Genomic DNA, 446,890 nt, shown 5'->3' on the forward strand with positions numbered 1-446,890 from the left:
CCGGCGAACGCCGCGCCGAACACTTCGGCACCGATCAGGATGGCGGCGCTGATGACGGTGATGACGCTGGGCCAGACGATCTGACGGGAAGACGAGGAAGGCGCGTTCATGAGCTCAAGGGGTCCCTAGGCTTCGAGGGCCGCAATCTCCCCGAAAAGGCGGCCGGGAGCAAGGCCAAATGGCCCAAAAAAGCCCCATCGCATGCTATAGCTGGCCGCCACAATCGAGCCATGAAAACCGGGACTTGCGATGTCAGAACCCCGCCAAAATACGGACTCCGAGATCAATCCGCTGCTGAAGGCCTGGGTGACGCCGTTTGCGACCCCGCCCTTCGACGAGATCAAGCCGGAGCACTTCCTGCCGGCCTTCGAGCAGGCCTTTGCCGACCACTCCGCCGAGATCGCGGCGATCACCAATGATCCGGCCGCGCCCGACTTCGCCAACACCATCACGGCGCTGGAGCGCTCCGGCAAGCTGCTGAGCAAGGTCGCGGCCGTGTTCTACGACCTCGTCTCGGCGCATTCCAATCCGGCCATCCTGGAGATCGACAAGGAAGTCTCCTTGCGGATGGCGCGGCACTGGAATCCGATCGTGATGAATGCCGTGCTGTTTGGTCGCATCGCCCAGCTGCACGAGAACCGCGCCAATCTCGGTCTGTCACCCGAGCAGCTCCGCCTCTTGGAACGCACCTATACCCGCTTCCACCGCGCCGGTGCCGGCCTCACCGAGGAGGCCAAGACGCGGATGGCCGAGATCAACGAGAGGCTCGCCCAACTCGGCACCAGCTTCAGCCATCATCTGCTCGGCGACGAGCAGGATTGGGTCATGGAGCTCGGGGAGGCCGACCGCCAGGGCCTGCCGGAGAGCTTCGTCGCCGCCGCCAAGGCTGCGGCCGAAGAGCGCGGCATGGCAGGCAAGGCCATCGTCACGCTGTCGCGGTCCTCGGTCGAGACCTTCCTGAAGAGCTCGGCCCGCCGCGACCTGCGCGAGAAGGTCTACAAGGCCTTCATCGCCCGCGGCGACAACGGCAATGCCAACGACAACAACGGAGCCATCGTCGAGATCCTGAAGCTGCGCGAGGAGAGCGCGAACCTCTTGGGCTATCCGACCTACGCCGCCTACCGGCTCGAGGATTCCATGGCCAAGACGCCGGACGCGGTGCGGGGCCTGCTGGAGCGGGTCTGGAAGCCGGCGCGCGCCCGGGCGCTCGCCGACCGTGACGAGATGCAGGCGCTGATCACGACGGAGGGCGGCAATTTCAAGCTCGCTCCCTGGGATTGGCGCTTCTACGCCGAGAAGCTGCGCCTGCAGCGCGCCAATTTCGACGATTCCGCGATCAAGCCCTATCTGTCGCTCGACCACATGATCGAAGCCGCCTTCGACTGCGCCACGCGGCTGTTCGGCGTCACCTTCGAGGAGCGCAAGGACGTTCCGGTCTGGCATCCCGACGTCCGGGTCTGGGAGATGAAGGGAAGGGACGGCCAGCACAAGGCGCTGTTCTACGGCGACTATTTCGCCCGGCCGTCGAAGCGCTCCGGCGCCTGGATGACCTCGCTGCGCGACCAGCAGAAGCTCGACGGCGAGGTCGCTCCGCTAGTCCTCAACATCTGCAACTTCGCCAAGGGCGCCGATGGCGAGCCCTGCCTGCTGTCGCCCGACGATGCCCGCACCCTGTTCCACGAGTTCGGCCACGGCCTGCACGGTATGCTCTCCAACGTGACCTACCCGTCGCTGTCTGGCACCTCCGTCTTCACCGACTTCGTCGAGCTGCCATCGCAGCTCTACGAGCACTGGCAGGAGCGGCCCGAGGTGCTGCAGAAGTTCGCCCGTCACTACCAGACCGGCGAGCCGCTGCCCGACGACCTGCTGCAGCGTTTCCTTGCCGCGCGAAAGTTCAACCAGGGCTTTGCCACGGTCGAGTTCGTCTCCTCGGCCCTGATCGACCTCGAGTTCCACACCCAGCCGGCCGCTGCCGCGCAGGACGTCCGCGCCTTCGAGAAGAAGGAGTTGGAGAAGATCGGCATGCCCGAGGAGATCGCGCTGCGTCACCGTCCCACGCAGTTCGGTCACATCTTCACCGGCGACCATTATGCCGCGGGCTATTACAGCTACATGTGGTCGGAGGTGATGGACGCCGACGCCTTCGGCGCGTTCGAGGAGGCCGGGGACATCTTCGATGCCGCCGTCGCCAAGCGCCTGCACGACGACATCTATTCGAGCGGTGGATCGCTCGATCCGGAAGCGGCCTATGAGGCCTTCCGCGGCCGCCCGCCGGAGCCGGACGCGCTGCTGCGCCGCCGCGGCCTGCTCGACGACGCCAAGGCGGCCTGATGGGCATGCGGGCACTGATCGGATGGCTGCTCGCCGCCGGCCTGTCACTCGTGGCGGGCACGGCGAGCGCGCATCCGCATGTCTGGATCACAGCGACCAGCGAGCTGCTCTATGCTGCTGACGGCAGCATCACCGGCGTCCGCCATGCCTGGACATTCGACGACATGTTTTCGAGTTATGCGGTGCAGGGGCTCGAGAGCAAGACCAAGGGCGCCTATACGCGCGAGGAGCTCGGCCCGCTGGCACAGACCAATGTCGAGTCGCTGAAGGAATATGCCTACTTCACCTTTGCGCGAGCCGACGGCAAGAAGGAACGATTCCAGGAGCCGGTCGACTATTTCCTCGACTACAAGGACAGCGTGCTGACCCTGCACTTCACGCTGCCGCTGAAGAACCCGGTCAAGCCGAAGCAATTGGTGCTCGAAGTGTTCGACCGTTCCTTCTTCATCGATTTCCAGATGGCCAAGGACAATCCGGTCAAGCTGGTCGGCGCGCCCGCGGGCTGCCAGATGAAGCTTGATCGTCCCAGCGACGGCACCGCGACCGCGCAGAAGCTCAACGAGCAGACCTTCATGAGCGGCGAGAACACCAATTTCGGCATGATGTTCGCCAACAAGATCACGGTGGATTGCCCTTGAAGCCGCAACTCCCTCCGCTCGCGCGCGGGCTGCTCGCCTGCGCCGCCGTCCTGCTGACGGTCGGCCTGGCCGACGCCGCGCTGCACGATCTCCTCGCGCAAAACCCGTTTGGTGCGCCCCGCCCGGCGCAGGCCGCCGCGCCCGAATCCAGCGGCATCATCGGCTGGCTCGTGGCAAAGCAGTCGGAATTCTATCGGCAGATGTCGTCCACGATCCGCGCCGCGAAGTCCGACGGCTCTGCGGTGTGGACGCTGCTGTTCATCTCGTTTGCCTACGGCATCTTCCATGCCGCCGGCCCCGGCCATGGCAAGGCGGTGATCGCCTCCTATCTCGTCGCCAACCGCGAGACCGCCCGGCGCGGCATCGCGCTGTCGTTTGCCTCGGCGCTGATGCAGTCGCTGGTCGCGATCCTCATCGTTGGCATCTCGGCCTGGGTCCTGAATGCGACCGCCAAGACCATGTGCAAGGCGGAAGGGGTGATCGAGATCGCGAGCTACGCCCTGATCGCGCTGTTCGGGCTGCGCCTCGTCTGGGTCAAGGGCCGCACCTTCATCCGGGCGCTGCAGACGGCCCAGCCGGTGCCGGCGATCGCCGGCGTGCCGCACCACCATGATCATCATCATGATGCCCACGATCATCATGGTCATGATCACCATCACCACGATCACGGTCATGCGCACGCCCATGCCCATCACGGCCATGACCACGTCCATGACGAGCATTGCGGCCATTCCCACGGTCCGACGCCGAGCGAGCTCGCCGGCCCCGGCGGGTGGCGGCGTGGCTTTGCCGCGATCCTCACCGTCGGCATCCGTCCCTGCTCCGGCGCCATCCTGGTGCTGGTGTTCGCGCTCGCCCAGGGCCTGTTCTGGGCCGGCATTGCCGCGACCCTCCTGATGGGGCTCGGCACCGCGATCACGGTCGCGGCCATCGCCGTTATCGCCGTTTCCGCCAAGGACATCGCCGCCCGCCTCAGCGCCGGGCGCGACGGCGGCGGCGCGCTGTTCATGCGCGGCATCGAATTCGCGGCCGCAGGCGTCGTGCTGCTGTTCGGCGCGGGCCTCTTGCTCGGCTACATCGCGGCTGAACGGACGACGTGTTTCTGAGCTCTTCTCCTCTCCCCTTGTGGGAGAGGGTGGCTCGCCGCATAGCGGCGAGACCGGTGAGGGGTCTCCCTCCACGGATGAGCGTCTCGCAGGCGAGCTTGCCGATAGAACCCCTCATCCGGCGCTTCGCGCCACCTTCTCCCGTTCTCCCGCAAGGGAACGTCACACCGGCAGGAACCGCTTCAAGGCCGGCATGAAAAAGATCCCGAGATTGATCGCAAAGCCGACGCTCCAGAGGATCGAGCGCAGCGTCGGGCGGTTGCCGAGATAGGTCAGCACATAGGCGAGGCGGACGATGAGGAAGAGGGCCGCGAGCTCGTCGATCAGCCGCTGCGGCGAATCTCTGTATTCGGCGAGCAGGACCGCGAAGGCGAAGAACGGGAAGGTCTCGATGCCGTTCTGGTGCGCGCCGAGCGCGCGCTGCGACAGTGCGTCCTCATAGAAGGCAGGATCGCGCGGCCGGGAATTGTCGAAGCGGCGAAACCTGATCCATTTGACCGCGGCGATCGTAGACAGATAGAGCAGCAGCGCCCCAAAGACGCACCATTCCGCGAGTGTCATCTTCTTTCCCCCGCCTGGGTGCGACCCTATCGAAATCGGCCTCATCTTGACAAGTTCGGACCAACGCGCGACCCACACAGCCATGACCAGCGTCGTCCCCATCGAGACCGCAAGACCAGCAGCCCTATCCGCCTTGCCGCGCGTTGGCGTGCTCCTGATCAATCTCGGAACGCCCGACACCGCCGATGCGCCGGGCGTGCGGGTCTATCTCAAGGAGTTCCTCAGTGACGCCCGCGTCATAGAGGACCAGGGCCTGATCTGGAAAGCCGTGCTGAACGGCATCATCCTGCGCAGCCGCCCCCGCACCAAGGCGCTGGACTATCAGAAGATATGGAACACCGAGAAGAACGAGTCGCCGCTGAAGACCATCACGCGGTCGCAAGCCGACAAGCTCGCCGCCGCACTGTCGGACCGCGCCCACGTCGTGGTGGACTGGGCGATGCGCTACGGCAATCCTTCGATCAAGTCGGGTATCGATGCGCTGATCGCCAAAGGCTGCGAGCGCATCCTGGCGGTCCCGCTCTATCCGCAATATTCCGCCTCGACCTCGGCGACGGTCTGCGACGAAGTGTTCCGCGTGCTCGCCCGCCTGCGCAACCAGCCGACGCTGCGGGTGACGCCGCCTTATTACGAGGACGCCGCCTATATCGAGGCGCTCGCGAGCTCGATCGAGACCCATCTGGCGAGCCTGCCGTTCACGCCGGAGCTGATCGTGGCGTCCTTCCACGGCATGCCGAAATCCTATGTCGACAACGGCGATCCCTATCAGCAGCACTGCATTGCCACCACGCAAGCGCTGCGCCGCCGGCTCGGCATGGACGAGACGAAGCTGCTGCTGACCTTCCAGTCGCGCTTCGGCAATGCCGAGTGGCTTCAGCCCTACACCGACAAGACGATGGAGCGGCTCGCGAAGGAAGGCGTGCGCCGCATCGCGGTGGTGACGCCCGGCTTTTCCGCCGACTGCCTGGAGACGCTGGAAGAGATCGCGCAGGAGAACGCCGAGATATTCAAGCACAATGGCGGCGAAGCATTTTCCGCGATCCCCTGCCTCAACGACAGCGAGCCCGGGATGGATGTAATCCGCACCCTGGTGCTGCGCGAGCTCCAGGGCTGGATCTAGTTCCGTGAATCGCCGCGAGCTCCTGACGCTTGGGATGATCGCGGCGCTGCCGGCGCCGGTGCTGGCGCAGCAGCCGAACGCGCTGCGCCGGCTCGGCGTGCTCTCGGTCACGGCTGCCGATGATGCGATCGGCCGCACGCGCAGCATGGTCCTGGTCGAGGCGCTCGCCGGCCTTGGCTGGAAGGAGCGCGACAACCTCAAGGTCCACTGGCGCAGCGGCGGCGGTGACCGCGCCCGCATCGCGCAGCTGGCCGATGAGCTGATTGCGCTCAAGCCCGACATCCTGCTCGCGGTCGGTACGCCCTCGGTCGAGGAGCTGCGCCGGCGCACCACGACGATCCCGATCGTGTTCGCCGTCGTCACCGATCCCGTCAGCCAGGGCTTTGTCGAAAACCTCGCGCATCCCGGCGGCAACGTCACCGGCTTCACCGATTACGACGGCCCCCTGGCCGGCAAATGGCTGGAGATGCTGACGCAGGTCACGCCGAAAGTGTCCCGCGTTGCCGTCGTCTACAATCCCGCCACCGCGCCGTTCGCACCGCTGATGCTGCGCACCATCGAGGATGCGGCCCGGACCCTTCACGTGACGGTCGAGCCCGCGCCGGTGCATGACACAGCCTCGATCGTGGCGCTGGCCTCGCGGAAGGCCGACGGGCTGCTCGTCCTGCCTGACTTCTTCACCATGGCCAACCGCGCGCACCTTCTGGCGGCCATTGCGCAGGCGCGCGTGCCCGCGGTGTTCTGGAGCCGTGCTTTCGTCGAGGAAGGCGGGCTGATGTCCTACAGCACCGACAGCACCGAGCAGCTCCGCCGCGCCGCCTCCTACGTCGACCGTATCCTGAAGGGAGCGCTGGCGGCCGACTTGCCGGTCCAGAATCCCACCAAGTTCGAGCTCGCGATCAACCTCAAGACGGCGAAGTCTCTGGGTGTCACGCTGTCGCCGGATCTGCTCGCACTCGCCGACGACGTCATCGAGTAACGTCGTCTGCGGCGGGGCTGGCCGGAATTCGTTAATTTTCCCGCTAGGTCTGCGCCTGCCCGCTTTCAAGAGCCAGCCCGCAAATACATATCGAGACCATTCCCTGCCTTGGACGCCTTGTGCGGAATTGCGCCGATACCGACGTGAATTGCGACCGCTGAACCGGTAGGGTTACGCTCCCGACCAATGACAGCGCGGGAAAGGCCTTTTCCCGGCTTCTTTCCCGCCTTGGAGGAAATATGAGCGGTTTCGACATTTTCGCGATTGTTCTGGTCTTGCTCGTCATCGTCACGCTGCTGGCCGGCGTGAAGACGGTGCCGCAGGGCTATGACTGGACCATCGAGCGCTTCGGCAAATACACCCAGACGCTCAGCCCCGGCCTCAATCTGATCGTGCCCTATTTCGATCGCGTCGGGCGCAAGATCAACATGATGGAGCAGGTGATCGACATTCCCGAGCAGGAGGTCATCACCAAGGACAACGCGACCGTGACGGTGGACGGCGTCGCCTTCTACCAGGTGTTCGACGCGGCCAAGGCGAGCTACGAGGTCTCCAACCTGACGCAGGCCATCACCGTGCTGACCATGACCAATATCCGCTCGGTGATGGGCGCGATGGATCTCGACCAGGTGCTGTCGCATCGCGACGAGATCAACGAGCGCCTGCTCCGCGTCGTGGATGCCGCGGTCTCGCCCTGGGGGTTGAAGGTCAACCGCATCGAGATCAAGGATATCGTGCCGCCAGCCGATCTCGTCGAAGCCATGGGCCGTCAGATGAAGGCCGAGCGCGTCAAGCGCGCCGACATCCTCGCCGCCGAAGGCCAGCGCCAGTCGGAGATCCTGCGCGCCGAGGGCGCCAAGCAGGGCCAGATCCTGCAGGCGGAGGGCCGCAAGGAAGCCGCGTTCCGCGACGCCGAGGCCCGCGAGCGTTCTGCGGAGGCGGAAGCGAAGGCCACCCAGATGGTGAGCGAAGCCATTTCCAAGGGCGACGTCGCCGCGTTGAACTATTTCATCGCCGACAAGTATATCAAGGCGTTCGGCCAGTTCGCGGAAGCGCCGAACCAGAAGATCATCATGCTGCCGATCGAAGCCACGAGCATGCTCGGTTCGCTCGCCGGCATCGGCGAGATCGCCAAGGCGACGTTCGGCGAGAGCGCGGCTTCTGCGGCTGCCGCCGCTCGCCGCCCCGGCTCCGTGCCGCCGACCGGCAGCACGCCGCCGGCGGTGCCGCCGCGGCAGGGATAGTCACCGGCGTGCCTCTCCGACAGGGGCGCGCACCATGATAGAAGGTCGTGTCATGACCGACATGTTCGTATCGCTCGGCACCTGGAACTGGTTGATCTTCGGCTTCATCCTGATGGCGCTGGAAGTGCTGGCGCCGGGCATCTTCCTGTTCTGGCTCGGGCTCGCCGCGCTGCTGGTGGGATTGATCTCGTTTACGGTCGTCATATCGTGGCAGATCCAGCTCGTGATGTTCGCGGTGTTCGCGGCCGCCGCCGTGCCGGTGTGGAGGCGCCTCGCCCGGCCGAAGCCGGACGCGAGCGCCAGCCCCTTCCTCAACAAGCGCACCGAGGCCTTGCTCGGGCGCGAGTTCACTTTGGAGAAGCCGATCATCGACGGCTCAGGCACCGTGCGCATCGGCGATACCGTGTGGCGTGTCGCCGGTCCCGACACGCCGGCGGGCACGCGGGTGAAGGTGGTACAGGTGGATGGTGCGAACCTGACCGTCGCCGCGGCGTGATCGCTCTCACCCTCCAGGGGAGGGTAAGAGAAGCGCTATCTCTTCCACTTCTCCGCGAACCGGTGCAGCGGCATGACCATCTCGCACAATTCCCGCCCGAGCGGCGTCAGCCCGTAACCTCCGGCATCGCCAAGCTCGACGAAGCCCGCCTCACGCAGCTCCATTAGCCGCGTCTGCAGCACCGTCGGTGAGGCTTCGTCGCAGGCGGTGCGCAGCGCGCGGGAGGTGAGAGGGCCTTCGCGTAACTCCCACAGGATCCGCAAGCTCCAGCGCCGGCCGAGCAGGTCGAGCAGCGCCATGATCGGCCGGCCCGTGCGCGATCCCCGCACCGGACGCGTCGTCGTGCCTGCTTGCCTGGCCATCGTCACCCTCTTGCGAATTGCTACAAATAATGTAGCGTGTTGCTACGGTAATTGTAGCAACGAAAGACAGCGCATGTCCCAATCCTCGCCGCGCATTGCGCCGCTCACCCCGCCTTATCCCCCGGAGATAAAGGCGCAGTTCGACCGCATCATGCGCGGTGCGCCGCCTTTGACGCTGTTCCAGGTGATGGCGCGCCACGGCCGCGCCTGGGACAAGTTTCGTGCCGCCGGCCTGCTTGATCCCGGTCCGCTGTCGCTGCGCCAGCGCGAGATCGTCATCGACCGCACCTGCGCGCTGAACAGGTGCGAATATGAATGGGGCGTGCATGTCGCGATCTTCGCCGGGCCGGCGAAGATGACCGAGGACGAGGTACGTGCGACCGTACAAGGCGATGCGAGCTCGGCCTGCTGGTCCCCGGCCGAGCAGGCACTGATCGCAGCCGTCGACGCGCTGCACACCCGCGCGACGCTCGATGACGCCGAGTTCGCCGCGCTGTCGGCGCATTATGACGAGGCGCAGATCCTGGAGATCATGCTGCTGTGCGGATTCTATCGCACGGTGTCGTACCTGGCGAATGGGCTGCGGCTGCCGCTGGAGGAGAACGCGGCAAGATTTCCAGGATAAGTCTCTCCCCGTCATTGCGAGGAGCGCCTTTCCCCCCTCGTCATTCCCGGGCACGCGAAGCGTGAACCCGGAAATCCATCGTGCAGCGTCCACCGAGATAAATGGATTCCGGGCTCGCGCCCAAGCAGGCGCGCCCCGGAATGACGGCGGAGAGAAACGGGCCTGCCTTAAGCCACTCCCGCCCGCAGCAGATCGTGCAGGTGCACGATGCCCACCACCTTGCCGGCCTCGGTCACGACCAGCGTCGTGATCTTGCGGGTGTTCAGCACCTCGATCATCTCGGTCGCGAGCATCGAGGGCGGCACCGTTTTCGGCTGCCGGGTCATGATGTCGTCGACCGATGCCGTCAGCAGGTCGGGACGCATGTGGCGGCGCAGATCGCCGTCGGTGATGATGCCGACGGCCTCGTTCGCCTCGTTGACAATGCAGACGCACCCCAAACCCTTGGCCGACATCTCGACCACGGCCTCCGACATCGCGGTGCCCTCGGGCTTGACCGGGATTTCCGCGCCCGTGCGCATGTAGTCGCGGACGAATTTCAGCATCGCGCCCAGCTTGCCGCCGGGATGGAAATGCGCGAATTCGAGCGCGGTGAAGCCGCGGCCTTCGAGCAACGCGATCGCGAGCGCATCGCCGATCGCAGCCTGCATCAGCGTCGACGTCGTCGGCGCCAGATTGTGCGGGCAGGCCTCGCGCGCCCTCGGCAGCTCGATCACGATGTCGGCCGCTTGTCCCAGCGAGGATCCAGCGTTCGACGTCACCGCGATCATGGGAATCGCAAAGCGCGCCGAATAGTTCACGAGGTTCTTCATCTCCGGCTGCTCGCCGGACCAGGACAGCGCCATGATGACGTCGTCGGTGGTGATCATGCCGAGGTCGCCATGGCCGGCTTCGGCCGCATGCACGAAGAAGGCGGGCGTGCCGGTCGAGGCCAATGTCGCCGCGATCTTGCGCCCCATATGGCCTGACTTGCCGAGCCCGGTGACGATGACGCGGCCCTTGGCGTTGCGGATCAGGTCGACCGCCCTGGCGAAGGTCTCGCCCAGCGGGCCGCGCAGGGCGGCTGCGAGCGCGTTGATGCCGCCGCTCTCCGTCTCCAGGGTGCGGAGCGCGGATTCGACGCTGTCGGGGATGGGGCCGGATGATGCGGTCATCAGCGGTTTCGAGCTCGGCATGTTTTCGTCCAGGGAAGGGTAGGGCGTTCGCCCGTTGGCGCCTGCTTAGCACGGCCCGGGCAGGGAGGCGACGCGCCGGCCGCGGCCCTCAACGGGTCATTAACCATAATTGTTTTAACTCCATTAACGATGGTTCCCGCCAGCCGGTGGGGACGATCGTGAAAGTGTTTGATTTCGTTGGAGTTATTCCATCGTGGGGTCGTCTCCAGGCACCGGCCGGAGCAAGCGCGCGCTCATTCTGCGCGCGGCTTTGCCGTGTCTTGTCCCCTGTCTTGCGCTGACGACCCTCGGAAGTGCCCCCGCGGCCGCCCAGAGCCTCACGCCCGACCTGTTCAATCCCAACCGTGGCGGCTTCGCTTCGCCCGAGACGCTGCCGACGCGCCGCACGGCGGGCGTGCCGCAGGCGCCGTCGGATGCGCTGCCGGCGCTGCCAGACCCCAACGCCGATCCGCGCAAGCGGCAGCAAACGCCGGCGACCTCGCGCATCGGCCAGGTCCCGACATATGGATTGCCCGCCGCGAGCGGCGCGAGCAGCTCCGGCTACGACGCCCTCAACCGCAAGCGGCAGCAACCCAAGCTCTATCCCGGCCAGCCGAAGCCGAAGCGCGCGGCCGGTCCCGGCTCGCCGGCGCCGACCACAGCGCCGCCGCCGTCCACGCTCGGCCTGCCGAAGATTGCACCGCCGCCATCGGCGTCCGCAAACAAGTCACCCGTGCCTGCGGCGATGGCGGGCACCGTGCCCGGCCAACCGCTGCGCCGCCGCCTCAAGGCCGATGACGATCCGTTCGGAGCCGTCGGCGATTATGCCGGCAGCTTCCTGATCAAGGGCGGGCTCGAGCTCTCCGCCGGCTACGACACCAACCCGACGCGTCTGAACAAGCCGGTCGGCTCCCCGGTCTACGTCGTCGCACCGGATCTCCTTGTGGTGTCCGATTGGGAGCGCCACGCGCTGGTCGCTGACCTGCGCGGCTCGTTCTCAGGCTACACCACCAACATGCCGGCGACGATCAACGGCTTTGCCTCGCCTTCGCCGGTCGAGGCCGATCGCCCCGACTTCACCGGCCATGTCGACGGCCGGCTCGACGTCGACCGCGATCTCAAGCTGACCTCGCAGCTGCGCCTGCGCCTCGCCACCGACAATCCCGGCAGCCCCAACGTGCAAGCCGGCCTGCAGAAATATCCTGTCTACGCCGCCTACGGCACGACGGTCGGCTTCGACCAGACCTTCAATCGTTTCCAGGTCGCCGCCGGAGCCACAATCGATCGCACCGCCTACACGGATTCGAGGCTCACCGACGGCTCGACCTTCAGCAACGACGACCGCAACTTCAATCAGTATGGCGGCGTGGGGCGCTTCTCCTACGATCTCAAGCCGGGCCTGAAGCCGTTCGTCGAGATCCAGGGCGACACCCGCGTCCACGACCAGGCCGCCGATCGCAACGGCTACTTCCGCGATTCCAACGGCGGCTATGCCAAGGTCGGCTCGTCCTTCGAATTCTCGCGCATCCTCACCGGCGAAATCTCCGTCGGCTATTCCGCGCGCAACTACACTGATCCGCGCCTGAGCCAGCTCGCAGGCTTCCTGACCACGGGCTCGCTGATCTGGAATGCGAGCGGCCTCACCACGGTGAAATTCTTCACCGACACGCAGATCGCCGAGACCACCGTGCCCGGCTCCTCCGGCGTTCTCGTGCGCACCTACTCCGCCGAAGTCGACCACGACTTCCGCCGCTGGCTCACCGCCGTCGGCAAGTTCACCTACGGCACGCTCGACTACCAGGGCCAGAACCGCAACGACAAGACCTACTCGTTCGAGAACAACCTGATCTACAAGCTCAACCGCAACATCTGGGTCAAGGGCACGCTGCGGCATGACATCCTGGATTCGAATGTCGCGGGGTCTAGCTCGCAGGGGACGGTGGTGATGCTCGGGGTGCGGTTGCAGAATTAGAGTCGCCTGCTGCGCAGCGCATTCAGCGCGATCACGATGCAAGGCACCGCTCTTTCCGCTGTCATTCCGGGGCGCGCGAAGCGCGAGCCCGGAATCCATTTAAACACCGACCCTGAGGCTCGATGGATTCCGGGCTCGCGCCAAGTGGCGCGCGCCGGAATGCCTACTCTACCGCGGCAGATCCGTCTTCCCCATCAGGAACGTATCGATCGACCGTGCACACAGCCGGCCCTCGCGGATCGCCCACACCACGAGCGACTGCCCCCGCCGCATGTCGCCGGCGGTGAACACGTTCGGGCGCGAGGTCTGGTAGTCTAGCGTGTTGGCCTTGACGTTGCCGCGCGGGTCGAGCTCGACCGAGAGCAGCTTGAGCAGGCCCTCGTGCACGGGGTGCACAAAACCCATCGCGAGCAGGACGAGTTCGGCGTCGAGTTCGAACTCGGTGCCGGCAATCGGCTTGAACTTGTCGTCGACGTGCACGCAGTGCAGCTTCTTGACCTTGCCGTTCTCGCCGGAGAACTTCTGGGTCAGCACCGCGTATTCGCGCACCGCGCCTTCGGCCTGGCTGGACGAGGTCCGCATCTTCAGCGGCCAGTTCGGCCAGGTCAGGCCCTTGTTCTCGCGCTCAGGGGGAGCGGGCATGATCTCGAGTTGGGTTACCGACAGCGCGCCCTGGCGCAGCGAGGTGCCGATACAGTCGCTTCCGGTGTCGCCGCCGCCGATGACGACGACGTGCTTGCCGCCGGCCAAAATCTCCTGGACGCCGCCGAGCGGCTCCTCGGAGACGCGGCGGTTCTGCTGCGGCAGGAAGTCCATGGCGTAGTGAATGCCGGACAGCTCGCGGCCGGGGATCGGCAGGTCGCGCGGGGCTTCCGCGCCGCCGGTCAGCGCCACGGCGTCGTACTCGTTGAGCATCTCGCGCGGATCGACATTGCCGTCGGCGCCGACATGGCTGTTGTAGTGGAAGGTGACGCCTTCGCCTTCCATCTGCTTGACGCGGCGGTCGATGACGCCCTTCTCCATCTTGAAGTCGGGGATGCCATAACGCAGCAGGCCGCCGGCCTTGGCGTACTTCTCGAACAAGTGCACGTCGTGGCCGGCGCGCGCGAGCTGCTGCGCGCAGGCCATGCCGGCCGGGCCCGAGCCGATCACGGCGACCTTCTTGCCGGTCTTGACGGCTGCGACCTCAGGCTTCAGCCAGCCATTGTCCCAGGCGCGGTCGACGATCGCGCATTCGATGGTCTTGATGGTGACCGGGTTGTCGTCGATGTTGAGCGTGCAGGACGCTTCGCACGGCGCAGGACAGATGCGCCCCGTGAACTCCGGGAAATTGTTGGTCGAGTGCAGGTTGCGCGAGGCCTCTTCCCAATTGCCCTGATAGACGAGGTCGTTCCAGTCGGGGATCTGGTTGTTGACCGGGCAGCCGGGCGTGCCGGGCGCCACCGAGCCGGTGCCGTGGCAATAGGGAATGCCGCAATTCATGCAACGCGCGGCCTGGTCGCGCACCTCTTTCTCGGAGAGGGGAACGACGAATTCCTTGTAATGCTTCACGCGCTCGGCGACCGGGGTGTACTTGCGGTCGCGCCGTTCGATTTCGAGAAAACCCGTGATCTTGCCCATTAAACCCGAAGTCCCTGCCGCTTAGGTTTCTTTTCCGTCGTTCCGGGATGCGCGCGCCGCGCGCTGACCCGGAACCTGGAGGTTATCTTTGCGAGATTCCGGGTTCGCGCTTCGCGCGCCCCGGAATGACGCGAGGTGAGAATTACGCCCCGATCGCGATTTTCGGCTCGGCGTCCGCGTTGGCGGCCATTTCGCGCAGCGCGCGCCGGTACTCGACCGGCATCACCTTGCGGAATTTGGGCAGCCAGTCCTTCCAATTGGCGAGGATGTCGGCGGCGCGCTTGGAGCCGGTGGCTTTCGCGTGGCGCGAGATCAGGACGTGCAGCCGCTCGACGTCGGAGGCGAGCAGGTTCTTGAACACGTCGACCCGGCCATGCGCTTCGAGGTCACCGGAGTGGTGATAGGTGCCGGCGTTGATCAGCTCTTCCGACAGCACCGGCTCGAGCTCGACCATCGCCATGTTGCACAGCCTGTCGAAGTCGCCGGTCTCGTCGAGCACATAGGCGATGCCGCCGGACATGCCGGCCGCGAAGTTGCGCCCGGTCTTGCCGAGCACGACCACGATGCCGCCGGTCATGTATTCGCAGCAATGATCGCCCGCGCCCTCGACCACGGCGACCGCGCCCGAGTTGCGCACGGCGAAGCGTTCGCCGGCGATGCCGCGGAAGTAGCACTCGCCCTCGATCGCGCCGTACATCACGGTGTTGCCGACGATGATGCTCTCTTCAGGCACGATGGCCGAATTTCTCGGCGGCTTGACGATGATCTTGCCGCCCGAGAGGCCCTTGCCGACATAGTCGTTGCCTTCGCCTTCGAGCTCGAAGGTGACGCCGTGGGCGAGCCAGGCGCCGAAGGCTTGTCCCGCGGTGCCCTTGAGGCTGACATGGATGGTGTCATGCGGCAGGCCGGCATGGCCGTAGATCTTGGCGACCGTGCCGGACAGCATCGCGCCGGCCGAGCGGTTGGTGCTGTTGATCGTGGCCTCGATCTTCACTGGCGCGCCGCGGTCGAGCGCAGGCTGCGCCTTCTCGATCAGCGAGCGGTCGAGCACCGCCTCCAGATGATGGTTCTGGCGCTCGGAGTGATAGATCTTCTGACCCTTCTCTTCCTTCTGCTTGACGAACAGCTTCGAGAAGTCGAGCCCCTTGGCCTTCCAATGCGCGACCAGCTTGGTCTGGTCGAGCAGTTGCACCTGGCCGACCATCTCGTTGAAGGTGCGGAAGCCGAGCGAGGCCATGATCTCGCGGACTTCCTCCGCGACGAAGAAGAAGTAGTTGATCACGTGCTCGGGCTGGCCGGTGAAGCGCTTGCGCAGGACGGGGTCCTGGGTCGCGACGCCGACCGGGCAGGTGTTGAGATGGCACTTGCGCATCATGATGCAGCCGGCCGCAATCAGGGGCGCGGTGGCGAAGCCGAACTCGTCCGCGCCGAGCAGCGCGCCGATCACGACGTCACGGCCCGTGCGGAAGCCGCCGTCGACCTGGACCACGATGCGGCTGCGCAGCCGCTCGCGCACCAGCGTCTGGTGGGTTTCGGCAAGGCCGATCTCCCACGGCGAGCCGGCATGCTTGATCGAGGTCAGGGGCGAAGCACCGGTGCCGCCCTCGAAGCCCGCGATGGTGACATGGTCGGCGCGCGCTTTCGCAACGCCCGCGGCGACCGTGCCGACGCCGATCTCCGAGACCAGCTTGACCGAGACGTCGCCCGCCGGGTTGACGTTCTTGAGGTCGTAGATGAGCTGCGCCAGATCCTCGATCGAGTAGATGTCGTGGTGCGGCGGCGGCGAGATCAGGCCGACGCCCGGCGTCGAGTGCCGGACCTTGGCGATGGTCGCGTCGACCTTGTGGCCGGGCAGCTGGCCGCCTTCGCCGGGCTTGGCACCCTGCGCCATCTTGATCTGCATCATGTCGGAGTTGACGAGATACTCCGTGGTGACGCCGAAGCGGCCAGAGGCGACCTGCTTGATCGCCGAGCGCATGGAATCGCCGTTCGGCATCGGCTTGAAGCGGTCGGCTTCCTCGCCGCCTTCGCCGGTATTCGACTTGCCGCCAATCCGGTTCATGGCGATCGCGAGCGTGGTGTGTGCCTCGCGCGAGATCGAGCCGAAGCTCATCGCACCCGTGGCGAAGCGCTTGACGATGTCCTTGGCCGGCTCGACCTGGTCGAGCGGGATCGGCTTGCGCTTCTCTTCCTCGGCGTTCTTGATCCGGAACAGGCCGCGCAGCGTCAGCAAACGCTCCGACTGCTCGTTGAGGATCTTTGCGAAGGCGCGATAGCGCTCCTGCGAATTGCCGCGCGCGGCGTGCTGGAGCAGCGACACCGATTCCGCGGTCCAGGCATGGTCCTCGCCGCGGCTGCGATAGGCATATTCGCCACCGACATCGAGCGCGGTCTTGTAGACCTGCGCGTCCCCGAACGCATCGGCATGACGGCGCACGGCTTCTTCGGCGATCTCGCCGAGACCGACGCCCTCGACGCGGGTATGCGTGCCGGCGAAGAACTTTGCGACGAAGTCGGCCTTGAGGCCGACCGCGTCGAAGATCTGCGCGCCGCAATAGGACTGGTAGGTCGAGATGCCCATCTTGGACATCACCTTCAGGAGGCCCTTGCCGATCGACTTGATGTAGCGCTTGACGATCTCGTAGTCGTCGAGCGAGCCGGGCAGGCGGTCCTTCATCGCGATGATGGTCTCGAACGCGAGGTATGGATTGATCGCTTCCGCGCCGTAGCCGGCAAGGCAGGCGAAGTGATGCACTTCGCGCGGCTCACCGGATTCGACGACGAGGCCGACGGAGGTGCGCAGGCCCGTGCGGATCAGGTGATGATGCACCGAAGCACAAGCCAGCAGCGAGGGGATCGGCACCCGGTCGGTGCCGACCATGCGGTCGGACAGGATGATGATGTTGACGCCCTCGCGCACCGCGCTCTCGGCGCGCGCGCAGAGCTCGTCCAGCACCTGGTCCATGCCGGCCGCGCCGAGCCCGGCGTGGAAGGTGGTGTCCAGCGTGCGCGACTTGAAGTGAGTGTCGGCCACGTCCGAGATCGAGCGGATCTTTTCGAGGTCCGCGTCGGTCAGGATCGGCTGGCGCACTTCGAGGCGCTTGGTGGTGGCCATGCCCTGCAGGTCGAACAGGTTCGGCCGCGGCCCGATGATCGAGACGAGGCTCATCACCAGCTCCTCGCGGATCGGGTCGATCGGCGGATTGGTGACCTGCGCGAAGTTCTGCTTGAAGTAGGTGAATAGCGGCTTGGCCTTGTCCGACAGCGCCGAGATCGGCGTGTCGTTGCCCATCGAGCCCGCGGCTTCCTCGCCGGTGGCGGCCATCGGCGTCATCAGGATGGCGATGTCTTCCTGGCTGTAGCCGAACGCCTGCTGGCGATCGAGCAGCGAAAGGTTCGAGCGCACGCCCGTCGTCGGGACCTTCGGCAGCTCTTCGAGGACGATCTGGGTCCGCTCCAGCCACTCCTTGTAGGGATGGCTCTTGGCGAGCTCGGCCTTGATCTCGTCGTCGGGAATGAGACGACCTTGCTCGAGGTCGACCAGCAGCATCTTGCCGGGCTGCAAGCGCCACTTGGTGATGATCTGGTCCTCGGGGATCGTCAGCACGCCCATCTCGGACGCCATCACGATGCGGTCGTCCTTGGTGACGAGATAGCGCGCGGGCCGCAGGCCGTTGCGGTCGAGCGTGGCGCCGATCTGGCGGCCGTCGGTGAAGGCGATCGCGGCGGGGCCGTCCCATGGCTCCATCAGCGCGGCATGATATTCGTAGAAGGCGCGGCGCTTCTCATCCATCAAGGGATTGCCGGCCCACGCCTCCGGGATCATCATCATGACGGCGTGCGGCAGCGAGTAGCCGCCCTGCACCAGGAATTCGAGCGCGTTGTCGAAGCAGGCGGTGTCCGACTGGCCTTCGTAGGAGATCGGCCAGAGCCGGTTGATGTCCTTGCCGTACAGCTCGGAGCTTACAGAGGCCTGCCGCGCCGCCATCCAATTGGTGTTGCCGCGCAGCGTGTTGATCTCGCCGTTATGCGCGATCATGCGATAGGGATGCGCCAGCGACCAGGCCGGGAAGGTGTTGGTCGAGAAGCGCTGGTGAACCAGCGCGAGCGCGCTCTCGAAATCCTTCTCGTGCAGGTCGGGATAGTACTTGCCGAGCTGGTCGGCGAGGAACATGCCCTTGTAGATCACCGTGCGGCAGGACATCGAGCAGGGGTAATAGCCCGCAAGCCCGCGGTCGCGGCGCTGGTAGATCGCCTGCGAGATCGACTTACGCAGGATGTAGAGCCGGCGCTCGAAATCGTCCTCGGTCTTGGCGGTGCCGTTGCGGCCGATGAACACCTGCATGCAGGCAGGCTCGGTCGGCTTCACGGTGACGCCGAGCGAGGAATTGTCGGTCGGCACGTCGCGCCAGCCGAGCAGGGTCAGGCCCTCTTCCTTGATCTGGTCGGCAATGATGCTCTTGATGACGTTGCGCCAGGCGGTGTCGCGCGGCATGAACAGCGCGCCGATGGCGTATTCGCCGGGCTCCGGCAGCGCGAAGCCGATCTCCTTCGCCTTGCGGCTGAAGAAGGCGTGCGGGATCTGCACCAGGATGCCGGCGCCGTCACCGGCGCGCGGGTCGGCGCCGACGGCGCCGCGGTGCTCGAGGTTGCAGAGGATGCTCAGCGCGTCCGCGACGATCGCGTGCGACTTCTGGCCCTTGATGTTGGCGATGAAGCCGACGCCGCAGCTATCCTTCTCCAGGCTCGGATCGTACAGGCCTTCGGCCGGAGGGCGCGAATTATGCTCCTGGATCGGATCGGTCGTTTTCGAGGCGACCGTCGCCGACAGCTCTTCTGCCACGATGCTTGCGCGCTCGAATTGCGACCCGTTCATTGTTCCAATCCTCTCCATGCGGCAAGCTGCCTCACCGCCATCTTCGGCGCACCTTGGGCGTTCCGCGGCACCCGCCTCTGGGTCACCGCTCGTCCGCTAGCGAGCCGCATTTTCTTAAATTCAGGCCTAGGCGTTCTTCGTCCCCGAGAACGGCTTTGCCTGTTGCCTTCTTGGTGCTCGAGAGCACCGACTTTCGCTGCAATCCCTATGCCGGAACCGCAAGCAAAATTGAGACAGTCTTCCTGTCCTAACCATCACCTTGCCAAATTTTTGTCTAGCACACAAGCGTGCGGAAGTCCCGATTCCCGATATGTCAATCAATCGCTTTCCGAAAGTTGCGCAGCCTCGATTTCGGAGCAAACGCGCCCCGATCCGGCCCTGTGGGCGCCGAAATCCCAAATGAAGCTTCGCCTCAGCCCTTCGAACCGAGCGCCACGCTGCAAGAAGCGAAAGAGCGCGAGGCATTCGAGGGCCGACAGGAGCGTATCGACCATGAAGTTTTTCACAGGATGTGTGGCCGCTGCCACGCTGGCGCTGGCCGCAAGCGCGGCTCAAGCCCAAGTTCCCGCGAACGGTATCGCAGGAGGGGGCATGATCGCGGTGTCGGATTTCGACGGCCCCTCCGCGCCGCCTGAAGCCGCCGCGCCACCGCCGCCGCGCTACGGCTACGGTTATGGCTATGAGGAGCGCGGCCCGGCGCCCGCGCCGTTGCCGGCCACCGAGGTCTATGCGGTTCTGCGCGACAACGGCTTCTCGCCACTCGGCATTCCGCGCTTGCGCGGTGGCGTCTACACCATCGCGGTGATTGACCGCCGCGGCGACGACGGGCGGCTCGTGATCGATGCCCGCGACGGGCGGATCATCCGCTTCCTGCCGGCCGCCGATGCCTACGGCATGGCGCCCGCCTATGAGGACCGCGCGGTCGCCCCTTTCGGCCCGCAAACCGCGCTGCCGCCGCCGACCATGGTCCGCAGCGGCCCGCCGCGCCCGCCGGCTGCGATCCCGCATGTCGCATCTCGCGCCGTGCCGCTGCCCAAGGCAGCCCCACGGCGCAGCGAGACGCCGGTCGCCGCGGCGAAGCCGGCCGAGCCAGTGACGCAGCAGCAGGCACCGGTCCCGCAAGCTCCCGCACAGCAGACCGCTGCCGTGCAGGCAAAGCCTGTCGAGGCCGCACCGCCGGCCGCCGCGCCGACTGTCGGTCAAGCCAAGCCGGCGCCTGCGATCCTGCCGACACAGGACATGCCTGCCGCGCAGGGGCTGGATTAGCGCTGTCCGTTTGGCGCGACGGCGTCAGCCGCACCCAACGCTGTCATCCCTGCGAACGCAGGGATCCGTACCGCGTGATCTATCGGTGGGGATGAGGTGCGAGTACCGGTCTGCTGGTCTTCGCCAAACTGCTCCCTGTGGTTATGGGTCCCTGCGTTCGCAGGGACGACAGCGGTAATTGCGGAGAAGTCGGGCCAAGCAAAAAGCGCCTGAGCAATTCAGGCGCCTCCCGCATTTCAGCAATCACCTCAGCTCCGCGGATACCCCGCCGCCTCCAGGATCAGGTTCGCCACTTCCTTCGGGTGCGAGACCAGCGAGAGATGGCCGGCATCGAGCTCGACCGTGGTGGCGTTCATGCGCTTGGCGAGGAAGCGCTCGAGATCGGGGTTGATGGTGTAGTCGTTCTTCGAGACCGAGTACCAGCTCGGCTTCGCATGCCACGCCGCTTCCGTTGTGCGGCCGGCGAAGATCGAAGACGCGGTCGGCCATTGCACGGCGTAGAGCTCCTTCGCCTGCTCCGGCTTCACGCCGTTGGCAAAATACTTCAGGAAGGCATCTTCCGAGAGTTTTGTGGTGCCATCGCGCTCGACGATGCCGGCACGAGCAGGGCCCGCGGGAAACTGCTTCGACAGCGCGACGAAATCCTCGTTCGCATCGGGGGCGCGGGCTGCGACATAGACGAGGCCGGTCACTTTCGGGTCGGTGCCGACCTGGCTGATCACGGTGCCGCCCCAGGAATGCGCGACCAGCACGGTCGGACCATCCTGCTCGGCCAGCGCGCGCTTGGTCGCTTCGACGGAGTCGGCGAGCGATGACAGCGGATTCTGCACGGCCGTCACATGCAGGCCCGCGGCCTGCAGGATCGGGATCACCTCGGACCAACTGGAGCCGTCGGCCCAGGCGCCGTGCACCAGCACGACGTTGGTCGCCTTCACGGTCTGCGGTGTCTGTGCGTGAGCGAGGCTGATAGGAGCCGCCAGCAGGCTCGCGGCGACGAAAAGGCTGCGCCAAAAAGTCATGATCGTTCTCCGTCTTGTTCTTGGGTCGATGCCCAAAGGACGGAGAGCGCGGCCACCCTGTTACGCGGCCTCACCGCTCTGTGATGCAGCGCAAATAAAAACGCCCCGGGGCACCGGGGCGTTTTCGTAACCTGGAGATGACGCGCGCTGATTACGCGGCGACTTGCGCGGCCGAGTTCTCGATCACCTGCGCCTTCGCGCTGGTGTTGATCGCGATCTGGCGCGGTTTCTTCGCCTCGGGAATCTCGCGGACGAGGTCGACATGGAGCAGCCCGTTCTCGAGCGAGGCGTCCTTCACCTGCACGAAGTCGGCGAGCTGGAAGGCGCGCTCGAAGGCACGCGCGGCGATGCCGCGGTAGAGCACTTCGTTCTTGCTGTTCTCGTTGGCGACCTTTTCGCCCTTGATCGTCAGCGTATTTTCCTTCGCGACGATGGAGAGCTCATCCTTGGCGAAACCCGAAACCGCGACGGTGATGCGGTAGGCGTTCTCGCCGGTGCGCTCGATATTATAGGGGGGATAACCGGGGCTGCCGTCCGAACTGGCCTGGTCGAGCAGGCTAAAAAGGCGGTCGAAGCCGACGGTGGAACGATAGAACGGGGTGAGATCGTAGCTACGCATGGTCAAGTCCTCCATTGAGCGACTGTTGGTAACCCGCCCGCCAATCGGGCCGGGCTTTAGTCTGTGTGCAGCCTGATGTTCCGGTTCCGAAACACTGGTAGCGGCCTGCACGAAGGTGATATGGGTGGAACGAGACGGCGTTCAAGAGGGCGGCATTGGCGCCTTTTCGGCGCTTTAGCCCCTTGATTTGCAGTACTTGCCGCCTATGACGCTGGTCTCGATCCCGTCCAATCCCGTTCCCGAAAACGTCGTCAGCGGTACCATCAAGACTCCCGATGGCGTCGAGTTGCGCTTTGCGCGCTGGGCGCCGCCGGCTGGCCGCAAGGGCACCGTCTGCGTCTTCACCGGGCGCAGCGAGCAGATCGAGAAATATTTCGAGACGGTGCGCGACCTGCGCGACCGCGGCTTTGCGGTGGCGATGATCGACTGGCGCGGGCAGGGCCATTCCTCGCGCCGCCTGCGCGATCCCCGCAAAGGTTATGTCCGCGATTTCTCCGATTTCGAGATCGACGTCGAGGCCTTCGTGCAGCAGGTGGTGCTGCCGGATTGCCCGCCGCCGTTCTTCGCGCTGGCTCATTCCATGGGCGGCACGGTGCTGCTGCGGGTGGCGCATGCGGGCAAGCGCTGGTTCGACCGCATGGTGCTGTCGGCACCGATGATCGACCTGCCCGGCCGCACCACGTCGTTTCCGGTACGGGCGCTATTGAAGACGATGCGCCTGCTCGGGCAGGGTGGCCGCTACGTTCCCGGCGGCAGCGACCGCCTCACCGGGCTCGATCCCTTCATCAACAATCCCGTGACCAGCGATCCGGTCCGCTATGCGCGCAATGCCGCGATCCTGGAGGAAGATCCCACGCTCGGACTGGCGTCGCCGACCGTCGCCTGGGCCGATACCGCCTTCCGCGCGATGCACACGTTCAAGGGCAAGAACTACCCTTCCCAGATCCGCCAGCCGATCCTGATGCTGGCGGCTTCCAACGACACCGTGGTCTCGACCGCGGCGATCGAGGAGTTCGCCTATCATTTGCGCGCCGGGTCCCATCTCGTGATCGCCGGCGCCAAGCACGAGATCCTGCAGGAGCAGGATCGCTACCGCTCCCAGTTCTGGGCCGCCTTCGACGCCTTCGTGCCGGGCACGCCGCTGTTCAAGTGAGGAGAGAGCGCGTTATCGCGCCACAGACTCTGTCATGCCCGGGCTCGTCCCGGGCATCCACGATCTTTGCGCCGCCGAAGCAAGGCGTGGATGGCCGGGACAAGCCCGGCCATGACGACGACGAGACCTGGCCCGCTACAGCGTCTTCAGATACTCGATCAGATCGTAGCGCTCGGCGTCGTCCTTGAAGATGCGGCCGATCACACCGGGGCGTTTCGGCTCGCCGTCCTTGCGCTCGAAGGAATGGCCGAGCACGCTGTTGCCCTGGACCGGCTTGCCGTCCGATCCCGTCGCAGAGAACTCCGTCTCACCCGTCTTGCACTTTTCGTCTGCGCTGACCGCGAAACCGACGGTCTCGGGATCATAGTCGCGGCGGCCCATGCAGAATTTTTGCGGTCGCTCGCCCGCCGGCTTCAGCAGCCAATACAGCGAGGGCACCGAACCGTTGTGCAGGTAAGGCGCCGTGGCCCAGATGCCGTTCAGCGGCCGCGCGCGATAGCGCGGATCGGGCGCGGGATTGAGGCAGTTCTTGCGCGCGAGATTCCAGATTTTCGCCCGCTCGGCCTCCGGGACCTTCTCGTCGTCCATCCATTTGCGGGCGACGAGGTCGACCACGGTCATGAGGCCGAGCGCATACACCGTCTCGTTCGGCGATTTGCTCGCGGTCGGGATCTCGCATTGCCACCATTTCTGCAGGTCGGCCGTATTCACCTTCAGGAAGCCGGGCACGTCGACGACCCTGTTGCTGAGAACGAGCGATTGTTCGGGGTCCGTCTTGATCTCGTCGAGGGGGATCGTCACCGCGTTCAGGACCTGGCTGTCACCGCTCGGCTCCCAATGCTTCGATGACCAGAAGGCCGGGGTGTCGGTGGCCGGCAGGTGGCATCCGGAGCACATCTCGGCATAGATGGCGCGGCCGCGCTCGACGCGATCGGGCCTCAGCCGCCATGCATCGCCGAGGATCTGCGACGGCCATTTCGGCGCGAGCAGGCCGCCGAACTTCGGACCGGAGGAAGGATCGGGCGACTTGAACGGATCGGGGCCTCTCAGCATGTCCTCGATCCAGCCGAGCGTCCTGATGTTCACCGAGGAGCGCCAAGTCCTGTCCTCCGGGTAGGCGTCGGACAGGTTGAGCAGCGCGGTCACGCCGAGCGCTTCGCCGGCATTGCGGATCAACGGCTGCTCGATCGAAGCGTCGTATTGGGCGAACTTGAACCACGGCACGGTCCAGATCGCGGGATAGCTGACCGGGGCGTCCTGGGCGTGCAGATTCTTCTCGAATCCCTTGACCCCGCTCAGCGCGAGATCCTGCGAGAAGACCTGGTTGCCGATGCGGTTGAGCGCGTCGAGGCGGCCGAACCCTTCTTCTGTGTCCTTCTGCTGCTGGCCGTCCCAGGTCTTCTTGCCTTCAACCGTTTTTTCCTGGGTTTGCGCCCAGTCGATCAGGAACGTAGCGGTTGCGCTGAGATTCTGCTTGAGCGCGGCGCGGTCCGTCTTGCTGGCATCGGGGCCGAGCACACGATCGGCAAAGCGCTGAAAGCGGAACGGGACGTACAGCGTGTAGGCGATCGACAGACCGGTGGAGAGCTCCAGCTTCTTCAGGTCGGTCATGGCCGGGCCGCCGTCGAAGCGGACGTCCACGCCCTGGTAGTGGATCTGGCCGGTGTGGCAGGCCGCGCAGGTCAGTCCGATCTTGTCCTCCTCGCGACGGCCAGTCGCGGGATCGACGACGCCCGTCATCCGGGCGAAGCCGACCGGCAGGCCGTCGACGTTCTCCGCCGGCGTCCACCTGGTCGACCAGTCAGGCACCTGCGTCGTCTCGTAGACATTGGCGTAGCCGAAGCGGCGCAATGTCGTCGTGTCGGTCTGGATCGACTGCGGGCTCGGGATGAAACCGAAGCTTTCGAGATAGGCGCTGTCCTTCATCATGCCCGGCTTCGAGAACAGATGGAGGCGCGGCTGCTCCAGCGCCATGAACCACTCATAGGGCACCGGGAAGGTCGCGGTGCCCTGGCTGGCATGATGGAACCAGTGCCGGTCCTTCAGCGACCAGTTTTGCTCGAGCCAAAAGGCGGCCTTCGTCTCCGGCACCGCAGGCAAAGGCGGCGGAAGCAGATTCACGAGGATGCCCTTTTGGGGCAGCATGGCGCGAACCTGGTTGGGGAATTCGGCGATGGCCACCAAGGCGACGAGGCCTAGGCCGAGGACGAACGCCGTCAGTGCCACCGCCCAGCGGAAACGGAGCTGGCAGGTGGACAGCAGCGGCTGCGACACGATCCGCTGATTGATGCGGTCGGGGAATCTGCGCTCGTTGAAAAGGGTGCGCACGTCGGCGACGCTGAGATAACGCTCCGCGTCCGTCTTGCCCTTGCCGATGATCTTCAAAAGGATGGGCCATTCGAACTTCATCAGCAGCGGGTAGTACCAGCGGGCGTCGCTGCCGGCGCGCTTGAGGTTGTCGCGCATGAAGGTGTTGATTTCCGCGGCGTTGAGGCCGGGCTCGCTGCCGCCGGTGTTCGGGTCGGTGTAGGTCCGGCCGTAGCTCGCGAGCCGCGCGATCTCGTCCTCGTTGACCTTGCCGTCGACGCCGAGGATGCGCGAGCCGGCTCCGCGCTTGTCGAGCGGACCGCCGCGCAGTGCGTCGAGCTGCGCGCCCGACCAGATGCTCTTCAGGATGTGCTTGAAGCCGTTGGCGATGAGCGCAACGCCGCGGACCTGGATGCGGGCCGAGACCTTCTTCAGCCCCGTCTCGCCGGTCGCATTCGCGATGGTCTGCGACAGCGTGTTGAGCGGCACGGTACCGCCCTCGACGAAGCCTTCGCCGACGAGGCCGCGCAGGAACGGGCATGGATTGTTCGGCGAGACCGGGATCGAGGGATCGAAGGGGGGCTTCGAGGCGGGGTGATGCATGGCCCAAATCCTGAAAACAGCGAATCGCGAAATGGCGCGCCGATCAAGCGCGGAAAGTCCTAACAAACCGGCAGCAAGCTATACTACTTGAGCGTGTGGCGAAGTGTGGCCGAATTCACTGTTCTGTCAATAAAGGCAGGCGCGTCCTGGCCAAGACGTAGCAGAACGCCCCGAGGGGAGCGCGCGCCCGCCGGTCAGGACTCGGCGACGCGTTTGACGTCGCTCTGGACCAGGGTCAGCTTGCCGAGCGGCACGCCGGCCTTCAGCAGGCCCTCGCGATAATGGGCGAGATTCTCGGGCTTCTTCCAGTGGAAGTTGCGCAAGTGACGATCGACATTGAGGGTCGGGTAGTTGCTCATCAGCACGTGGACGGCTTCGCTCGCCTCGTCGCTTCGTCCCAATTGTGCCAGAGCGGCGGCACGGATCGCCAGCGCCTGCATGTGGTTGGGGTTGATGTAGAGCTGCTCCCGCGCCCACGACAAGGTCGCGTCATATTGGCGCAACAGATAGTGGCTGAAGGCGTTCAGTGCCGCCCATTGGTAGCGCGGGTCGCTGTTGTCGCGCTGCGAGGCCATCGAGAACAGCTCGATCGCCTCGCGGTGCTCGCCGATCACGAAATGGCAGATGCCGAGCACGCCGCGCGCGCCGTTGTCGTAGGGGTTGAGCGCGACCGCGCGCTTGGCGGCGTCCATCGCCGCCTCGTAATGCCCTTCCATGGCATGAGCCCAGGACAGGATGGAGAACGCAAAGGACGAGCGCGGATCGAGCCGGACGCTGGTTTCGGCGAGGTTCATCGCCTCGGCCCACATCTCGCGCGTGCCCTTGACCCAGCCGAACTGGATGCTCTGGATCTGGATCGTGGCGAGATAGGCGTGCGCGATCGACAGTTTGGGATCGACCTCGATGGCCTGGCGGAACAGATCGACGGCGGCGGCGAGGTCTTCCTTGGTCTGCCGATAGTAGTGCGACAGTCCCTTGAGAAAGCGGTCCCAGGCCGTCACGTCGGTTGACAGCCGCGCCGGCGCCGAGGCCTCGGCCCGGACGATCTCGGTGGCGATGGCGGCGGATAGGTTGGTCGTGATCTCGTCCTGCATCGCGAAGAAATCGCCGATGTCGCGGTCGTAACGGCCGGTCCAGAGCTGCTCGCCGGTCTCCGGCGCGATCAGCTCGGCGGTGACGCGGATCTTGGCGCCGGCGCGCCGCACCGAGCCCTGGATCAGATAGGTGGCGTCGATCTCGCGCGCGATCAGGCGGGTGCTGGTGTTCTTGCCCTTGAAAGCGAAGGTCGAGTTGCGGCTCAGCACGCGATAGAAGGATTGCAGCGACAGCGCGTGGATCAGATCTTCGGTGAGGCCGTCCGAGAAATATTCGTCCTGGGCGTCGCTGAGATTGGCGAAGGGCAGCACGCCGACGATCGCCGTGCGGTACTGTTGCGACAGCGCCGATGCTTCCCGCAATTCGGGGGCCAGCGCCGGTGCCCCGTCGGGCATCCAGGTAAAGACCCCGATCGGATCCTTGATGTTCTTGAAGCGGTGGTTGCCGGCATCGGTCAGCGGCACGGACAGATGCTTGCTGGCCTCGCGATAGGCCTTGGCCGAAATCGCGAAGCCGCCCGGGCTCGCCACCGATTCGAGGCGGACGGCGATGTTGACATCGTCACCGAAGACCTCGTCCTCGTCGGCGATGACGTCGCCCATGTGGATGCCGAGGCGGAACTGCATGGCGCGGTCGGCGGGCAGATGGTGGTTGCGCTCCGCCATCAGCGTCTGCATCGCGATCGCGGCCTCGGTGGCGCCGACGATCGAGGGGAACTCGAGCAGGAAGCCGTCGCCGGTGTTCTTCACGACGCGGCCGCCGTGATTGAGGATGATGGGGTGGATCGCGCTGCGATGGGCCTTGAAGGCGGCATGGGTGCCGGCCTCGTCGCTGCCCATCATGCGCGAATAGCCGGCGACATCGGCGCAGACAATGGCGGCCAGACGTCTTTCCATATTCTCGCAGCTCCAAGGGAGGACAGACCGGCCACGAAATGGCAGTCGCCTCGAATCCCGCATTTCAAGAACCCTGCCTTTATAGAGCAGAAGCGGCCGGGCGATAGTAGTATCCGCATTGCAAATTCGAGGTAAATCCTACGCAATTCCGGCGGTGGACGGGACGGGACGAACGGACTATGCCCGTGCTCCCGAGGCGGGGGCACGTCGCATATGCTGGGCATTCACGAAATCTGGCTGTTCATCCTGTCGGGGGTGCTGCTCAACATCACGCCGGGGCCTGATTCCGTCTACGTCATCGGCCGCAGCATGCAGATGGGCTGGCGGGGCGGAGCCGCGGCCGCATTCGGCATCAGTTGCGGCTGTTTCGTCCATGTCGCGGCCGCGGCGATCGGCCTTTCGGCCCTGCTGATGGCCTCGTCCACTGCCTTTTCGATCCTGAAGCTGGTCGGCGCGGCCTATCTGGTCGTTACCGGACTTCAGATGCTGTGGTCACGGCCGGTGCTGGCGGCGGTCAGGGACGACGCCGAGCGCAGCTCGCTGCGGCGGGTCTTCCTCCAGGGCGTCTTCACCAACGCGCTCAATCCCAAGGTCGCGCTGTTCTTCCTGGCTTTCCTGCCGCAATTCGTCGCAGCCGACTCGGCCCACAAGCCGCTGGCCTTCCTGACGCTCGGCCTGATCTTCATCTTCACGGGAACGCTGTGGTGCCTGGTGCTGGCAGCGTTCGCGGCGAAAGCCGCGCACCGGCTGCGCGCATCCGAGGGCGCCATCGCCTGGGTCAACCGCGCGCTCGGCGGCCTCTTCATCTATCTCGGCATCCGCGTCGCCATGCTGGAGAGCCGGTAGCTCGTTCGAACGAATGAGGGAAGCTGCCCCGATCGGGGCGGCGTTCGGGAGGTTTCGATGATTCGTGGAAGCTGTCTGTGCGGCGCCGTGCGTTTCGAGATCGGCAAGGTGCGCGCGCTGACGCATTGCCATTGCGCCAATTGCCGCAAGCTGACCGGAGCCGCATTCGCCACCTACGCCCATGTCGATGCCGACAAGTTTCGCTTCGTGGCCGGCGAGGACGCGACCGTGGCTTATGAATCTGCGCCGGGGAGCTTCCGCTATCGCTGCAAGACCTGCGGCTGCTTGACGCCGGGCAATGCAAGCTATCTTCCGACCGTCAGCGTTCCCGCCGGCCTGCTCGACGACGATCCGCAAACCCGGCCCCGCCTGCACGTCTTCACATCCTCGCGCGCGCCATGGTGGACGATTGCGGACGATCTGCCTCAGCACGAAAAATGGGTGCCTGGTTACGAGCCGAAATCGTAGGATCAGGCGAATTCCTTCACCAGCGCGCTGCCGGCGAGATAGAGGCCCAGCAAAATCATCGCGATCAGGAACCAGCGGCGGAAGGCTTCCGCCGGCATCCGCGCCCGTACCGACTGGCCGATGAACATGCCGGCAAAGGCCATGGCCATGCCGACGGCGCCCGGCACGGCATTGGCTGGAGTCAACAGGCCGACGGCGGTGAGGTTGAAGGCGAGCGCCAGCGTCGCTGTCGTGAAGAACACGCCGAGCGCCTGCACCAGCTCGTCCTTCTCCATGCCGATCGCCTGCATGAACGGCATCGAGGGGATCACCTGCACCCCGGTCGAGGCCGAGATCATGCCGGTGATGATTCCGACCACGCCGCCGACCCATTTCTCGTTCCTGGGCGAGACGTGGAACTGGAACTTGTTCAGCCCGATCACGGCATAGATGACGAGCAGGACGCCGAGCACGATCGTGCCGTAGCGCGCATGCGGGCCGGTCAGCGCGCCGGCATTGAGCCAGCAGCCGATCACGGTGCCGATCATCAGCGGCCACAGCCGCCGCAGGATGTCGCGCAAATACGGGCCGACGAAGGTCTGCCAGATGTTGGTGACGATGGCGGGCACGATCACGATCGCGATGGCGCGGCTCGGCGCCATGCTCACCGCGAGCAGGCCCATGGAGACCGTCGGCAGGCCGAGCCCGACCACGCCCTTGACGAATCCGGCGAGCAGGAAGACGGCGGCGATGAGGATCAGGAGCGGGTCGATCATGCCTGCACATTGACCGAAGCTGCGCGGGCGCACAATCTGGAGGTTACGGAGTAAGCCTTCGCTTGGAACGAAGGCTGGGAGACCTGTCCATGCGCTTCGACCTTGTCGACCTCCAGCTCTTCATCGCGGTCGCCGACCAGCGCAGCATCACCCGCGGCGCGGAGCGGTCGCATCTGGCCCTGGCCTCGGCCAGCGCGCGCATCAAGGGGCTCGAAGACGCGCTCGGCGTCGCGCTGCTCAAGCGCGGCCGCCGCGGCGTCGAATTGACCGCGGCCGGCGAGAGCCTGCTCGACCATGCGCGGCTCGTCATCCACCAGGTCGACGCCATGCGCGGCGATCTCGCGGGCTTTGCCTCTGGCGTGCGCGCCAGCGTGCATTTCCTCGCCAACACTTCGGGCCTGTCGGAGCATCTGCCCAAGGCGCTGGCGAGCTTCCTGCGCGAGCATCGCGACGTCGCCGTCGACATCGAGGAGCGCGAGAGCACCGACATCGCCGCCGCGATCACCGCGGGCGCCGCCGATCTCGGCTTCGCCGCCGAGCACGCGCTGGCCGAGCATATCGAGCGCTTCGTGTTCAGCGAGGACCGCCTCACGCTGGTGACCGCGCGCCGTGGTCCGTTCGCCGGCCGGCGCCAGATCGACTTCCAGGAGGCGGGGGCCTGCGACTTCGTCGGCCTGACCAGCGCCACCGCGCTGCAGATGCACATCTCGAAACATGCGGCCCGGCTCGGCATGCGCCCGCATTTCCGCGCGCGCCTGCGCGATTTCGACGCGATCTGCCAGATGGTCGCCGCCGACGTCGGCGTTGCCCTGGTGCCGGAATCCGCCGCCCGCCGCTGCGCAAAGCTGATGCCGCTGGCCATGGTCCGCCTGCGCGATGCCTGGGCGAACCGCCGCCTCGTGATCTGCGCGCGCAGCTTCAAGGCACTGCCGCGGCCGGCCAAGATGCTGGTGGAGCATTTGCGGGCGGCGGCGGTGTGAGCGGGGCTTCCGAGAGTTACTTCGTCGTCTCCACCCCGGCGTCCTTGATCACCTTGGCCCACTTCGTCGTCTCATCCGCGATGAAGCTGCGAAAATGCTCCGGCGCGTCGCCGACCAGCGTCGCGCCCTGGGCTGCGAGCTTCTCCTTCACCGCGGGATCCGCCATGGCTTTGGTCGCGAGTGCATGGAGTGCGGTGACGATGTCTTTCGGCGTGCCCTTCGGCGCGACCATGCCGTACCAATTCTCGACGCGCAGATTGGGAAAGCCGGCTTCCGAAAGGGTCGGCACGTCGGGCGCGGTCGGCGCGCGCTCGGCCGAACCGATCGCGATCGGCTTCAACGCCCCCGCCTTGACCTGCGGCAGCAGCACGGGGAGATCGAGGAACGTCATCTGCACCTGCTGGCCCAACAGGTCGTTCACCGCCGGCGCGGCCCCGCGATAAGGCACGTGCACGATGTCGATCCCGGCCGTCAGCTTGAACAATTCGCCGGCGAGGTGCGGCAGGCTGCCGGGGCCGGAGGAGGCGAAATTGAGCTTGCCGGGCTGCGCCTTGGCCAGCGCAATCAGCTCGCCGATATTTTTCGCCTCCACATTGGTGGCGACCACGAGCATTTCCGGCACGGTCGCAACCAGCGTCACCGGCGTGAGATCGGTCTGCGTGTCGTAGGCGACTTTCTCCATGCTCGGGCTGATCGCGAGCGCGCCGGCCGAGGAGATCGCGATGGTGTAGCCGTCGGGCGGAGCCTTGGAGACGGCGTCGGTGCCGAGCACGCCGCCCTGGCCGCCGCGATTGTCGATCAGCACCGGTTGGCCCGACAGCTCCGACATGCGCTGGCCGATCACACGCGCGATGATGTCGTTCGGCCCGCCGGCCGGGAACGGCACGATCAGCTTGATCGGTTTGGCGGGGAAATTCTGCGCCGCCACCGCTGACGGCAGCAGCAGGAACAAGCCAAGAAGAAGCCGGCGTGAGATGGTCATGCAAGCCTCCCGCTCGCGTTTGTTATTGGTTCAAGAGCTTCAGTGCTTCTTCGTGAACCCTGGCGTCCCCGGCCGCGACGATGCGGCCGCCGCCCTGGGCCGGCTTGCCCTCCCAGGTGGTGACGACGCCGCCGGCGCCGGTCACGATCGGGATCAGCGCGGCGATATCGTACGGCTTCAACTCGGTCTCGACCACGAGGTCGACGTGGCCCGCGGCGAGCATGCAATAGGAGTAGCAGTCGCCGCCATAGCGCGACAGCCGGGCGCCTTGCTCGATGCGGCCGAAGATGGCGCGGTCGCGCTCGTTCATCAGCAAGGGGCTGGTGGTGTAGGTCGTGGCTTCCGAAAGCGAGGCGCAGCGGCGAACCTGCAGCCGACGCTCGCCGGAGGGGCCCTTGTAATTGGCCGAGCCGTTGTCGCCGGAGAAGCGCTCGCCGATGAAGGGCTGGTGCATCATGCCGAACACCGGCGCGCCCTTGTGCAGCAGCGCGATCAGCGTCCCCCAGATCGGAAAGCCCCCGATGAAGGATTTGGTACCGTCGATGGGATCGAGCACCCAGACATAGTCGGCGTCCTCGCCCTCGTTGCCGAATTCCTCGCCGACGATGCCGTGCTGGGGGAAGTTGGCCTTGATCAGCCGGCGCATCACCGCCTCGGCGGCGCGGTCGGCTTCGGTGACCGGATCGAAATCCTTGGTCTTGCTCTTGTCGTCGATCGACAGAGAGGTGCGGAAGAACGGCAGGATGGTTTCGCCGGAGGCGGTGGCGAGCCGTCCGATGAAGGCGGAGAAATCGATCACCGTCACAGGCCAATCCTCAAAGCGAAAGTTGGGTGAAGCTCGGCTCCTGCCTAGCTCAATTCGCCTCCCGCGTGCAGCGCTGTCTTGATTTGCACCCTGGTATTTTGGATGCCGAAGCGGATTGCCCCATTCAAGTCATCCGCTGGACAAATATCGATCACGGCATTGAAAACTTAGTTCCGACCGTGCCTCGTTCGTATGCAAACGTCTATCAAGCCATTGAATTTCCTTATCAAAGAAACTGAATCTGGGTTTCCATGGAAGCAACTGAGCCATGTGCATATTGCATGGGAAATGGCTCAAAAGCCCTTGCGCTTTGTGCGGCGCGGTCGCATATTGTTGCGGTGCGGTAGCGCTTGGCGTTACCGCTGCCCTCCTTGGGCGTTTCCTCCCTAGACTTGGGCCGCTTGCGTCATTCGCGAGCGGCCCTTTTTTCTTGCCGCAGTCGTTTTCATTTCGGGGCGCGCAAGCTTGCGAAGCGAAAGCGCGCTCGCGCCTGGGGCATCGTCGTTCGGGAGAGAAGCCGGCGCCTATTCCGCCGCGGCCTGGAACGGGCCGAGGTCGGCGAACGGAATCGTGGTCGCCAGCACGTCGGCGAGAACGCCGAAGTCGGCCGCCACTTGTGCAAAGCGCGGGCTGCGCTCGCGTCGCCGCTCGTCCATGTAGATGGCGCGGTTGAGCTCGAGCTGCACCGCGTGCAGGCCGCTCGCGGGATTGCCGTAATGCTCGGTGATGAAGCCGCCGGCATAGGGCTTGTTGCGGCCGATCGAATAGCCGAGCCCGGTCATGGTCTCCTCGACCCGGTCGGGCAGCAGCGGCGTGCAGCTGGTACCGTAGCGGTCGCCGATCACGACGTCGGGCCGGCGCGGCTCGTCCCTGCTGACACCGACCGACGGCATCGAGTGGCAGTCGACCAGCACCACGGTGCCGAACATCTGGTGCACCTTGTTGATCAGCCGGCGCAGCGCGCGATGGTAGGGTTTGTACAGCGTCTCGATCCGCCCCAGCGCATCGTCGACCAGGATGCGGTCGCGATAGATCTCCTGGCCGTCGCCGACCACGCGCGGAATGGTGCCGAGACCGCCGGCGACCCGCATCGAACGGGTGTTGGCGAAGCTCGGCAGGCGGCCGGTGAACATGCGCGGGTCGAGCTCATAGGGCTCGCGATTGACGTCGACATAGGAGCGGGGAAAGTTGACCCTGACGGTTGGAAAGCCGCGCTCGCTCAAATGGCCGATCAGCTCGTCCATGAAGGAGTCTTCGGACCGGCGCAGCGTCGTGAGGTCGATCCTGGACGCGGCAAGGAATTCGTCCGGATAGGTCGAGCCGGAATGGGGCGAGTTGAAGATGACCGGCGCGCGCCATTGCGCGGGCTCTACGATCTCGAAGGCTGGCGACGTCTCGCCGTCAAACCGGGTCATCTTCTCAGGCTTCGTCCCTTCGCGCCGGCATCTGGCAGGGGCCAGACCGCAGTGATTCGGCCGATGGATGCGGCTCTTATGTGTCGTCATTGTCCGGAATCGCAACCATTCTGCCAAGCGAAAAGATGTAGCGGTCCCTTGGAACACGTCTTAACCGTGCGGGCAGGGAGGCGGGGATGCGCCGGCGCGGTTCGATTGCTTCGAGCCGTTTTCCGGTTCACAAGGGTGCGGCAGCGCGAGCCGGCCCAGGGTAAAGATTTTCACCCCAAATTTACCCTCTGTCGGGCTTAGTGATCTCTGCTGATATCCTCTGGGGATGCGACGATTCCTGCCATGCCAAAGATCCTGCTCGCCGAAGATGACAACGACATGCGCCGTTTCCTGGTCAAGGCGCTGGAAAACGCCGGTTTTCAGGTCTCGTCCCATGACAACGGCATGGCCGCCTATCAGCGGCTGCGCGAAGAGCCGTTCGAGATGCTGCTCACCGACATCGTGATGCCGGAGATGGACGGCATCGAGCTCGCCCGCCGGGCCTCGGAACTCGACCCCGACATCAAGATCATGTTCATCACCGGCTTCGCCGCGGTCGCCCTGAACTCGGATTCGGACGCCCCCAAGAATGCCAAGGTGCTGTCCAAGCCCGTGCACCTGCGCGAATTGGTCAGCGAAGTGAACAAGATGCTGGCGGCCTGAATAGGCCTCCTTCCGTCCTTGCGCCGGGTCCCCTGAGCCGTTATAGGGACCCCACCCGACCCAAGTGGACTTTTAGGGCACGTAGCTCAGCGGGAGAGCACTACCTTGACATGGTAGGGGTCACAGGTTCGATCCCTGTCGTGCCCACCACGCTTCGCCAAAAGGCGTCGCGTGGCGCAACCACGCCCAATAAAGGCGAAGCGTGTCCGGCGTAGCTCGCAGAGCGAAGACGGACCTAGGTGCCTTGCTCGGTATCTCCGAACGAATCGCGCCGTCCCGGATGACGCTTGCGTCCCATCCGGGCTACGATGCCGTCTCTGACGTGAGACCGCCCATGAGCATATCCGTCATCGAGCAAGCCAAGATCCAGGCGCAGGTGCTGGTGCCGCTGGTCAAGGCGCTGCAGGCCGAGCTCGGCGCGGCGCGGGCCAACGCGCTGGTGCGCAAGGCGCTCGGCGATCTCTATCGCGGCTTCGGCGAGGAATTCTGGAAGGCCAAGAAAGAGAGCGACCTTGGCAAGGCCGTGTCCTCGGCCTTCAGAACCTACGCCCGCGACGACGCGCTCGCCTATGACGTGATCGAGCAGTCACACGACGCCTTCGCGTTCGATGTGACGCGCTGCGCCTATGCCGAGTTCTACAAGGCGCTGGGCGAGCCGGAGCTCGGCTTCCTGCTGGTCTGCACCGCCGACTTCGCGACCGCGGAAGGGTTTGGCGCTGACGTCCGGCTCACGCGCACGCAGACGATCATGCAAGGCGCCGATCGTTGCGACTTCCGCTACCGGCGCGATAAGGGTGGAGCGCCATGAAGGCAATGATCAGGGCGATCTGCCCTGCCATGGTGTTGCTGGCGTCGATCGCCCTGCGCGCTGAGGCTGGGATCGTCGATTGGCAAGCCGAGCTCCAGCGCTGCCGCGAACTGCGCCAGAACGTGGCGCCGTTGCTTCAGGCCGGCGAGGGGATCTCCGCCGTCGGCCGCTCCAGCAGATCCGTTCGCCGTTGCCTCTGGATCCAGCGCATGGCGGTGCGCAGGAAAATCCCCGGCGCGGAGATGTGGTAGCCAGAGCGTCCATCAGGACCGGTTCTTCCGCCCGAGCAGCACGTCCTTCAGCCCGGTTGGATAGAGGTGCGGTCCGCCCGCGACATCGAGATCGGCAAGGTCGAACCAGCGCGCGACGATCTCTTCGCCGTTGTCCTCGCGGAAGTCGATGCGGTCCTGGCCGGCGAATGCGCCGTCCGGAAACGCGATCTCCGCGATGAACATCACCTCGTGGCCGGTCGATCCCTCGTGCACAAAGATGTTCTCCATCATCCGCGGCTCGCTCGTGATGGCGACGTCGATGCCGAGTTCTTCGCTGAACTCGCGCACCAGCGCGGTCTGCCAGCTCTCGCCAAACTCGATCTCACCGCCGAGCGGGCGCACGCCCTTGATCCGCCCCGCATCATCGCGCACCTCGGCCGCCAGCAGCCGCCCGCCGCGCCAGTGCAGGCCGAGCGCGACGACGCGGATATGGGAGTGAGGGCGCCAAATGGTCATGGAGAATCGTTATCGCGCTCGCCCAAGCTGCGCAATGCGCGGAAGGTGAAGTCTTGTCAGGCCGGATCCGCCACACCCCCGGCATGCAAGAGCGTCGCGACCTTGATCCGCGACGGGCCGCCTGCCATTGTCCACGCGTCCACCACGGCGACGATGCCCATGCGTCGTTTGCCGATGCGAAAAGAGGCGAGCAACCGAGATGAGCGGCGTGAATAAGCCCGGCGGCAACTATTTGCCGGTCATCATCCACAATGGAATTGCCTATGTCAGCGGCCAGCTACCCCGTCGCGGCGAGGACCTGCTGTGTGCAGGCAAGGTCGGTGCCGGCGTCGATATCGCGGCCGCGCAGGAGGCTGCGGCCCTCTGCGCCGATCTCTGCATCGCCGCCATCAACCACGCCACAGGCGGAGAGGACAGGATCGTCCAGGTTCTGCAGGTCGTGGGATACGTCGCGTCAGCGCCTGGATTTACCCAGCAGTCGCAAGTCATGAACGGGGCTTCCGACCGGCTGATCGAACGCCTCGGCGATCGCGGCCGCCACACGCGGACATCCGTCGGCGTCGCCGAGTTGCCGCGAGGGGCTCCGGTCGAATTGAACATGATTGCCGCCGTTCGATCGTAGCAGGCGTCGCTATGTGACGAGATATCTGGCGATCGCTGCCTCGTCCCACGCAATCCCGTTCCCAGGCTCCTCGCCCGGCAGCGCAAAGCCGTCCTTGATCTCGAGGCGCGTCGACAGCACGGCATCGGCCCAGTCGACATATTCCAGCCAATGCGCCGTCGGCGTGACGCAGAGCAAATGCGCGCTGACTTCAGAGAACAGATGCGAGGACATCTCGATGCCCGCGGCCTGCGCGAGCGCGGCGGCGCGCAGCCAGCCGGTGACGCCGCCGATCCGCTGCACATCGGGCATCACGTAGTCGCAGGCTTCCGCCGCGAGCGCCGATTGCATCGAGAACGCACTGTCGAAATTCTCGCCGATCTGGACGGGCGTATGCAGCGCATCGGCGATGCGGGCGCAGCCGGCATAATCGTCGTGGCGGATCGGCTCCTCGATCCAGCTGAGGCCCTCGTCGTCGAGCATCTCGCCGCGACGGATGGCGTCCGTCACCGTGAGCGCCTGGTTGTAGTCGCACATCAGGGTGACCTCGTCGCCGACTGCTTTCCGTACCGCGCGGACGACGGCTAGATCCTCCCGCGCGTCGGTACGGCCGACGCGGATCTTGGCGGCCCGAAACCCTTCAGCCAGCAGCTTGTGCGCCTCGTCCACGGCGGCGCCCGCCGGCATGATGCCGAGCCCCTTCGAATTGTAGGCCTTGACCGGTTTCGGGGCGCCGCCGAGCAGGCGCGCCAGCGGCAGCCCCTTGGCTCGGGCGAGCGCATCCCAGGCCGCCATGTCGATGCCGGATTGCGCCAGTCGCTGCAGGCCGGCGAGGCCCAGCAGCGTGAAGCGCTGGGTCAGCTTGCGCTCGATCTCGAACGGCAGCAGCTCGTCGCCGGCGAGCAGCTCTGACATTTCCGCGACCATCGAGGTCAGCGGCTTCAAGGCCGACGGCCTGATCGAGAACAAATAAGCGTGCCCGCGCGCGCCATGGTCGGTCTCGCAGTCGATCAACACGAGCGGCGCCTTCGCCACGTCCCCGGTCGAGGTTTTGAGCGGCAGGTTCATCGGCACGATCACGGGTCGCGCGTGAAAGCGCTTGATGCGGATGGTCTCGGTCATGGGCGCTGGCTCCGATCAATGCAGATTGATGCCGATCTTAAACATTCGTCATGAAACTAAAAGGCGCCCGGTCCGACCACCATGAAAGGGGGTTGCGCGTGTCAGCGTTTTCTGGGCTCTGTGCCGCCGCATTCCTTGCCGCAAATTCCAGGAGTTTGCGACAAAAAGGTACACAACGGAGCCATGGCGTGAAACAAGAGATCTCCGAAGAACAGCGCAAGAACGGGATCCTCATTGGGGCCGTGATCGCCTTCCTGCTGCTCGCCTTGCCGCTCGCGGTGTGGCTGGACCTGACCGAGCTCTCCAAGACCGCGCTGCGTCGGCAGGCGGTCGATCTCAACTCGGTGATCACGAGCGTGCGCAGCTATTACGCCTCCAACGTGGTCGGGCGCGTGCTGGCGAACCCTGACGGCACCACCAAGGTGGTGCACAATTACGAGTCCGTGCCGGGCGCGATCCCGATTCCGGCGACGCTGTCGCTGGAGCTCGGACGGGTCATCGGCGCACAGCAGGAGAACATCACTTATCGCTTCGTCTCGGACTTCCCGTTCCAGAACCGCGCGTCGCACCAGCTCGACAAGTTCGAGAAGGACGCGCTCGACGCGCTCCGCAAGGATCCCGAGCAGAAGATCCTGGACACCGAGACATCGCTGTTCTCGGACAAGGTTCGCCTGGTCGCGCCCGTCACGATGGGCCCGGCCTGCGTGAGCTGTCACAACAGCCATCCCGAGAGTCCGAAGAAGGACTGGAAGGTCGGCGACGTCAGAGGCATCCAGGAGGTGATCATCGCGCAGCCGATCGCCGCCAACATCTTCTCGTTCAAGTTCCTGCTGGCCTATTTCCTGATCGCCGCCGGCAGCGGCCTTTCGTTTCTCTCGCTGCAGCGAAGGCAGGCCGGCCGCATCAAGACCATGAACCGGGAGCTCGAATCCGCCAACGACTTCCTGGCCTCGCTGTCGATGAAGATCTCGCGCTACATCCCGCCGCAGGTCTACAAGAGCATCTTCTCCGGCCAGAAGGACGTCACCATCCACACCGAGCGCAAGAAGCTCACCATCTTCTTCTCCGACATCCAGAATTTCACGGCTACCGCCGAACGGCTGCAGCCGGAGCAGCTGACCCAGCTCCTCAACGAATATTTCACGGAGATGTCGGCGATCGCCCATGATCATGGCGGCACCATCGACAAGTTCATCGGCGACGCCATGCTGATCTTCTTCGGCGATCCCGAGACCAGGGGCGACCGCGCCGATGCGCAGGCCTGTCTGCAGATGGCCTGGCACATGCAGCAGCGCCTTGCCGAGCTCAATGCGAAATGGCGGGCGTCCGGCATCGAGCAGCCGTTCCGCTCGCGCATGGGCATCAACTCGGGCTATTGCAATGTCGGCAATTTCGGCAGCTCCGACCGCATGGACTATACCATCATCGGCGCCGAGGCGAACCTCGCCGCGCGGCTGCAGTCGATCGCCGAGCCCGGCGGCATCGTGCTGAGCTACGAGACTTTTGCCCTGGTCAGCGACATCGTTCGCGCCCACGCTTTGCCGGCGATCACGATGAAGGGCATCAGCCGCGAGGTCATTCCCTATTCGGTCGACGCACTGAACGATGCGGGGGAGAACAGCGGCATCATCACCGAGCGCGCGCCGGGGCTCGAGCTGTACCTCGACCCGGCGGTGGTGAAGTCAGGCGATGCCGCGCGGGTGCGCGCGCTGCTGGAGAGCGCGCTGGCCTCGCTGAAGCCGGCGTGAATCTTCCGACCCTCCCCGTCACCGCGCGCACCCATCATCTCACCTTGCCGCCCCCTCCGTGAATGCCGTCTCGATCACCTCCCCAAATGGCTGCCACGACCGTCCGTCGAACTGCACCAGCCGCATCTGCCTGATCGGCAGATAGTTGCTCGGCGAGGTATTCATCCTGATGTTGGGCAGCGCGACGGAGGGGTTGTAACCCTTCAGCGAAGCCGCCTGGCGCATGATGTTCTCGCGTGACAGGTCGTCGCCGCATTGCTTCAGCACCTGCGTCAACGCCTCGGCCGCGGCATAGCCGTAGACCGCGGCGTTGTTGTTGGTGCTTTCGACCTGATGGTACTTTTCCATGAAGGCGAACCATTGCTTCATGGCGGGATCGTCTTTCCAGGCGGGATCGCTCGGGTCCTTCAGGAAGGCCGCCGAGATCACGCCGGCCGAATTCTCCAGGCCCGCGGGCGCCATCGCATTTGCGATCGAGGCGGAGGTGTCGTTGACGATGAAGACCGGGCGCCAGTTGAGTGAAGCCGCGAGCTTGATCACCTTGGAGGCCGTCGACGGCACGCCGAGGAAGACGAAGATGTCGGCGCCGGCGCGCTTGAGGATCGAGACGTGCCCGTCGAGATGCTCGTCGCCGATGTCGAAGGCGATGTCGACGAGGACATGGCGGTTGAGGTCGCCGAGGCCGTCCTGGATCCCCTTGTAGAGCATGCGTCCGAACTGGTCGTTCTGCCAGAGCACGACGATTTTCTTCCTGGGATAATAGGCCTGGATGTAGTTGGCGTAGATGCGCCCTTCCGACCGGATCGACGGCTGCCAGCCCATGGTCCAGGGGAACGCCCTGGCCTGGCTCAGCTCCTCGTCGCCGGAGGCGACGAACAGTTGCGGAATCTTCTTCTCGTTCAGATACCAGCGCGCGGCGAGATTGCCGGGCGTGCCGAACGAGCCGAACATCAGGTGCACGTCGTCCTTCTCGACCAGGTTGCGCGTCAGCTCCAGCGCGGCCGACGGATCGGAATTGTCGTCGCGCGTGATGAAGCGGATCTTGCGGCCGTTGATGCCGCCGCGCGCGTTGATCATGTCGAAGTAAGCGGCTTCCGCCTGGCCGATCGCGCCGAATTCAGACAGCGGTCCGGAATACGGCATGACATTGCCGATGCGGATTTCCTTGTCGTCCGCCGCCTGCTCGGCGCGTTGCTGCGACATCGCCCCCAGTGAGGCGAGAGCGGCGATCAGAACGAACAGCACTTTTCCGGTGACGCGCATGCTCGACACCTTAGTCGTTGGCCCCCAACGAGGTCGGCTCAATCCGCACCCAGGGCGGTTGATCTAGGTCAAGCGTTTGGCAATCGTGTGGCTTGGCAGGGGTTCAGGCGAGTGCACGGGGCGAATAAACGGCAGGCATGTTGACCGGCTGTCGCAGCGGGTTATGCGCCTGTGTGTGAGACGCCTCGCTGCCGGCGCAACCGCTACGGCAGCCCCCGCGCCTCCAGCTGATGCACCAGCAGCAAGGTCGGCTCGGCCAGGCTGTCGCCGGAGCCGTCGAGGCCGAAGGCGCTCGCGATGCCGTCGCGGCTGCGCAGCAGCGCGCTGCGCGGGCAATGGCCAGCGCCGCAGAGCGTCTTCTTCAAGGTCTCGCCCTGCGCGACGGTGCCCGTGGAATCGTCCGCGGCCCAGGCCAGCACGATCGGCACATCGACGTTGAGGATGCCCGGGAAAACCGAGCGCTTGTTGTACTGGCTGACGTCGCTGCCGAGATAGGCCTTCTCGCTGTCGCTCGCCTCCTTGCCGGCGCGGTAGATGCCGGACACCAGCACGACGGCGGCGACATCGGCGCGGTCGGTCTGCAACTCGGGATGCGCCAGCAGGGTGGCGACATGGAAAGCGCCCGCGCCGTAGCCGACCGCAACGATCTCGCGGGCGTCGCCGTTGAACAGGTCGATATTGCCGTGAACCCAGGACAGCGCCGCCGCCACGTCGGTCGCCCCGGCGGGCCACGTCGCCGCGGGCGCCAGGCGATAGTTGACGCGCACGCCGATCATGTCGTTGCGCGCGGCGAAGCACATCGCTTGGTCCTGGATCTGGCGCGACAATTCCGGCGCGGCGCGGTCGCCGGTGAAGGTGTCGCCGGTCACGAACAGCAGCACCGGCCGCGGCGTGTCCGCCTTGGTGGCGCTGGTGGCGACATCGAGCACATTGGCTTCGCTCTCGCCGTAGCGCAGGCCGCGCGAGAAGGTGACTTGCTCGCAGAGCCGCGCGGTGCCGCCGGCGGTGGTGTCGGAATCGGTGAGGCCCGCTTGCACGAGATCGGAGGGCAGAGGCAGCCGGGCCGGCGAGGGACCGTGGGCGGAAGCTGCCGTCGCGGCGAGAACCAGGAGAAATGCGAGATGATTCTTCATTTTGATGCTAGCGTTGCGCTCTCATATCGGCTCTCGCGTTTGGCCTGTCTTTTCAATTCGCCTTTATAGTTTTGTGTCGGCTTGAGGCAATTTCGCGGCGTGCCGCGCTCGTCGGGGTATGCCAGGGTCCGAAGCTCACCCAAATGCAAGTTGCAAAGTCATCCCGCCCAAGGCTGTCGGAGCGTGCGCCTTGGTCCCCGGCGGACCTGCGTGGCGCTCAAGCGCTGCCGATTATCGATAGCTATTTTAGTTCAGGCTTAGAAAGGCCGCCCCCGTTACCGTCAAACGCCACTGCTGGGCGGTCTACTGTGCATGGGGTTGTTTTCGAAGTTTTGTTTTGGGCGGCCTGTCAGGTCCGCTTCATGGTCCGGAACGTGACGGAGTAACGGCGCGCCTCGACCGGCGGGATGCTATGCTCCCATTGCGAGCGCGCCTCACCGTCCATCATGTAGAGCGAGCGCGGCTGCGCCTCGAGCGTGTGGCGCTGCCATTTGTCGCCGCTGCGGCGGCGGAAGCGGAACTTGCAGGCCGAGCCGAGCGACAGTCCGAGGACCTTGTCGAAATGCGGCTTGTCGCGGTGCCAGCCGATGCCGACGCCGACCTCGTATTCGGTGCAGAGCACCTGCCGGACACAGGCCTCCGCCAGCCCGCCCACGCCTCGGCCCGCCGCGCGATCGGCAGGAGCCAGTCCGGGATCGGCTCCGCCTCGGCCAGCCGTTGCAGGGAATAGTCATAGCGGTAGCCGAACGACGCCACCCGACGGTTGCCCTCGAACGCCCCGAACTGGAAACGCTCGAGCGGCAATGCTGCGATGCGGCCGATCAGATCCTGCTCGACGGCGGCTTCGATAAAATTGTCGACATAGCGAAGTCCGGAAGGCCCAGCTTCCGGCTCAGCGAATAATCCGAGCTGCGTCATTCCTCGCATTTCCGTGACGGAACCTTTTGCCGGCCCAAGCGACTTACATAGGACGCGGGAAGGAACGTGCGAGAGGCTGTTATGGCACAGAAGCATACCGCCGATCCGGCAGAGATCATGCGGGCGACCGGTCACCCCGAATTGGAATATGCCGCCGGCTGGACCATCGCCGGTCTGGTCACCATCGGCACCATCGTCGCGGCCTGGGTGTTCGCGATCTAGGCCGTTGGAAACCGAAGCTCGAAGGCGGCCCCCTTGTCGGTCGGCCTGAGGCTGATCGAGCCGCCATGGCTCGCCATCACCGCGCGTGCGATCGCCAGCCCCATCCCGGTGCCGCCCTGGTCGCGGCGGGTGGTGAAGAACGCGTCAAAAATCCTGTCGCGGTTCGGCGTCGAGATCGGTTCGCCGTCATTGCTCACCGTCAGACGCAGGGTCGTCCGCTCGAAGCTCGCCTCCAGCCGGATTGACCGCGCCTTGTGCCGCACAGCGTTGTCGGCAAGATGCGACAGCACGATCAGCGCCTTTTCGCCGGACATGCCGATGGCGCGGTCGAGGACGCCGCTCGCCTCGATTGAGCTCGCGGGAAACCGGCTCTTGAGGTCGGCGATCACCGGCGCGAGCTCGGTGCGCTCGTTCTGCGGCAGGCTCTCGGCGCGGGCGAGCTCGCGCAAGCGCTGCGCCATCGCCTCCAGCCGCTGCGTGTCGGACAGGATGTTGGCGATGAACGTGTTCTGCTCCGCCGGCGTCAGGCTGCCCGCTTTGCCCTGAACCGAATCCTGCAACAGCTCGGCCGCGCCCTTGATCGAGGTCAGCGGCGATTTCAGCTCATGGGTGAGGTGGGCCGAGAATGTCGCGATATAGTCCGAGCGCCGCGCCAGCTGCTCGGCCATGCCGAGGAAGCTGTGCGAGAGCTGGGCGAACTCGCGCGTGCCGTAATGCCGCAGTGGCCGAAACGCCTCGCGGTCGCCACGGCCGATCCGGGCGGCGCGGTCGATCAGCTCGCGCATCGGCAGGGTGATGGTGCGCGAAAACACCAGGCCGATCGCGATCGTGCCGAGGATCACGGCAAGTCCCGCCAGCACGAACTTGGCCCGCTCCTGGTAGAGATGATCGAAAATGTTGCTCGGCGTCCGCGTGGTGTAGATGACGCCCGCGACGCGGTTGTTGACGATCACGGGCATCGCCGAGAACACGTGCACGCCAAGGCCGCGGCTGAAGGAGTAGATCGGCGGCGGCGGCTTGTCCGGCACGCGGTTGCGCAAGGTCGCGCGGTATTGCCCGTGCAGCGCGTCCGCGACCTCCTCGATATGGGCGAGCGACTGCCCGACCTCCTGCCGCCCGGCAACGACGACGCCCTGGGGATCGAGGATCCGGAAGCCCGCCAGCGTCACCTTCTGGGTCTCGCGGATGATCGGCGTCAGTCTTGCGCCGATCTCGACATAGCCGGGCTGCGCGGGCTGGGACGCGGGCAGCGCATCCGGTCGCCGCCGCAGCAGGTCGTTGGCGGTGAGATCGAGCGCGGGCCGGATCGGCGTGACCTGGTCGCCGGGGTCGGGCAGCACGTTCGGCGGCACCTCGGGCCCGAGCGTCAGGCCGTTGTCGAGCCTTGCCGTGACCTCCTGCGCATAGATCGTCGCGAGCACGCGGCTCTGCGCGATCAGCTCGGCCTGGGTCTGGCGGATCAGCTGGTTGTCGTAGAGGCGGAAGAAGAACAGGCCGACCAGCGGCAGCACGGCGACGGTGGCCAGCACCGTGAAGATCACGAGGGCGAGCGACGGCCGCCATTTGTCGGGCGCCGCGCTCATGCCTCTTTCTCGCAGCGGCCGAGCTTGAAGCCGACGCCGTGGATGGTCTCGATCACGCTCTCGCAATCCTGCGCCGCGAGCTTGGCGCGGATGTTGCGGATGTGGCTGTCGATGGTGCGGTCGGAGACCTGGATGTTGAGCTGATAGGCTGCCCGCATCAGCTGCTCGCGGTTGAACACCGAGGTCGGCCGCGTCAGGAACGCACGCAGGATGCCGAACTCGATCGCGGTCAGCTTCAGCGGCGTGCCGGCAAAGGACGCGACGTGCTGCTCGGGATCGATCAGCAGACCGCCCTGGGAGAGCGTGCTGGGGTCAGCCTTGACCTCGCCGTTGCGCGGGCTGAGGCGGCGCAGGATGACATTGACCCGCGCGACCAGCTCGCGCGGGCTGAACGGCTTTGTCACATAGTCGTCGCCGCCGATTTCGAGACCGAGGATGCGGTCGATCTCCTCGTCGCGCGCCGACAGGAACAGGATCGGCACGTCGGAGGTCTTGCGCACCTCGCGGCAGACGTCGAGGCCGTCGAACTCGGGCATGCCGATGTCGAGCACGATCAGGTCGGGCTTGTCGGCGGCGACGCGGAGAAGCGCCTCCTTGCCGTCGCGGGCCTCGATCACGTCCATGCCGGCCTTCTTCAAGGCGACGCGGATGACCTCGCGGATGTGGCCTTCGTCGTCGACGATGAGGATGCGATGCGCCAAGAAACTCTCCGCTCACCCGACCGGCCGGCTGCCGGACGGGTCTTTCGCCAGCGCGTCCAGCCGGCGCTGCAGCCGCCAGCTCCGAAAGCCCCAGCTCCGCCAGGCCAGATCCTGGCGCTGCTGTTCTACAAGGCGGTCGCGTCGCGACACAAGGCAGCTCTCGGGAGTGCCGGGTCGAAGCATGATCGCCTTGTCAATGGCGGGCAGCGCTTGCGGTCCGAGCGTCAGGAGATAGTTCATGTCGATCTGCAGGCCGTTGCCCGAAGCTTCCCGGCTGTGGGCCACATTGTAGTCGGCAATGAAGGCGTCGAAGTTCACCAGCGAGCAGCCATAAAGCGAGATCGCGAGCGCGATCAAATTGGCGCCCACGAGCCATTGGTTGGATCGGTCGAGGACGATGCGGGCGACGATCAGGATCAGTCCGAGCGCGACCAGTCCCATCCAGATGAACGCCGCGATTCGCCAGTATGTCAGCATGTAGACATCGACGTAGAGGTCGAGACGCAGGATTGAGGAGGCGACGAGAAGGACGTTCTGTCCCACCCAGAGATACACCAGCGGCCGGATGACCTTCGATTTCTCGGCCGGCCCGCCCGGCCGCATCGTCACCAGCACGAAGGCCGCGGCGAGCAGGGCGGTTACGATCAGCGGGTAGGCACCGCGATGCGCGTAGCTCGCATAGGTCAGATTGTCGGGCAGCGCCAGATGGCCCCAGAGATAGATGCCGTCGAGAACGGACTGCGCCGCGAACAACAGATTGAACAGGATCAGAGAGCGCAGGATGGTGGAGGGACCAAGAAATTCCACCGAGACGAGCGATGGAAGCGGAGGCGGCTCTACGGCTTCGGCGGCGGTGGTGATTTTCTTGCGCCGCCAGCGCACATGGATGAACGGCCAGACCAGCGCCAGCATCAAGGCCCAGAACAGCACGCGCGGGATGCTGATATATCCGAGGATGAGTTTCGGATTGAGCAGGGACAGCCACTGCTCGATCACCGGATTGGCCGCGGCGAAGAGCGCCACGAAGACGGCGCTGAGCGCCGCCGGCATCAGCCAGAGCGCGATGCCGCGGGTGAATGCCGACGCGTTCAACGCTTGGGGCGCATCGAGAAAGAACCTGAAGGGACCGAGCAGGACGAAATTGCGCAATGCGCGAACGCGGTCGGCGAGGCCGGTCGCTTCCGCGTTGGTCACGAGCTGCAACGCAATGGCCATCGAGGCGACAAGGATCAGGAACGACAAACAGTTGAGCTCCTCGACAACAGGCACCAGCCCGACGGCGAGAACGGCCGAGCCGATCATGGCGCGGCGCAGATCCAGCGCCGCACGATTGAAGAGCACCGATACGCCGGCGAGCGCGATCGCAAAGAGCGTCAGCGACAGCCCGATCCGCTGCCCGTAGAACAGCCAGTCGGCGAGTGCGGCCAGCAGAAGCGCGAGGCCGACCTTGGCCGGGATCGAGGAATGACCGATCGGCTTGATCTCTTCCACGATCGTCGAAGCCAGACTTGTCATATCGGTAAGACCTTTCGTGATGGTTGGCATCACGAAGTCTGAACGTCGTTTGTGCAGAAGGCGGGATCACCGTCTGCATGGTTTCAGGAGTCTTTTGCAGTTTTCGTGCAGGCATGCGTTTGCCCCTCGCGCGGGGCAAATCGCTTTGATAGGTGCGAAGCATTCGCCGCTCCTCACATGTGATGCATCATGCAATTCCTCGGTCGTATCGGTCTCATCCTGCTCTGGCTGGCTGCGCCTCCCCTTGCATTCGCTGCCGCGAACAAGAACGATCCTTATCTGCTCGTGATGCGTGGCGCTGGAAACGTCGTGCTTGTCGTCGCAAGCATCGCGATCGTCATCCTTCTGCTGCGCAAAGGACGTTGGCGCACCATTGCGGGCAAGCTGCTCGTCATGCTCTGGTGCCTGCCGCCGGTCCTGATGACCGCGGCGCATCTGAAGTTCGAGTGGCGCAAGCACGAGGTTCTCGGTGCCAGTGCCGCCGAGGCGCGCCAGCTCGGGCCTCATTTCATGGTCGGCTATTCCTCCTTCCCGGAGGTTGCGCGCCTTGCCAAGCAGGGATTGATCAGCGGCGTCTACGTGACCCGCCACAACATCCGCGGCAGGACCGTCGAGGCGCTGCAGGCCGAGATCGCGGCGCTCCAGGACATCAGGCGCTCAGCGGGCCGGCCGCCGTTGATCGTCGCTGCGGACCAGGAGGGCGGTATCGTCGGCCATCTCGCGCCGCCGCTGACGAAAGTGCCGGCCCTGGCGACGCTCGCCGGGCTTGCTCCCGACGACCAGCAGGCCAAGGCGCAAGAGTTCGGCCGGATCCACGGCCGCGAGCTCGCCGGCCTCGGCGTCAACCTCAACCTCGCCCCGGTGCTCGATCTCAAGCCGCCGGCGCGGCGCAACCGGCTCGATTTCCACACGCTGATCGGCCAGCGCGCGATCGCGACCGACCCGGCCGTCGTCTCGACGATTGCGGGCGCCTATGTGCGCGGGCTGGAAGAATCCGGCGTCGGTGCCACGCTCAAGCATTTTCCCGGCATCGGCCGCGTGCGCACCGACACGCATCATTTCAGCGCCAATCTCGACACGCCGGTGAAGGAGCTCGAGGCATCCGACTGGCTTCCGTTCCGCGAGGTGCTGTCGCATTCGCGCAGCGCGCTCATGGTTGGCCATGTCACGCTCACCGCGGTCGATCCCGATCGCGCCGCATCACATTCGAAACGCGTCGTCGAAGGCGTCCTCCGGCAGGCATGGGGCTATCAGGGGGTGGTGATGACCGACGACCTCGTGATGGGCGCGATCTACCAGAACGACGTCTGCAAGGCCGTGGTCGAAGCGGTCAATGCCGGCGTCGATTTGCTGCTGGTCGCCTATGACGGCGCGCAGTTCTACCGCGTCTTCGCCTGCGCCCTGGACGGGGCGCGGCAGGGCAAGCTCGATGCCATGATGCTGCATGCGAGCGCGGCGCGGCTGGCACGGGGCTTTTCGACCGAGCAGGCGCGCGCGGCCTCAGGCGTGATCCGCATCGTCGGTACGCATTAGCTTCTCCTGCATGTCGAGCGAGGTCTAGGCCTTTGCCGCCTATCTCAACTCCTCCGCCAGGTAGTCGACCAGGGCCCGTATCTTGCTGGAAGGACGTGGGCCACCCGGGAAGACGGCATGCACGGCGAGCGGCGAGGCCTTGTAGCCTTTCAACAACGGGACCAGCGCGCCCGACTTGATCTCGGGGGCGGCCATCACCGACGTTGCCATCGAAATGCCGAGCCCCGCCAGGGCGCAGGCGAACACGCCCGGACCCGAGTCGGTGTGGATGCGGCCGCGCACGTCCACCGACGTTTCCGCGCCGTTGCGCGTGAACACCCAACTCGCCCGGCCGGAATGACCGGGTCCGAAGATGCAATCATGTGAAGCGAGATCGGCCGGCGTTTTCGGCGTGCCGCGCGCGGCGAGATAGGACGGGGACGCCACCAGGAGACGCTGCAAGGTTTCGAGCTTGCGTGCGCCGAACGCGGAATCGTCGAGTTCGCCGAGGCGGATGGCGAGGTCGGCGCCTTCGGCAACGAGATTCTGGCGTTCGTCGACCACCGACAGCTCGACGTGGAGTAACGGATGCATCGCCAGGAATTTCCGCAGATGCGGAATGATCTGCCGCATGCCGTACATGATGGGCATTGCGATGCGGATGGTCCCGCGCAGCGAGTCGATTCCGCGCGCCGCGTCCTCGGCGTCCTCGATGTCGGCGAGGACCTCACGCGCGCGCGTGAGGAAGAGCGCCCCGGCGTCGGTCACGGTGATGCGGCGCGTGGTCCGGAGCAGCAGCTTGACGTCGAGCCGCGCCTCCAATTCGCTGATGATGCGGGACACCGAAGGCTGAGACAGGCCAAGTTCGCGGGCAGCCTTGGAAAAACTGCCGCATTCGGCGGCCCGGACGAACACCGCCATTTCCTGAAGCCGATCACTCATTTGTATTCCAAATAAATCTTCTGCGTCCGAGCGGTATACCCTCGCGCTGCCGAATAATCCAGATAGGGCCGGCCAACAGCAATCGATGGAGTTTCGCCATGGCCCTGCAAGACAAGCTCGATGCCTTCAAAGCCGATTTCGAAGGCGGCCGCCTGCCGCTCAAGCCCAGCCGCGAGGTGCTCGACATCATGCACCGCGCGACCGCCGAGCTGATCGCGAGCGGTCAGGTGCAGCGCGCAAAAAAGGCCGGTGATGCCGCGCCGGATTTCACCCTGAAAGACCACGAGGGCAAGCAGGTCGCCTTGCGCGAGCTGCTCGCCAAGGGACCGCTGGTCGTGTCGTTCTATCGCGGCGCCTGGTGTCCTTATTGCAATCTCGAGCTCCAGGCGCTGCAGGAGGCGCTGCCGGAGATCGTCGCCCGCGGTGCCAGCCTGGTTGCGATCTCGCCGCAGACTGCGCCGAACAGCCGGAAATCGGAGCGCGACAACAAGCTGTCGTTCCCGATTCTGAGCGACGTCAGGAGTGCGGTCGCGGAGGCCTTCGGCGTTCGCTTCGCGCTGCCGGCTGAGCTCGTCGCGCTCTACAAAGCGTTCAAGAATGACCTGCCGACGTTCAACGACGATCCGGCCTGGGTGCTGCCGATGCCGGCGCGTTACGTCATCGGCCGCGACGGAATCATCGCCTATGCGGAGGTGAATCCCGACTACACGCGCCGTCCTGATCCGTCGGAACTGTTGCCGGTGCTGGATCGCCTGCGGGCCGGCAAGGCGGCTTGAGACTTGCGACGTGACCGCCCCGCGCGCCGAGGCGCGCGGGGTGGTCGGATTCCTGCGTGAAGCGCTACCGCTGGCGTGCGATCAATCCGTCGACCATCGCGCGCACGAGGCCCGCGATCTCCTCGCGCAGCGCCGGCAGCGGCACGGCGACCAGCTTCTGCTCCAGTCCCAGCGCGACCATGCCATGCACTGCCGAGAACAGGCTGCGAGCCGTGATGCCGAGCTCTTCGCGGTTGCGCTTTGGAAACAGCATGGCCAGCGGCTGGTAGATGTGGCGGAACAGTTGCAACTGGTCCTGGACCGACCAGTCGGGGACGGTCTTGTCGGCGTCCATGCGGTGCTCGAACAGCGCGCGCCAGAGCTGGAGATTCTCGGCCGCGAAATCGCAATAGGCGATGGCGATGCGGACCAGCGTCTCCTGCGGGGATGGCTCGCCGGCGCTGACCGCGGCACTGAGTGCCCCATCGAGCCGGAGCAGCGTGCGCGAGCCCACACGCAGGATCAGCTCGTCCATGTCAGCCACGAGATTGTAGACCGCGCCATTGGCGCAGCCGATCTCGCGGGCGAGATCGCGGGTTTTCAGGCCGGGCAAGCCACGGTCGGCGATCATCCGCTCCGCCGCCAGGATCAGAGATGATCGAAATTTCTCTCGTCGTTCCAGTACCTTAGACATCAATGCAAAATTCTTTGAGCGTCGCTCAAAATATTCTTGAACGATGTTCAAGTTTGCTGCTACAAACGGTTTGTGAGCAACGCTCATAACAGGGAGCAGCAGATGTTCAAGACCGTCGTGACACTTTTCCGCGGTAGCGTCGCCGCCGCCGGCGAGGAGCTGGAGGACCGGACGGCCCTCCTCATTCTCGACCAGCAGATGCGCGATGCGGCCGCCGCCGTCGAGCGCAGCAAGCGAACGCTGGCGCTGGCGATTGCGCAGGACCAGCAGGAGGGCCGCAAGCTGGACGCGACAATTGCCCGCATTACCGATCTCGAAACCCGCGCGGTTGCGGCGCTCGACGGCGGTCGTGAGGATCTCGCCAAGGAGGCCGCCGAAGCCATCGCCGGCCTGGAGGCCGACCGCGATGCCGCGATGACGGCCCGTGCGCTGTTCGCGACCGAGATCGCCCGCCTGAAGCGGCATGTTGCCAACGCGCAGGCCCGCATCACCGAGCTCGATCGCGGCCGCCGTCTGGCCCGCGCTTCGGAAGCCGTGCGCTCGCTTCGCCGCAGCGGCATCGAGGCGGCGCGTCCCTACGAATCCACGCTGCCGGAGGCCGAGAGCACGTTGCGGCGTCTGCGCGATCGGCAGATGGAAGCCCAGGCCGCCGACGATGCGCTGGTCGAGCTCGATGCGGCCACAGGTCCCATCGCGACCGCCGAGAGGCTCGCCGAGCAGGGCTTTGGCCCGCGGCTGAAAACCACGGCGGACGATGTGCTCGCGCGGCTGAAATCCAGGCGCGCGCCGGCAGCCTGATCCAACCCCCATCATCATCGCAGCAACACAGGAGACCATCATGAACCAGAACGGCCAGCCCCACAGCAGCGCCTGGGTGACCTTCACCTATGCGTCCTTCGCAGCCTCCGCCTTCCTCGTCGCCATCGGCGTCTTCTTCCTGCCGATCGATTTCTGGATGAAAGGCTATCTCACCATGGGTATCGTCATGCTGATCCAGACCTGCATCACCCTGACCAAGACCGTGCGAGACAATCACGAGAGCAGCCGGCTGGTGAACCGCATCGAGGACGCGAAGGCCGAGCGGCTGTTGATGGAGGTTTCCAAGGCCGCGTAAGCGGAGCGCCTGATCCTGACGACGCGCAAGAGAGCCGCGGAGCAGCGCCCCGCGGCTTTCGGCGTCATCGATCCGCATCCCGCATTGTGCTCCGGCTGCAGGTGCGATATGGCTCGCGCGCTTTCCAGAGGCGGAGACGAGCTTTGTCGAAACAATCGCTGCGTGAGGAGGCCGAGCGCCTGATCCGCGAATCCATGGAAAAGAAGTCCATCGTCGTCAAGCAGGGCACGACCCGCATCGAGGCCGTCTGCGGCAAGTGCGGCGCGCCGAACCGGGTGCAGGCGGAGAAGGGCCAGAGCCGGGTCAAGTTCGCCTGCAAGAATTGCGGGCACCAGCAGGAGACGCTGTAGGCTTGTTCCCTCTCCCACAAGGGAGAGGGAGGGCGGTCACTCCCCCTCCACAAACCTCTTGAACGCATCCGCGTAATCCGGATGCCAGCGTGACAGCGGCGGGCGGTTCTCGACGATGTCGCCGGCGGCCCACAGCATGCGCTTCTCGTCGAGCGCGCGTGGCACGTCGTTGTCCGGGCACAGGATGTAGAAATCGCCGGCCTCCAGCCGCGCCAGCATGAAATCGACCGTCTGTTCCGGCGTCCAGGCGCCGGCCGGCTTTTCGGTGCGGCCCTTCGCGGTGAGGCCGGTGAACACGAAGCCGGGGATCAGCAGGTGCGCCGTGATGCGACAGTCCTTCGTGTTGCGCAGCTCATGCTGGAGCGCCTCGGTGAACGCTTTCACGCCGGCCTTGGAGACATTGTAGGCGGGATCGCCGGGCGGCGTGGTGATGCCCTGCTTCGAGCCGGTGTTGATGATGAGGCCGCGCCTGCCGCGCGCGATCATGCCCGGCGCGAAGATGCGCGAGCCGTTGATGATGCCCCACATGTTGACGCCGATGATGCGCTGCCAATGGTCGGGCTCGCCGAACAATGTGCTGCCTGGCTGGATGCCGGCATTGTTCATCAGGATATCGGTGCCGCCGAACCGCTCGCGCACCGCGCCCTCCAGTTCCGTCACGCTCTCGGCGCTGCTGACATCGACGGCGAAGGTCATCACATCTGCGGCAGTGGTGACGGATGACAGTCTTGCTGCAGCTTCTGCCAACCGGGGCTCGTCGACATCGACGATACACAGCTTCATTCCCGCGCGCGCAAAAGCGACGGCAGCGGCAAATCCGATGCCGGACGCGCCGCCGGTGATCACAGCAACATTGTCTTTGACGATGGCGGGATGGGGCATGGTGCGTCTCCGCAAGAGGGATTTGCGCGAGCTATAACATGGCGGCTGCGCGACCCTGCACAAGCCGGCATGGGAGGTCTTCGTTCCGCGCTGCCTTTACGCCTATCCGGCACCGCGGTATCCTTCGACGCAACGATCCCGCCCAGATCGAACCAATCAATCATTTGACAGGGAGTGCAGCCATGGCTGTGTCGCAGGCTATTCCGATCACGCGCCATCCGTTCGCCAACGGGTCCTACAAGCAGATGCTGATCGACGGGAAATGGGTCGATGCGGCCTCGGGCAAGCGCTTCGAGACGCGCAATCCCGCAACGGGCGAGCTGCTCGCAACCGTCGCCGAGGGTGACAAGGAAGACATCGATCGTGCGGTCGCTGCCGCCCGCCGTGCCTTCGAAGGCCCCTGGAGCAAGGTCAAGCCGTTCGAGCGGCAGAACCTGCTCCTCAAGCTTGCCGACCTCGTCGAGAAGAATTTTGACGAATTGTCGCAGCTCGACACGCTCGACATGGGCGCGCCGCTCAGCCGCACCCGTGCCTATCGTCTGCGCGCCGTCGGCATGCTGCGTTATTATGCCGGCCAAACCACCGCGATCCACGGCGAGACCATCGAGAATTCGCTGCCGGGCGAAATCTTCTCCTATACGCTGAAGGAGCCGATCGGCGTCGTCGGCGCCATCATTCCCTGGAACGGCCCGCTGACCGCGACGATCTGGAAGATCGGTCCCGCGATCGCGACCGGCTGCACCGTGGTGCTCAAGCCTGCGGAAGAAGCGCCACTGACCTCGCTGCGCATCGCCGAGCTGGCGATGGAAGCCGGCATTCCGCCGGGCGTCGTCAACGTTGTCCCCGGCTATGGCGAGACCGCGGGTGCCGCGCTCGCCTCGCATCATGACGTCGACAAGGTCGCCTTCACGGGCTCGCACGTCACGGGCCAGTCGATCATCCGCGCCTCCGCCGGCAATCTCAAGCGCGTCTCGCTGGAGTTGGGTGGCAAATCACCGGACATCGTGTTTGCCGACGCCGATCTCGATGCCGCCGTGCCCGGCGCGGCGATGGCGGTGTTCGCCAATTCCGGGCAGATCTGCAGCGCTGGCACGCGTCTGTTCGTCGAGCAGGCGATCTACGAGGAGTTCGTCGGTCGCGTCGCCGAGTTTGGCAAGAAGCTGCAGGTCGGCAACGGTCTCGATCCCAACGTGCAGATCGGCCCGCTGGTCTCCGAGCAGCAGCTCGAGCGCGTCACCGGTTATCTCGACATCGGCCAGAAGGAAGGCGCACGCGCTCTCGCCGGCGGCGGCCGGGTGACTGAAGGCGCGCTTTCGAAAGGCTTCTTCGTCTCGCCGACGGTGTTCGCGGGCGTCCAGGACAACATGCGCATCGCGCAGGAGGAGATCTTTGGTCCCGTCATCTCCGCGATCGCGTTCAAGGACATGGACGAGCTGGTCAAGCGCGCCAACAACACCACCTTTGGGCTCGGTTCCGGCCTGTGGACGCGCGACGTCAGCAAGGCGCATGCGGTTGCAAAGTCGCTGCGCGCAGGTTCAGTGTGGGTGAACTGCTACCAGGCGATGGACCCGGCCGTGCCGTTCGGCGGCTACAAGATGAGCGGCTACGGCCGCGAGTCCGGCAAGCAGCATGTCGAGGAATATCTCAACGTGAAGGCGGTCTGGATCAAGACGGCGTAAGGGCGCGCTCTCGCGTTCCGCGAGGGAGAATATCTGCTTGGGGGCGGTACCTTTTCCGGTGCCGCCCCTCGCACTATGATCTGCATTCTTTCATACACATCCGGGGCCAGCATGAAATTCGAAGCGTTGTTTAAGCCGTTGCAGGTCGGTCCTTACAAGCTTGCGCATCGCGTCGCGATGGCGCCGTTGACCCGCATGCGGGCTGAGCGCGAGAGCTTTTCGCCGCGGCCGCTCAACGCCGAATATTATGCCCAGCGCGCAACGCCCGGCGGCCTGCTCATTGCCGAAGCCTCGCCGGTGCTGTCGCACGGCCGCGGCAACCCGGCGACTCCAGGCATCTATTCGCAGGGGCAGATCGACGGCTGGCGCAAGGTGGTCGAGGCGGTGCACGCTAAGGGCGGCATCATCTTCCTCCAGCTCTGGCATGTCGGCCGCGTCTCGCATTCCTCGTTCCATGGCGGCGAGCTGCCGGTTTCGGCTTCGGCGATCCCGATCAAGGCGGCCGGGATGAAGGCGATGACCGCCGACGGCAAGATCTCGGACTACGAGACGCCGCGCGCGCTGGAAACCGAGGAGGTCAAGGGGATTGTCGAGGCCTTCAGGCAAGGCGCGAAGAACGCGCTCGCCGCCGGTTTCGACGGTGTCGAGATCCACGGCGCCAACGGCTATTTGCTCGAGCAGTTCCTGCAGTCGCGCAGCAACCAGCGCACCGATCAATATGGCGGTTCGATCGAGAATCGCGCGCGGCTCTTGCTCGAAGTCACGCAGGCCGCGATCGACGTCTGCGGCGCGAACCGCGTCGCGGTGCGGCTGTCGCCCCACGGCATCGCCAATGATTCCGGCGAGCCCGATCCGATGCCGCTCTATACCCATGTGGTGAAGGCGCTCGACAAGCTTGGCCTCGCTTATCTGCATTTCATCGAGCCGCGCTCGAGCGGCGCCGGCCGAGCCGACGTCCATTGGGAGAACGTGCCGTCGGCCATGGTGCTATTCCGACCGCTCTACAGCGGCGTGCTGATGACCGCCGGCGGCTTTACCGGCGAGACCGCGAATGCCGCGATTGCCGAAGGCCATGCGGACATCATCGCGTTCGGCCGCATCTTCATCTCCAATCCCGATCTGCCGCGGCGCCTCGCGCACGGCTACCCGATCACGCCGTACAACCGCGCGACGTTCTATGGCGGCGAGGAGAAGGGGTATACGGACTACCCTGTTTATGACGAGCTGACGCCGGCCTGACCAATCATTCCTGGGTAATGCGAAGCGTCGAGCCCGGAATCCATCTCACGTCCTGGCTTGCTGTTCGATGGATTCCGGGCTCGCGACGTCGTCGTGCCCCGGAATGACAAGCGTATATCGCGTACATGACGACGGAGAGACGTCCATGGCCAAAGCCGCCGCCGCAGGGATCGCCACCGGCCGATGTCTCTGCGGCAAGGTCAGCTTCGAGATCGACATCCCCGCGCGCTGGGCTTGGCACGATCATTCCGCCGCGAGCCGCCGTGCCCATGGCGCGGCGTATGCGACCTATGTCGGTAGCTGGAAGAAGCGCTTTCGCATCACGTCAGGGAAAACGGCGCTGACGCGCTACGAGGACAAGGCGACCAAGACTACCCGCAGCTTCTGCTCGCATTGCGGCACGCCGATCGCCTATGAGCGTCCGCGCGGGCCGCATATGGTCAACATCCCCCGTGCTCTGTTCAGAGAACGTACCGGCCGGCAGCCGCTCTATCACATAGGGATCGAAGAGCTGCAGGAATGGGCCTATACCGGCGAGCCGCTGGTGCCGCTGAAGGGCTTTCCGGGCGTGGTCTGGCAGCGCTCGAAAAAGAAGAAGCGCGCGGGCGGCGAGGATCCGTTCGAGCTGGGGCGCGAGGAGATGTAGCGCGAGCCGCGTTCAGTTCTCGTGCCCCGGACGCAGCGCAGCGCCTCCCGGCGATGCACAGCATCGTCCGGCGCGGTGATGCGCTGCTGAGCCGGGGCCCATGCGTCGGCGAATTCGGTGCGAATCTGGGTCCCGGCTCTGCGCCGCACCGCTGCGCGCTGCGTCGCGTCCGGGACACGAGAGCGCAGTTTGCCGCTCCCACGCAACGCAGCCATGACCGCTCTTCCTTGCGCGCCCCGCGAAAATTCGGCCATCATGCCTTCCGTCCTTGCGGCAACGTCCGCTCCTGGAGGAAACATGAAGAACAAGATCACCGGCCGCTCCGCCTTTCTCGCGCTGCTCAAGGACGAAGGCATCACGCATCTGTTCGGCAATCCCGGCACCACCGAGCTGCCGATCATGCATGCGCTGAAGGACCATCCCGACCTCACCTATGTGATGGCGATGCAGGAGAGCCTGGTGGTCGCAATTGCCGATGGCTACAGCCGGGCCTCCGGCAAACTCGTCGCCTGCAACGTCCATGTCGCGCCCGGGCTCGGCAATGCCATGGGCTCACTCTACAACGCCCAATTCACGGGCACGCCGATGATCCTCACCGCGGGACAACAGGAGCAGGGCCGCGGCCTGATGGAGCCGGTGCTGTATGGCCCGCTGGTGCGCATGGCCGAGCCGCTGGTGAAATGGGCGGTCGAGGTGACGCGGCTGGAGGATCTGCCGCGCATCGTGCGCCGCGCCGCCAAGGTGGCGATGACGCCGCCGACCGGCCCGGTGTTCATCTCGCTGCCCGGCGACATTCTCAACAGCGAGGCCGGCATCGACCTCGGCCGCTCCACCCGCATCGATGCGCGCGTCAAGCCGTCGGACGAAGCGCTGAAAGCCTTTGCCGCGCGGCTGCTGAAGGCCGAGCGCCCCGTCATCGTCACCATGGACGAGGTGGTGAAGAGCGACGCGCTCAAGGAGGCGGCCGAACTCGCCGAGCTGCTCGGCGCTGCCGCCTACCAGTCCTCGACGCCCTACGGCTCGCACTTCCTCTCGGAGAGCCCGAGCTTCGTTGGCACGCTCGCGCGCGTGCAGAAGGTCGCGCGCGATACGCTGGCGCCTTACGACCTGCTGATCGCGCTCGGCGGCGATCCGCTGCGGATGTCGGTCTACAGCGAGGTCGATGCGCTGCCGGACGGGCTCGGCATCGTGCAGGTCGGCCTCGTCGATTGGGAGATCGCCAAGAATTACGGCGCCGAGATCGCGCTGAAGGCGGACCTGAAGGAGACGCTGCGCGCGCTGATCCCGGTGCTGAAGGAGATGGGCGGCGCGACGCTCACGGGCCGCGCCAAGCAGCGTCTCGCCGAGCTCGCGCCGAAGAACTGGAGCGCCCGCCGCGCAGGGCTGGTCGAGCAGATCGGCAAGAGCGCGGGCCGCGCGCCGATTGATCCCGACTATCTCGTGCTGCAGATGGTCGAGGCCATGCCGGAGAATGCCATCCTGGTCGACGAAGGCCTCACCTCGAGCCGCCAGGTCACGGCGCTGCGGCCGCATCGCGACCGCTTCGGCTATCACGGCCTTGCCTCCGGCGGCATCGGCTGGGGCCTGCCGGCCTCCGTCGGCGCCAGCATCGCCAACCCGGATCGCCCCGTGGTGTGCTTCTCCGGCGACGGCAGCGCGATGTATTCGATCCAGTCGCTGTGGACGGCGGCGCATCACAAGCTGCCGCTCAACGTCGTCATCGCCAACAATGGCGGCTACCGCATCATCAAGCAGCGCCTGCTGGCCTTTCACGGCGACGACAATTATGTCGGCATGGATTTCGTCGATCCGCCCGTGGATTTCGCCGGTGTGGCGAAGGCGCTCGGCTGCGAGGCGATCAGGATCAGCGACCCCCGTGAGCTGAAGGCGACTTTGGCCTCGGCGTTTGGCCGGCCGGGGACGAAGCTGATCGAGGTGATGGTGGACGGGAAGGTGTAGCCACTCTGCTCCGCTGTCGTCCCGGCGCCCGTGCGCAATTGCGTACGAGGCCGGGACGATGTCGAGGGTGTGCGACGCCGGGGACCTACCCCTTCTTCCCCACCCGATATCCCGCCGCCGGATGCGGTGCATCGAGCCTCGCGCGGCCGCCGAACAGTTTTTCCCGCAACGTGCCCTTTGCATACTCGGACTTGTACCTTCCGCGCCGCGTCAGCTCCGGCACCAGCATGTCGGCGATGTCCTCGAAATCGCCGGGCGAGATCGCAAACGCAACGTTGAGGCCGTCGACGTCGGTCTTCTCGAACCAGTCCTCGATCTTGTCGGCGACGCTTTCGGGCGTGCCGACCACGACCGGACCGGCGCCGCCGATGCCGACATGCTCGATGACGTCGCGCACGGTCCAGACGCGGTCCGGATCGCCCCGCGTGACGTTGTCGAGGGCGCTGCGGCCGGCATCGTTCTGCACGTGACGCACCTGCTGGTCGAGCTCGTAGCCGGAGAAATCGATGCCGGTCCATCCCGACATCAGGGCGAGCGCGCCTTCCGGATTGATGTGCGAGCGGTAGTCGGCATATTTCGCCTCAGCTTCAGCCTCGGTATTGCCGAGGATGATCGTCATCATGTTGAACATCAAAATCTCCGCCGGGTTGCGGCCGAGTGCGGCGGCTTCCTGGCGGATCGCGGCGACGCGCGGCGCGATGATCTTGGTCGACGGTCCCGACATGAAGACGCATTCGGCGTGCTTGGCCGCGAACTGCCGGCCGCGCGGCGAGGTGCCGGCCTGGTACAGCACCGGCGTGCGCTGCGGCGAGGGCTCGCTGAGATGGATGGTGTTGTTGATGCGGTAGTTCGCACTCTCATGATTGATGCGGTGAACCTTGCTCGGATCGGTGAAGATGCCGCGCTTGCGGTCGCGCAGCACGGCGTCGTCCTCCCAGCTGCCTTCCCAGAGCTTGTAGACGACCTCCATATATTCGTCGGCGATGTCGTAGCGGTCGTCGTGTCCGGTCTGCTTGTCCTTGCCGGCGCCGCGCGCGGCACTGTCGAGATAGCCGGTGACGACGTTCCAGCCGATCCGCCCTTCAGTGAGGTGATCGAGCGTCGACATTCGCCGCGCGAACGGATAGGGCGGCTCGAACGACAGATTGCTGGTGACGCCGAAGCCGAGATTTTGCGTGACGGCCGCCATTGCCGAGAGCAGCAGCAGCGGCTCGTTTGACGGCGTCTGTGCCGCGTTGCGCAAGGCCGCGTCAGGGCTGTTGCCATAGACGTCGTAGACCCCGAGCACGTCGGCGAGGAACAGGCCGTCGAAACGGCCGCGCTCCAGCGTCTTGGCGAGATCGATCCAGTAGGGCAGGCGATTATATTCGGCGGTGCGGTCGCGCGGATGGGTCCAGAGGCCGGGTGACTGGTGCGCGACACAATTCATCGCAAATGCGTTGAGTCTGATCTCTTTGGCCATGCTGGCTCCCCGGCGCCCTGTACTGAGCGCTCTTCGAATGGTAGATGTGCGCCTCGAACTTGACGCCCAACTTGATGTCCTACTTGGCGAAGTTCTTGCATATCGCTTGCGCTTGGCAAGGCCAAAATCAGCGGCGCTGCTGCGCTTGGCAAGCCAATCCCGGGGGTGCAAGGACGAAATCCCAAGAGAAGTGCAAGGGAAGTGCAAGAGAACGACAAGAGAAGTACAAGCCAACCGCAAGAACTGTCCAAGCCCCCGCCACTTTCGAAGGCCAACCCGTGTCGGGTAAGGTCCTTTCTCTCAACGTCTCGAAAAGCAAGTCATGACCAGAGCCGACGCCATCGCCCGCGCCCGTGAGGATTTTACATCCGGCGCCTTCCTCGCCGAGCTCGACCGCCGCGTCGCCTTCAAGACCGAGAGCCAGAATCCGTCACGCGGCCCCGAGTTGCGTGCCTATCTGGAACAGGAGATGCAGCCGGCTTTCGCCGCGCTCGACTTCATCAGCCGCATCGTCGAATCCCCGAGCGGCAAGGCGCCGTTCCTGTTCGCCGAGCATCACGAGAGCGCCTCAGTGCCCACCGTGCTGGTCTATGGCCATGGCGACGTCGTCGATGGGATGGAAGGCGAGTGGCGCGACGGCCGCGATCCCTGGCGCACCACGGTTTCGGGTACGCGCCTTTATGGCCGCGGGACCGCCGACAACAAGGGTCAGCACAGCATCAACATGGCGGCACTCCGCGCGGTGCGCGATGCCCGCGGCGGCAAGCTCGGCTTCAATGCCAAATTCATCGTGGAGATGGGCGAGGAGATCGGCTCGCCCGATCTCGGCAAGGTCTGCGATCTCAACCGCGACGCGCTCAAGGCCGATCTGTTCATGGCCTCCGACGGGCCGCGCCTGTCCGCGGAACGTCCGACATTGTTCTTGGGCTGCCGCGGCGGCATCCGTATCCATCTGGATGTGAATTTGCGCGACGGCGGTCACCATTCCGGCAATTGGGGCGGCGTGCTGGCCAATCCCGCGACCATTCTGGTCAATGCGATCTCCACGCTGGTCGACGGTCACGGCCGCCTCCAGCTCGACGCCCTGAAGCCGCCGCGCCTCACCAACCAGATCCGCTCCTATCTCGCCGACGTGCAGGTGTTGCCGAGTGCGGACGAGCCCGCGCTGGCCGAGAATTGGGGCGAGGAAGGTCTTTCGGCCGCAGAACGGCTCTATGCCTGGAATACGCTGGAAGTGCTGGCGATGTCGTCGGGCAATATCGAGAAGCCGGCCAACGCCATTCCAGGCCACGCCAACGCCGTGCTGCAACTGCGTTTCGTGGTCGGCACCAAGATCGATGGCCTGATCGACGCGATCCGCGCCTATCTGGTCGAACGCGGCTTTCCGATGGTCGAGGTGCGGGCGGCGCAGAGCTTTGCTGCATCGCGCACCGATTTCGACAGTCCCTGGATCAAATGGGCGGCGGATTCGGTGAAAGAGACCACCGGCAAGACGCCCGCGGTGCTGCCGAATTTCGGCGGCTCGCTGCCCAACGACGTATTTTCCGAGATCCTGGGCCTGCCGACGATCTGGGTCCCGCACTCCTATCCCGGCTGTTCCCAGCATGCGCCCAATGAGCACATCCTGCTGCCTCTGACCGAGGAGGCCTTGACGGTGATGGCCGGGCTGTTCTGGGATCTCGGCCAGTTGCCAGGACCCCTGGCAAAACCCCGCTAAACTGAGCCGTTAACTTGAGCCTCGATCTCGCCGAAAGTCACATTCTAATCCAAGCCGATTTGTGCTTGCATCCCGCACGCATCATTCTGAAAGGGGACAAAAAAGTGAAACATTTCCGTAGCATTGGGCTCGCGCTCGCCGCGACTTTCGCTGTCAGCCAGGCTGGGGCCCAGGAGCTGACCGGCACGCTGAAGAACATCAAGGACACGGGCGCCATCACGCTCGGCTTCCGCGACTCCTCGATCCCGTTCTCCTATCTGGATGACAACCAGAAGCCCGTCGGGTTCGCGATGGACATCTGCTACAAGATCGTCGACGCCGTGAAGAAGGAGCTCAAGCTCGACAAGCTCGAGGTCAAGCTCAACCCGGTGACCTCCGCGACCCGCATCCCGCTGATGGCCAACGGCACCATCGATCTCGAATGCGGTTCGACCACCAACAACGCCGAGCGCCAGAAGCAGGTCGCCTTCACCAACACCCACTATCTGACCGCCAGCCGCTACGTCTTCAAGAAGTCGAGCGGCCTGAAGTCGATCGACGACCTCAAGGGCAAGACGGTGGTCTCGACCGCGGGCACCACCAACATCAAGCAGCTCACCGAGGCCAACGTCGAGAAGAAGCTCAGCGCCAACATCATCCCGGCCAAGGATCACGCCGAGGCCTTCCTGATGGTCGAGACCGACCGCGCGGTCGCCTTCGTCATGGACGACATTTTGCTCGCGAGCCTCGTCGCCGGCTCGAAGTCGCCGGGCGACTACGAGATCTCCAAGGATGCGTTCTCCAAGCCGGAGCCCTACGGCATCATGCTGCGCAAGGACGACGCGGCCTTCAAGAAGGTCGTCGATGCCGCGACCGCGGCGCTCTACACCTCCGGCGAGGCGCAGAAGATCTACGACAAGTGGTTCACGCAGAAGATCCCGCCGAAGGGGCTGAATCTCAACACCCCGATCTCGGCCGAGCTGAAGAACGAGTTCGCCAAGCCGACGGATTCGCCCAATCCGGACGACTACAAGTAAGATAAAACCTCGATCTTTCGATCGGGATCATGTCCGGCCACTCTTGACACAGGGGTGGCCGGACATTTGCATAGGCGCCGGGACATCCATAACTGGCGCGTTCGCGCGGGGCACTCATCACGGGCTTGATCGTCGGGGTGATGCGCACGCTGCTGTCGAAAGGCGCCAACTGGTTCGGCTTCTGTTACGTCGAATTCTTCCGCAACATGCCGCTGCTGGTGCTTGCAAGGGGAGCCTACTTCCATCCCAAGCACAACATGTCCCTCTGCGCCGTTGATACCGAAACCGACATCGCCGCTGCGCTCGAGGCCGCGGAGCACGGCCTTGCAACGGTGGCGGCGCTTTGAGAGGTCGGCCGTCAGCTGATGCTGTTCAATGCACGGCCGATGGCAGCAAAGATATCGGCGATCTGTTCCTTGGTGATGATCAGGGGGCGGCGCGCAGCGACCGGTACCTCTGTTGGGCGCGCTCCTTTGATACAACGTTCATAATCAGGTCGTCATTTGAAAGGCCCTCGGGCGATCTCTACGGACAAGTCCCCGGCGCCGGCGTGCGCTTGAGCGCGCGGCCGCTGGCCGCCGTCGTCAGTTGGCCGTCCTGGATCGTCGGCGCGCCGTTGACCAATAGCGTGTGCACGCCGACGGTCAGCTCGCGCGGGCGCACATAGTCCGCCTTCGGCGCGTAGCGGGCCGGGTCGAACACCACGACATCGGCGAAATAGTCCGGCCGCAGATAGCCGCGGCGGTCGAGCTTGAAGATGTCGGCCGACAGCCCGGTGGACTGACGGATGAACGTCTTCAAATCGATGACCTGGCGCTCCCTGACGTAGACGGCGTATTTGCGCGGAAAGGTGGCGAATTGCCGGGGATGGCCGTCGGTGCCGTCGGAGCCGGTGACGACCCATGGCTGCTTCATCACGAGGTCGACATCGCTGTCGATCATGTTGAAGGAAGCGATCGAGTCGCGCGGGTTGGCGCGCAGGATGCGCACCGCGGCGTCGACGGGCTCGACCTTCCACGCCTCGGCCATTTCCGACAGCCGCTTTCCCGTCCATTCCCGATCGACGCTGGTCAGCAGGATCGAGTCCGCGCCGCCGCGGCGTCGCAAATTCTCCATCATCTCGTCGCGGATTTTCGCCATCTGTGCCGCATCGTCGAAACGTTTGATCATCGCCGCATAGCCGCCATCGACCGCCCAGCGCGGCACCAGCGCCGCATCGAGGCTCGTGCTCGACGCCAGCCACGGATATTGATCCGCCGTCACCTTCTGGCCCGCCGCGCGCGCCGCCTCGATCAGGCGGATCACTTCCGGCACTTGGCCCTGCAGGTCGACGCCGAGCGCCTTCAGATGCGCAAAATGCACCGGCATCTCCGCCTCACGGCCAATCTGGAGCACCTCCTTCGCGGAATTCATCAGACCAATGGAATATGAGCTCTCGTCGCGCTGGTGGGTGTCGTAGATGCCGCCGCGGCGCGCGGCTTCCTTCGCCACCGCCACCACTTCCTCGGTCCTGGCAAAACTCTGCGGAGCGTAGAACAGCCCGGCGGAAAGGCCGATGGCGCCTTCGCACATCGCTTGGGCAACCAGCGCCTTCATGCGTTCCAGTTCATCAGGCGAAGGCGCGCGGGCATCATGGCCCAGCACCGCCTCGCGGACCGCACCGAAACCGACATAGCTGACGATGTTGGTGCCGACCTTTTGCGCCTCGAGCTCGGCCTGATCGGCCGCGACGTTGGGCGTACCCCTGCCGTCGACGCCGATGAAGATGGTCGAAACGCCCTGCATGAGCCATGGCGCATTCAGCCGCTTGGCCGCATCGCCCGATCGGATATAGCTTTCGGGATGGGTGTGGACGTCGATGAACCCGGGCGCGACGATCATGCCCTGTGCGTCGATGCTGGCCTTTGCCGCCGGCGCGCCGGCATGCGGGCCGACATAGACGATCCTGTCGCCGCTCACCGCGACGTCGCCGACGAACGGAGCCTCGTCGGCGCCGGTGTAGATCGTCCCTCCGCTGATGATGAGATCGGCCGTGCCGGCGGCGATGGCAGGGGCAGTTGGGACGAGACCAAAGCAAATGGCGGCAAGAAGGGCAGGCAGGCATTTCATCTGAAAAGTCTCCGTCATGCGAGCAGCAGGCTAGTTCGCGTTCTCCCGGCCATCCAATGCAAGCTTTGCATTGGAGGCGCATCTCCCGGGCACCCAAAAAGCTCTTCCTCGCCAACAAAGCCGACCCTTGCGCTCATGGCGGACCTGTTCTGGGATCTCGGCGAGAAAGGGAAACGTACCTGATAGAACCGTCACGCCGCGCGCCGCACCGCAAACGCGCCGGCTTCAATCGCCGCCGGCCTGCCGTCGATCAGGTCAGCGGTGAGGCGGGCGCTGCCGCAGGCCAGCGTCCAGCCGAGCATGCCGTGGCCCGAATTGATGAACAGCCCGGAGAGCGGCGACCACCCGATGATCGGCCGGCTATCGGGCGTCATTGGGCGTAGCCCGCACCATGGCTCGACGTCGCCGTCAGTCGCCATCCCCAGCATTTTCGCCGCCGCGCGGCGCAGGATGTCGAGACGGCCCGGATCAAGGCTTGCATCGTTGCCGTCGAGATCGGCAATCCCGGCAATCCGGATCGCCGTGCCTTCGTCGCGCGCGAGCGGCGCGAACACCAGCTTGCGTTCGAAGTCGGTGACGCTGTGGCGAAGCGCGCTGACTTCGCCCGCGGGCTGCAGCGTGATGCTGTAGCCCTTGACCGGGTAGATCGGCAGGTAAAATCCGCAAGCTCTTGCAAAGGCGCTCGAGGATGCTCCCATGCAGAGAACGAAGCGGTCGGCTTGCACGCGTCCCTTAGCGGTGTCCACACCAACAAGACGGCCGCCGGACCGGACCGGTCCGGTCACAGGCGTGTCGAGCAGCCACTCGACATTGTTTCGCTGTGTCAGGCGGTCGGCAAGCGCGGCGCAGAACGCGGCGCAATCGCCGACCTGTTCGGAGGCGGTGAAAATGCCGCCGGCGAGTTCGCGTGCTCCGAGCTTGAGCGCGGGCTCCAGTGCGAGGCACTCGGCCGGTGTGAGCACCTGCTGCGCATTGTCAGCGCCGGCCTTGCCGGTGACGGCGCTTCGTGCGGCGTCGAATTCGCTGGGCGAACGGAACAGCACCAGCTTGCCGGCGGTTCGCAATCCAAACGCGAGATCGAGCGTCTGCGACAGGCGTGTCAATTCGTCCCGGCTGATGGCGGCAAGCGCGAGCTGCGCGGCAACGGTGTCGCGCACGGCGGCCGAGCGGCAGGCGAGCAGGAAGCGAACGCCCCAGGATATCAGATGCGGATCGAGGCCGGGGCGAATACGCATCGGCGAGTCTCTGGCGACCAGCAGCGAGGGCAGCTTCAACAGTGTCGCAGGCGATGCCAGCGGGGTCACGAAGGCATAGGACAGCTGGCCGCCGTTGGCGGCGCTGGCGTCGGCGCCGGTCTCGGCATGGCGGTCGACGATGATCACGTCATGTCCGGCCTCGCTGAGGCACCATGCCGTCGTCAGTCCGATGACGCCGGCGCCGAGGACACAGATTTTCATGTAAGGACTCATTCTGGACTGTCGCCCGATGCGGCAACAGAGCCGATCGGGACGAGGAGTGGCGTTGCGGCCGCCAACCTAGGGCGGCCTGATCGCCCCCGGCGATGCCATGTCTGCATCATGCAAAACTTGCATGATGGGCCCCGCCGTAGCACGCTGGAGCAGTCGGGCGGCATCGGGCGAATGCTGATCGGCGCATGAAAGGCTGGGATTTGAAGGGGATTGGGCGGGAATCGGCGTCGGAAGGGCCTGATGCAAAGCTTGCATTGGTCGGGCCATATGCCGCTTCGCTAGGTTGCGCGCCATGGGGCAACCAATACCGTGGCAGCAAGCATGGCCGGTCGACGCGCGCCGTTCTGCGCCGTCGGGAGCTGGGTATCGCGGGGAACCTGCCGCAGCGTCCGGCATCAAGACAGGTCGCGTGATGGAACTGCGCTGGCTGCAGGATTTTCTGATGGTGGCCGAGACCGGCAACTTCACCCGTGCGGCCGAGCGGCGCAACACGTCGCAGGCGGCGTTCAGCCGCCGCATCAAGTCGCTGGAGGCCTGGCTCGGCTTCGATCTGATCGATCGCAGCGTCTATCCGACGCAATTGACGCCGCAAGGCGAGCGCTTTCGCGAGCATGCCGGGGAATTGCTGCGGCAGATGCTAGACAGCCGCGACGAGCTTGGCGGCAAGCCGCTGCGCTCGCATGAGCACATCAGGATCGCACTGCCGTTCGCCATGGCGACGGCGCAGCTGCCGCAGTGGTGGCAAGCCTGGTCCGCCGAGCGGCGCATGAGCTGTTCGGTCGTGGTCGGCAACATCCATGATCTCGTCACCTCGCTGGTGTCGGGCAACGCGGACCTGATGATCTGCTATCACCACGCTCAGCAGCCAATCCATCTCGATCCGGATCGCTACGAGCGCGTGAGCCTCGGCACCGAGTATTTGCGGCCCTATGTCAGCGAGGCGCTGGCCGCCAAGGGAGGCATATCGCTGCCGGGCAAGGCGTCGCATCCGGTGCCGCTGCTGATGTATTCGCCCGGTGTCTATTTCGCGCGCCTGGTCGATCTCATCCTGGAGAATGCCCCGATCACCGGCCAGCGGGTGATCGAAAGCGACATGTCCGATGTGCTATGCGAGATGGCGCTGGCCGGACGCGGCGTCGCCTGGCTTACGGAAGGTACCGCCGCGGCGCATGGCCACAAGGGATTGGCGGCCATCGGGGGCAACAAGTGGGCGTTGCCGCTATCTTTAGTCGCATTCAAGGACCGGACGAATAGCCAGCGATCGCTAAATCTCTTTTGGTCCGAACTGCGCAGGAATAATGCGGCCCATGCCGCAGACGGGCGTACGGGGAAGGTTGCGAAAGGACCGGTCAAATCGCCTGCCAGGCCTTCGAGATCGAGTCGCTGAAGTATCGTCAGTCAATAACCAAAAGAGGGAGAATTTCGTGAAATACCGTCGGATCAGCTTCTGTCTGCTTGCTGGCGCGTTGTCCGCCGGGCCGGCGATGGCCCAGGAACTCACGGGAACGCTGAAGAACATCAAGGACACGGGCGCCATCACGCTGGGCTTCCGCGACTCCTCGATCCCGTTCTCCTATCTGGATGACAACCAGAAGCCCGTCGGGTTCGCGATGGACATCTGCTACAAGATCGTCGACGCCGTGACGAAGGAGCTCAAGCTCGACAAGCTCGAGGTCAAGCTCAACCCGGTGACCTCCGCGACCCGCATCCCGCTGATGGCCAACGGCACCATCGATCTCGAATGCGGCTCGACCACCAACAATGCCGAGCGCCAGAAGCAGGTTGCCTTCACCAACACCCACTTCCTGACCGCCAGCCGCTACGTCTTCAAGAAGTCGAGCGGCCTGAAGTCGATCGACGACCTCAAGGGCAAGACGGTGGTCTCGACCGCCGGCACCACCAATATCAAGCAGCTCACCGAAGCCAACGTTGCCAAGGGCCTCGGCGCCAATATCATCCCGGCCAAGGATCACGCCGAAGCCTTCCTGATGGTCGAGACCGACCGCGCGGTCGCCTTCGTCATGGACGACATTTTGCTCGCGAGCCTCGTCGCCGGCTCGAAGTCGCCGGGCGACTACGAGATCTCCAAGGATGCGTTCTCCAAGCCGGAGCCCTACGGCATCATGCTGCGCAAGGACGACGCAGCCTTCAAGAAGGTGGTCGATGCCGCGACTGCGGCGCTCTACACCTCCGGCGAGGCGCAGAAGATCTACGACAAGTGGTTCACGCAGAAGATCCCGCCGAAGGGGCTGAATCTCAACACCCCGATCTCGGCCGAGCTGAAGAACGAGTTCGCCAAGCCCTTGGACTCGCCGAACCCGGACGACTATAAGTAAGATAACTTCGATCTTTCGATAGGAATCATGTCCGGCCACTCTTGACACAGGGGTGGCCGGACATTTGCATAGGCGCCGGGACATCCATAACTGGCGCGTTCGCGCGGGGGACACGTGAACTATAACTGGAACTGGGGAATCTTTTTCCAGCCGAACCCGATGGGCACCGGCACCTATCTCGACATGCTCTTGTCGGGCCTGGTGCTGACCCTCAAGACCGCGGCGCTGGCCTGGATCATCGCGCTGATCACCGGCTCGCTCGTCGGCGTGATGCGCACGCTGCCGTCGAAGGGGGCGAACTGGTTCGGCTTCGCCTACGTCGAATTCTTCCGCAACATGCCGCTGCTGGTGCAGCTTTTCCTGTGGTTCTTCGTGCTGCCGGAATTGTTGCCAAAAGGCGCCGGCACCTGGCTGAAGCAGCTGCCGAACGCGCCGTTCTGGACGGCGGCGATCGGCATCGGCTTCTTCATGTCGGCGCGCGTCGCCGTGCAGCTGCAGGCCGGCATCGGTTCACTGCCGCGCGGGCAGAAGATGGCGGCAACGGCGCTGGGCCTGACCACCGCGCAGGGCTATCGCTACGTGCTGCTGCCGATGGCGTTCCGCATCATCCTGCCGCCGCTGACCTCCGAGTTTCTCAACACCATCAAGAACACGGCGGTCGCCATCACCATCGGTCTGCTCGAGCTGACCGGACAGGCGCGCTCGATGCAGGAATTCTCGTTCCAGGTGTTCGAGGCCTTCACCGCCGCGACGATCCTCTATCTCCTCGTCAATGCCGTTGTCGTGACCGCGATGCGCTTCCTCGAGCGCTGGGTCGCGATCCCCGGCTACATCACGGGGAAATAAGCGATGTTCGCCAATCTCGATTTCGACGTCATCCGCCGCGCGCTGCCTTACCTGTTCTACGAGGGCATGACGTTCACGCTGACGCTGACGGGCCTCGCGGCCCTCGGCGGCCTTATCTTCGGCACGGCGCTCGCCCTGATGCGGCTCTCCGGCTTCAAGATCCTTGGCCGCATCGCCGGGGTCTATGTCGACTTCATGCGCTCGCTGCCGCTGGTGCTGGTGATCTTCTGGTTCTACTTCCTGGTGCCCTATATCGGGCAGTGGGTGACCGGCGCCTCGCGTCCGATCAGCGTCGGCGCGTTCGCGTCCTCGCTCATCACCTTCATCATGTTCGAGGCGGCGTACTTCTCCGAAATCATGCGCGCCGGCATCCAGTCGATCTCGCGCGGCCAGCCGTCCGCGGCCAGTGCGCTCGGACTGACCTACGCCCAGACCATGCGCTACGTCGTGCTGCCGCAGGCGTTTCGCAACATGCTGCCGGTGCTGATCACGCAGACCATCGTGCTGTTCCAGGACACTTCGCTGGTTTACGTCCTGTCGATCACGGACTTCCTGGGTGCGGCGAGCAAGGTGGCCCAGCGCGACGGGCGCCTCGTCGAAATGTACCTGTTCGCAGCCGTGGTCTACTTCACCATTTCCTGTATCGCGTCCTTCGGCGTCCGCCGCCTGCAGGCGCGCATCGCCATCATTCGCTAGGGCTCCCCGCTCATGATCGAAATCAGCCACGTCAACAAATGGTACACGCCGAGCTTCCAGGTGCTGACCGACTGCACGACCAGCGTCACCAAGGGCGAGGTCGTCGTGGTCTGCGGCCCCTCGGGCTCGGGCAAGTCGACCTTGATCAAATGCGTCAATGCGCTCGAGCCGTTCCAGAGCGGCGACATCAGCGTCGACGGCACCAAGGTCAATGATCCCAAGACCAATCTGCCGAAGCTGCGCTCGCGCGTCGGCATGGTGTTCCAGCATTTCGAGTTGTTCCCGCACCTCAAGATCATCGACAATCTCTGCCTCGCGCAGGAGAAGGTGTTGAACCGGTCGCGCGACAAGGCGATGGCGAAAGGCATGCAGCTGCTGGAGCGCGTTGGCCTCAAGGAGCAGGCGCAAAAGTTTCCCGCGAACCTGTCAGGCGGCCAGCAGCAGCGTGTTGCGATCGCCCGTGCGCTCGCCATGGATCCGATCGTCATGCTGTTCGACGAGCCGACCTCGGCGCTCGACCCGGAAATGGTCAGCGAGGTGCTTGACGTCATGGTGGACCTCGCTCATGAGGGCATGACCATGATGGTCGTCACCCACGAGATGGGCTTTGCCCGCAAGGTGGCCAATCGCGTGATCTTCATGGACCGCGGCGAGATTGTCGAGGACGCGGCAAAGGAAGACTTTTTCGGCAAGCCGCGCAGCGACCGCGCGCAGAAGTTCTTGTCGAAGATCCTGTCGCACTGACCGGTCGTCGTCCCGGGGCGCGCGAAGCGCGAACCCGGGATCCATCAGGCCGCGTACGCCGAGCGAAATGGATTCTCAGTTGCGCAATTGCGCACCATAGCTCGTTGCTTCGCAACGCCCGGAAAGACGAATAGAGGGTGATCCGTCCTTCTAACTGGCGTATAAGCGCGCCAATTCCCCATTTCAGTCCCCAGGAGACCTGCCTTGGACCCGCTCGCCTACGTCAACGGCTCATTCGTCCCGCTCTCGGATGCCAAGATCTCGGTCCTCGATCGCGGCTTCCTGTTCGCCGACGGCATCTATGAGGTCTCGGCCGTGCTCGACGGCAAGCTGGTCGACAACGCCTCGCATCTGGCCCGCCTGGAGCGCTCGGTCGGCGAGATCAAGCTTAAGCTGCCGGAGACGGTCGAGCGCATCACCGAGCTGCAGAAGGAGCTGATCGCGCGCAACAAGCTCGTGAACGGTCTCGTCTATCTCCAGGTGACGCGCGGCGCCGACAAGGGCCGCGACTTTCCGTTTCCCAAGGCCGACGTCAAGTCGAGCCTCGTGATGTTCACCTCGGAGAAGGACATCATCAACGCCGCCGCGGCGACGACGGGTATCAACGTCATCACGGTGCCGGACATCCGCTGGGAGCGCCGCGACATCAAGAGCGTGGCGCTGCTCGCGCAAGTGCTGGCAAAGCAGGCCGCCGCCGAGGCCGGCGCCGGCGAGGCCTGGATGCTGGAGGATGGATACGTCACCGAGGGCGGTTCGTCCTCGGCGTTCATCCTCACCAAGGACGACGTCATCGTGACCCGCAAAAACTCCAACGCGATCCTGCCGGGCTGCACCCGCAAGGCCGTGGTGGCGCTCGCCGAAGAGCGCCAGCTCCGCGTCGAGGAACGTTCCTTCACCGTCGCCGAGGCACTCGCCGCCAAGGAGGCCTTTGCCACCTCGGCGTCACTGTTCGTCCAGCCGGTGGTTGCGATCGACGGCAAGACAATCGGCGACGGCAAGCCGGGCCCGATGGCCACGCGCCTGCGCGAGATCTACGTGGAGTTCGCCAAGGCGACGGCGGTTTAGGCCGCATAGGCAGCTATCGTAGGGTGAGCAAAGCGAAGCGTGCCCACGCATTCTTGCGACCATGAAAAGATGGTGGGCATGGCGCAAGTGCGCCTTTGCCCACCTTACGGCACCTTCGCTGGGGCCTACGCTACCGACGCCTTCACCTTCACCGGATGAACCGCGCGGAACGCGATCGCGATCCTGTTCCAGGCGTTGATGGCGCCGATCAGCATGGTCAGGTTCACCGTCTCCTCCTCGGAGAACTGCGCGCGGACCTGCTCGTAGACATCATCGGGCGCGTGGGTCTGCGAGATCAACGTCACCGCGTCAGTCCAGGCCAGCGCCGCGCGCTCGCGGTCGGAATAGAGCGGAGATTCGCGCCAGGCATCGAGCAGGTAGATGCGCTGCTCGGTCTCGCCGCGCTTGCGGGCATCCTCGGTGTGCATGTTGATGCAGAAGGCGCAGCCGTTGATCTGCGACGCCCGGATCTTGACCAGCTCGATCAGTGATTTCTCGAGACCGGTCGACTGGATCTGCTCTTCCAGTGCCATCAGCGCCTTCATCGTGTCAGGGGCGGCCTGATAGAAACTCATGCGGGGCTTCATGGTCGTTCTCCTTGCTGGTTGGGTTGACGTCAGTGGGCGCCGCCGGCCGAGGTCTGGCCGGGCTTCTTCAGGAAAAGGACGGCAACCAAGGCCACGATCAGCGCCATGCCGAGTAGATAGAAAGTGTCGCTGAAGGCGAGGATGTAAGCCTGCTTCTGCACGGTATGTCCGATCGCGACATAGGCGCGATGCGCGGCGTCCGCACGGTCGAGGATGCCGTGATTGACGAAATATTGCGTCAATTGTTCCAGTCGCGTCCGCGTCGCCTGCTCGAACACCGACACCGATTGCGTCAACACGTTGGAGTGATATTGCTCGCGCTTGGTCAGCACCGTTTGCAGCAGCGCGATGCCGACGGCGCCGCCGAGATTGCGCATCATGTTGAACAGTCCGGAGGCCGAGCCTGCGTTCTCCGGCTCGATGCCCGCGGTTGCGACCGCCGACAGCGGTGCCATCACCAGCGCCTGGCCGATCGCGCGGACGACATTGGGCCACAGCAGCTGGTCGGCGGCATAGTCGCTGGTCATAGTGATGTTCATGAAGTTCGAGCCTGCGAACAGCACGAAGCCGATTCCGATCACGAGCCGCGCATCGAATTTCTGCATCAGGCGCGGCACCAGCGGGATCAGCACCAGTTGCGGCAGTCCGGTCCATGCCAGCACCATACCGATCTGCTCGGCGTTGTAGCCCTGGATGCGCGCCAGATATTGCGGCAGGATGAACACCGAGCCGTACAGCGCAATGCCCAGCAGGAAGTTCGCGAGCATGCCGAAGCCGAAATTGCGGCGGACCAGCAGGCGCAGGTTGAGCAGCGGCTTCTTCACCGTCAGCTCGATGACCAGGAAGGCGGTCAGTGCGGCGGCCGCGATCACTGAGAGCTTGACGATGAAAGGTGAGCCGAACCAGTCGTCCTTGTTGCCTTCCTCCAGCACGGTCTGCAATGCCGACAGCCCGATCGCCATGGTGATGATGCCGGCCCAGTCGCCCTCCGCGAGCAGCGACAGCTTCATCGGTTTGGCCTCGAGCGCGTACCAGAGCATGCCGACCATGACCGCACCGGGGACGAGGTTGACGTAGAAGATGTACTCCCAGCCGAAATTCTCGGTGAGATAGCCGCCGATGGTCGGGCCGATCGCGGGGGCGAACGTCGCGGACAGCGCGAACAGCGCCAAGCCCACCGGCTGTTTGGCGCGCGGCAGCAGCGTGATGATCAGCGTGAATGCCATCGGGATCAGAACGCCGCCGGTGAATCCCTGCACGGCACGCAGCACGATCATCTGCGACAGATCCTGTGCCAGCGCGCAGGCCGCCGACAGGAGGAGGAACAGGATCGCGTTGGTGAGAAGATAGATCCGGATCGAGAACACCTGCGCCAGCCAGCCGGACAGCGGGATCACCACGATCTCGGCGATCAGATAGGAGGTCGAGATCCAGCCGCCGTCGTCGATGCCGGCGCCGATCGCGCCCTGGATGTCCGCGAGCGAGGCATTGACGATCTGGATGTTCAGCACCGCCATGAAGGCGCCGAGCGTGGCGCCGATCACCGCGATCCAGGTTCTTGCGGACACCGCCGGCGCGGCGGGCGCAGCGGGCGCAGCGGGGGCGGAGAGGCCCGCAGCGGCGTCGACGGTCGGTTGCAGCGTGCTCATGGCTTCAGCCCCCGTGCGCGCGGGAGGTGTTGTCGGCGAGGCGTTTGGCCGTCTCGCGTGCGGCCAGCACGGCCTGCTTGGTGTCCACGGTCGGCACCGCCGACATGCCCGGGCGCAGCAGGCCGGCGAGACTGTGGTCGTCGAGCACGATCTTCACGGGGACGCGCTGCACGATCTTGGTGAAATTGCCGGTGGCGTTGTCAGGCGGCAGCAGCGCGAATTCGAGCCCGCTTGCCGGCGACAGGCTGTCGACATGACCACGCAGGGTCTTGTCGCGGAAGCTGTCGATGTGCAGTTCGACCGGCTGTCCCGGCCGCACATGCGTGAGCTGGGTCTCCTTGAAGTTCGCGATGACATAGACCGCGTCGAGCGGCACCACCGCCATCAATTGCGTGCCGGCCTGGACGTATTGCCCAACTCGCAAGCTCCGGGCGCCGACCGTGCCGTCAACCGGCGCGTTGATCTCGGTGTAGGACAGGTTCAGCGCCGCCTGCTGCGCGACCGCGCGGGCCCGCGCGAGCTGAGCGGTGGCCTGCGCGCGCTGGGTGGTGAGCACGTCGATCTTGCGCTGTGCGGCCAGAAGGCCGAATTTCGCGTGCTGCGCTTGCGCGCTGCTGGCGCGCAGCGCCGCGTCGGTCTGCTGCGCACGCTGGATCGTGCCGGAGCCGGACTTCATCAGGTCGTCGTAGCGGGCGCGCTCCTCCTGCGCGAATTTCAGATTGGCGTCGGCAGCAGTGACATCGGCCGTGCTCTGCTCGATGACCGGTTGCTGCAGTTCGAGCTGGGCATCGATGTTGCGCACCGTGGCTTCGGCGGCAGCGACGTCGGCCTTGGCCTGGTCAAGCGCGGTCCTGAAGTCGCGGTCGTCGATCCTGGCCAGCGTCTGGCCCGCCCTGACCCTCTCGTTGTCGGCGACGAGCACCTTGGTGATGTAGCCGGAGACCTTCGGCGCGATGATCGTCGAATCCGCCTTCACATAGGCGTCGTCGGTGGATTCCAGGTAGCGGCCGGTATTCAGGTAGTCGTAGCCATAGTCGCCGGCGACCGCGATGCCGATCGCCAGCGCCAGGCCGATCGCCGCTCGCCTGAGTGCCTGACGGGACGGGCGCAGGCTGATTTTTTCATTGGTTTCAGGGGCATAAGAAGCGTTCGACATGGCATCCTCGGATTTCCCGGACGCCCGTCTGAACGGTGCGCCGCTGGTATCTGCAAGATGCGCTGTCCCGTTCGTTGTGATAATCTCTGAATTTATGGAAGCATTATCCAGCAGGAACGGATAATCGGAGCCATGGATCGCTTCACCGGCCTTACTGCGTTCGTCCAAGTGGTTGAAAACGGCGGCTTTTCCGCCGCCGCCCGCCGGCTCAACATGTCGACGACCATGGTGAGCAACCACGTGCAGGCGCTGGAGGACCGGCTCGGCGTGCGCCTGCTCAACCGCACCACGCGGAAGGTGAGCCTCACCGAGATCGGCAAGGCCTATTACGACCGCTCGACCCAGATCCTGGCCGATCTCGAGCAAGCCGACGATATCGCGAGCGAATTGCAGTCGGTGCCCCGCGGCACGTTGCGCGTCCACGTCGCCACACACATGGTGCCGTTCGTCGCGCCTGTCGTGGCGAAGCTCCTGTCGGCCTATCCGGAGCTCAAGATCGATCTGCGCATGGGCGAAGCCGAAATCGACCTCATCGAGGAAGGCTATGACGTTGCCCTGCGCATGACCTCGCCGCCGGATTCGAGCCTGATCGTCCGCAGCCTCGCCACCTGGCGCCACGTGCTGTGCTGCTCGCACGATTATCTCGAACGGCATGGTCGCGTGCAGAAGCTCGATGAGCTCAGCGCGCACAATTGCGGCCGTCATCTGAACTACCCGTTTGGCGACGACTGGCGCTTCCTTGATCGCAAGGGCACGCCGGCATCGGTGCGCGTTTCCGGCAGTTTCATCACCAACAGCGGCGAAGCGTTGCGGAAGGTGGCGCTGGAAGGCGCTGCGGTCTGCCTGATGGCCGGCTTTCTCGTTCGGGACGATCTCGAAGCCGGTCACCTCGTTCGGCTCTTGCCCGAATATCGGCCGGTCGAGATGTCGATGAATGCGGTCTATCCGCATCGCCATCATTTGTCGGCGAAGGTCAGGACCTTCATCGACATGCTCGTGCAGCACAGTGCCGAGCAACAGAAGCTGATCAATCCGTATTCCTGAGGCTGCTCACCGGCGACGCCTTGTCGCTGGGAAGTGAGTTGACATCGCCAAGGCATCTGGAAAAATACAACTTAAGATATGAGTGATCTATTTTGGACCGAGTTGGCTCGGCCCGATCCTGTTTCTTCGATGTGATGTTTTGCAAACGCCGGCTTTCCGGCTCTGCTTCTCAAGCTCTGCTTTGTTCGGCGCATCGACAGGCGGCAAGCCGATCGGCGTTCGATTGCGTGAGCTTCGCAGGGGTTGGCGGCATCAGATTGCGGTGAAGCGGGACCTGGCCACATCTGAACCGGCAAACGCTGATCGGAGGCTTCAATGACCCTCGCCAGGACGGGATGGATTGCGACTTTGCTGCTCGGACTCGTGGCGGCGGGCGGCATGCAGCCCGCTCTTGCTGCGGCCGACGATGCGTGGCCGGTCACGAAGAGACTGCTCGGCGAGGACGGCGGCAAGTCCAAGGATGTCAGCGGCATCGCCTGCACGACCACGGAAGGGTTTCCCCGGTCATGCCTCGTCATCGACGACAATCTCCAGGACGCCCAGTTCATCGAATTGACCGACGGCGAGCTTGTGGCCCGCAGCCCGGTCAAATTGATCGACAACACGTTCGATGGCAAAGCACTCGAACTCGACGGCGAGGGCGTCGCCTTCTCCAAAGGGGAATATGAGTACTTTTACGTCATCGGCTCGCATGGGCATCCGCGGGACAAGAAGCACAAGCTCGATCCCAAGGCAGATGCCGCCAAGATTCAGGCGAAGATCGCCGCAAACAGCCAGATCGTCCGGTTTCGCACGACGGGAGCAGACGGCAATGTGTCGAGCCTCGAGCGTACGCCGCGGCTACGAGACGTGATCGCAAGCGATCCGGCTCTCCGCCCGTTCATGGACATGCGGCTGGAGACGAACGGGCTGACGATCGAAGGCGTGGCGATCAAGGACGACCGGACGCTGCTGGCCGGGTTTCGGGGCCCCGTGCTGAATGGCAAATGCGCCGTCGTTCTGTCGGTCGAGCTGACTTCGTTGTTTGGCAAAGGAAATAGCACGGACCATCGCCTGTACCGGCTGCCGCTCGGCGACGGTCGTGGCGTGCGCGATCTCGCATCATTCGGGGACCGCATTCTTGTCTTGGCGGGTCCCGTTGCCGACGGACCCGGAGCCTATTCCGTTTATGCGTGGGACGGCACGTCGGAGTCCGTCGAGTTGCTCAAGGACTTGCCGTTCGATCCGGAGCGAAAGCCGGAGGGGCTTCTGCCGCTGGACAAGACGTCATCCGGATTGCGTGTCCTGATCATGTTCGACGGCGACGAGGAAGGCGCGCCCACCCCGATCGAAATATCGGGATCGGGCCCGCGATCTTCGCCCTGTCCTGCCAGCTGAAGCCGCGCCCCTTCGGACTTAGAGGCTGAGGCCTCGCCGGTCGCGTCAAGCAGTGGCGCGCATCCTCGCCGGTGATGGCGTGTGGAGTTTGCCAAACAGCCGCTCGACCTCCGTCGTCGTCGTCCCGATCGCGCTGTCCTTGACCGGGCCATAACCGCGGATCTCCATCGGCGCCTTTGCAATGGTGACGAGATCCGGAAGACATGCCGCATCGAGCTCGGCGAGCATCCGTTTGGTCAGATTTTCATACCACGCGATCAGCTCGCGCTCGGTACGCCGCTCCGCCGTATATCCGAACGGATCGAACGGCGTTCCGCGCAGCCTCTTCAAGCGCGCGAGCATGGCGAGCGGCATCTGGATCCACTGGCCGAACGCACGTTTGCGCGGACGTCCACGTGCGTCGCGCTTCGAGGGGAGGAATGGCGGGGCGAGGTGATATTGCACGCTGAAGCCGTCCTCGAATTCACGCTTGAGCTCATCGAGGAAGCCGCTTTGCATGTGCAGCCGTGCCACCTCGTATTCGTCCTTGTAGGCCATCAGCTTGAACAGCGCGCGGGCGACGGCCTCGGTCAGGGCTTCGCTGTTCAGGGCAGCCTCGGCGCTGCGAACGCCGGCGATGGTCGTTCGGTAGCGTTCTGCGTAGGCGCTGTCCTGATAGGCGGTGAGAAAGTCGGCGCGGCGTTCGATGATCTGGTCGAGCGTCTCGACCTCAGGCTGTTCGCTCGCCTTCGGCAGGAAGTCGGGATCGGAAGCGGCAATCCGGCCCCAGGCAAAGGCCTGCTTGTTGCGCTCGACCGCGACGCCGTTGAGCTCGATCGCGCGCAGCAGCGCCTGCAATGAAATCGGGACCAGGCCGCGCTGCCAGGCAAAGCCGAGCATGATGATATTGGCATAGACGGCATCGCCGAGCAGCCGTTCGGCCAGCGCGTTGGCATTGATCGTGCCGAGATTGTGCTCGCCGATGACCCGACCAATCGCGCGCAGGCGGGCGGCGGAGGCGAGATCTGCGTCGCGGAAGCGGACCACGTCGCCGGTCGGCATCTCCGCGGTGTTGATCGCGGCGCGTGTGCCGCGGCGGTAGGTGCCCGATGCCTTTGGCGAAGAGCTGACGACGAGATCGCAGCCGATCAGCGCATCGGCCGCGCCCTGGTCGATGCGCACCTGGTGCAGGGCCTCGGGACTTGGTGCGAGGCGGATATAGCTCAGCACGGGCCCGAACTTCTGCGCAAAGCCGGTGAAGTCCAGCACCGAGACGCCACGGCGCTCGAGATGTGCGGCCATGCCGATCAGTGCGCCGACGGTGATCACGCCGGTGCCGCCGACCCCGGTCACGAGCAGGTCGTAGGGGCGGTCGAGCGTTGCGGTCGCGGGCAGGGGAAGCGTGGCGGCATGGCCGACCGCGTCGATCTGGCTCGCGGCCTTTTTCCGGCGCGTCGCGCCTTCGACAGTCACAAAACTCGGGCAGAAGCCGTTGAGGCAGGAAAAATCCTTGTTGCAGGACGACAGGTTGATCTGCCGCTTTCGGCCGAACAGCGTCTCCTTCGGCTCGACGCTCAGGCAGTTGGATTCCACCGAGCAGTCGCCGCAGCCCTCGCAGACGAGATCATTGATAAAGGCGAAGCGCTTGGGGTCGGCTATCTCGCCACGCTTGCGCCGGCGCCGCTTCTCGGTGGCGCAGGTCTGTTGATAGATCAGCACCGAGACGCCGGGAATACCGCGCAGCTCGCGCTGCACGGCGTCCATCTCCTCGCGCGGATGGATGGTGACGCCGGATGGCAGGTCGGCGGGCGAAAACTGTGCGGGATCGTCCGACACCAGCGCGATGCGCGTCACGCCTTCGGCGCGAACGCTGTGCGCGATCGCATGCACGCTGACGGGACCGTCGACCGGCTGGCCGCCGGTCATCGCGACGGCATCGTTGAACAGGATCTTGTAGGTGATGTTGGCCTTGGCCGCGATTGCCTGCCGGATCGCCATCGAGCCGGAATGGTAGTAGGTGCCTTCGCCGAGGTTCTGGAAGATGTGCTTGCGGCCGGCGAACCGCGACGACGCCGCCCAGTTCACGCCTTCACCGCCCATCTGGATTAGCGATGAGGTCTCGCGGTCCATCCAGCTCGCCATGAAATGGCAGCCGATGCCGGCCAGCGCCTTCGATCCCTCGGGCACCTTCGTCGACGTGTTGTGCGGGCAACCCGAGCAGAAATACGGCGTGCGCGTCGTGCCCGCGACGTTGATGCTGCGCGCCGCCTCCGGCATCAGGGCCGCTGCGCGTGCGGCCAGATTGAGGCCCGGAAACATCGGGTCGAGCCGGCGCGCCAGGACGCCCGCCAGTGCGCGCGGCGACAATTCCCCGATCCAGGAGATCAGCCTGGCCCCGGTTTCGTCGTGCTTGCCGACCATGCGCTCGGGCTTGCTGCCGGGATAATCGTAGAAATATTCCTTGAACTGGCTCTCGATGATGCCGCGCTTCTCCTCGACCACCAAAATCTCGCGCTTGCCCTTCACGAAGGCCATGGCGTCATGCAGCGCCAGCGGCCACACCATGCCGACCTTGTAGATGTCGATGCCGATGCTGCGGCAGGCGGCTTCATCGAGGCCCATCAGCCGCAGCGCTTCCATCAGGTCGAGATGCGCCTTGCCCGTGGTGACGATGCCGTAGGTCGCATCCGGAATGTCGTAGATGTGGCGGTCGATCGGATTGGCCTTTGCGAAGGCGTAGACCGCGTGCTTCTTCGCTTCCAGCCGCTCCTCGATCTGCGGGCCCGGCAAATCGGGCCAGCGGTAGTGCAGTCCATCAGGCGGTGGCGTGAAGTCAGGCGTGCGGAAGGCGCGCGGCGGGCGCAGCGCGACGGATGCGCCTGATTCCACGATCTCCGAGATCGCCTTGAAGCCGACCCACATGCCGGAGAAACGGCTCAGCGCGTAACCATACTCGCCGAACGCGAGATACTCGCTGACGCTGGCCGGATGCAGCGTCGGCATGAACCAGCTCATGAAGGCGACGTCGGATTGGTGCGGCATCGAGGAGGAGACGCAGCCGTGGTCGTCGCCGGCGACCACCAGCACGCCGCCATGCGGCGAGGAGCCGTAGGCATTGCCGTGTTTCAGTGCATCGCCGGAACGATCGACGCCGGGGCCCTTGCCGTACCAGAGTCCGAACACGCCATCGACCTCGCGGTCGCCCTGCGTCTCGACCTGCTGCGAGCCGAGCACCGCGGTCGCGGCCAGGTCCTCGTTCACGGCGGGGAGGAATTCGATGCCGTCCCTCTTGAGACGCTCCTGGATCCGCCACAGCTCGAGATCGACGCCGCCGAGCGGCGAGCCGCGATAGCCGGAGATGAAGCCGGCGGTGTTGAGCCCCGCGGCACGGTCGCGCCTGATCTGGTCGAGCGCGATGCGGACGATGCCCTGCGTGCCCGTGAGGAAGACGCGGCCCTCTTCGCGGTCGTAGCGGTCGGAAAGCTCATAGGTGTCGAGTGACGGAATGGCGTCCATGGCAGACCTCGCGCGGCACCCTGCCGAATGGTGGAAGGGTATGCCCGGGGCACTGGTAGTTCTTACCTATTTTCTCGCACGAAAGCCGATTTCTGGTAGAATTTCGCGCAACGTGGTGAAATCTGGTAGATTTGACTGAATTGGGATAACTCCATGATTGAAGACCAGGACACCCGGATTCTCGGCCATCTCCAGAAGGACGGTCGTGCCACCAACCAGCAACTGGCGGATGAGGTCGGCATGTCGACCTCGGCCTGCTGGCGCCGGGTCCGCGCGCTGGAGGAGGCCGGCGTCATCCAGGGCTATGCGGCGCTGGTCGCGCGCGAGCAGGCCGGCTTTGCGATGTCGGCCATCCTCCACGTCTCGCTGGAGCGGCATGACGCGAAGTTCGTCGACGAGTTCGTCGCGCGGGTGACGAGGCGGCGCGAGGTGCTGGAGTGCTTCGCGACCACGGGCGACGCCGACTATCATCTGCGCGTCGTCGTGCAGGACATGGCGGCCTATAACCGCTTCCTCGACGAGTTCATGTTTCGAATCCCCGGCATCCGCTATGTCCGCAGCAATGTGGTGCTGAAGGAGATCAAGTCGAGCGTGGCGCTGCCGTTTTGAAGGAGGTCTCGCAGGGTGGGCAAAGCCGCCCTTGCGCCGCGACCACGATCTCTTGACGCGTCGAAGAAAGACGTGGGCACGCTTCGCTTTGCCTACCCTACGGCACCGTTGCTTACGGTTCCTCCCGCACAAATCGATTCCGCAACGTCCCGACGCCCGTGATGTCGATCTCCACGACATCGCCGTGCTTGATGTCCGGCGAGGCGCCGTCGGTGCCCATCCAGATCACATCGCCGGGCCACAAGGTAAAATACTTGGTCAGCTCGACCAGGAACGGCACCACGCCGAAGATCATGTCGCCGGTCACGAAGCGGTTGGTCTCCTTGCCGTTGACCCGAACCACCGTTTCCATCTTCGCGAGATCCACCTCGGTCTCGATCCACGGGCCCATCGGCTTGAACGTGTCGGCGTTCTTCGAACGCCACAGGCTGCGGTCGGCCTTTTGCCAGCTCCGCTCGCTGACGTCGTTGCCGATGGTGTAGCCGAACACGCAATCCATCGCGCTTTCTTCGGTGAGATGCTTCACCTTCTTGCCGATGACGACGACGAGCTCGCCTTCATAGTGGATCTTCTCGGTCGCAAAGGACGGAATCACCACGTCCTCGTCGTGCGCGACCAGCGCATTCTGGGCGCGATAGCCGATCTCGGGGCGGTCTGGAACAGCCGGTACGGTGGCGGCCTTGTCGGCGGCCTCCTTCAGGTGCTTGAGGTAGTTCAAGCCGACGCAATAGAAGGTGCGGGGGATCAGCGGCAGCTCGATCTTCACATCCGACAGCGCATGCGTGCGCGACGAGCGCTGCCATTCACCAAAGGGCTCGCCCTCGACCGCGACGACCTTGTCGCCCTCGATGATCCCCCACGAGGTCTTGCCCGCAGCCGTGAATTTCAACCAGCGCATGCTGTGTCCTCGTCGTTATTCCGCGGCATCGCGCGGCTGCACCTTCCAGGCGCCGGCCGCCGGCCGCTTCAGTCCGAGATTCTCTCGCAGCGTCTTGCCGCGATAATCCTTCTGGAACAGGCCTCGGCGCTGCAGCTCTGGCACGATATGCTGGACGAAATCGGCGTAGGAGCCGGGGACGTAGGTTGCCGCGATGACAAAGCCGTCGCAGCCGCGCTCGACGAACATTTCCTCGAGCTTGTCGGCGATCTCCTTGGGGCCGCCGACCATCGCGTCCTGGACCTGGCCGCGGCCGGAGAAGGTGACGAAGTCGCGCGCGCTCGGATTGCTCTTGCCCGAAGCCTTCAGCACGCCGTCGCGGATGCCCAGAATGCCCTGCATGCTCTTCAGCTCGTCCGTGGTCAGCGGCTCGTCGAGATCCTTGGAGGCGAAGTCATAGTTGAGGGCTTCGGCGAGCAACGACAGCGCATCGATCTGCAGAGGCAGCTTGTTGATCAGCGCCATCTTGTCCTCGGCCTCCGCCTTGGTCGCGGCGCAGACCGGCGTCGTCAGATTGCAAAGGAACATCTGGTCGGGGTCGCGGCCCGCCTTGGCGGCCTCGTTGCGCACGGCTACATAGCCGTCCTTGGCGGCCTGAAGATTGCGCGCAGCAGTGAAGATCACCTCGCCCCATCGCCCCGCAAAGCGCTGGCCACGGCCGGAGGCGCCGGCCTGGATGATGACGGGGTGGCCTTGGCTCGAGCGCGGCACGGTGAAAGGCCCGCGCGACTTGAAGGCCGGTCCCTTGTGATCGAGCCGCTTCACCTTGGTCGGATCGGCAAAGCGGCCGGTCTTCTTGTCCATGATGAGCGCGCCGTCCTCCCAGGTGTCCCAGTGACCGAGCACGACCTCCATGAACTCGTCGGCCTTGTCGTAGCGGGAATCATGTTCGGGATGGGAGTCGCGCCCCATGTTGAGGGCTTCGCCGTCGTTGAGCGAGGTCACGACGTTCCAGCCCGCGCGCCCGCCGGACATCAGGTCGAGCGTCGCGAACCGGCGCGCGACGTCGAATGGTTCGTAATAGGTGGTCGAGCATGTCGCGCCCAAGCCGAGCTTCTCGGTGACCATGCCCATCGTGGTCAGCACGATCAGCGGATCCATCTTGACGCAGCGGATGCCGTATTCGACGGTGTGGGCGTGGTCGTTGCCATAGCGGTCCGGCATCGCCAGGCGATCGTCGAAGAAGGCCATGTGGAACTTGCCGGCTTCGAGAATTCCGGCGATCGCCTGATAGTAGTCCGCCGACATGGAATCGTCGCGCGAGTCCGGATGCCGCCAGGAGCTCGGCAAATTGGTGCAGTTCTGCGCCTGGAGGAAGCCGACCAGGACCATCTGTCGATTCATGCTGCTGTTCTCCATTCCGTCAGGCCAGATCGAGCACGGTGTCGAGCCGGTAGTCCCGCGCCAGCGCGCGCAGCTTCTCCCAGGTGGCATCCTCGATCTCGATGCCGTCGCGCAGGCGCTGCTGCTCGCGCAGGCCCTCGATCTCGCCGGGATAGTAGACGCCCGTGCTGCCCTCGGACGGCGGCGTCGATTTCAGATAGTGCGCGAACTCGGCGACCTCGCGCTTGAACGCCGCTAGCTGCCGGAACGCGGCGACGTTGAACACCGCCATGAAGCATCCGTCATTGTGCCGCCCCGTCGGCTCGACGCCGAAGCCGAGACCGGTCAGCAAGCCGCACAGCACCTCGACCATGGCGGCGAGGCCGCTGCCTTTGTAGCCTTCGGTGCCGCCGAGCGGCAGCAGTGCGCCGCCCTTGCGGTATTGCGTGGGATCGGTGGTGTGCCGTCCAGCGGCGTCGATGATCCATCCCGTTGGAATGTCCTCGCCGCGCGCGACCGCAAGCTGGATCTTCCCGGCCGCGACCGCCGAGGTCGCCATGTCCAGATAGAACGGCGCATCGAGATCGGACGGCACCGCGATCGAGATCGGGTTGGTGCCGAGCCGCGCCTCCTTGCCCCCGAACGGCGCCACGTGCTTCGGCGAGCGGCCGGAATCCGCCGTCGCGATCCCGATCATGCCTGCGCGCATCGCCATCAGGGGATAGGCGGCGAGGCGGCCGACATGGCTCTGCCGGAATACGGTGCACGCCGCGACGTTCGCCGTCTTGGCCTTCTCGATCGTCAGCGCCATCGCCTTGGCGTTGACGTGGAAGCCAAAGCCCCAATGGCCGTCGATCACGGTCGTCGTCGGCGATTCCTGGACGATGCTCCATTCGGCGCCGGGAACGATGTGGCCGGCCTTGATGCGGTCGATATAGGTGGGAATAGCGATGACGCCGTGGGAATCGTGGCCGGCGAGATTGGCGTTGACGCAACCGCTTGCGACGGCGTCGGCCTCTTCCTCGGAGGCTCCGGCGGCGCGGAGCAGGGCGGCGCTGACGCGCGTGAGGCGATCGGCCTTGACGATCGGCATGGCGTTCCCCGAGGTTCGTGCCCTTGGCGGGCGCTGGTTGTTAAGGCCATCGTCTCAAAGCGCGGCGGCGATATCAATCTCCCGTAAACCAATACAGGGCTGCAGATTCGTAAAGAGAACGCGCCTTTGGTCGAAGACCCGTCCCGCGCGGCGGTATTTTCGGCAGTTTGGCGCATCCCGTTCGCAGCTCGTTCACTTTGATTGACGGTTTGCGGCGCGCAATAACGACCACTTAGGCGATGGCCATTCATAAAGTCACCCGGGAGAAACTGGCAGAATGCCTCGGGAGCTGAGATCGTGCCGACGACACTCGCGCGCACCTTTGCGGCGTTGAGCGCCATCAACGAAGCGATTCTCTATGCGAAATCGCCGGACGAGCTGTACCAGAAGGTCTGCGACGCCGGGTTTTCGAGCGGGGACTTTTTGGCCGTGGCCGTGTTCCTGGCCGAACCGGACGGCCGTCTGTTGCAATTCGCCGCCGGCTGCGGCGACGACATTCCGCGACTGCGCTCGATCGTGATCACGACGGAAGCCGGCACCCCGGAAGGGTCGGGCGTCGGCGGCGAGGCGTTTCGCGACCAGAAGCTGTGCGTCAGCAATGATTATCTGAACGATCCGCGCTCGCTGGCGTGGCGCGAGGGCGCGGCCTCGGCCGGCATCGGCGCGGCTGCCGCGCTGCCGCTGCTCTGCAACGGCAAGAGCGTCGGCGTGCTCTACGTGACCCGCCGCGAAGCCGGCTCGCTGAACGAGCAGATGGTGTCGCTGTTCGAGCGCATGTCGGCGAACATTTCCTATGCGCTGGACAATTTCGCGCGCGCGACCGCGCAGCAGACCACCGAGCGGGCTGCGCGGCGGCTCAATCGCATGTTCGGCGCGCTCAGCGCCACCAACGAGGCCATTCTGCGCGCCAAGACCGAGCAGGAGCTGTACCAGCTCGTATGCGACGCTTCCGTCCACGGCGGCAAGTCGCTGGCGACCATCGTGCTGCTCCGCGAGCCGGATTCCCACTGGATGAAACCGGTCGCCGCCACTGGACAGAACCTGGAGCTCGTCACCCAGGCACGCTATTCGGTCGACCCGGATAATCCTTTTGGCAGAGGCATCTCAGGCGAGGTGTTCCGGACGCAGAAGGCCATCGTCGAGGACGACCTCGCCAGCCGCACCAGGGGCTCGCCCTGGGAGCAGGCTAACGTCAATACCGGCGTCGCCGCCTGCGTGGTCGCGCCACTGGTCAAGCGCGGCGAAAGTGTCGGCGTGCTGTTGTTCTTCATCAGCCGCTCCTGGGCCAAGGACGAGGAGATCGTCGCGCTGCTGCTGCGCATGGCGGAGAACGTCTCGTTCGCCATCGAGAATTTCGGCCGGGAGTCCGAAAAGGCCCGCATCTCGGCGGAGGAGGAACGCCTGGCGCGCATGTACGCCGCGCTCAGCGCCACCAATGAAGCGATCATCCGTGCGACGTCGCGCGCCGAGCTGTTCGATCTCGTCTGCGAAGCCTCGGTGCAAGGCGGCAAATTCGGCTCGGCCACGATCGCGCTCGCTGAGCCCGCCTCCGAGCTGCTGCGCGTCGTCGCCTCCGCAGGGCCGAACTCCGACGAAGTGCGCAGCCTCAAATTTGCAACGACGGACGAGGTGCCGGAAGGACGAGGCCTCACCGGAACGTGTTTCCGCACGCGAAAGCCGTGCCTGACCAACGACCTGCTGGCCGACGACCGTCTCAAGCCGTGGTACGACAGCGCGCGCCGCACCGGCGTCAAATCCTCCGCGGCGTTGCCGCTGCTCAACGGCGATCGCACCGAGGGCGTGTTCCTGTTCAATTCCCTGGAGATCGGCACGTTCACGCCCGAGCTGGTCGAGCTGCTGGAACGTCTTGCGCGCAACGTGTCATTCGCAATCGCAAATCTCGACCGCGCCGAGGAGAAGGCCAAGGCTGACAAGCAGCGAAACCGGCTGAGCGGCATGTTCGCGGCGTTGAGCGCCACCAACGAAGCCATCATGCGTGCCGAGACCCGCGAGGAGCTGTTCGACGTTGCATGTCAGGCAGCCGTGCTGGGCGACATGTTCGCCTCGGCGACGATTGGAATCATCGACGAGGCATCCGAGCTGGTCCGGGTCGTCGCCGTGAAGGGGCGGCTCCAGGAGCGGATGGTCGGGCGCACCTGCGCGATTTCCGCAGATCACCCCGAGGGCCAGGGAATCATCGGAATCTCGCTGCGGACGTGCCGGCCGAGCGTCATCAACGACTATATGCACGACCCGCGCTCGGCGCACTGGCGCTCCAAGGCCGTCGAGGACGGCACTCGTGCCGCTGCAAGCTTCCCGCTGCTGCGCGACGGCCGCAAGCCGATCGGCATCCTGCTGTTCCTCGCTCCGGAGGAGGACACATTCACGCCCGACCTGGTCGAGCTGCTGGCCCGCCTTGCGGAAAACGTCTCGTTCGCACTCGACAATTTCGAGCGTGCCGAGGAGAAGGCCCGCACCGAGGCGCAGAAGGAGCGCCTGAGGCGCATGTTCGCGGCGCTGAGCGCGACCAACGAGGCGATCATGCGGGCGAAGTCGCGCGCCGAGCTGTTCGATCTCGTGTGTCTTGCGGCGTCGAACGGTGCCAAGTTCACCTCGACCACCATCGCGCTGGCACGGGCCGACAGCGATCAGCTGGAAATCGTGGCGAGCGCCGGCCCCTCCGCCGACACTACGCGCAACGTCCGCCTCTCCATCGACCCCGAGCGGCCCGAAGGACGCGGGATGAGCGGCACGGCGTTCCGCACGCGCCAGCCCTGCATCAGCAACGACTATCTCAACGACCAGCGCGTGAGCGCCTTCCACGCCGTGGTGCGCGGCGACGGCGCGCGCTCCGGCGCGGCATTTCCGCTCATCGTGCACGACCAGGCCGTCGGCGTCATGATCTACATGTCGACCGAGCCGGCGACTTTCACGACCGAGTTCGTCGAGCTGTTGCAGCGACTCGCCGACAACGTCGCCTTCGCGGTGGAGAATTTCGATCGCGCCGACGCCAAGAACCAGGCGGACGAGCGGATCGAGTATCTCGCCTCGCATGACAGCCTGACCGACCTTCCGAATCGCGAGACTTTCAACGCGCTGCTGCGCGAGGCGATCGCCACGGCGGAGCGGCACGATCACCGCTTTGCCGTGCTGTTCATCGATCTCGACCGCTTCAAGGTCATCAACGATTCGCTGGGGCACGAGGCTGGCGACCTGCTCCTGCTCGAAGTGGCCAACCGCCTGCGCGGCGCGCTGCGGGCAAGCGACGTGGTGGCGCGGCTCGGCGGCGACGAATTCGTGGTGATCCTCGACCAGTGCGGCGAGATCGACGACGTTCAGCACATCGCGACCGAGATCCTGGCCGCGCTCGCCCAGCCCATGGAACTGGCCGGGCACGAGTGCCACACCACGGCTTCGATCGGCATCGCGATGTATCCGGCCAACGGCTCCGACGCGCAGACGCTGACCAAGAACGCCGACATGGCGATGTATCTCGCCAAGGAAGACGGCAAGAACGGCTATCGCTTCTTCTCCAAGGAAGTGAGGACGCAGTCGATCGAGCGGCTGTCGCTGGAGAGCGCGCTGCGCCGGGCGCTGGAGCGCGGGCAGTTCTCGCTGAACTACCAGCCCAAGGTGGAGATGGCGACCGGCCAGATCACCGGCGTGGAGGCGCTGCTGCGCTGGAACCATCCCGAGCTCGGCAATGTCTCGCCGGCGCAGTTCATTCCGCTTGCGGAGGAAACCGGGCTGATCGTGCCGATCGGCCGCTGGGTGCTCAACGAGGCCTGCGCGCAGGCTATGGCCTGGCAGCGCCGCGGCCTGCTGCCGTTGTCGATGGCGGTCAATTTGTCGCCGCGGCAGTTCGCTGACGAGCATCTGCTGCAGGACGTCGACGAGGCGCTGGCGGCCAGCGGCATGTCGCCGGTGCTGCTGCAGCTCGAAGTCACCGAGAGCATGATGATGCGCAATGTCGGCCGCGCGCTCAAGGTGCTCGACGCCATCCAGAGCCGCGGCATTCGCCTCGCCATCGACGATTTCGGCACCGGCTATTCGTCGATGTCGCTGATGAAGCACTTCCCGATCGACACCATCAAGATCGACCGTTCCTTCGTGCGGGATTTGCCGCAGGATTCGGAAGACCAGGCGATCGCACAGGCGATCATCAGCATGGGCAAGGCGCTCGGCATGACCGTCGTCGCCGAAGGCGTCGAGAATGCCGAGCAGGAGGCCTTCCTGCGCACCCATGGCTGCGACGAGATGCAGGGCTTCCTGATCTCGAAACCGGTACCGGCGCGCGAGATGGCCGAGCTGCTGCGGCCGATGGTGCTGCCGATCGCCCCGCCGCTGCAGCCGGAGCCGGACGCCGTCGCCACGGACGCCGCGGCGTCACGGCTGAAACGCGCCGTCGTCTGACGGCTGCGGCTGCGTTGATTGCCTAACGCGGCCTGAACGGATGTGCCGTCTGGTGCCAGGCCCAGGCGGTTCGGATCACCGTAGCCAGGTCGGAATGGCGCGGCACGAAGTTCAGCACCTTTCGCGCGGCAGACGGATCTGCGACCAGATAGGTGGGATCGCCGGCGCGGCGCGGCTTGACGGTGTGCGGCACCTCGCGTCCGGTCTCCTGCCTGATGGCGTTGAGGATCTCGCGCACGGAGAAGCCGGCTCCGGTGCCGAGATTGAAGCTGCCGCCGGCATGTCCGCCTTCCAGAAGCTTCAGGGCCGCGACATGCGCCGCCGCAAGGTCGGTGACGTGAATGTAGTCGCGGATCGCGGTTCCGTCAGGCGTCTCGTAGTCGTCGCCGAACACTGCGAAGTCGACATGGCCCTGCAGCGCCATCATGGCGCGGGGGATGAGATGGGTTTCATTGTCGCGCAGCTCGCCGATGCCGCCGGCGGGATCGGCACCGCTGGCGTTGAAATAACGCAGGCAGAACGCGCCGAAGCCATAGGCTGAGCGGTAGTCGGCGAGCATCCGCTCGATCATCCATTTCGATGCGCCGTAGGGGTTGATCGGTGCGCAGGGAAAGTCTTCCGGCAGTTCCTTCGAATCGGCATTGCCGTAGACGGCGCCGGTCGAGGAGAACACGATGCGCTGGCAGCCTGCGTTGCGCATCGCCTGCAACAGCGACAGCGTTCCCTGCACATTGTTGACATAGTATTTCTGCGGATCGGTCATGGATTCGCCGACCAGGCTCGCCGCCGCGAAATGCATCACCGCCGTGATCTCATGGTCGGCGAAGGCGCGTGCCAGCGCCGCGCCGTCGAGCAGATCGCCCGTGACCAGGGGGCCGGCAACGAAGCTGCGATGGCCTGTCGAGAGATTGTCATAAACGATGGGCTGATAGCCGGCGGCGGTCAATGCGCGGCAGGCATGCGAGCCAATGTAGCCCGCGCCCCCGGTGACGAGGACGGTCGGTCGGTCTGTCATGTCGTGTCTTCTGCTCTTCTCTTAGCGGAGGGGTCGTTTGCGGCTGAAGAGAAGATAGAGCGCGCGGGGGTTGGTGGTCAAATAGCGCCAGAACAGGCGCCGCGGCTCGAGCAAGGTGCGCCAGACCCATTCGAGTCCGATCTTCTGCATCCATTGCGGCGCGCGGGAACGGCTTCCTGACAGGAAGTTGAACAGCCCGCCCGATGTCTTGATAACGCCAACATTGGTGAGGTGCGGCGTGAATTCCTTCACGAATGCCTGCTCGTTGGGCACCCCCAACGCGACCCACAGATAATCAGGCGCAAGTGCGTTGATCTCATCGACCTTTGCGCGCAGCGCCTCGCCTCGCAGATAGCCGTGGCTGTACCCGACGATCCTGAGATTGGGATACATCTTCTGGACGTTCTCGACGGCCGCGGCGTTCTCCGCCTCGCTGGCGCCCAACATGTAGAAGGTGCGGCCGGCCGCTTCCGCCTTGCGCGCGACGACGTGGAACAGGTCCGTGGTGGCCACGCGCTCGGGCAGCGGAAACCAGGATTGCAGCTTCGAGGCGGCGACCAGCGGCTGACCGTCCGCATTGATCAGATCGGCGGCGCGGAACAGATGCTCGGTCTGCGGCTCGGTCGAGCAGCGCGCCAGCACCTCGCCATTGGCCGAGGTCAGGAACAGCGGACGGCCGATACGGTGATTGGGATCGGTCGCCTCGATCATGAAATCGGCGGTGGCTTCCAGGTCGAGCGCGGCCATGCGAAGCCCGCCGACGGTGATCCGCGGCACGTCGGCAGTCGCTGCCCGTCCATCGAGGTTGACGCGGCGCTCAAGCATATTGTCTGCCTCGCTGGCGCGCTTCGACTGAAGGGGTGAGCTCGTCGAGCACGACGCCGACGAGCTTGCGCTCGGCGCGGCCCAGCGCGGTCAGGACCTCTTCGAGGCTGTCGTTGATGTCGTGGCTGGTCGGCAGCACCGCCACCAGCGCGTCGGTGTCGTCGAGCAGCTTGCGGTCGCCGGCAACAAGCGGCATCGCGGGGCCGTCGAGGATCACGAGGTCGTAGCCGCCTGCGGCGCGCGCCTGCGCGATCGCCTTGCGGATCGCCTCGGCGGCCTTGCCGGAATCGCCCTCGCCGGCCGGCAGCACCGAAATGCCGTTGACTGTCTTGATCTCGCGTGCGGCCTTGCTGCCGATCGAGAGCCAGCCGAGCCTGCTCGGTTCGTTCTTGCCGGGGCGGCTGACCTTGTTCGAGAGCGCGTGGGCCTGATGGTCGGCGTCGATCATCAGCACGCGGGCGCCATCGCGCGCAGCCGCGAGCGCGAAGTTCAGCGCGCTCACGCTGCGCCCGGTGGTCTCGCCGGTGCCGACGAGCGCAATGACGGGCATCGCCTTGCCGCCGGCGCGGCGGGCCACGGCCGCGCGCATGTCGCGCCAGGCGTTGAGCAGCTTCGTCAGGGGAAAGCCGGGCCGCAAGGTCGGCCAGCCGAGCCGGGTGAGATCGACGCCGCCGCCGGTGGTGAGAATGGCGCCGAGCGTGTGAATGACGTCGGCCTCCTGCAGGCGCGCGATCAGCGGCTTTTCGATCAAGGGGCTTTCGACCATCGCGGGTTGCAGCGGTGGTGCGGCAAGTTCGGGCGGGAGCTGCGCGACTTCGGGAGCTCGCAACGCCGGCTCGGGCCGCGATGCTTCCAGCTCTCGTGCAACCTCGGGAACGCGGGTCTTCTCCGGCACCGGCTTGCGGTCGCGGCGGGCCGGCGCGGGCGCTGGCGCGGTTGCGCCGGCGAACAGCAACTCGGCCGCGACGAACCAGCTCGACGCCGCAAGCGCGCCGAAGATGAAGCCGATCATGGCGAACAGGCTCATCGCGGGCGGGAACGAGCGCCGCTGCGGCACTGTCGCTTCGCCGATGATTCGGGCCGCCGAGGTGTTCAGGCTCTCCTGCTCCTCGGTCTCGCGGGAGCGCTTGAGGAAGGACTGGTAGACGTCGCGGCTGGCATCGGCTTCGCGCTCGAGCTCGCGCAGGCGCACGGCGGCCTGACTGAGCTGGACGCTCTGCCGCTTCTGCGCCTCCAGCGCCCGGTTGAGCGAGGCTTCGAAGTCGCGGGCGCGCGTCAGATCGTTCTTGGCGGATTGGGCGAAGCGGTCGATCTCTTCGCTGATGGTACGCTTGAGGTCCTCGACCTGCTTCTCGGTCTGGCGCAGCGCCGGATGGCGTGGCCCGAGCTCGCCGGCCTGCTCCGCGTACTTCTTGCGCGCATCGGCATATTGCGCGCGCAAATTCGCGATCGTCGGCGATTGCAGCGCTTCCGGAATCGCCCCGGCGTCGGCAGCGGTGCGGCGGCTCGCCTCGATCTGGTCGAGCCGTGCCTGGGCATCCATCGTCGCCGCGCGGGCCGCGGAAAGCCGCTGGTTGCTGGCGGAGAGCTGCTGGTCGCTGATCAGCGCATCCTGGGTGCCGACGAAATTGTTCTGGGCCTTGTAGGTGGCGAGCGCGGTCTCGGCGTTGCGCAGCCGCTCGCGCAGCTCCTTGAGGCGGCCGGAGAGATCGTTGGTGGCGCGCCGGGCGGCTGACGCCTGCGAGTTGCGGGATTCCGTGAGGTAGGCGTTGGTCAGCGTGTTGGCGAGCATCGCCGCCTTCGCCGGATCCGTCGACCACACCTCGATGTCGACGATGAAGCTCTTCTCGGTCTTGCGGATGGTGATGTGCCGGTTCAGCGCCTCGAGCGCCGCGAGCTGCACTTCGCTGTTGGCCGCGGCGGAGGGCGGGGGAGACTGAAGGCCGATCAGGCCGAGCAGCGACGACATCAGGCTCTTGCCGTCGCCGCCGCCGAATTCCGGATCCTTGTCGAGACCAGCCTGCTGGATCACCTTGAGCAGGACGCTATTGGCGGTGATCAGGCGCGCCTGGCTCTCCACCACCATGGACATGCCGGAGACGTCCTGCGCGCGCGGCGTGAGCTCACGGTCGACGAGCTGAAGCTCGCGCGGATCGACATAGAGCTGGGCGGTGGCGGTGTAGCGGGGCGTCAGGCTCTTGCCGATGGTGACGGCAAGCGTTGCGCCGAGCAGGGCAGCCGCGGCAATCGCGACCTTGCGCCGCCAGAGCAGATTGGCGAGCTCCAGCACGTTGAAGCCGGCCTGGGACTTCTGTTGCGGGGACTCGGGTCTCGCCCGATCTATCGGCTGGTTATAGTCAAGCATGATCCCCAGCTTCCATTCCAACTGCCGCAGGCTGAGGGGTTACTCTTCGCTCTACGCCATGCACCCGGGATATAGGTGCCCAATCAACGCAACAGGGAAAATTAACCATACTCATTGAGGGACTATTCACTGAAATGGCAAACAAAGCGTTTAAGCGCCTGCCGCTCCGCGATGCGTCCTCGTGACGCCGGGGTCGCGAGGGCTCCCTGGACATTAACGGTTCGTTACCGCGCTCGGCTCGGCTGCGGGTCTCCGCATGTCCTATGATGAGCCGCTTGCGCACCATGATCGTCAGCTCTTGCGCAGGATGACGTGATAGTCGCCGCGGCGGACGTCGGTGCCGCGCGACAGCATGGTGTTCAGCAAGGCGGCGCCGGCGTCCACGAGGGCCGCGAACAGCGGCTTGCGCCGGCGCATCTCGGGATAGCGCGGACTCTCGACCTCGCGGCGGTAGATCATCTCGAGGCCGTTGGCGGCCGCGAACGCCTCGAGCCGGGGCAGCGTCACCAGCGGATGGAAGAAGGTCGGGAACGGCGGCTCGCCCGGCAGACCGGCATCCTTGATGCCGCGAATGCGCCGGTAGAACCAGACGTGAAACCAGTGCGGCGAATATTTGGTGACGACGCCGGATAGCGAACGCGGATTGGGCGCGCCGATCAGGATCATGCCGCCGCGCTTGAGCGCATCGCGGAAGTTCAAGAGCGCGGCGTCGACATGGGGCAGATGCTCGATCACGTTGTAGCAGATCACGAGATCGAAGGTCTGTTGCGCGAAACGGTAGGTCTGGACGTCGCCGAGGATCGCCTCGTCCGCATAGCCGTTGTTGCGGACCTGGTCCTCGTCGATATCGACGACGGTTACCTTGCTGCGGCCGAGCAATTCCGGCGGCAGGACGCTGCACGAGCCGCCACCGGCTTCGTAGATGGCGAGTTGGCCTTTCGGCAACTCGCGGCGCAGCAGGTCGTGAACGGTGAGCAGGCTGTCGCGGGCTTCGCCGGGGACGAGATCGTGCAACGCCTGGACGGGTGCGGTGGCCGCGGGGATCTGGATCGCCGTGGCTGTCGCGAAATCGATCGTGGCTGGCTTGTTCATGTTTCTTGACCGCGCTTGTTCTATTCAAATTTACAGGAAAAATCTCGCATGCCCGAAGAGCAAATCTGATGCCGGGCGCTGTCACCGATCGCAGTGCTTAGGGTCCGGTTAATGCGCATGCGCATTAACTACGGTATTGTTCATGTTGGATGGCTGCAGTCGCATGGACCGCGAATTGCAGTATCACGTGCGCATGATTTCGCGGGAGAAACAGGCGAAAGCGGTCAAGCGCATGATGATGTCTGGGGACGGCCGGCAGATCGGCGCGAGGCCTCGGCACGCGCCTTCGGTCGGCTGCTCATTTTGGGGCGCATCTGTCCCGCGGCGATGTGCCGTCGCGGGATACGTGATCGAAGCAGGGCTTTTTCAACATATCTCGGACATCTAGGACGTCATGACATTGATCCCGACAGACCTGTCCGCCACGCGCATCTCGGATGCCGTGCGCGATCCCAACCGGGAGATCGCGGCGAGCTCCCGCGTGATCGACCTGTCGGTCGGCATCGTCGTCTGCATTCCCTGTTTCCGCCGTCCGCAACATTTGCGGCTGACGCTGGACTCGCTCGCGAACCAGCGGACCCCGCGGTCCTTTGCCGTCGTCATGGTCGAGAACGATGCTGCGCGGCGCGAAAGCGCGCCGGTCGCTGCGGAGTTTCTGGCCGCCGGCAGGCTGCAGGGCGTCTGCCTCGTCGAGAAGCGGCAGGGCAATTGCCAGGCGATCAACGCTGCATTCGAGACGGCGCAGGCGCTGTTTCCCGCCGCGACGCGTTTCCTGATGATCGACGACGACGAGATTGCATCACCCGACTGGCTCGAGCTGATGGTGCGCACCGCGGAAGCAACGGGTGCCGACGTGGTCGGCGGGCCGGTGCTGCCTGACTTCGAGGACGACAGCAAGCCCTGGCTGTCGAATCATCCCGCCTTTGCGCCCGCCTACGATTATTCCGGCGCGGTGCCGCTGATCTATGGCTGCGGCAATTGCCTGATCACACGATCCGCCTTCGAGCGGTTCGATCGTCCTGCCTTCGACCTGCGCTTCAACTTCCTCGGCGGCGGCGATTGCGACTTCTTCGTGCGGTGCCGCGACGCCGGCATGATCTTCCATTGGACGGCGGAGGCCGTCATCACCGAGACCGTGCCGCAAAGCCGCACCAGCCTCGGCTGGATCGCAAAGCGCGGCCTGCGCATCGGCGCGATCAATTACCGCGTGCAGTCCAAGGCGGCTCAAGGGTTGAGCGGGCGCGCGTTGGTGTTCGCGCAGATGCTCGGACGGCTGCCGCTCGCGCTGGTCCGCTCCGCACGCCTGCTGGCGACGTCGAAGGCCGTCGTCGCCATGCATCCGGCGCTGGTCGCGCTCGGCTCCATGCTCGCGGCGTTCGGCTTCGCGCCGAAGCCGTACGAGGCCTCCAAGATCGTGTCGTGACGGTCAGATGCCGAAGCGGGCGAGGGCGGTTCTCGCCGTGGCACGCGGCAGCGCCTTGAGCGAACGCCGGCCGATCATTCCGAGATAGCCCAGGGCCTGGCGATAGCGGCCGAAGCGAACCGCCTGCATCGCCGCATAGGTGATGAGATGAAGCTCGGCGGCGAGGCGCAGCCTGGGAGCCATGCCCTCGGGCAATCTGGCCAGGATCAACCCGTCGTCGAACACCCGCTCGACCGCCGGAAAGAAGTCTGCTGGCGTCCGGACCGCGGCGTTCATGGTGTTGGCGGTGTGCAGCCGATAATCGAGCAGCAGCTTTGGTGCGAATTCGAATTCGCCGATCGCGGCGAGGCGGCACCAGCAATGCCAGTCCTCGCAATATCGCAGCGACGTGTCGAAGCCGCCGATGGCGCGGAAAGCTTCCGCGCGGGCGAGCGCGATGCCGCCGTTGACGATGAAATTGCCGGCCGCGAGCCGCGTCAGCACGTCACCGGACGGCTTGCGGCGTCCCCTCAAGAGGTCGCGCCGGCCGATCTGGCGTCCCTCATGGTCGATCGTATTGTAGTCGCCATAGACGAGAACCGCGCGCGGCGCGCCGCGTGCCGCGGCCAGCAGCGAGGCCACCGCGCCGGAGCGCAGGCGGTCGTCGGCATCGAGGAACAGCAGCCACTCGCCGCTTGCATGGTGCGCGCCGAGATTTCGCGCAGCCGACACGCCGGCGGAATCATTCGTCATCAGGCGCAGCCGCGGGTCCCGAATGGCGCGGACGATCGCAGTGGTGTCGTCGGTGGAACCGTCGTCCACCACGAACACTTCGCTCACCTCACCCTGAGCCAAAGCACTGGCAAGGGTTTCACCGATATAGGCCGCAACGTTCTTGGCGGGAATGACGACGGAGACCGAATGGGTCGAACGCGACGGCAGCGGCTGGCGCACCGCCGGAACGATGCGTGTGGAGGCCGGCAAATCGAGAACGTCGTCGGCGGTGATCTGGGCCACGGCTCGCCTTTAAGAGTCTGTTAACCAGGGCGCATCTGCTGAGGGGATGATGCGGTCGATCGCAGCATTGGCTGCGTGCGAATGATACTCCGCATTGCGGCCGGATCGTCGCCGCGAAGGCGCGCGTCGGAGCAGTTTCGTCAATTAGCGTTAAGCCGCTGGCATTAAGCCTGTGGCAAATTCGGAAGAGTGCGACGGCCGGTCCCATGCGAGAATGCGCATCTGGCTGCCGCGGATGGATCCAGTGCCCGCAAAGACGTTCGAACACGACCCCGATGCGATGATCCTCAACCTCTTCTATGAGGACAAGGACGATCGCTGGTTTCCCGGCGACCGGCATCTGCGGCGCATGGCGCGCCGCTTGCTGCTCGGCGAGCCGCGCATGAGCGGCCAGCTGCGCGTGTTCCTCAATCTCTGTGCGGGGCTCGACCGGCTCGGCATCCGCTACCGTGTCAATGATTACGGCTACATCGCACAGCATCCGGAGGAGCTGGCCTGCATCATCGGCCGCACCTTCCTGCTCGACAAGTTCGCGTGGAAGAATCCGATCCTGCTCGGCGTCGCCGCCCACAATCATCCGCTCGACGATCCTGACCTGTTCAAGCGTCTGCCCGTGAAGAAGGTCGTGGTACCCGGCCCCTGGTACGTCGACATGTACCGGCCGCATTGGCCCGAGACCGAGGCCTGGCCGATCGGCATCGACACGAATATGTGGGCGCCGGCGCACGCCTCCCAGAAGACCTTCGATGTGCTGATCTACGACAAGGTGCACTGGGACCGCGAGCGCTACGCACCGGAGCTGATCGAGCCCGTCCGCGCTCGCCTACGAAAAGAGGGACGCACCTTCACGGAGCTGCGTTACGGCAGCTACAAGGAAGAGGATTTTCAGGCCGCGCTGGCGGCCTCGCGCGCGATGATCTTCCTGTGCCAGAACGAAAGCCAGGGCATCGCCTATCAGCAGGCCCTGTCCTGCGGCGTGCCTGTGTTCGCCTGGGATCCGGGCGGACCGTGGCGAGACCCCGATTACTATCCGCATCGCGTGCAGTTCGCGCCCGTGTCGTCGGTGCCCTATTGGGACGACCGCTGCGGGGCCAAATTTGCGGACATTGCGGGGTTCGAGGCGGGCTGGGACAATTTCTGGGCCGGGTGCGCCGCCGGTTCGTTCGATCCGCGCGGCTTTATCCTGGACAACCTCACGCTCGAGCAACGCGCGCTGCAATATTACGAAATCGCGCGGAGCATCGTGCGACAGCCGGCGGCGCAGAGTTCCGGCGCGCCCGTTGACGGTCTCTCAGCGGAGCCGCGCCCTGAGCCAGAGCTTCACCGGCGTCACCAGATGTCTTGAACCATGGACCGCAGCGCCGCCGACATGAGCGACCTCGAGGCCCGATCGTTGGGCCGGATGCTGCGCGAGGGTCTTGCGCAGCTGAATGCCGTGCAGGCCGCGCGCTGTCTCGTCGCCGTCGCGTCGCTGCTGCTGGTGCTGGTGACGCTCGATCCCTTCCCTGACCTGCGCAATGCCGATGTCACCACCGTCGGCGGTGGACGAATGGCGTTGGCCTATCTGTCCTGGGGCCTGCTGGCTGCGGTTGCGGTGCTGTTCGTCGCGACCACGGATGGGCCGGCGTTGAAGAGCCTGGTGACGCCGCTTCATCTCTGTCTCGTCGGTTGGCTGCTGATCAACATCGTCCTGTCCGAGAGCCGCGGTGTGTCGATCCAGCGCTTCGCGCTTCTCGCAAGCGTGACGTCGCTCGCCATCCTGCTGCCGCTGCTGCCGCCGACGCAGCGCAGCTTCAATCTGTGCCTGGGTGCGGCCGCGCTGGTGCTGCTCGCGCTTTGCTATCTCGGCGTCCTCCTCGCACCGCAATATTCGATCCACTCCGCGCTCGACATCGCCGAGCCGCAGCTCGCCGGCGACTGGCGCGGCAGCTTCGGCCACAAGAACGTCGCTTCGCCCGTGATGACCATCCTGGTCTATGTCGGCATCTATCTGTGTGCCGTGGGCTCGTTCGTGATGGGCCCGGCGATTGCGGCGCTCGCCGGCATCTTCCTGATCTTCACCGGCGGCAAGACCTCCTCGGTGCTCTGCCTTGCGATCTACGCGCTCGCGTCGCTGGCCTATGTCACGCCCGGCCTGTCGCTGAAGCGGATCATCTGCTTCGTGCCGCTGCTCGTGATGAACCTGCTGACGGTCGGCAGCGTGATGAGTCCCGCGCTCGGAGCGTTGACGCGGCTGCTGCCGCTTGATCCCACCTTCACCGGCCGCTCCGCGATCTGGGAGTTCGCGCTCGCGGCCGTCGCCGAGAAGCCGATCATCGGGCACGGCTATGCGGCTTTCTGGGACGACGTCACGGCCCGGCAGACCGCGCAAGGCGCCGAATGGGCGACGTCCGCAGCGCACAGCCACAACAGCTATCTCGACCTCGCGGTCACCATCGGTCTGCCGGGCCTGCTGCTGGTGATCCTCGCCTTCGTGCTCGCACCGCTCGGCAATTTCCAGTCAGCCCAGGCTCACAGCCGCAGTGGCGCGCTGGCCAAGCTGTTCCTGACCGTGTGGCTGTTCGGCCTGTATTACGGGGCGACCGAGACCTTCCTGCTCGAACGGCAGAATCCGATCTGGTTCATGTTCGCTCTGGCCGTGGCCGGCCTGCACTTTCTGGCGCGGTTCCAATGCGTCGCGCAGACGGAACCGGCGCCATGAGAGCTTTCGCGTCTGTCGGCAGTGGCGATAGCTTAACGATAAGCCGGTCTGCGACAAAACATGATCTATCCGGAAACACTCAGGAATCGTATGCCCCGCCGATGTCGGTTGTCGGCGTCGAGCAATTGGATGGTCTTGTGTCCGGCACCTCGGACATCGCGATCGATTTCGTGCGCGACTGGCGCCAGGCTGCGTCGCGCCTGACTGTCGGACATCGTACTGCCTTCCAGCATGGCGACTGGCTCGGTCCCTGGTACCAGGCGTTCGATGACGTCGCACCGTTGATCGCCCTGATCTCCGATGCTGCCACCGGCAAGGCGATCGCGATGGTGCCGATGATCAGCCATGTGAGGCGCGGCATCCGCATCGTCGAATTCGCCGATCTCGGCGTCTCCGACAACAACGCGCCGATCCTGGCGTCCGATGTCGCGTTGGACGCTGCGGCGGCGCATGCGATCAGCACGGCATTGGTCGAGGCGTTGCGCGCCTTGCCGGACCGCTTCGATCTGCTTCGGCTCAGGAAGATGCCGGCTCAAATCGGCGGCAAGCCGAATCCGCTGGTGTCGCTCGGGCGGATCGGGTCCTCCTCGCTCAACGGCAATCTCGTGCTGATGGGAAACGACTACAGGGACTATCAAGCTTCGATCAAGCGCATGCAGATGCCGCGCTGCTGGCGCGTCTTCAGCCGGCACCCGGGCGCTCGGTTCGAGATCGCCGCGGATGTCGCGCGGGCACATGAACTGATGGACGTGATGGATGTCCAGCAGCAGGCGCGCATGCGCCGGCTCGGCTCGCGGTTCGTCCTCAACGACGAGACTCATGCGCGATTTTATCGCGATGTCGTGCGCCAGGGCGTTACGGAAGGCCATGCGGTCGTGTCGGCATTGGTCTGCGACGAGGGTATCGTCGGCACGTCGTTCGGCATCAGGCAAGGCGCAACCTATTACCTGCTGCGCATCAGTCACGCCGGCGATTCATGGTCGAGCTGCTCGCCGGGACTGCTCGTCAGCGAGCGCACCATGGCGGCGCTGCATGCAGAGGGCGTGCGCCGCTTCGACCTCAGCATCGGCAATCAGGACTACAAGCGGCGCTTCGGCGCCGAGAGGGTGCCGCTGACCGACGTCAGCGTCGCGCTGTCCTGGCGGGGCTTGCCCTACGCCTGGCGCGACCACGCCGCGCAGGGCCTGCGCCGCTATCCCGCGGCCGCAGCCCTTGCCGCACGGGCCATGGGCAAAGGCACACGCTGAAGCGGCATTCCCGAAGGGGAATGCCGCGATCGCATCAGCCTACAGCTCAGTCATGAAGTTCAGCCACGGAGCAGCCATGGAGTTCAGCCGTGCAGCTTCTTGGCGGTCTCCGCGATCTGGCGGCCCTGGTAGCGCGCGCCGGCGAGCTCGTTGGCGCTGGGCTGGCGGCTGCCGTCGCCGCCGGTGATCGTGGTGGCGCCATAGGGCGCGCCGCCGGTCACCTCGTCGAGCTTCATCTGGCCGGCGAAGCCGTAATTCATGCCGACCACGACCATGCCGAAATGCAGCAAATTGGTGATGATCGAGAACAGCGTGGTCTCCTGGCCGCCATGCTGGGTCGCAGTGGACGTGAAGGCACCGCCGACCTTACCGTGCAGCGCGCCCTTGGCCCAGAGGCCGCCGGCCTGATCGAGGAAGTTTGCCATCTGCGAGGCCATGCGGCCGAAGCGGGTGCCCGTGCCGACGATGATCGCGTCGTAATTGGCAAGGTCCGCGATCTCGGCAACCGGCGCGGCCTGGTCGAGCTTGTAATAGGAGGCTTTCGCGACCTCGGCCGGCACCAGCTCGGGCACGCGCTTGATGTCGACGCTCGCGCCGGCTTCGCGCGCGCCTTCGGCGACGGCGTTGGCCATCGCTTCGATGTGGCCATAGGCGGAATAATACAGGACGAGAACTTTGGTCATGGTGGTCTCCGTTAGGGGGGATTGCAGTGGTTGGGGCCGTCATGCCCGGGCTCGTCCCGGGCATCCACGTTCTTGCTTTCGGTGTGGAGAGGCGTGGATGGCCGGGACAAGCCCGGCCATGACGGTGAGTGTGGTTACGCCGCGTCGACGAGCACGAGCTCGCTGTCTTCCAGCGCGGTGATCTTCAGGTTCTCCTCGTCGCGGATCGCGGCGCCGTCGCGGGCGTTGACGCGCACGCCGTTGACCTCGACCGCGCCCGCCGCGGGCACCAGATAGAGGTGCCGTGACCTCTCGGGCGCATACTCCGCGCTCTCGCCGGCCTTCAGCGTGGTGGCGAGCACCCGTGCATCGGCGCGGATCGGCAGCGCGTCGGCATCACCCGCAACGCCGCTTGCGATGGTCACGAGCTTGCCGGAGCGGTCCGACTTCGGAAACGGCTTCGAGCCCCAGGTCGGCTGGCCGCCGCGCTGCGTCGGCTCGATCCAGATCTGGAAGATGCGCGTCCTGGTCGGCTCCAGATTGTACTCGGAGTGGCGGATGCCGCTGCCGGCGCTCATCACCTGCACGTCGCCCGCTTCAGTGCGGCCCTCGTTGCCAAGGCTGTCCTGATGGGTGATCGCGCCCTCGCGCACATAGGTGATGATTTCCATGTTGGCGTGGGGATGGGCGGGAAAGCCGGTGTTCGGCGCGATCTCGTCGTCGTTCCACACCCGCAAGGCGCCGTGGCCCATATTGTTGGGGTCATAATGGCTGGCGAAGGAGAAATGATGTTTTGCTTTCAGCCAGCCATGGTCGGCGCCGCCGAGCTTGTCGAAAGGTCTGAGTTCGATCATCTGCGTGATTCCTTGAGTTGAACGGTCGGCGCCTTGATCAGGCGCCGAACCCGCCGTCGACGTTGAGCACGGTGCCAGTGACGAAGGAGGCCTCGGGGCTTGCGAGGAAGACGATGCCGGCTGCAACTTCCTCAGGACGGCCGAAGCGTTGCAGTGCATGCTGCTTGCGCTGGGTCTCGGCGAACTCGCCGCCGTCCTTCGGGTTCATGTCGGTATCGATCGAGCCGGGCTGCACCACGTTGACCGTGATGCCGCGCGGGCCCAGGTCGCGGGCCGCGCCCTTGGTGTAGCCGACCACAGCGGCCTTGGTGGCGACGTAGTCGGCAAGGCCGGGAAACGAGGCGCGGTCGGCCAGCATCGATCCGACGGTGACGATGCGGCCGCCTTCACCCATCAACTGCGAGGCGGCGCGGATCGCCGCGATCACGCCATGCACGTTGATCTGATCCTGGCGCGCCAGCGCATCCGTGTCGGCCTTGGCGTCGTCGATGGCCGCGCCGGCGGCGACGCCGGCATTGTTGACGAGGATGTCGAGATGGCCGAATTCCCTGGCGACCTCGTTCACGAGCTGCGTGACGTCCTTGGCCGAGGCCTGGTCGGCCCTGAAGGCGCGCGCCTTGACGCCCTTGGCCTTCAATTCAGCGACGACCGCTTCCGCCTTGTCCGGCGAGGCGACATAGCTGATGGCGACATCCGCGCCTTGGTCGGCGAGGGCGCGGGCGCTTGCCGCGCCGATGCCGCGCGAACCGCCGGTGACGAGGGCGACCTTGCCTGAGAGCTTCTTGGTCATTTGGATTTCTCCATTGCTTGGGTCTGCGATTGACCTCTTGGATAAGCCTCCGCCTGTGGTATAGAAATAGAAACTGTTGAAACGCATTGTTTCCATAAATAACCCAGACGGATCGGTCCCATGGCAAAACTCCCGGATTTCGAGGCCCTTGCGATTTTCGCAAAAGTCGTAGAGTTGCGGTCGTTTGCGGGGGCCGCGAGCGAGCTTTCGATGTCCAAGGCGACCGTGTCCAAGGCGGTCACGCGCCTGGAGGAGCGGCTCGGCGCGCGGCTGTTCAACCGCACCTCGCGCCGGCTCGCGCTGACCGATGCCGGCCACAAGCTCGCCGAGCGCGCGACGCGTCTTCTGGCCGACGGCGAGGCGGCGGAGAACGAGGCGCTGGCGCAATCGGTGGCGCCGCGCGGCCTGGTGCGGCTCGCCGTGCCCATGACGTTCGGCATCAAGGCGGTGGCGCCGCTGCTGCCGGAATTCTTCGCGGCCTATCCGGAAGTCTCGGTCGATCTGCACCTGAGCGATGCGACGATCGACCTGATTGGCGAGGGCTTCGACATGGCGGTGCGGATTGCGCGCCTGCCGGACTCCTCGCTGATCGCACGCCGGCTCTTCACCATGCCGCGCTTCACGGTGGCCGCACCGTCCTATCTGAAGAAGCATGGTCGCCCGACGCATCCGATGCATCTGGCCGAGCATAAATGCTTCAGCTACGCCTACATGTCGACGCCCAATATCTGGCACTACACCAATTCAGCCGGCGAGCAGGCCAGCGTGCGGCCGGGTGGCCAGCTCCGCGTCAACAACGGCGAAGCCGTGATGCCGTCATTGATCGCCGGCCTCGGTATTGCCGAGCTGCCCGAGTTCATCGTCGGCGAAGCGATCTCCTCAGGCGCCGTCGAAGTCATCCTGAAAGACTGGAAGCAGCCCGAAGGCGCCGTGCACCTGGTGACCCCGCCCGGCGGCCCGCGTCCCGCCCGCGTCGAAGCACTCGGCGATTTCCTCGCGGCCCAGCTGCCGGGCACGTGCAAGCGGCGGCCGCGCGGTGTTCGACCTACGACACCTTCACGCCGTTGATCGCCACGATGCGCAGGCTCGGCTTCAGCGTCTCGTCGAGCTGCGTCTTCAATTCGTGAACGCGCGGGTCGCGCGATCGTGCGGCGCACACGCCGTATTGATGGATGGATTGTGTCAAGGCGCGCCGCGCTTCCGGTGTCCGCGTCAATTCGGGCTTTGAAAGCCGCAAAACGATCGCCGCGAGATTCACCAGCATCTCGTCGAGCGCGACGTCGATGGTCGCCAGATTCCGCATCGCTCACTCTCCTTGAGAGGCCAACAGCGGGTCCAGACATGCGTTCCAGGCGGAGGCGGACATGGTGAACGCTTCGTAAACGCCTTGTTCTTGCCGCCTGGCGCGTTAGGCTGGCAGCGACATAAGAAAATCAGGGGGCCCATCATGGATCGACGCGATCTCTTGCGCGCCGCTGCGGCATTGCCGCTGTTGCGGGCGGCCTTGCCGGATCCGGCCTTCGCCCAAACCTATCCGGTACGCAACATCACCCTGATCGTGCCGTTTCCGGCCGGAGGCCAGGCCGATCTTGCGGCGCGCCCGGTGGCGATGGCGCTGGAGCGGATCCTGGGCAAGCCCGTCATCGTCGACAACCGTGCCGGCGGCGGCGGCGGTTCGGTCGGCAATGCCGCGGCGGCGCGCGCCGAGCCCGACGGCTACACGCTCTTGATGACGCTGTCCTCGCTCGCGGTGCTGCCCGAGGCCGATCGGCTGTTCGACCGTCCCGCCGCCTACGAGGTGTCGCAGTTCATGCCGATCGCGCGCGTGCTCGCCGATCCCACGCTGCTGGCGGTGCCGGCGTCCGCGCCGTGGAAGACGGCACAGGATTTCGTGGATGATGCCAGGAAGCGTCCGGGCCAGATCACCTATGGCTCGTCAGGGCCTTACGGCACGCTGCATGTGGCGATGGAGATGTTCGCAAATAGCGCCGGCATCAAGCTGCTGCACGTGCCGTTCCGCGGCGCAGGTCCCGCGCTCACCGCGCTGCTCAGCGGCACCGTGCAGGCCATCGCCGCTGCACCCGGCACGCTGAAGCCGCAGGTCGACGACGGCAAGCTGCGCGTGCTCGGCAATTGCGGCGCGCAGCGCATCGCAAGCTTCCCCGACGTGCCGACCTTCCAGGAGCTCGGCTACAAGGACGTCGAGATGTACATCTGGGCCGGACTGTTCGCGCAGAGCGCTCTTCCCGCGCCGATCGCGAGCCGACTGCGCGAGGCGATGGCGCAGGTGATGACTAGCCCCGACGTGCTCAAGGCCTTCGAGACCTCGGGCAGTCTGGTCGCCTACCAGGACGCGCCGGCCTTCTCCGAATTCGTCGCGACCGACAGCACGCGGCTGATCGCGGCGGTGAAGAAGATCGGCAAGGTGGAGTAGGGCGCCCGTTCAGAACTCGCTGCGGACCACGCCCCGCAGCGTATGCCGGTCATATGTGACGTTTGGCGCACAAGCCGGTCTTGCAGTCGGCATCGACGATGTCCTCATTCCAGCCCCATTGCTAGCGGGAAGCTCGCCGCGCTTCTTGGCGTGATGCGAAATGGCTTATGGCGAAAGGCGCTGGTTTGCGCCAGCCTTGTTGCGGCGGCGCCACGGACTGCGGCGCCAGGCGATCCCGCGGTTCCGGCCGGCATTTTCACATTTTGTTGTTGGGTCAGAACCGGCTGCCGCCTCATTGATTGATGAGAATTCGAGAGGATTGGGAAGGATCGGACATGCGAACAGAGCGGATTGCGCTGGGTGTCGTGCTCGCGATCGGCGGCACCGTTGCGCCGGGCGCAGCATTCGCCGAAGAATATCGCGGGACCATGGAACAACAGATGGCCTGCACACCGGATGTGTGGCGCTTGTGCAGCGATCAGATTCCGGACGTGAGCCGCATCACGGCCTGTCTGCAGCAGAACACACCGCAGCTATCGAGCGGCTGTCGTGCCGTCTTCCAGTCCAACAACCAGATGCCGCCGCAGCAGCAGGTCCCGCGCAACCGCGTCGCACCGCCGCCGCGCTATAACAACGCGCCGCCGCCACCTTCACAGATGCAACCGCGTCCTTATGACGACAACGACGATTAGGCGCTATTGAGCGTAGGCTCTGTTGAGCGCGTGGTCCGGAGGGCTGCCCGGCCGCAACTGCGGCCGTGCCGCTTCGTTCAGCGTTCTGTTCTGCTGTCCGATTCCGGTCGGTTTCCGAGCACCATCCGCATCACCACTCCGAACAGAATGGCGGCGACCGGCCAATGGAACCAGATCTTATGGCTGGTGAAAAGATTGATCACAATCAGGAAGGCCGACACCGTGAGGGCCGCTGCAACCGGGCGGGGCACCCTTGTAAGCCATTCCGAGACGACATTCGTCGCCGAGAATGACACGCGCCGCTCGTCCATCCGCGGAGCATGCGCGCGCTCCGAGGACGGCGCGCTTGCCGCGATCGGGACGCTTCCCGGCTCGGCTGTCTGGCCACCCAGGGTCAACCGATAGCTGGTCAAGGGGGCGATGTTCTTCATCGGGCGCTGGCCGAGGCAGTCGAAGCCGACGGACAGTTTGTTGTAGACCTGATCGTAGACGGAGCTCGAGATCACGACGCCTCCGGGCTCGGCGAGCTCCTGCAAGCGCGATGCGATATTGACCCCGTCGCCATAGATGTCGGAGCCGTCCACCATGACGTCGCCAAGGTTGATGCCGATGCGAAACTGCATCGGGCTCGCCTGAGGCGTCTGCGAAGCCTGACTCGAGATTTCCTGCTGGATCTCGACCGCGCATTGCACGGCCTCGACGACGCTGGCGAACTCGGCGATCACGGCATCGCCCCAGGTATTGACGATGCGGCCGTCATGGCGCTCGACCAGGCGCGCAATGGCCGTGCGGTAGCGGCGGAGCGTCTCCAGCGTTCCGGCCTCGTCCGCTTCCATGAGACGCGAATAGCCGTACACGTCAGCGCACAGCACGGTGGTCAGTCGTCGCTTCACTTTGTCGTCGGTCATGGCCGCCATGCTAGCCTCCCTGACCGGCAAATGCATCAGACATCGTGCAGGCCGCCTTACGGCCTGACCTCGCAGACATCGACCCATTCGGCGGCGGTCAGCTCGGCCATCCGCTCCGGCGTGATGCGCACCGCGCTATGGGTCGAGCCCGCGGCCGGCACCACCACGTCGAACGCCTTCAGGGAGACGTCGCAATAGACCGGCAGCGGCGCCTTCAGCCCGAACGGGCAGACGCCGCCGACCTCGTGGCCGGTGATGTCGGCGACCTCTTCCAGCCCCAGCATCTTCGGCTTGCCGCCGAACTGCGCCTTGACCTTCTTGTTGTCCATCCGCGAGGTGCCGGCGGCCACGATCAGGATCACGCGCTCGCCGACGCGCAAGGACAGCGTCTTGGCGATCATTCCGGGCTCGACGCCATAGGCTTCGGCAGCCAGCGGCACGGTGGCCGAGCTGATCGGCGATTCCATCACGGTGATATCAGGGGCTTTTTCGGCGAAGAAGGCGCGAACGGATTCCAGGCTCATTCACTTCTCACGGGCGGGCGACGATCTCTAGGCAATCCCCGGCAGCTCGGACAGCGCGCGGACACGGTGGTCCGGTGCAAAGCCGAGCTCGTCCATCTGGGTGCGGATCGCCTTGAACATGGTGAGCGGTGCCACGACTTCGTTCTCGACGCAAGCCAGCGCCATCGCCTCGGGCGTCACCCGTTCGATCCAGGCGACCTTGAGCCCAAACGATTTTGCCCCCGCGACATCCCAGGGATTGGAGGACACGAACAGGACCTCATTCGGCGCGGTCCCGAGCTCCTCGCCGATCAGCTCATAAGCCTGCGGGCTCGGCTTGAAGATCTTCTTTGCATCGACGCCGATGGTGGCATCGAGCAGGCGGTCGAGCCCGGAATTGCGCACCAGCGCATTCAGCATGTCAGGACTGCCATTGGAGAGGATCGCAAGCTTGCGCGGCTTCAGCGCAGTGAGCGCTGCGGTCGCATCCGGATAAAGATCGAGGTGCAGATATTTCTCGATCACGCGCTCGAAGGCTTCGCGCTCATAGGCGAGCCCGAGCACGCGCAGCGTATATGCGAGGGAGTCGCGCGTCACGGCCGCGAAATCCTGGTAGCGTCCCATCAGCGAACGCAACCAGGTATATTCGAGCTGCTTGATGCGCCAGACCTGCGTGATGATCTCGCCATAGCCCGGAAACGTGTCCTCGGTGATCTCAGCCACCGACTGGATGTCATAGAGCGTTCCATAGGCGTCGAAGACGACGGCGTTGACGCTCATGGGGTGTCCTTCCGGATCGTTGCGGGCACAGGGACTATATCCGGCAACGCGAGATCGATCCACCAAGCTAAAGCCTCACGACGACCTTGCCGAAATGGGCGCCGCTGCGCAGATGCGCATAGGCTTCGGGGACCTCGTCGAACCCAAAGACTCGATCGATGACGGGATGAATCGCGTGTTCGGTCAAGAACCGGTTCATCGCCGTGAAATGGTCCAACGATCCGACCGTCACTCCGATGATGTCCGCATTCTCCCATTGCAGGCGCGACAGGTCGGGCTTGGGACCGAAGCCGGTCAAGACGCCGACCTGGACGATCTTGCCGCCCGAAGCGACCGATCGCAGCGACCTGTCGTAGGTGCCGGGACCGCCGAGTTCGAGAATATGACTGGCGCCTTCGCCGTGTGTCGCCTTCATCAGGTCGACGTCCCAGTCGGGCGTATCTCGGTAGTTGATGAGGATCGAGCCGCCGAGCGCCCTGGCACGTGCGAGCTTCTCGTCCGAGGACGAGATCACAATGGCGCGGGCGCCGAGCGCCGCTGCGAATTGAAGCCCGAACAAGGCGACGCCGCCTGTTCCCTGCACCAGCAACATGTCGCCTTTGCCCATGCCGCCGCGTACGACGAGGCCGTGGAATGCCGTGACGCCCGCACAAGGCAAGGTCGCGGCTTCGACCGATGACAGATGCGGCGGCACGGCGACGAGCGCGTTTGCCGGCAGCACGACATACTCCGCCAGCATTCCGTCCGTCGCGTTGCCGCCGAGGGATGACGGGACATAGCTCGACTTGAACGGCCCGGAGATCCAGTCGCGAAAGAACGATGCGGCGACGCGGTCCCCGGGCCGCCATTGCACGACGTCGGAGCCGATGGCGTCGACAACGCCCGCGCCGTCGGAGAGCGGCACGCGGCCGTTGAGCTCGTTCTGGCCCGCGCGGTCGAGGGTGATGAGATCGCGATAATTCAGACTCGCGGCTTCGACCCGGATGCGAACCTCGCCACTCGCGGGTTCGGGCTTGTTGACGTCGGCGCGCGCGAGGCGGCCGGCACCAGCATGGCTATTCAAACGATAGGCTTTCATCGTTGCGCCCTCTCAAGCGGCATTCACTTGGATGAGCGGACCCTGTAAGGTCTGACAGCGCTGTAAGGGTCAAGAGGTTTTCAGATGAAGATTGGCGAGCTGTCCCGAAGGACGGGAGTCAGCGTCCGAATGCTGCGCTACTACGAAGGGGAAGGGCTGCTGGCGCCGCAGCGAACCACCTCCGGCTATCGTGACTATGGCCCGGCGGAAGAGCAAACCGTTCGGCGCATCAAGATGCTTGGCGCGGCCGGCATGACGCTCGAAACCATCCAGCGCCTGCTGCCATGCGTGCGGAATAACGATCCGGCGTTCACGCCGTGCAACGAGCTACGCAAAATACTTGCCGAGCAAGTCGATCTGATCAATGAGCGCATCGAGACACTCAGCCAGAGCCGGACGATTCTGGCCGGTTATCTCGCAAGCGTGAACTGATCGGAACGCGTCAGCCTGCTGCTCGCTTTGCCGTCCAGCCCTCGCGCTCGGCGAACACCCGGCTGACCTCCGCCATGTGCTCCGTGCCCCACGTGCAGAGCGGCACGAGCGCCTGGGCAAGGCTATGGCCCAAAGGGGTGAGGCTGTAGTCCACCCGTGGCGGCACCTCCTTGTAGTCGGTGCGCTTCACGAGACCATCGGCCTCCAGCTCCTTCAATTGCTGGATCAGCACCTTGTCGCTGACGTCGCGTATGGCGCGGCGGAGCTCGCCATAGCGGGTCGGGCCGTCCTGGGCGACGAAGTACAGGATCAGCGGCTTCCACTTGCCGGAGACAACCCGCAGGGTCGCGTCCAGGCCGCAGGTGAAGCCGGGCAGGGTTGGCGTGCAGCTCTGGACCGGTGGTGACGTCGACGCAGGAGAAATCGAGTCTGACATTTTTTTTGGGTACTTACCAAAAGGTGCATACTTGTCGATAGGTGGGTACGCCGCCAGCTCAGTGCAACCTCAGTGAAGGAGCACATCATGAGCAGACTACAAGGCAAGACGGCAGTGGTGACCGGCGGCGGCACCGGCATCGGATTTGGCGCGGCGAAACGGTTCGTCGATGAAGGTGCGTTCGTCTACATTTTCGGGCGGCGGCAGGAGCAGCTCGATGCCGCCGCGGCGAAGCTCGGATCCTCGGCGCGCGCCGTCAGGGGTTCCGTGACGGATCTGTCCGATCTCGATCGGCTTTACGAGACGGTCCGGAAGGAACGAGGCACGCTCGACGTTCTCTTCGCCAATGCAGGAACCGGGCTGTTCGCGCCGCTCGGCGAGATCACGGTCGAGCATTACGATCATATCTTCGACGTCAACGTGAAAGGGCTGGTCTTCACCGTGCAGAAGGCCCTGCCGCTGATGAAGCAGGGCGCGTCGATCATCCTGACGGGTTCGAGCACGGGCGTCATGGGCACGCCGCAGTTCAGCATCTACAGCGCGACCAAGGCCGCGATCCGCAATCTCGCGCGCAGCTGGGCGCAGGACCTGCGCGGCACCGGCATCCGTGTCAATGTGCTGTCGCCGGGGCCGACCAAGACCGAGCTGGCACTCGAGATCGTCGGCGAGGAAGCGTTCGATGCACTCGGCAGCGCCACGCCGATCGGACGCGTCGGCGCCCCGAGCGAGACCGGCGCCGTGGCCGCGTTCCTGGCGTCCTCGGACAGCAGCTACATGACCGGCGGCGAGGTCTTCGTCGACGGAGGCCTCGCGCAAGTCTGAGATTCGGTCGAATGCCGCCCCAATGAAGGTGTGCTCCCTCCCCCGCTTGCGGGGGAGGGCTGGGAGAGGGTGTCTCCACAGCGGGATAATCCCCTAGAGGAAAGAACCCTCACCCGCGCCTTCGGCGCGACCTCTCCCGCAGGCGGGAGAGGTGCACCGAGCCCGCCTGCTCGATTCAACTCAAGCCTGCTTCGCCCTTCAGATCCCCAAGATCTTCCTTGCGTTCGCCTTCAGCACCTTTGGCCGGATCTCGTCGCGGATCTCGATCTTGGCAAAGTCCGACAGCCAGCGGTCCGGCGTGATGACAGGCCAGTCCGAGCCGAACAGCATCTTGTCCTGCAGGATCGAGTTGATGTAGCGCACCAGGATCGGCGGGAAATACTTTGGCGACCAGCCCGAGAGATCGATGTAGACGTTCGGCTTGTGGGTCGCGACCGACAGCGCCTCTTCCTGCCAGGGGAAGGAGGGGTGGGCGAGGATGATCTTGAGGTCGGGGAAATCGGCCGCGACGTCATCCATGTACATCGGGTTGGAATATTTCAGCCGCATCCCCATGCCGCCGGGCATGCCCGATCCGACCCCCGTCTGGCCGGTGTGAAACAGCGCGATCGCGCCGCCATTGTTGATCTCTTCGTAGAGCGGATAGGCCATGCGGTCGTTGGCGTAGAAGCCCTGCATGGTCGGATGGAATTTGAAGCCGCGCACACCGTATTCCTCGATCAGCTTGCGCGCCTCGCGGGCGCCGAGCTTGCCCTTGTGCGGGTCGATCGAGACGAAGGGGATCAGGACGTCGAGATGGTCGGAGGCGGCCTCGATCATCTCGTAATTGTTGTAGCGGCGGAAGCCGGTCTCGCGCTCGGCATCGACCGGGAAGATCACCGCGGCGATGTTCTTGGAGCGGTAATAGGCCGCGGTCTCCGGCACGGTCGGCGGATGCTTGTTCGGCGACTTGAAGTATTCCGCCATCTGCGCCTGGAAATCGTCATAGCCGTCGTCGGGGTGGCAGCCGCAGGGCTCCTCGGCATGGGTGTGGATGTCGATGGCGACGACTTTGTCGATATCAGGCAGCTTCAGCTTCGGCATGGGTGTCCTCCCGACGGGTTGCCAAATTGATTATATGATATAACGAAATTGGCAAGCATCGGTGGCGGCGAAATCGCTGTCCGCAAAAACCCTTGGCTCGGTCGACCCCGGACGGGCCAGATCGGGCCGATCCGGCCGCATCTACTGTGCATGGGGTTGTTTTCCAGAATTTGCCGGCTGGGACGCGGCAGTTAACATTGACATGACCTCCCGCCATGCCTTAAGAACCGCCCCGTCCCGGGCGGTCGTCCGCCAGCGGGAAAAATCTCATTTTGCCACATTCGCGCGTGCCGCAACGGTAGTGCCGAACACGGCCTTTCGAACGTTCAGGATTCCGCCATGAAGGTCCGTAACTCGCTGAAATCGCTGCGCGGTCGCCATCGCGCCAACCGCCTGGTCCGCCGCAAGGGCCGGGTCTATGTGATCAACAAGGTGCAGCGCCGCTTCAAGGCTCGCCAGGGCTGATCAGCAAAGGCTGATATTGCCCTGCCGGACGCCTGACGCGCTCCGCAAGACCACGGCTCACACGAGTTTGACGCCGCCTTTGCTTTGCAAGGGCGGCTTTGCGCGTTTAGACTTTCACCATGGCAGTGAGATTCCTTTTTGCGCGCACCCTGTGTCTGGCCCTCGTGCTGGGAACCGCTGGGCTCGCGCCGGCCTTAGCACAGCCGGCTGACGCCCCCGGCAAGCAGAAGAAGCTTCCCGAAGCGCCGGCCAAGCTGCCGAAGGTCGATCGCACCAAGAATCTCGATTTCCTGTTCGGCGCGCTGAAGGCGGCGCCCGACGAGGCCAGCGCCAAGCATGTCGAGGCGCGGATCTGGGCGATCTGGCTGCAGACGCCGAGCGACACCGCGTCCTTGCTGATGGCGCGCGCCAAGACCGCCGTCGACGCCAAGAAGATCGAGGTCGCGATCAAGCTCCTGGACTCGGTCATCAAGCTCAGGCCCGACTACATCGAGGCCTGGAACCGGCGCGCCACGCTCTACTACATGCAGAACGATTATGGCCGCTCGCTCGCGGATATCCAGCAGGTGCTGGTCCGGGAGCCGCGCCATTTCGGCGCGCTCGCAGGTCTCGGCATGATCATGCAGGAGGTCGGTGACGAGAAGCGCGCGCTCGACGCCTACCGCAAGGCGCTCGCCGTCAATCCGCATCTCGAGAAGATCCCCGACCAGGTCAAGGCGCTGACCGAGAAGGTCGAGGGACGCGATATCTAGCCGACAACTCGATCAGCTTTCGAGCGATTGCAGCCCGCATGGATTAACCACGATCGGAAGCGCGGCATCGTGAGCACTATTGCCGGCGCCGCCGCAGGCCTACCTGCATGGCAGGAGCGAAAGCCATGAAGCGTTTGATCTTTGCGGGGTGCTTGCTGCTGGCGTCGGGGACGGTGAGCTTCGCCGACGGACTGTTCTGGGTGGTCGGCAACCGCGCCACCGGAAAGTGCAACATCGTGACCAGCAATCCGGTCATCATCGGCGATATCTGGTTCGGCGACGGTCCCTACAAATCCAGAGCCGATGCCAAGCTTGCCCGTTCGACAATTCGCGTCTGTCCCGCGCTCACGCCGGACGAGGAAAAGGACGAGGACGGTACGAACTAGCCTGCAGCTAATGCAAGACGAGCTGATGCAGGACGAGCTAATGCAAGACGCTGCCGCCGCGCTCGACGAGGCCGCGATCGGCGGCTGCGGCGTAAGCCTTTGCCAGCTCCGTCTCGAGATGCTCGTTGATCAGCAGCAGCGCCCGCACGGCACCGCGCAGGTCGCCGTTGCAGCTCGCGACGATTTCGTCGATCGCAGTGTCGTTTGATCTGAAGCTCATCGAAATTCCTCCGGTTCAAACCAGGACAATTTCTGCCGATCTTTCCCACATCCCCTAAGGCCTGCGAGGAGGATCGGCGCCCACCCGCGCCTAGATGGCGGAACCGACCATGGCGATTATAAGGAAGCCGCGATGACGGCCGCATGAAGCTGTTCCGAGGCTTGCGTGTCCTCTTGGAATATTGTTGATTCCATTGAGTTTTTACGTTCCGCAATTATGCACATATCCACAGCCCCGGCCTTTTCGGTGGACGCAACGAAAGCCGAGGCTGCGAAACTGCCACCCATCGGACCCGTAGCTGCCCTGTGCCCTGGATCTCCCGGATTCTCTCCATGATCGTGATGTCAGTCGTGACGGCGCTGGTTGTCCTGGCGCTGGTCACGCAGGCCGGAATCGTCGCCGTGCAGCGCGCCTTTCCGCCGCAGGGCGAGATGGTCGAGGTCGAGGGCGCTGTGCTTCACGTCGTTGACATCGGCCCGCGCGATAGGGGGGTGCCGATCGTGATGCTGCATGGCGCGAGTGCCAATCTCGAAGCGATGCGGCGCCCGCTGGGCGACCTCCTTGCCAGGACCCATCGCGTCATCCTGGTGGATCGTCCCGGCCATGGCTGGAGCACGCGCGCGCGGCGCGAGGATTCCACGCCGCAGGTCCAGGCGCGGATGATCGACGAGGCGCTTGGCAAGCTCGGGATCGCGCGCGCGGTCTTCGTCGTGCATTCCTGGAGCGGCGCGCTCGGCGCGCGGCTGGCGCTCGATCATCCGACCCGCGTCGCGGGCCTCGTCATGCTCGCGCCCGTCACCCATCCCTGGCGCGGCGGTGTCGGCCGTTACAACGAGATCATCGCGACGCCGGTGATCGGGCCGCTGCTCGCCTACACCATCACTCTGCCGCTCGGGTATTTCCTCACTGACGCCGGTGCGCGCAGCGTGTTCCTGCCGCAGGTGATGCCTGATGGTTTCGTGCGGGAGTCCGCAACGCCCCTGCTGCTGCGCCCGCGCGAATTCATCGCCAACGCCTATGATCTGGTGACGCTGAAGCAAGCCGTCGCCGCGCAGGCTCCGCGCTATGGCGAGATCAAAGCCCCGGTCACCATCATCGCCGGCGAGCCCGACAAGACGGTGAGGACCGCCATCCACGCCCGCCCGTTCGCGGCCATGGTGCCGAATGCGAAGCTGATCGTGCTGCCCGATCTAGGCCACATGGTGCAGAACGCGGTGCCGGATCTGGTGAAGACGGAGATCGAGGCGTTGATCGGAAGAATCGTCCCGGCGCAAGCGGCGGCCGATTAGAGCGCTTTCGAGTGAACGCTGCTCCGGGCTGCGATCGTGGGCACGGCGCTTTGCGCCTTTGCTCACGCTACGGCACTGCAGCCGGGACGTGCACCGGATTATCGCGATGACGCCATGGAGAGCGGGCGCCAAAACAAAAAGCTGCAGCTTCGGTCCTGATTGGGTCAGAGCCCGAAGCTGCAGCGACTGTCTTTTGCGGGCTTACTGCTTGGTCTTCCCGTCCTTGTCGAACTGGGAGACGTAGGCCCAGAGATTGTTGATCTCGGTCTCGTTCTTGATGCCGGCGAACGCCATCTTGGTGCCGGGGATCTTGGCCTTGGGGTCCTTGATGTATTCCTTGAACACGGCCTCGTTCCAGGTGATGCCGGAATTCTTGTTCGCGTCCGAATAGCTGTAGCCTTCGACGGTGCCCGACTTGCGGCCGTTGAGGCCGTTGAGCTCGGGGCCGACCTTGTTCTTGGCGCCTTCGCCGATCGCGTGGCAGGCCAGGCATTTGTTGAACGATGTCTTGCCGGCCGCGACATCCTGCGCCATCGCGGCGGGTGCGGTGGCAATCATGGTGAGGATCGTCAGTGCGCCAAAGGTCAATTTTGTCATCGGATGCTCTTCGTCTCTTCCCTGGTGGGTCTGGCCTGGTCGGTCTCTTGCCGGATCGGCAATCGCCCGACCTGCCGGTTTTGGCAGGCCTGCTCAGCTTGGACAAGCCACCAAACCATGACAGGTTTCATCATTTCCGACTTGTCCCAGAGCGAACTGGTGAAGGATCGTCGATCCGACTTTCGGATAGCCTACCCAAACGGGCGCGGACGTGATTGATTTGCCGAGACAAAATCGATCATGCGGCGTGAGCCGGAAGGATAAGTCATGGCCATTATGATGCCCGCGAGCGACCAGGCCGTGCTCGCGCGGCGCGCTGAGATCGTTGCCGCGCTGCGCGCAATCGTCCCCGGCGAGGGCGTGATCGATACGCCGGCCGAAATGCGGGCCTATGAATCCGACGGGCTCACGGCCTATCGGCAGCCGCCGATGGTCGTGGTGCTGCCCGAGACGACCGAGCAGGTCGCGCTCATCCTGAAATATTGTGCAGAGCAGAATATCAAGGTGGTGCCGCGCGGCTCCGGCACATCGCTGTCAGGCGGGGCCCTGCCGCTGGAAGACGGCGTGCTGCTCGGACTCGGCAAGTTCAAGCGCATCCGCGAGATCGATTTCGACAACCGCGTCGTCGTCACCGAGCCCGGCGTCACCAACCTCGCCATCAGCCAGGCGGTCGCTCATGCCGGCTTCTACTACGCGCCCGATCCGTCCTCGCAGATCGCCTGCTCGATCGGCGGCAATGTCGCGGAAAATTCCGGCGGCGTGCACTGCCTCAAATACGGCATGACCACCAACAACGTGCTCGGCTGCGAGATCGTGCTGATGAGCGGCGAGATCCTGCGCATCGGCGGCAAGGGGTGCGAGAACGCCGGCTACGACCTGATGGGTGTCATCACCGGCTCCGAAGGCCTGCTCGGTGTCATCACCGAGATCACGGTGCGCATCCTGCAGAAGCCGGAGACGGCGCGCGCGCTGATGGTCGGCTTTGCCGAGGTCGAGGCGGCCGGCGAATGCGTGGCGCGCATCATCGGCGCCGGCATCATCCCCGGCGGCATGGAGATGATGGACAAGCCCGCGATCCACGCGGCCGAAGCCTTCGTGCATGCCGGCTACCCGCTCGACGTCGAGGCGCTGCTCATCATCGAGCTCGACGGCCCCAAGATCGAGGTCGACGAGTTGATCACGCGGGTCGAGACCATCGCGCGAGGCTGCGGCTCGGTGACGCTGCAGATCTCCAATTCCGAGGCCGAGCGCAATCTGTTCTGGGCCGGCCGCAAGGCCGCGTTTCCGGCGGTCGGCCGCATCTCGCCCGATTATCTCTGCATGGACGGCACCATTCCCCGCGGCGCGCTGCCGAAGGCGCTGGCGCGCATTCGCGAGCTCGGCGAAAAATACCAGCTCGGCTGTGCCAACGTGTTCCACGCCGGCGACGGCAATCTGCACCCGTTGATCCTCTACGATGCCAACAAGCCCGGCGAGATCGAGCGCGCCGAGGCGTTCGGCGCCGACATCCTGCGCGCCTGCGTCGAGTTCGGCGGCGTGCTCACCGGCGAGCACGGCGTCGGCATCGAGAAGCGCGACCTGATGCCCGATATGTTCAGCGAGATCGACCTCAACCAGCAGCAGCGGCTGAAATGCGCTTTCGATTCGCAGGGTCTGCTCAATCCCGGAAAGGTATTTCCGACCCTGCATCGCTGCGCCGAACTCGGCCGCATGCATGTCCATGCCGGCAAGCTCGCGTTTCCGGATCTGCCGCGGTTCTAACGCGATCGCTGCAAGCGTCGAATTGCTTTTCATTCTGAACTTGGGTACCGCCTCTACCGTGGATACGCTTAAAGTCAGAGACGCCAAAGACGTCGAAGAGGTGGTGCGCGCGGCGATTGCCAACGAGCAGCCGCTCGAGATCATCGGTCATGGCAGCAAGCGCAGCATCGGCCATGCGATGGCAACCAACGCGGTGCTCGACCTCTCCGCGCTGAATGCCATCACCTCCTATGAGCCGAACGAGCTCATCATCACCCTCCAGGCCGGCGCGCCGCTGGCCGACGTGCTGTCGCTGATCGATGCCAAGAACCAGCAATTCGCCTTCGAGCCGATGGACACGGCGCCGCTGCTCGGCATGCCGCCATCAGGCACAATCGGCGGCATGATCGCAGCCGGGCTCGCCGGTCCGCGCCGGATCAGGGCAGGCGGGGCGCGCGACCACCTCTTGGGGGCGCACGCCGTCTCCGGCTTCGGCGACAGCTTCAAGACCGGCGGCAAGGTGGTGAAGAACGTCACCGGCTACGACCTCTGCAAGCTCTTGGCGGGATCCTGGGGCACTTTGTCGGTCATGACCGAGGTCACGCTGAAGGTGATGCCGAAGCCCGAGGCGGAGCGGACGCTGCTGCTGCGCGGCCTCGACGATGCCATCGCCAACAAGGCCATGACCGCGGCGCTCGGCTCGCCCTTCGACGTCTCGGCCGCCGCGCATCTGCCGAAATCGGCGCTCCGGGCCGAGACCGAGGGGCTCGGCGACATCGCAGGCCAGGGCGAGGCGCTGACCATGCTGCGGCTCGAAGGCATCACGGCCTCCGCCGCCCATCGCGCCGGCTCGCTGCGCGAATTGCTGGCGCCGTTTGGCACCGCGACGCTGATCGAGGACGCGGCTTCCGCGGCGCTGTGGGCCACGATCCGCGACGTGCTGCCGTTCGCGGTCAGCGGCGCGCTCGGCGCCTGGCCGGTCTGGCGGATCGTGTGTCCGCCGGCCTCCGGTGCGGTGCTCGGCACGCAATTGGCGCGCGAGACCGGGGGCGAGGTGATCTACGATTGGGGCGGCGGCCTGATCTGGGCCGCGTTGCCGCCGAGGGATGACGCGCACGGCCCGGTGGTGCGCGCGCGTGCCAATGCGCTCGGCGGGCACGCTACGCTGATCCGGGCGGCCGATGACGTCAGGCACAATGTCGATGCGTTCCATCCGCAGGCGTCGGGTGTTGCCGCCCTGAGCGAGCGGGTCCGCGCCAGTTTCGATCCGAAGACCATCCTCAACCGGGGGCGGCTGACGCGGGGCGCCACGGCATGAAGACCGAATTCTCCCTGACGCAGCTCGCCGATCCCGACATTGCCGAGGCCGACAAGATCCTGCGCGCCTGCGTCCATTGCGGCTTCTGCACCGCGACCTGTCCGACCTATGTGCTGCTCGGCGACGAGCTCGATAGCCCGCGCGGCCGCATCTATCTGATCAAGGAGATGCTCGAGAAGGACCAGGCGCCGACGGCGGAAGTGGTCAAGCATGTCGACCGCTGCCTGTCGTGCCTGGCCTGCATGACGACCTGCCCCTCGGGGGTGAACTACATGCACCTCGTCGACCAGGCCCGGGTCAGGATCGAGCAGCGCTATCAGCGGCCGCTGACCGAGCGGCTGCTGCGTCAGGTGCTGGCCTTCGTGCTGCCGGACCCGCAGCGTTTTCGCATCAGCATGGTGCTGGCGCGGCTGGCCCGTCCGCTTGCCGTGTTCCTGCCGACGCCGCGACCCTCGGCTACGCCCGGCCTGATCCAGCGCATCAAGGCAATGCTGGCGCTGGCCCCTCAGCGCCTGCCCGCGCGGGGCGCCCTGCCGGGCAGCGTGTTCGCGGCGCGCGGCAAGAAGCGCGGCCGGGTCGCGCTGCTCCAGGGCTGCGCCCAGCAGGTGCTGGCGCCGCGCATCAACCAGGCCGCCATCAGCCTCCTCACCCGCCACGGCATCGAGGTCGTCCTGGTCAGGGACGAGCAGTGCTGCGGCGCGCTGACCCATCATCTCGGCAACGACCACGACGCCCTGGCCCGCGCCCGCGCCAATGTCACCGCCTGGCAAAAGGAAGCGGCAGGCGAGGGGCTCGACGCCATCCTCGTCACCACGTCCGGCTGCGGCACCGTGATCAAGGACTACGGCTACCTGCTGCGCGAGGACAAGGCGTTTGCGGCCGACGCGGCGAAGGTGTCCGCGCTCGCCAAGGACATCACCGAATACGTCGCCGGCCTCGGATTGGAATCGCCTGCGCGACAGGACAACATCGTCGTCGCCTATCACTCCGCATGTTCGTTGCAGCACGGGCAGAAAATCACGAGCCTTCCGAAAGAATTGCTTTCCAAGAATGGATTCGTGGTGAAAGATGTGCCGGAGAGCCATTTGTGTTGCGGTTCGGCGGGGACTTACAACATTCTCCAACCCGAGCTTGCGGGCCGGTTGCGCGATCGCAAGGTCGCCAACATCGCGAGCGTCGAGCCGGACATGATTGCCGCGGGCAATATCGGCTGCATGGTGCAGATAGCCAGTGGCACGTCAGTTCCGGTCGTACACACGATTGAGCTTCTCGATTGGGCTACGGGCGGGTCGCGGCCGGCACTGAACGCGCAAGGTTGAGCTTTCAGGGCCTGAACTTTCCTCCCGGGGTGACGACTGAAGACGCCCGATCGACCATTGTTCGGCGGCAACAGGAGGACCACGATGGCGAAAGCGAAGAAGAAGAAAAGCAAGAAGGCCAAAAAGGCCAAGAAGATTGTAGCGGCGAAGAAGACCGCAAAGAAGGCAGCCAAGAAGTCCGCGAAGAAGTCTGCCAAAAAATCTACCAAGAAATCTGCCAAGAAATCGAAGAAGGCTGCCTCCAAGAAGGCTGGGAAGAAGGCCGCCAAGAAGGCTCCGAAGAAGTCGGCCAAGAAGGCCGCCAAGAAGGCCGTGAAGAAAGCCGCCAGGCCGGCTGCACCGACGAAGGCGGCACCGAAGAAGGCGAAGGCAGCTCCCGCGCCGAAGCCGTCAGCACCGCCGCCTGCTCCGGCTCCCGCTCCCGAGCCGGCAGCCGAGACAAGTTGGGCGATGCCTTCGTCTTCTGCGGAAGCGGCGCCGGCAGAGGGGCAGAGCTAGGTCCCAGTCAGCGACGCCGATCGCCAACGGGAGGGCCGCTGCGGTGACGCTGCGGCCTTTTTGCATCGCCACGGGTTACCCCCGGAAGTCGCCCTTTCCGTTGCGTGGCTGATTCGTAGCCCGGCTGCCACGGCTGGCTGCCTTCCCCGTACTTGCACGGTCCCTCCGTGCATTTTGGAAGGCATATAATGTGATCGAGAAGACACACAGCCCGACAACCTTTCGTGGAATCGCCAAAACGCCCAAAAAGTCGGCAGATGCCCGTGATTTTTGCTTCACGGCCCACATCCCTCAATCCAAATTGTCGCGGTAACGCGATTTTGCGCGGGTCGTTCGCCCCGGGGGGCTTCCGGGATCCGACTGGGTAAGAACTGGTGATGGGGATCGAAATGAAGAAAGTAGCTTTGTTGGCAACGGCGCTGGCAATGGTGACGACGGGTTCGGCTTTCGCGGCAGACATGGCGGTGAAGGCCAAGAAGGCCCCGCCGGTGGTTGCTTTCGATCCGTGGGATGTCGCCTTCGGCGCCGCGATCATGAACGACTACGTCTTCCGCGGTATCACCCAGTCGAACCACAAGCCGTCGGTCGCTGCCTATTTCGAGCCGCGCTACAACGTCACCAAGGACTTCCAGCTCTATATCGGCGTGGCCGGTGAGAGCATCTCCTTCCCGAACCGCGCCGCGGCCGAGATCGACATCTACGGCGGTATCCGCCCGACCTTCGGCGCCTTCGCCTTCGATATCGGCGTCTGGGGTTACCTGTATCCGGGTGGGACCTGCTATTACGGCGCGCCCGTCGACACCGCTGGCAACGCGCTCAGCGCAGAGTGCGCCACCAACGCCCTGGTGAACGGCAACGTCATGAAGAAGGACGTCAGCTTCTTCGAAGTCTACGGCAAGGTGAATTACACCATCAACGACAACTGGAGTGTCGGCCTCAACGAGTACTATTCGCCGAACTTCCTCAACACCGGCGCTTGGGGCAACTACACCTCGGTCACCGCCAAGTGGACCGCGCCGAGCACGACCTTCGGCGCGAGCGGCGTCGGCATGTACGTGTCGGGTGAATTCGGCCGTCAGTGGTTCGGTACCTCCGATTCCTTCTACGGCACCGGCATCGCCAGCCCGCTGGGTGGCGGTCCGTTCCCGAACGGCATCAAATACGCCGACTACAACACCTGGAACATCGGCGTCGGCTTCACCTACAAGGTCGCGACGCTGGATCTTCGCTACTCCGACACCGATCTTTCGAAGGCGAACTGCAACGCCTTCACCAGCGACAACACCGCCACCTTCAGCGGCAGCTTCAGCAGCATCAATCCGTCGGGCGTCGGCTCCAAGTGGTGCGGTGCGACCGGCATTGCCAAGCTGTCTTTCGACCTGACGGCGATGACGAACCTGAAGTAAGTTTCGTCCCGAGACCATCTACCAGGGCGGCAGAGCAATCTGCCGCCCTTCTGTTTTTGAGAGCGGGTGCTTACCGCGCCGCGCTCGGCTCCCGGGCCGGCTCGCCGGCCTTGCCGAGGACGTGGATCTCGTCGTCCTGCACCAACGCCACCTTGCGGGTATGGAAGGCGTCCAGCGTCGAGCGGTGGCCGATCGAGACGATGGTGGCCTGTGGCAGTTTCTCCGTCAGCAGCCGATAGAGCCGGTCCTCGGACGGCTCGTCCAGCGAGGCGGTCGCCTCGTCGAGGAAGAGATAGTCCGGCCCATGCAGCAGCGCGCGGGCGAGCCCAAGGCGTTGCTGCTCGCCGAGCGACAATGTCCTGTTCCAGTGACCGTCCTCGTCGAGCCGCTCCGCCAGTCGGGGCATGCCGACCGCAACCAGGGCGTCGCGGATATTCTCGGGCGGGATGGAGCCGTGCCCGGCCGGGTAGATGACGGCGTCGCCGAGCGGGCCAATCGGGAAATACGGCCGCTGCGGCAGCATCATCAGCTTTGCCTTCTCAGGAATGGCGATCGCTCCGGTGCCGAACGGCCAGATGCCGGCCATGGCCCGGAACAGTGTCGACTTGCCGGAACCGGAGGGGCCGGTCACCAGCACCCGCTCCGAAGGCTGGATCGTGAAGCCGTCGGCTGCGACCAGAGGCGTGCCGTTCGGCAGCTTGACCAGCAATTGCTCAAGCGCGATCGCCTTGCCCTGCGATGGCGCGACGTCGATGGTCGGCTCAAGCGCCGCGCCGTGGGCTGCCGAACTGACCGACATCTCGAAGCCGTCGAGGCGGGCAATCACGGAACGCCACTCGGCGAGCGAGCGATAGGCGGTGACGAAGAAGGACAGCGCGTCCAGCACGCTGCCGAACGCCGAGCCGGTCTGTATCATGTCGCCGAGCTGGATGCGCTTGGCGAAATAGGCGGGCGCCACCATGACATAGGGAAATAACGTGGCAGCCTGGCTGTAGCTGGCCGTGAAGGCGGTCAGGCGCTTGGTCCGGCTCATGATGTCGTACCAATTGCCGATGACGAAGCCGAAGCGCTGCAGCAGACGCCCGCGCTCGGCGTTCTCGCCTTTCAGAAGGGCGATCTGTTCGGAGTTCTCACGGACGCGGATCAGGTTGAAGCGGAAATCGGCCTCGAAGCGCTGCTGCTCGAAGTTCAGATTGATGAGCGGGGCGCCGATCCAGTGCGTCAGCGCGGTACCGGCGATCGCATAAGCCACTGCGGCCCAGACCAGAAAACCGGGGACGACGATATCGGTGCCGTAAATGTACAAGGGGGCTTTGTAGGACAGGCCCCAGAGGATGACGACGAAGGAGGCCAGCGTCACGACCGAGGACAGAAGGCCAAGGCCGATGGTCAGCGTCTGCTCGACGAAGGTCTTGACGTCCTCGGTGATGCGCTGGTCCGGATTGTCGGCGGCGTCGCCCTTGAGCTGCATGCGGTAATGGGTGGCGCCGTCCAGCCATTCGCCGAGATAATGTTGCGTCAGCCATTGCCGCCAGCGGATCTGCAGCCACTGGTTCAAATAGAGCTTGTAGACGGCGAGCGCGACGAAGGTGAAGGCAAGGCCGAGGAAGATCCAGACCTCCTTGATGAACTCGGGCAGGTCGTAGGCTTGCAGCGCGCTGTAGAACCGGTTCTGCCATTGATTGAGCAGCACGTTGATCGCGACCAGGACCAGCTCCATGGCGACGACGACGGCGAGCAGGCCGCGGCCGGCCCATTTGTCCTCCGACCGGAAGTAAGGGACGGCGATTCGCCAGACGATCGCGAGCGTGGCGCTGATGTTCTTCACAGAGCGGGTCTCCTCGGGGGAATGTGGACAAGTGCCCGGAGCCAAGGACTTGAAGCCATGGCGAAAAGCGGCGCGCTTAGACTAAAGTCGCAAGGTCTGCAATTTGCGTTGTCTTGTCGCACCCGGCAACCCTAGCATGGTGCTCGACGGCGCGGAGTAGGGGTGCTCCGGGATTTCGCGACCTTGTGAGCGGATGGGAACCGCCACAGTCGCGAGGAATTCGCGTCCAGCTCGGGGGTTATCGCTTCAGCGTCAAGCAGGTTCGGCTCTCCACGCGGGCCGCCTGCCGCAAACATGCGTGGGGGAGGAAGACCATGTGGAATCAAATCTATGATCCCTTGCACAGCCCGGTGCTGTCGACGATTGCGGCAGCGGTGCCGGTCGTCACGCTGCTGGTCCTGATCGCGAGCGGCCGCGTCCAGGCGCATATCGCGGCGATCATCGCCGTGATCGTGGCCAATCTGATCACGATCTTCGTCTTCACCATGCCGGCCAACATGTCGATCCGGGCCTCGGTGCTGGGCATCGTCACCGGCTTCTTCCCCATCGGCTGGATCGTGCTCAACGTCATCTTCCTTTACCAGGTGACGGTGAGCACGGGACGCTTCGAATTGCTCAAGCGCGCCATCGGCGGCGTCACCGAGGACCGGCGGCTGCAATTGCTGCTGATCGCATTCTCCTTCGGCGCGTTCTTCGAGGGCGCCTCGGGCTTCGGCACGCCGGTCGCGATCACCGGCGCCGTTCTGATCGGCCTCGGCTTCTCGCCGCTGGCGGCCTCGGGTCTGTCCCTGATCGCGAACACCGCGCCGGTCGCCTATGGCGCGCTGGGCACGCCGATCCAGGGTCTCGCCTCGGTCACCGGGCTCGATCCCTACATTCTCGGCGCGATGGTCGGCCGGCAATTGCCTTTCTTCTCGCTGATCGTGCCGTTCTGGGTGGTGTGGGCCTTCGCGGGCTGGAAGGGCATGAAGGACGTGTGGCCGGCGATCCTGGTCACGGGCATCTCGTTCGCGGTCCCGCAATTCGTGATCTCCAACTACATCAATCCCTGGATCGTCGACATCGGCGCGTCGCTGATCTCGATGGGCGCGTTGATCCTGTTCCTGAAGGTCTGGCAGCCCAGGCAGCTCTGGCTGTCGCCGGCGCTCCGCGGCCGCGATGAATCGGCGGCCACCATGGCGGCGGCGAAGCCGCTCGACAAGACGCCCCTGACGCAGAGCGAGCTGTTCAGCGCGCTGCTGCCGTGGATCATCGTCTGCATCGTGATGCTGATCTGGGGCAACGGCGCCTTCAAGACCTGGGCGAACTCGATCTTCGTCTGGAACTACCCCGTGCCCGAGCTGCATCAGATGATCAACAAGATGCCGCCGGTGGCGCCGGGGCCGACCAAAGAGAGCGCGGTGTTCGGCTTCACCTATCTGTCGTTCACCGGCACCGGCATGCTGATCGCGGCGATCATCTCCGGTGTCCTGATGGGCGTCGGTCCCGGCCGGCTCTTGACGGAATACGGCCGCACCATCCGCCTGTGCGCGATCTCGCTGATCACGATCTCCGCGATGCTCGCGATCGGCACCTTGACGCGGCTCTCCGGCGTCGATGCGACGCTGGGTCTGGCGTTCGCCGCAACCGGCGTGCTCTATCCCTTCTTCGGCACGCTGCTCGGCTGGCTCGGCGTCGCGCTGACGGGATCGGACACGGCGTCCAACGTGCTGTTCGGAAACCTGCAGAAGATCACCTCCGAGCAGCTCGGCCTGTCGCCGGTGCTGATGGCGGCGGCGAACTCGTCCGGCGGCGTCATGGGCAAGATGATCGACGCGCAGTCGATCGTGGTCGCCTCCACCGCCACCAACTGGTACGGCCACGAGGGCACGATCCTGCGTTTCGTGTTCTGGCACTCGATCGTGCTGGCCTGCCTCGTCGGTGTGCTCGTGACGTTGCAGGCCTATGTCTATCCGTTCACGGCGCTGGTCCTGAAGTAACGGGCCACGTCCGGCTTCGACAAATCCCCGCGAGGTTCGCCCCCGCGGGGATTTTTGCGTGCGGGCGAACCTTCTCAATGGGGCCGCCGTCTTATAGAAGGTGCCGCAAATCGGGTCGGACGAGAGGTCTCATGGTTTCGCTCAAGCAGATGGTGTGTGCGGCGGTTGCAATGCTCGCGATGTCCACGCTCGCGCGTGCCGAGGACGGTTTTCCGTTCGGCACCGAGATGACGCTGGAAGCGTTGCCGCAAGCAGGCTCCAAGCGGATTCCGAACATCGAGATCGGCGACCATGGCGAGGTCTTGCTGGAGCTCTGGTGCAAGGGCGGCAAGGGCCAGTTCTCGGTCGCCGGCAACACCGTGATCTTCGTGCCCGGGCAGATCCAGGATCGCTCCTGCCCGCCGGCGAGAGCCCAGGCAGACGACGAGCTCGTCGCGGCGCTCTCCAGCGTCGAGACCTGGAAGCGCCAGGGCGACGTGCTGACGCTGATCGGCCCGAAGTCGCTGCGCTTCAGGACGACGGGGAATTAGGGATCTGTCATTCCCCGCGCAGGCGGGGAATCCAGTACGCCGCAGCCCCATCGATCCAATCACAACCATCTCGGAGTACTGGATCGCCCGCCTTCGCGGGCGATGACCAAGGGTGGTGTGCGTGTTGTATCACTTCCACACCGACTTGTCGGCGTCCCAGCGCTGGCCCCTGAGCTCCTTGGCGAGCGCCTCGATCGAACCGTTGTCGTCGGGCTGCTCGCCTTCCTCGTCCACCGAGGCGTCGTCGGAGAGATTGAGCTTAGACCCGCTGCTCTCGTCGGCGGTCGTCGTCGCGGGGCTGCCGATCCAGAGCATGAGCTTGTCGGTGGTGCCCGGCTTGTCCGGCGAGACAAGGCCTGCGACCTCGATCGTGTCGGTCAGCTCGAGCGCGGGAAAATCCTGGTTCGGCCGCTTGAACACCAGCTTGAGCTTGCCGGTGGCGGGGTTGAAGCTTTGCGAGACCGGCTTTGCCGCGAGCGTCCGGCTCAGGACGTTCGCAACAGTGCTCGCGAGCTTGTTGCGGTTGATCTTGTCCCCCTCGCGCCACTCGGCCGCGGGAAAGCGGATCGTGCGGTCCATCTCGGTCATCCCGGCGGTCCAGCCAGCGGCGGTGACGCCTGGCGTCGCCTTGAACTTCGCCAGCAGCGCGCCGGCGCGCTCGGGATCGACCGACATGTTGATGGTCTGCTCGCCTGCGCGCAGCGCATCGCAGCCGACATTGAGGCTCGCCAGCGTCACCTCGACGTCCTGGCCCTTCAGGCTCTTCAGGAAGTCGGTTGCAGCGTCGAGCTTGACCTTGACCGCAATCGCCTCCGGCGAGACGTCGGTGAAATCCTTCGGCTGCGGCGTGATGCCGTCGTCGGAGGTCTGATTGTCCTGAAATTCCTTCTCGCTGAGATCGGAATTATCGGGCGAGGTGACCTCGGTCACCACTTGGCCGATGCTGATCTGGCCGCGAAACTCGAAGGTGTCGCCGCTCTGCTTGCGCAGCAGCTTGACGCTGACGGGGGCCTTCTCACCGACACTCTGCGTGGTGCCGGTCAGGTTCTGGCCCGCGACCTGAAGATTGACGACGAAGCGGTCCTTGCGGTCGGAATTCTTCGCGATGGGGTAACAGACGTCGAGTACCGCCGCCGTGACCGTCTTGCCCTGGCGCGTCTCCTTCAGGATCACGTCGGCATTGCCGTCCATCAACCCGTCGATCGAGGTGAAATAGCGCGTCTCCACGCCACCGGGCGCCGTGGCCTTGGGCGACAGCTTCATCTGGGCGGAGGCGACCTCCGGTGAAACTGCCAGCAGAACTGCCAACAGGGCTGTCGAACAAACCAGAAGCGCGCGCATCGACGACATCCTCGAGCAACGAGCATGATCCGGAAAAGTGAGAAGCGTTTTTCCGAAAAGATCATGCTCAAACAATAGAATCGGCGCCACCGTAGTGGTTTTTGGCCGTGGATTGAATTGGAAAGCGGTACCCATCGTTCCCAAAAAGAAGGCCGCCCGGAGGCGGCCTTCGCAATCGTGTCAGGTGAAGTCGGCCTCAGAAGCCGCCCATACCGCCGCCAGCGGGCATGGCGGGCGCGGCTTCCTTCTTCGGCGACTCGGCGACCATGGCCTCGGTGGTCACCAGCAGGCCGGCGATCGAGGCGGCGTCCTGCAGCGCGGTGCGCACCACCTTGGCGGGGTCGATGATGCCCTTCTCGACCATGTCGACATAGTCCTCGTTCTGGGCGTCGAAGCCGAAGGTCTCCGACTTGTTCTCCAGGATCTTGCCGACCACGATCGAGCCTTCCACGCCGGCGTTCTCGGAGATCTGGCGGATCGGAGCTTCCAGCGCTTTCAGCACGATGTTGATGCCGGCCTGGACGTCGGCATTGGCGTTGCTAAGACGGCCGACCGCCTTCTTGGCGCGGAGCAGCGCGACGCCGCCGCCGGGGACGATGCCTTCCTGCACCGCGGCCCGGGTGGCGTTGAGCGCGTCCTCGACGCGGTCCTTCTTCTCCTTGACCTCGATCTCGGTCGCGCCGCCGACGCGGATCACCGCGACGCCGCCCGCGAGCTTGGCGAGGCGCTCCTGGAGCTTCTCGCGGTCGTAGTCCGAGGTGGTCTCCTCGATCTGGGCCTTGATCTGGCCGACGCGGGCCTCGATCTCCGGCTTCTTGCCGGCACCCTTGACGATCGTGGTGTTCTCCTTGTCGATCACGACCTTGCCGGCGCGGCCCAGCATCTTGACCGTGACGTTCTCGAGCTTCATGCCGAGGTCTTCGGAGATGAGCTGGCCGCCGGTGAGGATCGCGAGATCCTCGAGCATGGCCTTGCGGCGATCGCCGAAGCCCGGCGCCTTCACCGCGGCCACCTTCAGGCCGCCACGGAGCCGGTTGACGACCAGGGTGGCCAGCGCCTCGCCCTCGACGTCCTCGGCGATGATGACGAGCGGCTTGCCCGACTGCACCACGGCTTCCAGCACCGGCAGCATGGCCTGCAGGCCCGAGAGCTTCTTCTCGTGCAGGAGGATGTAGGCGTCCTCGAGCTCGGCGGTCATCTTCTCGGGGTTGGTGACGAAGTAGGGGCTGAGATAGCCGCGGTCGAACTTCATGCCCTCGACGATGTCGACTTCGGTGTCGAGCGACTTGTTCTCTTCGACGGTGATGACGCCCTCGTTGCCGACCTTCTGCATCGCCTGGGCGATCATCTTGCCGATGGCGGCATCGCCATTGGCCGAGATGGTGCCGACCTGGGCGACCTCGGAGGAGGCGGCGACCGGCTTGGCGCGCTTCTCGATGTCCTTGATGACGGCTGCCACGGCGCTGTCGATGCCGCGCTTGAGGTCCATCGGATTCATGCCGGCAGCAACCGCCTTGGCGCCCTCGCGCACGATGGCCTGGGCCAGCACGGTCGCGGTGGTGGTGCCGTCGCCGGCGAGGTCGTTGGTCTTGGAGGCGACCTCACGCACCATCTGGGCGCCCATGTTCTCGAACTTGTCCTCGAGCTCGATCTCCTTGGCGACGGTGACGCCGTCCTTGGTGATGCGGGGAGCGCCGAACGATTTCTCGATGACGACGTTGCGGCCCTTCGGGCCGAGCGTCACCTTGACGGCGTTGGCGAGAATGTCGACGCCGCGCAGCATGCGATCGCGTGCGTCTCCGGAAAACTTGACGTCTTTGGCAGCCATGTCTGCAGTCCCTCGTGTTTCGTGATGTGTCTTGTTTTGTGCTGTCGGGCGGAATGATGGATGCCCGGACCGCCTGGATCCGGGCATCACATTCAGCGGCTGTTCAGGCGGATGGCCTTAGGCCAGAACGCCCATGATGTCCGACTCCTTCATGATCAGGAGGTCTTCGTTGTCGATCTTGACCTCGGTGCCCGACCACTTGCCGAACAGCACGCGGTCGCCGACCTTGAGGTCGATGGGGACCAGCTTGCCGGCCTCGTCACGGCCGCCGGGGCCGACGGCGACGATTTCGCCCTGGGACGGCTTTTCCTTGGCGGTGTCGGGAATGATGATGCCGCCCTTGGTCTTTTCCTCGGCGTCGATACGTTTGACCACGACACGGTCATGCAGCGGACGAAATTTGGATTTAGCCATGACGTTTCCCTTTGGAGGCTCGCTTCGGAAGGTGTGGAAGTGGGTGGGGCGGCGCTTCCGTCCGGCCCCTATCCCGAGGATCGAACGGCGCGCTTAGCAATCGGGCTTTCCGAGTGCTAATAGTGGGCCCGGAAATATGGCTTGGCCGCGATCCTGTCAAGCAAAGGTGGTTAAGCGGTTGTTGAGGCGGATATAGGATGTTGGCATTGGAAACTTGTTCGGGGCACAGACGTATCAAAGGACGTCATTGCTCCGGCAGCTTTTTTGCGCTTGGCTGCGGGAGGGGTGCGGCCATGGTTTTGTCCGGGGGAATGCCATGATCAGTTCAGCTCACGCGCGCACGGTTGCCAATCTGGCGGCCGCCTCTTGTCTGGCGCTGCTGCTGGGCGCCTGCGGCGGCGGCATGAGCCTGCCGTCCTTCTCGTCGTCCTCGCCGCCGCCCGACGCCGAGCCGGGCGTTGCTCCCGAAATGCCTGCGACCATTCGCGCCGACGAGATCGTGGGCCGCTGGGGCCTGGCCTCGTTCCAGAACCCGGCCGACCGCGCCCGCACCGAGGCGGCCGCCCGGGCCCAGTGCAAGAACCCTTACGTGATCACCGCCGGTTCCTCCGGCGGCGTGATTATGCATCTGGCCGACCAGGCGACGCCGCAGGAGCTGCGGCTGAAGGGCTCGCCGAGCGGCAAGAACTACATCGGACCGGCGGGCCCGACCCCCGGCGAGCAGGACCGCGAAATCGTCTCCTTCGACGGCCGCGTCCTGATCACCCGCTTCATCGACAAGGACGCCGCCACCCGCTACGGCAACATGGTCTACGTCCGCTGCGCGCCGAGGGCGTAGCACTCGCTCCGCCGTCATGCCCCGCGCAGGCGGGGCATCCAGTGCGCCGCGGCCTCTCGGCTCAATCATTGCTGTCTCTGGAATACTGGATCGTCCGCCTTCGCGGACGATGACAGCGGAGATGGTGGATCCAAAAGCAAAAACGCCAGCCCCCAGGGCCGGCGTTTCGCTTTTCCGTATCCCGTCCGCTCAGTCGAACAGCGCGTCGATGTCGTCCTGCGAGGCGTGGCCGACGTCGCCGGAGAGCTTCGGACCGTTGAGGAGCTTTTCGTCCTCGGTGCGATTGTCGACTGGGGCCGGCACATGCGACTTGATGGCGTCGACGCCGCCCCAGATGTCCATCATCGCATTGATATGCTGCTCGATGAACTTCATCGTGGTCATGACCTTGCTGATGCGCTGGCCGGTCAGGTCCTGGAAGTTGCAGGCTTCGAAGATCGAGATGACGCGTTCCTGGATGTCGTCGGCGAGCCGCTTCTGCTGGTCGATCGAATCCACTTTGGACATCGCGCTGGCGGCCTGGTCGATCGATTCCGCGGCTTCGAGGATCTGCTGGGTCGCCTGCTCGGTACCGCCGACCACCGCGCCGAGCTCGCCATTGACCTTGGCCATCTCGCCGCCGTCGAAGCTCTTGCCGTGCAGCGTCGCGATCTCGCGTTTGGTGCGATCGATGGCGTCGTGAATGAGGTCGAGCTCGACCTTCAGCTTCTCGCACTGTTCGATCTGCGCCCGATAGGTTTCGAGCATGGTGCGGGCTTCGGAAAGCTCGTGGGCGGTGGAGGCATCGATCGCCGCCATGGCCGCGCTGCCGGACAGCGGTGCCGCTACGACGCCCTTCGCCATCTGGGCGCGGATCGCACGTAGCTCGGCCATGATCTCGCTATGCATCGGGATTGCCTCTTCAGTTACGTCCAAAATCGGCATCTCGCCACCAGCGATATCCTCAACGCGAAAACGTTTGCGGTGAACAGCCATCAGGATACTCCCCCCACCTCACTCACGCGTCTTTGTAGGCAGAAGCGATTTAACACGAAGTTCACAGCAGGAACTGTTGTGCGGGCTCGCGCGACGCCGTGCAAAGAAGCGATTAACCATGGCCGCGCCGCGTTCATCGAAAATAAACGCTGATCGCCAAATTGCCGTGCGCCTGACGACGTGGTGAATCCAAACCCGCGTTCCGTTTACCAAACAAAACGGCTTTTGCTTTTTATTGACCACGTCGCGGCGGCGGATCAGCCAGGCGCCTTCCACGACGCATGTGATCTAGACGAAACAGTACAGAGTACGTCGATGTTCAAGAAAATGCCTGTCGCGCTGCTCGCCAGCGCTTGCACCTTCATTGCCGGCGCGAACGACGCCAGCGCCTTCGACAACACCGTGCCGAACGATCCGCCCGCGGTGCTCTATGCGCCGCAGGTGCCGCCGGCACCGGTGCGCGTCGCCTCCAATGCCAACATGGGCGGCGGCTTCATCGAGTTCCTGTTCGGTGATGGTCCCGGCCGCGGTCCGGCCTACGCGCCCGAGCGGCCGGTGTATCAGCAGCAGCCGGGTTATTACGATCAGCGCCGTCTGCCGCCGATGGGCGAGCTGCAGATGCAGGGCGGATATCAGCAAGGCGGATATCAGCAAGGCGGACTGCAGCAGGATGCGGTCGATCCGCGGCAGCGTCAGTTCGATCCGAAATTCGAGAAACAACTCGTTGACTATAGCGGCAAGGAAACTCCCGGCACGATCGTGGTCGATACCCCGAACAAGTTCCTCTATCTCGTCGAGGGTAACGGCCGGGCGATGCGCTACGGCATCGGTGTCGGGCGCCCCGGTTTCACCTGGTCAGGCGTGAAGTCGATCACGGCCAAGCGCGAATGGCCGGACTGGACGCCGCCGGCGGAGATGATCGCCCGTCGCCCCGATTTGCCCCGGCACATGGAAGGCGGCCCCGAGAACCCGCTCGGCGCCCGCGCGATGTATCTGGGCTCGACGCTCTATCGCATCCACGGCTCCAACGAGCCCTGGACCATCGGCACCAACGTTTCCTCCGGCTGCATCCGCATGCGCAACGAGGACGTCATCGACCTCTATGGCCGTGTCAATGTCGGCACCAAGGTCGTGGTGATGTGAACCCTGAGTAAGACGCTCGAAATGAAAACGGCCGCCTCATCAGCGGCCGTTGTTTTTTAAAAGAACCGCGACTTACGCGTAATCGCTGCCGCCATCGTCGTCGCCGCCGAAATCGCTGTCGTCGGCCATGTCCATATTGCCGTCGCCGTTGTCGTAGTTCTGATCGTTGTTGTCATTGCTCCGATCGTTCGACGCCTGGTCGAAGAAGCCCTGGCGGGACTCGCGGTTCGAGCCGATGTCGTCGAGACCGGCATCGCGCGCGAGCGAGCCGCCGGACTGGTCGCTGCCGCCCCAGGGGCTTCCACCAGCGCCGCGGTCACCGAGCGCAGCGCTATCGCCGAAACCTTGCTGGTGCGATCCGCCCATCATGCCGCGGATGCTGGAGAGCAACAGCGAGCCGCCGACGACGCCGGCCGCGGCCGCCGCCGCCGTGCCGAGGAACGAGCCGCCGCCACCGCCGACGGGCGGAGCGCCATAACCCTGGCCCGGACCTTGGCCGTAGGCCTGTCCATAAGGCGGCGGTGCGCCGTAACCCGGCTGGCCCTGCTGCATTGCTCCGCCGGTGTTCCAGACAGGCCGCTGCTCACGCGGCGGCACGTTCGGAACCGAGCCGCGCGAGGGGCCTCCGCCGAACAGCGTGTCACGCATGGTGTCGAGGAAGCCGCCGGACTGTGCCTGCTCGGGTGCATGGGCCGCCTCCAGCTCCTGGATGCGGTTATGGGCGCGCTTCAACGCCTCGTCCTGCAACAACGTGGTCTGGACCAGCGCATAGACCGCGCCGGGCGCCTTGCGCAGCCCGTCGGAGATCGCGGCGATCGCGTCGGGATCGCGCGGTGCATTTTCCAGTTTCGAAAGCCGGTCGAACAGGTCGTCGACGAGCTGGCGTTCCTGCGGCGTCATGATCAATCTCCCTCGCGCAAAACAAGCGCGAGGCAGATGTAGGGTTCCATTGTGGCCCCAACAGTGCCGGCCGGATTAAATTTCGGTATGCGACAAGCTGCCTCTGCGGCTTGCTGTCCGCCTTTGTCACCTCAGCGTGGCGCCACTGTCCGCCAGCAGACGCGGGAAGGCGTCGCTCGCGAGATAGGCCTGCTCGCGTTCGCGGACATCCGTCATCGGATCGAGTCCGGCGAGGACGTCGTCGACGAAGCCGGGATGGCACATCACGAGGCCGCCATCCGGCAGACCTTCCAGGAACTGCCGCATCAGCTCGCCGAAATCGGTCGCCCGCGCGAAGTCATAGGCGCCGGCGAAGCCGGGATTGAAGCTCAGACCGGCGCTGCCGGCGCGGCGGCGGAATTGCGTGCTGAGCACATCGAGCACCAGGGCCTTGGGAGAGGCCAGCCGCTGCTTGAGCGGCAGGTCGCGGCCGCCCTGGCGCACCCAGGCGTTCGGCGCGCCATCTACGACAGCATCGACGAAGCCGTCGCGCACCTGCGGATAAAGCTGCACATGCTGGTGGCCGTCGACGAAATCGGGCGCGCGGCCGAACGCCTCCGTGAAGGCGGCGAGCTGCGCCTTCACCTCGTTGCGGAAGAATTCGCGATCGAGCCGCCGCAAGACGCCCGCGCGCAGCAGCTTCGGAAACGGCATGAACATGTCGCCGTCGAGCGGACGGAAATGTATGGTGAGGGGGCGGAACGGCGCCGACAGCGTCACGTGCAATCCGATCGCGCAGCGCGGGCTCGCTGCCGCGGACGCCTGGAGCGCTTCGATCTCGCTGCGTTCGATCGCCGGGCCCACCATCATCACCGAGGTGGCGTTGAGGCGGCCGCGTTCGATCAGGTCGCGGATGGCGCGGTTGACGCCCGGGCTGATGCCGTAATCGTCGGCGCAGAGCCAGATCCGCCGCAGGTCCGCGGCCTCGCTCATTCGGCCGCCGTCCTCTTCGCGGCGTCGTCAGCCTTGTCGGTTTCGAAGCGCTTCTCGCTGTGCTCGGCGACGAAGTAGATCGGGCGCGCCTTCAGCTCGGAGAGGATCTTGCCGATATATTCGCCGACGATGCCGATCATGATGAGCTGCACGCCGCCGATCGTCATCAGGCCGATCACGAGCGAGGGATAGCCGGGCACCTGCTTGCCGGTCGTGAGCACCTCCCAGAGGATCGACAGGCCGAACAGGAAGGCGCCTCCGGCGAGGATGACGCCGAGCAGGCTGGCGAAGCGCAGGGGCGCCACCGAAAACGAGGTCAGGCCCTCGATCGACAGGCCGAGCAGGCTTGCGGCGTTGAAGGTGGTGACGCCATGGGAGCGCGCCGCGGGCTCGTAATCGACGCGGATCTGGCGGAATCCGATCCAGCTGGCGAGGCCTTTGAAGAAGCGGTTGCGCTCGGGCAATTGCCTGAGGGCTGCGACCGCGCGCGGGGAGAGCAGGCGGAAATCGCCGGCGTCCTCGGGAATCTTCTGGCGTGCGCCCCAATTGATCAGCGCATAGAAGCCGTGCACGGCGACGCGGCGCAGGAAGGTCTCGTTGTCGCGATGCGCCTTGGCGGTGTAGACGACGTCATAGCCGTCTTCGATCCAGTGCCGCACCAGCTGTTCGATCAGGGCCGGCGGATGCTGGCCGTCACCGTCCATGAACATGACGGCGCCGAGCCGGGCGTGGTCGAGGCCGGCCATCAACGCCGCCTCCTTGCCGAAATTGCGCGAGAGCGACACCACCTGGACGTCGATCGCATCTGCCGGCAGGCTGCGTGCGATGGCCAGCGTCGCATCCTTGCTGCCGTCGTCGACATAGACGATCTCGCAAGACAGCCGGTAGCGCTCCCGCAAAACTCTTGCGAGATCGCAGACGCGCTGATGCAGGGCGCCGAGGCCGGCCGCCTCGTTGAAGACGGGGACGACGATCGACAGTCCCTTCGCGGCGGCGCTGGCCGCATTGGTCGTCATGCCTGATACGTCAGAGCCCAGCGTCATCGGTCGAGGTTCCAGAGGCGGTCTAAGTCATCTCAACAGCATATGGTAGCTGCCGTTTGCTGTCGCAAAGCTGAACGAAAAAGCCGAGCGGACCTGGGCTCACCGCCGCAGGAACGCTTCGAGCTTTGCGAACAGCGGGTTCTCGCGGTCGAACACGTAATCGAGCGAGACCACCGAGACGGTCTCGGCGCCATGCTCGCGCAGGAAGCTCGCCAGTGCATAGAGCTGCCCCGGTGGGCAGTGCAACGTCAGCATGCCTGACGAGGTCGGTCCGCCGAACGGGGCCTCGACGCCGAACCGGCTGTGGGCCTCGCCGAGCAGGGCGGCGTCGCATTGCCGGAAGCGGGTGCGGACCTCGCGGTATTTGTTGGCCCGCGCCCGTGCCGCGATGTGATCGAGGATCACGCGCGCCGTCTCGCGGGCCTGCGGCGACCAGTCCGCGTCCTTCGACGCCACGAGATTGGCCTGGCTGCGCAGGATCATACCGTCGTCGAGCACCCGCAGGCCGTTGGCGGCAAGCGTCGCGCCGGTCGTCGTGATGTCGACGATCAGCTCGGCGCTGCCGGCCGCAGGTGCGCCTTCGGTCGCGCCTGCGCTTTCGACGATGCGGTAATCGGTGATGCCGTGGGTCTGGAAGAACGCCCGGGTGAGATTGACGAACTTGGTCGCGACCCGCATCCGCATGTGATGCTGCTCGCGGAAGCCGGTGGTGACGTCGTCGAGATCGGCCATGGTGCGGACGTCGATCCAGGCCTGCGGCACCGCGACGACGACGTCGGCATAGCCGAAGCCGAGCCCGTCGATCAGCGACACGCGGTTGTCGGCATCGGCGATGTTCTCGCGCACCAGGTCTTCGCCGGTGACGCCGAGATGCGCGACGCCCCGCGACACTTGCGATGCGATCTCGCTCGCCGAGAGATAGGCGACCTCGACATTGTCGAGGCCGGCGATGGTGCCGCGGTAGTCGCGCGCGCCGCCGGCCTTCGACAGCTTCAGGCCCGCGCGGGCAAAGAAGGCTTCGGTGTTCTCCTGCAGGCGGCCCTTGGAGGGAACGGCCAGAACGAATGGCGCGCTCATGACTTAAGCTCCCACCTTGCGGCCGATCCTGGTCAGCGCATCCACCCAGACCGAGAAGCCGACCGCGGGAATGGGTTCAGACGATCCGAGCTGGGTCATCAGCCCGTCATAGCGGCCGCCGGCGACCAGCGGCTCGGCGCCGTTGCCGCGGTGATGCAGCTCGAATTCGAAGCCGGTGTAATAGTCGAGGCCGCGTCCGAACGCGGTCGAGAAGCGCGCCTGCTTCACGTCGATGCCGCGCGCGGCCATGAAGCCGACCCGGCTTTCGAACTGGTCGATGGCCGCGGCAAGGTCGAGCTTGGCATCATTGGTGAGCGCGCGCAGCGCGGCGATGGAATCGTCGGGGCTGCCCGATATCGACAGGAAGCGCTTGAGCACGGTGATCGCTTCGCGCGACAGCGCGCCGCCCTTCAGCGTCGATTGCTCGAGGAAGCGATCGGCGATCTCGGCGGTGGTGCGGCCGCCGACATTGGTGGTGCCCGCGATCGACATCAGGTCGGTCACGAAGGCGAGCGCGGCCTTGCGGTCGGAGCCGGCGAGGGCTGCGAGCACGCCCTCATATTCGCTGCGGGTCGCGGTGGTCGCGGCCGCCAGCCGCTCCAGATCCTGCTCCAGGCTGATCTTGCGGTTGAAATCCTTGACCAGGCGGCGGCGCCAGACCGGGTAGAGGTCGAGCGCGTCGAGCAGTGCGTTGAACAGCGCCACGTCGCCGGTGCGGATCTCGACGTCGCGGACGCCGAAGGCCGCGGTCGCCTCCAGCGCCAGGGCCAGCGTCTCGGCATCGGCCGCGGCGCGGTCCTGGCGGCCGAACGATTCGATGCCGGCCTGCAGGAATTCGCTGGCCTGGCCGCTGCGGTAACGAAACACCGGGCCGAGATAGCTGAAACCGGCCGGCTGGCCGGCGCGGCTGGAGGCGAGGTAGTCGCGGGCGACCGGAATGGTCAGGTCCGGGCGCAGGCACAGCTCCTCGCCCGTGAGGTCCGTGGTCAGGTACAGGCTCTTGCGGATGTCCTCGCCGGAGAGGTCGAGGAACGGCTCGGCCGGCTGCAGGATCGCCGGCTCGGCCCTGACATAGCCGGCCTGCGCGAACGACAAGAGCAGCGTATCCGCCCAGGCGGCGGAGCCGGCAGCATTTGAGGTGGCAGTCGCGGTCATAACAGGGGTCCATCATCCCGGTGGAACCGGGCAGGGCAAGGGGAAGGACAAGAATTGCGCAGCCCTTAGCATGGCCGATGCGCGGTTTCGACCTCCAAAGGATCAATCGCTTAACGGGGAATCAGCTGGACTTGGCTTCGGTGGTCCGGCCGCCCCAATCGCCCAGCACCGCCTGGACCAGCGCCAGCGCCGCCACGGCGGCCGTGTCGGCCCGCATGATCCGGGGACCCAGGGCCAGCCGGAGGATCTTGGGCTGCCGCAGCAGGAGGGCCCGCTCTTCCTCGGCGAAGCCCCCTTCGGGGCCGATCAGGACGTCGATACCCTGGGCGGCCTCGCGGGCGGCCTGCAGGCTCTGGACCGGGTTTTCGACTTCCGCGGCCTCATCGCAGAAGATCAGCAGCCGGTCGGCCGGGCGCTGGCTCAAAAAGCGCTCCAGGGCGACCGGTTCGGCGACGGTGGCGATGCTCAGGATACCGCACTGCTCGGCCGCCTCGACGACATTGGCCCGCATCCTCTCGGTATTGACCCGCGAGGCCTGGGTGAACCGGGTCAGCACCGGCTGCAGGGCGGCGGCGCCCATCTCGATGGCCTTCTGGACCATGTAGTCGAGCCGGGCATGCTTCAGCGGGGCGAAGACGTAGGCGAGGTCGGCAAGCCGGTCCTGCGGCCGGGTCTGCTGGAGGATGACGAGGCCGTCCGGCCGCTTGCGGCCTTCAATGGCGGCCTGCCACTCGCCGTCGCGGCCGTTGAAGGCCAAAACCTCGGCCCCGGCGGCGAGCCGCAGCACGTTGCCGAGATAATTGCTCTGGTCGCGGTCGAGCGCGACCCTGGCGTCCTGGGCAAGGGAGGCATCGACGAACAGGCGGGGAGCGCGAAAATCGTGGGCGGGCATCGTTCAAAAGTCCGATTTGGCGCCGTTATTAACCGAAAGCAGCCCTTCCGGGGGTAAATATTGCCGAACCGCTGCGTCGGCGCGCCGCGCTCTTGCCCTATTCGGCGGGTTGTTAAGCGCCGGCGGGAATCGTAAAATCGCGAGCACGCTGGTTGCGCTTCTATTGGGAAGACGCCGGACCCCGTCAGCTCCTGCCGGAGAGAATTTCTTGATGATCCGTCGTTTGATGGTTCCGATCGCTGCGGCCATGGTCACCATGGTTGCCTCAGGTGCTTACGCGCAAAGCGCGTTCCCGGCGCCGCTGCCCAATCAGGCTCCCGCCAGTTCGGCGTTTCCGCCGGTGAACGGTGCGGCGCCGACCGCGTCGGTCGGTGCGGCTCCGCAATCGTCATTTCCCGTGAACGGCGCCGCCCCGATCGGTGGCGCTGGTGCTTTCAGCGCGGCGCCGCCGACGCAGGCCGGTCCCGGCGAGGACTGCATGAAGGCGTTCATGCCCCTGCGCGAAGAGGCCGAGAAGCGCGGCAAGCTGATCAAGGCCGCGAGCGACCGTCACGCGCCGCCTGACGAGGCCTGCAAGCTGATCCGCAATTTCAGCCAGGCCGAGTCGAAGATGATCAAGTACATCGACACGCACGCCGCCAAATGCGGAATCCCGCCGCAGGTCGGCGCGCAGATGAAGGACGGCCACAAGAACACCGAGGCCATGGCGACCAAGGTCTGCAACGTCGCGACGCAGATGCAGCAGCAGCAGGCGCGCCCCGCAGGCCCGTCGCTGAGCGAGGTGCTGGGCTCGGGCTCGGCGCCTGAGGCCAATGCCGGCAAGAAGGGCGGTAGCACCTTCGACACACTCAACGGCAACGTCCTCACCCGATGAGCGACACATCCGCCCGCGTTGCCGATTCCACCGGCAACTGGGTCGATACACGCGCGCCGCAATGGGCGCGGCCTTACCTCCGCTTGTCCCGCTTCGATCGTCCGATCGGCTCTTGGCTGCTGCTGATGCCGTGCTGGTGGTCGGCAGCGCTCGCGAGCGGCATGGCGCATGACGTCCGCGGCCTGCCGCTGACCATCGTCCTGTTCTTCATCGGTGCCTTCGCGATGCGCGGGGCGGGCTGCGCCTGGAACGACATCACCGATCGCGATCTCGACGACAAGGTCGAGCGCACCCGCTCGCGGCCGCTGCCTGCGGGGCAGATCACCGTGACGCAGGCGCTGGCCTTCCTGGTCGCTCTGGCGCTGGTCGGGTTGGTCGTGCTGCTGCAGTTCAACCACTTTGCCGTCATGACCGGCATCGCCTCGCTCCTGGTCGTCGCCATCTATCCCTTCATGAAGCGCGTCACGTGGTGGCCGCAGGTCTTTCTCGGGCTCGCCTTCTCCTGGGGCGCGCTGATGGGCTTCGCCGTCACCTTCGGACGCATCGACGTCACTGCGCTGGTGCTCTATGCCGGTTCGATCGCCTGGGTGATCGGCTACGACACGATCTATGCGCATCAGGACGCCGAGGACGACGCGCTGATCGGTGTCAAATCCACCGCGCGCCTGTTCGGCGCCCATACGCATCAGGCGCTGATCCTGTTCTATGGCGTCGCGGTGATGCTGATCGGCATCGCGCTGGCCTCGGGCGATGCGCGCTGGCCGGCCTGGCTCGGGCTCACCGCCTTCGCTGCGCATCTGGCGTGGCAGATCATGCGCTTGCGGATCGACGATCCCGAATTGTGCCTGCGGCTGTTCAAGTCGAACAAATATGCGGGCCTGCTGCTGTTCGCGGGATTGCTCGCGGACGCGGCGATGCGGGCACAGCTCTCGTAGGATGCGCAGGGCGGATCAGCGAAGCGCAATCCGCCAAATTCTGTCCGAGTAGAACGCAAAGAGGCGGGTTACGCTACGGCTAACCCGCCCTGCGGCAATTGTGGCTGCCGCTCAATTCCGCGCGATGATCTCGCGTTCTTCGCGATGAACGGTGAGCTCGCGCGCCATCGCAACGCGGCGGCGCATCAGGAATTTCGGACGGCGGGCGCGGATCGCATTGGCGCGGCGGCGGCGGGCGGCGGGCTTGCGCGCGCCTTCGTCGAGCTGCGGCAGCGCGAAGATCTCGCTCCAGATCGCCCAGGCTTCATTGAGCTCGTCGCCATCGGCCCCGACCAGCAGCGGCACGGACAACGAGGGATCGCGATGCACGAGGACGAGGGCCTGCGCCTCGTCATTGCCGCGCAGCGCGACGCCGGTGAAGTCGCTGACGCGGACGTTGATCGCCATCTGCATGCCGCGGACGGCACGGCGCAGCACGACACGTTCGCGATGAAGCTCGATCTGCCTCGTGTATCCGTCGGCGCGCGGATCGTGCGCATCGAAGCGGACCGGGAGGGAAAGAGGGTCGAGCCGCAGAGAGCGGCTCGACCCGGCGGGAGCGACCCCGCATGTTGCTGTTTGACGCCTCACGGCTTTCGTTCTCCCCGCCGGGATTATGTTCCCGGTCGATGCGAGGACCTTAGCGCGCGCCCCTCCGAAACCGCTTAAAAAGGCTGGTTAACCCACCGTCACTGCTCCTCATGATTGACAAGACCTTGGCACGCATGATTGACGAGACGTTGCGCCGATGGTGCGAATCTGAGCTTTTGGCGGGCTGAAAATGCTTGAAGTCCGCGCGATCAGGGCACATCTGTGGGTTCCGGTCCCGAACCCCCGCCCCAACAGGATTTCGTTCGTGAACTCTTCACCATCCGCAAGCTCGACCACAGCCAATCGCGACCTGTTCGACCAGTCCGCGCTCTCCGATCTCGCGCAGCGGCTGGTCGAGGCGGCCAGGCGCGCGGGCGCAGACGCGGCCGATGCGGTCGCCGTGCGCGGCGTCTCGCAGGGCGTCGAGGTGCGCGACGGACGCGTCGAGGAATCCGAGCGCTCCGAGGGCGACGATGTCGGCCTGCGTGTGCTGGTCGGCCAGCGCCAGGCGGTGGTCTCGACCAACGACGTCAGCGGCGATGCCGTCACCAAGCTTGCCGAACGCGCGGTCGCGATGGCGCGCGTGGCGCCCGACGACAAATATGTCGGCCTCGCCGATCCCGCGCTGCTCGCGCGCGACTTCCCCGATCTCGACCTGCTCGATCCCGACATTCCCGCGACCAGCGAGCTCGAGCGCCGCGCGCTTACGGCCGAAGCCGCCGCGCTCGCCGTGAAGGGCGTCACGAAATCCGGCGGCGCTTCGGCCTCCGCCGGCATGGGCGGCATGGTGCTGGTCACCTCGACCGGTTTCCACGGCTCCTACTTGCGCTCCAGCCAGGGCATCTCCGCCACCGCCATCTCGGGCGAGGGCACCGGCATGGAGCGCGACTACGACTTCACCTCGGCGCCGCATGCCGCCGACCTCTTGTCACCGGAGGTCGTCGGCCGTTCCGCCGGCGAGCGTACGGTGGCGCGCTCCAACCCGCGCAAGGTCGAGACCTGCAAGGTGCCCGTGGTGTTCGATCCGCGCGTCGCCGGCTCGCTGGTCGGCCATGTCGTCGGTGCCATCAACGGCGCCTCGATCGCGCGCAAGACCAGCTTCCTGAAGGACAAGCTCGGCCAGCAGCTGTTTGCCAAGAACATCCGCATCATCGACGATCCCCTGCGCAAGCGCGGCCTGCGCTCGCAGACCTTCGACGCCGAAGGCGTCGCCGTGAAGAAGATCGCGCTGATCGACGAGGGCGTGCTGACGACCTGGCTGCTCGACTGCGCCACCGCGCGCGAGCTCGGCCTTTCCACCACCGGTCACGCCCATCGCGGCGTCTCCTCCTCGCCCTCGCCGGGCCCCTACAATCTGCATCTCGAACCCGGCACGCCGACGCCGGCCGAATTGATCTCAGACATCAAGCAGGGCTTCTACGTCACCGATCTGATCGGCTCGGGCGTCAACGGCGTCACCGGCGATTACAGCCGCGGCGCCTCCGGCTTCTGGATCGAGAATGGCGAGATCACCTATCCCGTCAGCGAGGTGACGATCGCCGGCCATCTGTTCGAGATCTTCAAGTCGATGCAGCCGGCGAACAATCTCGAATTCCGCTACGGCATCAATGCGCCGACGGTGCGCATCGAGGGCTTGACGCTTGGCGGACGCTGACGCGAACGACACGATCCTGACCCGCGATGCCGCGCTGCTGCAGGACACGGTGCGGGAAGCGGGCGCACTGGCGCAGTCGATGTTCCGCACCGAGCTGAAGAAGTGGATCAAGGGCGCATCCTCGCCGGTGTCGGAAGCCGACATCGCCGTCAACGATCTCCTCGAAACGCGCTTGCGCAGTGCGACGCCGGATTATGGCTGGCTCTCGGAGGAGAGCGCCGACGACGCAGCCCGGCTGTCGCGGCGGCTGACCTGGATCGTCGATCCCATCGACGGCACGCGCAACTACCTCAACGGCCATGACGATTGGTGCGTCAGCGTCGCGCTGGTCGAGGATGCAACGCCCGTGCTCGGTGCAGTGTTCGCGCCTGTGAGCGGCGAGTTCTTCTTCGCCGCGCGCGGACGCGGCACGACGCTCAACGACGTCCCGGTGCGGGCGACGGGCGGAGCCGAGCTGGACTTCGCCCGCGTCGCCGGGCCGAAACCCCTGGTCGAGCGCCTGAAGCCCTCGCTCGGCGACATCCAGCTGCATCCGCGAATCGGCTCGCTGGCGCTGCGCCTGTGCCGGGTCGCCCATGGCGCGCTGGATGCGGCTTTTGCGGGCGGCAACAGCCATGATTGGGACCTTGCGGCGGCCGATTTGATCGTGCAGGAAGCCGATGGTAGGATGAGCGACCTCTCCGGAGAACCCATCCTCTATAACCGCCGGGAAGTGGCGCACGGGGTGCTGGTGGCAGCGGGGCGCGATCGTCATGCGGGCATTGTCGCGCATTTTCGAGATCGCCCCTTGGCCTGAAGCGCCCGTCGTCGTGCTCGTCGAACACTGCTTTGCCGGGCCGCCCGCTAGGAACAGAACTCATGCCAGATAGTGCCCAGCAACAACTGCTCCACCTCGTCATCGGCGGCGAGCTCGTCGATCTCGAGCAGAACGTCTTCAAGAATCTCGACGACGTCGAGATCGTCGGCCTCTACCCGAATTATGCGACCGCCCACGCCGCCTGGCGGGCCAAGGCGCAGAGCACGGTCGACAATGCGCAGATGCGCTATTTCATCGTCCATCTCCATCGGCTGCTCGACCCCAATCAAGAACCGGCACGTTGAAAAAACTGCTTCGCAATACGCTGCGAAGCAGCTGGTTTCAGCGTGCCGTCGGATTTCTGGCGGCCGAATATCTGCGTCTGGTCTGGCGCACCAACAAGTTCACGTTCGATCCGCCCGATGTCTATGACATCGTCGAGCCGCAGATCCCGGCGATCTTCGCGTTCTGGCACGGCCAGCATTTCCTCACGCCCTTCATCAAGAACAAGGACTCCTACCGGGCCAAGGTCCTGATCTCCCGGCATCGCGACGGCGAGTTCAACGCCATCGCGGTGGAGCGGCTCGGCATCGGCCTGATCCGCGGTTCCGGCGATCATGGCAGCGCCTTCCACCGCAAAGGCGGCGTCGGCGCCTTCAAGGAAATGGTGCGGACGCTGCAGGACGGTTGTAATGTCGCGCTGACCGCCGATGTCCCCAAGCGCGCGCGCGTGGCGGGACTCGGCATCATCATGCTGGCACGGGAATCCGGGCGGCCGATCATGCCTTTCGCGATGGCGACCAGCCGCTTCATCCGGCTGAAGAACTGGGACCGCACCACCATCAATCTGCCGTTCGGGCGGGGCGTCCTGGTCGGCATCAAGGAAATCCACGTGCCACCGGATGCGGATGCCGCCACGATGGAAGCGCTGCGGCTGGAGCTGGAAGAGACCTTGAACGAGGCGACCCGGCGCGCCTATGCGCAACTCGGCCGTCCGGGGCCTCAAGATGCCTAAATCGCTGCCCATTGCGTTGCCGATCACGCTGCGGATGTACCGGCGCCTGGCCTCCGGCCTGGTGCCGCTTGCGCCCGCGCTGATCAAGCGGCGGCTGAAGCAGGGCAAGGAAGATCCCGCGCGCGTCGGCGAGCGGCGCGGTCTGTCGCGGGACGTGCGGCCGCACGGCCCGCTGGTCTGGATCCACGGTGCCAGCGTCGGCGAGGTGCTGGCCGCGGCGGCGCTGATCGAGCGTTTGCGCGATCTCAATCTGCGCATCCTGCTCACCTCGGGCACCGTCACCTCGGCCGCGGTGGTCGCCAAGCGCTTTCCGCCCGACGTCATCCATCAATACGTGCCGTATGATTCTCCGCGTTATGTCGCGCGCTTCCTCGATCACTGGAAGCCGTCGCTGGCGCTGTTCATCGAATCCGATCTGTGGCCGAACCTGATCCTGGCGGGCGCCGCGCGCCGCGTGCCGATGGTGCTGATCAACGGACGGATGTCGCCGCGCTCCTTCCCGCGCTGGCGGCGCATGCACGGCACCATCTCGGCGCTGCTGTCGCGGTTCGACATCTGCCTGGCGCAGTCGAAGATCGATGCCGAGCGCTTCGCCGCGCTCGGCGGCCGCGACGTCGCCACGACAGGGAATCTCAAGCTCGACGTGCCGGCGCCGCCGGCCGATCCCGCCAAGCTCGAGCGGCTGATGGCGATGACGCGCGGGCGGCCGATTATCGTCGCGGCCTCGACCCATCCGGGCGAGGACGAGATGCTGGTCGCCGCGCATCGCAGCCTCGTCGGCTTCTTCCCGCAGCTCCTCACGGTGATCGTGCCGCGGCATCCCGATCGCGGCTCCTCGATCGCTGGCCTGATCACGGCCTCCGGCCTGACGCCGGCGCTGCGCTCGCGCGAAGAACTGCCGGGCGCGACCACCGACATCTATGTCGCCGACACCATGGGCGAGCTCGGCCTGTTCTACCGCCTCTCGCCGATCGTGTTCATGGGCGGGTCGCTGATCCGCCACGGCGGACAGAATCCGATCGAGGCGATCAAGCTCGGCGCCGCCATCGTCCATGGTCCGCACGTCTTCAACTTCACCGATGTGTTCGAGGCGCTCGATGCGAGCGGCGCGGCGCGGCAGGCCGATAATCAGGAAGCGCTGGTCAAGCAGCTCGGCCAGCTGCTGGCCGATCCCGCTTTGCGCGAGACAATGCAGCGCGCCGGCACCGGCGTGGTCGAGCGGCTCGGCGGCGCACTGGATCGCACCATGACGGCGCTCGAGCCCTATCTGCTGCAATTGCGCATCGAGATGGGGGCCGCCAATGCGTGAGCCGGCCTTCTGGTACCGGCCACGTTCTCTTCCGTCCTATGCGTTATGGCCGCTCGGCGCGCTCTACGGCGCGATCACCGAACGGCGCATGCTGCGCGAGGGCAAGGATGCCGGCATCCCCGTGATCTGCGTCGGCAATTACCATGTCGGCGGCGCCGGCAAGACGCCGACCGTGCTGGCGCTGACGAAGCTGTTGCGCGGGCTCGGCGAAACGCCTGTGGTGCTCAGCCGCGGCTATGGCGGGCGCCTGAAAGGCCCCGTCATGGTCGGCCGCGACCGTCACACCGCCGCCGATGTCGGCGACGAGCCCTTGATGATGGCGCGCGACGTCCCGGTCGTGGTCGCGCGCGACCGCGTCGACGGTGTTGCGCTGGCGAAGTCGCAAGGCGCCACCGTCATCCTGATGGACGACGGTTTCCAGAACCCGCGCCTGCTCAAGGATGCTTCGCTGATCGTGATCGACAGCGAGCGCGGCCTCGGCAACGGCCAGGTGTTCCCGGCAGGCCCGTTGCGCGCGCCGCTGCAGGCCCAGCTTGCGCGCACCGACGCGCTGGTGCTGATCGGCGACGGCCGCGCCGCCAACGATGTCGCCGCCGAGCTCGCCAAGCGCAACAAGCCCGAGCTGCGCGCACGGTTGAAGCCGGATGCGGGCTCGCTCGCGCAACTGCTCGGCCGGAAGGTGTTCGCCTTCGCCGGCATCGGTGATCCCGAACGCTTCTTCCGCACCCTTCGCGCTGGCGGCATCGACGTCGCGCGCACGCGCGCCTTCGCCGATCACCACATGTTCTCGCGCGAGGAGATCGCAGCCCTCGCGGCGGAGGCCCTGCGCGAGCAGCTCACGCTGGTGACGACGGAAAAAGATCTCGCACGCCTGCGCGGCAGAGAGGGCGTGCCTGACGACATCGTGCCGTTTGCCGTCCATCTCGAGTTCGACGATCCCGCCGCGCTGCGCCAGTTGATCGGCGACCAGCTCTACAAGGCGCGCGAGCGAAGATTCGGCAGGCGATGATCTCCTAGGAAGGCAAGGCTATTCCGCGAAGATTGCGCCTCGCGCTTTCCTGCGCGAACGCAACGTGTGATGGCGAATGAACTGGCGCGATGCGATGTGTGAACCGAGCTGTCATGTCGCGGGCGACAAAGTCTCTTCCGCACGTCCGGGAGTTGATGTAGCCTTTCATGAGAGCCGTCACCGGGACGTGCCGAACTCCCGGAAATTATCGACGGCGTTTATGCCCACGGCGGGCATGTATCTTCATCATTTCAGGTGCGACGGCCGTAACGACCAGCTCGGAACGGCATGAAGAGGTATTGCTAAGAGTTCAGAGGAGAACATGCCATGCATTTTTGCCTCACCGGACAATACACACCACGCGCGCTCAACGCTATCTTGGAAAATCCCACGACCAATCGCCAGGAGGCCGCCAGGAAGCTCATTGAAGCCGCCGGCGGAAAGCTGATTTCGATGTACAGCGTTGCGGCCGACGGCCCAGGCGTTCTGGTGATTTTCGATGTGCCTGATCCGGGCGTGGCTCCGGCCATTTCCGGACTGACCGTTACGGCAGGCACCCTGCAGAACGTGAAGCTGACCCGGTTGTTCACGCAGGACGAGATCAAGCAGGTCCGCCAGAACGCGGCGAAGCTGCGTGCTTCATATACTCCGCCCGGAGGCTGACTCCGGATCTCGAGCGAAGCCGCCGCAGGCGTTGCAGGCGGCGGCAACGCTCACATCAAGGGATCAATCACGTCTGCAAGCCGAAGGTCTGGCGTCCATCGACGAACGATGTAATACGATGCGTGCTGCGTCCGGTGCCATGGGTCGGATTGAAACGTGCTTGCCAGCGGCCGCGGTTCTCCGCGGCGATCGTGCTTCAGCAGTCAGTTATGCTCACCACGCCCCAGCGGCCATCATTCCGATAATGGTCAGGCACGAGAGGCAGGCCACCATGACAGTATAGTATTCGGGTGTATTCATTGCAGGCTCCCAAACTGTTGCCAATTGCTTGGTCATTGCTACGCGGGAGAGGTTGCCCGTGGTCGGGCCGCTTCAGTGCGGCGCGCGGTAATCGGGTTTGCGATGCATGTGCATCTTGTCATCGTCCTTCCGATCTGCAGGATGATGATCCGCGTCCGGAGCCTGAGCGCGTTCAGTCGCGATCAGAAGCTGTTTCCGCATTTCAGCAAGACGGGCGCGACAATATTCACGATAGAGCAACTCTAATATGGCGGGCATGATCATCCCCATCGTTTGGCTTGATATTCCGCCGCGAATTTTCTTGGTGAACGTAGCCGTCCAGATGGCGCTTCGATATGAGCCCGTTCACAGACTGCGCCAATTCCAAAGCTCAATGGTCGGTTGGTTGGCTTGATTGTCTGCGCGATAAAAGGAGCAGGGCCAGTTACCTAACACGCAACTATAGCAGCCCTCTGTTTCACCAAGACTTCGTCGAACAACTTAAGGGCGCCGAATCGCAACGAAGAATCCAACCACAGCGCGAAATGACTAACCACTGAGTGCGCGCATTGCTCGATGCAACGCGGAGCGGCGTGGCGGAGATCATCGGCGGTGAGGCTGGCAAATCACGCGCGCGCATATCGTCGCAATTGACACACCCTTATCGATGCTCGTGTCGACCTGGTTGCCGCACGCCGCCATTCAGCCGGCATTCATGGCCAGGCTCTTATCGATAGAGCTGCGTCCAAGGAGAGGTCAGATGAAATTGCGGTCCGCGCTTCTTACCGCCAGCCTCATGTGTCTGCCGGTGGTGCCCGCCCTTGCTCAGACATCCGCACCACCTGCCGCCGCTCCGACCGCCACCGTGCCGGTTCCCGCGACCAAGCGCGTAACGTGCCTTGCCACGACGGCGAGCCTGAAAGGGCAGGACAAGCGCGACCAGCTGCAGCTCTGCCTGGCGCAGGCGCGCGTCGACTGCCTGAAGCAGGCGATCGATCAGAAGATCGTCGGTGAATCCAGGAAGAGCGCGATCAAGACTTGCATGGGCGGCGATGCACCCGAGTCGCAATAGGCGAACGAGATTGACGACGGGATCACGAGTCCTGCGGTCTCGGCGCGCCGGGAAAATGCCGCTGCAGCACGGCGGCAGGCGTGGCGTAGGCCTCCTGCAGGTCGACGCTCCAGTATTTCAGCTCGTCGAGCGGAATCCGCGCGTCGGTGATGGCGCAGCGCACGAAGGTCCCCGGCGAGATCACGCGGAAATCGCCGTCGAGATATTGCACCTGCGCTTCGCCATGGCCCGAAGGGCCGAACTTGTTCAGCACGGTCGAAAGTCTCCGTGGAAGGCCGCCCTCGAGGAAACCCCTGGAGGGCACGATGTGTTGGCCGGGATGTAGCATAGATAGGGCGGCTTGTCCGCCCGGTAAACCCACCGGTTTGTGATGTTTTGCCGCCGTTTCCGCATGATAGTTCTGGCGCGAAGGATCGCCGGTTCCGGCAGCTCCCTACGGCAGAGTCCGATGCGCCTTCGACTGACCGCCTTGTTCGTGATGCTCGTGATGTCGGCCGCGCATGCCGCGCCGGCGCCGCTAGCAGTCGAGATTCCGCTGGCGTCGGGCGTCCTCCATGCGCAGCTCTACAAGCCCGAGGGAGCAGGCCCGTTTCCGACCGTGATCGCGCTTCACGGCTGCGGCGGGCTCGGCGGCCATTCCGATTCCATCCTGCCGCGCTATCGCGACTGGGCCGAGCGCCTGCTCAGGGCCGGCAACGCCGTGCTGTGGCCCGACAGCTACGGCTCGCGCGAGCTCGGGCCGCAATGCCGCGTCAAGGAGATGCACGTCAAGGCGCGGCGTGAGCGCGTCGCCGACATCGCGGCGAGCCGGGCCTGGCTGATGCAGCAGAGCTGGGTGGCGCGCGACCGCGTCAGCCTGATGGGCTGGGCCAATGGCGCGAGCGCGCTGCTCTGGGCCGTGCGTCCGCAGAGTGCCGCGCGGGATCTCGGTCCGGATTTCCGTGCTGCCGTCGCGTTCTATCCCGATTGCCGGATCTCGGCCGGCCTCGGCTGGAGCACGCGCGTGCCCACCCTGGTGCTGATCGGCGCCGATGACGACGTCTCGTCGCCGCCCGCCTGCCGCCAGATGGTGGAGGGCGCGCATGGCCGTAGCGCGCTCGCGCGCATCGTGGTCTATCCCGGCGCCTATCACGATTTCGACCGCGCCAACACGCCGCTGCACGCAGCTGGCAGCAATGATGCCGGCGCGCCCGAGCGCGGCCATCTCGGCACCAACGCGCAGGCGCGCGCGGAATCGCAGAAAGAGGTGGCGGAGTGGCTGGCGCGGTAATTTCGTAGCCCGGATGGAGCGCAGCGAAATCCGGGACAGTGCAACGTAGGGCACGATCCCCGGATTGCGCTGCGCTCCATCTGGGCTACGGCCCACGTGAAGCGGGGCCGCCCGAGGAACAACGTCGAGCGGACAGCCCCGCATCGACCACCGCCCTGCACTAGGAATGGCCGACCGGGAATCTACGGATCGCGCGTGCCAGCGGTTTCAGCGCGTGACGGCGCCTTAGTTCGACCACGATGTCGATTAAACGAAAGCTCCATGCGCAACCGCATCACGCTCTTCTCCGCACTCGTCGCCTTCACCGTCGCGATCTTCCTGTACGAGGCCCACGCCGGCGCCCCCCAGCGCGCATCGGAGCATTGCGGCTTCTGGACCACGATCGACGCGGGATTGTCCTGCCGCTAGGGCTCGCCGTGTCCACGCGCGCCGCTATTGGCGGCGAATGACACTGAGCGTGAAACGGTCATCGCCTCAGAACAGGCTGCCCTGATCCACCGGCTTGGCCACGCGCTTCGGCGCAGGCTTTGCGTCCGTTGCAGCCGGCTTCGCCTGCGCCGGCGCGCGCTTTGTCGCCGGCGCCGGCCGATCCGCATCCGCGGTCGCCGCAACACGTCCATCGGCGAACTCGATCTCGAGCCGCGCGTTCGGTCCGACGCTATCAGCCGCATGCAGCGGATGGCCCGCCTCGTCGCGCACCAGCGCAAAGCCGCGTGCGAGCACGCTGCGATAGGACAAGGCCGACAGCAGCTTGCCGCTGTTCTCGACGCGGGCCTCCAGCCGCTGCAGCAGCGTGAGCAGCGCGCGGCCGGCGCGCTCTGAGAGGCGATGCGTGCGCTCGCGCTGGCGCGCAATCGCGTTGCGCAGCGCCTGCGCATTGGAGAGCTTTGAGGCGCGCAGGCGCACCTCGAGCCCCGCAAAGCGGTCGCGCCGCCGGCGTAGCAGCGAGCGCGCGGAGAGGCCGAGCCGTTCGCCGCACACGGTCAGGCGATGATCGGCCTGCGAAATCTGGCCGTGCAGCACGCGCAGCGTCAGCTTCGCGCTGGCCGCGGTGAACCTGCGGAAATGCGCATGCGTGTTGGCCTTGAGGCAGCGGGGCAGGGAGGCGCCCGCCGAATCCAGCCGTTGCCGGGGAATGGCGAGCAGATCGCCGGCCGCCGGCAGCGCGCGCGCGGCGGCGCGCAACTCGCTGCGGCGGCTTTCCTGCGCGCGCATCCAATAGGCGCGGGTGCGGCGCCCGAGATCGGCGACCTCGACGAAGAGATCGCTGCGCACCGGCACCGCCATCTCGGCCGCCGCCGTCGGCGTCGGCGCGCGCTTGTCGGCGACGAAGTCGATCAGCGTGATGTCGGTCTCGTGTCCCACCGCCGAGATCAGCGGGATCATGCTCTCGGCCGCCGCGCGGACCACGATCTCCTCGTTGAACGACCAGAGATCTTCCAGCGAGCCGCCGCCGCGCGCGACGATCAACACATCGGGCCGCGGAATCCTGCCGCCTTCCGGCAGCGCGTTGAAGCCGCGGATCGCGGCCGCGATCTGCTCGGCCGAGCCTTCGCCCTGCACCTTCACCGGCCACACCAGCACGCGGCGGGGGAAGCGGTCCTCCAGCCGATGCAGGATGTCGCGGATGACGGCGCCGGTCGGCGAGGTCACCACGCCGATCACCTCTGGCAGCCACGGCAGCAGCTGCTTGCGCGCCTCGTCGAACAGGCCTTCGGCGGCGAGCTTCTTCTTGCGCTCCTCCATCAGCGCCATCAGCGCGCCGATGCCGGCCGGCTCCAGCGCCTCGATCACGATCTGGTATTTCGAGGAGCCCGGATAGGTCGTGAGCTTGCCGGTGGCGATCACCTCCAGCCCCTCCTGGGGCTTGAAGCGCATGCGGCCGTGCACGCCCTTCCAGATCACCGCCTCGATCTTGGCGCTCTCGTCCTTGAGCGCGAAATAGCAATGGCCGGAGGAGTGCGCCCCGCGAAACCCCGAGATCTCGCCGCGGACCCGGACATGGCCATAGGTGTCCTCCACCGTCCGCTTCAGGGACTGCGAGAGCTCGGACACCGTGAATTCGAAGGCGTTGTTCAGTTGTTCCGCGGGCAGCATCGGGCAAACGATTCGGCATTTTGGGGTCAGACCCACGTTTAAGGATTTTCACCGCGCGGCGCCAATCCCGGGCTTGATCGGAAGAGTACTCTGTAATATAGAGTTCTCTATTGATTTTGATCCATTGGGAGTTTGCGTCATGGCAATGCGATTGCTGCGCGGCGTTTTGAGCGGCGTGAAATGGGCCCTGTGTGCGGTCGGCGGCGTGGCGCTGATCCTGACCGCGATGATCGCAACCCCGCTGCAGCGGCCGCCCGAGATGCGCTCGGTCTCGGAATCGACCAAGGGCATCGACTGGTCCACGCTGCCGCAACTCGAGCGCTTCCAGGCACGCGACGGCACCTGGATCGGTTATCGCCATTACGCACCGATCGGCGCTGCGGCAGGCCGCGGCGCGATCTTCATCCATGGCTCCTCCGGCTCCAGCGGCACCGTCAACCACGCGCTGACCCACGCGATGTCAGCGCATGGGGTGGAGACCTGGGCGCTCGACATCCGCGGCCATGGCGGCTCCGGCACTCGCGGCGATATCGGCTATGTCGGCCAGCTCGAGGACGATCTCGTCGATTTCGTCGCGGAAGTTCGCAAGACCGCGCCGGATCTGCCGCTCACTTTGGTCGGCCATTCCGCCGGCGCCGGCTTCTCGCTGCGCGTCGCCGCGACCCCGATCATGCAGGACATGTTCGTGCGCACCGTGCTGCTCGCGCCCTATCTCGGCTATGACGCACCGACCAACCGGCCCAATGCGGGCGGCTGGGCCAATTTCAACGTCCCGCGCTTCTTCGGCCTGAGCGCGCTGCGCAAGCTCGGCATCGACTGCTGCGCGCAGCTTCCGGTGCTGGCGCTGGCGGTGCCGGCGACCTCGGCGAAATATCTCACCTCGATCTATTCCGATCGCCTGACCCGCAATTTCTCAACGCGCGGCTATCGCATAGATCTTCCCTTGACGACGCGCCCGATCACGATCTTTGGCGGCGCCGAGGACGAGATGATGATCTCGGACAAATACGCGGAAGCCGTGCACGCGGTGAAGCCGTCGGTCGACGTCAAGATCATCGACGGCATCAACCACATGGGCATCGTCACCAATCCCAAGGCGATCTCCGTCATCGCCGAGGACGTCGCAACGCGCGGAGCAGGCCAGTCATGATCGACAGCAAGGAGGCGTCCGCGGCGCTGGCCGATATCGACGACATCGTCCAGCGCCTGAAGCAATCGCAGCTCTACGAGCTTGCGAGCCTGGCTGCGGTGTGGTGGGGCGTGCTGGTGTTCGCGGCCAATCTCGTCACCTGGCTGTGGCCGGCCTATGCGGGCTACGCCTGGGTCGCCACCGATGTCGTGGGCGTCGGCGGTCTCGTCGTGCTGCGTGTGCTCAATCCGCCGCAACATCCCAACGGCAGCGCGGCCGGCATCAGGATGCTCCTGGTGCTCGCGCTGTTCTTCGCCTTCGGCTACCTCTGCACTGACGTGATCGGCCATTTCGGCCCGCGCCAGCTCGGCACGTTCTGGCCGCTCTATTTCATGCTGTTCTATACGATGGCGGGCCTGTGGTTCGGCCATGCCTTCCTGGCGATCGGCCTCGGCATTTCCGCGCTGACCCTGATCGGCTTCTTCTACATCGGTGAAGCCTTCCCGCTCTGGATGGCCTTCGTCAACGGCGGCGGCCTGATCCTCGGCGGCGTCTGGATGCGGCGGATCTAGCGCGATGGCCGAGCTCGACGACATCATCCACCAGCCGCTGCGCCTGAAGATCATGGCGGCGCTGAATGCGCTGCCGGTGGGCACGGGCCTGGAATTCGCGCGGCTGAAGAAGCTGACCGGCGCGACCGACGGCAATTTAGGGGCGCATATCGAGACGCTGGCGAAGGCGGGGTACGTTTCGGTGGAGAAAGCGTTCGTGGGCAAGAAGCCGCAGACGACGGTGACGGCGACGGCGGCAGGGCGCGGGGCGTTCGCGCGGCATGTGGCGACGTTGCAGGAGATTATTGCGGGGAGGCAGGCTACATAGAACCCCATTCTCCCGCAAGGGGAGAGGGCATAGCGAGTGGCACGCGATCCCCGGCAAGCCCCTCTTGCCCCCGGGCGTGACGTAGAGAGGGGTTACACCGCCCAACGAGAAAACCTGGTTACCCCTGGCGCCGACCAAAGTCGGTGCCCGCGTTGGTAGTATTGTTAGGGTCGCTCTGCTTTACTGGAGTCCTACAGGTCCTCCGGCCGAAATCCTGAGTTCTCCCGATGGCGATGCCCCGCAAGCGCAAAAGTCGAATCGATGGCACCGAGCATTATCGGTTCAAAATCGACGCCTACACCCCAGCGACGATTCCGATGGCGCGCCTCGCTCAATACATGGAGCAGTTGGCGGCGCTTCTCGGTGAGCGCGATGGCGTACACTTTCGCGGCCTCACCAAGGGCAGCACCGTCCTAAATGCGCGCGTTGATCGAGAGGCCGCACCCAAGGTTCACGACCGGGTCGTCGCGGTGCGAGCTGGAGACGCGAGCGTTGAAGCCCAGCGGGCTTTCAACGCATTGAACACGCTCCTCCGGGCGGACAACGCTGTCGGAGTCCTGCGCGATGCAGCGCCGCGTGGCGCGGTCGTCATCCGCTTTCCCGGCCGCGATCAGACGGAAGAAAAGTTCATCGTTCGTCAGCAAGGCTCGATTGACGGTTTTGTCACCGGGATTCGCGGCAGGGATGCGACCATCCACGTCACGTTGCAGTCCGAAGGCAGGCAGATCAGCGGCTGCGAGACCACGCGCGCCGTCGCAAAGCAGCTCGGGGCAAAGCTCTTCGAACCTGTGAGGCTCTTCGGAAAGGGCCGCTGGGTGCGCGATGGCGATGGCGAGTGGACGCTCGAACATTTCCGCATCGAGAGCTTCGAGGCGCTTCAGGACAGCTCATTGACCGATGCCCTCGCGACACTTCGCGACATCCCAACGGAATGGGGTGACGACGCTTACAACGAGCTGGTCGCAGGACGGAAGGGACCGGGGAGCAACAAGAATGGTGGTCATTGACTCCACCAATCTGCTGCTGCTTCTCCGGCCAGGGACCCCCGTACCGGGTGGTCGCGACGGCAAGGCTGTAGAACGCGCAAAGGAGCGCATCGAATACTTGGTGCATCGGTTGAGCAAGGCGAAGGCGCGAATCATCATCCCGGCGCCAGCGCTCAGCGAGGCTCTCGTGAAGGCGGGAGCCGCCGCGTCGCTGCAGATCGTCGAGGAGCTGCAGAAACACGCCGTGTTCAGCATCGAGCCTTTCGACACGCGCGCCGCGCTGGAGGCGTCGGCGATGTCACGCGCGGCCCTCGCTGGTGGCAACAAGAAAGGGAAATCAACGGCACCATGGCAAAAGGTGAAGTTTGATCGTCAGATCGTCGCCATAGCCAAGGTCCACGGCGCGACTGAAATCTATTCGGACGATGACGACGTCGTGGCTCTCGGCGAGCAAGCTAAGATCAAGGTCATTCGATTGGCGGCCCTGCCACTGCCGCCTGAAAAAGATCAGCTCGACTTCTTGCTGGAGCCCGACGCCGACGTAGAAGCCACGTCTAGCGATGAAGGCTGACGCGGTCGCTTCAACAAAGTGTTTAAGCAAAGCCAGCACGACAATCGAGACCGAGACGCATGACCGATAGCGGCGAAGCACAGCTCGACACCGATATTATCTTTATCGACACGGAAACCTTTGTTCGGGAAAAGTTTGACTGGAATTCCGTTGCGTTCTCTCGGCTCAAGGAGCTTGTCAAGGCAGGGCATCTGCGCGTTTTGACAACGAGCATTACAAAAAAGGAGGTGGCAAGAAAGCAACAGGAGGCGCTGGATAACGCGGCAAAATCTGTAAAAAAGCACGAAGTCATACTCGGCCAATTAGGGGGCTCGGTAGCGACAGAAGCAATCAACTCGCCAAGCGCCGCAGCCGCATTGGAGGCGTTGTTCGAGAAGTTCCTCGAAGATGTCAAAGCGCGCGAGATTCCACTGCAAGCTGACCTCGAAAAACTGTTCGACGATTACTTTGCACAGACGCCACCATTTAGCGGTGGGAAAAAATCAGAATTCCCCGACGCGGTCGTTCTAATATCTCTGCGCAAATGGAGAGCGGACCGTCATCAGAAGATCTACGTAATTTCCGGCGATCCAGACATGAAGGCCGCTTGTGGCGAAGGCAGTGACTTGCTCCACGTCGAGCGGCTTGCTGACGTAATCTCAATGGCGACAGTTACAAAGCAGGTCCATGACGATCTGCTGAAGTTTCTTGCTGAAAGTGAACATCTTGCGTTGAGCCTGTCAGACGAACTCATGGGTAGTAAGGTCAAAATTACAAAGTTGTACTGGATGGACGATATTGATGACGCATCCGGAATAGTCAGGGACGTGACGGATTTTAGCATCATCCATTTAAACGTAATCTCGAAAGAGCAGAACGCCTTTGAATGCGAGATTGAAGTCGAAATCTGCCTTAATATCGAATTCACCGTCGAAGTCAGCAGACGATCCGGGTTCGAGGACTACGACCCCAGTTACACGCTTTATGAGACCGAGCCCGTAATCTTATACTTGTACCCAGTCGTCGTTGTTCGTTTCGACACAGCAAAACCGAACGACACCGAAATCGAGTCGGTTTATGTCAGTTCCGATATTGAGGTTGAGGCGGGCGACGTTGATGTGATTAAAAACGCCCATCGCCATCGGTATTAAAGCGACGAGGAACGCTAAATAGCTGTTCGGCCGCGTTCTGCTACCATCGGCGGCATGAGCCCGCACCATCAATGACACTTCCAAGCTGGTAATTACGGCGACAATGCACTAACTGGCATCAACTGCGCCGGCTTGGAAATTAGTGCACTGTCACCGTAATAGCTGTAATGGCTGATCGTGGCGCCGCAAACTGACGGCTCGAGCCGGCCAGGCGAGATCAACTCTCTTCTGCCTCTTCTTCCTCATCTGTTGATCGCAGAAACGGTGCAAGGTTCTGTGACGCGCGTTGCCTTATTCGGAACCGAGACAAAGGAGGCGAATTCTCAGCCGCTAACATTAATTCCGCCGCCACGGCATTCAGCCAGTCGCACTCCGGCTCCAATTTATTTCTAAGCAAGCCTGTTTCATAACGAAATTTAAGTGCCGAGAAGACCGTGCCCTGAGCATCGGGCGACAGGCTCAGCAATGCATCAACAAACTTCTTAGCCGGGATGGCTGCTAAGATTGGAGTATCCCAATAGATCGCAGCTTGTACATTATTTGCGGTAATGAGCTGGAGGAATGAAGAGGGGTCAACTTTCATCTTCTCCAATAATGCCTCGCCATGTACAGGTAGGCGCTTGGCTTTCACCTGTTCAACGAGCTGTTCGTAGCGCGCAAAAATCGTTCGAAATTCCGGAGTGTCGGCCAAGGTTACTTGATGATCGAAGCAATAGACGCTGCCTGATTTGAGTAGGTCGCGTAGGTTCCTTTCTTCGATTAATTCGGCCTTCATGAGGTCATCCAGACAGTTCTTGCACTCTTCTACGATGATGCTTTTTGGAAGACTGATTGCATGTATCTCGCTGAAGAAAAGTCGAAGACCAAAGATGTGGAGCATCTCATCGTTGTTGCCAAATTTTTTTTCCCGGAATTGGTTTTCGATCTTTGAGATCGCCTCCAAGTACTGCTCGTCTGTGACCTCCCATCCCTTCCATGCCGTGAGCCATGGTGGTTCGCTTTTGGACGTGAAGTATCGACTGTTGTCGATCGATCTGCGTGCGTCGGCTTGATCGAGCCAGCCCTCAAACAGCATAGTTTCCAGTTGTTTCAAGTTCAGGGGGGACTTGCTTACTCCAGTCATGGGGTACTGCGTAGCAATTCTCCCAGCGACGCTAGTGTCCTTCGAGTCGCGCTCCCTCATCAGGCGGACGACCTCGCTGACAGCCAACGAGGGAAACTCATCTCTGCTGATGCGACCTGCTCGGACTTCGATGGCGAGCATGAGGACTACCTTGAATAGCGCTTCCATTGCATGATTGTTCGACCAGTGTTCTTCGCTCAAGCATCCTGCCAATCTCTCGTAGTCCCATAATGCATGCTTCAGCAGGCGTAAGTTGTTGGTGTTCGATCTGATGTGAATATCTAACGCGGCGTCCAATTGAGTTTGCAGAAGCGATTTGGCGCGCTCGTGCCGAATGTCTACGAGGAAAGATTTCAGCGCTTCTTCAGCCGAGGATCTGACTTCGAGTGTCTGACCGATCAATTTCTCTTTGATTAGCGTGTAGCTCTTTGCGCCAATGTTCGTTTCAATTTGGCTCTCGGTCTCTTGATCGCTCTTGTTTTGCGAGTGGAGCTTTTCGCGCGCATATAGCTCAGCCTCATTTGCAATTATAATCGTCTTGAAAGAGTTGTGTTCAACAAAGCTGTTTATGTAGCCGAGAACATCCGAAATGGGCATCGAACATCGTTCTAGATCGTCGAAAACTAGAAGAGCGTCAGAGGGGGTTTTTAGGTATTTTGAAAGATCAATGTCGGGAATTGATGAATCCACTTTCAGTTCGTCTTTGCCGTCTAGATCTATCTTTAGTCCTGCCTTGAGGCTTCCTTTCACAATGTTCCAGCCGATCTTCATCGTTTTGGAAGAGAGTACTGGGTGAAGCTGTCGAAAAAGTTCATCATCTACTTCTTGGGTTGAGGTCATCCCATATAGGGAAACACGCAAAGGTCGAAACGGCCGGTCTTCTTTTTGGGCTTGATCTTTCGCTTCATCAATGAATCGCTTTACGAGTGTCGTTTTTCCGGCGCCCCACGGCCCGGTAATAAGAACCGCGAAATCAAATTTGTTGGCAGGCTCGCAGTAGTAGCGAAGATAATTCACTACGTGCTCGTTCGGTCCTTGCGTACTCACTTCTAGCTTCCTCTCTCTTCTGACTCAGGCGATGCCTGTTCGCGGCGTTGGGCGAGGGTGGCTATGACCGCATCAAGGTGCGGCCGGTGTGGTTCGACAAATCGTCAATCGGTAGTAGTTTCGAGATGAGACGTTCGTGGCGAATGGCTATGATCCTGACGCCATGCAGGAGGGAACGATGCCGGAAATAAGCAAGCCAGGTAAGTCGGTTTATATGGAGGTCGGTGTTTGGTGGGATCCGGATCAGGGCCATATTCACGTAACTGCGAAGAATGTCCCAGGCTTCCATACGACGGTCAGTCCGGATGCCTCTAGTAAGCGCGGGCATCCCAACCTATTCATGAAGCTGGCGAAAGTTCTTCGCGATAACGGTGCGCCACACCCCGAGATTAAGGAGCAGACCGATATCTAGGCTCCCAAGGGGGCTCGGTGAACGGCTGCCTCTCGCGGGATGGCTTGCGGCTTCGCCGCGCCCCGGAATGACGGGGGAATCGGATGTCGCACCCCTTCACACCCACCCCGATTCGTGCGACGTCCGGCCCCAGCAAAACCCCTCATCCCGAGCCCTCGATGCACATTCTCCTCCTCGGTTCCGGCGGCCGCGAACATGCTCTGGCGTGGAAGATCGCAGCCTCCCCCCTGGTGACCAAATTCTGGTGCGCGCCCGGCAATGCCGGCATCGCGCAGGAGGCCGAATGCGTGGCGCTCGATGTGGCCGACCATGCGGCGGTGATCGATTTCTGCAGGCAGAACAAGGTCGAGCTGGTGGTGGTCGGGCCGGAGACGCCGCTGGCGGCCGGCATCGTCGACGACCTCACGGCGGCCGGTATCAAGGCGTTCGGGCCGAACAAAATTCCGGCCCAGCTCGAAAGCTCCAAGGGGTTCACCAAGGCGCTGTGCACCGAGTTCGGCATTCCCACAGGCGCCTACAAGCGGTTCACCAACGCCAAGGACGCGCGAGACTACGTCACCAGCCAGGGCGCGCCGATCGTGGTGAAGGCCGACGGGCTTGCCGCCGGCAAGGGCGTGGTCGTCGCCAAGACCGTGCGCGAGGCGGAGGACGCCATCGCCATGATGTTCGAGGGCGCCTTTGGCGAGGCCGGCGCGGAGGTCGTGATCGAGGAGTTTCTGCCCGGCCGCGAGATCAGCTTCTTCGCGCTGTGCGACGGCGAGACCGCGATTCCGCTGGCCTCCGCGCAGGACCACAAGCGCGTGTTCGACCACGACGTCGGCCCGAACACCGGCGGCATGGGCGCCTATTCGCCGACGCCGCTGGTGACGCCTGCCGTCCACGACGCCATCATGGCCAAGATCATCCTGCCGACGGTCGCGGGCATGAAGCAGCGCGGCACGCCGTTCCGCGGCATCCTCTATGCCGGCATCATGCTGACGACGCAGGGGCCAAAGCTGTTCGAGTTCAACGTCCGCTTCGGCGACCCCGAGTGCCAGGTGCTGATGCTGCGCATGATGAGCGACATCGTGCCGGCGCTGCTGGCCTCCTGTGATGGCCAGCTGAAGAATTTCGATCTGCGCTGGCACAAGGAAGCCGCGATCACCGTGGTGATGGCGGCACAAGGCTATCCCGGCGACTACCAGAAGGGCACGCGCATCGAGGGGCTCGATGACGCAGCCAAGGTCGACAATGTCGAGATCTTCCACGCGGGGACGGTGGCCAAGGACGGGGCGATCCTGGCCAATGGCGGCCGCGTGCTCAATGTCTGCGCGTTGGGTGCGACCGTGACCGAAGCGCAGGCCCGCGCCTACCAGGCCGTCGACCGCATCAAATGGCCGGAAGGCTTCTGCCGCCGCGACATCGGCTGGCAGGCGGTGGAGGCGGAGAAGGCCAAGGGCTGAGACGCCGCCGACAGGCCCGAGCTCGCGATCCCGGACGGCGCGCCAAGGCCGGAATCGCGCGTTGTTGTCACCGCGCCGCCACATCGGCATTCCAGAATGTGCAATCAGCTGTTGGGGTTAGGCACCCCGCAGATAATACCGCTACTGTGCATGGGGTTGTTTTCGACTTTTTGTTTGTCGGGACGACCTCCAGGACTGACCAACCAAGGATGCAACAAGATGTCCGATCTCGCCGACCTCTATCCGGGTTTTGCCTCCGAATGGATCGATACCTCGTTCGGCCGCATCTTCGCCCGCGTCGGCGGCAACGGCCCGCCGCTGTTGCTCCTGCACGGCTTCTCCGAGACTAACGTGATGTGGCACCAGGTGGCGCCCGAGCTTGCCGAGGCCTTCACGCTGATCATCGCCGACCTGCCGGGCTACGGCTGGTCCGACATGCCCGAGAGCGATGCGCTGCACATCCCCTACAGCAAGCGCGCGATGGCGAAGGCGATGGTGGAAGTGATGGAGCGGCTCGGCCACGTCCACTTCGCGCTCGCCGGCCACGACCGCGGCGGCCGTGTCTCGTATCGGCTGGCGCTCGACCACCCCGGCCGGCTGTCGAAGCTTGCCGTGCTCGATATCCTGCCGACCTATAATTACTGGGAGCGGATGAACCGCGCCTATGCGCTGAAGATCTATCACTGGACCTTCCTGGCGCAGCCCTATCCGCTGCCGGAGACGCTGATCTCAGGGCAGGGCGAGTTCTTCCTGCGCTTCAAGATGGCGAGCCAGACCAGGTCGAAGACGCTGGACGCGATCGACCCGCGCGCGCTCGAGCATTACCTGGCCCCGTTCCGCGATCCCGCCCGCATCCATGCGATGTGCGAGGATTACCGCGCCGGCGCCTATTTCGACTACGACCTCGACAAGGCCGATTTCGAGGCCGGCAAGAAGATCACCATTCCGATGCTGGCGCTGTGGGGCAATGCCGGCGTGGCCCAGGCCGCCGCGACGCCGCTGGATACATGGCGGCAATGGGCGACGAATGTGGAGGGCATGCCGGTGGAGTCCGGGCACTTCCTCACCGAGGAGAATCCGGACGTGACGGCGAGGGCGCTGCGGGAGTTCTTTGTGGGGGATTAGCGCCGCTCCCGAAAAAACTCCTTGAGCAGCCGCGCCGCCTCGCTCTCGCCGACGCCGGAATAGACGTCCGGCGCGTGGTGGCAGGTCGGGGATGCAAAGAACCGCACGCCGGATTCGACCGCGCCGCCCTTGGGGTCGGCGGCGCCGTAATAGAGCCGCCTGACCCTTGCAAACGAGATCGCGCCCGCACACATGGTGCAGGGCTCCAGCGTCACGTAGAGGTCGCAGTCGACGAGGCGCTCGCTGCCGATCTTTTTCGCGGCCTCGCGCAGCGCCACGATCTCGGCATGAGCCGTCGGGTCGTAATCGGTCAGCGTCCGGTTCGCCGCGGTGGCGATGACCTCGTCATTGCGGACCACGACGCATCCAACAGGAACTTCGCCCGCCTTTCCGGCACTTTCGGCCGTTTTGAGCGCCAAATCCATGAAAGAGGGGGCTTTCAAGCCTCGTATCATCGCCAGAAACCTGCTAGTAGCTGCGCCTTCAGCAGAAGTGCTTAACCGAAATTGCCTGAGCATGCGGCTCGGAACGAGCGCGCACAATGCTCAACGGCCACCCCCTCGAGTGAGATTATCCATGCCTCGCGACAGCGACAAAGACAACGATTCCCGCGGCCGGCGAGGCCCGCCCAAAGGCGGCCGCAGCGGCAAGGCGCGCGGCCCCGAGAAGAAGTTCGCCAAGCGCGGTTTCGAGGGCAAGAGCGCGGGAAAGAGCGAGGGCAGGGGCGACCGCGACAGCCGCCCGCCCCGTGGCGATCGCGACAGCCGTCCACCGCGCGGGGATCGCGAGAACCGTCCGTTCCGCCGCCGCGAGGAGGGCGATGCCCCGCGCCGCGATTTTTCCGACCGTCCGCGCTTCAAGCGCGACGATCGCGGCAGTGAAGCCCGCGGCGAGCGCAGCTTCAAGCCGCGCGGCGACCGTCCGTTTTCCGATCGCTCCTCGCGCGATGGCGAGAAGCGTCCCTTCAAGCCGCGTGGCGATCGTCCGTCCTATGGCCGTGACGACCGTCCGCCGCGCCGGGACCGCGACGATGCCCGTCCGGCCGGCCGCTCGAGCGACAGGAAGTTCGGCGACAAGAAGCCCTATGCGCCGCGTGGCGACCGTCCGGAGCGCCCGTTCGACGGCGAGCGCAAGTTTTCGCGCGGGGGTGATCGCGGTGGCGGTCCGCGGGATCGCGGCGAGCGCAGCGATTCCAAGCCCTGGCAGAAGCGTGACGCGGCTCCGCGCGGCGACCGGCCGCCGCGCAAGGATTTTGGCAAGGGTCCGCGCAAGGATTTCGGCGACCGTGATCGCGGCCAGGACAAGCCCTGGCAGAAGCGCGACGATCGGCAAGGCGGCGGCGATGATCGTCCGCGGTTCTCGCGTTCGCGCGACGATCGCGCGTCGGGCGATCGCCCGTTCCGCGAGCGGCCCAAATTCGACCGGCCGCGCGAGGATCGTCCAAAATTCGATCGGCCCCGACGTGATGGCGACGGCGACCGCGGCGGGCGCGGTGGTGACCGGCCGAAATTCAATCGTCCGCGCGAGCGGTCGGAAGGCCGTTCCGATTGGCACGAGCATCCGCGCAGCGAAGGCCGTTTCGGCGATCGCCCGCGCCGCGAAAACGAGGACGAGAGCAGGATCTTCGAGAAACGTCCGGCCTTCGGCGGCCGCGGTGCCTATCGCGAGCGCGATCGTGATTTCGACCGGCGGCCGCGCCGGGACGAAGAGCCGAAGCCGAAGAAGGCCGGCGAGCGTATCGCCAAGGCGCTGGCACGCGCAGGCCTCGCGTCGCGCCGCGACGCCGAGGAAATGGTCACGCAGGGCCGCGTCACGGTCAATGGCCGCGTCATCAACTCGCCTGCGCTCGACATCACCAAGAACGACGTCGTCCTGGTCGACGGCAAGCCGTTGCCGGAGCGCGAGCGCACGCGGCTGTTTCTGTATCACAAGCCTCGCGGACTGATGACCACGCATGACGATCCCGAGGGGCGTCCGACCGTGTTCGACAATCTGCCGGAAGGTCTGCCGCGGCTGATCAGCGTCGGCCGGCTCGACTTCAACACCGAAGGCCTCCTGCTGCTCACCAATGACGGCGGGCTCGCGCGCACGCTCGAATTGCCGGATACCGGCTGGCTGCGCCGCTACCGCGTTCGCGCCCATGGCGACGTCACCCAGGCCCAGCTCGACGAGCTCAAGAACGGCATCGAGGTCGAGGGCGTCAAGTACGGTCCGATCGAAGCGACACTGGAGCGCGATCAGGGCGCCAATGTCTGGCTGGTGTTCGCGATCCGCGAAGGCAAGAACCGCGAGGTGCGCAACGTCTGCGCCCATCTCGGCCTCGAGGTGAACCGGCTGATCCGCGTCTCCTACGGACCGTTCCAGCTCGGCGAGGTGCCCGAAGGCCAGGTCGAGGAGATCCGTTCGCGCGTGCTGCGCGAGCAACTCGGCGACAAGGTGATCGAGAAGTCGGGTGCGCAGTTCGACGTGCCCTCGAAATCCGCACGCGTCGATGACGCACCGAGCGAGAAGAAGCCCGTCAGCAAGCGCGCCGTGATCAACGACCGCAAGGGCCGCCGCGTGCTGGTGCAGCGCACTGGGAGCGAAGAGGCGCGCGAGCGCAACGAGGAAGAGGCGAGCGGCTACGGCCCGCCGCGCCGTCCCAAGCGCGGCTATCACGGCAAGCGCGACCTGACGCCGCGGGAGGACTAGCTTGCGCGTCGTCGGCGGTCGTTTGAAGGGGCGTAATCTGGCCTCACCGTCCTCGCGCGACATCCGCCCCACGGCGGACCGGCTGCGCGAGTCCGTGTTCAACATCCTCGTGCATGCCTATGACGATCCGATCGAGGACGCGCGCGTGCTCGATCTGTTCGCCGGCACCGGCGCGCTCGGCATCGAGGCTTCGTCGCGCGGGGCGAAGTTCACGCTGTTCGTCGACAATGGCGCGGAGGCGCGTGCGCTGCTGCGCAACAACGTCGAGTCACTCGGCTTAGGTGGCGTCACAAAAGTCTATCGCCGCGACGCGACCGATCTCGGGCCTGCGCATCCCGTCGAGCCGTTCTCGCTGGTGTTTCTCGATCCGCCCTACGGCAAGGGCTTTGCGGAGAAGGCGCTGGCATCCTTGCGCGATGGCGGCTGGCTGACGCCGGGGGCGCTGCTGGTGGTCGAGGAGGCCAAGGCCGCGCAGTTCGTGACGCCGGACGGCTTTGAGGAATTGGAGCGGCGGGCGTATGACGACACCGAGTTCGTGTTTTTGCGTAGGGCGGATTAGCGAAGCGTAATCCGCCATCGTCTCGGCAAATGCAGAAGAGGCGGGTTACGCTAAGCTAACCCGCCCTACGAATTCACCGTCGCCCGAACAGCTTCTCCACATCGCTCAGCTTCAGCTCAACGTAAGTCGGGCGGCCGTGATTGCACTGGCCGGAGTTTGGCGTGTCCTCCATCTCGCGGAGCAGGGCGTTCATCTCCTCCGGACGCAGCCTTCGGCCGGCGCGCACCGAGCCGTGGCAGGCCATGGTCGCAGCGACGTGCATCAGGCGGCGTTCGAGAGGAAGCGCCTCGTCCCATTCGGCCATGTGCTCGGAGAGATCGCGCAGCAATCCGCCCGCGTTGGTCTTGCCAAGCAGCGAGGGCGTCTCGCGCACCGCGACAGCGCCGGGGCCAAAGGATTCGATGGCGAGGCCGAACGAGGCGAGCTCCTCGCTGCGCTCCAGGAGGCGCTCGACCGTAGCCTCGTCCATCTCGACGATCTCGGGGATCAAGAGAATCTGCCGCTGCACGCCGTTCGCGGCCAGCGAGGCCTTGAGCCGCTCATAGACAATGCGCTCATGCGCGGCATGCTGGTCGACGATGATCAGGCCGTCGCGGGTCTGCGAGACGATATAGGTCTCGTGGATCTGCGTGCGCGCCGCGCCGAGCGGGCGGTCGACGAGGTCGCTCGCCGGCTGCGTCTCGATCCTCACGTCCGCGCTGGGCGCCCCGACGTCGAAGGCGGCCTGCGCCCGCTCGGCGAAGGCGGGCGCGGCGGCGCCTTCGAATGACGGCATCGGTGCCACCGGAGCGGAGGGCGAGGCGCGCCAGTCCCAGCTCGCCGGACGCTGTGGCGTGAAGGCGGGCCGGAACGAAGACAGCGCGCTCTCGCCGCTGTTGGCGGCGGTGCGACGTCCCTCGCGCGCGAGACCTTCCTTCAGCCCGTGCACGATCAGTGCGCGGACGAGTCCGGCATTGCGGAAGCGCACCTCGGTCTTGGCCGGATGCACGTTGGCATCGACCTCGCGCGGGTCGAGCGTGACGAACAGCGCCAGCACCGGATGACGGTCGCGCGGCAGATAGTCGGCATAGGCCCCGCGCACTGCCCCTAAGATCAGCTTGTCGCGCACGGGGCGGCCGTTGACAAAGAGATATTGCCCGAGCGCATTGGCCTTGGTCAGCGCCGGTGCCGCGGCATAGCCGGCGACGACGACGCCGTCGCGCTCGGCATGGACCTCGAAGGCATGGCTGCGGAACTCCGCGCCCAGGATATCGCCGAGCCGAGTCAGCCGTCCGGCGGCGCCGGGCAGCGCCGCGGCCCAGGTCACCGGCGCGCGCTCCTCGCCCGCCAGCGTGAAGGCGATATCGGGCCGCGCCATTGCGAGGCGCCGCACCACTTCGCGGATCGCCTCGGCCTCGGTGCGGTCGGTCTTCAGAAACTTCAGCCGCGCCGGTGTCGCATAGAAGAGGTCGCCCACCTCGACGCGGGTGCCATGGGCTAGCGCCGCCGGCATGATCTCGGATTTCTCGCCGCCCTCGACTGTCAGCGCCCAGGCGTGGGGTTCGCTCGCATGCCGCGTGGTGATGGAGAGCCGCGCGACCGAGCCGATCGAGGGCAGCGCCTCGCCGCGGAAGCCGAGCGTGCGGATCTGCAAGAGATCCTCGTCGTCGAGCTTGGAGGTCGCATGGCGCTCGACCGCGAGCGCGAGGTCTTTCGCGGTCATGCCGCCGCCGTCATCGGTGATGCCGATTCGCCGCCGTCCGCCGCCGTCGGTGAAGACGTCGATCCGGCTCGCGCCGGCATCGATCGCGTTCTCGACCAGTTCCTTGACCACGCTCGCAGGCCGCTCGACCACCTCGCCGGCGGCGATGCGGTTGACGACCTGTTCTGGCAATTGGCGGACGGGCATGGGTTCACTCGGCGAATGTCCCAGTGTAACGCCGACCCGCAACAAATGCATGGGGAAGCTCGCGCTTCCCACATACCAGATGTGGGAAATCCAAGCCTCGGGCAGCTCCGGCGCAATCCGACGTGCGTACTCGGGCGCCGCATATAAGGAGCGCAATTCCGCGAAACCGCCGCGAAATCCCTAAACGATCAACACACCAGACGGTTTGCATCGCGGGTACGCCGTTCGCATACTTTGCGCGATGTGATGGTCCGGTCCGGAGGAGCGGCGTGGAGAATCGCCGAGCCATTCATCGCGCGAAAATCCAGGAGAAATGGATGAAGTTGGTGAAGACCTCGATGATCGCATGCGCTGTGTCGGCTCTCATTGCGACGCCCGTTCTCGCGCAGAGCGCGCCTCCGACCGCCAAGCCGGGCGGCACCGTGCAAAGCAAACCCATGCAAGGCAGCACGATGGGCAGCGGCGACGACGAGATGAATGCTCAGCCGGGCGCCGCGGGCGAGAAGACCGGCATGAAGTCGACCAAGGGCACCAAAGGTACGGTCGGCACCACGGGCAGCGCTGCGCACAAGGGAACCGCCGACGATGCGGCGACGGGCGGCGCAGCTCCATCCAAGCGCTACTGATCCCGCCGGTGAAGCGGCTAAACTCCGGTCGCTTCGCGGCCGGAGTTTTTTCGGCTGCGCCTGCTAATCGTCGAAGCTCCGGCCGCGTCCGGCCTTGACGTCGCTGCGGCGCTTTTTGCCGTCGAGCCGGCGTTGCTTGGACCCGAAAGTCGGCTTTGTCGCGCGCCGCGGCTTCGGCCGCACCATCGCCTCGCTCAGGATGTCGACCAGCCGATCGATGGCGTCCTGTCGATTGCGCTCCTGGGTGCGGAAGCGCTGGGCGTGGATCACGATCACGCCGTCCTTGGTCATGCGCTGGCCGGCGATGCGGGCGAGCCGGATCGCCGCGTCCTCCGGGATCGTCAGCTTGCGCGTGTCGAAGCGCAGCTGGGCCGAGGTCGAGACCTTGTTGACGTTCTGCCCGCCCGGGCCGGAGGCGCGGACAAAGCCGATCTCGATGTCGTCCTCGTCGATGACGAGATCGCGGGATATCCGCAGCATGATGGCACCATCTGTGATGTCCGGACATATCGCGGACGTCAGATTTCGGCAATGGTGCATGCTGAAAACGCAAATGGCCGGGGCGAGCCCGGCCATTGCAGTCGACGTTGGAGGTCTCAGTTCGACTTCGTCGCCGGAGCGGCCGGCTGTGCCGCGGCCTGCGGGGCGCGGCCGACGACGACGGTCAGGAGGCCCTGGCCCCAGAGGCGCTTGGCGGCGGCCTTGGCGTCGTCCAGCGTCACGGCGTCGACGATGGCGTTGCGCTTCTCGATATAGTCGATCGGCAGCTTGTCCTGCTGGTACTGCAGCAGCGCCTGCGCCAACTTGGAGGAGGTGTCGAGCGCCAGCATCTGCGAGCCCTTGAGGTAGGACTTGGCCTCGTCGAGCTCCTTCTGCGTGGGGCCTTCCTCGGCAATGCGGCGGACTTCCTTGTCGATGGCCTCGATCGTGTCGCTGGCACGGTCGGCGCGCGTGCCGGTATTGCCGATGAACACCGCCGAATGCTGCATCCAGAGCAGCGATTCGAACACGGAATAGGCGAGGCCGCGCTTCTCGCGGACCTCGCGATAGAGGCGCGAGGACAATCCACCGCCGCCGAGGATGTGGTTGACGACATAGGCGGCCATGAAGTTGGGATCGCTGCGCTTCACCCCGGGACCGCCGAAGGTGATCACGGTCTGCGGCACGTCGAGGGTCACGAAGGCGCGTTGCGGCGGCTTTGCGGCCTCGACGTCGGGGACCGGCGTGAGGTTGGCCTTGGCGGGGAGGCTGCCGAAGGTGTGGTCGAGCAGCTTGCCGAGCGTCGCCGGATCGACGTCGCCGACGACTGCGATCTTGAGCCCATCCTTGGCAAGCACGCGGCCGACATAGTCCTTCATGTCGGCGACCGTGATGGTCGGCACGCTGTCGAGGTTGCCGTTGCTCTGCCGGCCGTAGGGATGATCGCCGAAGGCGACCTCGAGGAATTTGCGGCTCGCCAGCGAGGTCGGATTGGTGGTCTCGCGGCGCAGGCCGGAGATGACCTGCGAGCGGATGCGCTCGACATCGGCGGTGTCGAAATGCGGCGAGGTCAGTGCGCTGCGCAAGAGGTCGAAGGCCTCGTCCTTGTTGTCACGCAGCATGCGCAGGCTGCCGCGGAAGGTGTCGCGGGTGGCGCTGAAGGAGAGCTCGATGGCGCGGCGGTCGAGCCGCTCGTGGAAGGTCTTGGAATCGAGGTCGCCGGAGCCTTCGTCGAGCAGATCGCCGACCAGATTGGCGACGCCCGGCTTGTCCTTGGGATCCTGCGCCGAGCCGCCGGCAAAGGAATATTCCATGGCGATCAGCGGCACGGTCGCGTCCTGCACGAACCAGGCTTCGATGCCGCCCGGCGAGGTCAGGTGCTGGATCTTGGCAGCCGCCAGCGACGGCGTCACCGCGGCCAGCGCGAGTGCCGCGCCGGTGGCGAGAGAGAATGCAATGCGTCGAAGGAAGGGATAGGTCACGAACGCTTCTCCTCGCGCTTGGTCGTCGCGGTGTCCTTGATCAGATAGCCCGTGACCGAGCGCTTCTTCTCGAGCCATTTCTGCGCGACGGCACGGACTTGCTCGGCGGTGACCGCGCGGATGCGGTCGGGCCAGCTCCTGATGTCCTCGATCGACAGGCCCGTGGTCAGCGCGCCGCCATACCAGCGTGCCAGCACCGCCTGGTTGTCCTGGGCGTAGATCGCTTCCGCGATGAGCTGGGTCTTCACACGCTCCAGGTCCTCGGCGCGGATCGGGTTTTGCGCGACGTTGGCGATGACGCCGTCGACCGCCTGCTCGACGTCGGCAAAGCTGACGCCGGGCTTCGGCGCCGCGGAGATCGCGAACTGGGTCGGGTCGAGCGAGATGCTCGAATAGCTGGCATTGGCGGAGATCGCGAGCGGCTTGTCGACGACGAGCGCGCGGTAGAGATAGGAATTGCTGCCGCTGCCCATCAGCTGCGCCAGCACGTCGAGGGCCGCGCTCTCACCGGCCGCGGCCGTGGTCGCCGAGGGCACGAGATAATAGCGGCGCATGCTCGGCTGCTCGACGCGCGGGTCGGCCAGCGTGACGGTGCGCGGGGCAGCGGGCTCCGGCTCCTGCGGGCGGACACGGCGTGCCGGGATCGCAGGCTGCGCCGGGATCGCGCCGAAATTGCGCTCGACCAGCGGGCGGATGTCGGCGGCCTCGACGTCGCCGGCGATCACCAGGATCGCGTTGTTCGGCGCATAGAAGCGGCGGTAGAAGGCAAGCGCGTCCTCGCGATCGAGCTTCTCGATCTCCTGATGCCAGCCGATCACCGGACGGCCGTAGGGATGATTGAGATAGAGCGCGGCCATGATCTGCTCGTTCAGCCGCGCGTCCGGATTGTTGGCGACGCGCATGTTGTATTCTTCGAGCACCACGTCGCGCTCGGGCAGCACGTTCTCGTCCTTGAGGATCAGGCCGGTCATACGGTCGGCCTCGAACTCCATCATGGTCGGCAGCTGCTCTTTCGGCACACGCTGGTAGTAATTGGTGTAGTCGACCGAGGTCGAAGCGTTCTCGTTGCCGCCGACGCGGAGCACCGTCTGGGAGAATTCGCCGACGGGATGCTTCGAGGTGCCCTTGAACATCAAATGCTCGAGGAAGTGCGCGAGCCCGGACTTGCCCGGCGTCTCGTCGGCCGAGCCGACCTTGTACCAGATCATCTCAGTGACGACGGGGGTGCGGTGATCGGGAATCACCACGACCTGCATGCCGTTGGGAAGCGTGAAGCTGGCGGGCGGGGCGGATGTGACCGTGGTCTGGGCGAGGGCCGCGCCCGCTGTCAGGGCACTGGTCGAAAGCAGCGCGGCAAGGAGGCAGGCAGCCGATCGGTTTGCGGACATCATGATCCCTAGTGAAAGGCCGAGTCCGGATGTCCGGCTCGAAAGGCACGGCATGGTACACCGTGCGGCTGAGGCTTCGCGTCACGAAGCAGAGAACTCAACGCGGTGGCAAGTTACTGATAGGCAATTTATGGACTGCGGCCGGCGTGCATGACACGCCGGCTTCGGGGCCGCTTCTATGAGACAGGAACGCTATTGTTCCTTGTCCTTGCCCGACATGATGTCGAAATAGGTCCGCCGTGTCTTGTCCGGTCCGGCGCCATAGGCGTAGTTCGGCGAAGGCGTCTGATAGCCCGCGGGCGGCTCGACCAGCGACTGTCGCGGCGGTTCGCTGGTGAATTTCTTCTCTTCGGTGGCGTTGCCGCCCTTCATCATATTCCACAGGCCGCCGGAGAAGCCGAGCTCGGCGGGGCTGAGCGACGGATTGCCGTTGGTGCCCGGCTGGATCGGATCATTGCTGGTCCGGGGGGCGGCGGCGACCTGGCCGGCCTTCATCTCGGCGGGCGTCAGCTGTCGGGCGGCCTGCCAGTTCTCGGTTTCCTTGGTCGCCTTCCTGCGCGCGGCGATGGCTTCCTTGCGGCGCTTTTCCTCGGGATCCTTGGGCCAGTTCGGCGCAGCCTTGGCTTCGGTCGCAGGCGGCGGCAGATCGAGCTTGGGCGGCACGACCAGCGGCGAGCGCTCGCGGTATTCGATGCCCTTCTTCTCCATGCTCTTGGCGCCGATGCCGGACATCAGATTGTCGATGATCTTCTCTTCGAAGGTCATGCCGTCATCTTCATCGTCGTCGTCACCGGCGCGGGCCGCACCAGCCGACATGACGACGAGACCGACGCCGAGTACGGCAGCGGACAATTTCAACGCCTGCCAGAACCCCGATTGGGGGTCTCGAACCATCGAACCGCTGGTCTTCGAGCTGCGCATTACTGTACCTGTTCCATATTGTGGCAGATTGCCGCTCAAACGCGGCCGCCCCCTCGCAAAAGCCGGGTTCCACCTGCCGGTCCGTATCGGCCGGGATCAGGGCGCTTTTGCGGCGGGTACCCCCAGGAAGGAATCATACAATAGCCCCGCCACCCCAGCAACGATCGCCACGTCCGCGAGGTTAAACACATACCAATTATAGGTATTTCCGCCGATCTCGATGTGGAACAGCGCGAAATCGACCACCGCGCCATAGGCCAGGCGGTCGATGCCGTTGCCGATGGCGCCGCCGATGATCAGCCCCAGGGCGACGGTCGCAAGCCGGGTTTGCGAACGGGCCATCCAGATCGCCAGGGCGACCACGGCGATGACCTTGACGGCCATCAGCGCGAGCTGCGCGGCCTGGCCGTCGTTCTGCAGCCAGCCGAAGCTGATGCCGATATTCCAGGCCAGCACCAAATCGAAGAACGGCGTCACCTTCACGACCCCGCGGCGGGCGAGGTCGAACCCGTTCAGCAGCCAGAGCTTCGAGGCCTGGTCGGCCACGAGGGTCGCCAATGCCGCGAGGATGCCGGCGCCGAGCGGGGACATGGCCGGAATCAGACCGCTACCCCCAACGCCTTCCATTCGCGCAGCGCCTTGGCATCGCGCGGGGTGACGTCGGGATATTCAGCGTCTTCGCCCACCATCGGGGAGATCTTCCAGGAGCGGGCGCATTTGGTGCCGACCGCCTTCTCCACCACGACCGCGACACCGGGCACGGCATCGAGACGGAACGCCGAAGCCGGCGCCTCGCCCTCGCGCACCTCGTAATTCGAGGTGATGCAGACTTCAGCCAGGTCGATGTCGAACAGCGTCGCCAGCATCGCGCGGTCCGCGACATAGATCACGGGCGACGCCTCCAGCGACGAGCCGATGTTCTTGGCGGCGCGTTCGAGCTCGAGCGCGCCGGTGACGACGCGGCGCACGTTGCGGATCGTCTCCCACTTCGCGGCGAGCTTGTCGTCGCGGAAGCCTTCGAGATCCGTCGGGAACAGCGTCAGGTGCACCGACGGCTCGGCGTCGGGCCGGTACATGCGCCAGCCTTCCTCCGCGGTGAAGCTCAGGATCGGCGCCAACCACTTCAGGATCGAGGTGCACAACAGGTCGATCGTGGTCAGCGCCGCCTTGCGCGTCAGCGAGGACGGCGGATCGCAATACAGCGTGTCCTTGCGGATGTCGAAATAGAACGCGGAGAGCTCGCTGTTGAGGAAGGCGGAGAGGGTCGCGACCACGGTCTTGTAGTCGAACTCGCGATAGGCCTTGTCGACGGCGGCCGCGCGCATCGCGAGCTCGTGCAGCATCAGCCGCTCGAGCTCGGGCATGTCGGCGGGGGCGACGGCCTCAGCCGGCTTGTAATGATGCAGCGTGCCGAGCATCCAGCGCACGGTGTTGCGCAGCTTGCGGTAGGTCTCGACCGTGTTCTTCAGGATCTCGGGGCCGATGCGCTGGTCGTCGGTGTAGTCGCAGGACGCGACCCAGAGCCGGAGGATGTCGGCGCCGGATTCCTTGATGACCGCCTGCGGCTCGATGGTGTTGCCGAGCGACTTCGACATCTTGCGGCCGTCCTCGGCCTGGGTGAAGCCGTGGGTCAGCACGATGTCGTAGGGTGCGCGGCCGCGCGTGCCGCAGCTTTCCAGCAGCGAGGAGTGGAACCAGCCGCGATGCTGGTCCGAGCCCTCGAGGTACATCACCGTGTCGGTGCCGCCGTCGACCTTGCGCTTGATGCCGGCGAGCCCGGGAAACTGCACGGGGTCTTCGAGCACGAAGGCGTGGGTCGAGCCGGAATCGAACCAGACGTCGAGAATGTCGTCGACCTTCTGCCAATCCTCGCTCGCGCGCGATCCCAGGAAGCGCTCGCGCGCGCCCGTCGCGTACCAGGCGTCGGCGCCTTCCTTCTCGAAGGCTTCGCCGATGCGGGCGTTGACCGCCTCGTCCTGCAGGATCTCGGCGGAGCCGTCGCCCTTCTCGCGCACGAACACGGCGATCGGCACGCCCCAGGCGCGCTGGCGCGAGATCACCCAGTCGGGCCGCGCCTCGATCATGCCGTTGATGCGGTTCTCGCCCGACGGCGGCACCCATTGCGTCACCGAGATCGCGTGCAGCGCGCGGGCGCGCAGCGTGTCGCCGCTCTTGGCCTTGCCGCTCTGCGCCACGTCCTTGTCCATGGCGATGAACCATTGCGGCGTGTTGCGGAAGATCACCGGCTTCTTGGAGCGCCAGGAGTGCGGGTATTGATGCTTCAGCCGGCCGCGGGCGAGCAGCATGCCGCGTTCGACGAGCGCCTTGATCACGGCCTCGTTGGCATCGCCCTTCTCGCCCTTGTCGTTGATGACACGCTTGCCGGCAAAACCCGGCGCATGATCGGTGTAGCCGCCGTTCTCGTCGACGGTGTAGGGGATCGCCGTATTGATGCCGCGCGCATCGAGGTCGCGCGCCTGCGCCATCCAGGCATCGAAGTCCTCGCGGCCATGGCCGGGCGCGGTGTGCACGAAGCCGGTACCGGTGTCGTCGGTGACGTGGTCGCCGGGCAGCAGCGGCACGATGAAGTCGTAGCCGCCGGCAAGCCCCTTGAGCGGATGGGCGCATTCGATCGCGTCCATGGTGTCGCCGGGGACGTCGCGAACCTTCTCGTAAGCACTCACGCGCGCCTGCTTGAAGACCTCTTCGGCCAGTGCGTCGGCGAGGATCAGGAGATCGCCGGTCTTGGTCCAATTGTCGGCGGGCGCGTCCGTCACCTTGTACAGGCCGTAGGCGATCTTCGGCGAGAACGAGATGGCGCGGTTACCGGGCAGCGTCCAGGGCGTGGTGGTCCAGATCACGACGCTTGCGGCGGCGAGGGCACCGTGCGCGGGGGAGGTGACCGGGAATTTCACCCACACCGTATCGGAGGTGTAGTCCTCGTACTCGACCTCGGCTTCGGCCAGCGCGGTCTTCTCGACCACGCTCCACATCACCGGCTTGGAGCCGCGATAGAGCGTGCCGTTGGCGGCGAACTTCATCAGCTCGCGCGCGATCTGGGCCTCGGCCGGGAAGCTCATGGTGGCGTAGGGATGGTCCCAGTCGCCGATGACGCCGAGGCGCTTGAATTCCTCGCGCTGCACGCCGAGCCAATGCGTGGCGTAGGCGCGGCACTCCCGGCGGAAATCGATCATCGCGGCACTGTCGCGGAAGTCGGGCTTCTGCTTGCCCTTCTTGCGATAGTGCTCCTCCTCGACCTTCCACTCGATCGGCAGGCCGTGGCAGTCCCAGCCGGGCACGTAGTTGGAGTCGAAGCCGAGCATCTGCTGGCTCTTGGTGACGAGATCCTTGAGGATCTTGTTCAGCGCCGTGCCGATATGGATGTTGCCGTTGGCGTAGGGCGGGCCGTCATGCAGCACGAATTTGGCGCGGCCCTTCGCGGTTTGGCGCAGCTTCTCGTAGAGGCCGATCTCGTACCAGCGCTTGAGGATCTCCGGCTCGCGCTGCGGCAGGCCGGCGCGCATCGGGAATTCGGTCTGCGGCAGGAACAGGGTCTTCGAATAGTCTTTGGTGTCGGACTTTTGCGGCTTTTCGGACATGGGGCTGACTGGCTCGGAATGGCGCGGGAACGGATGGCGATGCGGAATCGCGGGGGTGAAACGACCAAAATCCCGGTCTTGCGCCGAGCCTTTAGGCTCAGGCGGAAGCCGGGCCGCTAATCCCTATGATGCGCCGCGCAAACATGGGCTCTCCATAGCAGGGGGCCAAAGGAAGCGCAAAGGTTCGGGAAAGGCCGGGATCAGCCCTCAATCGAGGGCGCCGAGCCGCGGAAACGCGTCCGGAGCGGCGGCCAGGATGGCGCGGGCGCGGGCGGAATCGTCGTCCATCTGCCGGATCAGGGCCTCGATACCCTCGAATTTCAGCTCCTCGCGGATGAAGCCGATGAAGGCGCAGTCCAGCACCTGCCCGTAGAGGTCGCCCTTGAAGTCGAACAGGAAGATTTCCAGCAGCGGGGCACCGTTGTCGAAGGTCGGGCGGCGGCCGAAGCTGGCGACCCCGTCGAGCCGCACCTGATCCTTTCCTTGGCCGCGGCCGACCCGCACCGCATAGATGCCGTGCTTCAGCCCGCAATTGGCGTCCAGGCGGATATTGGCGGTGGGGTAGCCGAGATCGCGGCCGCGCTTCTCGCCGTGGATCACCTCGCCGGTGATGAACCAGGGCGCGCTCAGCATGGTGGTGGCCTCGTCGAGCTGGCCTTCGGCGAGGGCGATCCGGATCGCGCTGGAGGACACCGGCCGCTCGTCGATGTCGACATGCGGCTGCACGTCGACCTCGATGCCGAGCCGGGGCGCCTCGTTGACCAGCAGGCTGGGCGAACCGACGCGTCCCTTGCCGAAATGGAAGTCGTAGCCGACCGCGATCCCGCTGACGCCGAGCCGCCCGATCAGGTCATGGTGAATGAAATCTTGCGCGCTGGTCCCGGCGCGCGCCTTGTCGAAGGTCATGACCACGGCGCCGGCAAGCCCTGTCCCGGCCAGGAGCCGCAGCTTGGCCCGTTCGTCCGTCAGGCGGAACTGCGGGGTGTTGGGGCTGAAAAACCGCCTTGGATGCGGCTCGAAGGTCAGCGCCAGCGCAGGACGGCCATGCGCCCGGCCCATTTCCAGGGCGGCGGCGATCACGGCGCGGTGACCGAGATGGACCCCGTCGAAATTGCCCATGGCGACCACGGCGCCCCTTGGAATCGCGGAGTTCGGCGTGGTGTCGCGGATAACGTTAAAATGCGGGGCCATCAGGGGAATTCTCGAACCGGCGGGACCGTCCGGGACCGTGGCGCGACGGGCCCGATGAAGTCAAGCGGAAGGGGGCGGGGCGTATCGAACGCAATTTCAGTTCTTTCGGGGCGCCCCCAATTAACGCGCTGTTTAACGCCTTGGTGCTAGTCCTTGCATCTGGAACAGGCGGGCTCCGGCCCGGCAGGTCCGATCGTAATATTCCTGGGTATGCGTTGGGGGAGTCGAGATGGCGGTTGATTTGTCGATGCCGGTTCTGGTGGTGGATGACTACAGCACCATGATCCGTATCATCCGGAATCTGCTGAAGCAGCTTGGCTTCGAGAACATCGATGATGCCAGCGACGGTTCGGCAGCGCTGAACAAGATGCGCGGCAAGAAGTACGGGCTCGTGATCTCCGATTGGAACATGGAGCCGATGACGGGTTACGACCTGTTGCGCGAAGTGCGCGCGGATCCGAACCTCGCCACCACGCCCTTCATCATGATCACGGCCGAATCCAAGACCGAGAACGTGATCGCGGCCAAGAAGGCCGGCGTGAACAACTACATCGTCAAGCCGTTCAATGCGGCGACGCTGAAGACCAAGATCGAGGCGGTCTTCCCGGACATGGCGAGCGCGTAACGCGCTTCGAAGCCATCAGGTGATTCGGAAAAGCCCGGGCTGGTCCCGGGCTTTTTGCGTTGGATTCGTCATTCCGGAGCGGTGCGCGAGCACCGAGCTATGGTGCGCAATTGCACACCTGAGAGTCTCGAGATCCCCCGATGCGCAATTGCGTATCTGAGGTCTGGTCCTTCGGACCATCCCGGGATGACGCTAGATCGTCACCACTTCAGTTCGCGCATCAAGGCCTTCGGCGGGTGGCCGAACAATTCCATCACCGATGCCGGGTCGAGCTGGTCGAGGCCCTCGAACTCCTCGGCATGGATGCCGCGGGTCACGAACAGGCAGTCGATGCCGAACTCGCGCGCGCCGGTTAAGTCGGTGCGGACGGAATCGCCGATCGCCAGCACCTTTTTCCGGTCGATCGGGTGGCCCTGGCGTTCGCCGGCGAGCGCCATGGCGCGCTCGTAGATCGGCCGATGCGGCTTGCCGTAGAAGATCACCTCGCCGCCGAGCTCCCGGTAGAGCTCCGCGATGGCGCCGGCGCAGTAGATCAGCCGGTCGCCGCGTTCCACCACGATGTCGGGGTTGGCGCAGACCAGCGTGAGCTTGCGCTCGCGGGCCTTCAGCATCATGCCGCGATAGTCTTCCGCCGTCTCGGTCTCGTCGTCATAGAGGCCGGTGCAGACGATGTAATCGGCGTCCTCCAGCGGAGCGGTCTTTGCATCGAGGCCGCGATAGATCGAGTTGTCGCGCTCGGGCCCGAGCCAGAACATCTTGCGGCCGGGATGCTCGGCGACATAGAGCCGCGTCAGGTCGCCCGAAGACACGATGGCGTCGTAGGTCTCGTCGGCGACGCCGAGCTTGCGCAATTGCCGCTGCACGGAGTCGGCCGGCCGCGGTGCGTTGGTGATCAGGATCACCGTACCGCCGCGGCTGCGATAAGTGTGCAAGGCTTCGCAGGCTTCGGGGAAGGATTCGAGGCCGTTATGGACGACGCCCCAGATGTCGCTCAGCACGACGTCGACGCCGCCCACGAGCTCACGCAGGCTTTCGGCGAAATGCAGCGTGGTCATGATGCGCGGGGCCGATCAGATGCGGCGCGCAAGCGCGGCGTTGCCGGTGATGCGTTGGGCCGCAGAAGCGGCTGACGTCGTGCCAGATTGCGTGCCTTGGCTGGGGGAAGCGGAGCCATTGGATCCCTGAATGTCCTGGTTCGGCGAGGCCCCGCCGGTAGCAGATGCCCCCTCCGGCCGCAATGGCCGGGGCGGCGCGAACAGGAAGCCCTGGCCGAACCGCACGTCGTAATCGAGCAGGTCCACGACCGCGCGCTCGCCTTCGATCCGTTCGGCAATCAGGTCGATGCCGAAGCGGCCGAGCAGGTCGGAGAGGTCGGAAGGATGGATGTCCGAGGCCGAAGCCTGCCTGGGGTCGAGCAGCAGCGTCGCCGGCACCTTGATGAACCGCACCCCGCGATCGGCCAGCTCGCGCGGCTCGATCCTGAGATCCGTGACATGGTCGATCGAGAAGCGGAAGCCGCGCTGGGCCAGCGCGGCGAGATTCTCGGTCTCGGCCGGGCCGAGATTGCGGAACGTCGATTGCTTGAACTCCAGCACCAGCGATGGCGCCAGCGCCCGGTTGGCTTCGAGGAAGTCGAGGCATTGTGCGAAGGTGGTGGAATTGCCGAGCGTGGACGCGGCGACGTTGCAGAACACGCCGACCTCCTTGTTGCGCACCATCAGGCGCCGCAGCACCTGCACACAGCGCAGCATCACCATGTTGTCGATGCGCCCGATCAGCCCGGAGGCCTCCGCGATGCTGATGAATTCCTCGGCTGCGATCAACTGGTCGCGTTCGTCGCGCAGGCGCGTCACCGCCTCGTAGAACCGCACCTTGCGCTGCGGCAACGTCACCATCGGCTGCAGGAAGATGTCGATGCGGTTCTCGTCGATGGCGTTGCGCAGCGTCGCCAGCAATTGGGTCTGGTTGCGCCCACCTGCCGTCTGAACCGGGTTGGAGCTCGGGTGCTGGACCGCTGGCGCCGGCCGCGGCTGCGCCAGCGCAGGCGGCGGTGCTGGGGGAAGCGGGGGAGGAGCGGCTGGTTGCTCCTCGAACGGCGCAACCAGGTCGATCGGCGCCTCCGGCTCGGACTTGAACTCGGATCTGGCGACCGGGGCGGGCGCCGGCGCGCTGCCGGCCAGCATGTCCTCATGGGCCGACACGGTGGTGGCGAGCTGTCTGACCAATCCGCCGAGCTCGTTGATCTCGCCGACCACCGACTGGATGCGGTCGGAGTTGGTCGAATTGGACGAGGCGATGCGTCCCTCGATCGCGGCGAGCCGCCGGCCGAACTCGGCCACCTGGCGGGCGAGGTCGGCCGTGCCGCGCGACAGGTCGGCGATCTGGCCGCCGACGTCGCTGCGGTCACGCAGCCGCATCGACACCGCATTGTAGAGGATCAGGAAGGTCAGCGCGGTCAGCGCCACGATCGCGGATTCGGTTCCGCTGATGCCGGCGACGGCGTAGAGGACAAGGCCGAGCGAGGCCGCGACCAGAACCATGCAGATGGCGATGAAGATCGTCGAAATGCGAATCATGCCGCGCGTTACGCCTTTAAGAGCTGACTGCCTCACCCGGGAAAACACGGGTCGCCATGCGATCGCGTCACGCCTCGTGCTTCCCCAAGCCGCGCAACCTTAACATCATTGTTGATTCGAGGGGATAGCGCCTCGGGCCTGCAAGTTCAGGCCCGCGGGGAGTCAAGACGGCGCGGCGGCGCCGACGGTGTCGGCCGAGACGGCGTCGCGGCTGCCGAGCGGCTTGGCTGGCCCCTCGGTCGTGTCTTTCAGCGTCTGCCGCTCGATCTCCGAATTCAGCTCCGCGCCGAACATGATGACGATCGCCGACATCCACATCCACGTCATCAGGCCGATCGCTGCGCCGAGCGAGCCGTAGGTCGCATTGTAATTGGCGAATTCCGAGAGATACCAGGACAGCAGCGCCGAACCGGCGATCCAGAGGATCGCCGCGGCCACCGCACCGAGGCTCAGCCATTGCCAGCGCGGTGCATCGCGGCTCGGCGCGAAGCGGTAGAGGATCGCGAGCGCCACGAGCAGGATGAGGAACATCAGCGGCCATCGTGCCAGCGCCACGATCAGCTTGCTTTCGGGCGCCATGCCGAGATGATTGAGCGCCAGCGGGAAGGCGACGACAACCCCGACCATCAGCAGCAGCGCCACGATGCCGCCGACTGTAAAGGCGAGCGACACCATGTTGAGCTTGATGAAGCCGCGCTTCTCACGCTCCTCATAGGCGACATTGAGGGCATCGAAGATCGCCTTGACGCCGGCATTGGCGCTCCAGACCGCCAGCAGGAGGCCGAACAGGAAGGTGACACCGAGCGTCGTGTTGCCATGCGACACCACGCGGGCCACCTGGTCCTCGACAATCTGGAACGAGCCCTCAGGCAGCATGGTCGCGAGCGTGTGCAGATTGGCGCTGATCGTCGCGGGATCGGCGAACAGGCCGTAGGAGGACACCAGCGCCGTCACCGCCGGAAAGATCGCAAGCAGCCCGAAGAACACGACACCGCCTGCAGTCGCGAGCAGGCGATCCTCGTCGACGCGCTGATAGGTCCGCCAGAAGATGTCCTTCCAGCCGGCCCAGGGGATTGCGAAAGGGCTCTTCGCATGACGGCCGCGGCCGGGCTGCACGGCGGCGCGCGCCGGGTGTGTCTCCGGTGAGTTTGCCTCGCCCTTGCGGTGGTCTCGCGGCGGGCCCGATCTGACCAGGTCAGAGTCCTGGAAGTAGCGCTCCGCCGTCAGCACGAAGACGGCTGTCGCCGCCACCAGCAGCCAGGAGTCGATCTGCTCGGAGCGCCGCACCAGCATCAGGCATCCAATCTATGACCGTGACGCCTGCGCCGCGCCGCCGTGAACCCCGCCAATCCAATCGCCGCGAGCATCAGACCGAGCTGCACGGGGCGGTTGGTATACGCCGGCCGAGCGCTTGCACCATGGCGGCGCTCGCCGGGCGCGAGCGGCGCAAGGGGAATCGTGGTGGCGACCTCCTTGACGGCCTGCTTGACCGTTCCGCGCGGAATCCGCGGCGTCGCGATGGCAACGCGCAACCGGCTGGTAAGTGGCACGATCGGCCTGGCCTTGCGCTTCATCTGCGCCATCGCCACACCGGCGCAGACCGCCGCCAGCACCAGCAGCACGCCCGCGACGGCACCGAAACCCCAGAACTGGCCGTAGGTGATGGCGACCCAGCGGTACAGGGCGATCAGCCCGACGAAGAATGCCGCGATGGCGAACAGGCCAGCCACCGCGAACAGCCCGCCAGCCATTGCGTAGGATGTCACCTTGCCGGTGGCCTGGCTGGTCTGGTCACGCAGATAGGATTGCGCGGCGCGTTTGACGTGATTGAGCTTGAGCGCCATGCCGGCGCGCAGCAATTCGCCCGATGGCGCGAGCATCTGGACATCCTCCGAGAGCGAGAAAATTCGTTCGGAGGATGAACGTGGCCGAATTTGACTTGTTCCGACGGAGCTCCGTCCGTCCTGATGAATCAGCCGAGATCGGCGGCCGCGATCCAGAACACCTCGCCCTCGGACTCCTCGGTATCGAGCCAGAGCAGCGGCAGTTCCGGAAAGGCCTCGTCGACCAAGTCCCGGCCGCGGCCGATCTCGCAGATCAGCCCGCCGTTCGGCGTCAGGTGATCTGGCGCCTCGCGCAGGATCCGGCGCACCACGTCGAGACCATCGGCGCCGCCATCGAAGGCGAGTTTTGGCTCGGCCCGGCATTCCGGCGGCAATGCCGCCATGCCTTCGGCATCGACGTAAGGCGGGTTGGCGATGATCAGATCGTATCTGTTGTTGCCGAGTGGGGCGAACAAATCGCCGCGATACAGGCTGACCCGGTCCTCGAGCCCGAACTCCCCGACATTTCGTGCAGCGACTTCGAGAGCGCCCTTGGAGATGTCGACGGCGTCGACCATGGCGTTCGGGAAATGATGTGCGGCGAGGATCGCGAGGCATCCCGACCCCGTGCAGAGATCGAGCACGCGCCCGACTTCCGTGGGATCGTCGATCAGCGATCCGGCAGCGCCTTCGTTGCCGAAATGCGAATCCAGGAGCTCACCGATGAAGGAGCGCGGAACGATGACCCGCTCGTCGACATAGAAGGGCAGGCCGCGCATGTAGATCTTGTTGACGAGATAGGCGGCCGGTTTGCGCGTGGTGATCCGCTGGTGGATCAGATCGAGGACGGTCTTGCCCTCGGCAGCCGTGACGCGGGCGTGGGCAAAGGCTTCGAACTGCTCGGGATCGAGATGCAGCGCTTCGCCGACCAGGAACGCGGCTTCGGCCACCGGGTCGGTCGTGCCGTGGGCAAAGGCGAGTTCGGCCTCGACAAAGCGGCTCACGGCATAGCGGACGAAATCGAACAGCGTGACAAGCTCGCCGGGTCCCACTTTCGCGAGCTTCGGCGTAGCGCGGCCGCGCGCGGTCTTTTTTGCAGCTCTTGCCATCAGGATTTGGTCCAGCGTGCGGCGGCCTCGTCGTCACGGGCCTGGGCCTCGACCCAGCCGGTGCCGGAGGCGCTCTCTTCCTTCTTCCAGAACGGTGCGCTGGTCTTGAGATAATCCATCAGGAACTCGGCCGCCTGGAACGCGGCCTGGCGATGCTGCGAGGCGGTCAGCACCAGCACGATGTTCTGGCCCGGCATGAAGCGGCCGACGCGGTGGATCACGGTGACGCCGTTGAGCGGCCAGCGCGATGTGGCCTCGTCGGCGTGGCGCCTGATCTCTTCCTCGGCCATCCCCGGATAATGTTCGAGCGTCAGCGCCGCGACCCTGGCGCTGTCGTCGTCGGCGCGGCAGATGCCGGAGAAGCTCACGACCGCACCGATATCGGTGCGGCTCTCGGTCAGGATCGCGATCTCGCGCGCAATGTCGAAATCGTCTTCCTGAATACGGATAGTGACGGGGCAGCTGGCGACAGGGGACGTCATGGTCTAGCCGCCGGTCATCGGCGGGAAGAACGCGATCTCGCGGGCGCCCGCGATCGCGGCATCCGATTTGACGTGGGTGTGATCAATCGCGGTGCGGATCACCTTCGGCTTCTCGAACGCGTAGGCGTAGGCCTCGCTCTGGCCGGACAGCCAGGCGATCAGCTCCTCTACGGTGCGCACGGTCGCCGGCGGCTCGATGGTCTCCTCCGCCTTGCCGACGCGCTCGCGCACCCAGGCGAAATACTTCACCTTCATCCCTCGTCCTCCTTGATGAGGTGATGGATGCCGGCGCGGAAATAATCGTAGCCGGTGTAGATGGTCACGATCGCCGAGGCCCAGAGCAGCGCGAGGCCAAGCATCGAGACGACGGGCACGACCTCGTCGCCGGCGGGGCCGGCAAGGAGGAACCCGATCGCGACCAGCTGGACCGTGGTCTTCCACTTCGCAAGCTTGGTCACGGGCACGCTGACGCGGAGCGCGGCGAGATATTCGCGCAGGCCCGAGACCAGGATCTCGCGGCACAGGATCACGATGGCGGCCCACAGCGACCAGCCGTGGATGATGCCGTCGGCGGCCAGCATCAAGAGGCACGAGGCGACCAGGAGCTTGTCGGCGATCGGATCGAGCATCCGGCCAAAGGCCGATTGCTGATTCCAGATACGCGCATAATAGCCGTCAAGGTAATCGGTCACCGCGGCGGCGATGAAGATGGCGACCGCGACCCAGCGCAGCCACAGCGGCTGATCCAGGATCGACTGCGCATAGATGCATCCGACCACGACCGGGATCGCGGCGATCCGGCCATAAGTCAGGATGTTCGGGAGGGACATCGCGCGGCTGGTGGTCCCTCGTGTCGTGGCGATGTTCATTCGTCCTACCAATACCGCTCAAGCCTGAAGGTCAACCGTTCCGCTCCCCAGATGGGGTGCGGGGTGCGACGACCATATGACCGCAGCCCCTTTAGTTCATCCCGGCTGGGGATGGAAATAGTCGAAAATCCTGCGGGCGCTCTCGGCGCTGACCCCCGGAACCTTGCCGAGATCGGCGATCGAGGCGCGTTCGATCTCCTTCAGGGTGCCGAAATGATGCAGCAAGGCCCGCTTGCGTGACGGGCCGATGCCCGGAATCTCCTGCAAACCGGCCTCGCGGATGTCCTTCTTGCGCAGCTTGCGGTGCGAGCCGATGACGGAGCGGTGGGCCTCGTCGCGCAGGCGCTGGATGAAATACAGAACGGGGTCGCGCGGCTCCAGCTTGATGGCTTCGCGCTCCGGCATGAACAGGGTCTCGCGGCCGGCATCCCGGTCCGGCCCCTTGGCGACCGACATCAGCGATACCTGGGTCAGGCCGAGATTTGCGAAGATCTCGCGGACGGCGTTGAGCTGGCCACGGCCGCCGTCGATGATCACGAGATCCGGCCATTGCGGGAAATCGTCGTCCTTGGCCTTGGTGCCGGCGTCCTCGGGCGGATTGATCAGGCGCTTGAAGCGCCGCTCGAGGACCTCGCGCATCATGGCGAAGTCGTCGCCGGGCGTGATGCCTTCCGACTTGATGTTGAACTTGCGGTACTGGTTCTTCACGAAACCATCGGGGCCGGCGACGATCATGGCGCCGACCGCGTTGGTGCCCTGGATATGGCTGTTGTCGTAGACCTCGATGCGCTTGGGCGGATGCGGCAGGCTCAGCGTCGCGGCCATGGCGTCGAGCAGGCGGCTTTGCGTGGCGGTGTCGGCGAGCTTGCGGCCGAGCGCCTCGCGCGCATTGGTCAGGGCGTGAGCGACCAGCTCCTTCTTCTCGCCGCGCTTGGGTGCGGCGACCTCGACCTTGTGGCCGGCCTTGATCGCCAGCGCGTTGGCGAGCAGCTCGCTCTCCTCGATTTCGTGCGAGAGCAGGATGTTTCTCGGCGGCGGCTTGTCGTCGTAGAACTGGGCGAGGAAGGAGCCGAGCACCTCTTCGGGGGTGAACGACTTCTCCGCGCGCGGGAAATAGGCGCGATTGCCCCAGTTCTGGCCGGTGCGGAAGAAGAACACTTCGACGCAGGAGAACCCGCCTTCCTGGTGGATGGCGAACACGTCGGCTTCCTCGACCGTGCGCGGATTGATGCCCTGCTGCGACTGGATCGCCGACAGCGCGGCGAGGCGGTCGCGGTATAGCGCGGCGCGCTCGAACTCGAGCTCACCGGACGCCTTCTCCATCTCGCCGGCAAGCTCCTGCTTCACCGCATGGCTCTTGCCGGACAGGAAGTCGCTCGCCTCGCGCACCAGCGTCGTATAGCCGCCGAAGTCGATCTCGCGGGTGCAGGGACCGGCGCAGCGGCGGATCTGATAGAGCAGGCAGGGTCGGGTGCGGCTCTCGAAGAAGGAATCGGTGCAGGAGCGGATCAGGAACGCGCGCTGCAGTGCCGTGATGGTGCGGTTGACCGCGCCGGCGGAGGCGAATGGGCCGAAATAGCGCCCGGGCCGGCTCTGCGCGCCACGATGTTTCAGGATCTGCGGCGCCCAATGGTCGCCGGTGATCAGGATATAGGGGAACGACTTGTCGTCGCGCAGCTGCACGTTGAAGCGCGGACGCAGCTGCTTGATCAGGTTGGCTTCCAGCAGCAGCGCTTCGGTCTCGGTGTTGGTCGAGACGATCTCCACCGTCACGGTGGCGGCGATCATGCGCAGGATGCGCGCCGGCTGCGGCGCGCTCTGGCGCGCATAGTTCGACAGGCGCTTTTTGACGTTCTTGGCCTTGCCGACATAGAGCACGTCGGCATTCGCGCTGAGCATGCGATAGACGCCGGGCGAGGTCGGGGCGAGGCGGACCGCGCGCTCGATCGCCTCGTGACCGGTCGCCAGCGGCTCCTCGCCGACCGCGCCGCTCTCTTCGAGGATGTCGGGCAGCCGCGCCTCGTCCTCGTCGTCACCGCCGGTCGTCGCGGGATCGAGGTCGGGCGGCGTGTCGCTCGCGGCAGTCGGGGGCGGTTTGCGCGCGCGGTCGTCCGGATTGTCGGGGGAATCGTGAACCATGGGACGAATTTAGGCGCTGGGGGTGCCGATTTGAAGTTCCGGCCGTGCGGCACGCACAGGACGGCGGCGCGGTTCCCGGTAACGCTTCCTTAAGGGTGTTAAGCGCGCGGTAACCCAGCTTAACAGCCCTTTAACTTAAAACTCTCGATAAATCTTACGCGAAAAGATGGTGGTTCCGTAACCATGCGGTTTGCCTCGCGCGGGGTGCGCGGGCGCCGCACCGGCGACGGCAGTTGCGTTGGAGTTAAGTGATGAGGGGGCTCATTTTGGGCGCGGCCGCGTTGGTCGCAGCCGGCTGGACAGCTTCGGCAGAGGCCGCGGATTTCAATTACGGCCAGCGTGCGCCCTATACCGTCAACCAGCCGCTCAATGCGTATAGCTGGGCAGGTCCCTATCTCGGCGGCAACATCGGCTACGAATGGGGCTCGGTCGACAACAATCCCTCAAAGCCGTCGGGCTTCGTCGGGGGCGTGCAGGCCGGCTACAATTTCCAGAACGGCCCGTTCGTGTTCGGCGTCGAGGGCGATATCCAGGCGGCCGGTGCCGACGATACCTTCGCCCCGTGGAAATTCTCCAATCCGTGGTTTGGCACCCTGCGCGGCCGCGCGGGCTATGCCTTCAACAACGTGCTGTTCTACGGCACCGCCGGCCTCGCCTTCGGCGAGTTGCGCGCGCAGACCTTCGGCTGGTCGGAATCGCACACCACCGCGGGCTGGACCATCGGTGCCGGCGCAGAAGTCGGCCTTGCTCCGAACTGGAGCGCCAAGCTCGAATATCTCTACATCGACCTGTCGACCAGTCAGTTCGCAATTACGGGCGTGTCAAACGGCTATAGCGCCAGCGTTGTTCGCGCAGGCGTGAATTATCGCTTCTGATAGCTGAAGAAGAAAATACCGGACAACAACTCCCGGCCGCTCGCGGCCGGGATTTTTTTTCGCCAAGTACTTTTTACGCCAAGTATTTTCGCGAGGTATTTTGCGTCAGGCCCGCTAGGAGAGGATGACCAGGTTGACCGCCTTCGGTCCCTTCCCCTTCTTGTCCGGCTCGACTTCGAAAGTAATGCGCTGTCCTTCCGCAAGGTCCTTCAGTCCGGCCCGCTCCACAGCAGTAATATGCACGAAGACGTCGCGGCCGCCGTCGTCAGGCTTGATGAAACCGTAGCCGCGTTCGCCGTTGAAAAACTTAACCGTTCCCGTCATGGCCATCGGGAAACTCCCCCTCATTGCTCCTCCGCCGCGACGCAGACTCACGTCGCGACATGACCGGGCGATACGAAGCCCGGGAGAGCTGGCCATCCTTGGGCGGACCGTAAGCGGTCCGGCCGGATCTTTCTTAGGCCTTCACTCCGCCGCAACCATTCGCGGAAGCGGAACGTAAAGCCAGTCACGGAAACAGCATAATACGGTTCTCTGCAGATTGACTACCGCTCCTGCATATTTTTCCCAAGAATGCCGGAGTGTTACGGTCTCTCCTTAAGGCTTGGGGATTAAGGCTTGGGGACCTCCAATCGGAATCTGGCAGCACCGCCCTGGCCGAGCGGTATCTCCAACTCGGGCAGGATGGTCTTCAGCTCGCCCTGCAGCGTGTAGGGCGGATTGACGATCAGCAGCCCGGTGGAGGCCAGAGCTCCGCCATCGAGCTGGGGCGCGACGCTGAATTCGAGGCGCAAGCATTTTCCCGGTTGTTTTGCTGCGGCTGCGAGCCGGGCCACCGTTTGGGCCAGCGCGTCGGTGGCACGCCGGCTCTTGGCCGGATACCAGATGAGATAGATGCCGGTCGGCCATTTCACGAAGGCGGCGGCGAAGGCTTCGCCCAGCCGCTCGAACTCGTCCTTGGCTTCGAAGGGCGGATCGATCAGCACGAGGCCGCGCCGCTCCTTTGGCGGCACGAAGGCCGGCAGAGCTACCCAGCCGTCGAGATCGACCACGCGGGCCTGTTCGTCGCGGCGCAGCGCGTCGATCAGTGCCTTGCGCGCCTTCGGTTCGAGCTCGCAGGCGACCAGCCGGTCCTGCGGCCTCAGCAGACCGCGCGCGATCAACGGCGAGCCCGGATAGGTTTTGAGCTCGCCCTTCGGGTTGAAGGCGCGGACGATGTCGAGATAGGGCTTGGCCAGCGCCGCGCTCTCGTTCGACAGCCGGGCCTGCATCAGCCGCGCGATGCCGGTCAGCCATTCGCCGCTGCGGCGCGCCTCGTCGCTGTCGAGATCGTAGAGGCCGGCCCCGGCATGGGTGTCGATGACGCGGAACGCCCCCGGCTTGTCCTGCAGATAGGTGACGATGCGCGCCAGCACGATGTGCTTGATGACATCGGAGAAGCTGCCGGCGTGGAAGGCGTGGCGGTAATTCATGGGGTAGGACTACGCCACGTGATGGCTTGAGCAAAGAGGCACAATCACGTGTCCTGGACGCGGTGCAGCGTGTAACGCTGCGCCGCCGAGCCGGGGGCCCGGTTTCTTGCGCGAGCCTCGGCCTCAACCGCCCCTGATCGGCGGCATCGTCACCTGCTCGCGGCGGCAGGCGCGGCGGTCGGCTTCCTCGCAGGCGCGGAATTGCAGGTCCTTGCTGAGGCAGATGCGGACCTCGGAGAGCCGGGTGCGGTTGCAGGTGACCGAGACGGCGGCATTGCTCAAGCCCGGATTGGCCTTGATGAAGGCCTCCTCGACCTCTGCCGGCGCCACGGACTTGGCCTGCGACAGATCGAGATATTCGGCCGGAATCTTGATCGCGGCACGCGCTTTGCGGATCGTCTCGAAATAGCTGCGGCCCTCGAGGCCCGAGCAGGTGCCGTGCTTGTCCCATTCGTTGAAGATCAGCCCCGGCGCCGGCATCAGGTCGAGCATCGAGGAGACGATGTTGCGGTTCAGCCGCGGCGCCGGCCGCTGGCAATATTCCGGGAAGCCGTTCTCATATTGCGGCCACAGCCCATGCACCACGAAGGCGTAGGGCCGTCCGCCGCACTGGATCTGGGAGCGGCCGCCACGCTCGGCCGCCTCCTCGCAGAACGAGGGCGACCATGACAGCGACAGCACATAGAAATCGAACTCGCCGGGCGCGTTCTGCCGCTTGTCCTGGGCCTTTGCGTCGCCGGCGAACGAGGCGAGGCTAGCCGCAAGGATCAGGGAAAGGGCCAGCGAGATCACGAGGCGGGAGAAGGAATGCAATCTGGAATGAAACATGGCAACGCCCCTCAACTAGACTGTGCAGGAAGCCTAGCAGGCGAAAAGAACATTTCAAGAACAAAATTCAGGCGGCCGCCATTTGGCGGCTGACAGCGCCCGAATCAGGGCGCCTCGAGCTCAAGGCCTGGCGGCGCGGCAGGCCGGATTATAGGCCCAGTTGCGGTCGACCCCGACCACGCACCATTCGACGCCGTTACCGTAGCTGGCGAACCCGCCGTCCTCGATGATCGAGAAGTGCACCTTGCGCACCTTGCCGTCGGTGAGCATGGCCTCTCCGCTGCAATAGCGGCGCGGAATGTTGTCGGACTGCCAGGGCCGGTACGCGGTCTCGTGCACGGCGGAGAAGCCGGTGATCTTCAGCGAAGAATTCCAGAACGTATATTCCTTCTCCGCGAACTCGCGCTCGATCCTCGGCAGAGCCCAGTCGCAATTGGCGACGTTGCCGTCATAGCGGGGTCCGCTCAGCCAAAAATTCAGCTCCAGCGGATTGGCGGCCCTGGCCTCGCCGAGCGTCACCGCCCCGAACATGAGGCCGAGCAGAGCGGCAAAGCGGAGCGATTTCAGGGAGGGGGCGCGCATGGTCAATCCGGACAGCTAAGGTCTTGCGAAGGTCGGACGGTGCCGTGAAGGCCGGGGGAGGTCAAGTGCAGCGCGGCAACACTTCGCCAGGAGTTGACCACAACATCGTGGTCGGCAGGGCTTCGGTTCTTTCCACTTCCATCCCGGCACCGTAAACTGGGGGCCAGCCAATTGGAGTGACGGGAATGCGAATCATTGCGGCCGCGGGTCTTCTCGCCAGCCTGGTTGTCTCGGGTATGACGGCGAGCCAGTCGGCGCGCGCCGACATCGTGCCGCCGTTCAAGGGCAATGACACCGGCGGGATCATTGCCTATTCGATGGCCACCCAGGTCGATGCACGTCAGGTCGCGGTCGATCACTGCGCGCGCTACCGCAAGGTGGTCAAGTTCCTCAGCGTGCAGGCCTATGAGGGCGGCTACATCTCGTTCTCCTGCCGCTGGGTGCCCTATGGCGCCGCCGAGCAGCCGATCCGCACGCTCTACTGAGGCGTTGTCGTAACGCCGCAATCCAATAAGCCGGGAGCTTCTCGCATGACGCGCAAACTCGCTTTGCTCGGCTCGACGCTTTGTCTCGTGGTGTCAGCGGGGATTGCCAGCGCCGACGATCTGCCGGTGCGCAAGGCCGGCCTCTGGGAATTGAAGATGGTCCGCACCGGCGGGCCGGTGCCTGAGATGACCATGCAGCACTGCACCGACGAGACCGTCGACAGGGAGATGAACAACAACGTCTCGCCGATGGCCAAGCAGGTCTGCGCCAAGCAGGAGATCAAGAAGACCGCGACCGGCTATGTCAGCGATTCCGAGTGCAGCGTCGCCGGCATCAGCACGACCTCGCATGCCGAGATCACGGGCGATTTCAATTCGGCCTATACGGTGAAGACCACCTCGCACGCGCAGGGCGGCGCCGCCGGTGCCGCGGGCCGCGACACCTCGATGACTCTCGAGGCGAAATGGCTCGGCGCCTGCAAGCCGGAGCAGAAGCCCGGCGACATCGTGATGCCCGGCGGCTTCAAGATGAACGTGCGCGACATGGACAAGCTGAAGGCGCTGCTGCCGAAGTAGGATTGCCGTAGCTGCAAAATCGATGCGCTTCCTCGCCCCGTTCTTAGGGGGGAGGTGAAGTAAGACCTACACCGGAATCCGCACGCTCGCCCTCAAGCCGCCCATCGGGCTGTCGCCGAGCGTGATGTCGCCACCGTGGGAGCGGGCGATGTCGCGGGCGATGGCAAGGCCGAGGCCGGTGCCGCCTTCGTCCTGGTTGCGGGCATTGTCCAGCCGCAGGAACGGCTTGAACACTTCTTCGCGCAAATGCGTGGGAATGCCGGGTCCGTCGTCGTCGACCGTCACGGTCAAATAACGGTGATCGCGCTGGCCGGTGATGGCGATGCTCTTGCCGTAGCGCGCCGCGTTGGTGACGAGGTTGGCGAGGCAGCGCTTGAACGAGGCCGGCTTCACGGTGACGACGGGCAGGCCGTGGAAGGCGACGGTCGCGGCATGGCCATGGCGCTCGGCATCGCCGCGCAGCTCCTCGAGCGCCTGCGCCATGTCGGTCGGCTGCGATTGCTCACCGGAATCGCCGCGCGCAAAGGCGAGGTAATCCTCCAGCATCATCGACATCTCGTCGACGTCCTTGCGCATGCCCTCGAGCTCGGGGCTGTCGCCGATCAGCGCCAGCTCGAGCTTGAAGCGGGTCAGGATGGTGCGCAGATCGTGGCTGACGCCGGCGAGCATCGCGGTGCGCTGCTCCATCGTGCGCTCGATGCGCGATTTCATCTCGAGAAAGGCGACGGAGGCGCGCCGCACCTCGCGCGCGCCGCGCGGGCGGAAGTTCGGCGCCTCGCGGCCCTTGCCGAAACTTTCGGCGGCGTCCGCAAGACGCAGGATCGGCTTGATCTGATTGCGCAGGAACAGCACCGCGACGATCAGCAGGATCGAGGAGGTGCCGACCATCCAGAACAGGAAGATCTCCGAGTTCGAGGCATAGGCAGCGCTGCGCTGCGCGAACACGCGCATCACGGCATCGTCGAGCTGGATGCGGATTTCGACCAAATTGGAGCGGCCGACCGTGTCGATCCAGAACGAGCGGCCGATCTGGCGGCCGAGCTGCACCGACAGCGTCTGGTCGAGCAGCGAGAAGAACGGCTTCGGTCCCGGCGGCGGCATGTCGCCGGCGGGCAGGAAGTCGACCACGAGGCCGAGCCGCTGCTGCGCGATGCGGCGGATTTCGGTGCGGTCCTTGTCCTGCGGATAGCCCTTGTAGACGTCGATCAGCGCGGCGATGTCCTGCACCACCGCGGCCGACAACCGGCGCGTCACCGTGTTCCAGTGCCGCTCCATGAACACGAAGGCGACGACCGATTGCAGCACCACCATCGGCACGATCATGATGAGGAGCGCGCGAGCGTAGAGGCCGGTCGGCATCCAGCCCTTGAACGCGTTGCCCATCCAGCCATTGGCCGCCGAAACGCGGCCGGCGGCGCTCTTCAGAAGCGTCAGGCCGGTGTCGATCGTGCTCATCTGGCGCGCTTCACTTGATTTATGGCGAGGCCACCAGGCGGTAGCCGATGCCGCGTACCGCCTGGAGGAACAGCGGATTGGCGGGGTCGGTCTCGATCTTGCGCCTGAGGCGGTTGATCTGCACGTCGACGGCGCGCTCGTTGACGCTGCCATTGCCGGTCAGCGCGCTGCGCGGCACGGTCTCGCCCGGCGTCTCCGAGAGAATGCGCAGCATCTCGCGCTCGCGGTCGGTGAGGTGGATGACCTCCTCGCCCTGGCGCAGCTCGCCGCGATCGAGATGGTATATGTAGGGACCAAAGGCGATCTTCTCGATCGTCGTGGCCTGCGGCGGCGGCGCGGCGCGCTTGAGGATGTTGTTGATGCGCAGCGCAAGCTCGCGCGGCTCGAACGGTTTTGCCACATAGTCGTCGGCGCCGATCTGCAGGCCCTCGATGCGGGCCTCCGCTTCATGGCGCGCCGTCAGCATCACGATCGGCACCGAGGAGGAGGTCCGGATGAAGCGCGCGAGATCGAAGCCGGTCTCGCCGGGCATCATGACGTCGAGGATCAGCAAGTCGAAATGCAGACCCAGCAATTTCGACCGCGCATCGCCGGCGCTGGCGGCCGTGGTCACGCGGTAGCCCTCGCCGGCAAGGAAACGCGAGAGCAGATCGCGGATGCGGCGGTCGTCGTCGACGAGCAACAGATGCGGCGCATCGTCGGCCGGGCGCGCCGGTGCGCGGGCGAGAGTGGCGGCGAGCGTCACGGTTACTCCTTGGCGTCTTGGTTGACGGAGGCGAAGATCGTCTCGAGCACCTTGTCCGGATCGTCCCGATCGATCATCGCACGCAGGAAGCGCTTGACCGTCTCGGCATCCTGCGGGCTCATCTCGGCGAGCGCTTTGGTGATCCGCGTGGTCTGCAGACCCGCGAGCTTCTGCACCAGCGTCTCGCCTTTCGGCGTCGCGTAGAGCAGGCGCTGGCGGCGGTCGTTGTCGCCGGTCTTCTGCACGATGTAGCCCTCGTCCAGGAGCTGCTTGAGCACGCGGCCGAGCGACTGTTTTGTGATGCGCAGGACGTCGAGCAGATCGGCGACCTTGAGACCAGGATAGCGGTAGACGAAGTGCATGACCCGGTGATGGGCCCGCCCGAAGCCGAAAGCCTCCAGCTCCTGGTCGGGATCGCCGACGAAGTCGCGATAGGCGAAGAACAGCAGCTCGATGATATCCCAGCGCAAATTGCCTCCATCGCCTGCGGCCCGCCGAGGCTCGGCGGCGTCTTGAGAGGGACTCGCGAAATTTATGTCAGGCATATTGACGTATCTTGGGTTCAATGTTACAAAACGATCAGCCCGCACGAAATTTTAGATCGTTTCGCGGCGGGCGGCGTCGATGCAGGGACGGCGGAAAGAGCCGGACAGGCGACGACAGCCGGATCAGATCTACCGTGCGATTGTCGAGCGGCATTTCGGCAAAACATACTGGACTTCCGTCTCGCGCAAAAGCATGTCCTGCCCGACATGCTGGCCACGGGAAACCGGCCGTAACAAGGCTGGCGGTGGTCCAGCCAGAAACCAATCGAGCCAGCTGGCCCCGGAACGGGGCGGGCGGGCGCCAGAACAGCGCCGATACCGGCAGCGGGAGCCAAGGACATGAGCATGACATTCGACATCCAGCCCGCCACCAATCCGACGTCCGAGAAGGACCGCGTGGCTAAGCTGGTGGACCCCGGCTTTGGCCGGGTCTTCACCGATCACATGGCGATCGTCCGCTACAACCAGGCCAAGGGCGGCTGGTACGAGGCGAAGATCGAGGCGCGCGCCAACTTCCAGATGGATCCGGCCGGCGCCGTCCTGCATTACGCGCAGGAGATTTTTGAAGGCCTGAAGGCCTACAAGCGCGACGACGGCGGCGTGAACCTGTTCCGTCCCGACGCCAATGCGCGGCGCTTCAGGGACTCGGCCGACCGCATGGCGATGGCGCAGCTGCCCGAGGACGTCTTCATCGAGGCGGTCGAGCAGCTCGTGCGCATCGATCGCGCCTGGATGCCGGGCGGCGAGGGCAGCCTTTACCTGCGGCCTTTCATGATCGCGAGCGAGACCTTCCTCGGCGTCAAGCCGTCGTCCGAATACATCTTCTCGGTCATCGCCTCGCCGGTCGGCTCCTATTTCAAGGGCGGTCCCGCGCCGGTCTCGATCTGGGTGTCGGAAAACTATACGCGCGCGGCCGTCGGCGGCACCGGCGCCGTCAAATGCGGCGGCAATTATGCCGCGAGCCTGCGCGCGCAGGCCGAAGCGATCCAGCACGGCTGCGACCAGGTTGTCTTCCTCGACGCGATCGAGCGCCGCTATATCGAGGAGCTCGGCGGCATGAACGTCTTCTTCGTGTTCGACGACGGCTCGCTGCTCACGCCGCCGCTCGGCACCATCTTGCCCGGCATCACCCGCGATTCCATCATCGCGCTGGCCAAGGACGCCGGCAAGACCGTGCGCGAGGAGCCGTATTCGCTCGACCAGTGGCGCAAGGACGCGGCGAGCGGCAAGCTGAAGGAGGCCTTTGCCTGCGGCACCGCCGCCGTCATCTCGCCGATCGGCAAGGTGCGCTCGGTGAGCGGCGATTTCGAGATCTCGGGCGGCGCCGCCGGCCCCGTCGCCATGGGCCTGCGCAAGCAGCTCGTCGACATCCAGTACGGCCGCACCAACGATCCGCACAACTGGATCCGCAAGGTGTTTTGAGGTCTCGTGTCCCGGACGCGCAAAGCGCGAGCCGGACCCAGAGTGCCAGTGGCTGGACCCCGGATCAGCAGCGCACCACGCCGCCAAGAGGCGCCGCGCTGCGCAGCATCCGGGGAACGCTGCTGCCGTTTAGCGCCATGAACGCCCTGCCACGATCCCGCGACAAAGTCCGGATACAACGAGCATCCCGGATATCGCGATCATGGCAACCAAACTCTCCCAACCCGTGAAATGGGTCGTTCTCGCCGCCATCACCGGCGTCTCCGTTTTCGGCATCCTGACCATCGGTCCGACGCACGAGGTCGTCGCGCAAGACCGCTCGCCGATCGTCGACGTGCGCACCAGCGATCCCGAGATGAATGCGGCGATCGCGCGGGCCCGCGGCACGCTGCCGACCTTCTGGGCGTCCTACGAGGCGCCGAAGTCGTCGGAGACCGGGCACGCCTTGAAGGTGCGCTTTTCGACCCGCAAGGGCGGCGAGCACATCTGGATCGGCGAGGTGAAGAAGCAGCCCGGCGGGACCTATTCAGGCCTGTTCGCCAACGAACCGCGCGACCTGCCGGGCAAGCACGCCGGCGATAAGGTTTCGTTCGGCGAAGCCGACATCTCGGACTGGATGTTCATGCGCAACGGCAAGATCGTCGGCGGCGAAACCATCAAGCCGACGCTGAAGTCGCTGCCGAAGGCGGATGCCGATGCCCTGCGGGCGCGGATGGAGCAGCCGTAGGTTCTCTTCTTCCTTCTCCCCTTGTGGGAGAAGGTGGCGCGAAGCGCCGGATGAGGGGTTATCTCCGCGAATCTCATCGTGAGATTTTCTCGCGCGGATAGAAACCCCTCACCCGTCTCGCCGCTTCGCGGCGAGCCACCCTCTCCCACAAGGGGAGAGGGAAAAGGCACCAGTTGCCGCCTCGCGCCCCGGCTGGTAAACGCCGCGCATGGCCGAGAAACCCAAAAAACCCCAGAAACTGAAGGCGCGCCTGCCGCGCGGGCTCGAGGATCGCGACCCCTCAGCGATCCGGGCGACGCGCGAGATGGTCGAGAAGATCCGCGCCGTCTACGAGCTCTACGGCTTCGAGCCGGTGGAGACGCCGGCGATGGAATATACCGACGCGCTCGGCAAGTTCCTGCCCGACCAGGACCGTCCGAACGAGGGCGTGTTCTCGTTCCAGGACGACGACGAGCAGTGGATCAGCCTGCGCTACGATCTGACAGCGCCGCTCGCGCGCTATGTCGGCGAGCGCTACGGCACCGACGCGCTGGTCTTGCCCTATCGCAGCTACCGCGTCGGCTATGTCTTCCGTAACGAGAAGCCCGGCCCCGGCCGCTTCCGCCAGTTCATGCAGTTCGACGCCGACACGGTGGGATCGGCGACGCCGGCGGCGGACGCCGAGATCTGCATGATGGCGGCGGACACGATGGAGGCGCTGGGCATTCAGCGCGGCCAGTACGTGGTGAAGGTGAACAACCGAAAAGTGCTCGACGGCGTTCTGGAAGCCATCGGGCTCGCCGGCGAAGAGAACGCCGGCCGCAGGCTGACGGTGTTGCGCGCGATCGACAAGCTCGACAAGTTTTCCGCCGACGAGGTGCGCAAGCTGCTCGGTCCCGGACGATGGGACGGCGGCGAAGAAGGCAAGGGCGACTTCACCAAGGGCGCCAATCTGAGCGAAGCCGAAGCCGACGTCGTTCTCGCCATCACCAAACCGCGCGAGGATTGGAAAGAGGCGATTGCCGCCGCAGAAACCTACCTCGCCAAGAGCCAGGTCGGCCAGGCCGGCGTTAGCGAGCTGGAAGAGATTGCCAAGCTGGTGACCGCGTCGGGTTACGGTGCGGACCGCATCAAGATCGATCCCTCCGTCGTGCGTGGCCTCGAATATTACACCGGCCCGGTCTACGAGGTCGAACTGCTGCTCGAGACCAAGGACGAGAAGGGCCGCCCGGTGCGCTTCGGCTCGGTCGGCGGCGGCGGGCGATACGACGGTCTCGTCTCGCGCTTCCGCGGCGAGCCGGTGCCGGCCACCGGATTCTCGATCGGTGTGTCCAGGCTTCAGGCTGCGCTGACGCTGCTCGGCAAGCTCGACATCAAGCCGGACTTCGGCCCCGTCGTCGTCACCGTGTTCGACCGCGACCGCGTCGCCGACTATCAGAAGATGGTGGCGTCGTTGCGCAACGCCGGCATCCGGGCCGAGCTCTATCTCGGCAATCCCAAGAACATGGGCAACCAGCTCAAATATGCCGACCGTCGCAACTCGCCTTGCGTGATCATCCAGGGCTCCGACGAGAAGGCGCGCGGCGAGTTGCAGATCAAGGATTTGATCGAAGGCGCCAAGGCGGCCGCCGCGATTGCGTCCAACCAGGAATGGCGCGAGAGCCGGCCGGCGCAGTTCTCGTGCAGCGAAGCCGATCTCGTTGCGAAGGTGCGCGAGGTTTTGGCCCGCCATGACGTAAAGTGGGGATAGCCATTCCGAGAGGCCGTCGTGCCCGGGCTTGTCCCGGGCAGCCACGTCTTGTTTGATGGCGACCGTCAATGGCCGGCGTCCGGCCGCAAGGGAGAGACAAATGCCTGAGATCACCGTCAGCATGGCCGAAGGCCGCACCGACGAGCAGAAGGCCGGCATGATGCGCGACATCACGCAGGCGCTGGTGAAGAATCTCGGCGTCGATGCCGATGCCGTCGTCATCCAGATCAACGAAGCCCCGCTCCGTCACAAGATGAAGGGCGGCAAGACCTTCGTGGAGCGCGCGGCGGCGGCGAAGAAGTGACGCGTTAGCGTCATTCCGGGGCGCGCGAAGCGCGAACCCGGACTCTCGTGCCGCAAACTTCTGGATTCCGGGATCGGCGCTATGCGCCGCTCCGGAATGACGAGCAAGCCCCATGGACGCACGCGATTTCATCACGATCGGCATGAGCGCCGAGCGCACGCTGGTGGTGCCGGCGGAGCGCACGGTCGGGCATTTCGTGCCCGGCATGCCCATGGTCTACGCGACGCCGATGATGATCCTGGAAATGGAGATGACGGCGGGCGATGCGATCCGCGCCGCGCTTCAGCCGGGCTGGATCACCGTCGGGACCGAGGTCGATATCCGCCATCTCGCAGCCGCCCTCGTCGGCGCGACGGTACGGACCAATGCGAAGGTCGTCGCGGTGGAGCGCCGCGTCATCCGCTTCGAGGTCGAGGCCTTCGAAGGCACGCGCAAGCTCGGCGAGGGCCGCCACGCGCGCGGGCTGGTCAATGTCGAGATGTTCAACAAGCGGCTTGGCGCGTAGCGCTGCGGCCGGGCGCCACCTCGCTCAACCTGCCTAACGTACCGTCGAAGAGGCATAGAACGCTTCCTGCTCCCTGCGGATGCGCACGGCAGGCAGCGTCTCGTCGATTGCCACGTCGGCCCAGGTGATGCAGGCGTCCTTGGCAACCGCTCTGGTCAATCGCACATTGTGCGCAAGTCCGAGCGGCAGATAGCCCTTAGCAAGCGACGTGCCGGCCGGCGTCAGCTTGCCAAAGACGGTGTAGCCGCCTTCTCCGTCGAGCGTATCCCCCGCGCGCAGCTCCTTCTTGGCCGTCGCGGCAACATCGGCGTTGAACGTTGTCGCGACCCCCGTCGCCTCCTTGCGCAGAGCGATCGAGGCCACCGAAATTCCAAGCTCCAGACCGATGAGATGCCACTTCTTGTAGGAGCTCATGTAACGGCCGCTCGGATCAGTGACGACGCTGTATTCCTTGAAGCAATTGCGGATGTACTCGCTGTCGCCTTCGAAGCAGACCCAGACGCCCTTGCGAATATCGTTGGGGATCGGTTTGCCCTCGGCCGTCAGGCAGGACACGACTTCGACCTGGCCCTTGGATTCCAGCACGCCGCCCTCGGAGCGAGGGCGCATCAGCGTCGGGATGTCGTCGACCGATCCCGGCGGGAATGCGAGGCCTTGCGAGGGCGCCTCCAGCCCGGTTGCGTTCGCGATCGCGGCGGATTCGATCGCCGGCTTGGAGCCGTCGAGGAACGCGTTGAACATTTTTGGATTCATGCCGCCGTGCGCAGCTTGCTCGGCAGTGAGGCCCCAGTGATCCCAGACCGTTTCGGGGGTCGACTCCCGGTAGTGCGGTAGCCACTTGTGGCCGCGGCCCGCTGCGACGACCGGGAAACCGCAGGCCCTTGCCCAATCGACGAGGTCGCAGGCGAGGGCCGGCTGATCGCCATAGGCGAGGCTGTAGATCACCCCGGCTTGCCTCGCTCGTTGTGCGAGGATCGGTCCGCAGAATGCGTCGGCCTCGACGGTCACGTTGATGACAGGTTTGCCGGCAGAAAAGGCGCCAAGGCAGTGTTCCACCGCCGCCACGGGATTGCCGGTGCACTCGGCGATCACCTCCACGGCTTCGCACTTCACCAGCGCTTCCCAGTCGTCGGTCAGAAAGGTCGTGCCGTTCTTGAGGGCATCCTCAAGCGAGAGCGCGGCGAATTGCTCCGGGCGCCAGCCAACCCGGTTCAGGTTCTCGCGAGCACGCGACGGTGACAGGTCCGCAATGCCGACGAGATGGACGCCCGGTGTGCGCAGAACCTGATGAAGGTACATTGCACCGAATTTGCCTGCTCCGATCAGTCCGATTCTGATCGGGCGTCCGCTGGCGTGTCGTTCGAGAAGTTTCGCGTACAGGTTCACGATCGCTCTCCCTTTCGGCAACCGCCGAGCTCGCTTCGCATCGGCCCGCCCAAGTCGGCCCCAAGCACTCCCTGCCTACTTCGCCAATTCCTTCGACCGCTGCGTGGCTGCTGCGATCGCGCGGATCATGAGATCGCGCAGGCCCGGTTCGCCCATCAGCACACCGAGCGCTGCGGCGGTGGTGCCGCCGGGCGAGGTGACGTTCTGGCGCAGCGTGGCGGAAGGCAGCTCCGATTGATGCAGCAGCTCGCCGGAGCCGGCGACGGTTTCGCGCGCAAGCTTGGTCGCCAGCGCTTCCGGCAGGCCCGCCTCGACGCCGGCGCGCGCGAGCTCCTCGGCGAGCAGGAACACATAGGCGGGGCCGGAGCCGGAGACGGCGGTGACCGCGTCCATCAGCCCTTCATCCTCTACCCATTCGACCGAGCCGGTGGCGCGCAGCAGCGCGTCGGCCACGGCGCGCTGCGCGGTGCTGACGTTGTTCGCTGCGACGGCTACGGTGATGCCGCGGCCGATCGCGGCCGGCGTGTTCGGCATCGCGCGCACGACGGCGCCGCCGCAGACGTCCTGGAGCGCAGCGATCGTGGTTCCCGCCATGATCGAGACCACGGAGGTCCTTTCCGAGACGAACGATTTCAGCCTCGCGCCGGCCTCGCGGAACATCTGCGGCTTCACCGCGACGACCAGCGTCTCGACCCGGCCGACCGTGGCTGCGTCGGGATTGAGCGCGACGCCACTGGTGGCAAGCGCGGTGATCTCGGGCGAGATGTGCGGATCGATCACCGCGACGCGGCGCGGGTCGAGCCCGCCCGCAAGCCATCCGGTCAGCATCGCGCCGCCCATCTTGCCGGCGCCGGCGAGCAGGATGGTGCCGGTGATGTTTTGGAGTGTGCTGTTGTCTGCCACTGTGCTCACCATCAACAAAGGTGTCGTCCCTGCCTGGTGCGCAATTGCGCGCGGGCGCAGGGACCCCCGCGCGAGCGCTTGCTCGTCGCGTTACCACAGGCGGTTCTAGTGGATGGAGAGCAGAGCAACAAGCCGCGTGCCCAAGGATGAATCACGCGGTATGGGTCCTGGATCCGCGCTTCGCTTGTCCGGGGCGACAGCGGAGAGGAGTTGAGCCCTACGCCTCTCCGACCGTATCGAACATCGCGGCGTCCATCGCCTCGGTCGTGGACTTGCCCGCCCACACCACGAACTGGAACGCCGGGAAATAGCGCTCGCAGGCGTGGATGGCGCCGGCGAGCATGGCTTCGCATTGCGCGGTCGAGGCGGTGAGGCCGCCCGGCAGCACCAGGGCCTGGCGGTGCATCACCATGCCGGTGCTGGTCCACAGGTCGAAATGACCGACCCATAGCTGCTCGTTGACGGCGGCGACGAGCCGCTGCACCTCGCCGCGCCGCGCGAGCGGAATCTTCATGTCGAACGCGCAGGCCAGATGCAGCGCCTCGATCTCGCCCATCCAGGTGAAGGAGAGCTGGTAGTCGGTCCATTGTCCCTTCGAGACAATCGTGAGTTCGTCTTCGCCGGAGCGTTCGAACGGCCAGTTGTTGCTGGCAGCGATGTCCTCGACCACCGCGAGCGGATGGCTTTTGGAATCGATGGTGCTTTCGAGCAGGGACATGCCGTCTCGACCTCTTGCCTTCTTGTTGTCTTTGATACGCACGCGGTTGGGCCCGGCGCGCGCTCCCTAGACGCTACCGCGATCCCTGGAGTCGCTCTCGCGATCCTCGGATCAGCGCGGGCCTTTCGCGGATCAAGTGATGTGATTTGCGGAATCTGCGCAACGGGGTCCCGAGTCCGTCCACAAGCCAGGACTCGTTCGTCCACAGCTCATCTCCGCCACAATTCTTAACGCCGGAAGTCGCTGGTCCCGAGCGAGGAGAACAAATCAGAATCAAACACGCAGGGGCGCCAATCGTTAATTCCGTCCCGCGGGGCCGGACCGCCAAGAGGACCCCAACGCCGGCATGGGACCATGCGATTTGCCCATGCGGAACATACTTGCCGCGCCGCCGCGCCGGCGGCATATTTCCGAACAGGCCGTTCATTCCGGGCGGCCGATGTTCTCAGGGCGGGGTGAAAGTCCCCACCGGCGGTAAGGGCCGAAAGGCCTAAGCCCGCGAGCGCCTTCCGCGAGGGGTATCCCGAACGGAAGGGTCAGCAGATTCGGTGCAACTCCGAAGCCGACGGTTAAAGTCCGGATGAAAGAGAACGGTCGGTGGCAGACGCATCGCAAGGTGCGGCTGTTTGTCGTTCCGTGTGCCCTGATTCTGGTCCTCGAAAAGGAAAGCCATGAATCAGATGTTGCAAGATCCCCAAGTCGAAGCTTCCCAAGTCGAAACTGAAGTCCCCCATCCGCCGGTTCCGCAAGGACCTGCGGCCGAGCACCCGCGCTTCGCCAAACCGCAGCGGGTGGCGTTCGTGCAGGCCTGCTGGCACCGCGACGTGGTCGAGGAGGCCCGCATCGCCTTCATGAAGGAGGCTGCGGCGCGGCACCTCACCCATGTCGACGTGTTCGAGGTGCCGGGCTCCTTCGAGATCCCGCTGCACGCGCAGGTCCTCGCCAAGACGCGGCGCTATACCGCGATCGTCGCGGCCGGCCTCGTCGTCGACGGCGGTATCTATCGCCACGAATTCGTCGCCGACACCGTGATCAAGGCGCTGATGGATGTGCAGCTCCGCACCGAGGTGCCGGTGTTCTCGGCCGTGCTGACGCCGCAGCAATTCCACGAGACCGAGGTGCACTACGACTTCTTCCGCAGGCACTTTGCCATCAAGGGCGTCGAGGTGGCGGCCGCCTGCGCGGAGACGTTGCTGGGCCTCGAACGCTTGCGCGGCCAGGTCGCGGCGGGGATCGTGGGGTAGGTCTGGTCGTTCCGGGGCGCGCAGCGTGAACCCGGAAGCCATTTATCGAAACGGATCGCTGCAAGATGGATTCCGGGCTCGGCGCTGCGCGCCGCCCCGGAATGACGGTGTCAGTCGAACAGGCTCGACACCGACTCTTCCGCCGCCGTGCGCGCGATCGCGTCGGAGATCAGGCTCGCGATCGGCAGGGTGCGGATGTTCGGCGCCTTGGTCACCGCCTCGGTCGGCAGGATCGAGTCGGTGATCACGAGCTCCTTCAGCTTGGAGTTCGTGATGCGGGCGGCCGCGCCGCCGGAGAGCACGCCGTGGGTGATGTAGGCGTAGACGTCCTTGGCGCCCTTGGCGATCAGCGCGTCGGCCGCGTTCACCAGCGTGCCGCCGGAGTCCACGATGTCGTCGATCAGGATGCAGGTGTAGCCGGCGACGTCGCCGATCACGTTCATGACCTCGGACTCGCCCGCACGTTCACGGCGCTTGTCGACGATCGCGAGCGGGGTGTTGATGCGCTTGGCAAGGCCGCGCGCGCGCGCCACGCCGCCGACGTCTGGCGAGATCACCATCGTCTTGGAGAGATCGAACTTGTCCTTGATGTCGCGCACCATCAGCGGCGCCGCGTAGAGGTTGTCGGTCGGGATGTCGAAGAAGCCCTGGATCTGGCCGGCGTGCAGGTCCAGCGTCATGACACGGTCGACACCGGCCTGCGTGATCAGATTGGCGACGAGCTTGGCCGAGATCGGCGTGCGCGAGCCCGATTTGCGGTCCTGCCGCGCGTAGCCGAAATAGGGCAGCACCGCGGTGATGCGGCGCGCCGAGGAGCGGCGCAGCGCGTCGGTGATGATCAGCAATTCCATCAGATGGTCGTTCGCGGGGAACGAGGTCGACTGGATGATGAAGGCATCCGAGCCGCGGACGTTCTCCTGGATCTCGACGAAGATCTCCATGTCGGCGAAGCGCCGCACCACCGCCTTGGTCAGCGGCAGGTCGAGGCCTTGCGCGATCGCCTGCGCGAGAGCCGGATTGGAGTTGCCGGCGACGAGCTTGATGGAGCCGTTTTTGGCCGACATGGACGCTTCCTCCCGCGCTTTGCTGGATACGACGTTCAACATCTCAGATCCCACTGGAAGCACGGTTACAACGGGCGAGGAAATATCAGGCGGGAGGCTGCAATGGCAACCCGGGATGATACGTTTTCCCTTCGAAAATCCTGAGTCGGGCCAACGGCTTGGCCGCAACTTGAGGCCGTGGTTTAGCGGGGGTTATCGCTCGGCATAGCCGAGCGCCGAGCTCGGCATCTCGGGCGCCGGGACGTCCTTGATCACGCTCGCCACCGCCGGTCCCCGCAAGCCTGGGGCCGGGCTAGAGCCATCCGGAGTCCCGTTGATCATGTTGGAAAGTCCGCTGAATCCGGCCTGGGCGATCTTCCGCAGCACGAGGTCGTCGGCGGCGTTCCAGGGATCGCGGCCGCCCTTGGCCGAGGTCGGTTCCTCGCCGGAGAGACGCAGCGCGCGCTGCTGGTTGGCGTCATAGACGTCCCAGACCCAGGCGATCACGGTCTTGCCGCGGACGACCTGGGCCGACAAGTAGCTGCGCACGCGGTACGCGGCCGTCCCCTCGCGGGAGACGACGGACAGGCTGCGCAGCTTGGATTCGCTGTCGAGCACGCCGACCATACGGTCGAATACAGGCGGCGGCGGGCCGTCGATCGATTCGAAGGCGACCGTCGCGCCCGAGCCGGTGCTCGGCGCCATCGCATAGGAGTTGGCGGCGCCGCCGCCACCGCCGGCGCAGCCGCCAAGCGCGGTCGCAGCCGCCAGCAGCATGACCGCCAGCACGCGCGAACCCGCACGGCCCAGGATGAATGACGCGTCCCTCATTATGGAGGGCAGCGATATCGTTAAAATCGGTTAAGGTCTAGGGCAGGGGCGACACAACTCACTGTCGTCGCGTCAATGCACCCGTCATTCCGGGTTCGATCCTGCGGACTGCCCCGGAATGACGATTGTAAAGGTTGCTCTTGTGTTCACCCTTCCAGCGCGATCGCGTGGACGTGGCGGCCGTAATCCGGCTCCTTGCGATGCACCGAGCGGCGATAGCTGAAGAAGCGCTCGTCGGCATAGGTGTCGAGACCGAGATCGTCGATCATCAGGATGCCGGCGGCGTCGAGGCGCCTGCGGATGAAGCCGGCGAGATCGAACATCGCGTGTCCCTCGCGCACCGAGGGGATGAAGAACATGGCGTTGTCCGCATCCGCCTCGATGAAGCGCGCCACGAACTCGTTGCCGACCTCGTAACTGTCCTGACGGATCAAGGGGCCGATCGCGGCGATGATGCCGCTACGCGTGGCGCCGAGCTTCTCCATCGCGGAGATCGTCGCCTCCAGCACGCCGGTGAGCGCGCCCTTCCAGCCGGCATGCGCGCCGCCGATCACGCGCGCATTGGGATCGACGAACAGCACCGGTCCGCAGTCGGCGGTGGAAACGCCGAGCGCAATGCCGGGCGTTTTCGTCACGAGCGCATCGCCCTTCGGCCGCGGTCCGCTCGGCCACGGTGTCTCGGCCACGAGCACGTCGGGCGAGTGGATCTGGTGCAGGCTGATGAAGCGGTCCGCGGCGACGCCGACATGCTCGGCCATGCGGCGGCGGTTCTCCGCGACCAGGTCCTGATCGTCGTTGGAGCCGAGCCCGCCGTTCAGCGCGGCATAGATGCCGCTTGAGACGCCGCCTTCACGGGTGAAGAAGGCATGGCGCAGGCCGGGCACCGCGGCGAGCAGCGAGGACGTGACCGTCATCAATCGTCTCCGGCCTGTTCGAGATCGCTGAGGCCGGCAATGCCCGTCAGCCGCGGCTCGGAGATGCCGAGCACCTTGAACATCGAGCCCATGCCACTGCGCCCGGTGTCCGTCAGGCGCTTGAGCGCGATCGAAATGTCGGTGCCCACTTCCGGTGTTGCCTTCTGCATCAGGGCGGCCGCCCTCGTATCGATGCCGATCCGCTTCAGGAAGTCGCCTTGCGTCACCGGTCCGTGCACGCGGGCGCCGACATCCTCGGCCGCGCGCGCCAGCGCCTGGAAGTCAACATGGGCGGTGACGTCGGCCAGGCCCGGCGCCTTCAGGGGGTCGGCGAAGGTGTGGCGTGCAATCGCCTGGAAGGTGTCGCCGGCATCGCTGCGCAAATGGCCGTAGTCGATGATCAGGGCCGCGCCGTCCTGGTCGCGCACGCGCGTGGCGAGCTTCATGATCTCGCCGTCGGGCCGCCATTCGAATACGGCGCCGACAGGCGCGGCGCGCACCAGGGGCGGCAGCAGCACGTCGAAGCGCGGCGTCGGCTCCGGCGCCGCGCCGAATTGAAGCTTTCCGTTGGGATCGATCTCGATCACGCGCTCGTGCCAGCCGTTCTCGAGACGGACCATCTGGTGGATCGGCAGCACGTCGAAATATTCGTTGGCGAGGATGATACTCGGTCCCTCAGGCACGTCGTCGATGCTGTCGTGCCAGGTGATGTTGCGCACGGCGGACAGCGTCGCGCCCTGCCGCTCGCGCAGCACGGGATTGACCTCGACCATGTGGATATGGAGCGCCTGGTAGAGCGGCGGCAGCACGCGCAGTGCACGCAGCGCATCCGCCATCATGGTGCCGCGGCCGGGGCCGAGCTCGATCAGCCGCAAGAATTGCGGCGAGCCCATCTGCTTCCACACCGAGGCCGTCCACAGGCCCAAGAGCTCGCCGAACATCTGGCTGACCTCGGGCGCGGTGGTGAAGTCGCCCTCACGTCCGAGCGGATCGCGCGAGAGGTAATAGCCATAGCGCGGATGCATCAGGCACAGTTCCATGTAGCGCCAGACCGGCATGGGGCCTGAGGCTTTGATCAATGCCTTGATCTCGTTGAGTAAGGGCTGGTCGGTCACGGCCATCTTCTCGAAATGAATTAACGAATAGCCTCAATGGGCTTCGGCGCACCGCGCCTGACGGCCAATACAATAAGGACGAGGCCGACGATAAGCATCGGGATCGACAGCAGCATGCCCATGGTTAATCCGCCCCAGAGGAAGCCGAGCTGGGCGTCGGGTTCGCGGAAATGCTCGCCGATGATCCGGGTCAGGCCGTAGATCAGGATGAAGCTGCCGAGGATCATGCCGGGCCGCTTCAGCGCGCCAAGGCGGATCATGATCGCAAGCACCGTGAACAGCAGGATGCCTTCCATGCCGGCCTCGTAGAGCTGGCTCGGATGTCGCGGCAACTGCGTCGGATCGTTGGGAAAGATCATCGCCCAGGGCAGGCTCGCATCGGTGGCGCGGCCCCACAGCTCGCCGTTGATGAAATTGGCGAGCCGCCCGAGCAGCAGCCCGACCGGGGCGACAGCAGTCGTGATATCGCCGAGCGACAGGATCGGAATCTTGTTGCGGTAGGCGAACCACATCACCGCGACGACGCAGCCGAGGAAGCCGCCATGGAAGGACATGCCGCCCTCCCACAATCTGAAGATCGCCGCCGGATGGTCGATGAAGAAGGGAAGGTTGTAGAACAGCACGTAGCCGGTGCGGCCTCCGAGAATGATGCCGAGCGTGACCCAGAGGATGAAGTCGTCGACCTGGAGCAGCGAGATCGGCGCGGGGCCGCCCCACAGGCGTTCGTTCTTCAGCAGCGAACGCGCATAGAGCCAGCCGAACACGATGCCGCAGATGTAGGCGAGCGCATACCAGCGGATCGCGAACGGACCAATCTCGAGCGCGATCGGCTTGAAGGCGGGGAAGTCGATGAGCAAAAAGGGCATCGCGCCTTCTATACCTAGACGAGATTGCGGCGATAGAGCGCCAGCAGACGCTCCCAATGCCGCTCGGCAGCGTCGCGGTCATAGACCGGGCGCTTGGGGAAGGCGAAGCCGTGATGCGTGCCGGGATAGATTTCGACCTCGGCTTTCGCGCCTTTCATGCCCTCTTTGACCTTCTCGATGATCTCCGGCGGCGCATAGACGTCGGTCTCCGCGCAGCCGAAATAGAGTTCGGCCTTGGTCTTGCTTGCGGCGAGATGCGGGCTGTCGTCCTGATCGGTCGCGAGCTGCACGCCGTAGATCGAGGCGGCCGCTTTGACATTCGCAGGGAAGTGCGTCGCGGCGTTGATGGCGTAGCGGCCGCTCATGCAGTAGCCGACGGTGCCGACCAGCCTGGTGTTCGCTTCCGCCTGGCCCTCGGCATAGGTGAGCAGCGCTCGCGTGTCGTCCATGATCATGGGAATCGTGAGCGAGCCCATCAGCTGGAACATGCGCTTTCGCTCCGGCGCGTTCGGGTCGGCCGGCAGCGCACCGAGCTCCATCACGCCGGAGCGGTAGTACAAGTTCGGCAGCATCACGTAATAGCCGGACGTCGCGAGCCGGCGTGCCATGTCGCGCAGCTCTTCGCGGATCGCCGGCGCATCCATGTAGAACAGGATGACCGGAAACGGCCCACCGCGTTCGGGATGGCTGATGAAGGTTGCGGTGTGGCCGTCCTTGGTGGGGATCGCGATCTGCTGGTCGATCATCTGTTCGATCTTTTACTTGCGCCTTGTGATTCTTCTTATGCAGGGACGTCGAATACGATTGCAAGGAAACCGGGTCATGACAAGGATACCGCCGATGGGCACTTGAACGGCCTCGCGCGGATTGCCATTGTCTTTCCGAGCGTTCGCGTAAAGTTTATCTGAGCTGCCAGGAGGCCGAAATGACCCAGACCAACAACCGGTTTTTCGACGAGATCGGCCGCCTGATGAACGATGCCGCAGGCGCCGCCCAGGGCGTCAAGCGCGAGTTCGACACGGTGATGCGGACCCAAGCCGAGAAATTCCTGCGCGACATGGATCTGGTCAAGCGCGAGGAGTTCGAGGCAGTCAAGGACATGGCGCGCCTGGCGCGTGAGGAGAACGAGGCGCTGAAGGCACGCATCGCGGCGCTGGAGGCGAAGCTGGCGGGCGCGCCGACGTCCTGACCGGCGTCGTTCCGGGGCGGTCCGCAGGACCGAACCCGGAACCTCGAGATTCTCAGGTGCGCAATTGCGCACCATCGTTCGGCCGCTGCCGCGATCGCCCCGGAATGACGGCAGATCCGGTACCTTCCGCCAGCCCATTCTCCTTGTCATTTCCGCATCTTCCGGGTAAAAGCCCGCCAAGTTCGTGGCCCCCGCACCCCTGGAGGCTTGCTGCGAGCTATGCCATGGGCCGCGCTGCGGCCCATTAACTTTTGCAAAAACAAGGACTTAACGACATGGCGACGACCGTCAAGGAATTGAAGGCGACCGCACGTCCGAAGAGCGGCAAGGGGGCCGCCCGGGCTGAGCGTCGCGCCGGGCGCGTGCCCGGAGTGATCTATGGCAACAACCAGCCCCCCGTCACGATCTCGATCGAAGATCGCGAACTGCGCCAGCGCATCCTCGCCGGCCGGTTCCTGACCACGCTGGTGGACATCGATCTCGAGGGCAAGAAGCACCGCGTGATTCCGCGCGACTATCACCTCGATCCGGTCAAGGACTTCCCGATCCATGTCGACTTCATGCGGCTCGGCGAAGGCGCCACCATCCGCATCAGCGTGCCGCTGCATGTCGTGAAGGCGGAAACCTCCCCGGGCGTGAAGCGCGGCGGCACCGTCAACATCGTCGCCCACGCGATCGAGCTCGAATGCGGCGTCGAGAGCATTCCGCAGTACATCGAGGCCGATGTCGGCGCGCTGGAAATCGGTCACTCGCTGCATCTGGCGGACGTCAAGCTGCCGGCCGGCGTGAAGGCGCTGACCCGCGAGGACGCGACCCTCGTCACCATCGTGCCGCCGTCCGGCTACGCCGAAGAGCAGAAGGCCGCGGCTGCGGCTGCTGCCCCTGGCGCTGCTGCGGCTGCTCCGGCGGCTGGCGCTGCGGCTCCGGCTGCGGGTGCTGCTGCACCGGCTGCTGCTGCCAAGGCTCCCGCCGGCGGCGACAAGAAGAAGTAATCTCTCGAAAGAGCTGGCGCGCGGTCCCTGATCGCGCGCTGGCTGAGGGGCGCGCCGCGTCATGCGACTCTTTGTTGGGCTCGGCAATCCCGGCGCGAAATACGCACGTAACCGGCACAATATCGGCTTCATGGCGGTCGACGAGATCGCGCGCCGTCACAGCTTTGCGCCGTGGCGCCGCCGCTTTCAGGGCGAGACCTCGGAAGGCACGCTCGGCACGGAGCGCGTGATCCTGCTCAAGCCGACGACCTACATGAACGAGTCCGGCCGCGCCGTGCAGGAAGCTGCAAGCTTCTTCAAGATCGCGCCTGGCGACGTCACCGTGTTCCATGACGAACTCGAGCTGCCGCCGGGCAAGGTGCGGGTGAAGATCGGCGGCGGCATCGCCGGCCACAACGGCCTGCGCTCGATCTCGGCGCATATCGGCAACGATTATCGCCGCGTGCGCCTCGGCATCGGTCATCCCGGCGTCAAGGAACTGGTGCACGGCCACGTCCTGTCGGACTTCGCCAAGGCCGACAATGACTGGGTGGCGACGCTGTGCGAGGCGGTGGCCGAGCACGCAGGCCTGGTCGCCAAGGGCACGGACGCGACCTTCGCCAACAGGGTGCATCTTGCGATGCAGGCGAAGGGATTTTTGACCAAGGACGACAACGGCAAGGAATAACGCTCGTGGGATTCAAATGCGGGATTGTCGGGTTGCCCAATGTCGGCAAGTCGACCTTGTTCAATGCGCTGACCGAGACGGCCGCGGCGCAGGCGGCGAACTATCCGTTCTGCACCATCGAGCCGAATGTCGGCGAGGTCGCCGTGCCCGATCCCAGGCTCGACAAGCTCGCGGCGATCGCCAAGTCCGGACAGATCATCCCGACCCGGCTGACCTTCGTCGACATCGCGGGCCTCGTCCGCGGCGCCTCCAAGGGCGAAGGCCTCGGCAATCAATTTCTGGCCAACATCCGCGAGGTCGACGCCATCGCGCATGTGGTGCGCTGCTTCGAGGATTCCGACATCACCCATGTCGAGGGCAAGATCGCCCCGCTCGCCGACATCGAGACCATCGAGACCGAGCTGATGCTCGCCGATCTCGACAGCCTCGAGAAGCGCGTCGACAACCTCACCAAGAAGGCCAAGGGCAACGACAAGGACGCCAAGGAGCAACTCGACCTCGTCAACCGCACCTTGGTGCTGCTGCGCGAGGGCAAGCCCGCACGTCTCGTCGAGCGCAAGGCGGAGGAGGAACGTGCTTTCGGGATGCTCGGCCTGTTGTCGTCCAAGCCCGTGCTCTATGTCTGCAACGTCGAGGAAGGCTCGGCCGCCACGGGCAATTCGTTCTCGAAAGCCGTGCAGGACCAGGCCGCCAAAGAAGGCGCGGTCGCCGTCGTCATCTCCGCCAAGATCGAATCCGAGATCGCAACGATCTCGCGTGACGAGCGTGCCGACTTCCTGGAGACGCTGGGTCTGGAGGAAGCCGGCCTCGATCGCCTGATCCGCGCCGGTTACACGCTGCTCGACCTCATCACCTATTTCACGGTCGGCCCGAAGGAAGCGCGCGCCTGGACCATCCATCGCGGGACCAAGGCCCCGGGCGCGGCGGGTGTGATCCACACCGATTTCGAGAAGGGCTTTATCCGCGCCGAGACCATTGCCTATGAGGATTACGTCGCGCTCGGCGGCGAGGCCGGCGCGCGCGATGCCGGCAAGCTCCGGCTCGAAGGCAAGGAATACGTCGTCGCCGACGGCGACGTGATGCATTTCAGGTTCAATACGTAAGGCCTGTCATTCCGGGGCGCGCGGAGCGCGAACCCGGAATCCATCGGGCGCCAGAACCAAAGGATGAATGGATTCCGGGTTCGCCTCTTCGAGGCGCCCCGGAACGACGGGCTAGCGCATCCCGCCGCCCTGGTCGCGGATCGCGCCGAGATGCTCGTTGATGCGGAAGACGATCAGGATCAGCTCGGCGACGATGCGCGAGAACACGATGCCGACGACGACGCTCGCGATCGACGACAGCAGCACCAGGAAGCCGCCGAACGGGCTGATCGCCATCGCAGCCAGGCCGGAGAAGATGCCGGAGAGGCCGAACAGGCAGATCAGCGCGATCACAAGCCAATAGAAGGTCTTGATGATCGTCGGCGTGATGAAGCGGTCCCACTGAAACAGGTCGCTGAATGAAAACATTGCTCTCCCCAGGGCATTGGGCCTTGGTAAATGGATCTCGGTCCTCGGTCGATCCGACTCGGATCAACGCCGCCACCCGGTATGTAGCACGAGCCATGCGGGCCGGCGGGTTGAGATTGCCGCAAAGTGCGGCCACAATCTGTCATTCCCGCAAAGCTTTCCCGAGATGACCCTGACCTTCGAAGATTTCCCGCCCGGCCGGTTCGGCACGTTCGGCCCGCGCCACGTCACGCGCGACGAGATTTTGGCCTTTGCCGCCGAGTTCGATCCGCAGCCCATGCATCTGGACGAGGAGGCCGCCGGCAAAAGCATGCTGCGCGGCCTGTCCGGCTCGGGCTGGCACCTCTGCTCGCTGATGATGCGGATGATGGCCGACGGTTTCATTACCCGCGCCGCATCGCTGGGATCTCCCGGCGTCGACGAGGTGCGCTGGCTGTCGCCGCTGCGGCCCGGCGACGATCTCACGCTCGAGGTCGACGTGCTGGAGGCGCGCACGTCCAAGAGCCGCTCCGAGCTCGGCATCGTCAAGTTCAAATGCACCGCGCGCAACGCCAAGGGTGAGGCGCTCGCCGAGATGACTTCGCCGATCCTGATCAAGCGGCGCGAGGGAGCGGTCTGATGCGGTTCTTCGACGACATCGAGATCGGTCAGCGCCGCGAGATCGGCACCTATACGTTCACGGCCGAAGCCATCAAGACATTCGCCGCCAAGTTCGATCCGCAGCGTTTTCATCTCGACGAGGAGGAGGGCAAGAACTCGCTGTTCGGCGGGCTCGCCGCGTCGGGCTGGCATGTCGGTTCGGCCTGCATGAGCCTGCTTGTCGCCGACGGCCAGCGTCTGGCGCGCGAGGCCGCCTCGCGCGGCGAGGAGGTCGCGGTGTGGGGCCCGTCGCCGGGCTTTCGCGACCTGCGCTGGATCAGGCCGGTGCTCGCCGGCGACACCGTCGGTTACGTCAATGTCGTGATCGACAAGCGCACGTCCGCCTCGCGCCCCGGCTGGGGCATCCTGACCGCCCGCACCACCGGCACCAACCAGCGCGGTGAGGACGTCTATTCCATCACGGCCTCGGCCTTCGTGCCGATGCGTGCGAAGAGCGCTTAGACCTGTTCCAAGATGAACGGTCCAAATCCGTGGGCGAGTGTTGCCCGCGCGCTATGGACGCGATTCCGGGCGGCTGCCATAAGCCTGCGCAACATGGTTACCGCGAAGCAGTTTGGCGGAACCACTCAGGTGCTAACTAATTATGAACCTGTCGCTGTCTATTTGAAACGAATTGGGCAGACGACAGGGGACGAGAACCATGGCTGATCGCGGCGCACTCAAATTTGTTGGATTTATCTTCGCGACCGCGACGCTGGCCGTCATGCTGGTCGCCGGCATGGTGGTGAAGGGCTATGCCGATGGCGCCTACACCCTGGAAGCCTCGGCCGTCGACGCGAGCCGGTAAGAGTTCGTTAAGTTTTCGCGGCCGGCATCCGGCCGCCGCACTCATCGGCTATAGACGACCGCCAATATGGCGATCGCAACCGCCAGCAGCCCGACAAAGCGCAGCATGATCGTGCCGAATTGATTCGGCGCGGGCCGCAACGGGATCGGGTCCGTGGTGTCGGGCCGAATGCTTTCCATGTGAAATGTTCCCCAGGCCCGGCCGAAGAGGCCATGGGCGCCTGGCATTGGTCGCCGGGGAAGGGATGGGGGTTCAAAGGTGAACGCTCGTGTCCCGGACGCGCTGCAGCGTGCAACGCTGCTGCGCAGAGCCGGGACCCATCTCGCCGCTCATCCGCCGGACCATGGGCCCCGGCTCTGCGGCGCGTCACTGCGTGCCGCACCGCGTCCGGGGCACGAGACCGCCAGAATCAAAACCGCCGCGCTCCTTGCGGAACGCGGCGGTCCGGTGATGCTTGGTTGAGCGATCAGCTGTTGCGCAGGCCGTCGGCGGCGCGCTTCCACTGCGCGACGTTGTCGGCGATCATGCGGGTCGACTTCATCGCGGCCTGGCTGAGCTGGGCATAGCCGGAGATCTCGCGCTGGACGCGCTGGCCTTCGGCATGGAGCAGATCGCGCAGGCTCTCAAGCTCGGAGATCAGGTTCTCGATCTCGGCGAGCGAGGTGCCGGCGACGCGCTGGATCAGCGAGTTGACGTTGTTGACGGTGGCTTCCGCGCTCGGGTCGAGCGGCGGTGCGTCGGTGGTGGTCGACGCCGGACGGCGCAGATAGGCGATGTCGTTGCGAACGAAGTCGCGGATGCCGGCCTCGACTTCCGTCACGGCGGCGAGGTTGGTGTCGACCGTCTCGGTCTCGGTGCCTTCGATCTTTTCCGGGCGCATGGCGTTCATCGTTGTTCCCCTGTTCGCGTTGAGTGCAGCGCGAGTGTCCCCCGCACGACGAATTCGGTCAGCCCGACTAGGGCGTCGGAATTTGACCGCAACTTGGCCGAGATACGGCAAGGGCGGACGATTCGGGGGCTTTGCCGTGGCGTATGGTTAGGAGAGTGTGAACGCCGCAATGCGCTTTCGGGACGAGGGAGGGCGCCGAGGTCGCTACCAGCTCTTCTTGAATCCCGCCGACACGCTCTTGTTGATCGCGCCTTGCGAGGTCTCGCCGACCGAGCCGGAGACGGTGACGTTGTCGAACAGCTTTTGCTCGGCGCCGACCTTGCGCAGCCATTTGTCGTCGGTGGTCGACAGCGTCTGGCCGGCGGTGATGCTGGTGCCGGTGTCGGTGAGGGTGACCTTGGCGGACTGGTCGGTTTCGTAATTGCGGGTGACGTGACCGCCGATGCCGGGCACCGCGCTGGTGCCCTGCTGGTTAACGCTGTAGCCGTTCTGCAGCGTCAGCGAGGTGTCGCCCGACAATGGCACCGATTTGGTCAGCGAGGCCCCGAGCTTGCTCTGTTCCGAGGCGGGATTGACGCGGGCTTCCACCGCGGTCTTGTCCCAGATCACACCCGCGCCGGGCGCGGTTGCCGTCGCCCAGGCGCTGCCCGAGGATTGCGGCAGGCTGCCGCCGTTGGTGGCCTTCTGTGCCAGCAGTTCGGACATGGTTCGCGGCTCGCTGGTCACCGTCATGTCGGCGCCGATCCGCGTATCCCAGAATGAGAACACGGACTGCTTGACCGTGACCGCCGAGGAGCCGTTGGCATTGGCATTCGACGACCAGTCCAGCCCGTCCTTGGCGGCGGCCTGGGCGCGCTTCTTCGCGGCCATGGGGTCGATGCCGGTACCGGCATCGACCGCCAGCTGGCTCCAGTCGAGCTTGTCGACGTCGATGCCTTTGAGCACGTCGGGGTCGTTGACGTCGGGGGCCTCCGCAACGGCCTCGGTCTCGTCGTCAGGCGCGGCCGCGGGGGGTGAGAAGGGCGGAATGATCTGCGCCGAGACTGTCAGCACCGAGCCCAGAATGAATGCGGCCGCCAGCACTGGCAGCCGGGTCCAGCCGAAACCTGTCGAGAATTCCATCGTCCTGCCCGCGAACCCCGGCGCATGCTGTCCGAGAATATATATCGGCCGTCAGCAAAGACCATGCGCCATTCCGCGCGCAAAATGCTGATCCATCGTTGCGAAATTGTGGCGGCATTTCAGGGCAGCGAACCAACGGGCCGCGCGACAGGCGCGCCCGATCACGAGCGTCTCGATGCGACGGCATCCGGCGGGGCTGGAGGCCAGGACGTCGCAGCCGGCATCGTGATCGGTCCCGAAATGGGGCCCGTTGGTGTCCCTCAGAAGCGCGATGATCCTCATCGCGCTTCAGGTTGTTGTTGCATGCGTCAGCCGACGCGGGTCATCTTCGGCAGATGAATGGCGCGGCCGAGTGCCTGCTCGACCAGGTCGAACGTGTCGATCAGGACGCGCATGCTGACGAGCTTGCCCGCCCTGAACTGGGCGAACTGCGCGACCCGCAAGCTGATCGGCTTGTTCGAATCCAGCGCCGTCAGCGAATAACGCACCATCGAGGCGGCGGAATCGACGCCGAGCATGATGCTCTCGCGGTCGAAGCGGCGAACCGTAAAATTGTCGGCGAGCTGGCGGATGACGTCGAGCACGGCGTCCCTGCCCTGGCGCGCGCCGAGGAACGGAAACATGTCGATCGGGCCGTAAAGCGCCCACTCGACGTCGTCGTCGATCAGGGCTTCGATGTCCTGGAAATGCCGGTCGTTGATCGCGCGGTGCAACGCGCGCGAGAAACGCCAGAGGCTATGCTCTGTCATTTTGGGCAGTCCTGAAGCTGGCTTGCGAAAAAAAACGGAAAACAACCCCATGCGCAGTCAGGCGCCGGGGGCTCAAATCGTTTGTATACGAACAAAATAGGACGTTTTGGCCAAAACGCAATTCACGTTTTCGCAATGCACAATTGATTGCGAAATGTGAGATTTGCAACATGACCCCGTAATTTTCCGGGGTTGGGCGCGAGCCCCAGTGGGGTCCTCGCGCCGAGATCAGGCTTAATCCGCCCGCGCGCCGGTGATCAACGGCCCGATTTCGCGCTCCAGCACCTGCTGCACCAGATCGTAGGAATCGATGATCTCGCGGATCTCCGCCACCAGCCCGCCGCGGAAGGTGTAGAACACGGCCATGTCGAACTGCACGATGCGGTCGTTGCTGCGCTTTTTGAAATAGGCCTGCATGTAGGTCGCGACCGTTTCGCCCTCGGCCAGGATGTGCGGCGCCTTGTAGCGGATCTCCGAATAGCGCGACCAGACCGTCTGCCAGAGTTCACGCAGCTCGGCCTTGCCGTGGCGCGGCACCAGATGCGGCAGCACGTCGATCGGCGCATGGGTGAGGAAGTCGACGTCCTCGGTGCAGCCCGCGAGCGCGGCTTCAATGCCGCCACGCGCGAAGGCGTCGAGCAGATGCAGCACGCGTTGCCTGTTCAGCGATTCAACCGTCATTGCTGCTCCCGCCCTCGTCGGCCGTGGATTGCAAACGCTACCGCGGGCCTCGCGGGTCCATCAATCCGCAAAAACACAGGGTGCTTGCCAACTATGACGCGCGAACGCCATGCCGCGTTCATGGGGTGCAAGCGCGGGCGGCGCTGCTGGCTTGGGTGCGCGCTTTTCGATTGGCGATGACGCCGCATGCTTACCTGCGAGGCGCGCCTTGCCCAGGTGCTGGAACCCGGACCCGCCCGCAATCGTTGAAGGTCCGACATCGCATCTGGAGACATCGATCCATGAAATCGCCGCTTCTCGCCGTGACCGCCGCACTGCTCATGCTTGGCGCGACCTCCGCGGCCAATGCCAAGGGCTGCATCAAGGGTGCCATCGTCGGTGGCGTTGCCGGCCACTATGCCGGCCATCACGGCGCGCTCGGCGCCGCCGCCGGCTGCCTCTACGGCCGGCACCACGCCAAGGAACAGGAGAAGCAGCGGCAACAGCAGCAGAGCCAGATGAACCGGCAGGGGAAGCTGTAGTCGTTCCGGGACGCCGCGAAGCCGCGAACCCGGCGCCATCCTGCCCCTTGGGCCGGTGCCAAATAGGCGCGTGACCCATCTCACATCACGCCCGTCCCGGCGCAGCTATCGTCATCCCAATGTCATCAGGGAGACGTGCCATGGCTGCCATCGCCACCGTCAGAAAGTCCCGCCTGCACAACGCGATCGAAGGCCTCGCGCTGACCGCGATCCTGCAGAGCTTCCCGACCTTCGCCGCCGCCGCCTTCCTGCTCAAGCTCTGCGGCAACCACGATCTCGTCGGCGATCCCGGCGTCGCCATCTTCGTCGCGATCGCCTCGCTCGCCCACGCGATGTTCGCGGTGAGCTTCGGCCCGAGCTTCCCGGCGTTCTTCAAGACCGTCTACGAGCCAAAGTTCTTCGAGGCCCATCTGTCGCTGTCCGACAAGATCACGGCATGGCGCACCCAGCCCGTCGCCTCGCTGCAACTGGTGACGATCGTGCTGCTGCTGTCGGTGATGGCGGTGGTGACGGCGAGCGTGGGGTGAGGGGGCTCTCGTCATTCCGGGGCGCCGCAAAGCGGCGAGCTATGATGCGCAATTGCGCATCCGAGAATCCATAACCCCGAACAAAAATGAACAGCGACGCCGCCCCTACCTCTTCTTCCACCCCCCGCGCCGTCCCGGCATCCCGCCCGTCGACTTCGGCGCCGGCCCGAACTCCGGGCCCGATTGCCTTGAGTCCGTCGGCTGGATGATCCGGCTCTCGCCGCCGAACGGCTTTGAAGGCAACGCGCGGCCTTCCCGGTAGGGCAGCGATTCCGGGCCGTGCATCTCGTCGAGATGCGGCTTGTGCACCTTGGACCCGCTGCCGCCGCCGCTGGCTTTCAACGCGGAGCTGACGGTTTTCTTCTTCATCGCGCTGACCGGCAAATTCGCGGCGTCGCCGTACTTCTTGCTGCCGGCATAGGCGCCGGCCTTGCCCGTGACCGCTCGCTGTTTTGCGGTGGGGTCGTCGACCACGGCCAGCTCGGTGGCGCGCAGGCGTTTGACTTCGTCGCGCAGGCGGGCGGCTTCCTCGAAATTCAGATCGGCCGCGGCCTCGCGCATCCGCGTTTCCAGATCGCCGAGCACGGCTTCAAAATTGTGGCCGATCGAGATGACATCGTCGGTCATGTCGTGGCCGCCGACCTCGACCAGCACGTGGTCGCGCTCGTAGACGGAGTTCAGGATGTCGCCGATCTGCTTCTTGACGCTCTCCGGCGTGATGCCGTTGGCGGTATTGTACTCGACCTGCTTCTCGCGGCGGCGGTTGGTCTCTGCGATGGCGCGCTCCATCGAGCCCGTCATCTGGTCGGCGTAGAGGATCACCTTGCCGTCGACGTTGCGCGCGGCGCGGCCGATGGTCTGGATCAAGGAGGTCTCGCTGCGCAGAAAACCTTCCTTGTCGGCGTCGAGAATGGCGACCAGCGCGCATTCGGGAATGTCGAGGCCTTCGCGCAACAGGTTGATGCCGACCAGCGCGTCGAAGGCGCCGAGCCGCAAGTCGCGGATGATCTCGATGCGCTCGATGGTGTCGATGTCGGAGTGCATGTAGCGGACGCGAATGCCCTGCTCGTGCAGATATTCGGTGAGGTCCTCCGCCATGCGTTTTGTGAGAACCGTGATCAGCGAGCGATAGCCGGCCTGCGCGGTGGCACGCACCTCGCCGACGAGATCGTCGACCTGGGTTCGGGCCGGGCGGATATCGACGGGCGGATCGATCAAGCCTGTCGGGCGAATGACCTGCTCGACGAACACGCCGCCGCTCTCGTTCAGCTCCCAGCCGCTCGGCGTCGCCGACACCGCGACCGTCTGCGGCCGCATCATGTCCCACTCCTCGAAGCGGAGCGGGCGATTGTCCATGCAGGAGGGCAGGCGGAAGCCGTACTCGGCCAGCGTCGCCTTGCGGCGGAAGTCGCCGCGGAACATGGCGCCGATCTGCGGGATGGTGACGTGGCTTTCGTCGGCGAAGATCAGCGCGTTGTCGGGCACGTATTCGAACAGCGTCGGCGGTGGCTCGCCGGGCCGGCGTCCGGTGAGGTAGCGCGAATAGTTTTCGATGCCGGCGCAGCTTCCCGTCGCCTCCATCATCTCGAGGTCGAAGGTGGTACGCTGCTCCAGACGCTGCGCTTCCAAGAGGCGGCCCTGGTTGTTGAGCTGGTCGAGCCGCTGCTTCAGCTCTGATTTGATCGACTTGATCGCCTGCACCAGCGTCGGGCGTGGCGTCACATAGTGCGAATTGGCGTACATCTTGATGAATTCGAGCTCGTCCTGCTTGTGGCCGGTGAGCGGATCGAATTCCTCGATGGTCTCGATGGTGTCGCCGAACAAATTCACCCGCCAGGCGCGGTCCTCATAGTGCGCCGGGAAGATGTCGATGACGTCGCCCCGGACACGGAAGGTGCCGCGGGTAAAATCGGCCTGGGTGCGCTTGTATTGCAGCGCGACGAGGTCGGCGATGAGCTGGCGCTGGTCGATGCGCTCGCCCTTCTTCAGCGCGAAGGTCATCGCGGTGTAGGTCTCGACCGAGCCGATACCGTAGATGCAGGACACCGAGGCGACGATGATGACGTCGTCGCGTTCGAGCAGCGCACGCGTCGCCGAGTGGCGCATTCGGTCGATCTGCTCGTTGATCGAGGAGTCCTTTTCTATGTAGGTGTCCGTGCGAGGGACATAGGCTTCCGGCTGGTAGTAGTCGTAATACGAGACGAAATATTCGACCGCGTTGTCCGGGAAGAAGTTCTTGAACTCGCCGTAGAGCTGGGCGGCGAGCGTCTTGTTCGGCGCCAGGATCAGCGCCGGGCGCTGCGTCTTCTCGATCACCTGCGCCATGGTGTAGGTCTTGCCCGAGCCGGTGACGCCGAGCAGCACCTGGGTGCGGTCGTTGCGCTGGACGCCTTCGACCAGTTCCGCAATCGCGGTGGGCTGGTCGCCCTTGGGCTGATAGTGCGACTTGATCTCGAAGCGCACGCCGCCTTCGGACTTTTCCGGGCGCGGCGGCCGGTGCGGCGTCCACACCTTGGTGGAGCCGTCATTCTTGCGGAACTCAGGCCGGCCCTCGCGGATCAGCGATTCCAGCGCGTCCGCGGTCGCCTTGACGCCGAGCGCTTCCATCTTGCTGCGCGGCGGCCGCGCCAGCGCCTCGGCATCGTCCTCCTCGGTGGGCAGGCCAAGCTGCCGCGCCAGTTCCGGATCGAGCGTCGGGATGGTGGCCGCGGTGCCGTAATTGGCCTGCGGCGCCTCGTCGAAACCCTCGGTCGACGCCCGGGCGCCTGGCGGCTGCGGATTGGGCCGCAGCGGCATCGGGCGCGCCGCATCCTGCGGAAACTCCTTCGGCGTCGAAGCCCGCGCGCGATGCGCGGCGGCCTCGCCCCCGGATCGCCGGTCGCGCGAATTATCCGGCGGCGGCTGCAGCCCGGTGCCGGATCCCAGCCCGGCATCGCCGCGGTTGATTGCGGGATTGAGCAATTCGGCCAGCGCCGGCCCGATCGGCTGCACGTCAGGGCGGTGCGCCTTCGAGTTCGGGGTCTTGGTCTTGGGGGATTTGCCGGATTTTTCGGAGGATGCAGGTTTCTTCGCCATGAGGCGAATATGGGACGAGTCAGTCGCGCAATAAAGGGCGAATGCCTCCCGCTATGCAGGCTGCTGACAGCAGGTTGGCAGCAGGGTAGGGCCTCACGCCGCCGGCGGCGGACCCTCGTCGTCCTCGCCCGCCTGATTTGGCGTGAGGATGTCGAGATGGATGCCGCCGCAATCGGTGCAGCGCATGGTCCAATACTCGCTTCCGGCGCGCCCGCCGATCACGCGGAGCACGGCGAGATCGCCGTCGCATTCCGGGCAATTCGACAGCACCGTGCGGCTGTAGATCCTCGGCCGCGATGCATCCTCGAATTCGATGAATGACATGACCGGTTGCCCCCTTTTGCGCTGTGCTGTCCCTGCTTCGCTTGCCGTCCTGCCCGTCTATTCGTCGTCGCTGTCGGTCCGCCGGCGGAAGCGGTCGATGTGGTGCTTGGCGTCGGCGATCGCGGCGTTCTGATCGGGCCAGGCAAAACCGACTTCCATGGCCGGAAACAGCACGCCGTCGATGGCGAGGGGGCTGAGATCGGCGCGGCGGATGCGGGCGTGCCAGAGGCCTTTGCCGGCCTCGAAGGATTCGATGTCAAAACCGTCGTAGAGCGTCGTCATGGTCGTCCCCGAGTGTTCCGTACGTGTCTTGTTGGAGAGTCAGGGGACCACGTTTGCGGATTTCGGGATGTGAAGCCGTTCACAAGCGGCCGGCTTTTTTGCTCTCGCGTCAGTTCCGCGCGGCCGTACGGCCGATCCGCTTCACCGGCCGGGCGGCGGGTTCCGCCGCCGCGCGCATGATCCAGCGGCGGAACGCGGCGAAGTCGCGCTGCTCGGTCTGGAAGCTGCGATAGAGCAGGTACCAGCGCATGCCCTTGGGCACCGATAGGTCGAACGGTGCGACCAGCCGGCCGGCGGCGAGGTCGTCGTCGATATAGGGGCGGATGCCCATGGCGATGCCGAGCCCGTCGGCCGCGGCCTGCAGCGCCTGGCCGTAGAACTGGAACTCGGGCCCGCGCGCGCTGACCCGCGCAACGCCCGCCGCCTTCAGCCAGATCGGCCAGTCTTCAGGTGAATGCGCGACGCGGATCAGGCTTGGGCCTTTCAGGTCGGCCGGGCGCTTCAGGCCGCTCGCGAGGCGGGGCACGCAGACCGGCGTGAGGTCGCCGGCGAACAGCGGCTCGGCGACGAGGCCCGGCCAGTCGCCGGTGCCGAGCTTGATGCCGCAGTTCCAGTCCTCGCCGAACGGCACCGACGCGCCGCCCGTGGTGAAGCGCACCTCGATATCGGGCTCCTCGTTGCGGAATTCCGACAGCCGCGGGATCAGCCAGCGCATCGCAAAGGTGTGGCCGACGCCGATGGTGAGCACGCGGACGCTTGCAGGCGCCGTCACCTGCGCGGTGAGGCTGGCCAGTGCGTCGAAGATCGGCGTCAGCCCGCTTTGATAGGCGCGGCCGGCCTGCGTCAGCACCAGGCGATTGGCCTTGCGCTCGAACAGCGCGACGCCGAGCCGCTCTTCGAGCAGATGCACCATGCGGCTGACGGCGGCCGCAGACACGCTCAGCTCGAGCCCGGCCGCGGCAAAGCTGCCGGTCCGCGCCGCCGCCTCGAATGCCTTGATGCCGTTGAGAAACAGCAGCCGCCGCAAATGCAGATCCCTACGCCAGACCCTCAGGAAAGCTGAGGCCAGGGCAAGATAACTCAGTTTGCGCGGCGGCGGCAAGCGAGGCAGGTTTTGCGATGTAGATTTGGGCTGATTTGTTGAACGCGGGCGCGGCTTCTTTTGCTTTTCCCCGCAAGTGGGCGGGCAAAATCGGCATCTCGCATCCCTTACCTGCCGGCAGGAGAACCTCACGTGACGCCCATCATGATCGCTGCCCTCGGATTGCTGATGGTCGCCACCGCGTTCCTGTCGGGGCTGTTCGGCATGGCGGGCGGGCTGATCCTGATCGGTGTGCTGCTCGCCTTGATGCCGCTGCCGACCGCGATGGTGCTGCACGCGATCACGCAGATGGCCTCGAACGGCTGGCGCGCGTTCCTGTGGCGGGCGCATATCCGCTGGCGGCCGGTTGCGAACTACATGGTCGGCGCTGCCGTCGCGCTCGCGGCCTGGTCGCTCACGCGCTACGTGCCTGACAAGCCGATGGCGCTGCTGCTGCTCGGCATCACTCCGTTCATGGCGCGGCTGCTGCCCGCCAACATCAAGCCGGACCCTGACAGGCTCTGGCAGGGCACGGTCTACGGCACGATCTGCATGGGCCTGATGCTGATGACCGGCGTCTCCGGCCCGCTGCTCGACACCTTCTTCCTTGGCGGCAATTTCGGCCGGCGCGAGAAGGTGGCGACGAAAGCGATGTGCCAGCTCGTCAGCCATTTCACCAAGCTGATCTATTTCGGCGGCATCATCGATCAGGCCGCAAGCCTCGATCCCGTGCTCGCCGGCGTTGCGATCGCAGCCTCGATGCTCGGCACCACGCTGGCGCGGCGCATCCTGGAAGCCATGACCGACCAGCAATTCGTCGCCTGGTCGAACAAGCTGATCACCACCATTGCCTGCTACTACATCGCCTATGGCGGCTGGCTGTTGCTGCGTGCGCCGGTGCTGGCCGCCTTCGACAAGGGAGGTTTGCAATGAGCGAAACTGCCGATCCGCTGGTGCTAGACTTCGTCGAATGGGTCGCGCGCGAGCCGCGCGCCTATGCCGAGGTGGTCGCGACCTGGAAAACCTCGTGCCCGCGCCTCACCATCTGGGAAGACGCCAGCGAGCGCGGGCTTGTCACGCGTGAGACACTGCCAGGCCTCGGGCTCGTCATCGCGGTGACGGAGCATGGCGAGAGGTTGCTGCGCACCAACGGGCGGTGACCGGCACTTCCGCTCCACATCGTCATTGCGAGCGCCGGCGAAGCAATCCAGAATGTCTTTCGCAGCGGCAGTCTGGATTGCTCCGCTGCGCTCGCAATGACGGAACAGCATATGTCGCTCAAACTCTACGAACTCGTCGGCACCGACCCCTCGCGCCCGTTCAGCCCGTATTGCTGGCGCACGCGGATGGCGCTGGCGCACAAGGGCCTGTCGGCGGAATCGTTTCCCTGGCGCTTCACCGAGAAGAGCGCGCTTGCGCCGCACGGTTCGGAAAAGGTCCCGGTGCTGCTGCATGACGACAAGCCGGTGGTCGATTCCTGGACGATCGCGAATTATCTCGAAGACACTTTCCCGGGCCGTCCGTCGCTGTTCGGCGGCGAGGGCGGCCGCGCCATGGCGCGCATGATCAACGCCTTCGGCGACATCGCCATCGTCGGCGGAATCTTCCCGCTGATCGTCGCCGACATCCCGAACAATCTCGCCGAAATCGACGCCGCCTATTTCCGCAAATCGCGCGAGGCGCGCTTTGGCGGCAAGAGCCTGGAAGAGGTGATGGCGAGCCGCGACACCGGCGTGGTCACGTTCCGCAAGTCGCTCGAGGTGATGCGGCAGACGCTGAAGAAGCAGCCCTATCTCGGCGGCGAGGCGCCGAACTACGCCGACTACATCGTGTTCGGCGGCTTCCAATGGGCGCGCGTGGTGAGCCCGTTCAAGCTGCTGGAAGCGGACGATCCGGTCTACGCCTGGCGGGAAAAATTGCTCGACGCATTCGACGCCATGGCGCGGAAGTCGCCGGGGCATCAAGTGTAGGGCGCGACATCTCCTCGGGTCGTCCCCGCGAACGCGGGGGACCCATACCGCGTGATTATCGAGTGTTGGTGGTCGCAGCACCGGAACGATGGGCCTTCGCCAAAATTCTTCCTGTGGTTATGGGTCCCTGTGTATCGAAATCCTGTCATGGTGGAGTGGGCGGGAAGCCGTTGGGTCCTTGGCGCTTGACGCCGTGAGCCGGCTCGGTCTCCCGCCCGTTCCATTTATCAACCTGAACAGTTGCACGAGGCTGCGCCAACAGACCTCGCATCACAGGGACAGGCACCATGATCATACGCCCTCGTTACGTCGGAATCGACGTCTCCAAACGATATCTCGATATCTTCGATGAGAGCCTGGGCGTGCCGGAGCGCATCGCCAACGCGCCGCAGGCCATCACACAGATCGCGGCGCGTTGGCGATGCGATGTGCTGGTCGTCTTTGAAGCCACGGGCGTCTATGACCTTGAGCTTCGTGAGGCGCTCAGCCAGGCCGGCATCCGCTTTGCCCGGATCAACCCGGCCCGGGCCCGGGACTTTGCGCGCGCCAGCGGCCAGCTCGCCAAGACCGACCCGATCGATGCCCGGATGCTGGCGAGCTTTGCCCGGGCCATGCAGCCTGCCGCTGAGCAGGCTGCCAATCCTGCCCGCAATGCCCTGGCGGGGCTTGCAAAACGGCGGGATCAACTGGTTCTCATGCGTGCCCAGGAGAAGAACAGGCGCAGCGAGGCCGAGGACCGCGCCATGGCCGATCGCATCGGTCGGCTCATTGAAGTCCTCGACAATGAGATCGCCGCAATCGAGGCCGATATTAGCGCACTGATCAAGACTGAGCCGGAGGTCTCCGATGATGCGCAGTTGATGCGGTCACTTCCCGGCGTGGGCCCCGTAACCTGCATGCAGCTGATCGCGCAGATGCCGGAACTCGGAAAAGTGGGACCGAAGCAGGTGGCCGCGCTCGCCGGCCTGGCTCCCTTCAACGTCGACAGCGGCGCTTACCGCGGCAAGCGGAAGATCGTCGGGGGCCGAAAGCGCGTCCGCGATGCCCTCTACATGGCCGCTCTCAATGCGGTCCGCCGGGCCGATCCATTCAAGGCCTTCTACGCTCGACTGCGACAGGCCGGTAAACCTGCCAAGCTCGCTCTCATTGCCGTTGCCAGGAAGCTGTTGACGGTCCTCAACGCCATCATCCGCGATCGAAAGCCGTACCTGTACACTAGGCCAACATAACAGTTGCCGGCGTTCGCGGGACGACACTGAGAGTGCGGCAAGGGTTCTGCCATCACCCACGGTGTTGCATCCTATCCGCTGCGCTCACTGCCTCCGCCGCCGCTTTCCTCAGACACTCGCGGCACAGGCAGTCCTCGCCCTCGACCGGCATCGGCAGCTTTGCTGTTTCCTCCGCGCACCAGCAATTGCCCGAGAGATCGCAGCCGAACTCGGCGCCGCAGCGTGAGCAGGTCAGGCGGCGCGGTTCCGGGGTCGAGGTTTCTTGCGGATTTGTCATGATTTGCGTCGAAGCTTCGCCGTGATTTTCATGTCGGGTTCATCGGTCGTTGCGATATATTAGGCGTCGCGCGCGGACTCGGAAAGCGGCTCCAGGCACGCCAAGGACAAATCGATGGCCCGCGATTCGCAAGCCGCGCTCATTGCGCTCAACCGTTTTGGCTTCGGTGCTCGCGGTGGTGCCTCGGGCGATCTGATCAACGCAAGCTCAGATCCGCGCGGCTTCGTGAAGGCGGAGCTTGCGCGGCCCAGCGGCGTGCTGCTCGAGGCGCCCGGCCTGCAATCGACGCAGCAACTCGGGCAGGCCGTGTTCGCCTATCAGGATCAGGTCAAGCAGGCGCGCGAGGCGGCGAAGGCTGCCGCACCTGCCGACCCGCCGGCGCCGGCCGAACAGAAGCCAGCGCTCCGCCGCAATCTCTCGCTGAACGCGGTCGCGACCGAGATCGCCGGCCAGATGACCGATGGCAAACCGGCCGACAATGCAGCGAAGCTCGAGACGATGCAGCCGGGCGTTGCCGCGCCGGCGGCAAAGGCCGCGCCGCAGCCGCTCAACGTGATCCAGAAGACCTTCCGCGCTGAAGCGCTGGCGCGGCTGCAGCGCGCGACGCTGACCACGTGCGGCTTCACCGAGCGGCTCGTCGTGTTCTGGTCCAACCATTTCTGCATCTCCGCGAGCAAGGGCGAACTGGCGCGGATCTGGGCCGGCGCGTTCGAGCGCGAGGCGATCAGGCCGCACGTGCTCGGACGCTTCGCCGACATGCTGAAAGCGGTCGAGCAGCATCCGGCGATGCTGTTCTTCCTCGACAACCAGCAATCGCTCGGGCCGGACTCGCGCGCTGGGCAAAACCGCAAGCGCGGGCTGAACGAGAATCTCGCGCGCGAGATCATGGAGCTGCATACGCTCGGCGTCGGCGGCGGTTATACGCAGGACGACGTCACCTCGCTCGCGCGCATCATCACGGGCTGGACCTTCGCCGGCAGGCAAGGGCAGTTGGGCCCTCCCGGCTCCTTCGTGTTCAACGCCAATGCGCATCAGCCCGGGCCGCAAACGCTGCTTGGCAAGACTTACGAGCCAGTGGGACTCGCGCAGGGCGAGGCCGCGCTCGCCGACATCGCGCGGCATCCGTCCGCCGCGAATTTCATCGCCACCAAATTCGTCCGCCACTTCGTGGCCGACGATCCGCCGCCGGCGCTGGTTGCGCGGCTGCGCGATGTCTTCGTCAAGACCGACGGCGATCTCAAGGCGATGGCGACCACGCTGGTCGATTCCGATGAAGCGTGGAAAGCGCCGCTGACCAAGATGCGCAGCCCTTACGATTTCCTCGTCGCGAGCGGCCGGCTGCTCGCGCGCGTGCCGGAGGATCCCGGCGCCTACCTCAACAATCTCAATCTGCTGGGCCAGCCGCTGTGGTCGCCGGCAGGGCCAAACGGTTTCCCGGACACCAGCGCGGCTTGGGCTGCGCCGGAAGGCATGAAGCTCAGGCTCGATATCGCCGCGCAGATGGGCGCGCGGCTCGGCAATAACATCGATCCGCTCGACCTGCTGGAGTTCGCGGCGGCCGATGCGGCCTCGATCGAGACGCGGCGAACCATCGAGCGTGCGGAGTCGCGGCAGCAGGCGCTCGCGCTGCTCCTGATGTCACCGGAAATGCAGAGGAGATGATGATGATCGACTGTGTCGAGAACCGGCTCCTCACCTCGCGCCGCGGTCTTTTGCTCGGCGGCGCCTCGTTCGCGGCCTGGGCCTACCTGCCGAAATTCGCGCGCGCGGCCGATGGGCGCGATCCCCGGCTGGTCGTGGTGATCCTGCGCGGCGCGCTCGACGGGCTTGCGACCGTCGCCCCGGTCGGTGACCCCGATTATGCCGGCCTGCACGGCTCGATCGCGCTCGCGAGTGACGGCGCCCATCCCGCGATCATGCTCGATTCCTTCTTCGCGTTGCATCCGGCGATGCCGGAATTTTCGCGCATGTACCGCGACAAGCGCGCCGCGGTGATCCATGCGGTGGCGACGCCCTATCGCGACCGCTCGCATTTCGACGGCCAGGACGTGCTCGAAAGCGGCTATGCCGGGCCGGGCCGCGTCCAATCCGGCTGGCTCAACCGCGCGCTGGAAGCGCTGCCGCGCGGCGAGCGCGTGTCGAGCGGCCTTGCGATCGGGCCCACGACGCCGCTGGTGCTGCGCGGCAATGCGCCGACCGTCGGCTGGGCGCCGGTGGCGCTGCCGCAGGCGGATGACGACACCGCGATGCGCCTCGTCGATCTCTACCGTCACCGCGACCCCGCGCTGGCGACGGCGCTGTCGCAAGGGTTGCAGCTCGAGAAGGCCGCGAGCGGCGACGACATGAAACGCAAGCCCGGTAACGCCGTCGCACAGATGCGCCAGGTGGCACGCGGCGCCGCAAAACTGATGGCGGCGGACGACGGCCCGCGCATCGCCGCGCTCGCCTTCGACGGCTGGGACACGCATGCCAATGAAGGCGGCCCGGTCGGCCGTCTCGCCTTCCTGCTCGGCGGGCTCGACGGCGCGCTCGCCGAATTCGAAAGCGGCCTCAGCGAGCGCTGGCGCGACACCGTCGTCGTCGTCGCCACCGAATTCGGCCGCACCGCGCGCATCAACGGCACCGACGGCACCGATCACGGCACTGGCACGATCGCACTGCTCGCCGGCGGCGCCGTGAAGGGCGGCCGCGTCATCTCGGACTGGCCGGGCCTCAAGCTCGCCAACCTCCACGAAGGCCGCGACCTCAAGCCCACCGCCGATCTGCGCTCGGTGATCAAGGGCGTGCTGCAGGATCAGTTCGGGCTGTCGGACCGCGTGCTGGCGCAGACGGTGTTCCCTGATAGCGCCAGCGCGAAGCCGATGAAGGGGCTGGTTGCCTAACCCACAAGCGCCGTCATTCCGGGGCCCGCGCCTTGCGGCGCATCCCGGAATGACGAGATAATGGGCCGAGCATCAGGAGAATCCCCATGTACATCGCCATGAACCGCTTCCGCGTCGCCAAGGGCTCCGAGGCCGCCTTCGAGCAGGTCTGGCTCACGCGCGACACGCATCTGGACAAGGTGCCGGGCTTCGTCGAATTCCATCTGCTGCGCGGGCCGGAAGCCGAGGACCACACGCTCTACGCCTCGCATACGGTGTGGACGAACTACGCGGCGTTCGAGGCCTGGACCAAGTCGGAGGCGTTTCGCGCGGCGCATGCGCGGGCCGGTGACACCAAGCCGGCCTATCTCGGTCATCCCCAGTTCGAAGGTTTCGAGGTGATGCAGACGGTCGGACGCGGCGCCAAATAGCGCCGCGCCTCGGAGATCTGCGCCGAAAATCAGCCCAGCGTGATCTTGTCGATCTCCGCCATGTCCTCGGCACTGAGCTTCCAGGCGATCGCCTTCACGTTCTGCTCGATCTGCTCGACGCGGGTGGCGCCGGCGATCACGCTCGACACCTGCGGGCGCGCGGCGAGCCAGGAGAAGGCGAGCTCGAGCATGCTGTGGCCGCGTGCTTTGGCAAAGGCCTGGAGCTTCTCGACCATGTCCTCGTTGCGCGGCGTGACGTAGCGGTCGCGCAGCCGCGGCGTCTGGCCGAAGCGGGTGTCGCCGGGCGCGGCCTCGCCCTTCCTGTATTTGCCGGTGAGGAGTCCGCTCGCGAGTGGAAAGAACGGCAACAGGCCGAGCTGGTATTCGGTCGCGGCCGGCAGCAGATCCTTCTCGATGTCGCGCATGACGAGGGAATATTCGTCCTGGCAGGAGACGAAGCGGCTCACGTTCATCGCGCGGGCGACGTACTCCGCTTCCGCGATGCGCCAGGCCGGAAAGTTGGAATTGCCGATGTAGCGCACCTTGCCCTGGCGGACGAGATCGTCCAGTGCGCGCAGGCTCTCCTCGATCGGCGTCAGCGGATCGTAATCGTGCTGCTGATAGAGATCGATGTAGTCGGTCTTCAGCCGTTTCAGGCTCGCTTCCACGGCCGCCATGATGTAGCGGCGCGAGGCGCCCTGCTTGGTGCCGTCTTCCGCCATGGGCTTGGCGTATTTCGTCGCCAGCACGATGTCCTTGCGGCGATCGCCCAGGACCGTGCCGAGCACCGTCTCCGAGCCTCCCATGTTCGAATAGATGTCGGCGGTGTCGAACAGCGTGATGCCGAGGTCGAGCGCGCGATGGATGACCTTGCGGGAGGTCTCCAGGTCCGTGCGCTGCCCGAAATTGTTGCAGCCGAGCCCGACCGCGGACACGCGAAGGCCGGAGGCGCCGAGATTGCGAATTTCCATGGAAGATCCTGTCAGCGATGAGGGCGGCATTCTGACCACCGTGCGCCGCAGCAGCAAGGCCCGCGCCGCGCTGCTGCCATGCCGGCAAGGCGGACAAAAAAACGCGGCCCCAGTCAGACGCGGCGACTGACGGGGACCGCTTTGGGGCGCTTGATCGGTGACGGGGGGCCTGATCAGACGCAGGTGCAGCCTAGTCCCGCTATGTTACGCGCGGGTGACAGCGGAAGTTATCCACAGGATGCGCGCGGGGATCAAAACAGCTTGCGATAGACGATGAAGCCGGAGCGCTCGGCGACCTTGTCGTACAGGCGCTGCGCCGTGAGGTTGGTCTCGTGCGTCTGCCAATAGACGCGCGGCGATCCCGCCAGTTTCGCCCGCTCGTACACCCCATGGATCAGCGCCGCGCCGACGCCCTTGCCGCGCGCGGCCTCGAGCGTGAACAGGTCCTGCAGATAGCAGGACGGCTCGATCGCGGTGGTGCTGCGATGAAACAGATAGTTCGTCATGCCGAGCAGCTTGCCCTCGCTCTCGGCGACGAGGCCGTGCACCGGCTCATAGGCATCGAAGAAGCGCTGCCATGTCATGTGCGTGATCTCGGGTGCAAGCGCGGTCGGGCCGGAGCGGCCGTAGAAGGCATTGTAGCCGTCCCACAGCGGCAGCCATTGATCATAGTCCTGCTTGGTGACGGAGCGAACGGTGAGCGACATGTGGATTTCCGCGATCTCGGTGCTGCACGACGAAATGATCTCCTTCATACGTGATGATCGCATTGCCGATCAATCGCGCCGTGACATCACTCCGCGACGCGCAGATACCGGATCAGCCCGCGGCCCGCGGGGTCGCGTAGCGAGCGGTAGTAGTCGGCGCTTGCAGGCGCGTCGGTGTGACGCACGAGGTCGGTCACCGGGGTGTAGCTGAGCATCCGTCCGCCGTCCGGCAGCGCGGCGCAGACGAAGCGCAGCACCTCGCCGGTGCGCAGGGCGATGTTGATCGGCGTGGCATCGCCGGTCCGCACCATCTCCATGCGCTGCGCGATGAAGGTGCCCAATTCGTCTTCGGGCAGCTCGAACGCGCCGGTGTCGCGGCCGTGATACATCAGCGCGATGAAAGGCGGCTTGCCGTCGGCGATCTCGTCCGGCAGGCCGAAATAGTCGCGAAACGCGCGGTTGATGAACTCGGCCCGTGTTTCGGCATCGAGCAGCACGATGCCGATATCGACCTGGTCGAGCGCGGCCGACAGCCGCGCGGCGGTGGCGTGGCTGCGGCGCTCGGCCGCGAAGGTGCCGAGCAGCCGCTCCCGCATCAGGCCGGTGATGCCGGCGGTGCCGGCAGCGGTGATGGCCAGCAGGCCGAGCTGGACCAGATCGGCGAAAGAGGGGGACACGCCGTGGCGGCTGAGCAGGAACAGCGTCGCACCGATCACCGCAATGGCTGCGGTCGTGACGGCGGAGGCGAGGCCCGACAACACGCCGGCGAGCGCCACGATGCCGACGAGCAGCGGCGCCGGCGAGGGCATGGGGATCACGCGATCGAAGAGCATCGCCAGCAGCAGAGTTGCTGCCGTCAGTACCGGACCGGAGATGGCGCGCCATCCGAACCGCATGGACCAGTCTCGCTCCTCCCGAACGAGGTAAGACCGCAACTCTGACTGATCGTTGCGCCATTGCGATGCGCTTTTGCGCGGCGTGCTTAAGGCGCGCCTGCGTGCAAGCCTAAGGCTTTCGAATGATTTTAAACCAAGTGCGCGTGCTTGAGGGGCTGTCGCAGCGCCGGCGCATTCAGCGTCGAAATGCCCGGGCCCTTGCGCGTGACGACAATCAACAGGGACGCCGCGACCAGAATGGCCGCAGTCAGGGTGATTGCAACGACTACCACAGGTGATTTCATCGACGTCCTGTCGCGATGCCGGCCGACGCGGGGCATGCGGCGCCTTGAAGGCTGGTCCGGGATGAAACGGGAATCAGACCGGCAGACCCATCGCCATGGTTGCCTTGGTCGACAGCACCGTCAGGGTGACGATCAGGCACAGCGAGAGCGCGGCGACGGCGAGCGAGGCCGCGACCGCATTGGTCAGCCGGGAAGACGCGACGGTAGCGGGATGGCCCTGAAAGCCTGCCGTGCCGAACGCCCGTGTCATTGGTCTAAATCCTTCAACACGCGAGCGAATCACCCGCGACTTTCCAGAATTTCCCAGTTTCAACCGGCAACATTGCGGCGGCTACCGCGCTGAAAATGGCCAGAATGCGGCAAATATTACCTTATACCCGCTATTCCCCATAACGGGGCGCGGTCCGGGTCATGCGCCGGCAGCGATGCTGGCGGGGTCGTCGATGTCGGCCGGCCGCCAGTCCATCGCCACGAAGCCGGGCGCGGCTTCCACCCGCTGTAGCCAGTCCCGGATCGCCGGGAAGGTCTGGAGGTCGAAGTCGCAGCGCTCGGCCAGATGGGTGTAGCCGTACAGCGCGATGTCGGCGACCGTGAGCTGGCGCGCGGCGAAATAGGCGTTGGTCTTCAGGTGGTTCTCCATCACCTGCAGAGCGGCATAGCCGCGCTCCATCCAATCCTCCAGCGAATGGGTCTGCAGGTCGCGGCCGCCCTTGACCAGCGACAGCCAGAAATAGGCGGCGCCGATATTCGGCTCGAGCGCGTGCTGCTCGAAGAACATCCATTGCAGCGCCTCGGCGCGATCGATGCGATTCTCGGGCGCAAGCGGGGTGCCGACGGCGACGTACCAAAGGATGGCGTTGGACTCGGCCAGATAACGGTCGCCGCCGACCTCGAGCAGCGGCACCTGTCCCGACGGATTCTTGCTCAGAAAATCCGGCGTGCGACTCTCGCCCCGCAAAATGTCCACCTCAATCGCTTCGTAGGGCACGTTGAGCAGCGCCAGCGCAAGGCGGACCTTGTAGCTGTTGCCCGAGCGTTGCATCGAATAGAGCTTGTACATTCCAGGAGTTCGATTCCGAGGACGGGAAGACGCGGCGCTCGCTGCCCCGCAGCGCGGCTAAACAATGATGCCGATGCGAATCCGCCGCAAGAGCCAGCCAATAGAAAAACTCGAAAACCCTACCGCATTGCAATGCGGCGGAAGATCATTTCTGCGTGGCCAGGCAAATCAGATCACGCTTGCGTCAACGAGCGTACGTATCGCGGCATGCGTTTGTGTGAAGACCTGACAGCAGGCTGACGGCAGTAAGACGGCCGCTCAAATCTGCACGTCGTCATGGCCGGGCTTGACCCATCCGTCCGCGTCTTAACTGCGGCACAAGAGCGTGGATGCCCGGGACCGGGCTACGCCAAAGCTACGCCGGGTACTCGATGTCGGGCCGGCGAAGCTTCAGCGAAGACGGCAAGCGCGGGCATGACGCCCCCTCATGTTGAGACCGTTGAGCGCGTAAAATTGCTCCGAGGACAAGGCTTGCCGGATATGAGGGGTTTGCGCGGCAAGTTTGCGGAAAATTGCCGGAATGCGCGGCTGGACCGCGCCAAATTCGTAAACTTTTGCGGGATCGGGCCGAAGTTTCTTGCGGTGCAGCGGCTCACGTTTTAGGGTGGCTGCATTCCCACAATCGGAGTCGTGAGACGAAAGGTTTCACGACGCTTGTCAGGAGATGACGATGTCCTTCCTTGCCGCTGCGCTCGACCGTGTGAAGCCGTCCGCGACCATCGCGGTCACGGATAAAGCACGTGCGCTGAAAGCGGCGGGCCGCAACGTCATCGGCCTCGGTGCCGGCGAGCCCGACTTCGACACGCCCGCCAACATCAAGCTGGCGGCGATCCGCGCCATCGAAGCCGGCAAGACAAAATACACCGCGGTCGACGGCATTCCCGAGCTGAAGGAGGCGATCATCGCCAAGTTTCAGCGCGAGAACGGCGTCACCTACAAGCCGAACCAGATCATCGTCGGCACCGGCGGCAAGCAGGTGCTGTACAACGCGCTGATGGCCACCATCAATCCGGGCGACGAGGTGATCATTCCCGCGCCGTATTGGGTCAGCTACCCCGAAATGGTGGCGCTCGCAGGTGGCGAGCCGGTGCCGGTGGTCTGCACCGCCGCGACCGGTTTCAAGCTCCAGGCCGAGGCGCTCGAGCGCGCCATCACGCCGAAGACCAAATGGGTCATCCTGTGCTCGCCGTCGAACCCGACCGGTGCGGCCTACACGAAGTCCGAGCTGAAGGCGCTTACCGACGTGCTGGTCAAGCATCCCCACGTCTGGGTGATGACCGACGACATGTACGAGCACCTCGTCTATGACGATTTCCAGTTCACCACGGTCGCACAAGTGGAGCCGAAACTCTACGACCGCACCCTCACCGTGAACGGCGTGTCGAAGGCCTATTGCATGACCGGCTGGCGTATCGGCTATGCCGGCGGCCCCGCGCAGTTGATCAAGGCGATGTCGACGATCCAGTCGCAGTCGACCTCGAACCCGTCCTCGATCGCGCAATGGGCCGCGGTGGAAGCGCTGAACGGTCCGCAGGACTTCATCCCCGCCAATAACAAGGTGTTCAAGGAGCGGCGCGACCTCGTCGTCTCCATGCTCAACCAGGCCAAGGGGATCGAGTGCCCGCGTCCCGAGGGCGCCTTCTACGTCTATCCGTCCTGCGCCGGCACGATCGGCAAGACCGCGCCGTCGGGCAAGGTCATCGCCAATGACGAGGACTTCGTCACCGAGCTGCTGGAGACCGAAGGCGTCGCGGTGGTGCAGGGTTCGGCCTTCGGCCTTGGACCTGCGTTCCGCATCTCCTATGCCACCAAGACCTCGGATCTCGAAGACGCCTGCAAGCGCATCCAGCGCTTCTGTGGCAATCTGCGCTAAGCGGCAAGCCGAGTTCTCTCCGCGCGTCGGGAATCGTAGGGTATACAAAGGCGCACTTGCGCCGTGCCCGCCACTCCGTCGATCGCGAAAAAAGCGTGGGCACGCTTCGCTTTGCCCACCTTGCGACCTCTGCGAAAGGGCCCGCCATTGGCGGGCCCTTTTCTTGTTTGCAGGCCAACCGCCGTGCACGATCTGGCACGACCACGGCTCTTGTGGCATAGACGCGCAACGCGGGTGGGGCGCTCTCTCTGCTCGCATCACATCATCGCCGGAGATATGTCATGCGTCGTTCGTTCATCTTCGCCGGGCTCGCCGCTGCCAGCCTCGTTGCCTCCAGCGTCGGCGGCAGCGCGCAGCAGCGGATGGCGCGGGTCGGCGTGCTCGAATGCCGCGGCGGCGCCAGCGTCGGCTTCATCGTCGGATCGGTGACCCATCTCGGCTGCGTGCTGCGCGCCGACGGCCTGCCCGACGATCGCTACGTCGCCACGATCCGGAAAGTGGGTCTCGACATCGGCATCACGCAGGAGACGGCTTTGGCGTGGGGCGTGTTCGCACCGGTCGACCGGCTCGGCCCGGGCGACCTCTCCGGTAATTATGCCGGCGCGCAGGGCAGCGCCTCGGTCGGTGTCGGCCTGGGGGGCAACGTGCTGGTCGGCGGCTCCAACAATTCGATCGCGCTGCAGCCGCTCAGCGTGCAGGGCCAGGTCGGTCTCAACGTCGCCGCCGGCCTCGAGAGCCTGGAACTTCGCCCGGGCCGCTAACGATGTGAGACGAACTCTCGTTCCACCTCTCCCTTTGGTGAGGTGGAACGCCGAGCCGACAAGCCGTGGAATTATAAGACTTGATCTAACTGACGACGCACCGCAGCGACGTTTGACGCTTGCCAAATCTCGGCGACGGGCAGAGCATCTGCGTTTGCCGACCCAATCATGGGCCGAGCTCCACACCAAGGAGGCGGCGAATGGGACAAGACGTCAGAAGTCCCCGAGGTCCACGGTGCATCGCGCTGGTGGGCCCTTTCCAAAGCGGTAAAACCACACTTCTCGAAGCAATACTGGCGCGAACGGGCGCAATCCCCCGCGCCGGCAGTGTCGATGCCGGAACTTCCGTCGGCGACGCCGCGCCAGAGGCCCGTCATCACAAGATGACCGTCGGGCTGACTGCCGCCACCACGAGTTTCATGGGCGACAGCTACACCTTCCTTGATTGTCCCGGTTCCGTCGAATTCGCCCATGACATGCGCGCCGCGTTGCCCGCGGTCGACGCGGCGATCGTGGTTTGCGAGGCCGACGAGAAGAAGCTGCCCCAGCTCCAGATCATCCTGCGCGAGCTGGAGGAGCTGAAGATCCCGCGTTTCCTGTTCCTCAACAAGATCGACCGGGCGAGCCAGCGTATCCGCGAGTCGCTCGCGATGCTGCAGCCCGCCTCGCGCGTGCCGCTGGTGCTGCGTCAGATCCCGATTTGGAAGGACGACCTGATCGAGGGCTTCGTCGATCTCGCGCTGGAGCGCGCCTTTGTCTATCGCGAGCACAGAGCCTCCGAAGTGGTCGCGCTCGAAGGCGGCAATCTCGATCGCGAGAAGGAAGCCCGCTTCTCGATGCTGGAGAAGCTCGCCGATCACGACGATGCGCTGATGGAGCAGCTGCTCGAAGACATCCAGCCGCCGCGCGATGCCGTGTTCGACGATCTCGCCCGCGAATTGCGCGACGGGCTGATCTGTCCCGTGCTGTTGGGTGCCGCGGCGCGCGAGAACGGCGTGCTGCGCCTGATGAAGGCGCTGCGTCACGAGGCGCCGGGCATCGCTGAGACCGCAAAGCGTCTCGGTGTGCCCGAAACCAAGGATGCGCTCGGCTACGTCTTCAAGACGCTGCATTCGCAGCATGGCGGGAAGCTGTCGCTGACGCGGCTGCTTGCCGGCCATCTCGACGACGGTGCGACGCTGCAATCCGCCTCTGGCGGCTCCGGGCGCATCTCCGGCATCCTCGCCGTCAACGGCGCCTACGACACCAAGCGTGCCGCGGCGGAGGCCGGCGACACCGTGGCGCTCGCCAAGCTTGATCCCGTCAAGACCGGCGACACGGTCTCGAACGGCAAGGCTCCGCCGGCCGCGCTGGCCGTCACGGAGCCGACGCCGCCGGTGCTTGCGATCTCGATCGCCGCCACCGACCGCAAGGACGACGTCAAGCTCGGCCAGGCGCTGGCCCGGCTGCACGAGGAGGATCCCTCGCTCATCGTCGTGCAGAACGCCCAGACCCACGACACCGTCTTGTGGGGGCAGGGCGAGATGCATCTGCGCGTCGCCAGCGAGCGGCTGCGCGACCGCTTCGGTATCAAGCTCACCTCGCATCCGCCCGGGATCGGCTATCAGGAAACCATCCGCAAGCCGATCACCCAGCGCGGCCGCCACAAGAAGCAGTCCGGCGGCCACGGCCAGTTCGGCGACGTCGTGCTGGACATCAAGCCGCTGCCGCGCGGCGACGGCTTCAAATTCACGGAGAAGGTGGTGGGTGGCGCCGTGCCGCGTAACTACATCGGCGCGGTGGAGGAAGGCGTCGTCGACGGATTGGCGCGCGGTCCGCTCGGCTTCCCCGTCACCGACGTGCAGGTGACGCTGACCGACGGCTCCTATCACAGCGTCGACTCCTCCGACCTCGCCTTCCGCACGGCGGCGCGGATCGGGCTCAACGAAGGCCTGCCGCAATGCCAGCCCGTGCTGCTGGAGCCGATCCACGTGGTCGAGATCGTCTGCCCGACCGAGGCCACCGCCAAGATCAACGCGATCCTGTCGGCGCGGCGCGGCCAGATCCTCGGCTTCGACACCCGCGATGGCTGGAGCGGCTGGGACTGCGTCCGCGCCATGATGCCGGAAGCCGAGATCGGCGAGCTCATCGTCGAGCTGCGTTCGGCAACGGCTGGTGCGGGCAGCTTCACGCGCCAGTTCGACCACATGGCCGAAGTCACCGGCCGTGCTGCCGACCAGATCATCGCCGCGCATCAGCACGCGGCGTGAGCTGTCGAGACGCAACTCTCTCTGCGCTCGCGGGGGGAGGCTGCGATGATCCCTGCAGCGTGTCCCGGACGCGCTGCAATGCGCAGCATTGCTGCGCAGAGCCGGCAACTGTTATGTTGGCCTAGTGTACAGGTACGGCTTTCGATCGCGGATGATGGCGTTGAGGACCGTCAACAGCTTCCTGGCAACGGCAATGAGAGCGAGCTTGGCAGGTTTACCGGCCTGTCGCAGTCGAGCGTAGAAGGCCTTGAATGGATCGGCCCGGCGGACCGCATTGAGAGCGGCCATGTAGAGGGCATCGCGGACGCGCTTTCGGCCCCCGACGATCTTCCGCTTGCCGCGGTAAGCGCCGCTGTCGACGTTGAAGGGAGCCAGGCCGGCGAGCGCGGCCACCTGCTTCGGTCCCACTTTTCCGAGTTCCGGCATCTGCGCGATCAGCTGCATGCAGGTTACGGGGCCCACGCCGGGAAGTGACCGCATCAACTGCGCATCATCGGAGACCTCCGGCTCAGTCTTGATCAGTGCGCTAATATCGGCCTCGATTGCGGCGATCTCATTGTCGAGGACTTCAATGAGCCGACCGATGCGATCGGCCATGGCGCGGTCCTCGGCCTCGCTGCGCCTGTTCTTCTCCTGGGCACGCATGAGAACCAGTTGATCCCGCCGTTTTGCAAGCCCCGCCAGGGCATTGCGGGCAGGATTGGCAGCCTGCTCAGCGGCAGGCTGCATGGCCCGGGCAAAGCTCGCCAGCATCCGGGCATCGATCGGGTCGGTCTTGGCGAGCTGGCCGCTGGCGCGCGCAAAGTCCCGGGCCCGGGCCGGGTTGATCCGGGCAAAGCGGATGCCGGCCTGGCTGAGCGCCTCACGAAGCTCAAGGTCATAGACGCCCGTGGCTTCAAAGACGACCAGCACATCGCATCGCCAACGCGCCGCGATCTGTGTGATGGCCTGCGGCGCGTTGGCGATGCGCTCCGGCACGCCCAGGCTCTCATCGAAGATATCGAGATATCGTTTGGAGACGTCGATTCCGACGTAACGAGGGCGTATGATCATGGTGCCTGTCCCTGTGATGCGAGGTCTGTTGGCGCAGCCTCGTGCAACTGTTCAGGTTGATAAATGGAACGGGCGGGAGACCGAGCCGGCTCACGGCGTCAAGCGCCAAGGACCCAACGGCTTCCCGCCCACTCCACCATGACAGGATTTCGATACACAGGGACCCAGAAAACCACGGAGTTCGCCGCTGCTTGGGCCGGCTCTGCAGCGCATCACTTCGTGCTGCGCCGCGTCCGGGACACGACAGCGGTGTTTCCACGCACAACTGCATCACGGACGCGGCCCTTGCACTTACCGCGGAATGATGTATTTTACATCATTGTATATGTCTCAAATATCATTTATCAGTTCTGGTAAGTGAGGCCGCGGTGATTACGTCATTCCAGATGCGGGCAGCCCGCGCGCTGCTTGGCATTGACCAGAAAACCTTGGCCGAGCTTGCCGGCGTGTCATTGCCGACCATCCAGCGGATGGAGGCCTCGACCGGCAACGTGCGTGGCGTGGTCGAGACCCTGATCAAGGTGGTCGAGGCGTTCGACCGGGCCGGCGTCGAGCTGATCGGCGAGCAGGTCCGCAGCGACAGCGGCGGGCGTGGCGTTCGCCTCAAGGAGCCCGGGCCGCCGCGCCGCGTCGGAGCATGATCAGCCGGTGATCGTGCCCGGGATCAAAATGGGCTAGCGCATCGTCGCACCTCGGCAACACGGGACGCACGATGCATCGGAGCATCGTGGGGCACTTTGCTGATGAGCATCACAAGCGATCACACGAGCCGGCTGCACCAGCTGCGTCGGCCGAGCTTTGCCGAACTCTATCTGCCGAAGCTGGTCACCGTCTGGCGTGAAGGCTACGGGCTCGAGGATTTCCGCGCCGACGTCTTTGCAGGCCTGACGGTTGCGATCGTGGCGCTGCCGCTGTCGATGGCGATCGCGATCGCCTCGGGCGTGACGCCGGACCGCGGCCTCTACACCGCGGTCGTCGGCGGCTTCATTGCCTCGCTGCTCGGCGGCAGCCGGTTCCAGATCGGCGGCCCTGCCGGCGCGTTCATCGTCCTGGTCGCGGCGACCGCGGAGCGCCATGGCGTCGACGGCGTCATCCTCGCCACCCTGATGGCGGGCCTTATCCTGATCGCGGCGGGCCTGCTCAGGGTCGGGACCTACATCAAGTTCATTCCCTATCCGGTGACGGTCGGCTTCACCGCCGGCATCGCCGTGATCATCTTCGCCAGCCAGCTCCGCGATCTCTCCGGCATCACGCTCGCGGGCAAGGAGCCCAGCGAATTCGTACCGAAACTCCTGGCGCTTGCCGGCGGCCTCAACACCATCAATCCGTCCGCCGTCGCAGTCGCCATCGTCAGCATTGCCATCATCGCGGCCTTGCGGATCTGGCGGCCGTCCTGGCCGGGGATCCTGATCGCGGTGGTGTTCGCGGCCGTCGTCTGTGCGGTGTTCGCGCTGCCGGTCGAGACCATCGGCTCGCGCTTCGGCGGCATTCCGCGCGAATTGCCCTCGCCGGCGTTGCCGGCGTTCTCGCTCGCGAAGGCGACCGCCGTGCTGCCGGACGCGATCGCGTTCGCGCTGCTGGCTGCCATCGAATCGCTGCTGTCCGCGGTGGTCGCCGACGGCATGACCGGGCGTCGTCACCGCTCCAATTGCGAGCTGGTGGCGCAAGGCGCGGCCAATATCGGCTCGGCGCTGTTCGGCGGCATCTGCGTCACCGGGCTGATCGCGCGTACCGCCACCAACATCCGCGCCGGCGCTCGCGGGCCGCTCGCGGGCATGCTGCATGCGGTCTTCCTGCTGCTGTTCATGCTGATCGCGGCGCCGCTGGCCAGCTACATCCCGCTCGCCGCGCTCGCCTCGGTGCTGGTCGTGGTGGCCTGGACCATGGCGGAGAAGCACGAGTTCGGCACGTTGCTTCGCTCGTCCTGGGGCGATGCCGTCGTGCTGCTCGCGACCTTCCTGCTGACGGTCTTCCGCGACCTGACGGAAGGCATCCTGGTCGGCTTCGCGCTCGGCGCGGTGCTGTTCATCCATCGCATGGCGGAGATGACGGGCATCGAGGAACGCTCGCCGCTGGTCGCGGCCGATCGTCCCGACGACGGCAATGGCGAGCGCGTGCCCTACGATCCCGCGCTGGCGGTCGATCGTGACGTGCTGGTCTATCGCATCACCGGCGCGTTCTTCTTCGGCGCGGCCTCCGCCATCGGAAGCGTGCTCGACGAGGTCGCCGACAAGCGCAAGGCCTTCGTGGTCGATTTCGCCGCGGTCCCGTTCCTGGATTCGACGGCAGCCAACGTGCTCGGCCGCGTCGCCGCCAAGGCGCACCGCCAGGGCATAAAGCTGTTCATCACAGGGGCCTCGCCCGCGGTCCGCCGCGCGCTGCTCACCCATGGCGTGACGCCGCCTCGCGCGCGCTATCGCACGAGCCTCGAGCGCGCGATCGCCGACATCAAGGGCGGCGCAAGCGAGGAGGCTGCGGCGGGCTGAGGGGGCCGTTCTCCAGCCGCCACCGCGGCGCCCGCGCGCTTGACAGAGCGGGCGTGACGCGAAATGGATCGCCTCGGGAAGACGACTCCGAGGGAAAGATGACCGCGCTCAAGACGCCTGCAGCCTGTCTGATCGGATGGCCGGCCGCGCATTCGCGCTCGCCGCTGATCCATCATTACTGGCTGCGCACGCTGGGCATCGAAGGCGGCTACGTCATCGAGGCGGTGCCGCCCGAGGACCTCAGGGATTTCGTGCTGCGGCTGTCGCTGCGCGGCTTCGTCGGCGCCAACGTCACCATCCCGCACAAGGAGGGCGTGCTGGCGCTGTCGGTGCCCGACGCCCGCGCCAAGGCCGTGGGCGCGGCCAACACGCTGTGGTTCGCCGATGGCGAGTTGCGCGCGACCAATACCGACGTCGAAGGCTTCATCGGCAATCTCGACGCCAGCGCGCCCGGCTGGGAGGCGGTCGAGGAGGCGCTGGTGCTGGGCGCCGGCGGTTCCTCGCGGGCGGTCGTGTTCGGGCTGCTCGAACGCGGCATCAAGCGCGTGCATCTCGCCAACCGCACCACCGCGCGGGCCGAGGCGCTGGCAAGCCAGTTTGGGCCGAGCGTGCATCCGCTGGCATGGGACGCGATCAACGACGCGCTGCCGCGCGCAAAACTTCTCGTGAACACGACTTCGCTCGGCATGCACGGCCAGCCGTCGCTCGAGGTCGATGTCACACGCCTGTCGCCGGCGGCAGTGGTTGCCGATCTCGTCTATGTTCCGCTGGTGACGCCGCTGCTCGCCGCCGCGACGGCGCGGGGTCTGAGGACCGCCGACGGGCTCGGCATGCTGCTGCATCAGGCGGTGCGCGGCTTCGAGCTGTGGTTCGGCCGGCGGCCGGAGGTCACGGCCGAGCTGCGCGCATTGGTCGAGGCCGATCTCACAAAGACTTGAGAGAATAGCGCAGGTCTTCCGGAGTTCTCCATTCGTGGGGACAATCGGAGACCGTCATGTCTGTTCAACGTGCAACTTTCACACGTCCGCTGATCGCCGTCGCGATGGTGGCTCTGTCAATCGGCGGCGCAATCGCGCAACAGGCGCCGACGGTGCGCATCCGCGGCACCATCGAGAGCGTCGACGGCAACACGCTCGCCATCAAGACGCGCGAAGGCGGCGACGTGAAGGTGAAGATGACCGACAATGTCGCGGTGTTCGCCGTGGTGAAGACACAGCTGTCCGAGATCAAGGAAGGCTCCTATATCGGCGTTACCGGCCTGCCCGAGCCCGACGGCACCCAGAAGGCGATCGCGGTGCACATCTTCCCGGAGAACCAGCGCGGCGCCGCCGAAGGCTTTCGCCCGTGGGACGCCCGCGCCAACTCGACCATGACCAACGCCACCGTGGCGCAGACGGTGAAGGGCACCGACGGCCAGAACATCACGGTCAAATACAAGGACGGCGAGAAGAAGGTCGTGGTGCCGCCGGACACGCCGATCGTCACCTTCGTCGCCGGCGACAAGTCGGAAGTGAAGCCGGGCGCCAAGCTGATCATCTTCGGCGCGGCGAAGAAGGACGACGGCTCGCTGGAAGCGAACCGGGTGAATGTGGGGCGGGACGGAATTATGCCGCCGATGTGAGGACCAGGCACCGAACCCGGAGGGTGGGTTAGGCGCAGCCGTAACCCACCCTACGGCACCGCTCTTGCGGCTACACCGCGATGATATGATCGTCGATCTCGTCGATCCGGTTGACGCCGCACAGGCCCATGGTGGTGAGCAGCTCCTTCTGGATGATGTCGATGGCCTTGGCGACGCCGGCCTGGCCGCCGGCTCCCAAGCCATAGGCATAGGCACGGCCGAGCATGCAGGATTTTGCGCCGAGCGCGAGCGCGCGCATCACGTCCTGGCCGGAGCGGATGCCGCCGTCGAACATGATCTCCATCTTGTCGCCGACGGCGTCCGCGATCTCCGGCAGCACCTCGATCGAGGACGGCGCGCCGTCGAGCTGGCGGCCGCCATGGTTGGAGACGACCAGGGCCTGCGCGCCGGTCTTGGCGGCTTCCTCGGCGTCCTCGACGTCGAGGATGCCCTTGATGACCAGCTTGCCGGGCCAGATGCTGCGGACCCACTCGACGTCCTTCCAGCTCAGCGAGGTGTCGAATTGCGACGCCGTCCATTCGGCGAGGCGGTTGAGATCCTCGGTGTTCTTCACGTGGCCGGCGATGTTGCCGAAGGTGCGGCGCTTGCCCTGCAGCACGCCGGAGACCCAGGCGGGCTTGCTGGCGAAATCCAAAAGCTTCGACAGCGACCATTCGGGCGGCACCGTCATGCCGTTCTTGATGTCGGCGTGGCGCTGGCCGATCACCTGCAGGTCCACGGTCAACACCAGCGCGCTGCACTTGGCCGCGATCGCGCGCTGGATCAATTCCTTGATGAAGCCGCGGTCCTTCATGACGTAGAGCTGGAACCAGAACGGCTTCTCGACGCTGGCGGCGATGTCCTCGATCGAGCAGATCGACATGGTCGATTGCGTGAACGGGATACCCGCGGCCTGCGCCGCGCGGCAGGCGTGGATCTCGCCGTCGCCATGCTGCATGCCGAGCAGGCCGACGGGCGCCAGCATCAGCGGCATGGTCGAGGGCTCGCCGAGGATGGTGGTCGAGGTGTCGCGCTTGGAGACGTCGACCAGGATACGCTGGCGGAACTTGATCGCCTGCATGTCCTCGCGGTTGGCGCGCAGCGTCTCCTCGGCATAGGAGCCGCGGTCGCAATAGTCGAAGAACGCCTTCGGCACGCGGCGCTTATGCAGGGCGCGAAGATCGTCGATACAGGTAATATGCTTCATGCTCGTGTCCCCCGGCCGTCTTGTCTCAAGAGTTCTTGTCTCAAGAGACTTGCATCAGAACATTTTGAGGTCATCTAGCATGGTTGGATGCACAGCCAAATCGTTTGCAGAACGTTTTGCAGGAGAGCGCCATGACGAGGCCGCACGCCGCACCGTCCCCGGAAGAGATCAAGGAAAAGCATGATCTGGAGGAAGCCCTGGAAGAGGGGCTGGAAGAGACCTTTCCGGGGTCCGATCCCGTCAACGTCACCCAGCCGGCGCCGAGCCGCGGCGACAGCCATGTGAAGCGGAGCAGCTAGGGCAGGTTCCGCCCGACTCCGGCGCCATGGCAGGAAATGAAGCGTTAACAACACCTTATCTGAATGGCTGACGGCCCGGTTCCGTAATGATTCATCATATTTTTTGAAGCCAAGTTAGCCGCTCAGGCATTATAAGACCCCAGCAAATCAGGGATGCGGGGTCTGTTCGGGCACCCCGTGGTTGTCTCAGGGGAGTCCCTGATTGTTGCGTTGGGGGACGATATGAGCCGCAAATATTTCGGGACGGACGGGATCCGGGGCCGCGCCAACGGACTGATCACGCCGGAGCTCGCGCTCAAGGTCGGCCAGGCCGCAGGCCTTGCGTTTCAGCGCGGTGACCATCGCCACCGTGTCGTGATCGGCAAGGACACCCGCCTCTCCGGTTACATGATCGAATACGCGATGGTCGCCGGCTTCACCTCGGTCGGAATGGATGTGCTGCTGGTCGGCCCGATGCCGACGCCGGCGGTCGCCATGCTGACCAAGTCGATGCGCGCCGATCTCGGCGTCATGATCTCGGCGTCGCACAATCTGTTCGAGGACAACGGCATCAAGCTGTTCGGCCCGCAGGGCTTCAAGCTCTCCGACGACGTCGAGCGGCAGATCGAGCAGCTGCTCGACGAGCCCATCGACAAGCGGCTCGCACAGAGCGCGAGCCTGGGGCGCGCCCGCCGCATCGACGGCGTGCATGACCGCTACATCGAATTCGCCAAGCGCACGCTGCCGCGCGACCTTTCGCTCGACGGCCTGCGCGTCGTGATCGATTGCGCCAACGGCGCCGCCTACAAGGTGGTGCCGGAAGCGCTGTGGGAGCTGGGCGCGGACGTCGTGCCGATCGGCGTCGAGCCCGATGGCTTCAACATCAACAAGGATTGCGGTTCGACCTCGCCGGAAGCGCTGTCGCGGAAGGTGCGCGAGATGCGCGCCGACATCGGCATCGCGCTCGACGGTGACGCCGATCGCGTCATCCTGGTCGACGAGCGCGGCCATGTCGTCGACGGCGACCAGCTGCTGGCGGTGATCGCGCAGAGCTGGAAGGAAGACGGCCGGCTGTCGCGGCCCGGCATCGTCGCCACCGTGATGTCCAATCTCGGCCTCGAGCGCTTCCTGAAAGGGCAGGGGCTCGATCTCGTCCGCACGCCGGTCGGCGACCGCTACGTGCTCGAGCAGATGCTGAACGGCGGCTACAATCTCGGCGGCGAGCAGTCCGGCCACATCATCCTGTCCGACTACGCCACCACCGGCGACGGCTTCGTGGCGGCGTTGCAGGTGCTGGCCGTGGTGCAGAAGCTGCGCCGCCCGGTATCCGAGGTCTGCCATCGCTTCGATCCGCTGCCGCAGATCCTCAAGAACGTCCGCCACAAGGGCGGCAAGCCGCTCGACGATACCGATGTGAAGTCGGCGATCTCCGACGGCGAGAAGCGGCTCAACGGCCACGGCCGCCTCTTGATCCGCTCCTCCGGCACCGAGCCCGTGATCCGCGTGATGGGCGAGGGCGAGGACCGCATCCTGGTCGAGGACGTCGTCGACACCATCGTTACGGCGCTGGGCCAGGCGGCGGCGTAAGACTTTCTTACCCTCCCCTGGAGGGTAAGCGACGAGAGCGCCCGCGCATCCCAGCCATTTGCGATTGACGCTGGTTCCGCATCCGCTTGCATCGTAATGAGCGGATGCGGCGGTTCGCCGCGCCTGCCGGGATCGCTGCATTGAACAAGCCTGTCGTCGTCTCAGAGGAAACGCTGACCGAGCCCGTCGTCGTCGCTGACGTCGCACCCGGCGCCAAGTCAGCTGCCGAGGCGGCAGGCCCGGCCTACATCGTGCTCGCCGGCATCAGCGTCTCGCACTTCCTCAACGACACCATGCAGTCGCTGATCGCCTCGGTGTATCCGATCCTGAAGGACACCTACGCGCTCGATTTCGCGCAGATCGGCATGATCACGCTGGCCTTCCAGTTCACCGCCTCGCTGCTGCAGCCCGTGGTCGGGCACTACACCGACAAGAAGGCACAGCCTTACTCGCTGGCGATCGGCATGGCCTCGACCTTCTTCGGCCTGCTGCTGCTCAGCGTCGCGCAGCAATATCTCGTCATCCTCGTCGCTGCGGCCTTCGTCGGTCTCGGCTCGGCGGTGTTTCACCCGGAGTCCGCGCGCATCGCGCGGCTCGCCTCAGGCGGCCGCTACGGCTTTGCGCAATCGGTGTTCCAGCTCGGTGGCAGTTTCGGCACCTCGATGGGGCCGGTGCTGGCGGCGCTGATCGTGGTGCCGTTCGGGCAGGGCAGCATCGCCTGGTTCTCCTCGATCGCATTCCTCGCGATCCTCATCCTCTGGCGTATCGGCCGCTGGTACGCGCCGCAGATCAAGGCCAAGAAGACGGCTGCCGTTCAGGTTCATCCGGACGCGCCGAGCTCGCGCCGCGTCGTCGTCGCACTGCTCGTGCTGGTCGCGCTGCTGTTCTCGAAGCAGCTCTACGTCTCGAGCCTGTCCAGCTACTACATCTTCTATCTGATCGACCGCTTCGGCGTGTCGACGCAGGCCGCGCAGATCTACCTCTTCATCTTCCTCGCGGCGAATGCGGTCGGCGCATTTCTCGGCGGGCCCCTGGGTGACCGCTTCGGCCGCAAGATCGTGATCTGGATTTCGATCCTGGGCGCGCTGCCGTTCACGCTGGCGCTGCCCTATGCCGGGCTCCATGCGAGCGCAGTGCTCAGCGTGATTATCGGCCTCATCATCTCCTCGACGACGTCGTCGATCATCGTGTTCGCGCAGGAGCTGGTGCCGCACCGTTTCGGCATGATCTCCGGCGTGTTCTTCGGCGTCGCCTTCGGCATCGGGGGCCTCGGGGCCGCCGTGCTCGGCAAGCTCGCAGACCACACCTCGATCGAGTTCGTCTATCAGGTCTGCGCTTATCTGCCGGCGATCGGCCTGCTTGCGGTGTTTCTGCCCAGGCTGCCGCGGCACACGCGTTAACACTTCCTCTCTCGCTGCAGCGCACTTTCACGGATCGTTAGCAATTGCGGCCGGGGCGTCGCAATTGATGCGGCATTCCTGCAACGCTCACGCGCCGCGCGCGCGAGCAGTCAGAAAAAATCAACCTTAAAAATTAGGGTTAAGTGGCGCTTAAACATTTGCTGGCATCGTCCGCTCCGTGAGTTTCCAGAACGTGAGGCCTGCGTATTTGCCTCACCGGCCAAAAGGACGAAGCCAATGCGTAGCGTTAAGTCTCTCCTTGCCGCGGGTGCGGCAACCCTGATCTCGTCGATGGCGTTCGCCGCCGATATGCCGATCGCGGCGCCCCCTCCCATGTACGCGCCGCCGGCTCCGCCCGCCGACTTCGGAGGCTGGTATCTGCGCGGCGACATCGGCTTCAGCAATCAGAAGACCAGTGATCTTCACTACGGTCGTGAGTCCGCCTATTCGCAGCTCACGTCGTTCGATCAGAAGACGTCGTTCGATACCGCCGGCATCTACGGCGTGGGCGTCGGCTACCGCTTCAACAACTGGTTCCGCGCCGACGTGACCGGACAATATCGCGGCAACTCGAATTTCAAGGGCACGGATCGTTTCACCGGCACCGCGGGCGGTGTTGCCTATAACGGAATCGACAACTACGGCGCCAGCAAGTCCGAATGGCTGGTCCTGGCCAACGCGTATGTCGATCTCGGTACGTGGTGGTGCATCACGCCGTTCGTCGGCGCCGGCGTCGGCGGCGCGCGGGTCTCGATCTCGAATTTCACCGACACGGGCACCAACAGCCTGCCGTTCTCCACCACGAGCTTCGCCACGGCTCCGACCGGCTCGCAGTGGAATTTCGCCTGGGCGGCTCATGCGGGTCTTGCCTACAAGGTCAATCCGAACCTGGTCCTCGAACTCGCCTACAGCTATGTCGATCTGGGCCCGGGCCAGACCGGAGTGCTGTCGGATTACACCGGCGCGACGACCAACAACGTCTTCAAATTCAAGGATATCACCTCGCACGACCTCAAGCTCGGCGTGCGCTGGAACCTCGACAGCCCGCCGGCCTACGCGCCGCCGCCGCTCGTCACCAAGGGCTGATCAGCAGCCTCACCGGTTAAACTCTCTTAACGGCGCGGGATCATCCCGCGCCGTTTTGCTTTGCGTATTTTTCATGGCGAGTGGCGGCGAAGGCGGCTTACGCAACCATTGGTTAAGGTTAACGAGCCATGATCACGAGCGAAAAGTTCGAGTTCGATGGAGCGTTGCGATGCGTGGGCTTTTGTTGGCAGCAGTGATGTTGGGGACGGTGTCAGCTGCGCACGCGGCCGACATGCCGGATCTGCCGATCCTGCGCGGCAGCTTCACCGACGGCCTGACCAATGCCCGGCCGAATTGGCAGGGCTACTACGTCGGTGGTCAGGGTGACTACGGCACGATCACCTCGAAAGTCTCCTCGACGATCAACAGCGATCTGCAATCGACTTTCGTCACTCCCGGGCCAGGCTACAATTGGCAGCCGCTTGGCGCCGCGCAGAGCAGCACGGCCGGTTACGGCGTGTTTGCCGGATATAACGGGCAATGGGACGACGTGGTTCTCAGCATCGAGGCGAATTACATCCATGGCGGCTTCAAGTCGACCTCGAGCTCGACGGGACTGGCGTTCGACAACAATACCGTCGCCGCCACCACGAAGACCTCCGCGGTCGTCGCGATACCGGACTTCGGCTCGCTGCGCATGCGTGCCGGCTATGCCTGGGGATGCTTCCTGCCCTACGCTTTCTTCGGCGGTGGCCTCGGCAGTCAGACCGTCGACCGTTACGCCGCGGCATGGCCCTCGCCGGCACGGCCGGCGACGACGTTCGCGACCAAGACCAAGCTGGTTTATGGCTATTCGGCCGGCGCCGGCGTCGACGTCATGCTGGTCGGGGGACTGTTCGCCCGTGCCGAATATGAATACCAACGCGTGACGGCGGACATCGAATCGAACATCCACTCCGTTCGCGCCGGCCTCGGCTACAAGTTCTGAAACGGGGCAGCCGCGCCGCGGTTGACAGTTCTCATCCGTCCTGATGCTCTGTCGCTCCATGGCGGGGCGGCAGCGATGAAGATCTACGGCGACAGCAATTCCGGAAACTGCCTGAAGGTGAAATGGGTCTGCGATCATCTCGCAGTGCCCTATCAGTGGATCGAGATCGACACGCGCAAGGGCGAGACGCGCACCCCGCAATTCCTTGCGATGAACGGCGCCGGCCAGGTGCCCGCTGTGCAATTCGACGACGGCCGCACGCTGGCGCAGTCCAACGCCATCATCCGCTATCTCGCCCGCGACAGCGTGCTGGTTCCGCGCGACGCCTTTACAGCCGCGAAGATGGACGAATGGCTGTTCTGGGAACAGTACAGCCACGAGCCCTATGTCGCGGTGTGCCGCTTCCTCCTCGTCTATCTCGGCAAGCACGTCTCCGAGCTCGATCCCGACAAGGTCAAGCGCGGCTATGCGGCGCTCGACCGCATGGAGCAGCATCTTTCGGCCAGCCGCTTCTTCGCCGGTGAGGTGGTTTCGCTCGCCGACGTTTCGCTGCTCGCCTATACCCGCCTGGCGCATGAGGGCGGCTTCGATCTCGGCCGCTATGCTTCCGTCCGCCGCTGGATCGGCGAAGTTGAAGCGCTTTTCGGTCTTCCGCCGGCGCGCTGAGGTTGGAGTTGCCTAACATGAACGCCGTGTCCGTCTCTATTCGCATCGCGCGCCGCGACGACGTTCCCGCCATCGTGGCGATGCTGGCCGACGATCATCTCGGTCGCGCGCGCGAGCGCGTGGAGGATCCGTTGCCGGCCGCCTATTACGATGCCTTCGCGCGGGTCGAGCGCGATCCGAATCTCACGCTCGTGGTGGCCGAGAGCGAGGGCAGGGTGGTCGGCTGCCTGCAACTCGCGATCCTGCCGGGCATCAGCTCGCAAGGCGGCAGTCGCGGCCTGCTCGAAGACGTGCGCGTTGCCACTGATTGCCGCAGCCGCGGCATCGGCGAGCAGCTGGTGCAATGGGCAGTGACGGAAGCAAAGGCACGCGGCTGCGGCCTGGTCGAATTGCTGACGCACCACACGCGAACCGACGCGCAGCGCTTCTACGCGCGGCTCGGATCCACAGCGAGCCACGTCGGTATGACTGTCCGCTTTTGACGCAGATGTCCTCGCGCGAAGCGGATACCGGTTCGCGGAAGAAAACGCGTCAATCAGGAAATCCACAGCCCCCTGCGATGTATCGGAATGGGCCTCTGGCCGCATGCGTTGCTTGATCAGCAGAATCGGATCGCACGTTCGTTCATCTTAAGGGCTGATAAACTACCCGTCCTTCGTTCATGTTCCCGCGGGAACGAACGGTGCTACGCAGCGTCAGAAACCGGGCTCGGTCGGTTCGGGGATTTCGATGACAAGCTATTCAATCATCAAGGTCGGCAACGACTATGTCGTGCAGGCCAACGACAAATGCATTTTGAAAGTCGGCAGCCGCCGCCGGGCCGCGCAATTGATCAGCGAAGCCACGGGCTTGCTGAATGCACTGGCGGTCGTGCAATCCCCTGATATCGCAGCGGAAGCGCCTTCACTCCAGCGTGAGACGCCGGAACTTCCTTGACTGCCCTTCCCGATTCCCGTATCAGCCGCGGCGGGACACCTCCCCCCAACGGGAGGCTTACTATCTGGAAGGGTAGATTATGACTGTAGCGAAGCCCGCTTCGCGGCCCAACGTGCCGCATTTCTCCTCCGGCCCCTGCGCCAAGCGCCCCGGCTGGAACGCCCAAAATCTCAAGGACGCAGCGCTCGGCCGCTCGCATCGCGCGAAGGTCGGCAAGACCAAGCTCAAGCTCGCGATCGATCTGACGCGCGAGGTGCTCGAGGTGCCCGCCGATTACCGCATCGGCATCGTGCCGGCCTCCGATACCGGCGCGGTCGAGATGGCGCTGTGGTCGCTGCTGGGTGCGCGGCCCGTCACCACGCTCGCCTGGGAATCCTTCGGCGAGGGCTGGGTCAGCGACATCGTCAAGGAATTGAAGCTCAAGGACGTCACCAAGCTGAACGCAGCCTATGGTGAAATCCCCGATCTCTCCAAGGTCGATCCGAAGTCCGACGTCGTCTTCACCTGGAACGGCACCACCTCAGGCGTGCGCGTGCCGAACGCCGATTGGATCAGTGCGACCCGCGAAGGGCTGACCATCTGCGACGCGACGTCTGCAGCGTTCGCGCAGCCGCTCGACTGGGCCAAGCTCGACGTCGTCACCTTCTCCTGGCAGAAGGCGCTCGGCGGTGAAGCCGCGCACGGCATGCTGATCCTGTCGCCCCGCGCGGTGGAACGGCTCGAGACCTACAAGCCGGCCTGGCCGCTGCCGAAGATCTTCCGCATGACCAAGGGCGGCAAGATCAACGAAGGCATTTTCGTCGGTGAGACCATCAACACGCCGTCGATGCTCTGCGTCGAGGATTATCTCGACGCGCTGAACTGGGCCAAGTCGATCGGCGGCCTCAAGGCGCTGATCGCGCGTGCCGACGCCAACACCAAGGTGCTCGCCGACTGGAAGGCGAAAACGCCCTGGATCGACTTCCTGGCCAAGGACGCGGCGATCCGCTCCAACACCTCGGTGTGCCTCAAGTTCACCGATCCCGCGATCACCTCGCTGTCCGAGGATGCGCAGGCCGACTTCTCCAAGAAGCTGGTTGCGCTGATCGAGAAGGAAGGCGCCGGTTACGACTTCGCCTATTACCGCGATGCCCCGGCGGGCCTGCGTATCTGGTGCGGCGCCACCGTCGAAGCCAAGGACGTCGAGCTGCTGACGCAGTGGATCGACTGGGCCTTCGCCGAGACCAAGGCCGCGCTCGCCAAGGCAGCGTAAGCAGGCTTCGCTCGTCGCGTTATCTCATCTCGTCATGGCCGGGCTCGACCCGGCCATCCATCAATCAAGGCAGATGGATCCGCGGGTCTCTAGCGCCAAGACGTGCTTCGCGCTTCAGCCCTGCGGATGACGTTCCGTAAATGCAGCTCGCACCACGGATCATCCCATGACCAAACCCAAAGTTCTCATTTCCGACGCGCTCTCTCCCGCCGCCGTTCAGATCTTCAAAGACCGCGGCGTCGAGGTCGACTTCCAGCCCAACCTCGGCAAGGACAAGGACAAGCTCGCCGAGATCATCGGCAATTACGACGGCCTTGCGATCCGTTCGGCGACCAAGGCGACCGCCAAGATCCTTGAGAAGGCGACCAACCTCAAGGTGATCGGCCGCGCCGGCATCGGCGTCGACAACGTCGAGATCCCGGCCGCCACGGCCAAGGGCATCATCGTGATGAACACGCCGTTCGGCAATTCGATCACGACCGCCGAGCACGCCATCACCCTGATGCTGGCGCTCGCCCGCGAGATTCCGCAGGCCGATGCTTCCACCCAGGCCGGCAAGTGGGAGAAGAACCGCTTCATGGGCGTCGAGATCACCGGCAAGGTCCTCGGCGTCGTCGGCTGCGGCAATATCGGTTCGATCGTCGCCGACCGCGCGCTCGGTCTGCGCATGAAGGTGATCGCGTTCGATCCGTTCCTGTCGCCGGAGCGCGCCAAGGACATCGGCGTCGAGAAGGTCGAGCTCGACGATCTGCTCAAGCGTGCCGACTTCATCACGCTGCATACACCGCTGACCGAGAAGACCAAGAACATCATCGACGCGGCCGCGATCGCCAAGATGAAGAAGGGCGTGCGCCTGATCAATTGCGCCCGCGGCGGTTTGGTCGACGAGCAGGCGGTGGTGGATGCGCTCAATTCCAAGCACATCGCCGGCGCCGCCTTCGACGTCTTCGTCGAGGAGCCCGCGAACAAGAACGTGCTGTTCGGTCATCCCAACGTGATCTGCACGCCGCATCTCGGCGCCTCCACCACCGAGGCGCAGGAGAACGTTGCGCTGCAGGTCGCCGAGCAGATGTCGGATTATCTGCTCACCGGCGCGATCTCGAACGCGGTCAACTTCCCCTCGATCACGGCGGAAGAGGCGCCGAAGCTGAAGCCGTTCATCTCGCTCGCCGAGAAGCTCGGCTCGTTCGCGGGCCAGCTCACCGAGAGCGGCATCCTCAAGGTCGAGATCACCTATGAGGGCCATGTCGCCGAGATGAAGATCAAGGCGATCACCTCGGCCGTGCTGTCGGGCCTGCTGCGCCCGATGCTGGGCGAGGTCAACGTCGTGTCCGCGCCCGTCGTCGCCAAGGAGCGCGGCATGGTGGTGGACGAGATCGTACGCGCCGCGCAGAGCGACTATGAGAGCCTGATCACCGTCACCGTCACCACCGAGCGGCAGGAGCGGTCGGTCTCGGGCACCGTCTATGCCGACGGCAAGCCGCGCCTCGTCGACATCAAGGGCATCCGGGTCGACGCCGAATTCGGCAAGTCGATGATCTACGTGACCAACGAAGACAAGCCGGGCTTCATCGGCAAGTTCGCGAGCCTGCTCGGCGATGCCAAGCTCAACATCGCCACCTTCCATCTCGGCCGCGTCGCGCCCGGCAGCGATGCCATCGCGCTCGTCGAGGTCGACGGCGCGGTGCCGGCGGACCTGCTCGCCAAGGTGCAGGCCCTGCCGCAGGTCAAGCAGGCCAAGGCGCTGACGTTCTAGCTCTTGTCATTCCGGGGCTCGCGAAGCGAGAACCCGGAATCTCGAGATTCCGGGTTCGGCTCTTCGAGCCGCCCGGAATGACGAACAACATATATTCCGACCCACGGAACAACGCCGCCTCCATCATCTGGAGGCGGCGTTTTTATTTCTCCCGCAGCCTGCCGACTTTGTGTACCAATGGCGTCCAGGACGCTTCGTACCAATCGTTCGACAAGGGAGAAAACAATGCGTGAAGCCGTCATCGTTTCCTATGCGCGCACGGGCCTCGCAAAATCCGGCCGCGGCGGGTTCAACATTACGCCGCCGATGTCGCTCGCGGCGCACGCCATCCACCACGCGGTCGACCGCGCCGGCGTCGACAAGGACTACGTCGAGGATTGCTATCTCGGCAATTGCGCCCATGGCGCGCCGAACATCGGCCGCCAGGCCGCGCTGCTCGCCGGCATGCCGAAGACCACCGCCGGCGTCTCGGTGAACCGCTTCTGCTCCTCGGGGCTGCAGACCATCGCGATGGCCGCCAACTCGATCCGTTCCGATGGCGCGGACTGCATCGTCGCCGGCGGCGTCGAGAGCATCTCGATGCCCGGCGGCGGCACGCCGAAGGAATCGATCGATCCTGAATTGCTCAAGGTCGCCCCCGATATCTTCATGGCGATGATCGACACCGCCGACATCGTCGCCGAGCGCTACAAGCTCAGCCGCGAATACCAGGACGAGTTCTCGCTGGAATCGCAGCGCCGCATGGCGGCGGCCCAGCAGGCGAACAAGTTCAAGGACGAGATCGTCCCGATGAAGACCAGGATGAAGGTCGTCGACAAGCAGACCAAGGCCGAGTCGATCGTCGATTACGTCGTCGATCGAGACGAGTGCAACCGCCCCGAGACCACGATGGAAGGCCTTGCCAAGCTTGAGCCAGTGAAAGGGCCCGGCAAGTTCGTCACCGCCGGCAATGCCAGCCAGCTCTCCGACGGCGCCGCCGCCGTGGTGCTGATGGAAGCCAAGGACGCCGAGAAGCGCGGCCTCAAGCCGCTCGGCCGCTTCGTCGCCTGGGCCACCGCGGGCTGCGAGCCCGACGAGATGGGCATCGGCCCGGTGTTCGCCATTCCGAAGCTGCTCAAGCGCACCGGCCTCAAGATCGACGACATCGATCTGTGGGAGCTCAATGAGGCCTTCGCTAGCCAGTGCCTGCATTGCCGCGACCAGCTCGGTATCGATCCCGCCAAGTACAACGTCAACGGCGGCTCGATCGCGATCGGCCATCCCTTCGGCATGACCGGCGCCCGTCTCACCGGCCATCTGCTGCAGGAAGGCGCGCGCCGCAAAGCCAAGTGGGGCGTGGTGACGATGTGCATCGGCGGCGGCCAGGGCGGCGCCGGCCTGTTCGAGATCTACAGCTGATCCGTAAGCGACGACCTCGATATTCCGAGCACGGCGCCGCGAGGCGCCGTGTTTCATTTTCGGAACTGGTTTGTGCACTCAATCGTGCACAAAGGCGAGTGATACAACAAATACACGTATTTGTACGTGCCCGCAAATTAACGGAAGGTTTGATGCCTTAGCGCTTCATCAACCGTATCTGTCACCATCGGGTCTTTCGTCAGATGCGGCTTCTCTCTCTTCGTCTCACCCACAAGATCACCGCGATCGGCGTGATCGGCGTCGTCCTGATCGGCGGCATTCACCTCTACGGTGAGAAAGCAATAGCCGCCTATCGCAACGCCGCCGAAGAGGCGCGCACGGTGTTCGAGCTGAACAACAGGATCGCGGTCGAGCTGCTGGAAGCGCGCCGGGCCGAAAAGGATTTCCTGCTGCGCAGCGATCCGGCCAGGGCCCAGCGCCAGGCCGAGATCAGCCGGCAGGTGGCGCTCGACATCGACACGCTTCGCGGCAGGATCTCCGGCCTCGGCAAGCCCGAGCTGGCGCAAAAGATCGACGCGATGAACGCATCGCTGAAGACCTACCAGGCGCGCTTTGCCGCGGTGGTCGAGGAACGGCAGCGGCTCGGCCTCGACGAGAAATCCGGGCTCGAAGGGCGCCTGCGCGCCTCCGTGCACGGCATCGAGAGCCAGGTCGACCAGCTGCAGGACTCCTCTCTCAAGGTGATCATGCTGATGATGCGCCGGCACGAAAAGGATTTCATGCTGCGGCGCGACGCCAGATATGGCGATGACATCAAGAAGCGTGGGACCGAATTTTCAGCCGCCCTCAACGCCAGCGCCATTCCTGACCACGCGAAAGCCGAGCTTCGCCAGAAGCTCGCCGATTACCAGCGCGATTTCTCCGCCTGGATGGAGACCGCGCTGAAGCTCGCGGCCGAGCTGAAGGCGATGTCCGAAGCCTTCTCCGCGGTCGAGCCCGTTATCGAGCACATCTCGAAGTCGGTCGACCAGATTCGCATCGAGGCCGACCGGCTGAACGAGGCCGAGCGTAGCGGCATCCAGTTCTGGATTGCGGTCGCGATCGCGCTGATCGCATCCGCCGTGCTCGGCCTCGGCATCTTCATCGGCCGCTCGGTGTCGAAGCCGCTGACCGCGATGCGCGCGGCGATGATCGAGCTCGCCAACGGCAATTTCGCCATCGTGCTGCCCGGGCTCGGCCGTCCCGACGAGATCGGCGAGATCGCGCAGGCCGTCGAGACGTTCAAGATCAATGCCGAGCGCAAGGCGAAGGAAGAGGCGGAAGAGAAGATCAGGCAGGACAAGCTCGCCGCCGAGCGCCGCCGCGCCGACATGATCCGGATGGCCGACGATTTTGAAGGCGCCGTCGGCGAGATCGTCGAGACCGTATCGTCCGCCGCCAACGAGCTCGAGGCTTCGGCCACGTCTCTGACCACGACGGCCGGCCGGTCGAGCGAGCTTGCCACGCTGGTCGAGGCGGCGTCCGAGGAGGCTGCGACCAACGTTCAGTCGGTGGCGTCCGCGGCGGAAGAGCTCACCGCCTCCGTCAACGAGATCAGCCGCCAGGTGCAGGCCTCCGCCCGCATGGCCGGCGAGGCCGTCAGCCAGGCCGGGCAGACCAACGACCGCGTCAGCGAGTTGTCGAAGGCGGCCGCACGCATCGGCGACGTGGTCGAGCTGATCAACGCCATCGCGGGCCAGACCAATCTGTTGGCGCTGAACGCCACCATCGAGGCCGCGCGCGCCGGCGAAGCGGGGCGCGGCTTTGCCGTGGTGGCCTCTGAAGTGAAGGCGCTGGCCGAGCAGACCGCGAAGGCGACCGGCGACATCGGCCAGCAGATCTCGAGCATCCAGGTCGCAACGCAGGATTCCGTCGGCGCGATCAAGACCATCGGCGGCACCATCGAGCGGCTGTCCGAAATCTCATCGACCATTGCGGCCGCGGTGGAAGAGCAGGGCGCTGCGACCAGTGAGATCTCGCGCAACGTCCAGAACGCCGCCGCCGGCACCACGCAGGTCAGCGCCAACATCTCCAGCGTGCGCCAGGGCGCGACCGAGACGGGATCTGCCTCCTCGCAGGTGCTGTCCGCGGCGCAGTCGCTGTCGAACGACAGCAACCGGCTGAAGATCGAGGTCAGCAGGTTCCTGGAGACGGTGCGCGCGGCGTGAGCTAAGGGGCGCGCTGCCTCTTCGCTACGCTCGCAATGACGGTGGGCGCCTCACGCCCCCGCCAGCGCCGGTGCGAACACGACTTCGATCAGCGTGCCGTGGCCCGCGCTCTTGATGTTGAAGCGGGCGCGGTTGGCTTCGACCAGGGCCTTGGTCAGCGACAGGTTCAGCGCCGCATTGTCCGCGGCATCGCCCGGCGGCGGGGTGCGGAACGGCTCCATGGCGGCGGCGACCTCGCGCTCGGAAAGGCCATGGCCGGTGTCGCGGATGCGAAGTGCAATCTCGCCGCGGTCGGTCGTGGCGGTCGAGACGATGACCTGTCCGCCGGCACTGGCGAGCCGGATCGAGTTCGAGATCAGATTCATGGTGATCTGCCGCATCGCGCGCGCATCGACATGCACCTGCGGCAGCGCATGCGCCAGCGAGGTCCGGATGATGATGCGCTCGCGATTGGCCTGCGGCTGCATCACCGTCACGCAAGCTTCGACGAGGTCGTTGAGGTTGAGGTTGGCGAAGTTGAGGTCGAGCTTGCCGGTCTCGATCCGCGACAGCTCCAGCAAATCGTCGATGATCGCGATGACACGCTCGCCGGAGGCGCGGATGTCCTTCATGTATTCGCCGTAGCGCTCGTTGCCGAGCGTGCCGAAGCGCTCGGAGATCATCACCTCGGCAAAGCCGATGATGGCGTTGAGCGGCGTGCGAATCTCGTGGCTGATCCGCGCCAGCATGTCGGCCTTGGCGTTGGCCGCACCGTGGACGAGGCGGCGCGCCTGCGTCAGCTCGCTCTCGCCCTGCTTGCTCTGGCTGAGGTCGCGGAACACGGCGAAGAAGTTCGGCCCGTCCGGCCGCGTGCGGCCCATGATCATCGCGAGCGGAATGACGCCGCCCTTCTTCTCGCGCCCCAGCACCTCGCGGCCGTGGTCGAGCAGGCTCGCAATGTCCTGGCTCTTGAGGCTTTCGAGATAGTCGACGACGATCTGCTGGCTCTCGGGCGCGAACAGCGTCACGAGGTTCTGCTCGAGCAGCGCCTCGCCGTCATAGCCGAACAGCGCTTCCGCGCTGCGGTTGCAGGCGTGGATGTTGCCTTCGGCATCGAACATGACGATGCCCTCGGCCGTGGTGTCGAGGATCGCGGCGAGATCTTCCGCCTCGGCTTCGCCGACCGCGGGCTCGAGCTCGGGCGCGTAAGGGAACGACTCCGGGACGATGGCTTCGGCAACGACGCTCTCTGCGATCACGGCGGCGGGCGCCGCCGGCGGCAGCGCGCAGATCAGCGCATGCGCGCTCTCGCCGTCCCAGTCGATCGTGTGCAGATGCGCTTCCGTGGTCGGAAGCGGCGCTTCGCCGTTCGCGACCGTCGCGCTGATCGCAACCGGCGTGCCGGCCTGCGAGGTGCTGCTCGCCGGGGACACGCCGGGCGCGACATAGAGCGCATCCAGCCCGCCGGCATCTTCCAGCGCATGGAGGTCGGCATAGCCGATGCGCGCGAGAAACGCGGGGTTGGCGTAGAGCAGGCGGTCGAGCCGGTAGATCAGGATGCCGCTCGGCAACAGGTCGAGCAGAGTGCGGTCGCGCGCGCTCATCCCGCGCGGCGGCGGCGCGGGCTCGGTCAGCCATTCTGCCGCGGGTGGCGGCGCAGGCTCCGGCGCCGGCGCTTCAGCAGTGATCTCCGCCGCGGGCTCGGACGATTCCGCGATCGCCTCGCGCTCGCGCTCCAGCCGTTCGGACAATTGCCGGGCGAGCTCGTTGAACGCGCTGTTCTCGACCGGCGTCAGCGTCGGCGACGATCGCGCATCGCCGGCCAGACGGAACGGCACGACATTGGGAGGGGTTTCGACTGGCGTTTCCACTGGGCTGTCCGGATCTTTTGGCTGTGAATTCGCGTCGCTGGTCGGTTCGGTGTGTTCGGCTTCGGCGGTCGGCTCGGGCGGCTCGATCGGTGGAGGCGGCACCTCCGCCACCGGCTCGGGCTCTTCCACCGGCTCGGCCTCTTTCAATGGCTCCGGCTCGACCACCTCGGTGGCCAGGCCGTGCTGCGCCGGCGGCTCGCTCAGCAGCTCGAAGCGCCTGAGCGCATCGAGCCGGTTGAGAGCGTCGAGATCGCGGCAAACGCCAAAGCCCTTGAAGCCCGCGAACTCGCGCGCGGCATCGTAAGTCGGCAGGCCCGCGAGCTCGACCGGCAGAAGCGCGCCGCCATCGGCCGGCCAGTTCAATGTGATCCCGGCCCAGGTGTCGTGGCTCGCCAGCGCCTGTGCGACGCGCCCCTGCGGGTCGAGCGCGAATGTGTCCGCGATCTCGTGCCAGGGACGGCCGAAACCCCCGGCGGTGCGCGCGCCGATCAGGCGGATGAATTCGTCGGAGAGCAGCACAAAGCGGCCCTCGGCATCCGTCTGCCAAAGGAAGCGCAGCGGATGCTGACGCGGTGCGGGCGGCTCTTGACCCGACAAGTCTTGACCCGGCGGCGGCTCGACCATGGAAGACGTGATCGGCGCAGCCTGCGGCGACACCATGGCTTCCGGTGGGTTTTCAACCGGAGTCTTTGCCGTGATGTCGGCGGCCTGCTCGGCCACGTCACGCACCGGATCTCGATCGGTCTGTTCGACCGTGTCCTCAACCGTGTCTTGCGGTTCGGGCGCGGTCTCGTTTGCTATGGGCGCCTCGACCGGCTCGGCGAACGCATCGAACAAGGAGATTCCGGCCGAGACGTCCTGCGATGGCAGCGGCTCGCTCGGCATGGACGCCGCGTCTTGCGCGGGCTCGACCGGCGCCTCGCGCGTGCTCTCCGCCGTGCTCTCGGGCATGGGCTCGGCAGGCCTCTGCTCGACGGGCCTTTCTTGCGCCGCGGCCGTCGGCTCGATCAGCGCGACCAGGCCGACATCGGCGCCGCGGCCGACCCGTTGCAGCACCATGTGGCCGATCCCGATCGGCGTCTCGACGCGGCCGTCGCGCAGCGCATCGCTGCGCGCCTGCTCGAGGCCGGCCTCGCCGAGATCGCGAAAGCCGAGCAGGGCGCGGGCGGCGGCGCTGGCGCCGACGAACAGGCCGTCGGGCGCGAACGCCGCCATCGGCATGTCGGCGCCTTCGACCAGGCGATGCAGCCGCTCGACCAGCGGCATGCTGCGCAGGCTCGGGTCCATCGCGGCGACGAGCACCGCATGGCTGCCGTCGGCAAATTCGAGCCGGGCGCAGGCGCAGGTCATCAGCGTGCCGAGCTTGGCGCCGAAGCCGCGCAGGCGTTCGAGCCGCACACTGCCGTTCGCCGGCAGCTGGCGCGCGAGCCTGACGATCTGGCGGCGATGGGGGTCGGCAGGGCCGAACGCCTTGTCCGCCAGCGCCGCGCTATGCGCCGCGCCGAACAGCCTTGCGCCGACCGGATTGGCCCACAGCACACGCGCGCCGTCGGTCGACCACAGCCAGGCCGGCAAAGGGGAGGTCGCATGCACGGCCAGCCGCGGATCGCCCACCCCTCGCAACTGGAAATCCGAACTCGTCATCCGACCGGCTTTAAGTCTCACGCTGGCAGCTGGCAGCTGCCGGAATGGCAGCCTTAAGAAAGGGTTAGTATCGCGCGCACCCGCGCATAGGTCCACGGCCCCGCCATTGGGAGGACCCCCAAAGCCGCGATAACCTTAATCCCGCCACCCAGGCAAGCCGGAGCCGGGGTGCATCCAAGGGATTCGGTCGACTTACTCCGCCGTCATTCCGGGGCGCGCGTAGCGCGAGCCCGGAATCCATCTATCCTCCGGCTCTGCTGCCCGATGGACTCCGGGCTCCCTCGCTTCGCTCGTGCCCCGGAATGACGAGGAGGGGAATTTTCTCAACCCCCGGTTCCCCCTTACCGGAACCTCACCCTGCCCGAGATTAAATTTGCGCGCCGCACCCTCGAGGCGCATTGCGCTGCACAATGTTGACACGATAGGCTGCAATATTATGGGGGCTGGGCGAGCCATCTCGTTGTTTCGCGTTTCCAGTCTTCGTTCCCGCCAGTCTTCAAAGCAGAGACAAGGCCCCGGTTGGCCGGCGGGCGCGCCAGAAGGCTCACTCCATTTTTTCATTATCGTGAGGGACGACCATGACAGGTGCGACTGATCCGTTTTCTGCCTCGATCATTCCGTTCGAGGTTCCCGAGCAGATGCGTGCGTTCGCCGAAAAGGGCGTGTCGCAGGCCCGCGAGAACTACGCCAAGTTCAAGGACGCGGCCGAGACCCATAACGGCACCGTCGAGGCCGTGTTCACCTCGGCCTCCAAGGGCGCCAGCGAGTACAATGCCAAGCTGGTCGAGTTCATGAAGGCCAACACCAGCGCGCATCTGGACTTCGCCCAGGAGCTGTTCAGCGTGAAGTCGCCGTCGGACGCGTTCGCGCTGTGGACCAACCATTCCCGCAAGCAGCTCGAGACCTTCCAGTCCCAGGCCAAGGAGCTGGCCGAGCTCGCCCAGCGCGTCGCCGCCGAGACCGCCGAGCCGATCAAGGCCTCTGCCTCGAAGTACATGCCGCCCGCCGCCTGAGCGGTCAGGCCGGATTTGAGTTGAGAGAAACCCGGGCGGAGCGGCCCGGGTTTTTTCTTTCTTCGCCTCTCCCGCCTGCGGGAGAGGCCGGCGCCAGACGATGCGAAGCATCGCCGGGCGACGGGTGAGGGCTCTCACCGCCCGGGGACTGCCTCGGCAGGCGGCATCGGGCGCACAACACCCCGATGCCCGCCATCGCACCCGATTTCCCCGCACCGAACGCGATTTCAGCCGGTTTTTCACCCCAATGCGGCCTTGCCAAACCGGGCCGTTGCACCTAGTTTCCGCCCCGTCCAGCCCCCCTCGGCAACAGGCCTTTTCAGGCACCCCTTGAGGGCGGCTCGCCAGGATGCAGTTGTAGCTCAGTTGGTTAGAGCGCCTGTCTGTGGAACAGGAGGTCGGTGGTTCGAGCCCACCCAACTGTACCAGCGGTTAGCGTTCGACGGTCTTTTTAGCGGTAGGGCCTAGATACCAATTAGCTACCATGCTCGCAGGTTGGCTCCGTGGTCGCGGCTGCTCAACATGGGCTTGTTGGTTGAATGCAGGTGCGCTGCGCCCTCCCTTCCCACCTCCGAGGGGAAGGAGCCGAACTCTTCAATCCAAACTCCGGCATGCGCTTCCGCTAATTTGCGGCGAATCCAAGATATGGGCCGTATTGCTGGCAGACCACGACTCGTGGTTGAAATGATCTTTCGCTCCAAATGAGTTTGCCGCGATGCCAGTCGATCACGAGTTCGGCGATCAACACACAGAGCTAAAGCTCTCTATAGTCGAAAAATATCTGCACTTCTTCACTACGGCGCTGAGAGGAAAGTTTGGCGAGCTTTGGTATATTGACGCCTTTGCAGGCACTGGCTCGCGAACGGTTCGGCATGAAGAACGGCCGGCTGGCCTCTTAGACGGTGGCGAACCGGAAAGAGTAGAGCGTCGCCGCGGCTCTGCCAAGATTGCTATCGACGTGCGACCGGCCTTTGACTTTATCGTATTCATTGAAAACAAGCCGACGTATTTTGCGGCTCTGGAAGAATTGAGAGCAATCCATTCGGGTAGGCGCATCGCGGTGATCAAGGATGACGCCAACGATGCGCTCCAATCACTCATCGCTGGTAACAGCTGGCATTCTAAGCGCGCCGTCCTGTTCCTTGATCCGTACGGAATGCAGTTGGATTGGTCGACCCTCGAAAAGGTGGCGGCAACAAAGGCCATCGATGTTTGGTTTCTATTTCCGTTATCTGGACTGTACCGCCAAGCTACGCGCGACTTGGCCGATATCGACCAGCACAAACGAGCCGCCCTCACTCGCATGTTTGGTTCTGACGCATGGGAAGAAGAACTCTACCCAAAGACAGTTCGAGAAGATCTGTTTGATGGTATCGTAGAGGAACCGCGGCAGCGATCGGCGGACGTTGCCGGCCTTGAGGCGTACGCCAAAAAGCGGCTGGAAACCATCTTCGCTGCTGTACTCAAGCCACTGCCGTTGCCGCTACACGATCGGCCGCAGCGCTTCTCGTTGTTCTTCTGCGTTTCGAACGATGATCGGAAAGCGATAGGGCTGGCCAGCCGCGTTGGGAATCACATCCTCAAAGCCGGCGGCATGGCGTCGTAAGTGCGGCCGTGGAGTAGGCGACCGGCAGCTTTCTTATTTTTGCCACCCCATTGTTTGAAGAAGAATGCCGTTCCAGCGCGCTGGCACATGGCTTCGATCTCCTCCACCCATTCGGGCTTCATCTCACGCGCTCGGGGTCCGCTTTCCCCACCGACAATCGCCCAATCGATGCTGGATAAGTCTCCGGCCGCAACAGAGCCGATTAAGGGCTCAAAGGAAACGAAGCGCACCGCCGCCGGCACGGCTCGCAGTGCGTCCAGTCGCGAGAGTACCCGAGTGTCTTCAACGCTTGTGCCCAGCCAGACGTTAGGCAAAACACTGAAGCGGGAATCTGAAAGCATCTCCGCCATAATCTCAGGTCGCTTTGTCAGAATTTGATAGGTGTGCCGCGGTGTTTCTTTCATCACCTTCCACACCTGCAAAACGAACGTTTTCGGGACCTTCGGATGAAAAAGGTCGGACATTGAGTTGACGAATACCTTCCGCGGCTTCTTCCAGGCATGCGGCGCTTCGAGAGATTTGGCGTCCAGCCGGATCTTTCCGGTCCAAACAGCTCGGCCGCCGCTCTTGCGGGTCAACCCGGCGTATTTGTCGAGCCCCATCGCATCGAGCCTAGCCGCCATTCGCATAGCGTAGCAATTGGTGCAGCCAGCCGTCAGCACGGTGCACCCGGCAACGGGATTCCAAGTTGCGTCGGTCCATTCAATTGAAGTTTCCGCCATTGAGACACTGAATCAGAAGACCGCGAACATGGGAATCAAAATTTGAAGTTGGCGGCCAATGATTGGCACATTGTCCCACTGGCTGGTTCGCGACATCCTACCATCTATCTGCACCGGCCGAAATGGTGGCGTCGCCGGCGGCTACTTCGCCCTATCGAGCTCTAAGACATTCGGAATTACGGTGCATTCTAGTGCACAAAACTCCGCAGGGAGTGCCCTACCCGGGAAGTGCCTCTTCACAACGCTGGTCAAAGCCAATTTTCTGCGCTGTTACCGTGGCTCCCCCGTTCGCAATGCGTTATCGATCGCGAGCCAAAGACGTTCATGGACAAGCAAGCCAGGCGGACAACATCGTGAGTTTCTTCGAGCGTCTCAAGACAGCAGCATCCGGTGAGTGGCGGGCCTACACCGAACATCCCTTCACGAACGGATTGGCGGACGGCTCGCTCCCCGAAGCTGCATTTCGTCACTACCTTGTTCAGGATTACCTGTTCCTCATCGAGTTTGCCCGCGCCTACGCGCTCGCGGTCTACAAGTCGCCCTCGCTTGCCGACATGCGCGAGGCCGCTTCCGGCCTGTCGGCCATTCTCGATGTCGAGATGAACCTGCATGTAAAACTCTGTGCCGATTGGGGCCTGTCGCCGGCTGACCTTGAACAGGCCCCGCCGGCGGCCGAGATGCTGGCCTATACACGCTACGTGCTCGACGCCGGGATGCGCGGCGATCTGCTGGCGCTCAAGGTGGCGCTTGCGCCTTGCGTGATCGGGTATGCGGAGATCGCAACGCGGCTCGCCGCGCGGCCCGGCGCTGACGCTGCGACGAACGCCTATCGCGTCTGGATCGCCGAGTATGCCGGCGCGCCCTACCAGGAGGTCGCGGCCAACGCGCAGGCGCATCTGGAGAAGCTCGCCGATCGCTACGTCACGCCGGCCCGCGAGGCCGAACTGACCGCAATCTTCAAGGAAGCCACCCGGCTCGAGGCGGACTTCTGGGAGATGGGCTGGCGCGCGGGCAAGCCTATTGCCGAGTTACGGTGACAATGCGCGGTAACTCCTCGCGGAGCTGCATCCCGCCTCAGCCAATCATCGCCTTGATCTGCGCCGTATCCGCGAACTCGATCAGCTCCGCGATCTTGCCGTCCTGGAATCTGAACAGGTCCAAAATCTCGGTGCTGACCGTTTTCCCGGTCGGATGGTATCGCACGTTGAGGCGGCAATGGACGGCGACGCGATCGCCGTCGACCAGCTCAGCCAGGATCTCGCGGCCTTCGAAGCCGAAGCCGGCGGTCAATTGAGTGAAACCTGCGTGCAGGGTCGGGTGGCCTTGCATGCTTCCTGCCAGTTCGAGCGCGCCCTTGTTGCCCATCAATGTGAATGCGCCCTCGGGGTGAAAAGCCGTCACCAGGCTATCGGTGTTGCCGCTGTCGCGCGCGGCGTAGGCGGCCTTGATCAATGCGAGCATGTCTTCGCGTTGTGCCATGTCAGCCTCCCTGCAAGACGTATCAGGGCAGCTTAACGACCTCTACGGGTAAAGGCAAAACGTCGCGATCATGGTGCAGGTGCTCAGCGCGCCACCACCCAAACCACCACCGGCAGCGTCACCGCCGCCAGCAGCGTGCCCAGCGCCACCGCGCCCGACACCGGGTTCACCAGCCGTTGATACTGCACCGCGAAGATATAGGCGTTGGCGCCGGTCGGCATCGCCGCGAATAGCACGACGACGCCGGCGGCGATCGGCGGCAGGCCGAGCAGTCTTGTGAACGCGAACGCGGCGGCCGGCATCGCTGCCAGCTTCAGCGCGCACATGACAAAGATGCTCAGCTTCTCGCCCTTCACCTCGAAGCGGAACAGGTTGATGCCGAGGGCGATCAGCGCCGTCGGCGAGCCCGCCTGTGCGAGCAGCTCGATGGTGCGGTCGATGACGGGGGTGAGACCGAGACCGGTGAAGCGCCAGACCACGCCGAAGCCGATCGCGAGCATCAGCGGATTGCGGGCGAGATCAGTGAGCACGGGGCGGATCACCGACAGCGCCGAGCCGGTGCGCTTGCGGCTGACCAGCTCCATCTGCAGGATGCCGCAGAGCCAGAGCAGCGGCGTGTTCACCGACAGGATCAGCGCCATCGGCCCCGCCGCCTCGTTGCCGAGCGCGGAGAGCACGAGGGGAATGCCGAGCATCACGATGTTGCCGTAGACCGAGCCGATCGCGAACACGACGCCGTCCTCGCGGTCCTCGCGCCGCGCGCGGATCAGCGCGGAGATCAGAAGCGCCGCGATCCAGGTCAGGGCGAGCGCTCCGTAATAGGCGCCCCACATCCGGTAGGGGCTGACATCGGGGAATTCCGAGACGACGATGGTGCGGAACAGCAGGGCGGGGATCGCGATGCTGAAGGCGAATTCGCTGATGCCCTTGTGCGCGCTTTCCGAGACGAAGCGAAACAGCACCGCGGCGTAGCCGGCGGCGATCAGCGCAAACACCGGAGCGACGATCAGCAGTGTGGCCATGCGCGCCTACGATCCCAGTTCGATGATCCCGCGCGCGATCTGCACATTGGGAGTAGCCAATCATTCCTGCCTTCCAGCGTCTCCGCCGCTGATGACGATGATAGTGCTCGATGATGGCGAGAGTTGACAGGAACTCCCGCAACGCGAGTGCAAAATAGCGGCAGGGCCGACCAAAGACAATTTTGTGCACCGCCACCGTAATCGATTTCATACTCAGAAATCCGGTGGAAGTCTTGGGAGAGCGGCCGGATCGCAATTGCCGAAGGGCAATCTCGTGTAACCTGCAGCTTCTTTTAACCTAATGTATTCTCTGATCGATTGGGAACCCATGGCCCTTGCCGCCGACCGTCTCCTCCCTGCCATCGAAGCGATCTACGATGCCGCAGCGAGCCCATCACTTTGGCCATCCGCTCTTGGCAAGATCGCCGACTGCTTCGATGACACCGGCGCGATCCTGCAGTGGCGAAGGGACGATGGGGCGTTCGGAGCCATTGCCTCCGAACGCCTCGCGCCTGCGCTCGCCGACTATGGGGCGCGTTGGGCGCAGCATGATTTCAAGGCCGAACGTTGCGTTTCGTCCGGCCTTTACGTCAGCGGCGAGCCCTTCACCGATCGACACATCGGCCCGATCGACGACGCCTACCTCAACCATCCCTTCAGCAAGGAATTCCTTGCTAGGCATGGTTTGGGCTGGTTCGGATCGATCGGGGTGTCACCCGACGCACGGATCCTCGTGGCGCTCAGCGTGCAGCGAGCCTTCGCCAAGCCGCAGTTCTCCGACGCTGAACTGGACCTGATAGCGACGCTCGGGCGCCATGCCGAGAAATCGTTGCGGCTGTCGATCCGGCTGCTTGATACCGAACTGGCCAATCTGGGCCTTGGCGACGCCCTCGCGCGGATCGGCATTGGCGTGTTCGCGCTGGACTCGTCGGCCCGTGTGCTGTTCGCCAATCCGGTCGGGGAGAGCCTTCTCGGAGAGGTGTTCGACCTCGTGAACGATCGTCTGCGTGTTCGCATGGCAGCGAGCCGGGCGCCGTTCGAGACCGCGATGACGCAAACGCTTCGCGCCGAGGCGCGCGATCTGCTGGCCGAGCCGAGACCCATTCTCGTCGAGGCGAGCGCAACTGGCCGGCGTTTCGTCATCTACCTCCTGCCGATCACCGCCGGCGCACACCCGGAGAGTCATTTTCTGACCCGCACGCGAGCGATCGTGCTCGCGATCGAGTTGAAATCTGCCGAGCCGCCGGATCCCGCCATCGTGCGGGACATCCTGGGCTTGACGCTCGGGGAGGCCAGGATCGCCTCGCTGGTGGGGTCGGGCGTTCCGCCGAAACAAGCTGCGGGGCGCCTTGGGATTGCCGAAGAGACGGCGCGCAATGTGCTGAAGCGCGTGTTTCAGAAGCTCGGCATATCCAGGCAGAGCGAACTCGCAGCGCTGCTTGGCCGGCTCGTGTTGCGCGGGCCCTGAACCACCGGCCTTCGGAGGATCGGCGTCGGGAACGGCTTTCAATCGCCGCTACGATCCCAGTCCGATGATGCGGCGCGCCATGCGCACATTGGCATAGTCGATCATCTTGCCGTCCAGCGTCACCGCGCCCTGGCCGTTCGCCTCCGCCTGCTCCATGGCCTCGACGATGCGCCGCGCCTGCGTCAGCTCCGCGGCCGTCGGCATGAACGCGCGCCGCGTCGGCTCGATCTGGTCGGGGTGGATGACCTGCTTGCCGTCGAACCCCATCGCCGCGGCCTTCTGCGCGCTGCTTTCCGTCAGCCTCGCGTCGCGGAACGCGCCGCAGGGGCCGTCGATGGCGATGAGGCCGCGCGCGCGGGCGGCCACCAGCAGGCGCATCATGGGATAGGCGAACAGGTCGAGCGGCGCTGAGGCATAGCCGGTCTGCACTGAACCGACATGGCGGTAGCCGTCCGGCGACACGCCGATGTCGGAGGAGCGCGCGCCGATGGAAGCGGCGAAATCGCCGACGCCGAGGTGCAGCGCGGCGACGCTGGCGTGGCACGCAGCGAGCGCGTCGACATTGACGAGGCCGAGCGCGGTCTCGATCAGCAAGTCCAGCGCGACCGGTTCGGCGCGATCGGGCGCGGCCGCGCGCAGCTGATCGGCAATCGCAACGATGTCGCTCGGGTTCTCGGCCTTCGGCACGATCAAGGCATCGAGCCGCGGCAGCGCCGCCAGCGCGCGGAGCTCTTCGGCGATGAACGGGCTGTCGACGGCGTTGATCCTGACAGTCACGCGCTTGCTGCCCCAGTCGAGCGCGGCGAGCGATTGCACGGCTTCGCCCAGGGCAAGGCTCTTCTCGGACGGCGGCACCGCGTCCTCGAGGTCCATGAACACCGCATCCGCCATGGAGCTAGCTGCCTTGGCGACGAGACGGGCGCGATGCGCGGGGACGGCGAGGGTGGCCCGCACGGGCTGCTGATGCGCCATCGTCACGCGTCCTTCTCAAGGCCAAGTTCGCTGATGATGGCCTCGTTGTGCTGCCCCACATCGGGCACCGGATCCATCCGCGGCGTGAGGCCGGGAATGGTCAGAGCGGGCAGGAAGCTCATCACCGGCCCGCAGGGCGAGCCCACGCTTTGCACGCGCGAGCGCGCATGGAGCTGCTCATGCGCGAGGAACGCCTCGACCGAGTTCAGATGCGCGTTGGCAATCGAGGCCTCGTCCAGCAGCCGCAACACCGCCTCGCCGGTTAGGGCCGCAAAGCGCTGCTCGATATGGGCCTGCAGCTCGTCGCGGTTCTGCATGCGCAGCGGATTGGTGCGGAAGCGCGGGTCGTCGGCAAATGCGGCATCGCCGAGCACGATGCGGCAGAGCGAGCGCCATTCCCGGTCGTTCTGGATGCCGAAGAAGACGGTCGCGCCGTCGCCGACCCGGAATGGGCCGTAGGGCGCGATCGTGGCGTGCCTTGCGCCGGTGCGCGGCAGCGGCCGGCCGGTACTCTGCGTGTAGAAGGCGGGATAGCTCATCCAGTCCGTGATGGAATCGAACAGCGAGGCCTGGAAGGCCGTGCCCTTGCCGGTCCGCTGGCGGCGGTACAGCGCCATCAACACGCCGTTGAGGATGTACATGCCGGTGGCAATGTCGACCACGGACAGCCCCACCTTGGCCGGCTCCGCCTCGGTGCCGTTGATGGCGAGCACGCCGGCCTCGCACTGCACCAGCAGGTCATAGGCCTTCTTGTCGCTGTAGGGACCGCCGGTGCCATAGCCCGAGACGTCGCAGGCGATGATGCGCGGATGCTTTTTGAGGAGCGACGCCGCATCGAGGCCGAGTCTTTCAGCCGCGCCCGGCGCGAGGTTCTGGATGAACACGTCGGCCTGCGGCAGCAGGGCGTCGAGCACCTTGCGGCCGTCCTCGCTCTTGATGTCGATGGCAAGGCTCTCCTTGGAGCGGTTGGTCCAGACGAACTGGCTCGACATCCCGTTCATCACATGGTCGTAGTCCCGGCAGAAATCGCCCGCGCCAGGCCGCTCGATCTTGATGACCCGCGCGCCCCAGTCCGCCAGATGTCGGCTGGCCAGCGGCGCCGCGATGGCCTGCTCGAGCGAGACCACCGTAACGCCAGACAGCGGCAGCTCCGCCTCATTCCCCTCCATGTGACTTCTCCTCACGTGCGCTTGTCGACCGGCGCAGGAGACAAGCCGGCCACCCCACGCGCATCTTCTTGGATGTGACATGATGCCCCTGTTTTGCCCGACAAGTCAAACGAGGCTTCGTTTAATCCTAAAAATTGCTGAGGGATTACCGGCACTTGGCTACTGTGCATGGGGTTGTTTTCGCGTTTTTTGGGTTGGCCTTCAGGAACCGTCGATTGCTGGTGCCAGGCTGTCCGCCTGTTGCCGAGACCGCACAGCTCCGACCTTTCGCATCTCCCATCGGTTGCCAACCAACCGCGGTTCACCCACTATCCGCTTCCTGTTCGACCTGTGGGGGACGAGATGCCGGCGCTTCGTTTCAAGACATCCTTGGCTGCTGCAACCCTCGGGATGGCTCTGGCCATGCTGGTCCAGCCCGGTGCCGGCTTCGCCTACACCCAGGAGGAGCAGCAGGCCTGCACGCCGGATGCGATGCGACTGTGCGGCGAGTTCGTGCCGAACGTCGATGCCATCACCGCCTGCATGATCAAGAAGAAGGCGCAGCTCTCGCCGCAATGCGCGGTGTTCTTCCGCCGCGGACCGGAGCCGGGCGAGCAGCGTGCCGGCAGGCCGACCAACATCGCGCCCAAAACGGCGAAGAAGACCACCAAGCCGGCGAGCAAGAAGAAGAAGACCAGCGACGGCTGAGCGCGGGGGCCTGCGTTCCTCTTTCGAAACCTCGTAAGGTAACGGACTCCTTTTGTTCGCGCAGACTGGCGCGAGGCTTGCGGCGTTGACGGACAGGCGCAACGGAAAAGAGTTGGGTGCCGCTCTGCGCGGCGAGGTTGCATCCTGTTTTTCCCGAACGACTGCTCAAAAAACGCACACAAGCCTGGATGCACTGCGTTTCATTGCAGTTCGTGTCGCGCCTTGCACATCGCAGTGTGACTCAAAAGCCAGCACGCCTTGTTATTTCGTGACCGCCGCGCAACTCTCGATAAATTTATCTTTCACGAATCAGCGCGGTGATTCATTTTCGCAGCCTGGGGTCAATCTGGAGGCCGAAGGTATGAACGTTATTGTTTTTGCATCGCGTAAAGGCGGCTCGGGCAAGAGTACCCTCGCCGCACATCTTGCCGCACAGATCAAGGCGAGCAAGCAGGTCATGCTCGTGGACGCGGACCCGCAGGGCTCGCTGACGCTGTGGCACAAGCTGCGCGGCACCAACGAACCGCCGATCAAGGCGGCCGTGAACTCCGTCAGCGGCATCGTCTCCGCCGCCAAGCGCGACGGTTATGAATGGGTGTTGATCGACACGCCGCCGAACCTGTCGGCCGTCGTCGACGACGCGATCAAGAACGCCACCATGGTGGTGATTCCCGCCCGTCCCGGCGTGTTCGACGTCAACGCGGTGCAGGAGACCATCCAGATGTGCCGCGCCGCGCGCAAGCCCTATGCGGTCGTGCTCAACGGTGCGCCGGCCAAGCGCGACGAAGCCGAAAGCCCGATCGTCACCATCGCCCGCGAAGCCCTGGCGAAATTCCGTGCGCCGGTGTGGGGCGGCCAGATCACCAACCGTTCGGATCTCCTGATGGCGTTGAGCCATGGCGAGGGCGCGCGGGAGTATCAGGCCGAGAGCCGTGCGGCCCAGGAAATCGCAAGGCTGTGGGCGGCAATCGAGCGTTCAGTGAAGGCCATTCGCGGCACGGCGTCGGCATCCGGCGCAATGCACAAGCAGGCAGCCTAATTTTTCATAAATCATTCCCCGGACGACAAACGCGCGGACGCCCGCGCGTTTTGCGTTTCTGAATGATGGTCCGTCATGCCGGGACAAGCCCGGCCATGGCGACGAGGAAGGAGAGCTGACCTGCAAGCCGAAGCTTACGCCACCATCAGCATGTAGAACACGATGACCGGCGACAGCGTCAGGATCACCGACCAGATGCCGACGGCCCAGAGAATGTCCTCGGTGGTAAAACCCTGCTCGGTGGACAGCTTCTCGTAATCAGCGTCGAAATGCGACGCCATTTCATTATGACTATTCACAAACGCCCCCGCGATTTCTTCGCTTATGGGCGTGGACGATACCCGGGATGTTTTAAAATTCCGGCTTGCAGGCTGCCACGTATTTGAACACAGCTCTGCCCTTCGGATTAACCATCCGGGCTCGTCTGTGTCAGCCGACCAGCCAGACCCGAAACAGCAGCGCCGGCATCAGGCCGAGCATCACCGCCCAGAACCCGAACGACGATACGACGAGAATTCCCTGCAAAAGATCGGCCGGCGCGAACTGGCTCGCGGCCGTCGGCCGTGTGTGATGCCCCATGGTCATTCCCCCTGTGAGAAGCCTTTCGAGGCTTACGATAGGCACCAGAGCGTAAACGAGGCGTGGATGCGCAATGCCGCGGATGCGAAGGCTGTTCGCGCGATGTTAACCACGGGGCGGTCTCTCACCACGGTCATTCCGGGTTCGCGACCTCGTCGCGCCCGGAATGACATGCGGAAGCAGTGACGAGCCGCTACGCCGCGACCTTCGTCCGCCGCTCGATCTCGCGATCGATCGTCGCCGCAAGCTCGCTGCCGATTTCCACCATCGGCAGGCGCACCTCGGGGCTGTCGATCAGGCCGCATCGCCACAGCCAGTACTTCGCCGGCGCCGGGCTCGGTTCGGTGAACAACAGGCGCGTCAGCTCGGCGACCTCATGCCAGCGTGCCAGTGCCGCGTCGTGATGGCCGCGCTTCAGTTCGGCATGGACGGCCGCAAAGGTCGCGGTCTCGACATGGGCGGACAGCACGATGCCGCCGTCGACGCCGTCGGTGAGCGCCTCGAAATAGTTCGCGTCCTCGCCGGTGAGCACGCGAAACTGCTTCGGGCGATCGCGCAGCAGCGCGATGGATTGCTCGCGGCTCGCGCCGCAATCCTTCAGGCCGACGATGTTCCTGTGCTCGGCGAGCCGCAGCATGGTCTGGTTGGTGATGTTCACCGAGGTGCGATAGGGAATGTTGTAGAGCGCGAGCGGCCAGGCGGCGTGATCGGCGAGCGTCTCGAAATGCGCCAGGAGGCCGCGCTGCGAGGGCCGCACATAATAGGGGCTCGCGATCAGATAGCCGTCGATCGGCCAGTCCGCGGTCTCGTCGAGACGCTCCTGCAGCCGCGCGGTGTCGGCGCCCGACAGCCCGAGGCAGATCGGCACGGTACGCCGGCCGGCTGCCATCTCGTCGCGCACGATGGCGACCAGACGTTCGAGCTCGGCCTCGCGCAGCGTCATGCCTTCACCGGAGGTCGCCCCCAAAATAAGGCCGTCGATGCCTTGCCCGGCGTAGTGCCGCGTCAGCCGCCGCAGCGAGCGCTCGTCGAGCGCTCCATCGCGAAACGGCGTCACCAGCGGCAGCCACAGCCCGTGCAATTGTTCCTGTAGACCAGTCATGTTTTCATCTCCTTCTCGGGAAAAACCTGAGACGGAGGGCACATGAAAAAACCCCGTCCAGGCGGCGGGGTTTTCGAAGATTTGCAGCGATGACGAAGCTTAGCTAGCGCGCGCAAACATCCGAGGCCCCGGGATGGGGGCCTTTTTTCGAGGCGATCGCCTTGAACGAGATTGCGCACAACTTCGTGATCATTTGCAAATGATGCGGGGTATGCGCGGAACTGTCAATACACGCGGAGGGCGAACGCCGATTTGGCAGAAAAAAAGCCGGGCCCAAAGAGCCCGGCTTAAGGTATTGGCCACGTGAGGCCGACACAATCACCTTCCAAGAGGGATTACTGAACTCCCGCGCCACTGGAGGAGGGGGACAAATGCGCAACGCGAAGGCTCAGCGTGCAAACAGTATGGGCTTGACGAGCGGCCTGCAGCAACAGCCGAGGCCGCATGTCAGTCATGCGGAAATCAGGACGGCCAGCGCTGCGCCTTGCTGACCACGAAGTCGCGGAACACCTGCACGCGCGCGACGGTCTTCAACTCCTCGGGATAGACGAAGTAGGTGTCGAGCTGGATCGAATCGGACTCGCCGAACAGCTGCACGAGTTTGCTCTGTTCCTCGACGAGGTAGTCGGGCAGCGCGGCGATGCCGAGACCCTGCTGACAGGCGCGCACGAGTCCGAGGATGTTGTTCACTCGGAAATAGGCTTCGCGCGGACCGGAGCCGTTGCGGCCGGCTTCGACCAGCCAGTTGCGGTTCTGCAGGTGCGGCGCGAAGTTGCCGTCCGAGAGCGTGATGATGCGGTGGGAGTCGAGCTCCTCCAGCGTGCGCGGCGTGCCGAAGCGCTTGATGTATTCCGGCGAGCAATAGGCGTGGAAGCCCATCGCGAACAGCTTGCGCTGGATCAGATCCGGCTGCGTCGGCTTGCGGGTGCGGATCGCGACATCCGCCTCGCGCATCGACAGGTCGAGCTCCTCGTCGGTGACGATCAGGGAGATCCGGATCTCGGGATAGAGCGCGGTGAACTCGCCGAGCCGCGGGATCAGCCAGTTGATGCCGACGCCGGGCGTGGTGGTGATCTTGAGGTCGCCGCTCGGCCGCTCGCGGCTGTCGGTGAGCTTCGCGCGCGCCGCCTGCAGCTGCATGAACACGTCATGCGCGGTGCGGAACAACAGGTCGCCCTGCTCGGTGAGGATCAGGCCGCGGGCGTGGCGGTGGAACAGCGAGACCGAAAGCTCCTGCTCCAGCGCCGAGACCTGGCGTGACACCGCCGATTGCGACAGGCCGAGCTGCTCGCCGGCATGCGTGAAGCTGCCCGCTTCCGCCGCTGCGTGAAACACCTTCAGCTTGTCCCAGTCCATATCCGTAAATCCGTCGCGTGTTCGAGGCATGATCGTTATTCCGCTGCCGCGCGCTCGCTGGCGCGCAGGGCCAAGAAACGTTCGGCCTCGAGCGCTGCCATGCAGCCGAGGCCTGCGGCCGTCACGGCCTGGCGATAAGTCTCGTCGGCGACATCGCCGGCGGCGAACAGGCCGGGCACCGAGGTGGCGGTCGAGTTCGGGGCGGTCTCGACGTAACCCGACGGTTTCAGCTTGATCTGGTCTTTCACGAGCTCGGTCGCCGGCGCATGGCCGATGGCGATGAAGACGCCGTCGGTCTTCACGTCCGTCAGCGCGCCGGTCTTGACGTTCTTGAGGCGCACATGGGTGACCTTGTTCGGGTTCTCGGTGCCGCAGATCTCGTCCACGGCCGAGTCCCAGATCACCCTGATCTTCGGATGCTTGAACAGGCGCTCCTGCAGGATCCGCTCGGCGCGGAAATGATCGCGGCGATGCACGATGGTGACCTGCGAGGCATGGTTGGTGAGGTACAGGGCTTCCTCGACCGCGGTATTGCCGCCGCCGACCACCACGACCTCCTTGTTGCGGTAGAAGAAGCCGTCGCAAGTGGCGCAGGCCGACACACCGCCGCCCTGGAATTTTACTTCCGACGGAAGCCCGAGCCAGCGCGCCTGCGCGCCGGTGGCGAGAATGACGGCGTCGGCGAGATAGACGTCGCCGGAGTCGCAGGTGAGGCGGAACGGCCGCTGCGCCGTATCCAGCTTGATGACCAGATCGGTGACGATCCTGGTGCCGACATGGACCGCCTGCTTCTCCATCTGCTCCATCAGCCAGGGGCCTTGGATCACGTCGGCAAAGCCCGGATAGTTCTCGACATCGGTCGTGATGGTGAGCTGGCCGCCAGGCTGGATGCCCTGAATCAGGATCGGCTCGAGCATCGCGCGCGCGGCGTAGATCGCGGCGGTGTAACCGGCGGGGCCGGAGCCGATAATGACGACCTTTGCATGAACAGGAGCGGACATTTCGATGGACGCCTTTCACGGGGGATCTGCAGCGCGGGCGCGGAACATGCCGGGAGGCGTCGCGGAGGCGCTGAAATATCAGAGCTAATCTAAGCGTTCTGGTGAGCTATGCAAGAATTGCATTCCCTGTCGGCGGATTTTTCCAACAGGGAACAAAAGTCGATTGCGGTGCACGCGCAATAAAATTGCGCTGGTCGTGCAGACTGGGTATGAGGATTGCGATAAGCCCACCAATACCGCCGTTCAAGGCCAGGAGTTCCAATCACGTGTCGCGGAACCTAGACGAGATCGACCTGAAGATTCTCACCGAGATTCAGGCCGACGGTCGAATCACGAATGTCGAGCTGGCCAAGCGCGTCGGCATCTCGCCGCCGCCCTGCCTGCGCCGCGTCCGGGCGCTGGAGGAGGAGGGCTATATCCACGGCTATCGCGGCCTGCTCGACGCCCGCAAGCTTGGCTTCGACGTGACCGTGTTTGCCGCCGTGCACCTGTCCAGCCAGGCCGAGGCCGATTTGCGCGCCTTTGAGGAATTCGTCCGCGCCGAGCCGCTGGTTCGCGAATGCTGGATGCTGTCGGGCGAGGTCGATTTCATCCTCAAATGTGTCGCCCCCGACATGGCGACCTTTCAGGATTTCGTCACCCATCTCACCGCCGCGCCGCATGTGCGGAATGTGCGGACCTCGCTGGTGCTGCATAATTCGAAATACGAGGCCGCCGTGCCGCTCGAGGTGAAGGGGCGGAGGTAGAGCGCCGCTCTCGTGCGCCTGACGCAGCGCAGCGCCACTTCGGCGGTGCGCTGCAGAGCCGAGACACGAGGGTGGTGGATGTCGCTGCTGCGCACTCCGTTATTGCGAGCGTAGCGAAGCAATCCAGAGTCTTTCCGCAGCGGCAGTGCGGATTGCTTCGTTGCTTTGCTCCTTGCAATGACGTGCGGTAAGAGCGCGTGTCCACTCCCGCAGGTCATCTGCCGAAACAAAAAGGCTACGCACTGCGCGGCCTTTTCGAAACATCAGGGCAGGCGGCAAATCCTTACCGCCACTCCACCTTGGTGATCTCATAGGCCTTGGCGCCGCCGGGGGCGTTGACCTCGACGGTCGAGCCCTTCTTCTTGCCGATCAGCGCGCGGGCCAGCGGCGAGGTGATGGAGATGCGGCCTTTCTTGGCGTCGGCCTCGACCTCGCCGACGATCTGCCACACCGCCTTCTTCTCGGTGTCCTCGTCGACCAAAGTCACGGTGGCGCCGAACTTGATGGTGTCGCCGGAGAGCTTCGAGATGTCGATGATGTCGGCGCGCGCGAGCTTGTCCTCGAGCTCGGCGATGCGGCCCTCATTGTGGGACTGCTCTTCCTTCGCGGCATGATATTCCGCGTTCTCCGACAGGTCTCCGTGCGAGCGCGCTTCCGCGATATGCTCGATGATCCGCGGACGATCTTCCGACTGGCGCTTCTTCAATTCTTCCCCGAGCGCGACAAAGCCGGCCTGGGTCATCGGAACCTTTTCCATCTCTTCTCTCGTCCTTCAGCTGCGCGCCTCACAAAGACCGCGGGGCGCGGCAACCTTGATTCGTCGATATTCCCGGGGCTGAACACGCGCCCGCCGGGAGTTTATGTGGGTCTGGCGCCGGAACAGAACAACCGCATGGCCGGATCAGTTCCTCCGGCCATTGTGGCTTCATTGCCAATCACTTAGCGGCGGTTTCACCGCCGCTAGCGATCAGGTTTCCGAAAAGTAGCTCTGCAGGGTACGAACCTCAAGGTCCCCGCCCAGATAGGCGCGGATGCCCTGCGCGGCCGCCACGGCCCCGGAAAGAGTGGTGTAATACGGCACTTTATGCAAGAGGGCCGCGCGCCGCAGCGAACGGCTGTCGGCCAGCGCCTGCGGGCCTTCCGTGGTGTTGAAGACGAGCTGAACGTCGCCATTGGTGATGGCGTCGACGATGTGCGGCCGTCCTTCCAGCACCTTGTTCACCTTCTCGGTCGGGATGCCCTGATCGGTCAGGAAGCGCTGCGTGCCGGAGGTCGCCAGCACCTTGAAGCCGAGCGAATGCAGTTCGCGCACGGCTTCCGCGATACGCGTCTTGTCGCTTTCACGCACCGAGACGAACACCGTGCCCTTGCGCGGTACTCGCGTGCCGCCTCCGAGCTGGCTCTTGGCGAAGGCCACCTCGAAGTTGCGGTCGATGCCCATGACCTCGCCGGTCGAGCGCATCTCGGGGCCGAGCACCGTGTCGACGCCGGGGAAGCGCGCGAAGGGGAAGACCGATTCCTTGACGCCGACGTGCTTGAGCTTCGCCTTCTTCAGCTTGAAATCGGCGAGCTTCTCACCGGCCATGACGCGCGCGGCGATCTTGGCGACCGGCGTGCCGACCACCTTGGCGACGAAGGGCACGGTGCGCGAGGCGCGCGGGTTGACCTCGAGCACGTAGATCTCGCCGTCCTTGATGGCATATTGCACGTTCATCAGGCCGACGACGTCGAGGCCGAGCGCGAGCTCGCGGGTCTGCCGCTCCAGCTCCTCGATCATCTTCCCATCGAGCGAGTGCGGCGGCAGCGAGCAGGCGCTGTCGCCGGAATGGATGCCGGCTTCCTCGATGTGCTCCATGATGCCGACGATGAAGGTGCCCTTGCCGTCGCAGAGGCAGTCGACGTCGATCTCGGTGGCGTCGGACAGATAGCGGTCGAACAGCAGCGGGTTCTTGCCGAGCACGGTGTTGATCTGCCCGGTCTTGTCGTTCGGATAGCGCGCCTTGACGTCCGCCGGCACCAGCTCCGGCAGCGTGCCGAGCAGATAGTCGTTGAGCTGATTCTCCTCGCGGATGATCTGCATCGCGCGGCCGCCGAGCACGTAGGACGGGCGCACCACCAGCGGCAGGCCGAGATCTGCGGAGACGAGCCTTGCCTGCTCGACCGAATAGGCGATGCCGTTCTTCGGCTGCTTGAGGCGAAGCTTGTCGAGCACGCGCTTGAAGCGGTCACGGTCCTCGGCAAGGTCGATGGCGTCGGGCGAGGTGCCGAGGATCGGCACTTCGGCAGCTTCCAGCGCGCGTGCCAGCTTCAGCGGCGTCTGGCCGCCGAACTGCACGATCACGCCGTGCAGCGTGCCGTTCGAGCGCTCCTTGGCGATGATCTCCAGCACGTCCTCGGCGGTGAGCGGCTCGAAATAGAGCCGGTCGGCCGTGTCATAGTCGGTCGACACCGTCTCCGGATTGCAGTTGACCATGATGGATTCGTAGCCGGCATCATGCAGCGCGAAGCAGGCGTGACAGCAGCAATAATCGAACTCGATGCCCTGGCCGATACGGTTGGGCCCGCCGCCGAGAATGATGACCTTCTTCTTGTCTGACGGGGTGCTCTCGTCCGCCGGCGCACCTGCAAACAACGCCTCATAGGTCGAATACATGTAGGCGGTGGGCGAGGCGAATTCGGCCGCGCAAGTGTCGATGCGCTTGTAGACGGGTCGAACGCCGAGCGCATGGCGCTTCGCGGTGACCTCGGCCTCCGTCGTCTGGGCGAGCACCGCGAGCCGCGCGTCGGAGAAGCCCATGCTCTTCAGTGTGCGCATGCCGAAGGCGTTGCCGGGCAGGCCGTTCTTCCGGACTTTCTCCTCCATGTCGACGATGCCGCGCATCTCGCTGAGGAACCACGGGTCGATCTTGCAAGAGTTGAAGATGTCCTCGTTCGACCAGCCGAGCCGCATGGCCTGGGCGACCTGGAGCAGCCGGTTCGGCGTCGGCGTGCCCAGTGCGGCACGGATCGCGTTCTTGTCGTCGTCGCGGCCGAGACCCTCGATCTCGATCTCGTCGAGGCCCGTGAGACCGGTCTCGAGCCCGCGCAGGGCCTTTTGCAGGCTTTCCTGGAAGGTGCGGCCGATCGCCATGACCTCGCCGACCGATTTCATCGACGTGGTCAATGTGGTCGAGGCGCCCGGGAATTTCTCGAAGGCGAAGCGCGGCACCTTGGTGACGACGTAGTCGATGGTCGGCTCGAACGAGGCCGGCGTGGCGCCGCCGGTGATGTCGTTGGCGATCTCGTCCAGGGTGTAGCCGACCGCGAGCTTGGCGGCGACCTTGGCGATCGGAAAGCCGGTGGCCTTGGACGCAAGCGCGGAGGAGCGCGACACGCGCGGATTCATCTCGATGACGACCATGCGGCCGTCTTCGGGATTGACGCCGAACTGCACGTTGGAGCCGCCGGTCTCGACGCCGATCTCGCGCAGCACCGCCAGCGAGGCGTCGCGCATGATCTGGTATTCCTTGTCGGTCAGCGTCAGCGCCGGCGCCACCGTGATGGAATCGCCGGTGTGCACGCCCATCGGATCGAGGTTCTCGATCGAGCAGACGATGATGCAATTGTCATTCTTGTCGCGCACCACCTCCATCTCGTACTCTTTCCAGCCGAGCACGGATTCTTCGATCAGCACTTCGTTGGTGGGAGACGCATCGAGGCCGCGCTCGATGATGTCGAGGAACTCTTCCTTGTTGTAGGCGATGCCGCCGCCGGTGCCGCCCATGGTGAAGGAGGGGCGGATGATCGCGGGCAGGCCGATCTCGGACAGCGCCATCATCGCCTGTCCCATCGCATATTCCTGATAGCGCTTGCGACGGTCGCCTTCGCCCAGCGTCCATTGCCGCTCGAGCTCTTCGAGCGCCGCGCCGGACGCCTTCTCGCGCGCCGCCTGGTACTTGTCGCGGAAAGACTTCTTCAGGTCGGAAGCATTGGCGAGCCGCGACTTCGGCGTCTCCAGCCCGATCTTGGTCATGGCCTCGCGGAACAGCTGGCGGTCCTCGGCCTTGTCGATGGCGTCGGCGGTGGCGCCGATCATCTCGACGTCGAACTTCTCCAGCGTGCCTTGCCGTCGCAGCGACAGCGCGCAGTTCAGCGCGGTCTGTCCGCCCATGGTCGGCAACAGGGCGAAGCCGCCGGGGATGACGTGACGTTCCTTCTCAATGATCTTGGCGACGATCTCGGGCGTGATCGGCTCGATATAGGTCGCATCGGCCAATTCCGGGTCGGTCATGATGGTGGCCGGGTTGGAATTGACGAGGACGATGCGATAGCCCTCCTCCTTCAGCGTCTTCACCGCCTGGGTGCCCGAATAGTCGAACTCGCAGGCCTGGCCGATCACGATGGGACCGGCGCCGATGATCAGGATGGTGGTGATGTCTGTACGTTTGGGCATCAACTCTCGCCGGACTGGAATTTGGGCACAAAAAAAGGGCGCGCTGCTGCGCGTCCCTGTGGCCGAGAGCGCGGTGGTCTCCCTCGCGCGCGGGTGGGTCTTAGACCAGTTTTTGGGGCGGCGAAACCCCGAAAAACGCCCATCAACCGGCAATTTTGACTGGTTTTGGCCGGGCCTGCCAGCCGCGGGCGAGATGCACCAGAAGCGAGGCCGCTACGCTCACACCGCCGATCCAGCCGAGGTCGTTGGGCGACAGGGTGGCCAGCACCGCGCCGCCGAGGGCCCCGCCTATGGCGAAGCCGAGATACATGGCGGAGGCGTTGAGCGAGAGGGCGATCATCGAGGCCTGCGGCTCGATCCGGATGATGCTGGCGATCTGGGCCGGATAGAACGCCCAGCCCGAGATGCCCCAGAGGAAGATCGCGCCCAGCACGGCGTAATGGGCCTGGCCGGGCATCAGCTTCAGGACCAGTGAATGCAGGATGAGGGCGCTCGCCATGCCGGCGAGCCCGAGCGCTGCGGTGGTGAGCGTGCCGAGCCGGTCGGCCAGGACGCCACCGATCATGTTGCCGATCGCCGCCGCGCCGCCAAACACCAGCAATGCCAGGCTGATCTGCGAGGCGTCGAAGCCGAGATTGCGCAGTGGAACCGCGAAATAGGTGAAGACGGTGAAGCCGCCGAGCGCCCATAATATCGTGATCAAAAGTGCGACCACGACATTGCCGTGGCGCGCCACCGCGAGCCGCTCGCTGAGCGAAGCCGTGTTGCGCGGCAGGCCGCGGGGCAGGCCGAGCAGGAGGCCCGCGAGCGCGACGGCGCCGATCAGGGCAACCATGGCAAAGGTCGCGCGCCAGCCGAGCAGGCTGCCGACGAGATTGCCGAGGGGAACGCCAATGACAGTCGCGACCGTGAGTCCGGAGGTGACCAGCGCCACCGCGCGGCCCCGCCGTTCGGGCGATGCGATGGCGATCGACACGGCGAGGGCCGTCGGCATGCACAGGCCCGAGCCCAGCGCCATCAGCATCCGGGAGGCGAGCAGCAGGGCATAATTCGAAGCCACCATCGCTGCGAGGTTTCCGGCGATGAAGGTCGCCAGCGCCAGGGCCAGCACGGTTCGGCGGTCGATATTGTTCAGCGCCACCGCCAGGATCGGGGAGCCCACGGCATAGGTAAGGGCGTAGGCGGTGACGAGCTGGCCGGCGGCCGGGACCGAAATTGACAGATCACCCGCGATTGCAGGCAAAAGCCCAGCAATCACAAAGCCTTCAGTACCGATCGCAAAGGCTCCCAAGGCCAGCCAGAACACGCTCATTGGACCACATCCTATGTTCAACGCTTATTGAACAATTGAATGTACAAAGGTGGCGATGTCAATCGGTTCAAGAACTATTGAACATTGCTGCCGCATCGCTATGATTTCCTGGTCATGAGCCGCACGCCTCTCCACCCCACCCGCGAGCAGATCGAGCTGCCGATGGTTCTGGATTGCCTCAGCGATCCGATCCGGTTGGCGATCGTGTACCAGCTCGCAGCGCAGGAACGTGTCAGCAGCGAACTCTGCTGCGGCGATTTCAATGGGCTCGGGGCCAAGTCGAACCTGGCCTATCACTTCGCCAAGCTGCGCGAATGCGGCCTGATGCAGACGCGCGTGGCCGGCACCAACCGCTTCATGCGATTGCGCCGCGAGGATCTGGATGCACGCTTTCCGGGCCTGCTGGACGCGGTGATTGGCTCCGCGGCGAAGGATGCCGAGCGGCTGCACTTGTTGTCGGAGGGGGATGTGGTCGAGGCGGATTGAGGTTCGGGCGGGCAGTCCGTCTTCGCTTGCGCTTCGCTCCAGCTACGCCGTACACGCTTCGTCCATTCGGGACTGGCGTGACTGCGCCACGCGCAGCCCGTAGGGGCGAAGCGTGGAGACCCGGCCTGGATTTGAACCAGGATGAAGAGCGTTGCACCGCCCTCGCGTAGACGCTTCCGCCACCGGGCCGCAGCGATCATGTCCGATTGCGGTGCCACAAGCCACAACGGCTAATTGTTATGCTTAACGAACCAGGGGCGGCCGCGCGATGAAGGTCATGCGCCAGCGATTGTGGCCGATATTGGTGTGGGCGCGCTGGACCGCGAAGCCGGCTGCGCTCAGCTTGGCGGTGATCTCGTCCTCGCTGTAGCGCTGCAGCCCGATGCGCGTGCGCAGTTGGCGGTAATCCGACAGCGCGGTGCTGATCAGCCCGATCAGCGCGTCCTTCAGAAAGCCGTGGCGCAGGCCGAAGCCGAGCAGCGCCATGACATCCCTGAACATGCCGACATTGGGCTGCAGGATGTCCCCCAGCACCAGCTTGCCGGAGGGCCGCAGGATCCTGCGGATGTTGAGGAACGCGGCATCGAGCTCTTCCGGCGCCATGTATTGCGCGACCGAGTTCATCACCACGAGGTCGATGGACTGGTCCTGCATATTGCGGACGTCGTCGAGCGAGCGGACGCGGATCTTGGTGTTCGGTGCAAAGCGCGCGATCAGCCGGCCGCGCACCCCGGGCGCTGGCTCGGCCAGGATCAGCTTGCCGCATGCGGCCGCGACCTGGTTCGCCGACAACGCCTCGCCGCAGGCGTAGTCGAGCACGGTCGCCTCGGGCGAGGCGATGTAGCCGATAATGTCCCGCGCGATGATCTGGAAGTGCAAGTCGCGATGCAGCTTGCTGACATAGATCGTATGCGTCGAGTCGTAATAATCGATCCAATCGTCCATGGTATCCCGCCCAGCGGTTCCTGTCTGGGAACCGCGCTGCCCGCCTTGCGTTAGGGGTGCGACGGCGCGCCGTCAATGTCCGCGTCCTAACAGGAAGGTCTCCCGTGAGCAAAACCAACAAGGTCTCGCCCGATCTCGATACTCCCACCGATCTGTCGCCCGACGGGGTCAAGAAGGTCTCGGAGGCGCTCAACGTGCTTCTGGCCGACGCCTTCGCGCTGTATCTGAAGACCAAGAACTTCCACTGGCACATCAGCGGTCGGCATTTCCGCGACTACCATCTGCTGCTCGACGAGCAGTCGGACCAAATCTTCGCCACCACCGACCAGCTCGCCGAGCGTGTCCGCAAGATCGGCGGCACCACGCTGAAGTCGATTGGCCAGGTCGCAAAGCTGCAGACCATCAAGGACAACAACGAGGACTACGTCCCGCCGCGCGAGATGCTGCGCGAGCTGATGCAGGACAACAAGCATGTCGCCGCCGCGATGCGCAAAGCCCATGAGGTCTGCGACGATGCCGGCGACGTCGCCAGTGCCAGCATCCTCGAAGTCTTCATCGACGAGACCGAGCGGCGGACGTGGTTCCTGTTCGAGGCGACGCGGCAGGAAGGTGGCAACGAGGCGTAGGCCGAGCTGTCGGAGGGTGGGCAAAGGCACGCTGTTCGCGCGCCTGCCCACCATCTCTCTCGATCGCAAAAATGCGTGGGCACGCTTCCGCCTTCGCTCTTCGAGCTACGGCGGACAAGCCGCTCTGCCCGCCCTACGGCACCCTTCTCCTGGCTATCGCCACAGCCTCATCAACGCGCCATCCTTCCCCGTGACGGGATCCGCCGGCGGCAGCGCGACTTGCGGAATCGTCTTCAGCGCCTTGGCGTGGTTCTCCGGCGTCGCCCTCGTGATCTCCATCTTGCTGCCTGGCGGATAGGCGCCGATCACGCAGAAATCGTTGCTCGCCTTGATGCATTGATGCCCGGTGCCGGCAGGCAGGATCGCGACGTCGCCGGCCTTGATGTCCAGCTCTTGGCCGTGGTCGCCGCCGAAGCGGACCCGTGCGCTGCCGCGCGCGACGCCGAGCACCTCGTGCACCGTCGCGTGATAATGCAGATAATCGTAGACGCCGTTGCGCCAGGTGCCGCCCCAGCCGTTCGCCTCGAACAGATCTTCGATGGTCGCTTCCGGCTGCTTCGGATCAAGCTTCACCGCGGCTTGGTAGACCAGGAACGGACGGATGTTGTTCGGCGTAAGGCCGTCGTCCTCGAACACGATGGCGAGTGGCTCGGCGTTGTCGCGGACGACGGACATGGCGGGGCTCCTGCGCGAATCTAGCAGGGATCAACGAGGGGCGTGAGGCGGCGTTCCTCGGTCCTCCGTCAATCCGGGGCGACGCGTGAGCCCGGAATGACAAGAGCCCGGGACAAGGCCCGGGCTCGATGTCGTCAAGGCAGTTGCGGAAGAGCGCGCCCTACGCGCTCTTCTTCTGCCGCATCAGGTCCGCAAAGCGCTGGAACAGATAGTGCGAGTCGCGTGGACCTGGTGAGGCCTCGGGATGGTACTGCACCGAGAACACCGGCTTGCCGTCGAGCTGGATGCCGCAGTTGGACCCATCGAACAGCGAGATGTGGGTCTGCGTCGCACCCTTCGGCAGCGTGGCCTCGTCCACCGCAAAGCCGTGGTTCATCGAGGTGATCTCGACCTTGCCGGTGGTCTCGTCCTTCACGGGGTGGTTGGCGCCGTGATGGCCCTGATGCATCTTCTTGGTCTTGGCGCCGACGGCCAGGCCCAGCATCTGGTGGCCGAGACAGATGCCGAAGGTCGGCGTGCCCGACTTGATGACGTCCTGGATGACAGGCACGGCATATTTGCCGGTTGCAGCCGGATCGCCCGGACCGTTGGACAGGAACACGCCGTCCGGCTTCATCGCCAGGATGTCTTCGGACGAGGTCGTCGCCGGCACCACCGTCACCTTGCAGCCGACGCCGGCGAGCAGGCGCAGGATGTTGCGCTTGATGCCGTAGTCGATGGCGACGACGTTGAACTCCGGCTTGTCCTGGCGGCCAAAGCCCTTGTCCCACAGCCAGGGCGTCTCGTCCCAGGTGAAACGCTGGCCGCTCGTGACCATCGGCACGAGGTCCATGCCTTCGAGGCCGGGCCATTCGCGCGCTTCTTCCTTGAGGCCATGCAGGTCGAACTCGCCGTTTTTGGCGTGCGCGATCACGGCGTTGGGCATGCCCTTGCTGCGGATCAGTGCGGTCAGCGCGCGGGTGTCGATGCCGGAGAGGCCGATGATGCCGCGTGCCTTCAGCCACTGGTCGAGATGCTTGGTGGCGCGGTAGTTCGAGGGATCGGTGATCGCGGTGCGCAGGATCACGCCGCGCGCGCCCGGCGTTGCCGCCATGTTCACCGTCTCGATGTCTTCCTCGTTGGTACCGACATTGCCGATATGCGGGAAGGTGAAGGTGATGAGCTGGCCGGCATAGGAGGGATCGGTGAGGATCTCCTCATAGCCGGTCATCGCGGTGTTGAAGCAGACTTCACCGACGGCGTGGCCTTCGGCGCCGAGACCAAAGCCTTCGAGCACCGTGCCGTCAGCAAGCACCAACAGCGCGGTCGGTTTTTGGTCCGGCCAGGCGGGATCGTTGTCATGTTGTGTCATGAGCGCGTTTCATAGTCTCCGAAGGCGCCGCCGTCAAAGCGGGAGAGGCCCGATTCACATGCGTTTTTGCATATTTGACAGGCCTCCTCGGCCGCTTAAGCTCGGTCGCATAATTTCCGGCAATTTGAGGGGCTTGCGAGGCAATAATGGACCAGACCACCCCGATCGTGCTGGTTCCGGGGCTGGCCTCCTCGGCCCGGATCTATGCCCCCGTCGTCCCGGCCCTGTGGCGGTTCGGCCCGGTGATGATCGCCAACCATATCCGCGATGACAGCATGGCGGCGATCGCGGCCCGGGTGCTGAGCGAGGCGCCGCAGCGCTTCGCGCTCGCCGGCCATTCCATGGGCGGCTACATCGCGCTCGAGATCATGCGTCAGGCACCCGAGCGGGTTGTGAAACTCGCACTGATCAACACCCAGGCCCGGCCCGACACCGCCGAGGCGACCGCACGCCGCCGCGGCCTGATGGAGCGCGCCAGGCGCGGCGAGCTCCGCGCCATCCGCGAGGAGAGCTTTGCGGAGCTTGTGCATCCGTCGCGACGCGACGATGCCGAGATTCTCGAGCTCGTCCATGCGCACGACGAGGATGTCGGCGTCGCGGGATATCTGCGGCAGCAGACCGCGATCATCGCGCGGGTGGATTCGCGCCCGACGCTTTCCGCCATCAGCTGTCCGACATTGGTGCTGACGGGCGATGTCGACAACACCATTCCCAACGCGTTCTCCAAGGAGATGGCCGAGGGCATCGCCGGCGCAAGGCTCAAGGTTCTCGAGCGCTGCGGACACCTGCCGCAAGCCGAGCAGCCGGACGCGACAGTGCGTGCGCTCACCGAATGGCTCGGAACCGAGGTTGTCTAGGGGCCACGAACGGCCTAGATCAGGCCTCAGATATTCGAAGGGATCACGATCATGCTGCGCGACGAGATCAACAATGCGGTCAAGGAGGCCATGAAGGCCAAGGACGAGCGCAAGCTGTCCACGCTGCGCATGGTCAACTCGACCATCAAGAACGCCGACATCGAGGCCCGCGGCCAGGGCAAGCCGCCGCTGTCAGATGCCGATCTGCTCGGCGTCTTTCAGAAGATGATCAAGCAGCGCCAGGAATCGGTCGAGCTCTACGACAAGGGCGGCCGCGCCGAGCTCGCAGCCCAGGAGCGCGAGGAGATCGCGGTGATCTCGGCATACCTGCCGAGGCAGATGGCCGACGACGAGGTGAAGAAGGCGATCGCGGATGCGATCGCCGAGACGGGCGCAGCCGGCATGAAAGACATGGGCAAGGTGATTGCCGTGCTGCGCGCGAAATACGCCGGCCAGATGGATTTTGGGAAGGCCAGCGGTTTGGTGAAGGCGGCGTTGTCGGGCTAGGCCGTCATTCCGGGGCGACGCGAAGCGTCGAGCCCGGACTCCATCAGGCCGCCAGCCCTGTTGCTCAATGGATTCCGGGTTCGTGCTTCGCACGCCCCGGAATGACAAAAAGAAACTGGGAGGCACGATGACCGCGATCAAACCGTTCCGCATCGCCATCAGCGACGACATCCTCACCGATCTCAAATCGCGCCTCGCGCGTACGCGCTGGCCGGAGGCGGAGCTGGTCGACGACTGGAGCCAGGGCGCGCCGCTGAAATGGATCCGGGAGATCTGCACCTATTGGGGGAATGACTATGACTGGCGGGCGCGTGAGGCCAAGCTCAACCGCTTCGAGCAGTTCACCACCGAGATCGACGGGCTCGACATCCATTTCATTCACGCACGCTCCAAGGAGCCGGCCGCGCTGCCGCTGATCATCACCCATGGCTGGCCCGGCTCGATCGTGGAATTCCAGAAGGTGATCGCGCCGCTGACCGATCCCGCCGCGCATGGCGGCAATCCCGCCGACGCGTTTCACGTGATCTGTCCCTCGCTGCCGGGTTTCGGCTTCTCGGCCAAACCCAAAGAGACCGGCTGGGGCGTCGACCGCATTGCCGCGACCTGGGCCAGGCTGATGGAGCGGTTGGGCTATGCGCGCTACGGCGCGCAAGGCGGCGACTGGGGCTCGGCGGTGACGACGTCGCTCGGCGCGCAGGACGCGGCGCATTGCGCCGGCATCCACATCACGCTGTCCTTCAACTCGCCACCGCGCATCGAGGGCGAGCCGACGGCGGAAGAGAAGCGGGCGCTCGCCGGCCTCAAGCATTATGTCGATCTCGACTCCGGTTATTCCAAGCAGCAATCGACGCGCCCGCAGACGCTCGGCTATGGCCTGACGGATTCGCCGAGCGGGCAGGCGGCCTGGATCCTGGAAAAATTCTGGGCCTGGACTGATTGCAACGGCCACCCCGAGAACATCTTCACCAAGGACGAGCTGCTCGACAACGTCATGCTCTATTGGGCGACGGAGACGGCGACCTCCTCGGCGCGGCTCTATTGGGAAAGTTTTGGCAAGCGCCGCACCACGCCGGTCGTCAAGGTGCCGACGGGCGTGGCCACCTTTCCCAAGGAGATCATCACGCCGGTGCGGCGCTGGATGGAGCCGAACTTTCCTGACATCACGCATTGGAGCGAGATGGAGAAGGGTGGCCATTTCGCCGCGTTCGAGCAGCCGGAGCTGTTCGTACGGGAGGTCAGGAAGTTTTTCGCGTCGGTGCGGTAACGGCATCCCGGGGCGACGCGCTGGCGTCGAACCCGGAATCCATCAGGCGGCGTTTCCTGTGGCTCGATGGATTCCGGGCTCGCCCTGCGGACGCCCCGGAATGACGGGACTTTGTTCCGCGCCCCTGTGGCTCTAGACTACACAACAACAAGACATCGGGAAACGATCCGGCCCATGCTGACCGAAGCCGCAACCTACGACGAACTCGTCCGCAATTTCCGCTGGGGCATCCCTGAGCGCTTCAACATGGCGGAGGCGTGCTGCGACCGCCATGCTGACGGCTCGGGCCGCCTCGCGCTGGTCTATGTCGACGACAATGGCGCGACCAGCCGCACCTCCTTCGACGAGGTCGCCGAGATGTCGCGCCGCTTTGCCAATGTGCTGAAAGCGGACGGGCTGTCGCGCGGCGATCGCGTCGCGGTGTTCCTGTCGCAGTCGCTGGAATTGCCGGTCGCGCATATGGCGGCATTCCGCTCCGGCCTGATCTCGATCCCGCTGTTCGCGCTGTTCGGCGAGGATGCGCTCGAGTTTCGCCTGTCGAATTCCGAGGCAAAGGCTATCATCACCGACGAGGGCGGCTGGGAGAAGCTTGCGAAGATCCGCGATCGCCTGCCGCAATTGAGGACCGTCTATGTCGTCGGCGAGCGTGCACCTGCGGGCACGACGTCGTTCTGGGGTGCAATCAAGGCCGCTTCGCCCGACTTCGCGCGGGTCGATACCTCCGCGGATGATCCCGCGCTGATCATCTACACCTCGGGCACGACGGGCAACCCGAAGGGCGCGCTGCACGCGCACCGCGTCGTGCTCGGTCACCTCCCCAACGTCGAGATGTGTCACAACTTCTTGCCGAGGCCCGGCGATCTCATGTGGACGCCGGCGGATTGGGCGTGGATCGGCGGCCTCGTCAACGGCCTGCTCGCGTTCTGGTACCACGGCATCCCCCTCGTCGGCCATCGCGCACGCAAGTTCGAGCCGCAGGCGGCGATGCAGATGATGGCCGATCTCGGCGTCCGCAACGTCTTCCTGCCGCCGACGGCACTCAAGCTGATGCGGCAGGCCGGCGCGAAGCATCCGGGCGTCAAGCTGCGCAGCATCTTCACCGGCGGGGAATCGCTCGGCGGCGAACTGCTCGGCTGGGTGCGCGAGACCTTCGGCATCGACGCGCATGAGGTGTTCGGCCAGACCGAGTGCAATCTCGTGATCGGCAGCAACTCCAATCTGTTTCCGATCCGCCCCGGCGCGATGGGCAAGGCGACGCCGGGCTTCGACGTCCGCATCGTCAACGACAAGGGCGAGGAATTGCCGCGCGGCCAGCGCGGCGTCATCGGCGTGCGCCAGCCGTGCCCCGTCACCATGCTCGAATACTGGCGCAATCCGGATGCGACGGCGAAGAAATATGCCGGCGCGTTCCTGCTCACCGGCGATCTCGGCGTGCAGGACGAGGACGGCTATTTCTGGTACGTCAGCCGCGAGGACGACGTCATCACCACCGCGGGCTATCGCGTCGGCCCGTCCGAGATCGAGCACACGCTGATGAAGCATCCATCGGTGGCCATGGCCGCCGTGGTCGGCATTCCCGATCCGATCCGCACCGAATCGATCAAGGCGTGGATCGTCTTGCGGCCCGGCTTCAGCGCCGGCGACGCGCTGGCGCGCGAGATTCAGGAGTTCGTCAAGGTGCAGCTTGCCGCACACGAATATCCGCGCTTCGTCGCATTCGCCGAGACGCTGCCGATGACGGCGACGGGCAAGGTGCTGCGGCGCGAGCTGCGAGCCAAGGGCTGACGTCCACGATGGCAAAGACTTCTCAAGCCGCGGGACTTCATCGCGCCTCGCTCGACAAGCTGCACGATCTCGATGCGGCGCTCGAGCTCATGTATTACGGCTGGCGCGGCATGACGCTGGAAGCCGACGAATACCTCGCGAAGCAGGGCCTGTCGCGTCCGCACCATCGCATCCTCTACGTGGTGGCGCGCCGGCCCGACATCGCGATCGGCTCGCTGCTCGAGGTCCTCGGCATTTCCAAGCAGGCCCTCAACCGGCCGCTCAATCTGCTCTTGGAGCGCAAGCTCGTGACGTCGAAGCGCTCGCCCGAGCAGCATCGCTCGAAGCTGCTGCGCCTGACGGCCGCCGGCCAGCGTATCGAGCAGCGCGCCTCCGACCACGAGCGCAATGTCATGCGCAAGGCGTTCGATCGCGCCGGTTCGACCAGTAAGGCGGCATGGATGGCCGTCATGGAGGCGATTGCCGACCATAACTGACAGTCTCAAGTCAACGTAGTTGACATGAAGATCGTGCTTTGCCATTCTCCGCGCCATCGAGCGAGGGGAGGGCCGCGTCATGGGCGGACAGACGATGAATCGCGCGGCCGCCGAAGCCTTTGTCGCGGCATGGTGCGCGAGCTGGCGCAAGGTCGATATCGACGCCGTCGTCGCGCATTTCGCCGAGGACGCGCAGATGCGCAGTCCTCTGGCGTTGACGCTGACCGGCTCGCCGGTCGTGAGCGGTGCCGAAAACATCCGCGCCTATTGGCGGAAAGCCTATGGCCACATCGAAAGCGCCGACCTCAAGGTATTGAGCTGGAGCTGGGACGATACGATCGCGCGGTTGGTCGTCTGGTGGCAGCTCGGCGACACCCGCGCAAGCGAGTTCATGGATTTCGACGATGCCGGCCGCGTCGTACGCAGCGAAGCCTTTTACGGGAAATAACCATGCGTCTTTCCGATATCGTCCTGCTCCTCAACACGCTCTGGTTCGTCGGTGCCTTTGTCCAGTTCAGCATCGCGCAAACCAACACGCTGAAGATCCTGCTGCCGCGGGAGGAGCGCAGCAATCCGATCGCGCCGACCCTGGCGGCGAGCGTTGCGTTCCTCGGCGGCATGAACCTGCCGATCGGTCTGCTGTCGTTCTACCTTCTGGCGGCGCGTCCGTCCTTCTTCCAGCCGGTCGAGGCGCAGATCGTGCTATTCCTGTTCTTTGCCGCCTGCCATTTCAGCCAGTTCGTCTACAACGTTCCGGTGCTGATGCGCGGCGGCCGCGTCGGGGTGGCCTACTGGCCGGTGCTGAAGGGTCCGATGCTGCGGATCTTCGTCATCGACGCGGGTCTGTTTGCGGCCAATCTCGCCGTGGGGATTCTGCTCGCGTCGCGCTTCTGACTATCGCGGCCGCGCCGCCAGGGCGGACCGCAGCATCGCGGCAAGATCCTGCCTTCGGAACGGCTTTGTCAGAATGCGGGCGTCGATCCCGTCCGGCGTCTTGACGGGATCCTGGCTGTAGCCCGAGGTGAAGAGCACCTTGAGATCGGGCCGCAGCATGGTGGCTTGTCTTGCGAGCTCCGGCCCGAACATGCCGCCGGGCATCACCACGTCGGTGAACAGCAACCGGACGTCGTCGCTCTGCCGCAGCAATTCCAGCGCCGCGGGCCCGTTCGAAGCCGTGATGACGCGGTAGCCGAGCGTCCTGAGCTCGTTCTCGATATAGGCGCGCACCATGTCGTCGTCTTCGACGAGGAGAATGGTCTCGTGGTCCGCTTGCGTGACGGTCTGCTCCGCGGGAGGCGGATCTTCGCTCGGCGGTGTTGCGAGACGGGGAAAGAACAGCCTGACGACGCTGCCTTGTCCCGGCTCGGACTGCATCTGCACGAGTCCGCCGGATTGTCGTGCAAACCCGTAGACCATGCTCAGGCCGAGGCCGGTCCCCTTGCCGACCTCCTTGGTCGTGAAGAACGGCTCGAATGCGCGTCCCAACACTTCGCTGCTCATGCCGCTTCCGGTATCCTTCACGGACAGCATGACGTAATCGCCCGGACGCGCTTCGCCGTTGACGTCGATGTCGGTCTCACCGAGCGATGCGTTGCTCACCTCGACCATCAGCTTGCCGCCGTCAGGCATCGCATCGCGCGCGTTGAGCACGAGGTTGAGCACGGCGGTGGCCAATTGGCCGGGATCGACGCTGGCGAGCCACAGATCGGGCGCGAATGTGAAGCTCGATTCGATGTGCTCGCCCAGCGTCCTCCGAAGAAGCTGCTTCATGCCGGTGACCTGCTCGGCGATGTCGATCTCTCGCGGTCTCAGCGGCTGCTTGCGCGCGAAGGCGAGAAGGCTTCGTGTCAGGTCGGAGCCGCGCTCGGCGGCGGTCGCAATATCGTTGGCGATCCGGTGCAATTCCTTGTTGCCCGCCAGCCTGTCGGCGAGATGTTCCGAATTGCCGAGAATGACGGTCAGGAGATTGTTGAAATCATGCGCCACGCCGCCGGTGAGCTGACCCATCGCTTCCATCTTCTGAGACTGGCTGAGCTTGTGGCTGAGATCGGCGATTGCGGCACGCTGCTGCTCGAGCGATTCGGCCGTGCTGTTGAGCAGGGTCATCAACCCGCCGAGCTCTCCGCCCGGGTGAGGCTCTGGAATGCGCGCGCTGAGATCACCGCGCCCGAGGCGCTTCGCCATGGCAGCGAGCCGCCCGACCTGACGTCCGATGCTCACGGTCGTGAGGATCCAGAGGCCGCCGAGGAGCAGCAGCGAGGCCACCGCGAGAATCGCCATGTCCTCGTAAAGTCTGCGGTTCGCCGCCGCGACCAGGACGTCCTTGGATCGCCCGACCAGGATGTAGAGGCCGGCCTTGCGGATCGCCGGCGAGCGGGCAACGCCCCATATCCGCGTACGGCCCCCGCCGGCGGTGACCTCTCGAAATGGCTCGCCATCGGGCGCTGCAGCGAAGCGGAACAGGTCGGAGCCGGCGATGGATCCGCCGACGGGCACGCTCCAACCGCCGCCCTTGGGGGCGGCCAGCACCGTTCCCTTGGCGTCGACGAACAGGATGTCCTTCTCGGCGAGCAGCCGCTTGTCGTGAAACTCGGCGAACTTGTTCAGGTTGAAGGACGCGAGCAGCACGAACTTCAACGCGCCCGTCTCCGATCGCACAGGATAGGCGATCTGGAGCACGGACAGGCCGGTGAGGCGGCCGAACACCGGCTCGACTGCGACGACGCCTTGAAGGGTCTTGACCTCTTTGAAATAGCCGCGGTCGTTCAGGTCGAGCGTGCGGTTGGTCCGCAGCGAGTCGCAGAACAGGTGGCCGTCGGGATCGATGGTCAGGATACCCGTGAACTGCGGATATTCCTCGCGGACATCCGACAGGAATGCCGAGCACGCCGCCTTGTCGCGCGTGTCGAGGTCGCGGGCCCGGGCGAGCCCGTAATGGAGCTGGGCGGTGCCCTGGATCTTCTCGCCGAGATCACTTGCGATGTCGTCGGCGGATGCGGCCAGATTGGCCAGCGCGGCGTCGATCTCGCTGGCCCGGTTCTGCATGAACCGCAGCCCGACCAGGATCGCCGGCACGAGCATGGCCGCGATGACAAGGATCAGTAACCGGGTACGCAGGCTCATCTGTTGGGCGGTCCGTTTTGATCGTCACGCGCGCGGCTTGAAGGTAAAATTTGCGGACGATTGTCTACGCAGTCCATAGGAATCTGCTCGAAAATCGCACAGAAGACTAAAGAATTCGAGCCGCCGCCGCGTCACCTCCGCAGGCCGGCGCCGTTCTCGCCCCGCCATCAGCCGTCAAGTTGCGCCCGCGGGCGGCAACGCTAATATCGCGTTCAATCTGCGCGCGACGAAAGATCGCGCCGATGTGGGGAGGAAAGCTGATGTCCATCTCGGGCAAGGTCGATCCGGTGGTCCGTCCCGTCGCGGTGACCGACATCGCCGAGGCGCTGGTCGAGGGCCTGCGCGATTTCCAGGCGCTGCCGCTGTACGGTCTCTGCTTCGGCGTCCTCTACGCGGCTGGCGGCATCGCCATCATGCTGTGCTTCACCGCCTTCGGCATGGTCTATCTGGTCTATCCCCTGGCGGCAGGTTTCGCGCTGATCGGACCGTTCGTGGCCATCGGCCTCTACGAGGTCAGCCGCCGCCGCGAGCGCGGCGAGCCGGTCTCCTTCGGCGCGGTCTGGTCCGCCGTGCGCTCGCGCAGCGAGATCGGCTGGATGGCGTTCGTCACGCTGTTCGTGTTCGTGGTCTGGATGTACCAGGTGCGGCTCCTGATCGCGCTGTTGCTCGGCCTGCACGCCTCGTTCTCCAGCCTTCAGGAATTCATGACGGTGGTGCTGACGACCAATGAGGGCCTGCTGTTCCTCGGCATCGGCAACGCGGTCGGCGCCGTGCTGTCGCTGATCCTGTTCTCGCTGACCGTGGTGTCGTTTCCGCTGCTGCTCGACCGCGAGGTCGATTTCGTCACAGCGATGGTGACGAGCGTGCGCGCGGTGGTGATGAGCCCGTTGCCGATGATCTCCTGGGCCGCCGTGATCGTGATGCTGCTGATCGTCTCGGCGCTGCCTTACTTTCTCGGGCTGATCGTGACGCTTCCGGTGCTCGGTCACGCGACCTGGCATCTCTACCGGCGGCTGGTGGCGCCGGTGCCCGCCTAGTCGTCATTCCGGGGCGCCCGAAGGGCGAGCCCGGAATCCATTCATCCACCAACCCTGCTGCGAGGTGGATTCCGGGCTCGCGCTACGCGCGCCCCGGAATGACTCCGCACCTACGGCGTCTTGATCCCCATCGCCTTCAGCGCGTCCAGCATCTTCGCCGGCGGGGACATCTTGATCTGCGGTGCCTTGCCTGTCTCCAGCAGGCTCTTCAATCCGGAGAGGATCGCGGGCCAGCCGGTGCGGCCGCCGGACAGGATGTCGTCGCTGAGTTCGCGGTCGTGGCGCTCGCTCATGGTGAGACGGACGGCTTCACCGGCTGCCTCGATCTCGTAGGTGACGAGCGTGGAGCCGAGCTTGGCGACGAGGCCCGGCCAATTGACGTTCCAGCTCACCGTGAGCTTCCTCGGCGGATCGTATTCGAACACTTCGCCGCTGATGTGCTCGGAGCCGTCGGGTGCGCGCACGATGAAACGGCCGCCGAGCTTCGGCTCCATCTCGACCGCAAAGCCGGAGAAATACTTTCGGCTGAACTCCGCCGAGGTCAGCGCCTCCCACACCTTCTCCGGCGTGGAGGCGATGTAGATGGTGTAGACGGTCAGCGGCTTGAATTGTTCGATATTCATCACGCAAATCCTTCGATGCCGAGCGCGGCGGGCGGGATCGTCGGCGCCTTGCCGGTTTCCAGCAGGCTCTTGAGTCCGGACAGGATGGCCGGCCAGCCCTTGGAGATGCCGTCGAGTAGCTTGCTGCCCGCGGCGAATCCTTCGTGCGTCACCGTCAGCTTCACGAGATTGCCAAAGGGCGCCAGAGTGAAGACGACTTTCGTCGCCGCTTCGTTCCGCATCTCCTCCATCAATTCGTGCTTGAACGTGTAGGATAGTCGCCGCGGCCGGTCGGCCTCGAGGATCTCGCCGGTGTCCGTGACCTTGCCGCCCATCACGAGGGCAAAGGGCGAGCCGACCTTCCAGTCGGACCTGACCTCGGTGTCGAACCAGTACTGGCGCGTGAACGCGCTCGACGTCAGCGCCTCCCACAGCTTTTCCGGCGTGGTCTCGATATAGGTCACGTAGACGAATTCCGGCTTACTCATCGCGCTTCTCCAACTGGCGTTTCAACTCGCTGAGCGCAGCTAACTTGCCGCGCTCGAATTTCTTGATCCAGCGTTCGCCGATCTGATGGATCGGCACCGGGTTGAGGTAGTGCAGCTTCTCGCGGCCATGCCTGATGGTCGTGACGAGACTGGCCTCCTCCAGAATCGAAAGGTGCTTGGTCACGGCCTGCCGCGTCATCGCGAGGCCCTCGCAGAGCTCTTTCAGCGTCTGGCCGTTCCTGGCGTGAAGCCGGTCCAAGAGCGAGCGTCGTGATGCATCGGCGAGCGCTTTGAAGACCTCATCCATGGCGACGACAATACGCAACCAAATGGTTGCATGTCAAGCGCGAGCCGCGAAATCGTGTTTTGGTCGCCCGCATTCGGCTGTGTTAGCCTTTGATCTCAGCCAACACAGATTGGTTCCGGGAGGACTTTGATGTTTCGTTGCGTCCTGACTGCTGCAAGCCTCGTCCTTTTTGCTTGCAGCACGGCGGTCCACGCCCAGAAGCAAACCATCGGCGCGCCGCCCGAAGCGTCCAACATGAAGCTCGTGGGCACCAGCGACCTGCAGGCGCGCAGCGCTTATCAGCCGACCATCCATCATCAAGGCGATCGCTGGATCGCTTATATCGGCCATCACGGCGGCACCGACGACGTGCCCGCTCCCGTCAACCCGATGACGGGCAAGGCCGAGCCGAACGGCACCTCGATCGTCGACGTCACCGATCCCGCGCGCCCGAAATATCTGCGGCATCTGCCGGGGCAGGAGGGCAAGTACGAATCCGGCGGCGCGCAGATGGTGCGGGTCTGCGACGGCAAGGCGTTGCCGAAGGGCGATCCCAACGCGGTCTACATGCTCAGGACTTTCGGCAGCGAGGCGCATGAGATCTGGAACGTCAGCGATCCCGCCAGTCCGGTGCTCATCACGCGCATTGGCGGCCTGAAGGACACGCACAAGAGCTGGTGGGAGTGCGACACCGGCATCGCCTATCTCGTCTCGGGCGCGCCCGACTGGCGCACCCGGCGTATGACGCAAGTCTACGATCTCTCCGATCCCGCGCGTCCGCAGAAAATCCGCGACTTCGGCCTGCCGGGTCAGGAGCCGGGCTCGACCGGCGCGGTGCCGACCGAGCTGCACGGGCCGATCTCGACCGGGCCCGATGGCAACCGCGTCTATTTCGGCTACGGCACCAACAAGGGCGGCATCTTGCAGATCGTCGACCGCGACAAGCTGCTGAGCGGACCGAAGCAGCCGACGCCGGACAATCTGCGCTATCCCGAGATTGCGCGCCTGCCGATGTCCGCCTTCAACGGCGCGCACACGACATTTCCGATGCTCGACATGCCCATCGCCGAATTTTCCGAGGACAAGGACGGCAAGACCCGCGATATCGTCATGATCGTGGACGAGGCGATCCTCAACGAATGCGGTGAAGCCAGGCAGATGGTGTGGTTCGCCGACGTCACCACCGAGACACGGCCGATGATGATCTCGAGCTACACCGTGCCGGAGGCGAGCGGGCAGTTCTGCCAGCGCGGCGGCCGGTTCGGCGCGCATTCATCGAACGAGAGCATGGCGCCGGTCTACTACAAGAAGATGGCCTTCATCGCCTTCTTCAATGCCGGCGTGCGCGCTCTCGACATCCGCGACCCCTATCATCCCCGGGAAGTCGGCTATTTCATTCCCGCGATCACGGCTGCGACCGACAAGCGCTGCATTCCCATCGAAGGCGGCGAGCGTTGCAAGGTGGCGATCCAGACCAACAATGTCGAGACCGACGACCGCGGCTACATCTACATCGTCGACCGCGCCAATACCGGCCTGCACATCCTCGAGCTGACCGGAGCGGCGCGCGCGGCTGCCGGCCTGGCGAAGAATGGATGAGTGAGCTTCCGTTCCCGCTCGTCCCATGCATTAATACCTTCAAACCGCTTTCAGCCGAGTCCCTCCCATGATGTCCATGCAAGCCTATCTCGCCTTCCTCGCCGCCTGCATTGCGCTTGCGCTGCTGCCGGGGCCGATCGTCACTCTCGTCATCGCCAACGGCCTGCGCCACGGCACGCGGGCCGCGCTCACCAACGTGGCCGGTGCGCAAGCCGGGCTTGCCATCGTCATCGGCATCGTCGCGATCGGCCTGACATCACTGATGGCGACCATGGGCTATTGGTTCGACTGGGTGCGCTTTGCCGGCGCCGCTTACCTCGTCTGGCTCGGCATCAAGCTGATCTGGGCGCCGGTCGAGGGCGTCGATGTCGATACGCCGCCTCCGCCGCCACGCGGCGGCTTCTTCCTGCAAGGGTTTCTGGTGCTGCTGTCGAACCCGAAGGTGCTGGTGTTCTTCGGCGCCTTCATCCCGCAGTTCATGGACTTGAACCAGCCGCACTTTCCGCAAGTCGCGCTCCTGGGTGCGACCTTCATGGTCACCGCCGTGATGACGGATGCGCTCTACGCCATCGCCGCCGGCCGCGCGCGAAAATTCTTCTCGGCGCGCCGCACGCGGATGATGTCGCGCATCTCCGGCGGCTTCATGATCGGCGGCGGCATCTGGCTGGCGCTGACCCGGGCGAAATAACCTCCGCAGACACGTCTCGGCTTGAACCATTTGCAGCGGCGATGCGTCCAATCGGACATTGCCGCTGACGAAGGTCTTTGCCGTGCCCGATCTGCCCTGGACCGTCTATGCGATGCTGCTCGCGCCCCTTGGACTCCTCCTGGTTGCCGCCATCGTCAAGACCTGGCAGGTGCGCGAGGCGCGAAGCTGGCTATTGGCGCCGGGTAAGGTCGTTGTCTCGGCTGCAGAGGTGCGCGAGGTCAGGGTCTCCGACAGCGACCGCGAGGACGGCTATCGCCTCGAGAAACGCAATTTTGCGAACGTGACTTACGAATATGCGGTCGGCGGCCGCAAGCTGCGCGGTGGCCGCATCTCGATCGGAGAGGATCTCGGCAATTTCGAGGTCGCCGAGAAGCTCGCAAAGTATCCCGCCGGAAGCATCGTCACCGTCTACTACAATCCGCGCCATCCCGAGCAGGCCGTGCTGGAGCGCGACCTGCCCAAGGGACTGTGGGGCTGCCTCGGCATCGGCACGGTGATCGTGCTTGGCATCGTGTTCGGCTCGGCGTTCGGGCTCAACCAGACTTATGCGTACCTCGCGCACCACATCGCCCGGCCCGATCTCGCGGGCCTCGTCGTCGGCCTCGGCGCGTTCGCCCTCGTTATCGCACTGATGGGATATGGGGTGCGACGTCAGGCGTCGATGGCCGCACGCTGGCCGGTCGTGCAGGGCACGATCAAGCTGTCGGCGCCCGAGCATTATTACGAGGCCAGCGAGCCGGGCGAGCGCCGCGGTACCGAGATGTTCGGCAGGCGCGTGACCTACACCTATCGCTACCAGAACGTCAGCTACACCAATGAATGCGCGCGCGCTGCGGCCGGCACCCCGTCGGGGTCTGAGAAGATGTTAAAGAAGCTCATGGCGCGCTACCAGGACGGCGCGATTGTCGAGGTCCGCGTCAATCCCGACAACCCGGTCGAGGCAACGCTCGATGCAAACGGCGCGAGCCGCATCGCCTGGCTGCTATGGGGCATCGCCGCGATCTTCGCCGCGCTCGCGCTGTTCGTCGCAACGCGAGGCGGCTAACCGACCAGCAGCTCCGGCCGCAGCTCCGCCTCGATCTCGCCAAGGATCCGCGCCAGCCGTTCGGCCCATTGCCGCTGGCCGGAGGGGTCCGTGATCAGATCCTGCCGGATCTCGATGCCGGTGTTGACGAGGCCGCGTCCTTCGCCGTGGACCGGGATGGTGTAGTCGGTGAGGTCGCTGACCGCATAAGGCTCGTTGTCGCCGACGACGAGATCGCCTTCCGCGCGCAGATGCCTGAGCAGGAGCTGCGGCAGCACGGTGTCGCGGTTGTAGAGCGCGGCGATGTGCCAGGGCCGCGCGACGCCGGCATAGACTGGCGTGAAGCTGTGCAGCGACACCAGCACGGTCGGCCGCTTGGCGTGCAGGCGGGCGTCGATCGCGGCATCGATGCGATCATGATAGGGCTCGAAGATCTCGCGCCGCCGCGCCTCGCGCTCGTCATCCGAGATGCCTTCGTTGCGCGGAATCGCCGTCGCCTCGGAGATGACCGGGATCGAGCCTGCCGCGGCAGGAGGGCGGTTGCAGTCGATCACGAGCCGCGAATAGCTCTGCGCGATCAGATGGGTGTCGAGTAACTTGGCAAGCCCGTCGGCGACGCCGGCAATGCCGATGTCCCAGCCGATGTGCCTGACGAGCTCGCTTTCCGCGATGCCGAGGTCTCCGAGCGCGCGCGGCAGCACCCGACCGTAATGATCCGAGGTGAGCAGGAAGGGCGATCGTCCCTCCGCATTCACCTCATGCACGGGCGCAATGTCGCCCTCGCCGAGCAGTTGATCGGTCGCCTCGGCCGTATGCAGGTCCATCCTGATTGCCTATGAAACGATTGCGTGTTGAAACGAGTAACGATATTGCACCGACGTCGCAACGTTAGAACAGCATGACCTCCGATCGCCTCTTCGTCTACGGCACCCTGATGCGGGGCTTCGACCATCCGATGGCGCGGCTGCTGGCGGGGCACGCGGATTTTCTGGGCGAGGCGACCTGCCGCGGCCGGCTGGTTCTGGTGAAGCACTATCCGGGATTGCTGCTGTCGGAGACGGCCACCGACATCGTCCATGGCGAGCTCTTCCGGATGCGCGTGCCTGAGGAGCTGTTGGCCGAGCTCGACATGTATGAGGCCTGCGGCGAGGGCTTTCCCGAGCCGACCGAATATCTGCGCCGGCTGGTCGACGTGACGCTGCCGGATGGTGCCACGGAGAAGGCCTGGACCTACGTCTACAACTGGCCGGTCACCGATCTGCCGCGCATCGAATCCGGGCGATTCCTGGAGCATTAAGCCGACAGCGCTTCCTTCACCATGCGCACGTCGACCTCGTGCTCGACGTAGCGCCACTCCTCGGTCTGCCGGAGCATCGCGACCAGCTCCTCGAACAGCGAGGCGTGCGCCGGGGCGAATTCGAACCATGTGAGGAAGTCGAAGGGGCCGCCGAGGTCGCGGCAATGATAGAGCTGGCGCGCGATGGCGGGCAGGAAACGAAGACTGCTCGCGATGTGGTGCGATCTGTCCTCGAAGATCTGGCGCCGCTCGTCCTGTGTCAGATCCCACCACGCCTGCGACTTGCGGATCGGGATCAGTGCCGCGCTGGTGGCCTCTACCCGGCCGAGCCCGGCCTGCACGGCCACGAGCTGCTGCTTCTCAGGCCTTTCGGTGTAGCGCAGGCTGCTGGCGACGCCGACCAGCCGCCAGGCATTGCGCGAGGGCACCAGCGGCAACGAGACCGCCTCGCTGTCGGTGACCGACAGCGCCGGTACGAAGGGCAGGGGCTCGCCCGTCACTGCTGCGACCGAGGTCACCCGCCAGCCCCCGCTCTGGCCGCCGCGAAACGTCCTGAACATGGCCCATGGAAGCGTGGAACCGGGCGCGGTTCAAGCTTTCCGTCGAAACTTTCACCTGTGAATAGCCGGGAGAAGCCACACATGCTTCGTATTTCCCGGGGCCGTCCCTATATGCCTATCCGGTTGGCCATAACGTCCGACTCAGCCCAGAAATCAGCATAATGCGCTTCACGCCCCAATTCCTCGACGAGCTTCGTGCCCGGCTTTCGGTCTCCGAAGTCGTGGGCAAGCGCGTGAAGTTGAAGAAGGCGGGGCGGGAGTGGAAGGGGCTGTCGCCGTTCCAGCAGGAAAAGACGCCGTCCTTCTACGTCAACGACCAGAAGGGCTTTTACCACGACTTCTCCTCCGGCAAGCACGGCGACATCATCTCCTTCGTGATGGAGACCGACGGCGTGCCGTTCGCCGAAGCCGTGGAGCGGCTCGCGGGCATGGCGGGCCTGGCGCTGCCGGCGGTGACGCCGGATGCGGCGCGGCAGGAGCAGCGGCGCCGCACGCTGCATGACGTCATGGACCTCGCCGCGACCTATTTCGCGGAGACGCTGGCCTCGCGCCTGGGTGCCAAGGCGCGCGGCTATCTCGCCGACCGCGCCATCTCGCCGGCGACGCAATTGCAGTTCCGCCTCGGCTATGCCTCGCCGGATCGCTTCGCGCTGAAGGAGCATCTCGGCAAGCTCGGCGTGTCCGTCGACGACATGGTCGAGACCGGCTTGCTGGTCGCCGGCGACGACATCCCCGTGCCTTACGACCGCTTCCGCGATCGCGTGATGTTTCCGATCACGGATTTGCGCGGCCGCGTCATCGCCTTCGGCGGGCGCGCGCTGGAGAAGGACGTACCGGCAAAATACCTGAATTCGCCGGAGACGCCGCTCTTCCACAAGGGCGACAATCTCTACAACCACCAGACCGCACGCAAGGCGACCCATGACGGCGCATCGCTGATCGTGGTCGAAGGCTATGTCGACGTCATCGCGATGGTCACCACCGGTTTTCCCGGCGCCGTCGCGCCGCTCGGCACCGCGCTCACCGAAAGCCAGCTCGCGCTGCTCTGGAAGATGGCGGACGAGCCGATCCTCTGCTTCGACGGCGACCGCGCCGGCCAGAAGGCGGCGTATCGCGCTGCGGATCTTGCCTTGCCCTATCTCGCGCCCGGGAAGAGTCTTCGTTTCGCGCTGCTGCCGGAAGGGCAGGACCCCGACGATCTCGCACGCTCCGGCGGGCGCGGCGCGATCGAGGAGGTGATTGGAGCGGCCCGTCCGCTCGCCGACATGATCTGGTCGCGCGAGCTCGAAGGCGGCAATTTCGCTACCCCTGAACGCCGCGCCGCGCTGGAAGCGCGCATCAAGGAGCTGACCAACGGCATCCGCGACGAGGTGGTGCGGCGCTATTACCGCGACGAATTTGTCGAGCGGCTGCAGCGCGCCTTTGCCCCCGAAGGCGGGCGCGGCGGCTTCGGCGGCCGGGGCAATTTCCGCCAAGGCCAGGGCGGCGGCGGCCGGCCATTCCCGCTCAGGGGCGGCGGCGCGAATCGATTCGGCGGTCAGGGATTCGGTGGAGGCCGCCGGGGTCCGGCCGGCCCCACCCCGCTACCGTCAGGCCCCTATCAGGCGGCCAGCCCCCAGCTGGCGGCCAGCCCGATCATGAGGGGACAGCGCAGCGCCATCTCGCGCCGTGAGGCCCTGATCCTGCAAATTCTGATCAACCACCCCTGGCTGCTGCACGATCATCTCGAGGAAGTCGCGGCCCTGGAGCTGGCCCATCCCGAGGTCCACAAGCTCCGGGCCGGCATCATCGCCGCCTTCGCCAACGACCATCACCACTCGCCCGACCCCGAGGAGCAGGCCGAGAAGATGCGGTCCGATCTCGAAAAGGGCGGATTTGCGCAAGTCCTTCAAAGGGTTGAGAGCGGTATCACCACCGCAGCGGTGTGGGGCGCGCGCGAGGGCGCAGCACGGGACGACGTTCTCTCCACCTGGCATCAGCTCGTTGCCTTGCATCGGCAATGGCATTCACTACTTAGGGAGTTGAAGGACGCCGAGCTGGCCTTGGGGGAGGACCCCAGCGAGGCCAATTTGGCGTGGCTGCGTGACGTCAAGGCCCGGATGGCCGAGGTCGATGGCACCGAAGCCCTGATCGAGGGTTTTGGCGAGCTGTCGGGCCGGTTCCAGAAGAGCGTGTGAAGAAAAGAATCATGCGGACGGCCGGGGCCGGAACCGCTAAAAGACTCGCCAAATCTTGGGTTTGGCGGCAAAAACAGGGTTAATCGAGGCTTAACGGTCTTGTAGCACTTTGGCCATCAGGCGGCCGCAGGCAGAACAGACGCGTCAGGAATGAATCCGCGCAATCGCTGTTGGCACTTCACCTGCATCCGCTGCGACAAAGAGGCTGACGAAGCGTTAGGCAATTCCGGCGAGAGAAGGTTGGGGGTGGCGATAGACATGCGCGCCGCCCTTTCCGTGTCGAGAGCTGCCGAAGCGAGAGCGTCGGGCAACAGGTTCATGTGAATTCACGCGGACGCGGCGCAGCGTCCTGCATGAAGCGCGTTTAGGAGCAATGGATGGCCACCAAGGCAAAGACGCTGCAGGCGAAGGACAAGGAAAAAGACGACAAGGCAGCGGACGCGCCGGAGAAGGATTCCCAGGACGCGCCCTCGCCCTTGCTCGACCTGTCCGACGCCGCCGTGAAGAAGATGATCAAGCAGGCCAAGAAGCGCGGCTTCGTAACCTTCGATCAGCTCAACGAAGTCTTGCCGTCCGACCAGACCTCGCCCGAACAGATCGAGGACATCATGTCGATGCTCTCGGACATGGGCATCAACGTCACCGAAGCCGACGATAGCGAAGGCGAGGAAGAGAAGGACGAGGGCGGCGAGGACGAGACCGACAACGAGCTCGTCGAAGTCACCCAGAAGGCCGTCACCGAGGTCAAGAAGAGCGAGCCGGGCGAGCGCACCGACGATCCCGTGCGCATGTATCTGCGCGAGATGGGCACGGTCGAGCTGCTCTCCCGCGAAGGCGAAATCGCCATCGCCAAGCGCATCGAGGCCGGCCGCGAGGCGATGATCGCAGGGCTCTGCGAAAGCCCGCTGACCTTCCAGGCCATCATCATCTGGCGCGACGAGCTCAACGAAGGCAAGATCTTCCTCCGCGACATCATCGATCTCGAAGCCACCTATGCCGGCCCCGACGCCAAGGGCGGCATGAACAACGCGATGATCGCCGGTCCCACCGGAGAGAACGGCGAAGCTCCCGCCGAGGGCGGCCAGGCGGCCGCCGCGGCCGTCGGCGCGCCTGCGCATGTCGCTCCGCCCGCCGCGCCGCCGTCGCCGACCCCGTTCCGCGCCGCGCCCGCCGCCGGCAATGTCGGCGAAGGCAAGGATCCCGGCGAATCCGCCGCCGAAGCCGACATGGACGAGGACGACGAGTTCGAGAACCAGATGTCGCTGGCGGCGATCGAGGCCGAGCTCAAGCCGAAGGTCGTCGAGATCTTCGACAAGATCGCCGAGAGCTACAAGAAACTGCGCAAGCTGCAAGAGCAGGACATCCAGAACCAGCTCGAGAGCACCTCGCATGGGCCCTCGCTCTCGCCGCACCAGGAGCGCAAATACCGCAAGCTCAAGGACGAGATCATCGTCGAGGTGAAGTCGCTGCGCCTCAACCAGGCGCGTATCGATTCACTGGTCGAGCAGCTCTACGACATCAACAAGCGCCTCGTCTCGCATGAGGGCCGCCTGATGCGCCTTGCCGACAGCCACGGAGTCGCGCGCGAGGACTTCCTGCGCAACTATACCGGTTCTGAATTGGACCCGCGCTGGCTCAACCGGGTGTCAAAACTCTCGGCCAAGGGCTGGAAGAACTTCGTCCACCACGAGAAGGACCGCATCAAGGACCTTCGCCACGAGGTGCATCAGCTCGCCGCCCTCACCGGGCTCGAGATCGTCGAATTCCGCAAGATCGTGCACTCCGTGCAGAAGGGCGAGCGCGAAGCCCGCCAGGCCAAGAAGGAGATGGTGGAAGCCAACCTCCGTCTCGTGATCTCGATCGCCAAGAAGTACACCAACCGCGGCCTGCAGTTCCTCGACCTGATCCAGGAAGGCAACATTGGCCTGATGAAGGCGGTCGACAAGTTCGAGTATCGCCGCGGCTACAAGTTCTCGACCTACGCCACGTGGTGGATCCGGCAGGCGATCACGCGCTCGATCGCCGACCAGGCGCGCACCATCCGCATCCCCGTGCACATGATCGAGACGATCAACAAGATCGTGCGCACGAGCCGCCAGATGCTCAACGAGATCGGCCGCGAGCCGACCCCGGAAGAGCTCGCCGAGAAGCTCGGCATGCCTTTGGAGAAGGTGCGAAAAGTTCTCAAGATCGCCAAGGAGCCGCTGTCGCTGGAGACGCCGGTCGGTGACGAGGAGGATTCGCATCTCGGCGATTTCATTGAGGACAAGAATGCGATCCTGCCGATCGACGCCGCGATCCAGTCGAACCTGCGCGAGACCACGACGCGCGTGCTCGCCTCGCTCACCCCGCGCGAAGAACGCGTCCTGCGCATGCGCTTCGGCATCGGCATGAACACCGACCACACGCTGGAAGAAGTCGGCCAGCAGTTCTCGGTGACCCGCGAACGTATCCGCCAGATCGAAGCGAAGGCGCTGCGGAAGCTGAAGCATCCGTCTCGGTCGCGGAAGCTGCGGAGCTTCTTGGATAATTGATCCGGATCGTCGTGGCCGGACCTGTCCGGGCAACTATCCAAACGAAAGCGGCGGGCCGAAAGCCCGCCGTTTATTTTTGGTCTTGAACGCTACGCTGGTAGGCGCTGACGTTTCTTTCGTCTCTACTTCGGGCGGGCACCTTAGCGCAGGTCCGGAAGCTAAGATCTTACGTGCGCTGCAGTTCTCCGTCGCTCGCTATTCGCCAGATCGAAGCAAAGGCGCTACCGAAGCTGAACCACGGTCAAGGTCGCTGAGTTCTGGAGCTTCCGCGAGAGCTGTGGAAGCAGTGGGGGTTGACCAGAGATTGTTCCGTCTTGAATAATTGATTGTTTAAGCGGTTGTGCCGACGGGGGGAGATGCAAGATGTTGTCGCAGGGGGGAGGGCGCCATCGTCTATTCGAATGGACCATGGCCGCGTTCTTGGCTCTTTGTACTCTATTGTTGTCTCTAACGATCCTTCTCATTTGGTCGTTTACGGCAACTGCAATCTCAGCAGCGACGAATTCCGAGCCCTCTCGCTTTTTCTCAATAACGTCGAACTATGTCCTCGACTTAATTGGAATTGATCGTTCTCGGATCTCCCCAGACTCGTATTTGAGTTCGCTGAACCAAATCAGCAATACGCTGTCTATTTTCTTCGCTGTCCTCGTGACGGCGTTGCCATTCGCTGTATTCATCGGCAACTGGACGAGAGATAAGCTGAGGAAGGATGATCGCGACTCATTGCTTGGAAAATATGCCACTCGCACAAAGCACGAGGAATATTCAGTTCTGGAGCGCTATTACAAAGAGGCCGAACGTATAGTTGTCTACGCCGGAGACTTCAGCTGGCTTGCAGATAGTGAAGAGTTAGCCGCTCACGTTCGTCGCTTGGCGCGCGCCGACAAGATAACTCTGATTTCGTCAAAGGATAGAGATGTGGTTAGGGAGGCAATAGGACAAGATCTGTTTTCTGAATTGTTCCGGCACTTTACGTTCAATGACTCCAAGAATATCCGATGTTCGATAATCAGCTTCTCTGGAGGCACCAAAGCATTCCTGTATCGATATCACCTCGACGGCGAGACCTTCATCTGTTCAGTGCGTGACACTCCTTCATCTTCCTACCTCTTGCGCGCCATTGAAACACTTTGCGCGGAGCCGGGCTCGCGTAGGGTGGCCGTCTTCATCTGTGGGATGCCGGGAAGTGGTAAGAGCGTGGTCTCGAACGCGCTTAGAGCCCACAAGTTCAAGGTGGTCTCTGCTGGAAAGGTTATGGAGGATCTTGCGCGAGAAGCGGGTTCTAACGCCGGCAGAATAAGCTTGATAAAGTTTGCTGAGGATTACCTGCAGAAATTTGGAGTAGACGAATTCGCAAAGCGCCTCTTGGCCGAGGCAGATAATTCGGGGCGGGTCGTTTTTGATGGAATTAGGCCGCCTGAAGCTGTTCGCTACCTCCAGGCGCGTTTCTCTGTTTCGCTCTTGATCTATCTTCGTTGCGACGATGCGACGCGCAGAGACAGGTTAAGAAACGGGAAGCAAGAGGACGATGCGGTATTCGATGCGATTATGGCCTCACCGATGGAACGTGACGCCCAGCTAAACTTGGAAGTAGCGGACTATGAAGTTGTAACTAGCGGCATCACTGAAACGGGGCTGACGCAGAAGGTACGTGGTTTGGTGGCAGATTTTCTAGCAGCGAACTGACGGATGCGCGGCTCTTTCGTTCAATCCAAGGGTCCATTTTCGCCGCACCTACTTCTTCTTCACCCCCACCCGCTCGATCCGCTTGATCTCCAGCGCGGGCCGGCCGCTCTTCTCCGCGATCTCGCGGTCCTGCTCCATGATGAAGCCGCGCGCGGGTTCGTCGCCGTCGAGGCCGCCGAGCAACTCGGAGGGCACGCGGCGGTTGGAGCGTTGGGAATCGTCTTCATAGAAGACGTTGAAAAAGGCGAATTCGCCTTTGGGATTGGTTCCGGGTTTCTTGGCCATGGCGGCTTGTCGTCGATAGAGGCGCCATAGTCAAATGACTTTGCGCAGGGCCCCGGGGGCGGTGGGAAGCCGTGGCCGCGGACCCGCCGTGTCACAAACCCGGGATCGAGAGGCGCTCGCCTCAATAAACGGCGGGCCGAAGCCCGCCGTCTATTTTTGGTCTTCAGTGTCGCCCGGGGCTGGCGGGGCGACAACCTAAAATAGAATGTTATAGAAAGCGCGCTGCGATGGCAAGGCAAATCAGATGATGCCGATGTCGCAGCGAGCGCATCAGATATGCGTTGGCTACGATGTGTGATGTGTCGCCACATCGAAGCAATTATTCGGATTGGCAAACCACTTTGTTCATCTTCGCGGGCGCGCGATGCAGCGCATGTGGAGCGCGCCATTGCCGGACGAGTGCGCCGGCCTGCACATGCTCCCGCGTGCGTGCAGATGATGTGATCAGCGTGTGAGGCGAGTTCCATCGCCGCGCGGTTCTCATTGCATGCGCGGGCGCTGCGCCACCTCCTGCACGGCGAGCCGCGATCCGTGCCCGCCGCCCTTGTCGTTGTTCTCCTTGCGCCCCTGCGCCATGATCGCGCTGCCCATCGCGGCCGAGCCGAAGGTGATGAGGAAGGAGGCCAGCAGCAGCGCGAGCGCGATGCCGGGAGAGCTGTCGGCGAAGATCAGCTCGCGCAGATGTCCTGGATTGAGCCAGAGCAGCCCGCCGACGAGAAGCGCGGCGGCGCAGGCGCCGATCGCGAGGTTGATGGCGAGCAGGCGAAGCAGGGGGATGCGGAGGAGGGCGCGCGTTGGCTTGTGCTGATGGTCGGGCATGGCCTGTTGCCTCAGACTTTGTCGAGCCCGGAATGACGCCGAGAGAGGATGTGTGCGTCCATCCCTCTCACGTCGTGCGTACCGCGATATTGACCCGCATCAAACTCGCACGCAATGCTTTACGGCGCCACCAGCTCTACCCGCCGGTTCAGCGCGCGGCCGGCATCCGTCGCGTTCGGGCCGACCGGTGCCAGCAGGCCGACACCGGCGGTGCGCAGGCGTTGCGGGGCGATCCGGAAGCTCTTCGTAAGCTCGGCCGCGACCGCTTCCGCGCGGCGCTTCGACAGATCGAGATTGTATTCATAGGCGCCCTGGCTGTCGGTGTGGCCGACGATGAAGACATTGAGCTGCGGCTGGCTCGCCAGCAGCTTTGCGATCTGCTCCAGCGTCGGACGGCTTTCCGGTTTCAGGACGGCCTTGTCGGTGTCGAAATAGATGCCGTAGAGCGCGATGTGGCCGGTCTCGCCAAGGCCCTTCGCCATCGCGGCGGCGTCGACCATCTTGTTCGCGATGGCGCCGAGCTCGGCGACGGTGACCTGCGCGGTGATGTCCTGGTTGTTCTGGCTGACGATGACGCTGGCATAGGTCTCGCGTCCGCCTTCGACCTTGCGGCCGGCAACATAGCGGTAGTTGAAGCCGTCGACCCACATCTGCGGCACCGGCAGCGTGTCGATGCTTTCGGTGAAGGGAATGGCGCCGCAGGCTTCGGTGTCGCAGGCCAGCAGGGTCTCGAAGCCCGCTTTGGCAAGCTGCGTCTCGAAATTGCGCGACACTTCGAGGATCGAGGGACCGGGGTTGGTGCGGTAGGCGATACGGACGATGCGGCCCTCGAGCCGCCGCGCGTCGGTCGGCTGGCCGTCCCTAAAGGCGGCCGCCTGGATCCGCGTCGCATCGAAATCCTTCACCACATAGCCGGTGACGACGCTGCCGGCGAACCGGCCGATGCCGGGATAGTCGCGCGCGCCCGCCACGTCGCGCGTCTGCGCGGAGGCGGGGATGGTGAACAGGCAGAGCAGGGCGGCAAGGACGAGCATTCCCGGGACGTTTTGCGGTGCGGGCATCGGCACTCTCTGTCGGTTGCGGGGGCTGGGGCGCAAGACGTTAGTCTCGCGCGCCGCCCTGCCGGTTCTAACCGACGGACCGTTTCCGCTTCCATTGCGCCGGAACTTGCCGTCTGCCTTACGCGGCCGGCGCGGCCCGGCCGGCGGCCGTGCGCTCCTGCGCGGCCTGCTGGCGCTCCATCATGGTCTGCCACAGCGCTGCGATGCTCACTTGCGTCTGCGGCGCGATCAGGCAATGGCCTTCATTGTCGAAGCCGCAGAACCGCACGAGAGGATCCTTCTTCACCTCGATCAGCGCCTGGTTGATCATCTCGAGGCACGTGATGACCGCGTTGATGTCAGGCAGGCGGGTGTGATGCAGGATGTCCATCAGGCGGAACGTCATCACCGCGGGCTGGCCGAAGCTGATGCCGGGACGGCCGAGCTCGAGCAGCACGTTGACCGCCGGCAGCACGCCCCTGATGTGCTCGAGCACGCCGGCGACGTCCTCCACGCTGCAGGCGACGAGATGAGAGGCGTGCGGCGGCATGGTCGCGGGCGCGCGGGGGCGGAGGCCGAGCGAAGAGATCACCTCCTGCTCGATCCATTGCCGCACCGCTGCGGGCGCATTGCGGATCTGCTCGGCGGTCAAGGTAATTCCGGTCATGAACGCGTCTCCTCGGAGGCTTTCCTGGTCGCCTGCAATCTAGGAAGAAGGGCGTGAGACAGTTTGATGCGGATCAAGCATTGCGCTTTCAGGCTTTGCGCTTTGACCCTTGCGGCTTTCCCGGGCATGATCCGCGCGCTGCTTCGCGCTTTTCTCCAAGGGATTTTTCCATATGCTGAGACTGCTTCTCGCCGCCGCGTCCGTCCTGTGTCTGGCCGGCGGCTCGGCGCAGGCCGCGCGCTGCGGCGGCGACTTCAACAGCTTCGTCGCCACCATGGCGCAGGAGGCACAGGCCGCCGGCGTCTCGGCAAGCGTGACCAACGCGGCGCTCAGCGGCGTGACCCCCGATGGCGCGGTGCTCGCCTTCGACCGCCGCCAGCGCCACACCTTCAACAAGAGCTTTGAGCAGTATGTCTCGACCCGGGTCGGCCCGGGCCGCATCAATGGCGGTCGCGCACTGCTGCAGCGCCACGCCGCGCTGCTCTCGCGCATCGAGCAGCAGTTCGGCGTGCCACGGTATATCCTGGTCGCGATCTGGGGCCTGGAAAGCGATTTCGGCAAGGGCGACATCGGCAAGATGCCTGTGGTCCGCACGCTGGCGACGCTTGCGCATGATTGCCGCCGCACCGATCTGTTCCAGGGCGAGCTGCTCGCCGCCTTGAAGATCGTGCAGCGTGGCGACCTGCCGCTTCGCGACCTCATCGGCGCCTTTGCCGGCGAGATCGGCCAGACTCAGTTCCTGCCGTCGTCCTACATCAAATACGGCGTCGATTTCGACGGCGACGGCCATGTCGACCTCCGCCACAGCGTCCCCGACGTGCTGGCCTCGACCGCCAATTTGCTCCACACCAACGGCTTCAAGATGGGCCAGCCCTATGGCGAAGGCACCGCCAATTTCGAAGCGATGCGCGAGTGGAACAGGGCGGTGGTCTACCGCAAGACCATCGGCTATTTCGCCGATCGGCTGGCGGGGCAGTGATGCCGTCACGCCCCCGGCGTCACTTCCCCTTCGCCATCTTCTCCAGCTTCCGTTGCAACGGCGCCCAATAGGTGCTCGGGCGGAAGCGCTGCAGCAGGTCCATGAAGCGGGCGTCGTTGCCGATCAGGATGCGCGGCTCGTTCTTCTCGATGCCCTTGATGATGCGCAGCGCAGCGTCCTTCGGCGTGGTCTTGGCCGCGTTCTCGAACCGCTCGATCGACTGCGCGCGACGGGCATTGTCGGTGACGCCGACACCGGTGCGCGAGTTGCGCGCGATCGCTGTGGCGACCCCGCCGGGATGCACGACCGACAGCTTCACGGGGCTTCCTGCCACCACGAGCTCATGCCGCACGCTCTCTGAAAAGCCACGCACCGCGAACTTCGCCGCCGCATAGGCCGACTGTCCCGGCGGCGCGATGATGCCGAAGATCGAGGAGAGGTTGACGATATGCGCCTCGGGCCTCGTCTTCAGATGCGGCAGGAAGGCGCGCGTGCCGTGCACCACGCCCCAGAAATTGATGTCGAACAGCCAGTCCATCTGCGCCTGGTCGATCTCCTCGAACGAGCCCATCAGCGCCACGCCCGCATTGTTGACGACGATGCCGAGCTCCGGATGCGCGGCCGTCGCCTCGCTCGCGAACCGCGCGATGTCGGCGGGCTCGCCGACGTCGACGCGATGCACGCTGACCTTGCGGCCTCGTCCGATCTCGGCCGCGAGCGTCTTCAGCCCGGCCTCGTCGCGATCGGCGAGCGCGAGATCGCAGCCGCGCCCCGCCAGCTCGATGGCCAGCGCCCGGCCGATGCCACTGGCCGCTCCCGTAATGGCGGCCGCGCCGCGAATCGCTGTCATGATGTCCCCCGTCAAGGCCCGATCGATGGAACTATGCTTTACATTTTTTCAGAATGGAACCGAACCACATGGGAATTTGCTCCTTAACGTACGTTACGCAAGCGAGCATTGGAGACGCAGATGGGACAAGCGCAACCATTTCGTGCCACCGCGCTGATCGTGGAAGACGATGTCATGCAGCGTGAGATGTTGTGCCTCCTGCTCGAAGAGAGCGGCTACCAGGTCATCCAGTGCGAACGCGCCGAGGCCGCCGAGCTCGTGCTCGAGAAGAGCGCCGGCGCGCTTTGCCTGATGTTGACCGACGTGCAATTGGCCGGCCGCATGAACGGGGTCGAGCTCGCTCATGTCGCCAAGGATCGCAATCCCGGCCTCGACGTCGTGGTCACCTCCGGCCGACCGTTGATGCAGCCTTTGCCCGAGGGCGCAAAATTCTGGGCCAAGCCCTGGGCGCCGCTCGACGTGCTGCGCGAAGCCGAGATCGCACAGCTGTCGTGAGGCCTCGCTTCGCCGTTGCGCGGGGGTGATGGAGAGAGACTGAAGGCCCTGCTGAGGCGTGACTTCCCTGCCGCGATGGGCGGTGATAGCGTCCGCCCATGTCCTGGTCCTTCCTGCTCACCTCGCTCATCGTCGTCGCCTCGCCCGGCACTGGCGTCCTCTACACGCTGGCCGCCGCGCTGACGCGCGGCTCGCGCGCCAGCCTCGCCGCCGCCTTCGGCTGCACGCTCGGGATCGTGCCGCATATGTGTGCCGCGATGCTGGGGCTCGCCGCGGTGCTCCACACCAGCGCGCTCGCCTTTGCCGCGCTGAAATGGGGCGGGGTCGCCTATCTGCTCTACATGTCCTGGCAGGCGCTGCGCGAGAGCGGGGCGCTTTCGGTCGAGGGTGACATCAGCGAGCGTTCGAGTGGCCGCGTCATCGTGACAGGCTTCCTGATCAACATCCTCAATCCGAAGCTGTCGATCTTCTTCCTCGCCTTCCTGCCGCAGTTCATCGCCGTGGACGAGGCCCATGTGCTGGCGCGCATGCTGGAATTGAGCGGCGCCTTCATGGCGATGACCTTCGCGGTGTTCGCCGTCTACGGCCTGTGCGCCGCCTCGGTGCGCGAGCACGTCATCTCCCGCCCGCGCGTCATGGCCTGGCTGCGCCGCAGCTTTGCGGCCGGCTTCGCCGCGCTCGGCGCCAAGCTGGCGTTTGCGGAGCGGTAGTCTTCTCCGGCCAATAAAAAAGCGGGCCTCGCGCCCGCCACCTCTTACCCGACGCCCGGGCGGAGCGAGGCTCCACCCGGGCAAAGAACAAGCCTCGTTACTTCTTCTTCGCCTTCTTGGCCTTTTTCGCCTTCTTCTTCGTCGCCTTCTTCGCTTTCTTAGCCATAGGATCCTCTTCAGGGTTAATGGTGAAACGCGACACGAGGGATGCTAGGCGGAGGGCCAGCCTCGCAACATCCTCGACGACAAACTCAGCAGATTCGCAGCGCTCTGCCCCGCACTGTCACATACGTGTCATCGCGTTATCCACAGCTCAGATGCATTTTCAGGTGATTTTGGTCCGCGAATCCGCATCGCCCTGTCGGCGATGCCATCGCCCGCGACAGACTTAACGATCCGCCAACGGCCCCGGCATTCATGAATCCAAAACCAAAGGCGGAACTTTCGAAGGTCGCAGTGAGACTCCATTAAGCGCGTCGCGCGCATGATCACCGCAAGAAAACGGGGATGGGTCATGGACGGACGGTTGCCAGGGACGGGAGGCGGGACGCTGCGCGTGCTGCACGCGTCATGCTGAACGTCCCGACATTGTGGACCGTCTTCGTCGTCAACTTCCTGGCGCTCGGCGTGATCTGGGCCTACGTGACGCGGTCCTATCCGAAATTCGCCGCCGCGCGGTTCTGGATGGCATCGTCCTTCGTCGGCGCCACCGGTGCAATGACGGCGCTGGTCCGCCTGTTCGTCGCCTCGCCCTTGCCGCTGCTGCTCGGCGCCGCCGGCGTCATCGCCGCGAGCTGCTTCGCCGCCATGGGCATTCAGCGCTTCTATGACCGGCCGGTCTCTTGGCGCCTCATGACGGTTGCGGGATGCCTGAGCCTTGCCGGTGTCGTGGTCTTCATGGTCGGCTTCGAGCACATGCAGCTGCGCATGCTCAGCTACACGCTGGGTCAAGCCTTGCCGCTGGTGCTGGCGCTGCGCCTGCTGCTGTGGCCGCCCGAAGGCCGCGCCAGCCCGGGCGCACGGCTGTCCGGCATCGTCATTCTCACAATCATCGCGATTCTCGTGGCCCGCACGGTGGGCAACCTGCTCGGCCACGATCTGTCGGCGAAGGCCGGCGGCCAGACCCATGCCGTCATGGTGCTGGGGCTGCTGTTCCTGTCGATGACGCTCAATTTCGGCTTCCTGCTGATGGCGATGGACCGGCTGCGGGGCGAGGTCGCCGACCTCGCGCTGCTCGATGATCTCACCGGCGTCGCCAACCGGCGGCATCTGTTGCAGCGGCTGACCGAGGAATGCGCCCGCTCCGAGCGCAGCGGCGCGCCGTTCTCGCTGCTGGTGATCGATCTCGACGGCTTCAAGACCATCAACGACACCCACGGCCATGCCGCCGGCGATGCCTGCCTGAAGCACTTCACGCTGATGGCGCAGACGCGCCTGCGGCCCGGCGATATGCTCGCCCGCACCGGCGGCGACGAGTTCTGCGTCGTGCTGCCGTCCTCGTCCTTGCGCGAGGCCGCCGCGATCGCCCGCCGCGTGCTCGAGGTCTGCCGCCAGGATGCCGAGGCCTGCACCGGCAGCGACATCCCGATCGCGATCTCGATCGGCGTCGCGCAGTGGGATCGCGGCATCGGCGCATTCCCGGACCGCCTGATGGCCAATGCCGACCACGCCCTCTATGCCGCCAAGAAGAACGGCAAGAACGACTTTGCCGTCTACGACCCGGTGCCTCCGCTGTCGCCCGCAGCGATCGGCCCGGACCACAGCCAGCGCACCTTCGCGTAAGGCCGTGCTACATCGGGGGTCCGTGATTGGATCCCGCCTGATGATTGCCCGCCTGCTCGCAGCCGCCCTGGCCGCTCTTCTCTTAATCGTCCCCGCCATCGCCGAGGATGCCGAACTCGCCAAGCTGGCGCGCGCCTCCGGCACGCCCGAGATTCCCGGCCTGAAGATCGTTTGGCTCGCACCATGGGGCGACGTCGCCAACGCAAGGCCCTGGCGCAACATCATCGTGCACCAGACCGAAGGACCCGCAGGCTCGGCGCGCGGCGGCGCGCAGGCGCAGGCAAAGGCGCCGACGCGCCGCGGCGTCACGGTGTGGGTCGAGACCGACGGCACGGTCTATTGGGCGGTCGCGGAGAACTTGGTGCCGACCCATGGCGACGGCGCCAACCGCAACGACAACAAGTACATCGACAATCGCCCGACCTACCGCCAGGTCGTGCGCGACAATTCGATCGGCGTCGAATTCGCCGGCAATTATCCCGACGTGACGACGGGCCCGACCGAGGCGCAGGTCGCGGCGTGGCAGATCCTCGTCAAGGTGCTGCGCACGCGCTACGACATCCCGCTTGATCACGTCTATGCGCACAACTGGATCGACTACAAGGACGCGCGCTATTGCGAAGGCTGCTGGCTCGCAACCCTGGCGCGGATGTGGGGAGAGTAGACGGCCGGCGTCACACCGGCTGCGACATCCAGCGGAAGAACCGTTGCATCGGTCCCGGCCGCCCCGGCAATTCCGGCGGCTCGTCCGCGGCCAGCACGCGTTTGTAGAAATAGTCCAGGAACACCATGTCGTTCGGCTCGGTGACGGTGAATGTCTCCTCGCCGAAGAACACGCTGTAGGCATAGAAGAACGGGCCCATGATGGGGATCGTCGCCGTGCTTGCATAGTCCTTGGAGATCACGAATTCGGACGGCTCCAATCCGTGCTCGCGCATCGCCTGCTCGACCAGCGGCAGCCTGCGCATGAACTGCGTTGAGAAACCGCCGACGGTGGATTGCAGAATGATCGACATGGCGTCCGTCCTAGCGATGCCGTCGGCCGGTCGACCGGCAGCGCGGGTCAAGTCCGGGTTTGATGCTACGTCGGACGAGGGGAGGCGACTGTGATGTCTCGCACTCCAGCACAATCACCGCTGTGATCGCGGGCGTCGGGTCGCGCTTTGCACCAGACAAACAAAAAAGCCGGCGTCGCCGCCGGCTTTCTGTCTCTTTCGATCCGCCAATCTCTCTTCGCGGCGAAGCCCCGCTCAGTGCGCGGCTTCCAGCGCGGCCTGTTCGGCTCTTGCGATCGTGCCCTTGACCGCGGACTGCACCTTCTCGAAGGCGCGGACCTCGATCTGGCGGACGCGCTCGCGCGACACGCCGAACTCGGCGGCAAGGTCTTCCAGCGTCATCGGCTCATCGGCGAGGCGGCGCGCCTCGAAGATGCGGCGTTCGCGCGGGTTGAGCACGCCCATGGCGCCGTTCAGCGCGTCACGGCGATGATCATACTCCTCGTGCTCCGCCATCATGGCTTCCTGGTTGGGCGTGTTGTCGACCAGCCAGTCTTGCCATTCGCCGGCCTCGCCGTCGTCGCGGATCGGTGCGTTGAGCGACGCGTCGCCACCGAGGCGGCGGTTCATGTCGATCACGTCCTGATCGGTGACGCCGAGGCGCTTGGCAATGATCTTCACCTGGTCGGGACGCAGATCGCCTTCGTCCAGTGCGTTGATCTTGCTCTTCGCCTTGCGCAGGTTGAAGAACAGCTTCTTCTGGTTCGCGGTGGTGCCCATTTTCACGAGCGACCAGGAACGCAGGATGTACTCTTGAATCGACGCCTTGATCCACCACATGGCGTAGGTGGCGAGACGGAATCCCTTCTCGGGTTCGAAACGCTTCACCGCCTGCATCAGGCCGACATTGCCTTCCGAGACGACCTCGGAGATCGGCAAGCCGTAGCCGCGATAGCCCATGGCGATCTTGGCGACGAGCCGGAGATGGCTGGTGACGAGTTGGTGCGCCGCGTCGCGATCGTCATGCTCGCGCCAACGCTTGGCGAGCATGTATTCCTGCTGGGGTTCCAGCATCGGGAATTTGCGGATCTCGGCGAGGTAGCGAGATAGGCCGGATTCTCCATTGAGGACCGGCAAAGCAGCGGTACGGGCCATAGTGCGCCCTCCAAAGGTTCAGGCCCCCGATAGCGGCGGGCCAGGCAGACGACCGCTGTGTCAAAGCCGGTCGGGCTGCGATGTTCCGCGTCGGTCATTTCCAACGCAGGCGCAATATACCCCATGGGGGGGCAAAAAGGGAAGGATTGCTGACGTCACGTCCCCGTGTGGCAGCTATAATCTTTTGTAATGTAACGCTTTTCTTAAAGCCTCTGCGTCATAGCGCCGCTTTCAGGGCGCCCTGAAGGAGAAGCAAATCCTCCGGCAAGGGCGCCTCCCAGTGCAGTAATTCTCCAGTTCTCGGGTGCTCCAATACCAGCAAGTAAGCGTGCAAGGCCTGCCGCCCCAGCGCGGTCAGGGCGGCTTGCGACTCGGGGCCGAGCTGGTTCGCCTTGGTCTTGAAATGCGGGCCATAGACGGCATCCCCCATCAGGGGATGGCCGATATGGGCGAGGTGGACGCGGATCTGGTGGGTGCGCCCGGTCTCGAGCTCGCAGGCGAGCAGCGTCGCGATCGGCTTGCCGTCGCGGCCGTTAAAACTCTCCAGAATCTCCCAATGCGTCACCGCCTCGCGACCGCCCTGGCGCACCGCCATCTTCTCGCGTGCATGCGGATGGCGGTCGATCGGCGCATCGACGGTGCCGCGGTGCCGGCCGGGCACGCCCCAGGCAAAGGCCATGTAGCCGCGCCGCATCTCGCCGGTGCGGCCGTGATCGGCGAACTGGGCCGACAGCGACGCGTGGGCCATGTCGTTCTTGGCGACCACCATCAACCCTGTGGTGTCCTTGTCGAGCCGGTGCACGATGCCGGGCCGGCGCACCCCGCCGATGCCCGACAGCGAAGCGCCGCAATGGGCGATCAGCGCATTCACCAGCGTGCCGGTCTCGTGGCCGGCCGCGGGATGCACCACCAGCCCCTTCGGCTTGTTGAGGACCACGATGTCGTCGTCCTCGAACACGATGTCGAGGGCGATCTCCTCGCCCTTGGGCTCGGCGGGCGCTGCCTCCGGCACGTCGATTGTGATCGTATCGCCGGGACTTACGTGATAAGCGGGGTCGCGGACCGCGGCGGCCTTCAGCTGGACTGCGCCCGCCAGGATCAGGGCTTTCAGCCGCGATCGTGACAGCTCGGTGAGGCGCGCCGCCAGCACGCGGTCGAGCCGGGCCGAGCCCTCGTCACCGCCGACGACAACCTCCAACCTTTGCGCAGAGCCAGAATTTTCCATGACGACGTCTGATACCGCTGTTCCCGAACCGAGCCCCGAGCAGGCCGCGCTGTTCGCGCGGGTGCGGCGCATGATGCTGATCGCGGGGTTGACCACGGCGCTGGCGATCTGCGCCGTGCTGATCGCGGTGGGCTACCGCCTTTTCAAGTCGGAGGGAAGGGCGGCCGAACCCGCCGGCGACGTCACCGCCACCCTGCCCAAGGGCGCCAGGATCGTCTCGACCGGGGTCGCCGGCGACCGCCTCGTGATCACCCTGGATCTCGGCGGGGTCATCGAGGTCAGGACCTTCGACGCCCACACCCTGAAGCCCGCCGGACGGCTGAAATTCGCCAATGAGCCGTAAAAGGCCCGTCGGGGTCCTTGCGGCGGACAAATTTCGAGGTTATTGGCTAGCCCTCACGCTCCCTTCGTCTAGCGGTTAGGACGCGGCCCTCTCAAGGCTGAAACAGGGGTTCGATTCCCCTAGGGAGCGCCATTTGTCTTGCCGGGTTAGCCGGGAAACAGCTGCATGTTCGCTGTTTTGGAAGCGCCGACACTCACATCTTCTTCCGATCGCTCAGTCATCACTTCCGTGCATTCAGCACAGAAATTCTATGCTCGGTAAGGAAGCCGCTCTGAGGAGTGGTCGGCCTGTAATACCCGATCATCGAGGCTTTCCTCCTCTAAGTCCCCATACTAAAAGTGGTAATTGCTGTCACTTCACTTGATGGTAGTTATCATAAGTTCGTTTCGGCTTCCGGAGAGATTTCAGTGTCGCGCGCAAAACTGCCGTCGGCGATCAGCAGGGTGAGAAACAGCCTGCGACCGTTCTACAACATGCGCCAGGAGCAGACCTTTCGGTCACGCACAACACCAACATTCTGGAAGCAGATACAGGCCGTCAGGCAAGAAGCGGGAAAAAATGACTACTCTGCTATTCTCAGCATAGTTGAGGATAACCGAGCGTATCCGTTTCCTGGCTTGGGAAATACGTTTCCGACGGAAGAAAGTAAGACTCCGAATCCGCAATTTGGGCACCTAAGGCCGCTTAAACTCGCGAACGAGCTTGGACTACAGGTCGCCCGTCTCAACCATCATGCCTCTAGGGTGAAGCCCGCGCTCGAAAGCCTGGCGGCCATCAACGATCACTTGATCGCAGGACGACTGATGGAAGTTGAAGCAGCTTTAGCTGCTCACAAGAAAAGTCATGGACTTTCGCTGATTGTTCTTAAGAAAGATCTCTTGGCTGCGTTGGAGCGCAGTGGCCTTCCTGGCTTGTCCCGAAGATACAAGGTTCTAACTGCGCACGCACAAAGTACCGCCTGGGCACTCTTGGCCCACTACGTCTATGACCTGATCGATCCGACGTACAATCCCACTCGGGCCGTGCAGCGGTGGCTCCGGCTCGCAGAGAGGAGAGTTGCGGAACACCCTTGGTTTGCGCGCATTCTGCAAGACGAAGTTCTGACGCGGATTGAGGGCGCGCCCGCTATGTCGTGCTCACTATTGCGATACAGCGCAACCTCTCTGCTAGATCTAGCCATTCTGGTTTGGCGAAAACGGAACATTCATTCAAGGGAGCAAGCCGTCCAGGACGCCTACTCCAATTTAGCGAGCCCATTAAAGAGCATACTGGAGGACCGATTTACCGCCCAACCTATCCAAGTATCTCGAATGTATAGCCGGAAGGCGAGGCTCCCTGATGTCGAGATTTACAGAACTAGCTTTTTCTTCGACGATATCGCTTCTGTTGTTCAGTGGCGCTCCGAATTCCACGGTCTGATATTTGCCGAAAGATACGAAGGAGTACCAGTAAATATCGATTCCAACGGTCGTCGGTTGAGCGATGCCGCGGATCAGATTGCAGCGGATCCAACTCGAATGAACCGCATCATCGAAGGCCTAGCCGATTGGGAAAACGGCTTCCTTGGTGACAATCCGGACGTCGAGCGTCGCTCCTTTCTGTTGGCGGTAGTGGTTGCCGAAAGTGTTCGCCGCTTAAGCCGCAACCCGCAAGGCGATCCGAGCGAAATCGCTGAACTGCTTGCGGACACAGATGATATCCAATTCTTCACTTCGAGCGGAACGTTGAAGCAGTTGCGTGACTCGGATTTGGCGTGCAATTCGCTCCTTCTAACTTTTGTATTGTGGGAGCTAATTTACCGACGGGACAGAACGCAAGACAACGAATTAGACCGTCGCCTTGCATTCATGAGGCTCTTCGCTGGTAATTCACCTTTAGTAGAGGTCTTGGGCCAGATCGCCGTAGCAAATCCCTCTGCCGCAACTCTTTTAGCGAAGACATGCTCGCGAACCTTTCTCGAGCGACTGTTCATGATGATGTCTTCGGTAAAGGATGTTCTCGAAGCTAGACTTTCAATCTGTCGCTGGCTCATAGACCGTAAAGATCCATCTTCAGACAATCTGCAAGAGGAGTCGGAGGCTCTCGTTCGAGAGTTGGCTAATCTTGAGGCAAGGTCGGACCTTGATAGCACGCGAGTCCACGTTGACGAGGAGTCGATTAGGGAATGGTTCGAAACTTTGCATGCGACAAGCGTGACGAGGTACAAGCAGACTGCTTTAGCAGAGGGGCCTGTCACTTCCTTTGGAAGCTTGCTTACCTTTTTTTCAACGGTAGAGAAAGCAGTTGATGACTTTACAGCAGAAACACAAATAGGCTCAGAATTTCTGCTCGTCGCAATCGTAGACGCGACATTGAAGGCATTTGTATCGGATCGCACATTTGGTTTAGACGCATATCTAAGCCGCCGGATACGACATGGCACTCTGAACGGTCACGTCATGACTCCAATAACCCGGGTGTTGGGGCAATTGACGGATCACGTGAAGCTTCATGGCCGAGCTCACGACTCGAGCGATCACTCGGGAGCTTTGGTATTTGCGCAGGAGTTTCGTGAATTCTTGAGTTCTGAACTTGATCACGCTCGAAAAGATGTGATTCAAATTCGAAGCCCCGAACACCCGCAGGGATTAATTCAGGCGCAATGGCGTACTGCTGGAAATATCCAGCACCTAGACGCGATGATAGCCAGAGTTCGAGGAAGGGTCATCGAGACGGGTGGTTCATATGATATCTTTCCCGATATCTATTCGTTCTGTTGGGATTGCTTAGAGTCAGACTTGGCCCAATTGCGCTTGTACATGTTGAGAGAGTTTGCGCCTGCGGCGACCCGCAAGCTTTCTGAACTGTACGAGCATCTTTCCTCCGCTGACAGAGCTTTAGTCTTTCCATATCTACACGAATGTCGAGACACCCTTGAGGCTAGAGTGCAGGAGGTGTGTGGATGGTTTATTCGACCTGTCTTCCGGCGCGATCGCTACAACCTTAAGATGCTTATCTCTACGACACTCTCTATTGTTAGAGAGTTGGACTACGAATACGCGTTTACAGAAGATGTAGTGGTTTCCGACGACATTTCACTGAACCGAGGAAGTTTCGATGTCTTTGGAGACGCTTTGTTCGTGTTACTCGGAAATGCGGCTAGGCATGGGAAGCGAGACGGAAACATACATGTTGATGCGCAGATTTTACCCGGGAAAAAGAATGTCGTTAAGCTCGATATTACCTCTGAAGTAGATAGTAGGGAGCGGTATCTAGACGCTCGCGCTAGAATTGATACTGCACTCACCAATGATTATCAGGCGATTGCACAGGCAGCTGTCCAAGAGGGATTCAGCGGCTTGATGAAGTTGGCCGGAGTCATGAGACGCGTTCGATCTCCCGATGTACAGCTTCAGGTGACCGGCGATGAAGAGAGCCTCAAGATCAATTTTTCACTAATCCTCCCATCTGAGATTACGGTTACAAGAATGCGAGGCTAAATGAAGGTCTTGTTAGTTGAGGATGACGAATTCAAGGCAACGGACATTCTAAAGGTTCTCGAAGAATCGCTTGCAGAGGCGGAAGTGCTTCGCGCCATGTCCGTAACGTCTGCCATGAAGGCGATCAACAGTGAGACATTCGCATTAGTTGTTCTGGATATGTCGCTGCCGACCTTTGAGATGTCTGGTCCGGGAGGAGGCGGTTCTCCACAAGGTCAAGGCGGACTCGAGGTGCTCCGTTTGGCGCGGCGGCTTCGACACTTGTCCCCCTTTATCGTTGTAACTCAATATCCAGATATTGAGTTGGACGGAAGCGATATACCTCTGTCAACCGCAGCCAAGGCGTTACGCACCCGGTTCGGCGTGAACGTTAGGGCTTGCTTGCTCTATGAGTTTGATCGCGATAACTGGCGGGCGCCTCTTCGTGAGCATCTCCGTCAGTTGGCCATAGAGACGCGGGAGGATGGTCGATGAGAGTTTTGGTTGTCGATGATGATGCGGCTAAGACGGCGGCGATTGTCACGGCCATTGAATCGTCTTTAGGTGGGGTGCGGGAGCGGGGAATAACCGTTGCGAATACCTTGTCGAACGCAATGCGCGTTCTTGGTGAGATCTCATTCGATCTCATTATTCTCGATTTGATGCTTCCTTATCTGCCCGACGGAGCCGCCGATAGTCGTGCAGGCCTCGAATTACTTCGGCAGTTGCGTTCCGTGGAAGGCAAGAATCGGACAACGTCGGTTATTGGTATATCGGCGTTTCCTGAAGAAGTGGCAGCTTATCGAGATAAGTTTGATGAGCTGGGAGTTCTAATTACAACTTTTGATGATAAAGGTGCTTGGAGCCGCGCGCTATTGCGTGTTCTTGAGAATGTTAGCGCAAAAGGTGATCCAAGGACGGATCTGGATTTTCTTGTTATCTGCGCCCTCGAAGAGGAGAGACAGGGATTTGAGTTCACAAGCTTAAACAAGATTTCCGAAGTTGTGGTCGGCGGGCTGAATGTCCATTATGTTCGACTTCCGGGAGAACGTGAGTACTTCGGCGGAATAGTTCGTCTTAGTCAAATGGGACTGGTTGCTTCAACTTACGAGACTGCATGGGCTTTGAATGTGTTCCGCGTAAAAGTCCTTTGCATGAGTGGCATCTGTGCAGGCTTCAGCAAGGAAGTAAACTTAGGTCAGATAGTTGTTGGCTCTCCGGCTTGGGAGTATCAGGCTGGAAAATGGTCCAAGAATGGTTTTGAAATCGCGCCGACTCAGATTCCGCTAAAGTCCCAAACACGGGCAATCATTGATCATGTATTTTCGAGAGATGGCTTTGTGCAGCAGCTCGAGTCTCGCATTGATGCAGGCCACCGGAGACCCTCTTTGCAATCGAAGCCGACCTTGGCTCCATTTGTGACTGGCTCGGCAGTAATGGCGGACGCAAAGAGACTAGAACATATCGAAAAGCAGCACCGAAAGGTGGCCGCGTTGGACATGGAGACGTTCGGGTTATACTTTGTTGCTCATGAGGCTCCCGCAGGATTGCAGCACTATTTCTCGGCTAAGTGTGTCGTTGATCTAGCTGATTCAGACAAGGACGATGATCTACACCACTACGGATCGTCTGTAGCCGCCAGGGCCACCGAGGCGTTGTTGCTCGAGTTATTAAAAGGAAGCTAGTATCTGCATGGAGGGGCTTTGCTTGCTATCGATCCACCATGGACCAGCGAGCGGATCCTTTCGGAGGACCCAAGCTCTTTAACTCGCTCAGCAAGTCGGCCTTTCTCTTCTGTCCCGGCGAGGTCATCGATGGATTTATCCCTGCGGACGTATTGCCATCCGGGGTGTAGCCAAATGACTCGGCGTTTGATCTGCGTGGACCGAGGCCGAGCACGCGCCCTCTTCACGCCGTCGTCCCATCAATCGACCGCCGGATCACCTTCTGCACATCCGCATTCGACAGGAACAGGTCGTGGTTGACGATGCCCCAGCCTTCCGCCGACGCATCGACCACGCGCACGCCGAGCCGGGCGATGGCGGCCTTCTCGGCTGCGCCGACCCGTGTCATGCCGCCGGCGAGCTGCCCAGACAGCGCCAAGGCGCGATCGTTGGTCGAGGCGATCACGGTGATCTTGCCGGCGAGCGGGCCGATGCGCTGGACCGCCGACGAGAACACGTCCATGTCGATGTCGGGCGCGGCAAACACCACGGCGCCGATCTTGCCCGTGACGGTGTCGCCGTATTTCGCATAGAGCTGACGCAGGCTTTCGAGCGTTAGCATCGTTCCCATGCTGTGCGCGACGATGTGCACGCGCCCCGCCCCGGGTGCCGACACCAGGGCGGAGAGCACGCGCTCAAATTCGTCGCGCGACCACATCGCGCTGTCGCGGTCATAGGCGTAGTCGAACAGTCCGTCCCTGGACGGCCATGAGAACGCGATTGTCCGTCCGCGGAACCGGATCCGTTCCGAGAGATGGGCGGCGTCCAATACGGCCGTCTCGAATGTCTGCTTGAAGCCGTGCACATAGATCAGCACGTCCCCTCCGCCGGCCTCGGCAGCGAGATCGCCGGCATCGGCCGACACCGGCTCGAGCCGGTCGAGGCGCCAGTCGCCGATTCCGACCGAGGCGAGAGAAAGGCGGCTCTCGTCCGGCGCCACCAGCCTGGCGCGCGCGATCGTCATGCGCGTCGCACGCTCCGGCCCGAACCAGGGTTTTGCGCGACCGCCGCTCACGGGCTTGCGCGTGGTGGCGACGAGAACTGTGGGATCGACCGAGAGCGACGATGCGTCATAGCGCGCGCCTGTCGCACCCAGCCCGGCGCATCCGCCGAGCGCGAGCGCGCTGCCGGCCGACATGAGCCCGCCGAGCAGAGCTCGACGCGACATCGATGAATTTGCTTGAAGTGGATTTCGGCCTATCACTGGGAACCTTGGAACTTTGCCCCCGATTGCGCTGCCCCGTCAGCTCCCTGAATGACAATGGGGGCGAGATGACGGCGGCGCGCAGAATAGGTTGAGGTCCCGGCGAAACCATCGCCAGCCTTCCACGCGATGGCGAAAGAGAGGGCCGTCTAGTCCTCGATGCTGATCTCTTCCTCCTACGTTCAATGTGGGAGTAGAGCCGAGTTTCGCCGCGAGCAAAACACCCAGGGCCACTGTCAACCCCTCTACCAAAAAATATTCCACTTTACCGAAATTCGGATTTATCGTACTTGTCGGCCATCCCAGCCCACCAAAGGGGCGGTCGTACGTCGTTTCGAGCGCGGGCTGGGAGTTGCGATGGACGCGGGCGGCCATAAAGGCGGAGCTTGCGCGTGCAGGGCGAGATCACCTCGTGAGCATGCGTGACCCGCAAAGACGAACGGCGCCTCTCGCGTACGGCGAAACCGCGTGGTCCTGGCCGTCGTTGCTACGGTCAAGCCTCTTGCGGAGATGCCAGCGAGCCCGACCGGGCAGACTGCATCATCCAATTCGCGGGGCGAGGGAGGCCAAAGGAAAGGTCGGCTCCCGGGAGAGCGCGGCATAGGCCGTCAAACCCATCGCGCAGGGAAGGCCTGGTTTCGGCTGCCCTGTGTCTCCCCTGGGCATTGCGTGCGCATCTGTTCAGCACGGGGGGCTTTACGGGTGCCAGGCGGCGCCCGGCCTTCCCTGCGCCCTTTCCTTCGAGAGGGTGAGGAGAAAAGCATCACTCGGGTAAATCATGCCGCGAGGATGCGCGCGCTTGTCCGCGATCTGCCCGCCGGATGATCTTCCCTATGAGCATGCTGCGTCGGCTTCAGTGGAGGTGGTGGTCGCTTCCGGAATCTGCCTTGATGCGATTTCGAGGTGGAGGGAGTGACGATATGAGCGGCTTGGTGATCTCTGGCGGCCAGGTGGTGGATCCCGCGAGCGGGATGGATGCGATCGGCGACGTGGCGGTGGTGGATGGCAAGATTGCCGCGGTCGGCTCGTCGCTCGGCGGCGCCGAGCGGGTGATCGACGCCACCGGGCTCGTGGTTGCCCCCGGCTTCATCGATCTGCACGCGCACGGCCAGTCGATTCCCGCCGACCGCATGCAGGCGTTCGACGGCGTCACGACCACGCTCGATCTCGAGGCCGGCGTGCTGCCGGTCGGGTCCTGGTACGAGCGCCAGGCGAGAAAAGGCCGCGTGCTGAATTACGGCGCCGCCACCAACTGGGCGTTCGCGCGCATCGGCGCGATGACGGGCTCCAACGCCGAGAGCTCGCTGGAGGCGTTCGGCAACGCCATGCGCGACCGCCGCTGGATGGACAATGTCGCGACCGACGCCGAGGTCTCGGGCATTCTCGAACGTCTTTCGCGCGGGCTGAACGAAGGCGGTATCGGCATCGGCATTCTCAATGCTTACGCGCCGGGCGCCGGCGTGCAGGAGCTGACCGCGGTCTGCCAGCTCGCCGCAGCCAAGGACGTGCCGACTTTCACCCATGTCGCCTTCATGTCGCGGATCGACCCCGAAAGCGCGGTGGAAGCCTATATCCGCCTGATCGGCTATGCCGGCGCGACCGGCGCGCACATGCACATCTGCCATTTCAACTCGTCGAGCAAGACCGACGTCGAACGCTGCCGCGTGCTGATCGCGAAAGCGCAAGCACAGGGCCTGCCGATCACGGTCGAAGCCTACCCCTACGGCACCGGCTCGACCGTGCTGGCCGCCGCCTTCTTCAGCGATCCCGAATTCGTCGAGCGCAACGGCACCGGTTACGATTCCGTGCAGCGCGTCACCGACGGCTATCGCTTCCACGACCGCGAGGAGCTGTTGAAGGCGCAGGCGGAAGAGCCGTCCTCGCTGGTGCTTTGGCACATCCTCGACACCGAGCACAACGCGCATCACCGCGACCTGCTCGACATGTCGGTGCTGTATCCCGGCGGCGCGATCGCCTCCGACGCGATGCCGTGGACGACGTCGGACGGCAAGACCTACACCGGCGACGCCTGGCCGCTGCCCGACGATGCCACCTCGCATCCGCGCTCGGCGGGCTGCTTCACGAAATTCATCCGCGAATGGGTGCGCGAGCGCAAGACCGTCTCGCTGCTGGAAGGCGTGCGCAAATGTGCGCTGATCCCGGCGGAAATCCTGTCGCAGAGCACGCCCGCGATGCGCGCCAAGGGCAGGCTTGCCAAGGACGCCGATGCCGATATCGTGGTGTTCGATTACGAAAAGCTCTCGGACCGTGCGACCTTCACGGCGATGAACCGCCCGTCCGAAGGCGTGCGGCATCTGGTCGTCAGCGGCCAGCCGCTGATCAGCGACGGCATTCTCGATGTCGCCGCGCGGCCGGGCAAACCCGTGCGCCGTCCCGTCGTCGAGGGCTGAGTCATGCCGGTCCCCATTCTCCTGGTGGCGGGCTTTCTGGGGGCGGGCAAGACCACGGTCGTCAATCATCTGCTGGCGCATGCGGAGGGACGGCGCATCGCCGCAATCGTCAACGATTTCGGCGCCATCAACATCGATGCGGAGTTGATCGCGGGCGCGAGCGACGGCGTGGTCAGCCTCGCCAATGGCTGCATCTGCTGCTCGCTCGAAGGCGATCTCCTGCGCACGCTCTCGACGCTGCTGCGCCGCGATCCGAGACCCGACTATATCGTGATCGAGACCAGCGGTGTCGCCGACCCCTCCGATATTGTCCGCAATCTCATGGACCCCGTGATTCTGCTCGAGGCGCCGCTGGAGACAGTGCTCTGCGTGCTGGACGCTGGCACGCCGCCGTCAGCTCTGGACGACGCGCTCCAGCGCTCGCAGCTCCGCGTCGCCGACATCGTGGCGCTCAGCAAGCTCGATCTGGCGGACGAGGGCGCGGGTGCGCGAATGCGTGCGGCCATTCGCGCCCAGCGCGTTCCCGCCGTGGTGGTCGATGCGAAGCATGGCGAAATTCCGTCCGCGCTGCTGTTCCCCGCGCATGTCGCTCGCGCGCAAGCGCCGCGCGAGCCCGGTCCGAAACGGCCGGCAGAGGACCGCTTCGAGACGCTGAGCTGGACCTCGGAGCGCCCGCTCTCGCTACCGCGCTTGCAGCAGGCGATCGGCAAGCTGGCGCCGAAGCTGGCGCGTGCAAAAGGCCTGTTCGAGACGGTCGAGCAGCCGGGCCGCCAGATGGTGTTTCAATTTGCCGCCGGCCGCGCCACGCTCGCCCCGGGCGATGTGTCCGCACCGGGGGTGCCACGCGCGCGGATCGTCTTCATCGCCGAGCTCGGGCTGCTCTCGCGCGCCGAGCTCGACGGCATCATGGCGGCGTGCGTTGCGGATTGAAACCGGAGCCAACTCACGCAAATTGCGCCAGCCCATGTCCGACCGACCAGTTCTCCTTGGGCGCATCGAGCACGTTCACGAACACGTCCTCGGGCCGGATGCCGGGGCTTTCGCCGAGACGATCCGCGACGCAGCGATAGAGCGCCTTCTTCTGCTCGGCGGTCCGCGAAGCGAATACGGTGATCTGGATCAGCACCGCATCGTCGCTGCGCACGACGCCGTAGGCGTTGCCGCAGCGGAAGTTCGCGCGCTCATGCTCGGTGATGGCCATGAAGGCGTCGCCGTCGGGCACGTCAAGCGCTTCCCGCATGGCGCCATAAAGCCCGTCGAGAATCGCCTGCCGGTAGGCTTCAGACTTGCCGGCGCGCATGGCGATATGAAGCAGAGGCATGGTTGGTCCCTTTGCATGCGGGCCGATCCGGCAAGGCGAATGTACGCCGCCGGCTCGGCCCATTGACGAAATGGGCTATCAATTCCGATCAGTTTTTGACACGATGTCTAGAAAGCACGTTCTTGACATCGTGTCAAATACTGCAGGAGCAGAGTTTGCGGCCACGTGAATTCGATCATGACGAGGTCCTGCGCATCGCGTTCGACCAGTTCTGGCGCAACGGCGTGCGCGGCACTTCGCTGTCGGACATCGCGCGCGATGCCGGCGTCCAGCGCGGCAGCCTCTACAATGCTTTCGGCAGCAAGGAGGCATTGTTTCTGCAGGCGTATGAACGCTATGCCGGGGATTATCTTGCGGCGCTGCAGAAGGCGCTCGCGACGGGCTCGTTGCGCAAGCGCCTCACCGCGTTCTTCGATCTGACCATCAGCAATTTTCGCGCAGGCAAGCCGTCGCGGGGATGTCCGACCACGCGCGGCTTGATGGAGCTCGGCTCGGCCGAAAGCGAAGGGCTCGACGAAGAAGCGCGCCAGGCCTTTGCGAGCCTCATTGCGCGCATCACCGCACTGGTTGAGGACACGTTGTCGGCAGGCGCGGCGCGGGGCGAGTTCAACGGCGATCCCGCGGCCGCGGCGCTGCACATCATCACCGTGACGCGCGGCCTCGCGGTGCTCGAACGTGCCTTCGGCGACGAGCCGCAGCTGCGCAAGATCGCCGCGCACACGATCGATCTCGTGCTGAGCAGGAAGGGCGCCTAAGCCTCAGCACAGTGCAAGCGCGTTGACCGCGCGTGTCGCCGCATCTTCCTTGCCGGAGCCGACCAGCTGGCCGACGATGGATTCGAGCTCGCCCGGCTGCTTGCGGCGCGCGACCGCCAGCAGCTGCATCAATTCGGCCTCGTCCTTCGACAGGCGACGGCAGGACGGCGGCATGAAGCACAGATCGCACGGCCGGCCACTGCGCAGGATTCTGACGAGTGCGGCAGCCCGCGCCACCAGCAGCGGACTGTCGGAGATGCCCGGCGCCTCGTCGGCAAAGCGATAGGCCGCTTCCCAGCAATCCGACGCGCCGGTGGTATAGGCCGCCCCGATGAACCGGAACAACGACAGCGCGACGCGGCAGAAGTCATCGTAGCTCTCGACGCAGGGACGCGCCGCAAGCGCGGCCTGAAGCGGACAGAGCCGCGGCTGGCCGGCGTTCGGGATCGTGACAGAACCGCAAATATCCGGGGGCATGAACGATCTCGTCAGTGTAATGTCGGGCTTCCGACGAGCCAGCTCTTCATCGCCATGGTCCGGTCGTGGTCGAAAGACCGCAGCTGCCGGTCGGGCAGGATGAGACCCGCCATGCGGAAGATCGTCGCGAGCCCGCGCACGGGCGCGAGCGCCCAATCGGCGCCGACCGGCGGCAGCCAGCTCTCGAATTGTTCGCGCACGATGTCGATGCGATCCTGTTGTGCCGCGGCGACGGCGTGCAAAATGCCCTGCTCGCTGTCCGACACGCGCGGACAGGTCGGGCAGTGCACCTCGATGGCGGTGTGGGCCGTGCAGGCGAAGATCTCGATGATGGATTCCAGCGAGTGCACGGCATCGCCCACGCGAAAATGGTCGTACACCTCTTTGATGTCGGCTGCGGTAGGAACCGCGCCTCCGCTGCGGGCCTTGGCGCGGAAGCCCCAGATGAAGAGCCGTTCGGCCGCGCTCAGCGCCGGCAGGTCCAACGACCGGTGTTGTATCGATTGATGCATGGAGCCTCTGGCGTCTGCAGCGCGCACGCCGCCTTTGATCTGCGCTATCGTTCCGCCAGAGCGTCTCGCAAGTCAACGCTCGCGGGCGCGATATCGAGGTGTTCTAGAATTGCAATCAGGATTTCGCATCAGAGCCGAGTGACGAACGCCGTAAAAACACGTTGAACGAATCCAATCTTGAATCCTTCGAACCGTACCATGTTGCCGAAGATGCCATGGAAAGGCGCGGCGCGGGGTTCGATTTACGACGCCTTAAGCCGATCAAGTCATACCGGGCCTATTCGGGCGATGGTCGAATTGCCTCAGACATTGATTTCATGCGGCGCTCGCGTGTTGCTGCGCCCCGTCTCCAGAGAGAACGACTGTGCTGAACCAGATCTCGATCCGTACCAAGCTCTTGAGTGCCGTCCTGGCGATGGCGGTGGCGATCTGCTGCGTGACCGGTATTGCGTTGTGGTCGATGTACCAGCGGATGTACCAGGACAGGGTGAACGTCCTGAAGGCCATGGTCGACGCCGGCTACAGCCTTGCGGAAAAGTACGAGGCCGCGGCCGTGGCGGGCCAACTGACCCGCGAGGACGCACAGGCGCGCTTCAAGGACGCGTTGCTGAAGATTCGCTATTCCGGCGACGAATATCTGTTTGCCCATACCTACGATCAGGTCGGCTTCGCCCATCCAAGCCCCAAGCTGATGGGCAAGGACGTCTCCGGCATCAAGGACAGCAACGGTGTTCCCGTCATCCCGGCTCTGCTCGACATCGTGCGCAAGCAGAACGAAGGCACCTACGCCTATGACTGGCCGTTGCGGCAGGACGATCCGAAGACGGCGGTGAAGCTGTCCTACGTCAAGGGTTTCGCGCCCTGGAAGGTCTTCATCGGAACGGGCGTGTTCGTGAACGACATCTGGACCGACTTCATGGCGATGGTCTGGAAGATCGTCGGCATCATTGCGCTGCTCGCGCTTCCGGCGATCGGGCTCGTCGGCCTCGTCGGCTTTGCTGTCAGCCGCAGCATCCGCGGCGTCAGCGCCGCGATGCAGGCGCTGGCTGACGGCGATCTGTCGATCGACCTGCCCGAAGCGAAGCGGGCCGACGAAGTCGGGCAGATGGCGCGCGCGACGACATATTTCCGCGACCGGATGGCGGAGAGCGAAAAATTGCGCACCGAGCAGGAGAGATTGCGCTTGGACACCGCAGCCCAGCGCAAGCAGGACATGTATCGTCTCGCCGACGATTTCGAGCACGCGATCGGTGCGATCATCGAGACGGTGTCGCAGGCCGCCGGCAACCTCGAGAGCTCCGCGGGCACCCTGACCTCGACCGCCGACAGGTCGCAGGACCTTGCCAGGACGGTGACCGCCGCCTCCGGCGAAGCCTCGACCAACGTCCAGTCGGTCGCGGCGGCGACCGAGGAGCTCAGCTCCTCGATCACGGAGATCAGCCGGCAGGTGCAGACGTCGGCCCGCATGGCCGGCGATGCCGTCGCGCAGGCGCACAAAACCAACGAGCGGGTCAACGAGCTGGCGCGGGCTGCCAGCAGCATCGGCGACATCGTCGCGCTCATCAACGGGATCGCGGCACAGACCAATCTACTGGCGCTCAACGCCACCATCGAGGCTGCGCGCGCCGGCGAAGCCGGTCGCGGCTTCGCCGTGGTCGCCTCGGAGGTGAAGCTGCTGGCGGAGCAGACCGCCAAGGCCACCGGCGAGATCAGCGAGCAGGTCAGCGGGATGCAGGCGGCGACCGGCGAGTCCGTCGCGGCAATCAAGGAGATCGGCGACACCATCGGCGGCCTTTCGGAAATCGCCTCCGCCATCGCCGCGGCGGTGGAGGAGCAGGGCACGGCGACGCTGGAGATTTCGCGCAACGTCCAGCAGGCCGCGCACGGAACGCGACAGGTGTCCACGGGCGTCGCCGACGTGCAGCGTGGGGCGTCCGAGACCGGGGCGGCATCGTCCCAGGTTCTGTCCGCAGCACGCTCGCTCGCCGCCGACAGCGCAAGCCTGAAGCAGAAGGTCAGCTCCTTCCTCACCTCTGTCCGCGCGGCCTGAGGGAGGCCTGAATTCCGGGAACCGGAATGCTTAAGGCTTTGCTAAGGGGATCGGGATAAATTGGCATGTCTGTACCGCCAATTTTGCGAGCTCCGATGATTTTCTCCCGCATCAGTTTCAAGCTGGTCCTCATTGTCGGCATCAGCCTGCTCGGCATGATCGCGCTGGCGCCGATCGCCCTGTCGACCGTGCGTAGCCAGATGGTTGCCGACCGTCAGGCCAAGACGCAGCACATGGTCGATGTCGGCTACGGCATTCTCGCCCACTATCAGAAGCTCGAGAGCGAGGGGAAACTGCCGCGCGAGCAGGCCCAGGCCGCCGCCATGGCCGAGATCAAGAGCCTGCGCTACGACAAGGTCGAGTATTTCTGGATCAATGACATGACCCCCAAGATGGTCATGCATCCGATCAAGCCGGAGCTCGACGGCAAGGATCTGTCCGGCATGAAGGATCCCGCCGGCAATGCATTGTTCATGGGCTTCGTTGACGTCGTCAAGAAGCAGGGCGCCGGCTTCTATGGCTATCTCTGGCCCAAGCCCGGCTTCGACCAGCCGGTCGGGAAAATCTCCTATGTGAAGGGCTTTGCGCCCTGGGGCTGGATCATCGGCACCGGCATCTATCTCGACGACGTCGACGCCGTGTTCCGCCAGAACGCGATGACGTTCGGCTACGTCTGCCTCGCCGTGCTGTTTCTGGTTCTCGGCGCCTCGTTCCTGATCGGACGCAGCGTCACCCGGCCGCTGGCCACGATCACGGCGCTGACCGAGCGCCTCGCCGCCGGCGACAGCGCTTTCGAGGTGCCCTACACCGACCGCAGCAACGAAGTCGGTGCGCTTGCCAAGGCACTCGCCGTGTTCAAGGACAATGCGTCGGCCGTGGGCCGGATGCATGCCGAGCAGGAAGAGATGAAGCACAAGGCCGACGACGAGAAGCGCAAGGCGATGGCCGATCTCGCCGGCAAGTTCGAGGCGAGCGTCCAGGCCGTCGTCCGCGACGTCTTCAACGAGGCGCGCGCGATGCAGCAGGCCGCGCAGGGCATGTCGGAGACCGCGAACAAGGCGAGCGACCGCGCGAGCTTCGTCGCCACGGCCTGCCAGCAGGCGTCGAGCAACGTGCAGACGGTCGCTTCCGCGGCCGGCGAGCTGTCGTCCTCGATCTCGGAGATCAGCCAGCGGGTCGCGCAGGCCGCGACCGTGGCCGACAAGGCCGCCGCCGACGGTCAGCGCACCAACGACACCGTGCAGGGGCTGGCTGCGGCTGCGCACAAGATCGGCGAGGTCATCGACCTCATCAACCAGATCGCCTCGCAGACCAATCTGCTCGCGCTCAACGCCACCATCGAGGCGGCGCGGGCCGGCGAAGCCGGCAAGGGCTTTGCGGTGGTCGCGAGCGAAGTGAAGTCGCTGGCGAGCCAGACCGCGAAGGCGACCGACGAGATCGGCGCGCAGATCACCGCGATCCAGGCCGAGACCAATCAGGTCGTCGGCAACATCGAGAGCATCCGTGCCACCATCATGGAGGTCAACGAGATCTCCTCGTCGATCGCCGCCGCGGTCGAGGAGCAGGGCGCCGCGACGCAGGCGATCGCCCACAGTGTGCAGGAGGCGGCTTCCGGCACCGACCAGGTCTCGCAAAACATCTCCGGCGTGACCGATGCGACCGCAGAGACAGGGCAGGCCGCCGGCCTCGTGCTGCAGTCGAGCGGCCGCCTGACCCAGAAACTGCAAACCCTCGAGAACGAGGTCAGCGTCTTCGTCGCGGGCGTCCGCGCCGCGTAACGAAACGCGCTGCACCTTCCTGGTATTTCCGCGTCGCGGCATCGGCTGCGGCGCGGATGCTGTTTTCCTTGACATGACCTCTGCCGTGCTCGACGTGTAATGACGTCGAGCGACGGCACGTGCGTGCCTGCGCGAAGAAAAAAAGCAGCACGGGAAGACGTCATGAGCGCAGGCCTCAACGAACAGGACTACCTCGCCACCTTGCGCGGCCTGTGGGACAAGGCCTGGCCGAAGGGCCTGCCGCGTTCGCCGAACTACCTGCACGGCGAAGTTCCCTTGACGGAATATCTGCGCGCCTGGGCGAAGCGCAGCCCCGAACGTCCCGCGGTGATCTTCTACGGCCACGTCACGACCTATGCGGATCTCGACCGGCAGAGCGACCGCTTCGCGGCGCTGCTGGCGGCCAAGGGCGTGCGCAAGGGCGATCGCGTCGCCGTCTTCCTGCCGAACTGTCCGCAATTCCACATCGTGTTCTTCGGCATTTTGAAGCTCGGTGCGATCCACGTTCCGGTCAGCCCGCTGTCGCGCGCGTTCGAGCTGTCTTACGCGCTCAACGACAGCCAGGCTGAGGTGATCGTGTCGCTGGACCAACTCATGCCCGTCATCGAGCAGGTCAGGGGCGAGGTACGTCTGCGCGAAATCATCGTCACCAGCTTTGCCGACGTCGTGCCGACAACGCCCGCGTTCCCCGTTCCGGACTCGATCCGCACGCCGCGCGTTGCGGTGCCGGGCTCGACCGATCTGTTGCCCGCGCTTGCGGCGATGCCCGCGTCACCGCCGCTGCCGCCGCCCGGACTCGATGATGTTGCCGCGCTCAACTACACCGGCGGCACCACCGGCATGCCCAAGGGCTGCGTCCATACCCATGGCGACATGGTCTACACGGCCGCGGCCAATTACGGCATCTCGATGCCGCCCGGCGAGAGCAGCGTGTTCCTGTCGTTCTTCCCGGAGTTCTGGATTGCGGGCGAGAACTCTGGACTGATCTTCCCGCTGTTCTCCGGCGCCACGCTGGTCCTGCTCGCGCGCTGGGACGCCGTCGGCGCGATGGCCGCGATCGACAAGTACAAGGTGACCATGACCGCGATGCCGGTCGACAGCGCGGTCGAACTGATGGACCATCCACGCTTTCGCGAGTTCGATCTGTCGTCCTTGACGCAGGTCCGCGTCGTCTCCTTCGTCAAGAAGCTCAATGCCGACTACCGCAAGCGCTGGAAGGATCTCACCGGCACGATCCTGATGGAGGCGGCCTGGGGCATGACGGAGACCCACACCTCCAACACCTTCACGGCAGGCTTCCAGGACGACGATTTCGATCTCAACAACCAGCCGATCTTCGTCGGCCTGCCGGTTCCCGGCGCAGAGTTCAAGATCACGGATTTCGAGACCGGCGCGCTGCTGCCGCTTGGCGCCGAAGGCGAGATCCGCGTGCGGACGCCCTCGCTGCTCAAGAGCTACTGGAACAAGCCGGAGGCGACCGCCGAGTCGCTCGTCGACGGCTGGCTGCGCACCGGCGATATCGGCGCCATCGACAAGGACGGCTTTCTGCACTTCCTCGGCCGCCGCAAGGAGATGCTGAAGGTCAAGGGCATGAGCGTGTTTCCGCCGGAGATCGAGGCCCTGCTCGGCCAGCATCCGAAGGTGTTGGGCTCGGGCGTGGTCGGGCGGGACGATCCCGACAAGGGCCAGGTGCCGGTGGCTTATATCCAGCTCAAGCCGGAGGCGGTCGGCACCATCTCCGCGGAAGACCTGCGCGCCTGGTGCGCCGAACGCATGGCCGTCTACAAGGTTCCGGAAGTGCGTATGATCGACGCCCTGCCGCTGACGGCGACGGGCAAGGTGAAGAAGCAGGACCTCAATCCCAATGTGCCTCCTGCCGTCTGAATGAGAGAGACGATGTCGTTCAAAAAGCTCCTGATCGCCAATCGCGGCGAGATCGCCATCCGCATCGCGCGCGCCGCCGCCGATGCCGGCATCGCGACGGTCGCGATCCATCCGGCCGACGACGCGCTGTCGCTGCACGTGCGTGTAGCCGACGACGCGATCGAAATCCCCGGCCGCGGCGCCCGGGCCTATCTCGACATCGAGGCGGTGGTGACGGCGGCGAAGAGCGCCGGCTGCGATGCCGTCCATCCCGGCTATGGCTTCCTCAGCGAGAACGCGGCGTTTGCTAAGGCCTGCGCCGACGCAGGCCTCACTTTCGTCGGACCGAAACCGGCTGCACTCGAATTGTTCGGCGACAAGGTCGCGGCACGGCAACTCGCAAAACGTTGCGGCGTCCCCATCATCGCCGGCACCAGCGGGCCATCGAGTCTCGAAGAGATCACGGCGTTCTTCACCTCGCTCGGCAGCAGCGCGGCCATTGTCATCAAGGCGATGGCCGGCGGCGGTGGGCGCGGCATGCGCGTGGTGGAGAGCGCGGCCGATCTCGCGGAGGCCCATGCGCGCTGCCAGTCGGAAGCCAAGGCCGCCTTCGGCTTCGACGGCGTCTATGCCGAGCGCCTGATCCGGCAGGCGCGCCATATCGAGGTGCAGATCATCGGCGACAAGCATGGCGCGATCTCGCATCTCTGGGAGCGTGAATGCACCATCCAGCGCCGGCACCAAAAGCTGGTCGAGGTCGCCCCGAGCCCCTCGCTGAGCGATTCCCTGCGTGGCCGCATCATCGAGGCGGCGAGGCAGCTTGCGACGGCGGCCTCTTACGACAATCTCGGCACGTTCGAATTCCTGGTCGACGGCACCGCCGAGGACAGTTTTGCCTTCATCGAGGCCAATCCCCGGCTGCAGGTTGAGCACACCGTGACTGAAGAGGTGCTCGGGCTCGATCTTGTCCGCGCCCAGCTCGCGGTCGCCGCGGGCGCGACGCTGGCTTCGCTCGGCATCGCGCAAGGGTCGATCCCGAAGCCGCGCGGCCATGCCATGCAGCTCCGCGTCAACATGGAGACGCTGGACGCCGGCGGCGCGACGCATCCGACCGGCGGCGTGCTCGCCGTGTTCGAGCCGCCGTCGGGGCCCGGCGTCCGCGTCGACAGTTTCGGCTATGCCGGCTACAAGACCAGCGCGGCCTTCGACTCGCTGCTGGCAAAAGTCATCGTGCATACGCCGGGCGAAGCCTGGCACGACGTCGTCGCCAAGGCGTCGCGCGCCCTGCGCGAATTCCGGATCGACGGCGTCGTCACCAACATCGCCTTCCTCCAGGCGGTGCTCGCGCATCCAGATTTCAAGACCAACCGCATCGCGACCGACTTCATCGATCGCAACATCGCAAAGCTCGTCGATGCCGCCGATGGGGCGGCCAAGCCGCTTTACTTCGCCGCGACCGAGCAAAGCGGCGGTCACGGTATCGAAGCGCATGTCGCACAGGTCGTGCCCGAAGGCACGGTGATGGTCGCAGCTCCCCTGCAGGGCACCATCGTCACCATCCAGGTCAAGGAGGGCGAGATCGTGCGCCCCGGCCAACAGCTCGCCGTGATCGAATCCATGAAGATGGAGCATCTCGTCATGGCCGAGCAGGGCGGTCGTGTCATGAAGCTCGTGGCCGGCGATGGCGTCACGCTGCTGCATGGCGAAGCCATCATGTATCTGGAGCCGCTCGACGTTGCGGCCGACCACACGGCTGCGGAGGCCGACGTCGATCTCGACCACATCCGCCCCGACCTCGCCGAGCTGATCGCCCGTCAGGCCAACACGCTTGACGAAAATCGCCCGGCCTCGGTCGAGCGTCGCCGCAACACCAACCAGCGCACCGCGCGCGAGAACGTCGCGCAACTCGTCGACGAAGGCTCGTTCATGGAGTATGGCAGCCTCGCGATCGCGGCGCAGCGGCGCCGGCGCAAGCTCGACGACCTCATCAAGAACACACCGGCCGACGGCCTCGTCATGGGTGTCGCCACAGTGAATGGCGAGAAGTTCGGGCCCGAAGGCGCGCGCTGCATCGTCGTGGCCTACGACTACACCGTGCTCGCGGGCACGCAGGGCCATATGAACCACAAGAAGATTGACCGCATGCTGACGCTGGCGGAAGACTGGCGCGTGCCGCTGGTGTTCTACGCCGAGGGCGGCGGCGGCCGGCCCGGCGACACCGACCGGCTCGGCATGACCGGGCTCGACGGCCCGTCCTTCGTGCAATTCGCAAGGCTGTCCGGCCTCGTCCCGGTCGTGGGCGTGGTCTCCGGCTATTGTTTCGCCGGCAACGCTGCGATGCTCGGCTGCTGCGACGTCATCATTGCGACCAGGAACGCCTCGATCGGCATGGGCGGTCCCGCCATGATCGAAGGCGGCGGGCTCGGCGTCTATCATCCGGCCGAGGTCGGCCCGGTCTCGTTCCAATCGCCGAACGGCGTCATCGACATCCTGGTCGAGGACGAGGAAGAGGCAACGCGCGTCGCGCAAAAATACCTGTCCTATTTCCAGGGCGCGGTGACGGATTGGGAAGCGACCGACCAGCGTCTGCTGCGCCGCGCGATCCCCGAGAATCGCTTACGCGTCTACGACATCCGCAGCGTGATCGATCTGGTCGCCGACAAGGACAGCGTGCTGGAGCTGCGCCGCGACTACGGCGTCGGCATGATCACCGCGCTGATCCGCATCGAGGGCAAGCCGTTCGGCCTGATCGCGAACAATCCGCGCCATCTCGGCGGCGCAATCGATGCCGATGCCGGCGACAAGGCCGCGCGCTTCCTGCAGCTTTGCGACGCCTTCGACCTCCCCATCGTCTCGCTCTGCGATACGCCCGGCTTCATGGTCGGCCCCGAGGCCGAAAAGACCGCGATCGTCCGCCACGTCTCGCGCATGTTCGTGACAGGCGCGAGCCTCACCGTGCCGCTGTTCGGCATCGTGCTGCGCAAGGGCTATGGCCTCGGCGCGCAGTCGATGATCGGCGGCGGTTTCCACGCCTCGTTCTTCACCGCGGCCTGGCCGACCGGCGAGTTCGGCGGCATGGGCCTGGAGGGCTATGTCCGCCTCGGCTTCCGCAAGGAGATGGAGGCGATCGCCGATCCCGAAGAGCGCGAGACGTATTACCGCAACAAGGTCGCCGAGCTCTATGCCAACGGCAAGGCGGTCTCGATCGCCTCGGTGTTCGAGATCGACAACGTCATCGACCCCGCCGAGACGCGGCGCTGGATCATGGCAGGCTTGCGGTCCGTGCCGAAGCCGCCGGCCAGGGCGGGGAAAAAGCGGCCGTGTATCGATACGTGGTGAGGGCGGTGCAGCAATAGCTCCTTTCCGGTTCCCGATTGACATCCCCGCCTGTGGTGCCAGACTTTGCACAATAATACAGGGTGGAGACGTCCGCGATGGCCAGCCTTTCGGCCTCGAACCATGTCGCCCGTGTCTTGTCCGTCGCCAATCATGTGGCCGACGTCGACGCCTCCTCGCGCATTGCCAATTCCTGGCGGCGCTCCCTGATCAGCCACAAGCTCGATCCCGCCCGCCGGGGACCGCCGCAGACCCTCACCGAAGCCGAGGTTCGGCATGTCGCCGAACCGATGGAGGAGACGATCCAGCTCGCCACCTCCGAGCTCGAGGATCTCGCGCGCGTGCTGCGGGACGCCGGCTATTGCGTCAATCTCGCCGATGCCAACGCGACCATGCTGTTCAGCCGCTTGCCGGGCGAGGCCGACACCGAGATCTTCCTGCGCTGGAAGGTCTATACCGGCTCGAATTTTTCGGAGGCCCAGGAAGGCACCAACGGGCTCGGCACCTGCCTTGCCGAGCAAAAGCCGATCCTGGTTCATCGCGACGAGCACTTTCGCGAGCAGTGGGGCATCTTCTCCTGTGCGGTGACGCCGCTGTTCGATGCTGCCGGCCGCATCGCCGGCGCCGTCAACATCACCTCGTGTCGTGACGACCTCAGCCGCGCCGCGCACCAGCTTGCGCTCGCGGTCGCGATGCAGGCCACGCGCCGCATCGAAGGCGCGATCTTTCGCGAGCATTTCCGCAACGCTTGGATCGCCACCGTGCCGGGCGATGGCGGCAGCGGCCTCGTCGCCTATGACGATGATCGTCGCGTTGTCGGCGCATGCCAGTCCGCGCGCGCCCTGCTGGGCCTCACCGACGGTTTGATTGCGTCCGGCATCGACCTGTCCCGCTACGTCAAGTTCGATCACCACGCTGTGCGCGGTGCGGACGACATCGTCCAGCTGCGCCGCGCCGACGGCAGGCCGTTGGGGCAGGGCCGGATCGCGCCGCCCCAGCGCGCGCGGCCGCTCATCAGGCGCCGCGATCCGCCCGTCGATCGTTTCGATGCGCTGCATAGGCTCGCGGGCCGCGATCCCGGGCTGATCAGAAGCGTGAAGCGGCTCGGGGCCGTCGTCGATCACGACCTGCCGGTGCTGCTGCAGGGCGAGACCGGCGTTGGCAAGGATGTGTTCGCGCGCGCCATTCATGCGGCGAGCCACCGGGCACGCAACAATTATGTCGCGCTGAATTGCGCGGCGATGCCGGAGAGCCTGATCGACGCCGAGCTGTTCGGCTACGAGGCCGGCGCCTTCACGGGCGCGCGCCGCGACGGCTCGAAGGGCCTGATCGTGCAGGCCGACGGCGGCACGCTGTTCCTCGACGAGATCGGCGACATGCCGATCGCGCTGCAGACGCGACTGCTCCGCGTCCTGGAGAACCGCGAGGTCTGGCCGCTCGGTGCGCTCAAGCCCGTCGCCGTCGACATCCGCCTGATCAGCGCCACCCACCGCGATCTCGGCCGCCTGGCGGAAGAGGGCGCCTTCCGCGCCGATCTCTACTTCCGCCTGCGCGGCATGGAGGTGCGGCTGCCGCCCTTGCGCGAGCGGGCGGATCGGGACGACATCATCCGCCAGATCGCGCGCGAGGAGGCGCCGGGCTGCAGGCTCTCGGACGAGGCGAGGTCGCAGTTGGCGGGCTACCCGTTTCCCGGCAACATGCGCCAGCTTCGCCACGTGCTGCGGCTCGCAGGCTGCACCGCGGAGAGCGGCGTGATCACCGATGCCGATCTCGATCTACCGCCGTTCGGGGGATGCGCGGAGCCTGATCTCGAAGCAGCCGAGCGCGCCACGATCGTCGACGCGCTGCGCAAGCATGGTGGCCGCGTGACGGAAGCGGCACGCGCGCTGAAGCTGAGCCGTGCGACGCTGTATCGCAAGATCAAGCAGCTGAAGATCGAGACGGCGCAGTAGCGTTCAGCCCGATCTATCCCCGGTTCAACCGTTCGCGCAGAAATTCAATGAAGCGCTGCGTCTTTGCTGGAAGCAGTCTGGTCTCGGTGACAGCATAGATGGTCATGGGCAAGCCCTGCCATTGCGGCATGATGCGGCGCAGCCGGCCGGCTGCGACTTCGTCGGCGACGATTTCCTGCGGCACGAAGGTGATGCCCATGTCGAGCGTCGCGAGGCGGCGGAGCATGCCGATGCTGTTGAGGTGGAAACGGCCGCTGACGGGCGCCTCCACCGATTCCACTCCGTTGTGCAGCGTCCAACTGCTCACCCTCGTCTGGCAAAGGCATTGATGGCGCGCGAGATCTGTGGGTTCGCGTGGCTCACCATTGAGTTCGAGATAGCGCGGCGAGGCGTAGAGATAGCCATGCAGGCGGGCAAGCGGCCGGGCGATCATGTGGGAGGCCTGGGATTCTCCATTGCGGATCGCCAGATCGTATGGTTCCGCGACCAGGTCGACGCGTCGCGGCGTGAGGTCAAACTCGAAATCGACGCCGGGGTAGTGCTGTGCGAACTCGGTGATGACCGGCGCCAGATAAGTATTCGCGAAGTCCACCGGCAGTGAAACGCGCAACAGTCCGGTCGGGTGGGTCAGCATCTCGCCGAGTTGCTCATGGGCGAGGCGCGCTTCGTCGACGATACGCTTGCAACGTTCGAAATACAGCTGGCCGGCTTCCGTCAATTCGATCTTGCGTGTGGTCCGGTTCAGCAGGCGAAGACCGATCTCCTTCTCGAGCAGGCTGATCCGTCGCGACAGGGTCGAGTTTGGCATATCGAGCGTCGTGGCGGCGCCCCGGAAGCTTCGGGCTTTCACGACCTCCACGAAGAGCGCCATGTCGTTCAACAATTCCATTCAATTATTCCATAGATAGATCAATCATTCCCATCATATGGCATTTATTCCATCAAATAGAAGATCCATCTACCCTTCTCGATATCATCGAGAAGGAACACTCTATGAACCCGTTATTCGGTCCGGTCCGCCTCGGCGGCCTTGAGCTTCCGAACCGCCTGGTTATGGCGCCCATGACGCGTTCGCGCGCCGACGCGAATGGCGTTCCCGGCGAGCTTGCCGCCGAATATTACGCGCAGCGCGCCGGCGTCGGTCTGATCGTCACGGAGGGCACGCAGCCATCCGACGACGGTCAGGGCTATATGAACACACCCGGCATCTACACAGCCGCGCATGTCGCCGGCTGGCGCAAGGTCACTGATGCCGTGCACGACAAGGGCGGGCACATCTTCATTCAACTCATGCATGCCGGCCGCATGTCGCATCCCGACAACACGCTGCATCACCGGCAGGGCGTGGCCCCGTCTGCGATCGCACCGGGCGTGCCGATGTTCACGCCGAAGGGCATGCAGGACATTCCGCAGCCGCGGTCGCTCACGACCGACGAAGTGCGCCGAAGCGTCGCCGACTTCCGCGACGCCGGGCGTCTCGCCATTGCGGCAGGCGCTGATGGCGTCGAAATCCATGGAGCGAATGGTTATCTGGTGCAGCAGTTCATCGCGCCGAGCGCCAATACCCGCACTGATGCGTATGGCGGTTCAATCGAAAACCGCGCACGTTTCGCCATCGAGGTTGCGGCCGCCATCGCCAGGGAGATCGGTGCGGACAAGACGGCGATCCGCCTGTCACCGGGTATCACGATGTGGGGCATCAACGAAGGCGCCGAAGGACCGGACCTCTATCGCTATCTGGTCGGCGAGCTCGACAAGCTCTCGCTCGCCTATCTGCACATCATGCATCAGGGCGACGACGGTCTTTTGGCCGATCTCCGCAAGCTGTGGAGCGGCAAGCTGATCGTGAATAGGCCCGGGCGTCCGCGCGATCGTATCGGCTCAGACGTCGGCGCGGGACTGGCCGATCTGGAGGCCTACGGCCAGATGATCCTGGCCAATCCAGACCTCATCGCACGCCTGAAATCCGGTGCGCCCCTGAACGAGGCCGATCGGACCACGTTCTTCGGCGGTGCCGCGCGGGGCTACACCGACTATCCCGCATTGGGCGCGACGGCTGCCGTTTGAGGACGGCGGTCATCACATTCATCGGCCCGCACAGCGTCCGCGGTGCGGGCGTCTATTGTCATCAGTGTTGTGGCCGCGCCAATCTGCTCGGGTCGCGCATGTTGTTCGCCGTCGTGGAGCGGCTGACCAGCTTCATGATGGTTGAGCCCGACATTTATGCCGAGCGGCTGGTACCGCTGCTGGTGTCGCACGATCTCAATGGCCGCAGCGGCGCGATGTTCAACAACAAGGCGAAGGCCATCTTGTCGAGCCCGTCGTCGAAGGAGCCGACCTACGCGTCCGCGCTCATGGGAGCCTCAGACAAATTGCTTCGTCGCGCGATAGGGTGAAGTTCAGGAAAAATCACTCCAGCTCAGATGCCGTGAATCAAGGTCGCCCACTGTCACGGTGCCGCGGATCTCGCGAGGCGCGTGGAAGCTGCTGCGCAAGTACACCAGCGGCGCGGCTCGGTCGGAATGCGTTGCGCCGCGGACCTCGCCGATGAAGATCGAATGCGTCGTCGTCTCGAACTCCCGCGTCAGCACGCAGTCGAACGCGGCGACTGCGTCCGTCAGCACCGGCGCGCCTGTGACCCCGCGCGTCCACTGCCCGAAGGCAAAGCGGTCGTCGCCGTTGACGCCCTTCTGGCCGCTGAAGGTGAGCGCGAGCAGGGCGTGATCCTCGTGCAGGAAGTTGATCGCGAACGCGCCTTCCTCGCGGATGCGCGCATGGGCGCTGGCGTTGCGGTTGACGCAGACGATCAGCGAGGGCGGGCTGTCCGACAGCGAACAGGCCGAGGTCACCGTCAGGCCGGTGCGCTTGCCGTGCTCGGCCCCCACCGTCACCAGCGCCACGGCGCCGGCGCATTGGCGCATCGCCTGCTTGAAATCCTTCGTGTCGACGCTCACGCGGACATCTCCGAAAATGGAAGCGGGTGCGGCACGATTGCGCCGCACCCGCGATGCGTCAAGCCGCCTTCTTCGCGGAGCCGAGATGCGCAAGACGCGGCATCACCTCGTTCTTCAAGAGCGAGAGCGAGTGGTGCCAGGCTTCGGCCTTGTGCTTGTAGTCGAAGCCGAACACGCAGAGCACGCCGAAGCCGCCGACCTCGTCATAGATCTTCTCGATCTTCTCGGCGACCGTCGTCGGCGAGCCGACGATCCAGTTCCGCTTGGCGCAATATTCGACGGTGACGTCGCTATCGGGCACGTCGGGCGCGTGCTTCAGATAGTCCTTGAAGCCGAAATGGCCGAGCAGCGGCAGGAAGTACTCGCCCATCATCCGGCCCATCATGTCGCCGGTCGAGAGCCTCCAGGCCTCCTCGTCGGTGTCGGCGACGAACACCTCGCGCACGAGGCGCCAGTCCGCCCGGTTCGGCTTGCGTCCGGTCTTGGCCGCGCCGATCTCGACCGAATCCCAGTGGCTGCCCACATAGGCCGGGTTGAGGTTGAGGCTCATCGGGATGAAGCCGCGTTCGCCGGCGAGCTTCAGCGTGTCCGAGTTCTTCGAGAGGCCCGCGACACCGATCGGCGGATGCGGCGCCTGCAGCGGCTTGATGTGCGGCTTGAGGAAGTCGAACATCGTGTCCGGCTTGGTCACCGTCCAGAACTTGCCCTTGTAGGTCCAGGGCGCGGGATCGCTCCACATCTTCAGGATGATCTCCAGCGCCTCGCGCGTCATGTCGCGGTTCTGTCCGCTCATGCCGTCGACGTTGAACATCGCCCAGTCGCTCGGCAGCCCCGACGCGGCCACGCCGAAATTGAGCCGGCCCTCGGAGAGATGGTCCAGCATCGCGACGCGGTTGGCGAGCTCGGCCGGGTGATGATAGGGCAAGAGGAAGCCGCCCGGTCCGATGCGAAGTCTCTTGGTCTGCATCAAGGCCTGCGCGATCAACAGGTCCGGCGTGGGATTGGGTTCCCACGGCGCGGTGTGGTGCTCGCCGACCCAGGCCTCCTGGTAGCCGAGCTCGTCGAGCCAGCGCATGACCTGCAGGTCCCAGTCGTTCCCTTCCTTCAGGCCGCACTCCGGCGGATGCGAAGGCATCGTGAAATAGCCGATCTCCATGGGTTTCCTCATCTGATGTTGACGCGTCTTGGCGCGCGTTGACGGCGTTGAGTGGGGAAGGGTTCAGCAAGCGCTGTGCCAGCGCCTTGCAGCCTGAAATTGGCGAGAAAGGGCTGGTTTGCCCGCGCAATAGCCGGTATCTCGACGAACACCCGCAGGAGACCGTCTCATTGTCGCGAGACGGCGTCTTGCAGGTGAGACGTGAACTTGGCCGTGAGACGAGGACAGTTTCGCATGACCGAACCCGCTTATGTCGCGGTGGACTGGGGCACCAGCAGTTTTCGGCTGTGGCTGGTCGATCATGCCGGCCAGGTGCTGGCTGAACGCCGCAGCGATGAAGGCATGTTGGCCGCGGCGAAGACCGGCTTTCCCGCGGTGCTGCAATCGCATCTCGCGGCGGTCGAGGCGCCGGATCATCTGCCGGTTCTCGTCTGCGGCATGGCCGGTGCCAAGACCGGCTGGGTCGAAGCCGGCTATGTCGACACGCCGGCGCCGCTCGCGGCCGTCCTGAAACAGGCCGTGCGCGTCCCCGGCGAGGCGCGCGACATCCGCATCCTGCCGGGCATCGCGCAGCGCGACGCCAGCGCGCCGGACGTGATGCGCGGCGAGGAAACGCAACTGCTCGGCGCGCTGGGCTTCGAAGCCGCCGGCGAGGCGCTGGTCTGCATGCCCGGCACGCATTCGAAATGGGTGCGTGTCAGGGGCGGCATCGTCGAACGCTTCTCCACCTTCATGACCGGCGAGCTCTTCAGCGTGGTCTCGCGCGAGACCATCCTGTCGTTCGCGGTCGCGGGCGCCGATGAGGCCGAGGATGTCGCGAGCTTCAAGGCGGCGGTCAAGGCCGCGTATGCGGCGCCGGCCTTCGCCGCCAATCTGTTGTTCGGTGCGCGCTCGCGTCAGCTGCTGTTCGGCGGCACGCCGGCCGCCGCGCGCGAGACGCTGTCGGGCACGTTGATTGGCGTCGAGCTCGCGGCAGGGCTGTCCGGCGCCGTGCCGCAGGCGGGTGTTGCGTTGATTGCGTCGGGCCGGCTCGCGACGCTGTATCGGCACGCCTTCGACGCCTTGTCGGTCACCGTGCAGCCGGTCGATGCGGATGAAGCGGTCCGCCGCGGACTGTCGATGGCGGCTGCCACGATCTGGACCAGGTAGAAGGATTTTGAGATGACCATTCCCTTTCCGCCGATGCAGCGGCCTCTGGTCGCGATCCTGCGCGGCGTCAAGCCCGGGGAGACCGAGGCCATCGTCGGCGTGCTGATCGAAGCCGGCATGACCGCGATCGAGATTCCCCTGAATTCACCCGATCCGTTCCGTTCCATCGCAACGGCCGTGAAGCAGGCCCCGCCAGGCGTGTTGATCGGCGCCGGCACGGTGCTGACCACCGCGGATGTCGATCGCCTCAACGACGTCGGCGGCAAGTTGATGGTCTCGCCCAATGTCGACACGCAGGTGCTCGTGCGCGCGCATCAATACGCCATGGTGACGCTGCCCGGCGTGTTCTCGCCGACCGAGGCTCTGGTGGCCGCGCGCTCCGGCGCATCGGGCCTCAAATTCTTTCCGGCAAGCGTGCTAGGGGTCGCCGGCATCGCCGCGATCCGCGTCGTGCTGCCGTCAGGCGTGATGATCGCCGCCGTCGGCGGGGTGTCAGACCAGAATTTTGCCGAGTACATCAAGGGCGGGGTGACCGCGTTCGGGCTCGGCTCCAGCCTCTACAAGCCCGGCATGACGGCAGCCGAAGTCGCTGCCCGCGCGAAGGCGACGACCGAAGCCTACGATCGGGCGATTGCGAAAGACTGAGCCGGCAATAAACTAGCTGTGATCCTGACATGGCCTATTGTGCCACATCGTGCCGCGATGCTGACATTCGCGCGTCGTGGTATGTGACCGGCCGAAGCAGGAGACCGACATGGCGATCAACAACGTAGCCGATCTGTTCGTGGCAACGCTCGAACAGGCCGGCGTCAAGCGCATCTACGGCATCGTCGGCGACAGCCTGAACGCCCTGACCGAGGCGCTGCGCCGCCGCGGCACCATCGAATGGATCCACGTCCGCCACGAGGAGGTCGCAGCGTTCGCCGCCGCCGGCGAAGCCGAGGTGACCGGGAGCCTTGCGGTGTGCGCGGGCTCCTGCGGTCCCGGCAATCTGCATCTGATCAACGGGCTGTTCGACGCGCATCGCAGCCGCCTCCCCGTGCTGGCGATCGCGGCGCAGATCCCGACGGCCGAGATCGGCGGCGGCTATTTCCAGGAGACCCATCCGCAAAATCTGTTCCGCGAATGCAGCCATTATTGCGAGCTGGTCTCCGATCCCAGCCAGCTTCCTTTCGTGTTGGAGAATGCAATCCGCGCGGCGGTAGGACTGCGCGGTGTCGCCGTCGTTGCCATGCCCGGCGACGTTGCGTTCCGCAGCCCACCCAAGCGCGCGCCGTCGACGACGCGCGGCCTCAGCGTGGCGGCGCCGAAAGTGGTGCCGCAGGCGGATGAGCTGCAGGCGCTGGCCGATCTCCTGAACAGTGCCGAGCGCATCACCCTGTTCTGCGGGCGCGGCTGCGCCGGCGCGCATGCGCCCTTGATGCAGCTCGCCGAGACGCTGAAGAGCCCGATCGTGCATGCGCTTGGCGGCAAGGAGCATGTCGAATACGACAACCCCTACGACGTCGGCATGACCGGCTTCATCGGCTTCTCCTCGGGCTATGCCGCCATGCACGCCTGCGACGCGCTGGTAATGCTCGGCACCGATTTTCCCTACAAGCAGTTCTTCCCCGATGATGCAAAGGTCGCGCAGATCGACATCCGCCCGGAAAATCTGGGGCGACGCTGCAGGATCGATCTCGGCCTCGTCGGCGACGTCAAGCTGACTATCGAGGCGCTGCTGCCGCTGCTGACATCAAAGACGCTGCGCAAGCATCTCGACGATGCCGTCGCCCATTACAAGAAGGCGCGCGAGGGGCTGGACTCGCTCGCCAGGGGCACGCCGGGAAGCAAGCCGATCCATCCGCAATATCTCGCCAAGGTCGTCAGCGACCACGCGGGCGACGACGCCGTGTTCACCGCCGATGTCGGCACGCCGACGGTATGGGCCGCGCGCTATCTCGGCATGAACGGCCGTCGCCGGCTGATCGGCTCGTTCGTGCACGGCTCGATGGCCAACGCGATGCCGCAGGCGATCGGCGCGCAGGCGGCGCAGCCCGGCCGGCAGGTGATCTCGCTCTCCGGCGACGGCGGCTTCACCATGCTGATGGGCGATCTGATCACGCTGACGCAGGAGAGGCTGCCGGTGAAGGTGGTCGTCTTCAACAACGGCGTGCTCGGCTTCGTCGCGCTGGAGATGAAGGCGGCGGGCTTCGTCGACACCAATGTCGATCTCAAGAATCCGGACTTCGCCGCGATGGCGCGCGCGATGGGCATTTTTGCGAAACGCGTCGAGGACCCGGGCGAGCTTCCCGGCGCGGTCAAGGAGATGCTGGCGCATGACGGGCCGGCCCTGCTCGACGTCGTCACCGCCAAGCAGGAGCTGTCGATGCCGCCGACCATCACCACCGAGCAGATCAAGGGCTTCAGCCTCTGGGTGCTGCGCGCGGTGATGAACGGCCGCGGCGACGAGGTGCTTGATCTTGCGAAGACGAACCTCTTGCCGCGCTAGCCCCGCTTCACCGACGGCGCGGGCAGCTGCTCGTGGCGGCGCTGGAAGCGCTGCCAGTGCAGCACGCTGCCGATCAGCAGGGCCGGCACGAAGCCGAGCACGATCAGGAGATGCGGCAGCTCCTTCGGCGAGATGAAGGCGATGGCGATGTCCGAGATCAGCCAGAGCGCGGCGAATATCACCGCGAAGTCGGTTCGCGGGCAGCGCAAGTAGTAGAATACGGCGGTGATGATGATCGCGGGGCCGATCGCGACGGCGATCATGATCGCGGTCAGCTCCTTCGGCGTCAACGCATCGAGCATCATCGAGGCCAGCAGCCAGAGTGCGGCGAACATGGCGACGATGTCGAGCGGATGCCGCAATTCAATACCTCTCGCGGGGACGCGCTATCGTTGTGGCCGCAGCCGCAGACGTCAAGTCAAAAGGCGCTTATTCCTCGTCACTTCCCGGCGTCGGGCGCAGCATGAAATGACCGAAGGCGGTGGCGATCGGCTTGTCCGCATCGTCCTGCCAGGCGCGCGCCTCGAAGGCGACGATGCGACGGCCCTGCTTCACGATCGAGACGTTGGCGAACGTATCGAGCGCGCGGCCGGAGCGCAGGTAGTTGACGGTGAGCCCGATCGGCTTGGGCGGCGCGGCGGTGCCGAGCTCGCGCCCGACGCCGATGACGGCCGTGGTCTCGAGAAAGGCGCCGGTCATGCCGCCATGGATCGCGGGCAGGATCGGGTTGCCGATGATCTTTGGCGAGAACGGCATCGTCAGCGTGCCGTCGGCGTTGACGCGGATGCCGAGCCAACGCGCGAACGGGCTGCGCGCGAACGGCCCGTCCGGATCCTCCGGCGTCTCCAGCGCCGGTATGTCCAGCGCGTTCATCCTGCGATCGGCGAGCATGTTGGTCCGGTTGGCGCCGATCATGAAGCAGGCGGTCGCGGTCGCCACCGGATCGTCTTCCGATTCCTGATAGGCGGTGGAGCGCACGAAGGCGATCGAGCGCGTGGTGCGGTAGCACACCGAATGCGCCTTGATGTCGAGGCCGGGTGTCGCCGGCTTCTGGTAGTCGATGCGCAGATCGAGCGTCGCGATCGCGCGCGTGCCGTCGAGCGCGAGCTGCACCGCCATGCCGCAGCTCTCGTCCAGCATCGCGGTGACGACGCCTCCGTGCAGCACGCCGGTCTCGGTGTCGCCGACGAAGACGGGACGATAGGGCAGGCTGGACCAAGCCTCGGCTGGCGCGAAGCGGTCGAGCTGCAGCCCGCTGATGTGGCCGTAATCGGAGCGGCGGCCCTTGATCGCCTCGGCGAGTTCGTCGAATGGGAGCGTGGTCGATATGGTGCTCATGGGAACGTTCTAGACCAGTGTCGGCCGCCGCGCAAAACCCCGAATGGGCCTCGACAGAGCGGACCGAAGCGCCGATGGTGGGTGCTTCGTTCGTCGTTAGCTGCAAGGAGTGCCCATGGCCGACCCCGAAACGCCCGCCGCCAATCAGGGGCCCGTCACCATTTCGACCTCCAGCTCGGAGCGGGCGCCGATCATCTATTTCGACGGCGCGTCCTGCTTCGGCCATCACAACGGTGCGATCCAGATCGAGCTCGCCGCAAACCTCCTGATGCCGGTCGGCGCCGCCGTCAGGGTCGACGTGGTCCAGACCGCTCACTTGCGTTGCAGCGTCGCCGCGGCGCTGGCGCTGCGTGAGGCCCTCGAAAAAGCGCTGGCGATGTACAAGCAGGGCCAGCAGCAGCCGGCAGCGGAGGAGATTCCGGCGGTGAAGAACTGAGATCGGCGTTTTTGATGGGGCGTAGCCCTGATGGAGCATGCTCCATCAGGGCTACGACGCGAGGTGGACCGGCTCCGCCTCAGCCCACATGCACCTTCGGCTTCTTGCCGCCGTTCCACTTGCCGTCGAGTGCGCGCTCGATCTGGGCGGCGAGCTGCAGCAGCAGGCCGTCATTGGCCTGCTTGGCGATGGCCTGGATGCCGAGCGGCAGGCCGTGCTCCTGGGCTGCCATCGGCATCGAGATCGCCGGCATGCCACAGAGATTGGCGAGCGGGGTAAAGGCGAAGAAGCGCCAGAGATTGTCGAACCAGTCGCGCACATCGGGATTGTCGGAGATGGTGAGATATTCCTTCGTGCCGACCTTCGGCGTCGGCAGCGCGGTGATCGGAGTCAGGATCACGTCCCACTGCTCGAAGAAGGCGCCGAAGCCGCGCGAGGTCGTGTTGAACACGCCCTGCATCTTCGCGCGCTCGGCGAAGGTCGTGTGCCGGCCGGCTTCCCAGATCCGGATGTTCATGGGCTCGATCAGATCTTCCGGCGGCTTCTCCAGCCCGCGTGCGGCCAGCATGTTGGAGATCACCACGGCGAAATTGCTGATGTAGCAGGTGGTCTGCGCGGCGAAGGCGGCGGGAAGGTCGATCTCCGGCAGCGCATGGTCGACGTGATGGCCGAGGCCTTCGAGGAAGCGGCCGGCTTTCTCCAGCTCGGCCGCGAGCTCCGGCGTCGCTTTGTAGTCGCCCCAAGTGTGCGACAGCGCGATGCGCAGCTTCGACGGATCACGCTTGATCATCTCGGTATAAGGCTGCGCCGTGGTCCAGAACGGCATGAACTCGCCGGGCGCGGGTCCTCGCGCGTGATCGACGAAGGCGGCGGTGTCGCGCACGCTGCGCGACTGGCAGCCCTGGATCGAGACGAGGCCGGTGAGATCGGACATGTGCGGCGCAAGCGAGAACACGCCGCGCGAGACCTTCAATCCGATATTGCCGTTGACGCCGGCGGGAATCCGGATCGAGCCGCCGCCGTCGGTCGCATGCGCGATCGGCACCACGCCAGCGGCAACCATCGCCGCGCTGCCCGCCGACGAGCCGCAGGTGGTGTAATCGGTATTCCAGGGATTGCGCGTGACGTAAACGGCGGGATTATCGGCCGAAGAGCACACGCCGAATTCCGGCGTGGTGGTGCGCCCGATCAGGTTGAGTCCGGCCTGACGGAATTTACCGGTGAGGAAGGTATCGGCCGCGGCGCGATTGCCGCGCATCAACAGCGAGCCCATTTCCTGCAGCCGGCCCTTCATGGTCGGCCCGAGGTCCTTCATCAGGAAGGGCAGGCCGGCGAAGGGACCTGCGAGATTGGCGCCGTCCTTCGCGGGATCGGCGATCACGTCCTCGAACAGCTCGACCACGCCCGACAGCGCCGGATTGACCTTGGCGACCCCCGCGGCGGCCTGGCGCGCCAGCTCCTGCGCCGTCAGCTCACCCTTGCGGACGCGCCCCGCCAGCGCGACGCCATCGTGCTGTGCCCATTCCGTCCAGCTCATCGGCAAGGTCATGAAGTCCTGATCTCCTCAAGGTGCGGCGCCACCTTCTTCGCAAGGGACCGCCTGAATCAACTGAGCGGGCGCGAGGGGCAGGGTTGCGCAGGGCGGAGGGGTCGCGAGACTGCGTCTCGATCCGGCAGTGGTGCGATCGTTGCAACCCGGCCGGCGTCGGAAGGGCCACGAGGAGGCCGTGTCTGCGTGTCACAACTGCGGGCATCGCAGGGTGGGCAAAGCGCAGGGCTGTCTACGATCCTTCACGACGGGAGAATTGCTTCGCTGCGCTCGCAATGACGGCGTGGACAGAGCGAGTGCCAGATCCTCTCTCGTGCCCCGGACGCAGCGCAGCGTGCCGGCGATGTGAAGCATCGTCCGGTGCGGTGCGCTGCAGAGCCGGGGCCCATGTCGCCGTGCCGGGCCGCTTTCTGGGTCCGGCTCTGCGCCGCAACGCCAAGGGCGTTGCAGCGCGTCCGGGACACGCGAGCACAGCAACGCTTGCGCCGCCGTCCCCACGAATGTGGCGAGATCGCATCATCTCGACAAAAAATCCCTTGTCGACGGCCCTCCGCCGTACCTTGATGAATCAACCCCGGTTGGTCCATAAGCGGCGTCCCGTGGCCGGTGGTTCGCCGCCGCACGGGGGGCTTGGATAGAGGGATTCTCGCGTGGCAAATATCAACCAGAAAATTGCGCAGGAGCTTGGGGTTCGGGCGGAGCAGGTCGAGGCGGCGGTGACGCTGCTCGACGGCGGCGCCACGGTTCCCTTCATCGCGCGCTACCGCAAGGAAGCGACCGGTGCGCTCGACGACGCGCAATTGCGCACCCTGGAGGAGCGCCTGGGTTACCTGCGCGAGCTCGAAGACCGCCGCAAGGCCATCCTCGAATCAGTCCGCGAGCAGGGCAAGCTCGATGCCGCGCTGGAAGCCTCGATCATGGCCGCCGACAGCAAGGCGCGCCTCGAGGACATCTATCTGCCGTTCAAGCCGAAGCGCCGGACCAAGGCGGAGATCGCCAAGGAGGCCGGGCTCGAGCCGCTCGCCAACCAGCTGATGGCGGAGCCGACCAACGATCCGAAGGTCGTGGCCGAAGGCTTCGTCAATGCCGAGAAGGGCGTGGCCGATGCCGCCGCTGCGCTCGACGGCGCCCGCGCCATCCTGGTCGAGCGCTTCGACGAGGACGCCGATTTGATCGGCGCGCTTCGCGAGGAGATGTGGACCAATGCGCGCATGGCCTCCAAGGTGCGCGACGGCAAGAAGACCGAGGGCGAAAAGTTCGCCGATTATTTCGACTTCTCCGAGCCGCTGACGAAACTCCCCTCGCACCGCATCCTCGCGATGTTCCGCGGCGAGAAGGAAGAGATCCTCGACCTGCAAATCCAGGCCGAGGCCGAGGCGCCGCCACCGGGCGTGCCGAGCGCCTATGAACTGAAGATCATGAAGCGTTTCGGCATCGCCGATCTCAAGCGCGCCGGGGATCGCTGGCTGATCGACACCGTGCGCTGGGCCTGGCGCACCAAGATCCAGGTGCATCTCAACATCGACCTGCGCATGCGGCTGTGGAACGCCGCCGAGACCGAGGCGGTGCGGGTGTTCGCCTCCAATCTGCGCGACCTCCTGCTGGCCGCGCCGGCCGGCACCCGTGTCACCATGGGGCTCGATCCCGGCTACCGCACCGGCGTCAAGGTCGCCGTCACCGACGCGACCGGCAAGGTGGTCGATACCGCCGTGATCTATCCGCACGAGCCGCAGCGGCAATGGAACGAGTCGCTCGCGACGCTTGGGCGACTCGCGATGAAGCATAAAGTCGAGCTGATCGCGATCGGCAACGGCACCGCCTCGCGCGAGACCGACAAGCTCGCAGGCGATCTCGTCAAGGGCCTCGCTGAGCTGAAGATGACCAAGATCGTGGTGTCGGAAGCCGGTGCGTCGGTCTATTCGGCCTCGGCCTTCGCCTCGGAAGAGTTGCCGGGCCTCGACGTCACCCTGCGCGGTGCGGTCTCGATTGCGCGCCGGCTCCAGGATCCGCTGGCCGAACTCGTCAAGATCGAGCCCAAGGCGATCGGCGTCGGCCAGTACCAGCACGACCTCGGCCAGGCCAAGCTCGCCAAGTCGCTCGATGCCGTCGTCGAGGATTGCGTGAACGCCGTCGGCGTCGACGTCAACACCGCCTCCGCTCCGCTGCTGGCGCGCGTGTCGGGCGTCGGCTCAGGTCTGGCCCAGAGCATCGTGGCGCACCGCGACGCCAACGGCCCGTTCAAGTCGCGCAAGGCGCTGAAGGAGGTGCCGCGGCTCGGGCCGAAGGCGTTCGAGCAGTGCGCGGGCTTCCTGCGCATCCTCGGCGGCGAGGACCCGCTCGATGCCTCGGGCGTGCATCCGGAGGCTTATCCGGTGGTGCGCCGCATCCTCGCGGCCACCAAGAGCGACATCAAGGCGCTGATCGGCTCCAGCGAGATCGTGCGCACGCTGAAGCCGAAGGATTTCGTCGACGAGACCTTCGGCCTGCCGACCGTCACCGACATCTTGAAGGAATTGGAGAAGCCGGGCCGCGATCCGCGTCCCGCGTTCAAGGCGGCCGTGTTCAAGGAGGGCGTCGAGGAGATCAAGGACCTCAAGAAGGGCATGATCCTCGAGGGCACCGTGACCAACGTCGCCGCGTTCGGCGCCTTCGTCGACATCGGCGTGCACCAGGACGGCCTCGTGCACATCTCGGCGATGTCCAAGACCTACATCAAGGATCCGCGCGAGGTGGTGAAGCCCGGCGACATCGTCAAGGTGAAGGTGCTGGACTTCGAGGTCGCCCGCAAGCGCATCTCGCTGACGCTGCGCCTCGACGACGAAGTCGGCGCCAAGAAGGACGCCCCCGGCATGCAGCGCGACAACAGCTCGCGAAATGCGAGCCGGATGACTTCGTCTGCGCCGCGCAAGCAGGAGTCGTCCGGTGGCGGCGGCGCCCTCGCCGAAGCGCTGCGCCGCGCAGCCGAGAAGAACGGCGGGAAAAGGGTGTAGCTTCTTAACTCTCCCCGCCCTTCTGCGGGAAGAGGTCGGAGCGCGCTCTCTCCCTGACATCCGCGTCAGAATCTGGCGCGTTTGTAAGTTGAAGCGGCCAGTCCCTTTCTTTCATCTGATTGTCCTCGTGCGGCGTCAAGACCGCCGCACCGCAAGGAGGATGGTTCGATGAACAACAGGCTTCTCACGGGTCTCACGGCGGCGGCGATCACCGCGGTGATGGCGGTCGCTTCACCCGTGTTCGCACGCGGCGGGCATGGCGGCTTCGGCGGCGGACATTTCGGTGGCGGTGGCCATTTCGCCGGCGGCATGCATGTCGGCGGGATGGGCGGCGCGCGCTTCGCCCATGCCGGCGGTCCGGCTTTCGGCGGCGCACGCTTTGCGCATGCCGCGATCGGGCCGCGCTTCGCTGGTGCCGGCTGGCACGGACATCACGCCTTCCGCCATCATCACTTCCGCCATTTCGCCGTCTTCGGCGCTCCCTATTTCTACGCGGGCTACAATGATGGTTGCTGGCGCCGGAGCTGGACACCCTATGGATGGCAATGGGTCAATGTGTGCGGAGACTATTGGTAGTCGCATTGCCGTACCGCACCATTGTCGCGGTCGCCACCGGGCGGTTCCGTCCAGCCCCGGAACGGGATAGTCTGGTGGCGATCGTCGCGCGGAGTTTTGCATGACCGGAGGTCACCGTCGCATCCTGGTCGTCGAGGACGATCCGGAAACCGCAGGCCAGCTCGTCGAGGAATTGACGACCTCCGGCTACGACGTCGATCTTGCAGCGACGGGGCGCGAAGCCCTGAGCCACGGCGCCGCGCGCGATTATGCCGTGATCACGATCGACCGGATGCTGCCCGACATCGACGGCATCAGCGTGATGCGGCAATTGCGCGATGACGGCGTCGCCGCGCCGTTCCTGATTATTTCGGCGCTCGGCGAAGTCGACGACCGCGTGCGGGGCTTGCGCGCCGGCGGCGACGACTATCTCGTCAAGCCGTTCTCCTTCATCGAATTGCTGGCGCGGCTCGAGGCGCTCGGCCGCCGCAGCGAGACCATCGCCAAGGAGACGCTGCTGCGGGTCGGCGATCTCGCCATCGACCTGATCGCGCGCAGCGCGAGCCGCCGTGGCCGCACGATCTCGCTGCTGCCGCGCGAATTCCAGCTGCTCGAATATCTCGCGCGCAACGAGGGCAGGGTGATCTCCCGCGCGATGCTGCTCCAGCACGTCTGGGACCTGCATTTCGATCCCTCCACCAACATCATCGACGTCTATGTCGGACGCGTCCGCCGCAAGGTCGACGATGCCCAGGCCTATCCGTTGATCCACACCATCCGCGGCATCGGATATTGCCTCCGTGCTCCTGGCTAAGACGCTCCGCTCCTCGACCTTCCGTCTGGCGCTGATCGCGATCGCGGCATTCGGGCTGATCGTCGCAGCGATCATGGCCTATGTCTATTTCGGCACGCTCGCCTATGTGGAGGGCCGGATCGGCCACGCCGTCGATCATGACGGCTTCACCGGGATGATCGAGCTCGCAATGGCGGCGGTTGCCGTGCTGCTGCTGGTGCTCGCGGGTCTCGCGGCCGTGCTGGTGACACGGCGCACGGTGGGGCGGATCGAACAGATCAATGCCACCAGCCGCGCCATCATGCTGTCCGGCCTCGACCAGCGCATCCCCTTGCGCGGCAGCAACGATGAATGGGACCGCGTCGCCGAGAACCTCAACCAGATGCTGGACCGCATCGAGACGCTGATGGGCGAGGTCAAGCAGGTCAGCGACAACGTCGCCCACGATCTGCGCACGCCGCTGACGCGGATGCGCGGCCGGCTGGAAAAGGCTTATCACGGGCCGCGCAACAGCGAGGCCGATGCCGCGCTGATCGGCGACACCATCGCCGATCTCGATGCCGTGCTCGGCATGTTCGCGTCCATCACCCGGATCTCCGAGATCGAGACCCGCGCCCGCCGAGGGGCTTTCCGCGTGCTCGACCTCGCCGAGATCGCAGGCGAGGTGGTCGAGCTCTACGATGCCGCCGCCGAGCAGGTTGCGACCAAGCTCAGCCTGGCCGGAGACCGCCAGGTACCGATCACCGGCGATCGCGACCTGCTGTTCGATGCCATCGCCAATCTCGTCGACAATGCGATCAAGCATGGCTGCAAAGGCGGGCAGGTGACCGTGACCTGCCGGAGCACCGGCGGCGGCGCGATGATCGCCATCGCCGACGATGGCCCGGGCGTTCCCGCCGAGCAGCGCGATCACGTCTTCAAACGCTTCTACCGGCTCGAACAGAGCCGCTACACGCCGGGCAACGGGCTCGGCCTCAGCCTCGTCGCCGCGGTCGCGCGTCTTCATGGCGCCGAAATCGCCTTGCGCGACAATGCACCGGGGCTCGCTGTCGAGCTCGGCTTCCCCAAGGCATCAGCACCATAGAGTCCGTCACAGCTCGATCACGCCGCGACGCGCCGCATGCGCCACCGCATCGGTGCGGCCGGTGGCATCGAGCTTGTCGAGCAGCGAGCCGACATGGAATTTGACGGTGTGCACGGAGATGCCGAGCCGGCGCGCGATCATCTTGTTGGAGGCGCCCTCGGCCATCAGCGCCAGCACGTCGAGCTCGCGCTGCGTCAGCGCGATGTCGTCGGGCATGACGCGGGGATGGCGCGCGACGATCGTTGCCGCGGCTTGCTCGCCGGGCACGGCAAGGCGCAGCTCGGCGACATTGCCGAGCAAGGCCGCCAGGCGATCGGCGAGGGCGGGGTCGTCGATCTCCAGGGCGAGCACGATCTCCGGCGCCTTGTCCTCGCTCACGCCTCCGGCCTCTCGCCGACCGTTACCTTGAAGCTGACCGGCTCGCCGCCGCGGCGCGCCGCGACATCGACCACCGCGCCGACGCTCGAAGGACCGAGTGTTCGCGACAGTGCGCGCACGCCTGATAGTTTCTGGTCGTTGACCGCGACGATGACGTCGCCCTGACGGATGCCGGCTGCGGCCGAAGGTCCGGCCTTGTCGACATTCATCACCATCGCGCCGACGCCGTCGTCGAGCCGCACCGGCTGCAGCCCGAGGCCGAGATAGCCGCGCGCGATACGGCCGCGCGTCTCGAGCTGTGCCGCGACGCGCTCGATCGTCGCGGCCGGGATCACCAGTACGCGCCGCGGGCCGAGCACGGCCATGCCGAAGGCTTGCCCCGATGCATCGAGCGCCAGGCCGCCCTGCTGGGCTGGACGCAGGCGAACGTCGAGCTCGATCCGCGCATCGATCTCGCCGCCGCGCAAGGAGCGCCAGCCATTGCCGGACGCCGACACCATCGCCAGCGCCGCGCTCGGCGTCTCGCGGTTGGTGGCGACCACGACCGCCAACGCGCCCAGTGGCGGGACGGTTGCGGCGAGCTTGACCGCCACCGTCGCGACGTCGGCGCGGAGCAGCGCGATATCTGTGGTGTGGTCGCGCCCGACGATGGTGGCGGCGACCCGGCTGCCGTCGGCAAGGCCGATCTCGACCTCGCCCTCGTCGGCGAGCGCCTCGTCGGCGGTGATGATCAGGCCGCGCTTCCAGACAAAGCCGGTGGCGCGGGAGCGGTAGGAATGCACAGAGACGATCGAGGGCGCAGTGCGCGCCACGACGTCCACGAGGGCGGACGATAGCGAGGACAGGGGACTAGGATCAGTCATGGTGGGCTCCTGTAAGTTGTCCTCAATCTGGGATGTCGCGGGCGATTGCGAAACTGGCCGGGTGGCCAGGACCGGACGGGCCTCTTCAAGACCATTGCCGACGAATATGTGATTGGGAGCGCCTCACGGGAACGTGTAGCAATCCGAAAATTGCGCCCATGGCCTCAAACGTTTTCAGCGAGCCCTCATGACCGTCGACCTCACCCGCCGTACCCTGCTGCAACTCGCCGGCGCCACCTCGCTTGCCATGGCGGCCGCGGCGGCGGCGCTCGCCGAGGGCACGCCGCAGGGCGGGCCGACCTATGCCAGCCGCACGCCGATGCGGGTCGGCATGGTGACGCTGCGGGTGAAGAACCTCGACACGGTCGCGGACTACTATCGCGACGTCATCGGTCTCACCGTGATGGAGCGCTCGGCGACCGCGGCGAAGCTCGGCACATCTGGCATCACGCTCTTGGTACTGGAGGCCCGTCCCGATGCGGCCATCGAGCCGCGCAACGCCGCCGGCCTCTACCACACCGCCTTCCTGATGCCGACCCGCAAGGATCTGGCGCGCTGGCTGGTCCATGCCGCCTCGCACCGTGTGAAGCTGTCGGGCTTCGCCGATCACCTCGTCTCTGAGTCCGTCTATCTCGACGACCCCGAAGGCAACGGCATCGAGGTCTATGCCGACCGCGATCCCTCGCAATGGCAATGGAGCGAAGGCAGCGTCAAGATGGCGACCGACGAGCTCAACATCCCCGACCTGCTGTCGCTGACCAATACGCGCGTGCCCGATTATGCCGGGGCGCCGGAGGGCTTGCGCATCGGCCACATGCATCTGCGGGTCGGCGATCTCGCGCAGGCCGGCAATTTCTATCATGGTACGATTGGCCTCGATCCGACCCGCAGCCGCAGCGGGGCGGCGTTCCTGTCGTCGGGCCGCTATCACCATCACCTCGGCATGAATGTCTGGCAGAGCCAGGGTGCCGGCCAGCGCGACGAGTCCACGACCGGCCTCGCCTGGTTCTCGCTGGTGATGGCGAAGCAGGAGCTGCTCGCCGCCCAGGAAGAGCGCCTGCGCAAGGGGGGCGTGAAGGTCACGGCGCTGGCGGGCGGCCTCGAGGCCGTCGATCCCTGGGGCACGCGAGTGCGCTTGCTCAAGGTTTGATCGCCGGGGCGGGCATTGCTAATAGCCGTCGGGTGCCAGCTTCCGGAGCCCCCGACATGTCCGAATTCCACGGCGTCTTCCCCTACCTCGTTTCTCCCGTCGATGCCGACGGCAGCGTGCGCACCGAAGTGCTCGCCAAGCTCTGCGACGATCTGATCGGCGCCGGCGTGCACGGCTTGACGCCGCTGGGCTCGACCGGCGAATTCGCCTACCTCAGTGCCGCGCAGCGGATGGCCGTCGTGCAGACCACGATCGAGGCCGCGAAAGGCCGGGTGCCTGTCATCGCCGGCGTCGCCTCGACCTCGACGGCGGACGCGGTGGCGCAGGCGAAGGCCTATCAGAAGCTCGGCGCCGACGGCATTCTGGCGATCCTGGAGGCGTATTTCCCGCTTGCCGATGCCCAGGTCGAATCCTACTTCCGAGCCATTGCGGATGCCGTCGACATTCCCGTCGTCATCTACACCAACCCGCAATTCCAGCGTTCAGACCTGACCCTCGACGTCATCGCGCGCCTCGCCGAGCATCCGCGCATCGGCTACATCAAGGACGCCTCGACCAACACCGGCCGGCTGCTCTCGATCATGAATCGCTGCGGCGATGCCTTGCGGGTGTTCTCGGCCTCCGCCCATATCCCGGCCGCGGTGATGCTGATCGGCGGGCTCGGCTGGATGGCGGGCCCGGCCTGCATCATCCCGCGCCAGAGCGTTGAGCTCTACGAGCTCGGCAAGGCCGGCCGCTGGGACGAGGCCATGGCGCTGCAGCGGCGGCTGTGGCGCATCAACGAGGCCTTCGCCCGCTTCAACCTCGCCGCCTGCATCAAGGCGGGCCTCGCCATCCAGGGCTACGATGTCGGCGATCCCGTCCCGCCGCAGGCCCCCCTGACAGCAGAGGCGCGCAAGGTCGTCGAGGCGGCGTTGAAGGAGCTGGCATAGCCGCTACCCCGGCATGACAAATCCGTGGGTTCGCCGCCCAAAACCGCGGCTGGCATGCCTTTGATCGATCCGCTAAAAGGCTGCCCGCAGTTTCGAAAAGACCCTGAGGACCTCACGGAATGAACATTCTTCCCGGCAATTTGCGTTTCGGAGCGGGCCAGCCCGTCAAGCGTTTGGAAGACCAGCGGCTGCTGACCGGGAAGGGACAGTTCATCGACGACAAGCCAGAGGACGGTGCGCTGTGGCTGTATGTGCTGCGCTCGCCGCATGCCCACGCCAGGATCGTCTCGATCGACACCAGCGCCGCAGCGTCGCTGCCGGGCGTTGCCGCGATCTACACCGGCGCCGACCTCGTCAAGGACGATATCGGCAGCATCCCGACCTTGAGCATCTTCAAGCGCCCCGACGGCAAGCCGATGACGGTGCCGCCGCGCCGGCTGCTCGCCCACGAGGTCGTGCGCTACGCCGGCGAGGCTGTCGCGGCCGTGGTGGCGTCCTCGCGCGCCGAAGCGCAGACCGCTGCCGAAGCGATCGTGGTCGAATACGACGTGCAGCCCGCGGTGGTCGATCCGGTCGAGGCCGTCAAGCCCGGCGCGCCCGTGGTGTGGCCTGAGGCGCCCGACAACATCGTCGGCGCGATGTCTTACGGCGATGCCGCCAAGGTCGACGAGGCCTTCGCCAAGGCCGCGCATACGGTCGAGCTCGATCTCGTCAGCCAGCGCCTCGTTCCGTCCGCGATGGAGCCGCGCTCGACCATTGCCGAGATCGACAAGAAGAGCGGTCGTCTCCTGCTGCACGTGCAGTCGCAGACGCCGGCCTCGACCCGCGACGTGTTGGCGGAGGCCGTGCTCAAGCGCCCGAAGGACAGCGTGCGCGTGCTGGTCGGCGACATCGGGGGCGGCTTCGGCCAGAAGACCAATCTCTATCCCGAGGACGGCATCGTCGCCTATGCCGCGACCAAGCTGAACAAGAAAATCCGCTGGCGCGGCGATCGCACCGACGAATTCGTCGGCGGCACCCATGGCCGCGATCTGACCTCGACCGCCTCCTTCGCGCTCGACGAAAAGGGCAAGGTGCTGGCCTATCGCGTCAAATCGATCGGCTGCACCGGCGCCTATTCCTCGGGCGCGGCCAACATCATCCCGCTGGTGCTCGGGCCGTTCGTGCAGACCGGCGTTTACGACCTGCCGCTGGTGCATTTCGAGGTGCAGTCGGTGATGACCCACACCGCGCCCGTCGGGGCCTATCGCGGTGCGGGCCGCCCGGAGGCCGTCTTCATCGTCGAGCGCCTGTTCGACGCCGCCGCGCGAAAGATCGGCATGGACCCACGTGCGATCCGCAAAGCGAACTACATCAAGCCGGCGCAGCTGCCCTACACCAACGCGGCCGGCCAGGTCTACGATTCCGGCGCCTTCGCGCACATGCTCGACCGCGCTGTGAAGCTCGCCGACTGGGACGGCTTTGCCGCGCGCAAGAAGGCGGCGAAGAAGAAGGGCCTGCTCTACGGGCGCGGGCTCACCTCCTACATCGAATGGACCGGCGGCCGCGCCCACACCGAGAAGGTCAGCCTGCACGCGACCTCTCAGGGGCGCATCGTGCTTCATTCCGGCACCATGGCGATGGGGCAGGGGCTGCAGACCACCTACACCCAGATGATCTCCGACACGCTCGGCATCGCCATGGACAAGATTGACGTCGTGCAAGGCGACACGGATCTCGCCATGGGCTTCGGCAGCGTCGGCTCGCGCTCGCTGTTCGTCGGCGGCACGGCGGTCGCGGTGTCTTCCAACGATCTGATCCAGAAGGCGCGCGAGAAGGCTGCCAACGTGCTGGAGACTTCGATCGAGGACATCGAGTATCAGGGCGGCATGCTCACCGTGGTCGGCACCGACCGCCGCATCAGCCTGTTCGATCTCGCCGAGAAGGAGGGCGGCGCCAAGCTCAGCGTCGATTCCGAAGGGGAAGTGGACGGCCCGAGCTGGCCGAACGGCACGCATATCTGCGAGGTCGAGATCGACCCGGAGACCGGCGTCTCCAAGGTCGTGCGCTACACCACGGTCGACGACGTCGGCGTCGCGGTGAACCCGATGCTGGTGACAGGGCAGATCCATGGCGGCGTCGCGCAGGGCATCGGTCAGGCGCTGTACGAAGGCGTGTCCTACGATGCCGACGGCCAACTCCTCACCGCGAGCTACCAGGACTATTGCATCCCGCGCGCCGACGACGTGCCGCCGATCGTGGTGACGCTGGACGACACCGCGCCCTGCCGCACCAATCCGCTCGGCGCCAAGGGCTGCGGCGAATCCGGCGCCATCGGTGGCCCTCCTTGCGTCACCAACGGCGTAATGGACGCGCTCGCCGAGCTCGGCATCACCCAGCTGAACACGCCGCTGACGCCGCAGAAGGTGTGGCAGGCGATCAGGGATGCGAAGGCTGGTTAGCTTTCGCCGTGGCCCCAAAACGCAGCTGTCGTCCCGGGGCGCGCGTAGCGCGAACCCGGGACCCATAACCACAGGGCGGCGTTTGGCGTGTGGCTGGTAATTCCGAGTCCCCCTAACCACATCGCCCTGTGGTTATGGGCCCCCGCCTTCGCGGGGACGACAGCGGAGATCGGAGCGCGAGAGTTCGCAAAATACTCCGCGGCGTAGCCCGCCTTCAAATCCCCAGCATCATCTTCGCAATGATGTCGCGCTGGATCTCCGAGGTGCCGCCGAAGATGGTGTAGGCGCGGCCGTTGAGATATTCGGGCACCACCGTTAGCATCTCCTCAGGCGTCGCCGGCTCGTGATTGAGCCTGTAGAGCGGACGCATCGGCTCGACGGCGAGGGCGTCGTGGCCGATCACATCGACGCCTAACCGCGTCACGGCTTGCCTGATCTCGCTGTTGCACAGCTTCAGGATCGACGACACCGCGCCGGGATTTTGCCCGGTCTGCAGCGCCGAGAGCACGCGCAGCTCGGTCATCTCCAGCGCGTCGATGTCGATTTCGACCTCGGAGATGCGGCTGGCGATATCGGGACTGTCGATGGCGCGGCCGGTGAGATCAGACTCGGCGAGGTCCGCGATCGCCTTCAACCCCTCGCGCAGCTTCGCCGATGCGATGCCCGAGCCGCGCTCGAACTCGAGCAGGTATTTGCCGTAGGTCCAGCCCTTGCCCTCGTCGCCGACGCGGTTGGCCACGGGCACGCGGACGTCGTCGAAAAACACCTGGTTGACCTCGTGGTCGCCGCCGATGGTGAGGATGGGGCGCGTGGTGATGCCCGGTGTCTTCATGTCGATCAGGATGAAGCTGATGCCGTCCTGCTGACGCTCGCCGTCGCTGGTGCGCACCAGCGCGAACATGCGGTTGGCGTGGTGGGCATGCGTGGTCCAGATCTTGGTGCCGTTGATGATGTAGTCGTCGCCGTCGCGCACCGCGCGCGTCTTCAGCGAGGAGAGATCGGAGCCGGAGCCTGGCTCGGAATAACCCTGGCACCAGTAGTCTTCGCCGGAGAGGATTCGTGGCAGGTAAAAATTCTTCTGCTCCGGCGAGCCGAAGCCGATGATGACGGGCCCGACCATCTTCACGCCCATCACGTTGACATTGGGCACGCCGGCCCGCGCGCATTCGGTCTCGAAGATCCAGCGCTGCGCCGGGGTCCAGGCCGGCCCGCCGTATTCGACCGGCCAGCCCGGCGCGCCCCATCCGTTGGCGTGCAACGCGCGTTGCCAGGCCATGCCGATATCGGGGTCGGAGAACACCGACGGCGTCAGCGCGGTCGCGCGCTTCATCTCCTCGGTGAGATTCTTTGCGATGAAGCCGCGCACCTCGCTCTGGAAGGCGCGCTCGTCGGCATTGAAGGTGAGGTCCATGAGGCTCTCCCAGGGTCAGGCTTTGCGGCCGAGCCCGGCGTGGCGGGCATAGTGATGCGCGCTGCCGCCGAACAGCGTGTCGAAGGCGACGAGACGCTTGAAATAGGCGCCGACCTCGAGCTCCTCGGTGACGCCCATGCCGCCGTGAAGCTGGATCGATTGTTCGCCGACGAAGCGCGCGCATTTGCCGATCTTCGCCTTCGCGCCGGAAGCCGCGCGGGCGCGCTCGGTCGGCGCAGCATCCACCTTTAGCGCGGCCCGCAATGCCATCGAGCGCGCCTCGTCCACCTGCATGGCCATGTCGGCGAGGCGGTGGCGGATGACCTGGTTGGCGGAGAGCGGCCGGCCAAACTGCTTTCGGATCTTGGTGTAGTCGAGCGTGGTCTCTAGCAGCGTCTGCATGATGCCGACGGCTTCCGCGCCCAGCGCGGCCATGGCGCGATCGGCCGCCCATTCGATCGCCGGCAGCGCATCGTGACCGTCGCCGAGCAGCGCGTCTTCCGGCAGGTGCACGTCCGACAATTCGATGTTGCAGGCCCGTCCGCCGCCGAGGCGCGCGTAGTCGGAGATCGCAAGGCCCGGCGCCGTCGCCGGCAGCACGAACAGGCCGATCCGCCCCGAAGGACCGTGATGGTCGTGGACGAGCGCCGAGACGATGATCTCGTCGGCGGCATGGCCGTCGAGCACCGCAATCTTGCTGCCGGACAGGCGCCAGCCTTGCGCGGTCTTGGTCGCCGATGTCGCGACCTTGGCGAGATCGAACCGTGCGGCGCGCTCGGAATGCGCGAACGCAAGCTTCAGCGATCCGTCGGCGACCTTGGGCAGGCTCGCCTGCTTCTGCTCGGCCGTACCGCATCTTTCAAGCAGCCCGGCTCCCAGCACCACCGTCGCGACATAGGGCTCCGACACCAGCCCCCGGCCGAACGCTTCCATCAGGATGCCGATCTCGACCGCGCCGCCGCCGAGCCCATCGAACTCCTCGGGGATCGGCAGCGCCAGCCAGCCGAGCTCGGCGAACTGTTTCCACACCGCAGGGCTGAAGCCGAGCGGATCGTTCGCCATCTTGCGGCGGTGATCGGCATGGTAGCTGCCGGCCACGAAGCGCTCCGCGCTGTCGCGCAGCAGCTTCTGCTCGTCACTGAGATTGAGGTCCATGCTCTTACTCCGCCGCCGGCGGCTTGCGCACGGAGGGATGCAAGCCGGAAGGATCGACGATCATGCCGAACTCCTGAAGATTATGCGCGTGACAGAGCTGATGCAGAGCAAAGGCCTGATCGATCGCTGCGGGCTGGCCCATCACGTCGACCGAACGGTTCACGGCTTCCTTGGTCATCTTCAGCGCGAAGGACGGCTTCGCCGCGATCCGGCGCGCCAGCTCCAGCACGCGCGACGATAGCTCCGCGCGCGGCACGACCTGGTTGACCATGCCGAGCTGGTGCGCCTCCTGCGCGCTCCAGCTGTCGGCGGTGAACAGGAACTCCTTGGCCTTGCGCGGGCCGAGCTCCCAGGGGTGCACGAACCATTCGACGCCGCAGACGCCCATGGTGACGACGGGGTCGCAGAACTGCGCGTCGTCGCTGGCCACGATGAGGTCGCAGGCCCAGGCCAGCATCAGCCCGCCGGCGATGCATTTGCCGTGCACCTCGGCGACGGTGGGCTTGGCGAGATTGCGCCAGCGCCGCGTGATCTGGAGATAAATTTCCTGCTCGCGCGCGAAGCGGCCATGGGCATTCGGCTCGGCAAAGCCGCCCCAATTTCCGATCGGCGGGAAATCGACCCCGGCGGTGTTCTTGCCCCCGGGACGCAGATCGTGGCCGGAGGAGAAGTGCGGACCGCTGCCGGCGAGAATGATCACCTTGACCGCATCATCCTGCACCGCCGCGTCGAAGGCGGCGTTGAGGTCGTAGGTCATTTGCAGGTTCTGCGCATTGCGCGCCTCGGGCCGGTTCATCACGACCCTTGTGATAGCGGGCTCGGGCCGCTCCACGAGGATGGTCTCGAACGAGGTCATCGCGCTTCCCCCAGTTCTGTCTTAATTGTTTCGTCAAGTTGACTATGTCGGTCAGGGATAGGCAAGAGGCTTGCGTCAGTCGGCTGCTTTTCGCGCCTTGGGAGGGATGCAAGATGTCTGGCGCCTTGCGGGTCGCATCTGGTAGTTTGCGCCGGATTCCACCGGGAGAAATTTGATGCGCAAGATCCTGACCGTGCTGGCGGCCCTGGCCTCGCTGAGCCTCACCAATTGCGGCTACAACGCGATCCAGAGCGAGGACGAGCAGATCAAGGCCAACTGGTCCGAGGTCGTGAACCAGTATCAGCGCCGCGCCGACCTCGTGCCCAACCTCGTCAATTCGGTGAAGGGCTTTGCGCAGCAGGAAAAGGACGTGCTGCTCGGCGTCACCAATGCGCGCGCCAAGGTCGGCAGCATCCAGGCAACGCCCGAGGTGCTGAACGACCCCGCCGCTTTCCAGAAGTTCCAGGCTGCCCAGGGCGAGTTGTCGAGCGCGCTGTCGCGGCTGCTGGTTGTCACCGAGAACTATCCGCAGCTCAAGTCCGACGCGCTGTTCAAGGATTTGATGTCGCAGCTCGAAGGCACCGAGAACCGCATCACGGTGGCGCGCAACCGCTACATCAAGTCGGTGCAGGACTATAACGTCACCATCCGCTCGTTCCCGAGCAACCTCACCGCGATGATGTTCGGCTACAAGGAGAAGCCGAATTTTTCGGTGGCGAACGAGAAGGAGATCTCGACCGCGCCGAAGGTGGATTTCAATCCGGCGCCGGCGCCGTCGAAGTAAGCGCGCCGCTTCACGAATGCGCCAGGCCTCACCCACTGCTGTCATTCCCCGCGAAGGCGGGGAATCAAGTACGCCACGGCTTCTCCGTATCCCGCTGGCGTCTCCGGAATACGGGATCGCCCGGTCAAGCCGGGCGACGACAGCGAGATTGTGGCGGGCGTATTCGGTGCTCGCCTCGTGCGTCCTCACTCTCGCACTCCTCCTCGCCCTCGCGTTCCCCGTCTTCGCCGACGTCGCCGTTCCCCAGCTCACCGGCCGCGTCGTCGACCAGACCGGCACGCTCTCCGGCAGCGACGTCGCCTTGCTCACGCAAAAGCTGCGCGATTTCGAGACGCGCAAGGGCAGCCAGATCGCGGTCCTGATCGTGCCGACCACGCAGCCGGAGACGATCGAGCAGTTCTCGATCCGCGTCGCGGAGGCCTGGAAGATCGGCCGCAAGAAAATCGACGACGGCGCCATCCTCGTCGTCGCCAAGAACGACCGGCATTTGCGTATCGAGGTCGGCTACGGCCTGGAAGGTGCGCTCACCGACGTCACCTCGCGGCGGATCATCGACGAGATCATCACGCCGAAATTCAGGAACGGCGATTTCGCCGGCGGCATCTCGGATGGCGTCGAGCGGATGATCCGGGTGATCGACGGCGAACCCTTGCCCGTTCCCTCGCCGACCGTGAACTTCGGCAACCTCGACGATCTCGCACCGCTCGCTATCGTCACGCTGTTCGTCTCGGTGGGCATCGGGGGCGCGTTCCGCGCCATGCTGGGACGGCTGCTCGGATCGCTGGTGACCGGGGGCATCATTGCGACGCTGACCTGGTTCATTCTCGGATCTTTCGGTCTGGCCCTCGCGCTGGGCGGTCTCGGCTTCATCATCGGCTTCATCGCCGATCTGTTTTCGGCGATCACGCCGGGCACGGGCCGCTCGCGCGGCGGCGCCTGGTCGAGCGGGAGCTCGGGAGGCGGCTGGAGCAGCGGTTCGTCGAGCAGCAGTGACAGCGGCAGCTTCAGCGGTGGCGGAGGCAGTTTTGGCGGCGGCGGCGCCTCGGGGAGCTGGTAGCGGTCATGAGCATCAAACGCATCGCTAGGCATCTCGTGCAGCATCGTTGGCAGGCCAAACAGATCTTTCCGCCAGCCGTGCTCGCCCGCATCGAGCAGGCGATCGAGCTTGGCGAAGCCACCCATTCCGGCCAGGTCCGCTTCGTCGTCGAAGGCGCACTCGACGGCCGCCCCTTGTTCCGCAACCAGCCGGCGCGCGCGCGTGCGCTCGATGTGTTCTCGCATTTGCGCATCTGGGACACCACGCACAACAATGGCGTCCTGATCTATCTCCTGCTCGCCGACCGCGATGTCGAGATCGTCGCCGATCGCGGCATCGACGCGAAGGTCGGCGCTGCGGGCTGGGAAAGCATCTGCCGCGCCATGGAGGCCGAGTTCGCTGCCGGCCAGTTCGAGCGCGGCGTCATCACCGGCATCGAAGCGGTGTCGCGCGAGCTGGCGCGGCATTTCCCGCCGGGCACGTCGCATCCGAACGAGCTGCCGGATGCGCCGGTCGTGATGTGACGGAGTGTGATGTGTGAAGGCGCCTGGCTCGCATTCCGCCGCCGTTCATTTGCCCCGATTACAAATTGTTTCACGCCCGCCACACCGGTTCCATCTTCCCGGCTCAATTCAGCCCCGGATGACTTCCTAAAATTTCGGTAAGCGGGTCCCAAGGTAAGGATTTCGCAAGCAATGAAAGTTACCAAAAGGTCAATCCAGAGCGGAGTATTTGAACTGTGAGCGAACCAATGGCTGAGCAGGCTGCCCAGGACAAGAGCGTCGTCGAAGCCGGGACGACCGCGCCGCAGGCTGTCGAGGCTGCCGGGATCGACGCCCCCTCGATCGCGCCCGACCACGAGGCGCCGCCCAAACCCGACCCGGTGAAGGTCGAGCCGCCGAAGATCGAAGCCAGGGTTGAGCCCAAGGTTGAAACCCAGCCCGAGCCGAAGCCCGGCAAGCTCATCGTCATGGCGCCCTCGGAGCGCAACTGGGACCGCGAGAATTTCGCCCCGCATGTGAAGGCGGACGAGCCGCGCGAAGCCGCTGGCAAGCGCCGCCTGTCGGCGATGGCCGCGGTGGTGGCGATCGCCGCCAGCGTCGGCGCCATCAGCGGCGCGCTCGCAACCGCCGGCATGATGCATTTCGCAAGCCCGGCGCAGGCGCCGGTCCAGGTCGCCGACACCAGCGCGCTCGATGCGTCGGTCGCGCGGATCGACGCCGATCTCGTCGCGCTCAAGGCCAATGTCGAGCACAGCGCCAAGACGGGCGTCAGCCAGTTCAACCGGGCCAATGACCGCCTCGACAAGCTCGAGAAGGCGCAAGGCGAGCCGCTCGCCAAGATCGCCAAGCTGTCGGAGACTGTCGACAAGCTTCGCGCCACGCCGCCCGCCGCTCCCGCGCAGGCCGCTGCTGCGCCCGCGAAGGAAACCACCGGCTCGATCGCGCCGACCCAGGTTGCGACCGCTGCCGCCGCACCGGCCCCGGTGGCCGCCGCGCCCAAGACCGAGGTCGGCCGTCTGCCGACGGTCGAAGGCTGGCGGCTGCGCAACGCCGCCAATGGCGGCGCGCTGATCGAGGGCCGCGACGGGCTCTACGAGGTCTATCCCGGCGATCCCATCCCTGGCGTTGGTCGCGTCGATGCGATCCGTCGCCAGGATGGCCGCTGGGTCGTCGTCACCAGCAAGGGGCTGATCGTCTCGCGCTGAGCGTTCGATATCCGACTTTCGAAGAGGCGCTTCACCACGATGTGAGGCGCCTTTTTGCTTGAATAGGCATGCCGGCGCGGTGTTACCTAAGGCATGAGCCGCGCATTGCGAATTCTTGTTGCTGCCGCCGTGTTGTTCGGCGGTGCTCCTTCGCTTCGGGCCGCGGAGACGACGCAGCTGATGCGCGGCACGGCGATCACCGATCCCGATCTGCTGCGCCGGCTCGATGAGAGCGACGTTCTCACGATCTCGCGCCTGGTGGCGCCGGAGCGCAAGGCGGATCGTCCGCTGACGACGGACCTGTTGTTTTCGGGGCTGTCGCAGCTCAAGGACATTCCGCCGGCGATCGAGGCAGAATTCGAGCGCTATGTCGCCAAGCAGAAGGCGGCCTGGCCGACCGAGACGATCGGCGTCGGCGAAGGCTTTGACGTGCAGCTGTTCGATCGAGCCAACCTGAATTCCCCCGACGCGCGTTTCGTGCTGGTCGGCATCGTCAACCGCATGGACCGCGCCTACGCCGCCGAAGAAGCCTGCGGCGAGATCCGGCTGATCTATCGTCTCGCGCGTTTCGACAACAAGCCGGACGGCGGCAAGACCGCAACGCGGCTGCCGATGACGCTCAACCTGGTGATGAAAGCGCGCGATCCGCGCCAGAGGGATGGGAACGGCAAGCCGATCAGCTGCGCCGAGATCGCGCGGCGCTGGCTCGACAACGGCAATTGGCAGGAGCTGATCGGCGGCCAGGACGATGCCACGCTCGATCGCATCGAGACCAACATCCAGATCTCGATCGCGCCGAAATCGCCGCTGCACGATTTCCGCTCCGACTATCTGCTCAAAGTGTTCAAATACGACGCCGCGACGAAGACGTTCGCGGAAGGGACGCTGGAAAATCAGATCGACCGCGATCGCATCCTCGCCAGCGAAGCGCTGCGGCGCGATTTTAGGGATTGGCTGCTCGCACCCGAGAATCTGCGCGAATTCGACCGCGGCACGGTGCTGATCCCGGAAAGATTCCTGGCCAGGGCCGCGGTGGTGCCGACGCCCGCCGGCCTCGATGCCTCCGCGCTGCAGCCGGAGTACGGCATGATGCAGGGAGAGGGAAAGGGTGAGGGCAGCAACGATTCCGTCTTCGCCGACAGCGACGTGGTCGGCGCGTTGAAGCAGGCCGCCGCGCGCGGGGACCCCCAGAACATCCGTTCGGTCGCAGGCTTCCAGCGCCGTCTCAACGACGTCACCTGCTCAGGCTGCCACCAGACCCGCGGCATCGGCGGCTTCCATTTCCCTGGTGTCGACTGGCTGGCGGACAAGCCGTCCAATTCGACCATCGTGCCGGCCTCGCCGCATTTCCTGGGCGATCAGCTCCGCCGCCGCGACATCCTGACCGCCTTCGCCACGGGCAAACGCCCTGATTTCTCACGCGGATTTGCCAGCCGGCCGCAGACCCGCGGCAGCAGCGAGCTCGCCGGAAGCGAGTATCAGGATGGCTGGGGCGCGCATTGTTCCTTGGCCGATGCGGGATCGGGAACGCGAGATGCGAGTTTTACGTCATGGACCTGTGCTAACGGTCTCACCTGTCAAGCCGCCGCGGCCTCGCGCCGCATCGGCATGTGCTTCATCAAGACGCGTTAGACCTAACCAACATTTGGATGATCCATGACGGACACGGGCAACGCCAACAAAGCGCGCAATCGCGAGATCGCGCAGAATGAGGAAGCCAAGCAGGTCACCGGCAGCGCCCGCGTCAGCATCTGGGCGATCGCGATGGCCGTCATCGTCTGCGGTGTCCTGTTCACGCTGGGCTGGCTGTCGCTCCGGTAGCTTTCACTTCGCGTAATTCGTCATCCGCTTGCCCGGCAGCAACTCGTACGCCGGCTTCCAGCCGGGCAGCGCGGCCATGCGGCCGAGCCAGGCGTGGATGGCGGGATGGCTCGTGGCGAAGTCAAAGCCGTGCTCGTCGCTCGGATAATGCAGATAAGCCATCATCGAGATATCGGCGACCGTCGGCTTTGCGCCGATCGCGAAGGCGTTGTGCTGGAGATGCCCGTCGAGAATGCCGAGGAAGTCCTCGAGCCGGCGGCGGAAATGCTTCAGCACCTGCGGGTCGCTGTTCTCGGTGAAGGCCCGCATGAAGCGGTAGGTCGCCATGTAGCCGGTGAGCTTGTGGTTGTCCCAGAACAGCCAGCGCAGCAGCTCGAACTTCTCTTCCTCGGTCTCGTCGCCGAAGCGGCCATATCGCTCGGCGAGCTTGAGCAGCAGCGGTGCGGTCTGCGTCATCTTCACGCCGTCGATCTCGAGCACGGGAATCTCGCCCATCTCGTTGACCGCCTTGCGCCACTCCGCCGTGCGCGTGACTCCGCCGGCAAAATCGGTCCACACCGGCTCGAACCTCTCGCCGCACAGCGTCAGCATCAGCGCCAGCTTGTAGCTGTTGCCGGATTCGGGGAAGTAGTGCAGGCGGTAGATGGGCATGGAACTCGCGGCATTGATGTTCTGCGAATTGTTATAGCGGGATGGTCCTGCATCGTCATTGCGAGCGCAGCGAAGCAATCCAGCAATGCATCTTGCTCAGTGTCGTCCCTGCGAACGCAGGGACCCATACCGCGTGATCTATCGATTGTGGTCGGTAGGCGTACCGAACGACGTATCTTCGCCAAACCACTCCCTGTGGCTATGGGTCCCGGCGTTCGCCGGGACGACAGCGAAGTTTTTGGCGCGTTTGGCCCTTACCCCACCGCCCCCTTCGATCGCAGCTGCTTGATCGCCGCCTCGTCGTATCCCGCGGCACGCAAAATCTCGTCACTGTGCTCGCCGACCGCGGGCGGCTTGCGCGGCTGCACCTTCTTGGCGCCGTCGATCCAGATCGGGCTGTTGATGGTCAGCATGGTGTCATTCTCGAACGGCACCAGCACCTCGTTGTCGAGCATCTGCTTGTCGTTCGGGATGTCGTCGAGAATGGCGACGACGCCGAACACGAGGCCATTGCCGTCGAGGATCTTTCGCCATTCGGAAAGATCCCTGGTGGCAAACGTCTCGTCCAAAATCTTGATCAGCTCGACCGAACGCGCGTGGCGGTCGGCCTTGGTGGCGAAACGCGGGTCGTTGATCAGGTCCTCGCGCCCAAGGCACTTGGCCAGCGTCGGAAACTGCTTCTCCTCGCTCAGCAGCGACAGGATCAGCCAGCGGCCGTCTTTGCACTGGTAATGGTTGGCGACCGCGTTGAGCGCGCGCTCGCGCGGGCGCCGCTCGCCGAACTTGGCGCCGCAGAGTTTTGCCTGCGCCAGCACGCTCGCGGCCCACACGCCGTTCGCCATCAGATTGGAGGCGACATGCGAGCCTCTGCCGGTCTTCTCGCGCTGATACAGCGCGGTGACGATGGCGCCATAGAACGCCATGGCGCAGGGATGGTCGCCCATGCCGGCCACCGAGCGGGCCGGCGTGGTGTCGGTGTCGGCCCGGACCAAATCCATCAGGCCGGAGCGCGCCCAATAGGCGTTGCTGTCGAAGCCGGGCTTGTTGGCCTCCTCGCCCTTTTCGCCGTAGCCGGTGAAGGAGGCGTAGATCAGCCGGTCGTTGAGATGGGCGAGATGGTCGTAGGTGATGCCGAGCTTGGCGCGCACCGGCGGCGGCATGTTGGTGATGAAGACGTCGGCCTCTTCCACGAGCTTGTAGAGCACCGCCTGTGCCTCGGGCTTGGCGAGGTCGAGCGCGATGCTTTTCTTGTTGCGGGCTTCCAGCAGCCAGGCGAAATTGTGCTCGCCAGTGGGATAGCCCGGCAGGTTCGGCAGGTTGCGATAGGGGTCGCCGGCGCCGGGCGGCTCGATCTTGATGACATCGGCGCCGAAATCCGACAGCACGGTCGCGGCTGCGGGCGCTGCGATGAAGCTCGCGCAGTCCAGAACCTTCAGGCCGGCAAAAATGCCCTTATCCATCGCGGCGTCGCTCCCTTGGCTTCGGTCGTTTCCCGCGCGCTGGAATTGCCGCGGGCTGGTGTTGGGAGCATTAGACCGATGTTTTGCCGGGATGCAACGGCGCCTGGCGCAGGGCCTCACTCCTCCCCCGCAAGCAGGGCCGCATTGCCGCCAGCGGCCGCCGTGTTGATCGTCACCGTCTGCTCGGTCGCGAACCGCGCGAGGTAGTGCGGGCCGCCGGCCTTGGGGCCGGTTCCGGACAGGCCGTTGCCGCCGAACGGCTGCACGCCGACCACGGCGCCGATCATGTTGCGGTTGACGTAGATGTTGCCGATCTCGGCGCGGTCGATGATGGCTTCGATCGTGTCGTCGATGCGGGAGTGAATGCCGAGGGTCAAGCCGTAGCCGGTACGTTCGATGGCCTGCAACACACGCTCGAGGTTCTCCGCACGATAGCGCACGACGTGCAGGATCGGACCGAAGACCTCCTCGGTGAGCTCGCCGGCCTCTCGGAGCTCGAAGATGTGCGGCGCGACGAAGCAGCCGTCCGGCGCGTGGCCTGCAAAGTGCAGCTTTGCCTCGCTCTTCATTCGCGCGACATGCGCATCAAGGCGCTGCTTGGCTTCCATGTCGATGACAGGGCCGACATGGGTCGCGATGTCGGAGGGATCGCCGATCTTCAATTCGCGCGCGGCGCCCGCGATCATCTCGATCATGCGGTCGGCGACGTCCTCCTGCACGAACAGCAGCCGCAGCGCCGAGCAGCGCTGGCCGGCGGAGCGGAAGGCGGAGGTCACGACGTCGTCGGCGACCTGCTCGGGCAGCGAAGTGGCATCCGCGATCATGGCGTTGATGCCGCCGGTCTCGGCGATGAGCGGCACGATCGGTCCATCCTTGGCGGCGAGGGTCCGGTTGATCAGGCGTGCGACCTCGGTCGAGCCGGTGAAGACGACGCCGGCGATGCCAGGGTGTGCCGTCAGCAGCGCACCGATCTTGCCGTCGCCCGTGACGAGGTGCAGCGCGCTCCTGGGAATGCCGGCCTCGTGCAGCAGGGCGACGGCTTCGCGCGCAATGCGCGGCGTCTGCTCGGCCGGCTTCGCCACCACGCCGTTGCCGGCCATCAGGGCCGCCGTGACCTGACCGAGGAAGATCGCGAGCGGAAAATTCCACGGCGAGATCGCGACGAAGACGCCGCGGCCGCGCATCGCGAGCGCATTGCTCTCGCCGGTCGGGCCGGGCATCGCGGTATCGTTGCCGAACAGCTTGCGGCCGTGTGCGGCATAATAGCGGCAGAAATCGGCCGCTTCGCGCAGCTCCGACAGCGCATCGTCGAGCGTCTTGCCGCCTTCTCGTTGCAAGAGCGCGATGAAATGGGCGCTGCGGCTCTCCATAAGATGCGCGGCCTGCTCCAGCGCCGCCGCGCGTGTGCCTGCGGGCGTCCGGCTCCACGCGGCAAAGCCGGCGCGTGCCGCGGCGACCGCTGCGTTGGCCTGATCCGGCGTGGCGTCGGTGATCGGCTTGAGGTCGGCCGGCTCGGCTCTGACACTTGCCAGCAATTGGTCGAGCGCGAGGCGTGAGCCGAATTCGACGCCGCGTGAATTGCGCCGCTCCGGCGCAAAGAGATCGCCGGGCAGCGGAATCTTGGGATGGGCCGCCGCTTGCGGCCGGAGAACAGCATCCGCCGGACGTTGCAGCAGCGCCGTCACCGGCACGCGATAATCGGCGGCCTGCGCCACGAACGACGAGTTCGCGCCGTTCTCCAGCAGCCGCCGCACCAGATAGGCGAGCAGGTCGCGATGGCTGCCGACAGGCGCATAGGTGCGGTAGGCGATCTCAGGATGATCCTTGGCGAGCTGCTCGTAGAGCGGTTCGCCCATGCCGTGCAAGCGCTGGAATTCGAAGCCGCCGCCATCTTTCGCGAGCTCCAGCACGGTCGCGACGGTCAGCGCGTTGTGGGTGGCGAATTGCGGGAAGATGCGCGGCCGCAGCGCCAGCAGCTTCGTCGCGCAGGCGACGTAGTTCAGGTCCGTCATCGCCTTGCGCGTGAACACGGGATAGCCAATGAGCCCGCGCTCCTGCGCGCGCTTGATCTCGGTGTCCCAATAGGCGCCCTTGACGAGGCGTACCATCAGCTTGCGGTCATGCGCGCGCGCGAGTGCATCGACATAGTCGATCACCGCGCTGGCGCGCTTCTGATAGGCCTGGATCGCGAGGCCAAATCCGTCCCACCCCTGAAGCGATGGATCGGCGAGCGTCGCGGCGATCACGTCGAGCGACAGCTCCAGCCGGTCGGCTTCCTCGGCGTCGACGGTGAAGTTGAGGTCGTAGGCCTTGGCGCGCTGCGCAAGGTCCAGCAGCAGCGGCACCAGCTCGGCCATCACGCGGTCGCGGCTGATCGCTTCGAAGCGCGGATGCAGCGCCGAGAGTTTGACGGAGATGCCGGGCCGGTCGGGCAGGGGGCGATCGCCGGCCGCCTTGCCGATGGTCTCGATCGCGCTGGCATAGGCGTCGAAATAGCGCTTCGCGTCCGCCGCCGTGCGCGCGCCTTCGCCGAGCATGTCGAAGGAATAGCGCGGCTTCTGGCCGGAGCGCGGCCGGCCCCGCTCCAGCGCCTGCTCGATGGTCTCGCCCAGCACGAAATGGTTGCCCATCAGCCGCATCGCCTGGCGCGTCGCGGTGCGCACCGCCGGCGCGCCGAGCCGCTTGACGAGGCGGCCGATGGTGCCGTCGGGCGTCTCGCCGGGCTGGATCACCCGCGCCGACAGGCCGAGCGCCCAGGCCGAGGCGTTGACCAGGAAGGCGGTGGACTTGGTCTCGTGATGGATGAAATCGCCCTCGCCGAGCTTGTCTTCGATGAACTGGTCGGCCGTGTGCGCATCGGGCACGCGCAGCAGCGCCTCGGCCAGCACCATCAAGGCGAGGCCCTCCTTGGTCGAGAGCGCGAACTCCCGCAGCATGTCCTCGATCCCACCGAGCCGGTCGTCGCGCTTGCGGACCGCCTCGATCAGCCGCGTCGCGGTGCGGTCGATCCGCGCCTCCTGCGGCGGACTGAGATGCGATGCCGGCAACAGCTTGGCTGCGATCTCGGCATCGTCTGGCGCGTAGGGGGCAGTGAAGGCAGGCGGGATGTTCGGCATGGCGTGTCCTGTGGCTGAAATCCAGGATAAGGCCCCCGTTACCGCAGTTCGATAGACAATCTAGCAAATTTGCCTTAGAAAATTAAGCTCAAGCATCTATTGGCCTCATAAGATATGGAACTCGATCGCATCGACCGGAAAATCCTCTCGATTTTGCAGGAGGATGGGCGGATCGCCAATGTCGAGCTCGCCGAGCGCATCGGGCTGTCGCCGACCTCGATCGGCGAGCGGCTGAAGCGCCTGCAGCGCGAGGGTTTTGTCGAAGGCTATGGCGCGCGGCTCAACCCGCATCGCCTGGGCCTCGGCCTGCTCGTGTTCGTCGAAGTGCTGCTGGACAAGACCACGCCCGACAATTTCGAGCGGTTTGCGCGTGCGGTGAAACTCGCGCCCGAGGTGCTGGAGTGTCACATGGTTGCCGGCGGCTTCGACTATCTTGTGAAGGCGCGGCTTGCCGACATGGCGGCGTATCGACGCTTTCTCGGCGAGACTCTGCTGTCGATGCCGGGCGTGCGCGAGACGCGGACCTATGCGGTGATGGAAGAGATCAAGCGCGACGCACCGTTGCCGGTGGGCTGACGACATGTCGTCGCGATTGTCATTGCTGCGGCGTTGAACAAGCGGTCTTCTCAGGAAAAATAGCTATCCTCGTGCAATCGCAACGCCTGTCGTCGAATGCACTGGCCGTCTTCTGAAATTTTCTTGGCCCGCTCCCGGAATGTGCTCCGGGAGGCAGCAAAGGCTGGCGGGCTTATACTTTGAGGTTCTCTGCGGAAGTCTTGCCCCGGTTTGCGATCTCTTCGTATTCCACCGTCTGTCCCTCGTTCAGGGTCGACAGACCGGCTTTCTGCACTGCCGAGATATGCACGAACACATCCTTGCCACCCGACGCAGGCTGGATAAATCCATAACCCTTCGTCGGGTTGAACCACTTGACCGTACCTTTAGCCATCACGACTTCTCCGCGGGTCTTCCTCCGAGATCGCGAACCGCCAGTCCCCGCCAACCGGCCGGTTCGGTCCTAACAGGATACGCGGAATGTGGCGGGCTTGGTAGCTCAAACCACATCGGCATTTCGCCGAATTCCGCTCAACTTCGCGGCGCTTTTGCCGGTTTTGCCCGTTTCGCGGTCAATTGGCCGGAGGGCCGCGCGCCGTCGGTCAATACGTCGCGGCCAGGTAATCGACGATCTTGCCGACATCGGCATCGTCGATCGGCGCGCCATAGACCTTGATCATCTTGGTCACCTCGGCCTGCCAGAAGCCCTTCTTGTCCTTCATTGGCGGCTGCGTCTTGATGTAGTCCGCCGAGTGGCAGGCGCTGCAATTGCCTTTGACGACTTCGAGATCGGGGCCCGGCTTGAATGCCGCGACCTCGTCAGGGGTCTTGTAATTGACCGGCGCGGCCAGTGCCGAACCCACCCAAGCGGCGAGGCCGAGCGAGACGGCGAGGAGAACGGTGCGCTGCATGATCATTCTCCCTCAGGCCACGGTCACGCGGGTGGTTTCGACGACGTTGCGTAGATAACCCGCCGGGTTCCAGCGTGGCGTGTCCGGCTGCGTCTCGCCGCCATTGCCGGTGGCGCGCACCTTGAGCTCAACGCTGCCCGCCGCGAGCTTCACCGGCAGCTTCCATTCGCGGAAGGCGTATTTGCCGAGATCCTTGCCGAGCTTGGCGTTCACCCAGCTCTTGCCGCCGTCGGTGGAGACCTGGACCTCCTTGATGCCCTTGCCGCCGTCGAAGGCGATGCCACGCAGGGTCACAGCGCCGGCCTTCAGCCTGGCGCCGTCAGGCACGCTGGTGATGAAGGAGCGGATGGTGAAGCGATTGATCGGGATCGTCGCCTTCGGCGCGGTGCCCGGCTCGATCGAATGGTCGGGTGTATCGGGAATGCGATAGGCCGACTTCATCCAGAAGCCGTCATAGACGTTGTCGACGACGTTGATCTCGTTGAGATGCTTGACCCAGTAGGTGCCGTAATAGCCGGGCACGATCAGGCGCAGCGGAAAGCCGTTGAGGAACGGCAAGTCCTCGCCGTTCATGCCGTAGGCCAGCATCACCTCGCCGTCCCGGGCGTGGTCGATGTCGAGCGCCTTGATGAAGTCAGGCGTCTTGTCGCTGACCGGGCCGTCCATGCCGTTGAACGTGACCTGCTTGGCGCCGCTCTGCACGCCGGCCATCTCCAGCACTGCCTTCAGCGGCACACCGCGCCAGCGCGCGCAGCCCATGGCGCCGTTGGCGAGCTGGCCGCCCGCGACGCGCGGCTCGAAGAAGCCGCGGCTGTTGCCGGAGCACTGCGCGACGGCGACGATCTCCGTCGCCTTCATCTTCCGGATGTCCTTCAGCGACAGCTTGAGCGGCTTGTCGACCTTGCCCTTGACCTCGAGCGCGAACTTGTCGGGATCGAGATTGTAGGGCAGGTCGGAGAGGTGATAGCGCACGAAGAAGGCATTGTTCGGCGTGATCGGGCCGTCGTTGAAGATCGCAAACGGCGTCTCGAGCTGCGGCGGCCGGCTGGTCAGGCCGATCATCGGCCGCTTCTGCGGATATTTCACCAGCGGTCGTTCGCCATTGGCAAAGGGCAACGTGACGGTGTCGAGGGCCAATGCCTTGGTTGAATTCAGTGTGGCCGCCATGGCGGCAAGCCCCGCTCCTTTGAGCAGGTCGCGTCGGTCGAACATTCTCGTCCCCTCCCGGAGCTTTTCTTCGGCCTGCGGTCATCACCGCGGACCCGCGCTCATCTGTCGCAACGATCCCGGCGAAGTCAATTCGTGCTTTCGCAGCAGGCCCATGCCGCTGCGTTGCAGCAGGCCGGTGTTACGCCCGTGACGAGACAGAACGAAAGCGTAGCCGCGACGGCAGTGTGCTCCCTCGCCCCGCTTGCGGGGAGAGGGTTGGGGTGAGGGGGAGTCTCCGCAAGGAGTAAGCAGTTGGACTCGCGGAGAGTCCTCCCCACCCGCCGCGCTGCGCGCGTCGGCCTCTCTCCGCAGGCGGGGAGAGGCGAACATCACGCCGCGACGCGCTCGCTGCGGTCGACCAGCGCCGCCAGCTCCCGCGCATCCGCCACCACGCGCACCGCCATCGGCTCGTCGCGGCCGCGGATCGCGACCTCCTGGTGCGGCAACGCATCGTCGGCGAGGCCCGCCGTGCTTCGGATTTCGTCCGAGACGATCGCCTCGCAGGCCAGCGTCTTGGTCATGTCCTGCAGGCGGGCGGCGACGTTGACGGCGTCGCCGAGCGCCGTGAAGACGATGTGATCGCGATAGCCGATGTCGCCGATGATGACCTCGCCGCTGTGAATGCCGATGCCGAAGCGGATCGGCTGACGAAGGTCATGGCTCAGGAGCTGGTTCAGCTCGTCGATATGGCTGGCGATGCCGCTTGCCGCCTTCAGCGCCTGCCGGCAGGCGGTTTGCGGGTCGGCCGTCAGCCCGAACAGCGCCAGCATGCCGTCGCCGACGAACTGGTTCGGCTGGCCGCCGTTCTCGATCACGGCCTGCGACACCGCGCCGAGGAAGCGGTTGACGATGAACACGGTGTCGAACGGCAGCCGCTTCTCGGCGAGCTGCGTCGAGCCGCGCATGTCCACGAACAGGCTGACGAGATAGCGCTCCTGGCCGATGCTCGCCGGGGCCGAGGCGTGCGCGCTCGCCGACGACGTCTGCGGGGTGAAGAGCTGGAAGAAGGAGAGATCCGACGTCGGCCGCAACTGGCAGGCCAGCCGGATCGAGGGATCGTTGGTGCCGACGCGGGTCAGCACGAAGGCCTCGCGCTGCGACGGCTCGGGCAGGGTGGCATGATCGCCGATGACGCGGATGCGGCAGGTCGAGCAGCGGGCGCGGCCGCCGCAGACGCTGGCATGGGGCATATTGTGGCGCAGGCTCGCTTCGAGCACGGAAAGGCCCTTGGGGACCCGCACGGTCTTGCCGTTGCCGTAGGACAGCGCGATCATGCCGCCGCGCCGCTCGCGCCAGGCGCGCACGCCGCGCGCTGCCAGCGCCAGGCCCAGCAGCCCGAAATAGGTCATGGTGAAGGCGCCGGTGATGCGATCGAGCGTCGCGGCCTCGGCCGTGGTGCCGACCTGGCGGCGCGTGAGATTGTGCGTGCGCCATTCTCCGTCATCGGCTTCGTACGCGACGTTGCGGCCGCCCTGATAGATGCCGAGCAGCGACAGCGTCGGGATCAGCACGGCGGCGGCGAGCAGATAGGGCGCAGCGCGCGTGAAGGACGGCTTGAGGCGCAGCCAGAAGAAAATGCCGATGCAGCCGTGCACCCAGGCAACGAGCAGCAGGATCGTCATCTGCCAGAGCCGGCCGGGCGCGGCGACGAAGAACAGATACAGCTCCTGCGGATAGAGCTTCTGGTGATCGTACAGCGTGTAGCCGAGCCGCACCCCGACCACGTGCGCCATGACCAGCGCTGGGATGCTCAAGCCCAGCACGAGCTGCAGCGGCTCGACCGTCCGCCAGCGGAACTGGCGGCGCTGGTACAGCGCGTAGATGCCAAGGCCCATATGCGTGAGCGCGGCGGAGTAGAACACGATCGAGACGGGCAGGAACTGCCAGAAGGCGGTGTGGTAATAGACCCCGGCCTCCATGGCCTCGACCGAGATGTTGCCGAGCGCATGGTTGAGGAAATGGCTGATCACATAAGAGAACAGGATCAAGCCGCAGACGAGCCGCACCTGCCGCACGCTGGTCGCGCGGGAAAGCTCGGAAAATCGTGAAGATGCGGTGGCGGCCATGATTCGGTTGTATCAGTTCACCAAGGAGAACAGCTAGCGTAGCGCTAAATTCCCGGGGTGGACAGCTGGCGGGATCACATGCGCGCAAGGTTACGAAACCGTAGGGGGTGAAGGCGCCCGCCATACCCACCGCTGTGCTGCCCCCGCATTGACTCCCCCTCCCAGGTTGGCGAAAAGCGCGGCCGTGACGATCGCTCCCGATATCTCCGTGAAGCCCGGCGGCTCCGACCGCCGTCTCATCCTGATGGCCGTGCTCGTCATCGCCGCGATGACGCTGCTGCGCATCGTCTACGCCTCCGCGATCGAGTTGCGCACCGACGAAGCCTATTACTGGACCTGGTCCAAGGAGGGCGCGCTCAGCTTCCTCGATCACCCCCCGGGCATTGCCTGGCTGATCCGCTTCGGCACCGCGATCTTCGGCGACACGCCGCTCGGGGTCCGCTTCGGCGGGATCGTCGCGATGCTGCTGACGCAGCTGCTGCTGGCTGACATCGTCCGCCGCCTTACTCACGATGTGCGCGCGATCGTGCTCGCGGTGCTGATGCCGGAGGCCGCGCTCTATTACGGCCTGCTGATGGCCAAGGTCGCGCCCGATGTCGCCATGATCCCCTTCGCGGCGGCGATGATGTGGTCGCTGGTACGGCTGGCGCAGAGCGGCGACGGACGCTGGTGGCTGGCGGCCGGCCTGTTCGCCGGCCTCTCGATGCTGTCGAAATTCACGGCGATCATGTTCGCGCCGGCGGTTGCCGCCTTTCTGCTGGTACCGGATTGGCGCTGGCGCTGGCTGCGCAGTCCATATCCTTATCTCGCCGTGCTGGTCGCAATCCTGGTGTTCTCGCCCGTGCTGATCTGGAACGTGCAGCACGATTGGGCCTCGTTCCGTTTCCAGGGCGTGCGCGCCACCGCCAATTACGGAATCTCTCTGCGGACGATTGGCGACTACATCGGCCTGCAATTTGGCCTGGTCGGCTTCGTCATGCTGCCGGTGGTGCTGACTGGACTGGTGCTGACGGCATGGCGAGGTGCTCGCACGCGTGAGCCGGCCGCGATCCTGCTGTCGACGGCGGTGCTGGTGCCATTCCTCTATTTTCTCTTCAAGTCGACCACGCTGCGGGTCGGCGATACCTGGCCGATGTTCATGTGGCCGGTCGGCTTCGCCGCTGCCGCCGTGAACCTCGCAGCGATGATGAAGGAGAATTGGTCGGCGCGCATGCTGAGATCGTCGCTGTTCTGGGCGAGGACGGCCGTCACCACCGGCATCGCCTTCGTCGTCATCGTGTTCCTCTATTACGTCGTCGCGCCGTGGAATCTCCTCGGCAAGATGGATCCGATCGGCGCCGAGGCCGGCTATGAGCAGGTCGCCGCGCGCGCGCAGGCGGCACTCGACGAAACCGGCGCGACCTGGATCGCCACCACGGATTATCGCACCTATGCCATGATGCGCTGGCTGTTCAGGGGGCGCGTGCCCGTCATCGAGATCAACGAGCGCGGCCGCTTCCAGGATTTTGCCGATCCCGGCATGGACCGGATCAAGGGCCGCGCCGGCATCTATGTCGGCCGTGAGCCGGACAACCGGTCGTCGCTGTGGGAGAACATCCCGGCGAAACGCGACCAGCTCGGTAAGGTCGAACGGCAGTGGCGCGGCCTCGTGATGGACACCTACGCGATTGAAAAGCTTTCCGGCTGGACCCCGGACTTGTCACCGCCAAGGGACTCGCCGCTGTTCCAGTGGAAGGTGCTGGCGGGCGAGTTTGAAGAGCGTTCGCTCGGATAGAGCGGCACGCTCCGCTTTCCCTTCTCCCACAAGGGGAAAGGGGGCAGCGAGCGCGTGGCGAGATGCTACTCCTCCCCATCCTTCTTCCGCAGCAGATCGCTCGCCAGATCCGACAGCTTCGGCGGCGGCAGCGCCGCGAACGGCAACGGCCGCGTGACGTCGATCGCGGCCAGCCCCAGCCGCGCCGTCAGCAATCCATTCAGCACGCCTTCGCCGAGCCGTTGCGACAGCTTCGCCGCGATGCCATGGCCGAGCATCTGCTGCACCAGGCTGTCGCTCGCGGCCATGCCGCCGGTGATGGCGAGATGGGCGATGACGTGGCGCAGCAGGCGGATCATGCCGAGCGCGCCGGGACGGCCGCCGTAGAGATAGGCGAGCTGGCGGATCAGGCGCAGCGCGGCGACGAACACGAACAGCACGTCGATCGCCGCACGCGGGCTCACGGCGGTGACGATCGAAACTTTCTGCGCGGCAGACGACACCAGACGCCGCGCCTCTGCATCCAGCGGCGACATCAGCTCGCGCTCGGCGAGCCGGATCATGTCGGCGCCGTCGATGATCTCGCCGGTGTGGCTCTCAAGCGTGGCGCGGGCGCGCGCCAGCTGCGGGTTCTGGTGCGCGATCTTGAGCAGATCCTGCACGATGACGCGGCTCTCCTTGCGGTCGTCGTTGACTAGCACGGCGGCTGCGCGCGCATGCAGCTTCTCGATCGTTGCGAGGCGCGCGAGCCCGAACGCCTCGCGCCCGATCACGACGGCCAGCGCCAGCGCGGTGACGGAGGCGAAGGCGAGGCCGACGAAGCCAAGCGTCTCGCTGCGGGCGAACAGATCCTCGACCAGATGGACCACGCCGAGCCCGGTGCCGAGCAGCGTCAGACCGGCAAGTCCAGACCAGAACAGCGTGCCCCAGGGAAAGCCACGCCGCGCCGGCAGCGCGGCCGCGATCGGCACCGGAAGCGCCTGCGGATCGTGCTCCGGCGTGATCTGGATGGTGGCGCGGCTGAGCCGGCTGGTCTCGTCGGCTTCGGTGACGACGACGCCTGGATCGTCGAGCCGGAACGTCGCCGGCCGCCGCGGCGGGGATCGGTCGTTCATGCGAGCTTGTCTCCGATCAGGAACTGCAAGGCGCGGTCGAGGCGGATGTGTGGCAGCGCGGGCTCGCTATGTCCCTCGCGCTCGAGCCTTGGCGGACGGAAGCGCAGGAAGCGGAAATCGCTCTTGCCGGCAGTCTCGGTGGAGAGGCCGCGGAACGCATCACGGCCGTTGAACAGCGGCTCGGGATCGAGCGGCAGGTCGCCCGGAAAGGTCGCCACTTCCGTATTGCCGTCGAAGAACTCGCCGCCGGCACTTTCGCCCGCGGCCGGCGTTCCCAGGATCGACGGTAGTTTGTCGCGGCCGCGCGCGACCTGCGCCTCCCGCGTGGCACGCACCGCGGCCAGCGCCACCACGTCGATGGAAGCGCCGGTCGTCTCCGCGCGCGCGACGGCGCCGGAGACGGCGCGGCGCAGCACGGCCTCGAGCCGGTCGTGGCTGGAATGATGCAGATGGTCCGCCTTGGTCGCCGCGAACAGGATGCGGTCGATGCGCGGCCGGAACAGGCTGGAGAGGATCGTGCTGCGGCCGATGTTGAAGCAATCGAGAATGCCGGCGAGCGCGGCTTCGAGATCATGCAGCGCTTCGGGACCGGAGTTGAACGCGGACAGCGCGTCTGCCAGCACGATCTGGCGATCGAGCCGGGCGAAATGATCGCGGAAGAACGGCCGCACCACGACGTCCTTGTAGGCCTCGAAGCGGCGCACCATCATCGCCCACAGCGATCCCTCGCCCGCCTGCCTGCCGATGGGCACGTCGAGCGGTGCAAAGGTCAGCGCGGGGGAGCCTGCGAGATTGCCGGGCATCAGGAAGCGGCCGGGCGGCAGCAGGCTCATCGCGAAGCGCTCGTCGCGGCAGGCGCGCAGATAATCGGTGAACAGCTTCGCGGCGGTGAGCGTTGCCTGCTCGTCCTCGCGCGCGTCGGGCTTGAGCGTTGCGAGATGCGCGTGCCATTCGCCCGCAAGATGCGCGCGCGGCGCCTCGCGCGACAGCGCAAGACTTTCCGCCGACCATTGCTCGAAACTCTTCTGCAGCAGCGGCAGGTCGAGCAGCCATTCGCCGGGATAGTCGACGATGTCGAGCGTCAGCGTGCGGTCGGCGCCGTTCGGGCGCTGATAGTCGATGACGAGGCGGAGCTCGCTGATGTCGACGGTCGAGTTCGGCCAGCGCCGTTCCTCGACCAGTGCGCGCAGATGGCTCTCATAGGCAAAGCGCGGCACGGCATCGTCGGGCTGCGGCGCCAAATGCGCTCGCGCGATCCGGCCCGAGGCATAGGCCTCGAACACCGGAAACCGGCCGCCGCGTGTGAGGCCGTGGATCAGCGCAGTGATGAACACGGTCTTGCCGGCGCGCGACAGGCCGGTCACCCCGAGCCGCACCGTCGGGTTGAAGAAGTGCTCGCCATAGTCGATCAGCGCCTGCGCGGACAAGCGCGCTTCTTCGACCATATCCTGGAAACTGAATGCCATGTGAACGTTGAAGGACCGTGGGCGGGCGGAAATGTGTGAGACCGATCACAAAAGTGGCAATTGCGTGAGGAAAATCAAGCTCCATACTTCCACCGTCTTTATCGGAAAATCAGCCGTTTGAACGACGCGCCGGTCCCGAAACGCCCATAGAAGAGGGCATTACCTCATTTTGCGGATTGCCATGACCGTCTTCCAACTGAAACAGCTTGCGTCCAATTCTGTCCACGCCGCGGCCGACGTGATCGGCTGGCACTACGACCGCGCCGAGCTCATTGCCGACGGCATCATTCACGCGATCGGCGTGCTCTCCGGCCTCATTGCCGCGACGGTGCTGGTGGTGCTGACGGCGATCTATGCCGATGCGACCGACGTCGTCGGTGTCTCGATCTACGTCGCCGGCCTGCTCTCGATGCTGGTGCTGTCGGCGACCTATAATCTCTGGCCGGTGTCGCCGGCCAAATGGCTGCTGCGGCGGTTCGATCATTCCGCGATCTATCTGTTGATCGCGGCGACCTACACGCCGTTCATCCTGGAGGTGAAGGACAGCGGGTTCGCGCTGGTGCTGCTCGCCGGCGTCTGGTGCGTCGCCATCACAGGCATCGTGCTGAAGCTGTTCTATCCCGGCCGGTTCGACCGCGTCTCGGTCGGCATTTACCTTGCGATGGGTTGGAGCGGCGTGATGCTCTACGACGCCGTGGTCCAGGCGTTGCCCGCGGTGGTGCTGGGCCTCATCCTGGCTGGCGGGCTGCTCTACAGTTTTGGCGTGATCTTCCACGCCTGGCGGCGGCTGCGCTTCCAGAACGCGATCTGGCACGGCTTTGTCTTGGCCGGCGCGGCGTGCCATTATACCGCGGTGCTCGACCTCGTGTTGAGCTGAGCAGGCTCCGCGCCGCGGAACAAGCGGGCGCGGTCTCAAGCGGTATAAGACGAGAGGAGACGTCGCATGCAGGTGACCGGCAAGGTCGTGGTCGTCACGGGCGGCGCAAACGGCATCGGCAAGGCGCTGTGCGAGGCGTTTTACAACGCGGGCGCGGCCAAGGTCGTCGTCGCGGACATGGACGCCGCCAATGCGCGGGCGGTCGCAGCCATGGTGGATGGCGCGGCCTTCAAATGCGACGTCGCGCAGGAAAAGGACATTGTGCACGTCATCGAGGAGACCGAGCGGCAGTTCGGGCCCATTGATCTGTTTTGTTCGAACGCCGGCATCGGCGGCGGCTTCGATCCGATGTCGGTCAATGCCGGCGGCGCCTCCGACGAGCCGTGGCAGCGCAGCTGGGCGATCCACGTCATGGCCCACGTCTACGCGGCGCGGCATCTCGTCCCCCGCATGAAGGCGCGCGGCGGCGGCTATTTCCTCAACACCATCTCGGCCGCGGGCCTGTTGTCGCAGGTCGGCAGCCCCGCTTATTCGACGACCAAGCACGCCGCGGTCGGCTTTGCCGAGAATCTCGCGATCTCGCACAAGGCGGACAACATCAAGGTCTCGATCCTCTGCCCGCAGGGCGTCGACACCAACATGCTGCGCTCGATCCCGAAGGGCCCGCAATCCGGCGACGGCGATCTCACCCCCGAGCAGGTCGCCAGGGACGTGCTCGCCGGCCTCGAGCAGGAGACCTTCCTGATCCTGCCGCACCCCCAGGTGCTCGGCTACATGCGCAAGAAGACCGAGAATTACGACCGCTGGATCGGCGGCATGGCCAAGATCCAGGCCAGGATGCGGGAAGAGTTCGGGAAGTAGCATAGGGGAGTTGCCGGCACACTGTCGCCCCATAACAGGTGTCGTCCCCGCGAACGCGGGGACCCATAACCCCAGAGAGAAGTTGGGCGAAGACTGGTAGTGTTACTTCCCGCGGTACACGCACCTCCGCTTATCGATAGATCACGCGGTATGGGTCCCCGCGTTCGCGGGGACGGCACCGGTGGTTAGGCGATCGCCTCATCCTCCATCCGGCTCGCCCGCAGCGCCCGCGCATAGAGCATCATCCCCTCGCGCACCTTGCGCTGCTCCGCCTCCGTCAGCGCCGCCAGCGCGCCGCGCACCTGCTGGCGGCCGAAGGCGTGCAGCGCCTCCAGCGTGCGCCGGCCTTTCGTCGTCAGCGACAGCCGCTTGCTGCGGGCATCATTCTCATCCGGCGTCTCGCGCAGCTCGCCGCAGTCGATCAGCTTGCGCACCAGACGGCTGACGCTGGACTTCTCCAGACGCAGGAAATCGCCGAGCTCTCCCGAGGTCATAGAGCCGCGGATGCCGATCTCCAAAATGGTGTGCACGGCCGACGGCGGATAGTCCGATGCCGCCACCGTCGCATCCATGAAGCCGAGCTCGCGCACCATCAGGCGCGAGGCGGCGCGAATGTCGTCGATCAGCGCAAGCTCGGCCATCCCTTGACTCCCGGCATATAGTTGTATCATACAACTATATGTGCGCAACAGTGCGCGCAAGGGTTTTGGAGTGGACCATGAGCGGAGCCTTGCCGACGGGAATGCGGATGACGGGCAAGGTCTGCCTGGTCACCGGCGGCGGCAGCGGCATCGGCCGCGCCACCGCGCTGCGGATGGCCGCCGAGGGCGCCGCGGCGATCATCGTCGCCGGCCGGCGCGAGGCCGAGATCGAGGCGACCGCCGCAGCGTGCCGCGAGCTTGGCGCGGAGGCAATCGCGTGTCAGACCGACATCACCCGAGAGGACGAGGTCGTACGCCTCGTCGGCACCGCTATCGAACGTTGCGGTCGTCTCGACGTCGCCTTCAACAATGCCGGCTTCCAGGAGCGCCGCGCACCGCTGGAGGAGCAGGGCACGGATATCTACGACAGCGTGTTCGACACCAATGTCCGCGCGCTGTTCCTGTGCCTGCGCCACCAATTGCCGGTCATGCTCGCGCAGGGGCGCGGCAGCATCGTGGTCAATGCCTCGGTGAGCGGCGTGCGCAATCCCAATCCCGGCTTCTCGCTCTATTCGGCCTCGAAGGCGGCCGCGATCTCGCTGACGCGCTCGGCGGCGCTGGAGAACGCCCCGCGCGGCATCCGCATCAACGCCATCGCGCCCGGCCGCGTCGTCACCGACATGATGCTGCGCGCCGGCGTCGGCGACGTCGCAACGGTCAGCGCGGGATTGCCGCTACGGCGCATGGGCAGCCCGGAGGAGGTGGCGGAAGCCGTGGTGTGGCTGTCCTCGGATGCGTCATCCTATGTGGTCGGGCACGTGCTGGCGGCGGACGGGGGATTCCTGGCGTCGTAGCGCGACGACATGATCAATGCTTCTGCCCGTACAGTACCGGCACCGCCGAATCCACGACGACCTCGACGAGGCTCGTCCCTTCATGCGCCAAGCCGCGCTTGAGGGCTTCGCCGAGCTCCGCGGCCTTCGTCACCCGAACTGCATGGCAGCCCATGCCCTCCGCGAGCCGCACGAAATCGATGCCCGGCAGCTCCAGCCCGGGCACGTTGCGCACCTGCATCACCTGGCTGAAGGAGCGCATCGCGCCGTAGCCGGAATTGTTGATGACGACGATGGTGAGCGGCAGCTTGCGCTGTGCGGCGGTCCACACCGCCTGGATCGAATACATCGCCGAGCCGTCGCCGATCAGACAGATTGTGCGCTGCTTCGGCTTGCCGAGCGCCATGCCGACCGCAGCGGGCAGCGAATATCCGAGGCCGCCGCTGGCCATCGTGTAGAAGGAATCCTGGCCCGGCATCGGCATGAATTTTTGCATCGCCGGCCGATGCGAGGGAACCTCCTCGACGACCGACGTACCCTCCGGCATCGCCTGCGACAGAGAGTGCAGCAGGAACTCGACCGGCAGCGGATCGGCCGCTGGCGGCGCCGGCGGCAGCGTGCGGCCCTTGGGCGCGGCGCGCTTGCTCTCGGGCAGCAGCTCGAGCAGCAGGCTCAGCGCCGGCTTCATCGTGGTGATGATGCTAGTGCCGACCGGGGTTACCGCGGCGGCATCCGCATCATCCGTGATCTGGAAGATGGTCGCGCCGCCGTCGAAGATCGCGGCATGGCCCTCGACATGGAAGGTGAACACCGGCGCGCCGATCACGACGACGAGATCGTGTTCGCGCAGCGCGTCGGAGAGCTGCGCGGGCGAGGCGTGCAAGAACCCTGCGAACTGCGGATGCCGCTCGGGGAACGAGCAGCGCGCCGAGAACGGGCTGACCCAGACGCTGGCCTTGGCCTTCTCTGCGACGCGCACCATCAGGTCCACAGCGCCGGCGCGATCCACGCCGGGGCCGACGACGAGGGCAGGGTGCTTTGCGCCGGCGAGCGCGGCGACCAGCGCCTTCATGGCGTCAGGCTCGGGCCCGATCTCGCGGCTGACCTTGCGCGCATCCACCGGCGCGGTCGCATGCGCCCAGTCGTCGATCGGGATGGACACGAAGGTCGGCCCGCACGGTGGCTGCATCGCGGTGTAATAGGCCCGCGCGATCGCGGCCGGCACGTCCTCGGGCCGCGCCGGCTCGACGCTGTATTTGACATAAGGCCGCGGAAACTCGGAGGCGCGCTCGGCATAGAGGAACGCCTGCAGCGGCAGGATCGAGCGCGCCTGCTGGCCCGCGGTGATCACGAGCGGAGTCTGGTTGCGATGCGCGGTGTAGATGTTGCCGAGCGCGTTGCCGACGCCGGCCGCCGAATGCAGATTGACGAAGCCCGCATTGCGCGTCGCCTGCGCGTAGCCGTCGGCCATGCCGACGGCGGAGGCTTCCTGCAACGCCAGCACATAGTCGATGTCGCCGGGCCAGTCGGACAGGAACGGCAGCTCGGTCGAGCCGGGATTGCCGAACACTTTTGTGATGCCGAAGGCACGCAGCAGGTCGAGCGTCGCCTGCTTGACGGTGACGGACTTGCTGCCGGTCTTGCCGTTCTTGGCCATGGTTTCCGTCCCCGAATGCTTTTATTGAGCCGTCATTCCGGCGCGATGCTTCGCATCACCGCGGAATGACGGTGTATTTATCACCAAACCGCCGTCCCCTTCATCGTCGGCTGCCCCTCCGCGTTCGCAGTCCACAGCTCCATGCCAGCCTCGGTCTCGTTGGCATTCACCGAGAACTCGCCGCCCTCGAACAGCGGCTGCAGCCCGCGATAGGTGAACTTCTTCGGCGCCTTGCCGCCGCGCAGCTTTGCCGCCATCTCGATGATCAGCGCGGCCTGCAACGGTCCGTGGAAGATCAGGCCCGGATAGCCCTCGACCTTGGTGACGTAGTCGCGGTCGTAATGAATGCGATGGCCGTTGAAGGTCAGGGCGGAATAGCGGAACAGCAGCACGGGATCGGAGACATGGGTCTCGCGGTGCTGCGCCTTCGGCGGCGGAGGTGGAGCCTTGCCGCTCGCGGGTGCGCTGCTCGTCATCTCGCGATAGACGATGTCCTGCCGTTCGCGGATCGCGATGCCGCGCGGCGAGGAAATGCTGTGCTCGACCGAGACGAAGCACAGCGTGCCGGTCGAGCCTGATTTCACCTGTACGTCGGCGATGCGCGAGGTCCGCGTCGATTCATCGCCGACCTGCAGCGGCTGCAGGAACTCGATCTCGCCGCCGGCCCACATCCGGCGCGGCAGCGGCACCGGCGGCAGGAAGCCGCCGCGGGTGGGGTGGCCGTCGGGCCCGAGCATCGACATCGGAAACACCGGCTGGGCCAGGCACCAATGCACGGTGAACGGGGCGGCATCGCCCTTCCGGGGTTCGCCGACGTCCTGGAACAGCGTCGCGCGCAAACCCATGACGAGCTGCGCGGTGACGATGTCGGTCGCCTCCGTGCTGCGGCCGATCCATTGCCGCAAGTGATCGATATCGAGCTTCTCGGTCATGACGCCTCGCTCTGTTACTTCTTGGACTTTGGCTTATCGCCGATCGCCGGCACGGCGCCATAGTTGCGCGTCTCGCCGACGATGATCGGCGCCGGCGCAGGATAGCTGACGCGCCCGTTCGGCGTGTCGACCTCGATGCGGCGCAGATGCGGATGGTTGGTGAGGTCGGCCATGGTGTTGACCTCGGCAAAGGCGATGTCGGCGTCCGACAGCCGCTTCAAGAGCTCGTCGCGCGTCATCTTGCCGAAGATATTTGCGACCGTCGTGTCCGTGAAGTCGCGGTTGCGCACGCGCTCGACCATGTTGGCGACACGGGGATCGGCGGGCAGGTCGGGCTGGTCGAGCACCTTGGCGCAGAGCGTCTTCCACTCGCGCTCGCTCTGGATCGAGATCAGGATGTCCTTGCCGTCCCTGGAGGTGAACACGCCATAGGGTGCGATCGAGGGATGGCGCAGGCCCATGCGCTTCGGCGGGTTGCCGGCCTCGGAGTTGAGCAGCGGCACAGTGCACCAGTCCGCCATCACGTCGAACATGGAGATGCGTATGTCGGCGCCCTTGCCGGTGCGTCCGCGCGCGATCAGCGCCTCCAAAATCGCCGCATGCGCGGTGGCGCCGGTCGCGACGTCCACGATCGACATGCCGACGCGCGAGGCGCCATCGGGGTTGCCGGTGATCGAGGCAAGCCCGCTCTCGGCCTGGATCAGCAGATCATAGGCCTTGCGGTGCGCGTAGGGGCCTTCGTCGCCGTAGCCGGTGATGGTGCAGGAGATCAGCTTCGGATAGTCCTTCAAAAGCCGCTCGCGCGAGAATCCCAGCTTGTCCATCGAGCCCGGCTTCAGGTTCTGGATCAGCACGTCGGCATTTGAGATCAGCGTTTCCAGCTCGGCGCGGCCTTCCTTGGTCGTGAGATCGACCACGGCGGATTGCTTGCCGCGGTTGAGCCAGACGAAATAGCTGCTCTGGCCCTTGGCCGCCGCGTCATAGCCGCGGGCGAAATCGCCCTCGGGCCGCTCGATCTTGATCACCTCCGCGCCGGCGTCCGCCAGCCGCGAGGAGCAGAACGGCGCCGCCACCGCCTGCTCGACCGCAATCACCCTGATCCCGTCCAGTGCTCCCATGACGTGGCCTCAGTATGAGCGCGGCATGCCGAGCACATGCTCGGCGACGTAGGACAGCACGAGGTTGGTCGAGATCGGCGCGACCTGATAGAGCCGCGTCTCGCGGAATTTGCGCTCGACGTCGTATTCCTCGGCAAAGCCGAAGCCGCCATGGGTCTGGATGCAGGCATTCGCCGCTTCCCAGGATGCGTCCGCCGCCAGCATCTTGGCCATGTTGGCCTCCGCGCCGCAATCGAGCCCGGCCTCGTATTTGCGCGTGGCTTCCTTCACCATCAGCTCGGCCGCGCGCATCGAGGCGTAGGCCTTGGCGATCGGGAACTGGATGCCTTGATTCTGGCCGATCGGACGACCGAACACGGCGCGGTCCTTGGCGTAATTGGTGGCCTTCGCAATGAACCATTTGGCATCGCCGACGCATTCGGCTGCGATCAGGATGCGCTCGGCATTCATGCCTGAGAGGATATAGCGGAAGCCCTTGCCTTCCTCGCCGATCAGATTCTCCGCCGGCACCTTCATGTCGGTGAAGAACACTTCGGTGGTGGCGTGATTCATCATGGTGCGGATCGGGCGGATCTCGAGGCCATTGTTCTTGGCCTCGCGCATGTCGACGATGAAGACCGACAGGCCATCGGTGCGCTTCTTGGCCTGCTCTTTCGGCGTGGTGCGTGCCAGCAGCACCATCAAATCGGAATGCTCGGCGCGGCTGGTCCAGATCTTCTGGCCGTTGACGATGTAGCTGTCGTTGCCTTCCTTGCGCGCGAAGGTCTTCAGCGAGGAGGTGTCGGTGCCGCTGGTCGGCTCGGTGACGCCGAAGGCCTGCAGGCGCAACTCGCCGCTCGCGATCTTCGGCAGATATTTTGCCTTCTGCTCGGCATTGCCGTGCCTGAGCACGGTGCCCATCGTGTACATCTGGGCATGACAGCCGCCGCCGTTGCAGCCCGCGCGCTGGATCTCTTCCAGGATCGCCGCCGCGGCCGACAGCTTCAGGCCCGCACCGCCATATTCCTCGGGAATCAGCACCGAGAGATAGCCGGCCTGGGTCAAGGCGTCGACGAAGGCCTTGGGGTAGGCCATCTCGCGATCAAGCTTGCGCCAATATTCGCCGGGGAACTGCGCGCAGAGTTTTGCGACGGCGTCGCGGATGTCGGCGTAATCTTCGGTGTGGTGTTCTTGACTCATGGCGTTTCCAGTTCTTGGCGGCAGTTAAGATAACGCCGGTCAATCCTCCGGCGTTGTGAAAACAACGCCAGCCCCCTATGCTCATTTGTTATAGCGTATGAAGTAGCCTTCCAGGGTTGGCAAGCATGGATTTCCGGCAGCTCAGGACCTTCAGTTGCGTGGCGGAGCTCGGCAGCCTGTCCAAGGCGTCCGACACGTTGCGCGTGGCGCAGCCCGCGCTCTCCAGGCAGATCAAGCTGCTGGAACACGAGCTGCGCACCGAACTCTTCACCCGCAACGGCCGCGGCATGGTGCTGACCGAAGCCGGCCGGCTGCTGCTGGCGCGCACCTCCGGCATCGTGCGGCAGATCGACCAGATCCGCGACGACATCCAGTCGTCTCAGGGACCGCCGTCCGGCCAGGTCGTGCTCGGCCTCGTTCCGACGGTGAGCTGCGTGCTGTCGGCGCGCTTTGCGCGGCGCTGCGTCGAAAAATTTCCCGGCATCTCGCTGCGCATCGTCGAGAGCTACAGCGGCCATCTCGTCGAATGGCTGCATCGCGGCGAGATGGACCTTGCCATCCTCTACGGCCGTTCTGCAGATCTGCATCTCAACGTCGAGAGCCTCGGGCGCGACAACATCGTCGCCGTCGGTCCGCGCGGCTGCGGCCTCGCGCGCAAGAAGAGCGTCGATATCGGCTGGCTGCTGCGGCAGCGGCTGGTGCTGCCCTCTCATTCCCACGGCCTCCGCGCGCTGATCGAGCACGCGGCCGCCCAGCGCAAGATCAAGCTCAACGTCCAGCTCGAGGCGGATTCGTTCCGCGTGCTCACCAGTCTCGTCGAGGAAGGCCTCGGCTTCGCGCTGCTGCCGCCCTCGTCGGTCCATGGCGAGGTCGCGGAGGGGCGGCTGGAGACGACGGCCGTCTCGAAGCCGATGACGCGCGAGCTCATTTTCGCTTCTCCGATCGACCGCCCGGTCTCGACGGCGTCCCTGGCCGTCACGACCCTCCTGCGCGAGGAGGTCGCCGCCTGCCGCAAGGACGGCGTATGGGACATCAAGTTGAGTTAGATGTCGTGTGGTAGAACAGTCGGGCGCCGACTTGCCTTCGCATCTGGCGCGAGCTGACATGCCGGAATTTTATAGCTGGGTCGGTGATCTACCGGTCTCGTACCCCGGACGCAGCGCAGCACGCCCGGCGATGCGAAGCATCGTCCGGTGTGATGCGCTGCAGATCCGGGGCCCATGTCGTTGCGAGGCCGTTGCTTGCTGGGTCCCGGCTCTGCGCCGCACCGCTACGCGCTGCGGCGCGTTCGGGACACGAGCGAACAAGATGCTGTCACCGGCAATGAGAGCTCAGCCCGGTATCCTCACCGGCAGCGTCTCGTAGCCCTTGATGAAGCTCGAATAGATCCGCTTGGGCTCGCCGACCACCTCGATGCGGTCGAAGCGCTTCAGCATCTCCTCCCAGATGATCTTGAGCTGCAGCTCGGCGAGGCGCATGCCGACGCAGCGGTGGATGCCGAAGCCGAAGGAAAGATGCGTGCGCGGCCGGGGGCGGTCGATGATGAACTCGTTCGGCCTGTCGAACATCTCATCGTCGCGATTGCCCGAGACGTACCACATCACGACGCGGTCGCCCTTCCTGATGTGCTTGCCGCCGATCTCGGTGTCCTGCAAGGCGGTGCGCCGCATGTGCGCCAGCGGGGTCTGCCAGCGGATCACCTCCGGCACCATGGAATCGATCAGCTCCGGATTGGCGCGGAGCTTGTCGTATTGCTCCGGGTTCTCGTTCAGCGCCAGCACCGAGCCGGTCATGGTGTTCCGCGTGGTGTCGTTGCCGCCGACGATGAGCAGGATGATGTTGCCCATGAGATTGTCAGGGTCCATGTGGCGCGTGGCGTCGTTATGGGCCATCAGCGACAGCAGATCGTTGCGCGGCGCCGAGTTGACGCGCTCGTTCCACAGCTTGGACATGTAGGCGTAGCATTCGTCCATCTCGCGGCGGCGCTCTTCGGCCGAGGCGACGATGCCGCTCTTGGGCAGCGCGGTCGAGACGTCCGACCAGCGCGTCAGCTTGCGCCGCTCCTCCCAGGGGAAGTCGAACAGGGTTGCCAGCATCTGCGTCGTCAGCTCGATCGAGACGCGCTCGACGAAGTTGAAGGTCTCGTTGCGCGGCAGATTGTCCAGCACGGTCTGCGAGCGCTGGCGGATCAGCTTCGCGAGCTCGTCCAGATGCGTCGGCGTGAACATCGGCGACACCGTCTTGCGCTGTGACGAGTGCTTGGGCTGGTCCATCGCGATGAAGCTCGGCCAGTCGTAACCCTCGGGCACGTCGCGAATCGAGATGCCGCCGAGCGTCGAGTCCGACGAGAAGATGCCGTGATTGGTGTCGACATGCATGATGTCGTTGTACTTCACCACCGACCAATAGGGCTCGATCGGCGCGTTGGTGCAGTAATGCACCGGCTCTTCCTTGCGCAGCCGCTCGAACCACGGCCACAGCGTGTCGTCCTGGAACAGCCGGGGCGCGCCGGGGTGGAATTGCGACAGCGGCGTCGCATAGGCCTCCTCGCTGGCCCGACGGATGCGTTCGGCCTTGTCCACCTTAACCGGCGCTTGGATGTTCATCGTCGTGGCTCCGTTTGTTCTTTCTTCGCCTCTGCCCCGCGTGCGGGGAAAGGCGAAGTAACTCACGCCGCAATCTTCACCGGCAGCTCTTCGAGACCCTTCACGAAACTCGAGTACACCCGCTTCGGCTCGCCCACCACATCGATATGGTCGAACCGCTTCAGGATCTCTTCCCAGATAATCTTGAGCTGGAGTTCGGCAAGGCGCAAGCCCACGCAGCGGTGGATGCCGAAGCCGAAGGACAGGTGGGTGCGCGGGCGGGCGCGGTCGATGATGAAATCGTAGGGCTTGTCGATCGCCTCCTCGTCGCGGTTGCCCGAGACGTACCACATCACGACCTTGTCACCCTTCTTGATCTGCTTGCCGCGGAACTCGAAATCAGAGAGCGCGGTGCGGCGCATATGCGCCAGCGGCGTCTGCCAGCGGATCACTTCGGGGACGAAACTGTCGAGCAGCGCGGGGTTCTCGCGCAGCTTGCGATATTGCTCGGGATGCTGGCTCAGCGCGTGCAGCGAGCCCGACATGGTGTTGCGCGTGGTGTCGTTGCCGCCGACGATCAAAAGCACGAGATTGCCGAGGAAGTTCTTGGCATCCATGTCGCGCGTCGCGGCGCCATGCGCCATCATCGAGAGCAGGTCGCTCTTCGGCGGCTGCTCGATGCGCTCCTTCCAGAGGCGGGAGAAATAGGCCGCGCATTCCGTCAGCTCGGCCTGCCGCTCGTCCTCGGTGGCGACGAGGCCGTCGGGCCCGGGAATCGTGGTGGCAATGTCGGACCAGCGTGTCAGCTTGCGGCGGTCTTCCCAGGGGAAGTCGAACAGCACCGCCAGCATCTGCGTGGTCAGCTCGATCGAGACGCGGTCGACCCAGTCGAACACCTTCCCGCGCGGCAGATTGTCGAGGCACTCGGCCGAGCGCTTGCGGATGTTGAGCGCGAGATTGTCCAGGTGCGTCGGCGTGAACATCGGCGCCACGGTCTTGCGCTGCGCCGCATGGCGCGGCGGGTCCATCGAGATGAAGCTCTCGCGGCGCAGGTCCGGGTCGATATCGCGGATGGTGATGCCGCCGAGCGAGGAGGCCGAGGAGAACACCGCGTGGTTGGTCTCGATCTCCATGATGTCGTTGTAGCGCGTCACCGACCAATACGGCCCGAACATCGAGTCCTTGCAATAATGCACGGGGTCTTCCCGGCGCAGCCGATCGAAATACGGCCAGAACGTATCGGTCCTGAACAGCTCGGGGTCACCCGGATCGAACTGCTCCAGCGGCAGTGACTTGGCGCGCTCGCGCAGTGCGTCGAGCTTGGCCGCGCTCTCGATGGTCCCATGCATGACCGTTCTCCCTGGGCATGAACCGCGCGTTCTCGTTGAATTCTGCGCTGCGGTATTTGATTTGCAATTACAGCCGGTTGTCTGCGCCGGAGCAAGGGAGAGTTTTGCCACATCCAACTTTCGCGAGAGGGCTGCGGGCCGTCCGCGAGCGTGATCCCCCGCACATCGCTTGTCGTGAAATCGTGACAGAAACCGACTGGAATCGAGGTAAATCGAACCCAGCCGGCCCGGGGGTCGACCAAGCCTCTGATCTATAGTTTGATTGCAACAGACCGACACCCCGAGGTTGCCGCCGTGAACGACATGCAATGGACCCCGATCGGCTCCGAGCCGCTTCCGCCGCCGCTGCCGCCCACGCGCGTCGATTTTTCCGGCAATCGCTCCGAGTTCCGGAGAATGGTCACCAAGGGTGCCATGTTGGAGCTCGTCACCTTCGGCTTCTACCGGTTCTGGCTCGTCACCGACATCCGGCGCCATTTGTGGGCGAACACCGCGATCGACGGCGATGCCGCCGAATATACCGGCCGGGCCAAGGAGCTTCTGGTCGGCTTCCTGTTTGCGCTCGCGATCCTGGTGCCGATCTACCTCGCCTACTTCCTTGTTGGTATCGAGTTCGAGCGCTGGCAGGGCTTTGCCTCGACACCGCTGTTCATCGGCTTCTACGCCTTCGGCCAGTTCGCGATCTTTCGCGCGCGGCGCTATCGGCTGACGCGCACGGTCTGGCGCGGCGTGCGATTCTGGATGGACGGCTCCGGCTGGGCCTATTCGTTCCGCGCCATGGCGTGGGGCTTGCTGGTGTTGCTGACGCTCGGCCTGGCGCTGCCGTGGCGCGAGGCCGCGCTCGAGCGCTACAAGATGCAGCACAGCCATTATGGCGATCTCCGCGGCGATTTCGAGGGCGACGGCTGGACCTTCTTCAAGCGTGCCTGGTGGCTGTGGCTGCTCAGCCCGATCGCGCTCTTCATCTTTCCGCTCGCGCCGTTCTTCTATGCCGAGTTCAAGGCGCGCGAATGGCGCTGGTGGCTCAACGGCATCCGCATCGGCGGCGTCAGCCTGTCCTCGAACCTGCCTCATGACGCCTTCTACGGCCTGTACTGGAAGATGATCGGCTGGTGGATGCTGCTCACGATGGCCTTCTCGGCCTATATGGGCGGCGGCGCGCTGTTGCTGGTCCAGCTGAGCGGCGTTCCGGCTGAGCAGATGCTCGGCTCCGACAATGCCGTCACGAGCATCCCGATGGTGGTGATGATGGTCATCGGCTATCTCGCCCTGGCGCTCGCGATCAACATCGTGATGCGCGTCTATCTTCAGCGCGATCTCTGGGCCAAGGTGCTGGAAACCGTCGAGGTGCACGACATCGCGGCGGCGGCGGATGTGCGCGGCAGCGGCCAGCTTGCCAGCGCGCTCGGCGAAGGTTTTGCCGATGGGCTCGATGTCGCGGGATTCTAAGCTGTGAGTGACATATCTGCCTACGCGCCGGCGCAGTCCACCAAGCCGACCATCTTCTTCGACGGCACCTCAAGCCGCCGGCGGCAGGTCACGCTGACGCTCGCTGATGCGCTCGAGATCGCGGAGGAGGGCGGGGCGCCGGTTCGTTGGTCCTATGCCGATATCCGCCGCGCCGACAGTCCGCCAGGGATCCTGCGCCTTTCGAGCATCACCGCACCGCCATTGGCGCGGCTGGAAATCCGCGACGCGGCGCTTGCGGCCGACGTGACCGCACGTTGCCTGCGGCTCGACGAGCACCGGACCTCGCGCCGCGGTGTCGTAAAAATCGTCGGCTGGTCGGCGGCGGCCGCAATCTCCATCGTCTGCGTCGTGCTGTTCGGCGTGCCGCTCGCCGCCGACCGTCTCGCGCCGCTGGTGCCGAAACCCGTCGAACGGCGCATCGGCGACGCTGCCGAAGTGCAGATGAAGACCATCTTCGGCCGCAATGTGTGCGAAGATCCAGCGGGCAAGGCCGCCTTCACCAAGCTCGTCAACCGCCTGCGCGATGCCGCCGGCCTCGACGACGATTCCATGATGGCGGGCGTGCTGCCGACCTCGGTGCCGAACGCCTTTGCACTGCCGGGCGGCAAGGTGTTCGTGTTGAAGGGCCTGCTCGACAAGGCCGAAAGTCCCGACGAGCTCGCCGGCATCCTCGCGCACGAGCTCGGCCACCTCAAGCATTACGACAGCATGCGCGGGCTGATCTACAACGGCGGCACCTCGTTCCTGATCGGCCTGTTGTTCGGCGACGTCACCGGCTCATCCGCGGTGATCTTCGCCTCTCGCAGCGTTGTCGAAGCCTCCTATTCGCGCGAGGCGGAGACCGCCGCCGATACGTTCGCGATCGAGGTCATGCACAAGCTCGGCCGCTCGCCAAAGCCCGCTTTCGAGCTGATGTTCCGCATCACCGGCAAGGAAGGCGGCTCGAAGCTCACGACGATCCTCGCCAGCCACCCGCTGACCGAAGACCGCCTCGCCCGCATGACCCGGGAAGATCGCCCGGTGGGCGGCCCGCCGCTGCTGACGGACAAGGAGTGGCAGTCGCTGAAGCTGATCTGCGGCAGCGGGAAGGTGTAAGGGGCCGGCGGAAAAGGAACAATTGCCCTGAACAGGCATATCCTCTCGAGCAACGACAGGATGTAGTCATGTCTTATGGTCGCTTCGCCGCGATGATCGCGGTCTCCACGCTGATCATGTTCGGATTGATGTATCTCAACACGTTCGCCCTGGACCATGTCTGGTACAGCCAGACCCGGACCTGGATGGCGCTGCTGATGGGTGCCGTCATGGCTGTCGTGATGCTGGGTTTCATGTGGGGCATGTACCGGAACCGCGCGGCGAACATCGCCATATTGGTGGCCGGTGCCGCCGTGTTCGCAGCCTCTCTCTGGCTCGTTCGCAGCCAGGAGACCGTCTCCGACGTCGCCTACATGAAAGCGATGATCCCGCATCATTCGATCGCGGTGCTCACGAGCGAGCGTGCACACATCCGGGATCCCCGCGTCCGCAAATTGGCCGACGACATCATCGAGGCGCAGGTGCGGGAGATCGGCGAGATGGAACGTCTGATCGCCGACCTGAAGGCGCACCCGGCGCCGTCTGATGCGAAGGATTTGCCGCCGCGGCCGCCAACCTGACGGCGAACCGCTTCACTTCGCGGGCGCAGCCGGCGCGTTCGAGCCGGTGGTGACGCTCGGCGCATTGTTCGGACTGGTCGAGGTCGCCTGCGGGCCGATGTCGCGCCCATTGTAGAAGAAGACGGCCGCCACCACGGCGATCACGAAAATCGCGCCGATCGCCCAGCCCACCGGGCTGTTGCGGCGCGCACGGTCAGTCCTGCGGTCATCATTCGGATAGGTCATCGTGCTCTCCATGTTAGAGCAGGAGAACCTTGTGCGATGGCGCCTGTTCCTAAAAGCGCGCGCCTCACCTACCGCGTCCCGTAGGCGCGGTCGCCGGCATCGCCGAGGCCGGGCAGGATGAAGCCGTTGTCGTCGAGACCTTCGTCCACCGCCGCGGTCCAGATCGGCACGTCCGGGTGCAAGCCGCGCAGCCGTTCCAATCCGTCCGGCGCCGCGATCAGGCAGGCGAGGCGGATGTCCTTCGCGCCGCGCTCCTTCAGCCGGTCGATGGCGGCCACCGCCGTGTTGGCGGTCGCGACCACAGGCGTCACCACGATGGCGAGTCGCTCGCTGAGATCGGACGGCGATTTAAAGAAATATTCGACGGCGGCAAAACTGTGCGGCTCGCGATAGAGCCCGATATGGGCGACGCGCGCAGTCGGCACCAGATCCATCATGCCGTCGACGAAGGTGGTGCCGGCGCGCAGCATCGGCACGAACACTAGCTTCTTGCCGGCGATCTTGGCCGAATGCATCGTCGCCAGCGGCGTCTCGATCACGGTGTCGGCGAGCGGCAGATCGCGCGTCACCTCGTAACAGAGTAGCATGCCGATCTCCTTGATCAGCTCGCGGAACGACTTTGTCGAGATGGACTTGTCCCGCACCAGCGTCAGCTTGTGCTGCACCAGCGGATGATCGACGATCGTGACGCCTTCCATGGGATGCCTTTCTTCCTTCTCCCTTTGTGGGAGAAGGTGGCGCGAAGCGCCGGATGAGGGGTCTGCTTCAACGAACTCAAGCGAGAGATATGCCCGCGGAGACAACCCCTCACCCGGCTTCGCTTTCGCGAAGCCACCCTCTCCCACAAGGGGAGAGGGTTAGAACACCGTGCCGTCGCTGATCACCTTGAGCGGCGGCGAGCCGTCGGGGCGGCGCGCAAAGGCAATGGCGCGGCCCGCGGCCCAGCTGCCGCCTTCCAGAATGCTGGCGAGCGGCAAGGTCTCAGGCGTGCGGCCGAGCTTGACACGAACCTGTTCGGCGAGCCGGTCCAGCAGCGCCACCGTCAGCGCGCGCCATTCCACGACCAGCTGTGAATCCACCGCATGCGCGCGCTCGCCATCGGCGGGATCGCGCAGGCGCAGCACCTCGTGATCGACGAACAGGCCGCCATTGCGATATTCGGCAAGGCCCGTGAGGCCGTCGATGTCCGTGACATCGATGCCGGCGCGCTGCAGCGGCTCGATCAGCGAATAGCTCAGCCATTGCGACAGCTTGTGCAGCGGCACGAGGCCTGTCGTTGCGTCGTCCGTCTTGAGCGCGGGATGGCGCCAGCAATCGCCGAGCGGGATGCCGGCAAGCTCGAGCCGCGAGGGCCAGATCGGTCCGAGCTGGTTTAGCACCGCCGACAGGATGACGGGCGCAGCGACAGCCCCGCCCTTCGCCTGCGCCGCGATATGCTCGAACAGGCCGCCCGGCCGCGGCGTGTCACGCAGGCCGAAAACCTCCGCACGCCCGGCAACCAGTTTGCCCAGGCGCCGCAGCAGATCGGTGCGCCCCTCAAGTCCGAGCAGCGGATTGGCATCATTCACCTGGAACGCCGATGTGAGCGCGGCGAGCGGCAATTCTGCCAGAACCTCGGCATCGGCCCTGAACGGCGCGCGTGCATCGCCCGAGAACAGCCCGCTCGCGAACATGTCGAGGCTCGCGATCGCAAGTCCTTCGGACCGACCGATGCTTTCGCCCGTCACCGCGTCCCGATATCGCCACGCAGCGCCAGCGCCAGCATCGAGCAGCACGCTGACGATGGCGAGGTCGAACTCGGCGCGCGCCCGTGCCGCGCGATCCGGCCATGATGTCGCGTCTGCAAGCCGCGCCCAGCGATCGACGCCGCCGATCACAAAATGCCGCCAGCGCGCATGGAAGGGAATCTCCAGCGTCGGATAGGCTTTTCGCGTGACCGCAAGCACGGCCTCGGCGACGCCGTCCATGCGGTCGAGATCGACAGTGAAGTGGCTCAACCCGCCGGCAAGGCCGAGTGCGAGCATCTTGTCGGCCCGCGCGCGAACCGCTCCTGCGCTGAGCAGGGAGCGGGCCTGTTGTTCCAAAGCGTCCGCCATCGCGCGATCAGTATTTTTCCAGCGAGCGGCCGACCACCCCGTCGACGTCCTTCTCGGGCGCGATGTCGGTCGAGTAATAGCCGGCGGCCTTCTTGGCGGCGATCTCGACATAGGCGTCGGCCGGGATCAGCTCCGGCGGGATCGGCACGCGCTCGACGATGTCGATGCCCTGCGAAGTCAGTGCGTCGTATTTCATGTCGCTCATCGACAGGAAGCGGTCGATCCGCTTGAGGCCGAGCCAGTGGATCGTATCCGGCATCAATTGCTGGAAGCGGGCATCCTGCACGCCGGCGACGCATTCGGTGCGCTCGAAATAGGCCGCGGCCGCGTCGCCGTCCTCCTGGCGCTTGCGCGCATTGTAGACCAGGAATTTGGTGACCTCGCCGAGCGCGCGGCCCTCTTTCCGGTTGTAGACCACGAGCCCGAGCCCGCCTTCCTGCGCGCCGCGCGCGGATTCCTCGATGCCGTGGATCAGATAGGGGCGGCAGGTGCAGATATCGGAGCCGAACACGTCGGAGCCGTTGCACTCGTCATGTACGCGGCAGGTGATCCTGGTGCGATGATCAGGCAGCTTCGTCACATCCCCGAACATGTAGACGGTGGTGCCGCCGATCGGCGGCAAAAACACCTTCATGTCCGGACGCGTGACCAGCTCGGGGAACATGCCGGCGGTCTGCTCGAACAGCGTGCGGCGCAGCTCGGTCTCGCCGGCGCCGAAGCGTGCCGCGAGGCCGGGCAGGTACCAGACCGGATCGATCGCGATCTTCACCACGGAGACGCTGCCATTGGCATGCACGACCTCGCCGTCGGCGCGCAGCCGCTTTGCCGCCAGCGCCTCGCGGATCTCCGGCAGGTCCAGCCGCGCCCGCGTCACCGCGATGCTCGGGCGGATGTCGACGCCCTCGGCGATGTCCTTGCCAAAGTTCTCGGCGACCAGATGCCCCCAGGGATCGAGCGCGACGATCTTGGTGGGATCGGTCCACTGCTCGAACGGGCCGATGGTCGCGGCCGGAAACGTGTTGGTGAGGTCGGGCCTGCGAATCGGGTCGAGCGCGCCGGCGGACACCGCAAGCGCGCGGTACATCGCGTAGGAGCCGCCATGGCTGCCGATCACGTTGCGGTCGCCCGCGCGCGACACCGTGCCGATGATCGGCCCGCGCGCGCGCGCATCGGCCGCGCCCCAATGGATCGGGAAAGCGGACTTCTTGCCCGGCTCCGGATGCGAGGTGAGGCGGATGTGGTCGGTACGGTTCGCGCGGCTCATGTCCAGGCTCCCAAAACGCCAACGGCCCGCCGCTCGGACGGGCCTGGCTCGCTTGCGGCACTCTTTCGAAACGCCGGCGACGCAAGCTCAATCCAACATATTGTAACCCCGGCGCGCGACAGACAAGTTAATCGTGCGCGGCCGCCGCGGCCCATTCCCAAGCTTGTCCCGATCGGGGGACGATGCCAGAATGTTCCCTATATCTATGTAATTGTTATGATTTTTGAAGGGGTGGGCGGCGGCGCCGCTGTCCGGACAGGTGACTGGATAAAACCTGCATATTCGGACATATCGACCGGATCGGCCTGTCCCGGAGACCCCCATGCCCGCCAGCTACATCGATCCCCGCAACGGACAGCTCTATCCCCTCGACCAGCCGCGCTGGTGCTCGGACGAGCGCACGCCGCTGCTGGTGACGCCGGGGGCAGGGATCTCGCGCGACGATATCGATGCGCGCACGCGCTCGCTCTGGCGCTATCGGGCCGCGCTGCCGGTGGAGATCAAGGATCCGATCACGCTCGGCGAAGGCTGCACGCCGCTGCTCCAGCAGGACTGGGGCGAGCTGCGCCCGTTGTTCAAGCTCGAATGGTTCAACCCGACCGGCAGCTTCAAGGACCGCGGCTCGGCCGTGATGCTGTCCTTCCTGCGCCAGATCGGTGTCGACGCCATTCTCGAAGACTCCTCCGGCAATGGCGGCTCGTCGATGGCGGGGCTCGGTGCTGCCGGCGGCATGCGCGTGAAGATCCTGGCGCCTGCCTCGACCTCGCCGGCCAAGATCGCGCAGGTGCGCGCTTACGGTGCCACCGTGCAGCTCGTCGAGGGCCCGCGCGAGGAATCGGAGGCCGAGGCTATCCGGCAGTCGAGCCAGACCTTCTATGCCAGCCACAATTGGCAGCCGTTCTTCCTCGAGGGGACAAAATCGCTGGCCTACGAGATCTGGGAGGACCTCGGCTTCCGCGCGCCCGACAACGTCATCGTTCCCGTCGGCGCCGGCTCGAGCCTGCTCGGCTGTGCCTTCGGCTTCCGCGAGTTGTTGAGAGCCGGACAGATATCGAAGCTGCCGCGCCTGTTCGCGGCGCAGCCGCTGAACTGCTCGCCGATCGATGCGAGTTTTCAGGCCGGCGTCGACACGCCTGTTGCGCGCGAGGTGAGCAAGACCATCGCCGAAGGCACCGCGATCAAGCATCCGCTGCGCCTGCGCGAGATCATCGCCGCATTGCGCGAGAGCGGCGGCGGCACGGTCGCGCTCACCGAGGACGAGATCGTCACTGCCTTGCGCCGTCTCGCGCGCCAGGGCCTGTTCGCCGAGCCGACCAGCGCCGGCGCGGCCGCGGCGCTGGACAAGCTCTCCGCGACCGGTGCGATCAAGGCAAATGAGACCACGGTCGCGGTTCTCACCGGCACGGGCCTGAAGGCGGCGACCACGGTGGCCGATCTCGTGCAGTAGGGCCGCCAGGATTGCGAAGCTGCCGTGGCCGTCGTGAGCCCGCGTTGAACCTTTGGCATTCGTCGTCAGCCTCATGAAAACTGACGTCGAGCGAAGGGAGAGTTCCATGACCGCGCAAGCCCCGTTGCAGGACCCGTTTGCTGGTTTCAAGGCAGTCCAGAAGGAAGCCTGGTCGCTGTTCACGCCGATGGAGGTGTTCACGACACCCTCGGCCGCCAAGCTCGTGAGTTTCGCCGGGGTCGCTACCGGCCAAGCGCTGCTCGACGTCGGATGCGGTACCGGCGTCGCTGCGATCACGGCGGCGCGCCGTGGTGCGAAGGTCAGAGGTCTCGACCTGTCTCCGGTCCTGATCGAACGAGCCCGCGAGCACGCGCAGTTGGCGAACCTCGATGTCGACTTCGTCGAAGGCGACGCCGAAAGCCTGCCCTATGGCGACAACGAGTTCGACCTGGTGCTCAGCCAGTTCGGCCACATGTTCGCGCCGCGTCCGGAGGTCGCCATCGGCGAGATGCTGCGCGTGCTGAAGCCCGGCGGCACCATCGCCTTCTCCACCTGGCCGCCGCATCTCTATGTCGGACGGATGTTCGCGTTGATCGGCCGCCATCTGCCGCCGCCCGAGGGCGTGGCATCGCCGGTGTCGTGGGGCGATCCGAAGATCGTCGCCGAACGTCTCGCAGGGAAGGCGAAGGACATCTCCTTCGAGATGGACATCATGACGCCGTCCGCGCTCAGCCCGCAGCATTTCCGCCGCACCATGGAAACCACGATCGGGCCTTTGATCAAGCTCGTCGCCCAGTACAAGGACGAACCGGACAGACTGCGGAGTCTTCGCAGTGAGCTCGAGGCGCTGATCTCCGAATATTTAGACGGAAGCAACAACGTGATGCGCCAGCAATTCCTGATGACGAAGGCGAGGAAGGCATAATCGCCACTGCTTCTTCCTTCTCCCACAAGGGGAGAAGGAAGGCCTTCACTCCTTCAAATCATTCACCTGCTTCACCCACGCCCGCACGTCGGCGAGCACTTCGGGCAGTACCGCCTTGACCTCTTGGACGGTCATGCCGGCCCTGATGCGGGGATCGTACAGCAGGTTGAGGATGTACTGGTCGTAGACGTCGAAATAGCCCATGGAGACGTTGTCGTTGAACATGGTCCACGGCACGCTCGCGGTGTCGTTGATGGGCCCGAGCGATTGCAAGAGCTCCTCATAGGCGCAGTCGAGGAAGGTGAAATCGCCGTTGTCGACGGTGAGGATCACGTCGGAATGCTCGATCTCGAAATTGTCGTTCTTGCGGAAGCCGGACAGGCATTGCGGGTCGAGCGAGGTGCGGATCTCGCGGGCTTTTTCCGCGCCATAGAAGCTCGAGATGGTGCGGAACAGATCGCGGTCGCGCACCAGCTTCACGCGCACATTCGCCGCCTCGTTGCTGTCGATCATGGCGATGTCGAGATGCTGCACGCGCTTGCCGATGTCGGCCACGACCTTGGCGAGCTGCGCCTTGCGGTCGGCGCGGTCGCTCTCGGCGTACACGCGCACGGGTCCGTCGAACTTGCGGATGCGGTCGACGCGGCCGGCAAGGTGGTATTCGGCGCCGAACGCCGTCTTCAGGAAGCCGTCGACGATCTCGCCGTCGGTAAAGCTCTTCTTCTCGGCGCGCTGGCGCGAGGAGATCGCGGGCAGTTCGCCCGCGGCGGCGATGGGTGCGGTGTCAGGCACGCATGTGAGCGCGGCGAGCGCCAGCAAGGCGGAGCGAAGGGCAGTCGAGGACGGATTCAATGCGCTCATCGTCGTGCGACGCTGCCGTATTCACGTGGCGCGCACAAGGCCGCAGATTCACGCGGCGTGCGGGTTCCTGCGTTGTCTGTCGCAGGAGAGCGACAGTATCGTAGGGTAGGCAAAGCGGAGCGTGCCCACCATCTCAAGATCGTGGGCACGCCTGCGGACCGCGCCTTCGCGCGATCCTCCGACTTTGCCTACCTTACGGCAGTCGCGCCCTAGTTGTTCAGCACCACCACAGTGGTACCGACCGCAACGCGGCTATAGAGGTCCGTGACGTCGTCATTGGTCATGCGGAAGCAGCCCGAGGAGACTGCCTGACCGATCGTCTCCGGCTCGTTGGAGCCGTGGATGCGGTAGAGCGTCGAGCCGAGATACATCGCGCGCGCGCCGAGCGGATTGTCGACGCCGCCCTTCATGTGGCGCGGCAGATCGGGGCGGCGGGCCAGCATTTGCGAGGGCGGCGTCCAGTCCGGCCATTCCTTCTTGGCGGTGATCCTGTGCACCCCGCCCCAGCGGAAGCCGTCGCGGCCGACGCCGATGCCGTAGCGCAGCGCCTGGCCGTTCTGGAGCACCAGATACAGCCGCCGCTCCGAGGTGTTCACCACGATCGTGCCGGGGGCGTAATTGCCGTTATACATGACGGTGGTGCGGGGGACGGGATTGGCGCCGGAACGGAAGAAGTTCGGGCCGCCGCCCATGATGTCGCGCGAGTCGAACTCTTCGGCAAGCGCGCCGCCCGCAACGGCCGACAGCAATGCGATGGCGGCAATCGGCGCGGCAAAAAACCGGATCATTGTTTCCCCCAGCAAAAAATCGCTTCAACATAGGCCACAGGCCATATTTGCGGGCTTTTCGCAAGCCACGGGCCCGTGAGGGACATCATCCCGCACAGGCGTTATCAAATCGGCAACCATGCCGGCTTGCCGAAAAGCGTTAGCCAAATCGGCGCATCATCGCGCGGGGCAGGGCCGCGATGGCGGCTATTGCTTTGACCGGACGCGCGAACAATGATTGATCGGTCGGAACTCTGGATATGCTGCGGGAGCTTGGGATGAACGGTGCGGAAAGCCTGGTGCGGACGATGGTCAAGGGCGGAGTGGACATCTGCTTCTCCAACCCGGGCACCTCCGAGATGCATTTTGTCGCAGCGCTCGACCGCGTCCCCGGCATGCGCTGCGTGCTCGGCCTGTTCGAGGGCGTGGTGACCGGTGCCGCCGACGGCTATTACCGCATGAAGGGCACGCCGGCCTCGACCCTGCTGCATCTCGGTCCCGGCCTCGCCAATGGCCTTGCCAACCTGCACAACGCAAAGAAGGCCAATTCCGGCATCGTCAACATCGTCGGCCAGCATGCCGTCTACCACATCGACTACAACGCGCCGCTGACCTCCGACATCGAGGGCCTGGCCCGGCCGATGTCGTCCTGGGTCCGGACCTCACCGAATTCCAAGTCGGTTGCCGCTGACGGCGCCGCGGCGATCGCCGCCGCCAAAAGTGCACCGGGGCAGATCGCGACGCTGATCCTGCCTGCCGACACCGCCTGGAACGAGGCCGACGGCATCGCCGAGGTTCCGGCCGAGCAGCAGCGCGCGAGCTATTCGCCGCAGGCGGTCGAGCAGGCCGCAAAAATCCTGCATGGCGACGGCGAGGGCACGCTGCTCCTGATGACCGGCAGCGCCCTCAGCGAGCAGGGCTTGGCGCTGGCCGAGCGCATCGCCGCCAGGACCGGCTGCACCGTGATGGGCCCGACCTTCCGCCCCAAGATGGCGCGAGGCCGCGGCCGCTTCTCGATCGACCGCATCCATTACGTGATCGAGAACGCGCTGCCGATGCTGGCCAAGTTCCGTCACATCGTGCTGGTCGAGTCCGACGATCCCGTGGCGTTCTTCGCCTATCCGAACAAGCCGAGCATGCTCAAGCCCGAGGGCTGCGACGTCCATCGCATGACCTCCTGGGGCGAGAACTCGGTCGCAGCGCTGGAAGCGCTCGCCGGCGCGGTGAAGGCCAGCGCCAAGGACGTCAAGCCGCAGGCGGTGCAGGAACTGGTCAAGCCGACCGGCGCGCTCACCTTCGCCTCGATTGCGCAGGCGATCGCCTGTGCGATCCCCGAGAATGCGATCATGGTCGACGAGTCGCTGACCACCGGCCGCGGCTTCTTCCCGCCGACGGCGGCCGCCGCGCCGCACGACTGGCTGCAGAACATGGGCGGCTCGATCGGCTTCTCGACGCCGCTGTCGATCGGTGCCGCGATCGCCTGTCCGGACCGCAAGGTGATCACCATGGTCGGCGACGGCAGCGCGATGTACACGATCCAGTCGCTGTGGACGCAGGCGCGCGAGAACCTCAACATCGTCACCATCGTGTTCGCCAACCGCATCTACCAGATCCTGCGCGGCGAGTTCGACAATGTCGGCGCCGGCGAGCCCGGCCAGCGCGCCAACGACATGCTCAGGCTCGACCGACCGACGCTGGATTTCGTGGCGCTGGCCAAGGGCATGGGCGTGCCCGGCCGCGCCGTCACCAATGCCGACGAGTTCAACAAGGCGCTGGCCGAAGCCGTCGCCGAGCCCGGCCCGCGGCTGATCGAAGTCGTGATGTAAGGGTTTACGCAACGCGGAGCGCCGAGAGCCCGGAGGCACGATGCAGACCGAGCTGAACAAGGTGATTGCGGCGCTCCGGGACTTCTACGCCCACGAAGGCTTCCTGTTCGAGAAGGACATCGGCGAGCGCGCGGTCACGCACCGCTTCGCCGTGCATCTGGAAAAGCAGTTCTCCGGCTGGTCGGTCGACTGCAATTACGACCGGCTCGGCGAGCGCACGCTGCATCTGCCGCACGGCACCATCATCTCGACCGACGATCATCTGGGGAAGTCGATCTATCCCGATGTCGTCGTGCATCAGCGCGAGATCCCGAACAATCTGCTCAGTGTCGAGATCCGCAAGGCGAGCAATCACACGCCGCTGGAGCACGACCAGCACAAGCTGCGGGCGCTGACCGACGTCCACGTCTGGTTTCCCTACTGGCTCGGCGTGCTGCTGGTGCTGGACAAGGAGCGGGTGACGACGTCCGAAGTCTATGTCAGCGGCTCCGTCGACGATGCGCTGTCGCGCTGGTTCTCGTCGCGGCTCGAGGAGATCGGCCTCGGAAGCCCCGTCTAGAACAATGCGGCGTGCGCGATCATTGCGCACGCCGCCATACCTTCAGCCGCGATGTCGTCAGTAGGAGTACGGCTGCGAATACGCGTAGCGCGGGTTGATGCCGCAATAGGCCGAGGTGCCGGATGCCGTCGCCGCACATTGCTGATAGCTGGCGAACTGGCAATTGCCGGGATAGCCCCAGCTGCGGCCTTGCAGGCAATACCGGTCGCTGCCCGCCTGGGCCGGGGCGGCCGACAACGACGCGGCGATCAAGGTTGCGAATGATGCAAACGTGAGGATGGTGCGACGCATTTCAGTCTCCTTCGATTGTGGGGTGGAACGCCGGGCCTTGGCGTTCCCGTGGCCTGTCTGACGCATGGTCATGTTGTGTTGGTCTTTCGCGATACCGGATGCGTTCGAGGCGAGGTATATCGTGACGCAGCCGGTGGCGAGCAATGTGATCTCGGCCACAGTTCTCGCGTGGGATCGGACCTAATGTCGACAGACTTGCACGCGTCGATGCCGCGGGCCTAGGTTGGCCTCGTTCGGATCAGGCAATTTTGGAGGTTCTGATGCAAAAGTCATACTTGCTGGCCGCGACAGCGGCGCTGGCGTTCATCATGCAAACACCGCTCGCGCTGGCCCAGACGGCGCCCGCTGCCGGCGGAACCGCTGCGCCTGCGGCGACAACCACCGCGCCGGCAACGACGGCGGTGCCGGCTGCGACCACCGACAGTTCCAGTCAGCCGACCGACTCCAAGAAGAGTGCCTCGAAGAAACCGGCGAAGAAGAAGATGACGCGGCAGCAGGAAATCGATCACTCCGTCGACACCGGCACCGTGCCCGCGCGCTATCGCAGCTCCGTGCCCAAGCAGTACCAGCAATATATTCCGTTCGATAAGCAGTGACGGATCGCATGGCGGCGCGGGACGCCCCGCTTCGCGCCGCTGCTGCTTTCGAGGAGCGGGCTCTCGAAGCGCCCTCCGTCCAACGCCTGCGACGAACCGTCTCTGCCGGACGGAGTCCGGCCAGAGATCCCCGATGGCGGTCTGCCAGCGCAATGCTAGAGTAGGCCGAAGCGTGGGGGGAATGATGAGTGACGACGTGAAGGATGCTGGCCTCGTGGCCATGATCAGCAGCATCCTCGGTGGCAACAAGCGCGCAGAGAATGTTGCACCGCCGCCGCTCACCGAGGGGCCGCCGACAGTGCCCTCGAATGGAGCGGATGCGGTTTCGGCGCCGACCGCCGAGACAGCGCCGATCAGGCAAGAGCAGGAGGATGCGTCCGACGCTGCACCGGCCACCGCGGAGCCGGTCGAGCAGCCCGCAAAGATTGTCACGACGCGGGACGGCAAACAGCTGCTGCCGGCCGAAGCGATTGCCGATCTCGTGCTGGGCGAGCTGCGCAAGCTGGAGGATTTTCCGGCAACCGGCGTCTCGGTCACGGTCTATGGCTACCGGCATTGGAACGCGATGATCACCTTCGCGCCGTTCTCGACCAATTTCCAGAACGCAACGCGGTTCCGCCAGGCCCTGCCGGATATTGTCTTCAAGCTCCGTCGTTTCGTCGAACTTGAGATATAATCCGGGACAAGCGGCGGCGCCTGGCGTCGCCAACCGGAACAGTTCGACAGGATTCCTGCATTGAGCGTCGCCTTTACCAAGGAAGAAAGCGCCGAGACCGCGTCCGAGACGTTGTTGCCGGATCGCCCGATCTCGCCGCATCCCAACCTCGTGACGGAAGCCGGCCTGCAGGCGCTGCAAACGCAGCTTGCAGAGGCCCGCAAGGCCTATGAAGCCGCGCAAGCCATCGAGGACGTCAACGAGAAGCGCCGGCAATCGGCCGTGCCCTTGCGCGACGCCCGCTATCTGACGGAGCGCTTGCGCACCGCGCAGCTCGTTCCCGATCCGGCCTCAAATGATGTCGTCGCCTTCGGCAGCACGGTAACATTCAGCCGCGCTGACGGCCGCGTGCAGACCTATCGCATCGTCGGCGAGGACGAAGCCGACCCGAAGGCGGGGACGATCTCGTTCGTCGCGCCGGTCGCGAAGTCGCTGATGGGCAAGGCGGTCGGCGATGTCGTCGGGACGGGCGCGCAGGAGATCGAGATCCTGTCGATCGCGTAGCAAGGCGCAGGGCCGCATCGAGAATCGCGTGGCAAAGGGCGCTATCGACAGGAGCAATCCCATTCGCCTAAAGCATGATCCGCAGCAGCGCGAGGCCGTCGTCTCCGCCGAACAAACCTTGATGGTTGAATGAAACGATTTCTGTCGGGAGCGCTGCCGTTCTACGCGCTGGCGGGACTTGCCATGTGCATGTACCTCGTTCTCTACAGGACGAGCCTGTTCGACCTGAACGCGATCGTTCAGGGCGCGACCGGTTCATCGTGGTTTCCGGCCTTCATGTTCGTCTGCGTGCTGCTGGAAGCGGTGTTCCCGTATTTCGGCTATTTTCCCGGCACCGCCCTGATCCTGATGTCGGTGGCGCTCAATCCGAAGGCGGTGGATGGCTCCGTCTTCACCGTGGCGTGGCTCGCCATCATCCTCGGCGCCGTTCTCAGCTACGGACAGGCGCGTTTCTTCAGGCCGTTCCTGCAGCGTGTTGCCTCGAAGGCGGCCTTGCGCCGATGCGAGTCTCTGTTCGACGCCTACGGCCCTTACGCGCGTATTGCCTTGTTCGTGCATCCCAACGCCTGCGCCATGTATTTCACGGCGCTCGGACTGCTCGGCCGCAATCTGACGCGAGAGCTCGCTTATCTCTGCGTGGGTGCAGCGGCCGCCGTCGGCATCCTGTTCGTCATCGTGACCAGGCTCGTGTCGTCCGTCGGCCCCACCGATGACGGCGAATTGCAGGTGCTGCTCGCGGCAGCCCTGGTCGCCATCGGAACGTTGGTCGGTCTTTACGCGGCCTGGTGGCCACAGCGGGCGGCGTGAAACTTCGTCATCGGCCCTTACGCCTCCGGCAGCGCAACGCCCGTCAGCTTGCTCAATTGACCGATGAGCGCCTCCTGAAATGTCGGATCGGTCGCTTCACGCGCCGGCTGCTCCTGCGCGAGGTGATGCCGGTAGCGCCCCGTCACCAGGGCGGCGGGCTCCTCGCTCGCGGCCAGCCAGGTTTGCGTCCGTTGCCCGGTGTCGATATCGACAGGCGCGCCCGCGCCGCCCATCCTGGTGCGCACCCATCCGGGATCGACGGCGTTGCAGAGGACGTTGGGCCAGCGCCGCGCCAGCGCGAAGGCCAGCGCGACGGCGTGCAGCTTGCTCTCGGCGTAGGCCTTGGCGGCATCCCAGGGACGCCTGGTCCAGTCGAGATCGTCGAGCGAGCCCTCGCCACCCCTGTGCAATCCGCTGCTGAGATACACCATCCGGCCGGGCCGCTCGATCAGCGCGGTGAGCATGTACGGTGCAAGCGTGTTGATGGCGAACGTCTCGGCATGGCCTTCCGGCGTTGTGCCGCGGCCGGGCCGCGTGTAGACGCCGGCGTTGTGGATGATCGCGTCCATGCGCCCGATCGCGTTGACCTGGTCGGCGATGTCCTTGGTCTCGGCCGCGCTCTTGAGATCGCCGACCACGATCCCCTGGGCTCGTGACCTCACCTCGCCGAGCGCTTTGGCACGATCGGCCGAGCGCGCGTGCAGCACCACGCGGTGTCCCTGATCAAGCAGCGATTGAGCCGCCGCCCGGCCGAGCCCATCCGTGCTGCCGGTGATGAAGATGGTCGCCATGGGCTGCTCCTTGCGAATGTCTCGGCACGCGCTCTCTGGTGCCGCTTTTCTCTTCCGATCCTTGGGCGATCGACCCAAGGTCACCGCGCTCAACACTTAGTCTTGAGCTGCGTTCCGCGAAACGCCCGCAGCGGCAGGTCAATCTGGAGGCATGTTTGAGCAAGGTCAAAACTCCACAGGACAAGAAGCGCTTGAGCTATGAGCACGACCGGCGCAATACCTATGGAGAGAATCAGAAAAGCAGCCGGAAGAACATTCCGCGCAGCAAGCAGCTCTCGCACCGGGACGAGCGCCGGGCAGTGCGCCAGGCCTTGATCCCTGCGCAGGGCGATGTTCGGGACGAAGTCGCCGACGAAGCGCAGTCGGATGTCTTGCGCAAAGGCCGGATCAAGAAGCTCAGCGCCTTTCGCAAATCGCCGGACCGTCCCCTGGGCGAAGTCGTCGCGCGACGATTGCGCCGACGGAGGAGCGAACCGGCCGAGGATTAGGCCGCGCGTCAATGATGGGCCGGCCCTGATTCCGATGACTTCGGCAAAGCCGTAACCCCTTGATCCGACTGACGTCGGCTACTGTGCATGGGGTTGTTTTCGAGATTCTTGTTCGGGCGGTCGCCGACAGCCGTCGGGCGAGATCGTCGGCAATTGGCAGATCAAGCAGGACAATGGATGGTGGGCGCACAAGGGATCGAACCTTGGACCTCTCCCGTGTGAAGGGAACGCTCTCCCGCTGAGCTATGCGCCCGGGACCATCATGCCAACGGCCGGACCTTGTCGGCCGGCCGGCGCATCGGAGCCCGCGATTTAGAAGTGCGGGCTTGAGGTGTCAAGTTTCCAGGTGGCTCGAAGCCGGAAAAGCTTGCGGCAACCGCGCCATGCGCGGCGGAAAGGGCGGTTTCGGGCCGCTTACGCGCCCTGCTGGCGGGCGCGGGAGGCGTGGGCCTGCAGCGCCCGGATCCGCTCGGCCAGCGTTCCGCCGCCTTCGGGCAGGCTCGGCGTGCCGTTGGTGGCGGCGTCGTTGGCCGGGCGCGGCGCCGGCTTCGGCGGCTGGCCGGCCTCGGCCGCCAGCAGCGCCTCGATCGGCGAGTTCGGACCTTCGAGCTGCATCGCGAGCTTGGCCACCTCGGCGGCAATGTCGTTGATGCGCTCGCGCAACAGCGCATTCTCCATGCGCTCGGTCGCCCATGAGCTCTCGGCCTGCTGCTGGATCGCGTTGAGGTCGCGCTGCAGTTTTGCGCGCTCGTCGCGCGCGGTGCGAAGCTGCTCTTCCAGCGCGGTCTTTTCCGCGCGCAGCGCCTCCGCAGCCGCCGACGATTTGCCGCCGCTGAGGCCCGCGATCTCGACGCGCAGCTCCTTGACGGTGCGCTCATTGGCCTCATTGGCCTGGCGGAGCTGGTTGTTCTCATAGTCGCGCTCGGCAAGCAGCTTGCCCTGCGTCGCGAGGCGTCCTTCGAGGTCGGCGACGCGGCCTGACAGCATCTCGGCTTCCTTGACCTGCACCAGCAGCTGGCGATCGAGCTCGGTGACGCGCTGGCTCAGATTCTCGACCCGGCCGCGGGCATCGCCGAGCTCGCGCGAGGCGGTCTCCGATTCCAGACGCTCCTGCGCGAGCCGCGCCTGCGTCGCCGCGAACTCCTTCTCGGCATCGCCGACGCGATTCTTCAATTCCTCGATCTGCGCGCGCACGGCGACCAGCTCGACCTGGCGGCTCTCCGCCATCATCGAGCGGTCGGACAGTTCGGAGTTGATCTTGGCGAGCTCGGCCTGCTTGTCGGTCAGCGCGATCTCGGCTTCGCGCAACGCTTGGGTCTTGGCGTTGAATTCCTCTTCGGTGGCGCGGAGCTGCTCCTTCACCGCCTTCTCGCGCGCCTCGAGTGCGAAGATCGTGGCGTTCTTCTCGCCGAGCTCGATCTTCATGCGGTTGATGGCGTCGCTCTTCTTGCCGAGCTCGGCGAGCTGGCTCGTGGTCTTGTTCTTGAGCTGGTCGACGCTCATCTCGAGCCGCCGCGCCGACATGGCGAATTCGGCGCGGAGCTGGTCCTTGTCGGCCTGGATCTCCGCCATCGACAGCGGCGTTGCGGCTTCGAGCCGGCGCGTGGTCAGGCGCACGGCGCGGTTATGCACCAGCGGCACGATGGCGAGCCCGCACAGCATCGAGAGCAGGAAACCGATCGCCAGGTACATGATCGGTTCGACCATGGGGCAGAACTCCCAAGCTTAAGGAAAAATTCACCAACGACCATGCCATGGCGGGCCGGCAAAAAGCCAGCCCCGGCCTGTCGTTAACCTTGATCCCTAACAGGATGGGAGGAGGAGACCTAGAACGGGTTCCAGGTCGCGCGCGGCGTGTATTTGAGATAGCCGATATTGGCGCCCAGCCGTAAGCCCAAGCCCGAGCGGATCGGCACCAGCACGATGTTGTTGGCGGTGAGCGCCGTCATGCCGAAGCCGCCGATGATGTAGGCCGAGCCGTCGAGGCCGGCGAAGCGCTGGTAGATCGCGTTGGTGGCGGGCAAATTGTAAACCAGCGTCATGGTGCGCGCGCCGTCGCCGCCCCAGTCGAAGCCGAGCGAGGGGCCCTGCCAGTAGACTCTGAGATCGCCGGCGTTCTTGGTGTAGAGCGTGCCTTCGCCGTAACGCAGGCCGGCAACGAACGCGCCGGAACCTTCCTCACCCAGGATGTAGCCGTTGGGCAGGCCCCATTGGCTGATCGCCTTCTCGATGATGGAGGCAAGCCCGCGCGAGACGTTGCCGAAGAAGCGGTGTCCGGCACCGACGAGCTCGTCCGGCCCGTAGGTGTTGGGCGTTGGGGTCCGCTGCGGCGGCGGCAGGTCCGGCGGCGGCGCGGTCTGCGCTGAAGCCGGCACGATCCAGCCGACCATCGCGGCAAGCGCGAGCGCAGCAAGGCGTGATGCGAAAGTCATGAAAGAACCCCTGGTACCGAATCCGGTCGCTTCCTTAACCTGACGCCAACAGGCATGGCTCTAGGTTGCGCCGGATGTCCCCTCGACTCGGATGTTATCCGCAGCAACTATGACGGCACAACGGCAGGAAGATAGCCCTTTGCGCCCCGGAATTGCCTTGATCCGCCTCCTCGTCGGCCTGCTGGCGGGCATATGGATCACGGGCTCGGGGTTGCCGACCGAGGCTGCCACCACCGAGCGGGTCGTCGTCAACCGCTTCACCGGCGTCGCCATCCAGGGCTTCGACCCCGTTGCCTATTTCGTCGATGGCGAGGCGGTGCAGGGGACGGCGGAATTCGAGGCGAACCTCTGGGGCGCGGTCTGGCGCTTCCGAAACGAGGGCAACCGGGCCTCCTTCCTGGCGCATCCCGAGGTCTATGGGCCGCAGTTCGGCGGCTACGATCCCGCCGATATCGCCCGCGGCGTCACCGTCGCCGGCAATCCCCGTTTCTTCGTGATCGCGGCGCAGCGGCTTTATTTGTTCAGCCGGGAAGCCAATCGTGACGCCTTCGCCGCCGACCCCGAACGGTTCCTCTATGAGGTGGGCAAGCGCTGGCCGGCGCTTCTGGAGCAGCTCGGTCAGTAGCGGCTTACCTCAGAGTTCCGCCGCCTGCGGATCGCCCCAGGCGATGAACTCCGGGATGATGAAGCCACTGGCCGGCCGCTGGCCGAAGCGGAGCTCGCCGCCCTTGCTGTCGGTCACCCTGCCGCCGGCCGCGGTCACGACCGCGGAACCGGCCCCGACATCCCATTCACAGGTCGGCCCGAAGCGGGGGTAGATGTCGGCGCTGCCCTCGGCGATCCGGCCGAATTTCACGGCCGAGCCGCAGGTCTTTCTCACGGCATTGGGCCTGTCGTCGATGAACGCCTCACTCCTGGGATCGCCATGCGAGCGGCTCACTGCTGCAACCCAGGGCTCGCCCCGCGCCGGCAGCTTGCGGGTGCGGATCGGCTCGGCCGCGCCGATGGTCGCACCGTCAAACCTCACGCGCTCGGCGCCGCGGCCGACGATGCCGCGCCAGAGCACCCCGAGCGCGGGCGCACTGACGATGCCCAGCAGCGGCGCGCCCGATGTCACGAGGGCGAGGTTGACGGTGAACTCGTCGCGGCCGGCGACGAACTCCTTGGTGCCGTCGAGCGGATCGATCAGGAAGAAGCTGCCCTCGAACGGCGCAGAAGCGAGCTCGGTCCGCTCTTCCGAGAGCGTCGGCACGTCGCCTGCGAGCTGCGCCAGGCCCTCCGCGATGATGCGGTCGGCGGCAAGGTCGGCCTCGGTTACCGGCGAGCCGTCCTGCTTGCCGTCGACCCGCATCGCCGCGCGGTTGACGGCAAGGATCGCCTCGCCCGCCTTCACCACCAGGGCCGTCAGCGGCTCCATCAGGCCGGATGCGGCCGCGCTGTCGATGATCCGCTTCACCTGGATGCCTCAATCATCGGCAATTCGTTCCTTCTCGACTGATTCGCCCCCGAACGATTCGATTGGGCTTATGACCGCCCGGACGTGATCGCAAGCTAGCTGCCGCGGGCTGGCGAATGTTAGAACCCGCAGCATCCGTCAAGCATGCGTGATTCGCGGCGTCCAGCGCCGTGCAATTCCAGGAACCCTCCAGGACCCCTTTATATGTCTGACGCCTCGTCGCCCGCGACCGCAACTGCTCCCGATATGCTCGAACTCGCCGCGCTGTTGTGCTCGCGGGTCTGCCACGATCTCATCAGCCCTGTCGGCGCCATCGTCAACGGCCTCGAAGTGCTCGACGACGATCCCAAGCCCGAAGACCGCGAGTTCGCGCTCGACCTGATCCGCAAGAGCGCCAAGACCGCCTCCGCCCGGCTGCAGTTCTGCCGTCTCGCCTTCGGCGCGGCCGGCTCCTCCGGCGCGCAGATCGATCTCGGCGATGCCCAGACCATGGCGAAAGGCCACATCGAGGACGGCAAGTGCTCGATCACCTGGAATCTGCCGCGGCTCCTCCTGCCGAAGAACCGCGTCAAGCTGCTGCTCAACATGCTGGTCGTCGCCCAGCACACGATCCCGCGCGGCGGCATGCTGACGATCGACCCGATCGGCGAGGGCGAGACGATGAGCTTTCGCATCACCGCGACCGGCCACAATGCGCGCCTGCCGCAGAACATCTCCGAGCTGCTGAGCGGCGAGCGCGGCCCCGCCGCGGATGCGCACGCGATCCAGCCTTATTATACGCGTCTGCTGGCCCAGGCCTGCGGGCTCACCGTGAAGCTTGCGCCGGAAGGCGAAGCCATCACCGTTACCGCTTCGTAAACGACGCGTCGCGTCCGGCCTCTTAATCGAATCTTTACAAGGCGCTTCGGCTTGTCCGGAGCGCCTTATCTCTTTGTTGGTTCCGTTCTTTTGCACATACTCAACCAATATTAAACGCTTTGCGGTGAAGCTGGCCTCATTCCGAAATGGCGCACCACGCCTCGTGCGCGCCCTCGCTGTATGAAGGCCTGTTTTCATGGATGATCTGTTGCGGGAGTTTCTGACGGAGACCAGCGAGAGCCTGGACACCGTGGACAATCAATTGGTGAAGTTCGAGCAGGAGCCGAACAACGCCAAGATCCTGGATAACATCTTCCGCCTGGTCCACACCATCAAGGGCACGTGCGGCTTCCTCGGACTGCCCCGGCTCGAAGCGCTGGCGCATGCCGGCGAGACCTTGATGGGCAAATTCCGCGACGGCATGCCGGTGACGGGCCAGGCGGTCACGGTGATCCTGTCCTCGATCGACCGCATCAAGGAGATTTTGGCAGGCCTGGAGGCGACCGAGGCCGAGCCCGAGGGGAACGACCGCGATCTCATCGACAAGCTGGAAGCGATGGTCGAGCAGGGTATGGCCGCAATGGCGGCGGGTGCTGCTGCTCCTGTCACCGAGGCCCCGCCGCTGGCGCCGGAGGCACCTGTTGCTGCTGCCGCGCCCGCCAAGGACCTGACCATGGGCACGCTGATCGACCAGACCCTGGAGCGTCCGCTGCGCCCCGGCGAAGTCTCGCTCGACGAGCTTGAGCGCGCCTTCCGCGAGACCGCGATCGAAGCGCCCGCGCCCGTTGCCAAGGTCGAGGCTGCGCCGGCGCCGGCCGCTGAAGCCCCGGCTCCTGCACCCGCTGCGAAGGAAGCGGCCAAGCCCGCCAAGGAGAAGGCCGCCCCGAAGAAGTCGATGGCCGACGAGGGCGCCTCCGAAGGCGACCGCATCGCCAACCAGTCGATCCGCGTCAACGTGGATACGCTGGAGCATTTGATGACCATGGTCTCCGAGCTGGTCCTGACCCGCAACCAGCTTCTGGAGATATCCCGCCGCAACGAGGACACCGAGTTCAAGGTGCCGCTGCAGCGCCTGTCCAACGTCACCGCCGAGCTGCAGGAGGGCGTCATGAAGACGCGCATGCAGCCGATCGGCAATGCCTGGCAGAAGCTGCCGCGCATCGTCCGCGACCTCTCGAGCGAACTCGGCAAGCAGATCGAACTCGAGATGCATGGCGCCGACACCGAGCTCGACCGCCAGGTGCTCGACCTGATCAAGGACCCGCTCACCCACATGGTGCGCAACTCCGCCGATCATGGCCTGGAGACCCCCGCCGAGCGCCTCGCCAGCGGCAAGGGCGAGCAGGGCACCATCCGCCTGTCCGCCTATCACGAGGGCGGCCACATCATCATCTGCATCGCCGACAACGGCCGCGGCCTCAACACCGAGAAGATCAAGGCCAAGGCGATCTCCTCAGGCCTCGTCACCGAGGCCGAGCTCGAGAAGATGAGCGAAGCCCAGATCCACAAGTTCATCTTCGCGCCGGGCTTCTCGACCGCGGCCGCCATCACCTCGGTCTCCGGCCGCGGCGTCGGCATGGACGTGGTGCGTACCAATATCGACCAGATCGGCGGCACCATCGACATCAAGTCGGTGGCCGGTGAAGGTTCTTCCGTCACCATCAAGATCCCGCTGACGCTGGCGATCGTCTCCGCCCTGATCGTGGAAGCCGCCGGCGACCGCTTCGCGATCCCGCAGCTCTCGGTGGTCGAGCTGGTCCGTGCCCGCGCCAACTCCGAGCACCGCATCGAGCGCATCAAGGACACCGCGGTCCTTCGTCTGCGCAACAAGCTCTTGCCGCTGATCCACCTGAAGAAGCTCTTGAAGATCGACGACGGCGCGGCCTCCGATCCCGAGAACGGCTTCATCGTGGTCACCCAGGTCGGCAGCCAGACTTTTGGCATCGTCGTCGACGGCGTGTTCCACACCGAAGAAATCGTGGTCAAGCCGATGTCGACGAAACTGCGTCACATCGACATGTTCTCCGGCAACACCATCCTGGGCGATGGCGCTGTGATCATGATCATCGACCCCAACGGCATTGCCAAGGCGCTCGGCGCCGCCGGCTCCTCGGCCCATGACATGGGCGACGAGAACGGCGCGCACCACATCGGCTCGGGCGAGCAGACCACCTCGCTCCTCGTCTTCCGCGCCGGCTCGGCGCAGCCCAAGGCGGTCCCGCTCGGGCTCGTCACGCGCCTCGAAGAGCTGCCCGCCGACAAGATCGAGTTCAGTAACGGCCGCTACATGGTGCAGTACCGCGAGCAGCTGATGCCGCTCGTCGCCATGGACGGCGTCACCATTGCGAGCCAGGGCGCCCAGCCGATCCTGGTGTTCGCCGACGACGGCCGCTCCATGGGCCTCGTCGTCGACGAGATCATCGACATCGTCGAGGAACGCCTCAACATCGAGGTCGGCGGCTCCTCCTCCGGCATCCTCGGCTCGGCCGTGATCAAGGGCCAGGCCACCGAGGTGATCGACGTCGGCCACTTCCTGCCCATGGCGTTCTCCGACTGGTTCACCCGCAAGGAGATGAAGCCGTCGCTGCACTCGCAGTCGGTGCTCTTGGTCGACGACTCTGCGTTCTTCCGCAACATGCTGGCCCCGGTCCTGAAAGCCGCCGGCTACCGCGTCCGCACCGCGCCGACCGCGCAGGAGGGCCTGGCTGCCCTGCGCGCGCAGAGCTTCGACGTGGTGCTGACCGACATCGAGATGCCCGACATGAACGGGTTCGAGTTCGCCGAGGTGATCCGCTCGGACAACAATCTCGGCTCGATGCCGATCATCGGCCTCTCCGCGCTGGTGTCGCCGGCGGCGATCGAGCGCGGCCGTCAGGCCGGCTTCCACGACTATGTCGCCAAGTTCGACCGTCCCGGTCTGATCGCGGCGCTGAAGGAGCAGACCGCGGGCGCCGCCGGCGCCTCCGAGCTGAGCCGGGCAGCGGCGTAACCAACGGGATCAGGAGATACGCTTATGGCCACCAACAAAACCCAGTCCGCCGAAGGCGCCATGGTCGAATACGTCACCGCGATGATCGGCGGCCAGCTGTTCGGCCTGCCGATCTCCCGCGTCCAGGACGTGTTCATGCCGGAGCGCGTCACCCGCGTGCCGCTGTCCTCGCGCGAGATCGCGGGCGTGCTGAACCTGCGCGGCCGCATCGTCACCGTGGTCGACATGCGCGCCCGTCTCGGCCTGCCGCAGCCTGAGGACGGCAAGGTGCCGATGGCGGTCGGCGTCGACCTGCGCGGCGAATCCTATGGCCTCTTGATCGACCAGATCGGCGAGGTGCTGCGCCTGCCCGAGGCCGGCATGGAAGAGAACCCCGTCAACCTCGATCCCCGCATGGCCAAGCTCGCCGGCGGCGTCCACCGCCTCGACGGTCAGCTCATGGTCGTCCTCGATGTCGATCGCGTCCTCGAGCTCGCGCCCGAGATGATGGCGGCCTGATAGCACGGCCTCGCCGCCGACGTGCTGGTAATTGGAAGTGCCCCCGCAAAAGGGGGAGGAAGCAGAGGTTCACATGCGCACTTGTCTCGTCGTTGATGATTCCAGCGTCATCCGCAAAGTTGCGCGCCGCATCCTGGAGGGCCTCGACTTCCAGATTCTCGAAGCCGAGGACGGTGAGAAGGCGCTGGAGGCCTGCAAGCGCGGCTTGCCCGATGCGGTGCTGCTCGACTGGAACATGCCCGTGATGGATGGTTACGAGTTCCTCGGCCATCTCAGGCGCATGCCCGGCGGCGACCAGCCCAAGGTGGTGTTCTGCACCACCGAGAACGACGTCGCGCATATCGCGCGCGCGCTGCATGCCGGCGCCAACGAGTACATCATGAAGCCGTTCGACAAGGACATCGTGACGGCGAAATTCCAGGAAGTCGGCCTTATCTAAGCGATCGGCCGGAGGCCGAACGGATCCTCCGGCGCCTGTTTTCAACTGTCTCCTTTCAGTCTGAGTTGGTGAGTAATGAGTGTTGCGTTCGCAGGTAATTCGACCACGACCGGCTCGCGCGAAGCGGGGCCGCTGCGGGTGATGATCGTCGACGACTCCGTCGTCATCCGCGGTCTGATCTCGCGCTGGGTCGGCGCCGAGCACGACATGGAAGTCGCAGCCTCGCTGCGCACCGGGCTCGAGGCGGTCAACCAGCTCGAACGCATCAATCCCGACGTTGCCGTGCTCGACATCGAAATGCCCGAGCTCGACGGCATCTCGGCGCTGCCGCAACTCCTGGCGAAGAAGCGCGATCTCGTCATCATCATGGCCTCGACGCTGACCCGCCGCAACGCGGAGATCAGCTTCAAGGCGCTGTCGCTCGGCGCGGCTGATTACATTCCGAAGCCGGAATCGACGCGCGAGGCGTCGGCCGCGGACATCTTTCATCACGACCTGATCCAGAAGATCCGTCATCTCGGCGCGCGGCTGCGCCGCAAGCCCGCGGTTGCAAGTCCGCCGCTCGTGCCTGCGAGCCCGGCTCCGGCCCTGCGCAGTCCGATTGCACGGCCGGTCGCGCCCGCATCGGCTTCCGCCGCGCCGGCTGCATCGTCAGGGGCGCTGAGCCTGCGCCCGTTCTCCAATCAGGCCCCCAAGGTGCTGCTGATCGGCTCCTCGACCGGCGGTCCGCAGGCGCTGATGGCGCTGGTCACCGAGCTCGGCCCCGTGATCGACCGCGTCCCCGTGCTGATCACCCAGCACATGCCGCCGACCTTCACGACCATCCTTGCCGAGCATCTGGCGCGTTCGAGCCGCAAGCCGGCGGCCGAGGCGGTCGACGGCGAGCCGGTGAAGCCGGGACGGATCTATCTCGCGCCCGGCGGCAAGCACATGCGCGTCGCGCGCAGCGGCGTGGACACCGTGATCGCGCTCGACGACGGCCCCGCCGTCAATTTCTGCAAGCCGGCGGTCGATCCGCTCTTCACCTCCGCCATCGACATCTGGCACGGCAGCATCCTCTCCGTGATCCTGACGGGCATGGGCTCGGACGGCATGCGCGGCGGCAAGGACATCGTAGCCGCCGGCGGCAGCGTGATCGCGCAGGACGAAGCCTCCAGCGTGGTCTGGGGCATGCCGGGCGCGGCGGCCAATGCCGGCATCTGCGCGGCGGTCCTGCCGCTCAACCAGATCGGCGCCAAGGTCAACCGCCTGTTCGCGGGAGACCGCTCGTGACGCCGGTCGATTACGACTATCTGCGCAAGTTCCTGAAAGAGCGCTCCGGCCTCGATCTGTCGCCCGACAAGCAATATCTGGTCGAGAGCCGGCTGTTGCCGCTGGCGCGCAAGGCCAACCTTCCCGGCATTCCCGATCTCGTGCTGAAGATCAGGAACGGTGACGGCCGGCTTGCCACCGACGTGGTCGAAGCCATGACCACCAACGAGACCTTCTTCTACCGCGACAAGATTCCGTTCGATCATCTGCGCGAGACCATCCTGCCGGGACTGATCCGGGCCCGCGCGGCGCGCAAATCCTTGCGCATCTGGTCGGCGGCGTCGTCGACGGGGCAGGAGCCCTATTCGATCGCGATGTGTATCAAGGAGATGGGCGCGGCCCTCGCCGGCTGGCGCATCGAGATCGTCGCGACCGACCTGTCGCAGGAGGTGCTGGAGAAGTCGAAGGCCGGAATCTACAGCCAGTTCGAGGTGCAGCGCGGCCTGCCGATCCAGCACCTGATGAAGTATTTCACGCAAACCGGCGAGCTGTGGCAGCTCAACGCCGACATTCGCGCGATGGTCCAGTTCCGCCAGCTCAATCTGCTGCAGGACTTCTCCCATCTCGGCACGTTCGACGTGATCTTCTGCCGCAACGTCCTGATCTATTTCGACCAGGACACCAAGGCCGTGATCTTCGAGCGGATGGCGAAGGGCCTGGAAGCCGACGGCACGCTGCTGCTCGGGGCCGCCGAATCCGTCGTCGGCATCACCGATGCGTTCCGTCCCATCACCGAGCGTCGCGGTCTCTACCAGCTCAACCCCGCACGCTCCGGCTGCCCCATGGGCGGGTTGATGCCGCCGTCGCTGAAGGTCGCCGCGGCGAGGTGAGCTCTCTTGCCTCGCCCCGCTTGCGGGGAGAGGCATAGGCCGTGCATCAGTATTTTTGCAGTTCGGTCTCGAGGGCGGACTTCACTTCTTCTGCCGATGGCGTAACGCCCTTGCTCGCAGGCGTGAAGAAGACGCCTGGCAAGACACCATCTATCTGCAACTTCGGTAGGAGTACCTCGAGGAGGTCGCTCAAGGATATCGAGCGAGGTACATACCCACTCCACTCGCCTGAGGCGCACACGTCGGCGTATTCCTTTGCGGGCCATAGCGGGAACACGGTCTTTCCATCATCCGTCGCTGCAAGAGCCCATCCGTCCCGGTGCAGACCCCACACGAGCTGCTGATCTGCAACAACTTTGATGAAATGCTCGAAGCGTTTCGCGCCAGGCAGTGCAATCACCGCCGCCATCTGCTTCGGGGGCACTTTCATGAGATAGCTCTTCCTACAAGATCGCATGCGGCAGGAACCGAGAGCCGTTGCCCGTGATCGGGCTCTCGTCTTCGCGGATCGACAGGCCGCACGGCTCGTGGTTCACCAGCCAGCTTCCAACAACCACGTAGTTGCCGGAAAAATTCGGCAGCGGCGACAGCGCCTGCCGTATGAAGCCTTCAGCGCCATAAGGGCCCGCCTGCTCGTCGAGCGGCGTGCCGCCCGAGACCAGCGTGACATTGGCGCCTTCGCGCGACAGCAGCGGCTTGCGGACATAGGACGTTCCGAGCTCCGCGGCCCGCGCGTCGTCCTCGAAGAAGGCCGGCAGCAGGTTGGGATGGTTCGGAAACATCTCCCAGAGCAACGGCAGGATGCCCTTGTTGGAGAGCACCGCCTTCCATGGCGGTTCGATCCAGCGCGTCGCTGCGCCCTTCAGCTTGGCGCCGAACGCGTCCTGGAACATCCATTCCCAGGGGTAGAGCTTGAAGGCGAGCGCGATGTCGGCATCGTCGAGATCGACGAAGCCGCCGCCCTCGTCGCGCCAGCCGACCTGCCCGATGTCGAGCAGCGTGGTCGAGAGTCCGGCCTGCCGTGCCGTGTCTTCGAGATAAGCGAGCGTGCCGGCGTCCTCGGCATTTTCAATTGCGCCGGCGAGGTGCAGGTGACGGCCCGCGGCGATCGTCTTCCATGCCTCGATCAGGCGTTCATGGATGGAGTTGAACTGATCGGCCCGCACCGGGACGATGCGGCGCTCGATCGCCTGTTCGAGCCAGGTCCATTGAAACACCGCGGCCTCGAAGATCGAGGTCGGCGTATCCGCGTTGTATTCGAGCAGCTTCGCCGGCCCCTTGCCGTCGTATTTCAGGTCGAGGCGGCCGTAGAGGCTGCGGTCGTCGCGCTTCCAGCTCTCGGCGATCAGGCTCCAGAACGCTTCCGGAATCTGCAGGCGCCGCAAATAGCGTTCCTCGCCGATGACACGGCCGGCAAGCTCCAGGCACATCGCGTCGATCTCGCCGGTCGGCGTCTCGATGCCGCGCTCGATCTCGTCCAGCGTGAAGCCGTAATAGGCACGCTCGTCCCAATAGCGTTCGCCGTCGATGGTGTGGAAGACGAAGCCGCATTGCGCAGCGGTCTCTCGCCAGTCGTCGCGCTCCAGGCAGGTGATGCGCTGCATATTATTTCCTGCGCATGATCTTGTCGGAAAACCGGTGGCCACTTTTCCGGATCATGCGCTAGCCGCCGCCCGAAAAACCGTGGCCGAACGAGCCGAAGCCGCCGCGGCTGACGCTGCTGTGGCCGGAATCGGACGACGTCCCCGACGAGGAATGGCTCGACGAGTCGCTGCTGAAGAAGCTCGATCGCGACGAGTGCGAACTGCTGCCGCTGCCCGATGAACTGCTGCTGGTGCAGGTCGTGGTGGTCTGTCCCGGCACGGCGCCGGGCGTCGGCTCGCAGGTCTGCCGCGGCATCATCGTGTAGGCGGTGGTGCCGACCGCGAGCGTGCCCATCACCAACAGCGCGACATGGCCGGAGCGCTTCACCGGCGGCTTGGTCGGCAGCGGCAATGGCTGTGGCAGGCGTGGCCGGCGCTTGCCGAAGTCCTTTTTGGAGGGTTTGTCGACCATCTCAATAGATCATGCTGGCGGCGTTGAGCAGGCCGGCCGCGAGCGAGGACAGGCCGAGCCAGATTGCCGGCGCAAGCTCGCCGGCGGCAATCCGTTCGGACAGGTTCGGCACCGGCACGCGTACGAGAAAGAACACGATGACCTGCACGATCAGCGCGATCATGGCCCAGATCAGGCAGTCCAGCACATTGGCCGAATGCGCGATGGCGCTGACCAGCGGCGCCACGAAGCCGAGGAGGCTAAGGCCGAGCGCGATCGCTGCGGCCGGCTCGTTGTCGCGGATCAGCTGGAACTCGTTATGCGCGGTGATGCGGGTGTAGACGAACAGATACGCCACGATCGCGATCAGCCCGGTGCAGAAATAGACCAGGAAGGCGGGCAGGCCGGCCAGTGATTGCAGGATCATCATTCCCCCATCGTGCAGCGACCATTCGTCGGCGGGGGAAGCATAGCGGTTCAAATGTTAAGCCAGAGATGAGGCGATGCCCCAAAAAACAAAACCCCGCCATTTGCGGCGGGGTCCAGGCTGGGAGGAGCGAGCCCTGTCGGGCTCGCGACGTAAACGAAAGGAGATCAGGCGGGAATGCGCTCTTCGTGCTCGTGCGGCTCGCGCAGCACGTAGCCGCGGCCCCACACGGTCTCGATGAAATTGCGGCCTTCGGAGGCGTTGGCGAGCTTCTTGCGGAGCTTGCAGATGAAGACGTCGATGATCTTCAGCTCGGGCTCGTCCATGCCGCCATAGAGGTGGTTGAGGAACATTTCCTTGGTGAGGGTCGTGCCCTTGCGGAGCGAGAGCAACTCCAGCATCTGATATTCCTTGCCGGTCAGATGCACGCGCTGGCCGCCGACTTCCACCGTCTTGGTGTCGAGGTTGACGACGAGGTCGCCGGTCTGGATGACCGACTGGGCATGGCCCTTGGAGCGGCGCACTATCGCGTGGATGCGGGCCACCAGCTCGTCCTTGTGGAAGGGCTTGGTCATGTAGTCGTCGGCGCCGACGCCGAGACCCTTGACCTTGTCCTCGATGCCGGCGAGGCCGGAGAGGATCAGGATCGGTGTCTTGATCTTGGAGACCCGAAGCTGCTTGAGCACGTCGTAGCCGGACATGTCGGGCAGGTTGAGGTCGAGAAGGATAATGTCGTAATCGTATAATTTACCGAGATCGACGCCTTCTTCCCCCAAATCGGTCGTGTAGACGTTGAAGCTCTCAGACTTCAACATCAGCTCGATCGACTGCGCGACGGCGCTGTCATCTTCAATCAGCAAAACGCGCATGCCAGTTCCCCATAGTCGCCGCTCCTGGGCGTCAGGTCGGCCGCATTCGCGGCACTCAACAAAACGCCTTTGAACAACTGATTCGGATCCTGACAACAGATGGTTAACAAATCCTGATTCTGGAACGCAAGTCCCCCGGGTGCAATTTTTATCGAATCGCCCTAAGGTCTTGCGTGAGAAGCAGCTTTCGTCACCCAGCTCCGTTCAAGTTCCACTTTAAGAGACGGGCCTAACCGACTCCCGCGACTCGGCCTTCTTCTGAAGGGGAGTCACGCTCAGTCTCAAAGACAGTGACGCAATGATTAATGATGCGGGTAAACACGAAGTTAAGCGCCGTTCAGAAATATGGCGAAACTTAAGGTTTTCACCGTGAAGTCCCGGGATCGCGCATGGCGACCCCGGGGATTACGAAGGTGCGCCCCTTAATGAAGGCCCCGCTATGAAGGCGCTTGCCGAACAGATCGGCGATATCGACGGCATCAATATCTATGGCCGTGTGGTCGGCGTGCGCGGCCTGATGGTCGAGGTGGCCGGTCCCATCCACGCGATGTCGGTCGGCGCGCGGCTGGTGATCGAGACCGGCGCCAACCGTTCCATTCCCTGCGAGGTCATCGGCTTCTCCGGCAACAATGCTGTCGTGATGCCGTTCGCCGGCCTCGATGGCGTGCGCCGCGGCTGCAAGGCCGTGATCGCCAACGCCGCCAATCTGGTGCGACCCTCGTCCGCCTGGCTCGGCCGCGTCGTCAACGCGCTGGGCGAGCCAATCGACGGCAAGGGCCCGCTGCCGCAAGGCGCGTCCCCGATGCCGTTCCGCAACACGCCGCCGCCGGCGCATTCGCGCAAGCGGGTAGGCAGCCCGCTCGATCTCGGCGTGCGCGCGATGAACACCTTCCTCACCTGTTGCCGCGGGCAGCGCATGGGCATCTTCGCCGGCTCCGGCGTCGGCAAATCGGTGCTGTTGTCGATGCTGGCGCGCAACGTCGATGCCGCGGTCAGCGTCATCGGGCTGATCGGCGAACGCGGCCGCGAGGTGCAGGAATTCCTGCAGGACGACCTCGGCGAGGAGGGCCTCGCACGCTCCGTCGTGGTGGTCGCGACCTCGGACGAGCCGGCGCTGATGCGCCGCCAGGCGGCGTATCTGACGCTTGCGGTCGCCGAATATTTTCGCGACGAGGGCCAGGACGTTCTCTGCCTGATGGATTCGGTGACGCGCTTTGCCATGGCCCAGCGCGAGATCGGCCTGTCCGCCGGCGAGCCGCCGACCGCGAAGGGCTACACGCCGACCGTCTTCACCGAGCTGCCGAAGCTGCTCGAGCGCGCCGGTCCCGGCCTCGGGGAGGGCGCCATCACCGCGATCTTCACGGTACTGGTCGACGGCGACGACCACAACGAGCCGATCGCGGACGCCGTCCGCGGCATCCTGGACGGCCACATCGTGATGCAGCGCTCGATCGCCGAGCGCGGCCGCTATCCCGCGATCAACATCCTCAAATCCGTCTCCCGGACCATGCCGAAATCGGCCGATCCGGAATTCTGGCCCGTCATCCAGCGGGCGCGCCAGGTCATGGCGACCTATGCCGACATGGAGGAATTGATCCGGCTCGGCGCCTATCGGGCCGGCTCCAGCCCCGAGGTTGACGAGGCGATCCGCCTGCACGAGCCGCTGGAGGCCTTCCTGCGCCAGCGCAAGGACGAAAATGCATCACTGGCGGACGGCTACCGCCAGTTGGCTCACATCCTCGGTAATTTGGAAACGGAACGCTAACTTTGTCCGGTCATCATCCGATCCCACAGAGTAGCAGAACCGGTCTGGGCCCCCATTGGGCCCGTGGGGTGACCGGTATCGTCCCACGTGCAGCGGGGGGACTTCTGGGGAGTATGAGTCGATGAAGTCACGAGATACCCTCATTCGCCTGAAGAAATTTCAGGTCGACGAGAAGCGCCGCCGGGTCACCCAGATCGAGACCATGATTGCCGATTTCCAGCGGATGTCGGTCGATCTCGAGCGCGAGATCCAGACCGAGCAAGAGCGTGCCGGGATCAACGATCCCTCGCACTTCGCCTACCCGACCTATGCCAAGGCGGCGATCCAGCGCCGCGAGAACCTGACCCGCTCGGCCGACGAGCTCAAGGGCCAGCTCGACGAAGCCAAGGCCGCGCTGGCCGAGGCCTTCGAGGAGCTGAAGAAGGTCGAGCTGCTCGACGAGCGCGACCAGGCCCGCGAGCGCGCTGAAGAGAACGCCCGCGAGCAGGCCGACCTCGACAGCATCGGCCTGATGCGCGCCCGCATCGGCGCCGTCGCCTAACGGCACCATCCGCCAGATCATCCTGGAATTTGCCAAACCCGGACCCGCAAGGTCCGGGTTTTCGCTTGCGCTGTCCACAGCGTGGCGCCGCGCCCCTTGGTGGTCGGCTTTGTCGCGCGCTATGGTGGTGCGGTGCCCGGGCTTTCGCGGAACGCGACGGGCCGCGTGTCGGGGGGCTGAATGCTGACGCCAGCAGAGCTGGTCGGGTTGATCGAGGCGGTGGCGAAGGGCGATCAGGCCGCGTTCGAGCGCCTTTACGCCGCCACGCGCGCGAAACTCTTTGGCGTCGTGCTCCGTATCTTGCGCCGACAGGATCTCGCAGAGGAGGTCATTCAGGAGACCTACGTCAAGATCTGGAACAGTGCCGGCCGGTTCGATCCGGCGCTGTCGTCGCCGATCACGTGGATGGCCTCGATTGCGCGCAACCGTGCGATCGACATCGTGCGCAAGAAGTCCGAGGTCTCCATCGAGGAAGAGCCTCAGGCGATGGAGGTCGCGGCCGACAGCCCCGACCCGCTGGCGCGCCGGGAGATGACCGAAGAGCTGAAGCGGCTCTTGGAATGCGTCGGCCGGCTCGAGCCGGACCGTCAGCGGCTCGTGCTTCTTGCCTATTACAACGGCTGGAGCCGCGAGCAATTGGCGGAGAAATTCTCAGCCCCGGTCAACACGGTGAAGACGTGGCTGCGGCGCAGCATGTTGGATATTCGCGAATGCCTCGGACTATGAGGGTGTTCATTGTGAGGGTGGTTCTGGACTGCATATGATGGCCTATTCGGAGGACCATATCGCGCTCGCCGCGGAATATGCGCTCGGCACGCTCGACGCCGACGAGCGCGCGCAGGTCGAGACCATGATGGCGGTGGACGAGGCGTTCGCCGCGATCGTGCAGGCGTGGTCCTATCGGCTCGGCGTCCTCAACCAGATGGTCGGCTCGGTCGAGCCGCGTCCGATCGTATGGGAGAACATCAGGTCCGAGATCGCGCGCACGGCGCCGGCACAGCAGCCGCCGGCGCTTGCGGAGACTTCGCCGCCGCCTCCGCCTGCACTGGAGCTGCCCGCTTCGGAGAGGGCGGAGCCTGCGATCGAGGCCGCTCAGGCCCCGGCGGTGCCGCCTGCCGAAGCCGCGCCGCCGGAAATTCCGCGCCCCGAATCCGACGCGCTTGCCGACGTCGCGCCGCAATTCATCCCGCAAGTCCATGCGCCGGATCTCGCATTGGTCCGCGCGCCGCAGGCGCCGGTCGTCGACGATGGCAACGTGATCCGCCTCGAGGGCCGCGTGAAGCGCTGGCGCTCCATCGCATCCGTCGCCGGCGCGCTCGCCGCGGCGTTGCTCGTCACCCTGTCGCTTCAGATCTTCCTGCCCGATGCGCTGCCGGGCGCCTTGCGTCCCGCGCCGCGCATCCAGACCGTGGAAGTGAAGACGCCGGGCGCGCCGCTCACCGCGTCGGCGCAATATGTCGCGCTATTGCAGGGCCAGGCCGGCGGCCCCGCCTTCATTCTCACCGTCGACGGTGCGACCAAGAACTTCACGGTGCGCAAGGTCGGCGCGACGCCGGAGCCCGGCAAGAGCTTCGAGCTCTGGCTGATCTCCGACAAGCTGCCGCGCCCGCGCTCGCTCGGCGTGATCGGCTCCAGCGATTTCACCGCGCGTCCGCTGCTCGCCGCCTATGATGCCGAGGTCGTCAACGGCGCGACCTACGCCGTCACCGTCGAGCAATCAGGCGGCTCGCCCGACGGCCGGCCGACCTCCGCCCCGGTGTTCTCGGGCAAGCTGATCGAGACCGTGCCGCCGTCGCAGCCGCAGGCCCCCGCGAAGCAGTAGGTGCCGTAGCCCGGATGGAGCCTGCGGAACGACAAGCGACCAGGTTCGTCCTGTCGCCACGGTCCATCCCGCCGTCGTATCCCGACAACTCCCCCCGAAACCGTCCCTGATTTGAACCTCGCGGCAATTTGCGGCGTCAAATCCCCGGAAATTGCAGTCGGCGCCGCCGATCGCGGAGCCGAAAGAGGGGCTGGAAATCAGATGGATGCAGCGAAAACGCCCGGCATCTTCGTTCACCACTACACCGGCCTGCCGCACGGCCCGGCGTTCGAGCATTGGCGCGAGCGGGCCTTCGGTGCCTGCGGCCTCGATATCGGGCCGAGCCAGGGCGACAGCATCGATTGCCGGCTTCAGGTCAGCGTGGTCGACAACATCACGCTCGCCATTCCGGAAGGCGCCTCCGCGCAATATTCCCGCACCCAGAGCCACCTCGCCGACGGCAGCGACGACCTCGTCCTGATCGCCGCCCATGCGGGCCTCGTCCGCGTCGGGCAGAATGGCCACACCGTGGAGCTTGCGCCCGCCCAGATGGTGCTCGTCGACATGAGCATCACCGGCACCGTCGGCCACACCATTGAGAACCGCTTCACCACCATCCGCATGCCGCGCCGCGCGCTGCTTGAGATCAATCCGCGCGCCGAGGACAAGCTCTCGCAGCTGCTCGTCGACGGCGCCGTCGCCGAGACCATCTTTCGCTACCACGCGCTCGCCGCCAATCACGCGCCGCATCTCGATGCGGTGGGCCAGCGTCTCACCGCGCAGCACATGGTCGATCTCGTCGGCCTCCTGCTCGGCACCGATGCCGAGCATGCAAGCCTTGCCCGCGGCCGCGGCCATGCGGCGGCGCGCCTCGACCTCATGCGCGCCGACGTGATGGCCGCGCTCGGCCGCAACGATCTCTGCCTGTCCGAGATCGCGACACGCTCGGGCCTCAGCCCGCGCCAGGCCCAGCGCCTGTTCGAGCAGGCCGGCACCACCTTCACCGAATTCGTGCTGGAGCAGCGCCTCCTGCAGGCGCGCAAGCTGCTCGGCGACCCCCGCGCCCGGGCGCGCAAGATCAGCGACATCGCGCATTCCTCGGGCTTCGCCGATCTCTCCTATTTCAATCGCGCCTTCCGCAAGCGCTTTGGCGCGACACCGTCGGAATTGCGCGAGGCGTGAGCGGACGAGTTCTGCGCGCGTAGCCCGGATGAAGCGCAGCGCAATCCGGGACCTTTGTGCGTCTGGGCGAGACTCCCGGATCTCGTGCCCCGGACGCAGCGCAGCGTCCATTCGACGGTGCGCTGCAGAGCCGGGGCCCATGTGGCAGCGAACCGTGCAGCTTCCTAGGTCCGGCTCTGCGCAGCAACGCAAAGGGCGTTGCAGCGCGTCCGGGACACGAGAGGGACGCTCACGATGATGGGGTTAAGAGGTGCGCAACGGAAATGGATCGGCACCCCAGACATGAGAAAGCGCCCGTGGGGGGGCGGGCGCTTTCTGTAGTCGACTTGGGGTTGGGGTCGTCTACATATCCACGTGGCGACTTTGGGGGGCTGGTAAAGAGCCGCGTGAATTCAAAAAACTCGTGTCTCCTCAGCGAACGAGCGAGGTGTTCGCGCTGGTGATGGTGACCGGCTTGCCGGCCTTCATGACGCGTGCGGTCTGGGTGAGGCCTTCGTCCGAACTCGTCGTGCGCGCAGTGATGCCAAGGCCCGCAACCGCGATACCGGCAACAAGGGCAACGACCACGATCTTCAAATGGGTCGAGCGATCTGCGCTGTAAATCGAGTGGTTCATGGAAGGCTCCTGCCGCCATCTACCCGAAGTAGTCGCCTGCGTCGTTGGGCAGGTTCATGCTTCCGGTGCCCAACAACCTAGTATTGGGGGGATTCGTTCCCAAGTGGCCATCACAAGAGCGTGACAGGACGTGAAAGATCGCGATCAAGAGAGACCCTTGATCGCGCATTTCGGCAATTATTTCAAAGCTGTAATGTGCCGGTGGGGCGCCTTGTCGTCGTTTGGTCCACAAGGCACCTGGAACTCAAAAACCATTTGCCTGTGGCCGAAAAACACACGGCTTCTTAAGGCAAATCAGACGCTTCCGACCGTTTTCAACCTCGCCCTGGGGTGGATCTCGGCCTGCGACAGCACCGTGGTCTGGGCCCGGAACCGCTCCACCAGGGACCGGACGAACGGGCGAATTGCAGCGGAGGTGACCAGCACCGGCGCCTCGCCCTCGCGCGCGGCGCGCTCGAAGGCTTCGCGCACGGCGGTCATGAATTCCGACAGTTTCGAGGGCTGCATCGCAAGGCTGCGCTCCTCGCCCTGGCCGATGATGGATTCGGCGAAGGCCTGCTCCCATTTCGCCGACAGCGCGATCAGCGGCAGGTAGCCGGCATAGGAGGTGTTTTGCGCGCAGATCTGGCGGGCGAGGCGGGCGCGGACGTGCTCGACCATGGTCGCGGGATTGCGCGAGAAGGCCAGCGAGTCGGCGATGCTTTCGAGGATGGTCGAGAGGTCGCGGATCGAGATGCGCTCGGCGAGCAAGAGCTGCAGCACGCGCTGGATGCCGGAGACCGTGACCTGGCCGGGCACGATGTCCTTGACCAGCTCGCTCTGCTCCTTCGGCAGCTCCTTGAGCAGCTTTTGCACCTCGCCATAGGACAACAGGTCCGACATGTTGGCCTTGAGCAGCTCGGTGAGGTGGGTCGAGAGCACGGTCGCGGCGTCGACCACGGTGTAGCCCTTGAGCGAGGCCTCCTCCTTGAGGCTGGCATCGACCCAGGTCGCGGGCAGGCCGAAGGTCGGCTCGGTGGTGTGGATTCCGGGCACCTGCACCTGGCTGCCGCCGGGGTCCATGACCATGAACTGGTTCGGCCAGATCTTGCCGGTGCCGGCGTCGACCTCCTTGATCTTGATGATGTAGGTGTTGGCCTCGAGCTGGACGTTGTCGAGGATGCGCACCGCCGGCATCACGAAGCCCATCTCGATCGCGAGCGAGCGGCGCAGCGCCTTGATCTGCTCGGTGAGGCGGTCGGTGCCGTCGGGACCGTTGACGAGCGGCAGCAGCGCATAGCCGAGCTCGATCTTGAGGTCGTCGATCTTGAGCGCGGCGGAGATCGGCTCCTCGGTCGCGGCAGCGCCTGGTGCGCCGGGCTGGCCGGCCGCAGGTGCGGCCTTGGCGGCTTCCTCGGCCTTGGCGGTGACGCGGTTGCGATTGCGGGCATTCCAGGCCAGCGCGCCGGCGCCGGCGCCGAGCGCCAGGAACGGGAGGGTCGGAATGCCCGGCAGCGCCGCCAGCACCAGCATGACCGCGGAGGACATCGCGAGCGCCTGCGGATAGCCGGAGAACTGCTTCATCAGCGCCTTGTCGGCAGCGCCCGAGACGCCGGCCTTGGAGACGAGCAGGCCGGCCGCGGTCGAGACGATCAGAGCCGGCACCTGGGTGACGAGGCCGTCACCGACCGTCAGCAGCGTGTAGCTGCGCCCCGCGTCGGCGAACGACATGCCCTGCTGCGCTACCCCGATGATCATCCCGCCGACGACGTTGATGAAGACGATCAAAAGGCCGGCGATGGCATCGCCCCGGACGAATTTGGAGGCACCGTCCATGGCGCCGAAGAAGCCGCTCTCGTCCTCCAGCTCCTTGCGGCGGTGCTTGGCGACGTTCTCGTCGATCAGGCCGGCGGACAGGTCGGCGTCGATCGCCATCTGCTTGCCGGGCATGGCATCGAGGTGGAAGCGGGCGGCGACTTCCGCGATACGGCCCGAACCCTTGGTGATGACGACGAAATTGACGATGATCAGGATGGCGAAGACGATGATGCCGATGACGAAATTGCCGCCCATCACGAAGCTGCCGAAGGCCTCGATGACGTGACCGGCGGCCGCCGTGCCCTCGTGCCCGTGCGACAGGATCAGGCGGGTCGAGGCCATGTTGAGCGACAGCCGCAGCATGGTCGAGATCAGCAGCACGGTCGGGAAGGCCGAGAATTCCAGTGGCGTCTGGATGAACAGCGACGTCATCAGGATCAGGATCGAGAGCGTGATCGAGATCGCCAGGAACAGGTCCAGCACGATCGCGGGCAGCGGCAGGATCAGCACCACCAGGATAGTGAGGATGCCGAGCGCCAGCGCGATGTCGCCGCGCTTGAGGATGGTGACGATCTCGTTGAGGGAGGGGATGCCAGGTCTTGCGGTGCCTACGCCCTGTCCCGCGGTGACGTCGACCATGGTAGCTGCCTCCCCGCGCGACTGCCGTCCGCGCGCCCCAAACGTCTGCGCGGCGGCCGATGGGCCGCCGTTTCGAAAGTGAGGCACCGCACTGGCGTCCACGGGGTTCCTCCCGTTCTACGCGGCCGACGACACTCGACTTCACCCGGCAATTCTTGCCGGGTGTATGGTTAGCAAAGGGTTAACGGAGGGGCGGGAAGAGGAGCGGACCGGGCCGATTTAGCCCGTTATTCCGGGGCGCCCAAAGGGCGAACCCGGAATCCATCGGGGCGCAGAGGTGGTCGATGAATGGATTCCGGGTTCGCGCTGCGCGCGCCCGGAATGACAATGGGAGGAGGGCCCTACTTCGCCCTCTCCATCTTGGTCACCGTATACCCCGACGCCGCTTCCTCGGCCTCGAAGGTCACCTTGTCGCCGACCTTGACCTGCTTGAGCATGGCGGGGTCCTTGACGCGATAGACCATGGTCATGGGGTCATCCATGCCGAGGCTCTTGGCCGGCCCGTGCTTGAGTGTGATCTTGCCGGCGCCCTCGTCGATCTTCTTGACCTCGCCGCTGATCGCAGCAGCCCCGGCCGCCAAAGCTGCGGTGGTAACGCTCAGCGTCAACGCCAGCGCGGCGGTAATGTTGATGATGCGGTTCATGGGAGCTCCTTGTCGTTACTTGACGGTGACGTGGCCGACCATGCCGTTGTCGCGGTGGTCGGGAATGAGGCACGAATATTCGAACGTCCCGGGCTTGCTGAATTTCCAGAGGACCTCGGCCGTCTTTTGCGGCGCGAGCCTGACCCCATTGGGATCGTCGTGCTCCATGTGCGGATGCTTCTTCATCTCCACCGCATGCGCGAGATTCTCATTGGTGGTGGCGAGCAGGAATTCGTGGTCCTCCTTGCCGACATTGCGCAGCACGAAGCGGATCTGCTCGCCGCGCTTGACCTCGATCCGGGCGGGTGCGTAGTCCATCTCGTTGAGCAGGATCTCGATCGTGCGCGCGGGCTTGTTGGGATCGCCGGGCTCGCCGGCCGAAAAATTCGCATGAGTGTGCTTGTCGTGCGCAAGGGCCGGCGCAGCGGACAGCGCAAGCAGCGCGAGGCCAAGTTTGATCGTCTTCATCGTCATCTCCAGTTGGTGGTTCATCGAAACGCTCACATCTTGTGTTTCATCGGCGGGCTGTCCGGCCGCTGCCGTGCCGGCTCCGCGGCCGGCGCCGCGACCTCGTAGGCGACGGTGCCTTGCGGGAATTTGTACGGGCCGGGATCGCGGTAATCGTCGCGCGCAAGGTTCTCGCGGATCTTCATCACCGTGAACATGCCGCCCATCTCGATCGCGCCGAACTGGCCGGTGCCCGTCATCATCGGCAGCGTGTTGTCGGGCGCGGGCATCTCCATGTTGCCCATCGCCATGCCGGTCGAGCCCATCGCCATGCCGTCAGGCGCGAGCTTGCCGACGGCCTTGGCGAGATCCTTGCGCGACACGCCGATCAAATTGCGCACGTCGTGTCCCATCGCGTTCATGGTGTGATGCGACTTGTGGCAGTGGAACGCCCAGTCGCCGGGATTGTCGGCGAGCACGTCGAACACCCTGACGGCACCGACCGGCACGTCCGTCGTCGTCTCCGGATATTGCGCGCTCTCCGGCACCCAGCCGCCGTCGGTGCAGGTCACCGCAAAACTGTGGCCGTGCAGGTGGATCGGATGGTTGGTCATGCTGAGATTGCCGATGCGCACGCGCACCTTGTCGCCGAGTCGCACCGCCAAGGGATCGATGCCGGGAAACACCCGCGCGTTCCAGGTCCACATGTTGAAGTCGGTCATCTCGTTGACATGCGGCAGATAGGTGCCGGGGTCGACGCGATAGGTGCTCATCACGAAGACGAAGTCGCGATCGACGGGCCGGAAGCCGGGGTCGCGCGGATGCACGACGACCATGCCCATCATCCCCATCGCCATCTGCACCATCTCGTCGGAATGCGGGTGGTACATGAAGGTCCCGCTCTTCCTCATCTCGAACTCGTAGACGAAGGTCTTGCCGGGATCGATGTGCGGCTGGTTCAGGCCGCCGACGCCGTCCATGCCGCTCGGGATGATCATGCCGTGCCAGTGCACGGTGGTGTATTCGGGCAAGCGGTTGGTCACGAAGATGCGGACCTTGTCGCCCTCTACCGCCTCGATCGTCGGGCCCGGCGACTGGCCGTTATAGCCCCACAAATTCACCTTCATTCCTTCCGCGAATTCGCGCACCACGGGTTCGGCGACGAGATGGAATTCCTTCCAGTCGCCGTTCATGCGGAACGGCAGCGACCAGCCGTTCAGCGTGACGACGGGGCGATAGTCGGGCCCGCTGATCGGGTGCAGCGGCGGCTGCATCACCACCTTGTCCATGGTTGGGGCTTCCGGAATCGACGCGGCCTGCACGCGGCCTTGAACCGCGGATGCGCCGACCAGCGCGGCAGTCCCCAAAAATCCTCGGCGGGAAAACATCCTGGTCTCCATCTCAGTGGCCGCCGCCATCGGCAGGTGCTGCCGCGGCGATGGTGGTTGGATTGTCGCCGCCGGCGGCCGGCGCCCCGCCGCCGTTGACGGCGGTCTGCAAGTCGGCCTGGGCGAGGAAGAATCGTTGCCTGGCGTCGATCGCACCGCGCAGCGACGCGAGGCGCTGCCGCGCCTCGGTGAGCAGCGCGAAGATGTCGACCTGCATGCTGGAGAAGCGCAGCTGCATCTCCTCGGTGATGATCTTGCGCAAGGGGATGATCTCGCGCTGGTAGTGGCTGGCGATGTCGTAGGTCGAGCGATAGACGCGATAGGCATCGCGCGCCTCGGAGCGCACGTTGACGGCGCGCTCGGTGAGGCGGTTGAAGGCGAGATTGTAGGTCTCCGCCGCCTGCCGCACCCGCACCTCGCCGCCGTCGAAGATCGGGATCTGGAATTGGACGTCGAAGCCGCGCTCACGGAATGGCGCTCCTTCGGGGTCCTGGGTGCGACGGGAGATGCCGGCGAGATCGAGCAGGGTGACGAAACGCGTCGCCTCGGTGAGATCAAGCGCTTTCGCCAGCGCGTTCAGCTCGAGCCGCGCGATCTGCAGGTCGACGCGATGGCCGACCGCGTCGGCTTCGATTCGAGGCAGGGCCTGCGGCCGGCGCGGCAGCGGCGGCAATTGGTTTGGCAGGCGGAAGTCGAGGCCGCCGTCCCACAGCCCCATCAGGCGCGCCAGCCTTTCGCGTGCGCTCGCCGCCGTCTGTCGCGCGGTGGCGAGGTCGGCGGTGGTCTCGGCGTAGAACACCTGCTCGCGGGCCTGGTCCAGCTTGTTGAGGGAGCCGGTCTCGCCGAGCTTGACGGCGAGCTGTGCGGTCGATTCCGCCGTCGCCTTCGCGTCCGTCAGCAGCCCCACCATCTCGTTGCCTGAGACGGCGCGTACATAGGTGCGGCGGACGTCGGCGGCGAGGCGCAGCGTCGCCAAAGCTGCGCGCAATTGGGCCTGGCGGAAGCGTTCGCGGGCAATGTCGGAGCGGAACGGCAGGGTGGCGAGCGCGAGGATGTCACCGACCACCTGGCGCTCGATCTCGCTGGCGCCATTGCCTGTGATGCGCGAGATCGAGAATACCGGGTTGGGTGGCAGGCTCTGCTCGACCAGATCAGTCTCCGCCAAGGCAAGCTCGTTATAGGCGGCCTGCAGTCCCTTGTTGTTGAGCAGCGCGATCTGCACGGCACTGTCGACGCTCAGCGTGCGCGCCAGCAATTGGTGTACGCGCGCGTCGACCGCGCCGGCGCCCTCCGCCGTTCGCACGAAGGCGACGTCCTTGTTGATGGTCTGGCTCGTCAGCTCGGAGACCGCGTTCATCCCGCTGTCGGGCGAGAAAGCGGCGCAGCCGGAGACGCTGAACGCGGTGAGGACAAGCAGGCCTCGCGCAAGATGGCGTGTCATGGCGCGCTCCTACTTGTCTTGCTTCGGCTGCCGCGTCACCGCGTCGTTGCGGCCGCGCCACGGGGCCGGCGCCGCAGGCCGCAGGCCGGTGTAGGGCGAAATGGTCGACCGATAGCCGACAGGCGCGACCTTCGCCGCGGGATCGGCGGCCGCGACCTGCGTGGTCGCCGGCATGCAGCCGGACAGCGCCAGCGCAGTTGCGGCCAGCAGCGGCCAATGGAATCGAAAGTGTCGTCCACGCACCGCAGATGATGCGGCGGACTCCGCCCCGGAAAGCGTAAGCATGATTTATCCCTGATCTGAAAGACCACAGGTCCGCGCGCGCAAACGCGCGCAACGGCCCGAAATCGACGCGTCAGATCAGGCGATGGGAGGGCGGTAGTGCAGGGGCGGCGCCGCGCTGTGCAGGCTGGCCACGATCTCGGGCGCGCAGGCGGAGACGGGCAGAAGCGGCTTGGC

The 446,890-nt window shown here is 65.0% G+C and carries 431 protein-coding genes, 5 tRNA genes, 2 pseudogenes and 1 riboswitch (2 of these 439 running past the window's edge); of the genes and pseudogenes, 228 read left to right on the forward strand and 210 right to left on the reverse strand.

Annotated features, from left to right (window positions below):
- Positions 1-110: the 5' end (the start) of a hypothetical protein gene (locus tag AC0WRY_RS04915; protein ID WP_106949259.1), read on the reverse strand. The gene continues 145 nt to the left of window position 1, outside the view; the window shows 110 of its 255 coding nt (coding positions 1-110); its start codon is at positions 108-110; the stop codon falls past the left edge of the window.
- Between the two features lie 139 nt (positions 111-249).
- On the opposite strand from AC0WRY_RS04915, the gene AC0WRY_RS04920 reads away from it, so the two are divergent.
- From AC0WRY_RS04920 to AC0WRY_RS04930, 3 genes are read left to right on the forward strand one after another with little or no spacing between them, the layout of a single operon-like run.
- A complete protein-coding gene (locus tag AC0WRY_RS04920) occupies positions 250-2,331 on the forward strand; it encodes a M3 family metallopeptidase (protein WP_194405920.1) in 2,082 nt (693 codons plus the stop codon).
- Positions 2,331-2,969, forward strand: a complete 639-nt coding sequence (locus AC0WRY_RS04925) for a DUF1007 family protein (RefSeq protein ID WP_194405921.1) — start codon at positions 2,331-2,333, stop codon at positions 2,967-2,969. Before AC0WRY_RS04920 ends, AC0WRY_RS04925 begins: the two co-directional genes overlap by 1 nt.
- Entirely contained in the window at positions 2,966-4,075 is a 1,110-nt protein-coding gene (locus AC0WRY_RS04930; protein WP_194405922.1) for a nickel/cobalt transporter, read from the forward strand. The genes AC0WRY_RS04925 and AC0WRY_RS04930 overlap by 4 nt, the downstream gene beginning before the upstream one ends.
- 162 nt (positions 4,076-4,237) lie before the next feature.
- On the opposite strand, the gene AC0WRY_RS04935 is transcribed toward AC0WRY_RS04930, so the two are convergent.
- A complete protein-coding gene (locus tag AC0WRY_RS04935) occupies positions 4,238-4,636 on the reverse strand; it encodes an MAPEG family protein (protein ID WP_194405923.1) in 399 nt (132 codons plus the stop codon).
- Between the two features lie 82 nt (positions 4,637-4,718).
- Here AC0WRY_RS04935 and hemH point away from each other — a divergent pair, with 82 nt between their 5' ends.
- The 4 genes from hemH (at position 4,719) to AC0WRY_RS04955 (ending at position 8,475) form a co-directional block, all read left to right on the forward strand.
- Complete coding sequence (gene hemH, locus AC0WRY_RS04940) at positions 4,719-5,756, forward strand: ferrochelatase (RefSeq protein ID WP_194405924.1); 1,038 nt, start codon at positions 4,719-4,721, stop codon at positions 5,754-5,756.
- Positions 5,757-5,760: 4 nt separating this feature from the next.
- A complete protein-coding gene (locus AC0WRY_RS04945) occupies positions 5,761-6,735 on the forward strand; it encodes an ABC transporter substrate-binding protein (protein ID WP_194405925.1) in 975 nt (324 codons plus the stop codon).
- A 239-nt stretch (positions 6,736-6,974) separates the two neighbouring features.
- Positions 6,975-7,979, forward strand: coding sequence for an SPFH domain-containing protein (locus AC0WRY_RS04950; protein ID WP_194405926.1), 1,005 nt, complete (start codon positions 6,975-6,977; stop codon positions 7,977-7,979).
- 52 nt (positions 7,980-8,031) lie between these two features.
- Positions 8,032-8,475 carry an NfeD family protein gene (locus tag AC0WRY_RS04955; protein WP_194405927.1) on the forward strand — a complete coding sequence of 148 codons (444 nt, stop codon included), beginning with the start codon at positions 8,032-8,034 and terminating at the stop codon, positions 8,473-8,475.
- A gap of 35 nt (positions 8,476-8,510) precedes the next feature.
- Here the strand turns inward: AC0WRY_RS04955 and AC0WRY_RS04960 are convergent, their stop codons facing one another.
- The gene (locus tag AC0WRY_RS04960; RefSeq protein ID WP_194405928.1) at positions 8,511-8,837 is read right to left on the reverse strand and encodes a winged helix-turn-helix transcriptional regulator; all 327 of its coding nucleotides are present in this window, start codon (positions 8,835-8,837) and stop codon (positions 8,511-8,513) included.
- A 73-nt stretch (positions 8,838-8,910) separates the two neighbouring features.
- Between AC0WRY_RS04960 and AC0WRY_RS04965 the strand changes: the two genes are divergently transcribed.
- A complete protein-coding gene (locus tag AC0WRY_RS04965; RefSeq protein WP_194405929.1) occupies positions 8,911-9,462 on the forward strand; it encodes a carboxymuconolactone decarboxylase family protein in 552 nt (183 codons plus the stop codon).
- A 167-nt stretch (positions 9,463-9,629) separates the two neighbouring features.
- Here the strand turns inward: AC0WRY_RS04965 and AC0WRY_RS04970 are convergent, their stop codons facing one another.
- On the reverse strand, positions 9,630-10,637 hold the full coding sequence (locus AC0WRY_RS04970; RefSeq protein ID WP_194405930.1) for a KpsF/GutQ family sugar-phosphate isomerase: 1,008 nt from the start codon (positions 10,635-10,637) through the stop codon (positions 9,630-9,632).
- A gap of 193 nt (positions 10,638-10,830) precedes the next feature.
- Between AC0WRY_RS04970 and AC0WRY_RS04975 the strand changes: the two genes are divergently transcribed.
- Positions 10,831-12,588: an outer membrane beta-barrel protein gene (locus AC0WRY_RS04975; protein ID WP_194405931.1), complete on the forward strand. Its 1,758-nt coding sequence runs from the start codon at positions 10,831-10,833 to the stop codon at positions 12,586-12,588.
- A 168-nt stretch (positions 12,589-12,756) separates the two neighbouring features.
- Here the strand turns inward: AC0WRY_RS04975 and AC0WRY_RS04980 are convergent, their stop codons facing one another.
- The gene (locus tag AC0WRY_RS04980; protein ID WP_194405932.1) at positions 12,757-14,208 is read right to left on the reverse strand and encodes a glutamate synthase subunit beta; all 1,452 of its coding nucleotides are present in this window, start codon (positions 14,206-14,208) and stop codon (positions 12,757-12,759) included.
- A gap of 142 nt (positions 14,209-14,350) precedes the next feature.
- Positions 14,351-19,084 (reverse strand): glutamate synthase large subunit, encoded by a 4,734-nt coding sequence (gltB, locus tag AC0WRY_RS04985; protein WP_194405933.1) that lies wholly within the window; start codon positions 19,082-19,084, stop codon positions 14,351-14,353.
- 492 nt (positions 19,085-19,576) lie between these two features.
- Between gltB and AC0WRY_RS04990 the strand changes: the two genes are divergently transcribed.
- The gene (locus AC0WRY_RS04990; RefSeq protein ID WP_491122736.1) at positions 19,577-20,350 is read left to right on the forward strand and encodes a hypothetical protein; all 774 of its coding nucleotides are present in this window, start codon (positions 19,577-19,579) and stop codon (positions 20,348-20,350) included.
- A gap of 248 nt (positions 20,351-20,598) precedes the next feature.
- On the opposite strand, the gene AC0WRY_RS04995 is transcribed toward AC0WRY_RS04990, so the two are convergent.
- Both AC0WRY_RS04995 and AC0WRY_RS05000 read right to left on the reverse strand, forming a co-directional pair.
- Complete coding sequence (locus AC0WRY_RS04995) at positions 20,599-21,369, reverse strand: alpha/beta fold hydrolase (RefSeq protein WP_491122737.1); 771 nt, start codon at positions 21,367-21,369, stop codon at positions 20,599-20,601.
- Between the two features lie 151 nt (positions 21,370-21,520).
- Positions 21,521-21,988 carry an Hsp20 family protein gene (locus tag AC0WRY_RS05000; RefSeq protein WP_194405936.1) on the reverse strand — a complete coding sequence of 156 codons (468 nt, stop codon included), beginning with the start codon at positions 21,986-21,988 and terminating at the stop codon, positions 21,521-21,523.
- Between the two features lie 205 nt (positions 21,989-22,193).
- Between AC0WRY_RS05000 and AC0WRY_RS05005 the strand changes: the two genes are divergently transcribed.
- The gene (locus AC0WRY_RS05005; RefSeq protein ID WP_194408171.1) at positions 22,194-23,141 is read left to right on the forward strand and encodes an alpha/beta hydrolase; all 948 of its coding nucleotides are present in this window, start codon (positions 22,194-22,196) and stop codon (positions 23,139-23,141) included.
- Between the two features lie 135 nt (positions 23,142-23,276).
- Here AC0WRY_RS05005 and AC0WRY_RS05010 read toward each other — a convergent pair whose 3' ends face one another.
- Together AC0WRY_RS05010 and AC0WRY_RS05015 are read right to left on the reverse strand one after the other, a co-directional pair.
- Positions 23,277-26,051 carry a di-heme-cytochrome C peroxidase gene (locus AC0WRY_RS05010; RefSeq protein WP_491122738.1) on the reverse strand — a complete coding sequence of 925 codons (2,775 nt, stop codon included), beginning with the start codon at positions 26,049-26,051 and terminating at the stop codon, positions 23,277-23,279.
- 194 nt (positions 26,052-26,245) lie between these two features.
- Positions 26,246-28,042: an adenylate/guanylate cyclase domain-containing protein gene (locus tag AC0WRY_RS05015; RefSeq protein ID WP_194405938.1), complete on the reverse strand. Its 1,797-nt coding sequence runs from the start codon at positions 28,040-28,042 to the stop codon at positions 26,246-26,248.
- 213 nt (positions 28,043-28,255) lie between these two features.
- On the opposite strand from AC0WRY_RS05015, the gene AC0WRY_RS05020 reads away from it, so the two are divergent.
- A complete protein-coding gene (locus AC0WRY_RS05020; RefSeq protein WP_194405939.1) occupies positions 28,256-28,888 on the forward strand; it encodes a LysE family translocator in 633 nt (210 codons plus the stop codon).
- Positions 28,889-28,945: 57 nt separating this feature from the next.
- Entirely contained in the window at positions 28,946-29,356 is a 411-nt protein-coding gene (locus tag AC0WRY_RS05025) for a GFA family protein (RefSeq protein WP_194405940.1), read from the forward strand.
- 2 nt (positions 29,357-29,358) lie between these two features.
- Here the strand turns inward: AC0WRY_RS05025 and AC0WRY_RS05030 are convergent, their stop codons facing one another.
- On the reverse strand, positions 29,359-30,111 hold the full coding sequence (locus AC0WRY_RS05030) for a sulfite exporter TauE/SafE family protein (RefSeq protein ID WP_194405941.1): 753 nt from the start codon (positions 30,109-30,111) through the stop codon (positions 29,359-29,361).
- 89 nt (positions 30,112-30,200) lie between these two features.
- Here AC0WRY_RS05030 and AC0WRY_RS05035 point away from each other — a divergent pair, with 89 nt between their 5' ends.
- Positions 30,201-31,091, forward strand: a complete 891-nt coding sequence (locus tag AC0WRY_RS05035) for a LysR substrate-binding domain-containing protein (protein ID WP_194405942.1) — start codon at positions 30,201-30,203, stop codon at positions 31,089-31,091.
- Positions 31,092-31,107: 16 nt separating this feature from the next.
- Here AC0WRY_RS05035 and AC0WRY_RS05040 read toward each other — a convergent pair whose 3' ends face one another.
- Both AC0WRY_RS05040 and hisN read right to left on the reverse strand, forming a co-directional pair.
- Positions 31,108-32,073 (reverse strand): Bug family tripartite tricarboxylate transporter substrate binding protein, encoded by a 966-nt coding sequence (locus AC0WRY_RS05040; protein WP_194405943.1) that lies wholly within the window; start codon positions 32,071-32,073, stop codon positions 31,108-31,110.
- A gap of 22 nt (positions 32,074-32,095) precedes the next feature.
- A complete protein-coding gene (hisN, locus tag AC0WRY_RS05045; protein WP_194405944.1) occupies positions 32,096-32,878 on the reverse strand; it encodes a histidinol-phosphatase in 783 nt (260 codons plus the stop codon).
- Between the two features lie 26 nt (positions 32,879-32,904).
- Here hisN and AC0WRY_RS05050 point away from each other — a divergent pair, with 26 nt between their 5' ends.
- Positions 32,905-33,117 carry a hypothetical protein gene (locus tag AC0WRY_RS05050; RefSeq protein WP_194405945.1) on the forward strand — a complete coding sequence of 71 codons (213 nt, stop codon included), beginning with the start codon at positions 32,905-32,907 and terminating at the stop codon, positions 33,115-33,117.
- 285 nt (positions 33,118-33,402) lie between these two features.
- Here the strand turns inward: AC0WRY_RS05050 and AC0WRY_RS05055 are convergent, their stop codons facing one another.
- Positions 33,403-34,293 carry an N-formylglutamate amidohydrolase gene (locus tag AC0WRY_RS05055; protein WP_194405946.1) on the reverse strand — a complete coding sequence of 297 codons (891 nt, stop codon included), beginning with the start codon at positions 34,291-34,293 and terminating at the stop codon, positions 33,403-33,405.
- Between the two features lie 333 nt (positions 34,294-34,626).
- Between AC0WRY_RS05055 and cpdR the strand changes: the two genes are divergently transcribed.
- The 4 genes from cpdR to AC0WRY_RS05075 all read left to right on the forward strand — a co-directional run bounded on the left by cpdR (position 34,627) and on the right by AC0WRY_RS05075 (position 36,045).
- Positions 34,627-34,986 (forward strand): cell cycle two-component system response regulator CpdR, encoded by a 360-nt coding sequence (gene cpdR, locus AC0WRY_RS05060; protein ID WP_007597092.1) that lies wholly within the window; start codon positions 34,627-34,629, stop codon positions 34,984-34,986.
- A 75-nt stretch (positions 34,987-35,061) separates the two neighbouring features.
- Positions 35,062-35,136: transfer RNA gene (locus AC0WRY_RS05065), tRNA-Val, on the forward strand.
- Between the two features lie 184 nt (positions 35,137-35,320).
- Positions 35,321-35,794 (forward strand): L-2-amino-thiazoline-4-carboxylic acid hydrolase, encoded by a 474-nt coding sequence (locus AC0WRY_RS05070; protein ID WP_194405947.1) that lies wholly within the window; start codon positions 35,321-35,323, stop codon positions 35,792-35,794.
- A 5-nt stretch (positions 35,795-35,799) separates the two neighbouring features.
- Complete coding sequence (locus AC0WRY_RS05075) at positions 35,800-36,045, forward strand: hypothetical protein (RefSeq protein WP_194408172.1); 246 nt, start codon at positions 35,800-35,802, stop codon at positions 36,043-36,045.
- 12 nt (positions 36,046-36,057) lie between these two features.
- Here the strand turns inward: AC0WRY_RS05075 and AC0WRY_RS05080 are convergent, their stop codons facing one another.
- Positions 36,058-36,522, reverse strand: a complete 465-nt coding sequence (locus tag AC0WRY_RS05080; protein ID WP_491122739.1) for an NUDIX hydrolase — start codon at positions 36,520-36,522, stop codon at positions 36,058-36,060.
- A gap of 199 nt (positions 36,523-36,721) precedes the next feature.
- Here AC0WRY_RS05080 and AC0WRY_RS05085 point away from each other — a divergent pair, with 199 nt between their 5' ends.
- Positions 36,722-37,144, forward strand: coding sequence for a RidA family protein (locus tag AC0WRY_RS05085; RefSeq protein WP_491122740.1), 423 nt, complete (start codon positions 36,722-36,724; stop codon positions 37,142-37,144).
- A gap of 9 nt (positions 37,145-37,153) precedes the next feature.
- Here AC0WRY_RS05085 and AC0WRY_RS05090 read toward each other — a convergent pair whose 3' ends face one another.
- Positions 37,154-38,245 (reverse strand): enolase C-terminal domain-like protein, encoded by a 1,092-nt coding sequence (locus tag AC0WRY_RS05090; protein WP_491122741.1) that lies wholly within the window; start codon positions 38,243-38,245, stop codon positions 37,154-37,156.
- Between the two features lie 188 nt (positions 38,246-38,433).
- On the opposite strand from AC0WRY_RS05090, the gene AC0WRY_RS05095 reads away from it, so the two are divergent.
- On the forward strand, positions 38,434-39,993 hold the full coding sequence (locus tag AC0WRY_RS05095; protein ID WP_194405952.1) for an adenylate/guanylate cyclase domain-containing protein: 1,560 nt from the start codon (positions 38,434-38,436) through the stop codon (positions 39,991-39,993).
- Positions 39,994-40,032: 39 nt separating this feature from the next.
- On the opposite strand, the gene AC0WRY_RS05100 is transcribed toward AC0WRY_RS05095, so the two are convergent.
- From AC0WRY_RS05100 to AC0WRY_RS05110, 3 genes and pseudogenes are all read right to left on the reverse strand, one after another.
- Positions 40,033-41,256 carry an ABC transporter substrate-binding protein gene (locus AC0WRY_RS05100; RefSeq protein ID WP_491122742.1) on the reverse strand — a complete coding sequence of 408 codons (1,224 nt, stop codon included), beginning with the start codon at positions 41,254-41,256 and terminating at the stop codon, positions 40,033-40,035.
- Positions 41,257-41,459: 203 nt separating this feature from the next.
- Positions 41,460-42,389, reverse strand: coding sequence for an alpha/beta hydrolase (locus AC0WRY_RS05105; protein WP_491122743.1), 930 nt, complete (start codon positions 42,387-42,389; stop codon positions 41,460-41,462).
- 349 nt (positions 42,390-42,738) lie between these two features.
- Positions 42,739-43,307: pseudogene (locus AC0WRY_RS05110) on the reverse strand (alpha-ketoglutarate-dependent dioxygenase AlkB).
- Positions 43,308-43,388: 81 nt separating this feature from the next.
- Between AC0WRY_RS05110 and AC0WRY_RS05115 the strand changes: the two are divergent.
- Complete coding sequence (locus AC0WRY_RS05115; protein ID WP_164718835.1) at positions 43,389-43,529, forward strand: hypothetical protein; 141 nt, start codon at positions 43,389-43,391, stop codon at positions 43,527-43,529.
- Here AC0WRY_RS05115 and AC0WRY_RS05120 read toward each other — a convergent pair.
- From AC0WRY_RS05120 to AC0WRY_RS05130, 3 genes are read right to left on the reverse strand one after another with little or no spacing between them, the layout of a single operon-like run.
- A complete protein-coding gene (locus AC0WRY_RS05120) occupies positions 43,526-45,112 on the reverse strand; it encodes an ATP-binding protein (protein WP_491122744.1) in 1,587 nt (528 codons plus the stop codon). The genes AC0WRY_RS05115 and AC0WRY_RS05120 overlap by 4 nt on opposite strands.
- Positions 45,109-45,813 carry a response regulator gene (locus tag AC0WRY_RS05125; protein WP_491122745.1) on the reverse strand — a complete coding sequence of 235 codons (705 nt, stop codon included), beginning with the start codon at positions 45,811-45,813 and terminating at the stop codon, positions 45,109-45,111. Before AC0WRY_RS05125 ends, AC0WRY_RS05120 begins: the two co-directional genes overlap by 4 nt.
- 12 nt (positions 45,814-45,825) lie before the next feature.
- Positions 45,826-47,328 carry a DUF4153 domain-containing protein gene (locus AC0WRY_RS05130; RefSeq protein WP_491122746.1) on the reverse strand — a complete coding sequence of 501 codons (1,503 nt, stop codon included), beginning with the start codon at positions 47,326-47,328 and terminating at the stop codon, positions 45,826-45,828.
- A gap of 189 nt (positions 47,329-47,517) precedes the next feature.
- Here AC0WRY_RS05130 and AC0WRY_RS05135 point away from each other — a divergent pair, with 189 nt between their 5' ends.
- On the forward strand, positions 47,518-48,861 hold the full coding sequence (locus AC0WRY_RS05135; RefSeq protein ID WP_194405960.1) for a glycoside hydrolase family 3 protein: 1,344 nt from the start codon (positions 47,518-47,520) through the stop codon (positions 48,859-48,861).
- Between the two features lie 39 nt (positions 48,862-48,900).
- On the opposite strand, the gene AC0WRY_RS05140 is transcribed toward AC0WRY_RS05135, so the two are convergent.
- Positions 48,901-49,761, reverse strand: coding sequence for a LysR family transcriptional regulator (locus AC0WRY_RS05140; RefSeq protein ID WP_491122747.1), 861 nt, complete (start codon positions 49,759-49,761; stop codon positions 48,901-48,903).
- A 119-nt stretch (positions 49,762-49,880) separates the two neighbouring features.
- Between AC0WRY_RS05140 and AC0WRY_RS05145 the strand changes: the two genes are divergently transcribed.
- The gene (locus tag AC0WRY_RS05145) at positions 49,881-50,558 is read left to right on the forward strand and encodes a peroxiredoxin-like family protein (RefSeq protein WP_194405962.1); all 678 of its coding nucleotides are present in this window, start codon (positions 49,881-49,883) and stop codon (positions 50,556-50,558) included.
- A gap of 64 nt (positions 50,559-50,622) precedes the next feature.
- Here AC0WRY_RS05145 and AC0WRY_RS05150 read toward each other — a convergent pair whose 3' ends face one another.
- A complete protein-coding gene (locus AC0WRY_RS05150) occupies positions 50,623-51,231 on the reverse strand; it encodes a TetR/AcrR family transcriptional regulator (RefSeq protein ID WP_194405963.1) in 609 nt (202 codons plus the stop codon).
- Positions 51,232-51,333: 102 nt separating this feature from the next.
- Between AC0WRY_RS05150 and AC0WRY_RS05155 the strand changes: the two genes are divergently transcribed.
- The 3 genes from AC0WRY_RS05155 (at position 51,334) to AC0WRY_RS05165 (ending at position 52,695) form a co-directional block, all read left to right on the forward strand.
- A complete protein-coding gene (locus AC0WRY_RS05155) occupies positions 51,334-52,029 on the forward strand; it encodes a PspA/IM30 family protein (RefSeq protein WP_194405964.1) in 696 nt (231 codons plus the stop codon).
- Between the two features lie 40 nt (positions 52,030-52,069).
- Entirely contained in the window at positions 52,070-52,345 is a 276-nt protein-coding gene (locus AC0WRY_RS05160) for a YiaA/YiaB family inner membrane protein (RefSeq protein WP_063197515.1), read from the forward strand.
- A 143-nt stretch (positions 52,346-52,488) separates the two neighbouring features.
- Positions 52,489-52,695, forward strand: a complete 207-nt coding sequence (locus tag AC0WRY_RS05165; protein ID WP_028134265.1) for a hypothetical protein — start codon at positions 52,489-52,491, stop codon at positions 52,693-52,695.
- 36 nt (positions 52,696-52,731) lie between these two features.
- Here AC0WRY_RS05165 and AC0WRY_RS05170 read toward each other — a convergent pair whose 3' ends face one another.
- Positions 52,732-53,577 (reverse strand): SDR family NAD(P)-dependent oxidoreductase, encoded by an 846-nt coding sequence (locus AC0WRY_RS05170; RefSeq protein ID WP_194405965.1) that lies wholly within the window; start codon positions 53,575-53,577, stop codon positions 52,732-52,734.
- 182 nt (positions 53,578-53,759) lie between these two features.
- Here AC0WRY_RS05170 and AC0WRY_RS05175 point away from each other — a divergent pair, with 182 nt between their 5' ends.
- From AC0WRY_RS05175 to AC0WRY_RS05190, 4 genes are all read left to right on the forward strand, one after another.
- Complete coding sequence (locus AC0WRY_RS05175) at positions 53,760-55,256, forward strand: aldehyde dehydrogenase family protein (RefSeq protein WP_194405966.1); 1,497 nt, start codon at positions 53,760-53,762, stop codon at positions 55,254-55,256.
- A gap of 111 nt (positions 55,257-55,367) precedes the next feature.
- Complete coding sequence (locus AC0WRY_RS05180) at positions 55,368-56,495, forward strand: alkene reductase (protein ID WP_194405967.1); 1,128 nt, start codon at positions 55,368-55,370, stop codon at positions 56,493-56,495.
- A gap of 145 nt (positions 56,496-56,640) precedes the next feature.
- The gene (locus tag AC0WRY_RS05185; RefSeq protein ID WP_194405968.1) at positions 56,641-57,141 is read left to right on the forward strand and encodes a GFA family protein; all 501 of its coding nucleotides are present in this window, start codon (positions 56,641-56,643) and stop codon (positions 57,139-57,141) included.
- 297 nt (positions 57,142-57,438) lie between these two features.
- Positions 57,439-59,100, forward strand: coding sequence for a thiamine pyrophosphate-binding protein (locus AC0WRY_RS05190; RefSeq protein WP_491122748.1), 1,662 nt, complete (start codon positions 57,439-57,441; stop codon positions 59,098-59,100).
- Between the two features lie 85 nt (positions 59,101-59,185).
- Here the strand turns inward: AC0WRY_RS05190 and AC0WRY_RS05195 are convergent, their stop codons facing one another.
- Positions 59,186-60,562: an LLM class flavin-dependent oxidoreductase gene (locus AC0WRY_RS05195; RefSeq protein ID WP_491122749.1), complete on the reverse strand. Its 1,377-nt coding sequence runs from the start codon at positions 60,560-60,562 to the stop codon at positions 59,186-59,188.
- Positions 60,563-60,884: 322 nt separating this feature from the next.
- Between AC0WRY_RS05195 and AC0WRY_RS05200 the strand changes: the two genes are divergently transcribed.
- From AC0WRY_RS05200 to AC0WRY_RS05210, 3 genes and pseudogenes are all read left to right on the forward strand, one after another.
- Complete coding sequence (locus AC0WRY_RS05200) at positions 60,885-62,279, forward strand: M20 family metallopeptidase (RefSeq protein WP_194405971.1); 1,395 nt, start codon at positions 60,885-60,887, stop codon at positions 62,277-62,279.
- A 104-nt stretch (positions 62,280-62,383) separates the two neighbouring features.
- Positions 62,384-63,295 (forward strand): amino acid ABC transporter substrate-binding protein, encoded by a 912-nt coding sequence (locus AC0WRY_RS05205; RefSeq protein WP_194405972.1) that lies wholly within the window; start codon positions 62,384-62,386, stop codon positions 63,293-63,295.
- 110 nt (positions 63,296-63,405) lie between these two features.
- A pseudogene (locus AC0WRY_RS05210) lies at positions 63,406-63,516 on the forward strand (amino acid ABC transporter permease); the annotation flags it as partial.
- Between the two features lie 304 nt (positions 63,517-63,820).
- On the opposite strand, the gene AC0WRY_RS05215 reads toward AC0WRY_RS05210, so the two are convergent.
- Both AC0WRY_RS05215 and AC0WRY_RS05220 read right to left on the reverse strand, forming a co-directional pair.
- Positions 63,821-65,404 (reverse strand): N-acyl-D-amino-acid deacylase family protein, encoded by a 1,584-nt coding sequence (locus tag AC0WRY_RS05215; RefSeq protein WP_194405973.1) that lies wholly within the window; start codon positions 65,402-65,404, stop codon positions 63,821-63,823.
- 191 nt (positions 65,405-65,595) lie between these two features.
- Positions 65,596-66,861, reverse strand: coding sequence for a D-amino acid dehydrogenase (locus AC0WRY_RS05220; protein WP_194405974.1), 1,266 nt, complete (start codon positions 66,859-66,861; stop codon positions 65,596-65,598).
- A 424-nt stretch (positions 66,862-67,285) separates the two neighbouring features.
- Here AC0WRY_RS05220 and AC0WRY_RS05225 point away from each other — a divergent pair, with 424 nt between their 5' ends.
- The 6 genes from AC0WRY_RS05225 to AC0WRY_RS05250 all read left to right on the forward strand — a co-directional run bounded on the left by AC0WRY_RS05225 (position 67,286) and on the right by AC0WRY_RS05250 (position 72,560).
- The gene (locus AC0WRY_RS05225) at positions 67,286-68,260 is read left to right on the forward strand and encodes a LysR family transcriptional regulator (RefSeq protein ID WP_194408174.1); all 975 of its coding nucleotides are present in this window, start codon (positions 67,286-67,288) and stop codon (positions 68,258-68,260) included.
- 97 nt (positions 68,261-68,357) lie between these two features.
- On the forward strand, positions 68,358-69,209 hold the full coding sequence (locus AC0WRY_RS05230) for an amino acid ABC transporter substrate-binding protein (protein ID WP_194408175.1): 852 nt from the start codon (positions 68,358-68,360) through the stop codon (positions 69,207-69,209).
- 114 nt (positions 69,210-69,323) lie between these two features.
- Entirely contained in the window at positions 69,324-70,055 is a 732-nt protein-coding gene (locus AC0WRY_RS05235) for an amino acid ABC transporter permease (RefSeq protein ID WP_194405975.1), read from the forward strand.
- A gap of 3 nt (positions 70,056-70,058) precedes the next feature.
- Entirely contained in the window at positions 70,059-70,751 is a 693-nt protein-coding gene (locus AC0WRY_RS05240; RefSeq protein WP_194405976.1) for an amino acid ABC transporter permease, read from the forward strand.
- A gap of 12 nt (positions 70,752-70,763) precedes the next feature.
- Positions 70,764-71,495 carry an amino acid ABC transporter ATP-binding protein gene (locus tag AC0WRY_RS05245; protein WP_135166113.1) on the forward strand — a complete coding sequence of 244 codons (732 nt, stop codon included), beginning with the start codon at positions 70,764-70,766 and terminating at the stop codon, positions 71,493-71,495.
- A gap of 204 nt (positions 71,496-71,699) precedes the next feature.
- Positions 71,700-72,560 carry a D-amino-acid transaminase gene (locus tag AC0WRY_RS05250; RefSeq protein ID WP_194405977.1) on the forward strand — a complete coding sequence of 287 codons (861 nt, stop codon included), beginning with the start codon at positions 71,700-71,702 and terminating at the stop codon, positions 72,558-72,560.
- Positions 72,561-72,685: 125 nt separating this feature from the next.
- Here the strand turns inward: AC0WRY_RS05250 and AC0WRY_RS05255 are convergent, their stop codons facing one another.
- The 3 genes from AC0WRY_RS05255 to AC0WRY_RS05265 are packed head-to-tail and all read right to left on the reverse strand — an operon-like array spanning position 72,686 to position 75,952.
- Positions 72,686-73,147: a carboxymuconolactone decarboxylase family protein gene (locus AC0WRY_RS05255; protein ID WP_194405978.1), complete on the reverse strand. Its 462-nt coding sequence runs from the start codon at positions 73,145-73,147 to the stop codon at positions 72,686-72,688.
- A gap of 29 nt (positions 73,148-73,176) precedes the next feature.
- The gene (locus tag AC0WRY_RS05260; protein WP_194405979.1) at positions 73,177-74,796 is read right to left on the reverse strand and encodes an MDR family MFS transporter; all 1,620 of its coding nucleotides are present in this window, start codon (positions 74,794-74,796) and stop codon (positions 73,177-73,179) included.
- A 4-nt stretch (positions 74,797-74,800) separates the two neighbouring features.
- Complete coding sequence (locus AC0WRY_RS05265; protein ID WP_194405980.1) at positions 74,801-75,952, reverse strand: HlyD family secretion protein; 1,152 nt, start codon at positions 75,950-75,952, stop codon at positions 74,801-74,803.
- A gap of 132 nt (positions 75,953-76,084) precedes the next feature.
- Here AC0WRY_RS05265 and AC0WRY_RS05270 point away from each other — a divergent pair, with 132 nt between their 5' ends.
- Together AC0WRY_RS05270 and AC0WRY_RS05275 are read left to right on the forward strand one after the other, a co-directional pair.
- Positions 76,085-76,996, forward strand: coding sequence for a LysR family transcriptional regulator (locus AC0WRY_RS05270; protein WP_194405981.1), 912 nt, complete (start codon positions 76,085-76,087; stop codon positions 76,994-76,996).
- Positions 76,997-77,359: 363 nt separating this feature from the next.
- On the forward strand, positions 77,360-78,373 hold the full coding sequence (locus tag AC0WRY_RS05275; protein ID WP_491122750.1) for a DUF3616 domain-containing protein: 1,014 nt from the start codon (positions 77,360-77,362) through the stop codon (positions 78,371-78,373).
- A 45-nt stretch (positions 78,374-78,418) separates the two neighbouring features.
- On the opposite strand, the gene AC0WRY_RS05280 is transcribed toward AC0WRY_RS05275, so the two are convergent.
- A complete protein-coding gene (locus AC0WRY_RS05280) occupies positions 78,419-81,868 on the reverse strand; it encodes an indolepyruvate ferredoxin oxidoreductase family protein (protein WP_491122751.1) in 3,450 nt (1,149 codons plus the stop codon).
- A gap of 153 nt (positions 81,869-82,021) precedes the next feature.
- Here AC0WRY_RS05280 and AC0WRY_RS05285 point away from each other — a divergent pair, with 153 nt between their 5' ends.
- The gene (locus tag AC0WRY_RS05285) at positions 82,022-82,477 is read left to right on the forward strand and encodes an Lrp/AsnC family transcriptional regulator (protein WP_491122752.1); all 456 of its coding nucleotides are present in this window, start codon (positions 82,022-82,024) and stop codon (positions 82,475-82,477) included.
- A 112-nt stretch (positions 82,478-82,589) separates the two neighbouring features.
- Here the strand turns inward: AC0WRY_RS05285 and AC0WRY_RS05290 are convergent, their stop codons facing one another.
- Genes AC0WRY_RS05290 through AC0WRY_RS05300 form a run of 3 tightly spaced genes read right to left on the reverse strand, consistent with a single transcriptional unit; the run spans position 82,590 to position 85,830 of the window.
- Complete coding sequence (locus AC0WRY_RS05290; protein WP_491122753.1) at positions 82,590-83,375, reverse strand: fumarylacetoacetate hydrolase family protein; 786 nt, start codon at positions 83,373-83,375, stop codon at positions 82,590-82,592.
- Between the two features lie 15 nt (positions 83,376-83,390).
- Positions 83,391-84,758: an LLM class flavin-dependent oxidoreductase gene (locus tag AC0WRY_RS05295; protein ID WP_491122754.1), complete on the reverse strand. Its 1,368-nt coding sequence runs from the start codon at positions 84,756-84,758 to the stop codon at positions 83,391-83,393.
- A 19-nt stretch (positions 84,759-84,777) separates the two neighbouring features.
- Positions 84,778-85,830 carry an Ldh family oxidoreductase gene (locus AC0WRY_RS05300; RefSeq protein ID WP_491122755.1) on the reverse strand — a complete coding sequence of 351 codons (1,053 nt, stop codon included), beginning with the start codon at positions 85,828-85,830 and terminating at the stop codon, positions 84,778-84,780.
- Positions 85,831-86,127: 297 nt separating this feature from the next.
- On the opposite strand from AC0WRY_RS05300, the gene AC0WRY_RS05305 reads away from it, so the two are divergent.
- A complete protein-coding gene (locus AC0WRY_RS05305; RefSeq protein ID WP_491122756.1) occupies positions 86,128-90,243 on the forward strand; it encodes a bifunctional diguanylate cyclase/phosphodiesterase in 4,116 nt (1,371 codons plus the stop codon).
- Positions 90,244-90,265: 22 nt separating this feature from the next.
- Here AC0WRY_RS05305 and galE read toward each other — a convergent pair whose 3' ends face one another.
- The 4 genes from galE to AC0WRY_RS05325 form a co-directional block, all read right to left on the reverse strand.
- Positions 90,266-91,258 (reverse strand): UDP-glucose 4-epimerase GalE, encoded by a 993-nt coding sequence (galE, locus tag AC0WRY_RS05310; RefSeq protein ID WP_194405989.1) that lies wholly within the window; start codon positions 91,256-91,258, stop codon positions 90,266-90,268.
- A 21-nt stretch (positions 91,259-91,279) separates the two neighbouring features.
- Positions 91,280-92,083 carry a WecB/TagA/CpsF family glycosyltransferase gene (locus AC0WRY_RS05315; protein WP_194405990.1) on the reverse strand — a complete coding sequence of 268 codons (804 nt, stop codon included), beginning with the start codon at positions 92,081-92,083 and terminating at the stop codon, positions 91,280-91,282.
- Positions 92,076-94,448: an exopolysaccharide transport family protein gene (locus AC0WRY_RS05320; RefSeq protein ID WP_194405991.1), complete on the reverse strand. Its 2,373-nt coding sequence runs from the start codon at positions 94,446-94,448 to the stop codon at positions 92,076-92,078. The genes AC0WRY_RS05315 and AC0WRY_RS05320 overlap by 8 nt, the downstream gene beginning before the upstream one ends.
- 291 nt (positions 94,449-94,739) lie before the next feature.
- On the reverse strand, positions 94,740-95,540 hold the full coding sequence (locus AC0WRY_RS05325) for a class I SAM-dependent methyltransferase (RefSeq protein ID WP_194405992.1): 801 nt from the start codon (positions 95,538-95,540) through the stop codon (positions 94,740-94,742).
- A 163-nt stretch (positions 95,541-95,703) separates the two neighbouring features.
- On the opposite strand from AC0WRY_RS05325, the gene AC0WRY_RS05330 reads away from it, so the two are divergent.
- On the forward strand, positions 95,704-95,928 hold the full coding sequence (locus tag AC0WRY_RS05330; protein ID WP_194405993.1) for a hypothetical protein: 225 nt from the start codon (positions 95,704-95,706) through the stop codon (positions 95,926-95,928).
- A gap of 6 nt (positions 95,929-95,934) precedes the next feature.
- Positions 95,935-96,963 (forward strand): glycosyltransferase family 2 protein, encoded by a 1,029-nt coding sequence (locus AC0WRY_RS05335; RefSeq protein ID WP_491122757.1) that lies wholly within the window; start codon positions 95,935-95,937, stop codon positions 96,961-96,963.
- Positions 96,964-96,966: 3 nt separating this feature from the next.
- Here the strand turns inward: AC0WRY_RS05335 and AC0WRY_RS05340 are convergent, their stop codons facing one another.
- Entirely contained in the window at positions 96,967-97,959 is a 993-nt protein-coding gene (locus tag AC0WRY_RS05340) for a glycosyltransferase (protein ID WP_491122758.1), read from the reverse strand.
- Positions 97,960-98,203: 244 nt separating this feature from the next.
- Here AC0WRY_RS05340 and AC0WRY_RS05345 point away from each other — a divergent pair, with 244 nt between their 5' ends.
- From AC0WRY_RS05345 to AC0WRY_RS05355, 3 genes are all read left to right on the forward strand, one after another.
- Positions 98,204-99,304 carry a glycosyltransferase gene (locus AC0WRY_RS05345; protein ID WP_491122759.1) on the forward strand — a complete coding sequence of 367 codons (1,101 nt, stop codon included), beginning with the start codon at positions 98,204-98,206 and terminating at the stop codon, positions 99,302-99,304.
- Positions 99,305-99,307: 3 nt separating this feature from the next.
- Positions 99,308-100,660, forward strand: a complete 1,353-nt coding sequence (locus tag AC0WRY_RS05350) for an O-antigen ligase family protein (protein ID WP_491122760.1) — start codon at positions 99,308-99,310, stop codon at positions 100,658-100,660.
- 101 nt (positions 100,661-100,761) lie between these two features.
- On the forward strand, positions 100,762-101,907 hold the full coding sequence (locus AC0WRY_RS05355; RefSeq protein ID WP_491122761.1) for a GNAT family N-acetyltransferase: 1,146 nt from the start codon (positions 100,762-100,764) through the stop codon (positions 101,905-101,907).
- A gap of 83 nt (positions 101,908-101,990) precedes the next feature.
- Here AC0WRY_RS05355 and wrbA read toward each other — a convergent pair whose 3' ends face one another.
- The 3 genes from wrbA to AC0WRY_RS05370 all read right to left on the reverse strand — a co-directional run bounded on the left by wrbA (position 101,991) and on the right by AC0WRY_RS05370 (position 104,213).
- On the reverse strand, positions 101,991-102,590 hold the full coding sequence (gene wrbA, locus AC0WRY_RS05360; RefSeq protein ID WP_194405999.1) for an NAD(P)H:quinone oxidoreductase: 600 nt from the start codon (positions 102,588-102,590) through the stop codon (positions 101,991-101,993).
- Positions 102,591-102,724: 134 nt separating this feature from the next.
- Positions 102,725-103,423, reverse strand: a complete 699-nt coding sequence (locus tag AC0WRY_RS05365; protein WP_194406000.1) for a pirin family protein — start codon at positions 103,421-103,423, stop codon at positions 102,725-102,727.
- A 37-nt stretch (positions 103,424-103,460) separates the two neighbouring features.
- Positions 103,461-104,213, reverse strand: a complete 753-nt coding sequence (locus tag AC0WRY_RS05370) for an SDR family NAD(P)-dependent oxidoreductase (RefSeq protein ID WP_491122762.1) — start codon at positions 104,211-104,213, stop codon at positions 103,461-103,463.
- 120 nt (positions 104,214-104,333) lie between these two features.
- On the opposite strand from AC0WRY_RS05370, the gene AC0WRY_RS05375 reads away from it, so the two are divergent.
- Positions 104,334-105,281 carry a LysR family transcriptional regulator gene (locus AC0WRY_RS05375; RefSeq protein ID WP_194406002.1) on the forward strand — a complete coding sequence of 316 codons (948 nt, stop codon included), beginning with the start codon at positions 104,334-104,336 and terminating at the stop codon, positions 105,279-105,281.
- Here AC0WRY_RS05375 and AC0WRY_RS05380 read toward each other — a convergent pair.
- On the reverse strand, positions 105,259-105,516 hold the full coding sequence (locus tag AC0WRY_RS05380; protein WP_194406003.1) for a hypothetical protein: 258 nt from the start codon (positions 105,514-105,516) through the stop codon (positions 105,259-105,261). The genes AC0WRY_RS05375 and AC0WRY_RS05380 overlap by 23 nt on opposite strands.
- Positions 105,517-105,660: 144 nt before the next feature.
- Between AC0WRY_RS05380 and AC0WRY_RS05385 the strand changes: the two genes are divergently transcribed.
- Positions 105,661-106,647 carry a tripartite tricarboxylate transporter substrate binding protein gene (locus AC0WRY_RS05385; RefSeq protein WP_491122763.1) on the forward strand — a complete coding sequence of 329 codons (987 nt, stop codon included), beginning with the start codon at positions 105,661-105,663 and terminating at the stop codon, positions 106,645-106,647.
- Positions 106,648-106,982: 335 nt separating this feature from the next.
- Entirely contained in the window at positions 106,983-107,339 is a 357-nt protein-coding gene (locus tag AC0WRY_RS05390) for a hypothetical protein (RefSeq protein WP_491122764.1), read from the forward strand.
- A gap of 77 nt (positions 107,340-107,416) precedes the next feature.
- Here AC0WRY_RS05390 and AC0WRY_RS05395 read toward each other — a convergent pair whose 3' ends face one another.
- From AC0WRY_RS05395 to AC0WRY_RS05410, 4 genes are all read right to left on the reverse strand, one after another.
- Entirely contained in the window at positions 107,417-108,247 is an 831-nt protein-coding gene (locus AC0WRY_RS05395) for an adenylate/guanylate cyclase domain-containing protein (protein ID WP_491123444.1), read from the reverse strand.
- A gap of 56 nt (positions 108,248-108,303) precedes the next feature.
- A complete protein-coding gene (locus tag AC0WRY_RS05400; protein WP_211418551.1) occupies positions 108,304-108,771 on the reverse strand; it encodes a YbaK/EbsC family protein in 468 nt (155 codons plus the stop codon).
- 27 nt (positions 108,772-108,798) lie between these two features.
- Positions 108,799-109,530, reverse strand: a complete 732-nt coding sequence (locus AC0WRY_RS05405; protein ID WP_491122765.1) for a haloacid dehalogenase type II — start codon at positions 109,528-109,530, stop codon at positions 108,799-108,801.
- Positions 109,531-109,597: 67 nt separating this feature from the next.
- Positions 109,598-110,608 carry a zinc-dependent alcohol dehydrogenase family protein gene (locus AC0WRY_RS05410; RefSeq protein ID WP_491122766.1) on the reverse strand — a complete coding sequence of 337 codons (1,011 nt, stop codon included), beginning with the start codon at positions 110,606-110,608 and terminating at the stop codon, positions 109,598-109,600.
- 84 nt (positions 110,609-110,692) lie between these two features.
- On the opposite strand from AC0WRY_RS05410, the gene AC0WRY_RS05415 reads away from it, so the two are divergent.
- Positions 110,693-111,040: a MerR family transcriptional regulator gene (locus AC0WRY_RS05415; RefSeq protein WP_194406008.1), complete on the forward strand. Its 348-nt coding sequence runs from the start codon at positions 110,693-110,695 to the stop codon at positions 111,038-111,040.
- Between the two features lie 10 nt (positions 111,041-111,050).
- Here AC0WRY_RS05415 and AC0WRY_RS05420 read toward each other — a convergent pair whose 3' ends face one another.
- Complete coding sequence (locus AC0WRY_RS05420; protein WP_194406009.1) at positions 111,051-111,476, reverse strand: winged helix-turn-helix transcriptional regulator; 426 nt, start codon at positions 111,474-111,476, stop codon at positions 111,051-111,053.
- Positions 111,477-111,563: 87 nt separating this feature from the next.
- Between AC0WRY_RS05420 and AC0WRY_RS05425 the strand changes: the two genes are divergently transcribed.
- Positions 111,564-112,298 (forward strand): SDR family NAD(P)-dependent oxidoreductase, encoded by a 735-nt coding sequence (locus tag AC0WRY_RS05425; RefSeq protein WP_194406010.1) that lies wholly within the window; start codon positions 111,564-111,566, stop codon positions 112,296-112,298.
- A gap of 198 nt (positions 112,299-112,496) precedes the next feature.
- Here the strand turns inward: AC0WRY_RS05425 and AC0WRY_RS05430 are convergent, their stop codons facing one another.
- A complete protein-coding gene (locus AC0WRY_RS05430) occupies positions 112,497-113,381 on the reverse strand; it encodes an amidohydrolase family protein (protein WP_063197425.1) in 885 nt (294 codons plus the stop codon).
- A gap of 339 nt (positions 113,382-113,720) precedes the next feature.
- Between AC0WRY_RS05430 and ykgO the strand changes: the two genes are divergently transcribed.
- The 3 genes from ykgO (at position 113,721) to AC0WRY_RS05445 (ending at position 114,984) form a co-directional block, all read left to right on the forward strand.
- Complete coding sequence (gene ykgO / locus AC0WRY_RS05435; RefSeq protein ID WP_006611362.1) at positions 113,721-113,846, forward strand: type B 50S ribosomal protein L36; 126 nt, start codon at positions 113,721-113,723, stop codon at positions 113,844-113,846.
- 119 nt (positions 113,847-113,965) lie between these two features.
- Positions 113,966-114,598 carry a tetratricopeptide repeat protein gene (locus tag AC0WRY_RS05440; RefSeq protein WP_194406011.1) on the forward strand — a complete coding sequence of 211 codons (633 nt, stop codon included), beginning with the start codon at positions 113,966-113,968 and terminating at the stop codon, positions 114,596-114,598.
- A 125-nt stretch (positions 114,599-114,723) separates the two neighbouring features.
- The gene (locus tag AC0WRY_RS05445) at positions 114,724-114,984 is read left to right on the forward strand and encodes a hypothetical protein (RefSeq protein WP_194406012.1); all 261 of its coding nucleotides are present in this window, start codon (positions 114,724-114,726) and stop codon (positions 114,982-114,984) included.
- 37 nt (positions 114,985-115,021) lie between these two features.
- On the opposite strand, the gene AC0WRY_RS05450 is transcribed toward AC0WRY_RS05445, so the two are convergent.
- A complete protein-coding gene (locus AC0WRY_RS05450) occupies positions 115,022-115,204 on the reverse strand; it encodes a hypothetical protein (RefSeq protein ID WP_194406013.1) in 183 nt (60 codons plus the stop codon).
- Positions 115,205-115,536: 332 nt separating this feature from the next.
- Here AC0WRY_RS05450 and AC0WRY_RS05455 point away from each other — a divergent pair, with 332 nt between their 5' ends.
- Complete coding sequence (locus AC0WRY_RS05455) at positions 115,537-116,493, forward strand: alpha/beta fold hydrolase (protein WP_194406014.1); 957 nt, start codon at positions 115,537-115,539, stop codon at positions 116,491-116,493.
- A gap of 201 nt (positions 116,494-116,694) precedes the next feature.
- On the opposite strand, the gene cycA is transcribed toward AC0WRY_RS05455, so the two are convergent.
- Positions 116,695-117,090, reverse strand: a complete 396-nt coding sequence (gene cycA, locus AC0WRY_RS05460) for a cytochrome c-550 CycA (protein ID WP_194406015.1) — start codon at positions 117,088-117,090, stop codon at positions 116,695-116,697.
- Positions 117,091-117,357: 267 nt separating this feature from the next.
- On the opposite strand from cycA, the gene AC0WRY_RS05465 reads away from it, so the two are divergent.
- The 5 genes from AC0WRY_RS05465 (at position 117,358) to AC0WRY_RS05485 (ending at position 123,371) form a co-directional block, all read left to right on the forward strand.
- The gene (locus tag AC0WRY_RS05465) at positions 117,358-118,851 is read left to right on the forward strand and encodes an FAD-linked oxidase C-terminal domain-containing protein (RefSeq protein ID WP_194406016.1); all 1,494 of its coding nucleotides are present in this window, start codon (positions 117,358-117,360) and stop codon (positions 118,849-118,851) included.
- A gap of 58 nt (positions 118,852-118,909) precedes the next feature.
- Positions 118,910-120,148, forward strand: a complete 1,239-nt coding sequence (locus AC0WRY_RS05470) for an FAD-binding protein (protein ID WP_194406017.1) — start codon at positions 118,910-118,912, stop codon at positions 120,146-120,148.
- On the forward strand, positions 120,145-121,467 hold the full coding sequence (gene glcF / locus AC0WRY_RS05475) for a glycolate oxidase subunit GlcF (RefSeq protein ID WP_194406018.1): 1,323 nt from the start codon (positions 120,145-120,147) through the stop codon (positions 121,465-121,467). Before AC0WRY_RS05470 ends, glcF begins: the two co-directional genes overlap by 4 nt.
- Positions 121,464-122,012 carry a hypothetical protein gene (locus AC0WRY_RS05480; protein WP_194406019.1) on the forward strand — a complete coding sequence of 183 codons (549 nt, stop codon included), beginning with the start codon at positions 121,464-121,466 and terminating at the stop codon, positions 122,010-122,012. The genes glcF and AC0WRY_RS05480 overlap by 4 nt, the downstream gene beginning before the upstream one ends.
- A 342-nt stretch (positions 122,013-122,354) precedes the next feature.
- Complete coding sequence (locus AC0WRY_RS05485; RefSeq protein ID WP_194406020.1) at positions 122,355-123,371, forward strand: TorF family putative porin; 1,017 nt, start codon at positions 122,355-122,357, stop codon at positions 123,369-123,371.
- A 70-nt stretch (positions 123,372-123,441) separates the two neighbouring features.
- On the opposite strand, the gene AC0WRY_RS05490 is transcribed toward AC0WRY_RS05485, so the two are convergent.
- On the reverse strand, positions 123,442-125,199 hold the full coding sequence (locus AC0WRY_RS05490; RefSeq protein WP_194406021.1) for an ABC transporter ATP-binding protein/permease: 1,758 nt from the start codon (positions 125,197-125,199) through the stop codon (positions 123,442-123,444).
- A 314-nt stretch (positions 125,200-125,513) separates the two neighbouring features.
- Between AC0WRY_RS05490 and AC0WRY_RS05495 the strand changes: the two genes are divergently transcribed.
- On the forward strand, positions 125,514-127,178 hold the full coding sequence (locus AC0WRY_RS05495) for an L-lactate permease (protein WP_194406022.1): 1,665 nt from the start codon (positions 125,514-125,516) through the stop codon (positions 127,176-127,178).
- A 131-nt stretch (positions 127,179-127,309) separates the two neighbouring features.
- Positions 127,310-127,708: an META domain-containing protein gene (locus AC0WRY_RS05500; protein WP_194406023.1), complete on the forward strand. Its 399-nt coding sequence runs from the start codon at positions 127,310-127,312 to the stop codon at positions 127,706-127,708.
- A 129-nt stretch (positions 127,709-127,837) separates the two neighbouring features.
- On the opposite strand, the gene AC0WRY_RS05505 is transcribed toward AC0WRY_RS05500, so the two are convergent.
- The 3 genes from AC0WRY_RS05505 to AC0WRY_RS05515 form a co-directional block, all read right to left on the reverse strand.
- Positions 127,838-129,049, reverse strand: coding sequence for a hypothetical protein (locus tag AC0WRY_RS05505; protein WP_194406024.1), 1,212 nt, complete (start codon positions 129,047-129,049; stop codon positions 127,838-127,840).
- Positions 129,050-129,245: 196 nt separating this feature from the next.
- Positions 129,246-130,877, reverse strand: coding sequence for a chaperonin GroEL (gene groL / locus AC0WRY_RS05510; protein ID WP_194406025.1), 1,632 nt, complete (start codon positions 130,875-130,877; stop codon positions 129,246-129,248).
- 117 nt (positions 130,878-130,994) lie between these two features.
- Positions 130,995-131,291, reverse strand: a complete 297-nt coding sequence (locus AC0WRY_RS05515; protein WP_097657489.1) for a co-chaperone GroES — start codon at positions 131,289-131,291, stop codon at positions 130,995-130,997.
- 316 nt (positions 131,292-131,607) lie between these two features.
- On the opposite strand from AC0WRY_RS05515, the gene AC0WRY_RS05520 reads away from it, so the two are divergent.
- Positions 131,608-132,129: a hypothetical protein gene (locus tag AC0WRY_RS05520; RefSeq protein ID WP_063197393.1), complete on the forward strand. Its 522-nt coding sequence runs from the start codon at positions 131,608-131,610 to the stop codon at positions 132,127-132,129.
- 189 nt (positions 132,130-132,318) lie between these two features.
- On the opposite strand, the gene AC0WRY_RS05525 is transcribed toward AC0WRY_RS05520, so the two are convergent.
- Positions 132,319-133,104 carry a protein phosphatase CheZ gene (locus AC0WRY_RS05525; RefSeq protein WP_194406026.1) on the reverse strand — a complete coding sequence of 262 codons (786 nt, stop codon included), beginning with the start codon at positions 133,102-133,104 and terminating at the stop codon, positions 132,319-132,321.
- Positions 133,105-133,419: 315 nt separating this feature from the next.
- Between AC0WRY_RS05525 and AC0WRY_RS05530 the strand changes: the two genes are divergently transcribed.
- Positions 133,420-134,247, forward strand: a complete 828-nt coding sequence (locus tag AC0WRY_RS05530) for a L,D-transpeptidase (protein ID WP_194406027.1) — start codon at positions 133,420-133,422, stop codon at positions 134,245-134,247.
- Between the two features lie 72 nt (positions 134,248-134,319).
- Here the strand turns inward: AC0WRY_RS05530 and AC0WRY_RS05535 are convergent, their stop codons facing one another.
- The 6 genes from AC0WRY_RS05535 to AC0WRY_RS05560 form a co-directional block, all read right to left on the reverse strand.
- Positions 134,320-135,147, reverse strand: coding sequence for a DUF2076 domain-containing protein (locus AC0WRY_RS05535; RefSeq protein WP_194406028.1), 828 nt, complete (start codon positions 135,145-135,147; stop codon positions 134,320-134,322).
- A 126-nt stretch (positions 135,148-135,273) separates the two neighbouring features.
- On the reverse strand, positions 135,274-136,119 hold the full coding sequence (locus AC0WRY_RS05540; RefSeq protein WP_194406029.1) for a ChbG/HpnK family deacetylase: 846 nt from the start codon (positions 136,117-136,119) through the stop codon (positions 135,274-135,276).
- On the reverse strand, positions 136,116-137,162 hold the full coding sequence (locus AC0WRY_RS05545) for a glycosyltransferase family 2 protein (RefSeq protein ID WP_194406030.1): 1,047 nt from the start codon (positions 137,160-137,162) through the stop codon (positions 136,116-136,118). Before AC0WRY_RS05545 ends, AC0WRY_RS05540 begins: the two co-directional genes overlap by 4 nt.
- Positions 137,163-137,261: 99 nt before the next feature.
- Positions 137,262-138,239, reverse strand: a complete 978-nt coding sequence (gene hisG / locus AC0WRY_RS05550; RefSeq protein ID WP_194406031.1) for an ATP phosphoribosyltransferase — start codon at positions 138,237-138,239, stop codon at positions 137,262-137,264.
- Positions 138,240-138,242: 3 nt separating this feature from the next.
- Positions 138,243-139,394 carry an ATP phosphoribosyltransferase regulatory subunit gene (locus AC0WRY_RS05555; RefSeq protein WP_194406032.1) on the reverse strand — a complete coding sequence of 384 codons (1,152 nt, stop codon included), beginning with the start codon at positions 139,392-139,394 and terminating at the stop codon, positions 138,243-138,245.
- Between the two features lie 121 nt (positions 139,395-139,515).
- Positions 139,516-140,286, reverse strand: a complete 771-nt coding sequence (locus AC0WRY_RS05560; protein WP_491122767.1) for a 16S rRNA (uracil(1498)-N(3))-methyltransferase — start codon at positions 140,284-140,286, stop codon at positions 139,516-139,518.
- Between the two features lie 211 nt (positions 140,287-140,497).
- On the opposite strand from AC0WRY_RS05560, the gene AC0WRY_RS05565 reads away from it, so the two are divergent.
- The gene (locus AC0WRY_RS05565; protein WP_194406034.1) at positions 140,498-141,160 is read left to right on the forward strand and encodes a hypothetical protein; all 663 of its coding nucleotides are present in this window, start codon (positions 140,498-140,500) and stop codon (positions 141,158-141,160) included.
- Positions 141,157-142,095 carry a 4-hydroxybenzoate octaprenyltransferase gene (ubiA, locus tag AC0WRY_RS05570; RefSeq protein WP_194406035.1) on the forward strand — a complete coding sequence of 313 codons (939 nt, stop codon included), beginning with the start codon at positions 141,157-141,159 and terminating at the stop codon, positions 142,093-142,095. The genes AC0WRY_RS05565 and ubiA overlap by 4 nt, the downstream gene beginning before the upstream one ends.
- Positions 142,096-142,206: 111 nt before the next feature.
- Here ubiA and AC0WRY_RS05575 read toward each other — a convergent pair whose 3' ends face one another.
- Positions 142,207-142,725: a DUF6101 family protein gene (locus AC0WRY_RS05575; RefSeq protein ID WP_194406036.1), complete on the reverse strand. Its 519-nt coding sequence runs from the start codon at positions 142,723-142,725 to the stop codon at positions 142,207-142,209.
- Positions 142,726-142,990: 265 nt separating this feature from the next.
- Between AC0WRY_RS05575 and AC0WRY_RS05580 the strand changes: the two genes are divergently transcribed.
- From AC0WRY_RS05580 to AC0WRY_RS05610, 7 genes are all read left to right on the forward strand, one after another.
- The gene (locus AC0WRY_RS05580; protein WP_491122768.1) at positions 142,991-144,379 is read left to right on the forward strand and encodes a TldD/PmbA family protein; all 1,389 of its coding nucleotides are present in this window, start codon (positions 142,991-142,993) and stop codon (positions 144,377-144,379) included.
- A complete protein-coding gene (locus AC0WRY_RS05585) occupies positions 144,366-145,175 on the forward strand; it encodes a 3'(2'),5'-bisphosphate nucleotidase CysQ (protein ID WP_194406038.1) in 810 nt (269 codons plus the stop codon). The genes AC0WRY_RS05580 and AC0WRY_RS05585 overlap by 14 nt, the downstream gene beginning before the upstream one ends.
- Before the next feature lie 62 nt (positions 145,176-145,237).
- Entirely contained in the window at positions 145,238-145,480 is a 243-nt protein-coding gene (locus AC0WRY_RS05590; RefSeq protein ID WP_194406039.1) for a DUF4170 domain-containing protein, read from the forward strand.
- Positions 145,477-146,190, forward strand: a complete 714-nt coding sequence (locus AC0WRY_RS05595) for a lysophospholipid acyltransferase family protein (RefSeq protein ID WP_491122769.1) — start codon at positions 145,477-145,479, stop codon at positions 146,188-146,190. Before AC0WRY_RS05590 ends, AC0WRY_RS05595 begins: the two co-directional genes overlap by 4 nt.
- The gene (locus AC0WRY_RS05600; RefSeq protein ID WP_259215828.1) at positions 146,153-147,499 is read left to right on the forward strand and encodes a 3-deoxy-D-manno-octulosonic acid transferase; all 1,347 of its coding nucleotides are present in this window, start codon (positions 146,153-146,155) and stop codon (positions 147,497-147,499) included. The genes AC0WRY_RS05595 and AC0WRY_RS05600 overlap by 38 nt, the downstream gene beginning before the upstream one ends.
- Positions 147,492-148,508: a tetraacyldisaccharide 4'-kinase gene (gene lpxK / locus AC0WRY_RS05605; protein ID WP_491122770.1), complete on the forward strand. Its 1,017-nt coding sequence runs from the start codon at positions 147,492-147,494 to the stop codon at positions 148,506-148,508. The genes AC0WRY_RS05600 and lpxK overlap by 8 nt, the downstream gene beginning before the upstream one ends.
- Before the next feature lie 327 nt (positions 148,509-148,835).
- Positions 148,836-149,171, forward strand: a complete 336-nt coding sequence (locus AC0WRY_RS05610; protein ID WP_194406043.1) for a GYD domain-containing protein — start codon at positions 148,836-148,838, stop codon at positions 149,169-149,171.
- A 372-nt stretch (positions 149,172-149,543) separates the two neighbouring features.
- Here the strand turns inward: AC0WRY_RS05610 and AC0WRY_RS05615 are convergent, their stop codons facing one another.
- The gene (locus AC0WRY_RS05615; RefSeq protein WP_259215836.1) at positions 149,544-149,741 is read right to left on the reverse strand and encodes a hypothetical protein; all 198 of its coding nucleotides are present in this window, start codon (positions 149,739-149,741) and stop codon (positions 149,544-149,546) included.
- A gap of 469 nt (positions 149,742-150,210) precedes the next feature.
- Between AC0WRY_RS05615 and AC0WRY_RS05620 the strand changes: the two genes are divergently transcribed.
- Positions 150,211-150,522: a hypothetical protein gene (locus AC0WRY_RS05620; RefSeq protein ID WP_491122771.1), complete on the forward strand. Its 312-nt coding sequence runs from the start codon at positions 150,211-150,213 to the stop codon at positions 150,520-150,522.
- A gap of 22 nt (positions 150,523-150,544) precedes the next feature.
- On the opposite strand, the gene AC0WRY_RS05625 is transcribed toward AC0WRY_RS05620, so the two are convergent.
- Positions 150,545-150,775 (reverse strand): DUF2093 domain-containing protein, encoded by a 231-nt coding sequence (locus AC0WRY_RS05625; protein WP_211418521.1) that lies wholly within the window; start codon positions 150,773-150,775, stop codon positions 150,545-150,547.
- Positions 150,776-150,970: 195 nt separating this feature from the next.
- On the opposite strand from AC0WRY_RS05625, the gene AC0WRY_RS05630 reads away from it, so the two are divergent.
- Positions 150,971-151,792 carry a dienelactone hydrolase family protein gene (locus tag AC0WRY_RS05630; RefSeq protein ID WP_491122772.1) on the forward strand — a complete coding sequence of 274 codons (822 nt, stop codon included), beginning with the start codon at positions 150,971-150,973 and terminating at the stop codon, positions 151,790-151,792.
- 261 nt (positions 151,793-152,053) lie between these two features.
- Positions 152,054-152,200: a hypothetical protein gene (locus AC0WRY_RS05635; RefSeq protein ID WP_491122773.1), complete on the forward strand. Its 147-nt coding sequence runs from the start codon at positions 152,054-152,056 to the stop codon at positions 152,198-152,200.
- A 66-nt stretch (positions 152,201-152,266) separates the two neighbouring features.
- On the opposite strand, the gene xseA is transcribed toward AC0WRY_RS05635, so the two are convergent.
- The gene (gene xseA / locus AC0WRY_RS05640; RefSeq protein ID WP_491122774.1) at positions 152,267-153,889 is read right to left on the reverse strand and encodes an exodeoxyribonuclease VII large subunit; all 1,623 of its coding nucleotides are present in this window, start codon (positions 153,887-153,889) and stop codon (positions 152,267-152,269) included.
- Between the two features lie 139 nt (positions 153,890-154,028).
- Here xseA and AC0WRY_RS05645 point away from each other — a divergent pair, with 139 nt between their 5' ends.
- From AC0WRY_RS05645 to AC0WRY_RS05670, 6 genes are all read left to right on the forward strand, one after another.
- Positions 154,029-155,039, forward strand: a complete 1,011-nt coding sequence (locus tag AC0WRY_RS05645; protein WP_194406049.1) for an alpha/beta hydrolase — start codon at positions 154,029-154,031, stop codon at positions 155,037-155,039.
- A complete protein-coding gene (locus AC0WRY_RS05650) occupies positions 155,036-155,590 on the forward strand; it encodes a hypothetical protein (protein WP_194406050.1) in 555 nt (184 codons plus the stop codon). The genes AC0WRY_RS05645 and AC0WRY_RS05650 overlap by 4 nt, the downstream gene beginning before the upstream one ends.
- Positions 155,591-155,594: 4 nt before the next feature.
- Positions 155,595-155,897, forward strand: a complete 303-nt coding sequence (locus tag AC0WRY_RS05655) for a winged helix-turn-helix domain-containing protein (protein ID WP_194406051.1) — start codon at positions 155,595-155,597, stop codon at positions 155,895-155,897.
- Positions 155,898-156,124: 227 nt separating this feature from the next.
- Positions 156,125-156,904, forward strand: coding sequence for a hypothetical protein (locus tag AC0WRY_RS05660; RefSeq protein WP_194406052.1), 780 nt, complete (start codon positions 156,125-156,127; stop codon positions 156,902-156,904).
- A complete protein-coding gene (locus AC0WRY_RS05665) occupies positions 156,891-157,454 on the forward strand; it encodes a PIN domain-containing protein (RefSeq protein WP_194406053.1) in 564 nt (187 codons plus the stop codon). Before AC0WRY_RS05660 ends, AC0WRY_RS05665 begins: the two co-directional genes overlap by 14 nt.
- Before the next feature lie 59 nt (positions 157,455-157,513).
- Entirely contained in the window at positions 157,514-158,584 is a 1,071-nt protein-coding gene (locus AC0WRY_RS05670; protein ID WP_194406054.1) for a PIN domain-containing protein, read from the forward strand.
- 217 nt (positions 158,585-158,801) lie between these two features.
- On the opposite strand, the gene AC0WRY_RS05675 is transcribed toward AC0WRY_RS05670, so the two are convergent.
- Positions 158,802-160,724, reverse strand: coding sequence for a P-loop NTPase fold protein (locus AC0WRY_RS05675; RefSeq protein ID WP_194406055.1), 1,923 nt, complete (start codon positions 160,722-160,724; stop codon positions 158,802-158,804).
- 166 nt (positions 160,725-160,890) lie between these two features.
- Here AC0WRY_RS05675 and AC0WRY_RS05680 point away from each other — a divergent pair, with 166 nt between their 5' ends.
- The 3 genes from AC0WRY_RS05680 to AC0WRY_RS05690 all read left to right on the forward strand — a co-directional run bounded on the left by AC0WRY_RS05680 (position 160,891) and on the right by AC0WRY_RS05690 (position 163,733).
- Positions 160,891-161,166 (forward strand): hypothetical protein, encoded by a 276-nt coding sequence (locus AC0WRY_RS05680; protein WP_194406056.1) that lies wholly within the window; start codon positions 160,891-160,893, stop codon positions 161,164-161,166.
- A 158-nt stretch (positions 161,167-161,324) separates the two neighbouring features.
- A complete protein-coding gene (purD, locus tag AC0WRY_RS05685) occupies positions 161,325-162,608 on the forward strand; it encodes a phosphoribosylamine--glycine ligase (protein WP_194406057.1) in 1,284 nt (427 codons plus the stop codon).
- Positions 162,609-162,827: 219 nt separating this feature from the next.
- Positions 162,828-163,733, forward strand: coding sequence for an alpha/beta fold hydrolase (locus AC0WRY_RS05690; RefSeq protein WP_194406058.1), 906 nt, complete (start codon positions 162,828-162,830; stop codon positions 163,731-163,733).
- Here the strand turns inward: AC0WRY_RS05690 and AC0WRY_RS05695 are convergent.
- On the reverse strand, positions 163,730-164,188 hold the full coding sequence (locus AC0WRY_RS05695; protein WP_194406059.1) for a nucleoside deaminase: 459 nt from the start codon (positions 164,186-164,188) through the stop codon (positions 163,730-163,732). The two genes, AC0WRY_RS05690 and AC0WRY_RS05695, sit on opposite strands and share 4 nt — an antisense overlap.
- Before the next feature lie 121 nt (positions 164,189-164,309).
- Here AC0WRY_RS05695 and AC0WRY_RS05700 point away from each other — a divergent pair, with 121 nt between their 5' ends.
- Together AC0WRY_RS05700 and rsmD are read left to right on the forward strand one after the other, a co-directional pair.
- Complete coding sequence (locus AC0WRY_RS05700) at positions 164,310-166,424, forward strand: pseudouridine synthase (protein WP_194406060.1); 2,115 nt, start codon at positions 164,310-164,312, stop codon at positions 166,422-166,424.
- Position 166,425: 1 nt separating this feature from the next.
- The gene (rsmD, locus tag AC0WRY_RS05705) at positions 166,426-166,983 is read left to right on the forward strand and encodes a 16S rRNA (guanine(966)-N(2))-methyltransferase RsmD (RefSeq protein WP_491122775.1); all 558 of its coding nucleotides are present in this window, start codon (positions 166,426-166,428) and stop codon (positions 166,981-166,983) included.
- Between the two features lie 73 nt (positions 166,984-167,056).
- On the opposite strand, the gene mutL is transcribed toward rsmD, so the two are convergent.
- On the reverse strand, positions 167,057-168,871 hold the full coding sequence (gene mutL / locus AC0WRY_RS05710) for a DNA mismatch repair endonuclease MutL (RefSeq protein WP_194406062.1): 1,815 nt from the start codon (positions 168,869-168,871) through the stop codon (positions 167,057-167,059).
- A gap of 317 nt (positions 168,872-169,188) precedes the next feature.
- Between mutL and AC0WRY_RS05715 the strand changes: the two genes are divergently transcribed.
- Positions 169,189-169,497, forward strand: a complete 309-nt coding sequence (locus AC0WRY_RS05715; RefSeq protein WP_211418510.1) for a hypothetical protein — start codon at positions 169,189-169,191, stop codon at positions 169,495-169,497.
- A 63-nt stretch (positions 169,498-169,560) separates the two neighbouring features.
- On the opposite strand, the gene arfB is transcribed toward AC0WRY_RS05715, so the two are convergent.
- From arfB to AC0WRY_RS05750, 7 genes are all read right to left on the reverse strand, one after another.
- Positions 169,561-169,977, reverse strand: coding sequence for an alternative ribosome rescue aminoacyl-tRNA hydrolase ArfB (gene arfB, locus AC0WRY_RS05720; RefSeq protein WP_194406068.1), 417 nt, complete (start codon positions 169,975-169,977; stop codon positions 169,561-169,563).
- Between the two features lie 116 nt (positions 169,978-170,093).
- On the reverse strand, positions 170,094-171,458 hold the full coding sequence (locus tag AC0WRY_RS05725) for a M16 family metallopeptidase (protein WP_491122776.1): 1,365 nt from the start codon (positions 171,456-171,458) through the stop codon (positions 170,094-170,096).
- Complete coding sequence (locus AC0WRY_RS05730; protein WP_194406070.1) at positions 171,455-172,846, reverse strand: M16 family metallopeptidase; 1,392 nt, start codon at positions 172,844-172,846, stop codon at positions 171,455-171,457. The genes AC0WRY_RS05725 and AC0WRY_RS05730 overlap by 4 nt, the downstream gene beginning before the upstream one ends.
- 192 nt (positions 172,847-173,038) lie before the next feature.
- The gene (locus tag AC0WRY_RS05735) at positions 173,039-173,767 is read right to left on the reverse strand and encodes a hypothetical protein (protein WP_194406071.1); all 729 of its coding nucleotides are present in this window, start codon (positions 173,765-173,767) and stop codon (positions 173,039-173,041) included.
- Positions 173,768-173,863: 96 nt separating this feature from the next.
- Complete coding sequence (gene lspA / locus AC0WRY_RS05740) at positions 173,864-174,358, reverse strand: signal peptidase II (protein ID WP_194406072.1); 495 nt, start codon at positions 174,356-174,358, stop codon at positions 173,864-173,866.
- A gap of 8 nt (positions 174,359-174,366) precedes the next feature.
- Entirely contained in the window at positions 174,367-177,366 is a 3,000-nt protein-coding gene (ileS, locus tag AC0WRY_RS05745) for an isoleucine--tRNA ligase (RefSeq protein ID WP_491122777.1), read from the reverse strand.
- A 207-nt stretch (positions 177,367-177,573) separates the two neighbouring features.
- Entirely contained in the window at positions 177,574-178,557 is a 984-nt protein-coding gene (locus AC0WRY_RS05750; RefSeq protein ID WP_194406074.1) for a bifunctional riboflavin kinase/FAD synthetase, read from the reverse strand.
- Between the two features lie 229 nt (positions 178,558-178,786).
- Here AC0WRY_RS05750 and AC0WRY_RS05755 point away from each other — a divergent pair, with 229 nt between their 5' ends.
- Entirely contained in the window at positions 178,787-179,182 is a 396-nt protein-coding gene (locus AC0WRY_RS05755) for a response regulator (RefSeq protein ID WP_008567674.1), read from the forward strand.
- A 200-nt stretch (positions 179,183-179,382) separates the two neighbouring features.
- On the opposite strand, the gene AC0WRY_RS05760 is transcribed toward AC0WRY_RS05755, so the two are convergent.
- The 9 genes from AC0WRY_RS05760 to uvrC form a co-directional block, all read right to left on the reverse strand.
- Positions 179,383-180,237, reverse strand: a complete 855-nt coding sequence (locus AC0WRY_RS05760; RefSeq protein ID WP_491122778.1) for a TIGR01459 family HAD-type hydrolase — start codon at positions 180,235-180,237, stop codon at positions 179,383-179,385.
- A 15-nt stretch (positions 180,238-180,252) separates the two neighbouring features.
- Positions 180,253-181,758, reverse strand: a complete 1,506-nt coding sequence (locus AC0WRY_RS05765; protein ID WP_491122779.1) for an EAL domain-containing protein — start codon at positions 181,756-181,758, stop codon at positions 180,253-180,255.
- 162 nt (positions 181,759-181,920) lie between these two features.
- Complete coding sequence (locus AC0WRY_RS05770) at positions 181,921-183,051, reverse strand: YihY/virulence factor BrkB family protein (RefSeq protein ID WP_491122780.1); 1,131 nt, start codon at positions 183,049-183,051, stop codon at positions 181,921-181,923.
- On the reverse strand, positions 183,051-183,638 hold the full coding sequence (locus AC0WRY_RS05775) for a phage holin family protein (protein WP_194406077.1): 588 nt from the start codon (positions 183,636-183,638) through the stop codon (positions 183,051-183,053). The genes AC0WRY_RS05770 and AC0WRY_RS05775 overlap by 1 nt, the downstream gene beginning before the upstream one ends.
- A gap of 92 nt (positions 183,639-183,730) precedes the next feature.
- Entirely contained in the window at positions 183,731-184,690 is a 960-nt protein-coding gene (gene prmB, locus AC0WRY_RS05780) for a 50S ribosomal protein L3 N(5)-glutamine methyltransferase (protein ID WP_491122781.1), read from the reverse strand.
- Positions 184,690-185,172, reverse strand: coding sequence for a molybdenum cofactor biosynthesis protein MoaE (locus AC0WRY_RS05785; RefSeq protein ID WP_194406079.1), 483 nt, complete (start codon positions 185,170-185,172; stop codon positions 184,690-184,692). The genes prmB and AC0WRY_RS05785 overlap by 1 nt, the downstream gene beginning before the upstream one ends.
- A gap of 3 nt (positions 185,173-185,175) precedes the next feature.
- Positions 185,176-185,427, reverse strand: coding sequence for a molybdopterin converting factor subunit 1 (gene moaD, locus AC0WRY_RS05790; RefSeq protein WP_194406080.1), 252 nt, complete (start codon positions 185,425-185,427; stop codon positions 185,176-185,178).
- Positions 185,424-186,041 (reverse strand): CDP-diacylglycerol--glycerol-3-phosphate 3-phosphatidyltransferase, encoded by a 618-nt coding sequence (gene pgsA, locus AC0WRY_RS05795; protein ID WP_194406081.1) that lies wholly within the window; start codon positions 186,039-186,041, stop codon positions 185,424-185,426. Before pgsA ends, moaD begins: the two co-directional genes overlap by 4 nt.
- A 96-nt stretch (positions 186,042-186,137) precedes the next feature.
- Positions 186,138-188,180: an excinuclease ABC subunit UvrC gene (gene uvrC / locus AC0WRY_RS05800; protein ID WP_491122782.1), complete on the reverse strand. Its 2,043-nt coding sequence runs from the start codon at positions 188,178-188,180 to the stop codon at positions 186,138-186,140.
- Between the two features lie 251 nt (positions 188,181-188,431).
- Here uvrC and AC0WRY_RS05805 point away from each other — a divergent pair, with 251 nt between their 5' ends.
- The gene (locus tag AC0WRY_RS05805; RefSeq protein ID WP_211418498.1) at positions 188,432-189,055 is read left to right on the forward strand and encodes an outer membrane protein; all 624 of its coding nucleotides are present in this window, start codon (positions 188,432-188,434) and stop codon (positions 189,053-189,055) included.
- Between the two features lie 114 nt (positions 189,056-189,169).
- On the opposite strand, the gene AC0WRY_RS05810 is transcribed toward AC0WRY_RS05805, so the two are convergent.
- The 4 genes from AC0WRY_RS05810 to AC0WRY_RS05825 all read right to left on the reverse strand — a co-directional run bounded on the left by AC0WRY_RS05810 (position 189,170) and on the right by AC0WRY_RS05825 (position 191,937).
- Positions 189,170-189,385 carry a cold-shock protein gene (locus AC0WRY_RS05810; RefSeq protein WP_008544396.1) on the reverse strand — a complete coding sequence of 72 codons (216 nt, stop codon included), beginning with the start codon at positions 189,383-189,385 and terminating at the stop codon, positions 189,170-189,172.
- Between the two features lie 281 nt (positions 189,386-189,666).
- A complete protein-coding gene (locus tag AC0WRY_RS05815) occupies positions 189,667-190,527 on the reverse strand; it encodes a 23S rRNA (adenine(2030)-N(6))-methyltransferase RlmJ (RefSeq protein ID WP_491122783.1) in 861 nt (286 codons plus the stop codon).
- 123 nt (positions 190,528-190,650) lie between these two features.
- Positions 190,651-191,355 carry a ribonuclease T2 family protein gene (locus AC0WRY_RS05820; protein ID WP_491122784.1) on the reverse strand — a complete coding sequence of 235 codons (705 nt, stop codon included), beginning with the start codon at positions 191,353-191,355 and terminating at the stop codon, positions 190,651-190,653.
- Positions 191,356-191,475: 120 nt separating this feature from the next.
- Positions 191,476-191,937: a hypothetical protein gene (locus AC0WRY_RS05825; protein WP_212067988.1), complete on the reverse strand. Its 462-nt coding sequence runs from the start codon at positions 191,935-191,937 to the stop codon at positions 191,476-191,478.
- 185 nt (positions 191,938-192,122) lie between these two features.
- Here AC0WRY_RS05825 and AC0WRY_RS05830 point away from each other — a divergent pair, with 185 nt between their 5' ends.
- Positions 192,123-192,422: a hypothetical protein gene (locus AC0WRY_RS05830; RefSeq protein WP_194406087.1), complete on the forward strand. Its 300-nt coding sequence runs from the start codon at positions 192,123-192,125 to the stop codon at positions 192,420-192,422.
- Positions 192,423-192,467: 45 nt separating this feature from the next.
- Positions 192,468-192,998 carry a DUF3617 domain-containing protein gene (locus tag AC0WRY_RS05835; RefSeq protein ID WP_491122785.1) on the forward strand — a complete coding sequence of 177 codons (531 nt, stop codon included), beginning with the start codon at positions 192,468-192,470 and terminating at the stop codon, positions 192,996-192,998.
- A 66-nt stretch (positions 192,999-193,064) separates the two neighbouring features.
- Here the strand turns inward: AC0WRY_RS05835 and AC0WRY_RS05840 are convergent, their stop codons facing one another.
- Genes AC0WRY_RS05840 through AC0WRY_RS05850 form a run of 3 tightly spaced genes read right to left on the reverse strand, consistent with a single transcriptional unit; the run spans position 193,065 to position 195,743 of the window.
- Positions 193,065-194,453, reverse strand: a complete 1,389-nt coding sequence (locus tag AC0WRY_RS05840; protein WP_194406089.1) for an ATP-binding protein — start codon at positions 194,451-194,453, stop codon at positions 193,065-193,067.
- A gap of 19 nt (positions 194,454-194,472) precedes the next feature.
- Positions 194,473-195,198 carry a response regulator gene (locus tag AC0WRY_RS05845; RefSeq protein WP_194406090.1) on the reverse strand — a complete coding sequence of 242 codons (726 nt, stop codon included), beginning with the start codon at positions 195,196-195,198 and terminating at the stop codon, positions 194,473-194,475.
- Between the two features lie 2 nt (positions 195,199-195,200).
- Positions 195,201-195,743: a MarR family winged helix-turn-helix transcriptional regulator gene (locus AC0WRY_RS05850; RefSeq protein WP_246776418.1), complete on the reverse strand. Its 543-nt coding sequence runs from the start codon at positions 195,741-195,743 to the stop codon at positions 195,201-195,203.
- 339 nt (positions 195,744-196,082) lie between these two features.
- Between AC0WRY_RS05850 and AC0WRY_RS05855 the strand changes: the two genes are divergently transcribed.
- The 5 genes from AC0WRY_RS05855 to AC0WRY_RS05875 all read left to right on the forward strand — a co-directional run bounded on the left by AC0WRY_RS05855 (position 196,083) and on the right by AC0WRY_RS05875 (position 200,430).
- Complete coding sequence (locus tag AC0WRY_RS05855) at positions 196,083-197,165, forward strand: branched-chain amino acid aminotransferase (protein WP_491122786.1); 1,083 nt, start codon at positions 196,083-196,085, stop codon at positions 197,163-197,165.
- Positions 197,166-197,367: 202 nt separating this feature from the next.
- Positions 197,368-197,892 carry a YegJ family protein gene (locus AC0WRY_RS05860; RefSeq protein WP_491122787.1) on the forward strand — a complete coding sequence of 175 codons (525 nt, stop codon included), beginning with the start codon at positions 197,368-197,370 and terminating at the stop codon, positions 197,890-197,892.
- Between the two features lie 208 nt (positions 197,893-198,100).
- Entirely contained in the window at positions 198,101-199,621 is a 1,521-nt protein-coding gene (hisS, locus tag AC0WRY_RS05865) for a histidine--tRNA ligase (RefSeq protein WP_194406094.1), read from the forward strand.
- Positions 199,622-199,721: 100 nt separating this feature from the next.
- Entirely contained in the window at positions 199,722-199,925 is a 204-nt protein-coding gene (locus AC0WRY_RS05870; protein WP_008144861.1) for a tautomerase family protein, read from the forward strand.
- Positions 199,926-200,037: 112 nt separating this feature from the next.
- Positions 200,038-200,430, forward strand: a complete 393-nt coding sequence (locus AC0WRY_RS05875; protein ID WP_491122788.1) for a thioesterase family protein — start codon at positions 200,038-200,040, stop codon at positions 200,428-200,430.
- 33 nt (positions 200,431-200,463) lie between these two features.
- On the opposite strand, the gene AC0WRY_RS05880 is transcribed toward AC0WRY_RS05875, so the two are convergent.
- The 3 genes from AC0WRY_RS05880 to AC0WRY_RS05890 form a co-directional block, all read right to left on the reverse strand.
- The gene (locus AC0WRY_RS05880) at positions 200,464-201,816 is read right to left on the reverse strand and encodes an NAD(P)H-dependent oxidoreductase (RefSeq protein WP_194406096.1); all 1,353 of its coding nucleotides are present in this window, start codon (positions 201,814-201,816) and stop codon (positions 200,464-200,466) included.
- A gap of 75 nt (positions 201,817-201,891) precedes the next feature.
- Positions 201,892-202,731 (reverse strand): pyrroline-5-carboxylate reductase, encoded by an 840-nt coding sequence (gene proC / locus AC0WRY_RS05885; protein WP_491123445.1) that lies wholly within the window; start codon positions 202,729-202,731, stop codon positions 201,892-201,894.
- 205 nt (positions 202,732-202,936) lie between these two features.
- Entirely contained in the window at positions 202,937-203,437 is a 501-nt protein-coding gene (locus AC0WRY_RS05890; RefSeq protein WP_194406097.1) for a type III secretion system chaperone family protein, read from the reverse strand.
- A gap of 437 nt (positions 203,438-203,874) precedes the next feature.
- Positions 203,875-204,033, forward strand: a riboswitch (FMN riboswitch).
- Positions 204,034-204,108: 75 nt separating this feature from the next.
- Between AC0WRY_RS05890 and AC0WRY_RS05895 the strand changes: the two genes are divergently transcribed.
- Entirely contained in the window at positions 204,109-204,681 is a 573-nt protein-coding gene (locus AC0WRY_RS05895) for a 6,7-dimethyl-8-ribityllumazine synthase (RefSeq protein WP_194406098.1), read from the forward strand.
- 110 nt (positions 204,682-204,791) lie between these two features.
- On the opposite strand, the gene AC0WRY_RS05900 is transcribed toward AC0WRY_RS05895, so the two are convergent.
- The 6 genes from AC0WRY_RS05900 to AC0WRY_RS05925 all read right to left on the reverse strand — a co-directional run bounded on the left by AC0WRY_RS05900 (position 204,792) and on the right by AC0WRY_RS05925 (position 210,196).
- Complete coding sequence (locus AC0WRY_RS05900) at positions 204,792-205,745, reverse strand: ribose-phosphate pyrophosphokinase (RefSeq protein ID WP_194406099.1); 954 nt, start codon at positions 205,743-205,745, stop codon at positions 204,792-204,794.
- A gap of 192 nt (positions 205,746-205,937) precedes the next feature.
- Positions 205,938-206,555 carry a hypothetical protein gene (locus tag AC0WRY_RS05905; RefSeq protein ID WP_194406100.1) on the reverse strand — a complete coding sequence of 206 codons (618 nt, stop codon included), beginning with the start codon at positions 206,553-206,555 and terminating at the stop codon, positions 205,938-205,940.
- Positions 206,556-206,701: 146 nt separating this feature from the next.
- On the reverse strand, positions 206,702-207,469 hold the full coding sequence (gene pgeF / locus AC0WRY_RS05910; protein ID WP_194406101.1) for a peptidoglycan editing factor PgeF: 768 nt from the start codon (positions 207,467-207,469) through the stop codon (positions 206,702-206,704).
- Positions 207,469-208,584 (reverse strand): class I SAM-dependent methyltransferase, encoded by a 1,116-nt coding sequence (locus AC0WRY_RS05915; protein ID WP_194406102.1) that lies wholly within the window; start codon positions 208,582-208,584, stop codon positions 207,469-207,471. The genes pgeF and AC0WRY_RS05915 overlap by 1 nt, the downstream gene beginning before the upstream one ends.
- Before the next feature lie 20 nt (positions 208,585-208,604).
- Entirely contained in the window at positions 208,605-209,450 is an 846-nt protein-coding gene (gene lgt / locus AC0WRY_RS05920) for a prolipoprotein diacylglyceryl transferase (RefSeq protein ID WP_194406103.1), read from the reverse strand.
- A gap of 14 nt (positions 209,451-209,464) precedes the next feature.
- Entirely contained in the window at positions 209,465-210,196 is a 732-nt protein-coding gene (locus tag AC0WRY_RS05925) for a dienelactone hydrolase family protein (protein WP_491122789.1), read from the reverse strand.
- Between the two features lie 179 nt (positions 210,197-210,375).
- Between AC0WRY_RS05925 and AC0WRY_RS05930 the strand changes: the two genes are divergently transcribed.
- The 4 genes from AC0WRY_RS05930 to ychF all read left to right on the forward strand — a co-directional run bounded on the left by AC0WRY_RS05930 (position 210,376) and on the right by ychF (position 213,401).
- A complete protein-coding gene (locus AC0WRY_RS05930; RefSeq protein ID WP_194406105.1) occupies positions 210,376-210,639 on the forward strand; it encodes an accessory factor UbiK family protein in 264 nt (87 codons plus the stop codon).
- Between the two features lie 275 nt (positions 210,640-210,914).
- Complete coding sequence (locus AC0WRY_RS05935) at positions 210,915-211,631, forward strand: 50S ribosomal protein L25/general stress protein Ctc (protein WP_194406106.1); 717 nt, start codon at positions 210,915-210,917, stop codon at positions 211,629-211,631.
- 61 nt (positions 211,632-211,692) lie between these two features.
- The gene (pth, locus tag AC0WRY_RS05940) at positions 211,693-212,298 is read left to right on the forward strand and encodes an aminoacyl-tRNA hydrolase (RefSeq protein WP_491122790.1); all 606 of its coding nucleotides are present in this window, start codon (positions 211,693-211,695) and stop codon (positions 212,296-212,298) included.
- A 5-nt stretch (positions 212,299-212,303) separates the two neighbouring features.
- A complete protein-coding gene (gene ychF / locus AC0WRY_RS05945) occupies positions 212,304-213,401 on the forward strand; it encodes a redox-regulated ATPase YchF (RefSeq protein ID WP_211418480.1) in 1,098 nt (365 codons plus the stop codon).
- Between the two features lie 111 nt (positions 213,402-213,512).
- Here ychF and AC0WRY_RS05950 read toward each other — a convergent pair whose 3' ends face one another.
- A complete protein-coding gene (locus AC0WRY_RS05950) occupies positions 213,513-213,809 on the reverse strand; it encodes a DUF4282 domain-containing protein (RefSeq protein WP_018648333.1) in 297 nt (98 codons plus the stop codon).
- 166 nt (positions 213,810-213,975) lie between these two features.
- Between AC0WRY_RS05950 and AC0WRY_RS05955 the strand changes: the two genes are divergently transcribed.
- From AC0WRY_RS05955 to AC0WRY_RS05965, 3 genes are all read left to right on the forward strand, one after another.
- Positions 213,976-214,428, forward strand: a complete 453-nt coding sequence (locus tag AC0WRY_RS05955; RefSeq protein ID WP_491122791.1) for a MaoC family dehydratase — start codon at positions 213,976-213,978, stop codon at positions 214,426-214,428.
- A complete protein-coding gene (locus AC0WRY_RS05960; RefSeq protein WP_194406110.1) occupies positions 214,428-214,910 on the forward strand; it encodes a MaoC family dehydratase in 483 nt (160 codons plus the stop codon). Before AC0WRY_RS05955 ends, AC0WRY_RS05960 begins: the two co-directional genes overlap by 1 nt.
- Positions 214,911-215,109: 199 nt before the next feature.
- Positions 215,110-215,256: a hypothetical protein gene (locus AC0WRY_RS05965; protein ID WP_018318322.1), complete on the forward strand. Its 147-nt coding sequence runs from the start codon at positions 215,110-215,112 to the stop codon at positions 215,254-215,256.
- A 41-nt stretch (positions 215,257-215,297) separates the two neighbouring features.
- On the opposite strand, the gene AC0WRY_RS05970 is transcribed toward AC0WRY_RS05965, so the two are convergent.
- From AC0WRY_RS05970 to AC0WRY_RS05990, 5 genes are all read right to left on the reverse strand, one after another.
- Positions 215,298-215,435 carry a hypothetical protein gene (locus AC0WRY_RS05970; protein WP_491122792.1) on the reverse strand — a complete coding sequence of 46 codons (138 nt, stop codon included), beginning with the start codon at positions 215,433-215,435 and terminating at the stop codon, positions 215,298-215,300.
- A gap of 287 nt (positions 215,436-215,722) precedes the next feature.
- Positions 215,723-216,145 (reverse strand): hypothetical protein, encoded by a 423-nt coding sequence (locus AC0WRY_RS05975; protein ID WP_194406111.1) that lies wholly within the window; start codon positions 216,143-216,145, stop codon positions 215,723-215,725.
- Between the two features lie 204 nt (positions 216,146-216,349).
- On the reverse strand, positions 216,350-217,267 hold the full coding sequence (locus AC0WRY_RS05980) for a hypothetical protein (protein ID WP_491122793.1): 918 nt from the start codon (positions 217,265-217,267) through the stop codon (positions 216,350-216,352).
- A 308-nt stretch (positions 217,268-217,575) separates the two neighbouring features.
- Entirely contained in the window at positions 217,576-218,016 is a 441-nt protein-coding gene (locus AC0WRY_RS05985; RefSeq protein WP_194406114.1) for a nuclear transport factor 2 family protein, read from the reverse strand.
- A 234-nt stretch (positions 218,017-218,250) separates the two neighbouring features.
- Entirely contained in the window at positions 218,251-218,697 is a 447-nt protein-coding gene (locus AC0WRY_RS05990; protein WP_491122794.1) for a nuclear transport factor 2 family protein, read from the reverse strand.
- Positions 218,698-218,978: 281 nt separating this feature from the next.
- On the opposite strand from AC0WRY_RS05990, the gene AC0WRY_RS05995 reads away from it, so the two are divergent.
- Positions 218,979-219,218: a hypothetical protein gene (locus AC0WRY_RS05995; RefSeq protein ID WP_491122795.1), complete on the forward strand. Its 240-nt coding sequence runs from the start codon at positions 218,979-218,981 to the stop codon at positions 219,216-219,218.
- 140 nt (positions 219,219-219,358) lie between these two features.
- A complete protein-coding gene (locus AC0WRY_RS06000) occupies positions 219,359-219,745 on the forward strand; it encodes a hypothetical protein (protein ID WP_194406117.1) in 387 nt (128 codons plus the stop codon).
- Between the two features lie 105 nt (positions 219,746-219,850).
- On the opposite strand, the gene uvrB is transcribed toward AC0WRY_RS06000, so the two are convergent.
- From uvrB to AC0WRY_RS06025, 5 genes are all read right to left on the reverse strand, one after another.
- Positions 219,851-222,820: an excinuclease ABC subunit UvrB gene (uvrB, locus tag AC0WRY_RS06005; RefSeq protein ID WP_491122796.1), complete on the reverse strand. Its 2,970-nt coding sequence runs from the start codon at positions 222,818-222,820 to the stop codon at positions 219,851-219,853.
- A 93-nt stretch (positions 222,821-222,913) separates the two neighbouring features.
- A complete protein-coding gene (locus AC0WRY_RS06010) occupies positions 222,914-223,144 on the reverse strand; it encodes a hypothetical protein (protein ID WP_194406119.1) in 231 nt (76 codons plus the stop codon).
- A 57-nt stretch (positions 223,145-223,201) separates the two neighbouring features.
- Complete coding sequence (locus tag AC0WRY_RS06015) at positions 223,202-223,426, reverse strand: hypothetical protein (RefSeq protein WP_028134417.1); 225 nt, start codon at positions 223,424-223,426, stop codon at positions 223,202-223,204.
- A 109-nt stretch (positions 223,427-223,535) separates the two neighbouring features.
- Positions 223,536-224,453 carry a LysR substrate-binding domain-containing protein gene (locus AC0WRY_RS06020; RefSeq protein WP_194406120.1) on the reverse strand — a complete coding sequence of 306 codons (918 nt, stop codon included), beginning with the start codon at positions 224,451-224,453 and terminating at the stop codon, positions 223,536-223,538.
- Between the two features lie 10 nt (positions 224,454-224,463).
- Entirely contained in the window at positions 224,464-224,625 is a 162-nt protein-coding gene (locus tag AC0WRY_RS06025; protein WP_194406121.1) for a hypothetical protein, read from the reverse strand.
- Positions 224,626-224,660: 35 nt separating this feature from the next.
- Here AC0WRY_RS06025 and AC0WRY_RS06030 point away from each other — a divergent pair, with 35 nt between their 5' ends.
- From AC0WRY_RS06030 to AC0WRY_RS06045, 4 genes are all read left to right on the forward strand, one after another.
- Positions 224,661-225,440, forward strand: a complete 780-nt coding sequence (locus AC0WRY_RS06030) for a sulfite exporter TauE/SafE family protein (protein ID WP_194406122.1) — start codon at positions 224,661-224,663, stop codon at positions 225,438-225,440.
- Entirely contained in the window at positions 225,437-225,667 is a 231-nt protein-coding gene (locus AC0WRY_RS06035; protein WP_194406123.1) for a hypothetical protein, read from the forward strand. The genes AC0WRY_RS06030 and AC0WRY_RS06035 overlap by 4 nt, the downstream gene beginning before the upstream one ends.
- 111 nt (positions 225,668-225,778) lie before the next feature.
- On the forward strand, positions 225,779-226,477 hold the full coding sequence (locus tag AC0WRY_RS06040) for a glutathione S-transferase family protein (RefSeq protein ID WP_194406124.1): 699 nt from the start codon (positions 225,779-225,781) through the stop codon (positions 226,475-226,477).
- 287 nt (positions 226,478-226,764) lie between these two features.
- A complete protein-coding gene (locus tag AC0WRY_RS06045) occupies positions 226,765-227,706 on the forward strand; it encodes an IS110 family RNA-guided transposase (protein WP_194404488.1) in 942 nt (313 codons plus the stop codon).
- A 52-nt stretch (positions 227,707-227,758) separates the two neighbouring features.
- Here the strand turns inward: AC0WRY_RS06045 and AC0WRY_RS06050 are convergent, their stop codons facing one another.
- The gene (locus AC0WRY_RS06050; RefSeq protein ID WP_246776419.1) at positions 227,759-227,983 is read right to left on the reverse strand and encodes a cysteine-rich CWC family protein; all 225 of its coding nucleotides are present in this window, start codon (positions 227,981-227,983) and stop codon (positions 227,759-227,761) included.
- 114 nt (positions 227,984-228,097) lie between these two features.
- Here AC0WRY_RS06050 and AC0WRY_RS06055 point away from each other — a divergent pair, with 114 nt between their 5' ends.
- The 3 genes from AC0WRY_RS06055 to hmuQ all read left to right on the forward strand — a co-directional run bounded on the left by AC0WRY_RS06055 (position 228,098) and on the right by hmuQ (position 231,275).
- Entirely contained in the window at positions 228,098-229,645 is a 1,548-nt protein-coding gene (locus AC0WRY_RS06055; protein ID WP_194406125.1) for a DUF1800 domain-containing protein, read from the forward strand.
- 2 nt (positions 229,646-229,647) lie between these two features.
- Positions 229,648-230,865 carry a DUF1501 domain-containing protein gene (locus AC0WRY_RS06060; RefSeq protein ID WP_194406126.1) on the forward strand — a complete coding sequence of 406 codons (1,218 nt, stop codon included), beginning with the start codon at positions 229,648-229,650 and terminating at the stop codon, positions 230,863-230,865.
- A gap of 86 nt (positions 230,866-230,951) precedes the next feature.
- Positions 230,952-231,275 (forward strand): heme-degrading protein HmuQ, encoded by a 324-nt coding sequence (hmuQ, locus tag AC0WRY_RS06065; RefSeq protein WP_194406127.1) that lies wholly within the window; start codon positions 230,952-230,954, stop codon positions 231,273-231,275.
- A gap of 29 nt (positions 231,276-231,304) precedes the next feature.
- On the opposite strand, the gene AC0WRY_RS06070 is transcribed toward hmuQ, so the two are convergent.
- From AC0WRY_RS06070 to AC0WRY_RS06095, 6 genes are all read right to left on the reverse strand, one after another.
- Positions 231,305-232,246, reverse strand: a complete 942-nt coding sequence (locus AC0WRY_RS06070) for an aldo/keto reductase (RefSeq protein ID WP_194406128.1) — start codon at positions 232,244-232,246, stop codon at positions 231,305-231,307.
- Between the two features lie 251 nt (positions 232,247-232,497).
- Positions 232,498-232,953 carry a GNAT family N-acetyltransferase gene (locus tag AC0WRY_RS06075; RefSeq protein ID WP_194408179.1) on the reverse strand — a complete coding sequence of 152 codons (456 nt, stop codon included), beginning with the start codon at positions 232,951-232,953 and terminating at the stop codon, positions 232,498-232,500.
- Positions 232,954-233,039: 86 nt separating this feature from the next.
- A complete protein-coding gene (locus AC0WRY_RS06080) occupies positions 233,040-233,849 on the reverse strand; it encodes a PAS-domain containing protein (protein WP_194406129.1) in 810 nt (269 codons plus the stop codon).
- 128 nt (positions 233,850-233,977) lie between these two features.
- Entirely contained in the window at positions 233,978-234,133 is a 156-nt protein-coding gene (locus AC0WRY_RS06085; RefSeq protein ID WP_491122797.1) for a hypothetical protein, read from the reverse strand.
- Positions 234,134-234,206: 73 nt separating this feature from the next.
- Positions 234,207-234,383, reverse strand: a complete 177-nt coding sequence (locus tag AC0WRY_RS06090) for a hypothetical protein (RefSeq protein ID WP_194406130.1) — start codon at positions 234,381-234,383, stop codon at positions 234,207-234,209.
- A gap of 159 nt (positions 234,384-234,542) precedes the next feature.
- Entirely contained in the window at positions 234,543-235,193 is a 651-nt protein-coding gene (locus AC0WRY_RS06095; RefSeq protein ID WP_194406131.1) for a glutathione S-transferase family protein, read from the reverse strand.
- Positions 235,194-235,863: 670 nt separating this feature from the next.
- Here AC0WRY_RS06095 and AC0WRY_RS06100 point away from each other — a divergent pair.
- From AC0WRY_RS06100 to AC0WRY_RS06110, 3 genes are all read left to right on the forward strand, one after another.
- On the forward strand, positions 235,864-237,066 hold the full coding sequence (locus AC0WRY_RS06100) for a pyridoxal phosphate-dependent aminotransferase (protein WP_194406132.1): 1,203 nt from the start codon (positions 235,864-235,866) through the stop codon (positions 237,064-237,066).
- A 281-nt stretch (positions 237,067-237,347) separates the two neighbouring features.
- Positions 237,348-237,827 (forward strand): DUF992 domain-containing protein, encoded by a 480-nt coding sequence (locus tag AC0WRY_RS06105; RefSeq protein WP_194406133.1) that lies wholly within the window; start codon positions 237,348-237,350, stop codon positions 237,825-237,827.
- 200 nt (positions 237,828-238,027) lie between these two features.
- A complete protein-coding gene (locus AC0WRY_RS06110) occupies positions 238,028-240,076 on the forward strand; it encodes an elongation factor G (RefSeq protein WP_194406134.1) in 2,049 nt (682 codons plus the stop codon).
- Between the two features lie 111 nt (positions 240,077-240,187).
- Here AC0WRY_RS06110 and AC0WRY_RS06115 read toward each other — a convergent pair whose 3' ends face one another.
- Positions 240,188-241,129 carry an IS110 family RNA-guided transposase gene (locus tag AC0WRY_RS06115; RefSeq protein WP_194404488.1) on the reverse strand — a complete coding sequence of 314 codons (942 nt, stop codon included), beginning with the start codon at positions 241,127-241,129 and terminating at the stop codon, positions 240,188-240,190.
- Positions 241,130-241,497: 368 nt separating this feature from the next.
- Here AC0WRY_RS06115 and AC0WRY_RS06120 point away from each other — a divergent pair, with 368 nt between their 5' ends.
- The 4 genes from AC0WRY_RS06120 to AC0WRY_RS06135 all read left to right on the forward strand — a co-directional run bounded on the left by AC0WRY_RS06120 (position 241,498) and on the right by AC0WRY_RS06135 (position 245,236).
- Positions 241,498-241,770 carry a helix-turn-helix domain-containing protein gene (locus AC0WRY_RS06120; RefSeq protein ID WP_026201995.1) on the forward strand — a complete coding sequence of 91 codons (273 nt, stop codon included), beginning with the start codon at positions 241,498-241,500 and terminating at the stop codon, positions 241,768-241,770.
- A gap of 102 nt (positions 241,771-241,872) precedes the next feature.
- A complete protein-coding gene (locus tag AC0WRY_RS06125; protein WP_491122798.1) occupies positions 241,873-243,615 on the forward strand; it encodes a SulP family inorganic anion transporter in 1,743 nt (580 codons plus the stop codon).
- Positions 243,616-243,713: 98 nt separating this feature from the next.
- Positions 243,714-244,553: a shikimate dehydrogenase gene (locus AC0WRY_RS06130; protein ID WP_194406136.1), complete on the forward strand. Its 840-nt coding sequence runs from the start codon at positions 243,714-243,716 to the stop codon at positions 244,551-244,553.
- 104 nt (positions 244,554-244,657) lie between these two features.
- Positions 244,658-245,236 carry a single stranded DNA-binding domain-containing protein gene (locus AC0WRY_RS06135; protein ID WP_491123446.1) on the forward strand — a complete coding sequence of 193 codons (579 nt, stop codon included), beginning with the start codon at positions 244,658-244,660 and terminating at the stop codon, positions 245,234-245,236.
- 70 nt (positions 245,237-245,306) lie between these two features.
- On the opposite strand, the gene AC0WRY_RS06140 is transcribed toward AC0WRY_RS06135, so the two are convergent.
- Complete coding sequence (locus tag AC0WRY_RS06140; protein ID WP_194406137.1) at positions 245,307-246,443, reverse strand: alpha-hydroxy acid oxidase; 1,137 nt, start codon at positions 246,441-246,443, stop codon at positions 245,307-245,309.
- A 131-nt stretch (positions 246,444-246,574) separates the two neighbouring features.
- On the opposite strand from AC0WRY_RS06140, the gene AC0WRY_RS06145 reads away from it, so the two are divergent.
- The 12 genes from AC0WRY_RS06145 to AC0WRY_RS06200 all read left to right on the forward strand — a co-directional run bounded on the left by AC0WRY_RS06145 (position 246,575) and on the right by AC0WRY_RS06200 (position 259,898).
- The gene (locus AC0WRY_RS06145) at positions 246,575-246,742 is read left to right on the forward strand and encodes a hypothetical protein (RefSeq protein WP_194406138.1); all 168 of its coding nucleotides are present in this window, start codon (positions 246,575-246,577) and stop codon (positions 246,740-246,742) included.
- A 222-nt stretch (positions 246,743-246,964) separates the two neighbouring features.
- On the forward strand, positions 246,965-248,308 hold the full coding sequence (gene glmM, locus AC0WRY_RS06150) for a phosphoglucosamine mutase (protein ID WP_194406139.1): 1,344 nt from the start codon (positions 246,965-246,967) through the stop codon (positions 248,306-248,308).
- Positions 248,309-248,448: 140 nt separating this feature from the next.
- On the forward strand, positions 248,449-249,708 hold the full coding sequence (locus AC0WRY_RS06155) for an MFS transporter (protein WP_491122799.1): 1,260 nt from the start codon (positions 248,449-248,451) through the stop codon (positions 249,706-249,708).
- A gap of 237 nt (positions 249,709-249,945) precedes the next feature.
- Positions 249,946-250,794 carry an outer membrane protein gene (locus AC0WRY_RS06160; protein WP_246776420.1) on the forward strand — a complete coding sequence of 283 codons (849 nt, stop codon included), beginning with the start codon at positions 249,946-249,948 and terminating at the stop codon, positions 250,792-250,794.
- Positions 250,795-250,963: 169 nt separating this feature from the next.
- Positions 250,964-251,722, forward strand: a complete 759-nt coding sequence (locus AC0WRY_RS06165; protein WP_211418460.1) for an outer membrane protein — start codon at positions 250,964-250,966, stop codon at positions 251,720-251,722.
- Positions 251,723-251,797: 75 nt separating this feature from the next.
- Positions 251,798-252,388 carry a glutathione S-transferase family protein gene (locus tag AC0WRY_RS06170; RefSeq protein ID WP_491122800.1) on the forward strand — a complete coding sequence of 197 codons (591 nt, stop codon included), beginning with the start codon at positions 251,798-251,800 and terminating at the stop codon, positions 252,386-252,388.
- A gap of 17 nt (positions 252,389-252,405) precedes the next feature.
- Positions 252,406-252,870, forward strand: coding sequence for a GNAT family N-acetyltransferase (locus AC0WRY_RS06175; RefSeq protein ID WP_491122801.1), 465 nt, complete (start codon positions 252,406-252,408; stop codon positions 252,868-252,870).
- Between the two features lie 247 nt (positions 252,871-253,117).
- Entirely contained in the window at positions 253,118-253,324 is a 207-nt protein-coding gene (locus tag AC0WRY_RS06180; RefSeq protein WP_194406144.1) for a hypothetical protein, read from the forward strand.
- A gap of 79 nt (positions 253,325-253,403) precedes the next feature.
- Positions 253,404-254,576: a phosphoserine transaminase gene (locus tag AC0WRY_RS06185; protein WP_194406145.1), complete on the forward strand. Its 1,173-nt coding sequence runs from the start codon at positions 253,404-253,406 to the stop codon at positions 254,574-254,576.
- Between the two features lie 166 nt (positions 254,577-254,742).
- Positions 254,743-256,332 carry a phosphoglycerate dehydrogenase gene (gene serA / locus AC0WRY_RS06190; protein ID WP_194406146.1) on the forward strand — a complete coding sequence of 530 codons (1,590 nt, stop codon included), beginning with the start codon at positions 254,743-254,745 and terminating at the stop codon, positions 256,330-256,332.
- 225 nt (positions 256,333-256,557) lie between these two features.
- Complete coding sequence (locus tag AC0WRY_RS06195) at positions 256,558-257,730, forward strand: thiolase family protein (RefSeq protein WP_491122802.1); 1,173 nt, start codon at positions 256,558-256,560, stop codon at positions 257,728-257,730.
- 203 nt (positions 257,731-257,933) lie between these two features.
- Positions 257,934-259,898, forward strand: a complete 1,965-nt coding sequence (locus AC0WRY_RS06200; protein ID WP_491122803.1) for a methyl-accepting chemotaxis protein — start codon at positions 257,934-257,936, stop codon at positions 259,896-259,898.
- Positions 259,899-259,948: 50 nt separating this feature from the next.
- Here the strand turns inward: AC0WRY_RS06200 and AC0WRY_RS06205 are convergent, their stop codons facing one another.
- Positions 259,949-263,392 carry a PAS domain-containing sensor histidine kinase gene (locus AC0WRY_RS06205; protein ID WP_194406149.1) on the reverse strand — a complete coding sequence of 1,148 codons (3,444 nt, stop codon included), beginning with the start codon at positions 263,390-263,392 and terminating at the stop codon, positions 259,949-259,951.
- A gap of 578 nt (positions 263,393-263,970) precedes the next feature.
- Between AC0WRY_RS06205 and AC0WRY_RS06210 the strand changes: the two genes are divergently transcribed.
- From AC0WRY_RS06210 to tcmP, 3 genes are all read left to right on the forward strand, one after another.
- Positions 263,971-264,405, forward strand: coding sequence for a phasin (locus AC0WRY_RS06210; protein ID WP_194406150.1), 435 nt, complete (start codon positions 263,971-263,973; stop codon positions 264,403-264,405).
- Between the two features lie 351 nt (positions 264,406-264,756).
- Positions 264,757-264,833: transfer RNA gene (locus AC0WRY_RS06215), tRNA-His, on the forward strand.
- A 287-nt stretch (positions 264,834-265,120) separates the two neighbouring features.
- Positions 265,121-266,011, forward strand: coding sequence for a three-Cys-motif partner protein TcmP (tcmP, locus tag AC0WRY_RS06220; RefSeq protein ID WP_194406151.1), 891 nt, complete (start codon positions 265,121-265,123; stop codon positions 266,009-266,011).
- Here the strand turns inward: tcmP and AC0WRY_RS06225 are convergent.
- The gene (locus AC0WRY_RS06225) at positions 265,978-266,733 is read right to left on the reverse strand and encodes a DUF5131 family protein (protein ID WP_194406152.1); all 756 of its coding nucleotides are present in this window, start codon (positions 266,731-266,733) and stop codon (positions 265,978-265,980) included. The genes tcmP and AC0WRY_RS06225 overlap by 34 nt on opposite strands.
- A 353-nt stretch (positions 266,734-267,086) precedes the next feature.
- On the opposite strand from AC0WRY_RS06225, the gene tenA reads away from it, so the two are divergent.
- Complete coding sequence (gene tenA / locus AC0WRY_RS06230) at positions 267,087-267,770, forward strand: thiaminase II (protein WP_491122804.1); 684 nt, start codon at positions 267,087-267,089, stop codon at positions 267,768-267,770.
- 37 nt (positions 267,771-267,807) lie between these two features.
- Here tenA and AC0WRY_RS06235 read toward each other — a convergent pair whose 3' ends face one another.
- Complete coding sequence (locus AC0WRY_RS06235; protein WP_491122805.1) at positions 267,808-268,194, reverse strand: nuclear transport factor 2 family protein; 387 nt, start codon at positions 268,192-268,194, stop codon at positions 267,808-267,810.
- 101 nt (positions 268,195-268,295) lie between these two features.
- Complete coding sequence (locus tag AC0WRY_RS06240; RefSeq protein ID WP_491122806.1) at positions 268,296-269,234, reverse strand: AEC family transporter; 939 nt, start codon at positions 269,232-269,234, stop codon at positions 268,296-268,298.
- 328 nt (positions 269,235-269,562) lie between these two features.
- On the opposite strand from AC0WRY_RS06240, the gene AC0WRY_RS06245 reads away from it, so the two are divergent.
- Positions 269,563-270,702, forward strand: coding sequence for a helix-turn-helix transcriptional regulator (locus AC0WRY_RS06245; RefSeq protein ID WP_211418449.1), 1,140 nt, complete (start codon positions 269,563-269,565; stop codon positions 270,700-270,702).
- 48 nt (positions 270,703-270,750) lie between these two features.
- Here the strand turns inward: AC0WRY_RS06245 and AC0WRY_RS06250 are convergent, their stop codons facing one another.
- Together AC0WRY_RS06250 and AC0WRY_RS06255 are read right to left on the reverse strand one after the other, a co-directional pair.
- Entirely contained in the window at positions 270,751-271,674 is a 924-nt protein-coding gene (locus AC0WRY_RS06250) for an HpcH/HpaI aldolase/citrate lyase family protein (protein WP_491122807.1), read from the reverse strand.
- Positions 271,675-271,676: 2 nt separating this feature from the next.
- Positions 271,677-272,843, reverse strand: a complete 1,167-nt coding sequence (locus AC0WRY_RS06255; protein ID WP_491122808.1) for a CaiB/BaiF CoA transferase family protein — start codon at positions 272,841-272,843, stop codon at positions 271,677-271,679.
- A gap of 342 nt (positions 272,844-273,185) precedes the next feature.
- Between AC0WRY_RS06255 and AC0WRY_RS06260 the strand changes: the two genes are divergently transcribed.
- Positions 273,186-273,530 (forward strand): hypothetical protein, encoded by a 345-nt coding sequence (locus AC0WRY_RS06260; RefSeq protein ID WP_491122809.1) that lies wholly within the window; start codon positions 273,186-273,188, stop codon positions 273,528-273,530.
- A 361-nt stretch (positions 273,531-273,891) separates the two neighbouring features.
- Positions 273,892-274,569, forward strand: a complete 678-nt coding sequence (locus AC0WRY_RS06265) for a ParA family protein (RefSeq protein ID WP_025032179.1) — start codon at positions 273,892-273,894, stop codon at positions 274,567-274,569.
- Between the two features lie 134 nt (positions 274,570-274,703).
- On the opposite strand, the gene AC0WRY_RS06270 is transcribed toward AC0WRY_RS06265, so the two are convergent.
- From AC0WRY_RS06270 to trxB, 5 genes are all read right to left on the reverse strand, one after another.
- On the reverse strand, positions 274,704-274,850 hold the full coding sequence (locus AC0WRY_RS06270) for a hypothetical protein (protein WP_194406161.1): 147 nt from the start codon (positions 274,848-274,850) through the stop codon (positions 274,704-274,706).
- Between the two features lie 148 nt (positions 274,851-274,998).
- Positions 274,999-275,148, reverse strand: coding sequence for a hypothetical protein (locus AC0WRY_RS06275; protein ID WP_491122810.1), 150 nt, complete (start codon positions 275,146-275,148; stop codon positions 274,999-275,001).
- 193 nt (positions 275,149-275,341) lie between these two features.
- Entirely contained in the window at positions 275,342-276,250 is a 909-nt protein-coding gene (locus AC0WRY_RS06280; RefSeq protein WP_491122811.1) for a 4-hydroxy-tetrahydrodipicolinate synthase family protein, read from the reverse strand.
- Positions 276,251-276,712: 462 nt separating this feature from the next.
- On the reverse strand, positions 276,713-277,636 hold the full coding sequence (locus AC0WRY_RS06285; protein WP_026201990.1) for a LysR family transcriptional regulator: 924 nt from the start codon (positions 277,634-277,636) through the stop codon (positions 276,713-276,715).
- Positions 277,637-277,641: 5 nt separating this feature from the next.
- Positions 277,642-278,607, reverse strand: coding sequence for a thioredoxin-disulfide reductase (gene trxB / locus AC0WRY_RS06290; protein WP_194406164.1), 966 nt, complete (start codon positions 278,605-278,607; stop codon positions 277,642-277,644).
- 266 nt (positions 278,608-278,873) lie between these two features.
- On the opposite strand from trxB, the gene AC0WRY_RS06295 reads away from it, so the two are divergent.
- A complete protein-coding gene (locus AC0WRY_RS06295) occupies positions 278,874-279,353 on the forward strand; it encodes an Lrp/AsnC family transcriptional regulator (protein WP_008135853.1) in 480 nt (159 codons plus the stop codon).
- Between the two features lie 283 nt (positions 279,354-279,636).
- Here AC0WRY_RS06295 and greA (AC0WRY_RS06300) read toward each other — a convergent pair whose 3' ends face one another.
- The 3 genes from greA (AC0WRY_RS06300) to AC0WRY_RS06310 form a co-directional block, all read right to left on the reverse strand.
- Entirely contained in the window at positions 279,637-280,110 is a 474-nt protein-coding gene (gene greA, locus AC0WRY_RS06300; protein ID WP_097657627.1) for a transcription elongation factor GreA, read from the reverse strand.
- A gap of 210 nt (positions 280,111-280,320) precedes the next feature.
- On the reverse strand, positions 280,321-283,785 hold the full coding sequence (gene carB, locus AC0WRY_RS06305) for a carbamoyl-phosphate synthase large subunit (protein WP_491122812.1): 3,465 nt from the start codon (positions 283,783-283,785) through the stop codon (positions 280,321-280,323).
- A gap of 142 nt (positions 283,786-283,927) precedes the next feature.
- Positions 283,928-285,097, reverse strand: coding sequence for an MFS transporter (locus AC0WRY_RS06310; RefSeq protein ID WP_194406166.1), 1,170 nt, complete (start codon positions 285,095-285,097; stop codon positions 283,928-283,930).
- A gap of 114 nt (positions 285,098-285,211) precedes the next feature.
- On the opposite strand from AC0WRY_RS06310, the gene AC0WRY_RS06315 reads away from it, so the two are divergent.
- Entirely contained in the window at positions 285,212-285,583 is a 372-nt protein-coding gene (locus tag AC0WRY_RS06315) for an ArsR/SmtB family transcription factor (protein ID WP_194408182.1), read from the forward strand.
- A 113-nt stretch (positions 285,584-285,696) separates the two neighbouring features.
- On the opposite strand, the gene AC0WRY_RS06320 is transcribed toward AC0WRY_RS06315, so the two are convergent.
- A tRNA-OTHER gene (locus AC0WRY_RS06320) sits at positions 285,697-285,772 on the reverse strand.
- A 54-nt stretch (positions 285,773-285,826) separates the two neighbouring features.
- Positions 285,827-286,528: a class I SAM-dependent methyltransferase gene (locus AC0WRY_RS06325; RefSeq protein ID WP_194406167.1), complete on the reverse strand. Its 702-nt coding sequence runs from the start codon at positions 286,526-286,528 to the stop codon at positions 285,827-285,829.
- A gap of 104 nt (positions 286,529-286,632) precedes the next feature.
- Here AC0WRY_RS06325 and AC0WRY_RS06330 point away from each other — a divergent pair, with 104 nt between their 5' ends.
- Entirely contained in the window at positions 286,633-287,154 is a 522-nt protein-coding gene (locus AC0WRY_RS06330) for a Dps family protein (RefSeq protein ID WP_194406168.1), read from the forward strand.
- A 153-nt stretch (positions 287,155-287,307) separates the two neighbouring features.
- Here the strand turns inward: AC0WRY_RS06330 and AC0WRY_RS06335 are convergent, their stop codons facing one another.
- Together AC0WRY_RS06335 and carA are read right to left on the reverse strand one after the other, a co-directional pair.
- Positions 287,308-287,829 carry a cupin domain-containing protein gene (locus tag AC0WRY_RS06335; RefSeq protein WP_194406169.1) on the reverse strand — a complete coding sequence of 174 codons (522 nt, stop codon included), beginning with the start codon at positions 287,827-287,829 and terminating at the stop codon, positions 287,308-287,310.
- A gap of 160 nt (positions 287,830-287,989) precedes the next feature.
- Entirely contained in the window at positions 287,990-289,180 is a 1,191-nt protein-coding gene (gene carA, locus AC0WRY_RS06340; RefSeq protein WP_194406170.1) for a glutamine-hydrolyzing carbamoyl-phosphate synthase small subunit, read from the reverse strand.
- A gap of 146 nt (positions 289,181-289,326) precedes the next feature.
- Here carA and AC0WRY_RS06345 point away from each other — a divergent pair, with 146 nt between their 5' ends.
- From AC0WRY_RS06345 to AC0WRY_RS06375, 7 genes are all read left to right on the forward strand, one after another.
- Positions 289,327-290,037: an alpha/beta fold hydrolase gene (locus tag AC0WRY_RS06345; protein WP_194406171.1), complete on the forward strand. Its 711-nt coding sequence runs from the start codon at positions 289,327-289,329 to the stop codon at positions 290,035-290,037.
- A 51-nt stretch (positions 290,038-290,088) separates the two neighbouring features.
- The gene (locus tag AC0WRY_RS06350) at positions 290,089-290,544 is read left to right on the forward strand and encodes a GatB/YqeY domain-containing protein (protein ID WP_194406172.1); all 456 of its coding nucleotides are present in this window, start codon (positions 290,089-290,091) and stop codon (positions 290,542-290,544) included.
- A 127-nt stretch (positions 290,545-290,671) separates the two neighbouring features.
- The gene (locus tag AC0WRY_RS06355) at positions 290,672-291,808 is read left to right on the forward strand and encodes an epoxide hydrolase family protein (RefSeq protein WP_194406173.1); all 1,137 of its coding nucleotides are present in this window, start codon (positions 290,672-290,674) and stop codon (positions 291,806-291,808) included.
- Between the two features lie 174 nt (positions 291,809-291,982).
- Entirely contained in the window at positions 291,983-293,593 is a 1,611-nt protein-coding gene (locus AC0WRY_RS06360; protein WP_491122813.1) for an acyl-CoA synthetase, read from the forward strand.
- Positions 293,594-293,601: 8 nt separating this feature from the next.
- Positions 293,602-294,069, forward strand: coding sequence for a MarR family winged helix-turn-helix transcriptional regulator (locus tag AC0WRY_RS06365; RefSeq protein WP_194406175.1), 468 nt, complete (start codon positions 293,602-293,604; stop codon positions 294,067-294,069).
- Between the two features lie 79 nt (positions 294,070-294,148).
- A complete protein-coding gene (locus AC0WRY_RS06370) occupies positions 294,149-294,517 on the forward strand; it encodes a nuclear transport factor 2 family protein (protein WP_194406176.1) in 369 nt (122 codons plus the stop codon).
- 2 nt (positions 294,518-294,519) lie between these two features.
- Positions 294,520-294,963: a hypothetical protein gene (locus AC0WRY_RS06375; RefSeq protein WP_194406177.1), complete on the forward strand. Its 444-nt coding sequence runs from the start codon at positions 294,520-294,522 to the stop codon at positions 294,961-294,963.
- Here the strand turns inward: AC0WRY_RS06375 and AC0WRY_RS06380 are convergent, their stop codons facing one another.
- The gene (locus AC0WRY_RS06380) at positions 294,964-297,192 is read right to left on the reverse strand and encodes an ATP-binding protein (RefSeq protein ID WP_194406178.1); all 2,229 of its coding nucleotides are present in this window, start codon (positions 297,190-297,192) and stop codon (positions 294,964-294,966) included.
- A 260-nt stretch (positions 297,193-297,452) separates the two neighbouring features.
- Here AC0WRY_RS06380 and AC0WRY_RS06385 point away from each other — a divergent pair, with 260 nt between their 5' ends.
- Entirely contained in the window at positions 297,453-298,229 is a 777-nt protein-coding gene (locus AC0WRY_RS06385; RefSeq protein WP_194406179.1) for a DUF2189 domain-containing protein, read from the forward strand.
- A 110-nt stretch (positions 298,230-298,339) separates the two neighbouring features.
- Here the strand turns inward: AC0WRY_RS06385 and AC0WRY_RS06390 are convergent, their stop codons facing one another.
- From AC0WRY_RS06390 to AC0WRY_RS06400, 3 genes are read right to left on the reverse strand one after another with little or no spacing between them, the layout of a single operon-like run.
- Entirely contained in the window at positions 298,340-298,852 is a 513-nt protein-coding gene (locus tag AC0WRY_RS06390) for an SRPBCC family protein (protein ID WP_194406180.1), read from the reverse strand.
- Positions 298,852-299,319 carry an SRPBCC family protein gene (locus tag AC0WRY_RS06395; RefSeq protein ID WP_194406181.1) on the reverse strand — a complete coding sequence of 156 codons (468 nt, stop codon included), beginning with the start codon at positions 299,317-299,319 and terminating at the stop codon, positions 298,852-298,854. The genes AC0WRY_RS06390 and AC0WRY_RS06395 overlap by 1 nt, the downstream gene beginning before the upstream one ends.
- Positions 299,312-299,626 (reverse strand): ArsR/SmtB family transcription factor, encoded by a 315-nt coding sequence (locus AC0WRY_RS06400; RefSeq protein ID WP_194406182.1) that lies wholly within the window; start codon positions 299,624-299,626, stop codon positions 299,312-299,314. Before AC0WRY_RS06400 ends, AC0WRY_RS06395 begins: the two co-directional genes overlap by 8 nt.
- A gap of 129 nt (positions 299,627-299,755) precedes the next feature.
- Here AC0WRY_RS06400 and AC0WRY_RS06405 point away from each other — a divergent pair, with 129 nt between their 5' ends.
- The 3 genes from AC0WRY_RS06405 to AC0WRY_RS06415 all read left to right on the forward strand — a co-directional run bounded on the left by AC0WRY_RS06405 (position 299,756) and on the right by AC0WRY_RS06415 (position 302,958).
- Entirely contained in the window at positions 299,756-301,204 is a 1,449-nt protein-coding gene (locus tag AC0WRY_RS06405) for an LVIVD repeat-containing protein (RefSeq protein WP_194406183.1), read from the forward strand.
- Positions 301,205-301,271: 67 nt separating this feature from the next.
- Positions 301,272-301,892, forward strand: a complete 621-nt coding sequence (locus tag AC0WRY_RS06410; protein WP_194406184.1) for a LysE family translocator — start codon at positions 301,272-301,274, stop codon at positions 301,890-301,892.
- 58 nt (positions 301,893-301,950) lie between these two features.
- A complete protein-coding gene (locus AC0WRY_RS06415) occupies positions 301,951-302,958 on the forward strand; it encodes a DUF3592 domain-containing protein (RefSeq protein WP_491122814.1) in 1,008 nt (335 codons plus the stop codon).
- Here the strand turns inward: AC0WRY_RS06415 and AC0WRY_RS06420 are convergent.
- Positions 302,955-303,761 (reverse strand): N-formylglutamate amidohydrolase, encoded by an 807-nt coding sequence (locus tag AC0WRY_RS06420; RefSeq protein ID WP_491122815.1) that lies wholly within the window; start codon positions 303,759-303,761, stop codon positions 302,955-302,957. The genes AC0WRY_RS06415 and AC0WRY_RS06420 overlap by 4 nt on opposite strands.
- Before the next feature lie 74 nt (positions 303,762-303,835).
- On the opposite strand from AC0WRY_RS06420, the gene AC0WRY_RS06425 reads away from it, so the two are divergent.
- Positions 303,836-304,234 carry a gamma-glutamylcyclotransferase family protein gene (locus AC0WRY_RS06425; protein WP_194406187.1) on the forward strand — a complete coding sequence of 133 codons (399 nt, stop codon included), beginning with the start codon at positions 303,836-303,838 and terminating at the stop codon, positions 304,232-304,234.
- Here the strand turns inward: AC0WRY_RS06425 and AC0WRY_RS06430 are convergent.
- The gene (locus tag AC0WRY_RS06430; protein ID WP_194406188.1) at positions 304,231-304,794 is read right to left on the reverse strand and encodes a chlorite dismutase family protein; all 564 of its coding nucleotides are present in this window, start codon (positions 304,792-304,794) and stop codon (positions 304,231-304,233) included. The genes AC0WRY_RS06425 and AC0WRY_RS06430 overlap by 4 nt on opposite strands.
- Positions 304,795-304,955: 161 nt before the next feature.
- On the opposite strand from AC0WRY_RS06430, the gene dnaG reads away from it, so the two are divergent.
- The 3 genes from dnaG (at position 304,956) to AC0WRY_RS06445 (ending at position 311,191) form a co-directional block, all read left to right on the forward strand.
- Entirely contained in the window at positions 304,956-306,971 is a 2,016-nt protein-coding gene (gene dnaG, locus AC0WRY_RS06435) for a DNA primase (protein ID WP_491122816.1), read from the forward strand.
- 377 nt (positions 306,972-307,348) lie between these two features.
- Positions 307,349-309,505 carry an RNA polymerase sigma factor RpoD gene (gene rpoD, locus AC0WRY_RS06440; RefSeq protein WP_491122817.1) on the forward strand — a complete coding sequence of 719 codons (2,157 nt, stop codon included), beginning with the start codon at positions 307,349-307,351 and terminating at the stop codon, positions 309,503-309,505.
- A gap of 408 nt (positions 309,506-309,913) precedes the next feature.
- On the forward strand, positions 309,914-311,191 hold the full coding sequence (locus tag AC0WRY_RS06445; protein ID WP_491122818.1) for an AAA family ATPase: 1,278 nt from the start codon (positions 309,914-309,916) through the stop codon (positions 311,189-311,191).
- 48 nt (positions 311,192-311,239) lie between these two features.
- On the opposite strand, the gene AC0WRY_RS06450 is transcribed toward AC0WRY_RS06445, so the two are convergent.
- The 4 genes from AC0WRY_RS06450 to AC0WRY_RS06465 form a co-directional block, all read right to left on the reverse strand.
- Positions 311,240-311,476, reverse strand: coding sequence for a hypothetical protein (locus AC0WRY_RS06450; RefSeq protein ID WP_014492112.1), 237 nt, complete (start codon positions 311,474-311,476; stop codon positions 311,240-311,242).
- A gap of 480 nt (positions 311,477-311,956) precedes the next feature.
- Positions 311,957-312,295, reverse strand: a complete 339-nt coding sequence (locus AC0WRY_RS06455) for a hypothetical protein (RefSeq protein ID WP_259216215.1) — start codon at positions 312,293-312,295, stop codon at positions 311,957-311,959.
- Between the two features lie 119 nt (positions 312,296-312,414).
- A complete protein-coding gene (locus tag AC0WRY_RS06460; protein WP_491122819.1) occupies positions 312,415-313,356 on the reverse strand; it encodes an OmpA family protein in 942 nt (313 codons plus the stop codon).
- A 118-nt stretch (positions 313,357-313,474) separates the two neighbouring features.
- Positions 313,475-314,002: a hypothetical protein gene (locus tag AC0WRY_RS06465; RefSeq protein ID WP_491122820.1), complete on the reverse strand. Its 528-nt coding sequence runs from the start codon at positions 314,000-314,002 to the stop codon at positions 313,475-313,477.
- Between the two features lie 172 nt (positions 314,003-314,174).
- On the opposite strand from AC0WRY_RS06465, the gene AC0WRY_RS06470 reads away from it, so the two are divergent.
- Entirely contained in the window at positions 314,175-314,981 is an 807-nt protein-coding gene (locus tag AC0WRY_RS06470; RefSeq protein WP_491122821.1) for a lytic murein transglycosylase, read from the forward strand.
- A gap of 19 nt (positions 314,982-315,000) precedes the next feature.
- On the opposite strand, the gene AC0WRY_RS06475 is transcribed toward AC0WRY_RS06470, so the two are convergent.
- On the reverse strand, positions 315,001-315,831 hold the full coding sequence (locus AC0WRY_RS06475) for an SDR family NAD(P)-dependent oxidoreductase (RefSeq protein ID WP_491122822.1): 831 nt from the start codon (positions 315,829-315,831) through the stop codon (positions 315,001-315,003).
- A gap of 120 nt (positions 315,832-315,951) precedes the next feature.
- Here AC0WRY_RS06475 and AC0WRY_RS06480 point away from each other — a divergent pair, with 120 nt between their 5' ends.
- The 4 genes from AC0WRY_RS06480 (at position 315,952) to AC0WRY_RS06495 (ending at position 319,482) form a co-directional block, all read left to right on the forward strand.
- Complete coding sequence (locus tag AC0WRY_RS06480) at positions 315,952-316,326, forward strand: response regulator (protein WP_491122823.1); 375 nt, start codon at positions 315,952-315,954, stop codon at positions 316,324-316,326.
- Between the two features lie 98 nt (positions 316,327-316,424).
- Positions 316,425-317,036, forward strand: a complete 612-nt coding sequence (locus AC0WRY_RS06485) for a LysE family translocator (protein ID WP_194406198.1) — start codon at positions 316,425-316,427, stop codon at positions 317,034-317,036.
- A 570-nt stretch (positions 317,037-317,606) separates the two neighbouring features.
- Positions 317,607-318,818: a GGDEF domain-containing protein gene (locus AC0WRY_RS06490; RefSeq protein ID WP_194406199.1), complete on the forward strand. Its 1,212-nt coding sequence runs from the start codon at positions 317,607-317,609 to the stop codon at positions 318,816-318,818.
- A 40-nt stretch (positions 318,819-318,858) separates the two neighbouring features.
- The gene (locus AC0WRY_RS06495) at positions 318,859-319,482 is read left to right on the forward strand and encodes a peptidoglycan recognition protein family protein (RefSeq protein WP_194406200.1); all 624 of its coding nucleotides are present in this window, start codon (positions 318,859-318,861) and stop codon (positions 319,480-319,482) included.
- Positions 319,483-319,492: 10 nt separating this feature from the next.
- Here the strand turns inward: AC0WRY_RS06495 and AC0WRY_RS06500 are convergent, their stop codons facing one another.
- The 3 genes from AC0WRY_RS06500 to AC0WRY_RS06510 all read right to left on the reverse strand — a co-directional run bounded on the left by AC0WRY_RS06500 (position 319,493) and on the right by AC0WRY_RS06510 (position 322,193).
- Positions 319,493-319,834, reverse strand: a complete 342-nt coding sequence (locus tag AC0WRY_RS06500) for a hypothetical protein (protein ID WP_194406201.1) — start codon at positions 319,832-319,834, stop codon at positions 319,493-319,495.
- Positions 319,835-320,068: 234 nt separating this feature from the next.
- Positions 320,069-320,968 carry an RNA polymerase sigma factor RpoH gene (rpoH, locus tag AC0WRY_RS06505; protein WP_100178250.1) on the reverse strand — a complete coding sequence of 300 codons (900 nt, stop codon included), beginning with the start codon at positions 320,966-320,968 and terminating at the stop codon, positions 320,069-320,071.
- Between the two features lie 217 nt (positions 320,969-321,185).
- Positions 321,186-322,193 (reverse strand): RluA family pseudouridine synthase, encoded by a 1,008-nt coding sequence (locus tag AC0WRY_RS06510; protein ID WP_194406202.1) that lies wholly within the window; start codon positions 322,191-322,193, stop codon positions 321,186-321,188.
- Here AC0WRY_RS06510 and AC0WRY_RS06515 point away from each other — a divergent pair.
- The 5 genes from AC0WRY_RS06515 (at position 322,192) to AC0WRY_RS06535 (ending at position 327,679) form a co-directional block, all read left to right on the forward strand.
- Positions 322,192-322,536 (forward strand): hypothetical protein, encoded by a 345-nt coding sequence (locus AC0WRY_RS06515; RefSeq protein ID WP_194406203.1) that lies wholly within the window; start codon positions 322,192-322,194, stop codon positions 322,534-322,536. The two genes, AC0WRY_RS06510 and AC0WRY_RS06515, sit on opposite strands and share 2 nt — an antisense overlap.
- Positions 322,537-322,593: 57 nt before the next feature.
- A tRNA-Glu gene (locus tag AC0WRY_RS06520) sits at positions 322,594-322,668 on the forward strand.
- Between the two features lie 275 nt (positions 322,669-322,943).
- Positions 322,944-326,015, forward strand: a complete 3,072-nt coding sequence (locus tag AC0WRY_RS06525; protein WP_194406204.1) for a hypothetical protein — start codon at positions 322,944-322,946, stop codon at positions 326,013-326,015.
- On the forward strand, positions 326,016-326,489 hold the full coding sequence (locus AC0WRY_RS06530; RefSeq protein ID WP_491122824.1) for a hypothetical protein: 474 nt from the start codon (positions 326,016-326,018) through the stop codon (positions 326,487-326,489).
- Positions 326,486-327,679, forward strand: coding sequence for a phosphorylase family protein (locus AC0WRY_RS06535; RefSeq protein ID WP_194406206.1), 1,194 nt, complete (start codon positions 326,486-326,488; stop codon positions 327,677-327,679). The genes AC0WRY_RS06530 and AC0WRY_RS06535 overlap by 4 nt, the downstream gene beginning before the upstream one ends.
- A 223-nt stretch (positions 327,680-327,902) precedes the next feature.
- Here AC0WRY_RS06535 and AC0WRY_RS06540 read toward each other — a convergent pair whose 3' ends face one another.
- Positions 327,903-328,886, reverse strand: a complete 984-nt coding sequence (locus AC0WRY_RS06540) for an alpha/beta hydrolase (protein WP_194406207.1) — start codon at positions 328,884-328,886, stop codon at positions 327,903-327,905.
- Positions 328,887-329,842: 956 nt separating this feature from the next.
- Between AC0WRY_RS06540 and AC0WRY_RS06545 the strand changes: the two genes are divergently transcribed.
- Together AC0WRY_RS06545 and AC0WRY_RS06550 are read left to right on the forward strand one after the other, a co-directional pair.
- On the forward strand, positions 329,843-331,333 hold the full coding sequence (locus AC0WRY_RS06545; protein ID WP_491122825.1) for an amidohydrolase family protein: 1,491 nt from the start codon (positions 329,843-329,845) through the stop codon (positions 331,331-331,333).
- Between the two features lie 3 nt (positions 331,334-331,336).
- Entirely contained in the window at positions 331,337-332,263 is a 927-nt protein-coding gene (locus tag AC0WRY_RS06550; RefSeq protein WP_491122826.1) for a CobW family GTP-binding protein, read from the forward strand.
- A 13-nt stretch (positions 332,264-332,276) separates the two neighbouring features.
- Here AC0WRY_RS06550 and AC0WRY_RS06555 read toward each other — a convergent pair whose 3' ends face one another.
- The gene (locus AC0WRY_RS06555; protein WP_194406210.1) at positions 332,277-332,654 is read right to left on the reverse strand and encodes a tautomerase family protein; all 378 of its coding nucleotides are present in this window, start codon (positions 332,652-332,654) and stop codon (positions 332,277-332,279) included.
- Positions 332,655-332,809: 155 nt separating this feature from the next.
- On the opposite strand from AC0WRY_RS06555, the gene AC0WRY_RS06560 reads away from it, so the two are divergent.
- Positions 332,810-333,409 carry a TetR/AcrR family transcriptional regulator gene (locus AC0WRY_RS06560; protein WP_194406211.1) on the forward strand — a complete coding sequence of 200 codons (600 nt, stop codon included), beginning with the start codon at positions 332,810-332,812 and terminating at the stop codon, positions 333,407-333,409.
- A 3-nt stretch (positions 333,410-333,412) separates the two neighbouring features.
- Here AC0WRY_RS06560 and AC0WRY_RS06565 read toward each other — a convergent pair whose 3' ends face one another.
- Both AC0WRY_RS06565 and AC0WRY_RS06570 read right to left on the reverse strand, forming a co-directional pair.
- Entirely contained in the window at positions 333,413-333,886 is a 474-nt protein-coding gene (locus tag AC0WRY_RS06565; RefSeq protein ID WP_194406212.1) for a hypothetical protein, read from the reverse strand.
- A gap of 11 nt (positions 333,887-333,897) precedes the next feature.
- Positions 333,898-334,371, reverse strand: a complete 474-nt coding sequence (locus tag AC0WRY_RS06570) for a hypothetical protein (RefSeq protein ID WP_491122827.1) — start codon at positions 334,369-334,371, stop codon at positions 333,898-333,900.
- 391 nt (positions 334,372-334,762) lie between these two features.
- On the opposite strand from AC0WRY_RS06570, the gene AC0WRY_RS06575 reads away from it, so the two are divergent.
- The 5 genes from AC0WRY_RS06575 (at position 334,763) to AC0WRY_RS06595 (ending at position 345,377) form a co-directional block, all read left to right on the forward strand.
- Complete coding sequence (locus AC0WRY_RS06575) at positions 334,763-336,448, forward strand: methyl-accepting chemotaxis protein (protein WP_491122828.1); 1,686 nt, start codon at positions 334,763-334,765, stop codon at positions 336,446-336,448.
- Positions 336,449-336,543: 95 nt separating this feature from the next.
- Positions 336,544-338,226 (forward strand): methyl-accepting chemotaxis protein, encoded by a 1,683-nt coding sequence (locus AC0WRY_RS06580; protein ID WP_491122829.1) that lies wholly within the window; start codon positions 336,544-336,546, stop codon positions 338,224-338,226.
- A gap of 162 nt (positions 338,227-338,388) precedes the next feature.
- Positions 338,389-340,110, forward strand: coding sequence for an AMP-binding protein (locus AC0WRY_RS06585; RefSeq protein ID WP_491122830.1), 1,722 nt, complete (start codon positions 338,389-338,391; stop codon positions 340,108-340,110).
- A gap of 12 nt (positions 340,111-340,122) precedes the next feature.
- Positions 340,123-343,428, forward strand: a complete 3,306-nt coding sequence (locus tag AC0WRY_RS06590; RefSeq protein WP_491122831.1) for an acetyl-CoA carboxylase family protein — start codon at positions 340,123-340,125, stop codon at positions 343,426-343,428.
- 95 nt (positions 343,429-343,523) lie between these two features.
- Positions 343,524-345,377, forward strand: a complete 1,854-nt coding sequence (locus tag AC0WRY_RS06595; protein ID WP_491122832.1) for a sigma-54-dependent Fis family transcriptional regulator — start codon at positions 343,524-343,526, stop codon at positions 345,375-345,377.
- A gap of 13 nt (positions 345,378-345,390) precedes the next feature.
- On the opposite strand, the gene AC0WRY_RS06600 is transcribed toward AC0WRY_RS06595, so the two are convergent.
- Entirely contained in the window at positions 345,391-346,266 is an 876-nt protein-coding gene (locus AC0WRY_RS06600) for a LysR family transcriptional regulator (protein ID WP_194406219.1), read from the reverse strand.
- Positions 346,267-346,370: 104 nt separating this feature from the next.
- Between AC0WRY_RS06600 and AC0WRY_RS06605 the strand changes: the two genes are divergently transcribed.
- Together AC0WRY_RS06605 and AC0WRY_RS06610 are read left to right on the forward strand one after the other, a co-directional pair.
- Entirely contained in the window at positions 346,371-347,444 is a 1,074-nt protein-coding gene (locus tag AC0WRY_RS06605) for an alkene reductase (protein ID WP_194406220.1), read from the forward strand.
- 98 nt (positions 347,445-347,542) lie between these two features.
- Complete coding sequence (locus AC0WRY_RS06610; protein ID WP_194406221.1) at positions 347,543-347,773, forward strand: hypothetical protein; 231 nt, start codon at positions 347,543-347,545, stop codon at positions 347,771-347,773.
- A 3-nt stretch (positions 347,774-347,776) separates the two neighbouring features.
- Here the strand turns inward: AC0WRY_RS06610 and AC0WRY_RS06615 are convergent, their stop codons facing one another.
- Both AC0WRY_RS06615 and AC0WRY_RS06620 read right to left on the reverse strand, forming a co-directional pair.
- The gene (locus AC0WRY_RS06615) at positions 347,777-348,331 is read right to left on the reverse strand and encodes a flavin reductase family protein (RefSeq protein WP_194406222.1); all 555 of its coding nucleotides are present in this window, start codon (positions 348,329-348,331) and stop codon (positions 347,777-347,779) included.
- Between the two features lie 58 nt (positions 348,332-348,389).
- Positions 348,390-349,487, reverse strand: a complete 1,098-nt coding sequence (locus tag AC0WRY_RS06620; RefSeq protein WP_194408183.1) for an LLM class flavin-dependent oxidoreductase — start codon at positions 349,485-349,487, stop codon at positions 348,390-348,392.
- Between the two features lie 234 nt (positions 349,488-349,721).
- Between AC0WRY_RS06620 and AC0WRY_RS06625 the strand changes: the two genes are divergently transcribed.
- The 3 genes from AC0WRY_RS06625 (at position 349,722) to poxB (ending at position 353,127) form a co-directional block, all read left to right on the forward strand.
- Positions 349,722-350,636, forward strand: coding sequence for a 2-dehydro-3-deoxygalactonokinase (locus AC0WRY_RS06625; protein WP_194406223.1), 915 nt, complete (start codon positions 349,722-349,724; stop codon positions 350,634-350,636).
- A 12-nt stretch (positions 350,637-350,648) separates the two neighbouring features.
- Entirely contained in the window at positions 350,649-351,281 is a 633-nt protein-coding gene (locus tag AC0WRY_RS06630; RefSeq protein WP_194406224.1) for a 2-dehydro-3-deoxy-6-phosphogalactonate aldolase, read from the forward strand.
- Between the two features lie 109 nt (positions 351,282-351,390).
- Entirely contained in the window at positions 351,391-353,127 is a 1,737-nt protein-coding gene (gene poxB / locus AC0WRY_RS06635; protein WP_194406225.1) for a ubiquinone-dependent pyruvate dehydrogenase, read from the forward strand.
- Here the strand turns inward: poxB and AC0WRY_RS06640 are convergent.
- Positions 353,124-353,489 carry a hypothetical protein gene (locus AC0WRY_RS06640; protein WP_194406226.1) on the reverse strand — a complete coding sequence of 122 codons (366 nt, stop codon included), beginning with the start codon at positions 353,487-353,489 and terminating at the stop codon, positions 353,124-353,126. The genes poxB and AC0WRY_RS06640 overlap by 4 nt on opposite strands.
- A gap of 67 nt (positions 353,490-353,556) precedes the next feature.
- Positions 353,557-354,465 (reverse strand): PaaI family thioesterase, encoded by a 909-nt coding sequence (locus AC0WRY_RS06645; protein ID WP_194406227.1) that lies wholly within the window; start codon positions 354,463-354,465, stop codon positions 353,557-353,559.
- Between the two features lie 115 nt (positions 354,466-354,580).
- Between AC0WRY_RS06645 and AC0WRY_RS06650 the strand changes: the two genes are divergently transcribed.
- Positions 354,581-354,901, forward strand: coding sequence for a hypothetical protein (locus AC0WRY_RS06650; protein WP_194406228.1), 321 nt, complete (start codon positions 354,581-354,583; stop codon positions 354,899-354,901).
- A 79-nt stretch (positions 354,902-354,980) separates the two neighbouring features.
- Here the strand turns inward: AC0WRY_RS06650 and AC0WRY_RS06655 are convergent, their stop codons facing one another.
- Complete coding sequence (locus AC0WRY_RS06655; protein WP_194406229.1) at positions 354,981-356,450, reverse strand: amidase; 1,470 nt, start codon at positions 356,448-356,450, stop codon at positions 354,981-354,983.
- A 650-nt stretch (positions 356,451-357,100) separates the two neighbouring features.
- Here AC0WRY_RS06655 and AC0WRY_RS06660 point away from each other — a divergent pair.
- The 4 genes from AC0WRY_RS06660 (at position 357,101) to AC0WRY_RS06675 (ending at position 361,872) form a co-directional block, all read left to right on the forward strand.
- Positions 357,101-359,440, forward strand: a complete 2,340-nt coding sequence (locus tag AC0WRY_RS06660; RefSeq protein ID WP_194406230.1) for a Tex family protein — start codon at positions 357,101-357,103, stop codon at positions 359,438-359,440.
- A gap of 168 nt (positions 359,441-359,608) precedes the next feature.
- On the forward strand, positions 359,609-360,016 hold the full coding sequence (locus AC0WRY_RS06665; RefSeq protein WP_194406231.1) for a hypothetical protein: 408 nt from the start codon (positions 359,609-359,611) through the stop codon (positions 360,014-360,016).
- 100 nt (positions 360,017-360,116) lie between these two features.
- Positions 360,117-360,809 carry a response regulator transcription factor gene (locus tag AC0WRY_RS06670; RefSeq protein WP_194406232.1) on the forward strand — a complete coding sequence of 231 codons (693 nt, stop codon included), beginning with the start codon at positions 360,117-360,119 and terminating at the stop codon, positions 360,807-360,809.
- Positions 360,796-361,872, forward strand: coding sequence for a sensor histidine kinase (locus AC0WRY_RS06675; protein WP_194406233.1), 1,077 nt, complete (start codon positions 360,796-360,798; stop codon positions 361,870-361,872). Before AC0WRY_RS06670 ends, AC0WRY_RS06675 begins: the two co-directional genes overlap by 14 nt.
- Before the next feature lie 6 nt (positions 361,873-361,878).
- Here AC0WRY_RS06675 and AC0WRY_RS06680 read toward each other — a convergent pair whose 3' ends face one another.
- Positions 361,879-362,250 carry a response regulator transcription factor gene (locus tag AC0WRY_RS06680; protein ID WP_194406234.1) on the reverse strand — a complete coding sequence of 124 codons (372 nt, stop codon included), beginning with the start codon at positions 362,248-362,250 and terminating at the stop codon, positions 361,879-361,881.
- Complete coding sequence (locus AC0WRY_RS06685; RefSeq protein ID WP_194406235.1) at positions 362,247-363,113, reverse strand: S1C family serine protease; 867 nt, start codon at positions 363,111-363,113, stop codon at positions 362,247-362,249. The genes AC0WRY_RS06680 and AC0WRY_RS06685 overlap by 4 nt, the downstream gene beginning before the upstream one ends.
- A gap of 187 nt (positions 363,114-363,300) precedes the next feature.
- Between AC0WRY_RS06685 and AC0WRY_RS06690 the strand changes: the two genes are divergently transcribed.
- The 3 genes from AC0WRY_RS06690 to AC0WRY_RS06700 all read left to right on the forward strand — a co-directional run bounded on the left by AC0WRY_RS06690 (position 363,301) and on the right by AC0WRY_RS06700 (position 367,636).
- Positions 363,301-364,263 (forward strand): VOC family protein, encoded by a 963-nt coding sequence (locus AC0WRY_RS06690; protein WP_194406236.1) that lies wholly within the window; start codon positions 363,301-363,303, stop codon positions 364,261-364,263.
- A gap of 56 nt (positions 364,264-364,319) precedes the next feature.
- On the forward strand, positions 364,320-365,195 hold the full coding sequence (locus AC0WRY_RS06695) for a dihydrodipicolinate synthase family protein (protein WP_194406237.1): 876 nt from the start codon (positions 364,320-364,322) through the stop codon (positions 365,193-365,195).
- Positions 365,196-365,314: 119 nt separating this feature from the next.
- On the forward strand, positions 365,315-367,636 hold the full coding sequence (locus AC0WRY_RS06700; protein ID WP_194406238.1) for a xanthine dehydrogenase family protein molybdopterin-binding subunit: 2,322 nt from the start codon (positions 365,315-365,317) through the stop codon (positions 367,634-367,636).
- Between the two features lie 214 nt (positions 367,637-367,850).
- Here AC0WRY_RS06700 and AC0WRY_RS06705 read toward each other — a convergent pair whose 3' ends face one another.
- From AC0WRY_RS06705 to AC0WRY_RS06715, 3 genes are read right to left on the reverse strand one after another with little or no spacing between them, the layout of a single operon-like run.
- Complete coding sequence (locus AC0WRY_RS06705; RefSeq protein WP_194406239.1) at positions 367,851-369,047, reverse strand: acyl-CoA dehydrogenase family protein; 1,197 nt, start codon at positions 369,045-369,047, stop codon at positions 367,851-367,853.
- Positions 369,048-369,062: 15 nt separating this feature from the next.
- A complete protein-coding gene (locus AC0WRY_RS06710) occupies positions 369,063-370,202 on the reverse strand; it encodes an acyl-CoA dehydrogenase family protein (RefSeq protein ID WP_194406240.1) in 1,140 nt (379 codons plus the stop codon).
- Between the two features lie 4 nt (positions 370,203-370,206).
- The gene (locus tag AC0WRY_RS06715; protein WP_194406241.1) at positions 370,207-371,058 is read right to left on the reverse strand and encodes an enoyl-CoA hydratase; all 852 of its coding nucleotides are present in this window, start codon (positions 371,056-371,058) and stop codon (positions 370,207-370,209) included.
- Between the two features lie 175 nt (positions 371,059-371,233).
- Here AC0WRY_RS06715 and AC0WRY_RS06720 point away from each other — a divergent pair, with 175 nt between their 5' ends.
- From AC0WRY_RS06720 to AC0WRY_RS06745, 6 genes are all read left to right on the forward strand, one after another.
- Entirely contained in the window at positions 371,234-371,842 is a 609-nt protein-coding gene (locus AC0WRY_RS06720; RefSeq protein ID WP_063197001.1) for a LemA family protein, read from the forward strand.
- A 166-nt stretch (positions 371,843-372,008) separates the two neighbouring features.
- Positions 372,009-372,899 carry a TPM domain-containing protein gene (locus tag AC0WRY_RS06725; protein ID WP_246776422.1) on the forward strand — a complete coding sequence of 297 codons (891 nt, stop codon included), beginning with the start codon at positions 372,009-372,011 and terminating at the stop codon, positions 372,897-372,899.
- Positions 372,900-372,904: 5 nt separating this feature from the next.
- A complete protein-coding gene (locus tag AC0WRY_RS06730) occupies positions 372,905-373,402 on the forward strand; it encodes a TPM domain-containing protein (protein WP_194406243.1) in 498 nt (165 codons plus the stop codon).
- Positions 373,403-373,629: 227 nt separating this feature from the next.
- Entirely contained in the window at positions 373,630-374,586 is a 957-nt protein-coding gene (locus tag AC0WRY_RS06735) for a hypothetical protein (protein ID WP_194406244.1), read from the forward strand.
- Between the two features lie 93 nt (positions 374,587-374,679).
- Positions 374,680-376,218, forward strand: coding sequence for a hypothetical protein (locus tag AC0WRY_RS06740; RefSeq protein WP_491122833.1), 1,539 nt, complete (start codon positions 374,680-374,682; stop codon positions 376,216-376,218).
- A 24-nt stretch (positions 376,219-376,242) separates the two neighbouring features.
- Positions 376,243-376,407, forward strand: a complete 165-nt coding sequence (locus AC0WRY_RS06745; RefSeq protein WP_491122834.1) for a hypothetical protein — start codon at positions 376,243-376,245, stop codon at positions 376,405-376,407.
- Between the two features lie 3 nt (positions 376,408-376,410).
- Here AC0WRY_RS06745 and AC0WRY_RS06750 read toward each other — a convergent pair whose 3' ends face one another.
- From AC0WRY_RS06750 to putA, 3 genes are all read right to left on the reverse strand, one after another.
- On the reverse strand, positions 376,411-377,058 hold the full coding sequence (locus AC0WRY_RS06750) for a glutathione S-transferase family protein (protein ID WP_491122835.1): 648 nt from the start codon (positions 377,056-377,058) through the stop codon (positions 376,411-376,413).
- 254 nt (positions 377,059-377,312) lie between these two features.
- Positions 377,313-378,518 (reverse strand): CaiB/BaiF CoA transferase family protein, encoded by a 1,206-nt coding sequence (locus AC0WRY_RS06755; protein WP_491122836.1) that lies wholly within the window; start codon positions 378,516-378,518, stop codon positions 377,313-377,315.
- Positions 378,519-378,634: 116 nt separating this feature from the next.
- Positions 378,635-381,634 carry a bifunctional proline dehydrogenase/L-glutamate gamma-semialdehyde dehydrogenase PutA gene (putA, locus tag AC0WRY_RS06760; RefSeq protein ID WP_491122837.1) on the reverse strand — a complete coding sequence of 1,000 codons (3,000 nt, stop codon included), beginning with the start codon at positions 381,632-381,634 and terminating at the stop codon, positions 378,635-378,637.
- 114 nt (positions 381,635-381,748) lie between these two features.
- Here putA and AC0WRY_RS06765 point away from each other — a divergent pair, with 114 nt between their 5' ends.
- On the forward strand, positions 381,749-382,210 hold the full coding sequence (locus AC0WRY_RS06765; RefSeq protein ID WP_018317238.1) for an Lrp/AsnC ligand binding domain-containing protein: 462 nt from the start codon (positions 381,749-381,751) through the stop codon (positions 382,208-382,210).
- A 172-nt stretch (positions 382,211-382,382) separates the two neighbouring features.
- On the opposite strand, the gene AC0WRY_RS06770 is transcribed toward AC0WRY_RS06765, so the two are convergent.
- From AC0WRY_RS06770 to AC0WRY_RS06785, 4 genes are all read right to left on the reverse strand, one after another.
- Positions 382,383-382,583 (reverse strand): cold-shock protein, encoded by a 201-nt coding sequence (locus AC0WRY_RS06770; RefSeq protein ID WP_008563500.1) that lies wholly within the window; start codon positions 382,581-382,583, stop codon positions 382,383-382,385.
- 208 nt (positions 382,584-382,791) lie between these two features.
- Positions 382,792-383,100: a SorB family sulfite dehydrogenase c-type cytochrome subunit gene (sorB, locus tag AC0WRY_RS06775; RefSeq protein WP_194406251.1), complete on the reverse strand. Its 309-nt coding sequence runs from the start codon at positions 383,098-383,100 to the stop codon at positions 382,792-382,794.
- A gap of 12 nt (positions 383,101-383,112) precedes the next feature.
- Positions 383,113-384,312 carry a SorA family sulfite dehydrogenase catalytic subunit gene (gene sorA / locus AC0WRY_RS06780; RefSeq protein WP_491122838.1) on the reverse strand — a complete coding sequence of 400 codons (1,200 nt, stop codon included), beginning with the start codon at positions 384,310-384,312 and terminating at the stop codon, positions 383,113-383,115.
- Between the two features lie 326 nt (positions 384,313-384,638).
- On the reverse strand, positions 384,639-386,375 hold the full coding sequence (locus tag AC0WRY_RS06785) for an adenylate/guanylate cyclase domain-containing protein (RefSeq protein WP_491122839.1): 1,737 nt from the start codon (positions 386,373-386,375) through the stop codon (positions 384,639-384,641).
- A 244-nt stretch (positions 386,376-386,619) separates the two neighbouring features.
- Here AC0WRY_RS06785 and AC0WRY_RS06790 point away from each other — a divergent pair, with 244 nt between their 5' ends.
- On the forward strand, positions 386,620-388,149 hold the full coding sequence (locus AC0WRY_RS06790) for a glycosyltransferase family 39 protein (protein WP_491123447.1): 1,530 nt from the start codon (positions 386,620-386,622) through the stop codon (positions 388,147-388,149).
- Positions 388,150-388,214: 65 nt separating this feature from the next.
- On the opposite strand, the gene AC0WRY_RS06795 is transcribed toward AC0WRY_RS06790, so the two are convergent.
- Complete coding sequence (locus AC0WRY_RS06795; RefSeq protein WP_194406254.1) at positions 388,215-389,243, reverse strand: YcjF family protein; 1,029 nt, start codon at positions 389,241-389,243, stop codon at positions 388,215-388,217.
- The gene (locus tag AC0WRY_RS06800; protein WP_194406255.1) at positions 389,240-390,709 is read right to left on the reverse strand and encodes a YcjX family GTP-binding protein; all 1,470 of its coding nucleotides are present in this window, start codon (positions 390,707-390,709) and stop codon (positions 389,240-389,242) included. The genes AC0WRY_RS06795 and AC0WRY_RS06800 overlap by 4 nt, the downstream gene beginning before the upstream one ends.
- Before the next feature lie 181 nt (positions 390,710-390,890).
- On the opposite strand from AC0WRY_RS06800, the gene trhA reads away from it, so the two are divergent.
- Both trhA and AC0WRY_RS06810 read left to right on the forward strand, forming a co-directional pair.
- Positions 390,891-391,586 (forward strand): PAQR family membrane homeostasis protein TrhA, encoded by a 696-nt coding sequence (gene trhA / locus AC0WRY_RS06805; protein ID WP_194406256.1) that lies wholly within the window; start codon positions 390,891-390,893, stop codon positions 391,584-391,586.
- A gap of 66 nt (positions 391,587-391,652) precedes the next feature.
- A complete protein-coding gene (locus tag AC0WRY_RS06810) occupies positions 391,653-392,447 on the forward strand; it encodes an SDR family oxidoreductase (RefSeq protein WP_194406257.1) in 795 nt (264 codons plus the stop codon).
- Positions 392,448-392,632: 185 nt separating this feature from the next.
- Here AC0WRY_RS06810 and AC0WRY_RS06815 read toward each other — a convergent pair whose 3' ends face one another.
- The gene (locus AC0WRY_RS06815; protein ID WP_194406258.1) at positions 392,633-393,088 is read right to left on the reverse strand and encodes a MarR family winged helix-turn-helix transcriptional regulator; all 456 of its coding nucleotides are present in this window, start codon (positions 393,086-393,088) and stop codon (positions 392,633-392,635) included.
- Positions 393,089-393,165: 77 nt separating this feature from the next.
- Between AC0WRY_RS06815 and AC0WRY_RS06820 the strand changes: the two genes are divergently transcribed.
- The gene (locus AC0WRY_RS06820) at positions 393,166-393,942 is read left to right on the forward strand and encodes an SDR family NAD(P)-dependent oxidoreductase (RefSeq protein WP_194406259.1); all 777 of its coding nucleotides are present in this window, start codon (positions 393,166-393,168) and stop codon (positions 393,940-393,942) included.
- Positions 393,943-393,955: 13 nt separating this feature from the next.
- Here AC0WRY_RS06820 and mdlC read toward each other — a convergent pair whose 3' ends face one another.
- The 4 genes from mdlC to AC0WRY_RS06840 form a co-directional block, all read right to left on the reverse strand.
- Positions 393,956-395,578 (reverse strand): benzoylformate decarboxylase, encoded by a 1,623-nt coding sequence (mdlC, locus tag AC0WRY_RS06825; protein WP_194406260.1) that lies wholly within the window; start codon positions 395,576-395,578, stop codon positions 393,956-393,958.
- Between the two features lie 80 nt (positions 395,579-395,658).
- Positions 395,659-396,510, reverse strand: a complete 852-nt coding sequence (locus tag AC0WRY_RS06830; protein WP_194406261.1) for an HTD2 family dehydratase — start codon at positions 396,508-396,510, stop codon at positions 395,659-395,661.
- Between the two features lie 14 nt (positions 396,511-396,524).
- Entirely contained in the window at positions 396,525-397,628 is a 1,104-nt protein-coding gene (locus AC0WRY_RS06835) for a CaiB/BaiF CoA transferase family protein (protein WP_491122840.1), read from the reverse strand.
- A gap of 9 nt (positions 397,629-397,637) precedes the next feature.
- Positions 397,638-398,807 carry an acyl-CoA dehydrogenase family protein gene (locus tag AC0WRY_RS06840; protein WP_491122841.1) on the reverse strand — a complete coding sequence of 390 codons (1,170 nt, stop codon included), beginning with the start codon at positions 398,805-398,807 and terminating at the stop codon, positions 397,638-397,640.
- Between the two features lie 125 nt (positions 398,808-398,932).
- Between AC0WRY_RS06840 and AC0WRY_RS06845 the strand changes: the two genes are divergently transcribed.
- A complete protein-coding gene (locus AC0WRY_RS06845; RefSeq protein WP_211418353.1) occupies positions 398,933-399,853 on the forward strand; it encodes a LysR substrate-binding domain-containing protein in 921 nt (306 codons plus the stop codon).
- Between the two features lie 285 nt (positions 399,854-400,138).
- Here AC0WRY_RS06845 and AC0WRY_RS06850 read toward each other — a convergent pair whose 3' ends face one another.
- Together AC0WRY_RS06850 and AC0WRY_RS06855 are read right to left on the reverse strand one after the other, a co-directional pair.
- Positions 400,139-401,413, reverse strand: coding sequence for a cytochrome P450 (locus AC0WRY_RS06850; RefSeq protein ID WP_194406265.1), 1,275 nt, complete (start codon positions 401,411-401,413; stop codon positions 400,139-400,141).
- 62 nt (positions 401,414-401,475) lie between these two features.
- Positions 401,476-402,741 carry a cytochrome P450 gene (locus AC0WRY_RS06855; RefSeq protein WP_194406266.1) on the reverse strand — a complete coding sequence of 422 codons (1,266 nt, stop codon included), beginning with the start codon at positions 402,739-402,741 and terminating at the stop codon, positions 401,476-401,478.
- A 294-nt stretch (positions 402,742-403,035) separates the two neighbouring features.
- On the opposite strand from AC0WRY_RS06855, the gene AC0WRY_RS06860 reads away from it, so the two are divergent.
- From AC0WRY_RS06860 to AC0WRY_RS06870, 3 genes are all read left to right on the forward strand, one after another.
- Complete coding sequence (locus AC0WRY_RS06860; RefSeq protein WP_371746282.1) at positions 403,036-404,190, forward strand: DUF898 family protein; 1,155 nt, start codon at positions 403,036-403,038, stop codon at positions 404,188-404,190.
- Between the two features lie 3 nt (positions 404,191-404,193).
- Complete coding sequence (locus AC0WRY_RS06865) at positions 404,194-405,306, forward strand: M48 family metallopeptidase (protein WP_194406267.1); 1,113 nt, start codon at positions 404,194-404,196, stop codon at positions 405,304-405,306.
- Positions 405,307-405,374: 68 nt separating this feature from the next.
- A complete protein-coding gene (locus AC0WRY_RS06870; protein ID WP_194406268.1) occupies positions 405,375-405,866 on the forward strand; it encodes a DUF305 domain-containing protein in 492 nt (163 codons plus the stop codon).
- A 12-nt stretch (positions 405,867-405,878) separates the two neighbouring features.
- On the opposite strand, the gene AC0WRY_RS06875 is transcribed toward AC0WRY_RS06870, so the two are convergent.
- The 4 genes from AC0WRY_RS06875 to AC0WRY_RS06890 form a co-directional block, all read right to left on the reverse strand.
- Entirely contained in the window at positions 405,879-406,091 is a 213-nt protein-coding gene (locus AC0WRY_RS06875; RefSeq protein WP_194406269.1) for a hypothetical protein, read from the reverse strand.
- A gap of 68 nt (positions 406,092-406,159) precedes the next feature.
- On the reverse strand, positions 406,160-406,789 hold the full coding sequence (upp, locus tag AC0WRY_RS06880; protein ID WP_194406270.1) for a uracil phosphoribosyltransferase: 630 nt from the start codon (positions 406,787-406,789) through the stop codon (positions 406,160-406,162).
- A gap of 159 nt (positions 406,790-406,948) precedes the next feature.
- A complete protein-coding gene (locus AC0WRY_RS06885) occupies positions 406,949-408,187 on the reverse strand; it encodes a URC4/urg3 family protein (RefSeq protein ID WP_194406271.1) in 1,239 nt (412 codons plus the stop codon).
- A gap of 7 nt (positions 408,188-408,194) precedes the next feature.
- Entirely contained in the window at positions 408,195-409,451 is a 1,257-nt protein-coding gene (locus tag AC0WRY_RS06890; protein ID WP_194406272.1) for a GTP cyclohydrolase II, read from the reverse strand.
- 322 nt (positions 409,452-409,773) lie between these two features.
- Here AC0WRY_RS06890 and AC0WRY_RS06895 point away from each other — a divergent pair, with 322 nt between their 5' ends.
- Positions 409,774-410,898, forward strand: a complete 1,125-nt coding sequence (locus AC0WRY_RS06895) for a threonine synthase (RefSeq protein ID WP_194406273.1) — start codon at positions 409,774-409,776, stop codon at positions 410,896-410,898.
- A gap of 106 nt (positions 410,899-411,004) precedes the next feature.
- Positions 411,005-411,823 (forward strand): class I SAM-dependent methyltransferase, encoded by an 819-nt coding sequence (locus tag AC0WRY_RS06900; protein ID WP_194406274.1) that lies wholly within the window; start codon positions 411,005-411,007, stop codon positions 411,821-411,823.
- A 45-nt stretch (positions 411,824-411,868) separates the two neighbouring features.
- Here the strand turns inward: AC0WRY_RS06900 and AC0WRY_RS06905 are convergent, their stop codons facing one another.
- Both AC0WRY_RS06905 and AC0WRY_RS06910 read right to left on the reverse strand, forming a co-directional pair.
- Complete coding sequence (locus AC0WRY_RS06905) at positions 411,869-412,684, reverse strand: DUF2927 domain-containing protein (protein ID WP_194406275.1); 816 nt, start codon at positions 412,682-412,684, stop codon at positions 411,869-411,871.
- A 209-nt stretch (positions 412,685-412,893) separates the two neighbouring features.
- A complete protein-coding gene (locus AC0WRY_RS06910) occupies positions 412,894-413,472 on the reverse strand; it encodes a L,D-transpeptidase (protein WP_194406276.1) in 579 nt (192 codons plus the stop codon).
- A gap of 257 nt (positions 413,473-413,729) precedes the next feature.
- Here AC0WRY_RS06910 and AC0WRY_RS06915 point away from each other — a divergent pair, with 257 nt between their 5' ends.
- Complete coding sequence (locus AC0WRY_RS06915; RefSeq protein WP_194406277.1) at positions 413,730-415,277, forward strand: acetolactate synthase large subunit; 1,548 nt, start codon at positions 413,730-413,732, stop codon at positions 415,275-415,277.
- 40 nt (positions 415,278-415,317) lie between these two features.
- Complete coding sequence (locus tag AC0WRY_RS06920; RefSeq protein WP_194406278.1) at positions 415,318-415,836, forward strand: hypothetical protein; 519 nt, start codon at positions 415,318-415,320, stop codon at positions 415,834-415,836.
- 57 nt (positions 415,837-415,893) lie between these two features.
- Here AC0WRY_RS06920 and AC0WRY_RS06925 read toward each other — a convergent pair whose 3' ends face one another.
- The gene (locus AC0WRY_RS06925) at positions 415,894-416,127 is read right to left on the reverse strand and encodes a DUF3551 domain-containing protein (RefSeq protein ID WP_194408186.1); all 234 of its coding nucleotides are present in this window, start codon (positions 416,125-416,127) and stop codon (positions 415,894-415,896) included.
- A 260-nt stretch (positions 416,128-416,387) separates the two neighbouring features.
- Here AC0WRY_RS06925 and AC0WRY_RS06930 point away from each other — a divergent pair, with 260 nt between their 5' ends.
- From AC0WRY_RS06930 to AC0WRY_RS06945, 4 genes are all read left to right on the forward strand, one after another.
- Positions 416,388-416,723, forward strand: a complete 336-nt coding sequence (locus AC0WRY_RS06930; protein WP_194406279.1) for a hypothetical protein — start codon at positions 416,388-416,390, stop codon at positions 416,721-416,723.
- Positions 416,724-416,907: 184 nt separating this feature from the next.
- Positions 416,908-417,399, forward strand: a complete 492-nt coding sequence (locus AC0WRY_RS06935) for a hypothetical protein (protein ID WP_194408187.1) — start codon at positions 416,908-416,910, stop codon at positions 417,397-417,399.
- A gap of 60 nt (positions 417,400-417,459) precedes the next feature.
- Complete coding sequence (greA, locus tag AC0WRY_RS06940) at positions 417,460-417,942, forward strand: transcription elongation factor GreA (RefSeq protein WP_194406280.1); 483 nt, start codon at positions 417,460-417,462, stop codon at positions 417,940-417,942.
- Positions 417,943-418,071: 129 nt separating this feature from the next.
- Positions 418,072-418,749, forward strand: a complete 678-nt coding sequence (locus AC0WRY_RS06945; protein WP_194406281.1) for an SNARE-associated domain-containing protein — start codon at positions 418,072-418,074, stop codon at positions 418,747-418,749.
- 17 nt (positions 418,750-418,766) lie between these two features.
- On the opposite strand, the gene AC0WRY_RS06950 is transcribed toward AC0WRY_RS06945, so the two are convergent.
- Positions 418,767-419,540, reverse strand: coding sequence for an SDR family NAD(P)-dependent oxidoreductase (locus AC0WRY_RS06950; protein ID WP_194406282.1), 774 nt, complete (start codon positions 419,538-419,540; stop codon positions 418,767-418,769).
- A gap of 155 nt (positions 419,541-419,695) precedes the next feature.
- Here AC0WRY_RS06950 and AC0WRY_RS06955 point away from each other — a divergent pair, with 155 nt between their 5' ends.
- On the forward strand, positions 419,696-420,028 hold the full coding sequence (locus AC0WRY_RS06955; protein WP_194406283.1) for a hypothetical protein: 333 nt from the start codon (positions 419,696-419,698) through the stop codon (positions 420,026-420,028).
- A gap of 178 nt (positions 420,029-420,206) precedes the next feature.
- On the opposite strand, the gene AC0WRY_RS06960 is transcribed toward AC0WRY_RS06955, so the two are convergent.
- The 3 genes from AC0WRY_RS06960 to AC0WRY_RS06970 all read right to left on the reverse strand — a co-directional run bounded on the left by AC0WRY_RS06960 (position 420,207) and on the right by AC0WRY_RS06970 (position 422,460).
- Positions 420,207-420,281: transfer RNA gene (locus AC0WRY_RS06960), tRNA-Val, on the reverse strand.
- A 161-nt stretch (positions 420,282-420,442) separates the two neighbouring features.
- Entirely contained in the window at positions 420,443-421,735 is a 1,293-nt protein-coding gene (locus AC0WRY_RS06965; RefSeq protein WP_194406284.1) for a coiled-coil domain-containing protein, read from the reverse strand.
- Positions 421,736-421,854: 119 nt separating this feature from the next.
- A complete protein-coding gene (locus tag AC0WRY_RS06970; protein WP_194406285.1) occupies positions 421,855-422,460 on the reverse strand; it encodes a DUF1134 domain-containing protein in 606 nt (201 codons plus the stop codon).
- Between the two features lie 139 nt (positions 422,461-422,599).
- Between AC0WRY_RS06970 and AC0WRY_RS06975 the strand changes: the two genes are divergently transcribed.
- On the forward strand, positions 422,600-423,085 hold the full coding sequence (locus AC0WRY_RS06975; RefSeq protein WP_194406286.1) for a YHS domain-containing (seleno)protein: 486 nt from the start codon (positions 422,600-422,602) through the stop codon (positions 423,083-423,085).
- Positions 423,086-423,094: 9 nt separating this feature from the next.
- On the opposite strand, the gene AC0WRY_RS06980 is transcribed toward AC0WRY_RS06975, so the two are convergent.
- A complete protein-coding gene (locus AC0WRY_RS06980) occupies positions 423,095-423,916 on the reverse strand; it encodes a 3'(2'),5'-bisphosphate nucleotidase CysQ family protein (RefSeq protein ID WP_246776423.1) in 822 nt (273 codons plus the stop codon).
- A 204-nt stretch (positions 423,917-424,120) separates the two neighbouring features.
- On the opposite strand from AC0WRY_RS06980, the gene chpT reads away from it, so the two are divergent.
- The 6 genes from chpT to AC0WRY_RS07010 all read left to right on the forward strand — a co-directional run bounded on the left by chpT (position 424,121) and on the right by AC0WRY_RS07010 (position 430,841).
- Positions 424,121-424,774, forward strand: a complete 654-nt coding sequence (gene chpT / locus AC0WRY_RS06985) for a histidine phosphotransferase ChpT (protein WP_028134580.1) — start codon at positions 424,121-424,123, stop codon at positions 424,772-424,774.
- Between the two features lie 196 nt (positions 424,775-424,970).
- Positions 424,971-427,763, forward strand: coding sequence for a hybrid sensor histidine kinase/response regulator (locus AC0WRY_RS06990; protein ID WP_194406287.1), 2,793 nt, complete (start codon positions 424,971-424,973; stop codon positions 427,761-427,763).
- 24 nt (positions 427,764-427,787) lie between these two features.
- Positions 427,788-428,261, forward strand: coding sequence for a chemotaxis protein CheW (locus tag AC0WRY_RS06995; RefSeq protein WP_194406288.1), 474 nt, complete (start codon positions 427,788-427,790; stop codon positions 428,259-428,261).
- 73 nt (positions 428,262-428,334) lie between these two features.
- Positions 428,335-428,700 (forward strand): response regulator, encoded by a 366-nt coding sequence (locus AC0WRY_RS07000; RefSeq protein WP_007600538.1) that lies wholly within the window; start codon positions 428,335-428,337, stop codon positions 428,698-428,700.
- 75 nt (positions 428,701-428,775) lie between these two features.
- The gene (locus AC0WRY_RS07005) at positions 428,776-429,972 is read left to right on the forward strand and encodes a protein-glutamate methylesterase/protein-glutamine glutaminase (protein ID WP_194406289.1); all 1,197 of its coding nucleotides are present in this window, start codon (positions 428,776-428,778) and stop codon (positions 429,970-429,972) included.
- Positions 429,969-430,841, forward strand: coding sequence for a CheR family methyltransferase (locus AC0WRY_RS07010; protein ID WP_194406290.1), 873 nt, complete (start codon positions 429,969-429,971; stop codon positions 430,839-430,841). The genes AC0WRY_RS07005 and AC0WRY_RS07010 overlap by 4 nt, the downstream gene beginning before the upstream one ends.
- Before the next feature lie 46 nt (positions 430,842-430,887).
- Here AC0WRY_RS07010 and AC0WRY_RS07015 read toward each other — a convergent pair whose 3' ends face one another.
- The 5 genes from AC0WRY_RS07015 to ctrA all read right to left on the reverse strand — a co-directional run bounded on the left by AC0WRY_RS07015 (position 430,888) and on the right by ctrA (position 434,171).
- A complete protein-coding gene (locus AC0WRY_RS07015) occupies positions 430,888-431,271 on the reverse strand; it encodes a DUF2750 domain-containing protein (RefSeq protein WP_194406291.1) in 384 nt (127 codons plus the stop codon).
- Positions 431,272-431,284: 13 nt separating this feature from the next.
- On the reverse strand, positions 431,285-432,445 hold the full coding sequence (locus AC0WRY_RS07020) for a glutathionylspermidine synthase family protein (protein WP_194406292.1): 1,161 nt from the start codon (positions 432,443-432,445) through the stop codon (positions 431,285-431,287).
- A 58-nt stretch (positions 432,446-432,503) separates the two neighbouring features.
- Complete coding sequence (locus AC0WRY_RS07025; protein ID WP_194406293.1) at positions 432,504-432,896, reverse strand: hypothetical protein; 393 nt, start codon at positions 432,894-432,896, stop codon at positions 432,504-432,506.
- Between the two features lies 1 nt (position 432,897).
- Complete coding sequence (locus tag AC0WRY_RS07030; RefSeq protein ID WP_194408189.1) at positions 432,898-433,302, reverse strand: DUF350 domain-containing protein; 405 nt, start codon at positions 433,300-433,302, stop codon at positions 432,898-432,900.
- A 167-nt stretch (positions 433,303-433,469) separates the two neighbouring features.
- Positions 433,470-434,171 (reverse strand): response regulator transcription factor CtrA, encoded by a 702-nt coding sequence (gene ctrA / locus AC0WRY_RS07035; protein ID WP_008138878.1) that lies wholly within the window; start codon positions 434,169-434,171, stop codon positions 433,470-433,472.
- 439 nt (positions 434,172-434,610) lie between these two features.
- On the opposite strand from ctrA, the gene fliI reads away from it, so the two are divergent.
- The 5 genes from fliI (at position 434,611) to AC0WRY_RS07060 (ending at position 439,460) form a co-directional block, all read left to right on the forward strand.
- Positions 434,611-435,936, forward strand: a complete 1,326-nt coding sequence (gene fliI / locus AC0WRY_RS07040) for a flagellar protein export ATPase FliI (RefSeq protein WP_194406294.1) — start codon at positions 434,611-434,613, stop codon at positions 435,934-435,936.
- A 121-nt stretch (positions 435,937-436,057) separates the two neighbouring features.
- Positions 436,058-436,477, forward strand: a complete 420-nt coding sequence (gene fliJ / locus AC0WRY_RS07045; RefSeq protein WP_011084990.1) for a flagellar export protein FliJ — start codon at positions 436,058-436,060, stop codon at positions 436,475-436,477.
- 180 nt (positions 436,478-436,657) lie between these two features.
- The gene (locus AC0WRY_RS07050; RefSeq protein WP_194406295.1) at positions 436,658-437,203 is read left to right on the forward strand and encodes a sigma-70 family RNA polymerase sigma factor; all 546 of its coding nucleotides are present in this window, start codon (positions 436,658-436,660) and stop codon (positions 437,201-437,203) included.
- Between the two features lie 37 nt (positions 437,204-437,240).
- Entirely contained in the window at positions 437,241-438,299 is a 1,059-nt protein-coding gene (locus AC0WRY_RS07055) for an anti-sigma factor (protein ID WP_491123448.1), read from the forward strand.
- Positions 438,300-438,500: 201 nt separating this feature from the next.
- Positions 438,501-439,460, forward strand: a complete 960-nt coding sequence (locus AC0WRY_RS07060; RefSeq protein ID WP_491122842.1) for a helix-turn-helix transcriptional regulator — start codon at positions 438,501-438,503, stop codon at positions 439,458-439,460.
- Between the two features lie 411 nt (positions 439,461-439,871).
- On the opposite strand, the gene AC0WRY_RS07065 is transcribed toward AC0WRY_RS07060, so the two are convergent.
- From AC0WRY_RS07065 to AC0WRY_RS07100, 8 genes are all read right to left on the reverse strand, one after another.
- Complete coding sequence (locus AC0WRY_RS07065) at positions 439,872-440,075, reverse strand: hypothetical protein (protein WP_106951440.1); 204 nt, start codon at positions 440,073-440,075, stop codon at positions 439,872-439,874.
- A 294-nt stretch (positions 440,076-440,369) separates the two neighbouring features.
- Positions 440,370-442,511 carry a flagellar biosynthesis protein FlhA gene (gene flhA, locus AC0WRY_RS07070; RefSeq protein WP_491122843.1) on the reverse strand — a complete coding sequence of 714 codons (2,142 nt, stop codon included), beginning with the start codon at positions 442,509-442,511 and terminating at the stop codon, positions 440,370-440,372.
- 341 nt (positions 442,512-442,852) lie between these two features.
- On the reverse strand, positions 442,853-443,155 hold the full coding sequence (locus AC0WRY_RS07075; protein WP_483072020.1) for a copper-binding protein: 303 nt from the start codon (positions 443,153-443,155) through the stop codon (positions 442,853-442,855).
- A 15-nt stretch (positions 443,156-443,170) separates the two neighbouring features.
- A complete protein-coding gene (locus AC0WRY_RS07080) occupies positions 443,171-443,623 on the reverse strand; it encodes a cupredoxin domain-containing protein (RefSeq protein WP_194406300.1) in 453 nt (150 codons plus the stop codon).
- A gap of 32 nt (positions 443,624-443,655) precedes the next feature.
- Positions 443,656-444,990, reverse strand: a complete 1,335-nt coding sequence (locus AC0WRY_RS07085; protein ID WP_491122844.1) for a multicopper oxidase family protein — start codon at positions 444,988-444,990, stop codon at positions 443,656-443,658.
- Between the two features lie 13 nt (positions 444,991-445,003).
- Positions 445,004-446,431, reverse strand: a complete 1,428-nt coding sequence (locus AC0WRY_RS07090; RefSeq protein WP_491122845.1) for a TolC family protein — start codon at positions 446,429-446,431, stop codon at positions 445,004-445,006.
- A gap of 9 nt (positions 446,432-446,440) precedes the next feature.
- Entirely contained in the window at positions 446,441-446,716 is a 276-nt protein-coding gene (locus tag AC0WRY_RS07095) for a hypothetical protein (protein WP_491122846.1), read from the reverse strand.
- 75 nt (positions 446,717-446,791) lie between these two features.
- Positions 446,792-446,890 carry the final stretch of a hypothetical protein gene (locus tag AC0WRY_RS07100; protein ID WP_491122847.1) on the reverse strand. Its footprint extends 315 nt past the window's final position, so the window shows 99 of its 414 coding nt (coding positions 316-414); its start codon lies off the right edge, out of view; the stop codon is at positions 446,792-446,794.

The sequence above is a fragment of the Bradyrhizobium sp. T-12 genome (genome assembly GCF_058314695.1).

Coding starts and splice junctions, on each gene's coding strand:
- AC0WRY_RS07095 (WP_491122846.1), bottom strand. CDS start 446,716: ATGCTTACGCTTTCCGGGGCGGAGTCCGCCGCATCATCTGCGGTGCGT.
- AC0WRY_RS06325 (WP_194406167.1), bottom strand. CDS start 286,528: ATGGACGATTGGATCGATTATTACGACTCGACGCATACGATCTATGTC.
- AC0WRY_RS06145 (WP_194406138.1), top strand. CDS start 246,575: ATGACGAGGCCGCACGCCGCACCGTCCCCGGAAGAGATCAAGGAAAAG.
- AC0WRY_RS06280 (WP_491122811.1), bottom strand. CDS start 276,250: ATGACTGGTCTACAGGAACAATTGCACGGGCTGTGGCTGCCGCTGGTG.
- wrbA (WP_194405999.1), bottom strand. CDS start 102,590: ATGACCAAAGTTCTCGTCCTGTATTATTCCGCCTATGGCCACATCGAA.
- AC0WRY_RS06265 (WP_025032179.1), top strand. CDS start 273,892: ATGAACGTTATTGTTTTTGCATCGCGTAAAGGCGGCTCGGGCAAGAGT.
- AC0WRY_RS05355 (WP_491122761.1), top strand. CDS start 100,762: ATGTCGGTTGTCGGCGTCGAGCAATTGGATGGTCTTGTGTCCGGCACC.
- AC0WRY_RS06705 (WP_194406239.1), bottom strand. CDS start 369,047: ATGGACCTCACCTTCAATGCCGACGAGCGCGCCTTCCAGAGCGAGGTG.
- AC0WRY_RS06385 (WP_194406179.1), top strand. CDS start 297,453: ATGTCCATCTCGGGCAAGGTCGATCCGGTGGTCCGTCCCGTCGCGGTG.
- AC0WRY_RS05935 (WP_194406106.1), top strand. CDS start 210,915: ATGGCGACGACCGTCAAGGAATTGAAGGCGACCGCACGTCCGAAGAGC.
- AC0WRY_RS06920 (WP_194406278.1), top strand. CDS start 415,318: ATGCAGACCGAGCTGAACAAGGTGATTGCGGCGCTCCGGGACTTCTAC.
- AC0WRY_RS05015 (WP_194405938.1), bottom strand. CDS start 28,042: ATGGAAAGACGTCTGGCCGCCATTGTCTGCGCCGATGTCGCCGGCTAT.
- chpT (WP_028134580.1), top strand. CDS start 424,121: ATGTCTGACGCCTCGTCGCCCGCGACCGCAACTGCTCCCGATATGCTC.
- hmuQ (WP_194406127.1), top strand. CDS start 230,952: ATGTACATCGCCATGAACCGCTTCCGCGTCGCCAAGGGCTCCGAGGCC.
- rpoD (WP_491122817.1), top strand. CDS start 307,349: ATGGCCACCAAGGCAAAGACGCTGCAGGCGAAGGACAAGGAAAAAGAC.
- AC0WRY_RS06105 (WP_194406133.1), top strand. CDS start 237,348: ATGCGTCGTTCGTTCATCTTCGCCGGGCTCGCCGCTGCCAGCCTCGTT.
- fliJ (WP_011084990.1), top strand. CDS start 436,058: ATGAAGTCACGAGATACCCTCATTCGCCTGAAGAAATTTCAGGTCGAC.
- AC0WRY_RS06700 (WP_194406238.1), top strand. CDS start 365,315: ATGAACATTCTTCCCGGCAATTTGCGTTTCGGAGCGGGCCAGCCCGTC.
- AC0WRY_RS05265 (WP_194405980.1), bottom strand. CDS start 75,952: ATGTCGAACGCTTCTTATGCCCCTGAAACCAATGAAAAAATCAGCCTG.
- AC0WRY_RS06915 (WP_194406277.1), top strand. CDS start 413,730: ATGAACGGTGCGGAAAGCCTGGTGCGGACGATGGTCAAGGGCGGAGTG.
- AC0WRY_RS05755 (WP_008567674.1), top strand. CDS start 178,787: ATGGCGGTTGATTTGTCGATGCCGGTTCTGGTGGTGGATGACTACAGC.
- AC0WRY_RS06515 (WP_194406203.1), top strand. CDS start 322,192: ATGACGACGTCTGATACCGCTGTTCCCGAACCGAGCCCCGAGCAGGCC.
- AC0WRY_RS06910 (WP_194406276.1), bottom strand. CDS start 413,472: ATGATCCGGTTTTTTGCCGCGCCGATTGCCGCCATCGCATTGCTGTCG.
- AC0WRY_RS06315 (WP_194408182.1), top strand. CDS start 285,212: ATGAGCCGCACGCCTCTCCACCCCACCCGCGAGCAGATCGAGCTGCCG.
- AC0WRY_RS07000 (WP_007600538.1), top strand. CDS start 428,335: ATGCGCACTTGTCTCGTCGTTGATGATTCCAGCGTCATCCGCAAAGTT.
- AC0WRY_RS05145 (WP_194405962.1), top strand. CDS start 49,881: ATGGCCCTGCAAGACAAGCTCGATGCCTTCAAAGCCGATTTCGAAGGC.
- AC0WRY_RS05530 (WP_194406027.1), top strand. CDS start 133,420: ATGTTCAAGAAAATGCCTGTCGCGCTGCTCGCCAGCGCTTGCACCTTC.
- mdlC (WP_194406260.1), bottom strand. CDS start 395,578: ATGGCCAAGAACGGCAAGACCGGCAGCAAGTCCGTCACCGTCAAGCAG.
- AC0WRY_RS05850 (WP_246776418.1), bottom strand. CDS start 195,743: ATGCCTGACATAAATTTCGCGAGTCCCTCTCAAGACGCCGCCGAGCCT.
- lpxK (WP_491122770.1), top strand. CDS start 147,492: ATGCGTGAGCCGGCCTTCTGGTACCGGCCACGTTCTCTTCCGTCCTAT.
- AC0WRY_RS06055 (WP_194406125.1), top strand. CDS start 228,098: ATGGCCCGCGATTCGCAAGCCGCGCTCATTGCGCTCAACCGTTTTGGC.
- AC0WRY_RS06135 (WP_491123446.1), top strand. CDS start 244,658: ATGGTGGCTCTGTCAATCGGCGGCGCAATCGCGCAACAGGCGCCGACG.
- AC0WRY_RS06720 (WP_063197001.1), top strand. CDS start 371,234: ATGCGCAAGATCCTGACCGTGCTGGCGGCCCTGGCCTCGCTGAGCCTC.
- AC0WRY_RS06210 (WP_194406150.1), top strand. CDS start 263,971: ATGACAGGTGCGACTGATCCGTTTTCTGCCTCGATCATTCCGTTCGAG.
- AC0WRY_RS05120 (WP_491122744.1), bottom strand. CDS start 45,112: ATGAGCGCGGCGCCCGACAAATGGCGGCCGTCGCTCGCCCTCGTGATC.
- AC0WRY_RS05260 (WP_194405979.1), bottom strand. CDS start 74,796: ATGAGCACGCTGCAACCGACCGTCGACGCCGCTGCGGGCCTCTCCGCC.
- AC0WRY_RS05840 (WP_194406089.1), bottom strand. CDS start 194,453: ATGAGCACGATCGACACCGGCCTGACGCTTCTGAAGAGCGCCGCCGGC.
- dnaG (WP_491122816.1), top strand. CDS start 304,956: ATGCGCTTCACGCCCCAATTCCTCGACGAGCTTCGTGCCCGGCTTTCG.
- AC0WRY_RS05005 (WP_194408171.1), top strand. CDS start 22,194: ATGACGCTGGTCTCGATCCCGTCCAATCCCGTTCCCGAAAACGTCGTC.
- AC0WRY_RS06475 (WP_491122822.1), bottom strand. CDS start 315,831: ATGACAGCGATTCGCGGCGCGGCCGCCATTACGGGAGCGGCCAGTGGC.
- AC0WRY_RS05070 (WP_194405947.1), top strand. CDS start 35,321: ATGAGCATATCCGTCATCGAGCAAGCCAAGATCCAGGCGCAGGTGCTG.
- AC0WRY_RS07050 (WP_194406295.1), top strand. CDS start 436,658: ATGCTGACGCCAGCAGAGCTGGTCGGGTTGATCGAGGCGGTGGCGAAG.
- AC0WRY_RS05375 (WP_194406002.1), top strand. CDS start 104,334: ATGGCAAAACTCCCGGATTTCGAGGCCCTTGCGATTTTCGCAAAAGTC.
- AC0WRY_RS06785 (WP_491122839.1), bottom strand. CDS start 386,375: ATGGCCGCCACCGCATCTTCACGATTTTCCGAGCTTTCCCGCGCGACC.
- AC0WRY_RS05535 (WP_194406028.1), bottom strand. CDS start 135,147: ATGACGCCGCAGGAACGCCAGCTCGTCGACGACCTGTTCGACCGGCTT.
- purD (WP_194406057.1), top strand. CDS start 161,325: ATGCACATTCTCCTCCTCGGTTCCGGCGGCCGCGAACATGCTCTGGCG.
- AC0WRY_RS05075 (WP_194408172.1), top strand. CDS start 35,800: ATGATCAGGGCGATCTGCCCTGCCATGGTGTTGCTGGCGTCGATCGCC.
- AC0WRY_RS05650 (WP_194406050.1), top strand. CDS start 155,036: ATGATCGACAGCAAGGAGGCGTCCGCGGCGCTGGCCGATATCGACGAC.
- AC0WRY_RS07055 (WP_491123448.1), top strand. CDS start 437,241: ATGGCCTATTCGGAGGACCATATCGCGCTCGCCGCGGAATATGCGCTC.
- hisS (WP_194406094.1), top strand. CDS start 198,101: ATGGCCGAGAAACCCAAAAAACCCCAGAAACTGAAGGCGCGCCTGCCG.
- AC0WRY_RS05290 (WP_491122753.1), bottom strand. CDS start 83,375: ATGCGCTGGTTGAAATTCACGGCTGCGGGCAAGACCTCGTGGGGGATC.
- flhA (WP_491122843.1), bottom strand. CDS start 442,511: ATGGTCGACGTCACCGCGGGACAGGGCGTAGGCACCGCAAGACCTGGC.
- AC0WRY_RS06420 (WP_491122815.1), bottom strand. CDS start 303,761: ATGGACCTGCATACGGCCGAGGCGACCGATCAACTGCTCGGCGAGGGC.
- AC0WRY_RS07025 (WP_194406293.1), bottom strand. CDS start 432,896: ATGGTCGACAAACCCTCCAAAAAGGACTTCGGCAAGCGCCGGCCACGC.
- AC0WRY_RS07090 (WP_491122845.1), bottom strand. CDS start 446,431: ATGACACGCCATCTTGCGCGAGGCCTGCTTGTCCTCACCGCGTTCAGC.
- AC0WRY_RS06630 (WP_194406224.1), top strand. CDS start 350,649: ATGACCATTCCCTTTCCGCCGATGCAGCGGCCTCTGGTCGCGATCCTG.
- AC0WRY_RS05735 (WP_194406071.1), bottom strand. CDS start 173,767: ATGCGCAGCTCGAAGACCAGCGGTTCGATGGTTCGAGACCCCCAATCG.
- AC0WRY_RS04950 (WP_194405926.1), top strand. CDS start 6,975: ATGAGCGGTTTCGACATTTTCGCGATTGTTCTGGTCTTGCTCGTCATC.
- putA (WP_491122837.1), bottom strand. CDS start 381,634: ATGCCGAACATCCCGCCTGCCTTCACTGCCCCCTACGCGCCAGACGAT.
- AC0WRY_RS07005 (WP_194406289.1), top strand. CDS start 428,776: ATGAGTGTTGCGTTCGCAGGTAATTCGACCACGACCGGCTCGCGCGAA.
- AC0WRY_RS06830 (WP_194406261.1), bottom strand. CDS start 396,510: ATGACCGAGAAGCTCGATATCGATCACTTGCGGCAATGGATCGGCCGC.
- AC0WRY_RS06750 (WP_491122835.1), bottom strand. CDS start 377,058: ATGCCCATCTACCGCCTGCACTACTTCCCCGAATCCGGCAACAGCTAC.
- AC0WRY_RS06905 (WP_194406275.1), bottom strand. CDS start 412,684: ATGAGCGCATTGAATCCGTCCTCGACTGCCCTTCGCTCCGCCTTGCTG.
- ctrA (WP_008138878.1), bottom strand. CDS start 434,171: ATGCGCGTTTTGCTGATTGAAGATGACAGCGCCGTCGCGCAGTCGATC.
- hemH (WP_194405924.1), top strand. CDS start 4,719: ATGACCAGCGTCGTCCCCATCGAGACCGCAAGACCAGCAGCCCTATCC.
- AC0WRY_RS06285 (WP_026201990.1), bottom strand. CDS start 277,636: ATGCCTCGAACACGCGACGGATTTACGGATATGGACTGGGACAAGCTG.
- AC0WRY_RS06045 (WP_194404488.1), top strand. CDS start 226,765: ATGATCATACGCCCTCGTTACGTCGGAATCGACGTCTCCAAACGATAT.
- AC0WRY_RS05420 (WP_194406009.1), bottom strand. CDS start 111,476: ATGTCAGACTCGATTTCTCCTGCGTCGACGTCACCACCGGTCCAGAGC.
- AC0WRY_RS05000 (WP_194405936.1), bottom strand. CDS start 21,988: ATGCGTAGCTACGATCTCACCCCGTTCTATCGTTCCACCGTCGGCTTC.
- AC0WRY_RS06965 (WP_194406284.1), bottom strand. CDS start 421,735: ATGGTCGAACCGATCATGTACCTGGCGATCGGTTTCCTGCTCTCGATG.
- AC0WRY_RS05485 (WP_194406020.1), top strand. CDS start 122,355: ATGAAGAAAGTAGCTTTGTTGGCAACGGCGCTGGCAATGGTGACGACG.
- AC0WRY_RS05565 (WP_194406034.1), top strand. CDS start 140,498: ATGATCCGTCGTTTGATGGTTCCGATCGCTGCGGCCATGGTCACCATG.
- AC0WRY_RS06685 (WP_194406235.1), bottom strand. CDS start 363,113: ATGACTGATCCTAGTCCCCTGTCCTCGCTATCGTCCGCCCTCGTGGAC.
- pgsA (WP_194406081.1), bottom strand. CDS start 186,041: ATGAACATCGCCACGACACGAGGGACCACCAGCCGCGCGATGTCCCTC.
- AC0WRY_RS06715 (WP_194406241.1), bottom strand. CDS start 371,058: ATGACCTCGTTCGAGACCATCCTCGTGGAGCGGCCCGAGCCCGCTATC.
- AC0WRY_RS06950 (WP_194406282.1), bottom strand. CDS start 419,540: ATGGCGACCATCTTCATCACCGGCAGCACGGATGGGCTCGGCCGGGCG.
- AC0WRY_RS06090 (WP_194406130.1), bottom strand. CDS start 234,383: ATGACACGGGCGTTCGGCACGGCAGGCTTTCAGGGCCATCCCGCTACC.
- lspA (WP_194406072.1), bottom strand. CDS start 174,358: ATGTCCCCGCTCGGCGCCGGCATCCTCGCGGCATTGGCGACCCTCGTG.
- AC0WRY_RS05035 (WP_194405942.1), top strand. CDS start 30,201: ATGCGCTTCGACCTTGTCGACCTCCAGCTCTTCATCGCGGTCGCCGAC.
- prmB (WP_491122781.1), bottom strand. CDS start 184,690: ATGGCAAGAGCTGCAAAAAAGACCGCGCGCGGCCGCGCTACGCCGAAG.
- AC0WRY_RS05545 (WP_194406030.1), bottom strand. CDS start 137,162: ATGACGCTGGGCTCTGACGTATCAGGCATGACGACCAATGCGGCCAGC.
- AC0WRY_RS05555 (WP_194406032.1), bottom strand. CDS start 139,394: ATGACCGCGACTGCCACCTCAAATGCTGCCGGCTCCGCCGCCTGGGCG.
- AC0WRY_RS06125 (WP_491122798.1), top strand. CDS start 241,873: ATGAGCATCACAAGCGATCACACGAGCCGGCTGCACCAGCTGCGTCGG.
- AC0WRY_RS06585 (WP_491122830.1), top strand. CDS start 338,389: ATGAGCGCAGGCCTCAACGAACAGGACTACCTCGCCACCTTGCGCGGC.
- AC0WRY_RS06795 (WP_194406254.1), bottom strand. CDS start 389,243: ATGAACGACCGATCCCCGCCGCGGCGGCCGGCGACGTTCCGGCTCGAC.
- AC0WRY_RS05660 (WP_194406052.1), top strand. CDS start 156,125: ATGGCGATGCCCCGCAAGCGCAAAAGTCGAATCGATGGCACCGAGCAT.
- AC0WRY_RS05415 (WP_194406008.1), top strand. CDS start 110,693: ATGAAGATTGGCGAGCTGTCCCGAAGGACGGGAGTCAGCGTCCGAATG.
- AC0WRY_RS05830 (WP_194406087.1), top strand. CDS start 192,123: ATGCGAATCATTGCGGCCGCGGGTCTTCTCGCCAGCCTGGTTGTCTCG.
- AC0WRY_RS04955 (WP_194405927.1), top strand. CDS start 8,032: ATGACCGACATGTTCGTATCGCTCGGCACCTGGAACTGGTTGATCTTC.
- serA (WP_194406146.1), top strand. CDS start 254,743: ATGACCAAACCCAAAGTTCTCATTTCCGACGCGCTCTCTCCCGCCGCC.
- AC0WRY_RS05635 (WP_491122773.1), top strand. CDS start 152,054: ATGCGCAACCGCATCACGCTCTTCTCCGCACTCGTCGCCTTCACCGTC.
- AC0WRY_RS05085 (WP_491122740.1), top strand. CDS start 36,722: ATGAGCGGCGTGAATAAGCCCGGCGGCAACTATTTGCCGGTCATCATC.
- upp (WP_194406270.1), bottom strand. CDS start 406,789: ATGGAAGGCGTCACGATCGTCGATCATCCGCTGGTGCAGCACAAGCTG.
- AC0WRY_RS05975 (WP_194406111.1), bottom strand. CDS start 216,145: ATGAACGCCATGCGCCCGGAAAAGATCGAAGGCACCGAGACCGAGACG.
- AC0WRY_RS06590 (WP_491122831.1), top strand. CDS start 340,123: ATGTCGTTCAAAAAGCTCCTGATCGCCAATCGCGGCGAGATCGCCATC.
- AC0WRY_RS06900 (WP_194406274.1), top strand. CDS start 411,005: ATGACCGCGCAAGCCCCGTTGCAGGACCCGTTTGCTGGTTTCAAGGCA.
- AC0WRY_RS06375 (WP_194406177.1), top strand. CDS start 294,520: ATGCGTCTTTCCGATATCGTCCTGCTCCTCAACACGCTCTGGTTCGTC.
- AC0WRY_RS06115 (WP_194404488.1), bottom strand. CDS start 241,129: ATGATCATACGCCCTCGTTACGTCGGAATCGACGTCTCCAAACGATAT.
- AC0WRY_RS06470 (WP_491122821.1), top strand. CDS start 314,175: ATGCTGAGACTGCTTCTCGCCGCCGCGTCCGTCCTGTGTCTGGCCGGC.
- AC0WRY_RS06740 (WP_491122833.1), top strand. CDS start 374,680: ATGAGCCGCGCATTGCGAATTCTTGTTGCTGCCGCCGTGTTGTTCGGC.
- AC0WRY_RS06140 (WP_194406137.1), bottom strand. CDS start 246,443: ATGAAGCATATTACCTGTATCGACGATCTTCGCGCCCTGCATAAGCGC.
- AC0WRY_RS06500 (WP_194406201.1), bottom strand. CDS start 319,834: ATGTCGATCATTCTGCAATCCACCGTCGGCGGTTTCTCAACGCAGTTC.
- AC0WRY_RS06070 (WP_194406128.1), bottom strand. CDS start 232,246: ATGGAAATTCGCAATCTCGGCGCCTCCGGCCTTCGCGTGTCCGCGGTC.
- AC0WRY_RS06465 (WP_491122820.1), bottom strand. CDS start 314,002: ATGACCGGAATTACCTTGACCGCCGAGCAGATCCGCAATGCGCCCGCA.
- AC0WRY_RS05270 (WP_194405981.1), top strand. CDS start 76,085: ATGGATCGCTTCACCGGCCTTACTGCGTTCGTCCAAGTGGTTGAAAAC.
- AC0WRY_RS05175 (WP_194405966.1), top strand. CDS start 53,760: ATGGCTGTGTCGCAGGCTATTCCGATCACGCGCCATCCGTTCGCCAAC.
- AC0WRY_RS06545 (WP_491122825.1), top strand. CDS start 329,843: ATGAGCGGCTTGGTGATCTCTGGCGGCCAGGTGGTGGATCCCGCGAGC.
- AC0WRY_RS06185 (WP_194406145.1), top strand. CDS start 253,404: ATGACTGTAGCGAAGCCCGCTTCGCGGCCCAACGTGCCGCATTTCTCC.
- AC0WRY_RS06815 (WP_194406258.1), bottom strand. CDS start 393,088: ATGGCCGAGCTTGCGCTGATCGACGACATTCGCGCCGCCTCGCGCCTG.
- AC0WRY_RS06450 (WP_014492112.1), bottom strand. CDS start 311,476: ATGGCCAAGAAACCCGGAACCAATCCCAAAGGCGAATTCGCCTTTTTC.
- AC0WRY_RS05965 (WP_018318322.1), top strand. CDS start 215,110: ATGGCTGATCGCGGCGCACTCAAATTTGTTGGATTTATCTTCGCGACC.
- AC0WRY_RS05330 (WP_194405993.1), top strand. CDS start 95,704: ATGGACCGCGAATTGCAGTATCACGTGCGCATGATTTCGCGGGAGAAA.
- fliI (WP_194406294.1), top strand. CDS start 434,611: ATGAAGGCGCTTGCCGAACAGATCGGCGATATCGACGGCATCAATATC.
- ileS (WP_491122777.1), bottom strand. CDS start 177,366: ATGTCCGAAAAGCCGCAAAAGTCCGACACCAAAGACTATTCGAAGACC.
- AC0WRY_RS05315 (WP_194405990.1), bottom strand. CDS start 92,083: ATGCTTGAGCGCCGCGTCAACCTCGATGGACGGGCAGCGACTGCCGAC.
- AC0WRY_RS05630 (WP_491122772.1), top strand. CDS start 150,971: ATGCGCCTTCGACTGACCGCCTTGTTCGTGATGCTCGTGATGTCGGCC.
- AC0WRY_RS06580 (WP_491122829.1), top strand. CDS start 336,544: ATGATTTTCTCCCGCATCAGTTTCAAGCTGGTCCTCATTGTCGGCATC.
- AC0WRY_RS05540 (WP_194406029.1), bottom strand. CDS start 136,119: ATGAGCGAGGCCGCGGACCTGCGGCGGATCTGGCTCTGCGCCGACGAT.
- AC0WRY_RS05495 (WP_194406022.1), top strand. CDS start 125,514: ATGTGGAATCAAATCTATGATCCCTTGCACAGCCCGGTGCTGTCGACG.
- AC0WRY_RS06620 (WP_194408183.1), bottom strand. CDS start 349,487: ATGGAGATCGGCTATTTCACGATGCCTTCGCATCCGCCGGAGTGCGGC.
- AC0WRY_RS05055 (WP_194405946.1), bottom strand. CDS start 34,293: ATGACCCGGTTTGACGGCGAGACGTCGCCAGCCTTCGAGATCGTAGAG.
- AC0WRY_RS06540 (WP_194406207.1), bottom strand. CDS start 328,886: ATGTCGCGTCGAGCTCTGCTCGGCGGGCTCATGTCGGCCGGCAGCGCG.
- AC0WRY_RS05135 (WP_194405960.1), top strand. CDS start 47,518: ATGCAATTCCTCGGTCGTATCGGTCTCATCCTGCTCTGGCTGGCTGCG.
- AC0WRY_RS05090 (WP_491122741.1), bottom strand. CDS start 38,245: ATGACCGAGACCATCCGCATCAAGCGCTTTCACGCGCGACCCGTGATC.
- AC0WRY_RS06535 (WP_194406206.1), top strand. CDS start 326,486: ATGAGAGTTTTGGTTGTCGATGATGATGCGGCTAAGACGGCGGCGATT.
- AC0WRY_RS06800 (WP_194406255.1), bottom strand. CDS start 390,709: ATGGCATTCAGTTTCCAGGATATGGTCGAAGAAGCGCGCTTGTCCGCG.
- AC0WRY_RS05730 (WP_194406070.1), bottom strand. CDS start 172,846: ATGTCCGCAAACCGATCGGCTGCCTGCCTCCTTGCCGCGCTGCTTTCG.
- AC0WRY_RS07020 (WP_194406292.1), bottom strand. CDS start 432,445: ATGCAGCGCATCACCTGCCTGGAGCGCGACGACTGGCGAGAGACCGCT.
- AC0WRY_RS05805 (WP_211418498.1), top strand. CDS start 188,432: ATGAGGGGGCTCATTTTGGGCGCGGCCGCGTTGGTCGCAGCCGGCTGG.
- AC0WRY_RS05280 (WP_491122751.1), bottom strand. CDS start 81,868: ATGGACGCCATTCCGTCACTCGACACCTATGAGCTTTCCGACCGCTAC.
- AC0WRY_RS06225 (WP_194406152.1), bottom strand. CDS start 266,733: ATGGCGGAAACTTCAATTGAATGGACCGACGCAACTTGGAATCCCGTT.
- AC0WRY_RS06035 (WP_194406123.1), top strand. CDS start 225,437: ATGAGCGAAACTGCCGATCCGCTGGTGCTAGACTTCGTCGAATGGGTC.
- AC0WRY_RS05695 (WP_194406059.1), bottom strand. CDS start 164,188: ATGATACGAGGCTTGAAAGCCCCCTCTTTCATGGATTTGGCGCTCAAA.
- AC0WRY_RS06100 (WP_194406132.1), top strand. CDS start 235,864: ATGTCCTTCCTTGCCGCTGCGCTCGACCGTGTGAAGCCGTCCGCGACC.
- AC0WRY_RS05180 (WP_194405967.1), top strand. CDS start 55,368: ATGAAATTCGAAGCGTTGTTTAAGCCGTTGCAGGTCGGTCCTTACAAG.
- AC0WRY_RS05985 (WP_194406114.1), bottom strand. CDS start 218,016: ATGACAGAGCATAGCCTCTGGCGTTTCTCGCGCGCGTTGCACCGCGCG.
- AC0WRY_RS06240 (WP_491122806.1), bottom strand. CDS start 269,234: ATGGCCACACTGCTGATCGTCGCTCCGGTGTTTGCGCTGATCGCCGCC.
- AC0WRY_RS05100 (WP_491122742.1), bottom strand. CDS start 41,256: ATGCGCGTCACCGGAAAAGTGCTGTTCGTTCTGATCGCCGCTCTCGCC.
- AC0WRY_RS05230 (WP_194408175.1), top strand. CDS start 68,358: ATGGCCCAGGAACTCACGGGAACGCTGAAGAACATCAAGGACACGGGC.
- AC0WRY_RS06480 (WP_491122823.1), top strand. CDS start 315,952: ATGGGACAAGCGCAACCATTTCGTGCCACCGCGCTGATCGTGGAAGAC.
- pth (WP_491122790.1), top strand. CDS start 211,693: ATGCGACTCTTTGTTGGGCTCGGCAATCCCGGCGCGAAATACGCACGT.
- AC0WRY_RS06160 (WP_246776420.1), top strand. CDS start 249,946: ATGCGTAGCGTTAAGTCTCTCCTTGCCGCGGGTGCGGCAACCCTGATC.
- AC0WRY_RS05820 (WP_491122784.1), bottom strand. CDS start 191,355: ATGTTTCATTCCAGATTGCATTCCTTCTCCCGCCTCGTGATCTCGCTG.
- AC0WRY_RS05925 (WP_491122789.1), bottom strand. CDS start 210,196: ATGATCGACCAGCAGATCGCGATCCCCACCAAGGACGGCCACACCGCA.
- xseA (WP_491122774.1), bottom strand. CDS start 153,889: ATGCTGCCCGCGGAACAACTGAACAACGCCTTCGAATTCACGGTGTCC.
- AC0WRY_RS06180 (WP_194406144.1), top strand. CDS start 253,118: ATGACAAGCTATTCAATCATCAAGGTCGGCAACGACTATGTCGTGCAG.
- AC0WRY_RS06730 (WP_194406243.1), top strand. CDS start 372,905: ATGAGCATCAAACGCATCGCTAGGCATCTCGTGCAGCATCGTTGGCAG.
- AC0WRY_RS06410 (WP_194406184.1), top strand. CDS start 301,272: ATGATGTCCATGCAAGCCTATCTCGCCTTCCTCGCCGCCTGCATTGCG.
- AC0WRY_RS05040 (WP_194405943.1), bottom strand. CDS start 32,073: ATGACCATCTCACGCCGGCTTCTTCTTGGCTTGTTCCTGCTGCTGCCG.
- AC0WRY_RS06820 (WP_194406259.1), top strand. CDS start 393,166: ATGAGCGGAGCCTTGCCGACGGGAATGCGGATGACGGGCAAGGTCTGC.
- AC0WRY_RS05785 (WP_194406079.1), bottom strand. CDS start 185,172: ATGACGTCCCCTGTCGCCAGCTGCCCCGTCACTATCCGTATTCAGGAA.
- carA (WP_194406170.1), bottom strand. CDS start 289,180: ATGACACAACATGACAACGATCCCGCCTGGCCGGACCAAAAACCGACC.
- AC0WRY_RS05295 (WP_491122754.1), bottom strand. CDS start 84,758: ATGAATCGACAGATGGTCCTGGTCGGCTTCCTCCAGGCGCAGAACTGC.
- AC0WRY_RS06425 (WP_194406187.1), top strand. CDS start 303,836: ATGACCTCCGATCGCCTCTTCGTCTACGGCACCCTGATGCGGGGCTTC.
- AC0WRY_RS05160 (WP_063197515.1), top strand. CDS start 52,070: ATGAACCAGAACGGCCAGCCCCACAGCAGCGCCTGGGTGACCTTCACC.
- AC0WRY_RS06275 (WP_491122810.1), bottom strand. CDS start 275,148: ATGGGGCATCACACACGGCCGACGGCCGCGAGCCAGTTCGCGCCGGCC.
- AC0WRY_RS05115 (WP_164718835.1), top strand. CDS start 43,389: ATGGCACAGAAGCATACCGCCGATCCGGCAGAGATCATGCGGGCGACC.
- AC0WRY_RS06355 (WP_194406173.1), top strand. CDS start 290,672: ATGACCGCGATCAAACCGTTCCGCATCGCCATCAGCGACGACATCCTC.
- AC0WRY_RS05900 (WP_194406099.1), bottom strand. CDS start 205,745: ATGTCGGCCAAAAACGGCTCCATCAAGCTCGTCGCCGGCAACTCCAAT.
- AC0WRY_RS05285 (WP_491122752.1), top strand. CDS start 82,022: ATGATTGAAGACCAGGACACCCGGATTCTCGGCCATCTCCAGAAGGAC.
- AC0WRY_RS07085 (WP_491122844.1), bottom strand. CDS start 444,990: ATGTTTTCCCGCCGAGGATTTTTGGGGACTGCCGCGCTGGTCGGCGCA.
- AC0WRY_RS06195 (WP_491122802.1), top strand. CDS start 256,558: ATGCGTGAAGCCGTCATCGTTTCCTATGCGCGCACGGGCCTCGCAAAA.
- AC0WRY_RS06530 (WP_491122824.1), top strand. CDS start 326,016: ATGAAGGTCTTGTTAGTTGAGGATGACGAATTCAAGGCAACGGACATT.
- AC0WRY_RS05690 (WP_194406058.1), top strand. CDS start 162,828: ATGTCCGATCTCGCCGACCTCTATCCGGGTTTTGCCTCCGAATGGATC.
- greA (WP_097657627.1), bottom strand. CDS start 280,110: ATGGAAAAGGTTCCGATGACCCAGGCCGGCTTTGTCGCGCTCGGGGAA.
- glcF (WP_194406018.1), top strand. CDS start 120,145: ATGAAGACCGAATTCTCCCTGACGCAGCTCGCCGATCCCGACATTGCC.
- AC0WRY_RS06360 (WP_491122813.1), top strand. CDS start 291,983: ATGCTGACCGAAGCCGCAACCTACGACGAACTCGTCCGCAATTTCCGC.
- AC0WRY_RS07060 (WP_491122842.1), top strand. CDS start 438,501: ATGGATGCAGCGAAAACGCCCGGCATCTTCGTTCACCACTACACCGGC.
- AC0WRY_RS05670 (WP_194406054.1), top strand. CDS start 157,514: ATGACCGATAGCGGCGAAGCACAGCTCGACACCGATATTATCTTTATC.
- AC0WRY_RS06970 (WP_194406285.1), bottom strand. CDS start 422,460: ATGACTTTCGCATCACGCCTTGCTGCGCTCGCGCTTGCCGCGATGGTC.
- AC0WRY_RS06655 (WP_194406229.1), bottom strand. CDS start 356,450: ATGACCTTGCCGATGAGCTGGACGGAATGGGCACAGCACGATGGCGTC.
- AC0WRY_RS05655 (WP_194406051.1), top strand. CDS start 155,595: ATGGCCGAGCTCGACGACATCATCCACCAGCCGCTGCGCCTGAAGATC.
- AC0WRY_RS05150 (WP_194405963.1), bottom strand. CDS start 51,231: ATGTCTAAGGTACTGGAACGACGAGAGAAATTTCGATCATCTCTGATC.
- AC0WRY_RS06010 (WP_194406119.1), bottom strand. CDS start 223,144: ATGTCATTCATCGAATTCGAGGATGCATCGCGGCCGAGGATCTACAGC.
- AC0WRY_RS06365 (WP_194406175.1), top strand. CDS start 293,602: ATGGCAAAGACTTCTCAAGCCGCGGGACTTCATCGCGCCTCGCTCGAC.
- AC0WRY_RS05860 (WP_491122787.1), top strand. CDS start 197,368: ATGGCAACCAAACTCTCCCAACCCGTGAAATGGGTCGTTCTCGCCGCC.
- AC0WRY_RS05025 (WP_194405940.1), top strand. CDS start 28,946: ATGATTCGTGGAAGCTGTCTGTGCGGCGCCGTGCGTTTCGAGATCGGC.
- AC0WRY_RS06430 (WP_194406188.1), bottom strand. CDS start 304,794: ATGTTCAGGACGTTTCGCGGCGGCCAGAGCGGGGGCTGGCGGGTGACC.
- AC0WRY_RS05930 (WP_194406105.1), top strand. CDS start 210,376: ATGACCCAGACCAACAACCGGTTTTTCGACGAGATCGGCCGCCTGATG.
- AC0WRY_RS06370 (WP_194406176.1), top strand. CDS start 294,149: ATGGGCGGACAGACGATGAATCGCGCGGCCGCCGAAGCCTTTGTCGCG.
- AC0WRY_RS06625 (WP_194406223.1), top strand. CDS start 349,722: ATGACCGAACCCGCTTATGTCGCGGTGGACTGGGGCACCAGCAGTTTT.
- AC0WRY_RS06990 (WP_194406287.1), top strand. CDS start 424,971: ATGGATGATCTGTTGCGGGAGTTTCTGACGGAGACCAGCGAGAGCCTG.
- AC0WRY_RS05010 (WP_491122738.1), bottom strand. CDS start 26,051: ATGCATCACCCCGCCTCGAAGCCCCCCTTCGATCCCTCGATCCCGGTC.
- AC0WRY_RS07080 (WP_194406300.1), bottom strand. CDS start 443,623: ATGAAGACGATCAAACTTGGCCTCGCGCTGCTTGCGCTGTCCGCTGCG.
- AC0WRY_RS06840 (WP_491122841.1), bottom strand. CDS start 398,807: ATGAGTCAAGAACACCACACCGAAGATTACGCCGACATCCGCGACGCC.
- AC0WRY_RS06455 (WP_259216215.1), bottom strand. CDS start 312,295: ATGCCCGACCATCAGCACAAGCCAACGCGCGCCCTCCTCCGCATCCCC.
- AC0WRY_RS06650 (WP_194406228.1), top strand. CDS start 354,581: ATGGCCGACCCCGAAACGCCCGCCGCCAATCAGGGGCCCGTCACCATT.
- AC0WRY_RS06665 (WP_194406231.1), top strand. CDS start 359,609: ATGAACAACAGGCTTCTCACGGGTCTCACGGCGGCGGCGATCACCGCG.
- AC0WRY_RS05105 (WP_491122743.1), bottom strand. CDS start 42,389: ATGAAGAATCATCTCGCATTTCTCCTGGTTCTCGCCGCGACGGCAGCT.
- AC0WRY_RS05395 (WP_491123444.1), bottom strand. CDS start 108,247: ATGACCGACGACAAAGTGAAGCGACGACTGACCACCGTGCTGTGCGCT.
- AC0WRY_RS05450 (WP_194406013.1), bottom strand. CDS start 115,204: ATGAGCTTCAGATCAAACGACACTGCGATCGACGAAATCGTCGCGAGC.
- AC0WRY_RS05700 (WP_194406060.1), top strand. CDS start 164,310: ATGCCTCGCGACAGCGACAAAGACAACGATTCCCGCGGCCGGCGAGGC.
- AC0WRY_RS06245 (WP_211418449.1), top strand. CDS start 269,563: ATGGCCCTTGCCGCCGACCGTCTCCTCCCTGCCATCGAAGCGATCTAC.
- AC0WRY_RS05825 (WP_212067988.1), bottom strand. CDS start 191,937: ATGCGCGCCCCCTCCCTGAAATCGCTCCGCTTTGCCGCTCTGCTCGGC.
- AC0WRY_RS06165 (WP_211418460.1), top strand. CDS start 250,964: ATGCGTGGGCTTTTGTTGGCAGCAGTGATGTTGGGGACGGTGTCAGCT.
- AC0WRY_RS05970 (WP_491122792.1), bottom strand. CDS start 215,435: ATGGAAAGCATTCGGCCCGACACCACGGACCCGATCCCGTTGCGGCCC.
- trxB (WP_194406164.1), bottom strand. CDS start 278,607: ATGTCCGCTCCTGTTCATGCAAAGGTCGTCATTATCGGCTCCGGCCCC.
- AC0WRY_RS05030 (WP_194405941.1), bottom strand. CDS start 30,111: ATGATCGACCCGCTCCTGATCCTCATCGCCGCCGTCTTCCTGCTCGCC.
- AC0WRY_RS06870 (WP_194406268.1), top strand. CDS start 405,375: ATGTCTTATGGTCGCTTCGCCGCGATGATCGCGGTCTCCACGCTGATC.
- AC0WRY_RS06250 (WP_491122807.1), bottom strand. CDS start 271,674: ATGGCGCATCAGCAGCCCGTGCGGGCCACCCTCGCCGTCCCCGCGCAT.
- AC0WRY_RS05220 (WP_194405974.1), bottom strand. CDS start 66,861: ATGAAAATCTGTGTCCTCGGCGCCGGCGTCATCGGACTGACGACGGCA.
- carB (WP_491122812.1), bottom strand. CDS start 283,785: ATGCCCAAACGTACAGACATCACCACCATCCTGATCATCGGCGCCGGT.
- AC0WRY_RS05715 (WP_211418510.1), top strand. CDS start 169,189: ATGAAGTTGGTGAAGACCTCGATGATCGCATGCGCTGTGTCGGCTCTC.
- AC0WRY_RS05200 (WP_194405971.1), top strand. CDS start 60,885: ATGACCAGAGCCGACGCCATCGCCCGCGCCCGTGAGGATTTTACATCC.
- AC0WRY_RS07015 (WP_194406291.1), bottom strand. CDS start 431,271: ATGAAAGTGCCCCCGAAGCAGATGGCGGCGGTGATTGCACTGCCTGGC.
- AC0WRY_RS05215 (WP_194405973.1), bottom strand. CDS start 65,404: ATGAAATGCCTGCCTGCCCTTCTTGCCGCCATTTGCTTTGGTCTCGTC.
- AC0WRY_RS05995 (WP_491122795.1), top strand. CDS start 218,979: ATGAAATCGCCGCTTCTCGCCGTGACCGCCGCACTGCTCATGCTTGGC.
- AC0WRY_RS06850 (WP_194406265.1), bottom strand. CDS start 401,413: ATGAACATCCAAGCGCCGGTTAAGGTGGACAAGGCCGAACGCATCCGT.
- AC0WRY_RS06095 (WP_194406131.1), bottom strand. CDS start 235,193: ATGTACAAGCTCTATTCGATGCAACGCTCGGGCAACAGCTACAAGGTC.
- AC0WRY_RS05365 (WP_194406000.1), bottom strand. CDS start 103,423: ATGATCGAACTCAGACCTTTCGACAAGCTCGGCGGCGCCGACCATGGC.
- sorA (WP_491122838.1), bottom strand. CDS start 384,312: ATGTTCGACCGACGCGACCTGCTCAAAGGAGCGGGGCTTGCCGCCATG.
- AC0WRY_RS05875 (WP_491122788.1), top strand. CDS start 200,038: ATGGACGCACGCGATTTCATCACGATCGGCATGAGCGCCGAGCGCACG.
- rpoH (WP_100178250.1), bottom strand. CDS start 320,968: ATGGCCCGTACCGCTGCTTTGCCGGTCCTCAATGGAGAATCCGGCCTA.
- AC0WRY_RS06555 (WP_194406210.1), bottom strand. CDS start 332,654: ATGCCTCTGCTTCATATCGCCATGCGCGCCGGCAAGTCTGAAGCCTAC.
- AC0WRY_RS05515 (WP_097657489.1), bottom strand. CDS start 131,291: ATGGCTAAATCCAAATTTCGTCCGCTGCATGACCGTGTCGTGGTCAAA.
- AC0WRY_RS05455 (WP_194406014.1), top strand. CDS start 115,537: ATGATCGTGATGTCAGTCGTGACGGCGCTGGTTGTCCTGGCGCTGGTC.
- AC0WRY_RS05665 (WP_194406053.1), top strand. CDS start 156,891: ATGGTGGTCATTGACTCCACCAATCTGCTGCTGCTTCTCCGGCCAGGG.
- AC0WRY_RS04960 (WP_194405928.1), bottom strand. CDS start 8,837: ATGGCCAGGCAAGCAGGCACGACGACGCGTCCGGTGCGGGGATCGCGC.
- AC0WRY_RS04935 (WP_194405923.1), bottom strand. CDS start 4,636: ATGACACTCGCGGAATGGTGCGTCTTTGGGGCGCTGCTGCTCTATCTG.
- AC0WRY_RS06835 (WP_491122840.1), bottom strand. CDS start 397,628: ATGGGAGCACTGGACGGGATCAGGGTGATTGCGGTCGAGCAGGCGGTG.
- AC0WRY_RS06610 (WP_194406221.1), top strand. CDS start 347,543: ATGTTGTTCGCCGTCGTGGAGCGGCTGACCAGCTTCATGATGGTTGAG.
- AC0WRY_RS06885 (WP_194406271.1), bottom strand. CDS start 408,187: ATGGCGGACGCTTTGGAACAACAGGCCCGCTCCCTGCTCAGCGCAGGA.
- poxB (WP_194406225.1), top strand. CDS start 351,391: ATGGCGATCAACAACGTAGCCGATCTGTTCGTGGCAACGCTCGAACAG.
- AC0WRY_RS04970 (WP_194405930.1), bottom strand. CDS start 10,637: ATGCCGAGCTCGAAACCGCTGATGACCGCATCATCCGGCCCCATCCCC.
- AC0WRY_RS04990 (WP_491122736.1), top strand. CDS start 19,577: ATGAAGTTTTTCACAGGATGTGTGGCCGCTGCCACGCTGGCGCTGGCC.
- mutL (WP_194406062.1), bottom strand. CDS start 168,871: ATGCCCGTCCGCCAATTGCCAGAACAGGTCGTCAACCGCATCGCCGCC.
- AC0WRY_RS05990 (WP_491122794.1), bottom strand. CDS start 218,697: ATGACGGTTGAATCGCTGAACAGGCAACGCGTGCTGCATCTGCTCGAC.
- AC0WRY_RS06015 (WP_028134417.1), bottom strand. CDS start 223,426: ATGACGACGCTCTACGACGGTTTTGACATCGAATCCTTCGAGGCCGGC.
- AC0WRY_RS06380 (WP_194406178.1), bottom strand. CDS start 297,192: ATGAGCCTGCGTACCCGGTTACTGATCCTTGTCATCGCGGCCATGCTC.
- AC0WRY_RS05225 (WP_194408174.1), top strand. CDS start 67,286: ATGGAACTGCGCTGGCTGCAGGATTTTCTGATGGTGGCCGAGACCGGC.
- AC0WRY_RS05465 (WP_194406016.1), top strand. CDS start 117,358: ATGGCCATTATGATGCCCGCGAGCGACCAGGCCGTGCTCGCGCGGCGC.
- AC0WRY_RS06110 (WP_194406134.1), top strand. CDS start 238,028: ATGGGACAAGACGTCAGAAGTCCCCGAGGTCCACGGTGCATCGCGCTG.
- AC0WRY_RS07030 (WP_194408189.1), bottom strand. CDS start 433,302: ATGATCCTGCAATCACTGGCCGGCCTGCCCGCCTTCCTGGTCTATTTC.
- gltB (WP_194405933.1), bottom strand. CDS start 19,084: ATGAACGGGTCGCAATTCGAGCGCGCAAGCATCGTGGCAGAAGAGCTG.
- AC0WRY_RS05775 (WP_194406077.1), bottom strand. CDS start 183,638: ATGCTCGCGCCATCGGGCGAATTGCTGCGCGCCGGCATGGCGCTCAAG.
- AC0WRY_RS06085 (WP_491122797.1), bottom strand. CDS start 234,133: ATGAAATCACCTGTGGTAGTCGTTGCAATCACCCTGACTGCGGCCATT.
- glmM (WP_194406139.1), top strand. CDS start 246,965: ATGAGCCGCAAATATTTCGGGACGGACGGGATCCGGGGCCGCGCCAAC.
- AC0WRY_RS05155 (WP_194405964.1), top strand. CDS start 51,334: ATGTTCAAGACCGTCGTGACACTTTTCCGCGGTAGCGTCGCCGCCGCC.
- AC0WRY_RS06335 (WP_194406169.1), bottom strand. CDS start 287,829: ATGTCCGTCGTCCGCGACAACGCCGAGCCACTCGCCATCGTGTTCGAG.
- AC0WRY_RS05855 (WP_491122786.1), top strand. CDS start 196,083: ATGAGCATGACATTCGACATCCAGCCCGCCACCAATCCGACGTCCGAG.
- AC0WRY_RS04995 (WP_491122737.1), bottom strand. CDS start 21,369: ATGACTTTTTGGCGCAGCCTTTTCGTCGCCGCGAGCCTGCTGGCGGCT.
- uvrB (WP_491122796.1), bottom strand. CDS start 222,820: ATGGCGAAGAAACCTGCATCCTCCGAAAAATCCGGCAAATCCCCCAAG.
- sorB (WP_194406251.1), bottom strand. CDS start 383,100: ATGCAGCGCACCGTTCTCCTCGCCGTCTCGCTCGGCCTCGCCGCTTGG.
- arfB (WP_194406068.1), bottom strand. CDS start 169,977: ATGCTGCGGATATCCCGCGATCTCGTCATCGACGAGGACGACATCGAG.
- AC0WRY_RS06390 (WP_194406180.1), bottom strand. CDS start 298,852: ATGAATATCGAACAATTCAAGCCGCTGACCGTCTACACCATCTACATC.
- AC0WRY_RS06550 (WP_491122826.1), top strand. CDS start 331,337: ATGCCGGTCCCCATTCTCCTGGTGGCGGGCTTTCTGGGGGCGGGCAAG.
- AC0WRY_RS06080 (WP_194406129.1), bottom strand. CDS start 233,849: ATGCGGTTCGGATGGCGCGCCATCTCCGGTCCGGTACTGACGGCAGCA.
- AC0WRY_RS06735 (WP_194406244.1), top strand. CDS start 373,630: ATGGCTGAGCAGGCTGCCCAGGACAAGAGCGTCGTCGAAGCCGGGACG.
- AC0WRY_RS05190 (WP_491122748.1), top strand. CDS start 57,439: ATGAAGAACAAGATCACCGGCCGCTCCGCCTTTCTCGCGCTGCTCAAG.
- AC0WRY_RS06395 (WP_194406181.1), bottom strand. CDS start 299,319: ATGAGTAAGCCGGAATTCGTCTACGTGACCTATATCGAGACCACGCCG.
- AC0WRY_RS05140 (WP_491122747.1), bottom strand. CDS start 49,761: ATGGCGGTGTTCGTCCGGGCCGCCGAATGCGGCAGTTTTTCCAAGGCT.
- AC0WRY_RS06255 (WP_491122808.1), bottom strand. CDS start 272,843: ATGGAGGGGAATGAGGCGGAGCTGCCGCTGTCTGGCGTTACGGTGGTC.
- AC0WRY_RS06935 (WP_194408187.1), top strand. CDS start 416,908: ATGAGTGACGACGTGAAGGATGCTGGCCTCGTGGCCATGATCAGCAGC.
- AC0WRY_RS06810 (WP_194406257.1), top strand. CDS start 391,653: ATGCAGGTGACCGGCAAGGTCGTGGTCGTCACGGGCGGCGCAAACGGC.
- AC0WRY_RS05505 (WP_194406024.1), bottom strand. CDS start 129,049: ATGCGCGCGCTTCTGGTTTGTTCGACAGCCCTGTTGGCAGTTCTGCTG.
- ykgO (WP_006611362.1), top strand. CDS start 113,721: ATGAAGGTCCGTAACTCGCTGAAATCGCTGCGCGGTCGCCATCGCGCC.
- AC0WRY_RS06000 (WP_194406117.1), top strand. CDS start 219,359: ATGGCTGCCATCGCCACCGTCAGAAAGTCCCGCCTGCACAACGCGATC.
- AC0WRY_RS06270 (WP_194406161.1), bottom strand. CDS start 274,850: ATGGCGTCGCATTTCGACGCTGATTACGAGAAGCTGTCCACCGAGCAG.
- AC0WRY_RS06595 (WP_491122832.1), top strand. CDS start 343,524: ATGGCCAGCCTTTCGGCCTCGAACCATGTCGCCCGTGTCTTGTCCGTC.
- AC0WRY_RS05410 (WP_491122766.1), bottom strand. CDS start 110,608: ATGAAAGCCTATCGTTTGAATAGCCATGCTGGTGCCGGCCGCCTCGCG.
- AC0WRY_RS05080 (WP_491122739.1), bottom strand. CDS start 36,522: ATGACCATTTGGCGCCCTCACTCCCATATCCGCGTCGTCGCGCTCGGC.
- AC0WRY_RS06040 (WP_194406124.1), top strand. CDS start 225,779: ATGTCGCTCAAACTCTACGAACTCGTCGGCACCGACCCCTCGCGCCCG.
- AC0WRY_RS05240 (WP_194405976.1), top strand. CDS start 70,059: ATGTTCGCCAATCTCGATTTCGACGTCATCCGCCGCGCGCTGCCTTAC.
- AC0WRY_RS06755 (WP_491122836.1), bottom strand. CDS start 378,518: ATGGATAAGGGCATTTTTGCCGGCCTGAAGGTTCTGGACTGCGCGAGC.
- AC0WRY_RS05590 (WP_194406039.1), top strand. CDS start 145,238: ATGCCAGATAGTGCCCAGCAACAACTGCTCCACCTCGTCATCGGCGGC.
- AC0WRY_RS06345 (WP_194406171.1), top strand. CDS start 289,327: ATGGACCAGACCACCCCGATCGTGCTGGTTCCGGGGCTGGCCTCCTCG.
- AC0WRY_RS06995 (WP_194406288.1), top strand. CDS start 427,788: ATGGCCACCAACAAAACCCAGTCCGCCGAAGGCGCCATGGTCGAATAC.
- AC0WRY_RS05185 (WP_194405968.1), top strand. CDS start 56,641: ATGGCCAAAGCCGCCGCCGCAGGGATCGCCACCGGCCGATGTCTCTGC.
- AC0WRY_RS05525 (WP_194406026.1), bottom strand. CDS start 133,104: ATGGCTGTTCACCGCAAACGTTTTCGCGTTGAGGATATCGCTGGTGGC.
- AC0WRY_RS04980 (WP_194405932.1), bottom strand. CDS start 14,208: ATGGGCAAGATCACGGGTTTTCTCGAAATCGAACGGCGCGACCGCAAG.
- AC0WRY_RS05390 (WP_491122764.1), top strand. CDS start 106,983: ATGCGAACAGAGCGGATTGCGCTGGGTGTCGTGCTCGCGATCGGCGGC.
- AC0WRY_RS06170 (WP_491122800.1), top strand. CDS start 251,798: ATGAAGATCTACGGCGACAGCAATTCCGGAAACTGCCTGAAGGTGAAA.
- AC0WRY_RS05895 (WP_194406098.1), top strand. CDS start 204,109: ATGAATCAGATGTTGCAAGATCCCCAAGTCGAAGCTTCCCAAGTCGAA.
- AC0WRY_RS05255 (WP_194405978.1), bottom strand. CDS start 73,147: ATGAAGCCCCGCATGAGTTTCTATCAGGCCGCCCCTGACACGATGAAG.
- AC0WRY_RS06485 (WP_194406198.1), top strand. CDS start 316,425: ATGTCCTGGTCCTTCCTGCTCACCTCGCTCATCGTCGTCGCCTCGCCC.
- AC0WRY_RS06855 (WP_194406266.1), bottom strand. CDS start 402,741: ATGCATGGGACCATCGAGAGCGCGGCCAAGCTCGACGCACTGCGCGAG.
- AC0WRY_RS05600 (WP_259215828.1), top strand. CDS start 146,153: ATGCGCAACTCGGCCGTCCGGGGCCTCAAGATGCCTAAATCGCTGCCC.
- AC0WRY_RS05810 (WP_008544396.1), bottom strand. CDS start 189,385: ATGGCCATGACGGGAACGGTTAAGTTTTTCAACGGCGAACGCGGCTAC.
- AC0WRY_RS06895 (WP_194406273.1), top strand. CDS start 409,774: ATGCCCGCCAGCTACATCGATCCCCGCAACGGACAGCTCTATCCCCTC.
- AC0WRY_RS05245 (WP_135166113.1), top strand. CDS start 70,764: ATGATCGAAATCAGCCACGTCAACAAATGGTACACGCCGAGCTTCCAG.
- tcmP (WP_194406151.1), top strand. CDS start 265,121: ATGCCAGTCGATCACGAGTTCGGCGATCAACACACAGAGCTAAAGCTC.
- AC0WRY_RS05870 (WP_008144861.1), top strand. CDS start 199,722: ATGCCTGAGATCACCGTCAGCATGGCCGAAGGCCGCACCGACGAGCAG.
- trhA (WP_194406256.1), top strand. CDS start 390,891: ATGACCGTCTTCCAACTGAAACAGCTTGCGTCCAATTCTGTCCACGCC.
- proC (WP_491123445.1), bottom strand. CDS start 202,731: ATGGTGAGCACAGTGGCAGACAACAGCACACTCCAAAACATCACCGGC.
- AC0WRY_RS05765 (WP_491122779.1), bottom strand. CDS start 181,758: ATGATTCGCATTTCGACGATCTTCATCGCCATCTGCATGGTTCTGGTC.
- AC0WRY_RS06400 (WP_194406182.1), bottom strand. CDS start 299,626: ATGGATGAGGTCTTCAAAGCGCTCGCCGATGCATCACGACGCTCGCTC.
- AC0WRY_RS06405 (WP_194406183.1), top strand. CDS start 299,756: ATGTTTCGTTGCGTCCTGACTGCTGCAAGCCTCGTCCTTTTTGCTTGC.
- AC0WRY_RS06460 (WP_491122819.1), bottom strand. CDS start 313,356: ATGCCCGCACCGCAAAACGTCCCGGGAATGCTCGTCCTTGCCGCCCTG.
- AC0WRY_RS07075 (WP_483072020.1), bottom strand. CDS start 443,155: ATGAACCGCATCATCAACATTACCGCCGCGCTGGCGTTGACGCTGAGC.
- AC0WRY_RS05750 (WP_194406074.1), bottom strand. CDS start 178,557: ATGGCCCCGCATTTTAACGTTATCCGCGACACCACGCCGAACTCCGCG.
- AC0WRY_RS06670 (WP_194406232.1), top strand. CDS start 360,117: ATGACCGGAGGTCACCGTCGCATCCTGGTCGTCGAGGACGATCCGGAA.
- AC0WRY_RS06890 (WP_194406272.1), bottom strand. CDS start 409,451: ATGAGCCGCGCGAACCGTACCGACCACATCCGCCTCACCTCGCATCCG.
- AC0WRY_RS05300 (WP_491122755.1), bottom strand. CDS start 85,830: ATGCCGATCGTCAAGGCCGATCGCCTCACGCGCGTCAGCGCCGCCCTG.
- AC0WRY_RS06130 (WP_194406136.1), top strand. CDS start 243,714: ATGACCGCGCTCAAGACGCCTGCAGCCTGTCTGATCGGATGGCCGGCC.
- AC0WRY_RS06875 (WP_194406269.1), bottom strand. CDS start 406,091: ATGACCTATCCGAATGATGACCGCAGGACTGACCGTGCGCGCCGCAAC.
- AC0WRY_RS06205 (WP_194406149.1), bottom strand. CDS start 263,392: ATGACGAGTTCGGATTTCCAGTTGCGAGGGGTGGGCGATCCGCGGCTG.
- AC0WRY_RS06310 (WP_194406166.1), bottom strand. CDS start 285,097: ATGAGCGTGTTCTGGCTGGCCTTGGGAGCCTTTGCGATCGGTACTGAA.
- AC0WRY_RS05980 (WP_491122793.1), bottom strand. CDS start 217,267: ATGGAATTCTCGACAGGTTTCGGCTGGACCCGGCTGCCAGTGCTGGCG.
- AC0WRY_RS06060 (WP_194406126.1), top strand. CDS start 229,648: ATGATCGACTGTGTCGAGAACCGGCTCCTCACCTCGCGCCGCGGTCTT.
- AC0WRY_RS06930 (WP_194406279.1), top strand. CDS start 416,388: ATGCAAAAGTCATACTTGCTGGCCGCGACAGCGGCGCTGGCGTTCATC.
- AC0WRY_RS06745 (WP_491122834.1), top strand. CDS start 376,243: ATGACGGACACGGGCAACGCCAACAAAGCGCGCAATCGCGAGATCGCG.
- AC0WRY_RS06490 (WP_194406199.1), top strand. CDS start 317,607: ATGCTGAACGTCCCGACATTGTGGACCGTCTTCGTCGTCAACTTCCTG.
- AC0WRY_RS06945 (WP_194406281.1), top strand. CDS start 418,072: ATGAAACGATTTCTGTCGGGAGCGCTGCCGTTCTACGCGCTGGCGGGA.
- AC0WRY_RS05130 (WP_491122746.1), bottom strand. CDS start 47,328: ATGACAAGTCTGGCTTCGACGATCGTGGAAGAGATCAAGCCGATCGGT.
- AC0WRY_RS05955 (WP_491122791.1), top strand. CDS start 213,976: ATGACCCTGACCTTCGAAGATTTCCCGCCCGGCCGGTTCGGCACGTTC.
- AC0WRY_RS06845 (WP_211418353.1), top strand. CDS start 398,933: ATGGATTTCCGGCAGCTCAGGACCTTCAGTTGCGTGGCGGAGCTCGGC.
- AC0WRY_RS07065 (WP_106951440.1), bottom strand. CDS start 440,075: ATGAACCACTCGATTTACAGCGCAGATCGCTCGACCCATTTGAAGATC.
- AC0WRY_RS06075 (WP_194408179.1), bottom strand. CDS start 232,953: ATGTCGCTCACCGTTCGCTCCGTCACCAAGCAGGACTATGATCAATGG.
- AC0WRY_RS06605 (WP_194406220.1), top strand. CDS start 346,371: ATGAACCCGTTATTCGGTCCGGTCCGCCTCGGCGGCCTTGAGCTTCCG.
- AC0WRY_RS05500 (WP_194406023.1), top strand. CDS start 127,310: ATGGTTTCGCTCAAGCAGATGGTGTGTGCGGCGGTTGCAATGCTCGCG.
- AC0WRY_RS06260 (WP_491122809.1), top strand. CDS start 273,186: ATGCCGGCGCTTCGTTTCAAGACATCCTTGGCTGCTGCAACCCTCGGG.
- AC0WRY_RS06445 (WP_491122818.1), top strand. CDS start 309,914: ATGGCCGCGTTCTTGGCTCTTTGTACTCTATTGTTGTCTCTAACGATC.
- AC0WRY_RS05960 (WP_194406110.1), top strand. CDS start 214,428: ATGCGGTTCTTCGACGACATCGAGATCGGTCAGCGCCGCGAGATCGGC.
- AC0WRY_RS05770 (WP_491122780.1), bottom strand. CDS start 183,051: ATGCTGGTGCGGCGCTCCGAGCAGATCGACTCCTGGCTGCTGGTGGCG.
- AC0WRY_RS05020 (WP_194405939.1), top strand. CDS start 28,256: ATGCTGGGCATTCACGAAATCTGGCTGTTCATCCTGTCGGGGGTGCTG.
- AC0WRY_RS04920 (WP_194405920.1), top strand. CDS start 250: ATGTCAGAACCCCGCCAAAATACGGACTCCGAGATCAATCCGCTGCTG.
- AC0WRY_RS05760 (WP_491122778.1), bottom strand. CDS start 180,237: ATGACCACGCTGCATTTCGCCGAAAGCCTGCGTGAGCTCGTGGGCGGC.
- AC0WRY_RS06765 (WP_018317238.1), top strand. CDS start 381,749: ATGGAACTCGATCGCATCGACCGGAAAATCCTCTCGATTTTGCAGGAG.
- AC0WRY_RS05425 (WP_194406010.1), top strand. CDS start 111,564: ATGAGCAGACTACAAGGCAAGACGGCAGTGGTGACCGGCGGCGGCACC.
- pgeF (WP_194406101.1), bottom strand. CDS start 207,469: ATGACGGTCACGTCCTCGCTGCTCGCCGCGGTGCCCGGCCTGCGCCAT.
- galE (WP_194405989.1), bottom strand. CDS start 91,258: ATGACAGACCGACCGACCGTCCTCGTCACCGGGGGCGCGGGCTACATT.
- AC0WRY_RS05335 (WP_491122757.1), top strand. CDS start 95,935: ATGACATTGATCCCGACAGACCTGTCCGCCACGCGCATCTCGGATGCC.
- uvrC (WP_491122782.1), bottom strand. CDS start 188,180: ATGGTTCACGATTCCCCCGACAATCCGGACGACCGCGCGCGCAAACCG.
- AC0WRY_RS05195 (WP_491122749.1), bottom strand. CDS start 60,562: ATGGCCAAAGAGATCAGACTCAACGCATTTGCGATGAATTGTGTCGCG.
- ubiA (WP_194406035.1), top strand. CDS start 141,157: ATGAGCGACACATCCGCCCGCGTTGCCGATTCCACCGGCAACTGGGTC.
- AC0WRY_RS06235 (WP_491122805.1), bottom strand. CDS start 268,194: ATGCTCGCATTGATCAAGGCCGCCTACGCCGCGCGCGACAGCGGCAAC.
- AC0WRY_RS06790 (WP_491123447.1), top strand. CDS start 386,620: ATGGCCGTGCTCGTCATCGCCGCGATGACGCTGCTGCGCATCGTCTAC.
- AC0WRY_RS05405 (WP_491122765.1), bottom strand. CDS start 109,530: ATGAGCGTCAACGCCGTCGTCTTCGACGCCTATGGAACGCTCTATGAC.
- AC0WRY_RS05440 (WP_194406011.1), top strand. CDS start 113,966: ATGGCAGTGAGATTCCTTTTTGCGCGCACCCTGTGTCTGGCCCTCGTG.
- AC0WRY_RS04965 (WP_194405929.1), top strand. CDS start 8,911: ATGTCCCAATCCTCGCCGCGCATTGCGCCGCTCACCCCGCCTTATCCC.
- moaD (WP_194406080.1), bottom strand. CDS start 185,427: ATGAAGGTGAAGTATTTCGCCTGGGTGCGCGAGCGCGTCGGCAAGGCG.
- AC0WRY_RS05620 (WP_491122771.1), top strand. CDS start 150,211: ATGAAATTGCGGTCCGCGCTTCTTACCGCCAGCCTCATGTGTCTGCCG.
- AC0WRY_RS05350 (WP_491122760.1), top strand. CDS start 99,308: ATGGACCGCAGCGCCGCCGACATGAGCGACCTCGAGGCCCGATCGTTG.
- AC0WRY_RS05430 (WP_063197425.1), bottom strand. CDS start 113,381: ATGCCGAAGCTGAAGCTGCCTGATATCGACAAAGTCGTCGCCATCGAC.
- AC0WRY_RS05615 (WP_259215836.1), bottom strand. CDS start 149,741: ATGGGGATGATCATGCCCGCCATATTAGAGTTGCTCTATCGTGAATAT.
- AC0WRY_RS06200 (WP_491122803.1), top strand. CDS start 257,934: ATGCGGCTTCTCTCTCTTCGTCTCACCCACAAGATCACCGCGATCGGC.
- AC0WRY_RS05890 (WP_194406097.1), bottom strand. CDS start 203,437: ATGTCCCTGCTCGAAAGCACCATCGATTCCAAAAGCCATCCGCTCGCG.
- cycA (WP_194406015.1), bottom strand. CDS start 117,090: ATGACAAAATTGACCTTTGGCGCACTGACGATCCTCACCATGATTGCC.
- groL (WP_194406025.1), bottom strand. CDS start 130,877: ATGGCTGCCAAAGACGTCAAGTTTTCCGGAGACGCACGCGATCGCATG.
- AC0WRY_RS06025 (WP_194406121.1), bottom strand. CDS start 224,625: ATGCCGATTTTGCCCGCCCACTTGCGGGGAAAAGCAAAAGAAGCCGCG.
- AC0WRY_RS05560 (WP_491122767.1), bottom strand. CDS start 140,286: ATGCCCGCCCACGATTTTCGCGCTCCCCGCCTGTTCGTCGATGCCTCC.
- AC0WRY_RS05645 (WP_194406049.1), top strand. CDS start 154,029: ATGGCAATGCGATTGCTGCGCGGCGTTTTGAGCGGCGTGAAATGGGCC.
- AC0WRY_RS05950 (WP_018648333.1), bottom strand. CDS start 213,809: ATGTTTTCATTCAGCGACCTGTTTCAGTGGGACCGCTTCATCACGCCG.
- AC0WRY_RS05370 (WP_491122762.1), bottom strand. CDS start 104,213: ATGACCAAGAAGCTCTCAGGCAAGGTCGCCCTCGTCACCGGCGGTTCG.
- lgt (WP_194406103.1), bottom strand. CDS start 209,450: ATGCCCTTTTTGCTCATCGACTTCCCCGCCTTCAAGCCGATCGCGCTC.
- AC0WRY_RS06495 (WP_194406200.1), top strand. CDS start 318,859: ATGATTGCCCGCCTGCTCGCAGCCGCCCTGGCCGCTCTTCTCTTAATC.
- AC0WRY_RS05380 (WP_194406003.1), bottom strand. CDS start 105,516: ATGCGGAATCTGGCGACCATCGACGTCGCGCTCGACGAGATGCTGGTG.
- AC0WRY_RS06770 (WP_008563500.1), bottom strand. CDS start 382,583: ATGGCTAAAGGTACGGTCAAGTGGTTCAACCCGACGAAGGGTTATGGA.
- AC0WRY_RS04925 (WP_194405921.1), top strand. CDS start 2,331: ATGGGCATGCGGGCACTGATCGGATGGCTGCTCGCCGCCGGCCTGTCA.
- AC0WRY_RS05815 (WP_491122783.1), bottom strand. CDS start 190,527: ATGAATTACCGCCACGCCTTCCACGCCGGCAGCTTCTCCGATGTCATC.
- AC0WRY_RS06350 (WP_194406172.1), top strand. CDS start 290,089: ATGCTGCGCGACGAGATCAACAATGCGGTCAAGGAGGCCATGAAGGCC.
- AC0WRY_RS05325 (WP_194405992.1), bottom strand. CDS start 95,540: ATGAACAAGCCAGCCACGATCGATTTCGCGACAGCCACGGCGATCCAG.
- AC0WRY_RS05400 (WP_211418551.1), bottom strand. CDS start 108,771: ATGAGCCTGGAATCCGTTCGCGCCTTCTTCGCCGAAAAAGCCCCTGAT.
- AC0WRY_RS06710 (WP_194406240.1), bottom strand. CDS start 370,202: ATGGACCTCAATCTCAGTGACGAGCAGAAGCTGCTGCGCGACAGCGCG.
- AC0WRY_RS05170 (WP_194405965.1), bottom strand. CDS start 53,577: ATGCCCCATCCCGCCATCGTCAAAGACAATGTTGCTGTGATCACCGGC.
- AC0WRY_RS06510 (WP_194406202.1), bottom strand. CDS start 322,193: ATGGAAAATTCTGGCTCTGCGCAAAGGTTGGAGGTTGTCGTCGGCGGT.
- AC0WRY_RS05905 (WP_194406100.1), bottom strand. CDS start 206,555: ATGAGGGACGCGTCATTCATCCTGGGCCGTGCGGGTTCGCGCGTGCTG.
- AC0WRY_RS06050 (WP_246776419.1), bottom strand. CDS start 227,983: ATGACAAATCCGCAAGAAACCTCGACCCCGGAACCGCGCCGCCTGACC.
- AC0WRY_RS05320 (WP_194405991.1), bottom strand. CDS start 94,448: ATGCTTGACTATAACCAGCCGATAGATCGGGCGAGACCCGAGTCCCCG.
- hisG (WP_194406031.1), bottom strand. CDS start 138,239: ATGAGCGCGCCATTCGTTCTGGCCGTTCCCTCCAAGGGCCGCCTGCAG.
- AC0WRY_RS05520 (WP_063197393.1), top strand. CDS start 131,608: ATGATCAGTTCAGCTCACGCGCGCACGGTTGCCAATCTGGCGGCCGCC.
- AC0WRY_RS06695 (WP_194406237.1), top strand. CDS start 364,320: ATGTCCGAATTCCACGGCGTCTTCCCCTACCTCGTTTCTCCCGTCGAT.
- AC0WRY_RS06600 (WP_194406219.1), bottom strand. CDS start 346,266: ATGGAATTGTTGAACGACATGGCGCTCTTCGTGGAGGTCGTGAAAGCC.
- AC0WRY_RS05445 (WP_194406012.1), top strand. CDS start 114,724: ATGAAGCGTTTGATCTTTGCGGGGTGCTTGCTGCTGGCGTCGGGGACG.
- AC0WRY_RS06175 (WP_491122801.1), top strand. CDS start 252,406: ATGAACGCCGTGTCCGTCTCTATTCGCATCGCGCGCCGCGACGACGTT.
- AC0WRY_RS06645 (WP_194406227.1), bottom strand. CDS start 354,465: ATGAGCACCATATCGACCACGCTCCCATTCGACGAACTCGCCGAGGCG.
- AC0WRY_RS06565 (WP_194406212.1), bottom strand. CDS start 333,886: ATGCCCCCGGATATTTGCGGTTCTGTCACGATCCCGAACGCCGGCCAG.
- AC0WRY_RS06925 (WP_194408186.1), bottom strand. CDS start 416,127: ATGCGTCGCACCATCCTCACGTTTGCATCATTCGCAACCTTGATCGCC.
- cpdR (WP_007597092.1), top strand. CDS start 34,627: ATGCCAAAGATCCTGCTCGCCGAAGATGACAACGACATGCGCCGTTTC.
- AC0WRY_RS05835 (WP_491122785.1), top strand. CDS start 192,468: ATGACGCGCAAACTCGCTTTGCTCGGCTCGACGCTTTGTCTCGTGGTG.
- AC0WRY_RS05610 (WP_194406043.1), top strand. CDS start 148,836: ATGCATTTTTGCCTCACCGGACAATACACACCACGCGCGCTCAACGCT.
- AC0WRY_RS06690 (WP_194406236.1), top strand. CDS start 363,301: ATGACCGTCGACCTCACCCGCCGTACCCTGCTGCAACTCGCCGGCGCC.
- AC0WRY_RS05385 (WP_491122763.1), top strand. CDS start 105,661: ATGGATCGACGCGATCTCTTGCGCGCCGCTGCGGCATTGCCGCTGTTG.